Here is a 407,001-nt window from a genome sequence, read left to right on the forward strand (position 1 = left end):
TGTAGAAGTCCGTGTCCAGGAGGCTGCGGACGATCGGGTCGAGCTTCCAGGTCCGATCGTACACCCTCTTGGCAATATCGATATTCATGAAAAGTGCCCCAAAGCCACCATAGCCGGCGAAAGAGCGGACCATGCGTGGATTGAAGGGCAAGATCAAGTAGCGCTGGGAGCGCGGACTTCTCAACGACATGCAGGCACATCGCGACATCCGCTCTTCTTACGCAAGCTGGTCGTGGCCAAGAGTGGACTGCCGGAGCGAACTGGAAGTCCGCGCTCCGAAGAGGCCCTGCGGCTTTGCTGCGCTTGACGCCCACAGACACCGCCTTCCATAAGTCCTACAAAACAGGGCGCCGAAACGATATCGGCGCGCGGCTTTTCGGGCATGGAGACGGGAATGGTGGGCGACGTCGCGGAATCGACCTCGGTGGCGGGGGCAGGCTTGCCCAAGATCGCCTGGGGCAAGGGCCTCGTGCTTACCGATGTCGACGGCAAGCAATATCTCGACGGTTCGGGCGGACCCGCCGTCTATTGCCTCGGCCACGGCAATGAGGAGGTCAACCAGGCGATCAAGGACCAGCTCGATCGCATCGCCCATGGTTATCGCTACAATTTCACCTCCGATCCGCTGGAGGAGTTGACCGAGCGCGTCGGCCGGCTCTGCGGAGGCACGCTCCGGCATATGGTGTTCGTATCCGGCGGTTCGGAGGCGGTGGAATCGGCCCTGAAGCTGGCCCTGCAATACTTCGCGGCGCGGGGCGAAATGAGCCGGCGGCGCTTCATTTCGCGCGAGCGCTCCTGGCACGGCAACACGCTGGGGGCGCTGGCGCTCTCGGGCTTCCGCGAACGCCGCCTTTCCTTCGAGGGCGCGCTCGTCGACGTGCCGCGCCTCTCGCCCGCCAATGTCTACCGGCCGCCGGCCGGCGTGGTGCCGGCGGATGTTGGCGCGGCCTGCGCCCAGGAACTCGAAGACAAGATCCTGGAACTCGGTCCCGACAAGGTCGCGGCCTTCGTGTTCGAGCCGGTGGTGGGCGCTGCCGGCGGTGTGGTGCCAGCGCCGCCGGGCTATGCCAGGAAAGTGCGAGAGATCTGCGACCGCTATGGCGTGCTGATGATTGCCGACGAGGTGATGTGCGGCGCCGGGCGCTGCGGCACCTGGCGCGCGCTCGAACATGACGGTGTCCTCCCCGACATCATGACGGTGGCCAAGGGCCTGGGCGGGGGCTATCTGCCGCTTGGTGCGGCTGTATATTCCGACAGGGTCGCCGAACCGATCAACGCCGTCGACGGCGGCCCGCAGACCGGGCATACCTTCACCGGCCATACCGCCGCCTGCGCCGCCGGCGTCGCCGTGCAGCGCATCGTCGAGCGCGACGGGCTGGTGCAGCGCGTCGCCGTGAAGGGCGAGGAATTCAAGCGCACCCTGGCCGATGCCCTCCACGGCATTGCCCAGATCGGCGATATCAGGGGCCGCGGCTTCTTCACCGGCATCGAGATCGTTGCCGACCGCGACAGCAAGGAGCCCTTCCCGGCGGACAAGGCGCTGTTCCTCAAGATCCGCGCACGTGCGTTCGCCAACGGGCTGATCTGCTACCCTTCGGGCGGCAATGTCGACGGCATCAGGGGCGACACAGTGATCCTGGCGCCGCCCTACAACGCCACCGACAGCGAGTTGAGTGAAATTGCCGGGCGCTTCGCGATATCGCTGCGCCAGGCCCTCAAGGACATTGGAGCATAGAGGCTGTCATGGCGAACAAGGTCATCATTTCCTGCGCGATCACCGGCTCGATCCATACGCCATCGATGTCGCCGCATCTGCCGGTGACGCCGGAGGAAATCGCCGTCTCTGCCATCGAGGCGGCGCAAGCCGGAGCTGCGGTGCTGCATCTGCATGCGCGTGATCCAAAGACGGGCGCGCCGACGCCCGATGTGACCGTTTTCGAGCAATTCGTGCCGCGCATCCGCGAAGCTGTTGACGCCATCGTCAACATCACCACCGGCGGCTCGGCCCGCATGAGCATCGAGGAACGCCTGAAGGGGCCAGCGAGCCTTCAGCCCGAAATGTGCTCACTCAATCTCGGCACCATGAATTTCGGGCTTTATCCGATGCTGGACCGGCCGCGCGAGTGGAAGCACGATTGGGAAGTGCCCTTCCTGGAGGCGACGCGCGGCGGCATGTTCAAGAACACGCTGGCCGATATCGAGCACATTCTCACCACCATGGGCCCGCTCGGCACGCGGTTCGAGTGCGAATGCTACGATGTCGGCCACCTCTATACGCTCGCCCATTTCCTCGACCGCAAGCTGGTGAAGCCGCCGCTGTTCGTGCAGACCGTGCTTGGCATCCTCGGCGGCATCGGCGCCAATCCCGACAGTGTGGTCGACATGCGCCGCACGGCCGACAAGCTATTCGGCAATGATTACGAGTGGTCGATGCTAGCTGCCGGCCGCAACCAGATGGCGCTCGGCACCATGGCGGCGGTGATGGGCGGCCATGTCCGCGTCGGGCTCGAGGACAATCTGTGGATCGGCAAGGGTCAGCTCGCCAGCTCCAATGCCCAGCAGGTCACCAAGATCCGCACCATTCTCGAGGAACTGGGCCTGGCCATCGCTACACCAGACGAGGCCCGCGCCATCATCGGCATCCGGCCGCGCTGATGCGGATCCGTCCCGCCACGCCGGAGGACTGCGATGCCGTCGCGGCGATGGTGGGCGAGCTTGCGGCCTTGTTCGGGGTCAAGGTCGGCACGACGGGTGATATTCTGCGTGCCGAGGCTTTCGGGGCCATTCCCAGCATCGGTATTGTCGTTGCGGAGCCACCGGAGGGTGGCCTCGCCGGCTATCTCGTGCACCAGGACAGTTTTTCGACCTGGCGCGGCGCCAATGGTGTCTTCGTGGTCGACCTCTATGTCGCGCCGCTGCGGCGCAACGAGCATATCGGCATCCGCCTGCTGGCCGAGGCGGCCCGGTGCGGCCGCCAGCGTGGCGCGCGCTTCATGCGCCTCGACCTCGATGCCGGCAATGAGGCGGGGCTGCGTTTCTACCGGCGGCACGGCTTCCGCACGCTCGACCATGATCGCTTCCTGGTGCTGGACGAGTCGGGTTTCATCGATCTGATTGAGAAGTGTTGATTATGAGTGCCATCGAGATTTCCGATCTGCGTGACCAGCCCCATTTCCTCGACGTGGTCGCCGACCGAGTCTGGCGCGCCTGGTGGCAGGAACAAGGGGAGTCTCTCGAAACCGTGTCGAGCCTGTTTGCCGAGAATCTGACGGCTACGGGCACATTGCCGGCCTGCCTGGTGGCACATCGGGGCAATGATTTCGTCGGTACTGCGTCGCTGATCGCCAGCGATCTCGAGGAACGCCCGGCGCTCACGCCCTGGGTTGCCGCCGTGTGGATCGAGCCGGAATTCCGTCGCCACGGGCACGGTGCCGCCGTCGTGGCGGCGGTGGCGGAACTCGCCTTCCGCCGTGGGTTCAGCCAGGCCTATCTCTGCGCCGAGGTCGACAAGCGCAGCTTCTATGCCGGGCTGGGATGGCGCCTGATGGAAGAGAATATCGGCCCCTTTTCCCTCGATGTCTTCGAGAAGAGGGCACCCACACGCTGATTTAGGCATCAAACCAGGCTGTTATGCCATAATGCCGCCTGCAAATTCCGCCATCAGGCCGTAACAGCCTCCGGAGCAGGGCGTTTTCAGTGGAAATGCGATTTTGCTTTGGTTCTCCCATTTTGACGCGTGTTTTGCGCGTCTTGGTGATTCCACCAAAGCGCAAAACACTCTAGTTTCCCGGCATGTTTCGTTCGCTTTCCCGTTTCCTACTGCTGTGCAGCCTGCTCCTCACGCTTGTCGCCGCCCCCATGGCGGCGAGGGCGCAGGACGCCGAGGCACTGACCGGTTTCCAGACGGGGCTGGCCCTCGACAAGAAGTCGCTGGACGACATCGCCACCCAGCTCGCCACCATTACCGACAATGGCGATGAGGCGCAGAAATCCCTGCAGGATCTGCGCGAGACGGTCAGCAAGAGGCGCGCCGATCTTGCCGCCTTGCTGGGCACCATCGTTCCGGTCCGCGACAAGGCCAAGGCAGCGCTCGACGCCTTTCCGCCGCAGCCCAAACCGGTCGATCCGCCCGAGGCCAAGGTCACGACCGAGGCCCGCAAGGCGGCCTCCGATCTGCTCGCCAAGCTGAACGATGTCGCCGCCGAGACGCAAAAGCAGATCTCGCGTGCCGACCAGATCGTCAATACCATCACGGTCCGCCCCTTCAACAATGCGCTGGCCAAGGAGCAGAAGTCGCTTGATGGGGTGGAGGCGGCTCTGACCAGCCTCCCCACCGATCAGGAGAACGCGTCGAAGATCCTGGATGAGCTGCGCAGCACGGTGGATACGGCCATCATCAATCTGTCTGACGTGCAGACGAAGGTCACGCCCATGCGGGACCAGTCCGCGGACAGGCTCAAGAAACTGGGAGAGCCCGATCCGTCCGAAAGTGCCGATATCGCCGAGACGCGCGGTACACAAAAGGATCTGCAAAGCCTGCTTACTGGTGTGCTCAAAGTGGCGGGAGACCAGTCCACGCGAGCGGCGAACCTCTCCAATACGATCACGGAGCGGCAGCGAGAGCAACTCACCGGCCGTCTGCTAAAGAGCGGCAACAGCCCCTTCTCGGGCGAATTCTGGCTTCCCGTACTGGAAAACCTGCCCAGGGCCGGGGAGACCGCAGGGCGCGAGTTTTCGCGCCACAGCAACTATCTGGTGTCGAAGGTCAATTCCACCACCATCGCCATCTTCCTGCTGACCATCGCCATCGGCTATGCCGTCACGCAGTTCCTGCGCCTGCGCATCCAGCGCTGGCGTGCCCGCCTGCCGCGCAGCAAGCGAGCCTCGCGGCGCTATGTCGCCTCGCTCGATGCGGTGCTCGGCATCGTCCACATCATGCTCGGGGTGCCGGTCGGGATCTTCGTGGCGGTGCTGGCCTTCGATCTTTCAGGGCTGGTGCCGGAAGACGTGATCACCAATTACGGCTCGCGCCTGATTGCTGCCTCTTCTATCGGCTTTGGCCTATGGGCTCTGGCGCAGGCGGTCCTGGCCGAGGGCCATGCCGAACTGCGCCTGCTGCCCCTGAGCGACTGGGCCGTCCGCCGTATCGGGCGGCGCATGGGCTGGCTCGCGGTGGTGCTCGGCCTCTCCATCCTCCTGGACGGCCTTATCCGGTCTCTCCACGCCGATCCTTCCCTTAGCGTCGCCCGCGAAACGATTTCGGCTATCTTCTATCTCGCCATTATCGTCTCCCTGCTCATCCGCATCCGCAACGCTCCGCCGACGGTGGTGGACGGGCGTACGCTGGCGCCTGACGAAGACCTGACAGGGCTCGACATTCTCAGGCCGATCGGATGGCTCTCCGTGGTGGTGATGGCCGTGTGCCTTGCCATCGGCTACAGCACGCTCGCGGTCGCGGCGGCGGTCTTCCCGCTGCTGGTCCTGTGCGTGGTGGCAGCGAGCTACCTGCTCACCACTTTGGTCGATTCGGCCCTGACCGAGCGGCTGATCTCGGACGTCGACCGCCGCCGCGCGGTGGCGAGCACCATCGGCGTGACCTCCAAGCAGGTCACGTTTGGGGCGACCCTGCTGTCCGGTGTCCTGCGCTTTTTGATCATCTCCTTCGCCGTCGGTAGCCTCGGACTGCCCTTCGGCCTCTATTCGACCGACATGGCGCCGGCGATCCAGCGGGCCTATTTCGGCTTCAAGATCGGTGAGCTGACGATTTCACCCTCGTCGATCATCAGCGGCATCGTGCTGTTCATCATCATCTGGGCGGTGATGCGGCTGATCAAGGGCTGGCTCGGCAATACGCTGTTGCCGCGTACCTCCCTCGATTCGGGCGTGCAGAATTCGATCGCCACCATCATCGGCTATCTCGGCTTCATCCTCGCCATTTCAGCCGGTCTGTCCGAGGTCGGCGTGAGCTGGCAGAATATCGGCATCGTCGCCGGCGGTCTGTCGGTCGGTCTGGGTCTCGGCCTGCAGGGCATCGCCGGTAATTTCGTTTCCGGCCTGATCCTGCTGGCCGAACGCCCGATCCGGGTCGGCGACATCATCGCCGCCGCCGGTGAGGAAGGCTATGTCCGCCGCATCTCCGTGCGTTCGACCACGCTGGAGACCTATGACCGCGCCACGCTGATCATCCCCAACTCGACCCTGATCACCGGCTCGGTGAAGAACTGGGTCTATGGCAATACCTGGAGCCGGCTGCGCATCGCCCTGACCGTGCTTTATGACAGCGACATCGATGCGGTGAAGGCGGCCATGCTGGCAGCACCGGAGGACGATCCACGCATCCTGCCGACGCCGCGGCCCCAGGTCTACATGACCTCGATGGATGTAGGGCTCGAATTCGAACTCATCGTGATGGTTGCCAGCATGGAGACGCAGGTTGCGGTCAAGAGCGACCTGCTGGCCCGCATCTTCAAGAATTTCCGGGCCAAGGGCATCCGCCTGCATGGGCAGGGCGCTGCGGCGCCACCACAGAGGGTCATTCTGTTCGAACCCGAACTGCAGGCGGCGCTCACCACCAAGCTCAAGGGCGACAAGCCCGAGGCGGAGGCTCCTGTCGCAGAGCCCACCGCTGCCAAACCTTCAACCCCGCCGGCTCCGGCGGGATCCTGACCGTGGAGAACTCGATGTCGCGCATGAGGGTGGCTGCGGCCACTTTTCTTGTCTTGGGTGTTGCCTTGGGACTGGGCGGTTGCGCCCTCACGCAAAAGCCTGAAACCGTTTCCTATCAACGCCGCCCCGTATCCTTCAATCCGGCGCAAGCACGCGACTGGCTGACCCGATATCGCCAGAGCAAGGGTCTCACCGCTGTGGCGCTGGATTCGCGCCTGACGGCCTTCGCCCAGAGCCAGGCCAATGCCATGGCCTCGGCCAACCAGCTCTCCCATTCGATCGGCGGCAGCTTCTCCACCCGCGTCAAATCGGCCGGGCTGGACGATTCCAAGATCGGTGAGAACGTCTCCTACGGCACCTATACCGATCTCGACGCCATGAAGCAGTGGAAGAACTCGCCTGAGCATGACGAGAATCTATTGATGCCAGGTGCCACCCGCTTCGGTATCGCCATTGCCAGGGCTGGCGAGCGGGTCTATTGGGCCATGGCGGTTGCCGGCGACCCCTCAAGGCCCGAGGAGGCGCAGGCCTTCGGGGCCGGCCCAGTGGTGCGCGTGGTGCGCAGGCCCACGCGTGTGAGAAGCTCCGGGGGGCTCTTCGGCGGCCTGTTCGGGAGTTGAGTGCGGCATGAGCGGGCCTGACAAGCAGAACTACGACGATACCAGGCGCGACTTCCGCTGGGATCTGCCGGCGCGCTACAATATCGGCGTGGATGTCTGCGATGTCTGGGCCAAACGCGATCCCGACAAGCTGGCCATCCTGCGCCGGCTGCCCGGCGGCGGCAGCGAGCGCATCAGCTATGGTGCCTTGCGCGAGGCCTCCGACCGCTTCGCGTTGGCGTTGAAGCGTCTGGGTATCCGCGAAGGCGACCGCGTCGCGATCCTGCTGCCGCAATCGCCGGCGGTGGTGATCGCTCATCTCGCTGTGGCCAAGCTCGGTGCCATCTCCCTGCCACTTGCGGTGTTGTTCGGCCCGGATGCGCTGAGCTTCCGCCTGCGTGATTCCAGCGCCAAGGCAGTGCTGCTCGATGAGAATGGACTCGCCAAGCTGGGCGAGATCGAGGCCAGGCTGCCGGATCTGGAGACGGTAATCAGCGTTGACGGGGCCGGCGGCGGCGCGCTCGACTTCCACCGTCTGATCGCCGGGGCCAAGGGCGAGTTGACGCCGGTCGCCTCCAGTCCCGACGATCCGGCGATGATGATCTACACCTCCGGCACCACGGGCCAGCCGAAGGGTGCGCTGCATGGGCATCGCGTGGTATCAGGCCATATTCCGGGCTTGCGCTTCGCCCATCCCGGCCTCGGCCAGCCCGACGATGTGATGTGGACGCCGGCCGACTGGGCCTGGGCTGGCGGCCTGCTCAACGTGCTGCTGCCCAGTCTGGCTCTGGGCGTGCCGGTGGTGGCTGGCCTTCATGCCAAGTTCTCGGTGGACGAGGTGCTGGGACTGCTCTGGGACTTCAAGGTCCGCAATGCCTTCCTGCCGCCCACGGCCCTGCGCATGCTCCAGGCGGCGCATCAACCCGGCCAGGTCTATCGCACGCACCTGCGCTCGATCATGTCGGCCGGCGAGACGCTGGGGCCTGGCACCTTTGCCTGGGCCGAGGCGGCCTTCGGCTTTCCGGTCAACGAGCTCTATGGCCAGACCGAATGCAACCTCGTGCTCGGTTCCTGCCATGAGTTGGGCGTTAGCCGGCCTGGCGCCATCGGCAAGGCCGTGCCAGGCCATCGCGTGGCAGTGATCGATGAAGAGGGGCAGGAAAGCCCCACGGACGAGATCGGCGAGATCGCCATACGCGCGCCCGATCCGGTGATGTTCCTGGGCTATTGGGGCAATGCCACCGCCACCACGGCGAAATACCGCGATGGTTGGCTGATGACCGGCGACAAGGCGCGGCGCGACATTGACGGCTATGTGCACTTTGTCGGGCGCGGCGACGACATCATCACCTCGGCCGGCTATCGCATCGGCCCGGGTGAGATCGAGGACTGTCTGATGCGCCATGCCGCTGTCGCCATGGCGGCCGTGGTCGGCATGCCCGACAGCCTGCGCACCGAGATCGTCAAGGCCTTCGTGGTGCTCAAGCCAGGCTTCACGGCGTCCGAGGCCATGTCCGCCGATCTGCAGCTTTTCGTGCGCGAGCGCCTGTCCGCCCACGAATATCCGCGCGTGATCGCCTATGTCGATTCCGTGCCGCTGACCTCGTCGGGAAAGATCATCCGCCGGGCCTTGCGCGAACTCGACTGAGGGCGAGAAGCTCGATGTGCTTTGCCCTGTCGCTGCAATTGCATGCAATGCCATAGCGGTCATTGCGAGCACAGCGAAGCAGTCCAGGTTTGCCGCACAACGATGGCCGGATTGCCTCGCCTCGCTCGCAATGACGAAATTATTGAATTCATTCGCTCCTTTGCGAGGCTTGGTGAAGCCGCTCAGTCGACCTGGAACATGGCGTCGACTTCGACGGCAACGCCGAGCGGCAGTTGCGCCACGCCCACCGCGGAGCGGGTATGGCGGCCGGCTTCGCCGAAGACCTCGACCATCAGATCGGACGCGCCGTTGGCGACCTTGGGTTGCTCTGTGAAGCTCTCGGCCGAATTGACGAAGACGTTGAGGCGCAGCACGCGCTTGACCCTGTCGAGATCGCCGAGGGCGTTCTGGAGCTGGGCAACGATGTTGAGGCCGGCCATTCGCGCGGCCTGCCGGCCTTCCTCGGCGCTGAAATCGCCGCCGACGCGACCGATGAACTTGAATTCACCGTTCCAGGAGCAGACCTGGCCCGAGACGAAAGCGGTGCCATTGGCGATGACCACCGGCGTATAATTGGCGACCGGTGCGGCGGCGTTGGGCAGTTCAATATGCTTTGCTGCGAGCTGGCGGGCGATGGTTCCGGACATGAGAGCCTCCTTAAGGCCTTGAGATTTGGGCGCGGTGCTGCGATGGGCGAATGCCGTGGCCGGGCTCATGTCGCCGACAACACTTGCGCGAGCAGCGGACGGGAGATGTTGGCGCCCGTCATCACCAGTCCGACGCGCTGTCCTCCCATCCGCGCGCGCTCCTGCAGCAGCGCAGCGAGTGGCGTTGCGGCAGCGCCTTCGGCGAGATTATGCGTATCCTCGTGATAGGCCCGCATGGCCAGGCGGACCTCGTCGTCGCTCACCGTCACGATGCGATCGGCGCCGCGGCGGATGATCTCGAGAGCATCGGCCCTGGGAACGCGAACCGCTACGCCATCGGCGATGGTCTGCGCCGTCTGCGTGCTGACCACCTTGCCGGCCTCGAAGGAGAGGGCGTAGGCCGCGGCATGGCTGGAGACGACACCGACGATCCTGGTCTTCAGGCCGAAGAGGTCGCGCGTACGGATCAGGCCGCATATACCCGAACCAAGGCCGATCGGCACATAGACGGTGTCGACCTCCTGCACGGCCTCGAAGAATTCATAGGCCCAGGTGGCGACGCCGCGGACGAGATCGGGATGGAAGGGCTCGATCAGATGGAGCCTGCGTTCGCGGGCAAGACCCTGGGCGATCTCATAGGCGGCGCTGAAGTCGTGGCCGGCTTCGATCAGCTCGGCGCCGAGAGCCTTGATCGCGGCATTCTTCTCCGGATTGTTGTTCTCCGGCACCACGATCGTCACCTGGAGCCCGGCACGCCGGCCGGCAAAAGCCTGGCTCAGCCCGTGATTGCCGACGGTTGCAGTGATCACGCCTGATGGCACCGGGCCATGGCGTCCCGCCAGGAGCGCATGAGCCAGCACCAGGCCACCGCGCATCTTGAAGGCGCCGGTCGGCAGGTGGTTCTCGTGCTTGACCCATACTTGCGCGCCCGTGCGCTGGGCGAGCAGGGGCCATTCGATCTGCGGTGTCGGCTGCACCACCCGCCGCACGATGTCGCGTGCCTCGGCCAGTGCATTGAAGCCAAATCTATAGGCGTCGACATTCGGGCCGATCTCTACATTGGAGGTGATCATCATTTCCTCATTTGGTGACGAATACTGAAATTTTATCTATTCTTGAATGTCGAATATTAGGTATCGTTGCCTGGAAATCTCTTGTCGCCAAGTGCCGATTGCTCAACAATCTATTCTGAAATGGAATACGTGCATGATTCCCCGCCGCCTGCTGCCGTCGATAGCGCTGCTGACCTCCTTCGATGCGGTCGCCCGTACCGGCAGCGTCACCGCCGCTGCGCGAGAGCTGAACCTGACGCAGGGCGCGGTCAGCCGGCACGTCAAGGCGCTGGAGGAACAGCTCGGTGGGGACCTCTTCGTGCGAGAGCGGCTGACGATGCGCCTGACCCTGGCAGGCGACAGCTATGTGCGCGAAGTGCGCGATGCCCTGCGGCGGATCAGCATCGCCTCGCTGAACTTTCGGGCCAATCCCAATGGCGGCACGCTCAATCTGGCTGTGTTGCCCTTGTTCGCCATGCGCTGGCTCGCACCGCGCTTGCCGGCCTTCCGGCAGGCTCATCCCGAGATCATCCTCAACCTGGTCACTCGCCTCGACCAGTTCGATTTTCGCGCTGAACCGCTGGATGCGGCCATTCATTTCGGCAAGGCGCAGTGGCAGGGGGCCGAATGCGCCTTCTTGCGCAAGGAGGAGGTGATGCCGGTCTGCAGCCCCGATCTGCTGGCCCGGTTCGGCTTTTCCTCGGCGCAGGATCTGCGGGCAGCTCCGCTCCTCATCCTGGTCTCACGTCCCGACGCTTGGGAAAAATGGCTGAGCGCTGAGGGCGCGCCCGCCGAGGGCGTCCACGGCATGATGTTCGACCAGTTTGGCACCCTTGCCAGTGCTGCCACCGCCGGTCTCGGCATTGCCCTGCTGCCGACCTTCCTGATCGAGGAGGAATTGCGCCGCGGCGAGTTGGTGCCGGCCCTGGACCGGACAAGCCCCAGCGAGGACAGCTATTATCTGGTCTGGCCGCCGGAGAGGGGACTCCATCCGCCGCTCGCCCGGTTCAAGGCCTGGCTGATCGCCGAATGCGCCAGAACCTGAAGCCGGCAGCGGGTGAGGGTGCAACACTCGTATTCTGAAACGGAATGGATCCTTGAAAATCCATGACTAGGAATGGCTCCGGTCTTGAATAAAGATCGAACGTCTTGATGGTGTATTTCAACGAAAGTCAGCCCATTTTGAATTGAACTGACGCGTGGAGCCATCCGAACAAGTAAGACCTCAAATCTCGTTTTCGAACCGGGTGGAGTACCTGCATGGCCGATACGCATGGGCTATGGAAGACGACGGCTGCGCCCATCCGCCCGTTCCCTTCGCTGTCCAGCGCGGTGAAGGCGGAGGTCGCGATCATCGGCGGCGGCTATGGCGGCCTATCGGCTGCATTGCGATTGGCCGAGATCGGCGTGGATGTCGTCCTGATCGAGGCCGAACAGATCGGGTTCGGAGGAGCCGGGCGGAATTCGGGCCTGGTGAATGCGGGGCTATGGGTCATGCCAGACGAGATCGTCCGGCGTCTCGGTCCCAGTCACGGCGAGCGCCTGATCGACTGCCTGGGACAAGCTCCGGCCCGTGTCTTCGATCTGATCGCGCGACATGGCATCGCCTGCGAGGCCGAGCGCAACGGCACGCTGCATTGTGCCGTCGGAGCCGCCGGCCTGGCCGAGATCGAGGAGCGCGCACGGCAATGGGCTGTTCGCGGCATCACGATCAACCGCCTGGCAGCCCTGGAAACGGTAGCCCGCACAGGCAGTCCGTGCTTCGCCGGCGCGTTGGAAGACCGACGGGCCGGAACCATCCAGCCCCTGTCCTATGCGAGGGGGCTGGCCACCGCCGCCTCCCATGCCGGCGCCCGCATTTTCACCGCCAGTGCTGCGCGGCGGCTGGTGCGCCGCGACCGGGCCTGGTGTATCGCCACCGACCGGGGCTCGGTATCCGCATCATGGGTACTGGTGGCCGGCGAAAGCTACAGCATCGGCGCCTTGGCGCCGCAGCGCGAGGCTCAGCTCCGCCTGCCTTTCTTCAATGTCGCGACGGTGCCGCTGGGCTCGGAGCAGAGACGGACGATACTGCCCTCGCAACAGGCCCTGATCGATACGCGCAGGCTGATCTCCGCCATCCGGCTCGACCGGGCGGGACGGCTGATCATCGGCTCGGTCGGGGCGCTGAGGGGCCCAGGGGGCCCGATTCATCGGGCTTGGGCGAGGCGGATGCTGGCGAAAGTCTTCCCTCACATCGGGCCTCTCCAGCTGGAGACGGCCTGGCAGGGCGTCATCGGCATGACAGGGGACCATTTGCCCCGAATCGAATGGCTCGGCGAGAACATGCTGACGATCGGCGGCTATAATGGTCGTGGCATCGCACCCGGTACGGCCTTCGGCATGCTGGCGGCCGATTTCATTGCCGGCGCGGTCGGTGAAGCGGATCTGCCGCTCCCGATCGGCCAACCGGAAAGACGGCGGTTCAGGCGATGGCGGGAAGCCGGCCTCGAATTCGGGGCGGCGGCAGCACATCTGGCCGATCAACGGTTCTGATCGCCAAAACAAAACCGGCCGGGGAGGACCCCGGCCGGCGCAATCGGTACCAAACTCTTCAGGGATCAGCGGCGGTCGCCGAGCAGGCGCAGCAGCATGATGAAGAGGTTGATGAAGTCGAGATAGAGCGTCAGCGCGCCATGGACGGCGAGCTTCTCGCCCTCGTCACGGCTGAAGCTGTGCGCGTTGTCCACATAGAGCGACTTCAGCATCTGGGTGTCGTAGGCGGTCAGGCCGGCGAAGATGCCGACGCCGGCGACGCTTATGAGGAAAGTTCCCATAGTGGTCGGCCAGAACATGGTGACCAGGCTGGCGAGCAGCAGGCCGACCAGGCCCATCATCAGGAAGGCCCCAAGGGCCGTCAGGTTACGCTTGGTGGTGTAGCCGTAGAGGCTCAGGGCACCGAAGCTGGCAGCCGAGATGAAGAAGACGCGGGCGATCGAGCCATGTGTGTAGACCAGAAAGATGGAGGACAGCGACAGGCCCATCAGCGCGGAGAACACGTAGAATAGGATGCGCGTGGTCTGAACGGATCGACCTTCGGCACCCATATTCATCCAGAACACCATGCCCAACGGCGCCAGCATCACGACATACTGGAACGGGCTGTTGAACAGGAACATACCGAGCGGGCTTAACTCGACGATCTTGTTATCGGCGTTGACCACGATCCCCGAAGCCATGTAGGCGCCGAGCGCCACCAGGCCGGTGATCGCCACGCCGAGGGTCATGTGGTTGTAGACCGCGAGCATGAACGCGCGCAGGCCCTGATCGATCGCCGGTGCTCCGGCGCGGACGTCGGAGACGGTGCCGGCCGAGAAACGAGGATCATTGAAAGCCATGTGTCTCTCCAAAAGCGGCACTTGCCGCAGAAGCTACCATCTATGTAGTGCTTCCGATTGAAACAGTTAAGTGAATTGCTTGCAATGTTGCCGGCATGCAGCCCTGGGGCGATCGACCTTCGCTCCCTGAACTTCAGCTTCAACGCCTGCTTTTCCGAACACCTGCCGTTCCAGCCTAGAGGCTGCGCAGATGAGAGGCCGGTTTCTGACGCAGGATGCGCCAGGTGCCGGCCAGTCCGAACAGGATGGTCAGCGCCAGGGCCCCGAAAGCGGCGCCGAAGGCCGGTCCGGCCAGGAAGGTGAAGCTGAAGTTCATCAGATAGGTGACGATCAGCCAGGCGCAAGCCGTGCCGGCAACCACGCCGAACAGGGCGGTGGCGAGGCCCAGCAGGCCATATTCGAGAATGAAGGCGAACAGGATGCGCCCGCGCGTGGCGCCGAGCACCTTGAGGATGACGGCATCGTACAGCCGGCTGCTCTGCCCAGCGGCCAGAGCCCCGGCCAGCACCAGGATCGAGGCGACCAGGGCGATGGCGGCGGCGGCCCGGATCGCCATGGCGAGCTGGCCGGCGAGATCGGCGAAGCTCTGCAGCGCGTCCTTGATACGCACGGCCGTCACCATCGGGAAGGCATCGGCGACTTGCTTGAGCAGGCCGAGCTCGACGGCATCACCCGCCCCATGGGGGAAGGTCAGGGTGGCGATATCCGTCACCGGTGCGCCCTTGAAGGTGTTCGGCGAATAGACCAGCACGAAATTGATGCCGAAATTCTGCCATTCCAGCTTGCGCAGCGCCCCGACCTTGGCGGTGATGTTGCGGCCGAGCACATTGACGGTGATGGGATCCCCGACGCCGAGGCCGAGGCCGTGCGCGACCTCCTGCTCCAGGGAGACCAAGGGCGGACCGGTATAATCGGGACCCCACCATTGCCCCTCGACCACGCGTGAGCCTGGAGGCACCGCATCGGTGAAGGTGACGCCGCGATCGCCGCTCAGTACCCAGGCGATGTTCGGCGGCGGCTTGATCTTCTCCGCCGGCACGTCCTTCACGCTGACGATACGCCCGCGCAGCATGGGAACGCGCTCGCTGGTCGCCTGCGGAGCGGCCTGCTTGAGGAAGGCGTCGAAGCGGGGCGCATCGGTGCGGCGGATGTCGACGAAGAAGAAGCTCGGCGCCTTGTCTGGAATGGCGGCGGAGAGCTGGTGGCGGATATTGCCGTCGACCAGGGTCAGCGCCACCAGCAGGCACAGGCCCAGGCCGAGCGACAGCACCACGGAAGGCGTGGCTGCACCGGGGCGGTGGATGTTGGTGACAGCCAGGCGCAGCGGCGTGTTGTGCGGACGGGGCAGCCGGCGGGCCAAAGCCATCAGGAGGCTCGCCACCACGCGCAGCAGGATGAAGGCGCCGAGCGCGGAGCCGACATAGACCAGGGCGACCCTGCGGTCGGCAGCGAAGAATACGGCCAGGGCGATCAGGGCTGCGACGGCCAGCCCGGCCGGGATCAGCACAGTCGGCGCGGGCCAGCGCCGTGTCGGGGCGATGGCATCGCGGAACAGCGCTGATACGGAGATGTCCCTGGCCCGTCCCAGCGGCAGCAGCGAGAAGGCGAGGGCCGTGAGCAGGCCATAGAGGGCAGCGAGCGCCAGTCCCGCCGGGTTGAGCACCGGCGTGATCGGCAGTGGCAGATAGTCGGCAAAGCCATAGGCCAGGATGAAGGGCAGGGCGGCGCCGGCGGCAAGGCCAATGGCGATGCCGAGGGCGGCCAGGAGCAAGGTCTGGGTGAGGTAGATGCCGGTGACCAGATTGGCGCCGGCCCCCAGCGTCTTCAGCGTGGCGATGCTGTCGCGCTGGCGCTCGACGAAAGCCCGCACCGCGTTGGCGACGCCGACGCCGCCCACCAGCAGGGCCGTCAGCCCGACGAGGGTGATGAACATGGTAAAGCGCTCGATGCCGCGGCGGAGTTCCGGTGAGGCGTCGTCACGGGTTCTCACCTCCCATCCGGCCTGGGGAAAGGCCTCATTGGCCTTCTGCCTGATGGCATCCGGCGAGACATTCGGCGGCAGGACCAGGCGATAGCGCCAGCGGATCAGCGATCCCGGCTGGATCAGGCCGCTTTCACGCAGGGCGTCCAGGGTGATCATCAGCCGTGGCCCGAAGGAAATGCCGCCGGCGATCTTGTCTGGCTCGCCGATGAGGCGATCGGCCAGAGTGACGCTCAGATTGCCGACGGTGACGCCGGCGCCCGGCTGCAGGCCGAGCCGGGCGAACAAAGCGGCGTCCGCGGCTGCCTCGACCCGGCTGCCCTGGCCTCCGATGGTTGATGACAGCGCCTTGCCCTGGCCGAACTCGACCGCGCCGAGCAGGGGATAGGCCTGGTCGACCGCCTTGATCTCGACCAGGGCGGTTTGTCCGTCCGGCGTCCGCGCCATGGCCCGCGTACTCGCCGCGATCGAGAGGCGGCCCTGCTGACCGATGAAGGCGAGTTCCTCGGGACTGGCTTCGCGGCCCACCAGGGTGAACTCGATGTCTCCGCCATTGATCACCCGGCCCTGGCTGCGCAGCCCGTCCGACAGGGCGCTGGAGATGGCGTCGACCCCGGCAATCGCCATGACGCCGAGGGCGAGGCAGGCCAGAAAGATACCGAAACCGCGGATACCGGCGCGCAATTCGCGCAGGGCAAAGCGCAGGGGAAGGGGAAGCGAAGACAGGGACATCGGTGATGTTGAGCGGAAGGACAAGGCCGAATCAAGGCAAAGTGGGGGCGCGCTCCGTTTACCGCAAGCCGTGCGTACCGTGATATTGCGCGAGGTCGTGGCAGGCATGATATAGGCTTCATCATGACCATGACCGCGCCAGTCGCGCTGACGGAGCGCCAATGCACCCTGATCGCCAGGGCGCTGGCCGAGCCGCGCCGCTTTCAGATGCTCAAGGAAATCGCCGGGCAGGGCGGCTCGATGGCCTGCGCCTGCATGCTGCAGAAGCATGAGATCACGCCGGCGACCTTCTCCCATCACATGAAGGAACTCGAGAACGCCGGTCTCATCGAGATCGTGCGCGAGGGCAAATTCGCCACTCTCGTGCTCAAGCGCGAGATGCTGGATGCCTATTTGCGCGAGCTGGCCAGCCTTTAAGCCTGCGGACGCCTGCCCATCGATGACCGAAAGGGACCCGTGGCAATCGTCCAGCAGAATTTCCCATCCCCTCGATCTTGTTTCATTTCGATGATTATCTAAATATCGAAACATCGTCATTCGAACCAAGAGACATTCAATGAGCAGATTGGCAGGTAAGGTGGCCGTGGTGACCGGTGCCTCGAAGGGTATCGGCGCGGGTATCGCAAAGAGCCTGGCGGCCGAGGGCGCCGCCGTCGTGGTGAACTATGCCTCGAGCCGGGACGGAGCCGAGAAGGTCGTCGCCGAGATCACCGCCAAGGGCGGCAAGGCGATCGCCGTCAAGGGCGACGTCTCCAAGGCGGAGGAGGTGAAGAAGATCTTCGCGGAGGCCAGGCAGGCCTATGGCCAGCTCGACGTGCTGGTGAACAATGCCGGTGTCTACGCTTTTGCACCGCTTGAAGAGGTGACGGAAGCCGAGTTCCATCGCCAGTTCAACACCAATGTGCTTGGGCTGCTGCTCGCCAGCCAGGAGGCCGAGAAGCATTTCGGCCCCGAAGGCGGCAGCATCATCAATATCGGCTCGGTTGCGACCGACGTCAATTTCCCGGCCACGTCGGTCTACACCGCCACCAAGGGGGCGGTGACCTCGATCACGCGGGTGCTGGCCAAGGAACTCGGCCCCAAGAAGATCAGGGTGAATTCGATCAACCCCGGCATGGTGGAGACGGAGGGCGTGCATGCCGCCGGCTTCATCGGCGGCGATCTGGAGAACCAGACCGTGGCCCAGACGCCGCTGGGACGCATCGGCCAGCCCGGCGACATCGCGCCTGTCGCGGTCTTCCTGGCCTCGGGCGAATCCGGCTGGCTGACCGGTGAGGTGCTGGCCGTCTCGGGCGGTGTCCGATAAGCATCGAGACAGGGAAGGGCGGAACGCCAGCTAGAGTGTTCTGCCCTCGATGCATCCAATTCCGTGATCGGGACCGGTGCTCTAGGGGGCGGTTCGCAATGCCCGGCTGAATCCGGCCACCACCCTTTCGATCAAGTCGGCGTGGACAGCCTGTCGTGACCGGCCCCCGCCGTCCGAACAGATCGGATCCCCCACATTCTCCGCCTCGGCGATCTGCGCCGCGCCCGGCTTGCACAGTGCGAACATGCTGTAGTGGCTGGCATCCGCGATCGTCGCATAGGTCGAGACGGGGATGGCTTTTGCGACCCCTGCGGCCTGTGCCGTCGCCGGAATGCTTTCGGCCCGGCCGAGATTGACGAGCGCAACCGGGATGTCGATGCTCGAAAAGCTTGCGAAGTCGAAGACATCGATAGGGGCCGGGTCGATCGCCATGGCAAAGCGGATGCGCCTGTCCCGACCATTCCGGCCAGCCGGTTGCAGATCCAGGGCGTGAAGGTCGACGCCGCTTTGCCGGACCCAATCGCAGAGGGACGGATTCAGCCGATCGGTGTCGCAATAAGCAGCTAGGAGCTTGGGATCGATACGGGCGCCGGCCAGGGCCAGCGCCGTATTGCCGCCCATGGAGAGGCCGAGAACGCCGATGTCGCCGGCTTTCAAATGATCCTTGAAGAAAGGCTCCGCCTCCATCGCATCCAGGCTGTCGCTGATATCGGCGGGCCTGAGCCAGAGTTTCATCGTCTCCGCGGCGGATCTGTTCGCCCCGGTATTGCCGGGATGGGTGGGAGCCGCCACCACGAAGCCTTGCTCCGCCAAGGGGGCCGCAATCCAGCTCAGGGCTTGGGCATTGCCGGCCAGGCCGGCCCCATGGGAGAGCAGTATCAGCGGAAATTTCCCCGGCGCGATGGGGGCGTTGCGCCGTGCGGGCGTTCCCGTGAAGAACACGCCGTCACCGAGCACGACAGGCTCGCCGCCAGGCTGCGCAGGATACCATACCGTTACCTCGAGATCGGTGCCGCGCTCCCTGGAAGGAGCGGCAATCCGGCGGACGCCGGCACCGCCATCGGCGGCCGGCGCCTGCTGCGCCATCATCGTGGCGCAAAGGGCGACCGCCCAAACCATGATCCATGCCTTCATCGAAATTCTGGCCCCGTAGTCGCATGCCTGCAAATGCATCGAGATACTGGGTAGGGGCATGTTTCGCCGCAAAGCGCGACCTCGATCGCGTTCAGCTACGCCCGGAATGCGTTTCAGGAAACGCGGCCGGGCCAACTTACTGGCGGGATTGCCTTGGTCGATGCGGCGCAGGGGACCGCCTTCTGCAGCGATGCGGGGGTCTTGCGGCGTGCGCTGACCTCCGTCAGCGAGATCAAGAGCGCTTAGAGGATGAGACGTTTGAGAAAATGCGCGGCTATTGTCATATCCAGGCGCCGAGGTGCCCTCAATCCTCGCTGGTCAGCCGTCTCAGGCCGGCCTGGCTTTCGGCTATCGTCGGATCCTGGCTCAAGGCGGCCCTATAGTCGGCGATCGCCTCTTCGCGCCGGCCCAGGGCTTCGTAGATATGGGCGCGGGTGTCGAGAATGGCGGCGTCATTCGGTTCGGCCTTGAGAGCGGCATCGGCATCCGGCAGGCCTTCTTCGGCGCGCCCGAGCTTGAACAGGGACCAGGCCCTCAGATTCCGTACCGCGGCGTTGTCGCGCCCGCCCTTGATGGCGATATCGACATCGCGCAATGCGGCGACATAGTCGTCGCGCTGGGCGAGGATACTGGCACGCAGGAGAAGGGCATCCAAATTGCTTGGGTCAGCGGCGAGCGCCTGGTTGGCCCGATCCTGCAGATCGTCGAGGCGACGCGTTGTCAGCCCCTGGCGATCGGCACCGAATTGCCAGGCCAGCGAGGCTGTGTTGCCGAGCCCGAAGGTCAGAGACAGGAAAGCGAGGCTCGCCAGCGTAAAGGCAAGGCGACGAGGCTCCTGGAAGGGACCGATGCGCCGGGTGATGAGCATGGCCGCAGCCAGGCCGCCGAGAAAGCCGCCGAAATGGCCGGCATTGCTGATGCCGGGATTGAGCAGCCCATAGAGGAAATTGAGGGCCGCCCAGAAGGCGGCGTTGGTCATCAGGGCCCGGCCGAAGGCGTCGCCGCGTCGGGCGCCATAGAATAGGATGGCACCGAGCAGGCCGAACACGGCCCCGGAAGCACCGAGGGAAGAGGGTTCGCCCCACAGCACCGAGGCGGCTGCTCCGGCAATTCCACCGATGGCATAGATCACGAAGGCCTGCAGCCGCCCATAGCTCCGCTCCACCATCGGCATGACCTGCAGCAGCGAGAACAGGTTCAGCGCCAGATGGGGCAGGCTGGCATGCAGGTAGGGCGCGGTGAACAGTGTCCATAGTCGCCCCTGCATGAAGGGGACTTGGCCGCCGGTGCCGAGCGTGTAGAGGATCTCCTGGGATGGCTGCCAGAGTATCCGCCCCAGATTTTCGGGCGAGCCCGCGAACCAGGCCGTCGCCAGCACCGCAACGAGATAGAGCCCGCCGCAGATCGCGCCCAAGAGATAGGCCAGGGGCATCGGCCCGAACAGGGCCCGATGCCAGAGGGATTGCTGTCCGGAGCTCACGCCGCCGCTCGGCGCGAGCCCGACGACCCGGTCTCCTCGAAGAGTTCGGCGAGCTTGTCGGTCATGACGCCGCCGAGCTCCTCGGCGTCGACGATGGTAACGGCGCGCTTGTAGTAGCGCGTGACGTCATGGCCGATGCCGATGGCGATCAGCTCCACCGGCGAGCGGGTCTCGATATCCTCGATCACCCAGCGCAAATGGCGCTCCAGATAGTTGCCGGTGTTGACCGACAAGGTGGAATCGTCGACCGGGGCGCCGTCTGAGATCACCATCAGGATGCGCCGGCTTTCGAAGCGCCCGAGCAGGCGCTGATGGGCCCAGGCGAGCGCCTCACCGTCGATGTTCTCCTTGAGCAGGCCCTCGCGCATCATCAGGCCGAGATTCTTGCGGGCGCGGCGCCAGGGCGCATCGGCCGATTTGTAGACGATGTGCCGGAGATCGTTGAGACGGCCCGGGGAGGCCGGCTTGCCTGCTTGCAGCCAGCTCTCGCGGGACTGCCCGCCCTTCCAGGCCCTGGTGGTGAAGCCGAGAATCTCCACGCGCACGCCGCAGCGCTCCAGCGTGCGCGCGAGGATGTCGGCACAGGTCGCCGCCACCGTGATCGGGCGTCCGCGCATCGAGCCAGAATTGTCGATCAGCAGCGAGACCACCGTGTCGCGGAAATCGGTGTCGCGCTCGTGCATGAAGGAGAGGGCGGAGGTCGGATCGATGATGACGCGCGACAGTCGCGCCGGGTCGAGCATGCCTTCCTCGAGATCGAAATCCCAGGAGCGATTCTGCTGGGCCATCAGGCGGCGCTGCAGCCGGTTGGCCAGGCGTGCCACCACGCCCGACAGGCTGGAAAGCTGCTTGTCGAGATAGGCGCGCAGGCGATCGAGCTCCTCGGGGTCGCACAGATCGGGCGCCTCGACGATCTCGTCGAAACGGGTGGTGAAGGCGCGATAGTCGCTGGCCCGCCGCTCGTTGTCGCGATGCTCGGGCGGCCGCCAGGGCTGGGCAGCCTCTTCGGCGTCGCCGGTCTCGGTGTCGTCGGGCATGTCGGAGGAGGGCGACTCCGCATCCTGCGTCTCGCCGTCCTGGGAATCCTCGTCCTCGGTCTCGGTTTCCTCGAGCTTCATGGAGTCGGAATCGTCCTGGACCTCGCCCTGGTTCTCCTGGTTCTCGCCCTCCTGCTCGCTCTCGGCGTCATTGTCGCGATCGTCGGAGTCATCCGTGTCGGCCTGCGCCTCTTCGGACAGGCCCATATGGGTCAGGAGGTCGTTCATGGCGCGGGCGAAGGCGCGCTGGTTCTCGATCACGCTGTCGAGGCGCGCCAGATCCTTGCCGGCCTTTTCCTCGATGAGCGGGCGCCACAGATCCACCAGCTTGCGGGCCGGCTCCGGCGGAGCGAGGCCGGTCAGCTTCTCGCGCACCATCAAAGCGAGGGCATCCTCGACCGGAGCCTCCTCGCGGGCGCGGATGTCCTCATATTTGCCGCCGCGGAAATAGCGGTCCTCCAGCATGGCGGTGAGGTTGTTGGCCACGCCCGTCATGCGGCGCGAGCCGATCGCCTCGCAACGGGCCTGCTCGACCGCATCGAACACGCTGCGCGCCTGCTCGTTCTGGGGAGCATGCCGGCGATGGACGGCCGGATCGTGACAGGCGAGCCGCAGGGCCATCGCATCGGCCTGGCCGCGCACGATCGCCGCGACATGGGCGTCGAGCTTGCGCGGCGGCTCGGCAAGGCGCGCCTTGTCCGCCATCAGCATCGGCTTTTCCGAAGCGAAGGTCACTTCGAGATCCGGCTTGCGGGCGATGGCGCGCAGGGCCCCGGCCACCGAACGCTTGAAGGCGTCGTTGGGAACATCCTTGGGCTTTTCGCCGGGCTTGCGGTTTGTCGTCATGATCCCTGTCGATCCTGGGAGCGCGGGCGTCGGCGCTGTTGGTGTGCCGGTCTTCAGACCGGCATTTCTTGCCCGCGCCGCTGCAATGCCGGTCCAGCTCCATCACTTGATGGGGCTGGGCAGACCGGCACACCCGATGTTACGTCAGCGCGACGTTCACCGAGCTCTCGGCCAGCTCCGCGCCGAAAGCGCGCTGGTAGAACTCGGCTACGAGGCTGCGTTCGAGCTCGTCGCACTTGTTGAGGAAGGTGACCCGGAAGGCAAAGCCGATATCGTGGAAGATATTGGCGTTCTCGGCCCAGGTGAGCACCGTACGCGGCGACATCACGGTGGAGAGGTCTCCATTCATGAAGGCATTGCGGGTGAGATCGGCCACGCGCACCATCTTGTTGACGATGTCGCGGCCGTTCGGGCTCTTCTGGTAGTGCTTGGCCTTGGCCAGCACGATGTCGACTTCCTTGTCATGCGGCAGATAGTTCAGCGTGGTGACGATCGACCAGCGGTCCATCTGGCCCTGGTTGATCTGCTGGGTGCCGTGATAGAGACCGGACGTGTCGCCGAGGCCCACCGTATTGGTGGTGGCGAACAGGCGGAAGGCCGGATGAGGGCGAATCACGCGCTTCTGGTCGAGCAAAGTGAGCTTGCCGGAGATTTCCAGCACGCGCTGGATCACGAACATCACGTCGGGGCGGCCGGCATCATATTCGTCAAACACCAGGGCGATGTTGTTCTGCAGGGCCCAGGGCAACATGCCGTCGCGGAATTCGGTGACCTGCTTGCCGTCTTTGAGAACGATGGCGTCCTTGCCGACGAGGTCGATACGCGAGACGTGGCTGTCGAGGTTGATGCGAACGCAAGGCCAATTGAGCCGGGCGGCGACCTGCTCGATATGGGTCGACTTGCCGGTGCCGTGATAGCCCGTCACCATCACGCGGCGATTATGGGCAAAGCCCGCCAGAATCGCCAGGGTCGTCGGCTTGTCGAAAAGATAATCGGTATCGAGGTCCGGAACGTGGTCGGAGGACTGGGAATAGGCCGGTACTTCGAGATCCGTGTCGAAACCAAACAGCTTTTTGGCCGAAACCATGATGTCCGGCAGATTGGCCGGTGTCGTTGCGTCAGTCATTATGCCTTCCTTGGCTGGCGCCAGGACGGCGCAGCCGACAATCAGTTCCAGCGGGCCGGCGGTACTGGCCCCACCGAATTTCCCAGTCTCGCCAGGCGGGCATGGAAAATTCCGCGTCGTCTCCATAGCGTTTTGTGATTTGGTGGAATCACCAAGAATCGCAAAGACGCGTCGAACCAAAGAGCTAGAGCAAAAAGGCGTTTCCGTCTAAACGCGCTTTGCTCGAGGTCGGGCGGGGATCCCCGGGATTGGAACGCGCTCCAAACCTGGAAGTCTCGCCGGTGGTGCGGGCGCTCAGCAGAGCCCAGCGCTACGCAGCGTATTATAGGCCTGGATGATCCCGCGCAATTTATCTTCGCTGGATCGGTCCCCGCCATTGGCATCGGGATGGAGGCGTTTGACCAATGTTTTGTAGCGTGCCTTGATCTCGGGGCCGCTGGCCGTTTCCGGCAGATCGAGCGCTTCGAGGGCCTTGCGTTCCAGCAATTTCAGGCGTCGCCTTTCCGGTTCCGGCGCACTCTGCGTGCGTCCGAAGCCGTGCTCGCCCTCGAAGAAGCCGAAGCCGTCATGGATCTCCGGGCCAGGTTGCGGCCCTTCGCCGCGCTTCTTGGCCCAGGGATTGACGCCCATCGTCCAGGTCGGGCGATGGCCTGTGGCGGCATCGCGCTGATAGGCGCTCACCGAGTCGTCCGGCAGGCCTGCGAAATAATTGTAGGTCTTGTTGTATTCGCGAACGTGCCCCAGGCAGAAATGCCAGAACTGGCCTTCGCGGTTGCGCCCCTTGGGCGCGCGAAATTCACCGGCGTTTCGGCAGCCGGCATGTTCGCATAGCTGTACGCTCGCCGGCTGGACCTCTTCGGCCCTTGGGCGCACCCGGATGCGATCAAACAAGGGCGAGTCCAGATCCATAATGACACACTATGCGAGGGTGAACACAAATGGGCAAGCATGAGCTTGGACGCAAGAGCGTTTTGTAATTTGAGTGAAGCATGTCAAATCGCAAGGACGCTCCAGCCGATCCAAAGGACTGGCTTGGAACCAAACAGTGAGAGCAAACAAGCGTTCATACCTGAACGCGCTTTGCTCTGGGGTTAATTGAGGCGGAATGCCGCTGCAGATTTTGAAATATGGGGTCTGCTGACCCGAAAAAGAAAGAGGCCGCCGAATGGCGGCCCAAGTCTTAGGGAGGAAACGCCCAAGGAGGGCAGTGGGGGAGCGCAAACGCGCATCCACCACGTCCGTAAAGTGATCCTGATGCGTTCATTTCGCAAGTGCGAAATGAAAGAAATTTTGAAAACCGGCCCAAAACCGGGCCGGTGTTGTAAAAATGCGACGTTTGACGCGGTCGGTTGGCCTTTTTCAGCGGCTGGCGGAGGTTTGCAGCAGCTTCTGTGCTGCAACGCCGAAGGCGATCCCGAGCGTTGCCCATAGCACGGCATGGATGCCGAGCGAGGCAACGCGGAACTTCCATAGCACCGTGGCCGAGAAATCCGCCGGGATGTCGTTGACGGCCGGCAGAATCTGCATGGCGACCACCATCACCACCAGATAGGCGGCAGCCCCCACCAGGTTGGCGTTCCAGCGGCCGAGGCTGGCGGCGAGCCGGTTCGCCGTGCCCAGGGCGGCCGCCATCGTCACCAGGGAGAGCAGGATCATGCCGAAATAGAAGGCGGTCCGCAGGCCGATCGTGTCGGGATTGCCAACGGCCGGCGGGTTACTCGGATATTTGATCTCCGCCACCAGCTTGATTGCAGCGAAGCCGGCGATGGCGATCAGGCCTGCTGTCGCGCGCGGGCTGAGCGTGCCGATCCGTCCCTGCGCGAAGGCGAAGACCAAAGCGAAGATGCCGCCGAGGGCTGCGCCATAGACGACCATGCCGGTCATGAGGCCGTAGCTGGACTGCACCGGCCGGCTGACCGGGTCTTCCTCATGTTCATGTGCTGCGGCCGACTGGGAGGTTGCCGGCGTTGCGGATGGCGCCGGCGCGGCGGCGACCGCGTGGCTTTCCTCATAGGCGATAGCGGCATCGACCTGTGGTTCACCGAAGACCCAGGCGAAGCCAGACGCCAACAGTCCGGCCAGGATGCCTATCAGCATCCCCCGGATCAAAAGCGATCTAACCATGTCGTTTGCCTATGCGCCCTAGTGGCAGGGGAAGCCGAGCAGATGGCGAGCGTCGTGCACGAATTCGTGGATGTAGACGCCGGGAATCAGCGAGGTCGCGCCTTGCTCGGCGCCGACGAAATAAATGGCGAGTACGGCCAGGAGCACGGTAAAGAGCGCCCAGGGCAAGATCTCGCGGACCGGGATGGCGATCGGCTGCTGGGCGACGGGTGCCAGAGTTGCGGTGGTCATGAAAAGCTCCTTGGGATTACGCGTCCCGCTACGAGTCATGCTGCCTTGGAAGAGGTCTGACTTCCGGACAGCGCCCAAGCGCCGCCGTTCACAGTGGCGCGACCGTGCCGGATTCACACCGGCTTCCCACCCTTGGCAAAGCCCTTCCATAAGAGCCCAAGTCACGAACATGTCAATATTCCGGAAGCGACTTAGAGCATAAGTTGCGCGACTTTTTGGACGATACCATGCGTTGAAACAAAAACTTAGGGAGCATGATCCGATTGGTTCGGTCGAATCATGCACTCTAAGTCTTGGGAACTGCCGTCATGACACCACGCCTGATCCTGCTATGCCATGGGGCTACGCCTGCGGTGCGCGCAGCGGGTTTTCCCCTCGATGAGGCGCTCGATGCAAGAGGGCTGGCTGCGGCGCGGAAGCTGGAAGGGCATTTCGGCAGGCCGGCCCGCATCCTGAGCAGCCCGGCGCTCAGGGCTCGCCAGACCGCGCAGGCCCTCGGCCATGATCCTGAGGTCGATGAAGCCCTGCGCGAATGCGATCATGGCCGCTGGGCAGGGCTTGCCCTGGACGCGGTAGCGGCCGCCGAACCCGAGGCGCTCCGGGCATGGCTGACCGATCCGGATGCCTGCCCGCATGGCGGAGAGAGTGTTGCAACCCTGATTGCGCGGGTCGGCGCCTGGCTCGATGGCAGGCGGTTCGAGGGGTATACGCTCGCCGTTACCCACGCTTCGGTGTTGCGCGCCGCGGTCGTTCGCGCCCTCGGGGCCGAGGCTCGTTCCTTCTGGCGTATCGATGCCGCCCCGTTGGCGACAGCCGATCTCAGGCCATCCGGCCGGGGCTGGTCGCTGCGGTTGGGGGCATAGAGGCGTTGAGCAGGGCTCTCCAACGGAGTTCCTCTCTTTTTTCGTCATTGGCATGTCGCCGGGCCTTTTGTAGACACGCGTCTGACGGATTGGTCGTCCAAACAGGATTGATGTCATGCGCGTTGCAATGATCGGTACGGGTTATGTCGGCCTGGTGACGGGGGCCTGCCTCGCCGATTTCGGCCATGTCGTCACCTGCGTCGACAAGGATCCGGCCAAGATCGAGGGCCTGCTGGCCGGCCGCATGCCGATCTACGAGCCGGGCCTCGAGGATCTGGTGGCCCGCAATGTGCGTGAGAAGCGCCTGTCCTTCACCACCGAGCTTGCGCCCGCCGTCCGCGATGCCGCCGTGGTGTTCCTGGCCGTCGGCACACCCTCGCGCCGCGGCGACGGGCATGCGGATCTATCCTATGTCTATGGCGCGGTGCGGGAGATCGCGGCGGCGGTCGAAGGCTTCACCGTGGTGGTTACCAAGTCGACCGTACCGGTCGGCACCGGCGACGAAGTCGAGAGGCTGATACGCGAAGTCCGTCAGGATGCCGATGTCAGCGTGGTGTCGAACCCTGAATTCCTGCGCGAGGGCGCGGCGATCGAGGATTTCAAGCGTCCGGACCGCATCGTAGTCGGCACGGAGGAAGAGCGGGCCAAGGAGGCGATGGCCGAGGTCTATCGCCCGCTCCATCTCAACCAGGGGCCGTTGCTGTTCACGGATCGACGCACCTCCGAACTGATCAAATATGCCGCCAACGCCTTCCTGGCGACCAAGGTCACCTTCATCAACGAAATCGCCGATCTGTGCGAGAAGGCCGGCGCCAATGTGCAGGAAGTGGCGCGCGGCATCGGCCTCGACAACCGCATCGGCTCCAAATTCCTGCATGCGGGTCCGGGGTTCGGTGGCTCGTGCTTTCCCAAGGATACGCTGGCGCTGCTGCGCACCGGCCAGGAACATGGCGTGCCCTTGCGCATCGTCGAAGCGGTGGTCGGCGTCAACGATGCCCGCAAGGCGGCGATGGCACGCCGCGTCATCGCGGCCCTCGACGGCAACATCGCCGGCAAGACGGTGGCCCTGCTCGGCCTCGCCTTCAAGCCGAACACCGACGACATGCGCGACAGCCCCTCGGTCCCGATCGTGCTCGCCCTGCAGGACAAGGGCGCCCGGGTGCGCGCCTACGATCCCCAGGCGATGGAGGAGGCGCACAAGACCCTCAGCGATGTCGATTATCGCTCCAGCGCCTATGATTGCCTCGACGGGGCCGATGTTGCCGTGATCGTCACCGAATGGGACGAGTTTCGGGCGCTTGACCTCGAACGGGTCAAAAGCCTGCTCACGCGGCCGGTGATCGTCGACCTGCGCAACATCTACCGGCTCGACGACATGAAGCGGCACGGCTTTCGCTATGAGAGCATCGGGCGCGAGGGGACGACACCCTGACCTTTTTGCGGGCGAGCTTGGCTCAGGCCCGATGCTGCTCCCAGGACAGGGTCAAACCCCGCCCCTTTCGGGAAGGGATTGATGCGCTTGGCTTGTAAATGGCCGGAATGTGGGTCCGCCGGCGTCAAGTACTGGCGCGAGAAGCGGCGGGCCTGTTGCGGATTTGCATCAAGTCCCAACTCACGGTTGCAGGGCGCCGATCTTGATTGGATCAAAGCGGTAAGAATTATCATACTATAAGGCCCACACGGCGATTCTGCCCCGATTCCGGCCGGCCGAGCGCTGAACAGGATCTCCGAACCTGCCCTGATGGGTGCAGGCTGGGAAATCCTGCAGGATTTTCAGACGCCAGCTCCAGTGCCCGCGACAAGGCCATTAGCCATGCGGGCGGTTTGGCTGAGGTGCTTGCTTGCGAGGATGTTCATGTCGAGGTTGCGTCGCAAAATAGGTCGGCTGGCCGCCGGCGTACTGGCTTTGGCGGCCCTCGAGGGGGTGGGCACCGCGCTCGCCCAGCAAATGCCGGCCATGCCGGTGACGGTGGCCAATCCGGTCAGTCGCAAGATCACAGAATCGGTCGAGTTCACCGGTCGTTTCCAGGCCTGGCCGCAGGTGAACATCACCTCGCGTGTCACCGGCTATCTCGACAAGTCGAGCTTCGTGGAAGGGTCCCTCGTGAAGGAGGGCGACGTGTTGTTCTCGATCGATCCGCGCCCGTTCCAGGCCGCGGTCGACCAGGCGGCCGCCCAGGTGAAGATCACGCAGACCAGGATCGACCTGACCAAGGCCAATCTGGCGCGTGCCGAGGCGTTGAGGAAGACCGGCAACGTTACCGATGCCACCTACCAGGCCAACCTCCAGGCCTATCAGGAAGCGGCGGCCTCGATCGATTCGGCCAACGCGGCACTGGCAACGGCCAAGCTCGACCTCAACTATGCCACCATCGCCGCACCGATCTCGGGCAGGATCGCCCGTCAGCTGGTATCGCGCGGCAATCTGGTGGTAGCCAACTCGACCTCGCCCCTGGTGTCGATCGTCGCTGTCGACCCGATCTATTTCTACTTCGACTTCGACGAGGCGAGCTACCTTGCCTATCAGCGGGCCTCCAAGCACAAGATGGATGCTGGTGGCACCGAGCCCGCGCTGACGGCCGAGATCGGCCTGTCGGACGAGAAGACCTTCTCCCACAAGGGCACGCTCGACTATCTCGCACCGCAGGTCGACGCCCAGACCGGCACCGTCACGGCGCGTGCCAAGATCGCCAATGCCGACGGCTTCCTCACCTCCGGCCTGTTCGGGCGCGTTCGCATCACCATCGGCGAACCCTATGAGGCGTTGGTCGTGCCCGATGTGGCGGTGGGCCAGTCGGCACAAGGGCGCTATGTCATCGTGGTCGGCACCGACAAGATCGCCAATATCCGCCCGGTAGAACTGGGCCCGAAATTCGGCAGCTTCCGCGTGATCAAGTCGGGCCTCAAGCCCGAGGACCAGGTGCTGATCAATGGCCAGATGCGCGCCCGCCCGGGCGGCGAGGTCGTGCCGCAACCCACCAAGCTGGACGTGCCTGAGACGCTCGTTCCCGACCCGAACTGATCGGGAGCGCAGCTCATGAAATTCGGCCATTTCTTCGTCGACCGCCCGATCTTTGCCGCCGTCGTTTCGATCGTCACGGTGGTGATCGGGCTCGTCTCCTATGTCGGACTGCCGATCGCGCAGTTCCCGCAGATCGCCCCACCGACCGTGGTGATCAACGCCACCTATCCCGGCGCCAATGCCCAGACCATCGCCGAAACGGTGGCCGCCCCCCTGGAGCAGTCGATCAACGGCGTGGAGGGGATGATCTACCAGACATCCCAGGCCACCAACGACGGCTCGCTGCAGATCACAGTCACCTTCGCTACCGGCACCGATCTCGACATCGCCCAGGTGCAGGTGCAGAACCGTGTCTCTTCTGCCGAGCCGCGCCTCCCGGCCGAGGTGCGGGCGCTGGGCATTACGGTCAACAAGTCCTCCTCAGACTTCCTGCTGATCGTCACGCTCTATTCGCCGGATAATTCGCTCAGCGACTATGGCATCTCCGATTATGCCATCCTCAACGTCAACGACATCCTCGCCCGCGTCGACGGCGTCGGCTCGACCTTCGCCTTCGGCCTGCGCGAGCCCTCGCTGCGCGTCTGGCTCGATCCGAACCGGCTGGCCAGTTTCGACCTGACGGCCGGCGACGTCGTACAGGCCTTGCGCGAACAGAACGTGCAGGTCTCGGGCGGCACGCTCGGCGCCCAGCCTTCGCCCAACAACACCACCAGCGAGATCACGGTCACCACCCTGGGCCGCTTCCAGGACGCCGAGCAATTCCGGAACGTGATCATCAAATCGACGCCGGACGGCCGCCTGCTGAAGCTGAGGGATGTCGCCCGCGTCGAGGTTGGCGCCAAGCAATACAGTTCCAACCTCTATCTCGACGGCCAGTCCACAGTGGGCATCGCCGTGCTGCAGCGGCCCGGATCCAACGCGCTGGCCACCGCCGATCGCGTCAAGGCTAAGATGGACGATCTCGCCAAGGCGTTTCCGCCGGGACTGAAATATTCCATCGTCTACAACCCCACCGAATTCGTCTCGGCCTCCATCGAGGCCGTCTACGAGACTTTCTTTGAGGCGATCGTGCTGGTGGTGATCGTCGTCTTCGTCTTCCTGCAGTCCTGGCGGGCGGCGATCATCCCGATCATTGCCATTCCCGTCTCGATCATCGGCACCTTTGCGGTGATGGCGGGGCTCGGCTTCTCGCTCAACATGCTCACTCTGTTCGGGCTGATCCTGGCGGTGGGCATCGTGGTCGACGACGCCATCGTGGTGGTGGAGAATGTCGAGCGCAACATTCATGATGGCATGACGCCCAATCGGGCTGCCCATGTCACCATGGACGAGGTCGGCCGCGCCGTGATCGCCATCGCCCTGGTGCTGTGTGCGGTGTTCGTGCCCACGGCCTTCATTCCTGGCATCTCTGGTCTGTTCTATCAGCAGTTCGCGGTGACCATCGCGGCGGCTACGGTGATCTCGGCCTTCAACTCACTGACCCTGTCGCCTGCGCTCGCCGCCCTCCTGCTCAAGCCGCACGATGCCGATCACAAGAGCCGGTTCTTCCTGCTGCGCTGGCTGCGGGGAGCGGGCGATGCCTTCAACCGTGGCTTCGACAGGCTGTCGCGTGGCTATGGCGGCACGGTGGGCTTTGCCGCCCGCCATAAGCTGGTATTCCTTCTCATCTATGGCGGCCTGCTCTTTGCCACCTGGCACGTCTATACCCGGGTGCCGACCGGCTTCGTGCCGGACTCGGACCAGGGCTATGCCATCGTGGTGGTGCAATTGCCTGACGGCGCCTCGCTGGAGCGCACCGACGCGGTGGTGCGCAAGGCCCAGCAGATTGCGGCGGGCAGCCCGGGCGTCGCCCATGTCATCGGCGTGGCCGGCTTTTCGGGCGCGACCTTCACCGCCGCCTCCAATGCCGCCACCATCTTCGTGCCGTTCAAGCCGTTCGACGAACGCCTGAAGGAAGGCTTGTCGGCGCAGGCCATCGTGGGCGAATTGCAAAAGCGCGTCTTCGCCATCGAGGAGGGCTTCGTCTTCGTGATTCCGCCGCCCACCATCCAGGGCCTCGGCACCGGCGCCGGCTTCAAGATGCAGGTACAGGATCGCGGCGGCGTCGGGCCGGAAGCCTTGATGCAGGCCGCCAATGCCCTGATCGGCAAGGCCAATCAGACGCCGGGCCTCACGCAGGTCTACACCACGCTGTCCAACAACGGGCCGCAGCTCTTCGTCAATGTCGACCGCGTCAAGGCGCGCATGCTCAACGTGCCGATCGGCAACATCTTCGAGGCCATGCAGGTCTATGTCGGTTCGGCCTATGTCAACGACTTCACGCGGCTGGGCCGGGCCTTCCAGGTGAATGCCCAAGCCGAAGGGCGTGACCGCCTCAACAAGGAAGACCTCGCCCGCCTGAAGGTGCGTAGCACCACCGGCGCCCTGGTGCCGCTGGGTTCGCTGATCTCCTTCGAGGAACGCACCGGCCCTGATACGGTGATGCGCCACAATCTTTACCCGGCCATCTATATCAGCGGCTCGGGCATGCCCGGCGTATCCTCCACCAGGGCGCTCGACCTGATGGAAAAAGCAGCCGCCGAGGTACTACCGCCAGGGGTCGGCTATGAGTGGACCGAGATCGCCTTCCAGGAGCGCTCGGTGGGCAACACGATCTATTTCGTGTTCGGCATCGCCGTGCTGTTCGTCTTCCTGTTCCTGGCTGCCCAATATGAAAGCTGGTCGCTGCCGCTCGCCATCATCCTGATCGTGCCGCTTTCCATCCTGGCGGCGCTGCTCGGCGGCATGGCTCGCGGTTTGCCTCTGTTCGGCGGCTGGTGGTTCAAGGTGATGGACAACAACATCATGACGCAGATTTCCTTCGTCATGCTGATCGGCCTCGCCGCCAAGAACGCCATCCTGATCGTGGAGTTCGCGCGCCAGCGCGAAGACCATGGCGATACGCCCTGGCAGGCGGTGGTCGAGGCCTGCCGGCTGCGCCTGCGGCCGATCCTGATGACCTCCTTCGCCTTCATCCTCGGCGCCGTGCCGCTGATGATCGCCACCGGTCCGGGCTCGGAACTGCGCCAGGCCATCGGCACGGCGGTCGTCTTCGGCATGAGTGGAGTGACCTTCCTCGGCCTCTTCCTCACGCCGGTGTTCTACGTCACCATTCGCCTGATCGTGCGCATGCTCTTCCGCGAGAAGCCCAAGCCCTCGACAGTGATTCCGGCGACGATGAACGAGCCGGAAGGCAGTTGAGGCCTGCTCCGATCCAATGGCTCCGGCATTGACGGGCCGACATGTCGGCCCGTCGCGTGGCAGAACAAAGCTGTCAAATCGCTTTTGAGGTAATATGGTAGTAAGAGTTGGTCGATCGAAGGGGCTTTTCTCTCCGTTTGATTGACTCGCCACACGATGTTGCCCATTCTCAGCCTCGCAGTGCGGTTTCGCGGCATGACGCGGCTCGCCCTGACGATACTCAGATGTACGTGGGCCTCGGCAGCTTTGTCGGCCTGGGGCAGTTCATCCGGCCTGGGTCTCGATGACGGGAAGATTGGCGCCAGCGTCATCTTGACGTGTGGTTGCGTATGGCATTTTGCGCATGATCCCCGGCATCGAGACTTCGTAACGCTGCGCTTCGCGAGAGGCGCCGAGGTCGTGGTGAACTGGATGGATGACAAGCCCTTCATAGCCCTTCGCCTGGTCGGTATTCCCCATCTCACGGTGACGGGGGAGGGGGTGTTTCCCGCCAAGGGCTATGTGCTTGTCGCCATGCTGCTGCTGGCCAGCAACCTGCGCATGAGCCGCCAGGCTGTCGCCGCCCTGCTTTGGGACGATGCACCCGAGGAAAAGGCGCTTACCAACCTGCGTCAGCTTCTCGTCCGTATCCATCGGATGTGGCCCTATGCCGATCCGCTGGTGGAAACCAGCGGCCCCCATCTCGCGGCCGGGCCGGGCGCGGACCGTAGCGATCTTGCTGCGATCCTGCGGCTGTCGAAATCGGGTGTGCTGGCCGAGAAGATGCAGGCCGTCCTGCTCGCCAAGGGCGATTTTCTCGATAGCATCGATTCGGGCGGTCCCGAACTTTCGCAATGGTTCCGCAGCGAGCGTGAACGCTTCCGTCGCGTCGTGTTGGCTTTGGCCACCGAAGTCCTGGTAGAGATGACGCGCTATGGTCGCGCGCCCGATCGAGAAATCGACCTGATCGGCGAGGTGATGCTCGCGCTCGAGCCGGAGCGGGAGGAGAGCTATCGCGTCCTGATCGAAGCCTATGGCCGGAACGGCAATATTCCGGCCGTGAATCGGGTTCATGCCGCCTTGACCGACATGCTTCACCGCGAATTCGGGGCGGAGCCCCGGCCCCAGACCGTCGCCACTTTGCGTCGTATCCTCGCCAGTGCGCCGCAGCCGCGGGTGCAGGTGGTCGGTGAGGCGCGCAATGCGCCCGACGAGCGTCTGGTCTTGGCGAGCACGGCTGCACCTCGCCTCCCGGGCTTGCCGCGCGTGGCGCTGTTTCCGCCGCGCCCGATACCGGGCCGCATGCTGGATCCCCTGCATAGGGCCCTGATCGAGGACGTCGCCAACGATCTGTCGCGTCACCGTACCTTCGCCGTGTTGGCGCCGCACAGCAGCTTCCGTGTCGCGGACGCGGGCGATGCAGGGCGTTGGGCCGCCTTGCGCAGCGCCTATCTGATTACCGGCTTCATGGTGCCGGGCAGCGAGCGCATGGCGCTCCGGCTGACGCGCCAGCCGGACGAGGAGATCGTCTGGGCTGCCGAATATCTGGTTTCGCCCGAGCGGCTGGCGCTTTCCTTCCGGCTGATCACCCGGCAGATCGCCGCCACCCTTGCCAACGAGATCGAACGCGACCAGCTCGATCGCTCCCGCGCCGATCCCAAGCCGGCTGCCTATTGCCATTATCTCGAAGGCCAGGCCCGGCTGCACAGTTTCGATCTCGCCCGGCTGCGCCGCGCGCGTGCCGAGTTCAAGCTGGCGACCGAGGAGGACGGGGATTTCGCGCCCTCGCGTGCCCGCATCGCCCAGACCTTGCAGCTCGAATGGCTGATGCTGGGTGGGACAGATCCATCCCTGCTCAACCAGGCCCGCGCGGAAGCCAATCTGGCGATGACGATCGATCCCGGCCACGGCACCGGGCACTGGATGTCGGCCGTGGTGGCGCTCTACCAGCATGATTTCGACTATACCGCCGAGAAATTCATGGAGGCGGAGGCGCTCAATCCGCATTCAGCCGATCTCCTGGTTCATCATGCCGATGCGCTTTCCCACCTTGGCGAGCCGGAACTGGGTTGGGAACGCTTCCAGCGGTCCCTGGAGCTCAATCCTTTCCCGCCGGACTATTACTGGTGGTTCGGCGCAACCATCGCCATCCGCCGCCGCCGCTTCGAGGAGGCGATCGAGCTGTGCGCCCGGATGGAGAATGATGAATCGGCCATGCGGGTGCTGGCGATGTGCCATGGCTTCGTCGGTGACTCCGTGATGGCCCGCCACTATGGGCGGCGTGTCATGGATACTTATCCGGGCATGTCCGCCCTGGACCTCGCCAGGCTGGCGCCGGATCGCCGCCAGGAGGATATTGAGTTCTGCGCTCAGGGCCTGCGCCTCGCCGGGCTTTCCTGAGGAACGAACTGGCCGACGGCTTGGATTCAAGAAGAGATCAGCGGGGCTGACGCGCGCGCGAAGTTCCGGACCGTCACCTTCCTTAAATGTATTGTCATCGCATGAAGCTCGATATTTTCCTGTTTCGAGCTTTGTTCGATTATTTTATTTTTAGATGTGATTTGAGTTTGACTTTTGATTTTTGAGATTAGTCACATAATTGAGGAGATTCGTATGATGGAGGCAGTCCGTCGTCATTTTCCAAATGAACTTCCTGATCGAATGCGATGTGATATTTATGATGCCGTTTCTCTGTGACTCGGACGTGAAGTCTGACACGGAAATAAGTTGAGCTTGTTGACTTCGATGTGTTTGACGAACAAGTAGTATATACAACGCATATGTCGGGCATGGCCCGAAGGTTCTCATCCCGAGCCATGAGATCTGTGATGGGAACGGCGGGGATCTGGCAAGTGGTGGCGGCATGCACAGGATGCCGGGCCGGACTCCCGGGGCGAGGATAGTCGAATGGACTCTGAGGACGACATTGTTCTTCATCTGGTGGGCGTGCCGCATGTGGCCAAACCGATGGAGGGCGTGTTTCCGGGCAAGGGCTATGTTCTCATCGCCATATTGTTGCTCGGCGGCAGTCGGCGGATGAGCCGGCAGACGATTGCCGCGCTGCTGTGGGACGATGCACCCGAGGAAAAGGCCCTCACCAATCTCCGGCAATTGCTGGCCCGCATCAACAGGTTCTGGCCGCTGGACGAGCCGCTGATCGAAGTGGAAGGCTCCAATCTGATGGCCGGGCCTGGTGTCAGGTACTGCGACCTCGCCCAGATCATGGCACGCCGCAAATCTCAGGTCCTGGCCGAGCGCGTCGCCGTCGTCCGGCTGGTAAGGGGAGACCTGCTCGATACGCTCGATAGTGGCGGTCCCGACCTGTCGCAATGGTTCCGGAGCGAGCGCGAACGCTTTCGCCGCCAAGTCCTGGCACTGGCTGGCGACGTGCTCATGGAGATGACACAGTTCGCCCGCGCCAAGAAGAGCGACATCGACGAGATCGGTGAGCGCATGCTGGTGCTGGAGCCGGAGCGGGAGGAAAGTTTCCGCGCGCTGATGGAAGCCTATGGGCGGATCGGGGATGTCGAGGAGGCCAGCCGTGTCTTCGACGATCTGAAAAAGACGTTGCGCAAGGAACTGGGCACCGAACCCAGACCGGAAACGGTAGCCACGATGCGGCGTATCCTGGCAAACGCGCCTCGTCCCCGGCTGCAGGTCATTGCTGAACCCGAGGTGTTGGGGACGATCGGCCAGATCGCGCCCACGCCACCGGCGTTGCGCAATCTACTGGGCCTGCCGCGTGTTTCCCTGTTTCCGCCGCAGCCGCGGCCGGGCGAAGTCCTGCATCCCCTCTATCGCATGCTGATCGAGGACATCGCCAATGATCTGTCGCGTCACGCCACCTTTGCGGTGACCGCGCCTCACAGCAGTTTCGGTGTAGCCGATACCGGGGACCGTGAAAGGCTGGCCGCCCTGCGCTCGGGCTATCTCGTCACCGGCTTTCTGGTGCCCGGGAGCCAGAAGATGGCCCTGCGGCTGACCCGCAATCCCGGCGACGAGATCATCTGGGCGGCGGAATATCAGGTGGGACTGGAGCACTTGGTCGTCGCCTTCCGCATGATTTCGCATCGGATCGCGAAGACACTGGCGAGTGAAATCGAGCGGGACCAGCTGGATCGCCTGCGGGCGGATCCCAAGCCGCTTGCCTATCGGCACTATCTCGAAGGGCATCTCCTGTTCAAGAATTGCGACCTGCCGGGTCTGCGGCGCGCGCGAGTGGAGTTTCAGAAGGCGGCGGCCGCAGATATGGATTTCGCTGCCGCACGGGGCGCGGTCTCCAATGCGCTGCAGCTGGAGTGGCTGATGCTGGGAGCGAACGATCCTTCACTCTTGATGCAGGCCCGTCGCGAAGCCGAAGCGGCAATCAGCATCGATGCAGGCAACAGCGTCGGTCATTGGATGTCGGCGGTGATTGCGCTGCACCAGCGCGACTATGACAAGGCGGCGGAGCAATTCCTGGAGGCTGAAACACTCAATCCGAATTCGGCCGACCTGTTGGAATCGCATGGTGATACCCTGGCGCATCTGGGTGATCCGGATGCGGGCTGGCAGAGGTTTCAGCGCGCAATCGAGCTCAACCCGTTCCCGCCCGACCGCTATTGGTGGGGCGGAGCCACGATCGCTTATTTTCGCGAGGACTTCGATGGAGCGATCGACATGTGCGGCAAAATGGAGAACGATCAGTCCGTCTTGAGGATACTTGCAATATGTCATGGCAATCTCGGCAATAAGGAAATCGCCAGGAGCTATGGAGCGCGTTTGAAGGACATGTATCCTGGGATAGTCGCATCAGATGTTGTAAATCTTACACCAGACAAGAAAGGAAACATGAAAGATATCATTGTTCGTGGACTTAGAGTGGCTGGAATAACCTAGTTTGCAAGATGCTTCTTCTTAACTTTAGAATAAGATAAATTGAAAACTATAACCTTGTTCGAGAGGGGATGGCATGGCTGGAATAAAGAGAGATCGAGATCACATATATATTCTTGGCGATAGGGGCGTCGGAATCTTCCTTATCAAAATGAGTCCCATCCGTATCGTGAGGATTCCAGACAAGGAAGTCCGCCGTTACGGGAAGGAAAACAAGTGTGACGGCTATGCCGCCGTTGCCGCATTGTGCTGGCGGGTCGTAGCGGATCATCGAGCCGCCCATGGCGTCGGTACGAGCTTGGACCCCGAGAATATCGTCGGTATCGCTTCGCTCGCCGAGGCGGGCGCGAGTTTGACCAATCTGGAATTTGCATTCGGTACGAATATGTCGTCGACAGCAATCGAAGCCGTCAGGGGTAAAAACCTCACCTTGAAAATGGCCCTATGCTATCTCACGCAAAGGAATGGCCATAATCTTCAAGATGCCGTTCTGCTGGACGATAGAAATTCCGACGATTTTGTTTGCTGATCCTGCGGAATAACGTTTTTGGTTCGGCTCTGTGGAGATATGAGGCTTTAGCCATGTATAATCCTCGATATTTCCGGGAAGAGCGCCTGGAGGTGCTCCATGCCTTGATACGCGATCATCCGTTTGCGATGGTCGTCACCAATGAGCATGGGCGCCTGGCAGCCAATCATCTTCCCTTGTTCCTTGTGGCAGACAAGGGGCGCAAGGGGGTGTTGCGGGCCCATATCAATCGCAACAACAACATGGCCGTCGATCACGACCCCGCCTATGAAGCGCTAGCGGTCTTCCAGGGGCCGATGCACTACATCACGCCGAGCTGGTACACCGCCAAGGTGGAGGGCGGTAAGGCGGTGCCGACCTGGAATTATGTCACGGTGCATGTGCATGGCCGGCTAAGGACGACGGAAAATCCGAGATGGCTGCGCGAGCACGTCACCGCTTTGACCAATCTGGTCGAAACCAGGCGGCCGCAACCCTGGCAGGCCGAGAGTGCGCCGGCCTCCTTCATGAAGGGGCAAATCAAGGGTATTATCGGGCTGGAAATCGCCATTACCCGCATCGAAGGGAAATGGAAACTCAGCCAGAACCGACCGGAAGCCTATCGCAACAGCGTCATCGAGGGCCTGACGGCCGAGAGCGAGACGGTCATGGCGGAGCTGATGATGAAGGCAGTCGAATAGCCAGCACAACGATCGATGCCCACATCAACCATGAAGCCTGCGATGCATTCCCAGAGCCCTCCTCTTGCCCCCTTCGGCATTACGCGGGCGAGCGATCTTACCGATCTCGACATCATCGGCATTCCCGTCTGGTCCGCCACCAGGCCCAATGCCCGTTCCGTGGCCGTCAGCCAGGGCAAGGGATTGAGCCATGAACAGGCGCGCATCTCCGCCATCATGGAGGCGGTGGAGGGGGCCGTCGCCGAGCAGACCAAGCTCTTGATCGCCGAATTCGGCACACCGGAGGAGATGACGGCCCGAGGCCGGCGCCTGGTGCCACTGGAGGGCCTCGCACGCTTCCGCGCCGATGCCTATGATGAGGGGGTGCAGCGCGCCTGGGTGCGCGGTGTTGTCCATGGCAGCGGGGAGGTTGTCTTCGCGCCCTATGAACTCATCGGGCTCGACATGCGCGAGGAACTTCCCTGGGATCGCGATGCCTTCCATATCAGCTCGGTGGGACTTGCCGCCGGACCGGATTTCGCGTTTGCCGCCTTGGCCGCCCTGCTGGAATTGGTGGAGCATGATGCGACCACCTTGTCCGATGCTTTCGGCCATCTCGAAGGCACGTCACGCCAATTGCGCATGCACGCCGGCGTACACCCGGGGCTGGACGAGGCTGTCGACAGGGTGCGCGCCGCCGGGCTGGAGCCGCGCTTCTTCGACAAGTCCAACCGCATCGGCCTGCCGGTGGTCAGTGCCGTGATCACGCGGCCGGTGCTGGAGGAGGAAGGCGGTGGTGAGCGCTTTTCCGGCGGAGAGGCTTGCCGGCTCGATGCCGGGGCCGCCGCCTTGGCGGCATTGCTGGAGGCGGTGCAATCGCGGCTCACCAATATTGCCGGAGCCCGTGATGATCTGGAGCCGGATTTCTACGAAACGCGGGATGGTGCGCTGCCGCTGCCGGATCCTCGAGCGCCCTCCCTGGCCGAATTTGCCGCGCGCCATCGCCAGGCCCCCCTGTTAAAGGCAGAGGAACTGCCTCCTACCGCGCAGCTCGACATCGTCGCCGGCAAGCTCGGCACGGCCGGTCATGCGGAAATCTATCTTTTCGACCTCCCTGGCCCGGTCGAAGGCGTGCATGTCGTGCGTGCTTTGGTGCCTGGGTTGAAGACCTTCGTGGAAGACGGGGTGTCCGACATCAGCTTGGAAGACCTGATCGGAGCGGTTGCGTGATCGTAAGGGCGATGTGTCATGGCAGACGCAGTGATCCGGGCTGCAGAAGAAAATGGGTGTTTTTCGTAGAATGGTTCCCGAATTTGGCGGATACCATCAAAATCGTGGATTTCTACAGTTCATTGAAAAATTGGCAATATGTCTCCAGAAAACCTCGGGTGACAACTCCTCGGGTCATTGTAATATTAAAGTATTTATTTCATTATTTTGCAGATAATTTTTGTATATCTTGACAACTGATTTATATAACCATGTATAATTAAAGAATTATCTGAATTAGTTTATAGTTTACGTAAAGATTTTTATATTATTTCCTAAATTTGTACTTTTAAATCGCGATAGGCGCTGTGACGCCGGTGTGACTTGAGTCACCGATCTCCGGCCAATTCATTGACTTGAATAGATTTTGTAACACAGTGTCGCCACGGTTCACGAACTTGGCGGTGCTCGCGCGAGTTTCCCTCGATCGCGAGCCGGCGTTGTTCGGATCGATAGTGCCAGGCCTTGTTGGAATGCGGGCGCGGTTCTCGTCCGTCGACCATGCGAAGGGAACTGGGGATCGACGAATGGATGCTGAGCGGGACATGATCGTTCGTCTGGTTGGCGTGCCTCATATGGCCAAGCCGACCGAGGGGGTGTTTCCGGCCAAGGGCTACATTCTCATCACCATGCTGCTGCTTGCTGGCAGCGGCCGAATGAGCCGCCAGGCTGTGGCTGCCTTGCTCTGGGACGATGCGCCCGAAGAAAAGGCGCTGACCAATCTGCGGCAGCTATTGGTGCGCATTCACAGGTGCTGGCCCTATGATGAGCCCCTGATCGAGACCAGTGGTTCCCATCTGGTGGCGGGTCCCAGCGCGCAGGGCTCCGATCTGGCGAGCATCCTCACCTTGCAGAAATCCGCCGTGCTCGCCGAACGGGTGCGGGCTGTCCTGCTGGCAAGAGGGGACCTGCTCGATACCATCGACACCGGTGGTGGGGAACTGGCGCAATGGTTCCGCAGTGAGCGCGAGCGCTTTCGCCGCCTCGTGCTCAGCCTCGCGGCCGATGTCTTGTTCGAAATGACCCGTTTCGGCCGAGCCCCGGAACGCGAGATCGATGCCATCGGGGAGCGCATGCTGGCCCTGGAGCCCGAGCGTGAGGAAAGTTTCCGGGCGCTGATCGAGGCCTATGGACGAAACGGCAATTTCGACGCGGTGAACCGTACTTATGCGGCGCTCGTTTCTGTTTTGAAGGAGGAACTGGACAGCGAACCACGTGCCGAGACCGTGGCGGCGATGCGCCGTATTCTGGCGAACGCCCCGCGAGCGCGGCTGCAAGTGGTGTCGGACCGGTCCAGCGAGATACTCGGTGACGCAGGCCGGGAGATTTCGGCAACGCGCAGCTTGGTTGGTCTGCCGAGGGTTGCCTTGTTTCCTCCGAAGGCGTTGGCAGGAGATCAGCTCCATTATCTGCACCGTGCCCTTATCGAAGATGTGGCCAATGATCTGTCGCGTCATCGAACCTTCGCGGTGATTGCGCCCCATAGCAGTTTCGAGGTTGCGGATTCACCGGACGTAGAGCGGCTGGCAGCGCTGAGGAGCGGCTATCTCATTTCAGGCTTCATACTCCCGGATGGCGAGCATATGGCCTTGAGATTGACGCGGCAGCCCGGTGACGAGATCATCTGGGCAGCGGAATACCCGGTCGGTCTGGACAAGCTGCCTTCCACTTTCAGGCGCATTACGCGGCAAATCTCGTCCACGCTTGCCAGCGAGATCGAGCGAGATCAACTCGACCGGATGAGGGCCGACCCGAAGCCGAACGCCTATCGGCATTATCTGGAGGGCCAGACTCGCCTGAAGAATTGCGACCTGCCGAAGCTGCGCCGGGCCCGGTCGGAGTTCAAGCAAGCCATTGCCGAAGATCGCTCTTTTGCGCCGGCCCATGCCCGTATCGCTCAGACTCTGCAGCTCGAATGGCTGATGCTGGGAGGAAACGACCCCTATCTCCTGCATCAGGCTCGCCATGAGGCCGAAACGGCGCTCGCCATTGATGGTGGCATCGGCGAGGGCCATTGGATGGCGGCGGTCGTCGCCCTCTATCAGCGCGATTTCGACTTTGCGGCCGAGAAATTCCTGGTCGCGGAGGCGCTGAATCCGCATTCAGCAGATCTCCTGTCCCACCATGCCGACGCCTTGTCGCATCTCGGCTTTGCCGACACCGGATGGGAGCGGTTCCAGCGGGCGTTGGAGCTCAACCCGTTTCCACCGGACTACTACTGGTGGTTCGGCTGCACCATCGCGATCCGACGCAGGGACTTCGCCACAGGGATCGAACTTTGCAAGAACATGAGCAGCGAAGATGCCGTGTTGCGTGTTCTGGCGATGTGTCACGGCCTCATGGGCAATGTGGACGTGGCGCGCCAATATGGAAGAAAGCTGAGTGAAATGTATCCCGGCGCTACAGCGCTCGAGATGGCTCGTCTCGCGCCTGATCGGCGCAATGAAGATATCAATCTATGCGCTGAAGGATTAAGAATAGCTGGCTTGGATTGATTTTTGTATATCAAAAATCGTCTAAATTTTATTTCAAATATTAAGATATAAATGATTCCTTCGTTTATTGTATTTTCAACGGGTAGAGATTGTCGATTATTGCGAAATAAAATCCCATAAATTGAATCGCAGTCGAGAGTCTCTGTCTATTGGAAAGGAACAGGAGGGGATATGTCTACCGAGCGGATGTTTGTCATCGGAAATCGAGGCGCCGGTATTGTACTCATCAAGATGAGTCCGTTGCGCGTGGTCGAGATTACTCACGATGAGATTGTGAAATATAGCCAGGCTACGTCGAGCGACGGTTATGCGAAAGTCGTTGCGGCCCTGTGGCGGTTGATGGCGGACTGCCGTGCGCCGACCGGATCGGGAAGTGGGATCGATCCGAGCAGCGCGCAGGGTATCGAGGCTCTCGTGGCCGCCGGCGTGCGGCTGTCCGAAGTCGATTTTGCGTTCGGAACCGATATTTTCACGGATGCCAACGGCCAGTTGCATGCGGGAATCCAGAGCCAGGCAGGCATTCAAACCCAAGCCGGCGTTCAAACCCAGGCCGGAGTACAAACCCAAGCCGGAGTACAATCCCAAGCTGGCGTGCAGTCCCAGGCTGGTATCGCCAACCAGGCGGGAATTACCAACCAGGCCGGCATACAGCCCCATGCTGGCATACAGACGACCATTCAGTCGAATGCGGGCATCTATTCCCCGGTCGAGGCGGCGCTGCGGCAGTTGATCGGCTCGGACGGTGATGCGCTACAGAATGCAGTCTTGTCGGACGATGCCGGTCCGTAATGCCCGATCAACTGCACCATCCCCTCGAACGAGGGGAGTTGCTCCCAACGGATCCAGGGAAAACAGCTGATCGCGCTTCCCTGTTTCCCCTGTCCTTGCTGGCGCCCTTCCGAATAACACGCTGCGGTGACATCACCGGGCTGGATATCGTCGGCATTCCCGTCTGGTTTGCGACGCGGCCCAATTCCCGGGCCCTGTCGGTCAGCCAGGGCAAGGGCCTGACGCATGAGCAGGCACGGATCGGTGCCATCATGGAGTCGATCGAGGGGGCTGTTGCCGAGCAGACGCGGGAGCTGGTCTCCGAATTTGCAACGGCGATGGAGATGGTGTCACGTGGGCGCAACCTCGTCCCGCTCGAGAAATTGTCGCGCTGCAAATACGCCCTTTTCGATCCTGGGCGCCAACGCGCCTGGGTTCGAGGAATCCATCAGCGATCCGGGACCGACATCTATGCGCCCTATGAACTGATCGGGCTTGACACCCGGGTGGGATTTCCCTGGGACTACCGGGCTTTTACCGTAGCCTCCACCGGCCTTGCCGCGGGACGGACATTCGAGTTCGCCGCTACCCGAGCCCTGTTCGAAGCCATCGAAAGGGATGCCACACTATCGGTGGAACTCTTCGGCCTTTCCAGCGTCTTCGCACGGCAGTTGTTGTGGCAGCCCGGCGTGCATGCCGGGCTCGACGAGGCAATCGGCAAGGTGTCCGCGGCAGGCCTGGTTCCTCATTTCTATTGTGTCAGGGGCAAGGTGGACCTTCCCGTCGTCGGTGCCGTGATAAGCAGGCCTGTCCTGGACGAACAGGGAGCAGGGGAGCGGTTGTCGGGCGGTTATGCCTGCCGTCTTGACGCCGGGGAGGCCATGCTGGCGGCGCTGCTGGAGGCCGTGCAGTCGCGCCTGACCAACATAGCCGGCGCTCGCGATGACATGGACCCATCGCAGTATTGCGGCGGGAGCAGCATCGTGCCCTTACCAAGGGAAGAGGCAGTGACGCTGTCGTTCCTGGCCGGACGATATCCCGCTCGGAGCGACCTTTCCGATGCCGAGCGACTCAGCCTGACGCTGGAGGCAATGGCGCAGGCCGGGTGCGAGGATGTCTTTCTGTTCGACCTGCCCTCTCCCTCTCCCCTTGCCCATGTGGTGAGAATCCTGGCACCGGGATTGGGTGCCCATATGGAGGGGGACGTCGCATCCGTCGGCGTCAACGACATGATTCCCAGATGGGCGGAAACCGGCCTATCCTCAGGCGCCGCCAAAAAGGTCCGTCCATGACAACCATCCTCTTCACTGGCCCCAGTCTTCACGGCATCGATCCTGCTTTGCTCGCTGGTTTCACGGTGCGCCCGCCTGCGGGCTGCGGCGACGTGCTGGCGGCGGCGATGACGGGCGCCGATGCCATCGGCCTGGTCGATGGCGTGTTCGATCACGCGCCTTCGGTCTGGCACAAGGAGATCCTCTACGCCCTCAGCGAGGGCATCCCGGTCTATGGCGCCGCCTCGATGGGCGCGTTGCGGGGCGCCGAATGCGCTGCTTTCGGCATGATCGGCATCGGTCGTATCTTCGAGGATTATGCGAGCGGGCGACGGGTGGCGGATGCCGATGTCGGTGTGGCGCATGCGCCGGCCGAGTTCGGCTATGCGCCGCTCAGCATAGCCTTGGTTGATGTCGAGGCGACGCTGGAGGCCGCCGTCGAGGCTGGTGCGCTGCCAGCTGCGAGCTCCGAGGCATTGTTGGCCGCGGCACGGCGCATCCATTTCAAGGAACGCACGTGGCCGGATGTGGTAGCCCTGTCGGGGCTTCCCGATGCCGCCACAATGGAGGCGGTGCTGGAGCACCACGCCGTCAGCCAGAAACAGGCCGATGCCCTCGCTCTGCTTGCCCGCATGCGGGCCGATGCCGGTAAGCCGTTCGCCAAGCCGAATTTCACCCTGGCGCAATCGGGCTTCTTTGCCGTGCTGCGCCAGCGGGTGGAGGACAGGCTGGAGGAAGAGGCGGGCTGAGCACCCGGGAACATCCCCTCATCCGGCTGCCGCCACCTTCTCCCGCAAGGGGAGAAGGGAATTCATTCGGCTTGGCCCGATGCCCAGGAGATCGCTTTCACCGCTTCCACATATCCGATTTTAATCCCTTCTCCCCTCGCGGGAGAAGGTCCCGGCAGGGGGATGAGGGGTTTCAGCGCGTGCCTACGCGAGCTGCCCGTGGCAGTGCTTGTACTTCTTGCCCGAGCCGCAGGGGCAGGCCTCGTTGCGGCCGACTCGGCCCCAGGTCGAGGGATCGTCGGGGTTGCGGTCCTCCGGCGCCACGATGCGTTGCGCCGGGCTGTCCGCTACAGGGAAAGGCGAACTCAGCTGGGCCGGCGGGAAGCCGGAGCCGGCCATGGCGAACTCGTCCTCGCCGGTGAGCGGGTCGATATGCTGGCCGAACATCTGCGGCAGGGTCGGTTCTTCCGGCTGCTGCATCACCTGCAGGCGGAACATGGTGCGGGTAACGTCCTCGCGCCAGCGGTTCATCAGATCGGAGAAGAGCTGGTAGCCTTCCGACTTGTACTCGATCAGAGGGTCGCGCTGGGCCATCGCACGGAAGCCGATGACCTGGCGCAGATGGTCGAGCGTGACGATGTGGTCGCGCCACAGATTGTCGAGGGTCTGCAGGAGCACGGCCTTTTCGACTTGGCGCGTTACCTCGTCGCCGAAGCCGGCGGCCCGCTCGGCGGCGTGCTTGTCGGCCGCCTCGGTGATGCGATGGGTCAGCTCCTCGTCGGCGATGCCCTCTTCCTTGGCCCAGTCGGAGATCGGCAGGTCGAGGTTGAGCACATCGTTCACCGCCTTGTGCAGGCCTTCAGTATCCCACTGCTCGGGATAGGCGTTCTCGGGCACATGGGCCCGCACCAGCTCGTCGATGACGAGATGGCGGAAATCGGCGATGGTCTCGCCGACGGAGTCCTGCGCCATCAGCTCGCGACGATGCTCGAAGATCTCCTTGCGCTGATCGTTGAGCACGTTGTCGTATTTCAGGATGTTCTTGCGGATGTCGAAATTGCGCGCCTCGACCTTCTGCTGCGCCTTTTCGAGCGCGCGGTTGATCCAGGGATGCACGATCGCCTCGTCCTCCTTGAGGCCGAGCTTCTGCAGCATGCCGTCCATGCGCTCCGAACCGAAGATGCGCATCAAATCGTCCTGCAGCGACAGGAAGAAGCGCGAATGGCCGGGGTCGCCCTGGCGGCCGGAGCGGCCGCGCAACTGGTTGTCGATGCGACGGCTCTCATGGCGCTCGGTGCCGATGATGTAGAGGCCGCCGGCGGCGAGGGCCTTCTCCTTCAGCCGGGCGACCTGATCCTTGATCCGCACCTCCGCCGCTTCGCGTTCGGCTCCCTCGGCCAGGTCGGCGAGCTCGACCTTGATGCGCATGTCGGCATTGCCGCCGAGCTGGATGTCGGTGCCGCGGCCGGCCATGTTGGTGGCGATGGTGATGGCGCCGGGCACGCCGGCCTGGCTGACGATGAACGCTTCCTGCTCGTGGTAGCGGGCGTTCAGCACGGCGAAGACCTTCTCCTCGGCCGTGCCCTGGTCGCCATCATAGAGCGAGGCGAAGGCGTTCGGATCGGAGAAGTCGCGCTGCTTGTAGCCTTGGCCGACGAGATAGGCAGCCAGCGTCTCGGACTTTTCGATCGAGGTGGTACCGACCAGGAGGGGCTGGCCGCGCTGGCGGCACTCCTCGATCAGGCGCACGATCGCCTTGTATTTCTCGTCAACCGTCCGGTAGACCTCGTCATCGTCGTCGATGCGCTGCACCGGCCGGTTGGTCGGAATCTCGATCACTTCGAGATTGTAGATGTCCATGAACTCGTCCGCCTCGGTGGCGGCGGTGCCGGTCATGCCGGCGAGCTTGGCATAGAGGCGGAAATAGTTCTGGAAGGTGATCGAGGCCAGGGTCTGGTTCTCGGGCTGGATCTGCACCCGCTCCTTGGCTTCGAGCGCCTGGTGCAGGCCTTCCGAATAGCGCCGGCCCGGCATCATGCGGCCGGTGAATTCGTCGATGATCACCACTTCGTTGTTGCGGACGATATAGTCCTTGTCGCGGGTGAACAGCTTGTGGGCGCGCAGGGCCTGGTTGACGTGATGGACGATGGTGACGTTGGCCGCGTCATACAACGAACCCTCGCGCAGCATGCCGGAACCTGTCAGCATCTGCTCGACGCGTTCATTGCCCTTCTCGGTGAGGCTGACGGTGCGCTGCTTCTCGTCGAGCTCGTAGTCGTCCTTGTCGAGCTCGGGCATCAGCGCGTCGATGGTCTGGTAGAGCTCGGGGCGATCCTCCAGCGGGCCGGAGATGATCAGCGGCGTGCGGGCCTCGTCCACCAGGATGGAGTCGACTTCGTCGACGATGGCATAGGCATGGCCGCGCTGCACCATCTGCGCCATGTCGTATTTCATGTTGTCGCGCAGATAGTCGAAGCCGAACTCGTTGTTGGTGCCGTAGGTGATGTCGCAGGCATAGGCCGCGTGGCGTTCCTCGTCGGTGAGGCCGTGTACGATCACGCCGGTGGTCAGGCCCAGGAAATTATAGACCCGGCCCATCCATTCGGAGTCACGGCTGGCGAGATAGTCGTTGACGGTAACGACATGCACGCCCTTGCCCGCGAGGGCGTTGAGGTAGACCGGGGCGGTTGCCACCAGGGTCTTGCCTTCGCCCGTCTTCATTTCGGCGATGGCACCCTCATGCAGCACCATGCCGCCGATGAGCTGGGTGTCGAAATGTCGCTGGCCGAGCACGCGCTTGGCCGCCTCGCGCACGGTGGCGAAGGCGGGCACCAGGATGTCGTCGAGCGTCTTGCCGGCGGCGAGTTGAGCCTTGAATTCGTCGGTGCGGGCGCGCAGGGCTTCGTCGGACAGCGCAGCGACTTCCGGTTCGAGCGCCGCAATGGCGGCTACTTTCGGATTGTAGGCTTTCAGCCGACGGTCATTGGAGGAACCGAACAATTTCTTGGCGAGCGAGCCGAACATAGAGGGCCTTCAAATCTTCGCGCCTCGCGGCGGCATGATACCCGACCGAAGAGGGGGCTTCGGCCATTGTGTCAACCCCGGCCGCGAAAGCCGGGGAACGGAAGCCGGACACCGCCCGGGCGATGTTCGGTGTGAGGCAACCCGCCTCCATCAGCCGTGCGCGATGGCACCAGCATGACGGCATGCCCCCGATACGGCAACTTGGGGCAAACCGGTACAGCGGGAATCAGGCTGCCTTATGAATTCTGTGAACCGATGGTCCTAATGCCGAGCCGTGGTTCGAGAGCCCGTCAGCCGGACTCACTTAAGTATTGGGGTTTGGGGTGTCAATCGACCATAGGGTCTACGACACCCCTTGATACGGACATTCGGCTGAAAAATCCGTAATAATGCGGCAGGATGCCTCCGCGGGGAGGCATTCGTGACATACGAGGCTCCGCCGTCACAGTTTTGACGACAGCCCTTCCTAAAAGGCGAGCGAAGCGCTGGCCATTCGGCGACATTGACCTTGCTTTTCTCCTGTCCTATCAGCGCTGCGAAGGCGTTCGTCCCGGGATCAGGAGCAATGCGGGCCTGTTGCCGAAACAGCGTCCGTCCGGAGCCTGACGGTTTCCGGGTCAGCCCCCGCTCTCGAGGAACCTGCCCATGATGTCACTTCGCCGCGCGCGTCCAGCCGCGACCCTGCTCGCCAGCGTTGCCTTCCTGGCCTTCGCTGCCGCGCCTTCCTACGCTGAAGACGCGGCGAAGCCTGCCGCCGCCCCGGCTCCGGCAGCCCAACCCAATCCTGCGACTCCCGCGGTGCAGGCGACCCCGACCATCAGCGTGGACGGCCAGCCCATCACCCAGGACGACCTCAACGCCGTGGAGCAGGAGATCGGGCCGAGCCTGTCTCCCCAGCTCTCGCCGGCCAAGCGTCAGGACATCATCATCAATGCCGCCATCAATCTGCGCGTGGCCGCCAATGCGGCTGAACAGCAGAAGGTGCTTGATGAAGCCGAGGTGCAGAAGAAGCTTGCCTTCTACCGCCAGCGCATCCTGATCGACGCCCTGGTCGCCAAGGCCGTCAAGGAAGGCGTGACCGAGGACGCGATCAAGAAGGCCTATGACGAGCAGGTCAAACTGATCCCGGCCCAGGACGAAGTGCATGCCCGCCACATCCTGGTGGCAAACGAGGACGATGCCAAGAAGGTCGAGGCGCGGCTGAAGGCAGGCGAGGATTTTGCCAAGGTCGCCAAGGAAGTCTCCAAGGATCCGGGCTCGGCCGAGCAGGGTGGGGATCTCGGCTGGTTCACCAAGGACCGCATGGTCAAGGAATTCGCCGAGGCCGCCTTCGGCATGAAGCCTGGCGAGGTCTCCCAGCCTGTGAAGAGCCAGTTCGGCTATCACATCATCAAGCTCGAGGAGCGCCGCCCGCAGGCCCCGCCGGCTCTCGATCGCGTCAAGCAGCAGATCACTGACTATTTGACCCAGAAGACGCAGCAGGAAGTCTTCGCCAAGCTGCGCGCCGCCGCCAAGATCGTGCAGCCGCCTGCGGCACCGGCTGATCCCGCGGACGGGAGCATGCAGCTCCCCGGTGCGGACGACCCAGCGCAAGCTCCCGCTCCGGCCACGCCGGCCCCGGCTGCTCCGGCTCAGTAAGTCGGTCCTGCGGTACCGGACCGATAATGAAAAGGCGCCAGCTTTTGTCATGCCCGGGCTTGATCCGGGCATCCACCCTTCCGGCGTTTTCGCCTTGAGAGGATTGGATTGCCGGGTCAAGCCCGACAATGACAAAGGCTGAGCCAATCGCAGCATCAGCTCTATCGATGCCGATCTGACAACCGGCACACCTTCTTTCGAGGAACACCATGGCCAAGGCCGCGCCGCTGTCCCCGCTTGCTCCCGCTCGTTTTCCCGACCTTCCGCCGGTAGCGGGGGTCCGGATGGCCACGGCCGAAGCCGGTATCCGCTATAAGGGCCGCACCGACGTGCTGCTTGTCCTGATGGACGAGGGCACGCAGGCCGCCGGTGTGTTCACCCGCTCCAAATGCCCCTCGGCGCCGGTCGACTGGTGCCGCGCCGCGCTCGGGGATGGCAGCGCCCGGGCCCTGGTGGTCAATTCCGGCAATGCCAACGCCTTCACCGGCAAGAAGGGCGCCGAAGCGGTGGCGCTCACGGCAGAACTCGCCGCCGAGGCGGCTGGCTGCCGGCCGAGCGAAGTCTACCTCGCCTCCACCGGCGTGATCGGCGAACCGCTCGATGCCGGTAAGTTCAGGGGCGTGCTGGTCGAGACCGCCGACCGCGTCTCGCCCGGTGCCTTCGAGGATGCCGGCCGCGCCATCATGACCACCGACACCTTTCCCAAGGGGGCGACCGCCAGCGTCGATTTCGGCGACACCACGGTGACGATCAACGGCATCGCCAAGGGCGCCGGCATGATCGCGCCCGACATGGCAACCATGCTCTCCTTCGTCTTCACCGACGCGCCGATCGCCAGGAACGTGCTGCAGGGCCTTCTGTCCAAGGGCGTCGTCGACAGCTTCAACGCGGTCACCGTCGACAGCGACACCTCCACCTCCGACACGCTCCTGCTGTTCGCCACCGGCAAGGCCGGCGGCGCGCCCGTGACCGATGCCGCCGACCCGCGCCTGGCTGGTTTCGCCAAGGCGCTCGACGGCGTGCTGCTCGACTTGGCACAGCAGGTGGCGCGGGACGGCGAGGGCGCACGCAAATTCATCACCGTCGAAGTGCGCGGCGCCACCAGCAAGCAGGCGGCAAGGCGCATCGGAATGTCGATCGCCAATTCACCCCTGGTCAAGACGGCGGTAGCCGGTGAAGACGCCAATTGGGGCCGCGTGGTGATGGCGGTGGGCAAGGCGGGCGAGGAAGCCGATCGCGACCGGCTCGCCATCTGGTTCGGCGACATCCGCGTCGCCGCCGACGGCGAGCGCGACCCGTCCTATGACGAGGAAGCGGTCTCCGCCTATATGAAGGGGCAGGCGATCACCATCAGAGTCGATATCGGCCTCGGCGAGGCCAGTGACCGGGTCTATACCTGCGACCTTACCAAGGAATATGTCGCCATCAATGGCGATTACCGCTCGTGACCAATTCTCCCGTGCCCAATCCTCTCGTATCTCGGCGCCTTCTGCTCGTCGCCGCCTGCGCCCTCGTCGATGCCGACGGGCGCGTGCTGATCTCGCAGCGCCCCGAAGGCAAGGCCTTGGCGGGCCTGTGGGAGTTCCCGGGCGGCAAGCTCGAGCCCGGCGAGCGGCCCGAGGAAAGCCTCATCCGCGAGCTCCACGAGGAACTCGGCATCGAGGTGGAAGAGCCGTGCCTGGCTCCGCTCACCTTTGCCAGCCATAGCTATGAGGATTTCACCCTGCTGATGCCGCTGTGGATCTGCCGGCGCTGGAAGGGCACGCCGCATGGACGCGAGGGCCAGGCGGTGAAATGGGTGCTGGCGAGGAAGCTGCGCGACTATCCCATGCCGCCCGCCGACGAGCCGCTGATCCCGATGCTGATCGACATGATCCCGGCGAGGTAGGTTCGATCTCGCGAGGCCAAGATTCTCAGACGTCCTTTTCGCCGAATTCCTTCACGCCCAGGGCGTCGGCGAGGCGGGTCTTGGCTGAACCCGGCTTTAGCGGTTTTTGCTGGCCTGCATGGGGCGCCCAGCCGGAGATCCAGATGATCTCGAAGGTCGCGCGGATGCGCCCGTCCGAATCGGAGAAGCGCTCACCGTAGATCTCAGCCATGCGCAGCATGGTGGCGCGGCGGGTGAAGGCCTTGCGGCGCTGGGCCAGCATATTGGTCGCACCCATCGCCCTGAGATCGGCCATCAAGGCGAAGGCATTGTCGTAGCGCACGGTGAGTGTCTCGCTGTCGGTGACAGGAAGCGCGAAGCCCGCGCGCTGCAGGAGGCCGCCCATGTCGCGCACGTCGGCAAAGGGGGCGACGCGGGGCGAGATGCCTCCCTCGGTCTCCAGTTCGGCTTCCGAAAAGGCGGCCCTTAATTCGTTGAGCGTGGAGCCGCCGATGAGCGCGGCCAGCAGAAGCCCGTCCGGGCGGAGGGCGCGCCGGATCTGGCTCAGCATCCCCGGCAGATCGTTGACGAATTGCAGGGCGAGCGCCGACAGGGCGAGATCGATGCTTTCGGGCGGAAGGTGCAGCACCTCGTCTCCGATGGCGACCTCCTGCCAATTGGCGGCGAGCCGCGGACGCAGCGCCTGAGCCAGCGCGGGCGAATGCGGGCCGATCTCTGCCGCCTGTTCGAACGGCCTGAGCACTACGGCAAGGCGATCGGCCATATCGTCGGCGGCATGGCGCAGCAGGAAGTCGGCCGGGGCCGTCGCGGCGCGGCGTCGATGCAGGGCCAGCGCGTGGGGGTCGAACAGGAGAGGCGTGGTCATGCCCGCTATGTAGGACATTCGAGCTTGCTTTTCATCAGTCGCATGCGTCTATCCGAATAAGACGCCGTGGCGGGGACCGCGGACGCCCCGTCCGCTCCTCCCATTCCGCATGCGAGGCGTTTCCAAGAGCGGACGTCTCAGCCCCATGGCTTCATGGGGCTGAGACGTCCGCGGTCCCAGCCGTACTGTTTCTTCGGATGCCATGCCTATGCTTCTTGCCATCGACGATCCCACCGATTCCCGCATCGAGACCTATCGCGACATTCGCGAGCGCGACCTCAAGGGCCGGGGCGGGCGTTTCGTCATCGAAGGTGAAGTGGTGCTGCACACCGCGCTTACCCTGGGACGCTTTGCCATCGAATCCATCCTGATCGCGGAGAGTCGAGCCGAGCCGCTGGCCGGCCTTCTTGCGCAGGTGCCGGCGGGGATCCCCGTCTACATCGCCTCACGCGCTGTTCTCGACAGCATTGCGGGCTTTCCCATGCATCGCGGCATCCTGGCGATAGGATTGAGGGGCGAGGGGCTCGCGGTCGACACGCTGCTGTCTTCGGCGCCGGAGACGGCCCTGTTCGTCGGTCTTTCCGCCATCGCCAATCATGACAACATGGGCGGCATCTTCCGCAATGCCGCTGCTTTCGGTCTCGATGGCGTGTTGATCGACGGTGCCTCCTGCGACCCGCTCTATCGCAAGGCCATCCGGGTTTCGGCCGGTGCGGCGCTGCTCACGCCCTTCGCCCAGGCGGGTGATATCGGTGATCTCTGCAACGCCCTGCTGGCGGCTGGCTTCGAGGTGCTGGCCACCAGCCCCGCCGGCAGGGAGCGCCTCGCTGACATCGAGCCCGCCGGGCGGCAGGCCGTGCTGTTCGGCGCGGAAGGGCCGGGCCTGCCGGAACGTGTTCTCAGCCGGCTGCGAACCATCCGCATCGAGATGAGGGGTGGCTTCGACTCCCTCAATGTCGCCACCACCAGCGGCATCGTGCTGCATCACCTGGCGCGATGAGAGAACGCGTCGGTGAGGCAGGAAAGAGACGGAGGGGATATCCGTTCTTCGAAACGCGGCGCCTCATCTCGAGGCGGGTTCGAAAGCGATTGCATTTCGTATGCCTCTCCGATCCTATATTTGCCAAGCACGAGGTGGGCTGGCACAATCCCCTCGTCTCCTCGCCTGGCTCTCTGTACGGCGCGTTGTTGAAAGACTTGATTCCAGGAGCCGCCGTGACGTCCACTCCCTCCTCCGAGTTTCGTCACTCCCTCATTGCCCTGTCGATCTTGAACTTTTTCCTCGCCGATGCTCGCGATGGCTTGGGGCCCTTTCTCGACGGATTTCTCGCAACGCGCGGGTGGGAGCCATTCACGCTCGGTGTGATCGCGACGATCGGCGGCGTGTTGGGAATGATGACAACGCCTCTGTTCGGTGCGCTTGTCGATGCATCGGCCTACAAGCGTACATTGATCATCCTGCCCGTTATCCTCGTGACGATGATGGCTCTATGGACGCTGGCCACCCCCAATGGCTTTTCGGTCTTCGGGGGACAATCCGCGACGGCCGTCGTCGGCGCGATCATTGGCCCCGCGCTCATGGGCCTGACGCTTGGGCTTGTCGGGGAAGAACGATTTCCCCGTCAGGTGTCCCGAAACGAGTTCTGGAACCACACGGGGAACGTTGCCTCCCTGGCGGCGATTTATGCGGGAACGCTTCTGTTCGGCCTCCAAGGCGTCATCGGGCTCATGCTGTTTGCCGCTTTTGCCACGATTGCCGCGACCCTGGCCATCGATCCGAAGCTGATCGACCATCAGGTCGCGCGCGGGCTGGCGCATCACGAGGGATCGGAGGCACCTTCCGGATTTTCAGTGCTGGCCAGCAGCAAGGGCCTGATCTTGCTCAGCCTGGTGTTGATGATCTTTCATTTTGGGAACGCACCCATCAGCCGCCTGATTGCCCAGGCTTTCTCCATTCAACTCGGCACACCGTTCAGGACCACCGCCATCACGACGGGTGTTTCCCAACTATCGATGATCGGCATGGCGTTGATGGCACCCTGGCTGATTAGACGGTTCGGCTTGGCCACCGTATTCATCGTTGCCTTAGCAGCCTTGCCGATCCGCGGTGCGATTGCGGGAACTTTCCCATCCTTTGCTTTCGTCTTTCCCGTACAGTTTCTCGACGGCGTGGGGGCCGGCCTGATCGGTATTGCCACGCCCATCGCCGCAGAACGCATTCTCTCTGGTACCGGCCGCTTCAATGTCGGTCTTGCTGCCGTCATGACCGTGCAGGGCATCGGGGCTTCGCTTAGCAACGTCGTTGCCGGTTGGCTCACCGATTTGGGCGGCTATGGTTTAGCCTATTGGGTTCATGGCTGCGTGGCGTTGGTGGCGTTGGCGTTGTTTGTCTTGAGGCGCCATGACATTGCGCCGCGCTTGGCGGAATCCTAAACAAATCCAAGCATCCGCCGCGCTTTACCCGGACGCTGCGGACGGGCTGAGGGATATCGGCTCGAAAGCCAAGCCGATCGAGATCCGGTAGACGAAACCCGGATCGGGCAGAAACGGCATCGTCCGCCAATAGGCTCTGCGCGGGTCTGGCTATGTCTATGCCGCCACCTGGAGGATATCAGCCGGCACGTCGCACGCGGCGTACATGCCACGGTTGCCCTCTACCGCGCCGGCTGACCGTCAGGCTCGAGGCGCCGAAAAACACCTCCGTGATCCTGCTGCTCTAGGAAGGCCCGAACTAAACTCGGTGGAGAGCAGTCGGCAATATCCAAGTGCCAACTGGCTCTCAAACCGTGCCTTCGTCACTCCCTGACGAGATCGCCCAGCATATTGGCGGCCACGGTAAGCTTGGCCAGGGTCAGGCCACCAGCCGCGATTTCTTCCACCGATTTGCGGATGCGTGCAGCTTCCGGATGGGCCTCAAGCCAGGCCTGCGTGGCCGCCTGGCCGGACTGGCCGGTCGCCAGCATGTCGGCGACCAGGCGCCGCTCGGCCGCCGCGATCTGTTCGATCGCCCGGTCGATGGCCAGGCGCTCGAAATAATCGTTGGCGGGCACGGCGCGCGCGGCTGCGACGATGCGGTCGAGCTGGAAATTGGCCTCCGCCGCATAGAAGGTGGCCGCGGTTTCGCCGATGGCCCGGCCGGTGCGGCCCGCCACCAGGACGATGTCGGGCGCCGAGACCAGGGGATCGAGATTGGCCATCCGGCCGGCGAGGTCTTCGGGCACGCCGCCCTCGACCAATTCGCGGGCGCGCTTGACGCGGGCCGCCTGCATTGCTTCGGGCAGGGAGCTGTCGAGCCCGACGGCGATCTCGTAGACACCGGCGCCGAAACGAGCGATTACGGCTTCCAGCCCCGGCGTGAAATCGACGTTGCGCACGAACCACACCACGCGCGAGAGCAGGAGATCCTGCAGGAAGGCGTAGAGGCTGAGCTGGAGCTGCCCGTCGATGCGGTTATCCAGGGCATCGATGGCATCGTAGAGATAGCGCAGGCCATAGGATTCATCCACGGCGGCGAAGGCCATGGCGATGGCGGTGACGTCGGCATCGGTCTCGTCGCTCAGGCGCACCACGCTGGCGGGACCGCCGCGATTGATGATGCCATTGGCGAGATTGGTGGCGATGATCTCCCGCCGCAGCCGATGGTTTTCGACGGCGTCGGGGAACTTGTTCTGTATCTCGGGCGGGAAATAGACCGTCAGTTCGCGGGCGAGATAGGGGTCATCAGGCACGCTTGTGGCGAGCAGGTCATCATAGAGCGTCAGCTTGGCATAGGCGAGCAGCACGGCGAGCTCCGGCCGCGTCAGCGCCTGGCCGCGGCGGGTGCGTTCGGCGATGGCGACGTCGTCGGGCAGGAATTCCACCGCGCGGTCGAGCAGGCCGCGCTGTTCGAGCGACTGCATCAGGCGGGTGAGGAAGCCGGTCTCGGTCACGCCCTTGCGTTCGGAGAGCGAGAGCGTGAGCGTCTGCAGATAGTTGTTGCGCAGCACCAGCGTGCCGACCTCGTCGGTCATGGCAGCGAGCAGGATGTTGCGATCGGCCTCTGTCAGGCGCTGGTCGCGCTCGGGCCGGGCCAGGGCGATCTTGATGTTCACCTCGACGTCCGAGGTGTTCACGCCGGCGGAATTGTCGATCGCGTCGGTGTTGAGCTTGATGCCCTTCTGCGCCGCCTCGATGCGGCCGCGCTGGGTGGCGCCAAGATTGGCGCCCTCGCCGATCACCCGAGCCCTGATATCGGCGCCGGTGATGCGGATGGGATCGTTGGCGCGATCGCCGACCTGGTCGTCGGTCTCGCTGGCAGCGCGGATATAGGTGCCGATGCCGCCGAACCAGAGCAGGTCGGCGCGGGCCTTGAGGATCGCCGTCATCACCTCGGTGGGCGTCGCCTCGGCCTTGTCGAGATCCAGCAGAGCGCGCATTTCGGCGGAAAGCGGGATGGCCTTGAGCGAACGCGAGAACACGCCGCCGCCCTTGGAGATCAGCGACTTGTCGTAATCCTGCCAGCTCGAGCGCGGCAGGTTGAACATGCGAAGCCGCTCGGCATGGCTGGCGACCGGATCGGGCGAGGGATCGATGAAGATGTCGCGATGGTCGAAGGCGGCGACCACCTTGGTGGCTGGCGACAGCAGCATGCCGTTGCCGAAGACGTCGCCCGACATGTCGCCGACGCCGACGGCCGTGAAGGGCTCCACCTGGATATCGGTGCCGAGCTCGCGGAAATGCCGCTTCACGGCCTCCCAGGCGCCGCGGGCGGTAATGCCCATCTTCTTGTGGTCATAGCCCTGGCTGCCGCCCGAAGCGAAGGCGTCGCCCAGCCAATGGTGCTTCTCGAGGGAGATGGCGTTGGCCGTATCCGAGAAGGTGGCGGTGCCCTTGTCGGCCGCGACCACCAGATAGGGGTCGTCGCCGTCATGGCGCACGGTGTTGTCGGGCGGCACGATATTGTCGCCGTCCAGATTGTCGGTGAGTTCGAGCAGCGAGCGGATGAAGATGCGGTAGGCTTCCGTGCCCTCGGCCAGCCAGGCATCGCGATTGGCCGGCGGCGGCAGGCGCTTGGGCACGAAGCCGCCCTTGGCGCCGACAGGCACGATCACGGCATTCTTGACCTGCTGTGCCTTGACCAGCCCGAGGATCTCGGTGCGGAAATCCTGGGGGCGGTCCGACCAGCGCAGGCCGCCGCGCGCCACCTTGCCGAAGCGCAGATGGATGCCCTCCACCCGCGGCGAATAAACGAAGATCTCGTAAAGGGGCCTGGGAGCGGGCAGGCCCTCGACCTTGCGGCATTCGAACTTGAAGCTGATCACCGGCCGGGGCTGGCCGTCAGGGCCGACCTGCCAGAGATTGGTGCGCATGATCGCCTGCACCAGATTGGTGAAGCGACGCAGGATGCGATCCTCGTCGAGCGAGGAGACAGACTGCAGTTGCTCCTCGATTTCGCCGACGATCTCGGTTTCGTGTGCGGCGCGTTCGGCATCGGTGGCCGTCAGCCGCGGGTCGTGGCGAGCGCGGAACAGGGCGACGATGCTGGCGGTGATCCGCGGGTTCTTGCGCGCCGTTTCCCACATATAGTCCTGGCTGAAGGGCGCGCGGATCTGGCGCAGATAGCGCGACAGGGCCCGGATGGCCGAGATCTCGCGCCAGCCCAGCGATGTACGCAGGATCAGGGCGTTGTAGCCGTCGGATTCGGCGTAGTCGCCGACCACCGCCATGATCGAGGCCTCGAGGCGGTGCTGGAAGTCGATGCCGGGCGGGATCGGCTCGCCGTCATTGGTCTCCACCGTCATGTCGTGGAGCCAGACCGGAGCCGGGGCCGGCTTGGCTGATGGCGTGATCTCGTAGGTACGCTCGTCGACCACGCGCAGGCCGTGATTCTCGATCACTGGCACGCGATAGGACAGCGACATTGGCGCGCCCTGCGAGAAGACCTTGAGGCCGCAGCGCGTGGGCGTGTCGTCCTCCTCCAGGCGATAGACCAGGATCGCCACGGGACGGGCGGGCGTCAGTTTCTCGATCACGCCGATATCGGCGATCGCCTGGGCGGTGGAGAATGTCTCGGGATAGCCGCCGGTGAAGGCATTGGCATAGCGGTTGCCGAGCAAGCGGGCGCGCATGCCGTCGGTGGTGCCGGTCAGGGCCGCTTTGAGCTTGTCTCCCCAATTGGTAGCGATGGCATTGATACCGGCTTCCAGCGCCGAGCGTTCGATGAGGGGCGTGTCGCCCTCGTAGCGGCCGATGATGTAGTGCACGCGTGCCAACGGACCTTCAGGGAAGGCGGCATAGGACGCGGAAAGGCGGCCCTTATAGGCGTTGGCCAGATAATTGCCGATGCCGATGCGCACGTCGGTGTCGTATTTCTCGCGCGGAATGAAAACGAGGATGGAGACGAAGCGGTCGAATTTGTCGGCCCTCACCAGCGCGCGCAGGCGCGGGCGCTCATAGAGCAGCAGGATCTCCATGGCGAAATTGTAGAGCGTCTCGGAATCGACCTGAACGAGCTCGTCGCGCGGATATTCCTCGAGGATATGCAGGATTGCCTTGCCCGAGTGGCTTTGCGGGTCGAGCCCGGCGCGCTGCAGCACCTGGGCGACCTTGTGGCGGACATAGGGGATCTGGCGCACGGAGCGCGTATAGGCCGCCGAGGTGAACAGGCCGACGACACGCAATTCGCCCTCGACCCGTCCGTCCGGCGTGTAGAGCTTGACGCCGATATAGTCCATGCGCACGCGGCGGTGGACGCGGCTGTTCACATTCGCCTTGGTGACGATCAGGATCGTCGGCTCGCGCATGAATTCGCGGATTTCCGGCGTCATCACCACCAGTTCGGTGCCGCGGCGCAGGATCTTGACCTCGGGGTCCCTGAGGATGCCGAGGCCTTCGCCCTCGCTGACCTCGTCGGAAGCGTCGCTGTCGGTGGAGAAACGGTATTCGCGCAGGCCCAGGAAGGTGAAGTTGTCGGAGCAGATCCATTGCAGGAGCTGGTTTGCCTCGGCGATCTCGTCGACCGGCAGAGGCGGCGGGTTGGTGCGGAAGGATTCGATCGCCTGCTCCACCCGGTCACGCATGGCGCGCCAGTCTCTCACGCAGGCCCCGACGTCGTTGAACACCAGCGTCAGTCCGTCGATCAGGTTCTGCCGGTCGGCATCCGAATCGATGCGGGCGATATGGATGTGGATGAGACTCTCGCGCACGCCCTTGCTGCCCTCCGGCAGGGCGTCGCCGAAGAACTGCAGGAGCTTGCCCTGGGCATCGCGCTCCAGCGCGATGATGGGATGGGCAACCAATTGTGCCTCGATTCCGCGTTCCGAAAGCTCGGCCATGGTGGAATCGAACAAGAAGGGCATGTTGTCGTTGAGGATCTCGATGACCGAAATTTCGCGGCCGTCGGGCATGTCGGGATTGACGACGCGGATATCGGCTTGGCCGGGCGTGCGGCGCTGCACATGGTCCCAGGCCTGCTCGGCCAGAAAGGCGAGCGAGGCGGCGTCATGCGTGGCGAGATCCTCGAGGGTGGTTCGGCCGAAGAGCACCTCGGCGAAAGTGGGGGGTGTCTTGCCTGGCTGAAGGCTCCTTGCTGCCTTGTGGATCAGGGCCGCCCGGGCTTCATCATCGCGCCACGCCATCTCGTTCATCCCTTCTTGCTACGCCGCTTGCTTGCGGCGCTCTGTGGAATTTCCGAACCCGCCCGTCGACGGGCTCGGAAATTCCACATCAGCCGAACACCGTGCCGGCCTTCCCAGGACGAGAAATCCTCGTCCTGGGAAGGCCGGCTTTGCCCGGTCGATGCGGCCTTGGTGACCATAGCTGAAATTAAGGCCGCTCAAAGTCCAGGCACGACGGAAATTGCCAAATTGCGATGACAATATCGAGAAAGAGAACGGCGCATTGTTAATGAGGTTGCCTTAGGGGCAGATCGGGGCCACAGAGGCAGGCGCGGAGCCTCGATTTAGGTGTTTCCGCACCATCGCGATAACGGCCTCTTGCGAATTGACGGAATCGGTAGGAATCGCAGGACGCTCTAGCCGATCCATTGGATTGGCTTGGAAACAAGGAGCTGGAGCAAACGAGCGTTTCCGTCCAAACGCGCTTTACTCCGGGAAACAGGCAATGAGCGCAACAGGCACGGGTTCTTCGGTCGATCCCAAGGAGATCGAACGTTTCGAGGCGATGGCGGCCGATTGGTGGAATCCGCGCGGTACCATGCGGGCGCTGCACCGATTGAATCCGGTGCGCCTGCGCTATGTGCGGGATCAGATCGCCGGGCATTTCGGCCGTTCCGCCGTCGCCCTGGACGGTCTGAAGGGCCTCAAGCTCGCCGATATCGGCTGCGGTGCCGGCCTGCTCAGCGAGCCGCTGGCCAAGCTCGGGGGCGAGGTCGTCGGCGTCGACATGGCCGCGACCAATGTCGAGATGGCCAGGGTCCATGCCGCGCGATCGGGCCTCGCCATCGATTATCGCATCCTGGCGGCGGAGGATCTCGAAGCGGCCGGTGAGCGCTTCGACGTGGTATTGGCGATGGAGATCGTCGAGCATGTCACCGACCCCGCCGCCTTCCTGAAGACATGCGCAGGCCTGGTGAAACCCGGAGGCCTCCTCTTCATCGCCACTCTCAATCGCACCATGAAGGCCTATGCGCTGGCCATCGTCGCAGCGGAGAAGGTGCTGGGCTGGGTGCCGCGTGGCACGCATGACTGGAACAAGTTCGTCACGCCGGCGGAGATCGAGGACGCGGTGACGCCGGAAGGTCTGGCCGAACTCGACCGCTGCGGCGTGATCTACAATCCGCTGCTGGACGAATGGCGGCTCAGCCGCGACACCGACGTCAACTTCATGATGGTGTTTTCGCGAGCGGCGTGACGGGCCTCAGGGCAGGTTGTCCCTGAGATAGATGTCGATGCGGATGCGCTCCTGGCCTTGGTCGATGGGCTGGCCGTCGGTGAGGGCGCGCAGCACGCGCATGGCGCTGCGCGCTTCATGGCCGGGGTCCTGGTTGAGGATGGCGTCGAAAGTGCCGTCGATCAGGGCCTCGCGGCAATGGGTCGTCAGTTCATGGGCGATCACGCAGATGCGAGCGCCGGCATGGCGCTTGTTCAAGGCTGCGATCACCCCGCGATTGCCGCCGCCGAGGCTGTAGAGGCCGATGACGTCGGGATGGCGGTCGAGCAGGGCGCCGAGCACCTCCTCGACGATGGCGCCATTGTCGAGGCCTTCGATCACCGGCAGGGTGACGAGATCGGGATATTCGGTGCGCAGCACGCGCTCGAAGCCGAAATGGCGCTCGACATGGTCGCGCAGCAGCATCGAGCCGGCAAGCACGGCGATCCGTCCCGAGTGGCCGCGCAGGAAACGGCCCATCAGGGAGCCGGCGGTGCGCCCGGCTGCGCTGTTGTCGATGCCGACGAAGTGGGAGCGACGCGAGGCCGGCACGTCGGACACCAGCGTCACCACCGGAATGCCGCGCTCGGCCAGGCGGTCGATGGCCTGGCGCACCTGGGCGTTTTCGGTGGCCACCACGGCCACGCCAGAGGTATCGGCGCTGTCGAGCCCGTTGAGGATTTCGGCGAGCTTGCCATCGTCGAAGGGCGGGATCTCGATGATGCGGATGTTGATGCGATCGGCGGCGTTGAGTTCGGACAAGCGCGTGGCCTCGTTTGCCAGGTTGCGCATGAAGGTGTTTACGCCGACGGGAACGAGAAAGACGAAGCGATATTCCTGCTGCTTGGCCAGCATGGCCGCCGCCATGTCGCGGCGATAGTTCAGCCGGGCCATGGCTTGCTCGACCTTCTCGATCGTCGCCGGCCGTACGCCGCCGCGGCGATTGAGCACGCGGTCGATGGTGGCGAGGCTCACGCCTGCCGCACTTGCCAGATCGTGCACCGTTGCCCGCGCCATGGTTCTACCTGTCTCGATCTTTCGGGAACGTACCTCAGAAGAAATGGGGACGCAAACGGTTCAAGGCCGAGATCAATTTTGATATTTTTCTCAATATCCTTTATATTTCAATAGGATATGAAAGTAGCTCCAACACTCAACTGGGAATGGGAATTGCGTGTTGGAGCCTGATTTCCTGATGAGGGGCGCTCATCATCGCCCAGGTTCCGGGGCGTGATTGGCCACAAAAAGCCGGCATTGCTGCCGGCCTTTGGCGTCCGATCGTAGATCGTTCGTGCTTGCCAGTCTTATTGCATCAGGGGTGCAACTTTGGGCCAGACTTCCTGGACGCCGCGATAGATCATGTCGCCGGCGACGTAGAGGATGGCGATCAGGCCGATATAGGCGATCCAGCGATAACGATGGAGCAGGCGGGCGATCAGGCTGGCGGCAATGCCCATCAGCGCGATCGAGACGATCAGGCCGAAGATCAGCACCCACAGATGGTCGCGCGCCGCGCCGGCAACGGCCAGCACGTTGTCGAGCGACATCGAGACGTCGGCGATCACGATCTGCCATGCAGCCTGGGCGAAGCTCTTGCGTGGGGTGCCATTGGTCTCGCCATTGCCGTTCTCACCGTCGAGGGCATGCTGGGCGGCAGCCTCCTCGCTGTGGCTGGTGCGCAGTTCGCGCCACATTTTCCAGCACACCCACAGGAGCAGGATGCCGCCGGCGAGAAGCAGGCCGACGATGGCGAGAAGCTGGGTCGTGATGGCGGCAAAGAATACGCGCAGCACGGTGGCGGCGGCGATGCCGATCAGGATGGCGCGGGTGCGCTGTTCCTTGGGAAGGCCGGCGGCGGCTAGGCCGATGACGATTGCGTTGTCGCCGGCCAGGACCAGGTCGATCAGGATGACCTGGCCGAGGGCAACCATGGAGGAGACCGAAACGGCTTCCGACAGGATGGCAAAAATATCAGGCATGGAGGAGGGCTCTCTCGTTCCGGTGCGGGAGAGCGGTGCCGATTCGAGCCAGGAGGGAAGCCTGGGGCGCTAGGGGGACGCCGACGCGCCGGGACCGCTCTGTTTGCTCCAGTCCGACATCACAATTCCCAGAACTCAACGCATTGGGAACTGCCAGAGGGGCCCGGCCTGGTGCGGGTGGTGTACTGCAAGTCGAGATGAAAGAAAAGTAACGTTCCGGCATGGCTGCCGGAACGTGATTTCAATCCTCGGAAGCGGCGAGCTGGGTGAGGACCTTGCCGCGTCCGCGCCAGCGCATATAGGCGGGAACGACCAAAGCGAGGGCCGCGATGCCGAAGAGGATCACTGCCGGTGCCGAACTGAAGAAACCTTGATGGAGCTGGAGCGCCTTGCGAAGCTGTTCTTCGGCCAGCGGCCCGAGGATCAGCCCCACCACCACGGGCGCGATCGGATAGTCGTAGAGCCTGAGGCCGTAGCCCATCAGGCCGAAGGCGAGCAGCATGGCAAGCTGGGCCGGCGAGGGATTGGACGCCAGCGTGCCGAGCGTGGCGAACAGCAGGATGCCGGCATAGAGCCAGGGGCGCGGGATGGACAGCAGCTTCACCCACAGGCCGACCAGCGGCAGGTTCAGCGCCAGCAGCATGAAATTGGCGACCAGCAGGCTGGCGATCAGACCCCAGACCAGCTCCGGATTGGAAGTGAAGAGCTGGGCTCCCGGCTGCAGGCCGAATTGCTGGAAGCCGGCGAGCATGACGGCGGCGGTCGCCGAGGTCGGCAGGCCGAGCGTCAGCAACGGCACCAGCGTGCCCGCGGCCGAGGCGTTGTTGGCAGCCTCCGGTCCAGCGACACCCTCGATGGCGCCATGGCCGAACTCCTCGGGTTTTTCCGCCAGGCGCTTCTCGGCGGCATAGGAGAGGAAGGTGCCGATCTCCGCGCCGCCCGCCGGCATCGCTCCGATCGGAAAGCCGAACAAGGTGCCGCGCAGCCAGGGCTTCCAGGAACGCCGCCAGTCCTCTTTGCTCATCCAGAGCGAGCCTTTGATCGCCTCGACCGTGCCGGTGCTGAGCTGGTGGGTGGCCGCCACTGCCAGCGCCTCGCCGATGGCGAACAGGGCGACGGCGAGGATGGTGACCTCGACGCCGCCGCGCAGATCGGCAAGGCCCATGGTCAGGCGCCCGTTCTGGCCGCTGACGATATCCTTGCCGATCAGGCCGATGACGAGGCCGATGAACAGCGAGGTCAGGCCCCTGAGCGCCGAATTGCCGAACGCCGCCGACACCGTGACGAAAGCGAGCACCATCAGGGCGAATTTGTCGATGAACTTGAAGGCCAGGGCGAACTTGACCACCCAGGGCGCGATGAAGGCCAAGGCCAGCGTCGCCAGCAGGCCGGCGACGAAGGAGCCGATGGCAGCCGTCGCCAGAGCGGGGCCACCCCGCCCGGCCTTAGCCATCTTGTTGCCTTCGACGGCGGTGACCATCGAGGAACTCTCGCCCGGCGTGTTGAGCAGGATCGAGGTGGTCGAGCCGCCATACATGCCGCCATAGTAGATGCCGGCGAACATGATGAGCGCGCCGGTGCCCGAAGGGTCGAGCTGGAAGGTCACTGGCAGCAGCAGGGCGATAGTCAGCGCCGGGCCGATGCCGGGCAGCACGCCGATCAGCGTGCCCAGCGTGACGCCGATGAAGGCGCAGATGAGGTTGAACGGTTGCAGGGCGACCGCCAATCCGTCGACCAGATGACCGAATGTCTGCATCGAAGGGTCCTAGCCTGAAGTGTCGTGCGAGCCGGCGAGATCGCCGGGAACCGCAAAGCCACGTCGAAACAACAAGAATTCCGGAACAATGAGAGGTGGAGCTATGGCGCCTACGCGTTGAAGCGGGCTTTGCTCCGGGAGGCCGATCCTGGAATCAATTGCTCAGGAGCGCGGAGACGGCGTGTTCCAGCGGTCCCTGCGGCAGTGACAATTGCAGGAGCTGCGAGAAAGCCAGCCAGGTCAGGAAGGACAGCACCACGCCGACCAGGCAGGCCAGCCAGAGCGGCTTGCCGAAGCCGCGGGCGGCCAGCCCGAACAGCAGGCCGCTGGCCAGCGAGAAGCCGGCACTGACCGCGATCAGCAGGATCTGCGCCAGCAGGCCGGCAATCACCCAGGCGACCGCCGTGAAATCCTGGCTTTCCTCCGGCGCCGGCGTCTTGCCGCGCAGGGCCGATACCAGCGTGGCGACGGCGAGGACGAGCAATCCCGCCGCGACGGCGTAGGGGAAGGCAGCCGGCCCGAGCGGGTCGCTGGCGACCTTGGTGTTGAGCATGGCCGCGTCCGTGCCGATGACGACGGCTGATATCACCAGGCTGGCTGCGATCACCAGCCCGGCGACGGTGGAGCCGGGCGGACGCCCGCGCTCCGTCTTGCTCCCGGCGCTGCTCATTTGACCAGGCCGATGTCTTTGAGCACCGTGCCGGTGGCGGCGATGTCGCTCTTCAGCGCGGCGTCGAAGGCATCACCGGACAGATAGGTGTCGGTCCAGCCGCGGGTCTTGAGCGTGTCCTGCCAGGTCTTCGACTTCACCATCTTCTCGATATCGGCCGTGATGGTGGCCTTCTGCTCGGGCGTGATGCCGGGCGCGGCCGCGACCATGCGCCAATTCTCCAGGGCAACGTCGACGCCGGCTTCCTTGAAGGTGGGGGCATCGACGCCGTCGATGCGCTTGGTGCCGGAGACGGCGAGGAGGCGCAGCGCACCGCCCTTGATCTGGCTTTCGAACTCGCCATAGCCGGAAATGCCGGCCGTCACCTGCTCGCTGAGCACGGCCGCGACGGCTTCGCCGCCGCCGGCGAAGGCGACATAATTGATCTTGGAGGGATCGACGCCCACGGCCTTGGCGAACAGGCCCGCAGTGATGTGGTCGGTGCCGCCTGCCGAGCCGCCGGCCCAGGATACCGCGCCGGGATCCTTCTTCAGGGCCTCGACCAGGTCACCCAGTGTCTTGATCGGCGAGGAGGCCGGCACGACGATGGCTTCGCTCTCGCCGGTGAGGCGGGCGATCGGCGTGACGTCGGCGAGGCTGACGGCGGAATTGTTGGTCAGGATGGCGCCGACCATGACATAGCCGCCGACGATCAGTGCGGAGGGGCTGCCCTTGGACTGGTTGACGAACTGGGACAGGCCGATGGTGCCGCCGGCGCCGGCGACATTGTTGACCTGCACGTTGCGGGCGATCTTTTCGGTGCGCAGCGCTATCTGCATGGTGCGGGCGGTCTGGTCCCAGCCGCCGCCCGGCGCTGCCGGAGCCATGATCTCATATCCCGCCGTCTGGGCAAGAGCTGTGAGGCTGGAAAAAGCCAGGGCGCCCGCGGTGGCGCAGGCAAGCAAGAGTTTCTTCATCATTTCCTCCTTGAGCAAGCGCGTTCATGGCTGAACGCTTGTTTGCTCCAACGCTTTTTTCCGACGCGTCTTTGCGATTTGAAGCACGGCGGCAAATCGCAGAACGCTTTGGCGGGCCAGCCGCCTTGTCATGATCGTGTCGGTAGGAAAGGAGGAATGGATACATGCCCACGGGCCGCTCGATGAGCAGCCGTCCCCCCTGGTCCCACGTCTCGCTCCGGGCCTTGCAAGGTCCGGTTGCAGAGACGATAGCAACTATTCCTGTCAGCGACCTGTCAGCGCGAGCCGTCGGTGACGAGTTGGCGCCAGGTCGCCAGGAAACGGGCCTTGCGCTCCTGATCGAGCGCCACCAGCAGGGCCGGGCCGAGCGTGATCGGCTGCAGCACGCCGCGCGAGGCGGCGCTGATGCGTTCCGCCGTCCAGCCGCCCGGCGTGCCGGGCACGATCGAGCCGAGGGCGGCCTGGCCGGCCACCACCGCCTGGCCCCGGGGGGAGAGGACATAGTCGATGAAGGCACGCCCGAGATCGGGCTGGTTGGCCCAGCGCGGCACCAGCATCACCCGGGTGAGGATGAGGGCGTAATCGTCGGGAATGATGATGCCGATGCGCTTGTCGAAGCGCTGGCGTGCGTAGGCGTAGGAGCCCAGCACATTGTAGCCCAGCGCCAGGGAACCCGAGGCGATACCCTCGAGGATGGCCGGGCTGGAGCCGGAGAGCTTGACATCGGCCCGGCCGAGCGCGCGGGTCAGGCGCCAGAAATTCGAGGAGATCTGGGCATCCTGCGCCGCCAGCAGATGGCCGACCCCGCTCTGGCCGATGTCGTAGGTCGCGACCTTGCCGCGGAAGCGCTCTGTCTCTTTCTCCAGGAGTTCGGTGAGAGCCAGATGGGAGTGCGGGGCCTGGCCGTCGGGCACCTGGGTGCGGTTGTAGACGATGACGATTGGCTCGAAGGTGAAGCCGAAGATTTCGGAACGCCAACTGGCCCAGGCCGGTAGGGCCGGCAGCAAGGGCGAGGCATGGGCAAGGGCGTGGCCGTCATTGGCGAGCTTGACCTGCAAATCGGCCGCCGAGGAAACCAATAGATCGACATCGATATCCAGCCGGCTCTCCAGCGTGCGCTGATAGAGCGGCAGCGTGTCGGTCTCCTCATAGCGCACGCTGACGTCGGGGCGCAGTTCCTGGAAGTCGTGGATCAGCAATTCGAACTGCGGCGTGTCGGTGGTGCCGAGGATCGAGAGTGTTGGCCCGCCGGGCACCGGCGCCGGATAGAGCTTGGCCGCGGCCTGGGCCGTGTCGTTCCAGCCGCCGCCGATGGCGATGCCGAGGGCCAGAGCGAGCGCCGCCATGCCGCGTCTGAGGACGGCGCGCCCTCTCGCCTGTACCGGCACCAGCGGCAATTCGAGACGGACCTCCAGCCCGCCGCCGGGCCGGTCGTGCAATGACAGGCTGCCGCCATGGGCCTGCACCACGGTGCGGGCGATCGGCAGACCGAGCCCCGAGCCCACGGTGCCGGCACCGCTCTTCCCTCGCTGAAAGCGCTGGAGCACGATGTCCTTCTCGGTATCGGGAATGCCCGGGCCGTGGTCGCGGACCATGATGAGCAAGCGTTCGCCCGGCGCCGTATCAGCCACGATCTCCACCACGCTATCAGGGGCATAGAGCAGGGCATTGCCGGCGAGGTTGCGCAGCATTTCCTGCAAGGCGAGGCGGTCGCCCATGAGACGGGCGCCGGCCAGGGCGGGCGCGACGGTCACGGTGAGCCGCCTGGTCTCGTCCGGATCGAAGCGGCGTGCGACATCCTCGACGATGTCGGCGATGGGGATGAGGGCGGATTCGCGGCTCTCGAGCCGGTGGGTCAGCGTCGCCTCCATCAGGAGTTGGCTGACGAGCTCGCTGGCATGCACGGCGTTGCGATGGATCTTGGACACACGCTCGTGCAGGGCCTGGTAGTCGCTTTCGTCCAGCGCCACTTCGGCCTGGGCGCGCAGGGAGGCGAGGGGGGTGCGCACCTGATGGGCGGCGTCGGCGACCACGCCCGACAGCGCGTTCATCACGCTGGCGAGGCGGCGCATGAAATCGTTGAGGGCGGCGACGAGCTGGCTGACTTCTATCGGTACCGGCACGGTGAGAGGGGAAAGATCCTGCGGCGCGCGATCGCGCAGCGCCGCCTCCACCGTGGTGAGCGGGGCGAAGGCCCGCTGCACGCCGAACCAGACCAGGGCCAAGGCGAGCACGAGGATGCCGATCAGCGGCAGCACCGCCCGCGAGACGATTTCCGAGGCGAGAGCGGTACGTGCCCCGCGGGTTTCGGCGACCCGGATGGTCACCCAGCCGGCGGCGCTGCTAGCCGAGATCAGGCGGCCGATGCTGGCGACGCGCACGGGTTCGCCGTGATAGCGCGAATCGGCGAAGGCGGTTTCAGCCGAGCGCACGGCCGGCAATTCCTCGGCGAGATCGCCATAGCCGGTGACCAGGGCACCATCGGGAGCCTCGACCTGGTAATAGATGCGGTCGCCCCCCGAGCCGAGCATGGCGAGGGCCGCATAGGGCAGTTCGACGGTGACACGGCCTTCCTCGACCAGCACGGCGCCGGCGATGGTGAGCGCGGAGGCGGTGAGGAGGCGGTCATAGGCCTGGTCGGCGGCACGGCGGGCATAGGAATGGATGAAGACGATGAAGGCGAGCGCGGCGATGGCGAGCACCAGCAGGGCCGCGGCCAGCACGCGGCGGCGGATCGAGGCGGTTGCGCGCGCGGTGGTCGCCAGGGAGACGGGTGCGGATGCGACGGTCACGGGCGTGACGGGATCAGGGACCGTCATGCCGCCGCGCCATATAACCCGCGCCGCGCATCGTCACGATCTCGATGCCGGCACCCTGCAGCTTGCGGCGTAGCCGCGAGACCAGCAGTTCCAGGGCGTTGACCGTGACCTCGTCGTCCAGGCTGAACACCTGGTCCATCAGCCGTTCCTTCGGCGCCACCTGGCCGAGCTTGGCGACGAGAATTTCGAGCAGGCGGAATTCGCGTCGCCCGCAATCGATGGGCTTGCCCTGGATCGCGACCGTGCGCGCCGCGAGGTCGATCGTCAGGGCCTCGACCTCGATGGTGCTCGCGCGCATGCCGGCCGGCCGCCGCATCACCGCACGGAGCCTCGCCTCGAATTCGCGCAGATCGAAGGGTTTGACCAGATAGTCGTCGGCGCCGAGGTCGAGCAGGCTGATCTTGTCGTCGACCTCCGAGCGGGCGGTGACCACCAGCACCGGGGTGCCGTGGCCGGCCCGGCGCAGATCGGACAGGATGGCGAAGCCATCGCGGCCCGGCAGCATCACGTCGAGCACCACCGCGTCGAAGGTTTCCTCGCGCAGGCGCTCGGAGGCGAGCGTGCCGTCGCGCAGCCATTCCACGGCATGGCCGGAGCTGCGCAGCCTCGCCACCATGGCATCGCCCAGATCCTCGGCGTCCTCGACCAGCAGGATGCGCAATCGACCTCCCTTTTCGTTGGGGAGACTGTAGGGCCGAGCGGGCGCATAGGGAAGGCGGGATTGGGCGGCGGACCCAAGGAACGCCGGACCCACGATGATTGAGGCGCGACCTGCCTTCTCCACGCAGTGGGGAAGGTGGCCCGACGAAGTCGGGTCGGATGGGGTGTGGAGGGCAATGTGCCGAGCGGACGTGGATGGCAGGACGGTTGTGCCGTTGTTGGTTGGCAGAGCGCACTACCCGCACACCCCATCCGTCATTTCTTCGAAATGACACCTTCCCCACTGCGTGGAGAAGGCTTGCCGTGCTTGATTGGGAGCGGTCCGGTGCTGCGATCCGCGTCTAGTTTCGATCGTCCGGCAGCATGGGCAGAGGCAGGATGTCGATGCCATCCTCGAGCAGGCTGCGGACATCCTCGCCGGTCGCCTCGCCATGGATGGTGCGATGCTCGCTCTCGCCGTCATGCATCTTGCGCGCTTCGGCGGCGAACTTGTCGCCGACATAGTCGGATTTCGCCGTCAGCATGGCATGCAATTCGCGCACCTTGGCACGCAAAGCCTGTTCCTCCGGAGAGGTCAGAGCCACCGGCTGTGGCAAGGCCGGCAGGTTTTCGCGAATTTTGGTGTCGGGGTTCCCGCTTTCGCGGTCCTTGCGGGCCACCTGCGGTGCCATAATGGCCTTGCCGACCTTGGTGGAGGCGCAATGGGCACAGCTCAGCAGTCCGTGCTCGGCCTGGTCGTCATAGGCGGCACTGTCGCGAAACCAGCTTTCGAACTCGTGACCCTGGTCGCAGACGAGCGAAAAACGAATCACTCTGCAGCCCTCAGCGCCGGTTCCGTCTTCACCGTGAAGGAGCGCGCATTCTTGAGATTGGGGATCTTGCCGCGCGTCGCCGCCACGGCGTGCACGTCGATCTCGCCATAAACAAGCCCGAGCGTGTCGCCGGCATCGGCGACCACGCGTCCCCAGGGATCGATGATGACGGAATGGCCATAGGTGTCGCGGCCGTCGTCATGATGGCCGACCTGGGCGGCGGAGATCATCCAGGCGCCGTTTTCGATGGCGCGGGCGCGCTGCAGCACATGCCAATGGGCTTCGCCCGTCTGCTTGGTGAAGCAGGCCGGTGCGCTGATCACGTCGGCGCTGGCATCGCCATAGGCGCGGAAGAGCTGGGGAAAGCGTACGTCGTAGCAGATGCCCAGGCCCAGCCGCGCGAAGGGCAGGTCGACCGTAACCGCATGATCGCCGCCGACATAGGCATTGGATTCACGCCAGGATTCGCCGCCGGCAAGATCGACGTCGAACAGATGGATCTTGTCGTAGGAGGCGAGCACTTCGCCCTTGGGATCGATGACGAAGGCGCGGTTGGCAGCCTTGTCGCCGACACGCACGGCCATGGAGCCGATATGGAGATGCAGGCCGTTATCGCGCGCGATCGCACGAAAGGCGTCGAGCTCGGGATTGCTCTGCTCGTCGCCGATGGCGGCCATCATGGCCGCCCGGTCGCGGTTGACCACGGTGGTCATCTCGGGTGTCTGCAGATATTCGGCTCCGGCGGCCTTGGCCTCGCGGGCGGCGGCGGCGACGGTTGCGACATTGTCCGATGGCACCAAGCCCGAGCGCATCTGCAGAACGGCGGCTTTGAAACGCATGGATCCGTCTCCCCATAGTGTTTTGCGATTTGGCGGAATCACCAAGAATCGCAAAGATGCGTCGAAACAAAGAGTTAGAGCAAACAAGCGTTCAGTCGTGAACGCGCTTTGCTCTGGTGCTCTCAGGCGGCGATAAGTTTGTCGAGGCCACCGGCTGCTTCGAGATCATGAAGATCGTCGCTGCCGCCGACATGGGTCTCCCCGATGAAGATCTGGGGCACGGTACGGCGCCCATTGGCGCGCAGGCTCATGGCTTCCTGCAGTTCAGGCTTGCCGTCAACGTCGATCTCCTCGAAGGGAATGCCCCTGCGGGTGAGCAGGGCCTTGGCCGCCTTGCAATAGGGACACCAGGATTTCGAATACACGACGACGGGCGGCATTGCCTTCATTCCATCCACAAACAACCTCGCCCACAGATGGGAAGGCACGGAGCCAAAATCAATCGGCATTATAAGCAGTTGCGGCAGGCCGACAAGCAGGGGCGCGGCGGCCTGCATGGCTGTGTTCCTGCTTATTGCTTCTGGAACACCATCCAGGCCCGGTCGAAGGCGCGTATGCGCATGTCGTGCTCGCGCATGAGGATGTAGAGCGCGCCTGAGGGCAGCAGGCCGAGGGCATCGTCCCGGCCGATCTGCAGCAGCAGGCGCCAGCGATCCGCCGCGCGCAGCAGCCTGCGAGCCTCGGCGCTGGCAAAGGCTTCGCCCGTGCCGCAGAAAATACCGTGCGAGGCCAGTTGGGCTTGGGCCTGCATGCCGTTCTGCAGGGGGCGCGGCCAGCCGCCGAGCTGGTGATTGGCGCCCTCCCTGCTATCAGGCATGCCATAGCGGCCGAGCCAGATCTCGTAGCGGATCTCCTCGCTGTCCTCGTCCCAGAAAGTCGAAGCCTCCTCGCCATGTGGGAAGGCGTCGAAACCCTTGTCGCTCGGCGGGATGGCGGTGACGACCGGGCGCGCCGCCACGGCGGCCGGCTTGAAGCGGCCGCTCCATCGCTCCTGCGCCAGAGCCGCCAGGGCGGCGGGTTCGGCCTTGCGCTCCAGACGCTCGAGCGGTGTCTTGTCCCAGATCAGGCGCAGCCCGGCCGCGGCATGGGGGTCATAGGATTTCGGCTTCGCCCAATAGTCGCAGAACAGCAGCAGGCGACCATGATGTGGCAGTGCCGCGGGAAAACCAGGGGTCAGCGACAGGGAAGCCAGATCGAGCTGGGCGATGAAAGCCAGGGGAAAGGCCGATGTGACCGCCGCTGCAAGATCGCTCTGCTCGCGACTGGCCTCGCGGGCGTGCTCGGCCGTCAGCGACGAGCCCGGCCGCGTGGCCTCGCTGGCCAGACGATCGGCCTCGGTGAGATGGATCTGGGCACGTTCGACAGCATCGCCATAGGGCGGGCGTTCTGGCCAGGCCATACCGTCAGGCAGGTCGGGCAGACCGCCGATCTTGCTGGCGCCGAGCGGAATCCGGCTTTCGTCGCAAGGCGTGGTCTCCAGCACCAGCGCCGGCCGGGCCTGTTCTGCGAGCCGGGCGATACTCGCTGGAGCGAGGCCGGCTTCGAGCAGGGAACTCTGCAGGGTCTCGCGGCTGTCGGGCCAGGCGAGAGGGGGCGATTGCGGTATCGGATTCAAGACAGGTAGTCCCGTTCGGTTACTCGATCGGCGTCGCCACCCGGGCGAACACCAGCATGTCGACAGTGGCAGCGCCGGCCCGCAGCAAGGTGCGCGCCGCCGCCTCGCCCGTGGCGCCCGAGGTGAGCACATCGTCGATCAGCACGATGCGCTTGCCCTTTATCGCCGGCCGGGCGCCCGGCGAGACCGTAAAGGCACCCTGCACGTTGCGGGCCCGTTCCTTGCGGCTGAGGCCGACCTGATGGGCCGTGCGCCTGGAACGGCCGAGCAGCAGGGGCTCATAGGCCACGCTGCTGCGGGTGCTGATCTCGCGCGCCAGCAGGGCGGCCTGGTTGAAGCGCCGGCGCCACAGGCGCAGGCGATGCAGCGGTATCGGCACCAGCATGTCGGCGCCGGCGAGCACATCCTGCCCGGCCTGGACCATCAGCCGGCCCATGAAAGGCGCGATCTCGACGCGGTCGCCATATTTGAGCCGGTGCACCAGCTCGATGGCGGCGCCATCATAGCGGGCCGCGGCCCTGGCCCGGCCATAGGCGGGCGGGTCGGCGATCGCCTGAGCCGAAACCATGCCCTCGCCGTGATCATAGACGAAGGGAATGCCGAGTCTCTCGCAATAGGGACGTTCGATCAGGGACAATTGCTGCCAGCAGGCCACGCACAGATTGGCGTGGCTGGCGGTGGTCTCCCGGCAGCTCAGGCAGCGCGGCGGCAGGATGATGTCCGCCAGCCGGCCTCCCGCCCGCAGGAGCAGGCGCGACAGGGAAGAGGAGGCGGTGGCGGAAGCGGACATGCCGGCAAAGTGACAAAGATTGCCGAGCCTGTCATCAGGACATTACGGTTGAAGTCCAGCTGATATTATGGAAGTCGTGGCGGTATTATGAGAACGCCACGCAACCAGATTTGCCGAGCGGGCTCGACATCGCCATTATACCCGCCATATTTATGCCCCAGATCGGAATAGTTGCGTCAATGTCCGTCCCGCTCCGTAACGCTATTTCCCGCCTTGACCTGTTTGCCGGCGCCAGCCCGGAGGACATCGACGCGGTCGCAAATCTCGCCGTCGAACAGCGTTTTCGCGACGGCGAATCGATCTTCTCGCGGGGGGCGCCGGGCGAGGGCATGCTGATCGTGCTGCAGGGCACCATCCGGCTTTCCATCGTTTCGGTCGAGGGACGCGAGCTGATCCTGCGCGAAGCGGCTCCCGGCGACGTGATCGGCGAGATCGCGGTGCTGGACAGCGGCCGGCGCACGGCTGACGCCACCGCGGTCGGACCGGTGGTGGCAGGCTTCATTGCGCAGGCTTCTTTCGTGCGGCTGCTGGCCACGCGTCCGGCGCTGCAGATGCCGATTTTGCAGGTGCTGTGCGCCCGGCTGCGCGACACCACCGACCAGCTCGAATCGATCGCGCTCTATCCGCTCGAGGCCCGCCTGGCGCGCTTCCTGCTCTGGCATGTCAAGCGGTACGGGCGCACCCGCGCCGATGGTGCCCGCAGCGCACCTTTGACGATCTCGCAAAGTGCCATCGCCAGCTTCGTCGGCGCCAGCCGTCCCAAGGTCAACCGGCTGCTCGCAGCCTTCGAGGAGCGCGGTGCGATCGAGCGGCGCGGTGCCATCGTGCATTGCCACGTCGCCGCGCTCACCCAACTGGCTCAGGCCGAGACGGCGCCCGGGGAGGCGCATGGCGGCGCCGGCCTGGATGGTGCGCGTGGCTGATCCGGCCTTCAAGCCTGCGATTGCCACAGGCCTGGCGGCCTTCATCCTCGGCCTCTGCTTTCTTGTCTACAATCCCGGCGGGGCCGCCAACTCCCTGCGCGAAGAAGCCTTCGACTTCATCGAGAGCGTGATCCCGCCCAAGCGCCTGCCGGACGGCGTCGTGGTTGTTGACATCGACAGGCCCAGCCTCGCCGCCAAAGGAGCCTGGCCCTGGCGGCGAGGAGGGGGGCTGACGGATCTGGTCACCAAATTGCAGGACGCCCAAGCGCAGGTCATCGGCGTCGATATCCTGCTGGATGGCCCGGACCGGCGTTCGCCGGGGCCGATGCTGAGGGTCTACGCCAAATCGACCGGCCGGACGGAACTGGCGACGGTGGCCGACAGCCTGCCCGATGAGAACAAGCAGCTCGCCGAAGCGATCGCCCGTTCAGATGTCGTGCTTGGCCTGCTGCCTGACGAGGCCGGCAAGGATGCCCTGCCTTTTCCGCCTCCGATCATTCCGGCGCCGCAGCAGGACCTGTCGCAGAAGGCCGCCGGCGTCGTTGCGCCATCCACCGCGCTCGTGGATGGAGCCGTCGCGATCGGCGCCTTGTCCCTCGCGCCTGTGACCGGCACGAAAGTGCGCCATGTGCCGGTATTCGTGCGGGGTGGTAGCGAGATCTATGCGGGTTTTGCCATGGAGGTCTTCCGGAGCGCGCAGCACGCATCCGCTTTCCTGCTCGATCCCGACGGCACTTCCGCATCGGTGGGAGACACGCACATTCCGTTGCGTGAGGGGGCTGCCGTGCGGCTTCATCTCACCGCTCCCTCGAATTGGCGCGCGCGGACCGTTTCGGCTGCCGATGTGCTTGATGACAAGGTGCCGGCCCAACGCTTTGCCGGGCGCGTCGTGCTGATCGGTGCCAGCGCTCCGGAGGCGGGCGCACTTCTTCCCACTGCGGTGGGTCCCTTGACACCGACCGTGCAGGTCCAGGCCGAGGCGATCGAGGGCCTGCGGTCGGGCGATATCCCGCAGCGCATCCACAATCCGCGGCTGATCGAGCCGCTCGCCGCCTCCGCCATCGGCCTCGTGGCCCTGGCGGCTGCGTTGTGGCTCGGCCCCTTGGCCGCAAGCTCGGTGCTGGCGGTGCTGATGCTGGGCTGGATCGGCTTCAGTGCCGGCCTGTTTGCCAGCACGCGCCTGTTGATCGATCCGGCCGGCCCGCTGATCCCGGCGATCGCCGCCGCCAATTCGGCCCTGGTGGTGATGTTCGCCCATACCCGCAAGCTGCGCGGGGCGATCGAGCGCAAGTTCGGGCGCTACCTCTCGCCCGAGATCGTTCGCCGGCTTACCGCGGCCCCGGAAGAGTTGAAGATCGAGGGTGAACTGCGCGAGGTCACGGCCCTGTTTTCGGACATTGAAGGCTTCACCACCATGTCCGAGAACGCCGAGCCGCGTACGTTGGTGGGCGCCCTCGATGCCTATTTTGATGGGGTCTGTGCCATCGTCATCCGCCATGGCGGCATGGTCGACAAGATCGTCGGCGATGCCGTGCACGGGCTGTTCAACGCGCCGCTCAATGTGGAAGGGCATGCCAGGGCGGCGCTCGACTGCGCCATCGAGATCGGCCGCTTCACCACCGAATTCCGCCAGCGCGAGGATGCCAAGCGCCTCGGCTTCGGGCGCACCCGTATCGGGCTCGATACCGGGCCGGTGATCGTGGGCGATGTCGGTGGTCTCGGCCATCTCGATTACACCGCCCATGGCGATGCGGTGAACTCGGCGGCGCGGCTGGAAGCCCTCAACAAGCAGTTCGGCACCACGGTCTGCCTCGGCGCACGTGCGGCGGCGGCCATCGGCGAGCCGGAGCGGCTGCGGCCTCTCGGCAATGTCGTGCTACGCGGCCGCGCGGCGCAGACGGCGATCTTCAGCCCTTGGCCCGATGACGCGACATCCGAGCGACGTCAGGCCTATATGGCTGCCTATGACCGGATGGCCTCCGAACCGGCAGAGGCCAGAGGTTTGTTCCAGGCGCTTGCATCGACCTGGCCCGAGGATCCGGCGGTCGCCTATTGGGTCAGGACGCTCGCCTGAGATCGGGTGAATGCCGCCTCCGGTGCAGCGTCGCGCGGAGTAATAAAATACCCCTCAGGGCGTTTGCCGAGATGAGCGTCAGATACTTGCGGCATTATCGGCTTTTTGATCAGTTTGAATTAAAAAACAAAGTAAATGATATGTTTTAACTTTAGTTTATGTTTCATATTGCTCGCATATTATTTTTAATCTGTTTCAATTTATGTATAGGTAATTTAAATATTAAAACTTTATAGAGGCCCTCCATCTGTGTAAGTATATATCTATACATTGTAGAGATTAATTTTATATAGTCGTGACTTGAGCGTGAAATGTGAAGTAAAAACCTAAAAATACGACATTCGCCGTATAGAATGGAAAAGATTGTTGGGTTAGTTTTTGTCCGCGGGGACCAAAAATCCGCGCCTAAGCCGATTCGGCCTTACCGGGGGGTAAGATGTGCCGGGTCTGGTGAGGGGGCGGAGGCAGTATCCCCGCGGCGGGGTTCGTTATCTCAACTTGTTGGAATCACCGGCCGGCATCGACGTCCTGCGTCGCGGCCAGGCGGTATCAGCATGCCGTAGATCCCCGCCGATGTCTGAGTGGGTGGGGATTTCGAATGACGCGTCATCGTCGTGACCTGAGTTGCGTTGCCGAGCAGGGAAAGATCTTGCACGGGGCGTCGCCGAGATGGATATGGGCACTCAAGTCCAGCCTGCTAGGCGTCTCTCTGGCGGCCATCGGCGCGGCGACGCCCGCTCTCGCGGCTTGCTCCACCAGTGGTTCGACGCAGACCTGTACCGGAGACCTATCCGGGGGTGTGCAGGTGAATGCGGGCCCGACCACCCTCAACGTCAACACCTTGAGCGGGCCCGTGAACGGGCAGGTCCGCCTGCAGCAGAATGGCGGGGATGGCGGCAACGGCCATGACGGCGCGCTGTTCGTGCCGCCGGCATCGGGTGGCGGCGGCGGTTCGGGCGGCGGCAGTGCGCCGACCGTCACCGGCCAGAGTTTCAACCAGACCACGGGCGTCGCCGTCATCAATTACAGCGACGGTTCCATCATCACGCTGACGCCGAAGGCTGGATCGGGCAACGTCTATACGAAACAGACTCAGACACCCAAGAGCGGTGGCGGTTACGATACAACCTCCGTCGATATTCCCGCCGCCATCACCCCCAACGATGCCGATGGTTCCATCACCATCTCGCTCGGCACCAATGGCGATGCCGGCACGATGACCATCAAGCCGGGCGCCGGTGGCGGCAGCCTCACGGGCGGCGGTCTCAATCTCAACTATGCCGGCACGGGCCAGACGCTGACGACCTCGGGACAGCCTGGGGTGATCGCCATCAGCCGGGGCGGCGACGGTGGCGATGGCGGTGACTATTATCTCGGTGGCGGCGGCGCGCGCGGCGGCAGCGGTGGCGCCGGTGGCAGCGCCACCGTGACCAGCAAAGGCAATATCACCGTCACCAATGGCTATGGCGTGATGGCGCAGTCCATCGGTGGTAGCGGCGGCCATGGCGGCGGCTCCTATACGGTGGTCGGCAGCGGCGGCGAGGGCGGCAAGGGCGGCGCCGCGGGCGCGGCGAGCGTGACCGCGGGCGAAGGCACGATCACCACCTATGGCGATAATTCGGGCGGTCTGGGGGCTATCAGCCAGGGTGGCAGGGGCGGTGCGGGCGGCAGCGCCGGCGGCATCGTCGCCTCCAGCGGCGATGCATCGGGCGCGGGTCGCGGCGGCTCGGCCTCGGTCACGGCGCTGGAAGGCCTGACCATCGTCACCCACGGTGCCAATTCCCATGGCTTGCTCGCCCAATCCATCGGCGGCAGCGGCGGCAGCAGCGGCAGTGCCGGTGGTCTCGGCGCCATTGGTGGCCAGGGTGGCACGGGAGGCGACGCCGGCACCGTCGATGCGCGCAATTTCGGTGATGTCACCACCAGCGGCACCCACTCTTTCGGCATCCTCGCCCAATCGATCGGCGGCGGCGGCGGTTCGGGCTCCGGCGGCGGCGGCCTCGTCGTGCTCGGGGCTGACGGCGCAGCCGGCGGAGCCGGCGGCAATGTCACCGCGGTCAATGGCGGCAGCATCACCACCAAGGGCTTCAATTCCACCGGCATCTTCGCTCAGTCGATCGGCGGCGGCGGCGGTGACGGCGGTTCCTCCGGCGGTCTCGTGGCGATCGGCGGCAAGGGCTCGACCACCAGCAATGCCGGATCGGTCAACGTCACCAATGCGGCCGGCGGGTCGATCACGACCTACCAGTCCTTCTCGCAGGGCATTTTCGCGCAATCGGTCGGCGGTGGCGGCGGCAATGGCGGCTCCTCAGGCGGCCTCTTCACCGTGGGCGGCCAGGGTGGCTCGGGCGGCAATGGCGGTACCGTCACGGTCACCAGCGCCGGCCTCATCGAAACGGGCGTGAATGCCAAGAACAATTCGAGCCTTGTCACCGATTCGGCCGCCATTTTTGCCCAGTCCGTCGGTGGTGGCGGCGGCAATGGCGGCAATGCCCTGGCCGTCGGTACCGGCATCACGGTGGCTTTGGGTGGCAAGGGCGGTGTCGGCGGTACGGGCGCGAATGTCAGCGTCCTTCGTGACAATGCCGATCCCTCTCAGGCCAGCAGCGCCTCGATCATCACCTGGGGTGACCGCTCGGCCGGTATCTTTGCCCAGTCGGTGGGCGGCGGCGGCGGCAATGGCGGCTTCGGCATCAGCGCCAATGGCGGGCTGATCAGCGCCAGCGTCGCGTTGGGCGGCAGCGGCGGCGACGGCGGTGGCGCCGGCAATGTCCAGGTCGACACCAAGGGCAGCATCCAGACGCATGGCAGTGGCTCGACCGGCATCTTCGCCCAATCGGTGGGTGGCGGTGGCGGCAATGGCGGCCTGGCGGTGGCTGGTTCCGCAGGGCTCGTCCAGGCTTCGATCGCGCTCGGCGGCGGTGGCGGCAAGGGCGGCGATGCCGGCACGGTCAATGTCTCCAACCTCTCCGTGATTACGACGGCAGGCGACAATGCCAGTGGCATCCTGGCCCAGTCGGTGGGCGGTGGCGGCGGCAATGGCGGCGTGACGGTTGCGGCCGGCCTCGGCCTTGCCAGTGCCAATGTCGGTCTCGGCGGCAGCGGCGAGAAGGGCGGATCGGGCAAGAGCGTCACCGTCGACAGCAACGGTGACATCGCGACCGGCGGCAAGAACTCTTCCGCCATCCTGGCCCAGTCGATCGGCGGCGGTGGCGGCAATGGCGGCCTGGCCGTCGGCGCGGGGATCAGCGGGGTCGGTGCGTCGGTGAGCCTCGGCGGCAGCGGTGCGCAAGCGGGGCATGGCGATACCGTATCGGTGACCTCGACCGGCAACCTCCTGACCAAGGAGGACAATTCGGCGGCCATCCTGGCCCAGTCGGTGGGCGGCGGCGGCGGCAATGGCGGCTCCACGGTGGCTGGCCAGCTCTCGGTTGCCGGCAATGTCAATGTCGGCCTCGGCGGGACGGCAGGCGGTGGCGGCAATGGCGGCGCCGTAACGGTCAAGGCCTATAAGCCGGCGGGCGCGACGGGCAATACGGCCACGCTCGAGACCGACGGTGACAATTCGGCCGGCATCCTGGCGCAGTCGATCGGCGGCGGCGGTGGCAATGGCGGCTTTGCCGGCGCGCTCGCGCTTTCGGGCGGCGTTTCCGCCGGAATTTCCCTCGGCGGTGGCGGTGGCAGCGGCGGCAGCGGCGCTTCCGTCCTGGTCGACCAGAACCACAACATCCTGGCCAAGGGCGACAATTCGGCCGGCATCCTGGCGCAATCGATCGGCGGTGGCGGCGGTAATGGCGGCTTTGCGGCTACCTTGAGCGGCAGCGTTCCCCTGGTCGGCGTCTCCGGTTCGGCGGCGGTGTCGCTGGGCGGCAAGGGTGGCGCCGGCAACAATGCCGGCACGGTTTCCGTCACCAGCAATGGCGCGATCCAGACCGAGGGCGATCGTTCCGACGCCGTGCTGGCGCAGTCGATCGGCGGTGGTGGTGGCAATGGCGGTTTCGGGCTCTCCGGTTCCTTCAATGTCGGCGGCGTCGGGGCTGCCTCCGTTGCCATCGGCGGTAGCGGTGGCGCGGGTGCCGATGCCTCCCTCGTGACGGTAAAGAGCACCGGCCCGATCCTCACCAAGGGCGAGGCTTCCAACGGCCTCGTCGCCCAGTCGATCGGCGGCGGCGGCGGCAATGGTGGTTTCTCGGGTTCCGCCTCGCTGTCGACCAGCGTTTCCATCGGTGTTGCCGTGGGGGGCACCGGTGGCAATGGCGGCAATGGCGGCGGCGTCAGCCTGACCAACCAGGGCGCGGTCCAGGTTACCGGCACCAATGCCGCCGGTGTGCTTGCCCAGTCGATCGGCGGTGGCGGCGGCAATGGCGGCTCCAGCATCGCTGCGACCCTGGGCGGATCGGCCGGCCTGTCGGTCGCCGTCGGCCGCAGCGGGGGCAGCGGCGGCACCGCGTCCGCGGTCAACGTCACCAGCAATGGCGAGATCGTCAGCGGGGCCGGCACGGGCAGCGTTTCCGACGGCAGCTACAAGGCTACCACCGCCAATGGCGGCGGCATTCTGGCCCAGTCCATCGGCGGTGGCGGCGGCAATGGCGGCTTCAGCGGCTCGCTGGCTCTCGGTGGCGCCGGCGCCCTGTCCCTGTCGCTCGGCGGCAGCGGTGGCGATGGCGGTACGGCCGGCACGGTGAACGTCCAGAACGGCACGCAGCAGGCCAGCAACATCACCACGCTCGGCGATCTCTCGGCTGGCATCACAGCGCAGTCGATCGGCGGCGGCGGCGGCAATGGCGGCTTCGGCATCGGCGTGTCCGGTTCGGGCGTCGTTTCCCTCTCGGCCTCCGTCGGCGGCAAGGGCGGTTCCGGCAACACGGCCAGTGCGGTTACCGTCGGCAGCACGGGCGACATCGTCACCTTCGGCAATTTCTCTGCCGGTATCGCGGCCCAATCGATCGGTGGCGGTGGCGGCAATGGCGGCTTTGCGGTGTCCGGCAGCATCGCCCTCGCGCCCGAAGGCGGTGGCAGCGCGGCCGTGGCGGTCGGCGGTTCTGCCGGCAGCGGCGCGACGGCAGGCAATGTCGGCGTGACCAACAAGGGCATCGTGGCAACCTTCGGCACCTCGTCCACCGGCATCCTGGCGCAATCGCTGGGGGGCGGTGGCGGTAATGGCGGCTTTGCCGCCGCGGGCGCCATCACGGTGTCGCCCGAGGGCGGCGCGAGCATCGCGGTTGCGGTCGGCGGCGCCGGTGGCAATGGCGGCACGGCCGGCAAGGTCACGGTCTTGCAGACCGGCGCTGTCGCGACCGAAGGCGATCAGTCGACCGGTGTGCTGGCCCAATCGATCGGCGGCGGCGGCGGCAATGGCGGCTTTGCCGGCACGCTCTCGGCCAATATCGGCAATGGCGTCGCTTTGGGCGCCAGCGTCGGTGGTTCGGGGGGCGACGGCGCTAAGGCCGATGCGGTCGAAGTCACCGTCAACGGTGATGTCTCGACCGATGGCATCCTGTCCAGTGGCGTGGTCGGCCAGTCGATCGGTGGTAGCGGCGGCAATGGTGGCTTCTCGGTTGCCGGTTCGCTGCAGATCGGGCAGGGCGGCAGCCTGAATGCCAGTATCGGCGGCTTCGGCGGCGATGGCGGCAAGGCTGGCAGCGTCAATGTCAGCCATACCGGCAATATGCAGACCAAGGGTGACCTGTCGCTCGGCCTCCTGGCGCAATCGATCGGGGGCGGCGGCGGCAATGGTGGTTTTGCCGGCAGCCTCAGCGCGACCATCGGCGAGGGCGTTGCCCTGGGCGTTTCGGTGGGTGGTTTCGGCGGCGGCGGCGCCACGGCCGGCAACGCCAAGGCCAGCAATATCGGCAATATCGCAACGCTCGGGGCTGGCTCGACGGCCATCCTGGCCCAGTCGATCGGCGGCAATGGCGGCAATGGCGGTGCCAGCGTGGCGGGCGCCATCGGCGTCGGCCAACAGAATGTCAGCCTGGCGATTTCCGTCGGCGGCTTCGGTGGCGATGGCGCCAAGGCCGGGTCGGCCGAGGTTGACAGCACCGGTCTGATCTACACCAAGGGGGCTCTCGCCCATGGCCTTGCAGCCCAGTCGATCGGTGGCGGTGGCGGCAATGGCGGCTTTTCGGTCGCCGGCAACCTGAATGTCAGCACCGGCACGGGCGGCAGCGCGTCCGTCAGCGTCGGCGGCGGCGGCGGTTCGGGCAGCACCGGCGGCGACGTCACCATCAAGTCGAACATCGGCAAGGTCCTGCCGACCGACAACAGCGCCACCATCGAGACGGATGGAGATGGTTCCAATGCCATCTATGCCCAGTCGATCGGCGGCGGCGGCGGTTCGGGCGGCTTCTCCGGTGCGCTGTCGCTGACCTTCAGCCAGGGCGCGACTGCCGGCTTCGGCCTCTCCGTCGGCGGCTTCGGCGGCACCGGCAACCATGCCGGCACGGTCAATGTCACCAGCGTCGACAATATCCTGACCAAGGGTGACGGCTCCAACGGTGTCCTGGCGCAATCGATCGGCGGTGGTGGTGGCGATGGCGGCTTCAGTGGCGCGGCGACCATCACTGGCGGCGCTTCCGGCAGTACGCAAGCCGGCGTTTCCGCTTCGCTCGGCGGCTTTGGCGGCGCTGCCGGCAATGCCGGTGCCGTCAACATCGACTCCAAGGGCCTGATCACCACCCTCGGCGACCATGCCTATGGCGTGCTGGCCCAGTCGATCGGCGGTGGCGGCGGCAATGGCGGCATGAGCTTTGCCGGTGCGGTCGGCGTCAGCCAGAATGCCGTCGACGTTGCCCTGAGCGTGGGTGGTTTCGGGGGCGCGGCTGGCACGGGCGGCAATGTCAGCGTTACGCGCAACGGTATGATCACCACGGCGGGCGATTATTCGATCGGCCTGGCCGGCCAGTCGATCGGCGGCGGCGGCGGCAATGGCGGCATGTCGATCACCGGCGCCTTCGGCGGCACGAGCTCCAAGAATATCAGCGCCTCGCTGGGCGGCTTTGGTGGTGCCGGCACCGGTGCTGGCCTCGTCACCATCGGCAATGTCGGCGATATGGGCACTAAGGGCATCGGCTCGCAGGCGATTCTCGCCCAGTCGATCGGCGGCGGTGGCGGCAATGGCGGGCTTGCGGGCTCGGCCGTGTTCGGCGTCGGCGGCGAAAACACCAATCTGAACTTCGGGGCGGCCGTCGGCGGCAAGGGCGGCAGCGGCGGTACCGGCAGCGATGTCAAGGTCACCAGCAACGGCAATCTGCAGACGCAGGGCGATGCGGCGCAAGGCATCCTCGCCCAGTCGATCGGTGGCGGCGGCGGTAATGGCGGCTCGAGCCTCTCGGGGGTGCTCGGCGTCGGCGGCGCCAGCCAGGGCCGCACGATCAATGTCAGCTTCTCCGTGGGCGGCCTCGGCGGCGACGGCAATACCGCCGGCAATGTCGCCGTCGACCAATCCGGCTCGATCCAGACGGATGGCAATGGCTCACATGGCATCCAGGCCCAGTCGATCGGCGGCGGTGGCGGTAATGGCGGCCAGGCCAATTCTCTGGCCCTGCTCCTGACCAAGGCCTGCACCCTGCCGGTCGTCTGCACGGCGCCAGAGGAGACCAAGAACAACTTCTCCTTCCAGGCGACGGTGGGCGGCTTCGGCGGCACCGGCAACGATGCCGGCACGGTCACCGTCGGCAATGACGGCGTGATCGTCACCAAGGGCGATGCCTCCAGCGGTATCTTCGCCCAATCGATCGGCGGCGGCGGCGGCCAGGGCGGCAGCGCCATCATCGGCCTGCAGGACGTGGTGCCTAGTCCCTACAATTACGCCACGCTCGCGGCCATGCCCTTCGGTGCCGTCGGCATCGCCAAGAACTACGTGGTCGCCGTCGGCGGCTATGGCGGCTCGGCCGGCAATGGCAATACGGTCTCGATCGACAATCAGGGGCAGATCCTGACCCAGGGTATCTATTCCTGGGGCATCTTCGCCCAGTCGGTTGGTGGTGGTGGCGGCAACAGCGGCAATGCCGTCGCGGGCCTGACCGGCACGATCGGCCTCGGCGGCGGTGCGCTCGCCAATCTCCTCGGCGTCGACAGTGGCTCGGCCGGTGATGGCGGCATCGTCACGGTGACCAACGGCAAGTCGGGTGACGTCAGTGTCGGCGCCATCCAGGCCAACGGCATCATCTCCTCCGGCGCCATCTTCGCCCAGTCGATCGGCGGCGGCGGCGGCCAGGGCGGCGCGGGCTCCGGCCTGATCGATATCGGCGGCGATGGTGGGGCGGCCGGCAATGGCGGTGCCGTCACGGTCAACAATTACGCCTATCTCGGCACCAAGGGCCTGTTCTCCACTGGCATCACTGCCCAGTCGGTCGGTGGCGGCGGTGGCACGGGCGGTGGCGGCTCCCTCAGCGCTCTCGCCATCGGCGGTGCCGGCGGCGCTGCGGGCAATGGCGGCACGGTTGCGGTCGCCAATGCCGGCGAGATCTTCACGGAGGGCCGTGAGTCCAATGGCGTCACCGCCCAATCGGTTGGTGGCGGCGGTGGCACCGGTGGCGGCTTCCTCTATGACAAGCAGGGCATCGGCAGCCTCGTCGGCAGCGTCAATCTCGTGCAGGTCGGCGGCAGCGGTGGCGCCTCGGGCGATGGTGGCAGCGTCGGCATCGCCAATGCCGGCTTCGTGCAGACCAAGGGAGACTTCTCCAACGGCCTGTTCGCCCAGTCGGTCGGTGGCGGCGGCGGCATCGGCGGCGGCGGCCTCGGTGCGGTAGCGATCGGCGGCAAGTCAGGCGCCGGCGGCAAGGGCGGCGACGTGACCGTCAGCAATGCCGCGGGCGGCAAGCAGGTCAAGCTTTCCAATGACCCCAGTGTCAAGCCGATCACCGTCAGCATCATCACCACCGGTGACCAGTCCAATGCCATCATGGCCCAATCAGTCGGCGGTGGCGGCGGTTCGTCCGGCGAAACCTACGGCCTCGTCTCCTTCGAGCGCGGCGCGGCGGCCGGCAGCGATGGCGGCACGGTCAAGGTCACCAATGCCGGTTCGCTGCTGACCTTCGGCCAGAATTCCACGGCCATCTTCGCCCAGTCGGTCGGCGGTGGCGGCGGCTATGCTGCCGCGGCGACCGGCCTCGGCGCCTGGGGCGCGGATGCCGGCGGCGGCGGGAATGGTGGTGCCGTAACCGTCACCAACACGGCCGAACTGATCGCGACCAATGGCACCAATGCACACGGCATCTTCGCCCAGTCGATCGGCGGTGGCGGCGGCGTGGTCAATTCGCTGGGCGGCCTCACGGTGCCCAAGCCCTTCATCGATGCCTTGCCGGAAACCGCGCAGGGCGTGGTGACCAATCTGCTCGACGGCAAGAGCGTCGGCATCGGCTTTGCCGGCTCCGCTGGCGGCGACGGCAAGGCGGGCGATGTCACCATCAACGAGACCGGGGACATCACGACGGCAGGCTCCGGCTCCTTCGCCATCCTGGCCCAAAGTGCGGGCAAGACCAATGGCAACATCGCCATCACCGTCAATGCCGACAGCACCATCATCGGCGGCACCGGCATGGGCGCCGGCGTCGGCTTCCTCGACGGCGCGACCAACACGCTGAGCAATGCCGGCCTGATCGCCGACCTCGGCAAGACCGTCGGTCTCGCCCTCGACAAGGACAAGAAGCTGATCGGGACCGGCTGGATCGATGGCCTCGCCATCTATGGCACGGCCGGCAACGAGGCGGTGACCAACACCAACCTGGTCACCGGCTCCGTCAAGCTCGGCGCCGGCCTCAACAGCTTCGACAACAAGAACGGCGCCTGGTTCGTCACCGGCGACACCATCCAGCTCGGCGATACCGCGGCGCATCTGTTCAGCAATTCGGGCTTCATGGCCATCGGCGGCATCAACCGGGTCTTCACCACCAACGAGACCGGCTATTTCTCCCAAAAGGCCGACGGCACCTATATGCTGGACTTCGATCTCGACCGGAACGCCAATTGGAGCACGACGTCGTCGTCGGCGACAACGCTGGTGGCGGCCGTGCCGGATCTGAGCAATCCCGGCTTCACCGATCTGGTGAACGTCTCGGGTGCGGCCGATCTCGCCGGCAAGGTCTCGATCAACCTCCTCAATCCCGGCAAGGCGACGCCGGGCACCAGCGACCATGTCATCGTGCATACCGAAAAGGGTGTCAGCGACAACGGCATGACCATCGACGCCATCCCCACGGCGGTGGCGAAGTACAGCCTGATCTTCACCGATTATGATGCGATCCTGCGCACCAAGATCGACTTCTCGGCAGATGGCCTGACGAGGAACGGGCATTCCGTCGGCAATGCGATCAATGCGATCCAGACCGACCAGACCTCGCCCAAATTCGTGCCGCTGGCGGCTGCCATCTTCTTCCAGCCGGACCTGGCCTCCCTGCAGAAGACCTACGACTCCATCGACGGCGAAGGCACGGCCGGCGTGCAGCAGACGCTGTTCTCCGACAGTGGGGCCTTCATGCGCTCGGTGATGCAGCAGGCCGATTTCTGGCGCAACGCCAATGCGGTCGATCTTACCGGCAAGACCGTCGGCGGCTGCAGCGCCGATGTCGGTGGGAAGACCGAAAAGGGCGCTTCCTTCTGCGACACCCGCCTGTGGCGTGCCTGGGTCACCGGTTATGGCGGCAGTTCCTCCTTCGACGGCAACACCGTCGTTGGCTCGGGCAATCTGAAGACCCACAACCAGGGCCTCGCGGCGGGCATCGATTACCAGCTCGATCCCAACTATCTGATCGGCCTGTCGGTCGGCGGAGGCCATTCGAGCTTCGGGGTGGAGCAGCGCGCCACCACCGGCAAGGTGGATGCCGGCCATTTCGCGCTGTACGGGGCGGCCAAATACGGCAATTTCTACGCCAACGGCTTGCTCGGCTTCGATGTGATGCACGCCACCATCCAGCGCTACGCTATGATCCAGGGCACGGATGCCCCGGTCAATCCGGTGGCGGGCGCCTATGACGCGCTCGGTAACAGCTTCGATGGCCGCGCCATCAGCGGGCGTCTGGAGGGAGGCTACAAGGCCAATTTCTCCGGCGTGAACGTCACGCCGTTCGCGGCGCTGCAGTTCTCTTCCCTGCATCTGGACGGCTCGACCGAGCACGCCCAGGGCACCAATGGCGGGCTCGCCCTCAATTATGCCGGGCGGACCATCAACTCGTTCCCATCCTTCCTGGGCGCGCAGATCGATACCCGCTTCTATTTCGGCGAGACGACCTATCTCGAACCCTTCCTGCGCGCCTCATGGGTGCATGAGTTCGCGAACCGGCGTTCGGTCGAGGCTGGCTTCACCGCAGCGCCCGGCTATAATTTCGTGGTCTACGGCGCTTCGGCGCCGCGGGATTCAGCCCTGGTGGAAGCGGGCGTGAACCTGGTCTCGGCCTCGGGCCTGTCGGTTTACGGCAAGTTCAGCGGCAATTTCTCCAAATCCTCGCACGATCTTACCGGGTCGGGCGGGCTTCGCTACAGCTGGTAAGATCGAAGGACGGATAGGCGACGATGCATCGTGTGGTTGAAATGACGGTGGCTGCGGGGCTGGCCTGCCTCTTGGCGGGCAGCGCACAGGCGCAGGCCAAGAAGCCTGCCGCCCCCGAGGCGCCCAAGGCGGCAGCTGCGGCGCCTTCCGCGGCACCGGCTCCCGCGGCACCCGGCTGGGTGACGCGCTGCACCGCGGACGCTCGGCAGGGGCCACTCGACTGCGTGGTCGAGGAGAATGCGGTGATGAACAATACCGGCCAACTCGTGGTCGGCTTCTCGGTACGCGTTCCCAGCGACACCCGCGCTCCCGTGGTGCTGGTGCGCCTGCCGCTCGGGCTTTATCTGCCAGCCGGCCTCAAGCTGCAGGTCGATGACGGCCAGCCGGTGGGCTATCCCCTGCAGACCTGCGACGGCGCGGGCTGCTATGTTGGCACGCCGCTCGATGCCGGGCTGCTGGCCCGGATGAAGACGGGCAAGCAGCTCAAGACGACCTTCCAGAACCTGCAGCGCAACGATGTCAGCGTGCAGTTGCCGCTTACGGGCTTTGCCGAGAGCTACGCCAAGATCCAGTGATATCGAGGCTCGACGATGCCGATGCATCCGAGACTTGAACACCCCGCGATTTCCGGCACCGGATCAAGGATCCGGCGAAAACCGCGGGACGGATCCATGAGGCATTTTCAATGCTTCCTGGTACGTCGGCTCAGCCCCACGGGCCTTTCGGATTCTCCGGGCCTTTCGGGCTTTGCGGGCCGCGAGGGCCGAGGTCGTCGAGATTGACGCCCTCGACGAAACCGCCCTGACGGGGCGGTTGTCGTCCCGCGCCCATGCGCCGGGCCTGTTCTTCCAGCGCGGCGATGCGGTTCTGGGTGTCGGGATGGGTCGAGAACAGATTGTCCATCGGCCGTCCCGACAGCGGATTGATGATGAACATGTGCGCCGTGGCGGGATGGGCCTCGGCCTGCTCGTTGGGAATGGCATGGGCGGCATTCTGGATGCGCGCCAGGCCCGAGGCGAGTGCCAGCGGGTTGCCGCTGATCTCGGCGCCCAGGCGGTCGGCCTCATATTCGCGTGAGCGCGAGATCGCCATCTGCACCACCATGGCAGCCAGCGGCGCCAGCACGGCGAGCAGGATGCTGCCGATTGGGCCGAGCGAATTGCGCTCGCGATTGCCGGAAAAGAACATGCCGAAATTGGCCACCATCGAAATGGCGCCGGCCAGCGTGGCCGTAACGGTCATCAGCAGCGTGTCGCGATGCTTGATATGGGCAAGCTCATGGGCGATCACGCCCGCGACCTCGTCGCGCGACAGCGACTGCAGCAGGCCGGTATTGATGGCAACGGCTGCATTGGCGGGATCGCGCCCGGTGGCGAAGGCATTGGGCTGCGGATCGTCGATCAGATAGAGCTTGGGCATCGGCAGGCCGGCATTGCGGGCAAGCCCGGCCGTGAGCTTGTAGAGCCCCGGCTCGCTGGCGGGACTGACCTCGCGGGCTCCATACATCGACAGCACCATGTCGCCCGAGCGCCAATAGGCGAACAGGTTGGTGCCCACGGCCACCAGAAGGGCGATCATCATGCCGCCCTTGCCGCCCAGCATGAGCCCGATCACCATGAACAGGGCCGTCATGCCGGCGAGGAGCAGGGCGGTGCGCGCGTAATGCATCGGAAGGAACCCGTTCGTCATGGCCTGAAAATCGGGTCTGCGATGGTCCATGCGCAAGAGGGTTGCGCATGAAAATTTCGTCACGTGGAAGCTGTAATGTCAGTCAGCGATAGGTTTGACTGGCGAGGACGTCGTTACGAGGACGCCAAAGCGGCCCGGCAATCGATATATTCGGCGCAATGCTGGACGGCTTCACTCCGTTCGCAAGGCGCCAATATTACATCGCCGCTTCCTGGTCGTCGGCATATCCATCGCCGCCGCTGCCGAGCACCACCACGCGGGAGCCGACGGGGGTGTTGTTGTAGAGGTGGATGATGTCCTGGTTGAGCAGGCGGATGCAGCCCGACGACATCGACTTGCCGATCGAGGAGGGGTCGATGGTGCCGTGCAGGCGGTAGAGCGTGTCGCGATCGCCCTGGAACAGATACAAAGCCCGTGCGCCCAAGGGATTTCCCGGTCCGCCAGGCATACCGCCAGCCCATTTGGCCGCTTCGCTGTCGCGCTTCACCATGTCGGAGGGCGGCGTCCAGCGCGGCCATACCGCCTTGCGCTTGATCGTCGCGCGGCCGTTCCAGGCGAAGCCCTCGCGGCCGACGCCCACGCCATAGCGCGTAGCGTTGCCGCCTTCATGCACGTGGTAGAGATAGTGATTGGCCGGGTCGACGACCACGGTACCCGGCGCCTCGCCGGTCGGGTCCGAGACTTCCCGGCGCAGGAAGGCTGAATCGATCCGCCGCAGATCGATCGCCGGGACCGGATTGCCGTTGTCCTCGAAGCCCGCATAGATTTCGCCATAGTCATAATCGCTGCCGCCCCAGCCATCGAAGATCGAGTCGGCTGACAGGCGCTTCGAAGAGGCGCAGCCGGCGAGAAGGAGCGGTGCGCCGAGCATGAACAGGCGGCGGGACAATTGGGGCATCACGGACCTTCCAAACCGGGAATCAGAATGAGCATGCGAATCGCGCGCCTACTACAAGCTGATCATCGTTAATTCTTCATTATTCGGCACAGTAAGGCTGGCGCAAATCATGCTCCAGCGGTCATTTCCCAACGTCACCCCTGGTAATGCGCAAGAGTTGGCGATATCGAAGCAAGTCTCAGGCGTGCTTTGCAACCAGGCATGGCAAGTGCATGAAGGTGCGCAGCCGCCCGGTTGCCGGCGGCTGAAATGCAGCCCTCATTCTCGCCCTGAGCCCCCGAGCAAAGCCTACGGCGTTGTGAAGGCCCGCAAGCGGCCGACCTTCAGACATCTTGCGCTTTCAAGAGAAAGCCCGGCAGTCCCTCCCGGTTTCGAGAAGAGATTGCCGGGCCTCGTTCGGTGTCGTCCTTTCCCAATTGAACAGCGCCGCCGCGGGGGGCGCGAAGGGGCGGAGACAGGCTTCAGAGCCGCGAGGTCAGATCCAGGGGCGCGACGCCGCCGTCTTCTGCTCGAAGGTGGCGATCGAGGGGGTCTTCTCCATGGTCTCGCCGATGTCGTCGAGGCCCTTGAGCAGCTTGTTCTTGCGGGCCGGGTCGATGTCGAACTTGACGCTGCCGCCATCCGGGCCGTGGATTTCCTGGGCTTCGAGATCCACCGTCAGCGTGGCATTGGCGCCGCGCCGGGCATCGTCGAACAATTTTTCGAGATCGGACTCGGAGACGACGATCGGCAGGATGCCGTTATTGAAGCAGTTGTTGTAGAAAATGTCGGCGAAGGAGGTGGAGATCACACAGCGTATGCCGAAATCGAGCAGCGCCCAGGGGGCATGCTCACGCGAGGAACCACAGCCGAAATTGTCGCCGGCGACTAGGATCTTGGCCTGGCGATAGGCGGGCTTGTTCAACACGAAATCCGGATTTTCGCTGCCGTCATCGTTGAAGCGCATCTCGGAAAACAGTCCCGCGCCGAGGCCCGTGCGCTTGATGGTCTTGAGATATTGCTTGGGGATGATCATGTCCGTGTCTACGTTCATGATTTCCAGCGGCGCAGCGACGCCCGTGAGCGTGACGAACTTGTCCATTGTGTTCAAACCGTGTGAGATAAGGCCCTGTTGCCCGGTCTTTTATGGCTAGACGGCGCAAGTGACAAGCAAATTGGGTGACAGTGAATTGGACCGGAAGGAACCATGTCTGGCTTGTTGACGCTGAGCGAGGCGGCGCGACGCGCGACGGTGAAGGCTTTGGCGCCCGCCGAGCCGATCGTCTACGTCACTGCGCCGGATCCGCGCGAGGCCGCGCGCAACGCTTTGCCGACCCTCGGCGCCGGCGTCCTTCTCGCGGTTCTCAGCCTGCCGATCGCCTGGGCCTGCCTCGTGGCCGTCTGGCAGGCTGTCCACAGTGGCGGCTCGCTGATCCTGCCGGCCCTGTTCAGCCTCCTCGCCGTGCCGGCCTTCCTGTTCGGGCTTTACCTCACCTGCGCGCCCTGGGCCGCCTACCGGCGCGCCAAGGATCGGGTGGTGCTGATCACGGATCGGCGCCTGGTGCTGATCTCCATCCGCAGCGGCATCGAGGAAGTCCTTTCCGGCAGAGCCATTCTGGGCGTCGAGCGCAAGAGCATCGAACGTGGCTTCGGCACGCTGGAAATCCGCCATGAGGCGAAGGGCGACGAGGCCGAAACGACCTTGACCGGGCTCGACAATGTCATGGCGGCGGAACTCGCCATCCGGCGGCTTTCGCTTGATCATTCCGTCACCATCATCTCCCCCGTGCACTGAACGGCCAGAAACTGTCGCCTGCAGAACAGGGAATGTCCGGTTTCAGTCTTTGAGACATTTTCGTCCAGCTAGCATCACTCTGTCCAACTCAGGAGTGGCACGATGAGGGCGGAAGTAGCGGCCGAGACGAGGCGGTCCCGTTCGGGACGGCGCGGGGTGCGCAGCGGGCCGGCGGCACCCGCCTATATCACGCGCCGGATTCCGCCCTATGAGATCCTGTCGGAGGAAGCCCTCGTCCGTATCGAGGAGCACGCCGACCGCATCCTCGAGGAGATCGGCTTCGAGATCCGCGGCGACCAGGAAGCCGTCGACCTCTTCCGCCTGGCCGGTGCCGACACCGATGGCTGGCGCATCCGCCCGCCGCGCGGCCTGATCCGTTCGATCATCCAGGCGAGCTGCCCGGCGAGTTTCGTCCAGCACGCCCGCAATCCCGAGCGTTCGGTGGTGATCGGTGGGCCCAATACGGTGTTCTCGCCGGCCTATGGCTCGCCCTTCGTTTCCGATGCCGATCGCGGCCGGCGCTACGGCACGCTGGAGGATTTTGGCAATTTCGTGCGGCTGGCCTATCTGACGCCCTGGCTGCACCATTCCGGCGGCACGGTGTGCGAGCCGGTCGACGTGCCCGTCAACAAGCGGCATTTCGACATGGTGCTGGCGCATATGACCCTGTCGGACAAGGCGTTCATGGGGTCGGTGACCACGGCGCCGCGAGCCGCCGATTCCATCGAGATGTGCCGGGTGCTGTTCGGGGCCGAGTTCGTCGACGCCAATTGCGTCATCCTCGGCAACGTCAACACCAATTCACCTTTGGTGCTGGACGGCGAGGCATCCCGCGTCATCCGCACCTATGCCAGGGCCAATCAGGCGGCCGTGTGCGTGCCCTTCATCCTCGGGGGAGCCATGGGGCCGGTGACCACGGCGGGGGCGCTGGCGCAGTGCTTTGCCGAGGCCATGATGTGCGTGGCGCTCACCCAGCTCGAACGGCCGGGAGCGCCGGCCATCCTCGGCAATTTCCTGTCCTCGATGTCGCTGAAATCCGGCGCTCCCACTTTCGGCACCCCGGAGCCGGCGCTCGGCTATCTCGGCATCGGCGCGCTGGCGCGCCGGCTCGGCGTGCCACTGCGCTGCGGCGGCAATCTGTGCGCCTCCAAGATCCCCGACGCCCAGGCCGCTTATGAGAGCGCCAATTCGATGTGGCCGGCCTTTCTGGCCGGTGCCCATTTCATCCTGCATGCGGCCGGCTGGGCCGAAGGCGCCCTGGCGATGTCCTATGAGAAATTCGTGATCGACGCGGACCAACTCGGTGCCTTCCACACTTTTGCGCAAGGCATGCCGGTCGACGACAACGCCTTCGCCCTCGACGGCTTTCACGAGGTCGGGCCGGGCAAGCATTTCCTCGGCAGCGCCCATACCATGCGCAACTATGAAACCGCCTTCTACGACTTCCCGCTCTCGGACAACAATTCCTTCGAGCAATGGAGCGAGGAGGGGAGCCAAGACATCGTCCAGCGTGCCAACCGCAAATGGAAGGCGATGCTGGAAACCTATGAGCCGCCACCGCTCGATGCGGGCAAGCGCGAGGCTCTGGAGGCCTTCGTGGCCGAGCGCAAGGCCGCCATGCCCGATGCCTGGTATTGACGCAGGCTCCGCCGTCTGCTGGGGCCTGCCACCAAAGCGCCGCATTGCATAAAGCGGCTCTTCGGGTTAAAGGCCCTTGTCCAATTCTGGGGATGAAAATGGCCGAAGCACATCACGACACGATGACCTCGCACGACTTTTCCGATCACAAGAACACCTATGAGGGGTTCCTGCGTTTTTCCGCGATCGGAATGGCCTGGACTCTGGGCATCGTGGTTGCGCTGGCCATCGGTGGCACCAGCGGACGCTGGGGCATCTGCTCGATCATCGCGATCTTGTCGACCATCGCCACCGTGTTCGGCATGGCGGTGAAGAGCTGGAGCTGGAAGCCTGGCGCCCTTGTGCTGATCCTGGGACTCCTCATTCTGCTGCTTCTCTCCCACTGAGGTGGCTGCTGCCGAAGGGCGGGGACGTCCCGACCTTCGGTGCCGGCATTGCGATATCGGGATGCCCCTCCCGCCTTGCCTCTCGATGAATGACCGTGGTCCGCAAGGTGCGGGCCTTCTGGCTTGCCTGCAGCCAGGTACGAGCCGGGGCGCGAGCCCGGCACTTTCCGTGTAAGAGGCACTATAGGGGCTATGCCTTCGCCATCGGCGGCCATTACGCTGGCAAGACCGATATGGCCTTCCCGATCCATCCCGCTGTCCTAAGCAGTCCATGGCGTCTCGTCCGCATTGATCATCCGGCTCGCAATGAGGCGGAATCCGGCCTAACAATAAAACGGCAATGGTAATGCTCGGGAGGAACATGCGATGCGGCAGTGGCGGCACTATTGGTGTCCCGGCACCGGCTCCCTCGTCGTCGACGTTGCCTTTGCCTGGGCGGGAATCACGCCCGAGCGCATCCTGATCGATACCGACAAGGGCGAGCAGCAGGCGCCCGACTTCCTCGCCGTCAATCCCGCTGCGCAGGTCCCCGTGGTGATCCTGCCCAGCGGCACCGTGCTGACGGAGACGGCGGCGATCCTGCTCACCATCGATGAGGCTTCCGCCGGGGCCGGTCTGCTGCCGGCCGCCGGCAGTACGGCGCGAGCCGTTTCGCTGCGCTGGCTGATGTTCCTGGCGACCAATGCCTATCCGGCCGCCTTGCGAACCTATTACGCCGATCGCTTCACCGCCGATGCCAGCGAGGCGGCGCGGGCGGCGGTCGCCGAAGCGGCCAGGCAGGATTCCGACCGCATCTTCACCCTGCTTGCCAATGAGATCGCCGGGCCCTTCCTGCTGGGTGACGATGTCACCATCGTCGATGTCTATGCCGCCATGATCGCCGGCTGGCACGAGCAGGCGCGCGCCTTGCCGGCTTTCCGGGCGCTGTACAAGGCCCTGATGGTCCATCCGGTGATAGGGCCAGCCTGGCGGCAGCACGAAGGACGGCCGGATTGATCCGTGTTCGGTTCTTCAAAGGGCTTTGACGCGGGGAAGGCAGGCGCTACATCTTGGTGCGGGCAGGCTTGAAAATCTCATCCGCAACTGTCAGCCTCACCGATAACAATCAACGGCGTTTTGCGATTTGACGGAATCGTCGAGAATCGCAGAGACGCTTTAGCCAGTCCGTTGGATTGGCTGGAAACAAGAAGTTAGAGCAAACAAGCGTTCAGCCGTGAACGCGCTGCTCGGGGAGACGAGATTCTCATGACGAACCTGACCTTGCTGGGCGATATCGGCGGCACCAACAGCCGGTTTGCCCTCGTCGTTCAGGGCCGCACCGATTATCGCAGCGAGCGGCATTACGAGAACAAGCAATTTCCCACCTTCCGGGATGCGATCGAAGCCTACATCGCCGATGTCGGCGAGCGGCCCAATGCCGGGGTCGTCGCCATTGCCGGGCCGGTGGCAGGCGAGATGGTCGGGCCGACCAACCGGCAGAGCTGGCTGTTCAATCCGCCGACCCTGGCGGCGGAACTGCGCTTTGCGCGTCTCGACGTGATCAATGACTTCGAGGCCGTCGCCCATGCCTTGCCGCATTTGGCGCAGGCCGACACCACGGTGATCGGCAATGTCACCACCAGCGCGGCCGGCGGCAATATGGCGGTGCTCGGGCCCGGTACCGGGTTGGGCGTCGGTGCCCTGGTGCGTGGTGGCTCGCGCTGGATCGCGGTGCCTTCCGAGGGTGGGCATGCCGAGATCGGCGCGCCGGCTGGGGACTGGGGCAAGGCGCATGAGCTCATCCGCAGCAGGATCGGCCGCGTCTCGGGCGAGCATGTGCTGTCGGGGCCGGGACTGCAGCGCATCGACGCCGCGCTCGCGGCCCTTGCAGGCCATCCCGCCGAGCGCAGTGCCGCCGAGATCGGCACGGCGGCGGTGGCGGCCAGCGATCCGGTGGCGGTGGAGGCCACGCATCTGTTCTTCGACTATCTCGCCCGCTTTTCCGGCGACGTCGGCCTGATGTTCGCGGCCAAGGGCGGCGTCTTCCTCTATGGCGGCGTGGTGCAGAAGCTCTCGCCGCTGATGGATGAGGACGCCTTCCGCGCTGCCTTCGAGGCCAAGAGCCCGCTGGAGAAGTTCCTGCGCGAGATCCCGATCCGGCTGATCACCCATCCAACGCCGGGCTTGATCGGCTGCGCGGCAGTGGCGGCGCATTGGTAGGGATGGCAAAGTGGGGGCGCGACAAGCCGTCTCCCGCGAGGGGAGAAGAAGATCCTTGTGAGATGGCTGATCAGATCGTGGTCGTGCCAGCCTTGTCGGGACCGGGGCTCCTCAGCACCCGCAGCAGGATGAACACCGCCATGGCGGCGTGAATGCCGGCATTGTGGAGGTAGAGGCCGGGATCGCCGAGCCATTGCATGATATAATAGGCGGTGATCGGACCGAGCACGGCGCCGATGCAATAGAGGAACAGCAGGGCAGCGGCGACGCCGACGGCATTGTCGCGGCCGGTGATGTCGTTGGTATAGGCCGAGCTCGCATAATATTGCGTCGAGATGATGCCGCCCAGCACGAAGCCGGTGATCACGAAGGGCCAGCCGACCAGGAGCTTGCCGGACCAGTAGATGCCGATCTCGACCAGAGCTGTGACGAGGGTGAGGCCGATCAGCACCTTGCGCCGGTCGAAGGCGTCGGAGAGCCGGCCGACCGGAAATTGGAAGGCGGCCGAGCCCAAGGTGATGGCCGAGATCAGCGTGCCGGTCTGTACGCCGTCCATGCCGAGCTTGGTGGCGTAGACAGGCGTCAGCGACCAGAACGGGCCGTTGGCAAAGCCGATCAGCGTGGCGCAGACGAAGCCGACCGGCGTGGTGCGCAGCAGCCAGAGGAGACGCATGCCGGGACGACGGCCGTCCCTGGGTGGCGGGCCGTCCTCGATCAGCAGCAAGGGCGCCAGGCAGACGATCACCACCGCCGCAGCGATACCGAAAATGGTGAAGGCGGCCGGATCGCCCAGCCGCATGAACTGGTTGCCGATGGCCCAGCCGCCATATTGGGTGATCGAGTAGAGGCCGAGCAGGCGCCCGCGGATGCGGTTCTCCGCCCTGCCCTGCAGATAGCTTTCCACGATGGCGTAGATGCCGGCCAGGAAGAAGCCGCGCAGGAAGCCGATGATCACCCAGGCGTGCGGCTCGACCAGGGTGCCGGCGACCAGGATCATCGCCGCGCCGCAGATCGAGGACAGGCCGAAGGCCTTGATATGGCCGAAGCGCTGGACGAGGCGCGGGGTCAGGAAGGCGCCGGCGAGCATGCCGCCGAAATAGGCCGAGCCCATCAGGCTGATGGCCAGCGCCGGAAAATGCTCGAGCTCGGCGCGCACCGGCAAAAGCGTGGTGAGAACGCCATTGCCGGCCAGCACGCCGGCGACGGCGACCAGCAGGGCGGCGATGGAAGCGTAGGAGGAACGCAAGGCAGCGAACTCGTGGCAGGAGAGCGGGTGGAAGGGGGTGTGGAGAAGGCAGCTCAGACGGCCGGCGCCGTGCTTTCCTGAAGGAAGGGCGGTCGCGAAAAACGTCGGATCAGCCAGGAACGGAACAAAGCGATCTCCGGGCGGTCGAGGTCGTCGGGGTGGATGGAGAGGTAATAGCCATAGCCATCATCGACATGGATGTCGTAGGGGCGTACCAGGCGGCCGGCCCGGATCTCGTCCTCGAACAGCACGGGATCGACCAGCGCCAGGCCTTCGCCCGATAGCGCATATTGCACCGCGAGCTGGGCGGTATCGAAGACGAGGCCGCGATCAAGCGATCCCGGTGCGACATGGGCGGCCCTGGCGAAATTCTGCCACAGGAAGGCTGGAGGACGGCTGTCGAGCTTGACGTGGAGGAGATCGTTGGCGGCCAGGAAGCCGGCGATGTCGGTGCTATCGGCTCGCGCGGCGACGTCGGGATGGCACAGGATGGTCAGCTTCACCATCCAGAGGAGGTCGAGTACCTGCGGCGCTACCCGCGGCGGCGTGTAGATCACGGCGACGTCGGCCTCCCGCTCGGCATTGCCAGGCACGGGGCGGGAATCGATGTCGAGCCGGAGATCCGGGAATTCGGCCCGGAAATGGCGCAGGATCGGCACGGCGAGGCGCTGGGCGAAGGTCGTCGGCAGCAGCACCCTGAGAGAGCGCTGCGGCTCGCCCCGCTCGCGCATGATCTCCTCCAGCGTGGTGTCGATGCGCTCGAAGGCCTTTTCGACGACAGGCAGGAGGCGCTTGCCGGCCTCGGTCAGGGCCGGCTGCGACGGCTTGCGATCGAACAGGGGCACGCCGAGGAAATCTTCCAGGCCGATGACATGGCGGCTGACGGCGCTTTGGGAGACCAGCAGGCTTTGGGCTGCGCCGGTGAAACTCCCCTGCCGCCCCACCGCCTCGAAGGCCCGCAAAGCGTTCAGCGGCAGCCAGCGCCTGTCCATGATGTCGAACCCCGTTGATCGCGGCGATCGGGAGAAAATCGCATCCTCTTACATCATCCGGTTTGGCCAAACTCAATGTTCCCTGCGCGACCTGGACGAGGGGCATGATGACGCATGGAGGTTAGGGGCGCCAAAGGAAGGGGGCAGTCTGTCGGTCTCGACGTTTCGGCTCGCGAGCGATGCCGGCGGGAGGGCTCCGAGCCACTTATACCAACCTTCATGAATCGTGACCGGTGCGTGTGGATAGAACGCTGTCATTCCCGGCGCCGCCGAAGGAGGCGGGAAGGGAATCCAGGGCCGGGGTCTACGCTCGCTAGCCCCTGGATCCCCTTCCCCTCGCTGCGCTCGGCCGGGGATGATGGGTCATGTATTCTGCGGATTGGTATTAGGGAGAAGGCTAGTCGCGACATCTGAGCACAGGGCTCTCGCTCGCGTCGGGCCGGGGACGATGGTATAGCCAGTCCATCAGCTCCGTTTTGCTGCCTCGCGTACCCCTTCATGCCTCCCCTTTCTCCCCCCGATTCACGCCCTTTGACCGGCATCGCGCTGGCCTCGGTCGGCTATTGCCTGTTCGCCATCCAGGATGCCGCCGTCAAATGGCTGGTGGCGAGCTATGAGGTGCCGCAGATCCTGTTCCTGCGCTCGGTCGTCATCCTGGTCGTGGGCATGGCGATCGCCTGGCGCCAGGGCCAGCCGCCGATCTGGCAGAGCCGCAACAAATGGGCGCTGACCTCGCGCGGCCTGCTTTTGCTGGTGGCCTGGCTCAGCTTCTACAACGCTTCGCGCTATCTGGGCCTCGCCGATCTCACCACCATGTATTTCGGCGCGCCGGTGATGGCGGTGGTGCTCTCCATCCTGATCCTGAAGGAGAAGGTCAGCGTCGCGCGCTGGCTTGCCGTGCTTGCCGGCTTCCTCGGCGTGATCGTGGCGGCCGATCCCTCGGGCCGGCCCGACTTCCTGCCGGCGGCGATGGTGCTGTTCGCCGCCTTCTGCTGGGCCTGGGGCACCGTGCTGATCCGCCTGATCAACCGCTCCGAAAGCACCGCCAACCAGATGATCGCCACATCCGGCCTGTTCGTGCTGGTGTGCGGGGCGGCGCTGCCCTTCATCTGGAAGACGCCGGATGCCATGGGGTGGGGCTTGATGCTCGGCCTCGGCCTGGTGTCGGGCGTCGCCCAGTACCTGCTCTATGAGGGCTATCGCTACGCTCCGGCCTCGGCCCTGGCGCCGGTGGAATATACCGGTCTGGTCTGGGCCTTCATCTATGGCTACCTCCTGTGGCAGGATGTTCCCAAGCCCCACGTCTTCGCGGGTGCTGCCCTGATCGTCGTCGCCAGCCTCGGCCTGGTCTGGTGGGAGGCACGGGCGGCGCGGCTGCGGACGGCCTGAGCGGAGCCTGCCATGGCCAATATCTGCCCCCATTGCGGGGAAGCGCCCTGCCTGTCCGTCCTGCGCAAGCTGACGCTGGGGCCGACGGGCTCGGCGCGCTGCCTTGCCTGCGACTGCAAGGTCGGTGTCGCCTTCGGCCCCGCCGTAGTCTCGATGGCGGCGATCTGGCTCCTGTTGCTCGCGCTGGCGTTCCTCATCCTGCTCCGGCTGGCCCTGGCGAGCATTGATCCTGATGCCGCGCCGATTGGCGCCATGCTGGCCGTGGCAGGCCTTCTGGCCATCGCCCTGGCGGTGCATTGGTTCGGCGTGCCCCTGCGTATCGACGAACTCTCCGATGTGCAGACGGTGGCGGAGGGGCGGGCACGCGTGGCGGCGCGAGCCGGGGCCCGCTGAGGGCCTTATTCAAAGACCTTGCCGGCATCCTCGGCCGAAATACCGTCCTTGAGGCGGACCATCTGCTGATAGGCCGCCATGACCAGCAAGCTGAGCATCAACAGGAACAGGTCGTAGGCAAGCCAGATCGCGATTGCCACGGTGGTGCTGCTGGAGAGGCCCAGCGTGGCGCCAAGAGGGGGCGCGATTATCCGCATGATCATGAAGGCGATGACCAGCCCCAGAAGCAGCAACATGATGATGGCGGCGATCCGCCAGCGCTGCCCTGCGGTAAGGGAGAAACTGCGACGGATGGCTTTGAACGGGCCGCCGCGTTCCAGCACGGCCGCCGGCAGCGTGGCGAAGAGCAGGGCGGAGACGGTGATCAGAAGGACCAAGGTCGCGAGGCTGAGGCCGAGCAGGAGGATACGGCTGGCGAAATAGCGCGACAGGCTCTCCATGAGGGTGACCCAACCATAAAGGATGAAGCCGAGCGCGGCGAAACACAGGACGACGGCAAGCAGAACCGGCACGAAGCGCCGCAGCAGGGAACCCCAGGCGCTGCTGGTCCTTGTGGTGCGCCCCTCATCCATCACCAGCACCATGCCCATGCTGGCAAACAGGAACAGAGCACCGGCTGCAACCGGCAGGCCGTAGGCACCGGCCGGATGGATGGCGAGAACATAGTAAGAGGGCGCATTGGGAGACACAGACGCCGCCAGGAAGAATTCTCGCAGGAACAAGCCGATCGACACGCCCACAGTCTGTAGAACATTGAGCAATATCAGCCAGATGAAACGTTGCCGGAACAGGACCCAAGCTCGGGCGTAGACAGCCCCGATTGCAATATGCTCGGTCATTCCAACCCTTTTTCTGCTTCCGTTTCCGATTCTCTCCCACGGGACCGGAATCGAAACAAGGCACGCCGAGGCGGCATGGAATGAACTCATCGCTTTTTCTTCGCCGCTGCACCGTGCCTCCACGCCATCGCGAGCGCGTCCTGCAATTCCGCTTCGCTCGCGGCTGAGAGGGTGAGCGTGGTCCAGCCCTGCCGGCCCCAGGCATTGGTAACAGGGCGGAAAACATCAGGGGCAAGCAGGCATTTGAATTCCTGCTCTTCCGGCGTGAAGCGCAGATTGGCGCTCAGGCCGTCGGGGGCGAGGGTGGCGTAGATGCGCACGGCCTTGAAGGCGGTGCGCTCGAAATGCGGCGCCTCGCTGGTGCCCGCGAGCGACAGGGCGATCCGCCTGAAATCACCGGCATCGGCCATGATGCGTTTTCCCCGCTATTTCGAAGGCGAGCTTACCTCTTCGCAACCGTGAGTGACATCGTCTTGCCAAGGCCCGTGGCTCTGGCTAGGCAAAGGGGATGAAGACCATGCTCCGTCTCGTCCTCACTTTCCTGTTCGTCGCCGCGACGGTTCCGGCGCTTGCCGCCACGCTGCCGGCCAAGCGCCATCTCGCCTGGGTCGGTACCGGCGTGCAGAGCGAGCGCGGCGCGCCGCCGAGCCGCTGGCGCATCCATCTCGTCTTCGACATCAACGGCAACGCCCGCATCGACTATCCCAGCCTGCATTGCGGCGGGGTACTGATCCGGCGCAGCCAGCACGGCGCCATCGTGCGTTACCGCGAGCATATCCGCTACGGCCGCGGCACCTGCGTCGACGGCGGCATGGTGACGGCCTGGCGGCGAGGCAACCGGCTGTTCTGGCGCTGGAGCGGGGTGAACACCCGCTTTCCCGGTATCAGGGCGCGCGCCACGCTCGTGCTGTCGCGGCATCGGGGACGATAGGAGCGAAAACCTCAGCCGATCCGCGTCTTCGCCAGCATCTTCTCGTCCAGTGCGTAGCCCATGCCGGGCGTTTCGCTCAGCGTGATCATGCCCTCGCCGTCGACCGCCAGGGGCTCGGTCATCATGAAGTCGCGGCGCGGCAGGCTCCATTCCGGCGGGTCGTAGGGAAATTCGATGAAGGGCGCGTCGGCGAGGCCCGCGGTCAGGTGGCAGTTGGCGGCGACGCCCATGCCATTGGTCCAGGTATGCGGCGTGAAGGTGAGATTGTTCTCCTGCGCCATCGCAGCGACGCGGCGCAGGCCGGTGATGCCCCCGACCAAGGCGGCGTCGGGCTGCAGCACGTCCAGGCAGCCATCGCGGATGAGGTCGCGAAACTCGTAGAGCTCGCGCGTCATCTCGCCGCCGGCGATGCGGATGTCGACCATTTCGCGCAGGCGCCGCATGCCTTCCCGGTCGGAGCGGTGCAGTGGCTCCTCCATCCAGTAGACGCCGAGCCGTTCGAGTTCGCGGGCGACAGGGATCGCCTCCTTGAGCGTCCACGGCGCATAGGCGTCCCAGGACATGCGCCAGCCCTGGTTGCAGTCGACCATCAGGTCGAGCCGGTTGCCGATACGGGCCCGCACCGCCTCCAACGCCTTGATGTCGGCCCGCCAGTCGCCGCGATGGAAGCGGATCTTCAGTGCCTTGAAGCCCTGGCCGAGATAGGCCTCGGCCGCGTCGGCGAGTTCCTCGGGCTTGCGCAGCGTGCCCGAGGAGGCATAGGCGGCCACCTTGTTCGAAAGGCCGCCGAGCAGCTTCCACACCGGCTGGCCGGTGATCTTGCCGGCGAGGTCCCACAATGCCAGGTCCAGCGGCCAGCAACGGCCGTAATGGAACTGGATGTTGGAGAGGATGCGGTAATGGCGTTCGATCGCCATCGGATCTTGGCCGATGAAGAAGCGCTCATGGCCCTCGAAGCCGGTCATGGTGTCGCCGGAGCCATAGCCGGTGAGGCCCTCATCGGTGGTCACCCGCACGATGGTAGCGTCGAAGGCGGTGCGCGGCTTCGAATCCCAGCTCGCATGGAAGGGCGGGTCGAGGGGCAGGCGGTGATGGGTAATCTCGATGCTGGTGATTTTCATGGGATGACCGCGCTCCAAATCAGTACGCTGTCCACACTGTCTTGAAATCCATGTACTTCTCGATGGCGTGGGGGGAGCGGTCGCGGCCGAAGCCCGATTGCCGGAAGCCGCCGAAAGGCGTGGCGAGCGAAGAGCGGTCGAAGCAGTTCACCCACACCGTGCCGGCGCGAATGCCCGAGGTGAAGCGGTGCGCGGCGTTCATATTGCCGGTCCACACCGCGGCAGCGAGGCCGTAGATGGAATCATTGGCCATGCGCAGCGCTTCGCTCTCGTCGGTGAAGGTGCTGACGACCACGACCGGGCCGAAGATTTCTTCGCGAGCCACGCGGTGCTGCGGCTCGACACCGTCGAGGATGGTGGCCTCGACATAGTAGCCGCCGCTCCCTGCCATCGCCTGGCTGCCGCCATGGGCCACCGTCGCGCCTTCGCGTGTGCCGATGTCGATATAGCTGAGCACGCGCTCCATATGGCCCTTTTCGACCAGGGCGCCCATCTGGGCTGTTGGATCGAGCGGATGGCCGAGTGGGATCTGGCTCTTGGCGACCTCACCGATCTTCCGGACCAGTTCGTCCTTGATCGAGGCATGGGCGATCACGCGCGAGCCGGCGTGGCAAGTCTCGCCCTGATTATAGAAGATGCCCCAGGCGATGCCGGAAGCGGCGGCGTCGAGATCGGCGTCACCAAGCACGACATGCGGGCTCTTGCCGCCGCATTCCAGCGCCACGCGCTTCATGTTGCTCTCGCCGGCATAGCGCAGCATCAGCTTGCCCACTTCGGTAGAGCCGGTGAAGGAGATCATGTCGACGTCAGGATGCAGTGCCAGGGGCTTGCCGGCTTTCTCGCCGAAACCGGGCACAACGTTGAGCACGCCGTCCGGCAGGCCGGCCTGTCGGGCGAGTTCGCCCAGACGCAGCGCCGAGAGTGGCGACTGCTCCGCCGGCTTCAGCACCACGCAGTTGCCGGCGACCAAGGCAGGGCCGATCTTCCAGGCGGTGATGATCAGCGGGTAGTTCCAGGGCACGATGGCGCCGATCACCCCGAGCGGTTCGCGCCTGACAATGGCGAGATCGTTGGGTCCGGTTGGCGCAACCTCGTCGAAGCTCTTGTCGGCGAACTCGGCGTAATACTGGATGCAGTCGGCGCAGAAGGGCACGTCGACGGCGAGCGAGTTGCCAATGACCTTGCCGACGTCGAGGGTTTCAAGCAAAGCCAGATGCTCGAGATCGGCCCGGATCAGCTCGGCGAAGCGTAGCAGGATGCGTTTCTTCTCGGCTGGCGGCTTCAGGCGCCAGCGCCCATCCTCGAAGGCGGCGCGGGCTGATGTCACGGCCGCCTCGATGTCCTCTGCGCCGCAATCGGCGACCTCGGCAATCGTCCGGCCGTCGATGGGTGAGGTCTTCGTGAATGTCTTGCCGGAAAGAGCGGGAACGTAGCGGCCGCCGATGAAGGCGCGGCCTTCCGGCTTGAGGGCTGCGGCCTTGGCTTCCCAGTCGGAGCGGGTGAGGGGGGTGGTGAGCATGGGGGCCTTCCTGGGACCGCCGGCTTTAAGCCGGCTTTTGAAAACGAAGGGCGTGTCGATAGGAAGAGCGGACGGGACGTCCGCCTCTTGGAGGCACTGCGCTCCTAGGCCTGCGTCAGCACGCGTTCGGCGAAGCGGATCAGGTCGGCCTCCTCGATCGTGCGACGGTTGGACGTGCGCATCGCGGCATTTTCGGGCCGGGCCATCTGCTCGGCGAGGCGCGTCGAGGTGATGCCGGCGAATTCGTCGGCAAGCGAGACCTTGATACCGATGGCGCGCACCAGCTTCTCGAAGGCGGCGGGCAAGGCGGCTGATGATGCGAGCCCCATCGCCCGCGCGGCGGCGGCGAAGCGCCCGTCATCGCCTTCGATGTTCCAATCGAGCGTGGCGATCATGCCGAGCGCCACCGAGCGGCCATGCTGGACCGGGCGGAGCGAGCCCAGCGCATGGCCGATATTATGGGCGACGGCGGTGCCGCAATTGTCGATGGCGATGCCCCCCAGCGCCGCGGCGCGCTGCAGCCCCTCGCGGGCGGCGAGGTCGCTGCCCTTGCCGACGGCATCGGGCAGGTTGGCGACGGCGAGGCGGATGGCCTCATGTGCATAGACGTTGTTGGCCGGCGTGGCGTTGCCGTTGGTGGTGGCCTCCAGCGCGTGGACGAGGGCGTCGATGCCGGTCCAGGCCGTCAGCACAGGCGGCAAAGAGAGCGTGGTTTCCGGATCGAGGATCACCTCGTCGGGCTTGAGCTCCTCGCCCCAGAGCCAGACCTTGGCCTTGTCCGAGCGGGTGAGGATGGCGGTGCGGGTGCATTCGGAGCCCGTGCCGGAGGTAGTGGGGATGACCAATGAGACCAGGCGCTTGCGTGGAAAGGGGCGCTTGCACAATTCGTAGTCCTGCGCGGAGCGTCGGGCCGTGGCGGCCGTGGTCGCGACGGCGGCTACCACCTTGCCGAGGTCGAGAGCGGAGCCTCCGCCGAGCGAGATCACAGCCTTGGCCTTGGTGCGCCGTGCCTGGGCGGCTGCGGCATCGGCCGAGGCAATGGTGGGATCGCCACCGAATTCGGTGAAGACGGAGACGCCGAGCCCGGCCTTGCGCAGCGACGCCTCGACATCGTCGATCAGGCCGGTCGCCTTCAGGCCGGGATCGGCGACCAGCAGCACCTGCGCCCCCTTGCCGAGCCTGGCGGATGCAAGCTCACCGGCGAGTTCCCGGGCCCCCGGCCCTCCGGTGATGCGTGGCAGATGGGAAAGCTGGTAGCGGGACATGGGGAACTCTGTTTCGGTGTGCCGGTCTTCAGACCGGCATGGGAGGCCGGAAGATGCCGGTCCCGCTCCATCGATTTCGATGGAGCTGAGCAGACCGGCACACCAACTCTATCTCCGCTCCCTGCGCGCCGTGTGCGCCTTTATTCGATGGCCCGATCCAAAAAAACGATAGCGCCGTTTCGCCGTGGCGGCAGGTCCAGGTGCGCGCTAGGCTCTCTTCGAATTCGTGAATCGAAGAGTGCTGTCATCCCCGGCGAGGCCGCAGGCCTCGGGAAGGGGATCCAGGAGCCCAAAATGCCTCGTGGCCCCTGGATCCCCTTCCACTCGCCCATAAAGGGCTCGGCCGGGGATGACAGGCCCGTGCTCTTCGGACAGGGGAATGGCACGCCATGGAAACTCCGATGGAACTTTCGCTCGAAACCTCGGAGCGGCCGCGCCGCCGTGGCCGCGAGGAGCGCCAGCGTGCCGGTGGTGCGGCCCCGGCTCGCAAGCCCCAGCCCCGGCGCCCGTTTCCGGCGGTGAAGGCCGTCTCGGACGACCAGCTCGAGGCCATCCATCTCGCCGCGCTGCAGATCCTGGAAGAGATCGGCCTCGACGTGCTGCATGCCGAGGCCAAGGCCATTCTCAAGGCCGAAGGCGCCGAGGTTGATCCGGGTTCCGACAGGGTGCGCTTTCCCCGCGGTCTGGTGGAGGCCAAGATTGGCCTCGCACCTGAAAGCTTCACGCTGCATGCGCGCAATCCGGCCCGCAACGTTGTGCTCGGCGGCGATCATCTCGCCTTCTGCTCGGTGGCGAGCGCCCCCAATGTGGCCGACCGCGAGGGCGGCCGCCGGCCTGGCAATCGCAAGGACTACCAGAACCTCATCCGGCTTGGGCAAACGCTCGACACCATCCATCTGTGGGGCGGCTATCCGGTCGAGCCGGCCGACATCCATGCCTCCGTGCGCCATCTCGATGCGCTCTCGGACATGCTGACCCTGTCGGACAAGCCGATCCACGCTTATTCGCTGGGCCGCGAGCGCAATCTCGACGCCATCGAGATGGCGCGCATCGCCCGCGGCATCGACCAGGAGACGCTGGAGCGCGAACCCTCGCTCTTCACCATCATCAACTCCTCCTCGCCGTTGCGCCTGGATACGCCAATGATGGAGGGCGTGATCCAGATGGCGCGCCGCAACCAGGTTACTGTGCTGACGCCCTTCACCCTGGCGGGCGCCATGGCGCCGGTGACGATCGCCGGCGCCGTGGCCCAGCAGAATGCCGAGGCGCTGGCCGGGCTGGTGCTGGCCCAGTCGGTGCGGCCGGGCTCGCCCTTCGCCTATGGCGGCTTCACTTCCAATGTTGACATGAAGACCGGCGCGCCCGCCTTCGGTACGCCCGAGCAGATGAAGGCGGCGCTGGTGGGCGGCCAGCTCGCCCGCCGCTACGGCCTGCCCTACCGTTCCTCTAACACCTGCGCGGCCAACACCATTGACGTACAGGCCGCCTATGAAAGCGTGTTCTCGCTGTGGGGCGCGGTGATGGGCGGGGTCAACCTGCTGATGCATGGCGCCGGCTGGATGGAAGGTGGCCTGCATGCGAGCTTCGAGAAGATGGTTGTTGATGCCGACCTTCTCGACATGATCACGCATTTCCTGATGCCCTTCCAGGTCGATGACGACGAACTGGCGCTGGAGGCGATCCGCGAGGTCGGGCCCGGCGGCCATTTCTTCGGCTGCGCCCACACCCAGGCACGCTATCGCAATGCCTTCTTCGCTCCGATGATCTCCGACTGGCGCAATTACGAGACCTGGCAGGAGGCGGGATCGCCCACCGGCTATGACCGCGCCAACCGGATCTACAAGGAACGCCTCGCTGCCTATGAGGAACCGCCGATGGATCCGACCATCCGCGAGGAACTCGCGGCCTTCGTGGCGAAGCGCAAGGAAGAGGGCGGCGCGCCCACGGATTTTTGAAACGTTACTCCCCTCTCCCGAGTCGGTATCGGCCATTCCACTTGGAATGGCCTGGGGGCTGGGGGTGAGGGGATAGGCGTTGGTCCCAACCCTCACCCCTGGCCCCTTTCCCAACCTGGGAGATGGGAATCCCACACCAAGGAACTCCCCCATGAAATCCCACACCCGTGTCCTCGTCATCGGCGGTGGCGTCGTCGGTTGCTCGGTGCTCTACCATCTCGCCAAGGCCGGCTGGACGGACATCACCTTGATCGAGCGCGCGGAGCTGACGGCGGGTTCGACCTGGCACGCCGCGGGGGGCTTCCACACGCTTAACGGCGATCCCAATGTCGCCAAGCTGCAGCAATATACCGTGGAGCTCTACCGGGAGATCGAGGAACTGTCCGGCCAGTCCTGCGGCCTGCATCTCACCGGTGGCGTCATGCTGGCCGGCACCAAGGAACGCATGGACTGGCTGAAGATGGCCCATGCCAAGGGCCGGTATCTGGGCATGCACACCGAGATCATCTCGGCCGCCGAAGCCAAGAAGCTGATGCCGCTGATCGACGAAAAGCAGTTCGCCGGTGCGATGTACGATCCACTGGAGGGCCATCTCGACCCCTACGGCACCACCCACGCCTATGCGAAATCGGCGAAGATCCTCGGCGCCGAGATCGTGCTGCGCAACCGCGTCGTCGACATGGCCCAGCGCGAGGACGGCAGCTGGGACGTCGTCACCGAGCAGGGTAATATCCACGCCGAGCATGTGGTGAACTGCGGCGGGCTGTGGGCGCGCGAATGCGGCCGCATGGTCGGCCTCGAGCTGCCCGTGCTCGCCATGGAGCATATGTACTTCCTCACCGAGGACATGCCAGAGGTCGCCGAGATCAACGCCTCCACCGGCAAGGAGGTGATCACCGCGCTCGATTTCGAGGGCGAGATCTATATGCGCCAGGAGCGCGGCGGCATGCTGCTCGGCACCTATGAGCAGGCTTGCGTGCCCTGGTCGGAGAAGACCACGCCCTGGGATTTCGGCCAGAACCTGCTCGAACCCGATCTCGACCGCATCGCCCCGTCGCTGGAAGTCGGCTTCCGTCACTTCCCGGCCTTCGAGAATGCCGGCATCCGCCGCGTCATCAACGGACCCTTCACCTTCGCGCCGGATGGCAACCCGCTGGTCGGCCCGATCAGGGGCCTGCGCAATTACTGGGTGGCCTGCGGCGTCATGGCCGGCTTCTCCCAGGGTGGCGGCGTCGGCCTCGCCTTGTCCAACTGGATGGTGCATGGCGATCCCGGCTTCGACGTCTGGGGCATGGATGTCGCCCGCTATGGCGACTGGACCACGCTCTCCCACACCAACGCCAAGGTGCGCGAGAACTACGCCCGCCGCTTCCGGATACGCTTCCCCAACGAGGAACTGCTGGCGGCTCGTCCCTTTCGCACCACGCCTGTCTATGACCGGTTGGAGAGCCACAACGCCGTGTTCGGCGACATGAACGGCCTGGAACACGCGCTCTGGTTCGCGCCCTCCAAGGAAGAGGCCAAGGACGATTTCTCCTTCCGCCGCGCCAATGACTTCCCGCATGTCGCCGCCGAGAGTGCCGCGGTGCGCGAGGGCGTCGGCCTGCTCGAGATCTCGAACTTCGCCAAATACGAGATCTCAGGCAAGGGGGCGGAAGCCTGGCTCGATACCATCCTGCCCAACCGCCTGCCGGCGAGGGGGCGCATGGTGCTCACGCCCATGCTGAACGAAAACGGCATGCTGATCGGCGATTTCACGTTGGCTCGCGAGGCCGACGACCGCTTCATGATCTTCGGCTCGGGGCTTGCCGAGCAATATCACATGCGCTGGTTCCAGGCCCGCCTGCCCGAGGCCGGCGTCAATTTGCGCGCCCATGGCCTCGACCTCGTCGGCTTGCAGATCGCCGGCCCGAAGTCGCGCGAACTCCTCGCCCGCCTCGTTGACGCCGATCTCTCGAAGGAGGCCTTCCCGTTCATGGCGGTCGGCCGCTTCAATGTCGGCATCCTGCCCGCCCTGATCGGGCGCGTCACCTATACGGGCGATCTCGGCTATGAAATCTGGGTCAAGCCCGAGCACCAGCGCGCGCTGTTCGATCTGCTGATGAAGGAAGGCGCCGGTCTTGGCATCAGGCTGTTCGGCGGGCGCGCCCTCAACTCGCTGCGCCTGGAAAAGAGCTTCGGCTCCTGGTCGCGCGAATACCGGCCTGTATATACGCCCTGGGAGGCTGGGCTCGAGCGCTTCGTCTCGACCCAGAAGAACGATTATATCGGACGCGATGCATTGCTGCGCGCCCGCGATGAAGGCCCCAGGCGCCGCCTCGCCACCTTCGTGGTCGACGCCCTTGATGCCGACGTCATCGGCGACGAGCCGATCTGGCTCGATGGCAAGGTGGTGGGCTGGGTCACCTCGGGCGGCTATGCCCATCACGCCAAGGCCTCGGTGGCGCTCGGCTATGTCGAGGCGGCGGCCTTCGACGCCTCGGCGCCCTATGAGATCGAGATCATCGGTGACCGCCGCCCGGCCAGGGTGGCGCCCGAGCCGCTGTTCGATCCCAAGGGGCTGAGGATGCGGGGGTAGGCAAATCTGGTGCGCGGACATCTCAGCGACATGCATTCATGTTGCTGAGATGTCCGCGCTCCAATCACTGCCGCGAATAAAGCCCCGTGAAGCGCACGTTCTCGCCGCCGCAGGCATCGTTGTCGATCACCGCGATATAGGGCCCGAGCTGGACCATGCGGGCCGCGCAACGCTTGGGGCCCGCATTGGCCTCCTCATAGCCCATCTGCTGGCCGCCATAATAGCCGAAGGCGAAGTCCTGCTCGTTGGCGTCGCCCTCGACCTCGAATTCGCCTGTGTTGACATAGGAACCGGCATCGTAGGTGGCGTTGCCGCGCACGAACATGCGGCCGTTGCCGGTCGTCTTGATGGTGATGACCGAGCGCCCGTCATAGGTGCTCCAGCGGCCGTCCCAGCGCGGCTGGACCTGGACCCGCGAGAGGGATGACAAGGGCAGCCAGCTCGCAATGTCCGTGCCCTTGCGGTCGACATAGTTGGCGCAGGCGAAATCGCCCTCGATCTCGTTCACCACCACCTTGTCGCCCTCGACCAGGAAGGAACGCTGCCGGCAGGCCGGCGAGAGGGACGGGCAGCTTTCACGCTGGCTGGTTGGTCCCTTGATGAAGAAGGTGCGTCCGCTCTCGGCAACCTCGTAGAGGCCGATGGCGGAAAGGTCGTTCTGGAAGTTGAAGCCGCGGCAGACGCCGTTGGCGGCGAAGGCGGAACCGGTGGCGGCGGCGAGCAGCACTACGGCGGCCAGACTGGAACGGAACATGTCTCTTTCTCTGATCATTGCCTGAAATAAAGGCCGGTGAAGGTGACGTTCAACCCGCCGCAGGCATTGTTGTCGACCACCGCGATATAGGGGCCGAGCTGGGCCATGCGCACGGTGCAGGTGCCGTCGCCGCTGCGGGCATCTTCGATGCGCCCTTGTTTTTCGCCGTCATAGGCGAAGGTGAGCGTCGACTCCCGCGCCTCGCCGAAGACGTTGAATTCGCCGGTATTGACGCTCTGGCCGTTGTTATAGGAGGCCGAGCCGTTCACCGAGATGTCACCGCCCTTGATTTCCTTGATATCGAGGATGGCGTTGCCTTCGGCGTTGCGCCAATTGCCTTTCCAATCGGGCTGGACATTGCTCTTGCGCAGGGCCGAGAGGGGCAGCCACAGCGCCACGTCCGAACCCTTACGGTTGAGATAGCTCGCGCAGGCAAAGCCGCCGGAAGTGCGGTTCACCACCACGCGGTCGCCGGTGATCAGGAAGCTGCGGGCTTGGCATTCGGCCGAGGTCGAGGGGCAATCCTCGCCGTCCGAAGAGGCGCTCTTGACGAAATAGGTCCGGCCCGGCGCGGTGACTTCGTAGAGATCGACGCCGAGCGGATCGTCCTCGATATTGAAGCCGCGGCAGATGCCGGCGTCTCGGGCAAGGGCGGGCGAGGCGGCAAGTAAAACGCAAAGCAATGCAAAGGACAGTGAGCGGCGAATCATCGTGCAACCCTGAAGGAACATCGTCCTTGGAGCCGATTTTCGCGGTTTCGTCTATGCCTTCGGAAACAGGCGTTCCCAGCCCCGATAAGACCAGATAAGCAGTACGATGCCCGCAGTCGACATCGTCCAGTAGTCCACCGGCGCCACCCAGAACCAGTGGATGTGCCAGGGCACGAATTCGGGGCTGAAGCGGGCGAGGCCAAAGGCGGGGTTCAGGACGAACCACAGGAAGTCCTCGCTCAGCCAGAAGATCATGATGCAGGCGATCACGCGCGCTTCCAGCCGCCAGGACCAGGCCCAGGCGAACACCAGAGGAAAATGGAAGAAGATCGCCATGAACGGGAACACCCAGGCGTGATAGCCGGTCATGGGCCGGCCGCCCCAGAAGATGTCGAGCAGCCAGTGATGCTCGATGCGCCAGGTCGGCAGGCTGGTAGCCCAACCATGACCGCCTTCGATCTGGATCTCGACATTGGCGAAGAAGAAGGCGAGCACGAGCACCAGGACGACGAGCGCCAGCGGTTGGGCGAGGCCGCCGCGCCGCGCTACGGCCGGGGCGTGCGGAAGGTCGAGGCCGGTCACGCCAGAGCCTCCAGCACGATGCGCATGGCGTCCCGCCCGGCCTCGGGGCGGCCGAGGGTGCCGGCCTGGCGGCGCATGGTTTCCAGGCGCCCCGGCTCGGCCTTCAGCAGGGCGACATGGTACTCGAGTCCGATCTCGTCGATGGCCTTCATGGCCGCGCCGTTCTCCATGAGATAATCGGCGTTGCGCTCCTCCTGCCCTGGGATGGGGGAACTGAGCAGCATCGGCACGCCCATCGCCAGGCATTCGGAGGTGGACAGGCCCCCGGGCTTGGTGATGACGAGATCCGCCGCCGCCATCAGGCGTGGCACCTCATTGGTGAAGCCGAGCGGAAAGAGCCGGCCGGGCTGGCTCGCGGCCAGGGCCTCGAGTTCCTCCAGCGTCTTCTTGTTCTTGCCGGCCAGCACCACGAGCTGGAGCTCGGGATCGGCGGCGATGAGGCGCTTGGCCACCGGCCCGACGCCGAGGCCGGCACCGCCGCCCATCAACAGATAGGTGCGCTTGGCGGGATCGAGCCCGAAGGCGGCGGCACAGGCGGCGCGGTCATGATTCTGCGCGAAGGCCGGCATGATCGGAATGCCGGTAACGTGGATATGGTCTGCCTCGATGCCATGGGCACGCAGCCGGAACGCGACCTCCTCATTGCCGGCGAAGAAGCCGGACATGCGCGGGATCACCCACATGCGGTGGAGGTCGAAATCGGTGATCTGCACGAAGACCGGCACGTCGAGCCGCCCCTTGCCGATCTCGCGCATCAGGAGTTCGGCCGGCAGGAAATGGGTGCAGACGATGGCGTCGGGCGCGAAATCGTCGATGGCGCTGCGCAGCGGCCGGGTCGAGAGGCGTTCCACCGCCCGCCGCAATTTCTGGGAGACCGCGTCGGGCTGGGCTTCCGAACTCGCCTGGTAGAGCATGCCCCACAGGGCCGGATGCTTGGTGACGAGCTTGATGTAATAATCGGTGTAGATCTTGCGGAAGGTCGACGGCACATAGTCCATCACGTCCAGATGCATCGCCTTGGCATCGGGCGCCAGCAAGAGCGTGGCTTCCTTCAGCGCTTCGGCTGCCCGCATATGGCCGGCTCCAGCGGAGACGCTGAGGAAGAGGATGCGGCGTGCGCCGGAGCAAAGCGCGTTCATGACCGAAGACCCTATTATTCTAGCTCATCACTTCAACGCGTCTTTGCGATTCTTGCCGATTACGTCAAATCGTAAAACGCTTTGGCCGAGGCGGTCGGTTCCCTTCGCAATGCTGCGACTTGGGGAGGGAGAGGCCGATTTGTCAACCGGCCGGGAAGCCTTACAGTCCGCCCTGCCAAGCTTTGATGCCGGCGATCGGGTAGACCAGCATGAGGACGTTGAGGGTGAGATTGTCGCGGATGGCATAGAGCGCGAGCAGCTCGAAGAAGATGGCGAGCGCCACCGTCACCCAGACGGGCAGGCGCGAGGCGATGAGGAAGCCCACCAGCATGAACAGGATGTCGCTCACCGAGTTCAGGATGCTGTCGCCCTCATAGCCCAGCGCGATGGTGCCCTCGCGATAGCGGTTGATGATCAGCGGGCTGTTTTCGAGGATCTCCCAGCCCGCCTCGACCACCAGAGCCAAGAGGGCCCGAAAGCCCAGCGGGCGACCCCGCGCCACCAGCCAGAACAGGCCAAAGAACAGGAAGCCGTGGATGACGTGCGAGAGCGTGTACCAGTCGGCGATGTGCTGGGAATTGTCGGCGGTGTTGGGATCGCCGACCCAGAGCTTCACCGTGCCGCAGGTGCAGATCGGATTGCGGCCCATGGCGAAGAGAATCAGCGCCGCGAGGGCGATCAGGCCCGCGCCGGCCAGCCAGTAGCGCAGCGCCGAGGTAGAATTGGCGCTTCCTGCGACCGTTTCGGAGGAGGGATTCATGGCGCGGCCGGTTCCTTTATGACCGGGCGTGTGTCCCACCATTGACCGACTTTGGCAAGGTGGCGCCGGCGCGCGCAACGGGCATCGCCATGCATTGAGGCGCCGTGGCATTGAAGGTTTGCGCCAGGCTCGGCCGAGCCGAATAGGCCCTTGGCAGGTGTCTTCCTTCCCGCCTTCGAAGCCGTCCCAGGAGCAAGCCAGTGTTAAGGGCGAACGCAGGCGCTCCGCCTGCTTTCGAGTGATCGTTCACTGCTTGTTGAGCAGGCGCTCCAGGTAATCCGTCTCCGCCTTGGGGCGGTTGGGATCGGCGAGGCGGCGGCGCAGTTCGTTCAGCACTTCGCCGGCGCGCCTCGAGGGGGAGGCTTCGGTCGATCCGTCCGCACCGGGGTCGGGGCCGTTGAGTTGCCGGCCGAGAGGATCGCGACCACCACGGTTGTTGCCCTGCTGCGGGCCCTTGCCGTTCTTGCGGGCCTGCGCCATCTGCTCGGCGAGCCCCTTTGCCGCCTTGCGCATGGCTTCGATCGCCCGCCCCTGCGAATTGACGGCGTTTTCACCATCCTGCTCGCCGAGCTGGTTTTCGGCATCGCGCATGGCCTGCCCGGCCTCACCCAGGGAGCCGGGTGTCTCCGCGCCGCTCTCGCGCAGATTCTTCTGCATCTTCTCCAATTGCTGGCGCAGCGCCTGCTGGCGCTCCTTCAGCTGGTCGAGGGAGGGGGAAGCCTCGCCCTGGCCGCCTTGATCCGGGTTGCCCTGCTGCCCTTGCCCGTTTTGGCCTTGCTGCCCCTGGCCAGACGGCCCCTGACCCTGTCCGCCCTGACCCTGTCCGCCTTGGCCTTGATCACCCGTGCCTTGATCGCTCTGACCTTGGCCCTCCTGGCCCTGTCCGTTTTGCCCTTGTCCGTCCTGTCCCTGGCCCTCCTGTCCCTGACCGAAGGGCTGGTTCTGGCGATAGGTCTGGTCGCGCAGGCGCTGCTGGCGCAGGATCATCTTGCCCATGTCGTTGAGCGATTGCTGCATCTGCTGCATCGAGGGATCGCCCTGGCCGACGCTGTCCTCGGGATTGGCCAGGTTGTTGAGGATGTCGTCGAGCTGCGAGAGCAGCTTCTGCGCATCGTCCTTCTTGCCGTTCTTGGCCGAATTCTCGAGCTGGTCGAGCAGCTTGTTCAATTCCTCCGGGGTGATGTTGCGCGCGGGCTTGTCGCCGGGCTTCTGATTGTGCTTGAGGGCCTGCTGCTGGCGCTTGGCATAGTCCTGCAGGAAATCGTTGAGGGCCTGTCGCAATTCCTGGGTGAGCTTTTCGATCTCCTCTGGCGAGGCACCGCGTTCCAGCGCTTCCTTCAGCTTTTCGCGCGCGGCCTTGAGTTGGCGTTCGGCGAGCGTGCCGTCGCCCTCCTCGATGGCGAGCGCGATCTGCCAGAGATAGTCGGCGGCGTCGCGATAGGCGTCATCGGAATTGGCGCGGTCGAGCCGGTCGCGCACGGTCCGCAGGCCGAGATAGAGGCCGGCGTCCTTGGTGAAGTCCTCCGGCGCGATCATCAGCGCTTCCAGCGCGTATTTGATCTCGCGGGCCTGGTTGGCATCGACGGCCAGGTTGAGGCGCTGCTCCACCAGGGCGCGGGCGAGCGGATTTTGGAACTCGCGCTGGGGCAGGGTGACGTCCTGCGGCTCGCTGCGACCTTCATTGCCGGCATCGTCACGCACCACCAGCGTCATCTTGACGGTCGCGCCAGCCAGCGGATCGGCCGAAAGATTGCGCGTCGCCGTCACCGTGCCGGAGCGGGCATGGCCTGCCGGCGCGGAGAGGGCGATCTTCGGCGGCTGATAGAGCGGATGGCCATCCGTCAACAGCGTGCCTTGGCTTTCGACGGCGGTGGCGCCGTAGTCATCGTCGATCTTGTAGCTGAAGATCATGCCGCCCTTGCCGTCGGGCTTCACCGGCCCCTCGAAGGCGATGGTGGGCGGCCTGTCGGGGATGACGGTGAAGACAAAGCGCGTCAGGCTGCCGTCGCCATGCCTGATATCGACGCCGGTATCGGCCATCAGCTTGAGGCGTTTTTCGACGACGGCCGCTTCCTGATCCGTCGCCGCCGAAGAGGGGACGTCCTCGGTGCCGGCCTGTGCCGCGATCTCGGTGCCCGAGATTGTCGCGCCTTTGTCGCCGGCAAGGCGCACGACCAGGACGGAGCCCTGCGGCACCGGGATCGGCGCGCCCTGATTGGCCTGCGAGAGGACCTGGGGCGCGCGGCGCGTATAGGGCGGCGGCGTCACCCAGGCGTCCATGCGCATGCCAGGCTGTTCGCCGTTTTCGCCTGAGAACAGCGCGGCGATGTCGTGTCTGGGGGAGGCAAGAGCGTCGAGGAGGCGCGGCAGGCGTTCGGCCCCGGCATAGAAGAAGCCGACGAACAGGGCCAGGATGGCACCGACGCGCAGGCCATAGCGATCGAGCTGCGGCAGGCCCGGCGAGGGAAGGCCGAGGCGCACGCGGCGGCTCGCCTCCAAGGCGAGGCGCAGATGCCGGCGCCATAGCGCTTCGGCGAGCGGGTCCCCGCCTCCTTGCACCATCCTGTCCTGACGGGTGGTGGCCGGCCGATGCGGCAGGCCGATAGCCTGGTCGATGCGCTGCAGCGCCGCATCCCGATTGGGAAGCCGCAAGCGGGTGAGCGGCCAGAGCGAGGCGAGGAGACCGGCAAGGAAGACCAGGAAGAGGAGAAGTCGCGGCAGGCCCGCCAGCACGGCGAACAGATCGAACCAGCTCAGCGCCACGAACAGGCCGGCGATGCCCAGCGGCACGGCCAGGCGCGGCCAGGTTCGTTCCCAGAATAGGGCAAGCCTTGCACGCAGCACGAGCGTATCGAAGGCACGCGCGTCGCGGGCCGCTTCCTCGCTCATGCCTGCCTTGGGATCAGCCATGCCATCATCCAAATATCTCGATCGGCGGCAGGATAAACAGCCCAGCCGGGTGATTCCAGTACCCGCCCATCATAAGCCTGTGCGTGGCGAATCCATGTCCAAATGCGTGTTTGGCACCAAAGCCTGTTCAGTCGGGCACAGGGTGTTGCAATACGCGTCGCGAATCGGCGGACTTTGCGGCACCGGATAGGGGTGATAGGCAGGCAATTCCTCCCGTGAGCTGAGCAGGATCGACAAGCCCGTGAACCACGACAATGCCCGCCCCGACCGGCTCTATGAGGATCCGGATATCGCCAGCTTCTATGACGTCGAGAACGAGTGGAGCGCCGATCGCGCATGCTGCGCGTCTCTGGCGGCGGCCTGCGCTTCGGTGCTCGATCTCGGCTGCGGCACGGGCGATCTTGCGGCGGAAGTGGCGCTTCAGCCTGAGTGCACCGTATTTGGCGTCGATCCCGCCACTGCCATGCTCGATATTGCCCGCCGCCGCCCGGGGGGCGATAGGGTGACTTGGGTGCAGGGCGACGGCCGGACCGTGCGTCTCGGCCGCCGCTTCGACCTCATCGTGATGACCGGCCATGCCTTCCAGGTCTTCCTCACGCCGGAGGATCGTATCGCCGCCCTGCGCACGATCGCGGCACATCTGGAGCCCGAGGGGCGCTTCATCTTCGATAGCCGCAACCCGGCCGTGGCCGAATGGCGCGAATGGACGCCGGAGCAGTCGAGCCGGCGGATCGAGCATCCACGTTTCGGGCCAGTGGAGGCCTGGAACGACGTCGCGCATGACCCCGCCACCGATATCGTGACCTACGGCACCCACTATCGCATCCTTGCTGAGGGGCGGATGCTGTCGTCCCATTCGCGTATTGCCTTTGCCTCGCGTTCCGAGCTGGAACAGGCGCTGGACGAAGCGGGCCTGGAGGTGGAGGCCTGGTATGGTGACTGGGAGCGCCGGCCCTGTACGCCGACGTCGCCGGACTTCATTCCCTTGGGGCGGCTGCGCAGGAGTTCGTGACGCCGATGACCGCCAAAATCCTCATGATCCAGGGCACGGGCTCGGATGTCGGCAAGTCGCTGCTGGTGGCGGGGCTCTGCCGCCATTTCGCCGACCAAGGCCTGAGGGTCCGTCCCTTCAAGCCGCAGAACATGTCGAACAACGCCGCCGTCACCGAGGATGGCGGCGAGATTGGCCGGGCGCAGGCGCTCCAGGCCCGGGCGGCGCGGGTCGCGCTCAGCGTGCACATGAACCCGGTGCTGCTGAAGCCGCAATCGGAGATCGGCGCCCAGATCATCGTGCAGGGCCGCATGCGCGGCTCGGCTCGCGCGCGTGACTACCAGGCGCTCAAGCCCGCGCTGATGGCTGATGTGCTCGACAGCTTCGAGCGTCTGAGGGCCGAAGCCGATCTCGTGCTCGTCGAGGGAGCGGGTTCGGCCTCGGAGGTCAACCTGCGCGCCGGCGACATCGCCAATATGGGCTTTGCCCGCGCGGTGAACGCGCCCGTGCTGCTGGCCGGCGACATCGACCGCGGCGGTGTGATCGCGCAGATCCTCGGCACCCAGGCGGCTATCGATCCGGAGGATGCCGCCCTGATCCGGGGCTTCATCGTCAACAAGATGCGCGGCGATGCCAGCCTGTTCGCCGACGGCATGGCCTTCATCGCTGAGCGCTCGGGCTGGCCGGCCCTCGGCCTGGTGCCGCATTTTCCGCAGGCCGCTCGCTTGCCGGCCGAGGATGCGCTGGCGCTCGGCTCCTACGGTTCCCGTCGTGCCGGTGCCAAGCTGACCATTGCGGTGCCGATGATGCCGCGCATCTCCAATTTCGACGATCTCGATCCGCTAGCCCAGGAGGCGGAGGTCGATCTCGTCATGGTGAAGCCCGGCCAGCCCCTGCCGGTGGCCGATCTCGTCATCCTGCCCGGTTCGAAGGCGACCATCGCCGACCTCGCCTTCCTGCGCGGTGAGGGCTGGGACATCGACATATCCGCCCATGTCCGGCGCGGCGGCCATGTCCTCGGCCTGTGCGGCGGCTACCAGATGCTCGGCAGGCGCATTGCCGATCCCGACGGCATCGAGGGGCCGCCGGGCGAGGTCGACGGCCTCGGTCTCCTCGACGCCGTCACGCGCCTCGGCGGCGACAAGCGTCTGGTGGCGGTAAGCGGGAAGAGCTGCGCGGACGATGCACCCTTCTCGGGCTATGAGATGCATGTCGGTGTCACCGAGGGGCCGGCGCTCGCTCGCCCGCTGCTGCGTTTCGACGACGGCAGCGCCGATGGGGCTGCCTCGGCGGATGGCCGTATCGCCGGCTGCTATGTGCATGGCCTGTTCGCCGACGACCGCCAGCGCGCCGCCTGGCTCACCCGCCTCGGCGGGCAGGGCAGTACGCTGGCCTATGAAGCCGTGGTGGAAGAGACGCTGGACGCCTTCGCCGCCCATCTCGCCGGCCATCTCGACATGGCGGCGATCGCGCGGATTGCCGGGCTGTAGGGCGGAGGCGCCAAATCGCTCATCGCGGGTGCACGTGCGCCGGCAAGCCCTCACGCCAACCCCTCCCTCCACCCGGGAGAGGGGATGCGCTCACTGATACTGCTTGTAGATCAGGTAGAAGGTCAGCAGGCCGATCACGGCCGACAGGATCACGCAGGCCATGTGGTAGAGATCGAGGGCGCGGCGTATATCGGTCGCGCCGGCATCGGCCCGGCCATTGCCCATATAGGCGTCTTCCACCAGGGTCTCGCCATAGATGCGCGGGCCGGCGAGGCGCAGGTCGAGTGCGCCGGCCATGGCCGCCTCGGGCCAGCCGGCATTGGGCGAGCGATGCTTGCCGGCGTCGCGCCGCACGGCGGCGATGGCGGCCCGCCCCCGGCGATGGCTGATGAAGGCGGCCGCGCTGATGATCAGGGCGGTCAGGCGGGCGGGGATGAGGTTCAGCCAGTCGTCGAGCCGCGCGGCGGCCCAGCCGAAGGCCTGGTAGCGCGGGGTACGGTGGCCAATCATCGAATCGGCCGTGTTGATGATCTTGTAGACGGCGATGCCGGGCAGGCCGAACAGGGCATACCAGAACACCGGCGCCACCACGCCGTCGGAGAAATTCTCGGCCAGGCTCTCGATCGCGGCACGGCACACGCCCGGCTCGTCCAGGGTCTCGGGATTGCGCCCGACGATCATCGAGACCGCCTTGCGTCCGCCGGCCAGGCCACCGACCTCCAGCCCGTGCGCGACATCCTCGACATGGTCGCCCAGGCTTTTGGAGGCGATCAGCGAGGAGGCGATCAGGCCGAGCGGAATGAAGCCGTAGGTGACGGAAAGGCAGAGCCGCTCCACGATGTAGCCGCCGAGCCCGGCGATCAGCACCAGGATGCCGGTGGCGACGATGCCGGCGCCCCGGCGGGTGGAAGGGGCGTCCTCCGCGAAGTTCAGCCGCCGGTCGAGCCAGCCGATGAGGGCGCCCATCCAGGTGACAGGGTGGCCGATCCGCGCATAAAGCCAGCGCGGATAGCCGAAGACCATTTCGAAAGCCCAGGCGATCGCCAGACTGAGAATTCTAGAGAAAACATCCATCGATACGGCAAAACCAAACTTGATCGATTCCGACCCCGCTCCGAACGAGCATGCGTGGCAAGGCCGCTTGACAGGAGGGAGGCGCGAACACTAAATGGCGACGCTTCCGGGCAGCCGGGGCTGTAGCTCAGTTGGGAGAGCGCTGCAATCGCACTGCAGAGGTCGTGAGTTCGAATCTCATCAGCTCCACCATCCCGCTTCGCGCTCCATGCGTGGCAGGGAAACCTTAAATACCCGGTAAAGTCTTCGCCTTTTGTGCACCTGCAATCGCATTCCGGCAGGCGATCTGACTCACATTAAGTTTACTTAATGGCATAGGTCGAGCGGCGTCACCGTTCCCGCCCGCGCCATCGTCCCGCCGCGTTCAGGCTGGCCGGGTGCGATTTCGGCTCATTGTGCGTAGGCATAGGCCCCGTTGCAGGCTTCGACACCGGCAACATTGTTGACTTCGTGCCGGGTCGCTCCATTCACGCAGCTTTGATAGTCGTTCGATGCGTTCGGGTACTCCGGGGTGCTTCGCACGCCGATGGTGGGCAGATCCCGCGCCGGCTTCGGCAGCCTGGCTTCAGTGGCGTAATTACCGGGAATTCTCGGTACGTTTCCGGTGAAGGGTTTGACGGTCTCGATCGAAGCCGGACCGTAGGTGCAGGCCGCTGCCAGATTGGCGAGGAGGGCGACGGATAGGAGGGCGCGCATGTTCATTCGATCCACCGGCGCCCAGTGTATTTTCGCCACAACGCGGATTGCCCTGAGGTGCCGGAGCAATCAAAGCAGACCTGGCGGCAGACAAGTGTTCCCCGGCGAACAGGGTATCGTTCGCAAGTATCATTGTCCGCAGGGACGACACCCACCCAGGCGATCGTCTTCGCTCGATCCGTTTTCCTTATGCGGCGTTTATGAAACGCGGGCGGAATATTATGCTCTCTTGATTTGAAGGCCAGCTTTGGAAGACCGTATAATGCGCTGCTGGGCAGGGCTTTGAACCGATCGAGGATGAGAATGAGAGCGTCGGTTGCCGAACTCGGTGAGGCGCTGGCTTCCAATCGCTCCGGCAGCGGCATCGGCGATCTTCCGCTTCACCTGATTTCATCGGAGCAGATGGCGGAGGAGGTCCAGGATGCGGCGCTTGCCGCCATGGACGACAATGTCGTGGGCTATTTTGCAACGGCGACGATCCCGGCCACCCGGCGCGTCCTGCAATGCGACGGTCCGGTGTTCGGACCGCTGCTCGGTGCGAGCATGCTGCCCAGTCACACCCTCTTGCGCCTGCCGCCGGGCGTCCTGGGTGCCGAATGGAGCCTCGGCCTGCTGATGGGGGATTCCTATCCCGATCCGCACCGTCCGGTGACATCGGCGCAGATCGAGGAGGCCATCATCGGCTGCGTGCCGATGATCACGATCCTCGGCCGACGGGTGAAGGGCGCGGTGCCGCTCAATTCCTGGACGGCGACGGCCGATTTTGGCCTGCATGTCGCGACCTTCAGGGGCACGCCCGTCTACGACCGGCACCTGGCCGATCTCAAGGGAATGGAGGTCGTCGCCAGCATGAACGGCGCCGTGGTTGGCCGCAGCCATGGCGAAGGGGTGATGGCCGATGTCAGGGCAGCCATCGCGGATCTTTCGCTCTATCTGGCGCGTCGCAGCCGGCAGGTGCCGCCGGGCAACCTCATCGCCATCGGCGGGGGACCGCTGATCCTGCAGGCGGTGGCCGGCCAGGCCTTTACTGCCGATTTCGGAGAACTCGGCACGGTCGAGGTGGTGTTTGCCTGAGATCTAGCCACTCAAATCTCGCGGAGATGCCCCCTGCCGCTCGAGTTCGTCGATGAGCAGGCGGGCATGCATCGACAGGCCGGCGAGGGATTTGGCGCAGACCACCAGGTGCCGGTCGGCCCAGCCGTCGCTGAGGCGCAGCGTGGCAAGGTGCGGGCTGCCATAGCGCTCGACGGCGGCGAGCGGCAGTACGCCGACGCCGATGCCGGCCTCGACCAGGCGAGCGACGGCATCGAAGCTGCGCAGCCTGACGCGGTAGGCGATGCGCCGTCCCAGGCGGCCGGCCTGGCGGGCGAGATGGTCGGTGAGGGCGCCCCCGGCGAGGCCGACGAAAGGCTCGCCGATCAGTTCGGCAAAGCCGATCTCCGGCCGGGCCGCGAGAGCGCTGGCGCTGGCCGTTACGGCCACCAGGCGATCAACGCCGAGGGCGCGCGTTTCCAGTTCGGCCAGATCGGCGGTAGCAGCGATCACGCCGAATTCGGCCGTGCCGGCGCTGACAGCCTCGACGATCTCGGCGCTGGTTCTTTCCTCCAGATCGATATCGACGCCGGGATGGCTGGCCAGGAAGACGCGCAGTGCCGCCGGCACCAGCTCGACCAGCCCGGCGGTGTTCGACAACATGCGGATCTCGCCCTTGAGGCCGGAGGAAAAGGACAGCAGCTCGCCGCGCATCTGCTCGACCTGGGCGGTGATGGTGCGGGCGTGATGCAGGAGCGCCCGCCCGGCGGCGGTCGGCTCGACGCCGCGGCGGCTTCGGGTGAGGAGGGCGGTGCCGAGCGCGGCCTCCATGCCGCTCACCCGGGCGCTGGCGGAGGCAAGTGCCATATGCATGCGCTCGGCTCCGCCGGAAATGCTGCCAGCCCGTACCGCTGCCTCGAACAGGCGCAAATCCGTGAGATCGAAACGCATGATCCTTTCCTTCGTTTTATCCGAAGGAAGGGATCGGATCTTCCCGATTGTCAAGCAGACGGCCGAATGTCAGGAAGCCTGCATGTCCGATTTTCTCCTGCTTGCTGGTGCCGGGCTGCTTGCTGGCGCGATGAACGCCATGGCGGGCGGCGGTTCCTTCGTGACGCTGCCGGCCCTGATCGCTGCGGGCGTGCCTTCGGTTGCGGCGAATGCTTCGAGTACGGTGGCGCTCTATCCCGGCGGCGCGGCCAGCGCTTATGTCTATCGCAGCGGCTTTGACCCGATCTGCGGCGCGCCGGCTGGATGGATGCTCGCGGTTACGCTGGCCGGCGGCTTGGCAGGCGCGCTGCTGCTCTTGTGGACGCCGACCTCGATGTTCGACCAGCTGCTTCCCTGGCTCTTGCTGGTCGCCACCCTCATGCTGGCGGCCGGGCCTCGGCTCGGCGCTGTGTTGCGGGCGCGGCTGACGGCGGGACCTGCCGTGGTGCTGGCGATCCAGGTCCTGCTCGGCCTTTATGGCGGCTATTTCGGCGGCGCCGTCGGGCTGATGATGATCGCGGCCTGGAGCCTGCTCGATGGAGCCGACTTCAAGGCGCTGAACCCAGCGCGCACGCTGATGGTCACCGCCGCCAATAGCGCCGCCGTCCTCTGCTTCGCGCTCGCCGGGGCGGTGGAATGGACGCAGACGCTGATGGTGGGAGGCGGGGCGCTCGCGGGCGGCTATCTCGGTGCCCAGGCGGGCCGCCGTCTGCCATCCGCCGCCGTGCGCCTCGCTACGTTGGTGATCGCGATCGGCATGACCGTAGCCTTCTTCGTCAGGGCCTATGCGTGAAAATGAATTTGGAAACGATCGTTCTCTTTTAGGTCCATCTTCAGCTTTTCCTTTCCAGTCTCGTCTTCTTTTTCTATGGTCCGACCAATGGCGCGGCAGAAACTTTCCGCCGCCTTCAGTCTTCGGAACCGACCTTCATGACATCCAAGCCGGCGAGCAGTTCCATCCTGGCCTTTCTCGTCGCAGGCGCCTATTTCATGGAGATGCTGGACGGCACGGTGGTGGTCAGCGCCCTGCCACAGATGGCCGAATCCTTCGGCGTGCAGCCGATCGACCTCAATATCGGCATCTCTGCCTATCTGCTCACTCTGGCCGTGCTGATCCCGGCGAGCGGCTGGGTCGCCGATAGATATGGCCCGCGTGCCGTGTTCGGCTGGGCCATCGTAATCTTCACCGTGGCCTCGATCCTGTGCGGCCTCAGTTCCAGCCTGCCGGTCTTCACGGCGGCGCGGATCCTGCAGGGCGTCGGCGGCGCCCTGATGGTGCCGGTGGGGCGGCTGATCGTGCTGCGCAATACCGCCAAGCAGGACCTGATGCGGGCGATCGCCACCATCACCTGGCCCGGCCTGGCGGCGCCCGTGCTCGGCCCGCCCATCGGCGGCTTCCTCGCCACCTATGCGACCTGGCACTGGATCTTCTTCCTCAACGTGCCGCTCGGCATCATCGGCTTCATCCTCACCATGAAGCTGATCCCCGCCGGCAAGCCGGATGGCGCCAAGCCGTTCGACTGGACCGGCTTCGTCTTGATCGGCGTTGCCTGCTTCGGCCTGATGTACGGCCTCGACCTGATCTCGCGACAGGACAGCTCGATGTCCCTGGCGGCGATCTGGCTGGCGGCGAGCGCCGTGGTCACGACAGTCGCCGTTCTCCATGCAAGGCGGGCTGAGCATCCCCTGGTCGATCCCTGGGCCCTGCGCATCCGCAGCTTCTCCATCACTATCTTGGGCGGCTCTGTGTTCCGCGTTGCCATCGGCGCGGTGCCCTTCCTGGCGCCCCTGATGTTCCAGCTCGCCTTCGGGCTCGATGCCTACCAGGCCGGCCTGCTGGTGCTGTGGGTGTTTGCCGGCAATATCGTGATGAAGCCCTTCACCACGCCGGTGCTGCGGCGCTTCAGCTTCCGCCAGGTGCTGCTCGGCAACGGCCTCGCCAACGCCGTGCTGATCTCTTCCTATGCGCTGCTGACACCGGCGACGCCCTTCCCGCTGATCTGCGCCTTGCTGTTCGCCAGTGGCCTGACGCGGTCGATGCAGTTCACCGCCCTCAATACCATCGCCTTCGCCGACGTGCCGGAAGCGCGCATGAGCGGGGCGAACACCCTCTTCAACGTCGCCCAACAGATGTCGATGGGCCTGGGCGTCGGCGTGGCTGCCGCAGCACTGCGCCTTGCCGAGCTGTGGTTCCCGGGCACGAACGGCTCGCTGCCGCTGATCGATTTCCAGATCGCCTTCGCGGTGATCGGATTGATCGCCTTCATCGCCATCCTCGACATGATCGGCCTCGATGCCAAGGCCGGCAACGAGCTCAGGGTTCGGCGAGCAGGCGCGAAATAGCATCCCGATACCAGCAACGCCCGGGCGCGACGTTCATCGATTGACAGACCCGCTCTCTTTGGAAAGAGTCAAAGAAAGCAAAGCGTTTTGCGACGTGCCGCAATCGGCAGGCATTGCAAGGACGCACCGATCGGGGGAATGCCATGTGCCATCTGTTCGCCTCCCAGCCGCCGGAGACCTATGAGACGCATACGCGTTCGGTGCGTATCGGCGGGCACGCGACCTCGATTCGCCTCGAAGCCGTCTATTGGGACATTCTGGAGGAGCTTGCGGTCGACCAGGGCATGTCGCTCGGCCGTTTCGTCACCCGCCTGCATGACGAAGTGCTGGACCTTCACGGCGACGTCCGCAACTTTACCTCGCTCCTGCGCTGCTGCTGCCTGAAATATGTCGCCGAGCTGCGACCGGCCGCTTCGCGCCGGCCTGCCGCCTTCGATCTCGTCGCCGCGGAGTAGGGCCGGCAGCCGTTGCTCTCGGTTCTGCCAGGGCTCCGCGCTGCTTTGGCTGAAGACAACCTATTTTCCGAATTCTCGACGTGTAATGCAATATTACTACCCGGTGTCTGAAGCCGGCACCTAACCTCCTGTCCATAGTCGCAAACCAAACAGGCGGTCATGATGGGTGGGACGCAAGGAGGGATGGGCAAGGCGCTTGCCGTCATGGCGGGAGCCTGGCTGCTCGGCATCTCCACCGCCCAGGCGGACGACGATCTCGTCGCCGCCCAGAAGCAGTTCGTCACCAGCTGCGGCACCTGTCATGTCGTCGATCCCAAGGCGGGTCCACGCCAGGGGCCGAACCTGGCCGAGATCGTCGGCCGCAAGGCGGGAACCTATCCGGGTTACAAATATTCGGCGGCCCTCGCCAATGCCGGCTTCGCCTGGGATGGCGACAGCCTCGACAAGTGGATCACCAATGCCCAGGCCTTTAAGCCGGGCACCACCATGCCCTATCGCCAGGCCGATCCCGCCAAGCGGGCGCGGATCATTGCCTATCTCAAGTCACTCAGCGTTCAAAAGTAGAGGCCAGTTCCCATGGGCATGATTCACAGCATGATCCGCGTTCTCGACGAGGAGCGTTCGGTCGATTTCTATCGCAAGGCCTTTGAGCTCGATGTCGCCGGCCGCTTCGCCTTCGAGAGCTTCACCCTGATCTATCTGAGCGACGAGACCGGCTTCGAGCTGGAACTGACGGTCAACAAGGGTCGTACCGAGCCCTATCAGCTCGGGGACGGCTATGGCCACCTGGCGATCTCCGTGCCGGACCTTGCTGCGACGCATGCGAAGCTCTCGGCCCTCGGCCTCGCACCCGGCGATTTGAAGACCCTGTCCTTCCCGGATGGCTCGGGAGCCGCTCGCTTCTTCTTCATCCAGGATCCGGACGGCTACAAGATCGAGGTGCTGCAGCGGGGCGGGCGCTACAAATAGCCCAACGGCCGCCTGTAGGCGGCCGCTCGGCGTCACAAGAACGGCAGACCGGGGCGCCGATGGCAGCCCCGGCGCAACATGCAGGGAGGACAACATGAAGAAAGCCAGGCAGGCGGGTGAACTGTCCCGTCGCGGTTTTATCGTCTCGGCTGCGACCGGCGTTGCGCTGGTGGTCTCCGGCGGCGCGCTCTATTGCCCGCGGGAGGCCTGGGCGCTGGACGCCACCACGCTGAAGCCGGAGACGCTGGAAACGCTGATCCGGATGTCGCGCGACATCTATCCCCACGACCGGCTGCCCGATCGCTATTACGCCATTGCCGTCAAGGACTTCGATGCCAAGGCGGGCAAGGATGCGGCCAGCAAGGCGCTGTTCGAAGATGGCGTGACCACGCTGGACGGGCTGGCCGCCGCAGCAGGGGGCAAGCGCTACGCCGATCTCGGCTGGGAAGAGGAGAGGCTTGCGATCCTTCGAAAGGTCGAGGCATCGCCCTTCTTCGGTGCCGTGCGCTCAGGCCTCGTGGTCGGCCTCTACAACCAGAAGGAGGTCTGGCCGCTCTTCGGCTATGAGGGCTCCTCCGCCGACAAGGGCGGCTACATCAACCGTGGCTTCTCCGACATCGAGTGGCTCTGACCCGGCCTGCAGAAACCGGATTCCCTCGATCATTCTGACCGGCCGGGTCTTCCTGCCGGCGGCACCCATTCCCGAGCAAAGCGCGTTTCAGCGAGAACGCATTTTTACTCTCATTCTTTGGTTCGACGCGTCCTTGCCGCCTGAGACGAGCCCGTCTTTGCGCAGGATGCTTTGGAGGAGACGGAACCATGGCAGCTCCTTTTGATCTGAACGACGATTCCGTCGTGGTGATCGTCGGCTCCGGCGCCGGCGGCGGCACGCTGGGCACCGAACTGGCCCTCAAGGGCGTGAAGGTCGTGATCCTGGAAGCAGGCGGCCGCTACGAGATCGAAGACTTCGTCAACGACGAGTGGGAGAGCTTCGGCCAACTCGCCTGGAAGGACATGCGCACCACTTCCGGAAGCTGGCGCGTGCACAAGGACTTCCCCAATTTGCCGGCCTGGATCGTCAAGGCGGTCGGCGGATCGAGCGTGCACTGGGCTGGCGCCTCGCTGCGCCTCCAGGAACACGAGTTCAAGATCCGTTCCACCTATGGCAGCCTGCCGGGCGCCAATCTTCTGGATTGGCCGATCACCCTCGCCGAACTCGAGCCCTATTATGCCAAGGCCGAGGACAAGATGGGGGTGACACGCACCAACAACATTCCCGGCCTGCCCGGCAACAACAACTACAAGGTGCTGGAAGCCGGCGCCAAGAAGCTCGGCTACAAGGAAGTGCATACCGGGCGCATGGCGATCAACAGCCAGCCGCGCGACGGGCGCGGCTCCTGCCAGCAGATCGGCTTCTGTTTCCAGGGCTGCAAATCGGGCGCGAAATGGTCGACCCTCTATGCCGAGATCCCGAAGGGAGAGGAGACCGGCAATCTCGAGGTTCGGCCGAACAGCCAGGCCGTCAAGATCGAGCATGATGCGAAGGGCAAGGTCACCGGCGTGGTCTATCTCGACAAGGACGGCAAGACGCAGCGCCAGAAGGCGCGCGTCGTCGCGGTTGCCGGCAATTCCATCGAGAGCCCGCGTCTGCTGCTCAACTCGGCCTCGAACCTGTTCCCGGACGGCTTGGCCAACAGCTCCGGCCAGGTCGGCCGCAACTACATGCGCCATACCACCGGCTCGGTCTACGGCGTTTTCGAAAAGCCGGTGCACATGTATCGCGGCACTACCATGGCCGGCATCGTGCGGGACGAGGCGCGCCACGACCCCAAGCGCGGCTTCGCCGGCGGCTATGAGCTGGAGACGCTGTCGCTCGGCCTGCCCTTCATGGCAGCCTTCCTCGATCCCGGCGCCTGGGGGCGATCCTTCACCTCCGCCCTCGACAGTTACGATCACATGGCCGGCATGTGGATCGTCGGCGAGGACATGCCGAGCGAGGCCAACCGCATCACCCTGCATGCAAGCGCCAAGGACAAGGCGGGCATGCCGGTCGCCAATGTGCATTTCGACGACCACGAGAACGACACCGCCATGCGCAACCATGCCTATCGGCAGGGGCGGGCGATCTATGAGGCTGTTGGCGCCGTCAGGACCTTCCCGACGCCGCCCTATCCCTCCACCCACAATCTCGGCACCAACCGCATGAGTGCCAAGGCATCCGATGGCGTGGTCAACAAGCACGGCCAGACGCACGACATCAAGAATCTGTTCGTCTCGGATGGCAGCCAGTTCACCAGCGGAGGCGCGGAGAATCCCACATTGACCATCGTGGCGCTCGCCATCCGGCAGGCCGACTTCATCGCTTCCAGCCTGAAGAAGGGGGAGCTGTAGGGACGAGGCGCGGGAGGCGCCGAGTGAGCCTCCCGCACCGTAAAATCCTGCTCAATCCGCGACCAGATGGCTCTTGCAGACGGCGCTGGGTGGGGCTTCCCAGGGGCCGCGCGGATTCATCTGGGCGGTGTAGCCCTGATAATCGCTGATGGTGCGGACGCAGTCGGCATAGGCAAGTTCGCCCCTGCAGCGTTTCATCGCCGGGGAATGGTCCGCCAGCCCCTTGGCGCGGCAGATCGAGGTGTACCCCTCGTCGACAAGCCGCCGGCTCTGGGCTTGCTGGCAACCGGTCTTGTCCTGGGCGCTGGCGCATCTGGCGGCGGCGTCCTGACGGACCTGCCGCTTGTCGATGCCGCTTCCCGATGCGCAGGCTGCCAGGGCGATGCCGCTGCCTACAACGAAGAGGAGGGCGATAGGGAAGGGCAGCTTGCGTCGGAGGGACTGACTTTCATGATTGACGCGCATTCTCGGCCATCTTTTCGTTGTTGTCGGAGGCTTCAGCCCAAACCATGGCACGGGGCGGCAATAGCGTCGATGTCAGCCCGCCCTGCTCAGCTTGCTGTCCCCATCGGATTGGGCAGGTAACCGACGAAGCCGGCGATCTTCCAGCTTCCGTCGACCCGGTTGCACAGATAGAGGGTCTGCCAACTGATGGCATCGATGCTGCCGTCGGCCTTGGCGATGGTGCCGTCGAATTTCTTGTGTGCCACCGCCCGCTCGCCGTTGATGTCGATCTCTTGCAGCGAAGTGATGCGATAGAGCGCCTCGCGGCGCGGTTCGGCATAGGCGGTGGCCGCCGAGAGCCTGGCCTGGCTCAGCCAGCGGTCGCGGTAATCATCGAGGCGCGGAAAGATCATGCGCCATTCGTCCGGATTGGCGGATTTAAGGCCGCTCAGGCCGAAGAAGCTTTCGGCGAGGAAATCGCCCTCCACCGCCGGCCAGTCCGCCTTGAGATAGGCCTCGATGTCGCGGCGGACCAGCATCTCCCACAGGGCGTGGCGTTCGGGATCGTCGGGGAAGGGATTGGTGTCGAAGGGCATGCAAGGTCCTGAAAGGAAAACGGTTTGAATAGCTGGCGCGACACTGACACCCCCTTCGCCCCGTTTACGGGGAGAGGGCAGGGGTGAGGGGCTGTGCAGTATGTGCGGACTTATCGCTGCCCCTCACCTTACTTCTCCCCGCAAGAAGCGGGGCGAGGGGGCGCGAGCGTCGAGTCTCTTCATTGACCACCCCGTCTCGCACGACCCTCAGCGAGACCACAGGCACGAAATCCCTGGCCTCCCGCCTTACAGCCGCGCACCGCTCTGCGGATCGAAGACGTGGACATTCGCACGGTCGACATTGAGGTGGAGCGTCTCGCCCGGCTGGGGCGACAGGCGCTCGCGGAACACGGCGCGCATCGCGATGCCGTCGATGGTACCGAACAGATGGGTCTCCGCCCCGGTGGGCTCGACCACGCCGACCACGAAGGGAAAGCCGTTCTGTTCATTGCCGAGCAGGAAATGCTCAGGGCGGATACCGATCTCGACGGCCTGGCCGGAGGTAGCGGTGCTGTCGCCCATCGGCAGCGAGAGGCCGTTCTGCGTTCGCAAACGGGGTATGCCGTCGCCCTTCTCGACCGTGCCGGGAATGAAGCCCATCGAGGGCGAGCCGAGGAAGCTCGCCACGAAGCGGTTGGCCGGCCGGTCGTAGAGTTCGAGCGGCGTGCCGACCTGCTCGATATGACCGGCATTCATCACCACGATGCGGTCGGCCATGGTCATAGCCTCGATCTGGTCATGCGTGACATAGACGATGGTGGTCTTCAGGTCCTGGTGCAGCGCCTTGATCTCGGTGCGCATCTGCACGCGCAGCTTGGCGTCGAGATTGGAGAGCGGCTCGTCGAACAGGAACAACTCGGGCTGGCGCACGATGGTGCGGCCCATGGCAACGCGCTGGCGCTGGCCGCCGGAGAGCTGGCGGGGATAGCGGTCGAGATAGTCGTGGAGATTGAGCACGCCGGCGGCCTTCTTGACGCGCGGCTCGATCGATTGGGCGCTCTCGCCGCGCATGCGCGGGCCAAAGCCGATATTGGCGCGCGTCGTCATGTGCGGAAACAGAGCGTAGCTCTGGAACACCATGGAGATGTTGCGCTGCTGCGGCGACAGCTTGTTGGCAAGCTTCGAGCCGATCCACAATTCGCCGTCCGAAATCTCGTCGAGACCGGCGATCATGCGCAGCAGCGTGGACTTGCCGCAGCCGGAGGGGCCGACCAGCACCACGAATTCGCCGTCGCGGACATCGAGGTCGATGCCCTTGAGGATCACGGCCGAGCCATATCGCTTTTGCAGCGCCTTGACCTGCAGGCCCGCCATGTCACGACCTCCTCTCGATGATGTCGCGCACGAAGCGCAGATTGCCGGCGGTCAGGCCGCCATCGACCGGCAGGACCGCCCCCGTCACGCCGGCGGCGAGCGGGGAGGCCAGGAAGACGGCGGCATTGGCGACGTCCTCGGGGCGCACCATCCGCCCGAGAGGGTAATGGGAGACGACATCTTCGAGGATCGTCGGATCCTTGGCAAGGCGATGGTCCCAGGCCGGCGTGCGCACCGAGCCGGGGCAGACCACATTGGCGCGGATGCCGTTCCGGCCGGCTTCCACCGCGATCGACTTGGCATAGGCGATCAGCCCGGCCTTGGCGGCCGAATAGGCCGGGTTGCCGTAATGGCCGAGCCCGTTGACCGAGGCGACGAAGACGACCGAGCCGCCGCCGCGCGCCACCATCGCTTCCATCACGGGCCGGGTGACATGGAAAGCGCCGGTGAGGTTGATGGCCAACTCACTGTCCCAGACCGCGTCGTCGACGTCATCCAGCGTCTCGGCGCGGGTGAAACCGGCATTGTTGACCAGGATGTCGGGCGTGTTGCCCTGTGCCACCAATCCGGTGATCGCATCGGTGCAGGCCTTGGCGTCGGTGAGGTCGAAAACGAGTCGGTGCTGCAGAGGCAGGCTTTCCAGGAGGGACGCATCCCGGTCTGCGCCGGAGACCATGGCGCCGGCGTGGCGGAAGGCTTCGATCATCGCCCGCCCTATGCCCCCGCCGGCGCCGGTGACCAGGACATGGCGCCCCGAGAGGCCGAAGGGATCGGGGTGGCTGGCAGGATCGGACATCGGAAGACTCGTGAGAACGGATGGTTCTTTGCGAACGAAAACGGGCGCCATCTATGCATGCCGATGGCGCGAAGGCAAAGCCGCATGCCGCCTCCCGCCAGTGAAGATTGGGGGTAATGCGATAGGGCTGACAATTCCACGTCGGCTGTGTGCCGATTGGTCAAATCTGCTTGCGCGGTTTTCGATTACGGGGAACATTAGCGCCCTCTTGCGGCGAGGCGCGCGGGGGCGCGGCAACGACCGCAGCAATGACAAGGACGGGGACGTTTCATGACAATGATCGGACGGATGGCGATGCTGCTCGCAGGCGCCAGTCTCCTGGCCTGCGCCGCCACGGCACAGGCGGGCACGGTGCGCGTGACCATCGCCGAATATTCGAAGGCGACCGGCCCCTATTTCAAGGAAGCCGCGGAGGCGTTCCAGAAAGCCAATCCCGACACCAAGGTCGAGATCGAAGTGGTGCCGTGGGACAATCTTCAGCAGAAGCTGACCACCGACATTTCGGCCGGCACCAATGCCGATCTTTCGATCATCGGCACGCGCTGGCTGCTCGATTATGTCTCGCAGGGTGTGGTCGCTCCGCTCGACAGCTACATCACGCCCGAGTTCAAGGGCAGCTTCATCCCGACCTTCCTGTCGCCTTCGGTGATGGACGGCAAGACCTACGGTCTGCCGATCGCGGCTTCCGCCCGCGGCATGTATTACAACAAGGACGTCTTCGCCAAAGCCGGCGTGACCGAGTTCCCCAAGACCTGGACCGATTTCCAGGCCGCCGCCGCCAAGATCAAGGCGTCTTCGCCTGACGTGGCTCCCTTCGGCCTGCAGGGCAAGGAAATCGAGACGGACGTCTATTTCTACTACGGGCTGTGGGCCAATGGCGGGACGATCGTCAAGGACGGCAAGTCCGGCCTCGACAGCCAGGCGGCTATTGATGCCGCCAAGCTCTATAAGGGCTTCATCGACGGCGGCCTCACCGAGCCGGGTGTGACCTCCTATGCCCGTGAGGACGTGCAGAACCTGTTCAAGCAGGGTAAGGTCGCCACTGTGATCACCGCGCCCTTCCTCTCCGGCCAGATCAAGAAGGAAGCGCCCAACTTGAAATATGGCGTGGCGCCGATCCCGGTCGGGCCTGAAGGCAAGCCCTTTACCTATGGCGTGACCGATTCGATCGTGCTGTTCGAGAACTCCAAGGTGAAGGACGAGGCCTTCAAATTCCTCGCCTTCCTGTTCTCCACCGAGCAGCGCACCGCCTTCGACAAGAACGAAGGCTTCCTGCCGGTGAACGCCAAGGAAGCCCAGGATCCCCATTTCGCCGACGATCCGGACCTGAAGGTGTTCGCCTCCCTCCTGCCCAACGCCATCTTCGCGCCGGTGATCCCAGGCTGGGAGGACATTGCCCAGACGACCTCCAACGCGATCCAGACCATCTATCTGGGCAAGGGCGAGATCGAGCCGACGCTCAAGGAAGCTGCCGCCAAGGTCAACGGCATCCTCGCCAAGAAGTAACAGGATGACGGGTGGAGGCGGCAGCGAATGATCGCTGCTCCATGGGTAAGCGATACGCTGCCCCTCACCCTTACCCTCTCCCGGTATGAACGGGGCGAGGGGGAATTTAGCGTCGCGCCCTGTCCAGCAAACGTGGCGTTTTATACAAAAGCGCAACGCCCGGCGCCCCTCTCCCTGTTCTTACGGGTATCGTCCACTCCAAAAGGAGTGGACTGGGGTAAGGGTGTGGGGCAGCACAGTTCGTGCTGTAAAAGACCAATCAGCCATTCCCTTCGCGCCGAGGAGACACACACTGCATGGGGCGTGCGACACCCTATCTTCTGATCCTGCCGAGCTTCCTGATGGCGGCCTTCATCATCTTCTGGCCGCTCTACCAGATCGGCCAGATTTCGCTGCATGACGTCAACCGTTTCGGCATGCTCAGGGAGTTTTCGGGCCTCGCCAATTTCCAGGCCCTGTTCGCCGATCCCGATTTTCTCGCGGCGCTGTGGCGCACGCTGGTCTGGACTGTGGGCGTGGTGGCCGGCACGCTGATCGTCTCTGTGCCGATCGCCCTCATCCTCAACGACGATTTCTACGGGCGGAGCCTGGCCCGCGTCATCATCATGCTGCCCTGGGCAGTGTCGCTCGCCATGACGGCGGTGGTCTGGCGCTGGGCGCTCAACGGCGAGAGCGGCATGCTCAATTCCGGGCTGCGGGGCCTGGGGCTGATCAACAGCAATATCGAATGGCTGGCGGACGCCTCCACCGCCTTCCCGATGCAGATCCTGATCGGCATCCTGGTCTCGATTCCCTTCACGGTGACGATCTTCCTCGGCGGCCTCTCCTCGGTGCCCGACGATCTCTACGATGCCGGCGCGGTGGAGGGCGCGAGCCGCTGGCAGCAATTCACCCACATCACGCTGCCCCTGCTGAAGCCCTTCATCAACATCGCCTTGGTGATGAACACCATCAACGTGTTCAATTCCTTCCCGATCATCTGGGTGACCACGCAGGGCGGCCCGGCCAATTCCACCGACATCCTGGTGACCTATCTCTATAAGCTCGCCTTCCGCCTGGGTAAGTTCGGCGAGGCGGCAGCGGTGTCGATCATCATGTTCGGCCTGCTGCTCGTCTTCGCCATCATCTATGTGCGGCTGGCCATGCGCGAGGAGGAACAGGCATGAGCAAGCTCAAACGCTCCATCCTCTACTGGGTCTTGCTGGCGCCCTTGGTCGTCCTCACGCTCTTTCCCTTCGCCGTGATGCTGGTGACTGCGCTCAAGCCGACGGAGGAGATGTTGTCCTCCTCCTGGTGGCCGAGCCGGCCGGTCTGGAGCAATTTCATCACCATGTATACCGAGACCGCCTTCGGGCCGGCGCTCGTCAATTCGCTGATCGTGTCGCTGGTCACCACCGTGCTGACGGTGCTCGTCGCCATTCCCGCCGCCTATGCGCTCAGCCGCTACCGCTTCGCCGCGCGCGGGGCCTTCCGGCAGTTCCTGCTGATCTCGCAGATGCTGTCACCTATCGTGCTGGTCTTCGGCCTGTTCCGTCTCCTGGTGGAACTCGGCAACCGCCTCGGTTTTCAGCTGATCGACAGCCTGAGCGGCGTGACCTTCATCTACATTGCCTTCAACCTCGCCTTCGCGGTGTGGATGCTGCAGAGCTATTTCTCCACCATCCCCAAGGATCTGGAGGAGGCGGCCTGGATCGAGGGCGCCGGTCCCTTCGCCACGCTGGTCAAGGTATTCCTGCCGCTGGCGCTGCCGGCGATGGCGGTGACGGCGATCTTCACCTTCATCAATGCCTGGAACGAATATGTCATCGCCCTCACCATGCTGCGCAAGCAGGAGGCCTATACACTGCCCTTGCAGGTGGTGAACCTGGTGGCCGGGCGCTACACGGTGGAATGGAACTATGTGATGGCGGCCGCCCTGGCGGCGACCATCCCGATCGCGATCCTGTTCACCTGGCTGCAGCGCTATCTGATGCGCGGCCTGGCGCTAGGTGCGGTGAAGTAAGACAGCGATCCGCGTGTGTTGCTGCCTCGTAGCGGTGGGGCGAGATGATAAGAGTGACAAATGAGCGCGACGCTTGCGCCTCCTCTCCCCGTATTTACGGGGAGAGGATAGAGGTGAGGGGCGGCTCAGCGTTTGTTTTGGCAGACATCCATGCTGCCCCTCACCCTTACCCTCTCCCCGCGGGTGGGGCGAGGGGGCGGCAAGTGCCGTGTCTTTGATCGCTCTGAAGGAATTCCCATGACCAAGCAGCATTTCGGCACCTCCCATGTCCCCCTGTCCCCGGCCGTTCGGGCGGGTGACAGCATTCACATTTCCGGCCAGGTGCCGACCCTGCCGGACGGTTCGGTGGTGCCGGGTGGCATCGAGGCGCAGACCCGCCAGGTGATGGAGAATCTCGGCAAGGCTCTGGCCCTGGCCGGGGCCGGGCTGGAGGACGTGGTTAAGACCACCGTGATCCTGGCCGATGCCCGCGATTTCGGTGCTTTCAACAAGGTCTATGGCAGCTATTTCCCCGCCAACCCGCCGGCACGCACCACGCTGGAAGCCCGGTTGATGATCGACATCAAGATCGAGATCGAGGCGATCGCCTACAAGCCGCTGTGAAAGGCCAGGGGTGAGGGAGTGTCTCTCGACTCACCCCAAAATCCCGCTTCTCGGACTGGACAAGACTGGCTCTTTGTCTTATCGCTTAAGTGAACAAACAGGGAACACGTCCATGAAGCTCGGTTATGTCGTCCATTATGTCCGTGACGTCGTCGAGACCTCGGCCTTCTACAAGCAGGCCTTCGGGCTGGAGACACGCTTCATCGCCGAGGGGCAGTTCGCCGAACTCGTCACCGGCGAGACCTCGCTGTGCTTTGCCGATGAACGCTTCGTCACCGACATGACCGGCCCCTTCCAGCCCAACCGGCCGGATGCGCCGCCGGCGGGCATCGAGATCGCGCTGGTGGTCGACGATGTCGAACTCGCCTGCAAGAAGGCCCTGTTCGCAGGAGCGCAGGCGGTATCGCCGCCGGCGCAGAAGCCCTGGGGCCAGATCGTCGCCTATGTGCGCGACAACAATGGTTGCCTGGTCGAGATTTGCACCAAGGTGGCGGTCTGAGCCGGTGCCGCGGTTCAGCCGTTGACGATGATGACCGTCATGATCACCGCGGCCACGCTGATGCAGAACACCACGCCGAGCACGAGTTGCACCAGGGCGTTGGCCGACACATAGGTGCCGGCGACGCCGCCCAGCACGCGGATGGCCGTCTGCTTGCCCTCGCCGACGGCGGCTATCGGATGCCCGCAGGATGGGCAGGCGAGCGCCTGTTCCGAGACGCGCTGGGTACAGGCAGGGCAGGGAATCAATGCCATGGTGTCGCCTTTCGCTTGATCGTGATGGTTGCTTGGTCGCCGGGACGCAAGCGCCCGTTATTCGGGTGGCTTGCCGATCTCGAACTCGACCCGGCGGTTGCGCTGGCGGCCCTCGGCATCGTCGGCGCCGCCGGCCTTTTGGTTGGGCGCGATGGGGCGAGTCTCGCCATAGCCCTTGATGGCCAGGCGCGCGGGACCGATCTTGCCGCGGGCGAGATAGGCTTTGACCGAGGCGGCCCGGCGTTCGGACAAAGCGAGATTGTAGTCGTCCTCGCCCTTGGCGTCGGTATGGCCACCGATCTCTACAGGCGCCTTGGGGAAGGCCTTGAGCACCTCGATGAGCCGTGCCAGCACGGGCTTGGCATCGGCGCGGATGTCGGTCTTGTCGAAGTCGAACAGCACGTCGCCGGGCAGGCTGATCAGGATCTTGCCCTCGCTCTCGCGGGCACCGAACTGCTCGAGCAACGCCTGCGTGCGGCTGCGCAGCTTGGCCGGCACCTCCCTGAGGCGCAGGCTGGTCGCCCTGCCGGCCGGGCCGAGCCGGCTTGCCGGAGCCTGCGGCGCGAAGCGCGTGGGTGGCAAGGCATAGGGGTGCCAGCGGCTCGCGCCGATATCGCTGGGGCGAAACGCGGTCGGCTGCCCGCCGATCGGCTCGCGGCGATGCTCGATAATGAGGGCCGAGGCCGGCAGCGCCGGAAGAGCCAGGCCCAGTAGCGCCGCGGCGGCGCCGAGGCGCCTCATTGCGCCTTGACCGGGATCTTGAGCGTCAGGCCGGGGGCGTTGAGGTCATCGCCCGCATTGCCGTCGTTGAAGACCAGCCGGACCTCGCCGGCATCGGCCGGAATGCGGCCGGGAAACACCAGTTCGCCATCCATACTCTGGCCGTTCTGGATCATCAGATAGGGATTGTCCTCGGGCTGACGCAGGCTGAGCTTCTGGTCGTTGCCGATGTCGAGGAAGGCGTTGACGTCGTTGAGATTGACGCGATTGGTCTGCCGGCTGTCGAAGGAGGCGACGAGGCTGACCACCGTGGCGTCATCGCCCAGCGTGATCTTCTTGACGATCACCGTGACGCCGGCCGGAACGCTGGTCTGCACGCTGCCCTGATGCACCACCCGGACTGCCTCCTCGGCCACCGATGGGGCAGCCATCGCCAACGCCAAACCGGCGGCCGCGACCACGCGCGCTAAAAATGGCTTCATTCCAAATTTTTCCGACACCGCAAGTCTCCCCAGTACCCCAATGAAATCCAAAAGATCGCTGCAAGCTTATGGATTTCAGAGCGAAACTATCACCGGGCCTGTCGGCAGTTCAACTGTGGGATCATCTACAGCTATAGGCTGTGGACAGAAGGGTTGAGGCTGCGACCGGGCCAGGGCATTACGACAGCCTGGATGCGTCATTGCGAGACCGGGCAGCTATACCTGTGGGAACAGGCAGGAGACGTCGGCGGCGCGAGCTGGTCAGCCGCCGCTTTGCCTATTGCCACCACGCATAAAGAGCAAACAGCCTTCCCGCCGTGCGGAGAAGGCCGTTTGCGCCCCGTTCGGTGGGCCTTAATGCCGGAAGTGGCGCGTGCCGGTGAACACCATGGCAAGGCCGGCCGCGTCGGCGGCGGCGATCACCTCGGCGTCGCGCTGCGAGCCGCCCGGCTGGATCACGGCCGTGGCACCGGCCGCCACCGCGGCCTCCAGGCCGTCCGCGAAGGGGAAGAAGGCGTCCGACGCCACCACCGAGCCCTTGGTCAGGGTTTCCGGCAGGCCTGCCAGCTTGGCGGCGTCGACTGCCTTGGCGGCGGCGATGCGGGCCGAATCGACGCGGCTCATCTGGCCGGCGCCGATGCCGACGCTGGCGCCGTCCTTCACATAGACGATGGCGTTGGACTTCACATGCTTGGCGATGCGGAAGGCGAAGGTAAGGTCGGCCATTTCCTCGGGCGTGGGTGCGCGCTTGGTCACCACCTTCAGGGTCATGTCGTCGACCACGGCATTGTCGCGCGACTGCACGAGCAGGCCGCCCGCCAGCGTCTTGGCGGTAAGGCCCTCCGCGCGCGGATCGGGCAGGGCACCGGTGACGAGCAGGCGCAGGTTCCGCTTGGCCGAAATGATGGCGATGGCGTCCTCGCTGGCGTCGGGGGCGACAATCACTTCGGTGAAGATCTCGACGATCTTGCGGGCCGTGTCGGCATCGAGCGTGCGGTTCACCGCGATGATGCCGCCGAAGGCCGAGACGGGGTCGCAGGCAAAGGCCTTCTCATAGGCTTCGAGCAGCGTCGGCGCCTCGGCGACACCGCAGGGATTGGCGTGCTTGACGATCACCACCGCCGCCGATTTGGTCGGGTCGAACTCGGCCACGCATTCGAAGGCGGCGTCGGTGTCGTTGAGGTTGTTGTAGGACAACGCCTTGCCCTGGAGCTGGCGGGCGGTGGCAACGCCCGGGCGCTTTTCGGGGGTGAGGTAGAAGGCCGCGCTCTGATGCGGGTTCTCGCCATAGCGCAATGCCTCGGCCAGCGTGCCGCCGAAGGCGCGGAAGGTGGGGGTGTCCTCCTCCAGGGTGGCCGCAAACCAGTTGGAGATGGCGGCGTCATAGGCGCCGGTGCGGGCATAGGCCTTGGCGGCCATGCGGCGGCGGAAGGTAAGGCTGGTCGCCCCTTCGTTCTCGGCAAGCTCGGCCAGCACGTCGTCGTAGTCGGCGACGTCGACGATGACGGTGACGTCGTCATGGTTCTTGGCGGCGGCGCGGATCATGGCGGGACCGCCGATGTCGATGTTCTCGATCAGGTCCTCGAAGCTGCCGCCGCGGGCCAGCGTCGCCTCGAAAGGGTAGAGATTGACGACGAGGAGGTCGATCGGGCCGATGCCGTGCGCGGCCATGGCGGCGCGGTGCTCCTGGTTGCCGCGGATGGCGAGCAGGCCGCCATGCACCTTGGGATGCAGCGTCTTGACGCGGCCGTCCATCATCTCGGGAAAGCCGGTGAGGTCGGAGACGTCCTTGACGGCGAGGCCGGCCTCCTCCAGCGCCTTGCGCGTGCCCCCGGTCGAGACCAGCTCGACGCCATGGGCGGCGAGGCCTTTGGCGAAGTCGATCAGGCCTGATTTGTCCGAAACGGACAGCAAAGCGCGGGCGATGGGGGCGGCAGCGGTCAAGATTGAAATCTCCGAGGCAGGGTTTGGCCGCTTGATAGCGCAAGATGAGGGGAAGGGGGAGATTTTTGGAGCGCGGACTTCCAGTCCGATCTTGGAAACGCTGTGCAGGCAGGAAGGAAAGAAAGGAAGAGCGGACGAGACGTCCGCGCACCCGGGACACCCCGCATTTACACGCTGCGCCAATAGGGATATCGTATATCCGTAATTATCGGCGCGTACTGCCGCTGCGGAATGAACGCATGATCCTGAAAAGCCAAGTCGAATGGGCGCTGCATTGCTGTGCGATCCTCGCCGGCCTGCCGGCGGGGCGCTACCTCTCGACCAAGGCGCTGGCCGAGTTCCACGGCGTGCCGAAGGAATATCTCTCCAAGGCCCTGCAGCATTTGTCGCAGGCCGGGCTGGTCGATACCACGCTCGGTCCCTCCGGCGGCTACCGGCTGGCGCGGCCCCCGGCCGAGCTGACCTTCCTCGAGATCGTCGAGGCGGTTGAAGGGCCGGCGCGCACCTTCGTGTGCAGCAATATCCGCGCCAACAATCCCTGTCGCCCCAAGGGCTATTGCGAGAGCGGGCCCTGCGCCGTGGCGCGCATCATGTGGGAGGCGGACGAGGCCTGGCGCGAGAAGCTGCGCAGCGTCAGGCTGTCCGATCTGGTCGGCATCCTGTCGCAGGAGATTCCCGAGCAGCTGTGGAAGGATAGCTTCGATTGGGTGCTGTCGCGGGCTGGATGAGGCCCACCGCCGGCGCGAAGGCCAGGCCATCCGCGCCATAGGTCCGGTAGAGCCGGTCGAGCACTTCGTTTCGCGCCGGGGTGCGGCGCGCCGGACTGGCCACGCAGAACTGCAGCTCGGCCTCGATCGCCAGCGCATCGATCGTCTTGAGCGCCACGATCGGCGCGGGATCCCTGAGGATCTCGTCGCAGGCCCGCAGCACGGCCCTGAGCGTCTCGATGCTGTCGTGCGGGTTGTGGCTGGCCGCGATCCGTACGCTCTGGCTGATCCAGTGGGTCTCGTCGGGGCGGCTGAGATTGGTCAGGCTGAGCTTGGCCAGCAGGCTGTTGGGCAGCACCACGAGGTTATGGGCGCCGGTGACCAGGTTGGTGGCGCGCCAATTGGTCTCGACCACCCGCCCCTCGGTGCCGTCGCTCAGCACGATCCAGTCGCCGATGGCATAGGAGCGCCCCAAGGTCAGCGCGATGCCGGAGAAGACGTCGCCGAGCGTGTTCTGCAAAGCGAGGCCGAGAATGACGGCGACCACGCCGGAGGTCGCCACCAGCGTGCCGACCGGCGCGCCGAACACGAAGCTCAGGATCGAGAGGGCGACGCCGAGATAGGCGAGGGCCACGAACAGGTCCTGCAGGAGATGGGCCTCGCGGGGCCGGCGGTCGATGGCGATATAGATGTGCATCACGCCGATGACGGCCCAGGCCAGATGCGTCCACCACAGCACCCGCGCCGATTTGGCGACGAAGGCGGCAAGGCCGGTGGTTTCGTTGGCGCCGAGCTGATGCGGCCAGATGCCGTTGAACGCGACGAGGGCCGTCATCGCCGCGAAGAACAGGATCTGCACGATCAGGCGCGCCCGCGGGCGCCGGCGCCCCTGCAGATGCCAGACGATGATGCCGGCAAGTCCGAGCAGGTCGATCAGCACGAGGGGCAGGAAGGCGGGATCATCGACCATGGCTGGGGGCTCGGTGGGGGGGAAATGCGGGTATCTCGGCCGTGTCGAGAACGGCTCGAAAAGCCCTCGACCAGGACAGGTAAAGCGCGGGGATCCCCCCGGTTTCGGGGAGGTCGCGGCACAGTTTGTGCGCGCCGGGCCGGCAAAGCCGACTCGGGTGGGGGAGAGTGGCGTAATCTCACCATTTTCCGGCCTATTGGTGCCACTCTCCCCCTTCCGTCATTTCTGCGAAATGACACCTTCCCCGAAGTCGGGGAAGGATTTCCGCCGCCATGGATCGGCAATGCGGAGATGCGTGCATCGGCCACTGCGTGGAGAGGGCTTTTCGCGCTGCGCCAAGCCCAGCCGCAACGCCTTATTTCTGCAGCGGGAAGGTCAGCTCCTTCTGGGCGGTGTCGACCACGAACACCGCCAGCAGCTTGGCGGGCCGGGTCTTGCTGGCATTGGCGCTGACGCCGTGGCGGTCGCCCGGCATTTCGGAGAAGTTCTGGCCGGCGCGGTAGACCTTCACCGGCCCGTCATTGACCTGGCTCTTGATCGCCCCTTCCAGCACGGTGGCGTAGATGAAGGCGGAGGCGGGATGGGTGTGACCCTCGGAAAAGCCGCCGGGGCCGTATTCGACCAGCACGCCCTTCAGGCTCTTGCCGGGCACATTGGGCAGCTCATGCTCATAGACGAGCGAGACCTTGGCGGCCTTGCCGTCGGCGGCAGCCGGGGCGGTGAGCAAGGCGGAGATCGCGAAAGCGGCGAGAAGCGGGCGGATCATGGCTGGGGTTCCTGGTTGGGGGGATGATCTGGCGCAGGAAGCCTTCTCCACATAGTGGGGAAGGTGGCCCGACGAAGTCGGGTCGGATGGGGTGTGGCGGGCAGTGCGATGTCTTCTCGGAAGCTCGCGCAACCGTCGCGCCATCTGGTCAAGCGCTGCGTGTTGCCCGCCACACCCCATCCGTCAGTGCTTCGCACCGACACCTTCCCCACTGCGTGGAGAAGGCTACCTGCGTTCTTCGCGGCGAGGTGCCGCTGCTCACTTCCTCGGATTCTTGGCGAACCACTCCTCGAAGCCGATGCGGCCGAGGCGGGGATTGTCGTCGCTGACCAGCGAACCGTCCTCGAGGCGGGCGCCGAAATAGCGGGCCTCGCGGTCCGCCACCACCGTGCGGGGATCGCCGCTGGCCTTGAGATAGCGGGCGACGAGGTCGCTGAGGCGCGAGCGCTCCGGGCCGGCGATCTCCACCGTGCCGTTCACCGGCGCGGCCAGCGCCACCTCGGCCATGGCGTCGGCGACGTCGTCGGAGGCGATCGGCTGCACGAAGGCGGGCGAGAGATGCACCTTGCCCTCGATCGTGCCGGACTGGGCGATGCCGGCCAGGAACTCCATGAACTGGGTGGAGTGCACGATGGTGAAGGGGATGCCGGCGGCCTTGATCAGCTTTTCCTGGGCGAGCTTGGCGCGGAAATAGCCGCTGTCCTGCAGCCGCTCGGTGCCGACGACCGAGAGGGCGATGTGGTGCCCGACGCCGGCCGCCTTTTCCGCCGCCATCAGGTTGCGGCCGGAGGTCTCGAAGAACGCCAGCACGGCCTTGTCCTCGAAGGAGGGCGAGTTGGCGAGGTCGATCACCACCTGCGCGCCGGCCAGCGCCTCGGCGAGGCCCTCGCCGGTGATGGTGTTGACGCCGGTATTGGGCGAGGCGGCGATCACCTCATGGCCCTTGGCTTGGAGCCGCGCCACTGTCTTGGTGCCGATCAGCCCGGTGCCGCCGATGATGACGATTTTCATGGGATGTCTCCTTTGGGGGTGTTGTCCCTGGGACCGCGGACGAGGACGTCCGCGCTCCCAGGGCAAAGCGCTCAGTAGTCCCAGAACACCGGCACCCAGCGGAAGGCTTCGCCGTCCACGGCGACATGGCCGACCGAGGGGAAGGGCAGGTGGGTGGCGACCAGGAACGAGTTGGTCTCAGCCAATTCCCGCAGCAGCCGGACGCGCACGCGGGCTGCCTCCTCCGGATCGTGCTCGAAGCCGTTGAACCAGTCGGGATGCTCGAAGCCAACCGCGAACATGGCATCGCCCGCGAACATCAGCCGGTCGCCGCCGGAGGCGAGGCGGACCACGCTGTGCCCCGGCGTGTGGCCGCCGGTGCGGGAGACGACCACGCCGGGCGCCACCTCGTGCTCCTCCTCGAACAGCCGCAGCTGGCTGGCATATTCCTTGGCGAAGCGTGTGGCGGTCGCCCGCAGCGCGTCCGGGAAGCCCTCCGGCATGGCGACATGGGAGAAATCAGGTGCTTCCCAGAACTTGGCCTCGGCTTCAGCCACATGGATCTTGAGGTCCGGCCGCAGCCGCTCCTTCACGCCATCGACCAGCAGGCCGCCGACATGGTCCATATGCATATGGGTGAGCACCACGTCGGTCACGGCGCCGAGATCGATGCCGGCCGCCTCCAGCCGCTTGATCAGCTGGCCGGCCCGCGGCAGGTTGAGGTCGGGGTCGAGCCCCAGCCCGGCGTCGATGAGGATGGTCTGCGCGCCGCTGCGCACCACCACCACGTTCAGCGCCCAGTCGAAGGCGTCCTGCGGCAGGAACATGTCGTCGAGCCAGGCCGCGCGCTGGGACGGGTCGGCATTGTGGCCCAGCATCTGGGTCGGCAGCGGCAGCACGCCGTCGCTGACGATCAGCACGTCGATCTCGCCGATCTGCACGGCATAGCGCGAGGGTACGAGGTCGTCGGGTTTGGCCCTGGCGGGTGTCAAGGTGTCGTTCAGGCTCATGCTGGCCTCCTATTGAGTGTGGCATTGGTGCCGATGGATGTTTTCTGGAGCGCGGACTTCCAGTCCGCATTTTCCTTTCGCGTGAGCGCAACGCTTCCAAGAGCGGGCATCGCGACATGCAGGCATGTCGCTGAGAAGTCCGCGCTCCGTCCTCAGCTCAGCCCGGCCTTGTCGAGCCCGTAGAGCTTGTCGGCCGAGCCCGGCACCGCCTTGAAGGCGATGGAGGCGCGGTTCCAGGTGTTGATGATGGCGATCGCGAAGGTGAGGTCGGAAACCTCCTTCTCCGAAAGCTGGCCGCGCACGCGCTCATAGAGTTCGTCGGGAATGCCGCCCTCCGGCAGCTTCGTCACCGCCTCGGTCCAGGCGAGGGCGGCGCGCTCGCGCGGCACGAACAGGTTGGATTCGCGCCAGATCGCAACGTGGTAGAGCCTCAGCTCGCTCTCGCCGTGGATCTTGGCTTCCTTCACATGCATGTCGAGGCAGAAGGCGCAGCCATTGAGCTGGGAGGCGCGGATGTTGACGAGATCGCGGATCTTCTCCTCGATCACGCTGCCCTTCAGGACCATGCTGAGATCCGAGAGCTTCTTGAAGAGTTCCGGGGATTGCTGGGCGTAGTTCAGGCGCTGGCTCATGTCCGTTTCCCTTATTAAGGATATCTAATATCCTTATGGATATAAAATATCCGTAATGGCTGGACAGTAAAGCCTTACCAGCCTAAGTTCCCGGCATAAGGCCTATGCGCAAAAGTATGGGGGCAGGGGAATGGACATCGTTGGCGCCTTGCGGACCTTCCTGCGCGTCGCGCAGACGGGCTCCTTCACCGCGGCGGCTGCCGATCTCGATCTCACCCAGCCGGCGGTGTCGCGCCAGGTCTCGGCGTTGGAGGCGCGGCTCGGGGTGCGCCTGCTCCACCGCACCACGGTGGCCCTGGCGCTGACGGCCGAGGGCGAGCGGCTGATCCCGATGGCCCTGCGCGTGATCGAGGCGGTGGAGGCGCTGGGCGAGAGCGCCGGCACCGGCGAGGCTGTCGTCGCCGGCAAGGTGCGGCTCTCCCTGCCTGCCCCGCTCGGCCTTGCCCTCGCCGAGCGCCTGCCGGAACTGCTCGTCCGCCATCCCGGCCTCACCGTCGATCTTCTCTTGCGCGAAGCGCCCTCCGATCTCATCGGCGAGGGCATCGATCTCGAAGTGCGCCTCGGCGCCGTCGAGGATTCCAGCCTGACCGGCCGGCGCATCGGCTGGACCACGGCCTTCCTGGTGGCCGCGCCCTGCTATCTCTCAAGGCGGCCCGCCCCGGTGCGGCCGGAGGAGGTGCCTCGCCATGACTGCATCTGCTACGCCCGCGCCGGCGACGGGCGCCTGTGGTCCTTCTCCGACGGCGCCGACGAGACGCGCCTTCGCATCGCCCCGCGGCTGACGGCCGACAGCGCCGTCGCCATCCACCGCGCCACTCTGGCCGGCGGGGGCCTTGCCATCCTCTCCCACATCCTCGCCGGCCCCGACATCGCGGCGGGCCGCCTCATTAGCCTGATGCCGGACTTCCCGCCGGCCCGGCTGCCGATCACGCTGGTCTACCCCTCACGGCGGAATTTGCCGCAACGGGTGAAGGCGGTGATGGAGTTCGTGGTGGAGGTGGTGAGAGGGGATGTGATGATGGGGTGAGAGGAAGGATGACTGTGACCTAAGGCGGATGCCCACTTCAGGCTGGCGGCTCGCAAGGAGATGCGACCGCCGGAGGTAAGATGATCGGAAAGGGATATGCCGCATGGTAGGCTTATGAAACTAATGGAATGGCTCATGTGATGCTGATATTAGTTTCATTAATGCTGCTGTACATCTTGGGGGGAATTTTGCCACATCTGGATATAAAGATCCTTCAGTGCCTTGAGACGGTTACACAAGCACTCCAGATTAATAAAACAATGAGTGCGACCAAACTCAAGCGTACCTATGCCTTCGATTCGGATATCTTTGATGCTGCGGTCACTCATGGATCTGAAAAGAAGGTATTAAAGCGAGGGGATCGGAATATCTTTACCTTCGTTACTCCATATGTGATCCCCGAAGAGGCCTATTACGCGTCGATTGAAGAAGCATTCCGCGAAATCTGGGAGGCTGACGGTTATGAAAAGTCTCAGTTTTATCTCGAAAATACGGCTCGTCGTGATTCCAAGATCGCCGGACCTTGGACGCGTCCAGATTTTACCATGGTCTCCTACAAGAAGTTTCCTTGGACTATCGGCTCAGAATTTGACGTTGTGACTTTCGAAGTGAAGAGAGCTGATACCAGCAATGTGTTGGCGGTATTTGAGGCAATGTCGCATCGAAGCGCTGCAACCCGGTCGTATGTAGTGTTTCCGCTAGATGAGGTTACCTGGACGGCAAAGGATCCGGCTCAGGCGATCCGCGTGAAAGACGAATGCATACGTCATGGGATTGGATTAATCTTCGTGGGTCAAGGAAGCGCCAAGGCCGCCGCGGTACATGCTATCCCGGCAAGACGTTTCGATATAGATCATCGCAAGAGCAGCGACTTTCTGGCAGCGGTGCTGACTGAAGCCGGCAAGAACCGTATAGCGGAGTGGAAGTAGCTTGCGGTGAGTCGATAACGCCGTGGCCATCCACCGCACCACTTTGTCCGGTGGAGGCCTCGCCATCCTCTCCCACATCCTCGCCGGCATCGCGGCCGGCCGCCTCATTAGCTTGATGTGTCGGACTTCCCGTCGGCAAGGCTGCCGATCACGCTTGGTCTACCCCTCGCGATGAAATTTGCCGCAACGGGTGAAGGCGGTGATGGAAGCGGAAAGAGGGGATGGGGTGAGGGGAAAGCCCAGATATCTCGCTGTTCTCAGATCTTCTGCGTATTAAACCCTGGTTGAAATGCCGATGCGTATCAAGCGGGCTCGTCATGGCGGTGCACCCTCCCTAAGGAAATTCTGCTTTCAGAAACCGTGAAACTGCGCTCGTCGCGTGAATATATACACAGCGGATACGAGCATATCCGCGTTTGCGTCCATCAGCATCGCCAACGTGAGTGTACAGCGTCCAGTCAATTATTCTCCAGTGATCGAGATTTTGCCAGTGCATCCGCACGCTCATTGTGAGGATCGCCGTCGTGTCCTTTCACCCAAACAATGCTGATCTTCCGACCTGCAACGAGCTCTTGGTATTGACGCCACATTTCGCCGTTTGATTTCGCCAAATTTTCTCCCTTGGCTATCTGCACCACATACTGACTATCAGTTCGAATGCGAATTGGTTTTCCAAGGGGGGCCGCCTTCAACGCTTCTATTACGGCACGCAGCTCCATTTGATTGTTCGTAACATCAGTAGCCGAACCTGAACCTTCTTCTTTCGTGTCGTGGATGACAAAGGCCCATCCGCCTTTCCCCTTGTCCCTTGATGGCCGCCGCCCCCCTGCGATCGATCCATCGGTTGAGATCGTGACAATGTTTTTGGACGCGATGAAGCGTGCCCCGCCTTCTAACCTAAAGGGCACATCTGAAAGGTCTTTGGGCTTGATGTCGGAAAGTAAACACACCCCTCCCGTCCGTCTTCTACCTTTCATGTCCAAGGTTCGAGCAACAGCGGCAAACCAACTTCGAAAGCTACTAAGCTCGTCGTCAATTCGGAGGTCCAAGTCATCGATAGTTGCCGGAGCATTCCCATACGCGAATGCATTGCCCCATCCACGCAATATGCGGTCAATTCCTACAAGCGTTTGAGCATATCTCTGTGTATTGTCGGCATGAGGATTACGCTTAATATCTAAAATATTACGTTTTCCGTATTTTATGCGATCTTTAACTGCCTTTATTAGATTTTCGCGCGCGCCCTTTGCCGGCTGCAGCATTCCTGTTCGGATGTCATATCCCAGAAAAACAAACCCATCGATCACGGCGCCCGCTTCCGCTTTGTCTCTCCGTGAGCTTGAAAAAGGATCATGGCAATTCAGCCCAAGCTTTGAAAGGTGCATCCTTGCGCTTTGAAATGCCTTCTTCACACGCCACCCATCTTTCGACAGCAATACAAAATCGTCTATAAAGCGGACGCAAATGATCCCATCTTTGTTAAACTGTACGTCAAAATCGTGTAGGAGGATGTTTCCAAAAAGCGGCGAGAGAGGTGACCCTTGAGCAACACCTTGCTCGTCGGTAGGAAAAATTTTGCGATCTTCACCAAGCGCTTTTTCGTTGGCTAAAACTACGTTTGTCGCTCCATAGAGTAGTTTGATGAAATTCTCGTCCTCAACTTCTTCCGCAATCTTTTCTATGACGTATTTTCTGGGAATTCCGTCGAAAAAACCAGAAATGTCTGATCGAACAAACGAGGTGTAACCTGCCTCAATCGCGTCTGTGATCAGTTTTAATCCGTGAGGAACTCCGCGTTCTGGAACGCCGCCTACACTGGTCGGCATAGTTATCACAGACTTAACAAAAGGAACCTGCGATTGCAGAGTATCAAGTATGGCTCGCTCAACGACACGATTGTGTATTGACGCCATTACTATTCCACGTTTGCTGTTTCCGCTCTTCTTTTCTTTTGCGACACCAATCTGCGGCTCAAAATCAAATACGCCATCTTTTAAGCGGCGTTGGATTTTTTTAATATTTCTATCCGCTTGGCGATCGAATTGCTCGGTAGCCCATCGAGTCTCTTCTTGCGCGGAAGCATACCCATTTTCGCGGATTTGCCGCCATGCTTGGGTAAGGCTAAATTGCTTTCTGGTGTGCTCGAATAGCTTTCCCACTATTTCTCTCTTGGTGAGCGACGTCGGTTGCCTCGCCCCACCTCTGTAGCTACCTGTTGCTCACCGAGACCGTGTTCCGCGTGATCGCTCACACTTCCCACAGCACCCCGCGAACAGGTTGCACGTCTTACGACGCCTCCCTGTCCGACGCTAAGCAGAGGTCCGGCACCAGTAACTGGCCCAGCCATGCGAAGCTTTAGTTTGAACGCCGCACCCCAAACTCGGTTTGCGGTTAGTCGCCAGTCCAAACTGGCATGTTTTTGCATGCGGCAGTCTTCATTTGCTCTTCTCCAAAGTTAGCTTAGCTTTTTGGAGCGAAAAGCAAGCGTTTTTCTTGCGCACGCGCCAGGCGAAGCCGAAAATAAAACCTTATGGCCATCCGACACTTGAAACCGACTTCAATTTCAAGGGCTATGACCGGAACAGAGGTAAGGCTCGCCTGTTGCTCACCGAGACCGTGTTCCGCGTGATCGCTCACACTTCCCACAGCACCCCGCGAACAGGTTGCACGTCTTACGACGCCTCCCTGTCCGACGCTAAGCAGAGGTCCGGCACCAGTAACTGGCCCAGCCATGCGAAGCATAAAGCCCGAACCAAGTAGCAGATTCGATCTATGAACACAACGGGAACGCAGGGGGTAGCGTGCCAACTACACGCCGTCGCCAAAGCGTGATACGCCGGAGTATTAAGATATGTGGGCGCCTAGGCGCAAAACGCGCCTATCGCCCGAATAGATCGATGATGTTTTGCACGGGTGTCCGCGCGCGTATTTCACTAAGCGCGCTGATGAGCAGTACAGTTAAATGCACTGTCATTGTAATGGAGCTTCGCAAAAGTTGGGCCTACGCCCTTCGATTTTTAGGGTTTCTGTCCGAAGTGTTCGGTCACCAGGTCGACACCATCCCAGAAAGACGCTACGCGATCCGATGTTCGGTAGAAGTTCTCGGGATTAAACTGACATCTCTGGGCTGCGGCTGAAACCTCTGGGTCACCCTTAAACTTGCTGAGAAACATCTGAAGTTTTAGCCCCCGCTCTTCGATGGCGGCTGACACAGCGCTAACCGCGTGCTCGATGAGCAATGCGAGGTCATCACCTGCCTCGGCCAGATATCCCGAACGGCTATTGGAATAGGTGAATGATTGACTTCCGTCGACGGACTTAAGGATCGTCCGCTCTTCGTGCCAGCGCAGCCCGTACTTGCCTTCCGGTATGCCGTAGTGCGCAACGACGGTATTTCGCAAATCAGCAATGGCCAAATGCTTTGCTTTCAATTCTGCGGAAAAGGCTTTTCTTACATCCACGCCCCGCCGGCCGTCCTGATCAGAAATAGTAGCACGGGCATAAAGGATGACAGCGTGAGACATAAGCGCTGCGCCAAATCTGGACCTATCGCTCGCGTTGTTATGGATCTGGTGGAGCGTTTTGATCGCGCTCCTCGCCTCCAGCAGATCGGCACGAAGTGAGAACGCAGAGTGAAAGCGGTCAATGGCGTCAGCAAAGCCCTTAAGCCGCTTGATACCTCGAATTTCGGCCGCCAATTGTGTCAGATCATACGCCCACCTCGACATGTCGTTCCTCTGGCCCCCCTCGACATGTCGTTCCTCTGGAAATACGGTGACAGTGCATTTTACTGGCTATGCCAAATCCAGCTGAAAAATAGAAGCGCTGTCGCTGTAGTTCTCAACTTCAGGTCTGTCCAATCGCTTTAGAACTCCGCCGGCGAAAGGTTGGCGAAATCGTAGCGGCCAGGCAAGGGTGACAACGCCCCGGTGGTCTGGCTCAACGGCAGTTCGCGCGGATAGACTACACCTTCGCCCCCGTTGGCTGGGTCGGTGGCGGCGGCAGCAGCTTGCCGCGTGCCAGGAGATAGAGGCTGCCCACCGCCAGCAAGCCGATCACGATATTGGCGATGGCGAACAGGAAGGGCGCGAGCAGTTGCGCCGGCGGGCTGCCGCCTTCCGCGGCCAGGCGGATCACGGCAGTCGGCAGGGCGGCGACGCCGAAGCTGAAGCCCCAATAGCCGGGCGAGAAGGGCTGGGCCATGATCCAGGGCAGCAGGCGCAGCAGGATCAGGCCCTGCAGGATGGCATAGCCGATCAGCGCCATGGCGAAGACATCGCCATGCCCGCCGCTGACATTGAGATAGGCCACCGCGCCCACCGCCGGCGGCGCGAGCTGGATGCCGAGCGTGGGGCGCAGCCTTTCCGGCAGGGCCGGCCCGTGCAGCAGGCGGTTGATCAACACCGATTCCAGTGCCAGCCAGGAGAACACGCCGCCGCCGAAGGCCAGCTGGCCCCATTCCGGCCAGCCGAGGGCCGACAGCGTCGAGGCCGATACGAAGCTGGCGGCGACGGTCGGCAGATAGAGCACGGCCGTCGCCGTGCCGATGTCCCGCTCACCGCGCCACAGGCCACCCGAACGGTAGACGGCGAAGGCGATGGCGCCGAGGGCGCCGATGAGCGCCAGCACGAGGCCGCCCGTGCGGGAATAGGGCAGCAAGGCCTGGGCGGTCAGCATCGTCGTCACCGGCGCGAGGCCGATGAAGCAGCACTGGATCGCATCGGCGAATTCGGCGCGCGCATCGCCCGGCGCAAACAGCCATTTGCCGGCGAACAGCACGATCAGCAGCGCCCAGACCAGGGCGCCGATGGCGAGGATCGCCTCGGATATGCCGGCCGGCAGGAGCCAGAGGCGCTCAGCCCCGCGCCAGAGCAGCCCGAGCGCCAGCAGGCCGAGCGGAATGCCGAAGAAGGCGGCGGGCGGGAAGCGAAAACCGGAAGGCGTCATGGCCTGTATCCACGAGGTATTGTGCAATGATGGCGCCGGGCCTGATCGTCCCGTCGCGTCCCTTTCAGGTCCTAAAGCGTTTTGCGACTTGGTGGAATCACCGAGAATCGCAAAGACGCGTCGGAACAAGGAGTTAGAGCAAATGGGCGTTCACGCTTGAACGCACTTTGCTCTAGGAGAACCCGGCAGGCTGGAGACGCCTGGCGCTTCCCGATCCAGGATAGGCGCAAGATCCGGCGTGTTCAAAGCCGGGTTGGCGATTTCCACTTTCACAAAAGCGCCGGTTCATTTCTGGACCGGCGTGCAGTCCATGACCTTCGTGCCATTCACGGAATTCGTGACCTTCAGGCGCTGCTTCCCGCTCGTTTCGTCTTTTTCAAGATGATATTGCAGCGTGACGGGCGCCTCGCTTTTGCCACCGACCTTCCGGGCCGGGAAGAACTTCTCATAGGCTTTGCCGTCCTTCCTGAGCTTGGCGACATTATCCAGCGAGACCAGCGCCAGGTAGTTCTCGAGATCCGAGGCGACGACGAGCTTGTCGCCCTTGTCGCCATAGAGCGCGACCAATTGCTGGGTGACCTTCATCGCGGGAAGATGGGTGCAGGAGAAGGTCATGTAGTCCTCCGGCCGGTCCTGGGCCATTGCCGGCCCGGCCGCCAGCACCGCCAGCGTGATGGGTAGGAGGCGCCTCATTCCCGTCACACCGGATCGGCCGGCAGGAAGGCCCAGCTCATCGTGTGCTCGCCCTCCGGCAGGGTCATCACGATCTGCACGCTGCGGCGCGGCCCCTCGGGGTTGGCGAGATGGGCGGTCTCGGCCAGCGTGAACGGCACGTCGGCCAGGAACAGCCATTCCTTGCCGCTCGGCAGGGTGATGACGATCTGGGTGTCGCCATTGGCGGGCCGGGCGGCGACGGCGGGGTGGAGGTGGAAGCGCAGCAGCACCGGCTCCTTGCCCTTCCAGGGCTCGGCCTTGTGGTCGAGGAAGCTGTCGCGGCCCTCCAGCGCGCCGGTGATCTGGCTCAGCGTCAGCTCGCGCTGGTGGATCAGGCCGAAGTCGTGGCGGTAGCCGTCATGGGAGGCGGTGATGGTGCTGGCCGCCGGCGAGTTCTCGCGCTGCACCGGCACATGCTTGGGGCCGGAGAGGATGGCCCGGCCGCCCAGGCTCGGCGCGGTCGCGCCGGGCTTCCGCGTGCCGCCGGCGAAATGGCTGGAGGAGGCGTCGGCCACGATGGCGGTGGAATGGGCGCCGGTGGAACGGGCGAGGTGGCGCCAATTCTCGCGGCCCGGCGCGGGCGCGCCGCAATTGACCACGATGCGGAAATTGTCGGCCGAGAACTCGAAGGCGAGCGTGCCGGCATGGGCTTCCTGCGAGACGTTCACCGGCGGCGGCTTGCCGGTGTCGACCAGCAGCACGGCGCCATTGGCCTCCAGGCGCTGATAGCCGCCATGGGGGGCGTTCTGCACCGGCTTGCCGCGGGCATCATCATAGGCGAGCAGCGTGGCGATCAAATGGCTCTGGGTGTAGCCCATGCCGTTGAAGGCGGCGAAGGCGCCGTCGGCATGGCGGAAGAAGCGCAGCATCGGCATCATGCGGTCGATGGCGCCGATCAGTTCGGGCGGGGCCACGGCATTGCGGGCGGCGAAGGATTGGCGCAGCGGCAGGAGATCGAGCAGGAGCTCGATATTGGCCTGCGGGTTGCGGGAGATATGGATACCGTCGGCCAGGATCTGGCGGTTGAGTTCAGCCGTGAGCCAGCGCTGGGCGGGGCGGCGCAGGCCCGCCTTGTTGGAGAGGCAGAGGCTCACCTGCATCACCGCGATGGCGCAGAGCAGGCGCGGCATGCCGTCGGTGGTGGAGCGGCCGGCATGCAGGAGATAGCTGGTCTGCCAGGCGACCGAGCGCAGGAAGGCGCGGTAGAAGCCGCGATCGGCGCCGTCGAGCACCATGGGCGCCATCGAGACCCAGGCGAGCAGGCGCCGCGCGGTCAGCAGTGGGTCGAGCGCCTCGGGCTGGAAGCGCAGGTTCGAGCGCACGAAATCGCCGACGAGGCGGCGCGCCACCTGCTTGCCGGCGCTGCCGTCAGCGGCCCGCAGGTGCCTCAGCCAGGTGAAGCCGAGCAGGGTCTCGCGCCAGGCCGGCGAGGGCGGGGCGATGGCGAAGGGGGAGACCTCGTTGAGCACGATCGTCTTGGCGACGAAGGTGAAGCGGCCATCCACCAGCTCGGCGGCGCGGGTGGGGTCGGCGGCCCTCAAATCCTGCGGGGCCAGCACCAGCTTTTCGGGATCGCCGCGGCCGAAGCGCCAGCGCATGAAGGGCAGGAGGTAAAGGCGCGTCAGCACGGCGCGGCCGGATTGGCCGGCAGCAGTGAGGGAGAGACGGAGCTTGGGGCCCAGAGTGCCTCGGCTCATTCCTGACGCGGACCTCCAGAGAAGGGAACGAAGGGACGGGCGCCCGGAGCGGGCATGCCGACGTCGGCGATAGGCTCCTTGTGGCCATTGCGTGAGCTTCGCGCAAGCCTCGGGCCGGTGTTTTCAGCGACATGGCCCCAGTTTTAAACGGGGGGAATATCTTGGAGCTTCCCCGGAAGGGCGCGGGCGCCTTCTCCACGAAGTGGGGAAGGTGGCGTTTCGAAGAAATGCCGGATGGGGTGTGGAGGGCAGTGCGCAATGCAAGAGAGGATGGCACGACGGTCGTGCAAGTTTCCGAGAGGGCGCGCATTGCTCGCCACACCCCACCCGACCCGACTTCGTCGGGCCAGCGCACACAAACTGTGTTCGCGACCTCCCCACTTCGTGGAGAGGGCTTTCGTGCCTTATTCGGTGCCCGTTCCGCTACCCCTTCCGCCGCATGCGCGCGGCGAAGAAGCCGTCCATGCCGGCCATCACCGGATCGGGATCGGGCAGGAGGCTCGGCAGCGTGCGCAGGAAGCCCTCAGGCGTGATGGCGCCTTCGATGCCGCCGATGTCATCCGGCCGCACCGGCTCCAGGGTGAAATCCTGGTTGCCCTCCAGGAAGCGGGCGATCTGCTCTTCGCCCTCCTCCCGCTCCAGCGAGCAGGTGCAGTAGACGAGGAGCCCGCCGGGCTTCACCAGGCCGGCCATGCGGCCGAGCATGCGGCGCTGCAGATCGGCCACCGCGCCGATGTCGCGGGCGGATTTGCTCCAGGCGACGTCGGGATGGCGGCGGATGGTGCCGGTGGCGCTGCAGGGGGCGTCGAGGATGACGGCGTCGAAGGGCTCGGCTTTCCAAGCCTGCAAGTCAATGGCCAGGATGTCGGCCGTCACCACATCGGCCTTGAGATCGAGGCGCTTGAGGTTTTCGGTGAGGCGCTGCAGCCGGGCCGCCGAGCGGTCGACCGCGGTGACCCTGGCGCCGGCGGCGGCGACCTGGGCGGTCTTGCCGCCGGGGGCGGCGCAGAGATCGGCGACCCGGAGCCCCGCGACATCGCCGAGCAGGCGAGCGGGCAGGGCGGCGGCGGCATCCTGCACCCACCATTGCCCGGCCTCGAAGCCCTCCAGTGCCCGGACGGGGCCGTTATGGGCCGTGCGTACCGAGCCGGTGGGCAGCACCCGGCCACCGAGCCTGTCGGCCCAGCCGGCGGCGTCCGCCTTCACGGAGAGGTCGAGCGAGGGCTCGACGCGCTGGGCCGCCGCGATGGCCGCGGCGGTCGCCTCGCCATACTGGGCCGACCAGCGCTTGTAGAGCCAGGAGGGGGTATCCGCCTCGGGCGGGAGGGCGGCGAGCAGCTCTTCCTTGCCGGCCGAGATCTTGCGCAGCACGGCATTGGCGAGGCCGGAAAAGGCCTGGGCGCGATCGTCCCCGCGGGCGAGGCGCACGGCGAGGTCGACGGCGGCACGGTCGGGCACGTCGAGGAAGAGGATCTGGGCGGCCGCCGTGATCAGGATGGCTTCCAGCGGGCCGGATTTGCGCGGCATGCCCTTGGCGAGCAGGTCGCTGAGGATGGTGCCGATGGTGCCATAGCGCCGCATCGAGACGCCGGCGATCATGCGGGCGAGCCCCAGATCACGCGCGTCCAGCGAGGCATCGTCGAAGGCATCTTCCAGGGCAAGGTCCTGGCCGAGGACGCCTTCCACGGCCTTCATCGCGAGGGCGCGGGCGGCAAGGCCGGGAACGCCGGGCCCGGAGGAGGGGCGGCGGGCGGGAAAGGGAGGCTTGTTCAAGGGGCTATCAATCCGATTTGCCGCCTCAATAGAGGATTTGGCCGCAAGGCGGAACCCCTGTCAGGCTATGGCCGGCCGCGCGCCTTGCCTCATCCTGCAATCCGTATCATCAAAAGCAGCGGCATGCCGGGCGGGCGAGGAGGAGCTTTTGCGCAACATTGATTTCACCTCCTGGCAGAACCTGCTGGCAACGGTGATCGGCCTCGCGCTCTTCACGCTGATCGGCGTCGGCATTCGCCTGCTGGCGATGGTCACCATCCAGCAGCGGCGCGAACGCCTGAACCGGCAGATCAACGAGCGGGTCCGCACCTTGATCGCGGCCTATCGCACGCTCGGCGGCTCCTTTACCGGCGACCTTACCGTCGATCCGATGCATCTGCGCGACCTGCGCCGGCCCTCTGCTCCGCCCGAGGGAGCGGCGGACGTGCTCGACCTCAGCGCCGACAAGGTCGCGCGCTCCGACAGGGCCCGCCGCATCCGCGACGCGGTCGAGGCGGCCTTGTCGGACATCGTCCTGCTCGGCACCGAGGAGCATGTGCGCCTCGCCAGCCGCGCGGCGCGCGAACTGGTCGCCGGCCATCCCGTCCACACCCAGGAACTGGTGATGTCCCTGCGCGCCTTCATCCGCGAGGCCCTCGACCTCGCCCCGATCCCCGCCGATATCGAGCTGCCGGCGCAGGGGCCTGCACGCCCCTCCGCCTCGGGCGGCGGCGGCAAGGGGGAGCGCGGCAAGGAGGAGGGCCGCCAAGGTGGGAGCGGTGGCGGCGGCATGGGAGGCGGAATGGGAGGAGGAATGGGCCTGGGGCTGGGATCCCTCGGGCACGAGGACGACCCGTCTTCGGGCCATGGCACCTGAAGACGCGCCGAAACGAGGCGTGAGGGCAAAACGGGCTCTTCGCCAAAACGCGCTTTGCCCTGAGGCCGAAAAGGCGTTATCGCCTCACCATGCCCATCGAGATCTTCGTCGACGCCGATGCCTGCCCCGTCAAGGACGAGGTATTCCGCGTGTCCATCAGGCACGGGCTCAAGACCCATGTCGTCGCCAACAGCTTCATGCGCGTGCCGCGCGATCCCCTCATCGAATTCGTGCTGGTGCAGGCCGGCCCTGACGCTGCGGATGACTGGATTGCGGCGCGCGCGACGCCGCAGGCCGTGGTCATCACCAACGACATCCCGCTCGCCAGCCGCTGCATCGCGGTCGGTGCCCAGGTGATAGGCGCCACCGGCAAGCCCTTCACCGAAGCCTCCATCGGCATGGCGCTCGCCACCCGGAACCTGATGGAGCACCTGCGCTCCACCGGCGAGATGACCGGCGGCCCGAGGCCCTTTGCCGCCAAGGACCGCTCGGCCTTCCTGCAGGCCCTGGACACGGCGATCATGCGGCTGAAGCGGGCGGGCGGGTAACGGCTCCGTCCGGTGGGGAGAAGGGCTCCCGCATTCCCTGCGCCACCCTGTCGCTTGGCGCTTCGGCGGCGTGCGCCTATCTAGAGTGGGGCAGCCAGGAGATTTTCATGTCCGAGCATGACGACGAGGCGAACCGGCTTTCGGCCAGAGCGAGGCGTTATGCCCGGGTCGGCGTCAATGTCGGCGGCGTGGCGGCCCGCATGGCCGGGTCGCGGTTGATGGGCGGCGGGGCTTCCTCGAGCTCCAATGCCGCAGCGCTGGCCAAGGCGCTCGGCGGGCTGAAGGGGCCGCTGATGAAGGTCGGCCAGTTGCTCTCCACCATTCCCGATGCGCTGCCGCCTGATTATGCCGCCGAACTCTCCAAGCTGCAGAGCCAGGCACCGCCCATGGGCTGGGCCTTCGTCAAGCGGCGCATGATGGCCGAGCTCGGGCCGGACTGGGCCGGACGCTTCGCCAGCTTCGAGCACGAACCGGCGGCGGCCGCCTCGCTCGGCCAGGTCCATCGCGCCACCGCCAAGGACGGCACCGCGCTGGCCTGCAAGCTGCAATATGCCGACATGCAGTCGGCCGTGGAGGCCGATCTTTCCCAGTTGCAGGTGCTGTTCGCCCTGCACCGGCGCTTCGATCCGGCCATCGACACGCGCGAAATCTACCAGGAGATCGGCGAGCGGGTGCGCGAGGAGCTCGACTATCGCCGCGAGGCCAAGCATACCGCGCTCTACCGCAACGCCTTCGCCTCGCTCGGCATCAGCGACGTGCGGGCGCCGCGGGTATGGCCCGAGCTTTCCACCGGCCGGCTGCTCACCATGGACTGGCTCACGGGCGAGCGTATCCTTGCCTTCAAGGAGGAGGATCTTGCCGTGCGCAACCGGCTGGCGGCGGCGATGTTCGCGGCCTGGTGGCAGCCCTATGCCCATATCGGCATCATCCACGGCGACCCGCATCTGGGCAATTACACTGTGTTCAGCGAGGGGGGCGAGCCTGCGGGCATCAACCTGCTCGATTATGGCTGCATCCGCATCTTCCCGCCGGCCTTCGTGGGCGGTGTGGTCGAACTCTATCGCGGCCTCCTGCACGGCGAGGCCGAGCGCGTGGTGCATGCCTATGAGAGCTGGGGCTTCAAAAAACTGAGCAAGGACCTGATCGAGACGCTGAACCTGTGGGCCCGTTTCATCTTCGGCCCGCTGCTCGACGATCGGGTGCGCACCATCGCCGATGGCGTAGCCCCGTCCGAATATGGCCGAAGGGAAGCCTATGCCGTGCATCAGGCACTCAAGCAGAAAGGCCCGGTGACGGTGCCGCGCGAATTCGTGTTCATGGATCGCGCCGCGATCGGGCTCGGCGGCGTGTTCCTGCATTTGCGCGCGGAACTGAACTTCCACCGCCTGTTCGAGGCGGCGATCGAGGACTTTTCGATCGAGACCGTGGCAGCCCGGCAACAGGCCGCGCTCGCCGAGGTTGGTTTGTAAAGCCGAAACCGGCTCCAGGTGTCACCGAGCGTGAAGCCTGCCACTCCCGAGTTGTCTCGCCCAATCGATCCTCAGGATCGATTGGGCTCGCAATGACGGGAGGTTAGTCAGGTCTCAGGAGCCTCCATTGACGCTCCTGCCCCCTTATTCAGGAAGCTGGGGCTTCGCTCCGGTGATGCAGCGGATGCCGCATGGCGGCGTGATGCACCCGGCGCGTCGTCATCGGGGCAGTGGGCGCTTCCACGCCGGGCGCCGCCTCCACCGCTGGATTGACGCCCTGTCCGGCATTGGCGTTCCACAAAGGCATGGCCGCCGGCGCGACAGGTGTCTTGGCTTCGTCATAACCGAAGCCGCGCTGGATCGAATAGAAGTCGGTGATGCCATCGGCCTGGGCGCAGGACGCTGCCGCTGCCAGTCCACATGCGGCCAAGACGGAAGTGATCAAAATTCTCATCGTGTTTACCCTTTGGAATATTGCGGTGCTCTCGTGGCATCGCGATGTCAGAAGTAGAGAATAGCTTTGCCATAAGTAAGGCATCAACATAGTGTTCGCGAAGTTTTGAAATTTGTTTCTGCAGTGTTGCTGAGATATTTATCAATGATTGTTTGGGTTTTTGGTTGCAACTTTTCATTGAAGATCGAAAACTATTTATGGTTGTGCGATGACGGGGGATTCAACGTATTGGCGATGGCCATGTCTGTGGGGGGAAGTCGACCGATCGGGCAGGCGGTTGCCATCCCCGGCCCATCCGCCTATGAGAGGCTTCCCACCCTCGATGCTCCGATTCCGCCATGACCCCGACGCAACCGGCTGCCAGCCTTGCCGATCTCCGCCAAGAAATCGATCGCATCGACGCCGCCATGCATGGGCTTCTGATGGAGCGTGGGGAGATCATTGACCAGCTCATCGCCATCAAGCGCTCCCAGGCCTCGGGCTCCGCTTTCCGGCCGGGACGCGAAGCCTCGATGATGCGCGAGATCGTCGGGCGCCATCACGGCATCCTGCCGGTCGACATCGTCGAATCGATCTGGCGGGTGATCATCGCCACCTTCACCCATGTGCAGGCGCCCTATACGGTGCATGGCGACATCTCGCTCGGCAATGCGGCGATGCGCGACGTCGCCCGCTTCCATTTCGGTTTCGTCGTGCCCTACGAGACGCATGACGATGCCGGCGACGTCATTCACGCTCTGAGCCATTCGCGCGGTGATCTCGGCCTGGTGCCGGTAGCGGCGCCTGGTGCCTGGTGGCGTGCCCTTGAAGGGGAGACAGCGCCCAAAATCATCGCCAGGCTCCCCTTCGTCGAGCGGGCCGATCATCCGGCCGCGTTACCGACCTATGTGCTGTCCAAGCCGATCGACGAGCCGCCTTCGACCAGCGATATCAGGCTGGTCTCAGCCGTGCTGCCGGCTGCCCTGCCCAAGCTGCCGCAGGGGTGGAGCGTTCCAGCTCATGCCGGTGCGGCGCTGCTCGTCGCCCTGCATCCTGGCCAGACCGTCGTCGCGCTCGCCGAAGCCCTGCCGATGGGCACCAGTTTCGAGCCGGTCGGCTCTCACGCGCCGGCTTTCGTCCTGCCTCTCAAGTAATCTTGGAATCCCCAAACATGAACGGTCCCGTTCCCCGCAAGGGCATCCTCGACATCGATGCCTATGTGCCCGGCAAGTCCGCTGCGCCTGCTGGCGTCAGGCTCTGGAAATTGTCGTCCAACGAGACGCCGCTCGGTCCGAGCGCCCAGGCCAAGGCAGCCTATGCCGCCGCGAGCGAGAAGCTCGAACTCTATCCCGACGGCGCTTCCTCCGCTCTGCGGGCCGCGATTGCCGGACGCTACGGCCTCGACCCTGCCCGCCTGATCTGCGGCGCCGGCTCGGACGAACTTCTCTCGCTGCTGGCCTATACCTATCTCGGCCCGGGCGACGAGGCCGTCTATAGCGAGCATGGCTTCCTCGTCTACAAGATCGCGACCCTTGCGGCTGGCGCCACGCCGGTGGTAGCGCCCGAGAAGAACTACACGGCCGATGTCGATGCCCTGCTCGCGCGGGTGACCGCGAAGACGAAGATCGTCTTCCTCGCCAATCCCAACAATCCCACCGGTACCTATCTGCCCTTCGACGAGGTCAAGCGCCTGCATGCCGGCCTGCGTTCCGACATCCTCCTGGTGCTCGATGCCGCCTATGCCGAATATGTGCGGGCGAACGATTATGAGTCCGGCCTCGAGCTGGTGGCGACCAGCGCCAATGTGGTGATGGCCCGCACCTTCTCGAAGATCTACGGCCTCGCCAATCTGCGCCTGGGCTGGATGGTAGGCCCGCTCGCGGTGATCGATGCGGTCAACCGCATCCGTGGTCCCTTCAACGTCTCCGGCCCAGCCATGGCGGCTGGCATCGCCGCCATCGAAGACCAAGCCCATGTCACAGCCGCCATTGCCCATAACGACGAGTGGCTGGCCTGGCTGACCAGCGAGCTCACCGGCCTCGGCCTGGGCGTGACGCCCTCGGTCGGCAATTTCCTGCTGGTGCATTTCCCGAAGGAAGCCGGCAAGAGTGCCAGGGACGCCGACGCCTTCCTGACCGAACGCGGCCTGATCCTGCGGCGCGTCGACGCCTATGGCCTGCCCGACGCCCTGCGCCTGACCATCGGCCCGGAGGAAGCCAATCGGCTGGTGGTCGAAACGCTGCGGGCGTTTCTGGGCCAGTAAAGCGGATTCCTCTTCACCCCAACCCCTTTTCCGAGCTGGGAAAGGGGAGCCAGTCTGGAGCCTTCATGTCCGATCTTTCCACCTTCCCGATCACCAAGCGCTGGCCCGCCCAGCATCCCGATCGCATCCAGCTCTATTCGCTGCCCACGCCCAATGGTGTGAAGGTATCGATCATGCTGGAGGAGACCGGGCTCGCCTATGAGCCGCATCTCATCGACATCGGCAAGAACGAGACCTGGGGTCCCGAATTCCTCTCGCTCAATCCCAATGGCAAGATCCCGGCTATCATCGATCTCGATGGCCCGGGCGGTAAGCCACTCGGCCTGTTCGAATCCGGCGCCATCCTGCTCTATCTCGCCGAGAAGACCGGCAAGTTCCTGCCGGCTGATGCCGCTGCCCGCTACGAGACCATCCAATGGGTGTTCTTCCAGATGGCGGCAATCGGACCGATGTTCGGCCAGGTCGGCTTTTTCCACAAATTCGCCGGCCGGGAGATCGAGGACAAGCGTCCGCTCGAACGCTACCGAGCCGAATCCAAGCGCCTGCTTGGCGTGCTCGAAACACGCCTGGAGAGCCGCGACTGGCTGATGGGTGCCGACTATACCATCGCCGACATCGCCACGCTTGGCTGGGTGCGCAACCTCGTCGGCTTCTACGGCGCCGGCGAACTGGTTGATTATGCCCGCCTGGAGCGCGTGCCGGCCTGGCTCGAGCGCGGCCTCGCCCGCCCGGCGGTACAGCGCGGGCTGGAGATCCCGAAACGGGACTGACGCTCCCGGGACAACCGGCCTCCTGCCGTCTCTTCAACCTTTATTGATACAGAAAAAAGCGACGCGGCTAAAGACAGCCGCGTCGCTTTTCATTCGAGACGTTAAGGTTCGGGGGAAGGCAAATCCTCCGCGCTCTTGCGGAGGATTTGCCTTCCCCCGTCTCATCGTGCACAGAAGGCGAAAATTCCAGGGTTCCCATGTCTGACGCTCCCTTTCTCTTTGACCGGCTCTGCGTGATCGGGATCGGCCTGATCGGCTCCTCCATCCTGCGAGCGGCACGCAGCTATAGGCTTGCCCGGACGCTGGTGGCGGCGGACCTTTCGCCGAATGTAGTTGGTCGCGTTGAAGAGCTCGGCATCGCCGATGTCGCCACCACGGATTTCGGCGCCGCCGTGGTGGACGCGGACTGTGTCATCCTCTGCGTGCCCTCGGGCGCTTTCGGCGTGGTGACGGAGATCATCGCTCCGCATCTCAAGCCCGACGCCATCATCTCGGATACCGGCTCGGTCAAGGGCGCCGTGGTGGCGCAGATGTCGCCCTTCCTGCCCGCGGGTGTGCATTTCATCCCGGCCCATCCGGTGGCCGGCACCGAGCATTCAGGTCCCGATGCCGGCTTTGCCGAACTGTTCGAGAATCGCTGGTGCATCTTCACGCCGGCCGAGAACATCGACGCCGAGGCCCTGGCGCGCTATCGCGCGTTCTGGGAAAGACTCGGTTCCAAGGTGGAATGCATGACGCCGGAGCATCACGACCTCGTGCTCGCCGTCACCAGCCATGTCCCGCATCTCATCGCCTACAACATTGTCGGCACCGCGGACGATCTGGAGGCGGTGACGCAGTCGGAGGTGATCAAGTTCTCAGCCGGCGGCTTCCGCGACTTCACGCGTATCGCCGCCTCCGATCCCACCATGTGGCGCGACGTCTTCCTCAACAACAAGAAGGCCGTGCTGGAAGTGCTCGGCCGCTTCTCGGAGGACCTGGCCTATCTGCAGCGGGCGATCCGCTGGGGGGAAGGCGACAAGTTGTTCGACCTGTTCACCCGCACCCGCGCCGTGCGCCGCTCGATCATCGACCAGGGCCAGGAGACGGCCGCTCCCGATTTCGGTCGTCCGCATGGCAAGCAATGAAGCCTGTCGCCAATGAGGCCTGTCGCACGGCCGCCATCAGCCTCGTCAACGCCGCCAAATCCTGTCGTTTGCAGGCTAGCGGCTGGCCCGGTTGCGACCTTAATTAACAGGTGACTTCTCTCCAAGGCGGAACGGAAAGACCATGACCGAAACGGTTATTACTTCGGAAAAGCAAAAGGTCGTGCTGGGCTTCGACAAGCGCTTCGTCATGATCGGCGAACGCATCAATCCGACGGGCCGTAAGCTGCTCGCCGCCGAGATGGCGGCCGGCGACTATTCGCGTGTCGTCTCCGACGCGATCGCCCAGGTCGAGGCCGGCGCCCAGATGCTGGACGTCAATGCCGGCATCCCGCTTGCCGACGAGCCGAAGATCCTGGCCGAATGCATCAAGCTGGTGCAGGACACCGTGCCGGTGCCGCTCTCGATCGACTCGTCCATCGTCGAGGCGCTGGAAGCCGGTCTTTCCGTTTACAAGGGCAAGCCGCTGGTTAATTCCGTCACCGGCGAGGAAGAGCGCCTGGAGCGCGTGCTGCCGCTGGTGAAGAAATACAATGCCGCCGTCGTTGCTATCTCGAATGACGAGACCGGCATCTCCGAAGATCCCGATGTGCGCTATGAGGTTGCCAAGAAGATCGTCGAGCGCGCCGCCGATTACGGCATCCCGCGCGAGGACATCGTGGTCGATCCCTTGGTGATGCCGGTGGGCGCCATCAACGATGCCGGCCGCAAGCTGATGCATCTCTTGCGCCGCCTGCAGACAGAACTGAAGGTCAACACCACCTGCGGCGCCTCCAATTTCTCCTTTGGCCTGCCGAACCGCCGCGGCCTCAACGCCTCCTTCCTGCCGATGATGATCGGCGCCGGCATGACCTCGGCGATCATGAATCCGCTGCATCTTGAAGACATCCAGGCCATTCTCGGCGCCGACGTCGTGATGGGCCATGATCCTAACTGCATGAGCTGGATCAAGAAGTTCCGCGAGCCGCAGCCGGAAGCCGCCGAAGGCGCCGGCCGCCGCGAACGACGTCGCGCGCGCGGCTGACGATCTCACCCTCCCTCCTTGTGGGGAGGGGCCGCGATAGGGGCGGATGAGGGGTGGACGTACCTATCGGTTTGTTGCCAAGAAACGAAGAGCCAGATTAGAAGGTCGCGAAGCTCCCCTCATCCGACCTCGCTTCGCTCGGCCACCTTCTCTCGCAAGGGGAGAAGGAGGATCGGCCGTTGCGGCAGACATTCAAGGCCCCGCCGATGACCAATCCGCTCGTCTTCTTCGCACCCTCCGGCAAGCGCGGCCGTTTTCCCGAAGGTACCTCCGTCCTCGAAGCGGCTCGCAAGCTTGGCGTCGACCTCGATTCGGTCTGCGGCGGGCGCGGCATTTGCGGGCGCTGCCAGATCGAGGTCGGTGACGGCAAATTCCCCAAGCTCGGCATCGTTTCGGCACCCGAGCACGTCACCGAATGGAACGCGGTGGAGGAGCGCTACGTTTCCAAGCGTGGGCCGCTCGCCGAGGGCCGGCGCCTCGGCTGCCAGACCAAACTATGCAGCGACGTCGTCATCGACGTACCGCCCGACAGCCAGGTGCATCGCCAGGTCGTGCGCAAGAGTGCGGCGATCCGCGACATCGCCATCGAGCCGGTCGTGGCGCTGCACTATGTCGAGGTACGCGAGCCCGACATGCACGAGCCTTCCAGTGATTTCCGCCGCCTGCAGGAGGCTCTGGAGCAGCAATGGGGACTCAAGGACGTCACGGCGCCGCTGGAATCGCTGCGTCTGCTGCAATGGTCCCTGCGCCAGGGGCAGTGGTCGGTGACGGTGGCTGTCAGGCACAAGCGGGAGATCGTCGGCATCTGGCCCGGCCTGCATGAGCAGGGGGTGGGGCTGGCCGTCGATATCGGCTCCACCACCATCGCGGCGCATCTATGCGATCTCGCCAGCGGCGAGGTGCTCTCTTCTTCCGGCATCATGAACCCGCAGATTCGCTTCGGCGAAGACGTGATGAGCCGCGTCTCCTATGTGATGATGAACCCGGGCGGCGATGTCGAGCTGACCACGGCGGTGCGCGAGGCGATCGCCGAGCTCGCCGTGTCGGTCACCAAGGAGGTCGGCCTCAACTCCAACGACATTCTGGAGATGACGGTGGTCGCCAATCCGATCATGCACCATCTCTTCCTCGGACTCGACCCGACCGAGCTCGGCGGTGCACCCTTTGCGCTCACCATCGATGGCGCCTACCAGACGCGGGCGGCTCATCTCAACCTGCCGCTCTCCAGCGGCGCCTATGTCTATGTGCTGCCCTGCATCGCCGGCCATGTCGGGGCTGACACCGCCGGCGTCGTGCTTTCGGAAGGGCCCTATCTCAGGCCGGAAGTGTCGCTGGTGGTCGATGTCGGCACCAATGCGGAGATCGTGCTGGGCAATCGCGAGCGCCTGCTCGCCTGCTCCTCGCCCACGGGCCCGGCCTTCGAGGGCGGCCAGATCTCCTCGGGCCAGCGTGCTGCGCCCGGCGCCATCGAGCGCGTGCGCATCGATCCCGCCACGCTGGAACCGCGCTACAAGGTGATCGGCTCGGATCTGTGGTCGGACGAGCCGGGCTTCGACAAGGCGGTGGTGCGTACCGGCGTCACCGGCATTTGCGGTTCAGGCGTCATCGAGGCGATCGCCGAGATGCTGCTCGCGGGCCTGATCACACCCGATGGCGTCGTTGACGGTACCATGGCGGCCCGTTCGCCGCGTGTCGAGGAAGATGGGCGCACCTTCAAATATCTTGTCCGCGAGGGTGAGCCGCGCATCGCCATCACCCAGAACGACGTGCGTGCCATTCAGCTGGGCAAGGCGGCGCTCTATGCCGGCGTGCGCCTGCTTATGGACCGCTACGGCGTCACCGCCGTCGACCGCATCACCCTGGCCGGTGCCTTTGGCAGCCATATCGACGTCAAGCACGCCATGATCCTCGGCCTGGTGCCCGATTGCGAACTCGACAAGGTCGGGTCTGCCGGCAATGCCGCCGGCACCGGCGCCCGCATCGCTTTGCTCAATGCCTCGGCCCGCACGGAGATCGAGGATGTGGTGCGCCGTATCGAGAAGGTGGAGACCGCGATCGAGCCTTCCTTCCAGGCCCATTTCGTCGGCGCCATGGCGATCCCGCACAAATCCGACCCGTTCCCCTATCTGGAGGCGGCGCTCGGCGTCACCTTCAAGCGTGGCAGCGGCGATGGCGAGGGGGGCGGGGGCCGTGAGCGTCGGCGCCGAAGGGGCTGATGGCAGTGACATGCCTCATGTCGTGATATCAGCCCCTCTCTTGGAAACATCAGGCCTTCCGCGATAGGAAGGGGTGATGTCAGCACTCCAAGGATTGCCCATGCCCGCTTCCTTCACCGGCTTCGGCGAGAAGGCATTGCCCTTCTTCAAGGCGCTCGAATTCCATATGAACCGCGACTGGTTCCAGGAGAATCGGGGCCTGTATGATAGCGACGTGCTGGCGCCCTTTTCGGCCCTGATCGAAGCCGTCAACGCGGCCTGCATCGCCAAGGGCCTGCCGATGCGCGGCACGCCGAGGAGCGCACTCTTCCGCATCCATCGCGACGTACGCTTCGCCAAGGACAAGCGCCCCTACAAGACCCACGCCGGCGCGGTGATGACGCGTTCAGGCGCCAAGAACGACCCTGGCCTCACTTATTTTCACGTCTCGCCCGAAGGCTGCTTTGCCGCCGTCGGTTTCTATGATCTCGAGCCGAAGCAACTCGCCGCCTTTCGCCAGGCGATCGTCGGCGCCCCCGGACGTTTCCGTGCCATGAATGCCAAGCTTGGCGCTGCGGGCCTCGCCTTCGATCCGCAATGGAGCCTGAAGCGCCCGCCGCGTGAAGCCACCGGCATCGAGGATGCCGATCTCATCGCCGCCCTGAAGCTGAAATCGATCGTGGTGAAGCGGCCCCTGCCGGACACGTTGATTCGCAGCCCCAAGCTCGTCGATGCCTGCACCGGCCTCATCGAAGATGCCTTGCCGCTGCTCGACTTCGGCTGGGCAGCCCTGGCGGTGCTGGAGCCGGAACGCGGTTGAATGACACGGAAAGGGCTTGACCTTTGCGCCGCAAACGGGTTTTCGTGGCGCCAAGGCTGTCCCGGTAGCTCAGCAGGATAGAGCAACGGTTTCCTAAACCGTAGGTCAGGGGTTCGAATCCCTTCCGGGACGCCAGCGAGGTATTTGAAATTGCTGGATTATCCGTATAAATCCTATGCGCACGAAGCGCGAATGTCGCATAGAGCAACGGTTCAATCAGTCACAAAAGACGGCACAGTCGATTTACGGGCTGTTCTAGATTGGGGCAAAAAAAGCCGCCCCAAGCCCGAAGGCCAGGGGCGGGCTTTGTGATGTGGAATAGGTCAGCGCGGGCCATTTGCCATCGGCCGGTTGAGCCTGTTCTGATCCTCGAGCGAGCGGGTTAGAACTTCTACCTTTGTGCCTACCGCGTTCACGTCCTTCCGAAGCTCCTTGAGCTGATCGGAGAAGCTGTCAACGATACGGTCAACCCTGGAGTTCGTGGCCACGATATCCGCCTCCTGCTTTCCAAGGCGGAACTGAACGGCTTCGATCGGGGCAATCTTCGCCTCTAGCGCGGAGAAACGGGTGTCGATCAGAACGCGCCGCTCCGCCATTTTCTTCTCAAGATTTTCCTGCCAGATCTTCACCCGATCCTGATTGTTCTGCAGCGTGTTGTAGTTGCTGACCATGGCGACGGCGACACCAACCACGGCAATGAGGCTGCCGATATCGACCTGTGGTTTGAACCGGGAAGGTGTGTGCATTGGCTTCTCCTCCATCGGTCACTTCCAACACCCTGCGGCCTTGCCGCGTTCGTAATGTGCGCCGAGTCGGCGCTCTCCTTCGATCGAGGTGGCGGCGACGCCGATCAGGCTATCGCGGATCACGCCGCATGGTTTTGTCACCGGGACCGGTGAGGCACACCCGGTTAGCCCGGTCCCAGCTACCGCCAGCAGAGCGGCACTGATCAAAGCGCTGGTAGTAATCCGTCTCTGCCTAGTCGGCGTTCTGGTTCGCGGCATCGTTCGCCCTTTCGATTTTCTGCCGTTCGGTTTCCGCTGCGACGTTTTCGCGGTGCTTGACGAAGCCCACGGCAGCCATCAGCACGAGCGCGATACCGACGATGGCAGCCCAGGCGCGCACGGGGACGAGGGCAAGCAGCGAGCTCATGCTGCCGCCTCCCGGTGCTTCATCTGCTGGTAGGCCACGACGGCCAGGCCGACGATAGCGGCGAGGCTTCCCCCGACCACCAGAACGGTAAAGACCGTGTCGACAAAACCGCCATTGCCGGTGAGCGGGGATAGCGAATCCTTGGCCGCACCGATCCCAGCGCCGGCCGTGCCGATCGTGGCCGTGATCGTGCCTTTGCCGGCGGGCGTGGCCGACACCTTCGTATCTTTCGCATTGGCCGTCTCCTGGCCGCCTGCCGGCGCTGGCGCAACGGTGCTGACGCCGCCCGCCATCTTGACCGCCGTCAGCCGCACATGGGCGACACGAGCGCTCCAGCCCTTGCCGAAGGTCGACCATGTCTTGAGGCTGCGCAGGAAGGCCAGACGGGCATCCTGCAGCTTGCCGAGCAGCCCGGCCGCATCGCGCCGGCGGATCGCATCGAGCGTCTTCGCCCCCATAATACCGTCAGCCTCGACACCCAGCACGCGCTGCAGCGTCTTCACGGCCTGGGCGGGGCCTGAGTTCACGGCGTAGTCGAACAGCGCATAGTCAAGACCCGCTGGCAGATCCTGGTAGCGGATTGGCTGGGCATATTGCTTGTCGAGGATCTGCGCGGCTTCAGCCAGGGTGAGGCGCTTCACCTCGTCTGGCATCGCCTTGCGGTCGAGCCGGCGCGAGGCACCGAGGGTGGCAGCGGTGATGCCGTATTTCGTGGCGCCGCCCGGGTCACGCGGATGGTTCACATAGCCGATTTCCGGCGTCGTCGCGATAGCACTAGTGCTAACGACCGGCCGGGCGGAGGGGTGAAGATGCGCCCGCCAGTCGATTTCCACCTCGCTGCTCTCCAGCAGGAAGCACCATCGGCGCAGCGTATGCGGCGACAAATGCAGCGAGCCGGCGTAGTCGCCGATGCTCATGCCGCTCCAGTTCATCGCCTCCACATGCATCGCCCAGAACGCTTGAAGCGCCCTGTTGCGGGTGTCCGTGCTGACGGCGTAGTGCCGCCGGACGCCGTTCTTCCGGCGCTTCTCGCGCTCAGCCAATCTCTTCTCACGGCCCAATTGTGCCTGATATTCCGCATGTTTACGAGCAGCGTCGGTGCCGAGAAGGTACTCGAGCCAGCGGTCGAACGTGCCCTTCGTCAGGCGATGCTTGCGGCAATATTCGGTCCGCGTCACGCCGCTACGGCGCCAGGCGTCGATGTGAACGAGCCACCAGGATTGGCGCACCTTGTTCTCAAAATGTCTCAAATTCATCGCAGATCCTCCTTGATACGAAGGAACCCGACCTGTTGCGATATTGCACGAGGGAAAGAGCGTGCAAGCGGGGCACGCTTACGATTGAAGCGAGTTGGACAGAGGCGAGGAAGTTATCGTCTCGCTTGTCGTATCGAGTTGCGACGGCCCTGAAATGTTTGAGTTTGTTGAAGAAGCGTTCGACGGCGTTGCGCTGGCGATAGAGCCATGAACTGAAGGCGAAGGTTTTGACCCTGTTGGGCATGGCGCGGATGTTGGCCCATGCGCCGCGCCCGGCCATCTCCTCACGCCAGGCATCGCTGTCATAAGCCCTATCTGCGAGTAGCGTGTTTCCCGGTTCGACCGTATCCAGCATGTCGGCGGCCGAACGCCCGTCATGGGCTTGGCCTTCGGTCAACTTCACACGGATCGGGCGACCTTCAGCGTCGACGAGGGCGTGGATCTTGGTGGTCAGGCCGCCGCGCGAGCGACCCATGCAACGGGATCTTTCGTCTTTTTTGGCCGTTGGCGGCATGCTGGTGAACGCGGATCGACGACGCATCGATCATTTGGATATCGCCGTCGTAAGCCACTGACACGGCTTGCAGAATGCGAGCCCAGTGGCCGGCCTTGCGCCACCGGTTGAAGCGATTGACGCAGGTCGTATGGGGCCCATAACGAGAAGGGATGTCGGCCCAGGGCGCTCCGGTGCGCAGGCGCCAGAAGATGCCGTTCAGAACGCGGCGATCGTCCACACGCGCAACCCCGCGCACCTTCGTCGGCAGAAGCGGCTCGATCACCGACCACTCGAAATCCGTCAAGTCAAAGCGCGCCATCTCAGCCTCCAAGGTGGAGATCAATGAATCAGAACGCTGCTTCCTTGGGAATCCCGTTTATGGGAACTGTGCCGTTGCCGGCAATATGGACATCGTGTCGATGTTGGTCGTTCGAGAGCGGCGATGATGGCTTCCCGGATTGCCGGAAGGGTGGGTTGGGGTGGCGGGCCTTGGATTCTTTTTTTCCCGCTTCGCCTGCTTGAGGCGCCGGGATTGAAGGAAGGCATAGGCGATCATGGACATGAGCGCGTGGCGGTGCAGCCCCGTCCATGATCGTCCCTCGAAGTGATCGAACCCGAGTTCCTCTTTCAGCTGCTGATGCGCCTGCTCGCAGATCCAGCGCGCCTTGATGGCGCCGGCCAGACGCTTGAGCGAGGTGTCGGCGGGCAGGTTCGGGAGGTAGTATTTACGCTCTCCATTCGAGCGATGTTCGCCGATCAGCCAGGCCTCTTCTCCCGGCAGATGCTGCTGTCCCATGTCGCCGATCCTCTGGGGCGGCCCGTCTGCCACCTTGATCCGCACCGCGGCGAAGCGAGCCTTCAGCGGCCCCTTGGTACCACGCCGCCAGCTCAGCGTGCGCCAGGGCACCATCGCCAGCGTCTTCTCCGCCGATACCGACTTTGCATCGGGAACATGGTTCTTGCGCGGGCGGCCGCGCCCAGCGACCGGAAAGATGAGGGCCACGTCAACCGGATACACCTTCTGGCGTGCCCCAACGCCGACCGCCCAGGTGAGGCCACGCGCGCTCAAGGCTTGTCGGAATGGCGCCGAGAGGCCATAACCGGCATCGGCCAGCACGCAGCCGAAGCGCAGACCGGCAGTGCGGGCCCGATCGATCTCGGCGAGCGCGATCTCGGGCTTCGTCCGATAGCCTCGAAGGTCCTCTGGCACGCGGGCTCGGGCCAGTCGCGCAGGATCGCTCGTCCAACTCTCGGGCAGGAACAGTCGCAACCCCACCATGATCGGAACTTCGCCGGAAGCCAGCGTCAGCGATACCAGTGTCTGGCAGTTGGCGTTCTTGCCCAAGGCCGAGGCGTATTGCGGCGCGACGCCGACCGAGCGCTCGCCCTTCTTCGGCAGCGCCGTGTCGTCGATGATCAGCCAGGCCTCGGCACCACCGACCAACCTGTCGGCCTTAGTGAGCAAGGCCTTCTCGAGCGGCGCGGCGTCCCAAACACCACTGGCGATAAAGTGATGAAGCTGGTCATAGCCGACACCGCCGTCGCGGGCCGCCATCGGCTGGATGCTCTTGCGATCGCCAGCGCCGATCAACCCTGCCACATAGGCCGGGCACATCCGCGCTCGTACCTTGTGCCGCAGAGCATCGAGAAAGGGCGCAAGCCAGCCCTCAAGATCCGACTTCCAGTTCTCGTCCATGGCCGGCCCTCCACAAAGCCGACCACCTATGAATCACGCAAACCACTCCGCGGGAATCCCAAAAATGCGCCTCGCCTAAAAATCTGCCAAAGTAGTGCTAGTCCCAGCATGCCATGGGTTGGTGGGCGGACGAACAGTTCGGGTTTTTCGGCGCTGATGTGTTTGAGTGCCTCGATCGGTGTCCTGAAGTGTAGCGCCCTGAGTCGCTTGGCGTAGTTATAGGCGAGCAGCCAATCGCGGACGTGGCGTCTCAGGTCCTGGATCGAAGCGTAATGGAAGGTCCGGACTGTAGCGTCTTTGATGGTTAGCACCATTCGCTCGGCCTGCCCGTTGGTCCAGGGGTGATATGGCTTTGTGAGCCTGTGCTCGACGTTGTTCTCACCGCAGACCCTTCCAAAGACATGGGCAACGAAGCCGCCCGCGGTCCGCCTGACATGCTGGATGAACTGGACCCCATTGTCGGTGAGCACCGTATGGATCTTATAGGGAACGGCCCTGAGCAAGGGCGGCAGGAAGCCGGCTGCGACCAGCTTGGTCGCCTTCCGGTAGATCCGGGCGAAGACCAATTTGGAGGTGCGGTCCACGGCCACGAACAGATGGGCTTTGCCGCCTTCGTAGCGCAGTTCTGCGATGTCGATATGGAAATAGCTGATTTCATAGGCTTTGAACCGCTTGGGCTTCTCGCGATCCGCCGTGACGCTGAAGGCAGCGGTGTAGCGACGAGCGTGTCAGATGCGGAGTGACGTCCTTCAGCGCGACGAAGACATCGTCCAGAGGCAAACGAGCCTGCACGCGCAAAGCAACGATCGCAGCCTCCTCGATTGTCGACAGGACGGAACTGCGACGCTCCTTGGGGCCCATTGGTTCATCCTCGACCGTATTGCGCAACCGCCACTTCCTTACGGTTTTCTCGTTGAGCCCGTAGCGCCTCGCCAGTTCTGCGGACGAAGCTTGCGATCGCTGTAACTCTGCTCCAACGGCGTACGTGGTCTTGGCGCTCCCGTATAAAACCTGCCCCATCACGCATCCCTCTCCGACGATGACAAACATACGCCATCACACTCCGGGACTAAACACCTAGGAGCAACGGAGGTTAGGTCGCCCCCACGGTCGGGCCTCCTCCATCTCATCAATTTGACGCCAACCCTGACCAGACCAGCTGACCGCTTGTGCAGAAGAAGAGCGGGACCAACGAGGTGTCCGCACGGATGCAGCCTGAGCACGGAGCAGCAGTCTCTGGCGACCTTTTGCTTCTTTCTCTTCAAGCCGTTCTAGAACGGCCAACGGCAGGGGAACAGCGTTAGCTAGGAAAGATTTTCTTGGACGAACTAGGTGGCTTTCCTATTACCTTACGAGCAAACGAAATTACTTTGTCCCGAATGTCTGGAATCATATCGATGGGTCCGCAAGGGTAATGCCATTTCAACCATTCAATGAACTTGCGCCATGGTGACCCCGGGACTGAGCGAGCATCGGCTCCCCAGCACCGTTTGACCAGACGGGCGCGCTTTCGTCGGCTACCACACGTATATTGGATTGTGCGATTGTCGGCGATTAGGAGCCCTTCTTGCTCAGCAAGCCGAAATGTCTGGCTCTTTGGCCAATCCTCGGGGAACCATTGTCCCCCAAAACGGTCGGCAATGACGGGCCTAAGACCCTTGGCAACGATCTGTTTCGTCATGCCATTTGGGCCAGCTTCAAAACTGCTGCCGTCCAATTGCGTCACCTGCGGTCCGGTATCGAGCGAATTGAAGATTTCCGTTCTCACCATAAATGCATTGGACCGGATCCCCACATTGGGAAACGGCGTGTCATGGTTGAGGCATTCGTATCCGCCACTGGCTCCAACGATCCCGCAATCGGGAATACCATCAAATGCCGCGAGATAGCGAGATAACCAGTTCGGCGCGAGAATTCGGCTCCATGAAGTCAAAGGGAGAATAAACTCAGTCGTGCAAGTGGCCGCAGCCTGACAGATCGCAGCCGTTGGTGGAACATCGTCAGGGAAGTATATAATTTTGATATAAAAATTCGGCAATTCAGCCAGGTTGTCTGTATAAGGAATTGGCTCGCTCGGATCATATCCTTTTGCGGCAATTACTAAATCATAAGTGGATCCGGCTGGATTATCTTTCAAGCTTCTAAAGAAGGCGCATAAATACCTCGGGTCGTTAATTTTTCGCCACAGAAATATTACAGTGATACGCGTCATCGATCTCTGATGTTTCGGGACATTCTGTTATCGTATACCACAGGTATGCCTGTGGTTCCATACCTACCATAGGATGAAGTGGGCTCCGCTTGTGTTCAAACAGGCGGCACGCTAGCGTCAAATAGTGGCATCAGGGAGAAGTTTATGCGCGCGACTAAGGCAGCAAACAGCCGGGAAAGCATCATTCAAGCCGTCGAAGAGGCCGGCTCCTCCGATGCCACTTTCTTCGGCTACCCCCCGCGCGAGAATGGTCTCTACCTTCAACAGGATCCCGAGGAGTTTGGGTCGTTTGTCCACTATATGGCAACGAAGGCCAAGCCAGCCGAATACAGTTTAGACATTGGCATAGCGTCGGGGGGGCAAACTAAATTTCTACGCGATTATTATTCAATGGATAAAACTATCGTCGTTGACGTCGGCACTCATCCCGTGTTTCCGCACTGGTCGCGCATCAAGAAAGATCTGAATAGCGATCTAATCGAAGAGATCATTTCCGATTCTCACGCGCCGGAAGTTCGACAACGCTTGTTGAAGTACGAAGATAAGATTGATTTCGCCTTCGTTGACGGCGACCACACCTATCATGGCTTGCGTAAAGACATCTTCCTCACCAAGGAGCTGTTGAAGGTCGGCGGGTATATGGTCTTGCACGACACGTTGGGAGTGTGGGACTGCAAGCGTGTCTTCGACGACCTGATCCAAGCCAAAGACTTCATCTTGGTTCGCAACTTCGCAATTCGATTTGGTATCTCGATCTGGCAGCTACAGCGGAAAAAGAGGATCCCAACGGCTTTCAATCGTTCGACGGGGCGCGGGAAGCTTTGAAGAGGTAAGGGTGCCGATGACGTGTCCGGATGGTTGCTTTCCACGAATCTGCTTGGATGCCGCCACCCCACACGGTAGTGAGCGATTAGATTTCGGGAAGCAGGAGAGCGCGTGGCCGAGGTTACGATTGGCGTTCCGGTTTACAATGGTCAGGAACAGCTTGAGGAATGTCTGGACTGCCTAGTTCGGCAGACGTTCTCGGATATCGAGATCCTGCTTTTTGATAACGCCTCGACGGACGACACGCAGGCGATTGCCGAACGATTCGCCGCACAAGACGGCCGTATCAGATACACTCGCAGACCTGAGAATGTCGGCGCCGTAAAGAACTTCATCACCCCGCTTGAGCAAGCAAAGACGCCATATTTTATGTGGCGGGCGCATGACGATGTTTCGTCGCTCGACTATGTTGAGAAGCTTGTGGGGGCATTGAAGCGAACGCCAACGGCAGCGCTGGCGACAGGAACAATCCAGTTCGAGCGTCCTAATGGCCGACCGACCAGGGACTATGTTCCGTCAATTCCAACCGGGTATAGGCTTTCAAACGTCCTGAGACTGATGTTTGGCTCTCATGCAGGCTGGTATTACGGCATCTGGAAAACCGAAACCTTGAGGCCCCTAATCGGTAAGGTGTGGACACAATTTCCCTATGCATGGGCCTCGGATCACCTAACCCTTTATCCTCTCCTACTTGACCAACAGGTCACAGCAGCGCCGGATACTAAATTTATCCAGCGGGTAACGCCGAAGGCATATGGCCCTCGAACAGGTCAGCGGCAACCTATTGCTGAGCTTCTGGAGTTGCGACGCGTCTTCCTGAAATCCTGTGACGATATGCTTGATGAATGTCAATTCGATCTCTTAATGAAATTGACGATCAAAGCGGCCAACCGCTTCTATGTTGGCAAGAGGGTCTACCCGATGAGGAAGATCATTAAGCGCGCGCTATTCCGCTACTGATCTCGTTGGCGTCTCGCGGGCACGCCCACCACGGTAATTCTTGCTGGCACGTCTTTGGTCACCACAGCACCTGCACCAATCATTGCGTCATTGCCGATTTTGATGCGGGGCAGAACTATAGCGCCAGCTCCGACGAAAACGCCATCGCCGACCTCGATCTGACCGCATAGTGTCGCCCCTGGCCCAATGTGGACTCCATCGCCGATGATGCAATCGTGGTCGACGCTGGCCCGGGTGTTGATGATCGAGCACGCACCCACTCGAACACATGTCGCCACTGCTGCCCCAAGAAGCACCTGTGCTCCCTGTGCGAGAACGGCATCTGTTGCAATCATGGCCATTGGGTGGACCAGCGAGACATGGCTGAGCCCTAGGGCGTCAAGACCCTTTGCAATGGCAAGACGGTCCCGACCGTACCCACCACCGATGGCCAGAGCATAGTAAGGCGTCGCCAAACCATTGGCGCGCCGATGCAGCCATGATTTGAGACCCTCGAGCCCGGGAAGAATTTCGACGCCGTCGAATGGCGATTTGATATCGCGATTGTCCACAACCGCGACTACCGAATAGCCTACTCTGGACAAAAGCTCACGGAGAACACGAGAGTGCCCAGTAGCGCCCCACAATACAACTTCATTCATCAGATCAGTGTGTTCTCTTTTCCACAAAGCACAGTATCAGACAGAAATCCTTTTTGCCAGTTGGAAGAACCAACTTAACGTCAGGGACGCTTGGGTTGCGATTATGAATAATAGGAGAACCGCTCAGAAAATCCACTGTCTTATCCCAAGCGATCTGGATCAATGGGCCGGTCCAAACGGTGGCGATTTGTCGGATCGTGTTGACCTCGGTATGCCACCGGCTGAGAATTGAGACATATGGCGTCGACCGAGCCGGGCGCCATTTGTGTTGGACGAATGGCATCACAGTTTTCCTCTCGTGTCGATCCAGCCGTTTGTTTGGATTGCAATGACGCCGGCCGTGCCTGACGAACGAACGCAGACGTTCACCTGTGAAGAGGTACTCGTCCAAACATCGACCTCCGCAGAGCCGCTGCTCCATGCCCCTCCGTTATAGGCTGAGGCGATATTGGGCATCGGCGCAACTCCCGTTGAAGCAGACCCAAGATCTGTCGGTGTCTGACTCGGGATATCGGGCGATAAGATCGCCATAGAGACGGAGTTCCCTGTTGACGCGAGGGTGAATCCAAGTAGTCGTGCCTTAACTTGGATGCCAGATGGAACTGACAGGGTCAGCAGTGAAACGTCAGATGCTGAATTGCTGTTCCGATCAAGAATAGGCACTGACCAGATGAATTCATCACCCCGTTGGATGAAGGAAGTGATCTGAGACGACGCATTGGTACGAATGGAGCCGAGCCGCCGCCTCGCCGTGTATCCCGCTGGCACTGTCGGTGTCGTGGCACTGAGCGACAAAAGCGCGTCGATCGAGCCGTCGCTGTCTTTTCGGATTAAATGTACGTGGTACCAGGCGTTCGCGGCGACTGATCCGGTATCAAGGCCACCATTGCCGCTGCCAGTTGTCCATCCCCCGAGCCCCTTCGTAATGGCGGAGCCGAGCACTATGTTATAGCCGGTACCACCATATTCATTGGCGCAACCACCAATTGTGATACCAACAGTTGTGGGGGATGCTTGTGAGAGCGTCAGTCCGTAGATGGTGCCCTGAGGCCATGTTGAGTTGACAGAAGTCCAGACCGGCACGCCGCCAGCCACAGTCAGCACTTGTCCAGTCGAGCCGACCGCGAGTTTGCCGAGAGTATTCGTCGCGCTGGCAGGATGTCACCGGCCGCGTAAGTGCTGATGTTCGTGCCGCCATTGGCGATGGCAAGTGTGCCGGCGATGTGGGTGGTAAGGCCGATCTTGCCCCAGGATGGCGCAGCGCCGATACCGCCGGAAATGAGAGCGTTGCCGGTTGTTACACCCGCCAGTTTCGAAAGACTGGCGGGTCCGGAGGCGTAGAGTAGGTCACCTGTCGTATAGGAGGTCTGGCCGGTCCCGCCCTGGGATGTTGCAGCCGATCCGGAGAGACTGGAAAATGCGAGCGGACTGCCGTTGATACGATAATTCAGCCCCGAAACGAGATCGACCCCCCCAGCATCGATCTTGCCGGCCAGGACGCCTGCGGTATTGCGGAACCAGACGGTGTTGTAGTCGATGACAAGATCGTTGACGTTTGGTGCTCCGGCCAGTCTCAACTGACCGCCGGTCGCGCCTACATTCTCCAGTGTAGCAATAGCCCAGACATTGGCCCGGCCCGTGCTCCAGGCATATTGCGTGCTGCTGTTGAGGGCCGTTGACGGGTTGTTGACCTCAACTTTGCTCCCGCCGGCCACATTCACAGTGAACGAGAGGTTATCGCCGCTTCGCACCCATTGTGCGCCACCGCTCTTGACCAGTCTCCCGGAAGCTCCATCAAAGATGACAGCTTCGCCATCATTGGCACCAGCCGGGCCCCCCACGGCTCCGATGTTCGACCGGGCCGCTGTTGCATTGGCAACGTCCGAGAGATTGTTCGCTCTCAACATGTCACCGCCGCCAGAGATGGTGGCCCAATCTGGCGTCCCAGAAGGGCCGCCAGTGCGGAAGAACTGCCCTGCTGTACCGGCCGGCAGGCGTGCGAGGGATGTACCATTGAAATACAGGATGTCGCCCTGCGCCCAAGCGTTGCCAGTGATTTCAGCCAGGCGTGCGCTATAGGCCTGGACGTCGGTGCCCGGCACCAGACCAAGGATCGAACGGGCGGCGCTGGCATTGGCAGCCGTGACCAGCGAAGAGCCGATAGTAGTTGCACCGATCGCCGTAAGCGCCGTCGAAGTATTGGCGGCCTGAAAGACGGAGATGCCAGTTGCGCCGCCGCCAGGGCTCGATCGCGCAACGGCTGCGTTGGTCAGATCCGAAAGGTTGCTGGCTCGTGTCAGCTTGGCATCGAGCGCAGCTTGCTGTGCCGTCGAAACGGGTTTGTTCGTGTCAGAGGTGTTGTCGGCATTACCAAGGCCCACATAGCCTTTCGCCAGTACGATCGTGCCGGTATCGGCGTTGACGGAGGTCACGGCGTTGACCTCGGCGCCCCGCTGGATTCCGTCGAGCTTCACCTTGTCTGCCGCAGACATCAGGCCGGCTGCCGTCTGGGTTGCCAGAGTCCCTAACGCGGTAATCTGTTCCTTCAGGCGCTGACCCCACATGGTGACACGGTCGAGCGCCTGGTTGATCGTATTGGCCGGCAAAGGGCCGCCATCTTGCAGATCGACGGATTGGGTGAGTGGCAGGTCCCGGTAGATGATCAGCGTGGTGCTGGTTGCGGGCGCGGCCGTCATGGTCACACTGCCACCTGCGGGAGAACCGGCACCGGTGATCGCATAGTCCGTGCCGAGCGTCTTGGTGGTGGTCGTTCCGTCTGTCGCCTGGATCTGTACCACGAGATCGGTGTTGGCCGTGAAGGAGGGCGGGAAGGCGAAAATGGTCGTGCTGCCATCGCCCGCATAGGAACGGCGATTGTCATAGCTTGAAATGGTCATGGGAGCTCCGGCAAACAAAACCCCGCCTTTGAGGCGGGGGCTTTGGGGGCAGGGGTGGAGTTGGGGAGCGAAAAGAGAGGGCGCGGAACGAGAATATTCTTGGAAGTGAACCGAAATCGGCGGTGCGAGTCTCGGCGCGGAGACCCGCCGGTACGTATGGAACCTGGGCAGACCGAAAGCGTGATCAGGCGAAGTTCCCTGGGAGCTGGGACACGCATGACCGGGATGCCATCACCGCATGCAAAATCATGAAACCTGGCTTTCCGATCTTCCCGATCGACGGCATCCGATCTACCGAAACGAAAAGGCCGTCTACATTCCCGCCTCGTCTGGGTTCTTCACCGGCGCGGTCAAGCCATTTTTCCCAGTCGTCCGAGTCCGCCAAACAGGCTGCCGGCTGCATTGAAATAGCCGCCGGTCTGGGCATTCCGGCCGGCGATGTTGGCGAGCCTGGCCTGGTAGTTCAGATTGTTGGCTTGGTTCCTGGCGTTCCATCGGATGGCGGCGATGTCGAGCGCGCCTTCGCTGGCGGTCGAGCCGATGACGTCGGAGGGTGAGCCGTCGAGATTGACGCCGGAACCGCCGGTGAGCGCGGTCTGCGTGCCGATGGTGCTGTCGACCTGGTCCTGCTTGCGGCTGGCCTGGTATTCGCCGGTCATCGTCTCGATCTGGGCCTGGCGGCGATAGGCCTCGGCCTGGGCGTCGGACTGGGCCTTGGCGGCGTTGCCCTGCTGGATGGCGCCGATGGCCGACAGGCCGGTGCCAGCGATCGAGGCGGCCGTACCGAGGCCGATGCCGGATATGGCGGAGCCGGCGGCCGAGGCGGCGGAAGCCAGGCCGGCTCCAATGGCTGCGAAAAGCGGTGGGCACATGGTCAGGGCTCCGGATCGGTGTTGAGGCTGATGGAACGGATTGTCGCCGGCAGCGGGCCGTCGGCGACCAGCACGAGTTCGCCCTCGTCACCCCAGCTCGTTTGCGGGCGAGCGTCGTAGAAGCCGGTAGCGAGTGGGGCAGCGGCGCCGAGATCATCGCTAGTGTGACGCAGGGTGATCTCCTCGGCTGTGGTTTCGTCCCGGCCGACGCGCAGCGAACCGGTTGCGAGGAAATCGATCTTGGCGAAGACGATCTTTTTGCGCCGCCCCAGGCCCGAACCATCGCCGGCCGAAGCGGGTGAGGGCATCAGGCGGGCACGCGAGATATAAGGCAGGCCGACGGTGATCGTTTTCGCGGGCTGCCCCGAGGCGAGCGAGACGGTGCCGCCGCTGACGATCTGGTCGGCCTCGCGCGCCCCGTCCGCCAGGATGGCGACACGCTGACCCTCGAGATGGCCGAGGCCTGTGACGCCGGTGGCGGACGCGCCGTCATATTGCAAGGCGCAGTCGAGATACCAGGCCTTGTCGGGCGCCGCGGTCGCCGCTTCGAAGGGCGCCGCCATGCGCTCGACATAACGTTTGCCCACGCCGCCGATCATGCGCCGGACGATCAGCCAGACTTCATTTCTGCCCTGGCCCGGCATGGTGGCGCAACTCTCGACGAAGCCGTCGCCGCCCATGACATGGCGATGCATGCCCGCCATGGACTGGTCCTTTTCATAGGTCAGTCCGATCAACTCGCCCTTGCCGTTGGGCAGCCACACCACGCTGTCGGGCTCCTGGGCATAGCCGACTTCCACGACGCCGGAGGCAAACAAGTGATCCGAAAGCACCGAGATATCCGGTGTCGCATAGCCCGCGCCGCTGTCACCCTGGACAAATTCGCGGAGCGCCTTGCCGAAGCTGGAAACGAAGACCGTCGAGTTACCGACCTTGGTTGGCTTGATCGCCTGTGAGGCATGGGTCGAAGCCAGGGACTGCCGGAAGTTGTTGGCTGAGAAGGGCAGGTTGGGGCTGTCGCGACCCATGGTGCGGGCGGCGCCGGCGGTGCCGATCAAGAGGTCCGCGCCCTCGGCAATCCATTGGATTTCGTTGACGTCGGTGAGGGTGAAGGAAATTGCGTCGTCATCCTTCACCGGTACGGAGACGGAGAAGTCGAGGAAAGAGCCATAACCACCGGTCTTGGTTGCCCAAATGGCGGACGGCTGCGCATTGGTGCGAGCATAGACCTTACGCTGTTCAAAGGTGGCAATGTGAGCTGGCCAACCCGGCACCGCGCCCCAGGCCCCAAGGCGCCATTGCTGGGTGCCGGTCGCCATTTGCAATGGTGCATCATAGAGTGTTGCTTGCACAGCAGTCGATGAAATGATCGATGTGATGATGAAAGACCGGTAGACCGAGCCTGATCCGAGCAGCGCGACAACACGACCAACATCGTCGGCGGAAAACCCGGCATCGTTGTTGATACCAGTGGTTGACGAGGCGGTGATGGTGATCGGTGCCGCGATCGACGGGCCTTCCAGCATCGCCAGTTCAGCGAGCACGATGTAGCTGCCGCCGTTGTTCGAACTGACATTGAGGCGATATCGGGTATAGGCTGTGAGGTTGGTGAAACGGTAAAAGCGAACCTCCGCACCTGACCAGTTGCTTTGCGCAAACTGGCTATCCAAAACAGACCATGTCGCACCGTCGTTAGACCCTTCGAAGGTCCAGGATTTCGGGGCTCGCGAGGCGAGAGTTTCAGAGCTGCCTCCAGCACCGAAGCCCGTGCCGGCGGTCAATGCATAGCCACTGATCACCTTGGCCGATGGGAAGGCGTATCCGATATATTCATTGCTCGCGGTGCTGGTCCCCCAATAGCTCGTATTGTTGCGGTCGAAGGCCTGCCAGGCCCGCATGCTCACGCTGCCATCTGCATAGTCGTTCGAATAGATGACCTGCCCACTTGGCGTTGTATATCCGGTCATGATCGGGGTAGCATTGCCAGTGGCAGATGGGGTCAGTGTGGTGTTTGTATCGTTGACCGGCAAGTAAGGGCCATACCGAAAATCAACCGCCCCGATACTCCAGTTGGTGTCAGATTTCCGCTTCACCCGCCGTGGCTGATAGCCCTTGTGCGTGATGTCGAGCACATCATTTGTCTGGTCGAAATCGAGCTGGAACAGGTCCGCATCGGCGTAAGGATGGGGCACCTCCACTGTGCCGACACGCCCGCCCAGCGTGTAGACCCGGAACACGCCAGCGTTGAACACCAGCATATAGGCCTGGCTCGCCGAGAAGATGAAGGGAATGAAGCGGGCGGGGCGGGAGGAATCCTTCACCTCCTGCACGAATTGCGTGCCGGGGCGGCGGGTGAGGCCGCCCTGGCGCATCACCATGAAATTCTGGCATTCCTTCAGCCCGGTCTTGAAATGCTCGAGATCGGCGCGGCTGTGCAGCTTGGGGGAAAGCTCGCCGCGCGAGAAGACCGGCTTGAGTTCATAAGCGCCCATCAGGAACGAGCCTCGATCCAGAAATCGTCTTCGATGTCATCCGGCGTGCCTTCCAGGGCATCGATCGCCTGCGCCTCGGAAAGGCCGCTTGCGTCTTCTGGCCGAGAGACTCGGCATAGGAGGCCTTGCCGGTGATGAAATGCGCCGCCTTCTGCGCCAGGGCCATGGCAAGCACGTCGGTGAATTGCTGGTCGAACTGGCCGGTATTCTCGACGTGCCTGACATAGCGGACGGGGCGCGGGGCCGGTTCGTCGGTGAGGATCTGGCTGCCCTCGACCTTGTGCGGAATGCTCCTGGCGTTCTCGGTGCCATCGACCGTCAGCGCCATCACCCGCAGGCAATCCACGGGCAGGTCGTAGGCAAAAGTCCAGCCGAAAGCGGGCGGTGTGGCCGATGCCGGCAGCAGGGTGCGAGCCATGGCGAAATTCCAGGGGTGGCGGCGCATCAGGCTCCAGGCCATCGGCCAGAAATTGCGCCGAAACCAGCGCGCCACGGCCGAATTGTCGTCGATGGAGGCCAGCGGCGCCTCGTCGAGATAATCCAGAGCCAGGTTGCAGATCTCGGTGATGTCGAGATTGACGGACATGAGGGCCTCCGGGCCGCGAAGATGGGTCTCGTCGGAGCGGCGCGTCGGCGAAGCGTCGCGCGCCGCCCCGGTTTCTCACCTGAAGGCGTTGGCCTGCTTGTATTCGGCGAGCCGACGGTTCACGATCTCGATCGGCGTCGCCTCGTCGATCGCGCTGCCGGCATCGTCGACGAGTTTGGCCTTGATCGCCTCGGCGCGAATGGCGGCGTCGACCGCCTCGGCCTCGTTCCTGGCCTCGCGCTCATTGGCCTTGTCCGGGATGAGCTCGAGATGCTCGTCCTCTTCGCGCACCTTACCGACGAGCTCGACTTCCTCATCCGCCTCGACGATGCGGCCGTCGACATAGGCCTTGGCCTTGACGAGATAGCGCGCCATTTCAGAAGCCCCCCACATTCAGGCCGGAGGGGTAGTTGACGATCGCCTCGCGGTCGGCGACGAGGCCCGCCGTCACCGTGCCGGCGGCGAAGGTGCCAGCCACGGTGTACTGCACGCCGAGATAGCGCTGGCGCTGGGCATCGAGCGAAAGGGCCGGCACCTGCACGCGCAGCCATTCCGAACCGGCGGTGAGGCTGGCGGCCGGGATGGCCGGCGTCTGCACGATGACGTTGGAGGATGACAGATCCGCACTGGCCGAGGTGACATAGGCGAACTGCACGGAGGTGCCGCCGGTGAGCGCGGTGTTGACGCGGATCACCAGTTCCAGGCTGTCGCCGGGGCCGGGATCGCGGGCCTGGGTGAGATCGATGGTATTGGTCGAGACGGCGCTGGCGGTGATCGCCTGCTTGTCCGACAGCAGAAGTTGCTGGTCCAGGATCATGGACATGGCTCCGATGATGGGAAGGAAAGGGAAAGACGCGTGAAGCGCGGCAATCCCTCCCCGGTTTCGGGGAGGGGGGCCTGAAGGGCCGGGTGGGGGAGCGTGGCGCCACTCTCCCCCTTCCGTCGCTGCCGCGCAGCGATGGAAGGAACATCTTCGTTTGCGAAGATGTTCCGGACTTCCCCGCAGCCGGGGAAGGATTAAGCGCCTCATTCTGGAAAGTCAGCGGATCTCAGACCACGCGGGCCTCGGTGTTGAGGAGCTGGTCGGTCAGCCGCACCGGGATGCCGCGGAAGCTGAGGAAGGGCTGGCCCTGAGCGTCCGTCACCGTCTGGAAGGCGAGGGTCGACTTTTCCATGGCCTGGATGTCGCCCCAGGTCTTCACCGCCCGGTTCACGTAGAAGGCGGGCCTGCCCATCTTGAGCGAGGGGATCTTGTTGATCGCCCTGACCATCAGCCGGTAGAGGTTGGGCGGCGTCGCCGACTGCAGGCCGCCGGCCGCGGTGGTGGTGTCGATATTGGCGATGCGCACGGCATAGCGCCAGTCGCGCACGGTCAGCCCGCACTTCCACTGATACTTAGTCTGGTAGGCCTGATAGCGCCCGCCATTGGGGTCCAGGATCGGCGCCGAGGTGGTGACGTCCTGGTGGGTGAGCCCGGCCGTGGTGCCCTTGGGATAGATGCCGTGCAGGGTGTTCGGCCCCCACACCACCAGCCAGATCGAGGTGTTGGAGGCGCCGGTGCTGCCGGCATCGATGACGTTGACGCCATTACCGGCGGTGAGGCTGGAATAGCGCGGCGACAGGCCGGTGATGCGATCGGGGTTGACGCCCACCGATTCATAGAACAGCGCCTGGGCGAATTGCTGGTTCATCGCTTCGATGAAGGCGGTGTCCTCGGTCAGGCGGAAGGCGGCGGTGTTGCCGTTGAGATCGGCGAGGTCCTTGTCGATCACCGAATAGGTTTCCAGCATGCCGCAGACATCGGTGATCTGGGCCGTGGTGCTCTTGGCCGGCGGCACGCCGTAATTGAGGCGCCGCCAGGTCGCCTGCGGCAGGCCGGTGCGGATCGTGGTCTTGTGGCCGGTGGGCAGATTGCCCTCGATCCAGGGAATGTCCTGCAGCGGTTCGTTGAGCTGGGACAGGAGCTCGGCCACCACGGCGGGCTTGCCGTTGGGGTCGAGCCGCTTGGTGACATCAACCAGCGTGGGATAGGAATTGCCGATCACGGCCATGGTTTGCTTCCTTTGAGAAAAGGTCTCACCGCCGGAACGGATCGACCGGATAGAGGGTCTCGGCTGCCGAGCGCGATTGGGCCGCCATACCGCCGGTTGCGAACTGGTCTTCCGCGTAGAGCGCCTTGCCGGCCCTCGCCATGGCCTGGGCCAGGGCGGGGGAAAGCACGTAGCCATCGGGGGAGATCAGGCCGCTCGACTTCAATTCGCCCATCAGCGCCTCGCCGCCGTTCTGGCGGATGAAGCGGTCGGCGAACTCGACGTTCTGACGGAAGGCCTCGGTGTTCGTGTCGCCCCAGGCCCTGACCAGCGCCGATTGCGCGGCCTCGCCCCGCTGCACGATGGCCTGCACATAGGCCGACTGCTGTCCGGCCTGGTGCTGTACGAAGCGATCGTGGAGGGATTGGGCCTGCCTCGGCGTGAGGCCGGCCTCATGTGCCCAGCCCCGATAGGCGCTGGCGCTCTGGCCGTCATAGGCGAAGCCTTCGGGCAGGCCCTGGGGCAGGCGGAATTCATAGCCTTCGGCCGTCTCGGGCCGGCCGAGCCTGGCATAGAAGGCCTGCCAGTCCTCGAGCTTTGCGTCGGCTGCCGGCGGTGTGAGGGCCTTGGCCTTGAACTCGTTGTACTCGGCCTGGATGCGGTCGGCGTGGCGCGCCGACTCCACCAGCGGATCAAGCGCCTTGTAGCCTTTGCTTTCGACCCATTGCCGGCTTTCCGCATTCTGCAGGCCCGCAAGGAAGTCCGTCGCGCCGCCGGCCGGCGACCCGTCATTGGCCGGAGGAACGGTGGCGTCTGCCGGGGTTCCCGCCATGGCGGCCCTAGGGTTTGCCTCGTCAGTCATCAGATGATGCCTTGGTTGGAACTGGCGATGGCCTCGGTGCGCGCGGCTTGCACCAGCGCGGCCTTCTCCTCGTCAGTCAGGTTGAGAAAACGAAAAAGCCGCCCGAAGGCGGCTCGCTTGCCATCCGAAAACGCGCGGTCGTCGGGGGGGATGCCTTCCCCGTTCACCTGGTAGAAACCGGTGTAGTCGGCGAGGTCGGCGAGGACGATCTGCACGTCCTCGCTCCGGGGATCGAAGACGTTGTGATAGGAGAGGGCGAGCTTGAGCGTGGCCTCGTCGCCACGGGCGCGCCGGAACAGCCTGGCGAGCGCCAGCCAGTTGATCGCAAGGGCGATGCGCGCAGGGCCGCCGGAGGGATTGGGCATGCTGGGTTTCCGATGTGGGCAACAAAAAATCCCCCGCCGGAGGCGGGGGGAATGTTCAAGGATGAGGAATGGGGGGCTTACAGCTGCGCCCCCCGGAACCATTGCATGCGCCGGAAGCGGAATGGGTCTCGCGACAGGCTCGCATGTCGCCGTGATCGGCGTGCCGGGAGGGGGGCCGTCAGCCTCCGGCGGGGCCGCGGGTCAGTCGGTCACAGTGTTGCGGTATTGGGCGCGTCGGCTTCGGCGCAGCGGGATGTCGCGTGGTGTGGCGCTCTGCCGTTGTGCGGAGACAAGCGAGACACCAATTTTTGTCATGCCCGGCAATGACAAAGGCAGCCGCGAAGGCGTGCGCAGGGCACAAAAAAAGCGCCCGAACCTTTCGGTCAGGCGCTTTTTCTCAGGGTCTTAATTTGCCATATCGGCTGGGCGGCGTCAACCCCATAGTCGGCAAAGAATATTCAATCCGCAGCGCAGATCGCCGAGGTCGACGTGCTGGTCCTGCAGGATGCAGGTCTTGAGAGCCCTGAGATAGCGTTTGCCGTCGGGGGCGTCGTTGAGAGCGGTGAACATGTCCTCGTAGCGCCGGCGCGCCTTGGCGATCGCTTCGGCATCGCCAGCCTCCTCGCCGTGGCTGCCACTACCCAGCATCAGCATGTCGAGCGAGCGTGGGTTGGGTGAGGCAAAGCCCATGACCTTGGCGTAGCGGATGACGGCGACGCCGAAGCGGCAGCCCGCCTCATATTGCCGGGCATTGATTTCCTGCTGCAGGCTGAGGCGCCCGAACACAGAGCCGGCGAGCTGGCTGCGCGCGTCCCCGGGCCGGACGCCCATGCGAATACGGTTCCTTGTGGCCGTGGCGGTGATTTCGGCGACGCTCTCGCGCTGGAGCCGGCCCGAAGGTTCGCGTTGGCGGATCTTCAAGAAAGGAGAGGGGCGCATTTCGGGCGACCTCCTGGCTAGGGGAGAAAGGAAAAGGGTGCAGATAGCGGTGCAAGCCAGGCGCTCTGGAGTGGAATTACCGAGCCGGCTTATGATTGGGCGGGGCACTTTGAACCCGTTTCCAGTTTTTAGTGTTCGAGCTGACCGGCACACATCTCGGCGGGCGAACCGATGGGAGAGAAGTCGAGGAAGCGCCAGCTATCGAGAGGCAGCGCCGTCTCCGGCCGCAGGGCGTAGCTTTCCCAGCGCTTGTCGAAGCCGTGTTCGCGCCGGATATCGTTGAGATGCTGCAGCGTGGCCCGGCGAAGCGCTTGCGCCTGGCGATCCTGCTCGCCCGTTTCCTCGCTTTCGTCGCCTTCGACCTGGTTTGGGAATGGGCCGAGCTGGGCCAGGAGAGCTGTTACGGCGCGATGGCTGCGGCCGAGGGCCCGGGCGATCTGGCGCAGATTGGCACCCTTGGCGCGCAGGGCGCGCGCGGTTTCGAGCTGGTCCGCCGCACGATAGTGCCGGGGCTTGCTGTTCGGCATCGCCATGTCGGTCTCCGATGAAAGGGGCTGCGAGGAAAAGGGGCTGAAAAGGGGAGCGCTCATCGCAGCCAGGCGGTGACGAGGCTGACGATTGCTGCGAGGAAGGCGCCGGAGAGGGCACACAAAGCGAGGCCGAGGAGGCGGGTGCCGCCGTCGTGGCTGGGGCCGGGCAATCCGTCCCCTGCGACGTCGTGGCGGGCGAAGCCCGGGTCGTCCGGCTGCTGCATGAGGCTGCCTCCTTCTTCCTGTCGTCAGGCCGTCGGGCGGCGCGGCGCGCGCAAAATGCTTGCCCGGTTTGTTTTTCCGCACGGCCTGGCGGGAGACATCGGCTCCCGATGCGAAGGGCTCGGGGGCGATTGGTCCGGGAGGGAATGTGCAATGGCTATAACCCTAATGTACCCATTATGGGTTCATTAAGCAAGAGGCATGTTCCCAAAAATAATTCTAGCCAAGGTTTGGTTTCTAAGGCATTGTACCCGTATGGGGAACAATCTCAAAACCTTGCGCAACGCCAAGGGCCTGTCGCAGCAAGCGCTGGCCCAGGCAATGGGTACAACCAGGTCCCAGCTCGTGAAGCTGGAGCGGGGCGAGCGGCGCCTGTCGGACATATGGATCGTGCGGGCCGCCGCGGCGCTGAAGGTCGATCCCGGCGACCTGATGTCGAACCGCCTGCATCTCGCCTCCTTCGATCCCGACGAGCACCAGCCCGACGGCTTCTTCGAACCGGAGGCGCCCGAAGCACTGGACCCCGATGCGCCGCCGCGCATTCCCAGCAATGGCATCGTCGAGGTGGACGCCCGCGCCGGCATGGGCGGAGGCGGGCAGGTGGCGCATGCCTATTACCGCGACGGCGACAAGTTCGAGACGCGCGATGCCGTCAAGCCCGATGCCTGGGTGTTCCCGCCCTGGTTCCTACGCGGCATCGGTGCCAAGCCCGGGGAACTTCTGATCATCGAGGCCAAGGGCGATTCCATGCGCCCAACCATCGCGCCGGGAACGCCGCTGATCATCGATACCCGCCATCGCATTCCCTCGCCCGATGGAATCTATGCCATCCGCGATCGCTGGGGCGACATCCAGGCCAAGCGTATCGAAACTTCCAAGATCCTCGGCGACAACGCCATTCGGGTGATCAGCGACAATGGCGGCCACGTCCAGATCGCCCGCAGCGAGGACGAGCTGCAGATCGTCGGCAAGGTCGTCGCCGGCTGGCATTTTTTCTGATTTGGTCCCATTATGGGTTGACAAAATGTACCCATATTGGGAACATTTCTCCCATGCACTGCGGGTCTTGCCCGTGATGGGAGCTGTCAGCCATGTCCGACTATACCCTGGCCTTCGAGGAGCTTCATCTCGTCCGGATCGGCGGCCTGCTGGCCGGACCTCTCGATGGCGCCGCTCACATCGGCTTCGGCCTTTCCCGCACCGCGATGCGTTTCGACAGCCTGAAGCTCAATGTCTGGAACCGCCAGGAGCGCAAGGCCTCTTTCGTCACACTGAGAGAGGACGATCCCTGGTTTGACGAAATCTGCAACGCCCTCATCGTCGATGCCGTTTATGGCGCATTGATCGCCGAGGCCGTGGAAGGGTACTGGCGGCAAAAGCCCAGCGCCTATGATCGCGCCCGTGATCGCCGGGAGGCGGCGTGATGCGCGCCTTCCCCTTGATCCATCCCCTCCCGTTCAGGCGCCCACCGCGTCGAGCCTGGCCTTGAGGTCGGCAACCTGCTCTTCCAGCATGCGCACGCGCTCTTCGAGTTCGGTCAGGGCCGAAGAGGATGGCGCGGCGGCGCGAGGGGCTGGGCTGGCGATCATGGAGACCTCGACATCGCCCGAAAGCAGATGGGCGAAGCGGTCCTCGCGCTGGCCGGGCGCACGACCGATCTCCTTGACCAGAGGCGGGCGGGCGCTGGCGAGCAGATCGAGCTCCTGTTTGAGGTCGTCGACCGAGCCGAAGCTCGCCATGCGGTCGGTTCGGCTCTGCAACTCGTTCAGGGTCTGCGGCCCGCGCAGCAGCATCACCGCCAGCAGGGCCGATTGCTGCTTGGTCAGGTTGAAGCGCTGGCCGGCGAGATGTTCATAGCGCTCCACGCGTGAGCCGAAGGCGCGGCGCACCAGTCCCTGCTGTTCCAGCGTTGCGAGCGTGTGGCCGATCTCCCCCGCCTCCAGGGCCATGACCGGCTCGCGCGACGTCTTCTGGTTGGCCGCGGCCTGCAGCGCGTTCAGCGTCAGCGGATAGGCATCCGGCGTCAGCAACTGCTTTTCGATCAGGCAGCCGAAGATGCGGGCTGCCATGGCGTTGAGAAAGGGCGGTTCCTGGGACATGCAAAAAGCAGCCTGTTTGCGCGAAGGTGTTCAGCTTCGAGTGCTACCCGCTTGCCGGCCATAACTCAACTGGGCGGCAACCATTCCTGCCCTCGCGGCTTGCAGGGGAAAGCGCTCTGATCCATACCGGATGTGTGAAATGGCTGCCTCTGCGACGGGTGCAAGGCCGGCAGGGGAGGGCGGCATGAACGGCAAGACGGCACTCATCACGGGCATGACGGGCCAGGACGGCTATTACCTCGCCAGGCTGCTGCTGACGAAGGGTTATCAGGTGCACGGCATCAAGAGGCCGTCCTCCTCCTTCAACACAGCGCGGCTCGACGCGATCTACCAGGACCCGCATGTCGAGGGGCGCCGCCTGCATATCCATTATGCCGACATGCAGGATGGGCAGAGCCTCATCCGTGTCGTCGATGCCGTTGAGCCTGACGAGATCTACAATCTGGCGGCGCAGAGCCATGTGCGTGTCAGCTTCGACATGCCCGAATATACCGCCGACATCGATGCCGTCGGGGCGCTGCGCCTGCTGCAGGCCATCCGCACCCTCAAGCTGGAAAAGCATTGCCGCTTCTACCAGGCTTCCACTTCCGAACTCTATGGCGGCCAGAGCGACCAGCCGCAGGACGAAAGCTCGCCGTTCAATCCGCGCAGCCCCTATGCCATCGCCAAGCTCTATGCCCATTGGACCACGGTGAACCACCGCGAGGCCTATGGCATGCACGCCTCGAATGGCATCCTGTTCAACCATGAAAGCCCGCAGCGCGGCGAGACTTTCGTCAGTCGCAAGATCACCCGGGCGGTGGCGGCGATCGAGGCAGGCCGGCAGGACAGGCTCTATCTCGGCAATCTCGAAGCCCGCCGCGACTGGGGCCATGCCCGCGATTATGTGGAAGGCATGTGGCGCATGCTGCAGCAGGATCAGCCCGATGATTATGTGCTGGCGACGGGCTGCGCCCATTCGGTGCGCGCTTTCGTCGAACTGGCCTTTGCCCATGTCGGCCGTTCGCTCGATTGGGTCGGCGAGGGGGCGCAGACGAGGGGGCTCGACCGGGCCAGCGGGCGTGAACTCGTCGCCATCGATCCGCGCTATTTCCGGCCCACCGAGGTCGATTGCCTCATCGGCAATGCAGCCAAGGCACAGAGCATACTTGGGTGGCAACATTATACCACTTTCGAGGCGCTGGTGGCGGAGATGATGGCTGCCGATCTCGAAGATGTGCGCGGCAACAATGTGGCGGGATGAAGGCGGAGATCGAGAAGGCTAGGGCCGCGCAGGTTTGAGCCTGTCCTCCTGGGTAAGATACCAGGCATAGGTTTCGGCGATACCTTCCTCGAGCCCGATGCGTGGGCGCCAGCCCAATGCGGCAATTCGCGAAGAGTCCATCAGCTTGCACGGCGTGCCGTCTGGCTTGCTGCGGTCATGCGTGGTGGCGCCGGTATAGCCGACGACGCGCTTTACCGTTTCCAAAAGCTCCAAGATGGTGATGTCCCATCCGGTCCCGATATTGATCGGCTTTTCGTCGGAATAGTTCGTGGCGAGGTGCACCAAAGCGTCGGCGCAGTCGTCGACATGCAGGAATTCGCGCCGAGGGGTGCCACTGCCCCAGATCTCGATGGAGGGCGCCTCGCGCAGTCTGGCCTCGTGCACCCGCCGGATGAAGGCGGCGAGGACATGGCTCGACGCCAGGTCGAAATTGTCGTGCGGGCCATAGAGATTGCAGGGCATGGCGACGATGAAGTCGCAGCCATGCTGGCGCCGATAGGCCTGGACCAGCTTGAGGCCGGCGATCTTGGCGATCGCATACCATTCATTGGTCGGTTCGAGCGGGCCCGACAGCAACTGGTCCTCGCCAATCGGCTGGGCAGCCTCCCGCGGGTAGATGCAACTCGAGCCGAGCAGGACGAGCTTGGCCACGCCGGCCCGCGCGGCCGCATGCACGACATTGGTCTCGATGGCGAGATTGTCATAGAGGAAATCGGCCGGAAGGCTGGCATTGGCAAGGATGCCGCCGACCTTGGCGGCAGCGAGGAAGATTACCTCAGGGCGCATCCGCTCGATCCAGGCCTCGGTCTCGGCCTGACGCCGGAGGTCGAGTTCGTCCTTGCCCGCCGTCAGCAGGGTGCAGCCCTCGCCCTGCAGCCGCCGCATCAACGCGGCCCCGACCATGCCGCGATGGCCGGCGACCCAGACCCGTTTGCCGTGCAGCGACATCATGGGGATTTCACCTCGGTTCGGTTCCCGCTACCCCTCTATAGCAGGCCCGCCAAAACAAAAACCCGGCACATGGCCGGGTTCTCGTCGAATTCTGGTCGATTGGATCAAAACTTGTAGCTGACGCCGAGCGTTGCCGTGGTCTGGTTCCAGCCAGCCTTGACCCTGCCGTTGGGCGTGTCGTAGCCCTTTTTCTGGAAGTCGGAGTAACGCACCTCGGCGCGGCCGATCCAGTTCTGCGTGAAGGCATATTCGGCGCCCAGACCCACGGTCCAGCCGATATGGGTGTTGTCGTCGCTCGACGCACCGTTCACTCCCCGGTCCGACAGCTTGCCATTGGCGAAGGCAAGGCCACCGGTGGCATAGACCAGCAGATTATCGAAGGCGTAGCCCGCGCGCAGGCGCAGCGAACCCTGCCACTCGCTCTTCATCTGCAGGCGCCCGGTAACGCCTCCGCCCGAATAGCTGTAACGATGGTTGCCCTTGAGATTGGCGTAGTCGATGTCGGCTTCGCCGCCTATCACGAACTGGTCGATCTGGTAGTTGTAGCCTGCATGCGCGCCGCCGACGAAGCCGTTCATGTTGAACTTGTCAGCAGCTTGGGGAATTGGCCCGTTCTCGGAGAACAGACGGCTCTGGTTGTCGTCCTCGCGGCCCCAGCCATAACCGGCGTGAACACCGATATAAGGGCCGGACCAATTATAGGGGGTGTAGACGGGAGCCACGGGCTCGACGGCCTGGGGCGCGAGATCGGCAGCGCTGGCTGCACCCGCAAACAGGGCCACGGCCATTACGGTCGGTACGAAAACTGCCTTAAACATCAACGCCCCTCGCTCTTAACCCGGCCCCGCGACTCTATTCGGCACCGAAACATTCCTATATGCGAAGCTATGGGAGAACCGCGATTCCAAGTCAAAGGAATTGCCCGGCATTACGGTCGCCAGCCATATTTTCGCCATGGGATGTGGCAGATCGGTAACAGTATTTGAGTACCGATACCGAATCATACCTCTCATGCACTGGAAAAAGCCCTGGCCAGTCATAGAAATATGGGCACGGAATGCGTTTCCGCGACAGTTCCCCGGAGGAAGCGGTGGGCCGTCGTCGCCGCTGCCCTCTCCTCGATTGACAGCTCCCGATCTTCTACCTACACGTGAATCCATCGGTTTCCAAAATGGCATACCGCCTGCTGCAAGAAACGACGAGGTTTAAGATGGCCGCCACTGCCACCGCTATGAAGCTCAATGCCACGAACTCGGCTCCGACGGCCTCCGTCAAGAAGGCTGGCGTCCTCGCCGCCCGTGCGCCCTACGAGGCTCCCAAGGTGCTGTCGATGTCCGTCAAGGAAATGTCGACCGACAATGCCTTGTCGATGATGGGCAATACCTGATCGTATCAAGGTTTCGCAGGAGCGGTGTGACCCACCCGTCTCTACTGCATTGTCTATTAGGAGCCTCCGGCGACACGGTCTGTCGTATCGGAGGCTTTGTTTTGTCCAAAGCAATCGGCTTATCAAGATGCATAGCGCGATCACCACATCCGCGGCGATGATCGTGAAGAACGAAGCGCGATTTCTGCCGGGCTGCCTGGAAACGCTGGCTGAAAAGGTCGACGAGATCGTCATCGTCGATACCGGCTCAACCGACGGCACGATCGAGATCGCCGAAAGCGCCGGTGTGCGGCTGTTGCACCAGGCCTGGCGAGGGGACTTCGCCGGTCCGCGCAATTTCGGCCTCGATCAGGTCCGCACCGACTGGGTGCTCTATATCGATGCCGATGAGCGCCTGGGCCTGCCGCGGGGCGGCCGCCTCGCTGACTATATCGATCCCGAGGCCGTCGCCGGCTTCGTGCGCTTCCAGCCCAAGACCAATTTCACCCGCTATCGCGAATGGCGCTTGTTCCGGGCCGATCCGCGCATCCGCTTTGCCGGCATGATTCATGAGACCATGGTACCCGCCATCAAGGCGGTGAGCCGGCAGGAAGGGTGGCCGGTGGTGCAGACGGATGTCGAGATCGATCATCTGGGCTATGACGGCGACATCTCCCACAAGCATCCGCGCAATCTGGCTTTGCTGGAGCAGGCCTTGCCGCTTGATCCCGACCGGCTGTTCTATTGGCATCATCTGGCGGAGACCTATGCCGGGCTCGGCCGGCTGGAAGAGGCTGAGAATGCCGCCTGGCAAGGCCTCGCGCGGGCCGAAGGGCAGGATGACGACAATCGCAGCGCCACCGCGAGCCTGCTCTATCAATTCCTGGCGCGGACCGAACTGCAGCACGGACGCGATCCGCTTGACCTGATTGCATCCGCGCTGGCGCGCCAACCGGACGACTATGCCCTGCATTTTCTCAAGGGCCGCGCACTCCTGGCGGCCGGTCGGGCCGAGCAGGCGCTTGAGGTCGCTCATTTCCTGCGCGATATCGACCCGGACAGGTTGCCCGATGGCTGGCTCGCCTTCGACCGTGCGCTGTTTACCGACAAGGCCTGTGAGTTGGCGGCGCTCGCCTGCCTTGATCTGCAGCGGCATTCCGAAGCCGGCAAATATTTTGCGGATGCATCGCGCCTTGCTCCCGAGGTGCTGGCCTATCGCGTCAAGGCCGCAGCCTTTGGCGGCGGCTCGCCAGTGAATGTGTGAGAGCCTTCGGATGGAACCGAGCCGCAATCTCGTATTGGTGCATAGCGAAGGCTGGCAGAGCGTGGCTGATTTCGAAGCCATCAAGGGCTTCGTTGAGGAAATGGCGCCCGATATCGAGGTGTTCATCGCTTCCAACGACGCCCCTTCCTCCTATACGCGCAAGAAAGCGGCGTCGCGTCCTGCCCTGATCTTTTCGCCGATTCGACTGCAGCGCTTCAAGCCGGATCGCGGCAGGATTTATCAGGGCCAGCCGATGTCGAAACTGGTCGAAGTGCAGCGGCTGGCTGCGGCCGGCGTGCCGGTGCCGCCCTTCGAGGAGATCGGCCCCGATACGGTGCTCTCGCCCGAGATTTACGGTCCCTTGGCGGTGGTCAAGCCGTCCTACCCCTTCGCCTCCTGGGGCCAGGGCGTCGAGCTCCAGCACAGCGATAAAATTCGCTACAGGCAGCCTGGAGACTATCCCTCTGGCCATCCTGGCCGCCAGGGGCCGATGATCGCGCAGAAATTCGTCGATTGCGGCCATGCCATGACCTGCCGTGTGCTGACTCTGTTCGGCGAGACCATCTTTACCTTCGGGCGCGAATCCACCAGACCGTTGGCGCTCGATCTTACCAAAGAGACCTATGAGGTTGCCGACTTCATGCCGGCGCCGCCCGATGTTTTCGTTTATGCCACCCATGAGCCCGACATCCTGGCCCTGGCTGCCGAGGCCTACCGGGCCATGCCGGAAGTGGCTCTGCAGGCCTGCGACATCCTGCGGGCGCAGACGGGCGAACTCTATATCATCGAGGTCAATCCGGGCGGTGGCACCTGGATGTTTTCCAGCAAGCTGGCGGACCGCTATCGCGAGCGCCTTGGTGTTGAGAGTCTCACCGCCGAATTCGATGCCTTCCGCACCTGTGCCCGCCTGCTGGTGGAGCGCACGCGGGCCGAGGCGGAGTAGGCGGAGGAATTCTTCGAGGGGTATTTGCCCCGTCTACGCTTCCTTCTCGCCGAGTGTGGGACGCACGCGCAGCCAGTGCAGCAGGAGAGCCACGCCGAGGAAGGCGGTTCCGCCGAGATCGGCCAAGGCGTCGGCGGCAAGCAGCAGAGCACCGCCAATGGTGGCCAAGATGCGTTCGAGTGCCTTGGCATGGCGCAGGGCATAGCCTGTCGCGCCTATGGCGAGGCCGACGAGGGCGAGGCAGGAGGTCGCGGTGGTCAGCAGCACCTGCAGCCATTCGCCGAGATCGGAAGGCCAGCCGCCGCTGGGGGTAAGCATGAGCAGGCGCAGGCCGTCCGGCGTCAGGCAGAACATGAAGGGCACCAGGAAGGCAGGCAGCGTGTATTTCCAAGCCTGGATCATGGTGCGGAAGGGCGTTCCGCCGGTGATCGCGGCGGCGGCAAAGGGCGCCAGCGCCGTAGGCGGCGAGACGTCCGCCAGCACCGCGTAATAGAACAGGAACATGTGGGCGGCCGGTTCCGGGACACCGACGCCGGTCAGTGCCGGCACCAGCATCACCGCTGCGATGATGTAGCTCGCCGTAACCGGCACGGCGGTGCCGAGGATCCACATGGCGATGGCCGCAAGGATGATCACCACCACCCGCTCGCCGCCACCGAGCGTGACGATGATCGAGGAGATGGTGAGGCCCAGACCCGTGAGGTTGACCACGGAGACGATGATGCCGGCACAGGCGCAGATCGAGGCGATGCCGAGCACCGAGCGCGAACCGTCGATCAAGGCCTCGATCATCCGCGTCGAGGCCGGGGTCGGTGTGCGCCCGGCGCGCAGGGCCAGCCAGGCTTCCAGCGCGGAGGCGAGCACCGCTGCAGCCATGCCCCAGAACACGCAGACCGAGATGCGCCCGTCGAAGAGATTGACCAAGCCGATCTGCGCCGACAGGCCGGATTTGCCGAAGCCATAGGCGGCGAGGACGGCGACCGCACCGATTGCGAAGGCGCGCGGCGTCACCAGGCGGGAATGCGCGCGGATCATTGACAGGCCGAAGGCGATGGCGATCGACCAGAACACCGCCAGGAAGGAGGTGAAGCCGAGAATGAGAAAGACGGCGATCGCACCCAGGGAGAGGAAGTGATAGCCCTCCCTGCGGGTCAATTGCCACAACGAGGCGTCGGATGTCTTCACCGGCGTGACCTTGAGGCGACGGGCATCCGCCTCCGTCATCAGCCAGCAGGAGAGGTAATAGAGCAGGGTCGGAATGGTGGCGTAGATCAGGATGTCGAGATAATCGACATTGAGATATTCGGCGATGATGAAGGCGGCCGCCCCCAGCGTGGGCGGCGACAGGGTGGCGCCGATTCCGGCTGCCGAGAGCATGCCGCCGGCGACGTTGGGCGTATAGCCCGAGCGGCGCAGCATCGGCCAGGCAAGGGAGGCGATGGTCACGGTGGTGGCGACACCCGAGCCCGAGACGGTGCCGAGCAGGAAGCCCGAGGTCACCACGGCGCGGCCGGGCGCTGAGGGCGATGGCTTCTTGCCGAACAGGGCGAAGGCCCAATCGATGAAGAACTTGCCGGCGCCGCCACGCTCCAGCACCGCGCCATAGATGGTGAACAGGATGATGAAGGTGGCGGCGACGTCGAGCGGCGTCGAGAACAAGCCTTCCAGCGTCAAGGCGTTCTGGCCGATGATGCGCTGCAGGGAGAAGCCGCGATGGTCGAAGGGCTCGGGTATCGATGGCCCGAAATAGCAATAGATCAGGAAGATGATGGCGATCGCCGGCAGGATCCAGCCGACGGTGCGGCGGGTTGCCTCCAGTACCAGGAGGATCAGCGCGCCGCCGAGCACCAGTTCTTCCGGCGTCGGGCGCGTGGGCCGGGCCTTGTAGTCCTCGATGGTCAGGCACAGCACCAGCGCCGTGCCGACGCAGAGAGCGACCAGGATCCAGTCGAGCACGCGGGTGGTGATCAGGAGCCGGCTGCGCGTTGCCAGCGGCATCAGGGCAAAGGTGAGACCCACGACAACGAGCTGCAGCGCTGCCGGCAGGCTGCGGGCGAAGATGCCGCTCTGTAGCGCCAAAGCGATGCAGGCGAGGGCGCCGAGAAGCCCGGCCAGCCATTCCTCGATCGAGGTGGCCCGCGGCGCGCGGTCGCGCACCAAAGGGAAGAGGGCGAAGACCAGCGCCAGCACGATGGCCAGGAAGCTGACCCGGTAGATCGTAGTGTTGACGGCGAACTGCGTCCAATAGAGCACATAGGCAGAAAGGCCGAAGAGCGAAAGGCCGGTCACCCGCCCGAGCCAGCCGGACAGATGCGCCGCCGGGCCGCCCTCATTGTCGGAAGCGAGCCTCTCGAATTCCTCTTCGGTCAGCTCGACCCTGGTTTCGGTTTCACGCATGCTGGTTGCTTTGTGATGGGGCGCAATGCCGGTGAACCCCGCTCCTCGATGGAAGATAGAGGGTGATTAAAGGCTCCAATCTTTGTCATGCCCGAGCTTGACCCGGGCATCCAGCTCTTCCGCCGGCCTCACGTTGAAAGAAAGGCTGGATTGCCGGGTCAAGCCCAGCAATGACAAAGGTCGCGTCTGCTGCTTCAAAGCCAACCCCTCACTTCAAGACGCCCTTGGCCTTGTAATAAGCTTCCGCCGCCGGATGAAAGGGTACCGCCGTCTTGGTCGCTGCCGTGGCAAGGGAGAGCTTGCGCGCTTCCGGGTGGACTTTGTGCACGTCGTCGAGATTGTTGAAGATGCCGTCCAGCATGGTGGTGATCAGGCTGTCCTCGGCCTTGGCCGAGACGATCAGGACATTGGCGATGCCGAGGCCCGGCACGTCGCCGCTCAGGCCGGCATAGGCGTCCTTCTTGAGTAGGAAGGGCCGATAGAGGCCTGGATATTTCTTCTCCACCGCAGCGAGTTCGGCATCGGCAGGGATGAAGCTGATCGGCGGCTGGCCGGTGGTGGCAAGGTCGCGCACCGCCGAGGTCGGCACGCCCCCGATCCAGAAGAAAGCGGAGACCTTGCCATCCTTGAGTGCGCCGACCGATTCGGCGACGCCGAGATTGTCGCGCGTCACGTCCGTCTTGGGATCGAGCCCGGCGGCGAGGAGGACGCGGTCGGCGATCGATTCAGTAGAGGAGCCTGCCGAGCCGATGGAGACGCGCTTGCCCTTGAGATCGGCGATGCTGGTGATGCCGGCATCCTTGCCGGCCACCACGTGTAGAAAGGAATCATAGAGCACGGCGAGCACGCGTATGTCCTGCTTGCCGTCCTGCTCATAGGCGCCGAGGCCCTCGACTGCGTCATAGGTGGAATCGAGGGTGGAAAAGCCGAGTTCCGCCTCGCCAGCATGCAGCAGCTTGGCATTGTCGACCGAACCGCCGGTGACCTGCGCGGTCGCCTGCAGGTTCGGGACCTTCTCCGACAGGATCTTGGCCAGGCCCCCGCCATAGGGATAGAACACGCCGCCGGTGCCGCCGGTGGCGATTACCATGCGAATGCGCTTTTGCGCCATTGCAGGCCCCGCGATGGTGGCGAAGGCAAGTCCGGCGCCGGCGGAAAGCAGGTGACGACGGTTGAGGAGCATGGCGGACATGTGGATCTCCCTGGATGATGTTCGTTATGGTTGCATCAGATCATAGGGAGCAATCGTCGATCCGCAAGCATGCCGAGACGCCTTGCCGAAACGCTACGGCAATCGGGAGACTTTTCATGAGGGCGAGAGTAGAGTTCCAGCCGGAGCTTCCTCACGAAGGCCGGCCGCCCTCCTGGGCAATCGACTCGTGGTTGCGCAGCACCAGTTGGCCGAGTTCGTGCTTGGCCGAGAAGCGAGCGAGATTGACTTGGCGCGTGGCGAGCTTGGCTGCGGCGGAGACACTGTCCTCCCGGGCCGAGATGCGCACGGCCCCGCTCAGGGGACCGGAGAACGGTACGCCGGCCGCGAACAGGCGCAAATACCAGTCCCAGTCCCAATAATAGGGCAATTTCTCGTCGAAGGGGCCGAGATTCTGGTGCAGGCTGCGCGGATAGATCACGCCGGAAACCAGCAGGCGGTTGTCGCGACGGATCGCCTGGCTGTCGGCATGGGCGTCGAAGGTGAGTTCGCTGCCGGCATCGGTACGATCGCCCTCGGTGACGATGCAGCCGGATGCATAGAGGAGGCCTCGGTTATCGGCCTTGGCGAGCATGCGCTCGAGGTGGTCCGGCTCGGCCCACCAGTCGCCATCGTCCAGGAAGGCGATGCGCCGGCCGCGCGCCGCTGCGACGCCGAGATTGCGGGCCGGAACCCGGCCGCTGCCACCGGTGAGCAGGGCCTGGAAGCGATCGAGGCCGAGTTCCTCGGCCAGCCGCGCGCCACTGCCGTCGCCGTCATCCACCACGACGAGCTCGAAATCCCGGAAGGATTGAGTCTGCGCCGAAGCCAGCGCCCGTCGCAGAAGGTCGGGGCGGTCCTTGGTGGGAACGATGATGCTGAGTTCGGGCTGGGACATGTCGAATATGGCGCGGGTCGCTACTGAAGGTTGAAAACCCTTCTCCGTTTCGCGGAGAAGGGTTGTTCCCTCCTTGGAGAGCACGATCCGATCAAACTGATCGGATCGTGCTCTCCAAGTTTTTGTTTCAACGCATGATCTTGGCCGAAAAGTCGTGCAACTTTTCTGGATTATGCTCTAGCGGCTGGGCTTGCCCTTGATCAGATGCGGCAGCATGCCCCTGCGCTTGGCCTCGTAGTAATAGCCGCTGGAATAGAGCCGCACAGCCCTGTCTTGGCTGCCGCCGGAGACACGCCAGGCATTGGCAAGATAGGCGGCGCCATAGGTGAGGTTGGTGTCGGCGTCGAACAACCCGGTGGGGCCACCCTGATAGCCCATGCCGCGGGCGGTATCGAGCCGCATCTGCATCAGGCCGAGATAGGGGCCGTTACGTGCGCCGGGATTGAAGCCGCTTTCACGCTTGACCACGCGGCGCAACAGGCTTTCCGGCACGTTGTAGCGGGCGGCATGCTTGGTGATGAGGGAATCGACATTGCCGAGGGGCTTGAGATTCAAAGGCTCGGCAGCAGTCTTCTGTATGGCTGCCGGTGCCGCCGCGGGGATGCTGGCGGTCTGGATCTCCGCCTCGTGTGCGGCGGGCGCTGCCTGGCCTGTATCGGCGATGTCGCGCGGGCGGGAGGGCGGCAGAGGGATGACGGCGAGCGTGGTTTCGCCGGCCTTCATCGTCTCGGGAGCCTTGGCAACGGAGATAGCCGCAGCGCCGGAACGCTTGGCGCGCTTTTCGAGCTTGGCCTTGGCCTTGAGGACCGGGCCGGGCGCTTCAACCGCCACGGCCTGCGAGGGGGCCTGGTGTGCCTGCGTCTGCGCCTGTGCCAGACCGGGGAGGGTGAGGAAACCGGCTGTCACACAGCCGGCCAGCGCGAATTTAAGGTTTCTCAAGCGTCTCGTCTCCGCCATCCTCAAGGGCTCGTCCCTCCGTCGTCGACATCGAATTTCACGCCCTGCGCCAGCGGCAGGGTCCGGCCGTAATTGATGGCGCTGGTCTGGCGCCTCATATAGGCCTTCCAGGCGTCCGAGCCACTCTCGCGCCCGCCGCCGGTTTCCTTCTCGCCGCCGAAAGCGCCGCCGATCTCGGCACCCGAGGGGCCCATATTGACATTGGCGATGCCGCAATCAGAACCCTGGGCGGAGACGAAGCGCTCGACCTCGCGCATGTCGGTGGCGAAGATCGAGGAGGACAGGCCCTGCGGCACGCCGTTCTGCAGTGCCAGGGCGTCGTCGAACGCCGAGTACTTCAGCACATAGAGAATCGGGGCGAAGGTTTCGTTAACGACGGGGCCTACCTGCTCCGGCATCTCGACCAGGGCCGGACGGGCGTAATAGGCCTCCTGCGGGCCGGCTTCCGCGACGCGGGCGCCGCCATGCACGGTGCCGCCGGCCTTGCGGGCCTCGTCGAGCGACTTCTGCATGCCGTCGAAGGCGGCCTTGTCGATCAGCGGGCCGACCAGCGATTCGGTGGTGAGGGGATTGCCGACGCTGATGCCGGCGTAGACCTTCTTCAATTTGCCGATGAGGGCGTCATAGACGCTGTCATGCACGATCAGGCGGCGCAGCGAGGTACAGCGCTGGCCGGCGGTGCCCATGGCGGCGAAGGCAATGGCGCGCAAGGCCAGATCGAGATCGGCCGAGGGCGTGACGATGGAGGCATTGTTGCCGCCGAGTTCGAGGATCGAGCGGCCGAAGCGGCGGGCGACGCGCTCGCCGACGATGCGGCCCATCGCGGTGGAGCCGGTGGCCGAGACGACGGGGACGCGCGGATCGTCGACCAACACCTCGCCGACCTCGCGGGCACCGAGGATGAGGGTGAGCAGGCCGTCCGGCACGCCGCCGAAGCGCTTGGCGGCACGGTTGAAGATGGCTTCGACGGCGAGCGCCGTGAGCGGGGTCTTCTCGGAGGGCTTCCACACCACGCTGTCGCCGCAGACGAAGGCCAGTGCCGCGTTCCAGCTCCACACCGCGACCGGGAAGTTGAAGGCGGAGATCACGCCGACCACGCCGGCCGGGTGCCACTGCTCCATCATGCGATGGTCGCCGCGTTCGGTGGCGATGGTGAGGCCGTAGAGCTGGCGCGACAGGCCGGTAGCGAAGTCGCAGATGTCGATCATCTCCTGTACTTCGCCCAGGCCCTCGGAGGCGATCTTGCCGACTTCCAGTGAGACCAAGCGCCCCAACTCGGTCTTGGCGGCGCGCAGCTCCTCACCGAGCAAACGAACCAGTTCGCCGCGCTGCGGACCGGGAACCTTGCGCCAGGCTTCGAAAGCGGCCTGCGCCTTGCCGATGGCGGCCTTGGCTTCAGCCGGACTGTCTTCCTGAACGGCGCCGATGGTCTCGCCGGTAAGGGGGGTGCGAACGGTGCGGGAGCCGCCGGTGAAGCGGTTGGCCGGAACCCCGAGAGCCTCGAGAAGCTGGCGGGTTTCGGCGGCAGGACTGGTCATGATGACTCGCTCAATTCAACGCGATATGGCGACGCTCATACCTTTTTTGGCCGTCGTGGGGAACCCCTTGCACGTCGAGCGGATTCTCAGCTGCTCTCCACGGCGGCATAGACCCTGGAAAAGTCCAGTTTTTCGAGGTCGTTCTCGTGCTGGAGAAATTGCAGATAACCGGCGTCCCAGATGCCGAGACCGAGGGGCATGCAGGAATCGATGGTGAGCAGATGACGCCAGCTACGCGCCGGCGCTAGATCGAGCTTGGCGCGTTCCCGGGCGTTGTAGAGCCACTTCGGATTGACCTCCCGCACCACATAGGCGTCCTCGCGCGGGTCCGAGCCGATGCCGGCGGCGTGGCCGAACAGCTTGCCGAGGATGGGGCTCGCCGTTTTCGGCTCGAGCGACCACATGAAATCCTCGTTGTAGGTGTCGTGCTCGTCCTCGCTCATGTTGCGGGTCACTGTTGAAAAATCCTGCGTGGCCCAGCGCGGGAAGTCGGGGACGGCCACAAATTCGAGGCGGCGCGGCTCGACATCGGCCAACATGTCGTTGGCGAAGGCAATCTCGGTGGGCAGCGCGGCCGGATGCAGGGGCTCCGTGCCGGTGTGAAGCAGGATGCGGTGTTCGACATTGGTCGCCGGTTCGTCGAGGCCGATGAAGACATACAGCATGCCGGTCCGTGGCAATGCGCTGGCGGCGGCGGGGAGCTCGGCGAGGGCTATCTGGAGCGCGAACTCCATGGCCTCGCCCTTGGCCGTGCGTGGCCAGGCCAAGGAGGCCGGCAGGCCCGGCAAGCCGCCAATCCGGCTCTGGCCGGCGTCTCCGGGCCCCGTGCCCAGCAGGATCGCAATGGCGGGCAGCTCATGGGGCAGGATGCGTTCGGCATGGGCGCCGAGGCCAACATTCTCGAGCAATTGGCGGGGAGAGGGGACGGGATCGGGCATGGGAGCTCGCGGGGATCAAGACGGTTGGGGATTCTCATACCGTCTGAGGCTGTCGCGAGAAACTTCCACGTGTCCCCCTCTCCCCGGTGGGGAGAGGGGCTGGGGGTGAGGGAGGAAGCTGATGAATGCTTGCCAGTTTCCCTCACCCTGACTCCTCTCCCGACTCGAGAGAGGGGGTGCGCGCAATAATGTGAGGCTTTTCGCTTGCGTAATCGCCCATGCCCCGTTCTCGTCTCGTCGCTGCCGAATTTCATCCGTGGGTATCATCCTGGCCACCGAGCAACGCCGCTTTGCCCGTCATTTACGGGTCAACCGCACCAAGCCGGAAGATCGACTCTGGCAAGCGCTGCGCGGGCGAAAGCTCGAAGGGCTGAAGTTTCGACGACAGGTACCCCTGCTGGATTACACGGTCGATTTTCTCTGTATCGAACGACATCTGGTAGTCGAGCTTGATGGCGTCCATCACGATGATCAGCGCGATTATGACGCCAAGCGCGCGGCTGCCATCGAAGCCATGGGATTTATCGTCCTGCGCTTCCCCAATGAGCAGGTGATGGGGGAACTCGACCCGGTTTTGCGCGAGACCGCAGCGGCTGCGGGGAAGCTTGATTGATAGGCGTCGAGAACCTCTCGCCCAATGGGGAGAGGGAAACTTCTGTTTCTGAGGCGACTTCCCTCACCCCCGACCCCTCTCCCCACTGGGGAGAGGGGAGATCGTCTCGAGCCCGTCGAGGAAGGCCCTGATCCTGTCGCGATCTTCCGGCGTCGGGTTGTAGACCAGCATGCTCAGATCGGGCCGGCCGTCGACGGTAAAGGCCGAATATTCCAGCGTGATCGGGCCGAGCACGGGGTGGCGCAGGCGCTTGACGCCGTCGCCATGGGCGCGGACGTCGTTGTCGCGCCACATCGCCTCGAATTCGGGGCTGAGCCGGCAGAGTTCTTCGATGAGGGGCTCCACTTCCGCCGCCGCACCGGCGCGCGCCGTGTCGGCTCGGAAGGTCGCAACCACGAAGCGAGCCACGCTCTCCCAGTCATATTGCGCGGCGCGCACGTGCGGATCGAGGAACATGAAGCGCAGGACATTGCGCTGATGGGGCGGCAGCGCGCCGTAGTCGGTCAGGATCGCGGCGGCGGCCCGGTTCCAGGCCACGATGTCCCAGGTCGCCGTCTTGACCAGGGCCAGGCTCGGCTCCAACGCGTCGAGTACGCGCTGCAGCCGTGGCGTGACGTCCTCGCCCTTGCGGTAGCGCACTTCGGGTGGGCGGCCGAGGCCGAGCAGGAAGAGGTGCTCGCGCTCGACTTCGGTCAGCAGGAGGGCGCGGGCGATACGGTCGAGCACGTCGGCCGAGGGCGCCCCGCCGCGCCCTTGTTCGAGCCAGGTGTACCAGGTCGGGCTGATATTGGCCCGCTGGGCGACCTCCTCCCGGCGCAGGCCAGGCGTGCGCCGGCGCGCCGGGCCAAAGCCGAAGGCGGCTGGGTCGAGCTTGGCGCGGCGATCTCTCAGATAGCTGCCGAGTCTGATTTCCTGCGTGAGCTGCCCACTCATCCTGTTAGTCATTATAATACGATAAAATCACTACTTTACCAGGATAGCGCAGGCGCCGATGCTTGTCTTCTACCCAGATAGGAGACTTGCTCATGCGCGTATTCGTGACCGGCGCAACCGGATTCGTCGGCTCGGCCGTGGTGAAGGAATTGATCGGGGCAGGCCATCAGGTGCTCGGCCTGGCCCGTTCGGAAGACAAGGCCGCTGGCCTGGCCGGGGTGGGCGCCGAAGCCCATCGGGGCTCGCTAGAAGACTTCGACAGCCTCAGGGCCGGCGCTAACAACTCGGATGGCGTCATCCACCTCGCCTTCAACCATGATTTCTCGACCTTCGCCGCCAATTGCGAGGATGATCGCCGCGTGATCGCGGCGCTCGGCTCCGCACTTGCCGGCTCTGACAGGCCCCTGATCGTGACCTCGGGCACCGCCATGGCTAGTACCGTGCCTGGCGAGTTGGCCCGGGAGGACGGCGCCGTAGTCAGTTCGAAAGTAATCCCGCGCGCCGCCTCGGAGGAGGCCGCTGCGGCCGTGGCCGCGGAGGGCGGGAACGTCTCGGTCGTGCGCCTTCCCCAGGTCCACGATACCGTCAGGCAGGGCCTCGTCACTTATGCAATCGCAGTGGCCCGCGAAAAGGGCGTGTCGGCCTATATTGGGGAGGGTCGGAACCGCTGGTCGGCGGCCCATATCCTCGATGTCGCCCGCCTCTACCGCCTCGTGCTGGAGAAGGCCGAGCCCGGTGCGAAATACCATGCGGTGGCGGAGGAAGGTGTGACGCAGCGGGAAATCGCGGAGGTGATCGGCCGGGGCCTGAAGGTGCCGGCGAGGTCGATTCCCCTCAGCGAGGCCGGAGCCCATTTTGGCTGGCTCGGCCTGTTTGCCGGGCACGACATGCCGGCTTCCAGTGAGCAGACCCGCAGGACGCTGGGATGGCAGCCCGCCAGCCCCGGCCTGATCGCCGATCTCGAGGCGATGGATTACGCGGTGTGAGAGGCAATTCCCCTCTCCCAAGTTGGGAGAGGGGGCTCAGGCGAAATTCATCGGGTCGATGTCGATGTCCACGGCCAGTTGTCCGCTCACCTTCGGTCCGGCAGCGAGCCAGGCGCGGATATAGTCCTGTAGGGCGAAGTCGCGCGGGGCCTGCAGGATCAGGCGCATGCGGTGGCGGCCGCGGATCACCGCGATCGGCGCCTCGGCCGGGCCGAGCACGCGCAGGGCGGCATCGAAGGGCGCCGATTTGACGAGCTGGCGGGCAAAACCCTCCGCCTTGCCGCGATCCTCGTCGGAAATGGTGAGCGCGGCCATGCGGCCATAGGGTGGCAAGCCGGCCTTGGCGCGCACTGCGATCTCGCGCGCATAGAAGCTCTCCTTGTCGCCTGAGACCAGCGCCTGCATCACTGGATGGCTGGGGTCGTAGCTCTGCAGCAAAGCGCGCCCCGGGCGCTCGCCGCGCCCGGCCCGGCCGGTGACCTGGCCGAGGAGCTGGAAGGTGCGCTCTGCCGCGCGCGGATCGCCGGTGCCAAGGCCGAGATCGGCATCAACAACGCCGACCAGCGTCAGAAAAGGAAAATTGTGCCCCTTGGCGACGAGCTGCGTGCCGATCACGAGATTGGCCTCGCCCTTGGCCACGCTGTCGAGTTCCTGGCGCAGGCGCTCGGCGCTGCCATGGATGTCGGAGGACAGGATCACCGTGTGAGCCTCGGGGAAGAGACCCGAGACCTCCTCGGCGATGCGCTCCACGCCCGGCCCGCACGGGGTGAGCGTGTCCTCGCCCTCACAGCTCGGGCACTGGCGCGGCACGGGCGCGGTGTGGCCGCAATGGTGGCAGACCAGGCTCTTGCGGAAACGGTGCTCCACCAGCCAGGCCGTGCAGTTCGGGCATTGGAAGCGATGCCCGCATTTGCGACAGAGGGTGAGCGGGGCATAGCCGCGCCGGTTGAGGAAGAGCAGGGCCTGCTCCCCTGCCGCCAGGGTTTCCTTCACGGCCGAGACCAGGCGGGGCGCGATGAATTTGCCGCGCTCGGGGCCGCCCTCGCGCATGTCGACCGTGGCGATCGCGGGCAGCGCCCGCCCGCCATAACGCTGGGGCAAAGTGATATGGCCGTAGCGGCCGCGATCGGCATTCACCCTCGATTCGATCGAGGGGGTGGCCGAGGCCAGCACCACCGGCGCGTCGATCAGCCGGGCCCGCACCACGGCCATGTCGCGGGCATTGTAGCGCGGCCCGTCCTCCTGCTTGTAGGCGCTGTCATGCTCCTCGTCGACGATGATGACTCTCAGATCGACGAAGGGAAGGAACAGGGCCGAGCGGGCGCCGGCCACCGCCGCGACCTCGCCCTTGGCGATGCCGTGCCAGAGCTTGGCCCGCTTGTTGGCCGATACGCCTGAATGCCATTCGGCCGGGCGCACGCCGAAGCGCTCGGCGAAGCGGTCGAGGAACTGGTTGGTCAGCGCGATCTCGGGCAGCATGATCAGCGCCTGGCCGCCCTGCTTGACGGCTTCGGCCACCGCCTCGAAATAGACCTCGGTCTTGCCCGAACCGGTGACGCCTTCCAGCAGCATCGCCGAGAAGCGCCGCGCTGCCACGGCCTGGCAGAGGCTGGCGGCGGCCAGCGCCTGCGCTTCGTTCAGGCTGGCGCTGCCATAGGCCAGATCCGGGGTGCCGGCCACCGGCTCGGGCGGCAGAGCCAGAGGCTCGACGGCACCGGCATCGACCAGGCCGTCGACCACGCTCGGCGATACGCCGGTCGCCTCGATCAGCGCGCGCTTTTCATGCACGAAACCATCGGACAGGTGGTCGAGCACGCGCCGGCGCGCCGCCGTGAGGCGCTCGGGCTCGTGCTTGCCCAGGCGATAACCGAGCCTCTGCTTTTCAGGCGGCAATTCGGGGGCGCGCAGCGCCATGCGCATGATCATGCCGCGTGGCGTCAGCGTCCAGTTCGCCACCCATTCGATGAAGCGGCGCATTTCGGCGCCGAGCGGAGGTATGTCGAGGCGTTCCTCGACATATTTCAGCCGGTTGGAGGAGGCAGGCAGCACGCCGTCGCCGTCCCAGACCACGCCGACCACCTCGCGCGGCCCGAGTGTGACGCGCACGATATCGCCCGGCATCAGCGTGTTGCCGAAGGGCACGCGGTAGCTGTAGGTGCGCTCCAGCGCCACCGGCAGCAGCACCTCGACGACTTCGCCCGGGTTAGCCATGAGCACGCCTGCGGTGCCATGGCGATGCGCCCGCTGTCATTGGTTCGGCCTCGATCATACCCTGACAGGTCGAGGAGGGGGGTGAGTCTGTCAAGGACCTGCCCTTCAGAACATGCCGACGCTCGCAGGGTGACGTAGCGGCATGAAAAGCTTGGCTGGCCTGATCTCTCATCGCTATGGTTCGTTTGAGGGCGGGGAGGCTAATCGAGAAGCAAGAGGTGCCGCTTATGGGGATCGATGCGGCTGCAAGGAAACCCGTGGGAGTGCGGAAATGGCTCAGATCGACAAGGATGAGGCTCCAGGCTGGCATGCCATCGATGCAGCTTGTGAGCGTCTCTATCCCGGGCAGAAGGAAGTCCATGTCGCCGCGGTGCCGCCGCCAGGCTTGGGGGGCTCCAGCGTCCTCAACGGTGTTTCTGTCTACCAGGGCGCCGGCGACACGCCGCATTGGCACTATGTCACCTATGGCTTGACCGAACTGTTCGGCAAGGAATCCAGCGATCCGGACGAGAGTGGTTTTGGTTTCGAACTCACCTTTCGTCTTAAGCGCGGTGAGGAGACGGAACCACCGAAATGGCCGTTCGAGATGTTGCAGGGGCTGGGACGCTATGTCTTCAACACCGGCAATGTGTTCGAACCGGGACATTACCGCCAGCGCCTCGCCCCGATCGTGCAGGAAATCGAGACGCAGATTTTCAGCCTGATCTTCATTGCCGATCCTGACTTGCCCGATCTCGACACCCCAAACGGCAAGGCGCGTTTCGTCCAGGCCGTCGGCATCACCAGCGACGAGATGGATGCCGTCTGGAATATTGGCGTCGACATGATCGAATCCCTGCTGGCCCGCCGCTCAACCAAACGAGTGACGGATATTGCCAGGACCAGTATCCTCGCCGATCCCGTTGTGCTGGGCGCTGTCGAGGATCGAGCCCGGCAGGACGGTTCACCCACCGAAGTCATCTATGGCGATCGTGTCGAGGCCGAAAGGGACGGTTCGACCACCACGCTGATCTTCAGCGCCACCACGATGCGTTCCCTGCTGGCGGTGCTGCCCTATCGCTGGCCGTTCGGTCGGGAGCTGTCGCTCTATCATCCAGAGTGTGTCGTGGTCTGGGGAAAAGGCGATGCGAATGCCGTCCGCAACCACGGTATCCATACGCATGTCACCCTCGACGATCGAGGCTACCGCGAACTTTTGGCGACCCTGCGCCCCGTCGCCGGCAACTACGCAGTGCCATCCCTTCCCGGGCTCAGCCTTCAGGTCGAGGCGACGGAAATTCGGAATGCGGAGGGCAAAGTCGTCTACCGCATCGGCGCAGCAGGCTGAAGGGTTGGCGAGGCTGCCTACGATCCCAGGCAGCCTTCGCTCGCCATGCTTTTCTTGTAGCGCTTTTCTTGCACCTTCCCCCTTGCTCGTCTAATCAGCCGGCATTCCAATCAAAGGTGACAGGTCATGGCGACGCAAAAGCTCCTCCTTCTTCCTGGCGACGGCATCGGTGTCGAGGTGATGGCGGAGGTCAAACACCTGATCGCCTTCCTCAACAAGACCGGTCTCGCCTCCTTCGAGACGGAAGAGGATCTGGTCGGCGGCGCTGCCTATGACGCCCATGGCAAGGCGATCTCCGAGGACGCCATGAAGCTCGCCGATCAGGCCGATGCGGTTATGTTCGGCGCGGTCGGCGGCCCGAAATGGGCCGATGTTCCCTATGAGGCGCGCCCGGAAGCCGGCCTGCTGCGCCTGCGCAAGGATCTCGGCCTCTTCGCCAATCTGCGGCCCGCCGTGTGCTATCCGGCGCTGGCCGAGGCCTCCTCGCTCAAGCGCGAGCTGGTCGAGGGCCTCGACATCATGATCGTGCGCGAGCTTACCGGCGGCGTCTATTTCGGCGAGCCCAAGGAGATCGTCACGCTGGAGAACGGCGAAAAGCGCGCCGTCGACACCCAGGTCTACACCACCCATGAAATCGAGCGCATCGCCCGCGTCGCCTTCGACCTCGCCAAGGTACGCGGCAACAAGGTGCATTCGTCTGAAAAGCACAATGTCATGAAGTCGGGCGTGTTGTGGAAGCAGGTCGTCACCGAGGTCCATAAGGCCGAATATGCCGACGTGAAGCTCGAGCACATCCTAGCCGACAATTGCGGCATGCAGCTGGTGCGCACGCCCAAGCAGTTCGACGTGATCGTCTGTGACAACCTGTTCGGTGACATGCTCTCCGACGTCGCGGCCATGCTGACCGGCTCGCTCGGCATGCTGCCCTCGGCCGCGCTCGGCGCCGAGGATGCCAAGACCGGCAAGCGCAAGGCGATGTATGAGCCGGTGCACGGCTCAGCGCCCGACATCGCCGGCAAGGGCCTGGCCAATCCGATCGCCACGCTTGCCTCCTTCGGCATGGCGCTGCGCTATTCCTTCGGGCTGAGCGAAGCGGCCGATCGCCTCGACGCCGCCATCTCGGCGGTGCTGAGCGAGGGCCTGCGCACCAAGGACATCGCCAGTGCCGGCCAAAACGCCGTCTCCACCAGCGAGATGGGCGCGGCCGTGATCAAGGCGATGGGGTAAGGCCGCCTGGGCGAAAAATAGCTGTCCCATCTGTGCCAGCGGACGTCTCATCCGTCTCGATCAAGTCAACGAGGCGCGGTAATCCCTCTCCGGTTTCGGGGAGGGTGGCCCGGCGGGCCGGGTGGGGGCGGATGGCTCAGCCTTAGGTCTGTTAGCCCGCTGGCGCCACGCTCCCCCTTCCGCTGCTTCGCGGCACCTTCCCCGAAACCGGGGAAGGATATCCGCGCCCTATTATGAAAAGGCTTGCGAGTTCGTCGGTCGCCGCCACAGGCCTTCGCGTTCGAGATCGTCCATCGTGCGCGAAATGCCCTCGCGCAGGATGGCCGCCATGTCGTCGATCTGGGTGCGCGTGATGGTGAGCGGCGGAGACATCACGCACATATTGACGATCGGCCGCACCAGCAGGCCGAGCTCCTGGCAGTGGCCGTCGATGCGCTTGCCGATGGTCTCGTCGAGCTCGCCGGCAGGCCCAGCGACGCATTCGATACAGGCCATCATGCCGACGCCGCGCACCTCGCCGACCAAGGGCAGGTCCATGAGGCTCCTGAGCCGGGCCTGGAAATAGGGCGCGACCTCGCGCACATGGTCGAGGACGCCGCCTTCCAGGATATCGAGATTCTTCAGGGCGACAGCGCAGCCGATGGGATGGCTGGTGTTGGTCAGGCCATGGGCGAACATCGCCTCGGGATGGTTGGAGCGCCGGAGGTCCTCGAGCAACCGGTCCGAGATCACCACGCCACCCAGCGGGAAATAGCCCGAGGTGACGCCCTTGGCGAAAGTGATCATGTCGGGATCGAGCTCGAACACCTCTCGTGAAGCAAAGACATGCCCGAGGCGGCCGAAAGCCGTCACTACCTCGTCGCAGATGTAGAGGATGTCGTTGGCCCGGCAGATCTCGCGGATGCGTGGGAGATAGCCCTCCGGTGGCACGATAACGCCGCCCGAGGCCTGGATCGGCTCGGCGACGAAGGCCCCGATCCGCTCGGCCCCGATCCGGGCGACGGTGTCGCGGAACTCGTCGACCAGGACATCGGCGAATTCGGCCACCGTCTTGCCGTCGGGGCGGCGGAACGGGTTCGGCGCCGAGAGCTTGACGACGAGGTCGCCGGCGCTGTCCATCCAGTCATTGTCGCGCGGGCGGGCATTGAGCGAGGCGGAAAGATAGGTCGAGCCGTGATAGGCGCTGCCGCGGCTGAGGATGAGCTTCTTGTCCGGGCGCCCGCGCACGTTGTTGTAGAACTGCATGAAGCGCAGCGCCGTCTCCACGGCCGAGGACCCGCCGGTGGTGAAGAAGACATGGTTGAGATCGCCGGGTGCGTGGGCGGCGATCCGCTCGGCCAACGCCACAGAGGGCGAACTCGTGGTGTACCAGGGTGAACTGTAGGACAGCGCCATCGCCTGTTCGTGCATGACGTCGGCGAGTTCGCGCCGGCGATGGCCGATATTGGTGCACCACATGCCGGCGGGCCCATCGATCAGGCGCTTGCCGGCGGCATCGGTGATGTAGATGCCGTCGCCCTCGCCGATCAGCGGGCGAGCCTCGTCGCCCACGGTTTCAGCTACGGGCCAGGGCTGGATGAGATGGCGCCTGGCGCGCTCGGTCAGGTCCTCCTCCGCTGCCGCCATCGCCACTGCCGTCGAGCCAATCGTCGCCATCGTCGTCACCTCGTCTTCACCAGCCGGGACATGTCCTTTGGTCGTGCTGGGGAGGGACGGAAATTCCCTCGTCGGCACCATCAAAACGCAGGTCCGTCAGCACTCCCGTCACGGATATCCGATCAGATAATTGCTATACGTTCGTTCGGTTATAATCATTATACTGAACGAACGTATAGCAAAAAATTGCATTGACAATCCCACCATTCTCGCCAAGCATGCTCGAAAGACGCCGGCTGGGATCGCGCGGCGAGGCTTGAGTAAATTTGCGATTTTCATGAATCGCAATTTCTCTCTAACTATTTGTTTTGACGCATTTTTTAATCGAAAAGCCGATCAGCTTTTCTGTAAAATGCTATAGGGTGGTCGCACCAGGATGAGCACTTCCACGAGCACGGGCCGTACACGGATCAACCGGGCCGAACGCCGGAGCGAATTGATCGACGCGACGATCGAGTGCCTGGCCCGCTACGGCTATGAAGGCACTACGATCGGCGTCGTCGCCGAGGCGGTCGGCATGTCCCGCGGGATCGTGAACTTTCACTTCGAGACCAAGGAACAATTGCTGCTGGAGACGCTGCGTTTCCTGTCCGACGAATATCGCGATCATTGGCGCGCCGCCCTTGCCCAGGCCGGGCCGTCGACCGCTGAACGACTCTGGGCGATGGTCCTGGCCGATTTCGACCGCAGGATCTGCACGCCGCGCAAGCTGGCGGCCTGGTGCGCCTTTCGCGGCGAGGCGAAGGCCCGTCCGACCTATCGCAGCATGTGCAACGAGACCGACTTGGAGAATCTCGGTGTCGTTGCCGATCTCTGTGCCGAACTCGTGCCGCCGGGCATCGATGCGCACAAGCTGGCGCGGGCAATCGTGTGCATGCTCGAAGGCCTGTGGCTGCATCTGATGATCGCACCCAAGAACCTGTCGCGGGAGGAGGCGCGCGAGGTCGCGGCATCGCATCTTGCCATCGTACTGCCTGACCATTTCACGTCATCGGGACCTATCCCGGCCGTGCGTTCATCCCTGGGCCGACCTATGCCGGAAGCCCAGCCGTCCTGAGCGAGCAAGAAGGAGGAAGCGCCACCGCGAGCACGGATGCGAAGACGCTTTCGGGCGGGCCTGCTCGTAGCGCGACAACCGCGATGCAATTTTTTACCCGGACAGCCGGGGCGGATGCGCCGAAGAGCGCTGGTTCCCGCTTGTCCGGATCCTGAGTGACGCCGAGCGGGCCTTTCTCGGTGCGAGCAGCCGCGCTTTTCTGACAGAAGCGAGGCGCCGCGGGATCGCCCAGGCCCCACCACCGCAAGAGCGGCCTTTCGTGCAGGGTCGCAATCCCCATCCGTCGGCGTCTGGCGTCGGCGGCAATGATGACGCACGTCCAGAGGAGATACCCATGCCGTCTCGCCCGACACCGATTTGGAGATCACATTCTCGTCGAAGCCGCTTTCGACCGTCCCAGTTGCTGGCTCTGGCCGGTGCGGCCATGGCCGCTTTCCTGGTCGCGGGGGTCGCGTCGGCGGACGAGAAGGTGGTCAACGTCTATAGCTGGGCCGATTATATCGACCCCTCTACCCTGGAAGGCTTCACCAAGGAGACCGGCATTAAGGTCGTCTATGACACCATGGATTCCAACGAGGTGCTGGAGACCAAGCTCTATGCCGGCCATTCGGGCTATGACGTCGTCGACCCTACCGGCCCCAATCTGAAGAGGGAGATTGCCGCCGGCGTGTTCCAGCCGCTGGACAAGGCCAGGATCCCCAATCTCAAGCATGGCTGGGACAAGGTGTTCCAGCGCCTGGCCTTCTACGATCCCGGCAACCAATACGCCGTGAACTACATGTGGGGTACCACCGGCATCGGCTACAATGTCGACATGGCCAGGAAGCGCCTGGGCGAGGCGCCGATCGACAGCTGGAGTATCGTGTTCAAGCCGGAAAACCTAGCCAAATTCGCCGATTGCGGCGTCAGCATTCTCGATACCCCGGACGAACTGATCCCGCCCGCCCTGAAATATCTCGGGCTCGATCCCGATTCCAAGAACCCGAAGGATATCGCCAAGGCGGGGGAACTGCTCAAGGCGATCAGGCCTCATGTGCGTACCTTCAACTCCTCGGGCTATCTGAGCGCACTCTCCTCCGGCGATCTTTGCCTGGTGGTCGGCTGGGCCGGAGACGTCATTCAGGCGCGCAACCGAGCCATCGAGGCCCATGCCAAGTCTCCCGATAGCCCTCTGGTCGATATCCGTTATGTCGTCCCGAAGGAAGGCGCCCTGATCTGGGTCGACGGCTGGGCCATCCCCAAGGATGCCCAGCATGTCGAGGAAGCCCACGCCTTCATCGACTATATGATGCGCCCGGAGGTCGCTGCCAGGAACACGGAGTTCATCTCCTACGCCACCGGCAACCTCGCTGCACAGAAGTTCATCAAGCCCGAGATCCTGAAGGATCCCGCCATCTTCCCGGATGAGGCCACCATGGCGCGTCTGTTTACCACCACGGCGCCGGACGCCAAGATTCAGAAGCTGTGGACGCGGACCTGGACCAACATCAAGACCAACGAGTAGGGGCGGCGAAAGTTCGCCGCGCCTCCTGTCTCCTCTCGATGCAGGCCTATTTCGCCTGGCCGGCCGAGACGTCCATGATCAGCCGCGCCAGCAGATAGAGGCGCGGCACCACCGAATCGAGTTCGACATATTCGGCATCGTTGGAATGGGCGCCGAAACCGCGCAGGCCCAGGCCCTCGATCACCGGTCCCTTGGCCTTAAGCGCCGCGAAGGCGGCGTCCGTGCCGCCACCGGAAGCCTTGTCGATCACTGTCAGTTTCTGGCCGATCTCGCCATAGATGGCGCCGGCCTGCGCCGCCAGGGCGCGGCTGGCATCGGTGGGCTGCAGGGGCGGGCGGCGGCGCTCGAACACGGCCTCGATCTTGGCATCAGGCAGGAGTTTCTTGGTGATGCGCTCCTTCACCGTCTTCTCGATGCGGTCGAAATCGGCCATGCGCAGCATGCGCACATCGGCCTGGGCGGTCGCCTCGGCCGGGATGACGTTGCGATTGGTGCCGGCCTTGGCCACCGTCCAGTTCAGCTTGAGGCCGAGCTTGGCATCGGAGAGATCGCGCATCTGCAGGATCTGGTGCGCCAGCTCGTAGAGTGCGTTGATCCCGCGCTCGGGCGCGGCACCTGCATGGGAAGCCTTACCCTCCACCTTGAGGGCGACTGCGCCGATGCCGGCGGTGGCGAGGGTGACCTTGTCCGTGCCGGTGCCTCCGCCTTCCAGGGAGAACACGGCATCCTGCTCGGCGCCGATCTCGGTGAGAAGTGTGCGCGAGGCGGGCGAGGAGATTTCCTCGTCGCCGTTGATCATCACCGTCAGCGTGCCGTAGTCCTTGAAATCGAGCGCCTTCAGCAGTGCCACGGTGGTGAGGGCGAGGGCGACGCCATGCTTGTCGTCGGCGATGCCGAGGCCATAGGCCTTGTCGCCGTCGATGCGGAAGGGCTGCTGGGCCAGCATGCCCTTCAGATAGACCGTATCCATATGGGCGATCAGGGCGATCTTCTTGGTACCGGTGCCGGTGAAGCGGGCAAGTACGATCTTGCCGAGCTTCTCGGGCGTATCCTGCATGCGGTAGACCTCTTTCGGCTCGATCTGCTGGACCTCGCCGCCCAGAGCCTTGAGGCGATCCGCGATCAGGGTCGCGATCTCAGCCAGGCCATCGGGGTCCTTGCTGCCCGATTCGATCGAGACCAGTGCCTTCATGGTATCGATCAAGGACTGGCGCTGCGCTTTGGCCTGTTTGAGCACGGCCTCCTGTGGGGCGGCCGAGGCGGGGAGGGTCTCGGCGGTGATGGCCAGGGCCGGCAGCGCGGCCATGACGACGGCAAGGGCAGCGGCGCGAGATCGCGAGCAACGAAGCATCTGGTTCCTCTCGGACTGCGATCACCCTCCAATGACCTGGGCGGATGATGCATAAATGCCGCGCATTATCAAAATAGTATGCGGGATGACGGTAAATAGCCTGTGCCAACGGTTCTGCCCGCTGTCCGACCTTTATTCCCGCTGCTTCTCGCCTTACATTGGTGTTGCCGTCACGCGACTTGCATCGGCATGCGATACGGGGCGCGAGATGATCATACCGCTTTACGATGACAACCCGCACCGGCGCATCACCCGAGCCTATGTGAATTGGGGCCTGATCGCCACCAACGTGCTGGTGTTCGTGTTCTTTCAGTCCGGCTATGTGCCCGGCACCTTCGTGGCGGATACGGCCGGCTTTACCTATTCCTACGGCATGATTCCGGTGGTGCTGTTCCAGAAGATGCAACTCCCGCCCGAATATATAAGGGTGCCGGAATGGCTGACGCCGATCACCTCGTCCTTCGTGCACGGCTCATGGATGCATCTGACCGGTAACATGCTGTTCCTGTGGGTGTTCGGTGACAATGTCGAGGACGATCTCGGGCGCTGGCGCTATTTGTTCTTCTATCTCGCCTGCGGCGTGCTGGCCTCCTTCGCCTACGCCCTCACCGCGCAGGACTCCACCAGCCCGCTGATCGGAGCCTCCGGGGCGATATCGGGGGTGGTGGCCGCCTATGTGCTGCTCCATCCCAAGGTGAAGATTTGGGTGCTCCTGTTCTTCCGCATTCCGCTGAAACTGCCGGCCTATTGGGCGATCGGGGCTTGGATCCTCTACCAGGCCTATTTCGCCCTCTATGCCTATTTCATTACCTCGACCGACGATGTCGCTTGGTTCGCCCATCTTGGTGGGTTGGTCGCCGGCGCCATTCTGGTGCTGCCGCTCAAGCGCGCGGACGCGCCCTTGTTCGATAACGCGCCGCCCCAGGCGCAGAACGACTGGCGCGACACGTTTGATTGAGAGGTCCGCAAGACGAGCCTGCAAATGCGCCTGGAATGATCAAGCTTGGGGGCAGGCTTGAACGGGCGCGGTTCGACGACTTTCCTGCATCCCTCCGCCGCTTTGCTCTAACTCCTTGTTTCGACGCATCTTTGCGATTGGAAGTGATTCATTCAGGTCGCTGAACGCTTCATGTCGAGGAGCAGTCTTGCGGCCACCGCCGCTCCATCGCGGCGAATCGTGGCTGAGAAGGCGGTGGCCCTGGCGCTGGTTTCCGGCGCCAGTGCAATAGCGAGCGCGGCCGAGAGCGAGTCGAGGCTCGGGGCCGGGCCGTCATGGGCCGCACCGATGCCGAGCGCCGCCACCCGTCCGGCCCAGAACGGCTGGTCCACCACCTGTGGCACGATCACCTGCGGCACGCCCGCCCGCGCCGCCGCCGTGGTGGTGCCGGCACCACCATGATGCACCACCGCCGCGACCTTGGGGAACAGGGCCTGCTGGTTGACGTCGCCGACCAGGAAGCAATCGTCATCTGCCTCCGCCAGAGCGAGTTCGGCCCAGCCGCGAGCAAGCAGGACGCGGCGGCCCTGGGCGCGGATCGCCGCGATCGCCACGGGGCCGGCCGCCTGGGCCGTCGGCATCGACATGCTGCCAAAGCCTGCATAGACCGGCGGGGGACCGGCAGCCAGGAAGGCCTCGAGATCGGCCGGGAGCGGGCGCTCGTCCGGCAGTATCCAGGCGCCGGTCTGTACCACCGTGCTTGCGGCCGGCGGCCACGGGCTCAGGATCGGGTCCGAAGCCAGCCAGGGGCTATCGGTAAAGATGTGGTCGCGCACATTGGTGAGCGTCGGCAGGCCGATCCGGGTACGTAGGCCATTCACGGCACCACCGAACAGGGCGTTCATGACGCCGATATTGTGGTCCCACAAGGCCCGGTTGTCGGTGACCCCCGGCGGGTGGGGGTGGCCGGGATACGCATAGGGCGGATGATGCGGGGAGGGGATGAAGAGCGGGCAATAGCTGACATGGACATAGGCAAGGCCCCGTTCTTCGGCCACCGCCTGTGCCGCGGCGGTGGAGGGAAACAGGCCGCAGCCTACAACGGCATCGCAGCCCTCGGCCGCCGCGGCCATCACCCGATATTGCCCCTCCAGGACCTCTGCCGCCACCCGGGGCAGGTCGACCGGTCCCTCGCGCACTTCGGCCAGCCAGGGCCGCAATGCCCGGAAGGCCGGCACCAGCCTTACACCGGCGCGAGCCAGGACTGCCTCGAACTCCTCATCCGGCGGCACGCAGGCCAGCACCTCGACGCCGAGATCGCCGAGCCGCGCCCCCAGCGCCGCCACCGGTTCGACATCGCCGCGCGATCCAAAGCTCGTCAACAATACACGCATCCGGCACCCTTTCCCTTGATTGCGGTCGAGGGTTGGGTTGATAGCGCCGGAACGGGGGCTTGCCGCAAGGCCCTTGTGCGCTACATATAAGAAACGGAGGAAGGCAGACTGCCTCCTCCGGATCTCCATGCGATATCGCGGCGCCCCAGGGCGCCGTTTTGTTTAGGCGCCGGGCTGTGCGGCCGCCGGTGCAACGGGTTTGGTCTTGGCGGCAGGAGGCTTTGAGGCCTTGACCTTGGCGGGGCTGGCTGGAGCCGGCGCAGCGGTGGCAGCAGGCGTGGCCGCCGGCGGGTTTTCCGCATAGGTCTTCAAGAGCTTGGAACCATAGAAATTTTCCAGCGCCTTGCGGCTCGACTGCACAACCAGCACGCCTTCGATCAGGCCCGGATCCTGGTTGGCGGCTACGATGGCGCCGACCACGCCATTGACCTGTCCTTGATTGCCGACCGTGAACGGGGCCGTCTTGGCGGGCCCGCCTGCCAGATCCGTGACCGTCAGTGTACCCTTGACGTAATTGGCATCGCCGACCAGCAGGGACAGAGCCGGATTCTTCAAATGATAATCGGTCAGGGTGATCGACAGATGCTTGGCCGCGCCGGTCTGAGGCAGGCGCCGCGTGTCCTGGCGCACGGCATCGGTCAGCCGTGGGGCAAAGCTTGCCGGCACTGGATTGCGCGCAGAGGCAATGGTCGTCACCGTCACGTCCTTGACATAGGCCTCGCCGGGCTTGGGAAACATGCCGGCGGTTGAGCAACTGGCGAGACTGGCTGTGACAAAAAGAGCGCCCGCGACTTTCAAACCTGTATCAAACATTGGGAACGTGCTTTCCTTGGGAGCGTGGCTGGAGATCGTCTTCTTGTTCGTGCTCCATGCCTTTGCCGCCAAAGTCGCGGTGAAGAGACACCGCGCCAGTCATTGCGTAGGTTAGGGAGTAGCGAGCAAACCTGAGTCCGAAAACAGCGATCGACTATGCTTTGTGCAAGCCGTGTTTTGCAGGATGTTTGCTTATCAACAGCTTGTTGTTGTTTTCAATTAGGTATGAGGAATGCGAGAGGCAGGTTGTTCGACAATAAAAACAGAAAATGGTAAGGTATTACTTCATTGGGTGGAAACCGATCGGGTTGGGTGGGATATCCGTGTTCAACTTGTCTCGCCTATCGCGGTCGGTGATGCGACCCACTCGCCGCCGAGAAAGCCCGTGACTGGCGCTCGCCCGGTCGCTTCACACAAATGTCGCGTTGACACAAAAAGCCGCGCCCTTTAGCTGACTTGCGTCATCAAGTTCAGCGGCGGCGGTCTTGCCGCGACGTGACGTGTCGGTTCGCCGACAGCGCGGGAGGGGCAAGGCCATTATGCGGTCGTTTCATATCGCTCATCGTTCCGGTTCCCCGTCTGGAGAAGCTCCATGAAAGTGCTCGTGCCCGTGAAGCGGGTCGTCGATTACAATGTGAAGATCCGCGTCAAGGCCGATGGCACGGGTGTCGATCTCAACAATGTCAAGATGTCGATGAACCCCTTCGACGAGATCGGCGTCGAGGAAGCGCTGCGTCTGAAGGAAGCCGGCAAGGCGACCGAGGTCGTGGTTGTTTCGATCGGTCCGGCCCAGGCGGCCGAGACGCTGCGCTCGGGTCTTGCCATGGGCGCCGACCGCGGCATCCTGGTCAAGACCGACGCCACCGTCGAACCACTCGCCGTGGCCAAGCTGCTCAAGGCGGTGATCGGCAATGAGGCACCGGGCCTGGTCATCCTCGGCAAGCAGGCGATCGACGACGACATGAACGCCACCGGCCAGATGCTCGCGGCGCTGCTGGGCTGGCCGCAGGGCACCTTCGCCTCCAAACTCTATGTCGGCAGCGACAAGGTCGACGTCACGCGCGAGGTCGATGGCGGCATGCAGACCGTCACGCTCAACCTGCCGGCGATCATCACCACGGATCTGCGCCTCAACGAGCCGCGCTATGCTTCGCTGCCCAACATCATGAAGGCGAAGAAGAAGCCGATCGACGAGACCAGCCCCGAAGCGCTCGGCGTCGACATCGCGCCGCGCTTGACCGTGGTGAAGACGGTGGAGCCGCCGGCACGCCAGGCCGGCAAGAAGGTCGCCTCGGTGGCCGAGCTGGTCGACAAGCTCAAGAACGAAGCCGGCGTCATCTGAGCCGAGAAGGATTGATATTATGACCACTCTTCTCATCGCAGAAATCGACGCCACTGGCCTCAAGGACGTTACCAACCGCGCCCTCACCGCGGCCATCGAGCTCGGCGGCCCGGTGCATGTGCTGGTGGCTGGCGCCAACGCCCAGGCTGCCGCCGAGGCTGCTGCCAAGCTCGCCGGGGTCGAAAAGGTCCTGGTGGCCGATGCGGCCTATGAGCATCGCCTGGCCGAGCCGACGGCCGCCCTGATCGTCAGTCTGGCCGGCGGCTATGACGCCATCGTCGCGCCCTCGACTGCGGCCTGGAAGAACGTGCTGCCGCGCGTTGCCGCTTTGCTCGACGTCATGCAGATCTCCGACATCGTCAAGGTCGTCTCGCCCGATACCTTCGAGCGGCCGATCTATGCCGGCAACGCCATCCAGACCGTGACCTCGGCCGACGCCAAGAAGGTGATCACCGTGCGCACCGCCTCCTTCGCCGCGACGGGCGAGGGCGGTTCGGCGGCGGTGGAGCCGGCGGCGGCCGCAGCCGATCCCGGCCTCTCGACCTTCAAGGGCGAGGAACTGGCCAAATCCGACCGTCCGGAACTGGCCTCGGCCAAGATCATCATCTCGGGCGGCCGGGCCATGGCCAACCGCGAGAACTTCGCCACCTATATCGAGCCGGTGGCCGACAAGCTCGGCGCCGCCATGGGTGCCTCGCGCGCCGCGGTCGATGCGGGTTATGCCCCCAACGACTGGCAGGTCGGCCAGACCGGCAAGGTGGTCGCTCCCGACCTCTACATCGCCGTCGGCATCTCCGGCGCCATCCAGCATCTGGCCGGCATGAAGGACTCCAAGGTCATCGTCGCCATCAACAAGGATGAAGAGGCCCCGATCTTCCAGGTTGCCGATTATGGCCTGGTGGCGGATCTCTACACGGCCCTGCCGGAACTCAAGGACGAACTCGCCAAGCTCGGCAAGTAAGGAGAGCGGGCGGCATTCGCCCGTCCTCATCGGATGATTTCGATGTGCCGGTCCTCGCGGGCCGGCACATTATCTTTGGAAGACCAGCCAGGCCCACGCGCTGTTCGATTGCAGCGCCCGCAGTGGGGTTGAAAGGTTTTCCTCCGTTGTTCCCTTCGCCCTTGCGTTCCCTGCCGGCCCATGGCGAATTGCGCTTCCTGTGCCGTCCTGGGAAGTCTGTCTGGTGTCGAAGTTCCTGATTGTCATCGCCGCCCTGGCCGCGGCGCTCTATCTGGCGGCCTTTGCCGCTTTGGCCTTTGCCCAGCGCTCCTTCGTCTTTCAGCCGAGCGGCGAGGTACTCGCGCCCGCCATCGCCGGTGCCGAAGTCGTCAAGCTGCGCACCGAAGACGGCGAGACGTTGATCGCCTGGCATGTCGCGCCCGCGCCGGGTAAGCCCCTCCTGCTCTATTTCCACGGCAATGGCGGCAATCTCACCTTGCAGACTGAGCTGCTGCAGGCGCTGACCGCCGGCGGCAACGGTTTGATGGCGGTGGAATATCGTGGCTATCCCGGTTCCACCGGTTCGCCCTCCGAGCAGGGGCTGCTGCTCGACGCCGAGGCTTCCTATGCCAAGGTGCTCGCCCTCGGCATCGCGCCCGAGCGCATCGTGGTGGTCGGCCAATCCCTGGGCTCGGGCGTGGCGGTCGCCCTGGCGGCCCGCCACAAGGTGGGGGCAATGGTGCTCGATTCACCCTTCACCTCGGCTCTCGCCGTGGCCTCCCGCCTCTATGGCATGTTCCCGGTGCGCTGGGTGATGCTGGATCCCTTTCCCTCCGACCAGCGTATCGGCCAGGTGAAGGTGCCGCTGCTCGTCGTCCACGGCACTGCCGACGGCGTCATTCCTTTCGAGTTCGGCAAGGCTCTCTATGAACTCGCCAACCAGCCCAAGACCTTCGTGCCCGTGGAAGGGGCCGGCCATCTCAGCCTCGGCTATGTCCTGCCCGAGGTGCGGGCATGGATCGGCGGCGTGATGGCGCGCTGATCGATTTCCTCACACAGAACTGGCGAGCCGCCCATCGCGCACTGGGCAGCAATAGGATCGGGTAGTGTTGTGAAATATCAACAAGACTCGAAGATGACGCGCTAGCCTCGATTCAACGAGGGGTGGCCAAGCTGCCGGACAGGGGGAGACCATGGAACTGCGTCATCTGCGCTATTTCCTAGCTGTCGCTGAAGAGCTCAATTTCAGGGCAGCCGCCGCTCGGCTCGGCGTTTCCCAACCGCCTCTCAGTACGCAGATTCAAGACCTGGAATACGAACTCAAAACCCAGCTCTTCCTGCGAAACAAGCGGCGTGTCGAATTGACCGCCGCAGGCCTAGCCTTTCGCAATTATGCGACCGCGATCATCGCGCAGGTGGATGAGGCCGCCGAACAGACCCTCGCCATTGGCCGGGGGCAGATCGGAACCCTCGACCTCGCCACCACCGGATCGGTGCTGATGGGGCCGCTGGCCGGATTGATCGCCAGGTTTGGCCTGCAAGTGCCGGAGGTCCAGGTGCGCATTCGCGAGATGCCGCCGCTCGAGCAGGAGGCTGCCCTTCACACCCGCAAGATCGACATCAGCTTCTTGCGCGGACCGGTCGGCGACCCCGATCTGGTCACCGAACTGGCATGGAAGGAAAAAGTCGGCGTGGCCTTACCGCAATCGCATCCGCTGGCGGGCAATAGCCGGATCGAGCTGTCCGAACTGAGAAACGAGCAGTTCGTTTTTCTGAGGATGAAGAATTCGCGGTTTGCCCGCTATCTCAAGGAATGCTGCATCGAGGCGGGATTTGACCCCAATATTACCCAGCAGGTCGTCGAATCCTATTCGCTGCTCAGCCTGGTTGCTGCGGGCCTGGGTGTTGCGCTCGTGCCGGAGGCGGCGAAGGAAATGCTGCGGCCCGGTGTCGTCTACCGGGCCTTGGTGGAGCCGGCGCCGGTTGCCGATGTCATCATGCTGTATCGACCGGATCGCAGCGCTGTCGTGACCCGATTCCTGAGTGAAACGCGCGAATATTTTCAAAGCTCGCCCTAGGCGCAGCGGGGATGCCTTGGCGTAATCTCTCGGCGGCGGTGCTGTGGCATCCGATTCCATGATGCGGAATCGCGCCTTCTGACCTGGAGATTTTATGCTCTAAGCATTGCTGCATACGGCACCATTGAGATCGGGAGTGTGGCGGACGTTTGGGAGAACGTGCCGTCACCGGACCCTTCCCGGGAACCGACAGCTCCTTCGGCAAAATCAGAAACAACAACGGTGCCGACCGTGGAGGAAATATATGCTCAGATTCTTCAGATCCCTGTTCGGGCAGGTGGTCATAGCGCTTGTGTTGGGAATAGTGGTCGGCATCCTCTGGCCTGGCTTTGCCAGCCAGTTGAAGCCGCTTGGCGATGCCTTCATCAAGCTGATCAAGATGGTGATTGCGCCCCTGGTTTTCGGCGTCGTCGTCCATGGTGTCGTCGGGGCGGGGGATCTGAAAAAGGTTGGCCGGGTCGGCGTCAAGGCCATCGTCTATTTCGAGGTGGTGACGACGATCGCCCTGTGCCTGGGCTTGCTGATGGCCCATTTCTTCCAGCCGGGCGTTGGCATGAACATCGATCCCAAGGCACTCGATGGCGGCGCGCTCGCCAATTACACCGATCATGTGCGCGAAGTCACCGGCGGGGTCGACTTTCTGCTGCGCGTCATCCCGACGACTGTCACGGACGCTTTCGCCAAGGGTGACATTCTCCAGGTCCTGCTGATTGCCATCCTGTTCGGCGCCGGGCTGTCCCTGCTCGGCGAACGTGGCCGGCCCGTGGTCGACTTCATCCACATCGCCACCGACGTTCTCTTCAAGATCATCGGCTTCATCGTCCGGCTTGCTCCGCTCGGCGTGTTCGGCGCCATCGCCTTCACGGTCGGCAAATACGGGGTCGGTTCCCTGCAGCAACTGGGCTATCTCGTCCTCCTGTTCTATGTCAGCGTGATCTTCTTCGTGCTGGCGGTGCTTGGCACCATCATGCGGCTTGCCGGCTTCAGCCTGTTCAAGTTCCTGGTCTATCTGCGCGAAGAACTGACGATCGTCCTGGGCACCGCCTCATCCGACGCTGTGCTTCCGCAGGTCATGCGCAAGCTCGAGAAGATGGGGATCAAGGATTCCACTGTCGGCCTGGTCATCCCGACCGGCTATTCCTTCAATCTCGATGCCTTTTCCATCTATCTCACGCTGGCCGCGGTATTCATTGCGCAGGCTACCAACACGCCGCTTTCGGAAACCGATCTTCTGGTCGTGCTGGGCGTCGCACTGCTGACCTCGAAAGGGGCGCATGGCGTGCCGGGATCGGCCATCGTCGTTCTTGCCGCCACCCTGTCCGCACTGCCCGTCATTCCGGTGATCGGCCTGGTCCTGGTGTTGTCGGTCGACTGGTTCATGGGAATGGCGCGGGCGCTCGGCAATCTCATTGGAAACTGCGTCGCCACCGTCGTCATCGCCGTCTGGGAAGGTGATATCGACAGGGCTCAGGCCAACCGCGTCTTGAACGGCGAGCGCTCCGATCCCTACGAAAAAGCGGCGCAGGAGGCCGCCCGGCCCAGCAAAGAGGCTTCATCGACCCGCTAGAACGTTCTTCGTTCCAGCGGGTTCGCAAAGGCGCGCCGAAAACAAGGCGTTGGAAGAAGCGGCACTTCGCTGAACGCACTTTGCCTCAACGCTTCTCGAGCCTCCCTCTGCGTCCAGCAAAGGGGGGCTTTTTCTTGGGGACATTGCGTGGCTGATAGGGATGATCCGGTCCGTACGACGGCTGCGCGGCGGGTCGATTGTCCTGCCAATAAATATCTTAGGAATATCACCCGATCCAAATGATATATTGGACGTATAAGAGGAACAGCAACATAACCGGGAGGCATCCACAAAACAACGGGAGGGAGAACCGGTGTCTGCTTTGGAAGCAATCGAGCACCATCTTGGCCATGTCGCTGGAGAAACGCCGGGGCTGCCTTTCGGTTATTCTCCGGAATTTCGTGAAGATCGCGACATTCCTGTCGCTCATGGTTGCGTCCAGGCCGTGTTGCGGGCCCTGTCGATTCTCCGATGCATTGCTCAGGACCAGCGCGGCATGACGCTTGCGGAAGTCGTTCGCGGCACCAGCCTGGCTCCATCGACGGCGCATCGCCTGCTCACCACGCTTCAGAGCGAGGGCTTCGTGCAATTCGAGGCTGCGGCCTTGCGCTGGTTCGTCGGCCCCAGCGCCCATCTGGTCGGTATCGCCTGCCACCCGCAGAGGCGGCGGGTGTTTTCGTAAAAGGCTGAGCGTCGCCCCTCCCTTACGACTGGCATGTCAGCTCTCCTCCGCGCACCGTCCATCGGCCCGGTCGATATCGATGGAGGTTTTCGGCAGAGATCCGGCCGGGCGTGTCTTCAGCACTGGCTTGTTCCGCCTAACAGCATCCTGACCGTGCCGTCTGCGAGGGCGCACAGCAAGCAGATTGACCAGCTTGCTGCTGCGATCTGTACCTGGGTTTGCAAATCGCCGACCGGGCGCCGAGCGCCTGGACGATGCTATCCTTGTCGACCCGCATGCTGTTTACATCGAACACCTGCATCGCCGCGCCGGGCGGGCCGATCTCGAAAGTGAGGCGCGCATCGGGGTCCAGGGGGAGATGCCGATCGACCTGCCGAAGGATGCTCCGGAACTTCTCGACGGCCAGAAACTCGTGAGTGCCGGCAGGAGCGAGATCTTCGACCTGCAGGATCGTCTCGCGCCAGGAATCGGGGCTGCACCGCAATCCAAGGTGACGAAGGAGCCGCCTTGACCTCGGTCACATGGTAGCCGGGCCATACCATCCTCTCGCCATAGTGCAGCACCCGTGCCTTGCCGGCATGCGGTTCGAGGGCGGCAGGCACATGTCCCAGTGAGGCATCGCCGCCAATTCGATCGTCAGGGGGCTAGCGGTCGCGTTCATGTTGTTGTATTGAATATTTCAATGACTCTTGAGATATTGAGATAAAGATGGATGAAAAGCAAGCCCTCGATGCCTTTGCGGCCCTTTCGCAGGAAACCAGGCTTCGAATCGTCCGGCTGCTGGTGACGGCTGGACCGGACGGCATGGCGGCCGGGGTGATCGGCGAGGCTATGGATGGGGCTTCCTCCTCGCGCATGTCGTTCCACCTCAGTCACCTCGAACAGGCCGGCTTGGTCGAATCGCGCCGGGAAGGGCGCTCGATCCTCTACAGCGCCGCCTATCCCGCCCTCGCCGGCCTGATCGAATTCCTGATGCGCGATTGCTGCCAGGGGCATCCGGAAGTCTGTAATCCCGCCGTCGCTGCGCTTTCCGCCTGCTGCGCCCCTCGAAAGGAAACCACCCATGCCTGATCCGCATGCGCCTTCGCCGGCGCGCAGCGCGTTTTCGCTTGCCGAGATCGGTCAATCCAAGGGGGCAACCTCGCCCCGCAACAGCGCGGCGTGAACGCCGACATGGATATCGTCATCTATCACAACCCCGATTGCGGCACCTCGCGCAATACGTTGGCGCTGATCCGGCAGGGGGGTATCGAGCCCCATGTCATCGAATATCTGAAGACGCCGCCCTCGCGCACTTTGCTGGCCCAGCTCGTCGCGCGCATGGGCATTGGCGTCCGGGACCTCGTCCGGCAAAAGGGCACGCCCTATGCCGAGCTCGGATTGGAGGCTCCGGATCTGACGGACGCCCAACTCCTGGATGCGATGATGGCGCATCCGCTGCTGATCAACCGCCCCATCGTCGTCAGCCCGTTGGGCGTGAAGCTCTGCCGCCCTTCCGATGTCGTGCTCGATCTGCTTCCGCCAGCAGCCATGCCGTCAAGCATGCAAAAGGAAGACGGAGCGCCCTTCCTGAAGGACGTACAGATCGATCCGAGCGATCCGGTTCTCATCGCTGCCCTGCGGGCGGAAGACCTCCCCGTCGACGATCTTGCCGAGACGGATCGCATTTTCTTTGCTTACCGAACGCTCGACGGTCAACTCGTCGGATTTGGCGGCTATGAGCTTCTGGGCGCCGATGCGCTGGTCCGATCCGTGGTGGTCTCGCCGGAGTTGAGAAGAGCCCGGATCGGCCGCAACATCGTGCCCTTGCTGTTGTTCCGAGCCCATGAGGCCGGCGCAAAGCGTGCCTGGCTTTTGACGACGTCCGCGTCCGATTTCTTCTCGCGCCTCGGCTTCAAGCCGGTGGAGCGGGCCGAAGCACCCACCGCCGTCCTGGCGACGCGCCAGGCCTCATCCCTCTGCCCGGCCAGCGCCATCCTGATGCGCCGCGAGATCAGCTTCTGATATGTCCATATTCGAACGTTATCTGACGCTTTGGGTGGCCCTTTGCATCCTCGCCGGCATCGCGCTCGGCCATACGATGCCGGCAGCCTTCCAGGCGATCGGCGCTGCCGAAATCGCCAAGGTCAATCTGCCGGTCGCCGTGCTGATCTGGCTGATGGTCATCCCGATGCTGCTGAAGATCGACTTTGCCGCCTTGCGCGAAGTCGGCCGGCATTGGCGCGGCATCGGGGTGACCCTCTTCATCAACTGGGCCATCAAGCCCTTCTCCATGGCGCTGCTCGGCTGGCTGTTCGTCGGCTGGCTGTTCCGGTCCTCTCTGCCTGCCACGCAGATCGACAGCTATATCGCCGGGTTGATCATCCTCGCCGCCGCGCCTTGCACCGCCATGGTGTTCGTCTGGTCGAACCTTACCAGAGGCGAGCCGCATTTCACCTTGAGCCAGGTTGCGCTCAACGATGCGATCATGGTTATCGCCTTCGCGCCGATCGTCGGCCTGCTGCTGGGGCTCTCGGCAATCACGGTGCCGTGGGGCACGCTCGTCCTGTCGGTCGGGCTCTACATCGTCATTCCCGTGCTCGTGGCGCAGGGGCTGCGTCGTCGTCTGCTGGCTGCCGGCGGCCAGGCGGCCCTGGACCATCTGCTCGCCCGCCTCGGCCCCGTCTCCCTGCTGGCACTGCTGGCGACCCTGGTGCTGCTCTTCGGTTTCCAGGGCGAGCAGATCATCGCGCAGCCTCTGGTGATCGCGCTCCTTGCCGTGCCGATCCTCATCCAGGTCTATTTCAATGCGGGGCTTGCCTATCTGCTCAACCGCGTTGCCGGCGAACGGCATTGCGTCGCCGGCCCCTCGGCCCTGATCGGGGCATCCAACTTCTTCGAGCTTGCCGTCGCCGCCGCGATCAGCCTGTTCGGCTTCCACTCGGGAGCAGCCCTGGCCACCGTGGTCGGCGTGCTGATCGAAGTGCCGGTGATGCTGTCCGTCGTCTGGATCGTGAACCGGTCCAAGGATTGGTATGAGCGCGGTTCTGCCGTAGCTGCCGCCGAAGGACGCCGCTGATGATCGAGGATCTCCCGAATATCACGCCCGATTGCCTGCGGATCCCTTCGCTCGATCGCCTGCGGCCGAAGGCCTCGACACACCCGCCGCGCATATTGCTGCTCTATGGTTCGCTGCGGGAACGTTCCTACAGCAAGCTGCTGACCCTGGAAGCGGAACGGCTTCTCAAGCATTTTGGGGCGGAAACCCGCATCTTCGATCCTCTCGACCTGCCGCTTCCCGATGCCGCACCGGCAGACCATCCCAAGGTACGCGAATTGCGGGAGCTCTCGGAGTGGTCGGAGGGGCAGGTCTGGTGCAGCCCCGAGCGTCATGGCGCCATGACCGGCATCATGAAGGCACAGATCGACTGGATCCCGCTGGCGATCGGGGCGGTGCGGCCGACCCAGGGCAAGACGCTGGCGCTGATGCAGGTCTCTGGCGGCTCGCAATCCTTCAATGCCCTCAACCAGATGCGCGTGCTCGGCCGCTGGATGCGGATGATCACCATTCCCAACCAGTCCTCGGTGGCCAGGGCCTATGAAGAGTTCACGCCCGGCGGGCGGATGAAAGCCTCATCCTATTACGAGCGTGTCGTCGACGTGATGGAGGAACTGGTCAAGTTCACCCTGCTGACGCGTGATGCCTCGGACTATCTCACAGACCGCTACAGCGAGCGGAGGGAAGAGCACGAAGCTCTCGAGGCCCGTCTGAAGCTGGCGCAAGTGCGATGACCGGAACCCCACGCCGGCCGCTTCCTCCGAAGCTACCGGCTTCATGTCGTGGCGAGCGCTACGACGACGGAAAGCCGTGCCGCCGCGCTGACCAGGTGACCAGCAGGCAGGGAATGAGAAGCGCGAGCAGGGCCGGAGGGAAGCTGCCGGCGCCGGCCTGGTCGAGCAACAGGCCGCCGAGCAATCCTCCGCCTGCAATCGCCAGGTTCCAGGCGGTGACGAGCATCGACTGGGCGATGTCGGTGGCGTCACCGGCTGCGTGGGCGAGTGCTGTCTGGAACAAGGTCGCCGCCCCGCCGAACGCCAGGCCCCAGATGGCGACGGCGGCGTAGACGAAGGGGGCGGAAGCCGGCCACAGCCCCAGCATTGCCGCAGCCAGGACAAAGAGAGCGCTGGAGAGCAGAGCCAAGGCCCTCGGCTTGCGATCGATGAAGGCACCGACGATCCAGATTCCGACAAGCGAGAACAGGCCGAAGGTGAGCAGGATAATGTCGACCTGGTCCGCCAGGGCTGCCAGGCGGAGGAAGGGGGCGATATAGGTGTAGAGGAGATTGTGGGCGAGCACGAAGGCCAGCGTGACGAACAGGATCGGTCGCACGCCCGCCATGGCCAGCACCGCAGCGAGGGAGGACCGCCTTGCCCCGTCCTGTCCCGGGAAGTCGGGCAGCTTCATCGAAATCCAGACGATCAACAGGGCCGCGATGGCGCTGAGCACACCGAAGCAAGTGCCCCAACCGATGGCCTTGCCGAGGAAGGTGGCGGCGGGAACCCCGATCGACAGTGCCACAGGCGTGCCGATCATGGCGATGGCGATCGCCTTTCCCTTCTGGTGGTCGGGCACCAGGCGTGCGGCATAGCCGGCAAGCAGCGCCCAAAGCAGGCCCGCCGAGGTGCCTGCCAGGAATCGGGCTACCATGGTCAGTCCGTAGAAAGGCGAGATCGCCGTGACGCTGTTGGCGAGGGCGAAACCGGCGATGGCGAACAGCAGCAAGGGACGGCGGCGCAGGCGCTGCGTCGCGCTCGTCAGCGGTATGGCGGCCAGCAACGATCCGAGCGCGTAGATCGTGACCATCTGGCCGGCATAGGATTGTGAAACAGAGAGGCTGCCCGCGATCTCGGGCAGAAGCCCCGCCGGCAGGGCTTCCGTCAGGATGGTGATGAAACCGGCGAGGGCCAGGGCGATCAAGGCCGGTAGCGGGAGACTGCCCCCGCCGGCCAGTGCCCGATCGGGTACGGGCCTGCCCGATGTCGAATGCGTCATGGCGATCAGGCGGCCGTGCGCTTCGGCAAGACAAGGTCGCCGACGGTGTAGGTGTGAAACTCGCTGCTGGAGACCTCGTCGAGCTTACGGAACTTTGCCACGAAGACGGGGTCGGAGAAGAACTCCTCGACATTGCCGGCGCCCTGGATCGCCTCGATGTTGACGACCGTCAGTCCGTCGGCGCTTTTGGCCAGGGTGCTCCACAGGAAGCCTTCCTTGCGTTCGGCCACATAATGCACCACGTCCTGGATGACCGCGAAGGCCTCCTCCTGCTTGCCGGGACTGGCGTGAATGACGTTGACGATGAAGGTCGTCGGCGTGGGGGAGCCCGTGAAGGCGGCGGGTGATTTGATATCCATGATGGTCTCCGATGAGGTGCGGCAAGCCGGCCGCAGCGACATCTGGATATCGGTGGCGAAATAGCGGATAAACGAGCCGGTATTCACATCAAATCGGAAAATTATTCCGCAATCGTCAGATCATGGATAAGCTCGGCACCCTCGGTATCTTCATCCAGGTCGCGGAGGCCGGCAGTTTCGTGGCAGCGGGACAGCGCCTGGGTCTGTCGGGCTCGGCTATCGGCAAGGCTATCGCGCGGCTCGAGGAAGAGATGGGCGTGCGCCTGTTTCACCGTTCGACCCGCAGCATGGCCTTGACCGAAGAGGGCAGCTTCTTTCTCGACACCTGCCGGCGCATCCAGTCCGATTTCGAGGCGGCGCAGGCGCAATTGTCCCGAGCGCAGGCAACGCCGCGTGGGCAGTTGCGCGTAAGCCTGCCACTCGCCGGCATGCTCTTGATGCCGACGATCGCCGCCTTCATGGCTGAATATCCCGAGATCAATCTCGACCTCGACTTCACCGACCGGCTGGTCGACGTCATCGAGGAAGGCTTCGATGCGGTGATCCGGACGGGTGAGGTCAGGGATACCCGCCTGATGAGCCGCAAGCTCGGAACCTTCAAGCACCGGATCGTCGCTGCGCCCGCCTATCTCGCTGCCCATGGCGTGCCGACAGCGCCGGAAGACCTGCTCGGCCACCGTTGCCTTCATCATCGCTACGCCAATTCGGGCAGGTTCGAACCCTGGCCACTGGTGCGGGACGGGCGAGAATTCAAGCTCGACCTGCCCCAGACCACGGTGGCGAGCACGCTGGAGCCCCTGATCTACCTGGCCGAGCGCGCCTTCGGCATCACCTGCCTGCCGCCCTTCGCCGTCGCATCGGAACTGGCGCAAGGCAGCCTGGTGTCGCTGCTGGAAGAGCATCTGGCCGAGGCCGGCACCTTCCGCGTGCTGTGGCCGACCAATCGCTATCTCTCCCCGAAAGTGCGGGTTTTCGTCGACTATATGGCCGCGAACCTGTTTGCGGCCTGATCAACGGAGCGGAAAGGCGCGCTTTCAGTCATTGCGAGCGCAGCGAAGCGATCCAAGGCCGCAGGCGACGCACCCTGCCAAGACCGGATTGCTTCGTCGTTCCCCAATCGGATCCGGGATTCCACTTGGCGTTTATTCGACTTTGCCTCGCCAGTTGCGCACGATGTCACCGAGCACTGAAAGCTGTTTTGCCAAATCGGGCCTGATTTCGGAGAGTTGCTTGGTGTAGTCGGCCATGGCGCTATCGAAGCCCTCGGGGTTCTGTCTGCGCAGATTGGCCAGGCGGTTGAGCGTGGATGCCACCGTCAGCTGAACGTCGTCCTGGAATTCACCACTCTTGGCATAGGCGGTACCGAGGGCCGCCAGGGTGATCGGATAGGGCACCACGGTCTTGCGGCTCTTGGTGTTCGGCAGGTTCTCCTCGAGGGCAGGCTGATAGTTGTCGGCGCAGGCGACGACGGTGTAGAGGCGGGTTTGGGAACCGAGCCGGATGTCGAAGTTTCCCTGTTCGGATGTGCGGGCAACGTCCAGGCGCTTGGCGTCCGCACTCGCTTCCTTTTGGCAGGAGCCGTCCGGCACGACCTGGACCCCGGCGGCCCAGGCTCGCACTTCGGCTCGCAGCGGCTGTGTGGTGTCCTGGTCGACGACGCGTCCCCGATGAGGGAGCTGATTTTCGTCGCTCGTGGCGGATGAGACTATCGCCAGTGACGCCACTATCGGAAAAATCGCCAAGAAAGGCAGATGCCGATAAACCATATGATCCCTCCCACCATCCAGATCGTCCAGCCTAGTCCATCAACGTACGCAGTCCGCAGAACTTGGGCGTCTGCCGGTGTCACCTGCACCCTTTGGTCGGTCAGTGTATTTGCCCCGCAGTCGACGATGATCGCCTGCGGACGAACCAGGCCCTGGATTTGATAGCCGGGAGCAGGTCCGCCGGCGTTGACCTTCAGGCTGGCGGCCCGATCCCAGCCGGTAACGTCATAGGTGCGGCAGGCCACGTTGGGCGGCACGGAGATGAAAGCCTGCACGATGCTGTTGGAGCCGAAGATCTCCAGGTGATTGCCGACGGCGGAGGGGCTCTCGATGATGCGCACCGACGTCCGGGCGATCACGGCGTGGGCTAGAAAATAACTCGCTGTGCTGGCCAAGATCATGAGAAGGCCTGCGGCGACGACAAAGAAGGCAGTATTTGGAGCAGGGCTGGCTGCTCCAGCTGGTCTTGCCCATCGATAAAGCAGTTGCAGGACCGCTATGATCAGGCAGGCATCGATGAAGGCAACCAGGATAAGCCGCCATTCCAAACCGAGGTTGGAAAGCTGCATTGCGCTTTCAACGATTCCCGCCCCCAGGGTTGCCGGAAGCCCCCAAAAGGATTTCAAGAGTTTGGCGATGCTCATGAACGCCCGGCAGCCTGGCTGGTGAGGGGAGGTCGCATCTCAACGCCCTGGGCCCTTGAGCCCAAGGCGTCGGAGCCACTTCGAGATCCTGCGAATACTCTTCCTGCCGTGACGCGCGCGTGTATTGCCCCCGAGTCAGTCTGCGCTTTCGGGAATGCGGGCGATGACCTTGATCTCGAAGTCGAAACCCGCCAGCCAGTTCACGCCGATTGCCGTCCAGTTCGGGTAGGGCGGCCGGTCGAAGATCTGGTTCTTGACCGCCATGATGGTTTCGAACTGGTTTTCGGGATCGGTGTGGAAGGTGGTCACGTCGACGATGTCGTCGAAACCGCAGCCCGCCACCTTCAGCGTTGCCTGCAGATTGTCGAAGGCCAATTGCACCTGGCGCTTGAAGTCGGGCTCCGGCGTACCGTCTGCACGGCTGCCGACCTGGCCCGAAACGAACAGAAGGTCGCCCGATCGGATCGCCGCCGAATAGCCATGCGCCTCGTAGAGCGCATGCCGATCCGCGGGGAAAACTGCCTCACGCTGTGCCATTTTTCAGTCCTCTTCTTTTCATGATCCGCTGACAACCGCAGGGGCTTCACATGGCCCTGTCGCATTTGATATACGTTCCGTATTTGGATCTATGGACATACGTGCTGTATGTCAATCCAAATACGTCGCGTATATGAAGGGGACTGAGATGGTTGCCGGAAGCCGGGCCGAGACGATGGAGAAGAATCGCGCCAAGTTGATTACGGCCGCGCGCAGGGCTTTCGCGAAAACCGGCTATGCCGCGGCCTCGATGGATGAACTGACGGCCGAGGTCGGACTGACGCGTGGGGCGCTCTACCACAATTTCGGCGACAAGCGTGGGCTTCTGGCGGCCGTGGTCAATCAGATCGACGCCGAGATGGCAGAGCGCGCGCATGAGGCCGCTGCCCTTGCCCAGGACGAATGGGAAGGCCTTCTGATCGAGGGCGTGGCCTATATCGAGATGGCGCTCGATTCCGAGGTACAGCGCATCGTTCTGCGCGACGGGCCGGCTGTCCTCGGCGATCCCTCGCAATGGCCCAGCCAGAACAATTGCCTGCAGGCGACCAAACGAACCGTCGAGCGCCTCATCGGGCAGGGGATCATGAAGCCGGTGGATGCCGAGGCAGCGGCCCGGCTCTTGAGCGCGTCCGCGCTCAATGCGGCCTTGTGGATCGCGGCGAGCGAGGAGCCCGAGAAGGTCTTGCCGAAGGCCGTGGAGACTTTCCGCGCCCTGGCGACGGGCTTGCGCCGTCCCTAGAACTATTCCCCGCTCATCCTGGAATATCGCCGGATTTGTTACTCCCACCTCCTTGATCGCCAATGGCAGGGTCGCGCTCACCGGTCGAGGGCAAGGATCGGTCGAATGGGAGGCTTGCGACGACGAATCCGGTCTGAGGTGGCGGCAGGGGGAGACTGACCAGTTCGCTCTTCATTCGCCATGCCCGGTTTGCGCTTGGCGAATATTCTGATAGCATCTTGCAACCAGAATATTTTTGCAACCGCATGTCGGATTTTCAGTTGTTCGTGCGTCCTTGAGGTATCGCCGCGGTGGCCTGGAGCAGGCCTTGTTCAGATTTGAATGCTCGTTTGCTCCGGCACCTCGTTTCACCACGTCTTTGCGTTTCCTGCCGCCGTGCGGCAGAGCGCGAGACGCGATGGCCCGCGGCACAGGAACGGGTGGACCATGATGGACAAGAATTCCTATCGTTGGGTGATCGTCGCCGCGGGCGGCTTGCTTGGATGCGTTGCGATCGGCGCGATGTTTTCGCTGCCGGTTTTCCTCAAACCCATGTCGGCGGAGACGGGCTGGTCGGTGACCGGCATTTCCACTGCCATGACCTTCGGCTTCCTGGCGATGGCGCTGGCCAGCATGGTCTGGGGCGGCCTGTCCGACCGCTTTGGCCCGCGTCCGGTGGTGCTGGCCGGTTCGATCGGCCTCGTTGCCAGCCTGGCGCTGGCCAGCCAGGCCGGATCGCTGATCGAATTCCAGCTCGTCTTCGGCGTACTGGTAGGGGCGGCGACTGCTGCGATGTTCGCGCCGATGATGGCCTGCGTTACCGGCTGGTTCGACACGCAGCGCAGCCTCGCCGTGTCGCTGGTCTCGGCCGGCATGGGCATGGCGCCGATGACGATGGCGCCGCTCGCCGCATGGCTGGTAACGAAGTATGACTGGCGCACCTCGATGCTGATTCTTGCCGGCATTGCCGCCGCCACCATGATTCCTGCCTCCCTGTTCCTACGGCGGCCGCCTGCGCTCATCGAAGGCAATGAGGCGGCACTGGCCGACGAGCCGCAATCGGATATGACTGTGCGCCAGGCAGTGCGCTCGCCGCAGTTCATCGTGCTGATGCTGGCCAATTTCTTCTGCTGCGCCACGCATTCCGGGCCGATCTTCCACACGGTGAGCTATGCGGTGACCTGCGGCATCCCGATGATCGCCGCCGTCACCATCTACAGTGTCGAGGGCCTGGCAGGCATGTTCGGGCGCATCGGCTTCGGCTTGATGGGCGATCGTTTCGGCGCCCAGCGCATGCTGGTGATCGGACTGTTCGCCCAGGCGTTCGGCGTGCTGTTCTATGCCTTTGCCAACCAGCTTGGCCAGTTCTACGCCGTGGCCATGGTGGTAGGCTTCATCTATGCCGGTGTGATGCCGCTCTATGCCGTGATCGTGCGCGAGAACTTCCCGCTCAAGATGATGGGCACCATCATCGGCGGCACGGCGATGGCCGGCAGCCTGGGCATGTCACTCGGCCCGCTGCTGGGCGGTATGATCTACGACCACTTCAATACCTATATGTGGCTCTATGTCGGCTCCTGGGGCATGGGCATCGCGGCCACGCTGATCGCCCTGACCTTCCGGCCTTTCTCCAAGACAAGGGAGCAATTGGCTCCTGCCGGGTGAGGGATCTTCGATACCGCGCCGGCGTCAGGGGACCCTGCGGCTCCCTGAGCACGCCGGCGCCCGCAAGCTACTTGGCTGCCATCATAGGGGGCGTGGCGGAATTTCATCCATTGAGGAAGTCCTTGATCCAAGGGGTAACAACGTTACGAATCCGATTGACGAGAAAAAGCAAAACCGGAGGTCATCTCCATGCCGTTACTCACGAAGTGGAAGACACCCCTTCTCGTGACGGCAGTCTCGACCGCCTTCCTGGCCTCGTGGGTCGTCCTCTCGCCCTATAGATCCGCCTGCACCACTGAGGTCGTGGAGGCGGAACAGGCCATGCATGCTTCGGATCGGGAGTTGAGAGCCGTCAGCGCGAATGACAAAGGGGCTATCTGCCAAGTCTACCGGCGGCGTGTCGAGATGCTGAAAACAGCGGCTCCCGTGATGCGGCGGTGTGGGACGGCTCAGCTGAATCCCGATGCCGACTGGTCGGCACGGGTGACCGAACTCGGCTTCTATCAGGGGCTCGTCGCGCAGCAATGCGGCTGAGCCCGCCCGGTTTGCGCGATCAACGCCGCGGCCCTTGCTAGCCCCTCTGCAAGGCGAGATGGACGCCCATCCCGACCAGGATCGCCCCGCCCACGCGGCGCATCAGCCGCTGCACGCCGGAGGAGCGCTTGAGCCGGCCGATGATCACTGCGGCCAGCATGACGACGACGATATCGACGAGCCCGAACAGGACATTGGCGACCGTGCCCAGGATGGCAAATTGCAGCCAGAGCGGGAAAGATGCGGCGCCGTCGACGAATTGCGGCAGGAAGGCCAGGAAAAACAGCGCGGTCTTCGGGTTGAGCACCTCGACGGTGATGCTCTGCGCGAAGGCCTGGCGGGCCGAGCGAGTGCCGCCGATCGTCCCGGCATCCGCGCTTTGCCGCGCCCGGAACAAGGTGATGCCGAGCCAGATCAGATAGAGGGCGCCGGCGAGCTTGACGCCGGCATAGACGATGGGCACCGCATGGAACAGCACCGATAGGCCGGCGGCTGCTGCGGCGACATGGGCATAGGCACCCAGATGCAGGCCGAGCGCTGCCATCAGCCCGGCCTGCCGCCCACCCGCCATGGTCCTGGCCGCCGCATAGAGCATGGAGGGACCCGGCAGCACGGAAAACAAGGCCGTCGTGACGATGAAGGCGAGCAACACGTCAAAGGAGGGCATATCGGGGTCTTCCATCGGCTGCGGGATCTGGCGGCGACCATAGCACCCGATATCGGCCCTGTCGTCAGCGCCCCAGCTGGGCCTCGATCGCGGCTTTGTCGATTACAGACCATACCGAGACGATCTTTTCGGCCTTGAAGGCGTAGAATACGTTTTCCGTGAACGCGACCTTGCGTCCATCGAGCTTCAGGCCGAGGAACCCCGGCTTCGGCGTGCAGTCGAAGGCGAGCCGGGCCGCCACAAGGGGTGGTTCGCAGACCAGGAACTCGATGTGGAAGGCGAGGTCGGGAATGTCCTCGAAATCCTTGACGAGCATGCCGCGATAGCCTGACAGCCCCAGCCGCCGGCCATTGTGCACGGCCTCCTCATCGACATGGCGTCCGAGCTCGCTCCAGTCCTGCCGGTTGAGGCAAGCGATATATGCGCGATAGAGGTCGGCGAGAGTTGTAGATTCCATCGTGCTTGCTCGCGCATGGCGCCGGGGTGTCACGCCGGCAGCGTGAGGACGAGCGGCCCGGTGCGGGTCGCCACCACCGTATGTTCATATTGCACGGTTGGGGCGCGGGGGTCGCTGAACAGTGTCCAGGCATCCTCGCCATCCGCCGCCCATTCCGCGCCCAAAGAGAGGAACGGCTCCACCGTGAACACCAGGCCTTCCTGCATCTTCCGGCGCTCGGAGCGGTCGGGCCAGGTTGCGAGTTCCTTGGGTTCCTCATGCAGGGACCGGCCGACGCCGTGGCTGGCAAGATTGCGCACCAGCGTATAGCGGTTCTTGCGGGCGAATTCGCCGATGGCATTGCCGATATTGGCGAGCGGCAGGCCGGCGCCCACCTGGCGGATACCCGTCCACATCGCCCGCTTGCCGTCCCTGAGGAGACGCTGGGCCGCCTTGGAAACGGGCTCCACCGCAAAGGACGCGCCGGTATCGGCGAAGAAGCCGTCCTTCTCGGCGGAGACATCGATATTGACGAGATCGCCCGGCTCGATCCGGCGCTGGCCGGGTATGCCGTGGGCGATCTCCTCGTTCACGCTGATGCAGGTCGCGCCGGGAAAGCCGTAGCAGAGCTCGGGTGCGGAGCGGGCGCCTTCCTGCTCGAGGAGCCTGCGGCCGATCACGTCGAGCTCCGCCGTGGTCATGCCCGGTTCGAGTGCCGCTCCCATCGCCGCCAGCGTATTGGCGACGATGCGGCCGATCTCCTTCAGCTTGAGCAATTCGTCTTCGTTCGAAATCGTCATGATATGCCGTGCGTTCTCAAAGAATTTGAACAAGAGGAAGTGCGGTGGACCGGCGTCCCCGCTTCCCTCCGCCGGAAAGCGAGGGCAGGCAGAGGGCCGTTAGCCTTCCCTATTTCGCCGCTCGCTCCGCGCGCATCGCCGTCCCGAGACTTCTCAGCCGTAAATATTGCACGCAAGGCCTCGGCTGCAAGGGGCGAGGCCTTCATCAATCGGGCGGCGGCGCCATCTCCGCAAAGAGCCAGTCGCGAAAGGCCTTCACCTTGTGCTGGCGGATGGCGTCGGGGGGATAGACGACATAGAAACTGGAGAGGGATCTGAGGGCGTGTGTGAACGGGCGTACCAGGCGTCCGGCGGCGAGATCGGCGGCGACCAGCATGGTTCGGCCGAGCACCACGCCTTCGCCCTGCGCGGCAGACTCGACGGCAAAGGAATAGGAATCGAAGGTGAGGCCGCCATGCGGGTCCACGCCCTCAATCCCGGCGCTGGAAAGCCAGCTTGCCCAATCGATCGGAAAACCGTCATGGATCAGCGTGTGGTGCCTGAGGTCCTCCGGGCGGCGTAGCGGATGCTTCCCCTCCAGCAGTCTCGGGCTGCAGACGGGAAAGACTTCCTCGTCGGTGAGGAATTCCGAAGTGAGCCCCGGATAGGTGCCGCTGCCATAGCGGACGGCAATGTCGATGCCGTCGCCCAGGAAATTGGTGAGCCTGCCGGTGGTCGAAACCCGCACGTCGATATCGCCGTTTGCGCAGTGAAAACGATAGAGGCGCGGCACCAGCCATCGCCCCGCAAAGCCGTCGGAGGTGCTGACGTTCAGGGTCGAGCTCGACTGGTGGGCCGTCGCCGCAGCGGTGGCCATCCCCAATTGGTCGAGCATGTCGCGAATCGCCCGTGCATAGGGTTCACCGACAGCGGTCAGGCGCACCGAACGGCTCGTGCGCTCGAACAGGAGGACGCCGAGCCGGTCCTCGAGATGCTTGATCGCCCGGCTGACGGCTCCATGGGTGACATTGAGCTCTTCCGCCGCCCTGGAGAAACTCAGATGCCGGGCTGCGGCCTCGAAACTCGGCAGGGCATGGAGGGGTGGAAGTTTGCGGGGCATGGCATGTGTGAGTTTTGATCACAGATATATGCCAAGTTTTGGTTTGTGTGTCGATAGTATACTGCTCAAAATGGCTGTGATTTGTGATGAATCCTCACGAGGACAACATGGCCACGATCCATCCCTTTCTCTGGTTCAACCTGAACGCTCGAGAGGCCCGGGACTTCTATCTGTCGGTCTTCAAGAATGCCAAGGCGCTTAGGGACACCGAGTTCACCGACTGGGTCGCCGGCACGAACAAGACGGTTCCGCACGCCACCTTCGATTTCGAACTCGAAGGGCTGCACCTGACGGCCCTGAATGCCGGGCGGATGCCTGCCTTCAATGAAAGGCTCTCGCTCTATATCCAGACCTCCGACCAAGCCGAGACCGACTATTACTACAGGGCGCTCACGGCTGATGGCGGCTCCGAGAAGCCCTGCGGCTGGCTGACGGACAAATATGGCGTCTACTGGCAGGTTATTCCCGAGGTCACGCTGCGGCTGATGGCCGATCCCGACCGCGAGAAGGCGGATCGGGTCAGGCAAGCCTTATACAAGATGACCAAGATCGTCGTCGCCGATCTCGAAGCGGCCTATGCCGGCCGGGCTTAACTCATTCCCATGACCGTAGAGAACCGGAGGTTTCCCATGGCAGCGCTCACGGGCCAGAAGATCATCGTCGTCGGCGGCAGTTCCGGCATCGGCCTCGGCGTCGCGAAGGCGTCCCTCGAGAGCGGTGCGGAGGTGTTGATCGTCGGCCGCTCGCCCGGCAGGCTGCAGGCCGCGGAGCGAAGCCTCGATGCAGGCCGGCGCGTGCGAAGCTTTGCCGCTGACATGACAGACGAAGCCGGTCTTGCCCGGCTCTTCCAGGAGGCCGGCGCTTTCGATCACCTGGTGTCGACGGCCGGAACGCCGCCACCGGGCGATCCCATCGGGCGCACCGACATGGAGACGGTGCGGTGTTTCGTCGACAACAAGCTGATCGGCGCCGTCATGCTGGCCAAGCACGCCGTGGCCACCCTGAGGCGGGGCGGTTCCATGACCTTCACCTCCGGAATCAACAAGGACCGGCCGCCGGTTCCCGGCGGCGCGGTCGTTTCGGCGATCGCCGGCTCCTTCGGCTTTTTCGCCCGCGCCCTGGCGCTGGAACTGGCGCCGACACGCGTGAATATCGTCTCGCCCGGCTGGGTGGATACGCCGATGTGGGACGAGATCGTCGGGGAGGCCAAATCGGACTTCTTCGCCGGCATGGCCGGCCGCCTGCCGGTGGGCAGGATCGCGAAGCCCGCTGATATTGCCCCCGCTTATCTCTATTTGATGGAGAGCGCCTTCACGACGGGCGAGACCATCCATATTGATGGCGGGCAGGGCCTGATCTAGACAAAATCACGGTTCCATCGAGCTGCCTTTTTCCCGGCCCCTCGTTTTGTGGTATTCTACCGGCAGTTCGGGCCGCATGGGGAGGCGCTCCTGCTCGCAAGGTGCCAACACCCGAATGCGACCATTTCGACCGACAGGCGTGCATGAAAGCTGCGACTGCGGTCTTCCCACGCGCCGATTGCCTCGATAAGATCGGGCAAATGGCAGGGAACTTGAAATGACGGTGGATATCAGGACGGTTGGGATTGTGGGCGCCGGGCAAATGGGCAGCGGCATCGCGCATGTCGCCGCTCTGGCCGGGTTGAACGTGGTGCTCAACGACGTATCGGAAGATCGGGTCAACAATGGCCTGGCCACCGTCAATGGCAATCTCAAGCGTCAGGTTTCCAAGGGTTTCATCACGCAGGCCCAGAACGACGAGGCACTTTCCCGCATCAAGGCCGAACCCAATGTGGAGGGCCTCGGCGTCTGCGATCTGGTGATCGAAGCAGCCACCGAGAACGAGGCGGTCAAGGTCAAGATCTATGGCGGCGTCTGCCCGCATCTGAAGCCGGAAGCGATCCTCGCCACCAACACGTCGTCGATTTCGATCACGCGGCTGGCGGCGGCCACCGACCGGCCGGAGCGCTTTATCGGCATTCATTTCATGAATCCGGTGCCGGTGATGCAACTGGTCGAGATCATCCGCGGCATCGCCACGGATGACGGCACGTTCGAATCCGCCAAGGCCTTCATCACCAAGCTCGATCGCCAGGTGGCGGTGGCCGAGGACTTCCCGGCCTTCATCGTCAACCGCATCCTGCTGCCGATGATCAACGAGGCGATCTACACGCTCTATGAGGGCGTCGGCACGGTCGAATCCATCGACATGGCGATGCGGCTCGGTGCCAATCATCCGATGGGCCCGCTGCAGCTTGCCGATTTCATCGGCCTCGACACCTGCCTGTCGATCATGCAGGTCCTGCATGAGGGGCTGGCCGATTCCAAATACCGGCCTTGCCCGTTGCTGGTGAAATATGTCGAAGCCGGCTGGCTTGGCCGCAAGGTCAAGCGCGGCTTCTACGATTATCGTGGCGAAAAGCCGGTCGCCACCCGCTGACTGCACGCCCGCATTTCCCAATTCAAAAGAAGGCTGCCTTCTCTCCCAAGGGAGGAAGCAGCCTTTTTTGTCATGGCCAAGGGAATCGGCCAGGGGAATATCGCGGGGAGGAGGCCTTCGATCGGCATATCTTCTTGTTAACTCGATCAGGCTATGAAGACGCTCTGCCCTTTTGAGGCCAAAACTTCGGACTATGGTCGGAGCGCATAGTGCTGATGTGGTTAATCGGACACGCCGTCCGACAATCGTGCGGCAAGACTGTGGCGGCCATACCGCGCGGCCCGGCCGCGTGATAGAGGGCTGCCTATGATCCCTTTTTGTGCCGGACCTTACGTTTCGGCAACCAGCGTGGAAGTTCCTGCTATGAAGCAGCCTACCCCCCTTGTTCTGGCCGCCGTTTCCGTTTTGGCCCTGGTTCTGGCCTCGCCAGTACTGGCACAGGACGCCACCCCGCCCACGGCCGACATTCCGGTTACCGCGCCGGCGGCACCTGCTGCTCCCGAAGCTCCAGTTGTTACTCCCGAGGCACCCCAGCCCGCCAGCCCCGCTCCGGCTCCGGCCGCGCACGCTGCTCCCGAACCGGCAGCTCCCGCACCGGCGACGGCTGCGGCCCCCGATGCTGCCGCTCCCGCGGCTCCGACGGCCCCTGCTGCGGCCGACGCCGCACCCGCGGTGCCCGCCGCCACGCCCGCCAAGCCCAAGGTCGCCAAGAAGCCGGTCCCGGCCGGGCCTTCCTACGCCGCCTCGACTCCGATCAAGATTCCGGCCACGCCCTGGTCCTCGATGCCGACCTTCGATGCCGGCTCGCTTGACCGTCTCAACGGCCTGTCGCAATATTATGCTCAGATTGCCCGCAATGGCGGCTTCCCGGCCGCCCCCCCCGTCGGTCTCTCCGCCGGCGCAACGGGCAGTGCCGTGCAGGCGCTGCGCCAGCGCCTGGTGATGGAGAAGGATCTGCCGGAAACCGAGCGCGACAACCCCAAATGGGACGCTGGGCTCACCGCCGCCGTCAACCGCTTCCAGCAGCGCTACGGCCTGCAGGCCACCGGCAAGATCGACGAGCGCACCCGGGCCCAGATGGCGGTTCCCGTGCAGCACCGCCTGGTCCAGATCGGCCACAACATGGAACGCGTCGGCGCGCGCTTCATCGATTTCAACCGCCGCTATGTGGTGGTGAACATCCCGAGCGCCCAGGTCGAGGCCATCGAGAATGGCGAGGTGGCGCGCCGCTACATCGCCGTGGTCGGCCGCCCGCAGAACCCCTCGCCCGAGGTCGACGCCACCATCAGCGCCATCAATTTCAACCCGACCTGGACCGTGCCGCAATCCATCATCAAGAAGGAAATCGGCCCGCATATGGTGCGCGATCCTTCCTATCTCGCGCGCCAGAGGATGTCGGTGAGCGATGGCTCAGGCCGCACCGTCGATCCCAAGTCCATCGATTGGTCGAGCGGCAAGGCCGCCAACTACACTGTCCGGCAGGCCTATGGTGCCGGCAATTCGCTCGGCCAGCTGCGCATCCAGATGCCGAATTCGGATTCGGTCTATATGCATGACACGCCCTCCAAGCGCCTGTTCGGCTCGGTCGATCGCTTCTTCTCGCATGGCTGCGTGCGCGTGCAGGGCGTGAACGATCTCGCCGCCTGGCTGCTCGGCTCGGGCTGGGACGCCAAGCGCGTCGGCCAGGAAATCGCCACCGGAGCCCGCAAGGACCAGGCCATTCCGGACCGCGTACCGGTGCATTGGGTCTACATGACCGCCTATGTCACGCCTGACGGTACCGCCCATTTCCGCCCGGACATCTATAATCTCGACTTCGGCTCGGCCTCGCGCATCGCCGATGCCCAGGTGGTCAATCCTTACTGATCGGCCAGGTCACCGGATCAATGAAAAGACGCGACCCGCCTTCTCCTGCAGTGGAGGAGGCGGGTCGCGTCTTTTCCAGACCGTCTTACTTCTTGTCATCCACCGCGGCGCTTTCCGCGTCCATCTCGGAGCGGTCGAGTAGGGCGATCATCGCCTTGCGGGCGCCGTCGGCATCGCTGGCGAGAATAGGTTCGGCCACCGCCCGGTGCATCGGCACCGTATAGGGCAGCAGCACGTTGCCGGCGCGCGAGACCTTGAAGGACACCGCGAGCGAGGCCTCGATTGCCGGCTGGAAGGCGGCCAGCAGCATGTTGTTGGTGGCCTGCATGATGGCGCGGTGGAAGGCGAGGTCCGCGTCGATCGAAAGCTGGATGTCGGTAGCGTTGGCCATCGCCTCGAAGCTTTGGGCGATGGCGACCCGCTGCTCCGGCGAGGCACGCAAAGCGGCGAGGGCCGCCGCCTCCGGCTCGATCATGCGGCGCAGCTCGAACAGGTCCTTGACGAAGCTCTTGGTGGCGCCGCCTGAGGTCTGCCAGACCAGCACGTCGACATCGAGCCGGTTCCAATTGGCGTGGGGCTGCACGATGGTGCCACGGCGCGGGGTGGAGGAGAGCAGGCCCTTGCCGGCCAGGAGCTTGATGGCCTCGCGCAGCGAGGCGCGGGAGACGTCGAGTTCGCGCGAGAGGTCGGCCTCCGTCGGCAGCGCCATGCCAACCGCCCATTCTCCGGCAACGATGCGCTGGCCGATCAGCGCGGCCGCCTGGCTGTGGCGGGTTTGTGTTGCACCGGAGCGAGAGCGGCTTGCGCTGCGTGCCATCGACGACCCCTTGTTTTGTTCGAAACAGACTTTGACCGATTTGTCGGTATCATTATCCGCCGAAGCCCGACGTTTCATGTTCCCCGATCTATTTGTTGCATTCCTCCTACCATACAGCCAAGCCCTAAGATTGCTCCGCTGAGCTTAGCCACAAGATAGAGTCGCAAAGATTAGAAAGACTGTGATCACGATTACCGGGCGTAAACAGTCCGTGGCGCGGTGAGGTGACGTTGTGTCCGGTGTAGTGACGCCTATATGCTCGCCGCGCTTGTTTGATATTATTGCCGAAGGAGTCGACCGTGCCCCGTTTCATTCCGGCCATTGCCGTTCTTGCCGCCCTGCTGGCTTCGCCTGCGCGGGCCGACGACACCATGGCCTCCCTCGATGCGGGCGGGCTGGTGCTCACCAAGACCGACAAGATCGCTCTGGTCTCGGAAGATCTCTACCTCTCGATCAAGGCGGTGAAGATCTCCTATCGCTTCCGCAATCTCACCAATGCCGACTACGAAGCCCTGGTGGCCTTTCCGATGCCGGACATTTCCGGGCAAGGACCGGCCGGCATCACCGACATTCCAGATCCCAGCAGCGACAATTTCCTGAAATTCACCACCAAGGTCGACGGCAAGGCGGTCGACTCCCAGGTGGAGCAGCGCGTCTTCCTGCTGGGATCGGAGGGCAAACCCGAGGTCGAAGTCACCGACAGGCTGAAGGCACTCAAGCTTCCGCTGCTGCCGACCGTGGAAGCGACCGAGAAGGCCATCAACGCCCTCAGCGAAGCCGACCGCAAGGCGCTCGTCGATGCCGGTATCGTCTATCAGGACAGCTACAATGACGACAAGGGCGAACGTCAGGTCTATTATCCGTCCTGGACTCTGCGCTCGAAATTCTGGCGCAAGCAGGTGTTCCCGGCCGGCAAGGACGTGATCGTCCAGCAGGACTACGTGCCCAGCCATGGCGGCGTGTCGTCCCTGGTATTCGGCTCGCCCGATCTCGATGCCGAGCAGCGAAAGTCCTACCAGAAGGATTTCTGCACCGATGCGGCTTTCACCAAGGCGGCGGCAGCGCTGCGCAAGCGCGCCTTGGCCGACGAGGGCAAGACCTTCGCCAGCTATGAGCAATATCTGGCCTATGTCATCACCTCGGGCGGCAACTGGGCCGGCCCGATCGGCGATTTTCGCTTGGTGGTCGACAAGGGCGATCCCAAGACGCTGGTGTCCTTCTGCGGCGAAGGCGTGAAGAAGATCGGCCCGACCACGTTCGAGATGGTGGTGAAGAATTACGTGCCCAAGACCGACATCAAGGTGCTGCTCCTGGTGAGCGAAGAGCACAAATGAGGTGATATCGCCAAGCGAGGCGCCGGCTACGATCACCTTACCAAGCTTGACCCTTTCCTCTCTATATGCGGGGAGAGGGTAAAGACAGGGTGTCGCAACCATCGGACCGGGCTCGGGCAGGCCGTTTCAGGTGGTCGTGGCGTAGTTGTAGGCGATTTGCTTGATTTCGGTGAAATCGTCGATAGCGCCGACTCCACCCAGCCGTCCAAGGCCGCTGGCCTTGAAGCCACCTTCCTCGAATTCGACGACATGATTGGCCCAGTTGTTGATCGATACGAGCCCGGCATCGAGCTTGCGCGAAACACGGAACAACCTGTCCGCATTGCTGCTCCAGACGCAGGCGCTCAGGCCGAATTCGGTGTCGTTGGCAAGCTCGATGGCCTCTTCTTCGCTATCGAAAAGCTGGAGCGTCTGCACTGGCCCGAATACTTCCATCTGCACGATCTCGAGCCTGGAATTGGGAACCTCGAGAAGGCAGGGGCGATAGAACGCGCCCTTGGCGAGCGGCCCATCGGCGACGGGGCCGCCTCTCAGGATGACCTTTGCGCCCGCGGCGATCGCCTCCTTGACGATCCTGTCAACGCGTGAAACCGAGGCCTTGTCGATCAACGGGCCCATGTCGCTCGAGGCGCTGGCGGCGGGGCCCAGCCTTACCGCCTCGAGGCTGCGGGCCAGCTTGTCGCGTAGCTGGTCGGCAATGTTGCGCTGGACCAGAATCCGGCTGCCGGTCATGCAGAACTGTCCGGCGAACACCGTCGACGACTTGGTGAGGATGGGCAGGAGCCTGTCGAGATCGACATCGTCGAAGATGAGGTGCGGCGTCTTGCCCCCAAGCTCCAGATTGATCCGCTTCAAGCTCGCCGAAGCCGTCTGGGCGATGGCTCGGCCCGTATGGGTGCTCCCGGTATAGCTGATGGCGCGGACCTTGGCGGATTCCACCAGAAGCTTCGCGCCCGCCGCTCCCGACTCGATGAAGATATTGACGCTGCCTTGGGGAAGGTCCGGTATCGACGCCAGGATGTCAGCCATGAGGGCGGCGGTCTGTGCCGCCTTGTGGGGCATCTTCACGACCGCTGTGCACCCGGCCGCCAAAGCTGGCCCCAGGGCGCGGATGGCGAGATAGGCGGGTGAATTCCACGGGATGATCAGCCCTGCCACGCCGATCGGCTGACGCAGGCTGACGACGCTTCTGCCCGGGCTCGGGTCCAGCGCCCTGCCGAAGCTCTGGGTCGCCAGGCCGGCCACGAAGCGCAGGGCCCGCACGATCAGTTCCGCCTCGAATGTTGCCTCGGCCCTGACCTTGCCGTTTTCCAGGCAGAGGGTGTCGATCACCTCGTCGAGCCGCGCGGCATAGGCATCGGCCAAGTGAGACAAGGCCGCGGCGCGCCGGTTGGGATCGCCTGTCCAGGTCTGGTCGCCAAGTGCTTTTTCCGCAGCCCGGATGGCCGCCTCCGCCTCCTCCAGCCCACCGTCCAGATAGGTGCCGATGACATCGCCCGTTGCCGGGTCGATGCTCTCGGCCTCCGAGCCAGTCGCAACCCACTCGCCGTCAATCCAATGTCGCGCCGGGGTGCGGAAATGTCCGTTCATAATGATTGCTCCAAATGAGGTTCAATATATTTCGAGTGGAAGTGCGGGCGTCGGCGTATCGCCGCACGCCCCGACGAGGGCGCCGCGTCACGATGCCTTTTCGGGGGGCCCGAACTTTGGAAACAGCAGGCGCGCCGAGCCATGCAGGACGGCCTCCCGTTCGGACGGCCCCAGCAGCGGCGAACCAGAGACGCCGGCAAGGCACAGTTCGGCTGCGGCCATGCCCGCCCATGGGAGGTCGGAACCGAACAGCAGTTGCGTAGGCTCCACCAGGGCAAGCAAGGCCGCGAGGGGTTCGGGTGCCGCCGTGAAGGCCGTTTCGTAATAGAAATGGCTGAGATAATGCCGAACCGGATGGGCAAGCTCGATACGGGAATTGCGCTGCCCGATGTCGAGGCGGGAGGAGAGGAAGGGTATCGCCCCGCCGCCATGGGCCAGGATGATGGGAATACCGGGATATCGGTCGAGCGTGCCGCTGTAGATGAGATGCATGACGGCCCGGGTCGTGTTCACCGCAAATTCGAGAATCCAGGGCTGATAGGACAGGGGCGCGTCATAGTCCGGCTTGGTCGGGTGGATGAAGAGCGGAAGCCGCCGGCGTGAAAGTTCGGCAAGGAGCGGCTCGAAGTGCCGGTCGCCTAGATAGAGGTCATCGTAATTGGTCAGGATCGCTACGCCGTCGAGACGGAGTTCGTCGATGGCATAGCGAAGCTCGGCAAGGGCATCGCCGATGGCTGGCAGCGGCAGTACCGCCAGGCCCCGCACGCGCCCGTTCATTTCGGCGACGAGCGAGGCGAGATATTCGTTGGACTGCCGGATGTGTTCTCGCCGGAAGCCTTCATCCCCTATTGCAACGCCGGGCCCGGCAAAGGAGAGCATGCTTGCGGCAATGGCGTGCTCGTCCATTTGCGCCAGCATTATTTCGGGCGTCCACCGCAGGGCCGGGTCGGCGAGCGATTGTCCGCCGAGCTGGGCAACGCCAATCCGCGCCAGATTGGCAAGATACCATTCCGGCAGCGGATGCCGGTGGATGTCGATTATCCGCATCCCCCCGTCGACGGGCAATGGTGCCTGGCTCAAAATCCGGGAGCTCGCCATATCGGATGATCCACTCATGTTGCAAAGCAAGGCCGGGAACCGACCGGGTCTTCAGGCTCGCTCAGCGTGCGCCGCTGAGCTGCCGAAGCAGGTCGGACGACTGCGAAACCCAGCCGAACCGGGTCGCGATCACCGTCTGGGACGCAGCATGAAATTCTTCGCCGAGGGCTTCACCCATGCAATCGGCCAGCAATACGGAGGTATAATCCCTGAAACTTGCATCCCGGAGCGTGGATTCCACGCAGACGCTCGTGGTCGTTCCTGTAAGGAAGAGCGTGTCGACGCCGAGCGCTCTCAATTGTTCGTCGAGGTCAGTGGCATAGAATCCGCTGAAACGGTTCTTGTAGACAATGAGGTCGGTAGGCTCGGGCTTCAATTCGTCCACGACCTTGGTATTCCAGGTGTTGCGGATGTGAATCCTTCCCTTCGATCCGTCCGGGGCAATGATCTCCTTGCCGATATTGAGATCCTTGTTCAGCAGCCAGTTCCTGCTGCGCGGGCCGCCGGCATCGGACAGGTCGGGTAGAAAACCATGGACGAGATAGACGACATGCATTCCGGCGCGCCTGGCTCCGGCCAGCAGCCTTGCGATGGGGGGAATGGTGTCGCGTGCCAAGCCGATGTCATGGCCGGCCAGATCGAACATGCCGCCCTTGCTGCAGAAGTCATTCTGCATGTCGACGACGATGACGGCGCTTTTCGTCGGGTCGAAGGAAATCGGCGCCGGTGTTGCGTCGAGATGAACCGTGGAACCGGTAGCGGACATTTGCAGGGTACCTTTTGATGTTTGCCCGCCGCGAGGCGGGTTATCCTGCGGGATATCTAGCTACGGCCCGCGGGAGCGCGGAAGGTCGGCCGGTCGAACACGGTGTTCGCGCAGATAAGACAGTGGTCTGGCTATGCTGCGCACGGGAGAGGGCGTTCCCACGCCTGCCTGTTCGTCCGCTGCATCGTGTTTGCGCTTGTCGAACGGCGATTGCCGCATTAGGCCGTGTTATCAGGCATGGTGGCGTTGCCACCGCGCCTCCCGCCACGCTTCAGCTCCGTCCCGCCATGCCCGAACTCAGTTCCTTCCGTCGCATCGTCGTCAAGATCGGTTCCTCCCTGCTGGTCGACCAGGCCAAGGGGAAGTTGCGCCGCGAATGGCTGGCGTCCCTGGTGGCCGATCTCGCCCGCCACACTGAGCGCGGTGCTCAGGTGATCGTGGTGTCCTCGGGCGCCATCGCGCTGGGGCGCACGCTGCTGCAACTGCCGAAAGGGCCGCTCGCGCTGGAATCGAGCCAGGCAGCGGCAGCGGTCGGCCAGGTCGGCCTGGCGCAGGCCTGGGCCGAGACCCTGGGGGCGCAAGGCCTGACAGCAGCCCAGATCCTGGTCACGCTCGGCGATACCGAGGAGCGCAAGCGCTATCTCAACGCTCGCCGCACCATCGACAAGCTCCTGGAGATGCATTGCGTGCCTGTGGTGAACGAGAACGACACCGTCGCCACCACCGAGATCCGCTATGGAGACAATGACAGGCTGGCCGCCCGGGTGGCCACCATGGCGGGGGCAGACTGCCTGGTGCTGCTCTCCGACATCGATGGCCTCTATACCGCGCCGCCACATCTGGACCCCGCCGCCACCCTGATCCCGGTGGTGCAGCGCATCACTGCTGCGATCGAGGGCGTGGCTGGGGATGCCGGCTCCGAGCTCTCGCGCGGGGGCATGCGCACCAAGGTGGAAGCGGCCAAGATCGCCGTGGGCGGCGGCACCACCATGGTGATCGCTTCGGGCAAGGTTGATTCGCCCCTGCTGCGCATCGAGGAAGGCGGGCCCTGCACCTGGTTCCTGACACCCTCCAATCCCGTTACCGCTCGCAAGAAATGGATCGCCGGCCATCTCGAACCGCGCGGCACGCTGCATGTGGATGCCGGCGCCGCCAAGGCGCTGCGGGGCGGCGCAAGCCTGCTGCCGGCCGGGGTGAAGCGGGTGGAAGGCACCTTCTCGCAGGGCGATGCCGTGATCATTCGCGATCCCTCCGGCGCCGAAGTCGGCCGCGGCCTGGTGGCCTACGATATCGGCGAAGCCGCCCAGATCGCCGGCAAGAAGAGCCGCAGCATCGAGGACATCCTCGGCTGGGCCGGCCCGAGCGAGATGATCCATCGCGACGACATGGCGCTGTTCAGCCGCTTTGAGGACCTCAGCACCGTGACGGTGGAGTAGGGCGGTGATCTCGCACACCTTCCTCGGCGTCCGTGATTTCGACACGGCCTTCCGCTTCTACGAGGCGGTGCTCGGGGAACTCGGACTGGTGCTGCGCTTTCGCGAGGACGAACCTCCCAATCAACGCTCCAATCAACGCTCTTGGGCAGGCTGGATCAGGCCGGGCGCCTCGCGCCCGATCTTCCTGATCGGGCGGCCCTTCGATGGGCAGGCGCCGGCGCCTGGTAACGGTCCGATGATCGCGCTGCTGGCTCCCGATCGGCCGGCGGTTGAGCGGGCCTGGCAAGCAGCCCTTAACCATGGCGGCACGAGCGAGGGTGCACCCGGGCTGCGGCCCGAGTATCATGTCCATTATTACGGTGCCTATTTCCGCGATCTCGACGGCAACAAGCTCTGCGTATGCTGCCACGACGCCGTTGTGGAAGAATAGGCCTCTCACCTCGTTCAAGGACAGTTCATGCTCCGTCTCTGCACGCTTTTCGCCCCCCTGGCCATGCTGGGCGCCTGTTCCACGACGCCGCCAAAGGTGGAGACGGTCACGCGCGGGCTGGAGCGGCCTCTCGTGGCCTGCCGCACCCAGCAGCATGTCGGCACGCTGCATGCCTCCGGGGAGAAGTTCCAGCGCGAGTTCGACAACCACATGGCCGATGGCCGTTGCCGCCGCTTCACGGCTGGGCAGAAGGTGCGCGACCGCACCAAGACCAGCTTCGTCGACCCGGGCAACGGCGTGCGCTACTATATCTACCAGGGCGGCTGAGGCTGCCGTCTGCGCCATCAGGCAAAACAATGGGCGGCCCCGCAGACCAGGTCGTGAGCCTTTATGAAGCCCATGCCGGCGCCTGGGACGAATTGCGGCGCCGCAATTTTCCCGAAATCGCCTGGCTCGATCGCTTTCTGGCGCTTCTGCCTGCCGAGAGAGCTTCGGTCCTCGATATCGGCTGTGGAGCCGGTGAACCGATCGCCCGCCATTGTATCGAACGGGGGCATCGGGTCACCGGCCTGGATGCCGCTCCGTCCCTGGTCGAACTCTGCAAGGCGCGCTTCCCGGCCCATGATTGGCTGGTTGGGGACATGCGAACATTGGCGCTCGGGCGGACTTTCGACGGCATCATCGCCTGGAACAGCTTTTTCCATCTGCCTCCGGAAGACCAGCGGGGCATGTTCCCGATCTTCCGCCGCCATGCGAATCCGAAGGCGGCGCTGATCTTCACCAGCGGCACCGGGCATGGCGAGGCAATCGGTGCCTTCCAGGGCGCGCCGCTCTATCACGGCAGCCTGGACCCGGGAGACTATCGCGGGCTGCTGGAGACCAATGGCTTTGATATCGTCTCACATATGGTGGAGGATCCCGATTGCGGCGGGTCGACAATCTGGTTCGCCCGGCTCGCCTGAACCGGTATTTAGCTTTTGAAGCCATATTCCCGGATGGCCGCCGCTGCTTTGATACGGGGCGAGAAGCGTGAGCAACATCGACACCTCCCAGGACGATCTGGCGCTGGGTCGGACGATCCGTTCGCGGTCCGGCATCGGCAGCGTGGCGGAGGTCGTGCAGCATGCCTCTCTCTTATGCCGCAGGCTCGCCTCCGACGGTCCCGGTCTGGTGCTGGTCGAGAGCGGCCGCAAGATCATCCGCAGCGGTGATGTGGAGCTGACGGCATCCGTCGGCCAGGTGGTGCTCGTGCCGGATGGCTGCGACTTCGACGTGATCAACGAGCCGGCCGCCGATGGCCCCTATCGCGCCCTTGCCCTGAATTTCGCTCCCGGTCTCGCTCGTGAATTCCAGGCCGGCGGCGCACCGCCCCTCCGCAGGATTGAGGTTCTCACTGATTCGCCGGCCGCGTTCCGGCTGGCCTGTGACGTAGCCATCCGGGCCATCGCGGATCGGGATGCCTTGCCTGAGCCGGTGGCTGCTGCCCGTGTCCGCGAGATACTGCTCTGGCTCGACGGCTTCGGCTATCGCTTCGAGCAGCCTGGCGGCGACGATCTCGTGGTGCGTCTGCGCCGGATGCTGGTGGCCGAGCCTGCCCGTTCATGGCGCGCGGCCCCTGTCGCCGCTTCGATCGGCATGAGCGAGCCGAGCCTGCGCCGCCATCTCGCGGAACGAGGCACCAGCTTCACCGACCTGCTCATCGATGTCCGCATGACGGCGGCGCTCTATCTGCTGCAGTCGACAGACCAGCCGGTCACGCAGATTGCCCTCGATGTCGGCTATGAGTCGGCGTCGCGCTTTTCCGTGCGGTTTCGCAATCGCTTTGGTTTTGCGCCCAGTGAGATCAGGGGGCATCATCGCGACTTTGAGCGAAACAGCACGAAATTTGAGCTGGACGGCGCTGCCGCGATCATAGCGGGATGACAGGATGGCTTCCCTGAACGAAGGAAGCTTGATCATGAAACACATCCTGGCCGGCGCCTTGGCGCTGGGACTGGCCGCGACCCAGCCGGCCTCAGCTTTTGAACTGACCAGCACCGACATTGGCGAGGGCGCTACCCTCACCAAGGCACAGGTGTCCAATGTCTTTGGCTGTTCGGGCGGAAACGTCTCGCCCGCCTTGAGCTGGAAGGATCCGCCTGAAGGCACCAAGAGCTATGCGGTGACGCTCTACGATCCCGACGCGCCGACGGGGTCGGGCTGGTGGCACTGGATCGTGTTCGACATCCCGGCCTCGGCGACATCCCTGCAGTCTGGCGCTGGGGATGGCAAGTCGCTGCCGTCGGGCGCCGTGCAGGGGCGCAATGATGCGGGCATGCCCGCCTTCATGGGGGCCTGCCCGCCGCCGGGCCCGGCACATCGTTATGTCCTGACGATCACCGCGCTGAAAGTGGCCAAGCTCGATCTGCCCGCCACTGCCAGTGGCGCCATGATCGGCTTCATGGTCCACGCCAATGCCCTGGCCTCGGCCACGCTCACGGCGACCTATGGGCAGTAGAGGGAGCGAGGCGCGGCCCTCTTATCCCTTGTTGGCTACCGCCACGCCGAGCGCTGCGATGGCGAGGCCGGCGATCTGGAGGGGCGTGAGCGCCTCTGAGAACATGCCCCAGGCCATCAAGGCGGAGACGCCGGGCACGAGGTAGAGCAGGGCCGCGACCTGGGCGACTGCGCCGCGCTTGATCAGTAGCATCAGGAGCAGGATGGCGCCGATCGACATGCCGAAGACGGACCAGATCAGGCCCGTCCAGGCGGCGGCGGAGGTCCAGTCGAAATGACCGCTCTCGGTCAGCAGGCCACCGATGACGATCGGCACCATGGCGCCGGCATATTGCACGGCGGTGTTGGTGGCGAGATCGGCCCCGCGCCCGCGGCGTTTCTGCCAGATGGTACCGAGCGTGATCGCCACCATGCCGAGGGTGCAGACGGCGAGCGGCAGGAGCGGAATGCCGCCGTCGCCACCAGCCCCGAGCTTGGGAACCAGGGTCAGTCCCGCGCCGACAGCACCGATGACGATGCCGAGCGCGCGCCTGCCCGAGACTTCTTCCCCAAGCAAGGGCTTGGACAGCAGGCCGGTGAGCAGCGGCTGCAGGCCGGCGATGAGGGCCGATATGCCCGAGGGCAAGCCGTGCGACACCGACCAGAACACGCCGCCGAGATAGAGGCCATGGATCAGGAAACCAGCGACGAGGGCATCCAGCCAGGCCCGGCCGCTCTGGGGCCAGGAGGCACCGCTCCACAACGCATAGAGGCCGAGCAGCAAGCCCGCCGCCACGAAGCGCAGACCGAGAAAGGTCAGGGGCTCGGCGTGTGGCGCTACCAGTCGTGCCGTGACGAAGCCTGTCGACCATAGGGGTACGAACAGGGCCGCCAGCACGGAGGAGGGCAAAGCGGGGCGGTGAGCGGCGGAATCGGCGCTGGACATGATCGCTCTCGAAAAAACAAAAGCCGCCGCCCGGTTGCCCGAACGGCGGCTTTCAAACCTCAGACCTTCAGGCCGCCTTCTTCTTGGCCCGGAGCAGCTTGCGGTTGATTAGCACCTCGGCGATCTGGATCGCGTTGAGCGCGGCACCCTTGCGCAGATTGTCGGAGACCACCCACATGTCCAGGCCGTTCTCCACCGTGATGTCCTCGCGGATGCGCGAGATATAGGTGGCATCCTCGCCGGAAGCCTCGTAGGGCGTGATGTATCCGCCAGGCTCTCGCTTGTCGATCACCAGGCAGCCCGGCGCCGAACGCAGGATGTCGCGGGCTTCGTCGGCCGTCACCGGCTTCTCGAACTCGATGTTCACGGCTTCCGAATGGGAGATGAACACTGGCACGCGCACGCAGGTCGCGGTCAGCTTGATCTTGGGGTCGAGGATCTTCTTGGTCTCGGCCACCATCTTCCACTCTTCCTTCGTGTACCCGTCCTCCATGAAGACATCGATATGCGGGATCACGTTGAAGGCGATGCGCTTGGGGAACTTCTTGGTTTCGATCGCACCGTTGACATAAATAGCCTTGGTCTGGGCGAAGAGCTCGTCGAGACCCTCCTTGCCCGCGCCGGAGACCGACTGGTAGGTGGCGACGACGACGCGCTTGATACCGAAGCGATCATGCAGGGGCTTCAGCGCCACCACGAGCTGGGCGGTGGAGCAGTTGGGATTGGCGATGATGTTCTTCTTGGTAAAGCCGACGATGGCGTCGGCATTCACTTCCGGAACGATCAGCGGCACGTCGGCGTCGTAGCGCCAGGCTGAGGAGTTGTCGATGACGACGCAGCCCTGCGCGCCGATCTTCGGCGACCATTCCTTGGAGACGTCGCCGCCGGCCGACATCAGGGCGATGTCGGTATCGGAGAAGTCATAGGTCGCAAGGTCCCGCGTTTTCAGCGTTTTGTCGCCATACGAAACTTCCGTGCCCAGGCTGCGGCGCGAAGCCAGTGCAACCACCTCATCGGCGGGGAATGCCCGCTCGGCCAGAATGTTCAGCATTTCGCGGCCCACATTGCCTGTGGCGCCCACGACGGCGACCTTGTAACCCACTGTCTTAAGTCCTTCTCCGTGAATTGTCGGATGTACAACCGATCCCATATGGGGACGGCGCGCTGGAATATCATTGTGCGCCGCCGCATGCAATTGAACGTTTAATGTTCCGGCTTGGTCGTTCGCAGCAAGATTGCGCCAAACACGGCCGAGAGGATCGAGCCCAGCAGCACGCCGATCTTGGTTTCGTCGAGCAGGGTGGGCGCATTGGCGTAGGCGAGGCCACCGATGAACAGGCTCATGGTGAAACCGATGCCGCAGAGCAGTGCCACGCCATAGAGATGGCGCCAATTGGCGTTGGCCGGCAGTTCGGCCCAGTTCATCCGGATGGCGAAGGCTGCGAAGAGGAAGACGCCGATCTGCTTGCCGACGAACAGACCGAGCGTGACACCGAGGGTGACCGGATCGGCGAGACTGCCGAGTGACAGGCCGCCGAGGGCGACACCGGCATTGGCGAAGCCGAAGATCGGTACGATCAGATAGGTCACCCAGGGGTGCAATCCGTGCTCGAGTTTGTGCAGCGGGGTGTGGTCGTGTTCATGCCCGCCCTTGCGGCGCAGGGGAATGGTGAAGGCCAGGGCCACGCCGGCCAAGGTGGCGTGCACGCCCGACAGATAGGTCAACACCCACAACACGGCGCCGAGCGCAAGATAGGCGGGCAGGAAGGTGACGCCGCGCCGGTTCATGATGGCAAGCACGACCAAGATTGCGAATGCGCCGTTGAGCATCCAGATGTTGAGCGAGGCGGTATAGAACACCGCGATGATCACCACCGCGCCGAGGTCGTCGATGATGGCCAGCGCGGTCAGGAAGATCTTCAGCGAGGCCGGCACGCGCGGGCCGAGCAAAGCGAGCACGCCGAGGGCGAAGGCAATGTCGGTGGCCGAGGGGATGGCCCAGCCCTGCAGCGTGCCTTCGGCCCGCCAGTTGACCGCCACGAAGATCAGGGCCGGCACCATCATGCCGCCGATCGCCGCGATGCCCGGCAGGGCCCGTCGCGGCCAGCTCGATAATTGGCCGTCCAGCACTTCGCGTTTGATCTCCAGCCCGACCAGCAGGAAGAACAGCGCCATCAGTCCGTCATTGATCCAGTGCAGCAGGCTGAGGCCGCCGACATAGCGATGGAGCGTGTGGAAATAGGCTTCGCCCAGCGGTGAATTGGCCACGATCAAGGCAAGCGCCGCCACCGCCATCAGGATGATGCCGCCGGCCGCCTCGGTGGCGAGGAAGCTCCTGAGAAAGGATGGGCGGCGGGTCTGAGGCATGAATCAGGGTCCTTACAGTTCGGGAAACCCGTCTCAGGCTGCGCATTTCCCAGGAATCGTCGGAGTATCCTGAAAGGGTAGAAAAAACCCGCCGCAATTGACAGCGTTTTCGGGAGGGTTCGGTGTGACGGTCTTCAGACCGGCATTTGCAAATCGTATATCCCGCACAGGGCGTCCATTGGTGCGCGCGATGCCGGTCCAAAGACCGGCCCACTGCATTTCTATGCCCTATTCGGCGAAGAATGCCTGCGATCCTTAGGGAACAGCACCCCCGCCGCGTCATTTTTGCAACAAAATCCAGCCATTTTGGCAGGGCCCAATTCCTGCAACGTGAAATTGCAGCCGTGACTGTCTTCATCGATGTTTCGGCCTTGAAATGGGAATGCTTTGAAATGGACCTCACCAGACGTGCCACCCTGCAACTGGCCGGAACGGCCTGTGCGAGCCTGGCGAGCGGATGGGGCAGCGCCCTGGCGGCGACGGATGCCTTTGGCCCGGAGACGGTGATCGCCAAGGCGAGGGAGTTGGCGGGCAAGCCCTATGTCGGCCCGGGCGAAGCCCTGCCGGAGAGCTTGAAGGGGCTGAGCTATGACGATTTCCGCCGCATCAATTTTCGCACCGACCGCACCCTGCTGCGGGATGGTGGCTCGAATTTTGGCCTGCAGCTGTTCCATCGCGGCAGCATCTTCAAGCATCAGGCCCGCGTGAATCTGGTGGCCAATGGCGTGATCACGCCCTTGTTCTATTCGCCCGATCTGTTCGATTTCGGCGACAGGGGGCCACCCCAGGGGCTGCCGACCTCGCTGGGCTTTGCGGGCATCCGCCTGCTTTATCCGCTCAATCACAGCGGCAAGATGGATGAACTCGCCGCCTTCCTGGGCGCCAGCTATTTCCGCTTCCTCGGCAAGGGCCAGCATTACGGTCTGTCTGCACGCGGTCTTTCGCTGGGTTCGGGCGGACCGGGGGAAGAATTTCCCGATTTCGTCGAATTCTGGGTCGAGACTCCGGCAGCGGGGCAGGGCAGCATCGCCGTGCATGCCCTGCTGGACGGCCCCTCCGTCACCGGCGCCTATCGCTTCACCTTCGAACCGGGTACCGGCGACGACGTTGCGGTGCAGGCCACGCTCTTCGCACGCAAGGACCTCAAGGAGATGGGCCTGGCGCCGCTGACCTCAATGTTCCTTTATGGCGAGAATACCCTGAATCGCCCGCGGGATTTCCGCCCCGAAGTGCATGATTCCGATGGCCTGGCCATCCAGTCCGAGGGCGGGGAATGGTTGTGGCGCCCGCTGCGCAATCCCACGCGCAATTCCGTCGCCAATTTCTTTTCCAAGGACATCAAGGGCTTCGGCCTGATCCAGCGTGACCGCGCCTTCGGCAACTATCAGGATCTCGAGGCCCTCTACGACAAGCGCCCCGGCTATTGGGTCGAGATGAAGAACCGGCTCGGGCAGGGGCGCGTGGTGCTGGTGGAACTGCATTCGAACGCCGAGACCGACGACAATGTCGTGGCTTCCTGGGTGCCTGATATCCAGCCCAAGGCCGGCAGCGAGACGCAGATTTCCTATGTTATCCATGCCGTCTCGAGCCCGCTGCACCAGGGCGGCCAGGTCTACGCCACGTTCGAGACCCACAATGCCGCCGCCACCACGGTCGGCAAGCCCAACGTCACCCGCTTCCTGATCGATTTCGTCGGCGACCGGCTTGGAGATGTCGCCCTCGACGTCAGCAAGGTCGAACTGGTGATCTGGGGCTCCAGCGGCACGGTGTCGAACCCGGTGGTGGTGGCCAATCCCGCCATCAACGGCGTACGCGCCAGCTTCGATGCCGAGCCGCCGCCCGGCGAAGATATCGACCTGCGCGCCTTCCTGCGTCTGGGCTCGGAGACGCTGACGGAAACCTGGACCTACCGGCTCGATTCGGCGCAGCCTGTGTGATGGAGTGGAGCGCGGACGCGCTGCGCGGGTGAAGAAGAGGCGGACAAGATGTCCGCGCTCCGAGGGGCACCAAATTTACGCCGTATAAACCATCCCCGTAACTTCCGGCTCCGTTGGGGGAAGGGGAGGCTCATGTCCCGGGTGCGCGGACGTCTCATCCGCCTCTTGGAAACGCTGCACATGGTAGGAAAACGGCACAAAAAGACCGCCGCCCAACCGCGAATAGGCGCTGCCTTGCCATAAACCGGCCCTTAACCCACCTTGCCTAGCGTGAGCCTGGGCTAGTGGTGTTGCGTTCCCGTCAGATTTCCGTGAGGACATCTCGATCCGATCCGGATTGCCGCACCTTGCAACTTTGAGGTTACGGCAATGCGGACCATGCGACGCGGCTTTGCACAAAGCTACGCTCTTCCCGACGAACTGAAGAGCATGCTGACGCGCAGGCTGAACGAACTGCTCGGCATGGCGCTGATCGGCCTGTCGGGTCTGGCCGCGATCGCGCTGGCGACCTGGTCGGTGCAGGATGCCAGCTACAACCATGTCGGCGGCGCCCTGCCGATCCGCAACTGGCTCGGCTTTTCCGGTGCCGTCACCGCCGATTTCCTCACCCAGATGTTCGGCATTGCCTCGATCGCGCTACTGGCACCGATCGCCTTCCTTGGCTGGCGCCTGCTGGCGCACAAGGCCTTCGATTCCCAGCGCATGCGTCTGATCTGTCTGGTGGGGGGCGTTCTTTTGGCGGCCGGCTTTTTTTCGGGCCTGCCGGTCACCTCGCGCTGGCCGTTGCCCACGGGCCTGGGTGGCGCCGTCGGCGACTGGGTGTTCTATCTGTTCACGCCGCTGTTCTTCGCTGGCAAGTCGGTGATCGGCCAGGCCGTGCTGACGCTGGCGCTCGGCTTGGGGGCCTTCTTCACCCTGGCCATCGCCGCCGGCTTCTTCTTCCAATATCGCGAAGAAGAGCGTCCGGCGCCGGAAATGCCGATGCGCATCCGCGGCCAGCCGCGCCGCATGAGCGAGGAGGAGGACGAGGACGACGAGCGTTCCGCCGTGCTCGGCGCCCTGATGCATTGGGGCCTGATGGCCAAGAGCGCGCTCTTCCGCAAGCGCGTCAAGGTCACGCCCAGCCGGATCGACCGCCAGCGTCTGGATCGCAATGGTCGCGAGCCGCCGATGTACCGCCCCGGCGGCATCTCCGACCTTTTCGCGCGTGTGAAGGCCGCGGCCCATCTGATCGCCCGTCCCGTCTCCGCGCAGGCCGAACCCGAGCCCGCGCGCCGCGAGCCGGCCTTTATGCCTCGCACTGCCCCGCGCGCCGATGCCAGGCGCCCGCATGAGGCTGTTTCGCTTGATGGCGAGGAATTGCCCGAGGCGATCGATCAATATTCCGGCAACCAGCCGAACTATCGGCCCTATGACGACGACGACGATCTGCCGCCGTTGCAGCCGCAGCGCCGGCCCCTGATCAGCGCCGAGGAAGCCGCGCGCCGGATCGAGCCCGCGATCACCACGACGCGGGTAGCGCAGCCGAGCGCGGCGGTGAAGCCGGGCAAGCGCCTGATGCGCGAGAGCGAGCCCGACTTTCCTTTCGAGCATCGCTACGAACTGCCGCCGCTATCCCTGCTGAGCGAGCCGCGCAAGCAGAGCGGCGTCGGCGTCTCCCAGGAAGCGTTGGAGCAGAATGCCCGCCTGCTCGAGGGCGTGCTGGAGGATTTCGGCGTACGCGGCGAAATCATCAATGTGCGCCCCGGGCCGGTGGTGACGCTCTATGAGCTCGAGCCCGCCGCCGGCATCAAGGCTGCGCGCGTGATCGGCCTCGCCGACGACATTGCCCGCTCGATGTCGGCGCTGTCGGCCCGCGTCGCCGTGGTGCCTGGCCGCAACGTCATCGGCATCGAGCTGCCCAATTCAAAGCGCGAAATGGTGTATTTCCGTGAGCTTCTGGCCTCGGAAGACTTCGAGAGGTCGAAGTTCAAGCTGGCGCTGGCGCTGGGCAAGACCATCGGCGGCGAGCCGGTGATGGCTCAGCTCGAGAAGATGCCCCATCTGCTGGTGGCCGGCACCACCGGCTCGGGCAAGTCGGTCGCCATCAACACCATGATCCTGTCGCTGCTCTACCGGCTGAAGCCGGAGGAGTGCCGCATGATCATGGTTGATCCCAAGATGCTCGAACTCTCCATCTATGACGGCATCCCCCATCTGCTGGCGCCCGTCGTCACCGACATGAAGAAGGTGGTGCTCGCGCTCAAATGGGCAGTGCGCGAGATGGAAGAGCGCTACAAGAAGATGGCCAAGCTCGGCGTGCGCAACATCGACGGCTATAATCAGCGTGCCGCCGAGGCCAAGGCCAAGGGCGAGACGGTGCTGCGCACGGTGCAGACCGGCTTCGACAAGGAGACGGGCCAGGCCCTTTACGAACAGGAGGAGATGGACCTCTCGCCGGTGCCCTATATCGTCATCATCGTCGACGAAATGGCCGACCTGATGATCCAGGAGGGCAAGAACGTCGAAGGGTCGATCCAGCGTTTGGCCCAGATGGCGCGCGCCGCCGGCATCCATCTGATCATGGCGACGCAGCGCCCGTCGGTCGACGTCATCACCGGCACGATCAAGGCCAACTTCCCCACCCGCATCTCCTTCCAGCTCGCCAGCAAGATCGACAGCCGCACCATCATAAGCGAGCAGGGCGCCGAGCAGCTCCTCGGCCAGGGAGACATGCTGCACATGGCCGGCGGCGGCCGTATCTCGCGCGTGCACGGCCCCTTCGTCTCCGACGAGGAGGTGGAGAAGGTAGTCACCCATCTCAAGGCCCAGGGCCGGCCTGACTATCTCGACTCCGTCACCGCCGACGAGGACGATTCAGGCGACGACGATGCCGCCGACGGTGCCGTGTTCGACAAGACCGCGATGGGTGCCGAAGAGGGCGGCGATCTCTACGACCAGGCGCTCAAGGTGGTGATGCGCGACAAGAAGTGCTCGACCTCCTACATCCAGCGCCGCCTGCAGATCGGCTACAACCGCGCCGCCTCGCTGGTGGAACGCATGGAGAAGGAAGGCATCGTCGGCCCGGCCAACCACGCCGGCAAGCGCGAGATCCTGGTCTACAGCCGTGACGTGCGGAACGGCGAGGAGGAAGCCGGGGAGGAAGAGGAATAGGAAGCCGGTGCACGGGTATCACGGCGACCGGATTGCATGTGGCGAAGCCCGTTCCTCCGATCCGCAACGCAGCGATTCCAGGAACGGGCACGATGCCCGTACACCGGGAGGGATGGCGCGACCAGCCTTATTCGTTTCGGCTGACAGGCCTGAAATCGCAAGCCCCCCAGAGGAGGCTAGCCACCAGATCGAACGGCGCCCTGTATCCCGGGGAACCTGCGCATGGCGCAATCGCCAAATCCTGCTTGACCTAAGTCGATTGGCCTGCTGCCGTCGCGATATGACATTCGACGGCGGGAGGCGCGGCGGTTGGGCATTCTTTCTCGGATTTTCGGGCGCGGCGCGGCAAAACCCGCCATGGAGGTTGAGGCGGAGGCGGATGACGAACCTTGGCTCGTCAATGCCTATGCCACTTTGCGCGAATTGCCGCCGCTCGACTTTCCGCATCAGCTGATCAACCGGCGCGACCTGTCCGATCCCGAGATGGCCGGCCATCTCGAAGGTTTTGCCGGCTATGTCCTCGGCCGCGGCGACGGCAGGATGACGGCGCTACGCTATCACCTGTGGCGCCATATCCAGCGTGTGCGCAACCAGGCGAGCTTCACCGTTGCCGATGACGACTTGCCGGCGATGGGGAACTGGGCGCGTCGGGCCAATGCCGTGCTGTTCCTGCCCGACGGCTCGGTGTGTACACCCGAAATGGATGTTCTGATGGCGGCCGATGGCGACGCCGATGTAAATGCTGCCTTGCCCTATCCACCCGATGCGTTGGAGCGTCGGGCACGCACGCTTGCGGCACTGGATGGCTTTACCCCCAAGCCCCCCGGCGGCATGCCGCCCGCTCTCGGCGTTGGGGAATATGCGCAGCGGCCGGCGAGCGAGGTTCTGGAACGCGCCCTTGCCTTGGTCTGCGTGGCGATACAGGGCGAGTCGGTCGGCGCCGGCCAGGGGAGCTTGCTGGCCCAGTTGCGTGAGCGCAATCCCGCCGGCATCGCGGCACTGACCCCAAAGGAAACGGCCTTCATCAAGGCTGCCGAGCCCGACCGTGAGGCGGCCATGGCCATGAGCTGGCGCTACGAGGCCCTCAACGTGCTGGCCTGGGCCCTGTCGCTCGAGGGCGCGGAACTTGGCCCGGCCGACCGGCCGGCTGATGCCGCTGCCCTGTCGCAAACGATGCTGGAGGCGGCGCATGACGATGCCCTACCTGGACGTGCCAGCCTGCGGCCGGCCGAAGCGATACTCGAGGCACTCGATCTGACTTGGCGCCAGCACTGGATCGTCAGGCAGGCCCAGCAGAGCGGCACCGCCGTGGCGGGCCTCAACGCCGACATCGTGATGGAACGCCATTTCGCCCTCAATTGGCTGACCGGCTTTCATAATCCGCCCGGTACGGCCTGGGACGATACGGATACGCCCACCTGAGGGGAAGGGATGCCCGGGCACCCGGAAAACGCCGTCACCCCGTCCTGTCGATGTCGCGCCGCAGCACGATCGCGGTGGTGAGGTCGTCGACCTCCTCGAGCAAGGCGACGCTGTCGCGGATGGTGTTGAGGCGGCCGATCGAGGGGGCCTCGACCTCGACGACGAGGTCGAGCTGGCCGCCGATCGAGGAGACGCGCCTGACCTCCGGATAGGCGGCGAGCTGGTCGAGCACGCGGGGGGCGGGGGTTCGCACCAGGTTGATCATCAGGAAGGCGCCGACCGTGCCCTCGTCGAGCGAGCCGACATCGGCGCGGTAGCCGCGGATGATGCCGGCCTTTTCCAGCATCAGCACGCGCTCGCTGGTGGCGCTGCGTGACAGCCCGATGCGGCCCGCCAGGGTTTTCAGCGGAATCTTGGCATCGCGCGTCAGGATGCTGAGAATGGCGCGGTCTTTGTCGTCGAGATCCTTCATCGCGGCCTTTCATAGCCGCCGACGGTTTGCCGGTCAAAGCCGGCAAACGTCCGGTCGAACCGGCCGATAAACGGATGCCTCGCCGGGCGGTCCGGGTGAAGCTTGGCGCCATCGTAGCCTCGCCGAAAAGCTGTTTCCATGACCGATCTCACTCATCCCGCGCCGTCCCTGTCTCCAGCCGAGGCGCAAGCGATCGCGCGGGACATTTTTGGCGTCGAGGGAGACATCAGCCCTCTCGCCAGCGAGCGCGACCAGAATTTCCGCATCGTCGTGCCGGGCGAGCCGGGCTTCGTGCTCAAGATCGTCAATGCGAGCGAGCCGCAGGAGCAGAGCGACTTCCAGACCGCCCTGCTCGAGCATCTCGCCGAGCATGCGCCGGGTCTCTCCGTGCCTCGGCTCAAGCGCACGCGTGACGGAAAAGCCCTCGCCGAAATTGAGGCTGAAGGTGGTCCGTTCCGGGCGCGCATGGTGCATTGGCAGCTCGGCGAGCCGCTTGCCAAGGCGGAGCGTACGCTCGAGACCCTCGCCGATCTCGGCCGCGTGCTCGGTGAGCTCGACCGCGCCATGCAGGGCTTCATCCATCCTGGCGCGCTCCGGACCTTCGAGTGGGACATCCGTACGGCGGGCCAGTCGCGCCAGCGCCTCGATTTCGTCACCGATCCTGAAAAGCGGGCCCTGCTGACCCGCTTCCTCGACCGTTTCGACGCGAAGGTGGCGCCGAGCCTGCCGGCCCTGCGCGCCGCCGTCATCCACAACGACGCCAATGACTGGAACGTGCTTGTCGATGCAGATGGCTCGGGCCGCGTCGCCGGGTTGATCGATTTCGGTGATGCCCTGCATTCCCTGCTGATCGCGGAAGTCGCCGTCGCCTGCGCCTATTCGATCCTCGATCTTCCCGATCCGATCGGGGCCGCCGCCGCCATCGTCGCCGGCTTCCACGGCGCCTATCCGTTGCAGGAGCAGGAGATCGACGTCCTCTTCGACCTGATCGCCATGCGCCTCGCCACCAGTGTGACGATGTCGGCCCAGCGTCACGACAAGGTCGCGGACAATCCCTATCTCACCGTCAGCGAAGCCCCGGCCTGGGCGCTGCTGCAGCGGCTCGATGCCATCAACCCGGTCTTCGCGACCGCGATCCTGCGCCAGGCCTGCGGCTTTGATGCCGTGCCGGGCTCCAGGGCCGCGATCGGCTGGATCCGCGCCGAGGCCAAGCGCTTCCGCTCCGTCCTGTCGCAGCATCCGGCCCGGATGCGTAAGGGGCTGGTGCCTTATGGCGACCCGGCCAATCCCATGACCGTGGCCTCGGCGGCCGAAGAGCCGGGGAAGGCGACAGCCTGGTGGGATGCACATTGCCAGAGCGAGGGCATCGATCTCGGCATCGGTCCCTGGGGCGAAGAACGCACCGTCTACACCAGCCCGATGTTCGAATCCCGCCTGATAGCGGGCACGCGGCGCACGCGCCATCTCGGCCTCGATCTCTTCCTGCCTGCCGCCACCAAGCTGTTCACGCCCCTCGCCGCGACGGTGAAGGAAGTCGTGATCGAGACCGAGGCGCTCGGCTATGGCTGTCTGATCAAGCTCGAACATCGGCCGGAGGGCTGCCCGCCCTTCGTCAGCCTCTGGGGTCATCTGGCCCATGAGGCGGTCGGGCGCCTCGAGCCGGGCGACCGCCTGGAAGCCGGCGACCTCGTCGGTGAAATGGGTGCACCGAGCGAGAATGGCGGCTGGGCGCCGCATCTGCACCTGCAGCTTTCAACCGCGACCGGTCTCACGGCCACCGAGATCCTCGGCGTCGGCGAAGCGCCCTATCTGCCTGTATGGGCCGAGCTTTTCCCCGATCCGGCCGATTTCGCCGGCGTACCGCCCGAGACCTTCCACCAGAGCGGCCGCAGCCGCGAGGCGATCGTGGCCGAGCGCAAGCGCGGGCTGCTGCCCAACCTCTCGATCTCTTATCAGGAGCCGATCAAGTTCGTGCGCGGCGAGGGCGTTTGGCTGATCGACGATCGCGGCCGAGCCTATCTCGACTGCTTCAACAATGTCTGCCATCTCGGCCACGCCCATCCCGAGGTGGTGGAGGCTCTGGCGCGGCAGGCTGGAATCCTCAACACCAATACGCGCTATCTGCACGACAACATCGTTGCTTATGCCGAAAGGCTCACCGCCACCTTGCCCGGCGACCTGACGGTGGCGAGCTTTGCCTGCACCGGCAGCGAGGCCAACAGCCTGATGCTGCGCATGGCCCGCACCCATACCGGCCGGGACGAGGCGATCGTGCTGGACTGGGCCTATCATGGGACCACCCAGGCCCTGATCGACCTCAGCCCCTACAAGTACAAGCGCAAGGGCGGCGAGGGCCGCAAGGCGCATGTCTTCGAGGCGGCCATCCCCGACAGCTATCGTGCCCCGGCGGACTGGCCGGTGGAGGAGATCGCCAGCCGCTATGCGCAGAGCGTGGCCGAGCAGATCGATGAGATGAAGCGGCAGGGCAAGGCGCCCGGCCTGTTCATGGCCGAGTCCATCCCCAGCGTCGCCGGCCAGGTCTTCCTGCCGGAGGGCTATCTGAAGCAGGTCTACGCCATGGTGCGGGCGGCCGGAGGCCTGTGCGTCGCCGACGAGGTGCAGGTCGGCTTCGGGCGCGTCGGCAGCCATTGGTGGGCCTTCGAGCTGCAGGACGTGGTGCCCGACATCGTCACCATGGGTAAGCCGATCGGCAACGGCCACCCAATGGCCGCTGTGGTGACGACCAAGGACGTCGCCGCCTCCTTCAACAACGGCATGGAATATTTCAACACCTTCGGCGGCAATCCGGTTTCCTGTGCTGTCGGTCTTGCCGTGCTCGACGTGATCGAGCGTGAGGATCTGCGCGCCAATGCGCTCGGGATGGGCGACTATCTCCTGGCCCGTTTCCGCAAACTGCAGGAGCGGTACGAGATCATCGGCGACGTGCGCGGGCAGGGGCTCTTCCTCGGCATCGAGCTGGTCACCGACCGCAAAACCAAGGAGCCGGCGACCGAATTCGCACGGGCTGTCAACAACGGCGCGCGCCGGCGCGGCGTGCTGATGGGCACCGAGGGGCCGCATGACAACGTCCTCAAGCTGCGCCCGCCAATGATCTTCGCCAAGGCCGATGCCGATCTGCTCATGGAGGTCCTGGAAGAGACCTTCGAGGAGGTAGCGGCGCGGAGATAGGGGAGAAGGCTTTTGTCAACCGCTATCCGACACCAAGACGACCCGGATGCCTCGAATGTATTCGGGAAAAACCAGAGAGAGGATACCTGCCATGAAGACCAAGACGCTCGCGACACTGCTCGCCGGCGCGGCTATGATCGCCGTCACCGCCACGGCCCAGGCCGATCCCGTGAAGGTCGGTATCGCTGCCGAACCCTACCCGCCGATCGCCTATAAGAATGCCTCGGGCGAGTGGGAAGGCTTTGCGCTCGACTATGCCAAGGCGGTGTGCAAGACCGCGAAGCTCGACTGCCAGATCACGCCCATGGCCTGGGACGGCATGATGCCGGCTCTGCAGGCCGGCAAGATCGATGTGATCTGGGGCTCGATGTCGATCACCCCGGAGCGTCAGAAGCAGATCGCCTTCACCCTTCCGATCTACAACACACCATCCGTGTTCATCGGCAACAAGGCCGACAAGTTCGACTTCGGCTCCGGCGGCCTCGCCGGCAAGAGCATCGGCGCGCAGGTGAGCACCATCCATGCCGCCTATATCGAGAAAGCCCATCCGGAGGCGACCCTGAAGGTCTACAGCCAGCAGGATACCGCCAATTCGGACCTGGCGGCCGGGCGCATCGACCTGATCATCGGCGATGCCGTGGGCATGCAGGGCTTCCTCACAAGCTCTGACGGTGCCTGCTGCGAGGTCAAGGATTTCCCCAAGGATCCGAGCTTCGATACCGGCATCGGCGGCGGCATGCGCAAGGACGACACCAAGCTGAAGGCGGCCTTCGACGACGCCATCCGCGCCATCTACAAGAATGGCGAATTCGAACCGATGGCCAAGAAATATTTCAAGTTCGAGGTTGGCACGCCGCCGAAGTGAAATAGAGACACCATTATTCCCGGATACGCGGGTGTCACGGCATGCATGGTGCTGCGATGTCCGCGCATCCGGGAATCTTCCTTCCTCTCATCCCTCGGCGGCAGTGCGCGCCGCCTTGAAGATGGCGGCCTGCTGTCGCAGGCAGGGTGAGCCGGGCGTGTGGCGCGAGGGCAGCATCCAGGAGCCGCCGACGGCGACGATGTTGCGCACCGCGCCATAGGCCGGCAGCAGGGTTGTATCGATGCCGCCGGTGGTGACGAAGCCGGCGCCCTCGAAGATGTTGGCGTAGTCAGCCAGCACGGCAGGGCCGTTGGAGGCCTCCGAGGGATAATATTTCATCAGCGTATAGCCATATTCGTAGGCCTGCATCGTCTCCGAGGCCGTCTGTACGCCGGGGATATGCGGGAGGCCACTGCCCGCCACCAGCGCTTGCAGAGCGGGCGTGAGGCCGGGGCTGACCGTGAAATCCGCGCCGGCGTCGAGGGCGAGGCGCACATGGCTCGCCAGCAGCATGGTGCCGGCACCGAACAGGCAATGGGGATGGCGTGCCTTGGCCGCCTTGAGCGCTGCCGGGGCCTCAGGCGTCCGGAAAAGGATCTCGATCACTGGCGCACCCGCCGCCACCAGGCCATCGATGTCGGCGAGGCCCTCGTCCGGATCCTTGATCGCCATCACCGGCAGGATCGGGGTTTCGGCGAGGCAGGCCCGCAATTCGGCAATGGTCGTCATCTTTCCTCCAGACCTGTTTTTTTTAAACTCGACAGCATCGCCTCCACCTCGGCCCGGTCGGGCGTGCCCAGCCGCCCGCCGAAGCTCCGGCATTTCAGGGCGGCGGCGACATTGGCGAAGGCGATGGCGCGTGGGATGTCGGTGCCCTCGGCGATAGCGAGCGTGAAGGCGCCGTGGAAGACGTCGCCAGCCGCCAGCGTGTCAACCGCATCAACCGCAGGTGGGCGCAACCGCTCGATCCGGTCACTTTCGCGATCGAGCCAGAAGCAGCCCTCCGGGCCGGCGGTGACGGCGAGGAATCCGCCAAAACGTCCGGCCAGCGCGCGCAGGGCCTGACTGGGGCTCGAAGCACCACTTAGCGCCAGCGCTGCCGGTTCGGAGAAGACGACATGGCTCGCCAGCGCAGCAAGTTCCACCGTCACGACGGCTGGGCCGGTATCGGCATCGAGCACGGCGGGGCGGCCTGCGGCGCGTGCGGCCTTCAGCACGGCGGCCGCGCCTTCGGGCCATCGTATGTCGACGAGGGCGGCATCTGCGCGGGCGACCAGTTCGAGCGGTAGCCAGGACGGATCCTGGCCGAGCGCTGGATCATAATAGGGCACCACCAGCCTCTCACCATGACGGTCGACCAGTACGGTCGAGATCGGCGAGCGTGCGCCTTGCGCCCGACGGATGAAGCGGCAGTCGATGCCCGCTGCGCTGAGATCGGCGACGATGCGCTCGCCGATGGCATCATCGCCGACACGCGAGAACAGCGCGCTGTGGCCACCGAGCCTGGCGATCGCGGCGGCGGCGCTGGCGGCCATGCCGTGGGCCACCTCGGTCACCCGGCTGGGCAGGACCTTGCCAGGACCGGTCGGCAGCGTGTCGAGCTGGAAGATCGAATCGAAGGAGGAGGCGCCGCAGCACACCACATGCACGACCTTGCCGGCTGAATCGGGCACCCTTGTCTCCCTGCGCGATGAAGCTGTGTCATCGGACGAAGGGGGCCGCGGCGCGGTGTTCGAGCTGATGATCGCATTTGTCATAGCATTGCACCGGCCCGGGACGAAAGGCCACGCACGTAATCGGGCACAGTCAGGCCCGCGACTTTTTCGACCGTGCCCCAGATCGGTCTCGACGTGGGCTAAACGAGGGCATAGAACCGCCAGATGGCCAAGTTCTTCTATATTCTCGTGCCCTTCGCCATCCTGGCGGTTGCCATCGTGCTCGGCCTCGGCCTGCACAACATGCTCAAGGGCGGCGATGGCTGGCGTTCCCAGCGCCTGATGCAACTGCGCGTGCTGCTGCAGGCCGTGGCGATCGTCATCATCATGGCGGCGATCTATTTTGCTCACAAATAAGTGACGGAAATTTTCCTCAGGCCTGTGATGTCCTGAATATAGGCTTCATCTTACATTCAGATTTCGTAACGTAACCTCGGCTCGCGTATTAACCGAGGAACGATTCATGAAGAATTTTTTGAAGATTGCGTTAGCTTCATTGGTAATTGCTGCTCCATTGGCAAGCGCCCAGGCGCAAAATTTCTTTCCACGCGAACAACAGCAGCGTGACTGGAGAGATCATCGTTCCGGCACATGGGGTGGACAACACAGGGGGCCTGACCGTTATCCCAGGGGCTGGGGACCAAATCGCAGGCCTGATGGCGCCGGCTATTACCGCGGATATCGCGGCTATCGTGACTACCGGCCCGGTTATCGTCGCAACCGCGACGGCTTGTGGTACCCGGCGGCAGCGTTCGCCCTTGGCGCCATTCTTGGCGGTGCTCTGAGCCAATGATCATATCTGGGATACCCGGCGGCCTGAGACTTCGTCGCGTCACCCGCATTGGCCAATGGAATCGCCCCATCAGAGCGCGATATTTCGTCACTCTAATCGATATATAGCGTCGGGAGCTTGGTTTCCCGCCGGGCAGAGGAAGTGGGGCCGAGATTTCGCGCGGCAATGGATCCCATCCATTGCGCGGTCGGCGCCGTAAATCTTCCTGCGTTTACGTTTGAGTTACTTCCGCCCCCTACGGTCCGCCCGGCTGGCGCCTGTTGGGGATAACGTGGCGCTGGCAAAAGGCCCGGCCGGATGCTCTCCTGGCCGGGCCACTAACCGGACGGCAGGCGAGTGGGCGACGATTTTAGCCCCTGCGTTTCCCGGTCCCTGGATTGCTTCCTCGCGCTCGCAATGACAATGATCCCTGAAATCGAAACAGTGTCAGGCAAGCGCAATGGTTCGTCTCAACAAGATCTACACCCGTACCGGCGATGACGGCTCCACCGGTCTCGGTACCGGCGAACGCCGGTCCAAGGCCGATCTGAGGGTCGAGGCCTACGGCACGGTTGACGAGGCCAATGCCGTGGTCGGCCTTGCCCGCCAGTATTCCGGCCGCGAGGATGTCGATGTCGATGCCATGCTCGCCCGCATCCAGAACGATCTGTTCGATCTTGGCGCAGATCTGTGCACGCCCGAGGGCGGCGAGAAGGAGATCACCTGGGCGCCGCTGCGCATCGTGCAGGCCCAGGTCGACCGGCTGGAGCAGGAGATCGACGCCATGAATGCCGATCTTGCGCCGCTGAAAAGCTTCGTGCTGCCGGGCGGTACGCCTTGCGCCAGTTATCTGCACATGGCCCGCACCGTCAGCCGCAGGGCCGAGCGCGTGATGGTGGCGCTGTCGCAATCTGTGGGCGAGTTGGTTTCCGCCGAGGCGCTCGCTTATGTCAACCGCCTCTCCGACCATCTGTTCGTAGCCAGCCGCTACCTCAACCACAAGGCAAGCGGCGACGTGCTCTGGGTACCCGGCGCAAACGGGTGAGCTCCCTTTTACCGCAAGGGGAGAAGGTATTTGCGCCCGCCTCCGTCATGTCCGCGCAATCATTGCGCGTAATTAATCCGGCCCCACCCCATTTCGGCCGGTTTGGCCATCTTTCATTTACCTTGATGAATCATGATCGAGGCCATGAAAAAGTCAGTCCTGCCCGCCCTTGCGCTGCTCGCCCTCTCGGCTCTGCCGGCGTCATCAGCTTCCTTCCAACAGTGCTTTTCAGCCATCGGCGCGCGCGCTGGTGCGGCGGGGGTATCGTCGTCCGTGATCAACCGGCAGTTCAGCGGCCTGCAGCCGGACATGACCGTGATCGATGCGATGAACAAGCAGCCCGAGTTCAAGACACCGATCTGGGACTACATGGCCTCGCTGGTCGATACGCAACGCGTGGCCGACGGCAAGCAGATGCTGGCCAAATATGGTTCGGTGCTTTCGGGCGTGCAGCGGCGCTATGGCGTCGACCCGGCCGTGGTGGTCGCGGTTTGGGGCGTCGAGTCCAACTACGGCGAGAGCAAGGGCACGCGCCCGCTGGTGCAGTCACTGGCCACGCTTTCCTGCTATGCCGGCCGCCGCCAGGCCTATTTCCAGGGTGAGCTCATCGCCACGCTGAAGATCATCCAGCGCGGCGACGTCAATCCCGATCATCTGGTTGGCTCCTGGGCCGGTGCCTTCGGCAATACCCAGTTCATGCCCTCGACCTTCCTGCGCCTCGCCGTGGACGGAGACGGCGACGGACGGCGCGATGTGGTCGATTCCGTGCCCGATGCACTCGCCTCCACCGCCAACTATCTGGCCCGGTCTGGCTGGGCTTCCGGCACGCGCTGGGGCTATGAGGTGCGCCTGCCGCCTGGCTTCAAGGCGGGGCTGGCCGGACGCACCAAGAAGCGCCCGCTCGGCTCCTGGGCCGCGATGGGCGTGACCCGTATCGATGGCGCTCCGCTGCAGGGCGGCAATGCCCGGGCTGCGATCCTGCTGCCGGCCGGACCGGAAGGGCCGGCTTTCGTGGTGTTCCGCAATTTCGATGCGATCTATTCCTACAACGCCGCCGAGTCCTACGCGCTGGCGATCGCCCATTTGTCCGACCGTATCCGGGGTGGAAGCCCCTTCGCAACGCCATGGCCAACCGATGATCCCGGCCTGTCGCGGGCGCAACGCAAGGAACTTCAGGCCCTGCTGGCACGCAAGGGCTACGATGTGGGTACGCCCGACGGCTCGATCGGCAACAAGACCATCCAGGCGATACGCGATGTGCAGCGCCGGCTCGGCCTGCCGGTCACCGGCCACCCTGGGCTGAAGGTCCTGACGGCCCTGAAACGGGGTTGATCGCCAAAAAGGGCTATTTTTCCAGGGCATAGTTGCCATCAGCCATTATGATGATTGCGCCTGCGGCATCACTTGCCCTAGAATGTCGCCGAGAAAAGTTGTAGAAACGCATCATGTCAGCGACCACAGTCATTCACTTCGATCGTTCCGCCAAGGCGGCCACGCCGGATGCAGCGCCTTCGCGCGAGCTTCCCTCTCGCGACCACCAGCGCACGGGCTGCCCGTTCCACGACGTGCGTTCGATGCTGCGTGACGTCGGTCTGAGGCCCACCCGCCAGCGCCTGGCGCTGGGCTGGTTGCTGTTCCAGAAGGGCGATCGGCACATCACGGCCGAAATATTGCATGACGAGGCCTCCAAGGCCCGCGTGCCGGTTTCGCTGGCCACCGTCTACAACACACTGCACCAGTTCACGGAAGTCGGTCTGCTGCGCGAATTCGCCGTGGATGGTTCGAAGACCTATTTCGACACCAATGTGCATGAGCACCATCATTACTATGTCGAAGGCGACAATGAGGTGCTCGACATTCCCGGCGAGGTCAACATGGCCGAGATGCCGAAGGTGCCTGATGGTTATGAGGTCGCCCGCGTCGACGTGATCGTGCGCCTGCGCCGCAAGGACTGAGGCATTATCCCTTGATTTTGATGAAAACGGCGCGGCTTGGCCGCGCCGTTTTCGTTTGCGCATGTTTTGGTCATCGCACATCTTCGTTCTGAACGGTGCATTCGGCAAATTGACGGTGTCGCTGCGCTGCAATCAAGCTCGACTGTCGTCTACAAGTGAGCGATCGAACGGAGGGGTGCCGGCGGTGGGTGCATGAATCGCTATCCGATGTTCAATCCGCAACTCCTGAACAGCTTCGTGGCGGTGTGCGACACGGTGAGCTTCACCCGCGCGGCCGAGATCGTGTCGCTGTCGCAGTCCACGGTCAGCCAGCAGATCCGCCGGCTGGAGGAGATGCTGGGCAGGCCCCTGTTCGAGCGCTCCTCGCATCAGGTGCAACTCACCGAAGAGGGCATCAAGATGCTGGGCTATGCCCGGCGCATCATTGCCTTGAACGAGGAGGCGCATGACGCCCTGACGGGCCTGTGGCGCGATGGCGTGCTGCGACTGGGCATGCCCGAGGACTATACGGTGCCCACTGCCGAATTGCTGGCAGCCTTCAGCCGCGAGCACCCGCATTTGCGGCTGGATGTCACCAGCGGGCTGAGTGCGGATCTGCATGGCGCCTATGGGCGAGAGGAGTTCGATCTCATCCTGGTCAAGCAGCGTCGCAGCCAGCCGCCGCGCGCCGCGAGGCCCGAACCCCTGCTGTGGCTGGATAGCCTGGCCCACCCGGCCATCGAGCAGGCCCCGGTGCCGCTGGCGGTCTTCCCACCCAACGGGCTCTATCGCGAGGAATTATGCCAGGCACTCGACGCTCTCGGCCGGCGCTGGCGGGTCGGCTACAGCAGCGCCAGCCTGGCCGCGCTCACCGCCGCATCCGCCGCCGGCCTCGGCGTCACCCTGTTGCCCGCCGGCTGCCGGCTGCCGAGTCACCGCATATTGGGCGAGGCCGAAGGACTGCAGCCGGTGACCGATTTCGAGCTGGCGCTCTATTTCCGTGACGGCGCTGCCGATGCTGTCATGACCCTGGCGGAGCGGCTGGTCACCTTCTGCGGGTTGGAGGCATAAAGCGCGGAAATCTCCGCCGCCCTCTTGGCATGAAAGGCCTGGCCATTCATTCATGCTCTGCATTCAGGTCCCATCATTGCCGAATCGAATGATCAGCATTGGCAAATGTCGCTGCCAACCGCAGCCGCCCTTTCGTAAATTGGCAGCATAAGCAACCAATCGAGGGCAGGAAACACCGTGGAAAACCAGCAGCAGCCGAGCCGCAGAGCCTTTCTCAGCCAGACCGGAAAACTCACCACGGCCTGGGCGGTCGTCGGCATGGCAGGCGGCAGCGCCATGGCCGCGACAGCCGGCACCAGCCGTCCGGCCGGTGAAGCAGGCGCCAGCACGCTGAGCGATCGCCATTATTATCTCAGCGACGTGCGCCTCGAAGAAGGCTTCGAATATGAGGGCGAGACGGTGATCGGCACCCGCACGGCGCTCTATACGCTGGAGATCAAGGACGGCAAGATCGCTGCCCTGCATGCGGCCGGCGCCAAGCTGGACGACGGCCTGCCGCGTTACCAGGCGCATGGCCAACTCCTGCTGCCGGCGATGCGCGACATGCACATCCACCTCGACAAGACCTTCTATGGCGGTCCCTGGCAGGCCCCGCGCCCGCGCCAAGGCAAGACCATCATGGACATGATCGCGCGGGAGCAGAAATTGCTGCCCAAGCTACTGCCGACCTCGCAGCAGCGCGCCGAAGGGCTGATTGCCTTGTTGCAGTCCAAGGGCAGCACGGTGGCGCGCAGCCATTGCAACATCGATCCGGTCAGCGGGCTCAAGAGCCTGGAACATCTGCAGCGCGCGCTGGAGAACCATCGAAGCGACTTCAGCTGCGAGATCGTCGCCTTCCCCCAGCACGGCCTCCTGCATTCCAAGGTTGACGGCCTGATGCGCGAAGCCATGGGCATGGGCGTGCAATATGTCGGCGGGCTCGACCCGACCAATGTCGACGGCGCCATGGAAAAATCGCTCGACGCCATGTTCCAGATCGCGCTCGATAGCGGCAAGGGCGTGGACATCCATCTGCATGAGACCAGCCCGGCCGGCGTGGCCGCGATCAACTACATGGTCGATACGGTGGAGAAGAACCCGGCGCTCAAGGGCAAGGTCACCATCAGCCATGCCTTCGCCCTCACCACGCTCTCGCCGGAGGCGTTGTCCGAGATTGCCACGCGCTTTGCCGCCCAGGGCATCACCATTGCCTCGACGGTGCCGATCGGCAGCCTGGTGATGCCGCTGCCGCAGCTCAGCGAGAAGGGCGTCTTCGTGATGACCGGCACCGACAGCGTGATCGATCATTGGTCACCTTTCGGCAGCGGCGACATGCTCGAAAAGGCCAATCTCTACGCGCAGCTCTACCATGGCTCGGACGAGTTCCATCTCTCTCGCTCCCTGTCGATCGCCACCGGTGGCGTGCTGCCACTGGATGACAGCGGCAAGCGCGCCTGGCCGAAGGCCGGCGACGACGCGGCCTTCACACTTGTTCCCGCCAGTTGCTCGGCCGAAGCGGTAGCCCGCATGCCGGCGCGCACGGCCACCTTCCACCAGGGCCGCATGGTCTATGGCAGCGTGGGGCAGGCCTGAGCCTCTGCGCGAAAAGCGGCCTTGGCGCCGCGAGGGACTCCGGTTTTGTCATGCCCGGGCTTGTCCCGGGCATCTATTTGCCAGCATCGCAGTTGTTGCGTTTCCCTGAATCGCCGGGTCAAGCCCGGCGATGACAAGGGGCGGCGCTTCAGCTGCCTTTCAGGCTCGCAGGCGCCTTACTTCCCGGCGGGATATACCTTCTTGCCGCCGACCCAGGTTTCCGCGACCTTGGTCTTCCAGATCAACTGGGGATCGACGGCGAAGATGTCCTGGTCGACCAGGATGAAATCGGCCCATTTACCCGGTTCCAGGCTGCCGAGGCTCTTCTCCTGGTGTCCGGCATAGGCGGCGTCCAGGGTGAAGGCGCGGAAGGCCTCCACCCGCGTCATCGCCTGCTCGGCATGCCAGCCGGCGACGGGCTTGCCCTGATGGTCGGTGCGGTTGACGGCCGCGTGCAGGCCGAAGAACGGATTGGCCGATTCCACCGGAAAGTCCGAACCGCCTGCAATCACCGTGCCCTGGTTGAGCACGGTACGCCAGGCATAGGCGCCGCGGATACGCTCGTGACCGACCCTGTCCTCAGCCATGTTCATGTCGGAGGTGGCGTGGGTGGGCTGCATCGAGGCGACGAGCCCGAGGCTCTTGAGGCGCGGCAGGTCGGTGAGCGCCAGCACCTGGGCATGCTCGATGCGGTTGCGCAAATCGCGTCCGCCCACCTTGGCGAAGGCGCCCTCGAAGGCATCGAGCACTTCGCGGTTACCGGCGTCGCCGATGGCATGGACATTGGTCTGGAAGCCGGCCTTCAGCGCCGTCTCGATATCGGCCTGCATCTCCTCGGGCTTGCGGAAGAGCAGGCCACGATTGCCGGGATCGTCGCTATAGGGCTCGATCAGCGCGGCACCGCGGCTGCCCAGCGCGCCATCGGCGTAGAGCTTGACGCTGCGCACGGTCAGCCGGTCCTGCCCATAGCCGAGCAGCGGTCCGCCAGCCGAGACGGTCTTGAAATCCTCACCGACGCCGCCGACCATGGCATAGATGCGGGCGGTGAGGCGGCCCTCGTCGGCGAAGCGCTTGTACACCGCAATGTCGGCAGCCTCGACGCCTGCGTCATGCGCACCAGTCAGGCCGAGCTTGGCCATGTGGGCGAGGGCGGCGGTGAGATTGGCGGCACGATCAGCTTCGGTCTTAGCCGGCAGCACCTTGACGACGAGGTCCATGGCCTTGTCGACCAGTACCCCGGTGGGATTGCCCTGGGCGTCGCGCTCAATGCGCCCGCCATCGGGATCCTTGGTATCCTTGGTCACGCCGGCGAGGGCGAGCGCCTTGCCGTTGGCCCAGCCGGCATGGCCGTCGACCCGTTCGAGCCAGACCGGCCGATCCCTGACCACGGCGTCGAGCTCGGCGGCGTTGGGGAAGCGACCGAGCTTCCAGACCACCTGGTTCCAGCCTCCGCCGCGGATCCAGGCTGCCTTGGGATTGGCGCTCGCATAGGCGCTCACCAGCTTGAGGCCGGCCTTGAGGCTGACAGTCGAGGACAGGTCGATCGTCGTCAGCGTTTCGCCGAGGCCGCCGACATGGCCATGGGCGTCGATCAGGCCCGGCAGCAGCACCTTGCCGCGACCGTCGCGCCTGGCCGCATCGGCATGGGCCTTGGCGAGTTCCTTGCTCGCGCCGGTGGCGATGACCTTGCCGTCCTCACCGAAGACGAGCGCGTCGAAACGGACGAGTTCGCCGTCCCGGATGGTATAACCCCTGATATTTTCAATCAGGACCGACGCAGCCAGCGTCGGCGTGGCCGCCATGGCGGCAGCCGCGACGAGGGTCGCGAAACCGACCTTCCTCATGCCAAATTTCCCCCAGTGTGATTCCCCTCGCAGGGATCATGTTCCATGCGGCGGCAGAGAGGTAAAGGTACCGTCGGGGAAGAACCCGGCCTGCATCGTCTCGCGGTGAGCCCGAGCGGCCCGCCTCCGCGAGTGAACGGCTAGTTTGTTCCCTCCGCCCTTATCGGCGAGGACCACTTCTGTTTGCGATAAGGTCGATCGCCAGGGCCAGAATCATCGCGGCCGAACCGATCACAAAGAGCAGGCGGTAATTGCCGCTGCTCTGCGCGAAGAGGAAGGACAAGGCATAGGCAGCACCGGCCTGGAACAGAGCGAACCACACTGTCGCCAGGCTCCAGGCGCGTTTTTGCTGGGCGGGATGGTGCGGCAGGAGTTCATGGATGCGGCCGATGACCAGCGGCACCGTGCCGGTGACGAAGGCGCCGACCACGAGGCTGGAGGCGATCAGCCATGGCTGGCCCATGACGCCGGCGGGCAGGGCTACCGCGACGGCTTCGAGCAGGAAGGCGGTGCGCAAGGCAGCGCCGAAGCCGATGCGATCGGCGAGGTGACCGGCCAGGAGAGGGCCGATGGTGGCGCCGATGCCGAAGACGACCCAATAAAGCGCGCCGACCTCGACGCCTTCACCCAATCCCCGCGCGACGAAATCGACCAGGAAGATCATGTGGGGCACCCAGCCGGCGGCATTGAGGGCATATTCGGCATAGAGGGCGCGCAGGCTTGCCGTCCTGGGGGCATGGCTGGATTGGGCGGGCTGGCCAACGGCATTCTCGCCTCGCGGCCAGCCGGTCCAGGCGGCCGCCGTCAGCAATAGCGAGAGCGCGCCGAGACCGAACCAGGCCTGCCGCAGCCCCTGTTGCAGCAACAGCGGCGCCAGCGTGCCGGAGGCGGCGATGCCCGCGCCGATCCCCATGAAGATGGCGCCGCCGGCAAGCCCCCGCCTTGCCGGTGCGACATGGGCGAGTACGGCCGGGGCCGCCAGGACCATGAGCGTGCCGCCCGCCAGGCCGGCGGCGAAGCGCCACGCGAAGAACCAGGCAAAGCCGAGCGGATAGGCGCAGGCGAAGAAGGTAAAAGTAGCCAGGGCCATCATGATCCTGAGAATGGCAATGGTCGAGAAACGCGCGGCCAGCGGAGGGCCGATAAGGGCACCGGCAAGATAGCCTGCCAGGTTGGCAGCGCTGAGATAGGCGGCCGTCGAGGCTTCGAACCAGCGGGCATCGACGATCGCCGGCAGCAGCGGCGTATAGGCGAAGCGGGCAAGGCCAATGCCGATCAGGCTGGCGCAGAAGGCGGACAGGATCGCGCGCCACATGTTCGGGCTGCGCTCGCTGGAATTCCCGTCACGGTCCAAGATGATGGTACCGGCCATTCGTCGACTCTCGATTGTCGTTCTTGACGAACTTAAGAGACCGTATCAATCTATAAAAACGAATATAAAGAATACGAGATATCTCTATTTGAGATATCTATGTTTGCAGTGGATGCGACCGGCATGGATATATCCGATCTGAGGGTGTTCGAAGCTGTATCCCGGCTCGGCAGCATGAACCGGGCCGCCCAGGAGCTGAACACTGTCCAATCCAATGTGACGACCCGTATCCGTACCCTCGAGCAGGACCTTGGCGTCAGTCTGTTCCAGCGCCATGCGCGCGGTGTGTCGATCACGCCCGCGGGGCAGCGTGTGCTGCCTTTTGTCGGCCGTATCGCCAGGCTGCTGGCGGATGCCCGAACGGCCGCGCAGGACGAGGGCGCGCCGAGCGGCGCTCTGTCCCTCGGCAGTCTGGAGACGACGGCGGCCCTGCGGCTGTCCGGCCTGCTCAGCCGATTTGCCATGGCTTATCCCGCCGTCCGGCTCGTCCTCACCACCGGCACTACGCGCAAGCTCCTGGACGAAGTGATCGCCTGCCGCCTCGAAGGCGCCTTTGTTGCCGGCCCCGTCAGCCATCCCGAATTGCACCAGCAGGTCGTCTTCCGGGAGGAACTCGTCCTCGTCACCGCCCGCAACCTTCGGAGCCCCGACGAGTTGGCCTCGGTCCCGGAGTTGAAGACGATCGTTTTCCAGGTCGGCTGCTCCTATCGCCAGCGGCTCGAAACCTTGCTGGCCGAGAGGGGGATCGTAACCGCAAGGCCGCTGGAATTCGGCTCGCTGGAGGCAATCATCAGCTGCGTGTCGGCCGGCGTCGGCGTCACCTTGCTGCCGGGAAGCGTGGTCGCCGGCGCCTGGCAGGAGGGCAGGATTGCCATCCACAAACTCCCGCCCGAGCGGGCGGAGGTCGACACGCTGTTCGTGCGCCGGGCCGACGGTTATGTCTCAAGCGCGCTCTCGGCCTTTCTCGACATGGCACATGCGAGTTTCAGCGTGAGCGGCACCTAAGCGCGCCGCTCCGATGGGCAGCCGCTCAATCGGCGATCTCGACCACGAGCTCGATTTCGACCGGCAACCCTAGGGGCAGGCTGGCGACGCCGAGCACGACCCGGCCCGACAGCATGTCCGCGCCGAAGACCTTGAGAAGGAGCTCGGAGGCGCCATCCGCCACCTCCGGGTGGTCCCGGAAATCACCGTGCGTGGCGATGTAGACGCCGAGCTTGGCGACGCCGGTCACCTTGTCGAGCGACCCGAGTTCCTCCCTGATCGCGGCAAGGGCGCTGCGGGCGGCGAGTTCAGCCGCCCTGTAGCCTTCCTCGACCGTCAGTTCGCCGCCGAGGCGTCCGAGGAATTGCGGCTTGCGATCGATCACCGGCAGCATGCCGCTGAGAAACATGAGCCTCCCGATTCTGACTGCCTCGACATAGGCGCCGAACGGGGTCGGTGGTGGCGGAAGGGTGATGCCGAACTCCCGAAGTCGCTGCTCCGCACCGGCGCCTTTTCCAATGGGGACGTTGCTGAAGTTTACCATTTGCCCAGATGTGCGCCGCCATCGACGTGCAGCACCTCCCCGGTTACGCGCGGAGCCTCGGTCAGGAAGAGAACCGCCTGGACGATTTCCCCGACACCGGAAATGCCGGGCATGGGTGACAAGGCATTGATGAAATCCCTTGGGCTGTCCTTGTGGAGCGGCGTGTCGACCACACCGGGCGCGACCGTGTTCACGCGGACGCCCTCATGCGAATATTCCATGGCGATGTTCTTGGAGAGGGCCTCGATGCCGCCCTTGGTGGCCATAGCGACGGAGGCGTTGACACCGGCGATCGGGTGGCCGGCCAGGGGCGTCGTGATGCTGACGATGCTGCCGCCGCTCTTCTGGATAAGCATCTGCCGTACCACCGCCTGGGTGAGATGCAGGAAGCCTTCCACATTGGTGGCGGCGAGCCTGCGGTAATCCTCCAGCGTGTAGTCGACGAACGGCTTGGTGAAGAAGATGCCGGCATTATTGACCAGAGCATCGATTCGCCCGAAGCGGGCCAGCGCGGTTTCCACCACACGCTGCGCGGTGGCGGGATCGGCGATGTCGCCGTCGACACGGGCCAGCCGATCGGAGGCCCGGATCTCGTTCGTCTGCGAAACCCGCCGCGAGGTTGCGACCACGTCGTAGCCGCGTTCGAGGAAGGCGTCGGCGAGGCCTGCACCGATGCCCTGCGAGGCGCCGGTGACGATGACGACCTTGTTTGTCATTTGCGTTCTCCACGAGTTGGTTTGTTCTCGTGGCAGGAATGTGCGTCGCTGCCAGTTCTTTGATTAGATGGAAATATCTGGAATCAATTTTCCACTCATGCAAAAATAACGACATGGCGGATCTCAACGACATCGCCGTTTTCGTGAAGGTTGCGCAGTTCGGCAGCTTCAGCCGGGCCGCCCATGCGCTCGGCATGCCAGTCTCCACCGTCAGCCGCAAGGTGAGCGCCCTCGAGGAGCAATTGGGCGTGACGCTGCTGCAGCGCACGACGCGCAAATTGACCCTCACGGCCCAGGGGCGCGCCTATTACCAGCAATGCAGCGAGCCGCTCGGCCAGCTCCAGGATGCCGAGCGGGTCCTCGTCCAGGCACAAAGAAGGCCGGAGGGCCTGCTCCGGGTCTCGGTGCCGGTGATCATGGGGCAGGAGCCCTTCTACGACTTCATCTCGTCCTTCCTGACGGCCTATCCGCACATCCAGGTCGACCTCGTCGTCACCAATGTCTTTCTCGACCTGATCGCCGAGAATGTCGATGTCGCCATCCGTTTCGGGGAACTGCCGGATTCCAGCATCATCGCTCAGCGCATCGGCAAGAGCGTGCGCTATGTCGTGGCGACGCCGGCTTATCTGAGGGATCGAGAGGTGCCGGACAGGCCGGAGGATCTCGCGCGCCATCGCTGCGTCCTGATGAACGGGCGCAACAACGAAGCCGAATGGCATCTGGTCAGCGGCCGCAAGGCGGTGAAGGTCCAGGTCTCCGGGCCGATCGCCAGCCGCGACTTCCAGGCCGTGAGCGCCTTCACCTATAAGGGCCATGGCATCGGTCTCCTGCCCTCGACCTATTGCGACGAGCGCATCGAGAGCGGCGACCTCGTACGCCTCCTGCCGGCTTGGTCTTCGCCGGAGATCTTCGTGCACGCCGTCTACCAGACTAGGCGCTTCCTTCCTGCCAAGCTGCAGGTCTTCCTCGACGCCCTGAAGGCCTGGAAGAGCCCGCTTTGGATCATGCTGCGGTGACGCTGGTTACCGCAGCATGATCGTCATCGTCATCGGCCTCACAGCTTCAGCCAGTCGAGCGTGCCCAGGGAGACCAGGGTCGCAACCAGGATGGTTCCGGCATAGATCAGGCTGTGGCGCCAGCTCTGCAGTGGCGAGCGCCGGCGCAGCATGGCGGGGCGGGCGAGGATGAAGGTGGCGATCAGGAGCGCGACCACCAGGCCGCTGTGCTGGATGCCCGTGGCGAGGTCATGCAGGATCACCATGCTGCAGATCAGCAAGGTGGGGAACCAGGCGTGCCGGAATTCGGTGCGAAGCTTGGCAAGCAAGGGAGCAAATGGCTGCATGATATCCTCGGGATCGAAAATCCGACCGCGGTCTGAAAATTGAAGTTGGCGGAGTAGATGCCGATTGCGGCGCGAGCGTGCCGTGCCGATGGTCACACGGCGGAAATCGCGAGGAATCGTGGTGTCAGGCCTGGGAATCCCGGATCAGCCTTAACAAAGCGTAAAAAATTGAACCGATTTGTCTGTTGCTGCCACACCCCGTCGGCTAGAGCAAAGGGCGTTCAGGCGTGAACGCTCACTTGCTCTAATTCTTTGTTTCGACGCGTCTTTGCGATTCTTGACGATTTCGTCCAATCTCAAAACGCTTTAGGCGGCAAACCCCGCATTCCTGGCATGGCAGACGTCGTCAAATAGGCAGTAGCGGCCTGACTGGAATCCTTCTATAAACGCACCATACCGCGCCGCACAAACCGCCTCGTGAGCGCGAATTCCGCTGACGTATCATAGGCTTGGGGGCGTTCCCCGGCCTTTTTCAGGGAACCTGCCATGGCCTCTCTCGATAGCTTCAAAGCCCGCAAGACACTTCAGGTGGGCTCGAAGACCTATACCTATTATTCCTTGAAAGCAGCGGAAGCGAACGGTCTTCCCGGCATTTCCGCCCTGCCGGTCTCCATGAAGGTCCTGCTCGAGAACCTCCTGCGTTTCGAGGATGGCCGCAGCGTTTCCAAGGGTGATATCGAAGCCATCGCCGCCTTCCTCACCAATCGCGGCAAAGCCGAGCGCGAAATCGCCTTCCGCCCCGCCCGCGTGCTGATGCAGGACTTCACCGGCGTGCCGGCCGTAGTCGATCTCGCCGCCATGCGCGACGCCATGAAGGCCCTGGGTGGCGATCCCACCCTGATCAACCCGCTGGTGCCGGTCGATCTGGTCATCGACCACTCCGTCGTTGTCGACTATTTCGGCAACAACGACGCCTTCAAGAACAACGTTGCCCGCGAATATGAGCAGAACCAGGAGCGCTACCGCTTCCTGAAGTGGGGCCAGTCGGCCTTCGACAATTTCCGCGTGGTGCCGCCGGGCACCGGCATCTGCCACCAGGTCAATCTCGAATATCTGGCCCAGACGGTCTGGACCAAGGAAGAAGACGGCGTCACCGTCGCCTATCCCGACACGCTGGTGGGCACCGACAGCCACACCACCATGGTCAACGGCCTGGGCGTGCTCGGCTGGGGCGTCGGTGGCATCGAGGCGGAAGCTTCCATGCTCGGCCAGCCCAATTCGATGCTGATCCCCGAAGTGATCGGCTTCCGTCTCAACGGCAAGCTGCCGGCAGGCGTCACCGCCACCGACCTCGTGCTCACCGTCACCCAGATGCTGCGCAAGAAGGGCGTCGTCGGCAAGTTCGTGGAGTTCTTCGGCCAGGGCCTCGACGCCATGACGCTGGAGGACAAGGCCACCATCGCCAACATGGCGCCGGAATATGGCGCGACCTGCGGCTTCTTCCCAGTCGATGCCGAGACGCTGCGCTATCTCGACAAGTCGGGCCGCGATGCCGATCGCATCGCTTTGGTCGAAGCCTACTCCAAGGAACAGGGTATGTTCCGGACCTCGGCGAGCTTCGATCCGGTGTTCACCGACATTCTCGAGCTCGATCTCGCCACTGTGCTGCCCTCGCTCGCCGGCCCCAAGCGCCCGCAGGATCGCGTGCTGCTCTCCGACGCCAAGACCGGCTTCCTCGCCGCACTGGAAGGTGAGTTCAAGAAGCCGGGCGAAGCCGGCAAGGCGCAGGCCGTCGCTGGCACCGACTATGCCATCGGCCATGGCGCCGTGACGATCGCCGCCATCACCTCCTGCACCAACACCTCCAATCCCTCCGTGCTGGTCGCGGCCGGCCTGCTCGCCCGCAAGGCGGCGGCCAAGGGCCTGAAGTCCAAGCCCTGGGTCAAGACCTCGCTCGCACCGGGATCGCAGGTGGTGGAAGCCTATCTCAGCCAGTCCGGCCTGCAGAAGGATCTCGACGCCCTCGGCTTCAACCTGGTCGGCTTTGGCTGCACCACTTGCATCGGCAACTCAGGCCCGCTGCCCGAGCCGATCTCGGAGGCCGTCAACAAGGGTGATATCGTCGCCGCGGCCGTGCTCTCGGGCAACCGCAACTTCGAGGGACGCGTCAATCCCGACGTCAAGGCCAACTACCTGGCCTCGCCGCCGCTGGTCGTCGCCTATGCGCTGGCCGGCTCCCTCCAGGTCGACGTGACGCTGGAGCCGCTCGGCACTGGCAGCGACGGCAAGCCCGTCTTTCTCTCCGACATCTGGCCCGATGGCGCCGAGATCCAGGCGGTGATCGACGAATACGTCACCCAGGCGATGTTCAAGTCTAAATATGCCGACGTCTTCAAGGGCGACGAGAACTGGCAGAAGATCTCGGCACCAGCAGGGCAGACCTATGCCTGGGACGAGCGTTCGACCTATGTGCAGAACCCGCCTTATTTCGAAGGCATGACCAAGACGCCTGTGCCGCCGACGGATGTGCACAAGGCCCGTGTCCTCGGCCTCTTCCTTGACTCGATCACCACCGACCACATCTCCCCGGCCGGTTCGATCAAGGCGGCGAGCCCAGCGGGCGAATATCTGCGCGACCACCAGGTTCGCCCGGTGGACTTCAACCAGTACGGCACGCGCCGCGGCAACCACCAGGTGATGATGCGTGGCACCTTTGCCAATATCCGCATCAAGAACCAGATGCTGCCGGGTATCGAAGGGGGCCTGTCCATCCATTATCCCGATGGCGTGGAAGCCCCGATCTACGACGTCGCCATGCGCTACAAGGCCGAGGGCGTGCCCTTGGTGGTGTTCGCCGGCAAGGAGTATGGCACCGGCTCATCGCGTGACTGGGCGGCCAAGGGCACCAAGTTGCTCGGCGTGCGCGCCGTGATCGCCCAAAGCTTCGAGCGCATCCATCGCTCCAACCTGGTCGGCATGGGCGTGGTGCCCTTCACCTTCGCCGAAGGCACCTCCTGGCAGACGCTCGGCCTGAAGGGCGACGAGATGGTGACGATCGAAGGGATCGAGACGATCAAGCCGCGCGCCACCATCGAGGCCGAGATCAGCTTCGCCGACGGCAAGGTCGTCAAGGTGCCGCTGCTCTGCCGCATCGATACGCTGGACGAGCTCGACTACTTCAAGAACGGCGGCATCCTGCAGTTCGTGCTGCGCAATTTGGCGGCGTAACCCTGGGAGTGCGGGCTCTGCCCGCTCTTCCGATATTGAGGGCATGGCGGCATCTCGTAGAGAGGGCCGTCTCGCCTCTCTTTCGGTCCTCGTCTCTTGCCGCATTCGTCAACGCCCAAGAGCGGACATCGCGACATGCGAACATGTCGCTGAGATGTCCGCGTTCCGAGGAGATTCCATGTTCCCCGACAGTCTCATAGCCGGCTACAAGTCCTTCCTCGGCGACCGCTTTTCCCGGGAACGCCAACGCTATGAGACCCTGGCGGCCACAGGGCAGAGCCCGGAAGTCCTGGTGATCGGCTGCTGCGACTCGCGTGTCTCGCCGGAGGTGATCTTCGATGCGGGGCCGGGCGAACTCTTCGTGGTGCGCAACGTCGCCAATATCGTGCCGCCTTATGAGGCGGGCGGCCAGTTCCATGGCACCAGCGCCGCGCTGGAATTTGCGGTCGAGGCGCTCAAGGTCAAGCACATCGTCATCATGGGCCACGCCAGTTGCGGCGGCATCCGTTCCTTTGCCGAAAAGCGCGCGCCGCTTTCTTCGGGGGATTTCATCGGCAAATGGATGTCGATCATCGCCCCGGCGGTGGATACGCTGGAGGACCCTGGCGAGACGCCGTCCGAGGATTATATCACTCGGCTTGGCCTTGCCGCAGTGGAGCAGAGCCTTGCCAATCTGACGACCTTCGGCAGCGTGCGCCGGCGCGTGGATGCCGGGGAATTACAGCTCCACGGTGCTTATTTCGGCATCGCTTCCGGCCATCTCCTGGTACGCGACCCAAAAACCCGCCGCTTCGAGCCGGTGGTTTCCGAGATCGGCACGCCGCCGTCCTTGCTTCGCTGCGATTGAGCCTTTGGGACTGCGGGCGTCACGCCCATAGGTGTAACTTAAGGCGAGAGGTGCAACACCACCCGCCTCCTCGCTCCACCGTTGAGTTGGTGCCTATGGGCGAGACGCCTGTGGCCCCAGGAATTGCGCCGCCCGCGTGAAGCAAGGTCTGCATCCTTATACCTTGTTTACGTGTCGCACTCAAAACAATACACAATATTTATTTGTGAAGTATACTCTATATTTCGTAAAATGCCTTGGATGTCAGCCTCGTCGGACAATCGTCGCGGGGCAAGATGACACCGTTTCTTCCTTCGCGCGGCCGAATGCTTTGCGTGCCGGCGCGAGAACAAGGTATTTTCAGAACTGCTCCTATCATGTCGAATTCAGTCTCGAGAAAACTGGACCTCGTATCCAGAGTAACCATTCACGTCTTTGCCGCCGAAGTCCTGTTCGCGGCTTTGCTGGCGGCTTCCGGCTCGAAGGCCTTTGCGCCGACCTTTGCCGTTCTGCTCACCTTCCTCGCGCTGTTGCAGGTGATGGCGGCTCTTGGCGCGCGCCGCCGAGCGCCATCCTCCTCGCTGACGGAATGGGACGGCGTCGCCTGGCTGCTGCTGGTGGCGACCGGCACGCTGCTGTTCTTGCGGTGATTTCGCCGCGATGAGGCGTCCTTCACAGCGGCGGCAGGCGCCGCTTCACCGGTTGCGCCTTGACGATGGCGGTGTTGGTCTCGGCCTTGTCGATCAGGCGGTCGAGGATCTCGTCGAGCTGCTCGATCGAGCGCAGATGCAGCCGAGCGACGAAGCAGTCGTCGCCGGTGACCTTGTCGCATTCGGAGAATTCCGGGATCTCCTCGATCAGGCCCTGCACCCGCTGCAACTGGCCGGGCAGGGGGCGGATGCGCACGATCGCCTGTAGTGTATAGCCGAGGGCGTGCGGATCGACGTCCACGGTAAAGGCCCGGATTACGCCGCGCTCCTCCAGGCGCTTGAGACGCTCGGAGGTGCTGGGAGAGGACAGGTTCACCCGGCCCGCCAATTCCTTCAGCGAGATACGGGCATTCTCGACCAGGATGTCGACGATGCGTTTGTCCACTTCATCAAGCATGATGTCGATCCGTTATTTTTCCTTCGTAATTTAGGAGGATGCCATATTCAACCTTATCCGTTCCATATAAATTCGCAAAGAGCCCGAATAGAATTGAGCCTCCATTGAGAGGTAGATGCCATGGACAAGCTCCGCGGAACGGCCGAAATGACGGCGGCCATGATCATATCGGGGACGATCGGTTGGTTCGTCATCCTGTCGGGCCAGCCCGTCATCGACGTAGTGTTCTGGCGCTGCCTGTTCGGGGCAGGAACGCTCGCCTTGATCTGCCTGGGGCTTGGCCTCTACAGGCGCGATGTCATCACAGTGCGGCAGATCGGGCTCGCCGTGATCGGCGGCGTCGCCATCGTGGCGAATTGGCTGATGCTGTTCGCCGCCTATCCGCGCGCCTCGATCTCGATTGCCACCGCCGTCTACAACACCCAGCCTTTCATGCTGGTGGGGTTCGGCGTGCTGTTCTTCTCGGAGAAGCTGACGGCGTCCAAGCTGTTCTGGCTCGGCCTCGCCTTTGCCGGCATGCTCGGCATCGTGCAGGCCAAAAGCGGGGCCGCCGGGACCGGTTACCTGGTCGGCATCGGCCTGGCGCTCGGCGCCGCCTTCTTCTATGCGATCGCGGCCCTGGTCGCCAAGAAACTCAAGGGGGTGCCGCCGCATCTGATAGCCCTCATCCAGGTGATCGTCGGCACCCTGATGCTGGCTCCGCTCGCCAGCCTGGCCCATCCGCCCACGGGGGAGCAGACCTGGGCGATTTTGGGCACGCTCGGCGTCGTCCATACCGGGCTGATGTATATCCTGCTCTATGGTGCCATCCAGAAATTACCGACCAGCCTCACCGGCGCGCTCTCCTTCATCTATCCCGTGGTGGCGATCCTGGTCGACTTCGTCGCCTTCGGCCATCGCCTGGACTGGCTGCAAATGGTTGGTGCCGGCGCCATCCTGGTCGCGGCCGCGGGCATGACGCTCGGCTGGTCGCCCCTGCGCCGGAATGAGACGGCGGTACCGGGGACGCCGGCTAGCCCTCGATCCTGAGCAGGACGACGCCGAAGAGGGCGGCAGCGATGCCGAACCATTGCAGCGGCGACAGCCTTTCGCCGCGCAGCACCTCACCGGTCGCCAGCGACAGCAAGGTGGTGATCGCGCCATAGGTGGTGGCGCCGACGCCATCTGGCCGCGGATGGTGGGCAGGAACAAAACCAGCGGCGACAGGCCGGCAAAGCCGATAGCCTGGCTGAAGAATAGGGATCGGCGCACCCCGAGCGTGCGTGCAGCCGCGCCGCCGAGAAAATCTGTGCCACCCCAACATAGGGCAGCCGCCAGACCGAGAAGAATTGCCATGCGCGCGTCCGCCGTTCGGCCATGGGAGGAACGGTACTTCCGCCCAGATTCCACGCCTCTTATCTTCGTCCCCTGCCTCCTCGGAACGCACAGCCGCGCCAAAGCGCGTCAATATCCAGCCAAAACGCGAAAGGGGAGCCGTCAGGTCCCTGAACGCAGTCGCCGATGCGCCTCTGCGTGCAAGCTGTCGAGCCCTGCGGTGATGCGATGGCTGATCGCATCGATTTCCTCAGCATCAGCATCGCCGGGTACGGCGAGGGCTTCCGACCACAGCACGCAGCCGCGCCCGAAAGGCAGCACCACGCTGGCCTTATCCCAATTGTCGAGGTCGATCCGCGCACTGGTCACCGCCGCGAAGAGGAAGATCGGCCGCCCGGTCGCCCGGGCCAGTTGCACCGCGCCCTTGCCGGCCACCCGCGCGACCTTGGGCACGTCGGCCGTCATCAGTACGTTGGTGCCTGTCTCCAGCGCCTGGCGCATCGCCAGGAAGGCCGGGATGCCACATTTGCCCCGAATCTTGGCGCGGGTCTGGGTGCCGGAGCCGCGAATGGTGCCATAGCCGGCGCGCGCCAGCGCCGTGGCGATCACCGTACCGTCGAAATGCAGCGAGACCAGCACGCTGGTGCGCGGCGCACCTCGCAGGGCCGCGATGCTCAGCATCTGCTGGCCATGCCAGGTCAGGGCGATGAAGGAACCATCGGTCCGCTCCCAGGGCCGCTGCTCGCTAGGCAGAGGGGCGAAGCGCGTGGTGCGCATCACGCCGCTGATATAGGCATGCAGCCCGTAACCGGCTGCCCTTGCGGTCCATTGTTTCCTGCGGATCATCGAACGGCTCCCGAATGCGGGCGCAACCTAGGGGGGGCGGATTGCGCGGGCATTGCGGGCAGGCGGACGTTGCCCAGGAGCGTCGGAGATCGGACCTAGGCCGGCGGAAGCGGGATCTCGGGCCAATTCTCGGTGGCCAGAGGCTGGATCGCTCGTTCCAGATAGGTGGAGAGCACCACATAGCTCTTGGTCCCCCTGACGCCAGGCAGGACATAAAGCTGGGAGAGGAAATGCTCCATCGCCCGGGCGTTTCGGGTGCGCACCTTCATGATCACGCCGGTATCGCCCGCCACCGAATGCATTTCCTCCACCTCGGGAAAGCGGCGCAGCGTCATCATGCGCTCGCTCTTGCCCCAGCCTTCTGTGTCGACATGCACGAAGGCGAGGAAGGGCTTGCCGATGGCCTGGGCGTCGAGCACGGCCGTCGAGCCCTTGAGCACGCCGGCTTCGCGCAAGCGCTTGACGCGTTCGTGCACGGCCGGTGCGGAAAGCCCGGCGCTCTGGCCGATCTCGGCATAGGTCTGGCGCGCGTCGACGCTCAAGGCGCCTAAGATCTTTCGGTCGAAATCATCGAGGGAACGGTCCGCCCGTTCATTCGGCTGAAGATCCTTCGTTTTTGATTTCATTCGGCAAAAAGCTCTTTTCCTCGAAGATCGTTCTGTTCAACATACGCTCGCCGAGGGAGAAAAACCATGCAAATGATCGTACGAAACCCCAATAACGGCATCTATGGGGCAACGCCTGACTATGTTCACGCCATGGAAGTGATGGGAATGCAGCGTCTGCTTTTCTTCAGCGGAACCATGGGCCTCGATCCAGATGGCCGGGTGCCCGGCAGCCTGGAGGAACAGCTCGAATGGCTGTGGTCCAACATCCGGTGCATCCTCGCCGAAGCCGGCATGACGGTCGACAATCTCGTGCGCGTCACCAGCTATCTCACCGACACAGCCTTTGCCGAGGCCAATCAGGCGGCGCGGCTCAAAGCCCTGGGCGCCCGCAGCATCCCCACCATGGCGATCGTGGTCGGCACGTTGGAGCCGGGCTGGCTGGTGGAACTGGAGGCTATTGCTGCCGGCTGAGGCATGCCAATGGCATGCCTCAGCCGAAAACCTCATTCCATCCCTTCAAGCTCCACGATCATGCTCTCGATCAGATTGAGCCCGATCTGCCAGAAAGCGGGATCGCGGGCATCGAGGCCGAAGGGGGCAAGCAGTTCGGAATGGTGCTTGGTGCCGCCGGCCGCCAGCATGGCGAGATAGCGTTCGGCAAAGCCCTCATGGGCCTTCTCGTAGACGGCGTAGAGCGAGTTCACCAGGCAATCGCCGAAGGCGTAGGCGTAGACGTAGAAGGGTGAATGAATGAAGTGGGGGATGTAGGTCCAGAAGGTCTCGTAGCCCGGCCCGATCTTGATGGCGGATCCGAGGCTTTCCTCTTGAACCGACAGCCAGATCTCGCCGAGGCGGTCGGCGGTCAACTCGCCCTGGCGGCGCTCGACATGCACCTTGCGCTCGAAGGAATAGAAGGCGATCTGGCGCACCACCGTGTTGATCATGTCCTCCACCTTGGCGGCGAGCATGGCCTTCTTCTGCGCGGGCGTGGCGGCCTGGGCCAGCAAGGCGCGGAAGGTCAGCATCTCGCCGAACACCGAGGCTGTTTCGGCCAGAGTCAGCGGCGTCGGCGCCATCAGCGCGCCGTTATGGCCCGCCAGCACCTGATGGACGCCATGGCCCAATTCATGGGCGAGCGTCATCACGTCGCGCGTCTTGCCCTGATAGTTGAGCAGTACATAGGGATGGGCGGAGGGCACGGTCGGGTGGGCGAAGGCGCCGGGTGCCTTGCCGGGGCGGACGGGTGCGTCGATCCAGTATTCGTCGAAGAAGCGCTGGGCGATGCCGGCCATACGCGGCGAGAAACCGGCATAGGCCTCGAGCACGGTGCCGCGCGCGTCCTCCCACTTGATCGGGGTGCTCTCGACCTTGGGCAGCGGCGCGTTGCGGTCCCAGTGGTTGAGCTGGTCGAGCCCGAACCATTTGGCCTTGAGGCGGTAATAGCGATGCGACAGGCGCGGATAGGCTTCCTGCACCGCCGAGACCAGGGCATCGACCACTTCGCGCTCGACCCGGTTCGACAGATGGCGCGAATCGGCGACATCCTCGAAGCCACGCCAGCGGTCCGAGATCTCCTTGTCCTTGGCCAGGGTGTTGGTGATCAGGGTGAACAGCCTGAGATTGTCCTTGAAGGTGCGGGCTAGGGCGTGAGCCGCCTTCTCGCGCTTGGCGGGGGAGGGGTCCTGGAGCAGGTTCAGGGTCGGCTCCAGCGTCAGCTCTTGGCTGTCCTCAACCCTGAAGCGCAAGCCCGAGATCGTTTCGTCGAACAGGCGGTTCCAGGCCCCGCGACCGGTCACCGACTTGTCGTGGAACAATTGCTCGACGCGATCCTCGAGCTGATAGGGCTTCTCGATACGGATATCGTCCAGCCAGGGCTTCCAATGGGCGAGCGCCTCGTCCTTGACCGCCTCGGCCAAGGCACCGTCGTCGATGCGGTTGAGCTCCAGCGTGAAGAACAGCAGGTGGGAGGAGGCCGTGGTCAGCTTGTCCTGCACGTCGCCATAGAATTTGGCGCGGGCGGGGTCTGTGGTGTCGCCGGCGTAGACGAGGCCGGCGAAGGAGGCGATGCGTCCGAGCCTGTCCTCGATGCCCTCATAGGTCTTGATGATGGCGGAGAGGTTGATGGCGCCGTCCTTGCCGGCCAGGATCTCGGCGAGCCTGCCCTTGTTGCCCTCTTCGAAGGCCAGGCAGTCGGCAAGGCCCTTGTCGAGATCGGCGGTGATTTCCGGCGAATCGATGCCCGGATAGAGATCGGCGAGATTCCATTCCGGCAACCGGCCGAGCTCGCTGCCCTTCCGGTCGGCCTTGGTCTCCTGCGAATCGGCCCTGGCGGTCTCCGACGAGGCGGAACCGGAGGATGCGGAAAAAGATTTGCCGGCCATGAAAACTCCTTGAGACCGCAAGATATCAAATATTTGCAGTGTTTCCCGACGAGGTCCATCCATGGGCCTCGTCGGGAAACACTGCCTGGGGCAAGGCGCGTTCAGGCCTGAACGCTTGCGTGCCCCGGCTCTTTGGTTCGACGCGTCCTTGCGATTCCTGTCGTTGCCGCCAAGTCGCCAAACGCCATTGCCGGGCCGGCGACGCGGCCCCGTGATGGTCCCACATATCGCCGTTCGCGGCCGCGGTTTCAACCGTCTCAGTGGAATGTAACTTTCATCCAACGTCGTTAAGCAGTCCTTCACGCTTCTGCTCCTAGATGATCCGAAACGGCACACAGGGCGCTTCGCCCGGGTGAAATTGCGAGGCCTGGCCACAGGGTACCTTGCGCTGACGCGGTGGTGCCGGGGCTTCGGCAGGGATCGGCATCCGATCGCTGCACCGAATGAAATGGGACGGGGGATTGATGGGCTCGACTGTTCTGATCGCCGACGATGATCCGGTGCAATGCCGGCTTCTGGAGGCCATGGTGAGGCGTTTTGGCTATCACGCCCGCCTTGTCGACAGCGGCGAAGCGGCGTTGCGCGAACTCGAAGGCGGCAAGATCGATCTCCTCGTGCTGGATCTGGTGATGCCCGATCTCGACGGCATGGGTGTGCTCGGACGCATGCGCGCCCGCGGCCTGCAGGTTCCAGTGATCGTGCAGACGGCCCACGGCTCCATCGATGCCGTGATCTCGGCGATGAAGGCGGGTGCGGCCGATTTCGTGGTCAAGCCTGTCGGCGCCGAGCGCCTGCAGGCCTCGATCCGCAATGCCCTCAAGCATCGTGCCTTGGAACGCGAAGTGCGCGTGCTCGCCAAGCGCGCCATGGGCCAGCTCGGCCTGAAGGATCTGGTCGCGCGCGGCCCGGAGATGGAGCGGGTGGTGCGCCTTGCCGAAAAGGCCGCCGGCTCGACCATTCCCGTGCTTATCGAGGGCGAGGCCGGCACCGGCAAGCAGATGGTGGCCCAAGCGATCCATGGCGGCGGCGAGCGCCGCGGCCGGCCCTTCGTGGCCGTCAATTGCGGTACCCTGCCGGAGGAGGAGGCCGAGCGCATCCTGTTCGGCCAGGACAAGAACGCAGCCGGCGCTGTCGACAAGCAGGCCGGCAAGCTGGCGGAGGCCCATGGCGGCACACTCTTCCTCGACAATGTCGGCGAATTGTCGCTCGCTTTGCAGGTCAAGCTGCTCGACGCGCTGCGCAGCGGCGAGATCGAGCCGCTTGGGGCCCGGCGGGCGGTGCGCACGGATTTCCGGCTGATCTCCTCGACCAGCCGCAACCTGATCGACCTGGTCAAGGCGGGGCTGTTCCGCGAAGATCTCTATTACCGCCTCCATGTCTTCCCGATCATGCTGCCGGCGCTGCGGGTAAGGCGCGAGGACGTTGCCGATCTCGCCTGGCATTTTCTCGCCCGCTTCGGGGCCGAGGAGGGCAGGGCCGTACGCAGCATCAGCGCCGAGGCCGTGGCGCTGCTCACCGCCTATGACTGGCCCGGCAATGTGCGCCAGCTCGAAAACGCGATGTATCGCGCCGTGATCCTCGCCGAGGGCGACGAGATCGGCGTGCCCGATCTGCCTCAGATCGCCGCCCGCGTGGATGGCTTCGATGTGCGCATCCCCTCTGCACCGCTGCTGCCGCCCAAGCCGGTTCATATCGGCCCGGCCATGATCACCGGGTCGCCGTTGCGCGAGATCATCACGGTGCGCGAACCCCACACCATGACCATGCTCGATGCACGGGGAGATGTTCGCACGCTGGAATCGCTGGAAACGGACATGCTGAAATTCGCCATCCGCCATCATCGCGGACAGATGACCGAGGTCGCGCGCAAGCTCGGCATCGGGCGATCCACGCTTTATCGCAAGCTCAAGGAACTAGGGCTTGACGAAGCCACGATCGGCGTGAGAGCCGGTGAATTGAACGAGTCCCACCAGGCCGCGTGATTGTTCGCACACCAGAATTTGTCTTGAATCTGGCATGGTACTCGGCACTATCCACATTATTGCAGGCGGCGTTCGGATAATTCGCGCCGGGATTGAGGAATCTTATGAGTTACCGCGCTAATTTGTTGAGTTCGGTTGCTCTGGCTTTGAGCTTGAGCGCCCTTTTGCTCCCGGCCTATGCCCAAGACAGCCATACGCCTAATAGCCCTGTGTCCGCCGCCGAAACGCCCGTGGTTCCCGGCCTGAGCGCCGGTGAAAAGCAGAGCGCCTTCGCACCGGCGACGCCGCAGACCGCGCCTGCCGCCGCTTCGCCGCAAGAGCGGATGAGCGTGCAGCATGTCAAGCCGGAGAGTGCGCCGGCCTCCACTGCGACCCTTGCACCCGCGCCGGTCGGCCCGGTGCCAGTGCCGGCCCCTGTCGAAATGGCACCCAAACCGGCCGAGACGGCAGTGGCTCCCGATACGCCGTCCTCGATCTCGGCAACACCTTCCAAGGAAGAGGCGGCCCCGGCCGCGCCGGGGGACTCCCAGTCCGTGGCCACAGCCTCACCGGCCGGACAGCCTGCGCCCGCAACTGCTCCGACGCCGGAAATCCCGGCTGCCGTGCCGGCCGAGACACAGGCCAAGCCCAAGGTCGAACCGAAGGCCGAGCCCGTGCCGCCGGCGGAGGCCAGTGCGCCCGCCCCCGCGCCATCTGCCGCACCTGCCGCGATTACCCTCAACCTTTCCGCCAGGCTGGCCGATTACGCCGCCAAGCGCGGCGCCGATGCGCAGGCCATCAGCGATTTCTATGCTCTGCGCGGCGCTGTGCCGCTCTGGATCGACAATGGAGTGCTCACCCCCACCGCCAAGGCGCTGGTCGATCGCATGAACCGCGCCAGCGAGGACGGTCTCGACGCCGCGGCCTTCCGGGTTTCCGGGCTCGACAGCCTGAGCGGCGCGAGCGCCGATGCCCAGGCCGATGCTGAGATCGCGCTGAGCGCGGCCATCCTCACTTATGTCCGCCAGGCCTCCTCGGGCCGGGTCGACACCAGGCAGATCAGCCGCGACATCGCCAAGGCCCCCAACATGCCCGACCCGGTTGCGGCGCTCGCATCGGTGGCGATCGCCTCTGATCCGGTTACAGTGCTCGAAGGGTACAACCCGGTCTCGCCGCAATATCTGGCGCTGAAGCAGAAGCTGGCCGATGTCAGGGCCGCCAGTGCCGCTGCTGCCGAAGCCGTCCTGCCGATGGTGCCCGCCGGTCCTACGCTCAAGGTGGGCATGACCGACACGCGCGTGGCGGTGCTGCGTACGCGCCTTGGCCTGACGGCCAGCGATGCCGACAGCGACGTCTATGACGACGCGCTGCAGGCGGCGGTGCGCGAGTTCCAGGCTGCCCGCAATCTCAAGGCCAGCGGTACGCTGGGGCCGGCCACTGTGGTCGCCCTCAACGCGGCGCTGCGCCAGCCGCGCACCAATGCGGAAAGCGAGATCATCGCCAATATGGAGCGCTGGCGCTGGCTTCCTCACGACATGGGCCTGACCAACGTCTTCGTGAACGTTCCCGAATACAAGGTGTGGTTCACCAAGGACGGCGTGCTGAGCTACGAGGCGCGGGTGGTGGTTGGCAAGGCCAATACACCGACGCCGGTCTTCTCGGACACGATGAGCTTCGTGGTGGTCAATCCGTCCTGGAACGTGCCGCAGTCGATCATCAAGAAGGAATATATGCCCAAGCTCGCCCAGGACCCCGGCTATCTCGAGCGCCGTGGCTATGAGGTGAGCTATGTCGGCGGTCAGATGCAGGTGCGCCAGCCGCCGGGCGAGCGCAACGCGCTCGGCTTCATCAAGTTCATGTTCCCGAACAATTTCTCGGTCTATCTGCACGACACGCCGCAGCGCACCCTGTTCTCGCGCGACGAACGGGCCTTCAGCCATGGCTGCGTGCGTGTGGATAACCCCTATAAATTTGCCGAGCTGGTAATGGGCAATGGTTGGACCGAGGACCGCGTCCGCGGTCTGCAGGGCGGAGACGAACAGCGCATTGATTTGGAGAGGAAAATTCCGGTCCACATCGCTTATTTCACCGCTTATGTGGACGGTGATGGTGAATTGCAGCGCCTCAATGACATCTACGGATATGACCGGAAGGTGATTTCGGCGCTTGGCCTTCCCGGCTGAAATCTGTTATGCAACGATTTACCATGTTTGGTAAGGGTTGGCTTAGGCCAGCCCGCGTTCGTCTTTTTGCCACGTTTCCCAAGCAAAAGGCCACTCCCAAGGCCGGTTTCAACGGCTAGATATTAGGGGTCGAACGGTGCATCAACGGTGCTTTAACCAATCTCGGCAAGACTCCGGCAATCCGGACCTGGCGCTGAGCGTCCCATTTGTGGAAATACGCTCCGTGCTGGTTCCCTCGCCTGTTTGCCGAGAGTGTTAATCGTGCAGAATCCAATCAGCCTTTTGCCCCGGATCAAAGTTTCGCGTACCGGTCGCATTCTGGCCATTACCCTCGCATCCACCGTGATGGCGACGGTTCTGGTCGGGCCGACGCAGGACGCGATTGCCAATGGCGATACCCGCTCGCTCTATATGCGCCATGTGCATACGGGCGAGACCATCAACATCACCTTCAAGCGCAACGGCTCCTATGATTCCGCTGCGCTGAAGCAGCTCGACTGGTTCTTTCGCGACTGGCGCCTGAACCAGCCTACGCGCATGGATCCTCGAACGATGGACACGCTCTGGCTGGTCTATCGCCAGGTCGGTGCCAGCCAGCCCATCAACGTCATCGGCGGCTACCGATCGCCCGGCACCAACAACATGCTGCGCCGGCGTTCGCGCGGCGTTGCCAAGTTCAGCCAGCATACGCTCGGCAAGGCCGTCGACTATTTCATCCCCGGCGTGTCCCTGTCCAAGCTGCGTGTGGCCGGTCTGCGCCTGCAGCGCGGCGGCGTGGGTTTCTATCCGTCTTCCGGTTCGCCCTTCGTCCATATGGATTCGGGCGGCGTGCGCATGTGGCCGCGCATGTCGCGCAGCGAACTCGCTTCCGTCTTCCCCGATGGCAAGACGGTGCTGGTGCCTTCCGATGGCCGACCGATGGCCGGCTATCAGCTGGCAATGAACGAAATTCGCCGCAATGGCGGTACCGCCGGTGGCAGCGTCGGCGAGGATGATGCCGGCGGATCTAGCAGCGGCGGCGGTTTCTTCGCGGCCCTGTTCGGTTCTCGCAGCAACAGTGCGCCACCGCCGACCCAGATGGCGCAAGCCTATGCGCCGACCACGCGTGCCAGCGCCCGTATACCGGCCGTGCCACCTCAGCCCGCTCCGGCAGCGCAACTGCCGGCAATGCAGCAGATGGCGATGGCTGATGAACTGGCGATTTCGCCGCGCCGCATGGCGCCCGTGCCGCTGCCCGAACGCCGTCCCAGCGACATCAATGCCGCTCAGGGGGCAGATGCCGCGGCAGCGCAGCTTGCCTCGGCCGATACCGGTCCGCGCATGATGTGGCAGACCGGGCCGAATGGGGCGGGTGGCGAAATGGCTGCCAATGTACCACTGCCGCCTCTGCGTCCGGGCACAGCGGCCGAGGAGAGCCAGGCGGCCCCCGTGCAGCTCGCATCCCTGGATACCCCGCCACCGGTGCCGGTGACGCGGCCGGTGCTCGACCCCAAGCCGCCGATCTTCGCCGACCTTTCGCAGGGCAGCGAAGGCTTTATGAAGCGTAGCGCCAACCGCCAGTCGCAGCGCGCACTCGGCTTTGCCGATCCGGCGCCCGTGACCAACACAGCCCGCCCGCCGCGGCCGGCCCTGATCGCGACGCGCTTCGAGAAGCAGAACTTCGCTTCGCTGTCGGCGCCGGTCTCCGCCGCCCGCAACAAGCAGCAGGCGACATTGGTCAAGCCTGACCTCCGTGCCACGGCTTCGCTGATTGCGGCGCCGTCCAAGACGGTGGTGGTGCGCTTCGGTGTGGCGGCCTATCAGGATCTGCGGGCCGACAAGTTTACCGGCGCCGCGGTGAAGCCGCTACGCGTCGCTAGCTTCACGCCGATGCCGGATATCTTCACCGGCTCGATCGCCTCCAACTGACGATCGACGACAGGTCTTACCAGCGCACCGGTTCGCCCGGTGCGCTGGCTTCGATTGCCAGGGCATGAACGCCTCGCGCAAAGGCCGGCTTGAGGGCCTCGTTGACCAGGCGGTGGCGATCGACACGGCTGCGCCCGCTGAAATGCGGCGAGACAATCCGCACCCGGAAATGACTTTCGCCACCCTCACGATGACCGGCATGGCCGGCATGAGCGGCCGATTCGTCGAGCACGATAAGACGCTCTGGCACCAGCGCTGTCTTCAGGCTGGTTTCGATCAGTTCTTGAATGGATGAAGACACGTCGTCGGTCCTTATGCTGCCCTGACTTCGGCCCAATTCTCCGCGATAGAGGAGAGGCTGGCTCGAATCACACTATTCCTGCTCTAAAATCGCGCCGTTTCAAGAGGCCGATGAGTTGACCCGCAACACGGCCAATCCTAGAGCAAAACGCGTTCACGACTGAACGCTTATTTTCTCTAACTCCTTGTTTCAGCGCGTCTTTGCGGTTCTTGGTGACACCGTCAAATCACAAAACGCTATAGCGAGACCCTTTCGTGCCGACTGACCTGATCAATCCTGCGCCGCGCCGTTCCTCCCGCCGCATCTTCCTGCCGACCTTCCTGTTCGCTTTGGTCGCGATCGCCTGGTCGGGCTTCTGGTGGTATGCATCCACCAGGCTCGAAGCCGAGTGGGGCCGCTTCCTGACCAAGCAGGCAGAACTCGGCCGCCAGATCAAATGCGGCGAGCAGACGATCGGTGGCTATCCCTTCCGCCTGGAAATGCATTGCGGCCAGGCGACGGTCGAGAGCGTCCGGGCTGGGCGCCCCTTCAGCGCCGCGCTTACCGAGGTGAATGCGGTAGCCCAGGTCTATCAGCCCAACAAGGTGCTGCTCGAAGCCAAGGGGCCGGTGGTGCTGGTCGACAAGAACGATGCCGGCGCGACCCTCACCGCAGACTGGAAGAGCGCAGAGGCCAGCATGGCGATCTGGACCTCCGGGCCGCAGAATGCCGCGGTGGTGATCAAGGGCCTCAGCGGCAACGTCAAGCGTGGCGATCAGGCCGTCAATCTCGTCGAGGAGGGCAATGTCGAGGTCCATATCCGCCTGGCGGAGGGCACCAATGCCGCGCCGGGCGCTTATGATCTCGCCGCCGATGTCGACGCCAAGGCGATTGCTCCGCTCGACGACTTCCTCGGCGCTCCCTCCCCGATGAAAGGGACTTTCCGTGGTGTGATCACCAAGATCGACCTCAGGCCGATGCCGATGCCGGAGCGCCTGCGGGACTGGGCCGCCGCCGGTGGCACGCTGACCATCACCCAGGCCCAGGTCGAACGTGGCCCCAGCGTCGTCAGGGCGACCGGCACGGTTGGCCTGGAAACCAGCGGCTTTGCCTCCGGAGACGTGACTGTGGCCCTCGCCGGCGTGCCGGAACTCGCCCAGACGCTCAAGCAATCGGGCCGGGTGCCTGATATGGTGGCGACGACCCTCACCGTCGGCCTGCCCGTGCTGGGCAAGCCCACCAATATCGATGGCAAGGCAGCGGTCGAAGTGCCCCTGACCATCGCCGACGGCAAGGTCCGCGCCGGTGCCTTCCTGCCTGGCCTCAAGCTGCCACGCCTGTTCCTGCCGGAATAGCGGCGCTGCCCCTGCGGCGGAGGAGGGGCGCGGATCATCCTGATGGGTTGAATGCCTGCCTCGCGGCTTTATGCTGCGTGCAACAATCCGCTTTGGGGGAATCACATGCTCCGTCCGCTTCTCGTCTGTCTCGGCCTGCTTTGCCTGGCGCCCGCCGCTATCGCACGGGAGGCACCATCGGCCCTGGGGCTCGATGCCGTGCTGGCTTCCGGTGTGCTCCGGGTGGGGTCCACCGGTGACTACCGTCCCTTCAGCTACAAGGACCCCGCCAGCGGCGAGTTCTCCGGCTTCGATATCGATCAGGCCAGGAGCCTTGCCGAGACACTCGGGGTGAAGCTTGAGATCGTGCCGACGACCTGGTCCAACCTTTCGGCGGATTTCGAGGCCGGCAAGTTCGACGTCGCCATGGGCGGCGTCTCGGTGACTTTCGATCGCCAGAAGAAGGGCTTGTTCTCCAGTCCCTATATGCGCGAGGGCAAGACGCCGATCGCCCGCTGCGCCGACAAGGGCAAGTTCGAGACGCTTCAGGGTATCGACAAGCCCGAGGTGACGGTCGTCGCCAATCCCGGTGGCACCAACGAGAAATTCGCCCGTGCCAGCCTGAAACAGGCGAAGATCGTGATCTTTCCCGACAACACCAAGATCTTCGACGAGGTGGCGGCGGGCCGGGCCGATCTGATGATGACCGATGCTTCCGAGACCCTCTATCAGGAAAAGCTGCATCCGGGCGTATTGTGCGCCGTGCATCCGGACAAGCCGTTCAACTTCGCCGAGAAGGCCTATTGGGTACAGCGCGACATCGGCCTCAAGGGCTTCGTCGATCAGTGGCTGCACCAGTCGATCGAGACGGGGGCCTACCAGAAGATCTACGACAAGTGGTTCAAGTGAGCCGATAAGCCGGAAAGCGCTTACCGCGCCAGGATCGGCGCCAGAGCATCGAGCAGCGGGTCAGGCGAAAAGGCTTCCCCTCCCGGCTCCCAGGCATATTGGAACTCGGCGATCTCGATGCCGACGAAAGCCTGTTCCGCGATCACCTCGCAGCAGGCCTGGAGTTCGGCGAGCGACAGCCCGTCTTCGCAGGCATAGTCGGTGGGAACGACGCCCGGATTCAACACGTCGCAATCCAGATGTACATAGACCGGACGGCCGGCGAGTGCCTTGCGCAGTTCGCCTGCCACGTCGCCGCGCGCTTTGACATGCGGGATGGCGTGCCTGTCGATCAAGTCCTGCTCGAAGGGATCGAGATCGCGCTGGCCGACGAGGACGAGCCGATCGAGGTTCAGGCCGGACCCGAGGCCTGAATCCCACAATCCTGCAGGACCGGAAATGGCAAGGCCGCCGAGATAGCCCGAAGCCGAGGCCTCCGGCGTGTTGAGATCGCCATGGGCGTCGAACCAGACGATACAGGCATCGGGATGATACCTGGCGACCGCCGGCAGCGTCGCCAGCGAGACCGCGCAGCGGCTGGTGGCGGCGATGGAGACGGCTCCGCTTGCCAGCACGTCGTCGAAGCGGGCCTGCAATTGTCTGAGCGCCGGCAGGGCCGCATCCAATTCTTCGCGCCAGCCCTTGTTCAGCGCAGGTTCCAGCCTGCCGACCACGAAGGGCGCAATCCCCGTCCGGCGCGCCAGCGCCTCGCCGATCGCCTGGGCTCCGGGCATGGCCAGATCGTTGTGATCGCCGGCCCGCCCCTGAAACACCGTATAGGCGAACGGCCCGGTCACGGGCTGCCGCCTTGGCCGTTGGCGTCCTGGCTGTCCGGCTTCACTTCGTATTTCATCAGGATCGGCACCTGGGTGGCCGCGAAGATCAGGGTGATCGGCATGGTGCCGAAGACCTTGAAATTGGTCCAGAAATTATCCGAGAAGTTGCGCCAGACGATCTCGTTGAGCACCGCCAGGAACAGGAAGAACAGGCCCCAGTTCAAGGTCAGCTTGCGCCAGCCTTCGGGCTTGAGGTCGAAAGCGGTGTCGAGGACGATGCGGATCAAGGGCTTGCCGAAGGCGAGGCCCCCCAGCAGGATCAGGCCGAACAGCGTGTTGACGATGGTCGGCTTGAGTTTGATGAAGGTCTTGTCCTGCAGCCAAAGCGTCAACACGCCGAAGACCAGCACGAAGATGCCCGAGACCAGCGGCATCACAGGGATGTGCCGGGTAAGGACGAAGCCGGCGACGAGCGCGATCAGCGTTGCCGGGATAAAGACAGCGGTGGCGGTGAAGATGTTGCCGCTCGGGCCCTCGAACAGGGCCGGTCCCATGAAGTGCTCGACCAGCGGATTGAACAGTTCCGGCCTGACATTGGCCAGGAAGAACAGGCCGAGCGGCCCCATTTCCAGCACGAGCTTGAGCAGAGGGTTGACCTTCTGGCGCGGCTTGGCAGTGGCTTCGATGGTCATGGCTCACTCCATCCCGGCAATGGCGCGGGAGAAGTCCCGGGCAGAGAAGGGTTCGAGATCGTCGATGCCTTCGCCGACGCCGATATAATGCACCGGCAGGCCGAATTTGGCTGATAGCGCCACCAGGATGCCACCGCGTGCCGTACCGTCGAGCTTGGTCATCACGAGGCCGGTGACGCCGGCGGTCTTGCCGAAGATTTCGGTCTGCGAGATGGCGTTCTGGCCCACGGTGGCATCGAGTACCAGCAGCACGGCATGGGGGGCGCTCTCGTCGATCTTCTTGATCACGCGCACCACCTTGGCGAGCTCATCCATCAGCAGCGCCTTGTTCTGCAGGCGCCCGGCGGTATCGATCAGCAGTACGTCCGAGCCGTTTTCCTGGGCTGCTTTGAGGGCATCGAAGGCCAGGCCGGCGGAATCGGCACCCTGCGCGCGGGCCACGATGGGCGAGTGGGTGCGCTCGGCCCAGACCTTGAGCTGCTCGATGGCGGCGGCGCGGAAGGTGTCACCGGCGGCCAGCGTCACCTTGAGGCCGTCGGCGCTGAACTTGGCGGCGAGCTTGCCGATGGTGGTTGTCTTGCCCGAGCCGTTGACGCCGACCATCAAGAGCACGAAAGGCTTGCGGGAGCGGTCGATTTCCAAGGGCTTGGCCACCGGCGTGAGGATGGCCTCGACCTCGCTGGCCAGCACCTGGTGAACCTCCTCCGGCGAGATCTGGCGGTCGAAGCGTCCCTTGCCGATCGCGGCGGCGATGCGGGTGGAGACGTCGACGCCGAGATCGGCCTGGATCAGCACATCCTCCAGTTCCTCGATCGTGGTGGCATCGAGCTTGCGCTTGAGCACGATGTCGGTGATGCCGCGCGAGATGGCGCTGGACGAGCGCGACAGGCCGTCGCGCAGGCGGCGCCACCAGGATTTTTTCTCGACGGGAACAGGAGCTGGAACGGGAGCAGACTCCGGTTCGCTCGCGGGAGCCGGCTCCGGTGCTGGAGGAGGAGGCGAGACGGAAGGCTCGGGTTCAGAGGGGACGACCAGCTCGGCCGCAGCCAGCGGAACAGGCTCGGTCAGCGCTTCGAGCAACGGTTCCGACGCGGGTTCCGCAGGGCGTGGCTCTTCGACGGGCGCCGGGAGCACCTGCTCGGATGTCTGCTCGGGCCTGGTTTCGGTCTCGGGCGCCGCAGCGCCTCGCCCGAACAGCCGTGAAAAGAAGCCGGGCTTTTGCTTGTCGCTCTCAGTCATCGAAACGGTCTGGATCCTTTGATGGCGAACCTGCCACCGAAAAATGGTCTCATGTTGAAGGAACCTCTAGCCGACAATGCCCGATCACGATAGCGCTAAGCGATGATATCGCTCGATTTGACCACGCGGCTTGTTCACCGCGACGCCCTGATCCTGATCCTCGACAAGCCTGCCGGCCTGCCCGTGCACGCCGGCCCGAAAGGCGGGCCCAACCTCACCGCCATGCTCGAGCAGTTGCGCTTCGGCCTGCCCCGCAATCCGGAACTCGCGCACCGGCTCGACAAGGATACGTCCGGCTGCCTGGTGCTCGGGCGGCATGCCCGGCCTCTGCGCACCCTCAACGAGCTCTTCGCCAAGGGCGGCATCGAGAAGACCTATTGGGCCGTGGTCGAGGGCGGCCCCGCCGAAGAAAGTGGCCTGATCGACATGCCGATCGCCCGGCGTTCGCCCGAACGCGGCTGGTGGATGAAGCCGGCCGAGGATGGACTGCCGGCCCAGACCGATTTTCGCGTGCTAGGCCGGGCCGAGGGGCTTACCTGGCTGGAACTCAAGCCGCGCACCGGGCGCACCCATCAACTGCGCCTGCATTGCGCCGCCTCCGGCTTTCCGATCGTCGGCGATCCGATCTATGGCAGCGCGCCGCGCGAGGGCGGCCCGGTGCTGCATCTGCATGCCCGTGGCGTGAGTGTGCCGATCCTGCCCAAGAAACCCGCCGTCAGCGCCGAGGCGGCGCCACCCGACCATATGGGTGAGCACCTTGCGACCCTCGGCTATCAGGGGCCTGTAAGCCCGACGCCGCCCGAACTGGTGCAGCCGGCGGCCGAGCCGGTGCGCCGCCGCGGGCTCAGGCCGAAATAGGTTGCCCACCCGCCAGCTCCGCCAGGATCCAGTCCCGGAAGGCGCGGATCTTGGGTTGGTTGCGGCGGGCTTCGGGATAGACCAGGTAGAAAGAGCGTTCGCTCTCCAGCACCAGCTCGAAAGGCTGGATCAGGCGCCCTTCGGCGAGATCGTCGTCATAGAGGGCGGTGGACAGGATGGCGACCCCCTGTCCCGCCTTGGCCGCCGCGTTGATCACCGCCTGGCTGCTGAGATTGTAGACGAGCTTGGGCATCTCATAGCTGACGCCGGCCGCTTCGAACCATTCGCGCCACCAGTGATCGCCGGGATCGAGAAGGGGCAGGCGCAGAAGATCGGCCGGCGTGTAATGCGGGCCAAGACGAGCGACGAGGCCGCGGCTGAGCATGGGCGTGTAGTCACCGGCAAGCAGGCGGTGTGCCTGCAGTCCGGGCCAGTCCCCGGCGCCGAAAAAGATGGCGAGGTCGGTTTCCTCGCGGGTGAAATCGATGGCTCGGTCGGTCGCCTCGATACGAACCGCCAAGGCGGGATGGGCGAGCTGGAAGGCGCCGATATGGCGGGCAAGCCAACTGGTGGCAAAACTCACCTTGGCGCAGACGGTCAGTACGCCCTCGATGCCGCCGCGCGCCGCCGCATAGGCCTCGCCGATCAGGGCGAAGGCGTCCGTGATCGCCGGGGCCAGGCGCTGGCCGGCCACGCTGAGCTCGATCTGGCGTGGCTTGCGCAGAAAGAGCGGGCCGCCGAAGCGCTCCTCCAGGAGCTTGATCTGATAGGAAACGGCAGCCTGGGTCATGCCGAGCTCGCCCGCCGCGCGGGTGAAGCTCAAATGCCGCGCCACGGCCTCGAAGACCCGGATGGCGGTCAGCGGCGGCAAAGCGGTGTTCACGATGCATCAGCTCTCTTTATGGGCCTTGCTTGAGCTTCAATTCGTCATCGCTGCGATTCCATGGAAGAACCATGGGTGAAACGGCGAAATCAAGGCCGGATTGGAGATTTAGCCATGACAATGGCGCAGGTTGTACGCATAGGGCAAGCTTATTTCGAGACTGGCGATCGGGAGCAGGCCGCATCACGGCCGGGGCAGCGATCATGGCTGCGGAGGCGCGGTTTGATTGGCCTCTCCTGCCATTTGCTGCGCGATATCGGGGCCGTCGACATCCGCGAAAAGGCCAGGCCCTGCGAGCCTGCCGCGAGTGCCCGCGATCTGATCGATCGTTACAGGTAAGAGGCAGGCGGACTGGCTGACCGGCCACGATTGTCGCCGGCTGAGCGGGTACCGTGGACCACCGATCGCGCTAGGAGGCGATCGCCTCCTCGGTCTGGCCGGCGACATGGGTGGTCCTGCCGACCTCGTCCAGGATCCAGTCGCGGAAGACGCGGATCTTCGGCAGGTTGCGGCGCGCTTCGGGATAGACCAGATAGAAGGATTGTTCGCCGGCCGTTTCGTCGAAGGGCTGGATCAGCCGCCCTTCAGCAAGGTCCTTCGCCCATAGTGCGCGCGAGAGGATGGCGACACCCTGGCCGTCCAGCGCCGCGGTTCCGACGAAGGCCTGCGAACCGATGCAGGGGATTTCCACCGGGCCGCGATGGTTGCTGCCGAAGCGGTCCTGCCCGCGTGTGATCGCCGGTGCCGTTTGCGCCTGGCCGTGCGTCGAGTTCGTGGGCCGGCGGGCAACCCTGACCCTGTCGAACCAGTCGTCCCACCACGTGTCGCCAGGATCGAGCAAGGGCAGGCGCAGGAGGTCGGCCGGCTGCTTCACGCCGCCGATAGTGGCGGCGAGCTTTGGGCTGAGCATGGGGGAATATTCGCCTGGAAGCAGGCGGTGGCTGCACAGGCCCGGCCAGTCGCCGTCGCCGTGGCGGATCGCGAGATCGATATCGTTGCGCGCGAAGTCGACCGGCTGATTATTGGCGTCGATCCGCACTGCAAGCGCCGGATGGCGGATCTGGAAGGCGCCGACATGGCGGGCCAGCCAGGTCGTGGCGAAGGTGACCGAGGCCGTGACCGTGAGCACACCCTCGGCATCGCCGCGCGCCGAGGCATAGGCCTGGGCGAGCAGGGAAAAGGCCTCGCTCACGGCCGGCGCCAGGCGTTGCCCGGCCTCGGTCAGTTCGACCTGGCGCGGACGGCGCAGGAAAAGCGGGCTGCCGAAGCGCTCCTCGAGCAGCTTGATCTGATAGGAGACAGCGGCCTGGGTCATGGCGAGTTCGCTTGCCGCGCGCGTGAAACTCTGGTGCCGGGCCACGGCCTCGAACACCCGGATGGCGGTGAGGGGAGGGAGCGGAAGCGTCATTTGCTATAAGCCTATTTTATGGCTCCAAATCGAGCTTCAATTAGCCACATCTCGCGGGAAATGGGAATATCCCTGTCAGATATTGTTAATTGTCGCTCAGGAGATTTGGCCATGACGGCCGTTCAGTTCCACCACATAGATCTATCTTATTGCAACGCGCGGGAAGACAGGCAGGGCGCCAGGCTTCCTCGGACATCCGTCCGGCGCCGCCTCGTCGGCCTGTTCGGCTTTTCGGATCACCTGCTGCGCGACATCGGCGTGCTCGATGGCCAGCCAGTGAGGGGCAGGCCGACCGAGGCCGCCGCCAGCGCCTACGACCTGATGGACCGCTATCGCTAAGCCTGGGAGCGCGGACGTCCCGCCCGCTTTTCTTTTCCTGCAGTCGTGACGTTTCCAAGGGGGCGGGGGAGGACATCCGCGTTCCCAGGGATTATTCCGCTGCGGGCCTAACCCCGTAGCGGTTCTCGATATAGTCGATCACCAGCTGCTTGAATTCGTCGGCGATGCCGGGGCCGCGCAGAGTCGCGGCCTTCTGGCCGTCGATGAATACCGGCGCCGTCGGTGTCTCGCCGGTGCCGGGCAGGGAGATGCCGATATCGGCATGCTTGCTCTCACCGGGGCCGTTGACGATGCAGCCCATCACCGCGACCTTCAGCGTCTCGACGCCGGGATAGCGCGTCTTCCAGTCGGGCATGGAATCGACGATGAAGCCCTGGATGCTTTGGGCGAGCTCCTGGAACACCGTCGAGGTGGTGCGACCGCAGCCGGGGCAGGCGGCGACCAGCGGCACGAAGGTGCGGATGCCCATCACTTGCAGGATCTCCTGGGAGACCTTGACCTCCTGGGTGCGGTCGCCGCCGGGCTCCGGCGTGAGCGAGACGCGGATGGTGTCGCCGATGCCGGCCTGCAGCAGCGGCGAGAGGGCGGCGGCCGAGGCGACGATGCCTTTCGAACCCATGCCGGCCTCGGTGAGGCCGAGATGCAGGGCATAGTCGGAACGGCTTGCCATCTCGTTGTAGACGGCGATGAGATCCTGCACCGCCGAGACCTTGGCCGAGATGATGATGCGGGACTTGGGCAGGCCCATTTCCACCGCGCGATCGGCCGAGAGCAGGGCTGACTGCACCAGTGCCTCCCAGGTTACGGTGCGGGCATCGACGGGCGCCTCGCTCCTGGCGTTCTCGTCCATCAGATGAGTGAGCAGTTCCTGGTCGAGCGAGCCCCAGTTCGCGCCAATGCGCACCGGCTTGTCATGGCGCATCGCCGTCTCGATGATGGCACCGAACTGGCGGTCGCGCTTGTCCTTGAAGCCGACATTGCCGGGGTTGATGCGGTATTTGTCGAGTGCCTCGGCACAAGCGGGATGGTCGGCCAGCAGCTTGTGGCCGATATAGTGGAAATCTCCGATGATCGGCGTGGTCACGCCGATGCGCATCAGCCTCTCCTTGATGCGCGGTACAGCCGCGGCGGCCTCGTCGCGATCCACCGTGATGCGTACCAGTTCAGATCCGGCGCGAGCCAGGGCGGCGACCTGCCGCACGGTGCCATCGATATCGGCCGTGTCGGTATTGGTCATCGACTGCACGACGATAGGTGCGCCGCCACCGACCGTGACGCCGCCGACATCGACGGGAACGGTAAGGCGACGGGACATCAGGCCAAAGCGCGCATAGGACGGGATCATCGGGCACCGCTGGTTTCGTTTGGGGATGACATGGACCTCACCGGCAGGCGCGTCAAGGTTCGGCACACCGTGGTTTGGAAAACGCAGAGGTTGCGCTCCGCCCGAACCTTTCTACCATCGCATCTTGCAAATGATGTGATGGGTTGATGATGATCGGCGCTGGTGCCACGGCACGCCTGTTCAAATGGTTCGCGGCCAAGCGTATGGAACTGGCCCTGGCCGTGCGCGTCACGGTGGCGGCGGGCCTGACTTTCGTGGCGGTCAAGCTGGTCGATCTTTCCCAGTCGAGCTGGGCGGTGATCACCTCCATCATCGTCATGCAAGCCAGCCTGGGCGGCTCGGTCAAGGCGGCGATGGACCGGATGGCCGGCACGCTGCTCGGGGCTCTATGGGGCGCGGCGGTGTCGGTGGTGATGCCGCATCATGAGGGCAATGTCGCACTCGGCCTGGCGGTGCTGATGGCCGTGGCGCCGATGGCGGTGGCCTCCGCCCTCAGGCCGAGCTTCCGGGTGGCGCCCATCACGGCGCTGATCGTGCTGATTCCGGCGGGCGGTACGCTGCTGCCGCCCTATGCCTATGCGGCCGAGCGCGTCGCGGAGATCGCGCTCGGCATTATCGTCGGTGTCGGCGTCGCCCTCTTCGTGCTGCCCGCTCGGGCGCAGGGGGCGCTCGCCGCCGCGGCCGCGCGCGTCGCCGATCTCAATGCCGAACTTCTGCTCGCTCTGACGGGCAGCCTCATCGACGGCAAGGGCCGGCCCGAGCTCGCCGGCATCAACAAGCGCATCCGCGCCGGCCTGCGCCAGATCGATGCGGCAGTGGAGGAGACGGTGCGCGAGCGCAGCGCCCATCTCAGCGCCGCCATCGATCCCGAACCCATGGCGCGCACGCTCTACCGCGTCCGGCATGATCTCGTCATCATCGCCCGGGTCTGCGTGCGCGCTCTGCCGGAACGGGTAGCGCCGACCCTGACCGAGCCCCTGGAGGCGATGAGGGACGCGACCGTCGGCCTGCTGCGCGGAATCGCCGAAGCCCTGCGGCGCGGCTATCTCGGGCCGGATGCCGTGGGCTTCGACACCAGCCTTACCGCCTATGTCGCCGCCATGGACAAGTTGCGGGCGGCCGGCGTGCTGCGGGAGCTCCAGAGCGAGGAGGTCGGCCGCCTCTACGCCCTGCGCTTCGGTTTCGAGCAACTCGGCCAGGACATCAAGGACCTGGTCGAGCGCAGCAGCGATCTGGCTCGGGAATAGAACGCAGGGCCTGATTCAGCAAACAGGCCCGATGTTCTGGGGTCAGCTCTGTTGCTCGACCGCCGATCGGGCGAGAGCGGCGTCCTGTTCGGGGCTGCCACCCGACACTCCCAGCCCGCCGATCAAGGCCCCCTCAGAGTCGAACAGGGGTATCCCACCGCCCATGAGGAGCAGGCCGCCATGGTGGATGTGGTCGAAATGCGGGACTGGCTGGCCGATCTGCAGCGGCGCATTCAGGGCTTCGGTGGGCGCCTGAAACATGACCGAGGTGCGGGCCTTGGCAATGGCGAGTTCGTTCGATGCCAGCCAGGCGCCATCCATGCGGGAGAACGCCACCAGGTTCGCGCCCCTGTCGAGCACTGCGAAGACCGCCTTCATGCCGGCCTTCTCTGCGGCCGCGCGACCTTGAGACACAACAGACTGCGCGTGGTTGAGCGTGATCTCAGGCATTCTGACTCCACTCGGTTTCCTGCCACTGCTTGGCCGCCTTGATCGTGTCGAGCGGGCGCATGGTGCGATAGAGATGATCCTCGGCCGGAATGATATCGACCATCGCGTCGATCATCTCCTGGGGATCGTTCTGGTCTGCGAGGGCGCCGGCAAAGTCGGGCATGGGCACGACCGCGCTATCGGCGCGATACCACTGGGTGTGGCTCTCTGCGCCGGTGTCGTTGAAACCGGTGCCGAACACGCCTGGGTTCACGGTCGCGACCTTGACGCCGTAGGGCGCCAGCTCGGCCCTCATCGAGCCGGCGATGGCCTCGATGGCGTGCTTGGTTGCGCAGTAGACGCCGACGAAGGGAATGACGAGGATGCCGCCCATCGAGGAGGTCCACACCACCTTGCCGGATTTGCGCGCCACCATCTTCGGGACGATGCCCTGAGCCAGCTTGAGATGGCCGAAAACGTTGATCTCGAACGATTCTCGCACGCGTTCCATCGGGATGTCGACGACGGAGCCGCTTTCCATCACGCCGGCATTGAGGACGAGGATGTCGGGGTCGTAGCTGGCTGCATGCGCGATATCGATGTCGTCGAGAAGGTTGAGCTTGATGACTTCGAGCTTGACGCCGGCGGCCTCGGCGTCGGCGCGCAAGCCGCGTACTTGGGGCCAGGTTTCGGCGGTCGCGACGACTTGGTACCCCTGGCGGGCGAGCTCGATCGCAGCGCCGCGACCGAAACCGGAACTGGCGCCGGTGATCAGGATTTTCTTTGACATGGTCTTTCCTCCGTTCTCGATGACCGAGATCGGGGCCTACCCTATGGAAGCTTGACTGCTGCAACAATCTCGCCAATTCTTGATGTAGAGATGAGAAATATTCATCAATTGAAGAGCGGCGATCTCCTCGCGCTCACCGTGTTCCTCTCGGTTGCTGCCCATCGCAGCTTCCGGGCGGCAGCGATCGAACTCGATGTGACCCCCTCGGCCGTCAGCCATTCCATCAAGAGCCTGGAACAGCGCCTCGACGTCCGCCTGTTCAACCGTACGACCCGCAGTGTCTCCCTTACCGATGCGGGCGTGCGGCTGGCCGCCACGCTCAGGCCGGCGGTATCCTCGATCGCCGAGGCGCTGCAGGTGGTCGACGATTATCGCGAGCTCCCCAGCGGGACGGTGCGGATCAATTCCAGCGAGGGTGCGATCCGCCTCGTGCTGCTGCCGGTGCTGGCGCGCTTCGCCAGGGACTATCCGCAGGTCCATCTCGATATCGTCAGCGACGGCCGGTTGAGCGACGTCGTCGCCGATGGCTTCGATGCCGGTATCAGGCTGGCCGAGGCGGTGCCGCAGGACATGATCGCGGTTCGCCTCACCGAGACCGCACGCTTCGCCGCGGTGGCGTCGCCGGACTATTTCGCGGCCCACGGCCGCCCGGCCGTGCCGCAGGATTTGCATCGCCACGCCTGCATCCGCTTCCGGTTTGAAAGCGGTGCGATCTATCGCTGGGAATTCGAGCGTCACGGCATGACGGAGACGATCAACGTCACCGGTCCCCTCACGTTGACCGACCAGCCCTTGATGGTCGAGGCGGCGATCCAGGGCATCGGCATCGCCTTCGTGCCCGATCATCTGGTAATGGGCGCCCTGGCGGATGGGCGTCTCGAACGTGTTCTCGACGAATGGTGCCCGGCCTTTCCGGGCCTCTGCCTCTATTATCCTGGGCACCGCCACGTCTCGTCCGGGTTGCGCGCGCTGATCGCGGCCATCCGCGCGGGATGACGGCGCATTCGGTTCACAGCCGGCTCGACAGGGCCTCGACGATCCAGCCCCATTCGCTGGCCGCCAATTGGCTGGGAGGATCGCCGCGCAGGATCGCCATCAGTTCCAGATAGCGCCGCGAACGGGCATGGTGCTTGCGATATTGTTCGAGCTGCCAGTCGAGAAAAGCTTGGTCCGGCTCTTTCTTCATCGCTCGGGCCGAGTTCTGCAGCCATGTCTCGGCAATGGCCCGGCCGGTGTCCGAATTCGGCGCGACTCCCTTGGCCATGGCCTCGCGCACCTCGGCGAAAGTCTGGTCCGAGACCTGGCGATAGGCGGCAGGGTCGAAGCCGTCATTCCACAATTGCCGCATGCTGGCCTGCATCTCGCTGATATAGGCCTTGTCGCTGAGGATGCCGGTAAGTTCCGTCCAGGCGTCGATCTGTTCGGGGCTGGGATCGTCGGGCAGGTCCGGGGTGGAGGCCTCGATCATCCTGGCACGCCAGGCCGGGTCCATCCTGGCGCCGGCGCCGACCTCATCGTAGAAATTCTCGATTGTGGTGCGGAACTGGTTCTGGGAAAGGGCGGTCACGGTCCACAGTCTCCTCAAATCTTGCGGGGTGGGATCGGCGAGTTTCAGCGTGGCGCGCAAGGCGGCAGCGATGCGGCGCTTGGCCGACAGCTCGGCCTCGATGGCTTCCAGGCGCAGGGCCAGGACGTCGGTGAGGCCGAGGCGGCGGGCGAGCAGGCGCGCGATGTCGCCGAGCTTCACGCCGGCATCGCGCAGAGCGAGGATGAGATCGAGCCGGGCCCGGTCCGCCTCCGAATAGACGCGGTAGCCGCTTTCAGCCCGTGCCGTGGGCGGCAGGAGGCCCTTGTCGGAATAGAAGCGGATGCGCCTGACGGCGATGCCGCTCAGCTTGGAAAGTTCGCCGATGGTGTAGGTTCTGTCGCTCATGGCGCGGTTCTACGGGCTCCACCAAGTGGAGAGTCAAGCGGCCCGTTTCCGGAAACTTTCCGGGTGCGCGGACGTCCCGTCCGCTCTTCCTCTGCCTAGAGCCCAGTGCTCCCAAGAGCGGGCCGGACGTTCGCGGTCCCAAAGAGGGCTAACCCTGTGCCTTCGCTCGGCAGTGGCGACAGATGCCGGCGAGTTCGATGACCTGGCCGCGCGGCTGAAAGCCGATGGCGCCGGCGGCTGCGGTGAGCGCCTTGCCGACGGCTTCCGACTCGGCCTCGCCAACTGTGCCGCAGCTCTCGCAGATCAGGAACATCACCACGCTGCCGTCCTTGTGGTCATGGGCGCAGGCGATGAAGGCGTTGCGGCTTTCGATGCGATGGGCAAAGCCCTGTTCGAGCAGAAAGTCGAGCGCGCGGTAGACCGTGATCGGGGCAGGGCGCTTGCCCTCGGCATCCTCCAGCTTCTCGATCAGCTCATAGGCCCCGATCGGCTGGTGGGTGGCGGCGAGCGCCTCCAGCACCTGGCGGCGGATCTGGGTCAGCCGGACGCCGCGCTCGGCCGAGAGGCTTTCCGCGCGAGCGAGCACGGTCGAGCTGCAGTGGCTGTGATCATGGCCAGGCTCGGCGAAGACGGGCGTAGAGCCGTCATGGTCATGGCCATCATGGCTATGTCCGCGATGGTCGCGATCGTGGGAGTGGCTGTGTGCCATGGAAACCTCTCCCGCCCTATGTAGCAATGGCGGGGCGCCAATGCCAGTTCTCAAGGGAAAGGGCGCTTTCCCGGGAATGGGGCATTCGCGGGAATGCAGGCATACCGGGATCCCGGGCTAAGGCCTCACAGTGCCATGGCCGCGCACACGGTATTTGAACGAGCAGAGCTGCTCGGCGCCGACAGGGCCGCGGGCATGCATGCGGCCGGTGGCGATACCGATCTCGCCGCCGAAACCGAATTCGCCGCCATCGGCGAACTGGGTTGAGGCGTTGTGCAGCACGATGGCCGAATCGACCTCGGTGAGGAAGCGCTGGGCGGCGGCCTCGTCGTCGGTGACGATGGCATCGGTGTGGTGCGAGCCGTAGCGCTCGATATGGGCGAGCGCCGCATCGAGGCCCGAAACCACCTTCACCGAGATGATGGCGTCGAGATATTCGGTGGCCCAGTCGGTGTCGTCGGCCGGCTTCACATGGGGATCGACCGAGAGGGTGCGCGAATCGCCGCGGACCTCGCAGCCGGCCTCCAGCAGGGCCTTGACCAGTGGCTTGAGGAAGATGGGGGCTACAGCCTGGTCGACCAGCAGCGTCTCGGTGGCACCGCACACGCCGGTGCGGCGCATCTTGGCGTTGAGCACGACCTGGATGGCCATGTCGAGCGAAGCGCCGGCATGAACATAGGTGTGGTTGACGCCTTCCAGGTGGGCGAACACCGGCACGCGGGCTTCCGCCTGCACGCGCGAAACCAGGCTCTTGCCGCCGCGCGGCACCAGCACGTCGAGATTGCCGTCAAGCCCGGCCAGCATGGCGCCGACGGCGGAGCGGTCGGCCGTGGGGACCATCTGGATGGCGGCTTCGGGCAATCCGGCAGCCAGCAGGCCGGCTCTCAATGCCTTGGCAATCTCGGCGCAGGTGCGGAAGCTTTCCGAGCCGCCGCGCAGGATCGAGGCATTGCCTGCCTTCAGGCAGAGTGCTCCGGCATCGGCCAGCACATTGGGACGGCTCTCGAAGATCACGCCGACGACGCCGAGTGGCGTCGAGACACGCTCAAATTCCAGACCGTTCGGCCGCGTCCAACTCGCCAGGACATGGCCGACGGGATCGGGCTGGGCAGCGACTTCACGGATGGCCGCGGCAATGCCGGCGATGCGCTTCTCGTCGAGGGTGAGGCGATCGACATAGGAAGCGATCTGGCCGCGCGCGAGCGCATCGGCGACATCCAACGCATTGGCGGCCAGGATGGCGGCCTCATTGGCGAGGATCGCCCTGGCCATCGCCTCGAGCGCGGCATTCTTGGCTGGGGCCGGGGCGAGCGCCAGGATCCGCGCGGCCGATCGAGCCGCCTGTCCCACTTTGCGCATGACGGCAATGACGTTGCCGTCGTCCATTCCCCGGTTTTCGTCGGGCATGGTTCACCCTGTCAGTTTGGAAAGATCAGGTTGACGTGGTTAGGCCGGATCGGGGTTCGTTGCAAGGCTGTTGGGGGGCCTGTCTTCGGACCAGCCTCCCAATTCCTCAATGCCCGCCGCCACCGCCGCCGCCCGCCATCTGCGGCTTCTTCAGCATGAAGACGGAGAGGCTGAGCAGGCCGAACAGCAGCGTCAGCAGCAGGAACACATCCGAAAACGCCATCACCAACGCCTCGCGCCGCATCAGGCTGACCAGCCTGGCGACAGTCATCTGGTCGGCGGCCGCGCCGAAGGCGGCAAAGCCCGCCTTCATGTTGTCATAGGCCTGCAGGACGTTGTCGCGACTCCAGTTCACCGCCTCGCCCAGGCGCGACAGATGCAGGTCCTGGCGCTTGTTGAGCGAGGTGTTGATGATGGCAAGCCCCACCGCGCCGCCGAGATTGCGCATCAGGTTGAACAGGCCGGAGGCGTTCTTGATGCGGGCGGGGGGCAGGGTGCCTAAGGCGATGTTGGAGATCGGCACCATGCAGATCATCAAGGAGACGCCGCGCAGGACCTGCGGCAGCAGGATCTCGTAGAAATCCCAGTCATGCGTGATGCCGGTCATGATCCAGGTGCCGGCGGCAAAGCCGATAAAGCCGCCAGCGATCATCAGGCGCGGATCGACGAAGCGGGTGAGGTTGCCCGCGATCGGCGCGGTGAAGAACATGCACAGGCCGGTGACGAACATGGTCTCGCCGATCATGCGCGAATCATAGCCGCGCACGGCGGAAAGATAGACGGGGAAGAGATAGGTAAGGCCGTAGAGGCCCACGCCCAGCACGAAGGAAAGCAGCGAACCGGTGGCGAAGTTCCCGTCCTTGAAGGCGTAGAGGTCGACGATGGGTTGCCTTGCCAGCAGCACGCGGGCGAAGAACACCAGGGCGCCGATGGCTGCGAGCACCGACATCACCAGGACGGGCGTCTCGGCGAACCAGTCATGTCCCGGCCCTTCTTCCAGCGCATATTCGAGGCCGCCGAGGAACACCGCCATCGAGATCAGGCCCGTCCAGTCGAAATTGCTGAGCAGCGACAGGTCCGGCTCGTCGAAATCGACCATGGAGAAGGTCATCAGCGTGACGATCACCCCCGGCACCACATTGATGAAGAACAGCCAGTGCCAGGAGATCGCATCGGTGAGGATGCCGCCGACCGTCGGGCCGATGGTGGGGGCGAGGGTTGCCACCAGGCCGATCATCGGCGAGACGATGGCCTGCTTGGAGCGCGGGAAGATGGTGAAGGCGGCCGCGAACACGGTGGGGATCATGCCGCCGCCGATGAAGCCCTGCAGCGCGCGGTAGATGATCATCTCGTTGATGTTGGTCGCGGTACCGCACATGAAGCTCATGACGGTGAAGCCTGCGCAGGACACCGCGAAGGTCCAGCGCGTCGAGAAGGCGCGGGAGAGGAAGCCCGAGAGCGGGATCATCACCACTTCGGCGACCAGGTAGGCCGTCTGCACCCAGGGGATCTCGTCGCCGGAAGCGCCGAGGCCGGCCTGGATCTGGGGCAGGGAGGCGGAGACGACCTGGATGTCAAGGATCGCCATGAACATGCCGAACACCATCGCCAGGAAGGCGATCAGCTTGCGCTTGTCGATCTTGTCGTCGGCGGGTGCCGGAATGGCAGTGGCGGTTGCGGTGGCCATGGCGGCCTCCTGGTCCTTTTCGCCGCATCCTTGCCGGACGAAGCGCGCGAAAGCCTTCTCCACACAATGGGGAAGGTGGCATTTCGAAGAAATGCCGGATGGGGTGCGGGTCGTTCGTTGATCTTATCCGGATAGGGCGTGCGAGCGGACCACACCCCATCCGACCCGGCCTCGCCGGGCCACCTTCCCCACTGCGTGGAGAAGGCTTTCTCGTGGCACTACCCCTTCGGGCCGGTGCGGCTGTCGACCGTCACCACCACCGACAGCCCGGGGCGCAGCTTGCCGCTGAGGGCGAGGTCGGCGGGCACCTCGATGCGAACAGGCACGCGCTGCGTGATCTTGGTGAAGTTGCCGGTGGCGTTCTCGGGCGGCAGCAGGCTGAAGATCGAGCCGGAGGCCGGCGAGAACTTGCCGACGACGCCTTCGAAGGTATTGCCGTCCATCGAGTCGACCGAGACTTCCACCTTCTGGCCTGATACCAGCGGGCCGAGCTGCGTTTCCTTGAAGTTGGCCGCGATGTAGATGCTCTTGAGTGGCACCAGCGCGATCAGGCGCGAGCCGGGGGAGACATATTGGCCCGGCTGGGCGGCGCGGTTGCCGACCACGCCGTCGGTGGGGGCGCGAACCACGGTGGCGTCGAGATCGTTCTGCGCCTTGACGATGGCGACGTCGAGCTCCTTGGCACCCTGCTCGGCCTCGGCCTTCTGAGCCTGCGTCACGGCGAGATTGGCCTTGGCCGCGATCACGTTGGCCTGGGCGCTGTTGAGGCTCGCCTGCGCATTGGTGAGCGTGGCATTGGCACTGGCAAGACCGGCATTAGCCTTGTCACGGTCGGCAGTGGCCTGGTCGAGTGTGGCCTTGGAGCCGAAATTCTGGGCGGCCAGCGTGTCGGCCCGTTCGAAGGCGGCATTGGCGCGCACGATCTCGGCCTTGGCCGAGTCGATGCCGGCCTGCGCCGATTCGATGCCGGCCTTGGCCGAAGCGACCCCGGCATTGGCGGTTTCGATCGCCGCCTGCTGGGCCACGACCTGCTGGTCGATGCGGGCGATGGTCGCGTTCTGGGTGACGCGCTTGGCCTTGGCGGATTCGAGCGCGGTGCGATAGTCGGTGTCGTCGAGCTTGACGATGACGTCGCCGGCCTTGACGCTGTCGCCGTTCTGCACCGGCACGCTGTCGACATAGCCCGAGACCTTGACGCCCAGGGTCGAGACGTCGGCCTGCACATAGGCGTCGTCGGTCTCGACCATGAAGCGGCCATTGGTCCACCAGTCATAGCCGTACCAGCCGCCCGCCGCGAGGGCGACGACCAGCAGGATCGGCAGGACGGTGCGGGCCTTGGATTTCTTCTTGCCGGCAGCGGCGGCAGGCTTGGTCTGCGCCGGAGCCGCAGGAGCCTCGGTCTTCTGGGGCTCGGTCTTCTTGGTCTCGGGCGCTTCCGGCGCGTCGGTGCGCTGGCGCTCCAGGGTCACGACGTTGTCGGTAACATCGGCAGAGCCGGTGGCTCCCTGGCCACCCGGCACGGCATTGTGGTCGCGAGCTGCGTCCATCATAATCTCCCAACCGGAAGGTGAGGCGCCCCTGGACAACTCGGATAAGTTGTCTGCAAAACCAGACCGTGTTGATCTTGCCCCGGAGCATTCTACGATTTGGGTGGTTATGCCAAGGATCGCAAATATGCATTAAAACAAAGGCTTAGAGTAAAATTCGCTTCCAGGGAAACGCGTTTCGCTCCGGTCGACAAGATCAATACCGTCTGGCTGGGACTGTTAGGATCGAACCGAACGGTTCAGTCAGTTTTCGTTGACTATCATGTTGCGCTGCGATACGCAATAAAAATCGAACCGAACGGTTCAGTCATTTTTTGGGGACTTCCAGCCATGCTCGCCGAAAGCCCGGTGCCCGCGAAAGAGCCGGCTACCGACCCACCGGCCGCCGACAACGCCAAATGCCGCCAGATCGTCGATGGCGCCCGTCGCGTCTTTCTGGCCCATGGTTTCGAAGGCGCCAGCATGAACGACATCGCCAAGGAGGCTGGCGTCTCCAAGGGCACTCTCTACGTCTATTTCGAGAACAAGGAGCGCCTGTTCGCGGCGATCGTCGACGAGGAGCGTTCCTCCCATGTCGAGCGCATCTTCGAGTTCGATTACAACTCCCCCGACGTCGAAGGCACGCTGCTGGAGCTTTCCGCCGCGATCACCGCCTTCATCTGCCAGCCGCGCATCATCTCGGCGATGCGCGCCGTGATGGGCATCACCGAACGCATGCCCGATATCGGAGCCCATTTCTACAATGCGGGGCCTGGCCACTCGCGCAAGCAATTGGCTAAATATCTCGATCTGCGCGTGGCCGCTGGCCAACTCGCCATCGAGGATACCGAGCTTGCCGCCGCCCAGTTCCTGGAAATGTCGCACGGCCCCTTGCTGAAGCCGATGTTTTTCATGGCCAACAACACGCCGCCGACCAAGGATCGCATCCGTGAGGTGGCACAGTCAGCCGTGAGGGTGTTCATGGCCGCCTATGGCGTAAGGAAGTAGAGGGCTTCGCCCTTACATCTCGGGGACGCCGAAGAGGGCGAAAACCTGTCCTGTCGGCACTCACCCTCCGGCGATGCGCACCCGCAGGAAATCACCCTTGATGGCGATGGCCGGCTTTACGCCCGGTCTGTTCGGCAGGGTGCTGTCGACCAGCGAGCTATGGCCGCTTACCGCATAATTCACCGCCGCCGCGCCGGCAAAGCGCAGCTCCGCATCGATGGCGTTGCCGCCGAGGGTTATGCTTTCGTCCTGGTCGACGCGGGCATAGGAGAGGCGGGCTCGGATGGCATTGCCCTCGATCGAAACAGTGCGCGCATGGCCGTCCAGCGCGATGTCGCCGGCCCTGCTGTCGACGTCGAGCGAGGCGAAGTTGCCCGACAGCCGGCTGGAGGTGGCATTCTGCTCGATGGAGACGGCGACACCCTCGGGCAGGGTGGCGTCAAGGTCGAGACGGCAATCGGAGGCGCCGAACCAGGCGCGATTGCCGGTGTCGACCCGCAGCTCGGTGCCAACCAGGCGGATCGAGCCGGCGTTCTCGCAGCCACCCGCACTCCAACTCGATCGCCAGAAGGCGAACCAGCCATCCGGTCGGCTGCGCAACTCGGCCCGATAGGGGCCGTCGCGGCTGGCGGTCAGCTGGATCAGGCCCGCCGGGCCGGTGACGACCACCGACCTCACCGAGCCGGCATCCACTTCACCGAGGCTGGTGCGTGTCCGGTCCGGGGCCATCCAGCCGGCAGTAATGAACAGGGCGGCGGCGATCAATAGTGCTCTCATGGCTGTCTCCCGTGTGGCGCGAGGGAGGACGGAGCCGGAAATCGCCTCATCCGGCGACCTCGATTGCGATCGGGGACGAATCCGAACGTGATCGAGGACAGAAATGGTGTAGATTCGTCCCGTTCCGGAAGCACCTCATGATCTTCGTGCCCCTGCCTTTCGTCAGCGCGCTGCTCTTTGCCATCCTGCTGGTGCAGATGGCGCGGCAGGGCGATCGTCCCTGGCGCGACAATGCCTTCTTCCTGCTCCTGCTCGGCTTCACCGTGCTCTCCGTGCTGCTCGGCCTGCGCTGGGGCTATGGGATCAGGATCTTCATCCCGCTGCAGGCCATGCTGGCCGCGCTGACGCCTGCCTTGGCCTGGCTTGCCTTCCGCGGTCTCACCGGCGAAGGTCCGATACTGCGCTGGGCCAAGGTCTGGCCCCATCTCATGCCCGCTGGCCTGGTCGGACTGCTCTTTACGATCTCATCGATGTCGATCGACCTCGTGGTAATCCTGGCCTTTCTCGGCTATGGCCTCGCCTTGTCCCGGCTGGCGCTGGCCGGCCCCGACGTGCTGATAGCGCCCCGGCTGGACGGCGTGCTGCGGTCCTATCGCGCGCTGCAGATCACCGCCGTGGCCTGCCTTCTCTCCGGGCTGATGGATATCGTCATCAGCCTCGACATGCGTTGGATGGGAGGCGCCATTTCCGAGGCCATGGTGTCCGGCGGCAATGTCGTGGTGCTGCTTGTGCTCGGAGTGGCCGCCGCCTCGGCGGGATCGGCGGCGCCGGCCGAAGAGGCCGAGCCGCAGGTGATTGAGCCGCTTGTCCGTCCGGGCAGCGACGAGGACAAGGCGGTGGCCCAGGCGCTCGACGCGCTGATGGCGGAACGTCAGCTCTACAAGGATGTCGATCTCAATCTCGGGCGGCTTGCCCGGCGCCTGAACCTGCCGGCACGCAGGGTCTCCTCGGCCGTCAACCGCATTCACGGTATGAGCGTGTCGCATTACGTCAACAAATACCGGATCGAGGAGGCCTGCCGCCTGCTCGCTTCGACCGATACCTCCATCATCCAGGTGATGATGGAGGCCGGCTTTCTCAGCAAGTCCAATTTCAACCGCGAATTCCTGCGCCTTACCGGCGTAAGCCCCGTCGCCTGGCGGCGAGGGCAGCGTGCCGCGCCGGCCGGGAATGCCGAGGCGAACAAGCAAAAGGCCCCGCTGTGGCGGGGCCCCAAAACTCAACTCAACATGACGCAACGCGACTTGACGCAACTCGAACGCAACGCAACTCAGTAGCAGACCCTCACGCGAGCCCAGTGGCCGCCATAGTAGTCCTCGACCCAGCGCTTCTGGATGGTGCAGCGGCGATACTGGCGATAGTAGACGGGGCGATATTCGTCGTAATAGCCGCCGCCATAATAGCTGTTGTTGTAGGCGGAGCCGGCGAGCAGGCCGCCCAGCAGGCCGATGCCAGCGCCGGCGGCGAAGGCGCCACCACGGCCATAACGGGCTTCGGCAGAACCGGTGGTGGCAATGGCAGTACCGGCCAGCGTGGCGGCAACCAGGGTTCCGGTCAGGATCTTCTTCAACATCGTCTCGTTCCCATCTCTCTTCTTGCGCGGGCTGCGCTTGCTCTGATGGGATGACAATGCCACTGCCACATCGCCGTTTCCGTGCGATTCGACACCGAGAAAACACAGCTTGGAGATACGGCTTGCTGCCCCCTGAACCAGGGTCACGCTCCTGTTTCCTTTCGCCGCCAGGATGACGTAACGTCTTGCAGTTGCGGAGGGGTGGCATGCGGTCCGGGTGGCGGGTTGGCGTCTGGTTGGTTCTGGGCTTGACCTTCGTGGCGTCGCCGGCCGTCGCTGCACCCTGTCCAGGGGGCCTGGCCGCCTGTGCGGCGACGAGCAAGACCGCGCTGGGCCTGCCCTATCAGACGGCGCTCACCATCCTCCAGGACATGGACGAAAAGGATCGGCAGGCTCGAATCGAGCGCCTGGGCAAGGTTCTCGAGGCCAATCCCGCGGATGACCTTGCCAGGCTCGAACTGATCGTGCTGGGCGGCGATGACCGCAAGCAGGCGGCCATCGCCGCCTCCCTGGCCGATCTCCTCGCCAAGGCCGGGAAGGCGGGCGATCCGATGGTCGCGGCCCTGGCACGCCTGCTCAGCATTCCCACCATCGATGCCGAGGGGGAGGAGGCCGACGCCAGGATCACGGCACTCGTCGAGGCGGCGCTCGCCGACATCCATAGCCTGCGCAGCGGTGGCACGCGTGGTGGACAGGCCGGACTGACGGTGGATGACGCCGACCTGCTGGCAGGCCTGATCGCCCGCCGGGCGGTCTTCGATCTCGACGAGGCGATCGAGGACTACGATCGTGATGTCGGCAAGGCCCAGGCCGCCATGTTGCGGGCGGCGATTGAAGCCTTTTCCGCCCGACTCGAGCGGGCTCCGCGTGATCCGGCTCGCTTCCCGCTCCTGGTCGAGGCACTGCGCGACAATTACTATGACAAGGGCCGGTATGACCGCCTCGTCGAGATCTGCCGCCGCTGGACCATCGTCGCGCCCGCCGATCCGAAGGCGCGCAGGTCCCTGGTGAGCGCCTTGACGACCCGGGCCGACGAACGCAACCTCACCGACAAGACAGCCTTGGCCCTCGCCGACGCTGGGGCTCTCGCCGCCCTGGCCGAGCCGGCGCCGGGTTCGCCGCGCCCCGATGCCATTCAGGTCCAGGCTCTCGTCGCCAGCTACCGGGTCAGGGCGACGGCGCAGGGCAAGACCGAGCCGGTCCGCGCCGCCGTCACTCTCGTCGAGGGACTGGCGCGGCTGCGTTCGAGGACGCAGGGCGAACCGGCCCTGGGCAGTGGCGACGAACTCATCCTGGCTGGCGTGACGCTGGCGGGCGAGCGCATCGACAAACAGGAGGTGGCCGCGGCCGAAGCCATCGAGACGAAGCTGCTCGCCGTTCTTGCCGAGCCCGAGCGCCGGGCACAGTTGCGCGACATGATCGCCGCCCGCTACCAGGCGAAGGGGGAGATCGAGGCAGCGATGCGGCGCTATCGTCAATCCCTGGCCGAACTGGCGGACGCGCCGTTCGATGGGGAGCGGAGTTGGCGCTTTTTCGCGACGGCGCGAAACCTGTTCGACCTCGGCCGGCGGGATGCCCGCAGCTTCGATGTCGACGCCCATGCGCGCCTGTTGATCGGCTATGCCGACGAGGCTCGCTTGCGGGCGCTCGACGGGCTGGATGAGAAGGAGAGGGCACGCCTGCGCCTGCAGATCGCCGATGCACTGCATGCAACGGCCAAGCGTCTGGAGGAGGCTGGCATCGAGGCGCCGCGCATCGGTCTGTTGGAGCGCGAGGTCACCCTGCGCGAGCCGTTGGTGCGCGATCCCGCCGAGCGGGCCGGCCGGCTGGACGATCTCGCACGAGCCCATCGCGACCTTTCCGACGCCTTCGATACGGCCAACCGGGAAAAGGAAGCACTCGACCAGGCCCGCAAGCGCGTGGAGATCCGGCGCGAGTTGAAGGACAAGAAACCGTCGGGCTTCGATGAACTCGACGACTATGTCTGGGCTCTGCGCGACCTCGGCGACGAGCAGCGCCATGTCGGTGACGACAAGGGCGCGCAGGCCAGCTACCAGGAAGGGGCTGAGGTTGGAGCGACGCTGCTCGAACGCTTCCCCGATAAGGGCGGCTCCTATGAGGCGATGTCGGCGATCCAGGTGGCGATGGGCCATGCGGCGCGCTCCACCATGATGAAGCTGATCCATTACAAGCGAGCGGAGGCGACCAATCTCGCCCATCTCGACAAGCTCGGCGAAAAGAGGTTCGACCAGGATTTCCTGGCAGTATCGAGCATCAATATCGGCGACACCTATCTGGAGGCCGGCAAATACCAGGCGGCGCTGACCCATCTTGGCAAGGCGCTCGAAGCGAGCGACAGGAGCCTCGCCGACGACCCTGAGAACAACAGCCTCCTGAGCCGGCGTGCCCGCATCTTCGACAAGGTCGCCAGGGCCGAACAGGGCTTGGGCCGTACCGAACCTGCCATTGCCACGCGCCGCCGCCAGATCGAGCTTTTGGAGAAGCTGGCACACCTGCGCGGGGCCACGGTCGAACACCAGGCCGACGCCTATGAAGCGCTGATCGGCCTTCTCTCCGAGAGCGGCGATCATGCCGACGAGATCACCGAGATCCGGCGCAAGGTGGCTGCTCTGTGAGGAAGGCGCAGGCTTGATCGCGACGAAGCAATCCACAGGGCCTCAGAACGGCAAGGCTAACCATTGATGGCTTCGATCTTGCCGAGGAGCTCGGCCACCAGCGCGTTGTCGAGACCCTCATCCGTCTGCCAGACGACCTCGCAACGCTGGCCGATCAGGAAGGTCTGAGGGATCGAACGCAAGGACAGCATGGTGATGAGCTCGCGCTTGTTGTCGATGCCGACGAGGCCGTAGGGATTTCCTGCCTTCTCCAGATAGTGCAGCACCGCCTCGTTTCGATCCTGGACGGCGACGCCGGCAATGCGGATGCCCTTGCGGTGGAGGTCGACGAGATAGCGGTGCTCCTCCCGACAGGCCTCGCACCAGGAGGCCCAGAAATTCAGGACGGTGACCTGGTCCTGCAGAGCTTCGAGCGTAGGGGCGGGGATATCGGCCAGGCCGGACAGGGGCTCTACGTGGAAGGAGCCGAGCACGGTGCCGCTCGAATCTGGCGCAGCCGCTTCCTGGGCACGGGCGGATGTCACCAGGCTGGCGGCGATACTCGCCAGGAATGCCCTGCGGCCAATCATGACGATTCTCCCATGCGGTGCTTTGCTCAGGCTCTTTGTTTCCCGGCGTTCCTGCGCTTCACGGTGACGTCGTCAAATCGCAAGAGGCTTGGGCCACCATAGGTTGGGCAGTGACTTTGGCAACTGACCGGAGGCGATTGCGAACAGGCTTGGACTATCCGCAGGGCAACAAGTTCCGACACAGCAATTCTTAATGAGAGTGTTGAGGAACAGCCGAAGCGCGTCTTGCGGTGTGCCGGTCTTCAGACCGGCATGGAATCACTGCGTTGGGAGGATGGAAATGCCGGCCTGAGACCGGAAGATCAGTCCATTCTGCTTCATTTTGAATTGCATTTCGGCGAGCGGGATAGCTATGCCCGCGCCCTATGATATAATGACTGTGACGTCCCCAGAACCGCTGCGGTGCTTCTTGTCGGATGCCGGTGAAGCCAGAACGACCTTGAAGTCCCCCGAAGCCGGGGACCAGATGGCTTTCACCGTGCTGCGGGCACGGCTCGAGGCTTATGCGCTCGACAAGCCCGACGATGCCATCCCCTTCACGACAAGGCTGGCGGCCGAGTGCGGCTGGAGCCATGACAAGGCCCGCCGCGTCGCTTTCGAATATAAGCGCTTCGTTGCCATCGCCCTTTCCAACGGACAGGGCGCCTGTCCCTCGCGGGCGGTGGATGAAGCCTGGCACCTGCATCTGATCGATACCAGGCGCTATTGGGGGGAGTTCTGCCGCGACGTGCTGCAGCGCGATTTCCATCACGAGCCGGGCCGCGGCGGTATCGCGGAGGATCTGCACTTCGACCGTCTCTACCGGCAGACGCTCGCCGATTACCGCCGTTTCTTCGGCGAGGAGCCGCCGGCCGAGATCTGGCCGGAACCGGATGCGGCGGGTCCCATGGATTCGGCACGGTCGGGCCGGCAGGCCTTGCTGCCGCGACTGCGAGGGCTCCTGAAGCGCGCCGTCAAGCCCCTGGCTTTCCTGGCCCTTCTTCTGGCGGTGCCGGGCTGTGCCGCCATCTACAACTCTTCGAGCCACGGTGCCCTGCAGGGGCCGGGCTTCCTGACGCTTTATGTCGTGCTCCTGGCAGGTGCCATCCTGCTCAGCCGCGCCCTGCAGGACGCATTGAAAGGCTCTTCTCCTCCGGCAACCTCCAGCAGGGTACTCGAACTCTATCACCTCGCCTTTCTTGCCGGCGGTACCAGACGGGTCTTCGAAACTGCGATGACCCGCCTCTATGTCGACGGCACCGTCGCTATTCAGTCGGGAGATGCCGTATTGTTGCGCCCGGTTTCGCCGCAAGCGCCGGCGTTGGAGCGGCTGATCGGCGAGCGGTTGGCCGACGGCCCATGGCGTGTCGAGTCCGTTGCCATCGAGCGCGAGGCCGAACCGATCCGGCGGGATCTGATCGCTGCCGGCTTCGTCCCCGGCCAGGCGGAATTGGCTAGGGCGAGGCAGCTTCCTTATCTGGTGATTGGGCCGCTGTTTCTGCTCGGCCTGACCCGACTTTGGCACGGTATAGCCGTCGGGCGTCCCATCGGCTTCCTCTTGTGTTGCCTCGTCGTGACGGCGATGCTGGCCGTCAACACGGCAAAGCGCAAGCCGATGAGGACTTGGGCCGGCCGGCGTGCGCTGAAGGAGGCCGAACGAGCCCACCGGACACGCGGCAAACCGGCAGCCGACAGCCCTGCCTTAACAGATTGGGTTGCCCTTCATGGCGATGCCGGCTTGGCAGGCCTCGGCTTGACGTCGTTTTCCCTCTATCTTGCCAGCCCTTCCACCATAGCTTTCGAGGTCAGCGCGGATACCGGCGGCAGCAGTGACGGCGGCTCCTGCGGTGGTGGTTGCGGTGGTGGAGGCTGCGGCGGGTAGGAGGCGAAGTCGGATCGGTGATCTCTCATCCCTCTCCCGGCCGGGAGAGGGATGAGAGAGGCACCCTCAGTAATTCGCGTCGGGAACGGCAGCCTTCTTGCGCTCGATGAAGTCGCGCAGGGCCTCGTCGATGCCGGGGTCGATGGCGGGAGCCTCGTAGTCGGCCAGCGTCTTCTTCCAGATCTTGTTGGCGCGCTGGGCAGCATCCTGCTTGCCCTCCGCTTCCCACTGTTCCACCGAATTGTTGTCGGAGATGGTGGAGCGGTAGAAGGCGGTCTCGAAATTGGCCTGGGTGTGGGCGCAGCCGAGGAAGTGGCCACCCGGCTCGACCTGGTGGAAGGCATCCATGGCCTGGCCGTTCTCGGACATGTCGACGCCCTTGGCCAGCACGTGCATGGCGCCGAGCTGGTCGAAATCCATCACGAACTTCTCATAGGAGGCCGAGAGCCCGCCTTCCAGCCATCCGGCCGAATGCAGCATGAAGTTCACGCCGCCGAACATGGCCGGCAGCAGCGTATTGGCGCTTTCATAGGCGGCCTGGGCGTCCGGGACCTTGGAGGCGCAGAGCGAGCCGCCGGAGCGGAAGGGCAGCTTCATGCGGCGGGCGAGCTGGCCGGCACCATAAATGGCGAGGGCGGCTTCCGGCGTGCCGAAGGTCGGCGCGCCCGACTGCATCGAGAGCGTGGAGACGAAGGTGCCGAAGATGGCCGGCGCGCCGGGGCGTACCAATTGCAGGAAGGAGACGCCGGCCAGGACCTCGGCCAGCACCTGGGTGAGGGTGCCAGCCACCGTCACCGGGCTCATGGCTCCGGAGAGGATGAAGGGCGTGATGATGCAGGCCTGGTTGTTCTGGGCGTAGACGTCGGCCGCGCCGAGCATGGTGTTGTCCCATACCATCGGCGAATTGGCGTTGATCAGGCTGGTGCACACCGTGTTCTGCTGGATGAAATCCTCACCGAACAGGATCTTGGCCATGTCGACCGTGTCCTGGGCACGCTCGGGTGCGGTGACCGAGCCCATGAACGGCTTGTCGCTGAGGCGCATATGCGCATAGATCATCTCGAGATGGCGCTTGTTCACTGGCAGGTCGACCGGCTCGCACACCGTGCCGCCCGAATGGTGCACATAGGGATTGGCATAGGCCAGCTTCACGAAATTGCGGAAGTCCTCGATGGTGCCGTAGCGCCGGCCCTTGTCGAGGTCATGCACGAAGGGGGAGCCGTAATTGGGTGCGAACACCGTGTTGTTGCCGCCGATGACGACATTGCGTTCCGAATTGCGCGCATGCTGGGTGTATTGCGAGGGCGCCGTCTGGATCAGCTTGCGGGCAAGGCCGCGCGGAAAGCGCACCCGCTCACCCTTGATGTCGCAGCCGGCTGCCTTGAGCAGTTCGAGCGCGCGCGGATATTCGCGGAACTCGATGCCGACTTCCTCCAGCAGCGTCTCGGCATTGTGCTCGATGATCTGCATCGCCTCTTCGGAGAGCACCTCCGTGAGGGGGATATTGCGGGTGATATAGGGCACCGAGACGCCGCCGCGCTGCACGCGGGCGGCCCGGCGGGCGTCGCGCCCGCGGCGCGAGGCGGACGGAGCTTCGGTATGCGTGGCGTTGTCGGCTGCGTCCGTCATGGTGTTCTCCCGAGAATTCTGGACCTGAGACTTGAATAGGGGAATGCGTCGCCCGCCTGCGGCTCAAGCACGCCGCCGAATTGCCGGAAAGCGACGTGTGCGGCGGAGGCAGGATATTGGAGGCGGTTGCTGGTGAACCGGCAAAGGCTCGAGGCGGGGTGAAGGGCCGCTGAAACCATATTGTCGTCGAAAGCTCGAATCCTGCGGCGGCAATGCTATGTTGTCCATTGTTCTTCAACGGCAAAGGGGGAGACGACGATGGAAGTTCTGCAGCGGTCCTGGCCCTGGTTCGTCATTCTCGGCCTGATCGCGGTGATCGGCGGTATCCTGGCACTGATCCATCCAGGCTTCGCCTCGCTGGTGGTGGTGGTGTGGGCAGCGTGGGCCTTCATCGTGCTGGGCGTCGGGCAATTGGTGCATGCCACCGTGATCCGGGCCTGGGGTGGCTTCCTGATGACGGCGCTCATGGGTATTCTCGCACTGCTGCTCGGGGCTTCCCTGTTGCTCAATCCCCTGGCCGGCGTGGTCTCCCTCACGGCCCTGCTGGGGGCGATGTTCCTGATCTACGGGCTTGCCAAAGTGATCATCGCCTTCAACATCCGCTCCTCCGCCAATTGGACCTGGCTTTTGCTGTCTGGCCTGATTTCGATTCTGCTGGCGGTTCTGATCTTCTCGGACTTCCAGCAGTCGGCCTCCTCGCTGCTCGGCATTCTTCTCGGCGTCGAACTTCTGTTCTACGGCTTCGCCTCGGTGATGACGGGCATGGCGCTGCGGAGCAGGGTGGGCGGAAGCCGCTGAGATTGCCGGGTGGAATGCTGCAATGGAGGCGACGCCGGACAGTCTGGTCATCCTTCTGCATGGCGTCGCCGCCTTCGGCTACGATCTCGACCCGCTGGCGGCCGTGCTGCGGCGCTCGTTGCCCAAGACGGCGGTGATCGCCCCGGACGCGCCTTTTGCCTATGAGCAGGGACCGGGCCGGCAATGGTACAGCCTGGAGGGCGTCACGCCGGAAAACCGGCTGGCGCGCATCATGGCAGCGCGGGCGGCCTTCGATGAACTGATCGACGCCCTCGTTGTCGCCCATGGCCTGGGGAACCGGCTGGAGTGCGTCGCCCTGGTCGGCTTCTCGCAGGGCGCAACCCTGGCTTTCGACGCCCTGGCCCGCGGCCGCTGGCCCGTGGGGGCCATGGTGCTGCTCTCCGGCCGCTTCGTGGCTCCCGAGCCGTTCACGCCAGCCCGGGTCACGCCGGTGCTGCTGGTGCATGGCAGCGCCGACGGCGCTGTGCCATCCGAGGAAACCCGGCGGGCGCGGTCCATGCTGCAAGAGGCCGGCATGACGGTGGAAAGCCATATATTGCGGGGCGTCGGCCACACCATCTCGCCGACGGGCGTGAAACTCACCCGCCGCTTCCTGCGGGAAAGGTTAGGCGAGGCCACTGTGTGAAGGCTGCCGGAACCGGCGTCGGTGACAGAAAAGCCCACCGGAATGTCACAAAGTCGAATCCCAGATCGTCATGACCTCGGTACCAACAAGGAGACCGACCATGACCGCCAAGCTGAACCCCCTTGCCGCTGCCCCCACCCTGATGAAGGAGTGGCAGCGCGTTTCGTTCGTCATCGCCGCCAATATCGATCCGGGTCTGTGCGAGCTCGTGGAGATCCGTGCCTCCCAGATCAATGGCTGCGCCAACTGCCTCAACATGCACACGGTGTTCGCCCGCGAAAACGGCGAAACCGAGCAGCGCATCTATTTGCTGCCGGCCTGGCGCGAGGCGCCCTGCTACACCGATCGCGAGCGGGCCGCGCTCGGCTGGACCGAGGCCTTGACGCGGCTTTCCGAGGGGCATGCGCATGAAGTGGCCTATGAGGCCCTGAAGGCGCATTTCAGCGAGGAGGAGCGGGTCAAACTCACCCTCCTGATCAACGTCATCAATGGCTGGAACCGAATCGCCGTCGGTTTCGGCGGCTGGGTCGATCCGGCGGTGGTGAAATCCGCCAAGGCGGCCGCCGCCTAGATGCGCAGGCAAACAGACGGACGTGGCGAGAGTTTCGGCTCGCTGCGTCCGAAACCAGGATCGACATCCGCAGCATTTTTGCCGAAAACTGGCGCCCACTTTTCGGTACGGTGCTCAAGGACTGGCGATGCAGGCGGCGAATCCCACGGTGAAAGCGTCTATCCGGCTAGGTGCCTTCCTGCATTCGGCAAAGCTGCAATATCCCAGCCTGAGCCGCCGGCGACTGCTCTTGTCGATAACCGCCCCGTTGGCGATCGTCGGAGCATGCTGGGCTCAATCCGTCTGCGCCGATCAACCGCCCCAGAGAACCATGATCTGCCGCGAGGGCGACAATGCCATGGAGCTCGTGCTTGATGGCAAAGGCGGCGCAAAACTGAAAGGAACCACAGGCACCACCCTTCTGCTGTTTCCGGATCTGCGCGAGGAGGATTGGACGGTCAAGGTCGTGCAGGAGCACCGTGGATACGGGTTGCGAGTCGCCAATTCTCGCGGTGCGCTGCTTTCGATTCCCTTCATCGCAGCGAAGACGATCGGGCAGATGACGTGGAACCATCCCGAAAATTCGAAGGTGGATCTGCTCTGCGATATCAACGTCATACGGTGATCGGCTTGTTACCGGCGAGGCCGGAAGGGCGCGCCTGGTTTGGCTAGGTTTCGTCCGCGGGATCTTGCCCCCAACCCGCTGTCTTTCTACAAGGAGGCCTCCTTTTTTCGGTTCCCGGTATGCCAGATCTTTCTTTTTCGCGCGCAGGCGCCTTCCGTCACGGCGGTTTTGCGCGGTATTGGCTGGCGCGTTTCCTCGGTAGTTTCTCCGCCCAGATCATGAGCGTTTCGGTCGGCTGGCAGGTTTACGACCTCACGCGCGATCCCTTTGATCTTGGCATTGTCGGGTTGGTGCAGTTCCTGCCGGCCTTCCTCCTGGTGCTGGTCACGGGTGCGGTGGCGGATCGTTTCAACCGCGTGCGCATCATGACGATCTGCCTCGCCGGCGAAGCGCTCTGCGCCCTTGCGCTGATGCTGTTCGGGCTATGGGGCAGCCAGACGGCGCTGCCGATCTTCGTCACGCTGGTGGTATTCGGCACGCTCAGGGCCTTTTTCGGCCCGGCGCAGCAGTCGCTGATGCCCAATCTGGTGCCGGAGGAGGACCTCGCCAGCGCTATCGCCTGGAGCACCTCGTCCTGGCAGATCGCCACGGTGATCGGTCCGGTTGCCGGCGGCCTGCTCTACGGCGTCTCGGCCAATGCCGCCTATGGCACGGCCCTGGTGCTGCTCGGCTTCGCCGCCTTGCTGACTTTCACCATCGCGCCGCCGCCGCAAGTGAAGGCGGCCAAGGAAAAGCCGAGTTTCGAGACGCTGGTCGCCGGCTTTCGCTATATCTGGGGCGAGAAGATCGTGCTCGGCGCCATCTCTCTCGATCTCTTCGCCATGCTCCTCGGCGGCGCCACGGCGCTGCTGCCGGTCTATGCCCGCGACATCCTCGATGTCGGTCCCTGGGGGCTCGGCATGCTCAGGGCAGCGCCCGGCGTCGGCGCCATCGTGGTGGCGGCGATCCTGTTGCGCCACCCGATCAGGGATCATGCCGGCGTGATCATGTTCGTTTGTGTGGCGCTGGTCGGTGCCTCCATTGCTCTATTCGGCGCCTCGACGGCAGTCTGGCTTTCCATCCTGGCGTTCGCGCTTTTCGGTGGGCTCGACATGGTCAGCGTCTATGTGCGCGAGACCCTGATCCAGCTTTGGACACCCGATGCGGTGCGCGGCCGGGTGAACGCGGTCAACCAGGTCTTCGTCGGTGCCTCCAACGAACTTGGCGAGTTCCGTGCCGGCATCTCGGCGGGGCTGATCGGTGCCGTGCCCGCCGTGATCTTCGGGGGTGTCGCCACGATCGCAGTAGCCGGCCTGTGGTGGTACTGGTTCCCCGAACTGCGCAAGGTAAGGCACCTGAGCGGGCGGGTGTAGCGGGTAAGACCGTGTGCCGATCTTCTCAGCTCCATCAAGTCATGGAGCGAGATCGGCATCTTCTTGCCGGAGCGCGTTGTTTCCAAGAATGCCGATCTGGAGATCGGCACACCAAATTCCGCGTTCAGCTCCGCAAGACGAACGTCTGCCGGGCTTCTTCGCTGCTCTTTCTTTCGATGAGAACCGCTCAGAGCACCGCCTCGATGAGCCTCGGCCCGCGCTGTCCCATCGCGGCCTTGAAGGCGTCGGCGAGGGCGGCATGGCTCTCCGCCCGCACCGCCTCCACGCCCATGCCCTCGGCGAGCTTCACCCAATCGAGATCGGGATTGCCGATATCGAACATGGATTGCCCCCTGGGGCCGATGCTGCCGAGGCCCACGCCCGCGACCTCGTCCATCAGCACCTTGTAGGCCCGGTTGGCATAGATGACCGTGGTGACGTCGAGCCGCTCACGCGCCTGCGTCCATAGCGATTGCAGCGTGTACATGGCGCTGCCGTCCGCCTGCAGCGACACCACCTTGCGGCCGGGGCAGGCGATAGCGGCGCCGGTGGCGACAGGCAGGCCGTCGCCGATCGCCCCGCCCGAGAGCTGGAGGCTGTCATGCGGCGCCGCCGTTTCGTTGAGCGGGTAGAAGGGAAAGCCCGAAGAGATCGTCTCGTCGGAAATGATGGCGTTCTCGGGCAGGAAATGCCCGGCGATGCGCATGATGCCCTCCGCGGTGATGCGGCCATCCGCAGGCAGGGCAGGCGGGGCGTGCGCGGAGGCTTTGCCGGGCGCAGTCGCGCCGATCGCCTCGGCTAGGGCTTCGAGGGCGCCGGTGCCGTCCTCATGCGGAAAGGCGAGCACGAGAGGCCGGCAGCCGGACGGCGTCAGCTCGCTCGGCTGTCCCGGATAGGCGAAGAAGGCGATCGGTGCCTGTGAGCCGACCAGGATGAGGGTCTGCGTGCCCTTGAGGAAATCGAGGGCGGGACCGGGGCGGTAGGGCAGCCTTTCCACCTTGATGCGCCCCGCGCCGCGTTCGACCCGCGGCACGAAGGTGTCGCAGATCAGCCGGGCCCCGGTCTTGGCCGCGATGCGGCCCGCTGCCGCCAGCCCGCGGCCGCGCAGGGCCTCGCCGCGTAAGAGGAAGGCAACCGGACCGCCCGCGTCGAGCGCCGCCACCGATTGCGCCACGGCGGTGTCCGAAACGGGTGCGGGGCCGAGGACAGGGAGCGGCGCGGCCGGCCTGTCGGCAACGAGCCAGGCGGTATCGGCCGGCAGGATCAGGCTGGCGATCTGGCCGGGCGCGGTGCGGGCCGCCTGCACGGCGCGGGCGGCATCGGCGGCGACGCTGCGGGCGTTGGGGGAGGAATGCACCCAATGCGAGACCGGGCGGGCGAAGGCGGCGACATCGGAGGTCAGCGGCGCATCGAAACGCTGATGCGCGGAGGCATGGTCGCCGATGATGTTGACCATCGGCACCGGCACCTTGCGGGCATTGTGGAGATTGGCGAGGCCATTGGCCAGGCCCGGGCCGAGATGCAGCAGCGTCGCCGCCGGCTTGCAGGTCATGCGGGCATAGCCATCCGCCGCGCCGGTGACCACGCCCTCGAACAGGCCGAGCACCGGCCGCATGCCCTCGATGCGGTCGAGCGCGCCGACGAAATGCATTTCCGAAGTGCCGGGATTGGCAAAGCAGACCTCGACGCCGCTATCGACCAGCGTGCGCACCAGGCTTTCGGCGCCGTTCATGGTATCGGAGACGGGGAGGGGCTCATGCATGGTGGGCGTCCGTAGGCTGAAAGAAGGCTGGAACGTTCACCCTTAGGCGCAAACGCCCCGTCATCTCAAGCATAACGGCACGGCGCCGCGCTTGGGGCTCACCCGCAATCCTTGGCGATCAGCGGCGAGAAGGCCCAGCCATGGATGCCCTTGCTGAAGCCATCCTCCTCAAGGCGCGAATCGCCGCGCCACCAGGTGACCTCGACCCATTTGCCTGTGCGCCCCTGGCCATATTGCACTTCGTCCTCGGGCTTCATACGGGCGATCAGGCGGTGCTGCGGGCCGGGACCGGCGCGCAGGGCGACAAAACCATCCGGTGTCTTGCGCAGATGGCATAGCTCCATGGCGGAGCCTGCGGCGGGCCAGAGACAAGCGAAGCAGACGGCGAGCAAGGGAGGACGAAGGGAGCGGTTCATGGCAGGGCCCGGTGCGTGGATGCCCGACCAAGCCACAGGCAACGGGATACCGCCGTGACAGTGCGCACAGGGCGTTCTCTCCTTCTCCCCCCTGTGGTAGAAGGTGGCGCGAAGCGCCGGATGAGGGGGCTCGCGACCTGACTTTTCTGATGCTCACTCGCAAGCACGACCTGAACAAGTTGCGAGACCCCTCATCCGCCTGCCGGCGCCTTCTCCCGCAGGGGGAGAAGGGAATAGTTCAGCTGGCGATCAACCTCGGCGACAGGATTCTCGTCGGCGTCGTTTTCTGGCCATGTCCCGGCCCATATGCGACATCGTTCCAGCGCGTCTTCTATAGAGCTAATCGGCAACGGGATGGCATCGGCGCTGCATCCTGCGGTTGTGGTCGCGTGGCCTTGGGAGAAGGTCGCACTGAGGCAGCAACCGCGGCGGCTGAGGCGCTAGGGTTTCCCGCAACGCATCCGGAGTCGCAGGCAAATGGCAGTGTTTCCAAAAAAGGCGAAGGTCGTCATCGTCGGATTGGGCGGGATCGTCGGCGCATCGATCGCCCATCATTTGATCGAGCGGGGCTGGGACGACATCGTCGGCATCGACAAGTCGGGCATCCCGACCGATATCGGCTCCACCGCCCATGCCTCCGATTTCTGCTATGCCACCAGCCACGATTTCCTGTCCTGCTGGACCACGCTCTATTCCATCGATTTCTACGAGAAGATGGGTCACTACGCCCGCGTCGGCGGCATCGAGGTGGCCCGCGTGGGCGACGATGCCCGCATGGACGAGATCAAGCGCAAGGTTGCCTCCGGCAAAGCCTTCGGCACCCGTGCCCGCCTGATCGAGCCGGCCGAGATCAAGGAGAAGTTCCCGCTGATCGAGGAGCATCTTGTGCAGGGCGGCCTGTGGGATCCCGATGCCGGCCTTGTCATCCCACGCTCGCAGACGGTGGCGGGCAAGCTCGTCGACCAGGGCGAGGCCGCCGGCAAGCTCCAGGTCTTCGCCAACACGGCGGCTCAGTCGCTCATCATCGAGAACGGCCGCATCAAGGGCGTGGTCACCAGCCGCGGCACTATCGAGGCCGATCATGTCGTTGTTTGTGCCGGCCTGTGGGGCCGCCTGATCGCCGAGATGGCCGGCGAGGACCTGCCGGTGATGCCGGTCGATCATCCGCTTACCTTCTTCGGGCCCTATAACGAGTTCGCCGGCACCGGCAAGGAGATCGGCTGGCCGCTGATGCGCGACCAGGGCAACTCCGCCTATATGCGCGACACCGGCGATCCGACGACCGCCGAAGGCGGCCAGATCGAGTGGGGCTATTACGAGGAGACCAATCCGCGCCTGTGCCATCCGCGTGACCTTCTCGAAAAGCACGAGGCGCGCCTGTCGCCCTCGCAGCGCGACCTCGACATGGAGCAGATCATCGGCCCACTCGAACGCGCCATGGAGCTGACGCCGATTCTCGGCGAGCTGGGTTACAATGAGGGCCATTCCTTCAATGGCCTTCTGCAGGTCACCACCGATGGCGGCCCCTCCATGGGCGAAAGCCAGAAGGTGCGGGGCCTGTGGTATGCGGTCGCTATCTGGGTCAAGGATGGCCCCGGCATGGGCAAGCTCATCGCCGACTGGATGACCGACGGGCGTACGCCGATCGACCACAACAAGATCGACTATGCTCGCTTCTCCCCGCACATGCTGGAGGAAGGCTTCATCGAGGGGCGTTGCGGCGAGGCGGCCCGCAAGATCTATAACCCTGCCGTGCATCCGCGCGAGCCCTATGACACCGGCCGCAATATCAGGCGCTCGCCCTTCTATGAGCGCGAGAAGGAGCTCGGCGGCTACTTCATGGAGCTCGGCGGCTGGGAACGCGCCCATGGCTACGCCGCCAACGAGCATTTGCTCGAGAAATACGGAAACCGCGTGCCGGTGCGCGCGAACGAATGGGACAACCGCCATTTCTGGCGCGTCTCCAATGCCGAACAGCTCGCCATGAGCGAGGATTGCGGCATCATCAACCTCTCGCATTTCGCCATGATCGATGTCGAGGGGCCTGACCATGTCGCGCTGATGGAATGGGTCTGCGCCGCCAAGATCGGCGGCGAAGCGAATATCGGCAAGGGCATCTACACCCATTTCCTCGACGAAAACGGCATGGTGCGCGCCGACCTCACCGTGTTCCGCATGGCGGACCGCTGCCGCGTGGTCGACGGCGCCGATGCCGGCCCGCGCGATCTCAACTATCTGCGCCGCGTTGCCCAGGACAAGGGCTTCGACGTGACCGTCACCGATACTTCGGAGAAATACGTCACCATCGGCATCTGGGGCCCGAATGCCCGCGTCAATCTGAAGAAGGTAGTGGAAGACCCGACCGGGCTCGATCCGGAGAACTTCGCCTTTGCCGCCATCAAGCAGATCCACATCGGGGGCAAGGACGTCTCCGCCTTCCGCATCTCCTATGTCGGCGAGCAGGGCTGGGAACTGCACATGCGCTACGAGGACGGCCTTGCCGTCTGGGACGCGTTGCGCACCACCGGGGTGATGGCGGTCGGCGTGGAGACCTATGCCAATTCCCGCCGCATGGAAAAGAGCCTGCGCTTGCAGAATGCCGAGCTCAACACCGAGTACAACCTGATCGAAACCGATCTCCAGCGCCCCAAGGTCAAGGAGGCCGATTTCTGCGGCAAGGCCAGGCATTTGGAGCACCGCGCCCGCGCCCACCAGCCGGCCATGCTGTGTACGCTGGTGATCACGGACAATGTCGATGCCAAGGGCGTCGCTCGCTACCCCGTCGGCATCCTGCCGGTGATGGACCCTGAGACCGGCGAGACGCTGGTCGACGAACTCGGTCGCCGGTCCTACACCTATTCGATCGCCTATGGCCCGACCATCGGCAAGAACATCGCGCTCGCCTATCTGCCGCATGCCTATGCGCAGGAGGGTCGCAAGTTCCAGGTCGAGTATTTCGGCGAGACCTATCCGGTCGAGGTGGCCGGCGTCGGCTATAAGCCGCTCTACGACCCCGCAAACGCCAAGCCGCGAAGCTGAGGGGAAACCTGACCCTCCTCATCCTGGGAAGGTCATCTCCACTCCGAGTTCTCCACGTCACAATTGCCCCTTCTTGTTGACGTTTGGGGCCGGCACGCGGAAGTAAGGGATCTCAATCCCCAGCCCTCTCCCGGTGTGGGAGAGGGAGCCCGCCATGCCCAAGAAACCAATAGCCAAACCGATAGCCAAGAAGAAGATCGAGCGCTTTCCCGAACCGCCCAGCATGCCGCCTGAGACCTCCGTCATCGCCATCGGCGATATCCACGGGCGGCTCGATTTGCTGGAACCCCTGCTCACGCGCATCGAAAGGCGGGCGTCGCTGCTGCCGGGCCTCAAGCATGTCGTGGTCAGCGTCGGCGATCTCATCGACCGCGGCCCCGATTCCGCCGGCGTGATCGAGCGGCTGATGAACGGCGTGCGAGGCTGTGAGCTGGTGGTGCTCCTGGGCAACCACGAGGACGCGCTGCTCGGCTTTCTCGACGACAAGCCGATCGGCGATGCCTGGCGCAGCTTCTTCGGCGCCGACGCCTTCCTGCAGAGCTATGGCATTGCCAGCCGGCAGAATTACAAGGTGGAGAAGACGCCGGACCGCCTGCGCCAGGACATGCTTTCAGCCATACCGCAGGCGCATCTCGATTTCCTGCGTGGCCTGCCCACCTCCTACAGTATCGGCGACTATTTCTTCGTCCATGCCGGCGTGCGTCCCGGCGTGCCGCTGGCCGAGCAGGACGATCGCGACCTCGTCTGGATTCGCGAGGAGTTCCTGCATTCCACGCAACGCTTCGAGAAGAAGATCGTCCACGGCCACACACCGGTGCGCAAGCCGGACTTCAACCGCAACCGCATCAATCTGGACACCAAGGCCTATGCCTCGGGCATCCTGACGGCTGTACGGTTCGAGGGCATCGAGGCCGTGGTATTCTGAGCCCCTGAGGCCCGCGCTCCCGGGGCATTGCCGCCCCTTGCCGCGCGGCCCGCACGCCCCTTATGGTGTCGCATGGAGGGAGCGCATCATGGGGTCATTCCATCTGCCCGCTATCCCCGACGATGTCAGCGTCATCGCCTTCGGCGACGTGCACGGCTGCTACGACAAGCTGGAGATCCTGCTCGAACAGATCGAGGCGCGCCTGGCGTCTTTGCCGGAGCGACGGCACATCGTCGTCTCTGTCGGCGATCTCGTCGATCGCGGCCCGGATTCGGCCCGTGTGGTCGATCGCCTCGCGGCTGGACTGCCGGGCTGCGAGCTCGTGGTGCTCAAGGGCAATCACGAAGCCATGATGCTCGACTTCATCCGTGGCGGCGAGGATGCCGAGGCCTGGCTGCACAATGGCGGCCTGCGCACGCTGGCGAGCTACGGCGTCGATCTGGAGCGGGCCCTGGCCGCAGGCCCGACGCTTCACGACCTGCGCCGCGCCTTTCTCGACGCGATACCGGAGCATCACCTCGCCTTTCTGGCGAAAATGCCGCTCAGCTATGCCTGCGGTGATTATTTCTTCGTTCATGCCGGCGTCCGCCCCGGCCGCCCGCCCGCCCGGCAGGACGAGGAGGACCTGCTCTGGATCCGCAACGAGTTCCTCGACTGGGATGGCGATTTCGGCAAGCGCATCGTGCATGGCCACACGCCGGTCGATATCGCGACCTTCAGGCCCAACCGCATCAATCTCGACACCGGCGCCTGTTTCGGCGGCCCTCTGACCGCCGTGCTGCTGGAAGGGACGGAGGCGGTGATTTTTTGAGGGCGCTCCGTCGCTTCACCTGTTGAAACCTTTGGTCAAAAGCTGCCGATTGCTTGCCCCGGCCGGGTGCAACTGCGAGTCTCCGCACCAGATATCGGCTTTGTCACCAGGAGAAATCGATCGTGCCGCCAGAGACCGGCAACCTCGTCACCGCCGACCTGATCGCCGTTCTCGTGGCGGTGACCGCAGGGCGGCCGCGGGTGATGACGGTGCGCGAGGGCAGGGGCCTGCCCTCCGGTCCCTTCGAGGCCGGCCACCGGTCGCTGCAGACCGGGCTGCGTGCCTGGGTGGAACGCCAGACCGGCCATCCCCTCGGCTATGTCGAGCAGCTCTATACCTTCGCCGACAACGATCGCGGGGCGCAGGACATGCAGCGGGCGATCTCGATCTCCTATCTAGGCCTGACGCGGGAAAATGCCGGTGGAGGCGAGGAAACCGGTTGGCGCGACTGGTATGAGTATTTCCCCTGGGAGGACCATCGCGCCGGTCTGCCGGCCTTCTTCCAGACGGGAATCGTCGCGCCCCTGCGTGCCTGGGCCGGGGCGGTCGACAGTGCGGCCATGCGGGAGATCAGGTCCCAGCGGGTCGATATCACCTTCGGGCTTGAGGGTTTTGCCTGGAACGAGGAGCTCGTGCTGCAGCGCTACGAGCTGCTCTACGAGGCCGGGCTGGTACCGGAAGCTGCCACGAACGGCGTTGTGGGCGCGCAAGCGGTGCCGGCCTCGCAAGCGGTGCCGGGCAGGCCGATGCATGCCGACCATCGCCGCATCCTCGCCACCGGCATTGCCCGTCTGAGAGCCAAGATCAAATACCGCCCAGTGGTGTTCGAATTGCTGCCCGCCACCTTCACCTTGCTGCAGCTCCAGCGCAGCGTCGAGGCCCTGGCTGGGCGCCTGGTGCACAAGCAGAATTTCCGCCGCCTGATCGAGCAGCAGGAACTGGTGGAGGAGACCGGCGAGATCGCCGCCGAGACCATCGGCCGCCCGGCCAAGCTGTTCCGCTTCCGCCAGGCCGTGCTGGCCGAGCGCGTAGCCGCCGGCACCAAGCTGCCGCTGGCGCGGGGGTAGGAGTGTCCCCTCACTGAGTCTAGCGCGGTCCCCTTCTCCCCTTGCGGGAGAAGGTGGCATTGCGAAGCAATGACGGATGAGGGGTCTTGCGACCTTGCCAGCCTTGGTGCTCGCTCAAAGGTGTAATCTCTGGATGGGGGCTAGACCCCTCATCCGCCGCTTCGGGGCTCCCAGTCCACTCCAAGTGGAGTGGACGATCCCCACCAGGGGAGAAGGGGAGTCGCGGTTCGCTCTCTCGGTTTTGCTCCAATCTCTTATGCTCCAAGTGAACATAATTCGCTTGACATTGCTTATACTCCCATTGAGCATATGCCCAACATATGCTCAATGGGAGTATAAATATGAGCCCCGATGCTGCCGTTCTCACCCGCACCGCGCCGCTCTATGAGCGGGTCAAGCGCGTCATTCCCGCCATGGAATGGCCTGTCTTCGCCGATGACGTCGACGCCATCCTGGCGCTCAAGCGCGAGCGCAACGCCGTCATCTTGGCGCACAACTACCAGACGCCGGAAATCTTCCACTGCGTCGCCGACGTGGTCGGCGACAGCCTGGCCCTGGCCCGCAGGGCTGTCGATACCGATGCCGATGTCATCGTGCTGGCGGGCGTGCATTTCATGGCCGAGACCGCCAAGCTGCTCAATCCGGACAAGACGGTGCTGATCCCCGATCTTCGCGCCGGCTGCTCGCTGGCCGATTCGATCCAGCCGGAGGATGTGCGCCTGATGCGCCAGACCTATCCCGGCGTGCCCATCGTCACCTATGTCAACACCTCGGCGGCGGTGAAGGCGGAGTCCGATGTCTGCTGCACCTCGGGCAATGCCAAGAGGATCGTCGAAAAGCTCGGCGTGCCCCGGGTGATCATGCTTCCCGACGAATATCTCGCCCGCAACATCGCGGCCGAGACCGATGTCGAGATCATCGCCTGGAAGGGCCATTGCGAGGTGCATGAGCGCTTCTCGCCGGCCGAGGTGCGCCAGCTCAGGGAAGACCATCCCGGCGTGATCGTCCTCGCACATCCCGAATGCCCGCCGGAGGTGGTGGCGGAAGCCGATTTCTCCGGCTCGACCGCGCTGATGTCCGACTATGTCGCCGAGCACAAGCCTGCCCGCGTGGTGCTGCTGACCGAATGCTCGATGAGCGACAATGTGGCCGTGCAGCACCCCACCGTCGATTTCGTGCGCCCCTGCAATCTCTGTCCGCATATGAAGCGCATTACGCTCGCCAATATCCGCCAGGCGCTGGAGACCAACCGGCACGAAGTCACCATCGATCCTGCCATTGCGGTTGCCGCGCGCCGGGCCGTCGAGAGGATGCTCGAGCTATGAGCGATCATCCCCAACTCTATCGCGACCGCCCGGTGGTGGTCGGGGCCGGCCTCGCCGGGCTGATGACGGCGCTCTCACTCGCCCCCGAACCGGCGGTGCTGCTCTCCCGCGCGTCGCTCGGCGCGGAAACCTCGACCGGCTGGGCGCAGGGCGGGCTCGCCGCAAGCCTGGCTGATGATGATACACCTGCACTTCACCTTGAGGATACGCTGGCGGCCGGCGGTGGCCTGGTGGCGGCGGTGGCGGCTCGCTCCATCCTCGACGCTGCTCCGGATGCGGTGCGTCGGCTCGCCGCTCTCGGTGTCGATTTCGACAGGAACGGCGAGGACTTCCAACTCGGCCTCGAAGCCGCCCATGGCCGCCGCCGCATCGTACATGCCGATGGCGACGCCACGGGACGAGAGATCGTGCGCGCCTTGGTCGCCGCAGTGCGTAAGACGCCCTCGATCACCGTGCTGGAGGGCGTCGAGGCACGGCGCCTCATCGTCGAGGACGGCACCATCGCCGGCGTCGTCTGCGTCGGCCCGAACAGCGAGGCGATGACCATTCCCACCGCACGCGTGGTGCTGGCCACCGGCGGCATCGGCGGCCTCTTCAGCGATAGCACCAATCCTCGCACCAGCCAGGGGCAGGGGCTCGCCCTGGCGGCTCGCGCCGGGGCGCTGCTCTCCAATCTCGAATTCGTGCAGTTCCATCCAACCGCGCTCGATACCGCGGCGCGGCCGATGGGACTGGTCAGCGAAGCCGTGCGGGGTGAGGGCGCCGTGCTGATCGACGAGACCGGCGAGCGCTTTCTCCGCCATCTGCCAGGCGCCGAACTGGCCCCGCGCGACGAAGTCGCCCGCGGCATCTGGCAGCATCTGTCGGGCGGGCACCAAGTCTACCTCGATGCCCGCCAACGGCCCGGCGCGGGGTTCGCACGCCGCTTCCCGGGTATCGACCGGCTCTGCCGGGACGCAGGCTTCAATCCCGCCTTGCAGCCTCTGCCGGTGCGTCCGGCCCAGCACTATCACATGGGCGGCATTGCGGTGGATGGACAGGGCCGAAGCTCCCTGCCGGGTCTATGGGCTTGTGGCGAAGTGGCCTGCACCGGTCTGCACGGCGCCAATCGCCTCGCCAGCAATTCCCTGGCCGAGGCTGCGGTCTGCGCCGCCTGGGTCGCCGACAGCGTGAGGAGCGCACCGGCCGCCAGCCGCCGATTCGCGGGAACTTCCATTGCCGCGAATGCTGCTGACCTTCGCGCCGGGGATGCCGAGTCAACGCGTCCGATTCTATCGCGTGCGCTCGGCGTGGTGAGGGACCGGGCCGGGCTAGAGGCGGCGATCGCCGAACTCCTACCGCTGGCCACCAGCACACGCCCTGGCTCGGGGCCCGCCTTGGTCAGCCTGATGCTGGCCGTCTCCGCGCTATGCCGGCAGGAAAGCCGGGGCGCGCATTGCCGCACGGATTTCCCCAGCAGCCTGCCGGAGGCGACACCGTCTCTCCTCTCGCTCGACCAGGCCCTCTCAACAGCCCGTGAGGTCGCCCTCTCCCTTCCTTTCGCAGAAAGCGCCTGACATGTCCCTTTCTCCCCTGTCCCACCTGCTGTTCGAGCCTGTCGTCCGCGCGGCCCTGGTCGAGGATCTCGGCCGTGCCGGCGACCTCACCACCGATGCCATCGTGCCTGTCGGTCTCAAGGCGACCACCGTGCTGGCCGCACGCCAGGACGGCGTGGTCGCCGGCCTCGACATTGCCGCCGCCGCCTTCCGCCTGCTCGATCCTTCTGCTGCGATCGCGGTGGAACGCGGCGACGGCGCCAGCGTATCGCCTGGCTCGATCATCGCCACCGTCACCGGTTCGGCCCGGGCCTTGCTGACGGGCGAGCGCACGGCGCTCAACATCCTCTGCCGTCTCAGCGGCATCGCCAGCGCCACCGCCTCGGTGGTGGAGGCGATCAGGGGGCACAAGGCCACCATCGTCTGCACCCGCAAGACCACGCCCGGCCTGCGCGCTTTGGAGAAATATGCGGTGAGGGCCGGCGGCGGCGGCAATCACCGCTTCGGGCTCGACGATGCCATCCTGATCAAGGACAACCATGTCGCCATCGCCGGCGGCATCCGCCCGGCGCTCGAGCGGGCCAAGGCCGCGGCGGGCCACATGGTCAAGATCGAGCTGGAGGTCGATACGCTGGCCCAGCTCGAGGAGGCGCTGGCCGTTGGCGTCGATGCCGTGTTGCTCGACAATATGGGACCGGATGAATTACGCGAGGCGGTGGCCATGGTCGGCGGACGGGCGCTCACCGAGGCCTCAGGCCGGGTTACGGCGGCGACGGCGCCGGCAATCGCGGCCTCGGGCGTCGACCTCATCTCCATCGGCTGGCTCACCCATAGCGCGCCGATCCTCGACATTGGCCTGGATTATCGGGCCTGAGCGGCCGAATGCTGTTCACTTAAAGAGGTAACACCCCGTTTTGTCATAGCTGGGCTTGACCCGGCTATCCGGAATAAGCGCGAAGGGGCTGGATTGCCGGGTCAAGCCCGGCAATGACAAAGGTCGAGCAAACCCGAAGACGCTGAGGTGAACTGCAGTGGAGGCTGAGCGGCATTGCCGCATCCCCTTGCTGCGGCAAGCGTGGCTGATATGCTGGCTTCATGCAGAATCGTGTCGTACCCTTTCCCATCCCGCCGCGTGTGCCGGCGGGGACAACCATCATTGCCTTCGGCGACGTCCACGGCCATCTCGCGCTGATGGAGGAGATCCTGGCCAGGGCGCAAGCTCGGGCCCAGGCCAAGCCGGACCGGCGCCACATCGTCATCAGCCTCGGCGATCTCGTCGATCGCGGCCCCGATTCCCGCGGTGTCGTGGCCCGGCTGATGGGCAACCTGCCAGGTTGCGAGCTCCATGTGCTCAGGGGCAATCACGAAACCTTGCTGATGTCCTTCCTCGCCGGCGACCCGGATGCCGACGTCTGGCTCAAATGGGGCGGCATGGCCACCGTCGGCAGCTATGGCGTCGACATCAAGGGAGCCGACCCGCATTCGAAGCGGGATGTCGAGCGTCTCAGGGCGGAGTTCCGCGCCAGGATGCTGCCCGACCATCTCGACTTCATGCGCACGCGGCCGCTGAGCCTCACCTTCGGCGATTATTTCTTCGTACATGCCGGCGTGCGGCCGGATGTGCCGCTGGCCAAGCAGAAGGAATATGACCTGATCTGGATCCGCGACGAGTTCCTGCCCTCGGGCCAGCTCTTCGAGAAGAAGATCGTGCATGGCCACACCTCGGTGGAGGAGCCGGATTTCCGCACCAACCGCATCAATCTCGACACCGGCGCCTGCTATGGCGGCAAGCTGACGGCGGCGATCTTCGAGGATGACGTGGCCGAGGTGTTCGCCTCCATCCCGGCGCCGCCTGGCACGCATTTTCCCTGAGAATGATACGAAGAGGTTGATCGGGCAGGAACATGCCTTCCGTATGTTTAAGCCGGTCCTGTGCCGCCCCTCACCTCAATCCCAGTCCACTCCACTTGGAGTGGACTGGGATTGAGGTGAGGGGCGGCGCGGCATTGGCAGGATTGCGGTGGCGACTGAACACCCTTTCTGCGCTCAATGCGTGACCAGCCACTCCATCGGATGGTCTTCGCCGCGAGGGGCGTAGAGCGGCGGCACGGGGTTGGGAATCTCCGTAAAGCGCGGCTTGACGCCGAGCAGCGGGCCGATGCGCTCCAGGATCTTGCCGGTGGTAACCCCGGCATTCCAGGCGGCGGAACTGTAGCCATAGGTCTCGGGCAGGCCCTTGGGCTCGTCATAGAGCACGAGCACCAGATATTTCGGCTTGTCGAAGGGAAATACCGCCATGAAGGTGGTGAAGTTGAGCTTCTTCGAATAGCGCCCGTTGATGACCTTTTCGGCCGTGCCGGTCTTGGCGCCGATGCCGAGCCCGGGCACATTGGCCTTCTTGCCGGAGCCGTCGGTGGCGTTGAGGCGCATGATGTAGCGCATCACGTCGGAGGTGTGCTTCTTCAGGACCAGCTTGGAGCCCGCCAGGGCGTCGCCTTCGTTGCGCGCCAGGAACGTCGGCTTCATCAAATGGCCGCCATTCATCATCGCCCCCACCGCCATCATCGCCTGCAGCGGCGCCACGGCCATGCCATGACCGAAGGCGATGGTGATGGTGTTGATCTCGCTCCAGCGCCTGGGCAGGATCGGCATGGCGTTCTCGGGCAGTTCGGTGACCAGTCGCGTGGTCTGGCCCATCATCCTCAGAAAGGCCTTGTGGGCGTCGACGCCGAGGGCGAGGGCCATTTTGGCCGAGCCGATATTGGAGGAGAAGGTGAAGACCTCCGGCAGGCTCAGCATGCGCCGACGGGCGTGGTCGTCATGAATGGTGAAGCGGCCATATTTGAGCGTGGTGCGGGCATCGAGCATGGAAGCGGTGGTGAATCTGCCCGATTCGATCGCCATGGCGGTGGTCAGGGCCTTGAAGGTCGAGCCCATCTCGAACACGCCGACATTGATGCGGTTGATCCGGTTGGGATCCAATGCCTCGGCCGGGTTGTTGGGATCGAAATCGGGCAAGGACACCAGCGAGATCATTTCGCCGGTATTGACGTCCATGATGGCGCCGGCCGCCGCCTTGGCCTGGTAGTGCTCCATCCCCGCGACGAGTTCGTCGCGCATCACCGCCTGGGCTCGCAGATCGATCGAAAGGCGCACAGGCTTGAGATCGTGCGGGTCGGAGGCGTAGCCGAGTGCCTGCAGCTCGGAGAGGCCGCGCTTGCGGTCGATATATCGCTCGATGCCGGCAATGCCCTGGTTGTCGATGTTCACGGCCCCGAGCACATGGCTCACCGTCGGCCCGTTGGGATAGATGCGCTTGGCCTCGTTGAGAAAGCCGATGCCCGGCAGGCCGAGTGCATAGATGCGATTGCGCTGCTCGGGCGTGATCTCGCGCTTGAGCCAGATAAAGCCCTTGCCCGAGGCAAGCTTGGCCCTTAGATCGCGTGCATCAAATTCGGGCATCTGGGCGGTGAGCAACTCGGTCGCCTCGTCGACATCGATGATCTTCCTCGGTTCGGCGTAGAGCGAAGGCACCTGCACGTCGGTGGCCAGGATCCGGCCATTGCGGTCAAGGATATCCGGGCGTGCCGCAGCCAACTGGTCGGCTGCCGAGCGGCGCGCGTCATATTGCTCGTCCGGCGCGGTGCCGAACTGCACCAACCGCGCCAGAATCGCCATATAGATGCAGACGAAGCCCACCACGATCAGCATGATGCGGCCGGCGCTTTTCTGCAGTTTGGTGGGCACTAGGGGACGCCGCCTGCGTCTTTCGGCCGGCCTAGCAGGGTGGTTCTCCGTCGGAGCTTCGAAAGGCGGCTGGCCCGTGAGGACCTCCTGGCCTTGGTCTGCCTCGTCGACGGAAGAGGTCTGCATCGTCGCTTTTCCCAATGCGTATGCAGATTCCTCCTGATCGAGCCAAGGGATCGATCAGGAGGAATCCGCAGGATCTCAAACCCTGCTCGGAGCAAAGCGCGTCCATGGCCGAACGCCTGTTTGCTCTGGCTCCTTGTTTCCAAGCCAACCTGATGGATTGGCTAGAGCGTTCTTGCCTCCAATCGCAAAACGCTTTGGCAGGCAGCCGCCATCTGCCGGGCTCGCGCCCGGCGGTTCCTGCCGCATCTTGATTTGACGTTGATGATACGGGGCGCGTGGAGGTCGCCCGCTATCCAAAAGGGCGTTGGTGTCTAAAAATGGTTCATTCTATTCATGGAATAGCAATAAAGCCGCAGGAAATTCAGGTAAAGGGTATCAACTCATTAACAATTCGTACGGTTATCGAGGTCTTAACGGGGAGGTAACCGCTGAGGGTAGCCTGTGTTTAGCGGGGGTAAGCATAGATATTTGCCGCAACGAGTGTCGTTCTGTCGTGCCCGGACTTGACCCGGGGATCCGGAGTCCCGGCATAGTCAGGCCGCCTGACCGGGCTGGCTTTCCTCGGGCTGCAGCAGGTCGCGGATCATGCCGCGGGCGATTTCCTCTTCGCCCATCAGGATCGCATCGGCCCCGAGCCCGCGGAGATAGTCCACCGCCTCCTCGCTATGCGCCCGGGCGAGAATGCGGATGGACGGGTTGAGCGTGCGGGCCTGCTCCACCAGATGGCCGGCTTCGAAGGCGTCGGGGATGGCGACGACCAGCCATTTCGCGCCGGCCAGATTCTGCAGCTCCAGCGTCTCGTAGTCGCCGGCCGGTCCGGAATAGACCTCGATGCCTTCGGCTTTCAGCTTCTCGACCTCGCTCTGCGATTCCTCGATCACCACCAGCGGCACGCCGGCCTGGTGCAGGGCCTTGGCCACCCGGCTGCCGACGCGGCCATGGCCGACCAAAATGGCGTGCTGGCTGAGTTTGGTCGGCTGGACCACTTCGATGTCATCATCCTTGGGCAGGGGCGCCGGAGCGGGCGCGGCTTCCGCGACGGACGCACCCGGCGAGGCCTCCGGCTGAGGCTGTGCCTCGGGCTCGGCCTCAGGTTTGACTTCCGGCTTGACTGGGGCGGTTGGCTGGCGTTCGGGACGCAGCACGAAGCGGTCCAGCGCCATGAACAGGATCGGGTTGATCACGATTGAGATGAGGGCGCCCGCCACCACCAGATCGCGCGCCGTGCCGGGGATGATCTGCAGCTTGACACCGAGCACCGCCAGAATGAACGAGAATTCGCCGATCTGGGCGAGACTCGCCGAAATGGTGAGCGCGACGCCCTTGGAATAACCGAAGCCGCGCACGATCAGGAAGGCGGCAATCGACTTGCCGATCACGATAATCACGAAGGTCGCGAGCACGCCGAGGGGATGCTGGATCAGGATCGCCGGGTTGAACAGCATGCCCACCGAGACGAAGAACAGCACGGCGAAGGCGTCGCGCAGCGGCAGCGTCTCATTGGCGGCCTGCTTGCTGAGCGGGGATTCGGCCAGCACCATGCCGGCGAAAAAGGCGCCCAGCGCGAAGGAGACGCCGAAGAGCACGGCCGCGCCATAGGCGACCCCGAGCGAAATCGCCAGCACGGCCAGGCGGAAGAGCTCGCGCGAACCGGTATGGGCGACGAAATGCAGGACCCAGGGGATGACCTTGCGCCCGACCACCAGCATCAGCGCCACGAAGGCGGCGACCTTGATGGCGGTGACCAGGAGGGTCGCGGCGATCGAATTGAGGCCGAGATTGGCGGCGAGGCCTGAAGGTGCGACCTCGCCCGGCGCATGGCCGCCGAGAAGTCCGGCCAGCGGAGGGATCAGCACCAGGGTGATCACCATCACCAGGTCTTCGACGATCAGCCAGCCGACGGCGATACGGCCACGCTCGGTCTCGATCAGCTTGCGCTCTTGCATGGCGCGCAGCAGCACCACGGTACTGGCGACCGAGAGGGCGAGGCCGAAGACGATGCCCGTGCCGAGGCCCCAGCCCATGACCCAGGAAAAACCCATGCCGAGCAGGGTCGCCACCGCGATCTGGCCCAGCGCGCCGGGAACGGCGATGGCGCGGACGGAGAGCAGGTCCTTCAGCGAAAAATGCAGGCCGACACCGAACATCAGCAGGATCACGCCGAGCTCGGCGAGCTCATTGGCGAGATTCTGGTCCGCCACGAAACCGGGCGTGAAGGGGCCGATCACCACGCCGCCAAGCAGATAGGCGACGATCGGAGACAGTCGTAACCGCTGTGCGACAAGCGCAAAGATGAATGCCAGTCCCAGGCCCGCCACGATCGTTGCAATCAACGGTGTCTCGTGCGGCATGGAACCTCCCTTCGCGGTCGTAACGAGCGTTCGAGTGCTTACAGCACCGGAAGCGCTTTCCAGAAAAGTTGGTCGACTTTTCGATTAGGAAAACGCGCTGAAACAAAGAATTAGAGAAAAGGGCGATTTAAGGAAATCGCACTTTGCCCCGCATTTATATGGTGATTGCCTTGCGGCCGCTTCACCATAGGAGAGTTCCATAGTGAGCGCTCGTTAACAATCGGAAAGGTCGCGATCAATTCACGCCAAAAGCGCGGAACGAAGCAGTCACGACGCGCAAAGCATGCCCCGGCGAATGAAGCCGATCAAGGCTCCAGTTCGGTATCCCAATAGAGGTAATCGAGCCAGCTCTCATGCAGATAGTTCGGCGGGAAATGCCGGCCGTTCTGGTGCAAGTCGCTGAGGGAGGGGGCGTAGGGCTTCTGGTTGGGATGCATGCCAGCCTCGGCGGGCATGGCGCCGCCCTTTTTCAGATTGCAGGGCGAGCAGGCGGCGACGACGTTTTCCCAGGTGGTCTGTCCGCCCCGGGAGCGGGGGATGACGTGGTCGAAGGTCAGGTCCGACCGTGTGCCGCAATATTGACAGGTGAAGCAGTCGCGCAGGAAGACGTTGAAGCGGGTGAAGGCGGGGTTTCGACTGGGTTTGACGTAGGTCTTGAGACACACCACCGAAGGTAATCGGAACTCGAAGGTGGGACTTCGCACCACCTTGTCATATTCGGAGATGATGTTGACCCTGTCGAGGAAGACCGCTTTCACCGTATCCTGCCAGGACCAGAGCGAGAGCGGATAATAGGACAGCGGCCGGTAATCGGCGTTCAGCACGAGCGCGGGACACGCCTCGGGCGAGACCGACGTATGAAACACAGCAGGCGAAACATGCGCTGTCACGAAGCGCTCCCGTCACCATCAGTCCAGCCGAAAAGGCCGATTCGGCTGTTCGTCCAACACAATGTAGGATTAACGTGTCGGTCTTGTGAAGGGGGTATAGCCACCGGCCGCCCCCTTGCCCTTACTCTTTTCCAGGCTGTTAGGGGCAAAAGGTGAAGGAAAACGACCTTCCCCGGATGCGACGGCCTCACCCCCGCAATTGGTGCGAGAGCCAGGCCAAGGTGCGGTCGGGAATGCCGAGTTCGTCGAGATGGTCGTGGGTGGCCAGCACATAATCGGGATTGGCGCCCGAAAGCCCGACGCCGCCGCGCACCACCTCCAGGAGCTGGCGGTCCGGCAGCTTGCCGCAATATTGATGGTGCGCCCGGTCGGCCCGGTAGGCGAGGGCGCGGACATGACGCCCGTCCTCGAGCCGGGCCTCGTGCAGGATCTCGATATAGACGCTGGTAGCCTGCTCGCGCCGGCGCAGATAGTCCACCGTCGCATCCCAGTTCTCGGAAGCGACGCGGAAGGCGACCCCCCGGCAGGAGCCGCCTCGATCGAGGCCGAGCACCAGGCCGGGCTTTTCGGGTGTGCCGCGATGGACATGCGACCAGATGCACAGGGCCCGGTGCAGGCCGCGAATCAGCGCATTCTGACGCTCTTCAAAGGCAAAGCCGGGATTCCACATCAGGGAACCATAGCCGAAGACCCAATTGGCTTCGGGGGCAGGCGAAACGGGTTGGTTCACTCGGCGGCCAGGTGGAATGCATCGAGATAGTGGAAGGGCAGGCCAGCGAGCGTATCGCGCAGCACGGTGAGATCCTGCTTCAGGCGGTCGAAGGCCGGAGCCAAGGAAAAATCCTGCTCGTTCATGTAGATCGAACGGTTGATCTCGATCTGGATGACGTGGAAGCCGGCGCCGGGATTGCCGTAATGCTCGGTGATGTAGCCGCCGGCATAGGGCTTGTTGCGTGCCACCGAATAACCGAGGTTGCGCAGGGCCTCGTCGGCGCAATCCATGATCAGATGCGAGCAACTCGTGCCGTAGCGATCGCCCAGCACGATGTCGGCGCGGGGCCTGTCCTCGCGTGCCAGGCCGCAGGACGGCATGGAATGGCAGTCGACCAGCAGCGCCACGCCGAATTCGCGGTGGATCTGGCCGAGCAGGCGGCGTAGCGTGCGGTGATAGGGCTTGTAGAGCTCCTCGATCCGGCGCAGTGCCTCGTCCACCGGCAGGCGGCGGGCGTAGATCTCCTGGTTCTCGCTGACCACGCGCGCCAGTGTGCCCAAGCCGCCGGCCACGCGCAGGGAGCGGGTATTGGCATAGTTCGGCAGCCTGCCGTCGAACATGCGCGGGTCGAGTTCGTAGGGTTCGCGGTTGACGTCCAGAAAGGCGCGGGGAAAGCGCGCGCTCATCACCGCCGAGCCGCTGGCAGCGACATCGGCGAGCAGGAGGTCGACGAAAGCATCCTCGGAGCGGCGCAGGGACAGCGGATCGAGGCGGGATGCCTCCAGGAAGGCGCGCGGATAGACCCGTCCCGAATGGGGCGAGTTGAACAGCAAAGGCGCCGCATAGGCCGCAGGCTCGACCACGTCGAAAGGAGGGCTGAGCTCGATGTCCATGCCGTGCACATACTCCAGCGGCGGGTTGCGGCCTCGTCGGCCGCGGCACCTCGAGGGTGCGGCCGGTTCGAACGATGCCGACATCATTCGACAAAATCACGGGCGGGCAAGCATCACAAGCCCCGCCGCATGATTTTTACTTCACCCGTCCCGCACAACAGCCACTGGCGGCATCACGAATTCGGGATTAACTCTATTGCGATGTAAACGGGGCGTTTACCCTGACGACGGTTTATAGAGTTCGAACATGCTCCGGCCCTGCCGGGGATTCGGGACGCCATCATGAACAAGATTCTCCTTGCCGAAGACGACAATGATATGCGCCGCTTCCTGGTGCGCGCCCTGCAGAATGCCGGACATGAGGTGATGTCCTACGATAACGGCCTGTCCGCCTATCATCGGCTGCGGGAAGAACCGTTCGAATTGCTGCTCACCGACATCGTCATGCCGGAAATGGATGGCATCGAGCTGGCCCGCCGGGCCACCGAACTCGATCCCGACATCAAGGTGATGTTCATCACCGGTTTCGCGGCCGTGGCGCTCAACCCCGATTCGCAGGCACCTCGCGACGCCAAGGTGTTGTCCAAGCCCTTCCATCTCAAGGATCTGGTCAACGAAGTCGACAAGCTCCTGAAGGCCGCCTGAACTTCTTTTCAAAATAGCGGGACGAATGGCTTGCATGGCCTGATTCAACCTGCTATCAGGCCGGCCTCCGCAAGCGATGGGCGCGTAGCTCAGCGGGAGAGCACTACGTTGACATCGTAGGGGTCACAGGTTCAATCCCTGTCGCGCCCACCATCGCTTACCAGAAAGAACTGAAGACCCAAGGCATCGCAAACGCGGTGCCTTTTGTTTTTGCCAGGACTCCCGCCGGTGCAGCGTTCCCCGACTCTGTCGAAAGGCCGGGAGCCTTATGTCGGCCTGCGCCTCCGCTCTTCGCTGCAGCATCTGACGGTCTTCGATGAAACTCCCTTCACGACGGCAGGCGGGAGGTGGCGCCGTTATAGGAGTATCCGACGGCCGCAGCCTTTCCAAGGCAAGACCCCGCATGCGTTCAAATACCAGATGTTCGACACTGCCAAGGCAGGAGTCGTGGCTATTTGAGGCAGCAGCGGCCAGGGCGAGTGGGTGGTTTCCCGACCTTGAGGAGTCGAAAAATATACGGGACGAATAAATTTCACGGTTATTTGAAAATTTTATACGATATGAATGATGTTTGTTGTAAATTTAGTACATGAATTTTCTTATATTGAATTATCAAAATATATTAAAACTGTTGCTTTAAAATCACATACTTGCAGCCGTGGTCATGATAGGAAAAATTATCGTCCTATTAGATCTGGGTTTGTAGAAATGAAGTTTCGGATTTCGGCAATAGCCTTTCTTCTTGCCACGGCCGGTGCTTCGGCTGCTGACCTGGCGCCCGCCGCAGTAGAGCCGGTGGCTCCTGCAGCCGCTTATAACTGGACAGGCTTCTATGCCGGTATCAATGGCGGCTATGCCTTCGGATCCAGCCACGATGTGACGATGTCGGAACTCTTTCCGGAATCCGACCCCTATACGGACAAGTATGGCAGCCTTTCACCCAAGGGTGGCTTCGGCGGCGTACAGGCCGGCTATAATTGGCAGACGGGCAATTTCGTCCTTGGCCTGGAAGGCGATATCCAGGGGGCCGGTATCAGCGACAAGACTAGCCGCATCGGCGCCACCACGGATTATTTCCTGAGCACCAAGAGCCAGGTCAACTGGTTCGGCACGGTTCGTCCGCGAATCGGCTACGCCTTTGACAACATTTTGATTTATGCGACCGGCGGTTTGGCAGTGGGTGGTGTCAAATACACCCAGAACTACGTCGACGGCGATTACCTCGCGCACGCTCGTACCAACAAGACCAGAGTTGGCTTCGCGGTCGGTGGCGGCGTGGAATACGCCTTCAACGAACACTGGACCGCCAAGCTCGAATACCAATATATCGACCTTGGTCGATCGAAAATCAGTGCGACCGAGATCAATGATGGTGAGCCGACGCAGTACACCATCCACACCAAGCTGCGCACGGATTTCCATACGGTGCGCCTAGGCGTGAACTACAAGTTCTGATCAGGCAATCCCAGGAGACGAACAGCCCGGCACGCGCCGGGCTTTTTACTTGTGTGCAAACGCGCCGAGCGGGATCGGAATAGCGGCCGCGTGATCGTCGGGATTCCGATTTCACTAGGCGTCTCATCATCGACGGCGGCTGGAACTGGACGTATGTCTGTTCGGGGCGGGCGGAGGGGCCTGGATCCGGAGATCGGGGTCACGATAAAATCACACCCGATGATCAATTCTATTCTCGTAGCCGGTCACTACCCCAGGAGAGACCAGCTTCCAGAGATCCCCGAGCATCATGACCCCGCCGACGAGGCGGGGTTTTCCTTGTCGATCGCGCGCGGGGCCGACAGCGCAATTGGCCCGACGCATTCTGCGATTTCATGGAATCACGTCGAATCGCAAAATGTTTTGACGCGTTTTCCCAATCGAAAAGACGGTCAACCTTTCTTGGAAACGCTCTCGCGCAGTTTTACCAGAGTCCATAGCGCCTGGTTCAGCGGCGCTTCGAGGCCGCGCGTGGCGGCCCGGCGCAGGATGGCACCGTTCAGATCGTCGATTTCCGTGCGCCGGCCCCTGGCGAGATCCTGGGCGGTGGAGGAATATTGCTCGGCCATGCTGGTGCCGAGGCCGAACACGGTGTCCTCCAGCGTCGGGGCCAGGGTGATGCCATGGGCGCCGGCCACGGTACGGCACTCGGCCAGGATCCCCTTCAGCAGCACATCCACGCCTTCGCGCCCGATCAGCCCGCCATAGGGCAGGGCGGCGAGCGCCGAGATGGCATTGAGTGCGCAATTGACCGCGAGCTTGGTCCACAGCGTGCTGGCGACATCCGGCGCAACACGGGCCGCAATGCCGGCGGCGGCGAACAGGGCTGCGAACTCCTCGCTGCGCGGGGAGGGGCCGATCACCATCTTGCCACCGCCCTTGTGGCGGACATAGCCGGCGCCCGGCGCCTCGAGCGCAGCATAGACGGCAACGGGCACGGCCGGCCTGTCGAGGATACGGGCGAGCCTGTCGGCATTGTCGATGCCGTTCTGCAGGCTCCAGACCGAGCAATCGGCACCGATATGAGGAGCGATGGCGACCGCCGCCGCTTCGGTGTCGAAGGATTTCACGCAGAACAATACGAGTTCCGCTCCTGCGACCGCCTCGGGCCTGGTATCGGCAAGAACGGGCACGTGCCGGCGCTCGCCGCCACTTTCGAGCAGCAGCCCGCCATCCCTGACGGCCTCGACCAGGGCCGGGCGTCCGATCAGGGTGACGTTATGGCCGGCCTGGGCCAGCACGGCACCGAAGAAGCAGCCGACGGCGCCGGCCCCCATCACTGCAATCTTCATGATTCGAAGTCCTCGGAAGCGGCGGGCGAATGCGTTGGGGTGTTCGCCTCGTCAAAGCAAATCTCAAGAAAAAAAGTTGACACAGGTGAAAAACTGGTGAGCATGGAAGAAGCTTTGCATTCGTGCACAGCATTGCGAGCAAGCCCGCTCAGCCTTTTCGATGACGATCCGGAGTTCGCACCTCCCGGGACAGGGCTCATAGCGCGAAGGTGGCGAAAGCGCCTTCGGATATGCATGGGAACTGACGGGGAGGAGCTGCATGCTTGCGGATCTACTGGTGCGTGACGCCTATATCTATGTCGATCGAAGCTGGGAGATTGCCAGCGGCTGGATCGCGATCAAGGATAGACGGGTTCAGGCCATCGGCAAGAGTGGTGAGGAGCCGGCCGCGACGAAAGTGGTGTCGGCGCGCGGACGTCTGGTGACGCCCGGCCTCATCAACGCTCACCACCACATGTATCAGAACCTCACCCGCTCCTACGCGCCGGTGACCAACGGCACCCTGTTCGAGTGGCTGACCGGCCTCTATCCGCTTTGGGCCGATCTCGACGCGGAATCGGTCTATCTGTCGACCTATATCGCCATGGCCGAACTGCTGATGGGCGGTTGCACCACCTCGATGGATCATATGTATGTCCATCCCAAGCCCTTCCTGATCGACGCGCAATTGATGGCCAGCCGGGACATCGGCTTCCGCTTTTATGCGACGCGCGGCTCGATGACCCGCTCGGTCGAGCAGGGCGGCCTGCCGCCGGCCTCGGTGGTGCAGGGCGAGGAGGCCATTCTCGAAGACAGCGTGAGGCTGGTGGAAGCCTATCACGATGCCTCGGCCGGCGCGATGAACCGGGTGGCGCTGGCGCCGTGCTCCCTGTTCTCGGTGACTGAACGGATCATGGTGGAATCGGCCCGGCTCGCCGAAAAATATGATCTTCGCCTGCATACGCATCTGGCCGAGGACCCACAGGAGGACATGTACTGCCAGGAAGTCTATGGCTGCACGCCCACGGAATATTTCGAGCGCGTCGGCTGGGCCAGCAAGCGTTCCTGGGTCGCCCACTACATCTACCCCTCGCAGGACGAGATCGGGCGACTGGCGAAAGCTGGGGTGTGCGCCTGCCAATGCCCCTGCTCCAACATGCTGATCGGCGGCGGGGCTGCCGATGCCATGGGGCTGCGGGCGCGCGGCATGCGCGTCGGCCTGGGCTGCGATGGTTCGGCCTCGACCGATCATGCTTCCCTTTGGCTGGAGGTCCGCACCGCCCTGCTGCTTGGCCGTTTCCGCAACGGACCCCATTCGATGTCGGCCCGCGATGCCCTCGACATGGCCACGCGCGGCGGTGCGGCGTGCCTGGGCTGGGATGATGAGATCGGTCATCTGAGGCCGGGGGCCTGCGCCGATCTGGTGGTGTGGGAGATGTCGGACGTCGCACTTGCCGGAGCCCACACCGATCCGGTCGAGGCCTGGCTGCGCTGCGGCCCCGCCATCGCCGGCACCACCATCGTCAATGGCGAGATCCTGGTCGAGGCCGGCAAGCCGGTGCTCACCGGTCTGGAGGACGTCCTGCGTGAGCATGCAAAGCATGCCCGCCGGATCCAGCGACTGGCTGCCTAAAACAACAATACAGCCTCGTCGCTCCGTGCACTTCTTGGGAGGAGCAACTACAATGACAGGTCTGATCAAAGATCGGCTTGGCGAACACGCGGACCCGGCTGCCGATGACTGCGCCATCGGCGATGTCGAGGCAGTGATGCCGGCCCGGCGCGGGGTGGCGCTGGGCCTGCAGCAGGCCCTGGTTTCCAATGCCTGGCTCGACCCGATTTTCGTCGCTTCCGTCGGCGGTTTTTCCGCGAGTCTGGCCACCAATCTGGTCACCGCGACCTTCCTGGCTGCCGGGATCGTGACGGTGGTGCAGAGCACCAAGCTGGTGCGCCTGCCCATCGTGCAGGGGCCGTCATCGGCCTTTTCGCCGCTCGCCATCGGTTACTACAAAGCCGGGACCATCGCCTCGGCCAGCCTCGGCTTGCTGATCGGTGCTGGCCTGGTCTTTCTCGCAGCCGCCGGGGGCCAACTCGCTAGGCTGCGCCGCCTGCTATCGCCGGCGGTATCCGGTACCATCATCATGCTGGTCGGCATCGCCCTGGCGGGGTTCACTTTCCAGGAGTTCTTCGGCGGACCGGGCATGCCGACTTTCGGCACGCTGCCGAGCCTGGTGTTGGGCTGCCTGACCACGGCTGCCGTCCTGGTCTGTTCCGCGCTCGGTGGCCGGTTGCGCATGTTCGGCTTTCTGATCGCGCTGGTGCTGGGCGATTGCGCCGCCCTGGCTCTCGGCTTGCTGGATTTTTCAGCGGTCGCGACGGCACCCTGGCTCGCCTTGCCGCAATTCCTCCCCTATGGCCCGCTCCATTTCGACCTCGGCATCACCCTGACCATGAGCATCGTCTTCCTGGTCGCGGTGGTCGAGGCGATGGGCATGTATGAAGCAACGGCGCGGCTGACCCGCACGCCGCTGGATGACCGGCGCGTCAATATGGGCATTGCCGGCGAGGCGGGAGGTTCCATGCTGGCCGCCTTGATCGGCGGCTTCGGCACCACGGCCTATGCCCAGAACCTGGGCGTGGTGAAGATCACCGGTGTGGCGAGCCGGCATGTGGTGCGTATCGCCGGCATCATCTTCATCGTGCTGGCTTTCCTGCCGAAGGTGGCTGCCGTGCTGGTGGCGACGCCGGCTGCCGTCATCGGAGGCCTGTTCCTGCCGGCGGCGGGTACGGTGATCATGACGGGCATCCAGCTTGCAAGCCAGGAAAGGGGCAGCGCCATCAAGAATCTGGTGGCACCGCTCGGCCTGATGGCCGGTCTTGGCATTCCCGCGCTATCGAGTTCGTTCAAGGGGCTGCCGCCGCTCCTCGCCGAGATGACCTCACATTCCATTGTGGTCGGGGCCGTGGTGGTGATGGCTGCCGAAATCGTGCTGGTGCGGCTGCCTGCGCTGCTGGGGGCGGCAGACTGAGCGTCAAGGCGTGATGCGCCCCGAGGTCGATGCTTTCGCCAGAACCAAAGCCTCCTGGGCGAGCGTATCGACATCGGTGCTCGCGTAAGCCTGGTTCGCCAGAAGGGCCGGCAGGTCGAACCAGCGCGCTTCCAGGGCATCGTCGGCGGCGACGGCCTCACCGGCCTGCCAGTGGCAGAGCACGCCGACCAGCACATAGTGGTGGCCACCTTCATGGGCCGGACGAGGATCGATGGAATCGAGGGCTGCGAAGGCCTTTACGGCGCGGGCCTTGACGCCGGTTTCCTCCCCGAGTTCGCGCAGGGCCGCCTGCAGCACGCCTTCGCCGGGTTCGATCTTGCCGCCCGGAAAGCCCCACAGGCCCTGGTCGGGCGGATTGGCGCGGCGAACCAGCAGGAATTCCTCGCCGCGCAGCACCACGGCGAGCACGGCGGCGACCGGGCGGGCCGGATTGTCGCTTGTGGCCGGATCCGATGCCATCTCTGATTTCCCTGGAACCGTCTGCGTATCGAAGGGCCAGCTATAGGCGCCTTCCGCTTCGGGCGACACCCCCAGGGCAACGCTCCCGGGTTTTCATTCCTGGTCGGAAGCGGGGTGGGAGCACAGATAGGCAATGACGTCGGCGCGGGTGGCGGCATCGTTGATCGAGATGGTCATGCGTGCCCCCGGCAGGAAGCGTGCGGGCCCGGCGAGCCAGTGGTCGAGCGTGGCTGCAGACCAGGTCAGGGGTTGTCTTTGCAAGGCCTGGCTGTAGCGAAAGCCAGGGATGCTGCCGGCCCGCCGGCCGTAGACGTCGCCGAGGCGGGGACCGAAGCGATTTTCTCCCAGGGCATGGCAGCCGCTGCAATGCTGCTCGAACACGGTTTGCCCACGGGCGGGATTGCCGGTGACGCTCGACCCGGCTTGCCCTGCCGGAGAGGCGACGGGGAGCAGGGAGGCCAGCAAGGCAAGCCATCCAAGCCATGGCGGAGCCTGGCCTGGAAAGAGAGACCGCAGCCGTTTGGCGCCGGCGGTCGATATGGAGCGCGGCTGGTTTTGCGGAAAATCGAAAGGGGTTGCCATGTGGTGCTCGTAACATGAGGATTTATCGCTTTTATAATGTGATAAATCCTCATGTTTTTGATGTCAAGCGGGACACCTTGTCTGTCGAGGGCTTGTCTCGGCAGGAGTTCGCATGTTCGAGGCGGAGCATGGCAAGAACTGCAGCCTTGCGTGTCCGCCGCGTCCCATGGGCTTGTCGGCTGCCGTTACCCCTGCGAAAAAGCCTGCCTTTATCCGGCGCCGTCCTGGCCGGGGATCAAGAAGCACTGGAAACATCATGAAGCTTGGTATCGAAGGAAAATCCGCCATCGTCTGCGCCTCCAGTCGAGGCCTTGGCAAGGCCTGCGCGCTGGCCCTGGCGCGGGAGGGCGTGAATGTGGTGATCAATGGCGTCACGCCTGCCACGCTTGAAAGGACCGCGACCGAGATCCGCGCCGCGACGGGCGCGACGGTCACGCCTGTGATTGCCGATGTCGCCAGCGTGGAGGGACGAAGCAAGCTGCTGGAAGCCTGTCCGCAGCCCGACATCCTGATCAACAATGCCGGCGGCCCGCCGCCGGGAGATTTCCGCCAGTTCGGCCGCGAGCAATGGCTGGCGGCGCTCGATGCCAACATGCTGGCACCGATCGAGCTGATCAAGGCGACGCTGGATGGCATGATCGCGCGCCGCTTCGGGCGCATCGTCAACATCACCTCGGTGACGGTGAAGGCTCCCATCTCCTATCTCGGCCTGTCGAACGGTGCCCGCAGTGGGCTGACCGGTTTCGTCGCCGGTCTCGCACGTGACGTCGCCCGCCATAATGTGACGATCAACAACATCCTGCCGGGCTCTTTCGGCACCGATCGGCTGCGGGACAACGCCGCGGCCTCGGCCAGGCCTGGGCAGATGGCGGAGGAAGTGCTCGCCGAATGGCAGGACGGTGAGGTTTCCGGGCGGTTCGGTGATCCGGACGAACTGGGCGCGGTCTGCGCCTTTCTGGCTGGAACGCAGGCCGGCTATGTCACCCGCCAGAATATTCTGATGGATGGCGGTAATTTTGCCGGATCGTTCTGAGGGGCTGTCGGAACGGCAGGGCGATCGATTGATGCATCACTTTCCCCGGTTCCCCATGCCCCTCAAAAGGAGGGGCCGGCCCTGAAGGCCAGCCCCTCGTCGTGCGCTCAATTCGGTTCGATCTCTTGGATGGGCTCAGAGCTTGGCCAGCATCTGGCACAGCTTGATGAGCTGAGCGTCATATTCGTCGGTGGCGCCGAGAACCATCTTGCAGCGCTTCTTGAGGGCGATGCGCTGGGCGCTGCTCATCGAAGCGAACTGATTGGAGACATTGCCGATATTCACACCTGTGCCGGGGACGCCCGGGGTACCAGGATTTCCCGGAGTGCCCGGCGTTCCGGGCGTGCCAGGTGTCCCCGGGATGCCGGGATTCGTGCCGGGCACGTTCACGCCGACGCCGACATTGACACCCGTTGCGTTGTTGAGCGAGGCATTGACATTGGCATCAGCGACCGAGGAGTTGACGCCGACATTGGCGTTGACGCCATTATTGGGCGTTGCCGATGCACTGACATTAGCCGTCGCGGCATTGCCGACACTGGCCGTCGTGTTGGAATTCAAGCCGTTGCTGTTGAGGCTGGTGTTGCTGTTGGCATTGACCGGACCCACCTTGGCGCTGACGCCGACATTGACACCGCCGACGGCACCACCGACCGCACCCACGGCGCCGCCAACAGCGTTGCCGAGGCCGCCGACTGCATTGCCGAGACCTCCGCCGTTATTGCCGAAACCACCGCTCAGGGCTGTCTGCGGAGCGACAAGAAACAAAGTAGTCGCTAGTCCAGCAAACATTGCAACCTTGCGGCATTCCTTCCGAAATTGTTTGGGCATGTCGACCTCCACCTGAGAAAACTCAAACATTCAGCTGAGAACTCCGGGGAAAGGAGCCTTGGGTGCTTTCTCGATCGGCCGGAAGCTGACTGTTGCTAACAAAATATGCTAAAAAATAGTAAATCGCAACGTAAATTCATAAATAATAAATCGATTTATCTCGATAAAGTGCGTCGTTTCATTTTTTGTACATAGAGTATTTCAAAATATACTTGTAATTTCCCGTGAGTTAGCCACTTGATGAAGGTAGTTTAAGCATAATTATGCTTCCTGTCTCCGGCTATTTCTGCGCGATGTGGCCGAATGTCGTCATGGACAAATTGCGTCTAGAATGTGACACTTCTGGGGCGAAATTGGGCGCCTGGACTCTACCTCTCCAATGATACTTAAGTATTAGATTGTAGCATTGAGGTATGACTGCAATCCCTAATAGGTATTGCTTAATTTGGTATTATTGTACCTTAATCATCGCAATAAAAAAGCCGCCCTGCATCAGGAGGGCGGCATTCGCGTTTGTCATTCTCGCTCAGAACGGCGAGTCAGGGTAGTAGAAATCCTTGGCGTTGTCCTTGGTCACCAGCGTGGCATCGAGAATATAGGAGCCGCGTACGGGCAGCTTGTCGTAGAGACCGGCTGCGGTGAGATCCATCGCGACAGCGACCATGGCAGGCGGATACAACACGTCCGCCGGGATGGTGGCGTCGCCATCCATGACTTTCTTGATCATATCCTTCATGCCGGCACCGCCGAGCACGAATTTGATGTCGCTGCGACCGGCCTGCTTGATCGCCTCCAGCACGCCCACAGCCATGTCGTCGTCCTGACACCACACCGCATCGATCTTGGGGTGCTTGGTCAGGAAGTCCTGCATGACCTTGAAGGCATCGTCGCGGCTCCAATTGCCGAACTGGCTGTCGATCACCTTGACCTCGGAGCCCTTCAGGCCCTCGTTGAAGGCATTGACGCGTTGCTCGTCGATGACGATGGGCAGGCCGCGGATCACCACGACGTCGCCCTTGCCACCGAGCTTTTCCTTGACGTAGGCGGCCGAGACGGTGCCCAGGCCCGGATTGTTGCCGGCGACGTAGAGATCCTGGATCGGATCGCGCAGGGCGCGGTCCACCACGGTGATGAACACGCCCTTGCCCTTGACCTGGCGAATCGGGTCGGTCAGCTCGTCGGAATTATGCGGCAGCACGACGAGGGCGTTGATGCCCTGCGTGGTCAAGTCCTCGAGGGCGTTGGCCTGCGCCGCGCCGTCGGGAGAGGTCTTTACGATGACCTTGAGGCCTGGATAGCGCGCTTCCAGCGCCTTGGCCTCCTGCTGGGCGTGATAGACCACGCCGCCCGTCCAGCCATGATCGGCGGCTGGGATCGAGACGGCGATGGTCTTGCTGTCGGCGGCTTTGACATCCGTCGTCTGGACCGCTGTGCCGGCAAGTGCGAAGAGACCGGCCGTCATCAGGCCAGTCAGCAATTTGCGCATGATATCCTCCCTAGCGCTTTTCGTTCCCCTAGAGCAAAGCGCGTTTTAGCGGAAACGCTTCTTTGCTCTAATTCTTTGTTTCCAAGCCAATCCGAAGGATTGGCCAGAGCGTCTTTGCGATTCGAAGTGAGTCCGTCTAATCGCAAAACGCATTTGGGCGCGGGTTTGTGCCGCCCACTCCATGTGGGTGGGGTGGCTCAACTCCTCCGGGCGAGCGAGCGCTGCACCAGCATGGCGATGATGATGATGGCGCCTTGCACGGCGCCGACCAGATATTCCGACACGAAATTCGACAGCACCATGATGTTGGAAATCACTTCCAGGATCAGCGCGCCGCAGATGGTGCCCCAAATGCGCCCGACACCGCCGCGCAGCGCCGTGCCGCCGACCACGACCGCCGTGATGGCCTGCAATTCCCAGCCAAGGCCGGTGGTGGAGGTGGTCGAGCCGAGCCTGGGCACATAGACCAGCACGGCGATGGCGACGCACAGGCCCTGGATGATGTAGGTGAGCATGCGCACGCGCCCGACCGAGATGCCGGAATAGCGGGCGACATCCTCGTTGGATCCAACGGCCATGACGTGCCGCCCGAAAGTGGTGCGGTAGAGCAGGAAGGCACCGATAACCGCCACCGCGATGATCACCCAGACCGGGAAGGGCAGGCCGAGAATGGTGCCGAAATAGACTGGGCGGTAATCGGCCCGCAGTTCCATCGACTTCATGGCGATCGAGCCGCCATCGGCCAGCCAGATCAGCAGCGAACGGAAGATCGCCATGGTGCCGAGCGTGACGATGAAGGGTTCGAGCCTCCCGGCGGTGACGCCCAGGCCGTTGGCGGCGCCGCACAGGGCGCCGAGCAGCAAGGCCAGGATCATGCCGATGGCGAGCAGGGCATAGCCGTCGCCGATATAGGCCTTGTTGAGGAAGAGGATCATCACGCCCGAGACCAGGGCCGCCATCGAGCCGACCGAGAGGTCGAGGCCGCCGGCGGTGATCACGAAGGTGGCGCCGACCGCGATGGTGGCGATGAAGGCGCTGCGGGCCAGGACATTGGTGAGGTTGTCGAGGTCGATGAAGCGGGCATTGACGAAATAGCCGAGCACCATCAGCACGGCGAGTGCCGCGAAGGGCGCGATGGCGCGCAGGTCGAAATCCTGGAAGCGGCTTGCAGCCTTGGTGGGGGCGAGCTCTCCGCTCATATCTGTGCTCTCGCTTCTTCTCTGGAAACGCCGGTGGCATGCACCACGATTTCGGCCTCGGTCATGGTTTCACCCTTGACCTCGCCGGCAATATGCCCGCCGCGCATCACCAGGATGCGATGGCACACGCCGATCAGTTCCTGCATCTCGGAGGAGATCACGATCACACCCTTGCCCCTGGCGGCGAGGGCGGCGATGAAACGGTAGATCTGTTCCTTGGTGCCGATGTCGATGCCACGAGTGGGTTCGTCGATGATGACGATCCTCGGCTCCAGCAGCATCATCTTGGCGAGCAGCAATTTCTGCTGGTTGCCGCCAGAAAGCTGGCCGGCGAGCAGGGTCTTGGAGCGGGCCCGGATATCAAAATCCTGGAAGGCCTGGTTGAGCGCGCTCCATTCGCGCGCCTTGTCGATGAAGGCGCCCGAGGTGAAGCGATCGAGCGCGGCCAAGGTGAGGTTGGTGCGCAGATCCTGCGCCAGCAACAGGCCCTTGCCCTTGCGATCCTCCGAGAGGTAGACGATGCCGGCCTCCATGGCCTGGCGGGGCTCGCCGAAGTGCACAGGTCGACCCTCGAGCCTGAGGGTGCCCGTAGCGGAACGCAGACCCAGCAACCCTTCGAACAGCTCGGTGCGTCCAGCGCCGACCAAGCCGGCAAAACCGAGGATCTCGCCGGCCTGCAGGCTGAAGCTGGCTTCGGCAACAAAGCCCGGCACGCTGAAATGCTCGACCGCGAGCAGGGGCTCCTTCGAGACCGTCAAGTCCGCATCCGCGATATCCTTGGGCGGATAGAGATTGGCCATGTCGCGCCCCACCATCAACTGCGCCATGTCGATGGGCTGGAGCTCGGTCGTGGGCCTGGTGGCGATCCATTTGCCGTCGCGGAGCACGGTGACGCGGTCGGCGATGGCCTTCACCTCGTTGAGGCGGTGCGAGATGTAGAGAACCGCCGCACCCCTGGCACGGATGGCGGTGATCACCTTCAAGAGGGCCTGCGTCTCCACTGCGGTGAGGGAGGCCGTGGGCTCATCGAAGATCACCACGCGGTGCGGCACCGCCAGGGCGCGGGCGATCTGGACCAATTGGCGCTGGGCGATGGAGAGGCGTTCGACCAGCCTGGTCGGCGCGATCTCAGCCCCGAGCTCGCGAACTGCCCGCGCGGCTTCCTGGTTCATGGCCCGGTCGTCGACCATGAGGCCGCGGCGGACCTCGCGACCGAGGAAGATGTTCTGGGCCACGGTGAGGTGGGGCGCGAGCAGGATCTCCTGATGCACCAGCACGATGCCGCGATGCTCGGCATCGACCGGGCCGGAAAAATGCACCGGCTCGCCATCGATGGCGAGCGTGCCCCGGCTCGGCTGCAGATGGCCGGCGAGGATCTTCATAAGGGTAGACTTGCCGGCACCGTTTTCGCCGATGATGGCGTGAACCTCGCCTGCCTTGAGGTCGAGCGCGATGTTGCTCAGCACCTCGATGGCGCCAAAGCTCTTGGACAGGCCACTGGCAGCCAGCACCGGGACGGTCTGGTTCTGCGCGGCAGCCTTGCTCGCTTCCGCCTGAGACAAATCCGGTTCCTGGTTTTCGTTTCCCGCCAACGTCCCCTTCGCCATCTGCACGGGCGAATGAGTTACGTACCTCGCAATTGTCAGATTAACTGGACGGCGGGTTCTGTCAATCGGGCATTGCGGGAGCGCGGACATCTTGTCCGCTTTTGGAAACACCGATCTAGGAAGAAAGCAAAGGCGGACGCCGCGACATGCTAGCATGTCACTGAGATGTCCGCGCTCCAAGCGCATGCCCGCCAGAAAATCGCTCGCGATAGGATTGCGGCGTGGTGGCCAGGTGCCGGGCGAAACCGCGCCGCATGGTCTCCTCGCAGCCGAAGCCGCAGCGGGCGGCGATCTGCTTGAGAGGCAAGGCGGTGTCGGCGAGCAGCGTGCGTGCCTGTTCGACCCGCAGCCTTTCGACGGCGCGGGCCGGCGGCACGCCGGTGGCCTCCCGGTAGCGACGCTGGAAGCTGCGTTCGCTCATGCCGGCCTGCGCGGCGAGGGTGGGGACGGACAGGTCGGCGTCGAGGTTCTCCCGCATCCAGCCATGCAGGGCTTCGAAACGGGAGGTGCCATGCTGGAGCGCCAGGGCGGCGCTGTATTGCGACTGCCCGCCCGGCCGCTTGAGGAAGACCACGAGTTCGCGCGCCACCGCCAGCGCCATGGCGCGCCCAAGATCGCGTTCGACCAGGGCCAGAGTGAGATCGATGCCGGCGGTGACGCCAGCTGAGGTCCACAGATTGCCGTCCTCGATGAAGATCGGATCGCTTTCCACCTGTGTTGCCGGAAAACGCTCGGCGAGCAGGGCGCAGGAATCCCAATGGGTCACGGCGCGCTTGCCATCGAGCAGGCCGGCGGCGCCGGCCAGGAACGCCCCGGTGCAAACAGCCGCGACCCGTCTGGCGGTTGTGGCCTTGGCCACCACCCAGGCGACGAGTTCGGCGTCTTCGACGGCCTGATGTACGGCGCGCCCACCGGCGATCACCAGCGTGTCGCAGGCTTCGCTGACCTCCGGCAGGGGCTCGGCCTTCAGCGTCAGCCCGGCCCAGGCAGGGACCTGGCCCTGCTTGGCGACGATACGCAGGCGATAGGCCGGAAGCCGTCCGTCATCCTCCAGCAGGCGGTTGGCCGAGGCGAACACCTGCATGGGGCCGGCGATATCGAGGAGCTGAAATCCCGGGAAGGCGAGCAGATCCACCGCGCGCGGCGCCCGGCCATGCGGCGACCCATCGATCGAATTTGGCGTAAAATGTGGTTTAAGCGACATTTGCGCCAAAATCTGCCGCTCTACAATGGCTCTGTCAATATCAAGATTTGGAACGGAGTACCGCCATGATGCTGCAGATCGGCTTTCTCGTCTTTCCCAAGGTCCAGCTGCTTGACCTAGCCGGGCCTTTCGACGCCTTCGCCGCGATGCCGGGCGTTGTCCAGCATCTGATCTGGAAGGATCTCGATCCGGTGACGGCGACCTGCGGCTGGCCCGTCCAGCCCACGACGACGCTGCAGGATTGTCCGATCCTCGACGTGCTGTGCGTGCCGGGCGGGGCCGGCATCAATGCCTTGATGGAAGATGAAATGATCCTCGATTTTCTGCGCCGCCAGGCCTGGAGCGCCCGCTTCATTACCTCTGTGTGCACTGGCGCGCTCGTCCTGGGAACCGCGGGGCTTTTGGAGGGAAAGCGGGCGACGACGCATTGGGGTTCGCATCATCTGCTAGAGCCACTCGGCGCCGTACCGGTGGCCGAGCGTATCGTCGTCGATGGCCGGCTGATCACCGGTGGTGGCGTCACGGCGGGTATCGACTTCGCACTCGATATCATCGCCCGGCTGCGAGGCCGAGAGGAGGCCGAGGCCGTGCAGCTCAAGCTCGAATATGCGCCGGCGCCACCCTTCGATGCGGGATCCCCCGCGACGGCGCCGGCAGGCGCGATCGAGGCGGCGCGCGCCTCCGCCTCCAGCTATGTTGAAGAGCGGGAGCGCATCGTCGCCAGATTGCTTGCCGCCAAGGCCGCGTGAGCGCGGCCATCCGGTTGGACGGAACGGCTCAGCTAGCCGGGCCGGCGAACAAGATCAGGTTACCGTCCGGATCCTGGACGATGAGGGTCCTGGCTCCCCAGGGCTCTTTTCTGAGCGGCTGATGGAAGGCCACGCCCGCAGCCTGGAAAGTCAGGAAGAGCTGCTTGATCTCGGCTGTGCTGTCGACCGTGATGGCGGCGGCGAGCAGATGCTCGCGCTGCCTGACATCGCCGACATAGACCGGTTCGCACACCAGCCTCAGGGCGAGCCGCGCTCTGTCGCGTATGACCTGCGCGTAGAAAGGCGGATCGCCATAGGCAAAATCCAGGTCGAAACCGAGCTTGCCGATAAAGAACGCGCATGAGGCGGTGACGTCGGCGACGAAGAGTTGCGCCGCAATCGAACTCAAAAAGGCTTGCGGCGCGGTCTTTTCCGGAAGGTTCGTCATGGTAGGGGCTCCTGTCTTGAGCGCCTCCCATCCCTCGAATCCCAATTGGCGAGCGACGAGTTCCAGAGCGTCGGCGAGCTGGAAATTCGCCTCCAATATCTGGTGGTCGTCGAGGTGACGGAACCGCGGCAAGGCGGCCCTGATCTCGGCGGCGACCGGATGATAATGCTCGCGATGCCAACGCAGATATTGCTTGGCCTGCTTCTTGAGATTTTCGAGGTTCGGCATAGGCGCAATCGTGGTTTCGATTGTAGGCGGGCATTGCCCTTCCGACGGTGCACCGGTGCGCCCTACGCAGCGCCTTGAGACTGCCGCAGCAAGTTTGGGCTGTCAATCATCCCGCCATCGTCGTCAGGAGAACCCAAGGGGGATGGGATGGGGACAGGTGGCGCGATCATGCTTGCGTGCGGTAGCCAAGATTTTCGAAGGCTCAAAATTTTCAAAAGGCTCTTGCGTAATCTATCTTTCGATATATCTTAAGATTCATCTTAAAGATAGAACGAAAGGTATATCGAATGTTTGGACGACATCATGAAGGCCGCGGTCGCGGCGAGTTCTCGGGCCGCGGCGGATTTCGCGGCTGGGGCCGCGAGGAACAGCGGGAGTGTGCCCCGGGTCGTGGGGGGCGTTGGGGACGCGGCGGTTTCGAGGGCGATGGCCCGGGCGATTTCTTCGGTCGGGGCTTCGGCGGGCGTAGCCGCGTCTTCGGCCATGGCGATCTGCGCCTGGTCATCCTGGCGCTGATCGCCGAGAAGCCGCGCCATGGCTATGAGCTGATCCGCGCCATCGAGGAGAAGTTCGGCGGCGCCTATGCACCGAGCCCCGGCGCGGTCTATCCGACGCTGACGCTCCTGGAGGAGCAGGACCACATCCGTGGCGAAGTCACGGAGGGCACCAAGAAGCTCTACACCATCACCCCGGAGGGTGAGGCCTTCCTCGCCGAAAACCGCGACGCGGTCGATGGCGTGATGGCGCGAATGGATCTTGCCGCCAGCGCCTTCTCCGCCCGCTCCACGCCGGAGATGGTGCGTGAAGCTCTGCATACGTTCCGGCACGCCCTGCAGATGCATCGTGGTCCCTGGACGCAGGCCGAGGCCGAGCGGATCCGCGCCATCATCGAAAAGGCCGCCCGCGACATCGTCGGCGGACAGGATTGACGGGCAAGCCTGCCGAGGCCGTCCACCCAAGGCTGCGGCTTTGCGGGATCGCAAAGCCTGTTGCTTATAATACTAGGATAAAGCTGGCACTTCCCCGGCAATCCAGAAAGCGTAGAAGCAGGGTGCCGTTGCGGCGCCCTGTTTGCCGTTTCGGGTGATTTTTCCAATTCATTGTCTCGAAGATGCCGATACTATCGGCACTTGTCGCTGTGAGTATTTGATGAATGCCGCCACCATGGATGGCCTGCCCATTCCCCAACGCTTTCTGGCTTTTCTGACCATCGCCATGGCGCTCACCATGGCGGTGCTCGACAGTGCCATCGTCAATGTCGCCCTGCCTTCGATCGCGGGCGAACTCGCGGTCTCCCCGGCAGAATCGATCTGGGTGGTCACCGCCTACCAACTCGCGGTCACCATCGCGCTGCTGCCCCTGTCCTCGCTCGGCGACATCATCGGCTATAAGCGGGTCTATTGGGCGGGGCTGGCTGTGTTCACCGCGGCTTCCTTCGCCTGTGCCCAGGCTTCCTCGCTGCCGGTGCTGGCGCTGGCGCGTGCCGTGCAGGGGCTCGGGGGCGCCGGCATCATGAGCGTCAATATCGCCCTGGTGCGCTATATCTTCCCCAAGGCCTCCCTTGGCTCGGGGGTCGGCTACACGGCTCTGGTGGTGGCGGTGTCCTCGGCCGCCGGGCCCAGCGTCGCCTCGGCCATCCTGACCGTGGCGAACTGGCAGTGGCTGTTCCTGGTCAATGTGCCCATCGGCCTCATCGCCCTCTTCGTCGCGGCGGGGGCTCTGCCGCAGACACCGGCTTCCGGCCATCGCTTCGATTGGGTCAGCGCCATCCTCAACGCTTTCGCCTTCGGCCTTCTGATCGCCGGCCTCGATGGTCTCGGCGATACCGGAACGATGCCGGTGGCGCTGGCGATGATCGCCGGGGCGGCGGTGGCGGCCCTCGTCTTGGTGCGGCGCTCGCTGAAACTGCCGGTGCCGCTGCTGCCGGTCGACCTCTTGCGGCGACCGATATTCTCGCTGTCGATGGCGACCTCGATCTGCTCCTTCGCTTCACAGAGCATGGCCTATGTGGCACTGCCCTTTTTCTTGCAGCGCTCGCTCGGCCATTCGGAGGCCGCGACGGGATTCCTGATGACGCCCTGGCCATTGATGACGGCGTTGATTGCCCCCATCTCGGGCCGGCTTTCCGACAGGATCTCGCCCGAGAAACTCGGCATTGCCGGGCTTTGCCTGCTGGCCGCAGGGCTGGCGGCGGTCGCCAGCATGGGCGAGCGGCCCGACAGCTTCGACATCGTCTGGCGGCTTGCCTTGTGCGGTTTCGGCTTCGGCCTGTTCCAGTCGCCCAACAACCGCATCATCATCACCAGCGCGCCGCGCGAGCGCAGCGGCGGAGCCAGCGGCCTGCAATCGACCGGGCGGCTGCTCGGCCAGTCGATGGGGGCGGCGGTCGCCGCCGTCATCTTCAGCCAGGTTGCGCAGGGGCAGACGGAACTGATCGCCTGGATTGGCGCCGGCCTCGCATTGATCGGGGCGGTGTCGAGCGGGCTGCGCAAGCCGGACTGAGGAGGGCGGGTTACGGCACCGGACCCGACTTCGGCATCGGGTCTAGTGCTGGTATGCTATTGTTGTTGCACCGTTTTTTCTGAAAATCGGCATCCACTTTTCGGTGTGATGCTTAGCTCTCCTCGGCACCGCCCTGCGAAGGCCGTACCACCACCCGCACGCCCACGGGGGTGTTGTGATAGAGGGCCATGATGTCCTGGTTGAGCAGGCGGATGCAGCCCGAAGACATCGACTTGCCGATCGAGGTGGGATCGTTGGTGCCGTGCAGGCGATAGAGCGTATCGCGGTCGCCCTGATAGAGATACATGGCGCGGGCACCGAGCGGGTTTTCGACGCCGCCGGGCATGCCGCCCGCGAATTTGGCGGCCAGCGGATCGCGCTTGACCATTCTCGGTGGCGGCGTCCAGCGCGGCCATTCCGCCTTGCGCTTGATGGTGGCCTTGCCGTTCCAGCCAAAACCTTCGCGGCCGACACCAACGCCATAGCGAGTGGCGGTGCCGTCGTCATGGACATGGTAGAGAAAACGGTTGTCGGGATCGACGACGATGCTGCCGGGTGTCTCGCCGTCGGGGGCTGCCACGACGCGCCGCAGATATTTGGGATCGATCGCGTTCAGATTGATGGGCGGATAGGCATGGCCGTTCTCCATCCCGCCGGCATAGATCTCGCGATAGTTGAAGCCGCTGTCATTCGATCTGTTGAACAGGGAGCCGACGGTGGCACGTGAGGAGGCGCAGCCGGCAAGCAGCAATGGAGCACCGAGAACGAAAACGCGACGAGATAAATCGGGCATCACAACCTTTTCCAAACAGCCATCAGTATCGAAATCGCGCCAAAGGCCGGCGCCACGACATTCCGTTACGTAGGCCTACTATTTCATGCAACGTTCGCGCAAGCCAATACCGCCTGTCAAACTCGAACGTTTTGCCGACGGGTTTTGCGAATAGCCGGACTCGGCGGGAATCGCAAAGGCGCAGGGATGGCAAGAGGTAGGGCAAAACGGCGCTCTTGTCGAAGCGCGCCGTGCCGCAGCCGGGCGACGGGCATCCAGGGGCCGACAACCTGCCCGCGTGCAAGAACATGGTTGGACATTTGAGCGGATACAGGCCGTCGCTCTTTTGGGCTGTTGTCGCAGTTTGAATATACGATGTCCCCAGTGCGACAGCGCAAGGCGCCCCTGTCAGGCTACCTCGCATTAAGAAGCGTTCTATAGTAATCCGTGCTTCACCCAGTGCAGGAACAGCAAGTCATGTCCGACGGCGATCTCGATCTCAACACGCTCCCCGATGACGAGCTCGTCGAGCAGATGCACGACGACCTTTATGACGGCCTGGCCGACGAGATCGTCGAGGGCGTCAATGTCCTGCTCAAGCGCGGCTGGACGCCCTATGACGTGCTGACCAAGGCGCTGGTGGAAGGCATGCGTATCGTCGGCGTCGACTTCCGCGACGGTATCCTGTTCGTGCCGGAAGTGCTGATGTCCGCCAATTCGATGAAGGCCGGCATGCATCTGCTGCGCCCGTTGTTGGCCGAGACCGGCGCTCCCAAGGTCGGTAAGATGGTGATCGGCACCGTCAAGGGCGACATTCACGACATCGGCAAGAACCTCGTCACCATGATGATGGAAGGCGCCGGCTTCGAGGTGATCGACCTCGGCATCAACAACCCGGTCGAGAACTATCTCGAGGCGCTCGAGAAGCACCAGCCCGAAATTCTCGGCATGTCGGCTTTGCTCACCACCACGATGCCCTATATGAAGGTGGTGATCGACACGATGAAGGAGAAGGGCATCCGCTCCGACTACATCGTGCTGGTCGGCGGCGCACCTTTGAACGAGGCCTTCTCGGAAGCCGTGGGCGCCGATGCTTATTGCCGCGATGCTGCCATCGCGGTGGAAATGGCCAAGTCCCTGATCGGCAAGCGTCAGGGCATGGCGGGCTGAGCCCGACAGCGGATCTGCGCAGGGCGGCATGACGCCGTTCTGCCTGATGGGCGAGGCCCGATCTCGGGGAGTGGGCGATGACCAGTCCTTCGAAAAAACCAGATGAACCCCGCTCGACGCTGGTGATCGCCTGCGGGGCGCTGGCGCGCGAATTCCTGGCGGTGAAAGCCGCCAATGGCTGGGACCATATGGAGGTCACCTGCCTGCCGGCGATCTGGCACAATTATCCGCAGAAGATCCCCGACGGCATCCGGCGCAAGATTCGCGACAATCGCGCCAAATATGACGAGATCCTGGTGCTCTACGGCGATTGCGGCACCGGAGGCCTGCTCGACGACGTCCTGCGCGAAGAGGGCGTCGAGCGCATCGACGGGCCGCACTGCTATTCCTTCTTTGCCGGGGGCGACATATTCGATCGCATGCAGGAGGAGGAGATCGGCACCTTCTATCTCACCGATTTCCTGGTTCGGCACTTCGACCGCTTCGTGATCAAGGGGTTGAAGCTCGATCGCTATCCGCAATTGCTGCCGATGTATTTCGGCCATTACAAGCGGGTGATGTTCCTGGTGCAATTCCCCGATCCGGTGCTTGAGCGCAAGGCGGAGCAGGCGGCTGCTCGCCTCGGCCTGCCCCTCCAGATGCACTACACCGGATTGGCAGGCGTGGAGCGTTTCCTGGAAACGGGCAAGGCCGGGGCGTAGTCCGCGCCGCGACCAAGCAGCGGCCGGGCGCCGCCGGGGGCGAAATTCTGCTCCGCCTGCGGAATGGCTACGGCGTAAGCGCGGAAAAAGGCGGTCATGCCGGCCCGGGGAAGCGGAATTGCGATTGAGAGGCTACACCGACGGCCGTTTTTGCTGTAAGGCAGCGCCCCAGAAATCTTCTCTTTCCCGTAGGTATGTCGTGACCGCCAACCCTGTGTTCAACTATTTCGCCGATTTGCGCTGGCGCTATGTGCTGGCTCACGCCGTGATTGTCGCTTCCGCCAACTGGGGCGTGCAATATGTCGTGCCCGGATCCTCGGATTTCCTGACCTGGGGCGCCTTCATCTTCCCGGTCGCCTTCTTCATCACGGATTTGTGCAATCGCCGCCACGGCGTGGAGATGACGCGCAAGGTGGTGATCGCCTCCTTCGTCATCGCGGTGATCGTCTCCTTCGTGGCCGCGGATCCGCGCATCGCCATCGCCAGTGGCATCGCCTTCATTTCCGGCCAGATGGTGGATGCTCAGGTCTTCAACCGCTTCCGCCAGCATGCCTGGTGGGTGCCACCCTCCATCTCCAACATCCTCGCCTCGACGGTCGACAGCGTGCTGTTCTGGGTGATCGCCTTCGTCGGCACGGACGTGCCCTGGGTCAGCCTCGGCATTGCCGACTATGCCATCAAGATCGCCATGGTTTTCGTGGTGATGCCGGTTTACGGCTATCTCGTCTTCCGCGACAGGCTCTCTGCCAAGACGGTGTAACCGGGAACAGCGATATCTGTTTCCGGGAACAGGCACACTGTTCCCGGGAGCGCGGACAACTGTCCGCTCTTGGAAACACAGAGCTTACAAAAAGGGCGCGGCCAAGTCAGGCGGCGCCCTTTTGCGTGCGATCGTTCCAAGGAGCAGACACCGCGACATGCAAGCATGTCGCTGAGATGTCTGCGCTCAGAGTCCTTATGGGCAGCCCTTGGTGATGGCGTCGAGGGCCTGCGGCAGCCCGTCGAGGGAATAGCGGTCGGTGGTCCTGTTGCCGCGCTTGGAAGCGCCGGTGAAGACCGCGTCGCGGCTCTTGCGCAAGGTGTTGACCACGGTGCCTTCCTCGGCGGCGTTCTTCACCCAGGCATTGCTGCCCTTGGTGTAGAGCGTGAAGGAGGAGCGTCCGACTTTCAGCGTGGCGTCGCCGCCATCCTTCATGGTGAAACCGGTGATCATGCTCAGCTCGTTCTTCACGCCTTCGCCGGGGCGGCGGGTGATGAAGAGCGTGGCCGGATCGCGCTTCAGCCGTGCGGGCTTGCGGTCCTTCGGACTGGTGATGGCAAAGCAGGACTTACCCTTGGCCGTGCCGTTCTGGAAGGCTTGCCAATCGCCGAACTGGCCGAGCGGTGTCGGCTGCGCGCCTCCGGCGGCTGCCGGAGCCGGTGCTTCGGCCTTGGGTTTGCGAGGTGCTGCCAGAGCCGAACCGGTGAATGCGACGACGGCGGTGGCGATGAGCGCGATGCGAAGGGTTGAGGACATCATGCTGGCTCGATCGATCCCGAAGTAAGAGGGCAGAAAGCGGTGGCGCCGATCATCGTGAATCGGAGCGCCTCGCGCAACTGCGACGAAAGACAGGGATTCCGGCGAAAGTTCGACCGGAACGCGTCGAAGCCTACGCTGGCGCGGTATGCAAATGGTTAAATAGTCCCGAAATTACCATGGCGTGCAAACTTGGCTCCGCTCAACCCGCCGCGCTCCGTCCGGCTACCAGCCAGTAGACCGTGCCGGCGACGATGCCGATGGCGGTCAGGCCGAGCAAAGCGCGGTAGAGCAGCATGATCGCGAGGATGTTCAGGCTCATCACCATCGGCGCCACCGCGAAGGCGAGCGCCATGCCGATGGCGTAGAACATCCAGCTTGCTTTGCCCATGGTCTCGCCGATCACCGCGACCAGGGCGATCGGTGCCAGCCAGATGGCCAGGGCGGCGGTTGCTGCTTGCTGGATCATGGCCCCGATGTCTTCCACGGGAGTTCCATCGATCAGCGTCGCCAGAGCCTTCAGGCCGAACAGCTCTGCCGTGCCGGCGAGTTCCTGCCCGAAATCGTGATTGGCGAGGCCCATCACGCCGACCACCAGCGCTGCAATCGCGGCCAGGACGGCAGCGAAGGCCACCAGCACCAGGCGGTCGACGAAGCTGATGACGCCACGGGGGCGAGGAGGCTGAGAGGGGGTAACCATCACAGGACGCAAACCTATTATTCAATAGGGTGGCGACGACGCGTGTTCGAATGAATCGCGCTCAGTGCCACCCAACCAAGGTGGAAGCCATGCTTATCATTGCTTGAGTGAGCGCACTATCAAGCCGGCTTGCCGGCCGGTGATGAGCCAATAGACCAGCCCGGCAATCGCTCCTGTGCAGGCCACACCGACAAAAAGCAGCACAACGTCCCCAGGGGTCGGAGGAATGAAACCGACAAGGCCGGGAACGCTGCACAAAGCCGCCGCAGTGCCGATACTGTAGAAAGCCCAACGTTGCAGTCCGAAGAGTTCACCAATGATGGCAATGCCTGCAATGGGCACGACCCATATTGCAGCAGGCATCAACCACACCTGCCATATGGCACCCTGCAATCGGTCAAAATTGAGAAACGGATGTTCGAGAACTGCAAAAGCCTCTCGATTCAATGTTGTGCTGTAACGGAATACGGCCGAGGCGAGATTGGTGTTCACCAGTCCGCTGCTGCCGACAATCATTGCGGAAAGGGCTGCCACTCCTGTCGAGGCGACAATTTCGAGGATCCGTCCGATGACTAGAAGGAAAAAACCCAGCCATCGCACGACCATTGTCGTTAGTCCCCGTCCGTCCCATGGGCGTAGAAGGCCTCGACTGCCAGCTTCTTCATGGCATCGGCCTCGATAGCGAGGCGATCGCGCGCCCGCATCTTCTGGCTTTCGCTCTTGAGCTGGCCGCAGGCGGCGAGGATGTCGCGTCCGCGCGGCGTGCGGATGGGCGAGGCGTAGCCGGCATTGAAGACGATGTCGGAGAAGGCCTCGATCGTCTCCCAGTCCGAACATTCATAGAAGGTGCCGGGCCAGGGATTGAAGGGGATCAGGTTGATCTTGGCCGGGATGCCCTTGAGCAGCTTCACCAAGGCGCGCGCCTCGGCCGGGCTGTCATTGACGCCCTTGAGCATGACATATTCGAAGGTGATGCGGCGGGCGTTGGAGAGGCCGGCATAGTTGCGGCAGGCATCCAGGAGCTCGGCGATCGGATATTTCTTGTTCAGCGGCACCAGCTCGTTGCGCAGATTGTCGTTGGTGGCATGCAGCGAGATGGCGAGCGCCGGATTGATGTCCTCGCCGAGCGGGCCGAGCATCGGCACCACGCCGGAGGTCGATAGGGTGATGCGGCGGCGCGACAGGCACAGGCCGTCCTGGTCCGACATCACCTTCAGGGCGATGGCGACATTGTCGTAATTATAGAGCGGCTCGCCCATGCCCATCATCACGACATTGGAGACGAAGCGCCCGCCGTCACGCGGCACGATCGCTCCTTCCGGCGCTTCCTGGCCCGGCCAGTCGCCGAGGCGGTCGCGTGCGACCAGGAGTTGCGCCACGATCTCGGCCGCAGTGAGGTTGCGCACCAGCTTCTGCGTGCCGGTGTGGCAGAAGGAACAGTTGAGCGTGCAGCCGACCTGGGAGGAGACGCACAGCGTGCCGCGCTTCTCGTCGGGGATGTAGACGGTCTCGATCTCGGCGCCCTTGTCGGCGGGGCCGGTGGAGGGCATGCGCATCAGCCATTTGCGCGTGCCATCGGCCGAGATCTGCTCGGCGATGATCTCCGGGCGGTCGAGCGTATAGGACTGCTCCAGAAGGGCGCGCAGATGCTTGGACACGTTGGTCATGGCATCGAAACGGCTGGCGCCGCGCACATAGAGCCAGTGCGAAAGCTGGTTGACGCGCATCTTCACTTCGCCGGCGGGCACGCCCACGGCGGTGAGAGCTACATTCAAGGCCGTGCGGTCCATCCCGGCGAGGGAAGGCTTGGCGGACTGAGCTTGTGGAGCGGCAACGGTATCGGCCATTCCCATGGGAATGGCCTGAGGGCTCGCTGCCTGTTCGAGCGAAAGGGCCGACATGCAAAATTCCTGATGTTGGTCGGCGCTATAGCACAGCCCGGCCGAAAGGGCGACCGGCAAAGATGCATGGTGGCCGCGCGCTCCGGCACTCTCAGACAGCAAATACAAAACGGCGCGGATCTTGCGACCCGCGCCGTTTTGTCGAGAAGCGCTCGGGCTCAGGCGGCGGCCTTCACCGCGGTCGAAACGGAGGCGATGGTCTTGAGCACCTGGGAGGCGATCTCATAGGGATCGGCCTGGGAGTTGGGACGGCGGTCCTCCAGATAGCCCTTGTAGTCGTTGCGCACAAAGGAGTGCGGCACGCGGATCGAGGCACCGCGATCGGCCACGCCCCAGGAGAAGGTGTCGATCGAGGCAGTCTCGTGCTTGCCGGTGAGGCGCAGATGGTTGTCCGGGCCGTAGACGGCGATGTGCGCGTCCTTGTTGGCCGCGAACGCCGCCATCAGGGCTTCGAAATAGGCCTTGCCACCCACTTCGCGCAGGTGGGTGGTCGAGAAGTTGCAATGCATGCCCGAGCCGTTCCAGTCGGTGTCGCCGAGCGGCTTGCAGTGCCATTCGATGTCGATCGAATAGGTCTCGGTCAGGCGGAGCAGGAAATAGCGGGCGATCCACATCTCGTCGGCAGCGGCGCGGGAGCCCTTGCCGAAGATCTGGAATTCCCACTGGCCCTTGGCGACCTCGGCATTGATGCCTTCATGGTTGATGCCGGCGGCCAGGCAGATGTCGAGATGCTTCTCGACGATCTCGCGGGCGATGTTGCCGACATTCTTGTAGCCGACGCCGGTGTAGTAAGGCCCCTGCGGGGCGGGGAAGCCGTGCTCTGGGAAGCCGAGCGGCCGGCCGTCCTTGTAGAAGAAATATTCCTGCTCGAAGCCGAACCAGGCGCCGTCATCATCGAGAATGGTGGCACGGCTGTTGGAGGCGTGCGGGGTGACGCCATCGGGCATCATCACTTCGCAGAGCACGACGGCGCCGTTCAGGCGCTCCGGATCGGGGACGATGCGGACCGGCTTGAGTACACAATCCGAATTCGATCCCTCGGCCTGCTTGGTCGAGGAACCGTCGAAGCCCCAAAGCGGCAGTTGCTCGAGCGTGGGGAAGGCATCGAAGTCGCGGACCATGGTCTTGCCGCGCAGGTTCGCGGTCGGCCGGTAGCCGTCGAGCCAGATATACTCGAGCTTGTACTTCGTCATTCTCAGGATACTCGCTGGTTGGAAGGCGGATGGCGGCAGCCGGTTCGCACCGGGTTGCCGCCGGTTGCGGTGCAATAAGCAGGAAGCGTGCCAGGGGGCAGGGTGCGGTGTTTTTGTCGCAGATATTTTGGAAACGAGGGTGCGAGCCTGCAAAAGAAACGGTGTCCTTTTGTCGGCTGAAAGAGAAAAAGGGGTGTTTTCAAGTCATGCCGGGCCCAGATGCCGTTGTCGCGGCCTGCTGTCTTGCTGCGCATTGCCGTAATGCGGGCTTTGGTTGCACATAGTTTAGGCAAATGCTGCCTGCAAAGCAGGCAAATGATAGGAAGGCGCCCGAGGCTGTGCTAAGACTGGATCCTGGTTTGGCAGCGTCCTTGGCGCGCCAGACAAGGGAGACGAGCATGACTGCGAGTACCCGGCAAGAAACTGCCAAGATCTACCTTTTCCCCACGCGTCCGCGCATGGGGTGCAGCCTCGGACGTGACGAGACGCGGCTTTCCTCGCGCGATACGCAGCCCTCGCCGCCCATCGATGTCGACGGTGCCTGGTATCATCAGGCCGCCATCCGCGATATGGCCGATCCACGCAAGCGCTGACGGAGCGGGAAGACGGAAGAAGCCCTGAGCTTCGGGCGCTGAGGCCATATACGCGCCTATGGCTCGAAGGGCGTTTGGCCACCATTTCCCACGTCTTTTTCCCACGTCTTTGCGAGAGCTTTTCGCAGTTCTGCCCCTTGCCTCACCCCCTTTGCATGCCGATACTCGCGCCGACTCGACGCGAGAGCGTTTTGTAATTTGGCGGCATCGCCAGGAATCGCAAAGGCGCTCCAGCCGATCCATCGGATTGGCTTGGAAACAATGAGCTAGAGCCAATGAGCGTTTTCGTCTAAACGCGCTTGTTCTAGGCAACCGTGGAGGCTGGGCGCGGGGCGCACCGGCTCGCAACAGGGAGACCGATATGGCAGACGCCAAGATGATGTCACAGATGACCGGCAAGGATGGCTTCATCGCCGCCCTCGATCAGAGCGGTGGTTCCACCCCCGGCGCGCTGCGTCTCTATGGCATCGCCGAATCCAGCTATAGCGGCGACGAGGCGATGTTCCGCCTGATGCACGAAATGCGCGTGCGCATCATGACGGCGCCCGCCTTCTCCGGCGACAAGGTGATCGGCGCCATCCTGTTCGAGAAGACCATGGATGGCGAGGCCAAGGGCAAGCCGGTGCCGACCTATCTGTGGGAAGACCGCAGCGTGGTGCCCTTCCTCAAGGTCGACAAGGGCCTGGCGACGGAAGAGAACGGTGCCCAGGTGATGAAACCGATGCCCGAACTCGACGCCCTGCTCGCGCGCGCGGCGAAGAAGGGCATCTTCGGCACCAAGATGCGCTCGGTGATCGCCAATGCCGACAAGACCGGCGTCGCTGCTGTGGTCAAGCAGCAGTTCGAGGTCGGCCGGCAGATTCTCGGCCACGGCCTCATCCCGATCATCGAGCCGGAAGTCTCGATCAAGAGCCCGACCAAGCAGGAAGCCGAGGCTATTCTGCGCGATGAGATCGCTGCGGCACTCGACGCGCTGCCGGCGGGCGAGCAGGTGATGCTCAAGCTCACCATCCCCACCGTCGCCGATTTCTACAAGCCGCTGGTCGACCATAAGGCCGTTGCCCGTGTCGTTGCCCTGTCGGGCGGCTACACCCGCGCCGATGCCTGCGAGAAGCTCAGCCACAATCACGGCATGATCGCCTCCTTCTCGCGCGCCCTCACGGAAGATCTGCGCGTGTCCATGAGCGATGCGGAGTTCGATGCAGCGCTCGCCAAGACCATCGGCGAGATCTACACGGCGAGCGTGGTCAAGGCCTGATCCTTCGGGCGGTTCGAGATCACCGGCCGCGAGCGGGGCAAGATGCCCGGTTCGCGGCCGGATTCGTTTGGGCAACGTGGTTTTCGTAGCAATCAAGGAGTTCGAGACGTGACGATCGGCATTGCCGCCTTTGGAACTGGCGCGGGCAGGGCAGTGTGGGCCGGCTGGGCCGAGGCGGAGAAGCTCGGCAAGGGCGACCTGCATGGTTTTGCGGTGTTTTATGCCCTGGCGCCGAATGGCGAGGCGACGGCGCTGGAGTGCCAGCGCGGCGGGCTCGAGACCATTCGCGCCACATGGACCGCCCGGCCGGATCTTGCCTGGATGATGGCTTCGCCGCTGGCGGCGGTGATCACCAGCGGGCCTGATCGTCCCGAGCCTCTTACCCAGTTTCTCCTGGCCGGCCGGAAAGGTTTCGTCACCGGCCACAGGCTGCCGAATACCGTCGGTACATCCGGCCTTGCCGTCAATGCGGAGGCCTTGGCGCTGCTCGAGGCGGGTGTCGATCCCGCCGTGGCCGTGCGGCGGGTGATGGAGGCCAATCCACGCGTCGATGCCGGCCTGATCGCGGTGACCGGCGATGCCATCGGGCTCGCCGACAGCGAGCGGGTGCGCGAGCGGGATGATCGCGGCGAGGCCCTGATCCTCGCACCGGACAAGCGCTATGGCCTTGCCTTGCTGCACAATTCCATCGAGCCCGTGAAGGGGCTTGCCGAAGGCGCCGCGCGACCGGCCGTCGCAGTGCTGGCCGGGCACGAATCATAAGGTCGGGCTTATACCAAAGAAGAGGCCGGCATACCGGTCCGGAACGACCCAAGGATCATGCGATGACTTTCCCCTGCGACCTGATCTTCCGGCAGGCGACGATCTTCGACGGCACTGGCGCCAAGCCGCGCCAGGCCGATGTCGCCGTCACCGGCGAACGCATCGTCGCCCTCGGCGAGCGCTTGCCTCACAAGGCCGGGACCGAGATCGATGCCGCCGGGCTCGCCCTCGCGCCGGGCTTCATCGACGTGCACACCCATGACGACCGCGCCGTGATCGCCACCGACATGGCGGCCAAGCTCAGCCAGGGCGTGACGACGGTGGTGGTTGGCAATTGCGGCATCAGCCTGGCACCGCTGCGGGCCAAGGGAGAGGTGGTGCCGCCGCTCGACCTGATCGCCAAGAGCGAGCACGAATTGTTCGAGCGTTTCGCCGATTATTTCGAGGCGGTGGAGACGGCGGGAACCACGGTGAACGTCACCTGCCTCGTCGGCCACACGACGCTCCGTCTCGCCACCATGGACCGGCTCGACCGCCCGGCCACCCGGGCTGAATGCGTCCGCATGCGCGACCTGCTCGACCAGGCGCTGGCGGATGGGGCGATCGGCCTGTCCACCGGGCTCTACTACCAGCCGGCCAATGCTGCCTCGACGGCGGAGGTGATCGCCGTCGCCGAGCCGCTGGCCAAATATTCCGCCATTTACACCACCCATCTACGCGACGAAGCCGATCACCTGCTGGAGGCGATGGAAGAGGCCTTCACCATCGGGCGCGAGGCCGATGCGCCGGTGGTGCTGTCGCATCACAAGGCCACCGACCCGCAGAACCATGGCCGCACCCGCGTGTCGCTGCCGATCATCGAGAAGCGGGCGCGCGAGCAGCCCGTCACGCTCGACGTCTATCCCTACGCCGCTTCCTCCACCGTGCTGGAGGCCAAGCGCGCGACCCAGGTCGAGCGCATCCTGATCACCTGGTCGAAGGCGCGGCCCGACCTCGCCGGCAAGACGCTCGACGTTATTGCCCGCGAGCTCGGCGTCTCCAGGGAGGAGGCGGTGGCGAAGCTGCAACCGGCCGGCGCCGTCTATTTCACCATGGATGAGGAAGATGTGCGGCGCGTGCTGCAATTCCCGCTCACCATGGTGGGTTCGGACGGGCTGCCGCACGATGTGCGCCCGCATCCCCGGCTCTGGGGTACCTTTCCGCGCGTGCTCGGCCATTACGCCCGCGATATCGGCTTGTTCGGTATGGAGGAGGCGGTGCGCCGGATGACAGCGCTGCCTGCTGCGCGCTTCGGCCTCGCCCAGCGTGGCGTGATCAGGGAAGGGGCCTTCGCCGACCTCGTGCTGTTCAATTCCGAAACCATCCTCGACAAGGCGACCTTCGACGATCCCACCCAGCTCTCGGCCGGCATCCGCTCGGTCTATGTCAATGGGAGCCTGGCCTGGAGCGAGGGCAGGGCCACCGGCCCCCGCGCCGGCAAGGTGCTGCGCAACCGCGATCTGGTGGCGAAGAATTTTACCGCCGCGTTTGCGTGAGGCCGGCGCAATTGCCTTCTCCCCTTGCGGGAGAAGGTGCCGTAGCGTGGTCCCTTAAGAACCACGCGTTCAAGTAAAGAACGTGGGGGCGGATGAGGGGGATACGCAACCATTCTAGGCTTGGGCTGACACTCCTCATCCCCCTGCCGGGACCTTCTCCCGCAAGGGGAGAAGGCGATGTTTCTCACTTGGGCGGCATGCCGATATCGTATTTGAAGTACTTCCCGGCGATCTGCTTGAACTCGCCGCTGGCATAGACCGCCTTGATGCCGGCATCGAGCTTGGTCTTCAGCTCGGTGTCCTCCTTGCGGAGGCCGCCGCCGATACCGCCTTCGAACAGGGGATCCTTGGGGAAGCCCTTGGAATCGCAGCAGGCGCCGTCCTTGCCTTCCAGGAACGGGCCAACGGAATCGGCATCGCCCAGTACCAGCTCGATGCGCCCGGCCGCCAAATCCGCCATGGCGGCATCGAGCGTGGCGTAGTTGCGAATCTCGGCGTCCGGATAGGCCTTCTGCACATATTGGGCGTGGATGGTGCTGGTCTGCACGCCGACCGCCTTGCCCTTGAGGCCACCAGGCACAAATTCGAACTTGTCGTCCTTGTTGCCGATGAACTCCACCGGCGTGTTGTAGATCGGGATGGTGAAGGCGATCTGCTTCTGCCGCTCGGGCGTGATCGACATGCCGGCCCAGATCACGTCGATCTTCTTGGCGAGGAGCGCCGGCATGATGCCGTCCCAGGCGGTGGCCACCACCACGCAATCGAGCTTGGCTTGCTTGCACACAGCCTTGGCATAGTCGGGCAGAAAGCCCTGCCAGTTGCCCTGGCCGTCCAGCGAGAAGAAGGGCGGGATCGGCTCGGCCGAGACGCTGATCTTGACGGGGGCGGCCTGCGCTGTCGCCAGACCCGCCAGAATGGCGGCGCCCGCCAGCAAGCTCAAATTGACAATTTTCATGGACCCAATGTCCTCCCTCGGTTCCCGCTCTGTCGGCGTTTGTTACGGTTTGGCCGAGAGATCAGGCCCCGGCACGCGGGCAACAGAGCTTATTCGTCCGACCAGGTCAATCGGCGGGAGGACGGTGCAACCCGGCAGTTTGCCGGCGGTCGAGCGCTTCGTGCGTTATGAAGGTGGACGTTTGGCCCAGTGCCTCATCCCTTCCCCTCCGGCTTGCGCCACACCCGTTCGAAGGGCAGGCGCCAGGCGTTGGGGGCGATGAGCTGATGGATGGATTTCGGGCCCCAGCTCCCCTGGTCGTAGAGACGCACGGGCGGCGGGTTCTCCAGCAAAGGCTGGGAGACTTCCCAGAGGCGCTCGATGCCCTCGGCCGTGGTGAACAGCGTGTGGTCGCCGCGCATGGCGTCGAGGATCAGGCGCTCATAGGCCTCCAGCACGTCGCCGATCAGGCCTGTTTCGCTGAGGGCGAATTGCAGGGAGAGCTTGTCGAGCCGAAAGCCCGGGCCGGGGCGCTTGCCGTAGAAGGAGAGCGAAACCTTGGAGGCGTCGGCGAGGTCGAAGGTGAGGTGGTCAGGGCCTTGCGCGCCTACGCCCGAGCCCGCCGGGAACATGCTCTTGGGCGGTTCGCGGAAGGCGATCGAGATGATGCGCTGGCCCTCGGCCAGGCGCTTGCCGGTGCGTAAGTAGAAGGGCACGCCGGCCCAGCGCCAATTGTCGATGGCGCATTTGAGGGCGATGAAGGTCTCGGTGTCGCTTTCGGGGTCGACGCCCGGTTCCTCGCGATAGCCGAGATATTGCCCGCGCACCACGTCACGCGGGTCGATCGGCACCATGGAGCGGAACACCTTGTTCTTCTCTTCCGAAATCGGCTGCGGCTCCAGAGCGGTCGGCGGCTCCATCGCCATGAAGGCGAGGATCTGGAACAGATGCGTCACCACCATGTCGCGATAGGCGCCGGTGGATTCGTAGAAGGCGGCGCGGGTTGAAAGTCCCAATGTCTCGGGCACGTCGATCTGGACGTGGTCGATGAAATTGCGGTTCCAGATCGGCTCGAACAGGCCGTTGGCGAAGCGGAAGGCCAGGATGTTCTGGGCCGGCTCCTTGCCGAGGAAGTGGTCGATGCGGAAGATCTGGCTCTCGTGGAAGACCTCGTGCAGACGGGCGTTGAGGGCGACGGCGCTGGCGAGATCGGTGCCGAACGGCTTTTCCATGATGATGCGGCAGCGATCGACCAGACCGGCCTCCGAGAGCATCTGCACGGCCGAGAGCGCGGCGTTGGGCGGCACGGAAAGATAATGCACGCGCCGGGCCTCGGGGCCGAGTTCCGCCTCGGCCCGTGCCACCGCTTCCTTCACCGGCCCCGCGCCGGCGCTGATCGGCACATAATCGAGACTGGCGGCGAAGGCTTCCCAATCAGCTTGGCTGACCTTGCGGGTGGAGAATTTGTCTAGGGAGTCGCGCGCGATGGCGCGAAAGCCGTCGGCATCGATCTCGTCGAGCGAGACGCCGATGATGCGGCAGCCGGGAATGAAGCCGGCGCTGGCGAGATGGAACAGGCCCGGCAGCAGCTTGCGGCGAGAGAGGTCGCCCGTGGCGCCCACCAGCACCACCACCTGCGGCTTTCCCGGGCCGACACGCGAGGAATTCTTGATCAAGGTTCTCGTTCCCATTGATTTTGCACTGCGCCGGCGCGCTACGCCGCGGGCCGCTCCAGGCCCGTCCTTGCCTGAAGCCGCCATCGCCGTGCCCCATACCGGTTCGAGACGGGAATAGGGGCATAGACCGATGGGATGATCAAGGGCCGACAGAAAAACTGCGCGACGCAAAATTAATCGGCGGAAACCACCAGCGCCATATCGCCGCCGCAGTCTTGTACAGATTAGAATTTATCTAATCTGGAGCCCAGCCATGCCTTCTTCATCATATCGTCCCATCCAGAAGGCCCTGCATTGGGCGATCTTTCTACTGGTGCTGGCCTGCTATGGCCTTACCTATAACGGCTTGTTCTTCGCGAAGGGCGATCCGGGCCGGGCCCTGGCCTGGTGGAGCCACATTTCGCTGGGCCTCCTGCTCACCGCTCTGATTGCCGCCAGGCTCGTCGCCCGCCTGGCGCTCGGCACTCCCCCGCTGCCTTCGACGATGTCCGGTGCCGAGATGGCAATGGCCAAGGGTGCCCATCTCCTTCTTTATCTCCTGATGGTCGGTATCGTCGGCCTCGGCATCACTCTCACCTGGTTGCGTGGAGATGCTCTTACTTTTTTTGGCCTGTTCACCGTACCCGCGCCCGTGGTCCCCGATCGCGGTCTGGCACTTCTGGTCAAGGACGCGCATGAGCTATGCGCCGATGCGATCCTGGTCTTGGCCGGCCTCCACGCCGTTGCAGCGCTCTGGCATCATTATGTCCGGCGTGACGATGTCCTGACGCGCATGCTTCCCGGTCGTTCGGCGCGGTAGTGCGAGCGGGTGAGACGCCCCGCTTGGCTTCTTTCTTGATCTGGCTCAGACTCTTGTTTCCATACCCCTTGTAGCTTCGACCCGGCTCCCCACATCATTCTCAGCGAATGCTTTCGGGGTTCGCAAATCTGTATGGCGCCTGGACGATGCTACGGGTCTTCGGGCGTGCTGGAAGGGATAGAGAATGAATTTTGAACGCTATACCGAACGTGCCAGAGGCTTCGTTCAGTCGGCGCAATCGTTGGCGCTGCGCGAGGGGCATCAGCAATTTGCTCCCGAACATCTCCTGAAAGTCCTGCTCGATGATCCCGAGGGACTGGCGGCGGGCCTGATCGACCGCTCAGGCGGCAATTCGCGCCAGGCACTGAACGCCGTCGAGGCTGCCTTGAAGAAGCTGCCCAAGGTGCAGGGGACCGGCGCTGGCCAGGTCTATCTGACGCCGGGGCTTGCCCGCGTGTTCGAGGCTGCTGAGAAGGCGGCCGACAAGGCCTCCGACAGCTTCGTCACGGTCGAGCGGCTGTTGCTGGCGCTCGCCGTCGAAAAGGATACAGAGGCCGGCAAGGCACTGGCGGCTGCCGGCGCGACGCCGCAGAACCTCAACAAGGCGATCGAGGCCCTGCGCAAGGGCCGCACCGCCGATAGCGCCACGGCCGAGAACGCCTATGACGCCCTGAAGAAATATGCCCGCGACCTCACCATCGATGCCCGCGAGGGCAAGCTCGATCCGGTGATCGGCCGCGACGAGGAGATCCGCCGCACCATCCAGGTGCTGTCGCGGCGCACCAAGAACAACCCGGTGCTGATCGGCGAGCCCGGCGTCGGCAAGACGGCGATCGTCGAGGGCCTGGCGCTGCGCATCGTCAATGGCGACGTGCCCGAAAGCCTGAAGGACAAGGCTCTCCTGGCGCTCGACATGGGTGCGCTGATCGCCGGCGCCAAATATCGCGGTGAGTTCGAGGAGCGCTTGAAGGCTGTCCTGAACGAGGTGACCTCCGCCGATGGCGAGATCATCCTGTTCATCGACGAGATGCATACGCTGGTCGGTGCAGGCAAGGGCGAGGGGGCGATGGACGCCTCCAACCTGCTCAAGCCCGCTCTGGCGCGCGGTGAGCTGCACTGCGTCGGCGCCACCACGCTCGACGAATATCGCAAGCATGTCGAGAAGGACCCGGCCTTGGCGCGGCGTTTCCAGCCCGTCTTCGTCGAGGAGCCCACGGTGGAGGACACCATCTCCATCCTGCGCGGCCTGAAGGAGAAGTATGAGCAGCACCACAAGGTGCGCATCACCGACAGCGCCATCGTGGCGGCGGCAACGCTCTCCAACCGCTACATCACCGACCGCTTCCTGCCCGACAAGGCCATCGACCTTGTCGACGAGGCCGGCTCGCGGCTGCGCATGCAGGTGGATTCCAAGCCCGAGGAGCTCGACGAGCTCGACCGGCGCATCGTCCAGCTCAAGATCGAGCAGGAAGCCCTCAAGCGGGAGAACGACGACGCCTCCAAGGACCGTCTCACCAAGCTCGAAAAGGAGCTGGCCGATCTGGAAGAGCGTTCGTCCGAGCTCACCCAGCGCTGGAAGTCCGAGAAGGACAAGCTCGGCCTTGCCGCCGATCTCAAGGGCCAGCTCGACAAGGCCAAGAACGAACTGGCCGAGGCCCAGCGCCGCGGCGAGTACCAGCGCGCGGGCGAATTGACCTATGGCATCATCCCCAAGCTCGAAAAGGAGCTGACGGAGGTCGAGGCGTCCGAAGGCAAGGTCAGCATGGTCGAGGAGGCCGTGACGGCGGATCATGTCGCGCAGGTGGTCTCGCGCTGGACGGGCGTGCCTGTCGACCGGATGCTGGAGGGCGAGAAGGACAAGCTCCTGCGCATGGAGGACGTGCTGGGAGCCAGGGTGATCGGCCAGGGCGAAGCCGTGCAGGCGGTCGCGACCGCGGTCCGGCGCGCCCGCGCCGGCCTGCAGGATCCTAACCGACCGATCGGTTCCTTCATCTTCCTGGGCCCGACGGGCGTCGGCAAGACCGAACTGACCAAGGCTTTGGCAAGCTTCCTGTTTGATGACGATACGGCGATGATCCGCCTCGACATGTCCGAATATATGGAGAAGCACTCGGTGAGCAGGCTCATCGGCGCGCCTCCGGGCTATGTCGGCTATGACGAGGGCGGCGCCCTCACCGAAGCCGTGCGGCGCCGGCCCTATCAGGTCGTGCTGTTCGACGAGATAGAGAAGGCCCATCCCGATGTCTTCAATGTCCTCCTGCAGGTGCTTGATGACGGGCGCCTGACGGACGGGCAGGGTCGTACGGTCGACTTCCGCAACACCTTGATCATCATGACCTCCAATCTCGGCGCCGAATATCTGGTCAGCCAGAAGGAGGGCGAGGATTCGGACAAGGTGCGCGAGGAGGTGATGAGCGTGGTGCGCAGCCACTTCCGGCCGGAGTTCCTCAACCGTGTCGACGAGATCATTCTGTTCCACCGCCTGAAGAAGGCGCAGATGGGCGCGATCGTCGATATCCAGATGGCCCGGCTGCAGAAGCTGCTCGACGAACGCAAGATCACGCTGCATCTCGACGATGCCGCCAGGACCTATCTTGCCGACAAGGGCTACGACCCGGCCTATGGTGCCCGTCCGCTCAAGCGCACGATCCAGCGCCTGGTGCAGGATCCGCTGGCCGAGATGATCCTCTCCGGCAAGGTGAAGGACGGCGTGACCATCGAGATCGGCGCTACAGGCTCGGGCCTGGTCATCGGCGGTCAGGCGGTAAATGCCAGGGCGGCGTAAGGAATTACAGCAAGCCGAAACGAAAAAGCGGGCCTTCGGGCCCGCTTTTGCATTGGGGCCGCACGCTGGAACGGAACTGCAGCAACTCGGCCCTCGATCGCCAATGGCACCACGGCCGTAGCCGCACGACTGGAATAACCCACCAGGCCCTCCAATGCGTGGCTGGCTTTAAAAATGGAACCGGGTTGTCGGGTCTGCGCGTTGAGAAACGTCCTTGGAGCGTAGCGTCATCGACGGCAATCGAGGAGGATCGCATGACTGCGGATGTTGGCAGACTGAAGCCCGCCGCCGAACTGGCCGCTCTCAACCAGGCCCGGATCCCGAATGAAAGCGAGGCGTATCGCCGTGCCCGAACTGCTCTGCTTGCAGAGGAAATCGAACTTCGCCGCCACATTGAACGCGTGGCCGAGATGCGCCGTGCATTGCCACCGGGCGCTCCCGTCGAAAAAAACTATGTGTTCGAAGGAGAGAATGGCCCCGTCCGCTTCGCCGATCTGTTCGGCAAGCATGAAAGCTTGATCGTCTACAACTACATGTTCGGTCCCGAGCGCAAACGCCCATGCCCGATGTGCACGGCGCTTCTCGGCGCGCTGGCGGGCAATGCGCAGGATATCCAGCAGCGGGCTGCGCTCGCGGTCGTCGCCCGCGCCCCGATCGAACGGTTGCTCGATTTCAAGCGTGAGCGCGGCTGGCGGCATTTGCCGTTCTACAGCGACACAACGGCCGAGTTCGGTCGCGATTTTGGGACCTGGCGCTCGGATGGCGACTATCCGGGCTACAATGTCTTTACCCGGCGAGACGGCTCCATTCGCCATTTCTGGGGCGGCGAGATGGGCGGCGTGACGGCCGATCCGGGCCAGGACCCGCGTGGCGCGCCCGACCTGACGCCGCTTTGGAATGTGTTGGACACCACGCCGGAGGGACGAGATGCCCATTGGTATCCGAAGGTGGATTATGATTGACCGATAGAGATCACGCTGCACGGCATTTGGGCGGGGAGAACCCCGCCTACAGAGCCAATCTTGTCTTTGACATGCCTTTGAGAAGGCCGGGCTGGTCGATTCGAACCGAACTAGGCACGGCCATCTCAGCTAGGCCGGGATCAGAACTCAATCCTTCGGATCCTGCGTGCCCTGGCGGATGCTTTCGAGGTTGATCCATAGTGCCATCAGCGTGCAGACCGCACCCGAGAGCAGGTAGACGCCGGCGGAGGCGAGGCCGAACCATGTCGCCAGCGCCAGTGCGACGAAGGGTGCGAAGCCGGCGCCGAACAACCAGGCGAGATCCGAGGTCAGGGCCGCACCGGTGTAGCGATACTGGATCGGGAAATTCATGTTCACCGCGCCCGAGACCTGGCCGAAGGTGAGGCCGAGCAGGATGAAGCCGCCGATCATGTAGATGAGCTCGCCCGTCTGGCCGCCGTTCAGCAATTGCGGCGCATAGCCCGAATAGATGGCGATCGCCATGGCGCAGACGGCGATGAGGTTGCGCCGGCCGAAGCGGTCGGCGATCGGGCCGGAGGCGACGATGGCGGCGAGGCCGAACAGGGCGCTGAAAATCTCGATCACCAGGAACTGGACCGGGCTTTCGTTGGTTTCCAGCACCACCCAGGCGAGCGGGAACACCGTCACCATGTGGAACACGGCAAAACTCGCCAGTGGCGCGAAGGAGCCGATGATGATGGTGCGCCCCTGCGCGCCCACCGTCTCCAGGATCGGCTTGGGCTGTAGTTCCTGGCTCTGGAACATCTCGCCGTATTCGGGTGTGGCGACGATGCGCAGCCGCGAGAACAACGCCACCACATTGATGGCGAAGGCCACAAAGAAGGGATAGCGCCAGCCCCAGTCGATGAAATCCGCCGCATCGAGCGTGGTGTAGAAAAAGGCGAACAGGCCGCTGGCGACGATCAGGCCGAGCGGGGCGCCGAGCTGCGGGATCATGGCCCACCAGCCACGCTGGCCTTCGGGGGCGTTCAAACTGAGCAAGGCGGGCAGGCCGTCCCAGCTGCCGCCGAGCGCGATGCCCTGGCCGATGCGCAGCAGCGCCAGCAGCACGCCGGCCCAGGCGCCGACAGTGCCGTGATTGGGCAGGAAGGCGATCGCCGCGGTGGAGCCGCCCAGCAGGAAGAGCGCGATGGTCAGCTTGACCTCGCGGCCATAATGCCGGTCGAACAGGGTGAACAGCGCCGACCCGAAGGGGCGCGCGATGAAGGCGAGAGCGAAGATCGCGAAGGAATAGAGCATGCCCGTCAGCGCATCGTGATGCGGGAAGGCAAGCTTGGGGAACACCAGCACGGAGGCGATGGCATAGACGAAGAAGTCGAAATATTCCGACGTCCGACCGATGATTACGCCGATGGCGATCTCGCTCGGCGTGATGGTGTGGCGCCTGGCGCCGTGCTGGTCCGCTGCCCCGGCCGGATGCATGGAAGTCGTGGTGCTCATCGTCCCTCGGCTTTCTCCAAAGACCCCTGGGGTCCTTGGACAGATATGGTTTGGAGCAGGATGAGGTCAAAAGAACCATAGGGGAGGAGCAGCGCGGCGCCAAGACATCTGTCTCCAAGACATCTGCCTTTGGCGCATGTTGCGACACTGCAGATGGTCCTTGTTCACCTCACCGCCTCCGGGGCACTTTTGACCGACGAGGGGCGCGCGCATCGCAGCAAGCCACCGAGCTTGCGTCTCCGCGCTCCCACGCACTTGCTAGGCAAGTGCGGACATCATCTGCCAGGATCGCTCGCACCCTGTCCGAACCCATACCTGTCCAAAGACCCTAGCCCGCTCGACGGAAGCCGTGCAGTATGGGGGTCCCTTGCGTACCTATTGCCGTCTTCACGATGATATTGTCATTGGACAAAATGTCCAATGGGCAGCCTGGAACCGGAGGCGTATCGGCACGACATGCGAATGCTATCCCGAATGCCGTTCCTTAGCTCCGTCCGCTTGCGCAAGCTTGCGCGCCTCGCCCTGGCCGTGCCTCTTATGGGCCTGCTCGCGGGCTGCAATGCCGTGGTGCTCAGCCCGTCAGGCGACATCGCCGCCCAGCAACGCGATCTGCTGGTGTTCTCTACCGTGCTGATGCTGGTGATCATCATACCGGTGATGGCGCTGACGGTGCTGTTCGCCTGGCGCTATCGCCAGTCCAACAAGGCGGCGCGCTATGAGCCCGATTGGGACCATTCCACCCAGCTTGAGCTGGTGATCTGGGCGGCGCCGCTGCTGATCGTCATCATTCTGGGGGCGATCACCTGGACCGGAACGCATCTGCTCGACCCTTACAGGCCGCTCGAACGCGTGGCCGCGGGCAGGCCGGTGACCAAGGAGGTCAAGCCTCTGGAGGTCCAGGTCGTCGCGCTCGACTGGAAATGGCTGTTCATCTACCCCGAATATGGCGTGGCCAGCGTCAACGAGATGGCGGCGCCGGTCGACCGGCCGATCAATTTCAAGATCACCGCCTCGGCCGTGATGAACTCCTTCTATGTGCCGGCCCTGGCAGGCATGATCTATGCCATGCCGGGCATGGAGACCAAGCTGCACGCGGTGATCAACGCACCCGGAGAATATGAAGGCATCTCGTCCAATTACAGCGGCGCGGGCTTCTCGGGCATGCGCTTCCGCTTCCATGGGCTCGACCAGGCCGGCTTCGACCAGTGGGTCGCCAAGGTCCGTGCCGGCGATGCCGGCGCCCTCGACCGCCCGGCCTATCTCGCTCTGGAGAAGCCGAGCCAGAACGTGCCCGTGCGCCATTACAGTTCCGTCGCCGATGACCTCTATCACGCCATCCTGAACATGTGCGTCGACGCCAACAAGATGTGCATGGACAAGATGATGTCGGTCGATGCTCAGGGGGGCCTCGGCAAGGAAGGCATCAACAATGTCCGCCCGCTGCTCTACGACAAATATGCCCGCCGTGGCGCGGTGTTCGGCCCCGAACCCTATTTCGTTTCCTCCTATTGCGAGGTGCCGCGGTCCGGTGCGCTCGATACTTGGAAGCGCGGCGTTCCGGCGTTGAGTCCCAAGCCCGCCGGCCTCACCGGCGCCAGCCTTTCCATCCCGTCTGCCTCCAGCCAGCCGTCGCAGCTCTCCGCTGCCCAGCCCGGTTAAGTGCAACCTCATTCAAGAGCGGATACCCATGTCTTCTGAAACGGTTGCAGTCAGCCCGATCTTCGGTCGGTTTACACTGGAAGCCATCCCCTATCACGAGCCGATACTGGTCGTAACCTTCATTGGTGTCGCCATCGGCGGCCTCGGCCTTCTCGGGGTCCTGACCTATTTCCGCGCCTGGGGCTATCTATGGCGCGAATGGTTCACCAGCGTCGATCACAAGCGCATCGGCGTTATGTATATCGTGCTGGCGCTGGTCATGCTGCTGCGCGGTTTTTCCGACGCGATCATGATGCGCCTGCAGCAGGCGATCGCCTTCGGCGGATCCCAGGGCTATCTGCCGCCGCATCACTACGACCAGGTCTTCACGGCGCATGGCGTCATCATGATCTTCTTCGTGGCGATGCCCTTCGTCACCGGCTTCATGAACTTCGTGGTGCCGCTGCAGATCGGCGCGCGCGACGTCTCCTTCCCCTTCCTCAACAATTTCTCGTTCTGGATGACCGCGGCGGGCGCAGCCATCATCATGATGTCGCTGTTCGTCGGTGAATTCGCCAAGACGGGCTGGCTCGCCTATCCGCCGCTGTCGGGTATCGCCTATAGTCCGGATGTCGGGGTCGACTATTACATCTGGGGCCTGCAGGTGGCGGGCGTGGGGACGCTGTTATCGGGCGTCAACCTGATCGCCACCATCGTCAAGCTGCGTGCGCCCGGCATGACGATGATGCGCATGCCCGTCTTCACCTGGACCGCGCTGTGCACCAACGTCCTCATCGTCGCCGCCTTCCCGGTGCTGACGGCCGTGCTCGCCTTGTTGTCGCTCGACCGCTATGTCGGCACCAACTTCTTCACCAATGACCTCGGCGGCAATCCGATGATGTATGTGAACCTCATCTGGATCTGGGGTCATCCGGAGGTCTATATCCTTATCCTGCCGGCCTTCGGCATCTTCTCGGAAGTGACGGCGGCCTTCTGCGGCAAGCGTCTGTTCGGTTACACCTCGATGGTCTACGCCACGGTGGTGATCACCATCCTGTCCTATCTGGTCTGGCTGCATCACTTCTTCACCATGGGCTCGGGCGCCAGCGTGAACTCCTTCTTCGGCATCACCACCATGGTGATCTCGATCCCGACCGGCGCGAAGATCTTCAACTGGCTGTTCACCATGTATCGCGGCCGCATCCGCTTCGAGTTGCCGATGATGTGGACGCTGGCCTTCATGCTCACCTTCGTGATCGGCGGCATGACGGGCGTGCTGCTGGCGGTGCCGCCGGCCGACTTCGTACTGCACAATTCGCTGTTCCTGATCGCGCATTTCCACAATGTGATCATCGGCGGCGTGCTGTTCGGCATGTTCGCCGGCATCAACTACTGGTTCCCCAAGGTCTTCGGCTTCCGGCTCGATCCGTTCTGGGGCAAGGTCTCGTTCTGGTGCTGGGTCGTCGGCTTCTGGGTCGCCTTCATGCCGCTCTACATCCTCGGCCTGATGGGTGTGACCCGGCGCGTCAGTCATTTCGAGGATCCGTCCCTGCAGATCTGGTTCGTGATCGCCGCTTGCGGCGCCGGCCTGATCGCCATCGGCATCGCCGCTTCGCTGATGCAGTTCTATGTCAGCTTCAAGAAGCGGGAGTCTCTCAAGGATACGACCGGCGACCCCTGGAACGCGCGCACGCTGGAATGGTCGACCTCTTCGCCGCCGCCGGCCTACAATTTCGCCTTCACGCCGGTGGTGCATGATCTCGATGCCTGGGAGGACATGAAGCGCCGCGGCTACAAGCGGCCACTGGAAGGCTACAAGCCCATCCACATGCCCAAGAACACCGGCGCGGGCATCGTCCTGGCCGGGTTGAGCGCGGTCTGCGCCGTCGCCATGATCTGGTATGTCTGGTGGCTCGCGATCGCCAGCTTCGTTGCCCTGCTGGCTGCGGTCATCATTCACACCTTCAACTACAACCGCGACTTCCACATTCCCGCCGAGGAGGTGGCCACCGCCGAGAATGCCCGCACAAATCTGCTGGCGGCAGGAGAACGCTGATGTCGCAGACCATCCTGATGCCGCAGACAGGGGCCGAGGAAAGCCGAGCGCCGGTCTTCCATCTGCCGGAAGAACCGCATCATCCGGAAGGGTCGAGCACCATGCTCGGCTTCTGGATCTATCTGATGAGCGACTGCCTGATCTTTGCGATCCTGTTCGCCACCTATGGCGTGCTCGGCGGCAATTACGCTGCCGGTCCCTCGCCCAAAGACCTGTTCGACCTGCAACTGGTGGCGTTGAACACTACAATGCTGCTGCTCTCCTCCATCACCTATGGCTTTGCCATGATCTCGATGCAGGAAAGCAAGGCCGGCTCGACCCAGGCCTGGCTCTTGGTTACGGCTTTGTTCGGCATGGCCTTCGTCGGCATCGAGCTCTACGAATTCTCGCATATGATCCATGAGGGGGCGACGCCACAGCGCAGTGGCTTCCTGTCCGCCTTCTACACGCTGGTCTCTACGCACGGCCTGCACGTTTCGACCGGCATTCTCTGGCTGTTCACTTTGATGGTGCAGGTCGCCCGCTACGGCCTGACCACGGCGAACCGCCGCCGCCTCATGTGCCTGAGCCTGTTCTGGCACTTCCTGGACGTCATCTGGATCGGCGTCTTCACCTATGTCTATCTGATGGGGATGCTGCGATGAGCGCCCACACCCACCAAGACTCGCACCAAGACGCCCATCATGACGAGCATGGCTCCTCGCATGGCTCGCGCAAGAGCTATCTGATCGGCTTCGGCCTCTCGGTAGTGCTGACCTTCATCCCGTTCTGGCTGGTGATGACGGGCGCGCTCGAATCGAAGGTCGCGACCTCGCTGATCGTGATCTCCCTGGCGGTGATCCAGATCGTCGTGCACATGATCTATTTCCTGCACATGGATGCCAAGTCCGAGGGCGGCTGGAACCTGATGGCTCTGATCTTCACCATCGTGCTGGTGGTGATCACGCTGACGGGCTCGCTGTGGGTCATGTATCACCTCGTCAACAACATGATGCCGATCTCGGCGCATGACATGCGCAACATGCCGTGAGCCTGATGCGATGACCGCTGAGCGTTTTCCAGAAAAGTTGGCAGACTTTTCGATTAAGAAAACGCGTCAAAGCGAAGAGTCGGAGAGAAAGTGCGATTCAGAGAAATCGCACTTTGCTCCAGAGGGTGGCCGGCCGGCTCGGCCCCCACGTTCGCGACGTGGTTTCACCGTCATGGTGGCGGCGCTCGTCGTCGCCTTTGCGGGCTTTTGCGCGCTGGGCGTCTGGCAGGTCCAGCGCCTGGGCTGGAAGCAGGGCCTGATCGCCCGCATCGATGCCCGTATCCATGCCGAGCCTGCGCCGCCGCCCGGACCCGAAGCGTGGCCCGCCATCGCGGCGGACAAGGATGCCTATCGCCGTATCCGCCTCGTGGGCGAATTTCTGGACCGTCCACCCGTCTTCGTGCAGGCCACCACCGCGCGGGGAGGCGGCTTCTGGACGTTGTCGCCCCTGAAGACCGAGCAGGGCTTCCTGGTGCTCGTCAATCGCGGCTTCGTGCTGCCGGAGGAGCGCGCCAAGGCCGGCAATGCTGCTGGGCCGGCCGAGGTAACCGGGCTGCTGCGGCTCAGCGAGCCCAAGGGCGCCTTCCTGCGCAGCAACGATCCGGGCGCCGATCGCTGGTATTCGCGCGACGTGGCTGAAATCGCCGTCGCCCGTGGGCTCGGCACGGTGGCGCCCTATTTCATCGACGCCGAGCGGCGGCAGGCCGGCGAAATTCCGACCGGCGGCATGACGGTGGTCGACCTGCCCAACAACCATCTGGTCTACGCATTGACCTGGTTCGCCCTTGCCCTCATGGCACTCGGCGGGCTGGCCTATACCGTGCGTGAGAGGAGAGCAGGATAATCCCTCACTTCAGCCGCCGTTTCTCCAGCTTGCGCGCCAGGGTGCGTCGATGCATGCCGAGGCGGCGCGCGGTTTCGGAAATGTTGAACTCCGTCTCCACCAGCGTCTCATGGATGCGTTCCCATTCAAGATTCTTGATGGAGGTCGGGGTCTGTGTCATCGGCACGCTGGCGTCGCCGTCGCTGCGCTGGAAGGCTGCTTCGATATCGTCGGTGTTGGAGGGCTTGGCCAGATAGTGGCAGGCTCCGAGCTTGATTGCCTCGACGGCGGTGGCGATGGAGGCAAACCCCGTCAGCACCACGATCTTCATGGCGGGGTCATGACCATGCAGCGCCTTCACGCATTCCAGGCCCGAGCCGCCGGCCAGCTTGAGGTCGACCACGGCAAAATCCGGCGCGTGGTGTTGGAGCAAGGCTTGCATCGGCTCGAGGCCGGCGGCGACTTCGACGACATAGTCTCGCCGCTCGAAGGATTTGCGCAAGGTTCGGGCGAAGGTCGCATCGTCCTCGACGATGATGAGGCGGCGTTCAGCCGGGGAGGATGCCATCGGTTACTCCTTCGGGCGACAGTGTCGCCATCGGCAGGGTCAGCTCGACCAGTGCGCCGCCATTCAGCAGATTCTTGGCCGTGAGGGTGCCGCCGAGTTTGCGGGCGACGTTGACGACCAGGAACAGGCCGAGCCCGCCGCCCGGCCAATTCTTGCTGGAATTATAGGGTTTGCCGAGTTGATCCAGTATGTCCTTGCCGAAACCCGGCCCTGCGTCGGTGACAGAGAGCGTGAGCCGGTCGCCGCGCCGCTCCAGGGCGATGCCCACCCAATTGGGCGAGGCTTCGAGCGCATTGTCGAAGATGTTGAACACCACCTGCTTGAGGGCGTCGTCCGAGACGATGGAGACATCGGTGCCGAAGGTGTTGTTGTAGTCAAGGCGGGCAGGGGAACGGCTGGTGCGCCATTCCTCCACGAGTTCGTCGAAGAAGCTGAGCACGCTGGTGCGCCGCGTGCCTTCGCCGCGCACTTCGCCCGATGACATCAGGATACCGGTGACGATCGTCTTGCAGCGGTCGAGCTGGCCGCGCATTTCGGCAAGCTCGGCCGCGACCTCCTCGTCCTGCCTGAACATCTCCATGCGCTGCCAGTCGCTCAGGATCACCGAGAGGGTTGCCAGTGGTGTGCCGAGTTCATGGGCGGCGCCCGAGGCGAGCAGGCCCATGCGGACGATATGATCCTCCTCGGCCGATTGCTGACGCAGGCTCGCCAGATGGGCGTCGCGGGCGCGCAGGTTGCGGTTGATGCGGGTGACGAAGAATACCAGCAGGACTGCCGCCAGCACGAAGCAGATGAAGGTGCCCTGGACATGCAGGTCGGCCAGATCGGTGCCCTTCGGCGCCGCCGGCATTGGCAAAGGTCGGTTGAAGGTCGCCAAGCCGACGAAACAGGCGCTGGTGGCCGCGAGCAGCGTCCAGGTCGACCAGGCTTCCAGCAGGACACCGCCGATGATGACCTGCAGGAGATAGAGATAGATGAAGGGGTTGGAGGCGCCGCCGCTGAGATAGAGCTGCACGGTGAGTGCGGCGACATCGAGCATCAGCTCGAGGAAGAGCTCGGTATTGCCCACCAGGCCCTGGCTGCGCAGCCTGAGGACACCAACGACGTTGAGCGCCACCAGAAAACCGATCACGACCGCCATCTCGAATAGCGGCAGGGGAATGTTGAGCACGAGATCGACGAACAGGATGGTGATCACCTGCCCGATAACGGCCAGCCAGCGAAGCTGGATCAGCAAGGCGAGGTTTTTCTGGTCGGTGGTGTCGCGGATGGCGGTCATGATGCCTTACTATAGCGTCTCGCCGTCCTGTGGCAGCTCTGTCGGCGAAAATGCCGCAAGACAGGGATCCGCCGGCGCCAGATGCCGGCGGCGGGGCCCAGTTCCCATAACGATGGCGGGGGCCGGGCCTCAGCTCTTGTTGATGCCGGTCGCGATCTCGGCGACGGGCGCCTTGCTCATCAGGGCGTTGATGCGGTCGCGCTCCGCCCTGAAGGTGGCGAGCAGGTCGCCATTGAGCTCACGTCCCTGCGGTAGCTTGATGCGCATCGGGTCGACGAAGCTGCCGTTGATCTTCACTTCGTAGTGGATGTGCGGGCCGGTCGCCAGGCCCGACTGGCCGAGATAGCCGATGACTTGGCCCATCTTGACCTTGGCTCCGACTCCTGTGCCTGAGGCGAAGCTGTTCATGTGCGAATAGGTCGAGAGATAGCCGTTGGCGTGCTGGATCTCGATGTGCCGGCCGTAGCCATTGGTCCAGCCGGATTTGACGATGGTGCCGTTGCCGGTGGCCAGGATCGGCGTGCCGACGCGGTCGGCCCAGTCGACACCGGTATGCATCTTGTAATAGCCGAGGATCGGGTGGCGCCGCATGCCGAAGGTGGAACGCATCTCGCCGCCATTGATCGGCTTGCGCGTCAGGAACTTGCGCGCCGACTTGCCGTCCTCGTCGTAATAGTCGACCTGGCCATCGTCGGGACTGGCAAAATGATAGTAGCGCTTGAGCTCGCCATTGACGGTCAGCGCCGTATAGAGGATGTCGCCGACTGGGTTGCCGGCCTCGTCCTGCTCGTAGAACAGCTCGAAATTGTCGCCCGGTCGGGTATGGCGGGTGAGATCGACGTCATAGGCATAGACGCGCAGCAGCCTTTCGATCATCTCCTTGGGCACCTGCTGCTTCAGGGCCGTCTCGTAGATGGAGTAATAGAGGCGGATACCCGTGCCGCTGTCGCCTTCATCCTCGTCGCCGCCACCCTGATTGTCCTGGGCGTTGGCGGCGATGTCGGTCGAACTCGGATCCTGCACTGAGACATAGCCGCCGGTATCGGCGAGCACCACGGTGCCAAGATGCTTGTCGGCGTTATAGACCGACAGGCGTACGGGCCGGGAGTGGGCGTCCTCATCCCCGCCTGGCGCCACCAGAACCCGCAGGCGCAGCCCGCCATGCAGCTTGCCGGCATCGCCGAGCGCCTTGGCGATTTCCTGGACCTCCTGCGGCGTTGCACCCAGGCGCCCCAGAATGGCGGCGAGCGTGTCCTTATCTTCAACCGTGATGGTCTGTTCGCGGGAGGAGACCTCGGGCGTCGTCTTGGCGATATTGGTGAAGTTCTCGGGCACGATGGTGATCTTGAGCGCCGAGTCGGGGTCGGTCTGCACGTCGGTCTCGCGCAGTGCCGTGAGGTCCGCGCTTTCGGCGCGGTCGTCGTCGGCGGCGAGTGCTACGAATTGTGGCGGGATGATCGCGGCCGAGGGATCGCTGCCCTGGGTCTTTGCCCGCACCAGAGCGAGCACCTGCTCGTCCGGCAGCAGGGGACCGGAGGTCGGTTGGAAGTTCACGCCGACCAGGTCGCGGCTGGCCACGGTGACCTCGCCGTCATCGGGCGCTTGCTCGACATGGGGCGCGGCGGGCGCCAGGGCTGCGTCCGGATCGGCGGACAGAGCCTGGGGATTATAAGGCGGCACCTGGGAAGAGAACGGCCCGGAGGCAATCTGCAGGCTCGAGAGTACGCGCGCGAAGGGCTTGACCTTGATGACGTCCTTGTCACCCACTTTCGTGGTGGTGGAGACGCGAATGACCTGATGGGCTTCCATCGTATCGGTCTGGATCAGGATGCGATCGGTCTTTTGGGTGGAGGTTTGGGCCTCGCTGTCGCGCACGACGCTGGGGGCGATCTGCGGTGCATGGCCCACGCTGTATTCGCCGTCCAGAGCGGCATAGACCGCCCCACCCATCAAGCCGGCGCCGCACAGGCCGGTGAGGACCGTACCCGTCAGCCAGCGGATCGAGACCTTGCGCCGGTCGGGCGCGCGCCCGCCATCCGCCGAAAGCGGCGCCTGCGTTCCGGGATCCACGATCCCGTACCGATCCTGCCGCCTGTCTCTATACGTCGTCCGTGGTGACAAATTCGATAGTTCCGCCAGAAATACGCTGAACCCAAAACGCCAAAGCGTGAGGCGGCGCGCATGGTTGGTAGGAAGTTTGCCCCCTTCCTTGGGGGCGGACCGTGCCCTAGCCGGGCGCGCCGGTCAATTCCAGATCCATCTTAACCCCTGATCAATTGGGCCGATTTGGGGCGGTGTATGACAATTCCACGAATCCAGGGGCAGAATTCCTGATCGGGCTGCGTCTGGAGGGGAGGGCTGGGGACGGGTTCATGGGCCAGATTTTATGGGCTGAATATAGATCGCGCGCGGGGGGCGATACCTCTGCTGAAAGCAGGGCAGAGGTGGCTGCGTTAGGGAGGTAAGCAGCCTCCGATCAGGGCGCGCGGCGGCGGGGTTGAAATGGCCATCCCGAATACCCATGTTTGGGCAATGGGTTAGTTGAAGACGCCGAGAATTCCTCCACAGGCTTTCAAAAAAAGCGTCACGCAACCGTCAAAAAAATGAAATCGGCTGTTGACGGGCGGAAAGAGCCCCTCTATACAGCACCCATCGACGGACGGCGCTGCCGCGAATGAGCGGCGGGGCTGATTTGTTGCCTCTTCTGCTTAAGATCGCAAGGTTCTGAACCTGGTGAAAACTGGGGCGGCGAGGCGTCTGGAAGATTGAACGGGTTCATCTCGTTCCT

The 407,001-nt window shown here is 64.1% G+C and carries 355 protein-coding genes, 3 tRNA genes, 4 pseudogenes and 1 riboswitch (1 of these 363 running past the window's edge); of the genes and pseudogenes, 184 read left to right on the forward strand and 178 right to left on the reverse strand.

Translation table 11 applies throughout. From position 1 onward, the window contains the following. Positions 1-88, reverse strand: partial view of a nicotinate phosphoribosyltransferase gene (locus ACN6KF_RS23880; protein ID WP_434959243.1) — the 5' end (the start) only. 1,214 nt of this gene lie to the left of the window's left edge; 88 of the gene's 1,302 nt are visible here — the first part of the coding sequence; the start codon lies at positions 86-88; its stop codon lies off the left edge, out of view. 306 nt (positions 89-394) lie between these two features. On the opposite strand from ACN6KF_RS23880, the gene ACN6KF_RS23885 reads away from it, so the two are divergent. The 7 genes from ACN6KF_RS23885 (at position 395) to ACN6KF_RS23915 (ending at position 8,913) form a co-directional block, all read left to right on the forward strand. After that, the gene (locus tag ACN6KF_RS23885; protein ID WP_434959244.1) at positions 395-1,735 is read left to right on the forward strand and encodes an aspartate aminotransferase family protein; all 1,341 of its coding nucleotides are present in this window, start codon (positions 395-397) and stop codon (positions 1,733-1,735) included. An 8-nt stretch (positions 1,736-1,743) separates the two neighbouring features. Further along, positions 1,744-2,655: a 3,5-dioxohexanoate:acetyl-CoA acetone transferase gene (gene kce, locus ACN6KF_RS23890; protein WP_434959245.1), complete on the forward strand. Its 912-nt coding sequence runs from the start codon at positions 1,744-1,746 to the stop codon at positions 2,653-2,655. Next, positions 2,655-3,128 (forward strand): GNAT family N-acetyltransferase, encoded by a 474-nt coding sequence (locus ACN6KF_RS23895; RefSeq protein ID WP_434959246.1) that lies wholly within the window; start codon positions 2,655-2,657, stop codon positions 3,126-3,128. The genes kce and ACN6KF_RS23895 overlap by 1 nt, the downstream gene beginning before the upstream one ends. Before the next feature lie 2 nt (positions 3,129-3,130). Next, on the forward strand, positions 3,131-3,607 hold the full coding sequence (locus ACN6KF_RS23900; RefSeq protein WP_434959247.1) for a GNAT family N-acetyltransferase: 477 nt from the start codon (positions 3,131-3,133) through the stop codon (positions 3,605-3,607). 185 nt (positions 3,608-3,792) lie between these two features. Next, positions 3,793-6,666: a DUF3772 domain-containing protein gene (locus tag ACN6KF_RS23905; protein WP_434959248.1), complete on the forward strand. Its 2,874-nt coding sequence runs from the start codon at positions 3,793-3,795 to the stop codon at positions 6,664-6,666. A 14-nt stretch (positions 6,667-6,680) separates the two neighbouring features. Continuing rightward, positions 6,681-7,286, forward strand: a complete 606-nt coding sequence (locus ACN6KF_RS23910; RefSeq protein WP_434959249.1) for a CAP domain-containing protein — start codon at positions 6,681-6,683, stop codon at positions 7,284-7,286. Between the two features lie 7 nt (positions 7,287-7,293). Next, a complete protein-coding gene (locus ACN6KF_RS23915; protein ID WP_434959250.1) occupies positions 7,294-8,913 on the forward strand; it encodes an AMP-binding protein in 1,620 nt (539 codons plus the stop codon). A gap of 182 nt (positions 8,914-9,095) precedes the next feature. Here ACN6KF_RS23915 and ACN6KF_RS23920 read toward each other — a convergent pair whose 3' ends face one another. Then, the gene (locus ACN6KF_RS23920; protein ID WP_434959251.1) at positions 9,096-9,560 is read right to left on the reverse strand and encodes a RidA family protein; all 465 of its coding nucleotides are present in this window, start codon (positions 9,558-9,560) and stop codon (positions 9,096-9,098) included. A gap of 65 nt (positions 9,561-9,625) precedes the next feature. Next, entirely contained in the window at positions 9,626-10,636 is a 1,011-nt protein-coding gene (locus ACN6KF_RS23925; protein WP_434959252.1) for a threonine dehydratase, read from the reverse strand. 130 nt (positions 10,637-10,766) lie between these two features. On the opposite strand from ACN6KF_RS23925, the gene ACN6KF_RS23930 reads away from it, so the two are divergent. Together ACN6KF_RS23930 and ACN6KF_RS23935 are read left to right on the forward strand one after the other, a co-directional pair. Further along, positions 10,767-11,657 (forward strand): LysR family transcriptional regulator, encoded by an 891-nt coding sequence (locus ACN6KF_RS23930; RefSeq protein ID WP_434959253.1) that lies wholly within the window; start codon positions 10,767-10,769, stop codon positions 11,655-11,657. 215 nt (positions 11,658-11,872) lie between these two features. Next, positions 11,873-13,147 (forward strand): NAD(P)/FAD-dependent oxidoreductase, encoded by a 1,275-nt coding sequence (locus tag ACN6KF_RS23935; RefSeq protein ID WP_434959254.1) that lies wholly within the window; start codon positions 11,873-11,875, stop codon positions 13,145-13,147. A 65-nt stretch (positions 13,148-13,212) separates the two neighbouring features. Here ACN6KF_RS23935 and ACN6KF_RS23940 read toward each other — a convergent pair whose 3' ends face one another. Continuing rightward, the gene (locus tag ACN6KF_RS23940) at positions 13,213-13,989 is read right to left on the reverse strand and encodes a Bax inhibitor-1/YccA family protein (protein ID WP_434959255.1); all 777 of its coding nucleotides are present in this window, start codon (positions 13,987-13,989) and stop codon (positions 13,213-13,215) included. Between the two features lie 175 nt (positions 13,990-14,164). Next, a complete protein-coding gene (locus ACN6KF_RS23945; protein WP_434959256.1) occupies positions 14,165-16,702 on the reverse strand; it encodes an ABC transporter permease in 2,538 nt (845 codons plus the stop codon). A 123-nt stretch (positions 16,703-16,825) separates the two neighbouring features. On the opposite strand from ACN6KF_RS23945, the gene ACN6KF_RS23950 reads away from it, so the two are divergent. Together ACN6KF_RS23950 and ACN6KF_RS23955 are read left to right on the forward strand one after the other, a co-directional pair. Beyond that, on the forward strand, positions 16,826-17,119 hold the full coding sequence (locus ACN6KF_RS23950) for an ArsR/SmtB family transcription factor (protein ID WP_434959257.1): 294 nt from the start codon (positions 16,826-16,828) through the stop codon (positions 17,117-17,119). Between the two features lie 139 nt (positions 17,120-17,258). Next, positions 17,259-18,008: an SDR family NAD(P)-dependent oxidoreductase gene (locus ACN6KF_RS23955; RefSeq protein ID WP_434959258.1), complete on the forward strand. Its 750-nt coding sequence runs from the start codon at positions 17,259-17,261 to the stop codon at positions 18,006-18,008. A gap of 81 nt (positions 18,009-18,089) precedes the next feature. Here ACN6KF_RS23955 and ACN6KF_RS23960 read toward each other — a convergent pair whose 3' ends face one another. The 7 genes from ACN6KF_RS23960 to ACN6KF_RS23990 all read right to left on the reverse strand — a co-directional run bounded on the left by ACN6KF_RS23960 (position 18,090) and on the right by ACN6KF_RS23990 (position 25,986). Next, positions 18,090-19,142 carry an alpha/beta hydrolase family protein gene (locus tag ACN6KF_RS23960; protein ID WP_434959259.1) on the reverse strand — a complete coding sequence of 351 codons (1,053 nt, stop codon included), beginning with the start codon at positions 19,140-19,142 and terminating at the stop codon, positions 18,090-18,092. A 304-nt stretch (positions 19,143-19,446) separates the two neighbouring features. After that, positions 19,447-20,622 carry a rhomboid family intramembrane serine protease gene (locus ACN6KF_RS23965; protein WP_434959260.1) on the reverse strand — a complete coding sequence of 392 codons (1,176 nt, stop codon included), beginning with the start codon at positions 20,620-20,622 and terminating at the stop codon, positions 19,447-19,449. Beyond that, positions 20,619-22,508, reverse strand: a complete 1,890-nt coding sequence (gene cobT, locus ACN6KF_RS23970; protein ID WP_434959754.1) for a cobaltochelatase subunit CobT — start codon at positions 22,506-22,508, stop codon at positions 20,619-20,621. Before cobT ends, ACN6KF_RS23965 begins: the two co-directional genes overlap by 4 nt. A 136-nt stretch (positions 22,509-22,644) precedes the next feature. Beyond that, positions 22,645-23,631, reverse strand: a complete 987-nt coding sequence (gene cobS, locus ACN6KF_RS23975; protein WP_149252575.1) for a cobaltochelatase subunit CobS — start codon at positions 23,629-23,631, stop codon at positions 22,645-22,647. Positions 23,632-23,925: 294 nt separating this feature from the next. Beyond that, a complete protein-coding gene (locus ACN6KF_RS23980) occupies positions 23,926-24,522 on the reverse strand; it encodes a J domain-containing protein (RefSeq protein ID WP_434959261.1) in 597 nt (198 codons plus the stop codon). Positions 24,523-24,990: 468 nt separating this feature from the next. After that, a complete protein-coding gene (locus tag ACN6KF_RS23985; protein WP_434959262.1) occupies positions 24,991-25,755 on the reverse strand; it encodes a CbtA family protein in 765 nt (254 codons plus the stop codon). A gap of 18 nt (positions 25,756-25,773) precedes the next feature. Further along, a complete protein-coding gene (locus ACN6KF_RS23990) occupies positions 25,774-25,986 on the reverse strand; it encodes a CbtB domain-containing protein (RefSeq protein ID WP_068284091.1) in 213 nt (70 codons plus the stop codon). A 30-nt stretch (positions 25,987-26,016) separates the two neighbouring features. After that, positions 26,017-26,162, reverse strand: a riboswitch (cobalamin riboswitch). Positions 26,163-26,294: 132 nt separating this feature from the next. On the opposite strand from ACN6KF_RS23990, the gene ACN6KF_RS23995 reads away from it, so the two are divergent. From ACN6KF_RS23995 to ACN6KF_RS24055, 13 genes are all read left to right on the forward strand, one after another. Beyond that, entirely contained in the window at positions 26,295-26,849 is a 555-nt protein-coding gene (locus ACN6KF_RS23995) for a histidine phosphatase family protein (RefSeq protein WP_434959263.1), read from the forward strand. Positions 26,850-26,964: 115 nt separating this feature from the next. After that, positions 26,965-28,281 (forward strand): UDP-glucose dehydrogenase family protein, encoded by a 1,317-nt coding sequence (locus ACN6KF_RS24000; protein ID WP_434959264.1) that lies wholly within the window; start codon positions 26,965-26,967, stop codon positions 28,279-28,281. Between the two features lie 423 nt (positions 28,282-28,704). Continuing rightward, complete coding sequence (locus ACN6KF_RS24005) at positions 28,705-29,871, forward strand: efflux RND transporter periplasmic adaptor subunit (protein WP_434959265.1); 1,167 nt, start codon at positions 28,705-28,707, stop codon at positions 29,869-29,871. Positions 29,872-29,886: 15 nt separating this feature from the next. Beyond that, on the forward strand, positions 29,887-33,111 hold the full coding sequence (locus tag ACN6KF_RS24010) for an efflux RND transporter permease subunit (RefSeq protein WP_434959266.1): 3,225 nt from the start codon (positions 29,887-29,889) through the stop codon (positions 33,109-33,111). 411 nt (positions 33,112-33,522) lie between these two features. Beyond that, positions 33,523-35,490, forward strand: a complete 1,968-nt coding sequence (locus ACN6KF_RS24015; protein ID WP_434959267.1) for a BTAD domain-containing putative transcriptional regulator — start codon at positions 33,523-33,525, stop codon at positions 35,488-35,490. A gap of 711 nt (positions 35,491-36,201) precedes the next feature. After that, entirely contained in the window at positions 36,202-37,968 is a 1,767-nt protein-coding gene (locus ACN6KF_RS24020; protein ID WP_434959268.1) for a BTAD domain-containing putative transcriptional regulator, read from the forward strand. A gap of 73 nt (positions 37,969-38,041) precedes the next feature. After that, on the forward strand, positions 38,042-38,494 hold the full coding sequence (locus tag ACN6KF_RS24025; RefSeq protein WP_434959269.1) for a hypothetical protein: 453 nt from the start codon (positions 38,042-38,044) through the stop codon (positions 38,492-38,494). A gap of 53 nt (positions 38,495-38,547) precedes the next feature. Further along, a complete protein-coding gene (locus ACN6KF_RS24030; protein WP_434959270.1) occupies positions 38,548-39,174 on the forward strand; it encodes an FMN-binding negative transcriptional regulator in 627 nt (208 codons plus the stop codon). Between the two features lie 42 nt (positions 39,175-39,216). Continuing rightward, positions 39,217-40,383: a YcaO-like family protein gene (locus ACN6KF_RS24035; protein ID WP_434959271.1), complete on the forward strand. Its 1,167-nt coding sequence runs from the start codon at positions 39,217-39,219 to the stop codon at positions 40,381-40,383. Positions 40,384-40,967: 584 nt separating this feature from the next. Next, positions 40,968-42,917, forward strand: a complete 1,950-nt coding sequence (locus ACN6KF_RS24040) for a BTAD domain-containing putative transcriptional regulator (protein ID WP_434959272.1) — start codon at positions 40,968-40,970, stop codon at positions 42,915-42,917. 171 nt (positions 42,918-43,088) lie between these two features. Next, positions 43,089-43,706 carry a hypothetical protein gene (locus tag ACN6KF_RS24045; RefSeq protein WP_434959273.1) on the forward strand — a complete coding sequence of 206 codons (618 nt, stop codon included), beginning with the start codon at positions 43,089-43,091 and terminating at the stop codon, positions 43,704-43,706. Continuing rightward, positions 43,706-44,977: a YcaO-like family protein gene (locus tag ACN6KF_RS24050; RefSeq protein WP_434959274.1), complete on the forward strand. Its 1,272-nt coding sequence runs from the start codon at positions 43,706-43,708 to the stop codon at positions 44,975-44,977. Before ACN6KF_RS24045 ends, ACN6KF_RS24050 begins: the two co-directional genes overlap by 1 nt. After that, on the forward strand, positions 44,974-45,705 hold the full coding sequence (locus ACN6KF_RS24055) for a TfuA-like protein (RefSeq protein ID WP_434959275.1): 732 nt from the start codon (positions 44,974-44,976) through the stop codon (positions 45,703-45,705). Before ACN6KF_RS24050 ends, ACN6KF_RS24055 begins: the two co-directional genes overlap by 4 nt. A gap of 183 nt (positions 45,706-45,888) precedes the next feature. Here the strand turns inward: ACN6KF_RS24055 and secA are convergent, their stop codons facing one another. Continuing rightward, positions 45,889-48,708 (reverse strand): preprotein translocase subunit SecA, encoded by a 2,820-nt coding sequence (gene secA, locus ACN6KF_RS24060; RefSeq protein WP_434959276.1) that lies wholly within the window; start codon positions 48,706-48,708, stop codon positions 45,889-45,891. 645 nt (positions 48,709-49,353) lie between these two features. On the opposite strand from secA, the gene ACN6KF_RS24065 reads away from it, so the two are divergent. The 3 genes from ACN6KF_RS24065 (at position 49,354) to mutT (ending at position 52,234) form a co-directional block, all read left to right on the forward strand. Continuing rightward, positions 49,354-50,346 (forward strand): peptidylprolyl isomerase, encoded by a 993-nt coding sequence (locus ACN6KF_RS24065; protein ID WP_434959277.1) that lies wholly within the window; start codon positions 49,354-49,356, stop codon positions 50,344-50,346. 209 nt (positions 50,347-50,555) lie between these two features. Next, a complete protein-coding gene (argJ, locus tag ACN6KF_RS24070; RefSeq protein WP_434959278.1) occupies positions 50,556-51,794 on the forward strand; it encodes a bifunctional glutamate N-acetyltransferase/amino-acid acetyltransferase ArgJ in 1,239 nt (412 codons plus the stop codon). Further along, positions 51,791-52,234, forward strand: coding sequence for an 8-oxo-dGTP diphosphatase MutT (gene mutT, locus ACN6KF_RS24075; protein ID WP_434959279.1), 444 nt, complete (start codon positions 51,791-51,793; stop codon positions 52,232-52,234). The genes argJ and mutT overlap by 4 nt, the downstream gene beginning before the upstream one ends. Positions 52,235-52,259: 25 nt before the next feature. Here mutT and ACN6KF_RS24080 read toward each other — a convergent pair whose 3' ends face one another. Beyond that, positions 52,260-53,117, reverse strand: coding sequence for a methyltransferase domain-containing protein (locus ACN6KF_RS24080; protein WP_434959280.1), 858 nt, complete (start codon positions 53,115-53,117; stop codon positions 52,260-52,262). A gap of 184 nt (positions 53,118-53,301) precedes the next feature. On the opposite strand from ACN6KF_RS24080, the gene ACN6KF_RS24085 reads away from it, so the two are divergent. Both ACN6KF_RS24085 and ACN6KF_RS24090 read left to right on the forward strand, forming a co-directional pair. Then, on the forward strand, positions 53,302-54,099 hold the full coding sequence (locus tag ACN6KF_RS24085; protein ID WP_434959281.1) for a TrmH family RNA methyltransferase: 798 nt from the start codon (positions 53,302-53,304) through the stop codon (positions 54,097-54,099). A gap of 215 nt (positions 54,100-54,314) precedes the next feature. Then, positions 54,315-55,532: an MFS transporter gene (locus ACN6KF_RS24090; protein ID WP_434959282.1), complete on the forward strand. Its 1,218-nt coding sequence runs from the start codon at positions 54,315-54,317 to the stop codon at positions 55,530-55,532. A 362-nt stretch (positions 55,533-55,894) separates the two neighbouring features. On the opposite strand, the gene ACN6KF_RS24095 is transcribed toward ACN6KF_RS24090, so the two are convergent. After that, the gene (locus ACN6KF_RS24095; protein ID WP_434959283.1) at positions 55,895-60,715 is read right to left on the reverse strand and encodes an NAD-glutamate dehydrogenase; all 4,821 of its coding nucleotides are present in this window, start codon (positions 60,713-60,715) and stop codon (positions 55,895-55,897) included. 484 nt (positions 60,716-61,199) lie between these two features. On the opposite strand from ACN6KF_RS24095, the gene ubiG reads away from it, so the two are divergent. Beyond that, positions 61,200-61,949 (forward strand): bifunctional 2-polyprenyl-6-hydroxyphenol methylase/3-demethylubiquinol 3-O-methyltransferase UbiG, encoded by a 750-nt coding sequence (ubiG, locus tag ACN6KF_RS24100; protein ID WP_434959284.1) that lies wholly within the window; start codon positions 61,200-61,202, stop codon positions 61,947-61,949. 6 nt (positions 61,950-61,955) lie between these two features. On the opposite strand, the gene ACN6KF_RS24105 is transcribed toward ubiG, so the two are convergent. The 12 genes from ACN6KF_RS24105 to ACN6KF_RS24160 form a co-directional block, all read right to left on the reverse strand. Further along, positions 61,956-62,984, reverse strand: a complete 1,029-nt coding sequence (locus ACN6KF_RS24105; protein WP_434959285.1) for a LacI family DNA-binding transcriptional regulator — start codon at positions 62,982-62,984, stop codon at positions 61,956-61,958. Positions 62,985-63,271: 287 nt separating this feature from the next. Beyond that, entirely contained in the window at positions 63,272-63,946 is a 675-nt protein-coding gene (locus ACN6KF_RS24110) for a TerC family protein (protein ID WP_434959286.1), read from the reverse strand. 241 nt (positions 63,947-64,187) lie between these two features. Next, complete coding sequence (locus ACN6KF_RS24115) at positions 64,188-65,702, reverse strand: tripartite tricarboxylate transporter permease (RefSeq protein ID WP_434959287.1); 1,515 nt, start codon at positions 65,700-65,702, stop codon at positions 64,188-64,190. A gap of 154 nt (positions 65,703-65,856) precedes the next feature. Then, positions 65,857-66,372 carry a tripartite tricarboxylate transporter TctB family protein gene (locus ACN6KF_RS24120; RefSeq protein ID WP_434959288.1) on the reverse strand — a complete coding sequence of 172 codons (516 nt, stop codon included), beginning with the start codon at positions 66,370-66,372 and terminating at the stop codon, positions 65,857-65,859. Further along, a complete protein-coding gene (locus tag ACN6KF_RS24125; protein WP_434959755.1) occupies positions 66,369-67,328 on the reverse strand; it encodes a Bug family tripartite tricarboxylate transporter substrate binding protein in 960 nt (319 codons plus the stop codon). Before ACN6KF_RS24125 ends, ACN6KF_RS24120 begins: the two co-directional genes overlap by 4 nt. 275 nt (positions 67,329-67,603) lie before the next feature. Further along, entirely contained in the window at positions 67,604-70,147 is a 2,544-nt protein-coding gene (locus tag ACN6KF_RS24130) for a sensor histidine kinase (protein ID WP_434959289.1), read from the reverse strand. Next, a complete protein-coding gene (locus tag ACN6KF_RS24135; protein WP_434959290.1) occupies positions 70,134-70,808 on the reverse strand; it encodes a response regulator transcription factor in 675 nt (224 codons plus the stop codon). The genes ACN6KF_RS24130 and ACN6KF_RS24135 overlap by 14 nt, the downstream gene beginning before the upstream one ends. 340 nt (positions 70,809-71,148) lie before the next feature. Beyond that, positions 71,149-71,619 carry a DUF1178 family protein gene (locus ACN6KF_RS24140; protein ID WP_434959291.1) on the reverse strand — a complete coding sequence of 157 codons (471 nt, stop codon included), beginning with the start codon at positions 71,617-71,619 and terminating at the stop codon, positions 71,149-71,151. After that, positions 71,616-72,458, reverse strand: coding sequence for a carbon-nitrogen hydrolase family protein (locus ACN6KF_RS24145; protein WP_322433494.1), 843 nt, complete (start codon positions 72,456-72,458; stop codon positions 71,616-71,618). The genes ACN6KF_RS24140 and ACN6KF_RS24145 overlap by 4 nt, the downstream gene beginning before the upstream one ends. Before the next feature lie 122 nt (positions 72,459-72,580). After that, on the reverse strand, positions 72,581-72,838 hold the full coding sequence (grxC, locus tag ACN6KF_RS24150; RefSeq protein WP_434959292.1) for a glutaredoxin 3: 258 nt from the start codon (positions 72,836-72,838) through the stop codon (positions 72,581-72,583). Between the two features lie 131 nt (positions 72,839-72,969). Beyond that, complete coding sequence (locus ACN6KF_RS24155; protein WP_434959293.1) at positions 72,970-74,073, reverse strand: DUF1963 domain-containing protein; 1,104 nt, start codon at positions 74,071-74,073, stop codon at positions 72,970-72,972. A gap of 19 nt (positions 74,074-74,092) precedes the next feature. Then, positions 74,093-74,863, reverse strand: a complete 771-nt coding sequence (locus tag ACN6KF_RS24160) for a ComF family protein (protein ID WP_434959294.1) — start codon at positions 74,861-74,863, stop codon at positions 74,093-74,095. A gap of 179 nt (positions 74,864-75,042) precedes the next feature. Between ACN6KF_RS24160 and ACN6KF_RS24165 the strand changes: the two genes are divergently transcribed. From ACN6KF_RS24165 to ACN6KF_RS24180, 4 genes are all read left to right on the forward strand, one after another. Next, positions 75,043-75,786 carry a Crp/Fnr family transcriptional regulator gene (locus tag ACN6KF_RS24165; protein WP_434959295.1) on the forward strand — a complete coding sequence of 248 codons (744 nt, stop codon included), beginning with the start codon at positions 75,043-75,045 and terminating at the stop codon, positions 75,784-75,786. Beyond that, on the forward strand, positions 75,752-77,860 hold the full coding sequence (locus tag ACN6KF_RS24170) for a CHASE2 domain-containing protein (RefSeq protein WP_434959296.1): 2,109 nt from the start codon (positions 75,752-75,754) through the stop codon (positions 77,858-77,860). The genes ACN6KF_RS24165 and ACN6KF_RS24170 overlap by 35 nt, the downstream gene beginning before the upstream one ends. Before the next feature lie 805 nt (positions 77,861-78,665). Next, positions 78,666-89,348 carry a hypothetical protein gene (locus ACN6KF_RS24175; RefSeq protein WP_434959297.1) on the forward strand — a complete coding sequence of 3,561 codons (10,683 nt, stop codon included), beginning with the start codon at positions 78,666-78,668 and terminating at the stop codon, positions 89,346-89,348. Between the two features lie 23 nt (positions 89,349-89,371). Continuing rightward, the gene (locus ACN6KF_RS24180) at positions 89,372-89,923 is read left to right on the forward strand and encodes an invasion associated locus B family protein (protein WP_434959298.1); all 552 of its coding nucleotides are present in this window, start codon (positions 89,372-89,374) and stop codon (positions 89,921-89,923) included. Between the two features lie 130 nt (positions 89,924-90,053). Here the strand turns inward: ACN6KF_RS24180 and htpX are convergent, their stop codons facing one another. The 3 genes from htpX to leuD all read right to left on the reverse strand — a co-directional run bounded on the left by htpX (position 90,054) and on the right by leuD (position 93,016). Beyond that, positions 90,054-91,016 carry a zinc metalloprotease HtpX gene (htpX, locus tag ACN6KF_RS24185; protein WP_434959756.1) on the reverse strand — a complete coding sequence of 321 codons (963 nt, stop codon included), beginning with the start codon at positions 91,014-91,016 and terminating at the stop codon, positions 90,054-90,056. Between the two features lie 217 nt (positions 91,017-91,233). Continuing rightward, complete coding sequence (locus tag ACN6KF_RS24190) at positions 91,234-91,935, reverse strand: L,D-transpeptidase (RefSeq protein WP_434959299.1); 702 nt, start codon at positions 91,933-91,935, stop codon at positions 91,234-91,236. Positions 91,936-92,410: 475 nt separating this feature from the next. Beyond that, positions 92,411-93,016 (reverse strand): 3-isopropylmalate dehydratase small subunit, encoded by a 606-nt coding sequence (gene leuD, locus ACN6KF_RS24195; protein ID WP_434959300.1) that lies wholly within the window; start codon positions 93,014-93,016, stop codon positions 92,411-92,413. Between the two features lie 105 nt (positions 93,017-93,121). On the opposite strand from leuD, the gene ACN6KF_RS24200 reads away from it, so the two are divergent. From ACN6KF_RS24200 to ACN6KF_RS24220, 5 genes are all read left to right on the forward strand, one after another. Next, complete coding sequence (locus ACN6KF_RS24200; RefSeq protein WP_434959301.1) at positions 93,122-93,709, forward strand: hypothetical protein; 588 nt, start codon at positions 93,122-93,124, stop codon at positions 93,707-93,709. A gap of 102 nt (positions 93,710-93,811) precedes the next feature. Then, positions 93,812-95,347 (forward strand): trimethylamine methyltransferase family protein, encoded by a 1,536-nt coding sequence (locus tag ACN6KF_RS24205; RefSeq protein WP_434959302.1) that lies wholly within the window; start codon positions 93,812-93,814, stop codon positions 95,345-95,347. 98 nt (positions 95,348-95,445) lie between these two features. Then, the gene (locus tag ACN6KF_RS24210; protein WP_434959303.1) at positions 95,446-95,733 is read left to right on the forward strand and encodes an aa3-type cytochrome c oxidase subunit IV; all 288 of its coding nucleotides are present in this window, start codon (positions 95,446-95,448) and stop codon (positions 95,731-95,733) included. A gap of 366 nt (positions 95,734-96,099) precedes the next feature. After that, positions 96,100-96,729 (forward strand): glutathione S-transferase family protein, encoded by a 630-nt coding sequence (locus ACN6KF_RS24215; protein WP_434959304.1) that lies wholly within the window; start codon positions 96,100-96,102, stop codon positions 96,727-96,729. Positions 96,730-96,978: 249 nt separating this feature from the next. Then, positions 96,979-97,932: a glucokinase gene (locus ACN6KF_RS24220; protein ID WP_434959305.1), complete on the forward strand. Its 954-nt coding sequence runs from the start codon at positions 96,979-96,981 to the stop codon at positions 97,930-97,932. A gap of 70 nt (positions 97,933-98,002) precedes the next feature. Here the strand turns inward: ACN6KF_RS24220 and ACN6KF_RS24225 are convergent, their stop codons facing one another. The 3 genes and pseudogenes from ACN6KF_RS24225 to ACN6KF_RS24235 all read right to left on the reverse strand — a co-directional run bounded on the left by ACN6KF_RS24225 (position 98,003) and on the right by ACN6KF_RS24235 (position 100,170). Beyond that, positions 98,003-98,605: an MFS transporter gene (locus ACN6KF_RS24225; protein WP_434959757.1), complete on the reverse strand. Its 603-nt coding sequence runs from the start codon at positions 98,603-98,605 to the stop codon at positions 98,003-98,005. 15 nt (positions 98,606-98,620) lie between these two features. After that, positions 98,621-99,301, reverse strand: a pseudogene (locus ACN6KF_RS24230) (MFS transporter); the annotation flags it as partial. Further along, entirely contained in the window at positions 99,232-100,170 is a 939-nt protein-coding gene (locus ACN6KF_RS24235) for a LysR substrate-binding domain-containing protein (RefSeq protein ID WP_434959306.1), read from the reverse strand. The pseudogene ACN6KF_RS24230 and the gene ACN6KF_RS24235, both read right to left, overlap by 70 nt. A gap of 498 nt (positions 100,171-100,668) precedes the next feature. Here ACN6KF_RS24235 and ACN6KF_RS24240 point away from each other — a divergent pair, with 498 nt between their 5' ends. Together ACN6KF_RS24240 and ACN6KF_RS24245 are read left to right on the forward strand one after the other, a co-directional pair. Further along, complete coding sequence (locus ACN6KF_RS24240) at positions 100,669-101,559, forward strand: DMT family transporter (RefSeq protein WP_434959307.1); 891 nt, start codon at positions 100,669-100,671, stop codon at positions 101,557-101,559. A gap of 12 nt (positions 101,560-101,571) precedes the next feature. Continuing rightward, entirely contained in the window at positions 101,572-101,952 is a 381-nt protein-coding gene (locus tag ACN6KF_RS24245) for a hypothetical protein (RefSeq protein ID WP_434959308.1), read from the forward strand. Positions 101,953-101,957: 5 nt separating this feature from the next. Here ACN6KF_RS24245 and ACN6KF_RS24250 read toward each other — a convergent pair whose 3' ends face one another. Both ACN6KF_RS24250 and ACN6KF_RS24255 read right to left on the reverse strand, forming a co-directional pair. Next, entirely contained in the window at positions 101,958-102,791 is an 834-nt protein-coding gene (locus ACN6KF_RS24250) for a hypothetical protein (RefSeq protein ID WP_434959309.1), read from the reverse strand. 86 nt (positions 102,792-102,877) lie between these two features. After that, a complete protein-coding gene (locus ACN6KF_RS24255) occupies positions 102,878-103,201 on the reverse strand; it encodes an MmcQ/YjbR family DNA-binding protein (protein WP_434959310.1) in 324 nt (107 codons plus the stop codon). A 107-nt stretch (positions 103,202-103,308) separates the two neighbouring features. On the opposite strand from ACN6KF_RS24255, the gene ACN6KF_RS24260 reads away from it, so the two are divergent. After that, positions 103,309-103,722: a hypothetical protein gene (locus tag ACN6KF_RS24260; protein WP_434959311.1), complete on the forward strand. Its 414-nt coding sequence runs from the start codon at positions 103,309-103,311 to the stop codon at positions 103,720-103,722. An 11-nt stretch (positions 103,723-103,733) separates the two neighbouring features. Here the strand turns inward: ACN6KF_RS24260 and ACN6KF_RS24265 are convergent, their stop codons facing one another. From ACN6KF_RS24265 to ACN6KF_RS24275, 3 genes are all read right to left on the reverse strand, one after another. Then, positions 103,734-104,843 (reverse strand): mandelate racemase/muconate lactonizing enzyme family protein, encoded by a 1,110-nt coding sequence (locus tag ACN6KF_RS24265; RefSeq protein WP_434959312.1) that lies wholly within the window; start codon positions 104,841-104,843, stop codon positions 103,734-103,736. 19 nt (positions 104,844-104,862) lie between these two features. Beyond that, positions 104,863-106,362, reverse strand: a complete 1,500-nt coding sequence (locus ACN6KF_RS24270) for an aldehyde dehydrogenase (RefSeq protein WP_434959313.1) — start codon at positions 106,360-106,362, stop codon at positions 104,863-104,865. Positions 106,363-106,466: 104 nt separating this feature from the next. Further along, on the reverse strand, positions 106,467-107,627 hold the full coding sequence (locus ACN6KF_RS24275; protein ID WP_434959314.1) for an iron-containing alcohol dehydrogenase: 1,161 nt from the start codon (positions 107,625-107,627) through the stop codon (positions 106,467-106,469). Between the two features lie 401 nt (positions 107,628-108,028). On the opposite strand from ACN6KF_RS24275, the gene ACN6KF_RS24280 reads away from it, so the two are divergent. Both ACN6KF_RS24280 and ACN6KF_RS24285 read left to right on the forward strand, forming a co-directional pair. Then, positions 108,029-109,582, forward strand: coding sequence for a trimethylamine methyltransferase family protein (locus ACN6KF_RS24280; protein ID WP_434959315.1), 1,554 nt, complete (start codon positions 108,029-108,031; stop codon positions 109,580-109,582). Between the two features lie 151 nt (positions 109,583-109,733). Then, entirely contained in the window at positions 109,734-112,160 is a 2,427-nt protein-coding gene (locus ACN6KF_RS24285) for a GcvT family protein (RefSeq protein WP_434959316.1), read from the forward strand. Between the two features lie 64 nt (positions 112,161-112,224). Here ACN6KF_RS24285 and ACN6KF_RS24290 read toward each other — a convergent pair whose 3' ends face one another. The 6 genes from ACN6KF_RS24290 to ACN6KF_RS24315 form a co-directional block, all read right to left on the reverse strand. Then, complete coding sequence (locus ACN6KF_RS24290; RefSeq protein WP_434959317.1) at positions 112,225-112,914, reverse strand: hypothetical protein; 690 nt, start codon at positions 112,912-112,914, stop codon at positions 112,225-112,227. Between the two features lie 14 nt (positions 112,915-112,928). Continuing rightward, positions 112,929-113,624, reverse strand: a complete 696-nt coding sequence (locus ACN6KF_RS24295; protein WP_434959318.1) for a hypothetical protein — start codon at positions 113,622-113,624, stop codon at positions 112,929-112,931. A 51-nt stretch (positions 113,625-113,675) separates the two neighbouring features. Further along, a complete protein-coding gene (locus ACN6KF_RS24300) occupies positions 113,676-114,206 on the reverse strand; it encodes a hypothetical protein (RefSeq protein ID WP_434959319.1) in 531 nt (176 codons plus the stop codon). After that, on the reverse strand, positions 114,203-115,345 hold the full coding sequence (locus ACN6KF_RS24305) for an MGDG synthase family glycosyltransferase (RefSeq protein WP_434959320.1): 1,143 nt from the start codon (positions 115,343-115,345) through the stop codon (positions 114,203-114,205). The genes ACN6KF_RS24300 and ACN6KF_RS24305 overlap by 4 nt, the downstream gene beginning before the upstream one ends. A gap of 160 nt (positions 115,346-115,505) precedes the next feature. Beyond that, on the reverse strand, positions 115,506-116,105 hold the full coding sequence (locus tag ACN6KF_RS24310; RefSeq protein WP_434959321.1) for a DUF2585 domain-containing protein: 600 nt from the start codon (positions 116,103-116,105) through the stop codon (positions 115,506-115,508). A 246-nt stretch (positions 116,106-116,351) separates the two neighbouring features. Further along, a complete protein-coding gene (locus ACN6KF_RS24315; protein WP_434959322.1) occupies positions 116,352-119,015 on the reverse strand; it encodes a TIGR02302 family protein in 2,664 nt (887 codons plus the stop codon). A gap of 241 nt (positions 119,016-119,256) precedes the next feature. Here ACN6KF_RS24315 and ACN6KF_RS24320 point away from each other — a divergent pair, with 241 nt between their 5' ends. Beyond that, on the forward strand, positions 119,257-120,027 hold the full coding sequence (locus ACN6KF_RS24320) for a class I SAM-dependent methyltransferase (RefSeq protein ID WP_434959323.1): 771 nt from the start codon (positions 119,257-119,259) through the stop codon (positions 120,025-120,027). A gap of 5 nt (positions 120,028-120,032) precedes the next feature. Beyond that, positions 120,033-121,496 carry a cobyric acid synthase gene (locus ACN6KF_RS24325; protein WP_434959324.1) on the forward strand — a complete coding sequence of 488 codons (1,464 nt, stop codon included), beginning with the start codon at positions 120,033-120,035 and terminating at the stop codon, positions 121,494-121,496. 90 nt (positions 121,497-121,586) lie between these two features. Here ACN6KF_RS24325 and cbiB read toward each other — a convergent pair whose 3' ends face one another. Continuing rightward, entirely contained in the window at positions 121,587-122,570 is a 984-nt protein-coding gene (cbiB, locus tag ACN6KF_RS24330; RefSeq protein WP_434959325.1) for an adenosylcobinamide-phosphate synthase CbiB, read from the reverse strand. A 116-nt stretch (positions 122,571-122,686) separates the two neighbouring features. Between cbiB and ACN6KF_RS24335 the strand changes: the two genes are divergently transcribed. Next, positions 122,687-122,762 (forward strand) — tRNA-Ala (locus ACN6KF_RS24335). Positions 122,763-122,960: 198 nt separating this feature from the next. On the opposite strand, the gene ACN6KF_RS24340 is transcribed toward ACN6KF_RS24335, so the two are convergent. Further along, the gene (locus tag ACN6KF_RS24340; protein ID WP_434959326.1) at positions 122,961-123,272 is read right to left on the reverse strand and encodes a hypothetical protein; all 312 of its coding nucleotides are present in this window, start codon (positions 123,270-123,272) and stop codon (positions 122,961-122,963) included. 297 nt (positions 123,273-123,569) lie between these two features. Between ACN6KF_RS24340 and ACN6KF_RS24345 the strand changes: the two genes are divergently transcribed. Further along, positions 123,570-124,340 (forward strand): hypothetical protein, encoded by a 771-nt coding sequence (locus ACN6KF_RS24345; protein WP_434959327.1) that lies wholly within the window; start codon positions 123,570-123,572, stop codon positions 124,338-124,340. A gap of 3 nt (positions 124,341-124,343) precedes the next feature. Here the strand turns inward: ACN6KF_RS24345 and ACN6KF_RS24350 are convergent, their stop codons facing one another. Continuing rightward, positions 124,344-125,249 (reverse strand): LysR family transcriptional regulator, encoded by a 906-nt coding sequence (locus ACN6KF_RS24350; RefSeq protein ID WP_434959328.1) that lies wholly within the window; start codon positions 125,247-125,249, stop codon positions 124,344-124,346. Between the two features lie 82 nt (positions 125,250-125,331). On the opposite strand from ACN6KF_RS24350, the gene ACN6KF_RS24355 reads away from it, so the two are divergent. The 7 genes from ACN6KF_RS24355 (at position 125,332) to ACN6KF_RS24385 (ending at position 131,446) form a co-directional block, all read left to right on the forward strand. Beyond that, complete coding sequence (locus ACN6KF_RS24355) at positions 125,332-126,081, forward strand: sulfite exporter TauE/SafE family protein (protein ID WP_434959329.1); 750 nt, start codon at positions 125,332-125,334, stop codon at positions 126,079-126,081. A 137-nt stretch (positions 126,082-126,218) separates the two neighbouring features. After that, positions 126,219-127,631, forward strand: coding sequence for an MFS transporter (locus ACN6KF_RS24360; RefSeq protein ID WP_434959330.1), 1,413 nt, complete (start codon positions 126,219-126,221; stop codon positions 127,629-127,631). 143 nt (positions 127,632-127,774) lie between these two features. Beyond that, entirely contained in the window at positions 127,775-128,086 is a 312-nt protein-coding gene (locus ACN6KF_RS24365) for a ribbon-helix-helix domain-containing protein (protein WP_068289590.1), read from the forward strand. Positions 128,087-128,269: 183 nt separating this feature from the next. Further along, complete coding sequence (locus ACN6KF_RS24370) at positions 128,270-128,650, forward strand: c-type cytochrome (RefSeq protein WP_434959331.1); 381 nt, start codon at positions 128,270-128,272, stop codon at positions 128,648-128,650. Positions 128,651-128,680: 30 nt separating this feature from the next. Continuing rightward, entirely contained in the window at positions 128,681-129,055 is a 375-nt protein-coding gene (locus tag ACN6KF_RS24375; protein WP_434959332.1) for a VOC family protein, read from the forward strand. A 94-nt stretch (positions 129,056-129,149) separates the two neighbouring features. Continuing rightward, entirely contained in the window at positions 129,150-129,686 is a 537-nt protein-coding gene (locus ACN6KF_RS24380; RefSeq protein WP_434959333.1) for a twin-arginine translocation signal domain-containing protein, read from the forward strand. A gap of 188 nt (positions 129,687-129,874) precedes the next feature. Then, positions 129,875-131,446, forward strand: a complete 1,572-nt coding sequence (locus ACN6KF_RS24385; RefSeq protein ID WP_434959334.1) for a GMC family oxidoreductase — start codon at positions 129,875-129,877, stop codon at positions 131,444-131,446. 51 nt (positions 131,447-131,497) lie between these two features. Here the strand turns inward: ACN6KF_RS24385 and ACN6KF_RS24390 are convergent, their stop codons facing one another. The 4 genes from ACN6KF_RS24390 to ACN6KF_RS24405 all read right to left on the reverse strand — a co-directional run bounded on the left by ACN6KF_RS24390 (position 131,498) and on the right by ACN6KF_RS24405 (position 134,596). Then, positions 131,498-131,911: a hypothetical protein gene (locus tag ACN6KF_RS24390; RefSeq protein ID WP_322433933.1), complete on the reverse strand. Its 414-nt coding sequence runs from the start codon at positions 131,909-131,911 to the stop codon at positions 131,498-131,500. An 86-nt stretch (positions 131,912-131,997) separates the two neighbouring features. After that, on the reverse strand, positions 131,998-132,486 hold the full coding sequence (locus ACN6KF_RS24395; RefSeq protein WP_434959335.1) for a hypothetical protein: 489 nt from the start codon (positions 132,484-132,486) through the stop codon (positions 131,998-132,000). 246 nt (positions 132,487-132,732) lie between these two features. Next, positions 132,733-133,800, reverse strand: coding sequence for an ABC transporter ATP-binding protein (locus ACN6KF_RS24400; RefSeq protein WP_434959336.1), 1,068 nt, complete (start codon positions 133,798-133,800; stop codon positions 132,733-132,735). 1 nt (position 133,801) lies between these two features. Continuing rightward, positions 133,802-134,596 carry an SDR family oxidoreductase gene (locus ACN6KF_RS24405; RefSeq protein WP_434959337.1) on the reverse strand — a complete coding sequence of 265 codons (795 nt, stop codon included), beginning with the start codon at positions 134,594-134,596 and terminating at the stop codon, positions 133,802-133,804. Between the two features lie 270 nt (positions 134,597-134,866). Here ACN6KF_RS24405 and ACN6KF_RS24410 point away from each other — a divergent pair, with 270 nt between their 5' ends. The 5 genes from ACN6KF_RS24410 (at position 134,867) to ACN6KF_RS24430 (ending at position 139,206) form a co-directional block, all read left to right on the forward strand. After that, a complete protein-coding gene (locus tag ACN6KF_RS24410; RefSeq protein ID WP_434959338.1) occupies positions 134,867-136,102 on the forward strand; it encodes an ABC transporter substrate-binding protein in 1,236 nt (411 codons plus the stop codon). 296 nt (positions 136,103-136,398) lie between these two features. After that, complete coding sequence (locus ACN6KF_RS24415; protein ID WP_434959339.1) at positions 136,399-137,268, forward strand: carbohydrate ABC transporter permease; 870 nt, start codon at positions 136,399-136,401, stop codon at positions 137,266-137,268. Beyond that, a complete protein-coding gene (locus ACN6KF_RS24420) occupies positions 137,265-138,104 on the forward strand; it encodes a carbohydrate ABC transporter permease (RefSeq protein ID WP_434959340.1) in 840 nt (279 codons plus the stop codon). The genes ACN6KF_RS24415 and ACN6KF_RS24420 overlap by 4 nt, the downstream gene beginning before the upstream one ends. 237 nt (positions 138,105-138,341) lie before the next feature. Continuing rightward, complete coding sequence (locus ACN6KF_RS24425; protein WP_434959341.1) at positions 138,342-138,707, forward strand: RidA family protein; 366 nt, start codon at positions 138,342-138,344, stop codon at positions 138,705-138,707. 112 nt (positions 138,708-138,819) lie between these two features. Then, on the forward strand, positions 138,820-139,206 hold the full coding sequence (locus ACN6KF_RS24430; protein WP_434959342.1) for a VOC family protein: 387 nt from the start codon (positions 138,820-138,822) through the stop codon (positions 139,204-139,206). Positions 139,207-139,220: 14 nt separating this feature from the next. Here the strand turns inward: ACN6KF_RS24430 and ACN6KF_RS24435 are convergent, their stop codons facing one another. The 4 genes from ACN6KF_RS24435 to purH form a co-directional block, all read right to left on the reverse strand. Next, positions 139,221-139,460 carry a hypothetical protein gene (locus tag ACN6KF_RS24435; RefSeq protein WP_434959343.1) on the reverse strand — a complete coding sequence of 80 codons (240 nt, stop codon included), beginning with the start codon at positions 139,458-139,460 and terminating at the stop codon, positions 139,221-139,223. Positions 139,461-139,517: 57 nt separating this feature from the next. Beyond that, positions 139,518-140,201: an OmpA family protein gene (locus tag ACN6KF_RS24440; protein WP_434959344.1), complete on the reverse strand. Its 684-nt coding sequence runs from the start codon at positions 140,199-140,201 to the stop codon at positions 139,518-139,520. After that, positions 140,198-140,662: a hypothetical protein gene (locus ACN6KF_RS24445; RefSeq protein ID WP_434959345.1), complete on the reverse strand. Its 465-nt coding sequence runs from the start codon at positions 140,660-140,662 to the stop codon at positions 140,198-140,200. The genes ACN6KF_RS24440 and ACN6KF_RS24445 overlap by 4 nt, the downstream gene beginning before the upstream one ends. 354 nt (positions 140,663-141,016) lie before the next feature. Beyond that, positions 141,017-142,609 carry a bifunctional phosphoribosylaminoimidazolecarboxamide formyltransferase/IMP cyclohydrolase gene (purH, locus tag ACN6KF_RS24450; protein ID WP_434959758.1) on the reverse strand — a complete coding sequence of 531 codons (1,593 nt, stop codon included), beginning with the start codon at positions 142,607-142,609 and terminating at the stop codon, positions 141,017-141,019. A 236-nt stretch (positions 142,610-142,845) separates the two neighbouring features. Between purH and ACN6KF_RS24455 the strand changes: the two genes are divergently transcribed. Then, the gene (locus ACN6KF_RS24455; protein WP_434959346.1) at positions 142,846-143,334 is read left to right on the forward strand and encodes an RrF2 family transcriptional regulator; all 489 of its coding nucleotides are present in this window, start codon (positions 142,846-142,848) and stop codon (positions 143,332-143,334) included. Here ACN6KF_RS24455 and ACN6KF_RS24460 read toward each other — a convergent pair. From ACN6KF_RS24460 to ACN6KF_RS24480, 5 genes are all read right to left on the reverse strand, one after another. Then, positions 143,240-144,283, reverse strand: a complete 1,044-nt coding sequence (locus ACN6KF_RS24460; RefSeq protein ID WP_434959347.1) for a mechanosensitive ion channel family protein — start codon at positions 144,281-144,283, stop codon at positions 143,240-143,242. The two genes, ACN6KF_RS24455 and ACN6KF_RS24460, sit on opposite strands and share 95 nt — an antisense overlap. 355 nt (positions 144,284-144,638) lie before the next feature. Next, on the reverse strand, positions 144,639-145,049 hold the full coding sequence (locus ACN6KF_RS24465) for a cupin domain-containing protein (protein ID WP_434959348.1): 411 nt from the start codon (positions 145,047-145,049) through the stop codon (positions 144,639-144,641). Positions 145,050-145,307: 258 nt separating this feature from the next. Continuing rightward, positions 145,308-146,060 (reverse strand): SDR family oxidoreductase, encoded by a 753-nt coding sequence (locus ACN6KF_RS24470; RefSeq protein ID WP_434959349.1) that lies wholly within the window; start codon positions 146,058-146,060, stop codon positions 145,308-145,310. 71 nt (positions 146,061-146,131) lie between these two features. Beyond that, positions 146,132-147,049 carry an MBL fold metallo-hydrolase gene (locus ACN6KF_RS24475; RefSeq protein WP_434959350.1) on the reverse strand — a complete coding sequence of 306 codons (918 nt, stop codon included), beginning with the start codon at positions 147,047-147,049 and terminating at the stop codon, positions 146,132-146,134. A gap of 152 nt (positions 147,050-147,201) precedes the next feature. Then, the gene (locus tag ACN6KF_RS24480) at positions 147,202-147,681 is read right to left on the reverse strand and encodes a carboxymuconolactone decarboxylase family protein (protein WP_434959351.1); all 480 of its coding nucleotides are present in this window, start codon (positions 147,679-147,681) and stop codon (positions 147,202-147,204) included. 130 nt (positions 147,682-147,811) lie between these two features. Between ACN6KF_RS24480 and ACN6KF_RS24485 the strand changes: the two genes are divergently transcribed. After that, positions 147,812-148,708 (forward strand): LysR family transcriptional regulator, encoded by an 897-nt coding sequence (locus ACN6KF_RS24485; protein ID WP_434959352.1) that lies wholly within the window; start codon positions 147,812-147,814, stop codon positions 148,706-148,708. Between the two features lie 128 nt (positions 148,709-148,836). Beyond that, positions 148,837-149,637: a hypothetical protein gene (locus ACN6KF_RS24490; RefSeq protein WP_434959353.1), complete on the forward strand. Its 801-nt coding sequence runs from the start codon at positions 148,837-148,839 to the stop codon at positions 149,635-149,637. Between the two features lie 458 nt (positions 149,638-150,095). On the opposite strand, the gene ACN6KF_RS24495 is transcribed toward ACN6KF_RS24490, so the two are convergent. The 6 genes from ACN6KF_RS24495 to ACN6KF_RS24520 all read right to left on the reverse strand — a co-directional run bounded on the left by ACN6KF_RS24495 (position 150,096) and on the right by ACN6KF_RS24520 (position 158,768). Then, complete coding sequence (locus ACN6KF_RS24495) at positions 150,096-151,796, reverse strand: RNase H family protein (RefSeq protein WP_434959354.1); 1,701 nt, start codon at positions 151,794-151,796, stop codon at positions 150,096-150,098. An 858-nt stretch (positions 151,797-152,654) separates the two neighbouring features. After that, complete coding sequence (locus ACN6KF_RS24500) at positions 152,655-153,365, reverse strand: hypothetical protein (RefSeq protein WP_434959355.1); 711 nt, start codon at positions 153,363-153,365, stop codon at positions 152,655-152,657. 235 nt (positions 153,366-153,600) lie between these two features. After that, a complete protein-coding gene (tehA, locus tag ACN6KF_RS24505; protein WP_434959356.1) occupies positions 153,601-154,584 on the reverse strand; it encodes a dicarboxylate transporter/tellurite-resistance protein TehA in 984 nt (327 codons plus the stop codon). A 285-nt stretch (positions 154,585-154,869) separates the two neighbouring features. Continuing rightward, positions 154,870-155,277, reverse strand: coding sequence for a hypothetical protein (locus tag ACN6KF_RS24510; protein WP_434959357.1), 408 nt, complete (start codon positions 155,275-155,277; stop codon positions 154,870-154,872). Positions 155,278-155,282: 5 nt separating this feature from the next. After that, on the reverse strand, positions 155,283-156,995 hold the full coding sequence (locus ACN6KF_RS24515) for a heparinase II/III family protein (protein ID WP_434959358.1): 1,713 nt from the start codon (positions 156,993-156,995) through the stop codon (positions 155,283-155,285). Positions 156,996-157,418: 423 nt separating this feature from the next. After that, positions 157,419-158,768, reverse strand: a complete 1,350-nt coding sequence (locus ACN6KF_RS24520) for an RsmB/NOP family class I SAM-dependent RNA methyltransferase (RefSeq protein ID WP_434959359.1) — start codon at positions 158,766-158,768, stop codon at positions 157,419-157,421. 148 nt (positions 158,769-158,916) lie between these two features. Between ACN6KF_RS24520 and ACN6KF_RS24525 the strand changes: the two genes are divergently transcribed. The 3 genes from ACN6KF_RS24525 to ACN6KF_RS24535 all read left to right on the forward strand — a co-directional run bounded on the left by ACN6KF_RS24525 (position 158,917) and on the right by ACN6KF_RS24535 (position 161,641). Beyond that, a complete protein-coding gene (locus tag ACN6KF_RS24525; protein ID WP_434959360.1) occupies positions 158,917-159,624 on the forward strand; it encodes a hypothetical protein in 708 nt (235 codons plus the stop codon). A gap of 89 nt (positions 159,625-159,713) precedes the next feature. Further along, entirely contained in the window at positions 159,714-160,172 is a 459-nt protein-coding gene (locus ACN6KF_RS24530; RefSeq protein WP_434959361.1) for a YaiI/YqxD family protein, read from the forward strand. A gap of 107 nt (positions 160,173-160,279) precedes the next feature. After that, positions 160,280-161,641, forward strand: coding sequence for an ABC1 kinase family protein (locus ACN6KF_RS24535; protein ID WP_434959362.1), 1,362 nt, complete (start codon positions 160,280-160,282; stop codon positions 161,639-161,641). Between the two features lie 148 nt (positions 161,642-161,789). Here ACN6KF_RS24535 and ACN6KF_RS24540 read toward each other — a convergent pair whose 3' ends face one another. Next, the gene (locus tag ACN6KF_RS24540) at positions 161,790-162,095 is read right to left on the reverse strand and encodes a hypothetical protein (protein ID WP_434959363.1); all 306 of its coding nucleotides are present in this window, start codon (positions 162,093-162,095) and stop codon (positions 161,790-161,792) included. Between the two features lie 338 nt (positions 162,096-162,433). Between ACN6KF_RS24540 and ACN6KF_RS24545 the strand changes: the two genes are divergently transcribed. The 8 genes from ACN6KF_RS24545 (at position 162,434) to ACN6KF_RS24580 (ending at position 170,426) form a co-directional block, all read left to right on the forward strand. After that, a complete protein-coding gene (locus ACN6KF_RS24545) occupies positions 162,434-163,228 on the forward strand; it encodes a chorismate mutase (protein WP_434959364.1) in 795 nt (264 codons plus the stop codon). A 17-nt stretch (positions 163,229-163,245) separates the two neighbouring features. After that, complete coding sequence (locus ACN6KF_RS24550) at positions 163,246-164,337, forward strand: pyridoxal phosphate-dependent aminotransferase (protein WP_434959365.1); 1,092 nt, start codon at positions 163,246-163,248, stop codon at positions 164,335-164,337. Positions 164,338-164,402: 65 nt separating this feature from the next. Further along, positions 164,403-165,107 (forward strand): glutathione S-transferase N-terminal domain-containing protein, encoded by a 705-nt coding sequence (locus ACN6KF_RS24555; RefSeq protein WP_434959366.1) that lies wholly within the window; start codon positions 164,403-164,405, stop codon positions 165,105-165,107. Positions 165,108-165,304: 197 nt separating this feature from the next. Next, positions 165,305-166,234 carry a prephenate/arogenate dehydrogenase family protein gene (locus tag ACN6KF_RS24560; RefSeq protein WP_434959367.1) on the forward strand — a complete coding sequence of 310 codons (930 nt, stop codon included), beginning with the start codon at positions 165,305-165,307 and terminating at the stop codon, positions 166,232-166,234. A 142-nt stretch (positions 166,235-166,376) separates the two neighbouring features. Continuing rightward, a complete protein-coding gene (locus tag ACN6KF_RS24565; protein WP_434959368.1) occupies positions 166,377-167,276 on the forward strand; it encodes a methyltetrahydrofolate cobalamin methyltransferase in 900 nt (299 codons plus the stop codon). A 206-nt stretch (positions 167,277-167,482) separates the two neighbouring features. Next, positions 167,483-169,492 carry an ASKHA domain-containing protein gene (locus tag ACN6KF_RS24570; protein WP_434959759.1) on the forward strand — a complete coding sequence of 670 codons (2,010 nt, stop codon included), beginning with the start codon at positions 167,483-167,485 and terminating at the stop codon, positions 169,490-169,492. Between the two features lie 76 nt (positions 169,493-169,568). Beyond that, on the forward strand, positions 169,569-170,291 hold the full coding sequence (locus ACN6KF_RS24575; protein ID WP_434959369.1) for a DUF2461 domain-containing protein: 723 nt from the start codon (positions 169,569-169,571) through the stop codon (positions 170,289-170,291). Positions 170,292-170,349: 58 nt separating this feature from the next. Beyond that, positions 170,350-170,426: transfer RNA gene (locus ACN6KF_RS24580), tRNA-Arg, on the forward strand. Between the two features lie 188 nt (positions 170,427-170,614). Here the strand turns inward: ACN6KF_RS24580 and ACN6KF_RS24585 are convergent. The 7 genes and pseudogenes from ACN6KF_RS24585 to ACN6KF_RS24615 form a co-directional block, all read right to left on the reverse strand. Beyond that, entirely contained in the window at positions 170,615-171,037 is a 423-nt protein-coding gene (locus tag ACN6KF_RS24585; RefSeq protein WP_434959370.1) for a hypothetical protein, read from the reverse strand. 232 nt (positions 171,038-171,269) lie between these two features. Continuing rightward, positions 171,270-171,443, reverse strand: coding sequence for a hypothetical protein (locus ACN6KF_RS24590; protein ID WP_434959371.1), 174 nt, complete (start codon positions 171,441-171,443; stop codon positions 171,270-171,272). Further along, positions 171,440-172,699, reverse strand: a complete 1,260-nt coding sequence (gene tnpA / locus ACN6KF_RS24595; protein ID WP_434959372.1) for an IS66 family insertion sequence element accessory protein TnpA — start codon at positions 172,697-172,699, stop codon at positions 171,440-171,442. Before tnpA ends, ACN6KF_RS24590 begins: the two co-directional genes overlap by 4 nt. A gap of 82 nt (positions 172,700-172,781) precedes the next feature. After that, positions 172,782-173,514 (reverse strand): annotated as a pseudogene (locus tag ACN6KF_RS24600) (IS5 family transposase); the annotation flags it as partial. 57 nt (positions 173,515-173,571) lie between these two features. Continuing rightward, positions 173,572-174,928: pseudogene (locus tag ACN6KF_RS24605) on the reverse strand (IS701 family transposase). Next, positions 174,918-175,911, reverse strand: a pseudogene (locus ACN6KF_RS24610) (IS481 family transposase). The pseudogenes ACN6KF_RS24605 and ACN6KF_RS24610 overlap by 11 nt, the downstream one beginning before the upstream one ends. A gap of 280 nt (positions 175,912-176,191) precedes the next feature. Next, the gene (locus ACN6KF_RS24615) at positions 176,192-177,103 is read right to left on the reverse strand and encodes a hypothetical protein (protein ID WP_434959373.1); all 912 of its coding nucleotides are present in this window, start codon (positions 177,101-177,103) and stop codon (positions 176,192-176,194) included. A gap of 144 nt (positions 177,104-177,247) precedes the next feature. Here ACN6KF_RS24615 and ACN6KF_RS24620 point away from each other — a divergent pair, with 144 nt between their 5' ends. Together ACN6KF_RS24620 and ACN6KF_RS24625 are read left to right on the forward strand one after the other, a co-directional pair. Further along, positions 177,248-177,928: a class I SAM-dependent methyltransferase gene (locus ACN6KF_RS24620; RefSeq protein ID WP_434959374.1), complete on the forward strand. Its 681-nt coding sequence runs from the start codon at positions 177,248-177,250 to the stop codon at positions 177,926-177,928. Positions 177,929-178,039: 111 nt separating this feature from the next. Continuing rightward, a complete protein-coding gene (locus ACN6KF_RS24625) occupies positions 178,040-178,888 on the forward strand; it encodes a glycosyltransferase family 2 protein (protein ID WP_434959375.1) in 849 nt (282 codons plus the stop codon). On the opposite strand, the gene ACN6KF_RS24630 is transcribed toward ACN6KF_RS24625, so the two are convergent. The 14 genes from ACN6KF_RS24630 to ACN6KF_RS24695 all read right to left on the reverse strand — a co-directional run bounded on the left by ACN6KF_RS24630 (position 178,882) and on the right by ACN6KF_RS24695 (position 191,326). Beyond that, on the reverse strand, positions 178,882-179,529 hold the full coding sequence (locus tag ACN6KF_RS24630) for an acetyltransferase (RefSeq protein WP_434959376.1): 648 nt from the start codon (positions 179,527-179,529) through the stop codon (positions 178,882-178,884). The genes ACN6KF_RS24625 and ACN6KF_RS24630 overlap by 7 nt on opposite strands. Positions 179,530-179,811: 282 nt before the next feature. Next, entirely contained in the window at positions 179,812-180,633 is an 822-nt protein-coding gene (locus tag ACN6KF_RS24635; RefSeq protein ID WP_434959377.1) for a hypothetical protein, read from the reverse strand. Next, complete coding sequence (locus ACN6KF_RS24640) at positions 180,627-182,426, reverse strand: hypothetical protein (protein WP_434959378.1); 1,800 nt, start codon at positions 182,424-182,426, stop codon at positions 180,627-180,629. Before ACN6KF_RS24640 ends, ACN6KF_RS24635 begins: the two co-directional genes overlap by 7 nt. A gap of 350 nt (positions 182,427-182,776) precedes the next feature. Then, a complete protein-coding gene (locus ACN6KF_RS24645; protein ID WP_434959379.1) occupies positions 182,777-183,298 on the reverse strand; it encodes a hypothetical protein in 522 nt (173 codons plus the stop codon). A gap of 2 nt (positions 183,299-183,300) precedes the next feature. Then, the gene (locus tag ACN6KF_RS24650; RefSeq protein WP_434959380.1) at positions 183,301-185,790 is read right to left on the reverse strand and encodes a phage tail protein; all 2,490 of its coding nucleotides are present in this window, start codon (positions 185,788-185,790) and stop codon (positions 183,301-183,303) included. Continuing rightward, complete coding sequence (locus tag ACN6KF_RS24655; protein WP_434959381.1) at positions 185,777-186,376, reverse strand: phage connector family protein; 600 nt, start codon at positions 186,374-186,376, stop codon at positions 185,777-185,779. The genes ACN6KF_RS24650 and ACN6KF_RS24655 overlap by 14 nt, the downstream gene beginning before the upstream one ends. Before the next feature lie 75 nt (positions 186,377-186,451). Continuing rightward, positions 186,452-186,751, reverse strand: coding sequence for a hypothetical protein (locus ACN6KF_RS24660; protein WP_434959382.1), 300 nt, complete (start codon positions 186,749-186,751; stop codon positions 186,452-186,454). A 1-nt stretch (position 186,752) separates the two neighbouring features. Further along, positions 186,753-187,193, reverse strand: a complete 441-nt coding sequence (locus tag ACN6KF_RS24665; RefSeq protein WP_434959383.1) for a Bbp16 family capsid cement protein — start codon at positions 187,191-187,193, stop codon at positions 186,753-186,755. Between the two features lie 232 nt (positions 187,194-187,425). Next, positions 187,426-188,427, reverse strand: a complete 1,002-nt coding sequence (locus ACN6KF_RS24670; RefSeq protein WP_434959384.1) for a major capsid protein — start codon at positions 188,425-188,427, stop codon at positions 187,426-187,428. Between the two features lie 25 nt (positions 188,428-188,452). Continuing rightward, a complete protein-coding gene (locus ACN6KF_RS24675; RefSeq protein ID WP_434959385.1) occupies positions 188,453-189,268 on the reverse strand; it encodes a hypothetical protein in 816 nt (271 codons plus the stop codon). Next, positions 189,268-189,633, reverse strand: a complete 366-nt coding sequence (locus tag ACN6KF_RS24680) for a Bbp19 family protein (protein ID WP_434959386.1) — start codon at positions 189,631-189,633, stop codon at positions 189,268-189,270. The genes ACN6KF_RS24675 and ACN6KF_RS24680 overlap by 1 nt, the downstream gene beginning before the upstream one ends. 432 nt (positions 189,634-190,065) lie before the next feature. Then, the gene (locus tag ACN6KF_RS24685; RefSeq protein WP_434959387.1) at positions 190,066-190,572 is read right to left on the reverse strand and encodes a hypothetical protein; all 507 of its coding nucleotides are present in this window, start codon (positions 190,570-190,572) and stop codon (positions 190,066-190,068) included. Between the two features lie 128 nt (positions 190,573-190,700). Further along, a complete protein-coding gene (locus ACN6KF_RS24690; protein ID WP_434959388.1) occupies positions 190,701-191,105 on the reverse strand; it encodes a hypothetical protein in 405 nt (134 codons plus the stop codon). Positions 191,106-191,158: 53 nt separating this feature from the next. Beyond that, positions 191,159-191,326, reverse strand: coding sequence for a hypothetical protein (locus ACN6KF_RS24695; protein ID WP_434959389.1), 168 nt, complete (start codon positions 191,324-191,326; stop codon positions 191,159-191,161). A 253-nt stretch (positions 191,327-191,579) separates the two neighbouring features. Here ACN6KF_RS24695 and ACN6KF_RS24700 point away from each other — a divergent pair, with 253 nt between their 5' ends. Both ACN6KF_RS24700 and ACN6KF_RS24705 read left to right on the forward strand, forming a co-directional pair. Continuing rightward, positions 191,580-192,323, forward strand: coding sequence for an XRE family transcriptional regulator (locus ACN6KF_RS24700; RefSeq protein ID WP_434959390.1), 744 nt, complete (start codon positions 191,580-191,582; stop codon positions 192,321-192,323). A gap of 92 nt (positions 192,324-192,415) precedes the next feature. Next, on the forward strand, positions 192,416-192,748 hold the full coding sequence (locus tag ACN6KF_RS24705) for a hypothetical protein (RefSeq protein ID WP_434959391.1): 333 nt from the start codon (positions 192,416-192,418) through the stop codon (positions 192,746-192,748). A gap of 33 nt (positions 192,749-192,781) precedes the next feature. On the opposite strand, the gene ACN6KF_RS24710 is transcribed toward ACN6KF_RS24705, so the two are convergent. Further along, positions 192,782-193,423: a YceH family protein gene (locus tag ACN6KF_RS24710; RefSeq protein WP_434959392.1), complete on the reverse strand. Its 642-nt coding sequence runs from the start codon at positions 193,421-193,423 to the stop codon at positions 192,782-192,784. A 184-nt stretch (positions 193,424-193,607) separates the two neighbouring features. Between ACN6KF_RS24710 and gmd the strand changes: the two genes are divergently transcribed. Beyond that, on the forward strand, positions 193,608-194,666 hold the full coding sequence (gmd, locus tag ACN6KF_RS24715; RefSeq protein ID WP_434959760.1) for a GDP-mannose 4,6-dehydratase: 1,059 nt from the start codon (positions 193,608-193,610) through the stop codon (positions 194,664-194,666). A gap of 18 nt (positions 194,667-194,684) precedes the next feature. Here the strand turns inward: gmd and ACN6KF_RS24720 are convergent, their stop codons facing one another. Then, the gene (locus ACN6KF_RS24720; protein ID WP_434959393.1) at positions 194,685-195,638 is read right to left on the reverse strand and encodes a GDP-L-fucose synthase family protein; all 954 of its coding nucleotides are present in this window, start codon (positions 195,636-195,638) and stop codon (positions 194,685-194,687) included. 104 nt (positions 195,639-195,742) lie between these two features. Then, entirely contained in the window at positions 195,743-196,456 is a 714-nt protein-coding gene (locus ACN6KF_RS24725; RefSeq protein WP_434959394.1) for an outer membrane protein, read from the reverse strand. Positions 196,457-196,848: 392 nt separating this feature from the next. On the opposite strand from ACN6KF_RS24725, the gene ACN6KF_RS24730 reads away from it, so the two are divergent. The 3 genes from ACN6KF_RS24730 to ACN6KF_RS24740 all read left to right on the forward strand — a co-directional run bounded on the left by ACN6KF_RS24730 (position 196,849) and on the right by ACN6KF_RS24740 (position 199,211). Continuing rightward, on the forward strand, positions 196,849-197,025 hold the full coding sequence (locus ACN6KF_RS24730) for a hypothetical protein (protein ID WP_434959395.1): 177 nt from the start codon (positions 196,849-196,851) through the stop codon (positions 197,023-197,025). Positions 197,026-197,152: 127 nt separating this feature from the next. Continuing rightward, complete coding sequence (locus tag ACN6KF_RS24735; protein WP_434959396.1) at positions 197,153-198,268, forward strand: glycosyltransferase; 1,116 nt, start codon at positions 197,153-197,155, stop codon at positions 198,266-198,268. A 10-nt stretch (positions 198,269-198,278) separates the two neighbouring features. Continuing rightward, on the forward strand, positions 198,279-199,211 hold the full coding sequence (locus ACN6KF_RS24740) for an ATP-grasp domain-containing protein (protein ID WP_434959397.1): 933 nt from the start codon (positions 198,279-198,281) through the stop codon (positions 199,209-199,211). A gap of 33 nt (positions 199,212-199,244) precedes the next feature. Here the strand turns inward: ACN6KF_RS24740 and ACN6KF_RS24745 are convergent, their stop codons facing one another. The 6 genes from ACN6KF_RS24745 to ACN6KF_RS24770 form a co-directional block, all read right to left on the reverse strand. Next, positions 199,245-201,608, reverse strand: a complete 2,364-nt coding sequence (locus ACN6KF_RS24745; protein WP_434959398.1) for a TRAP transporter permease — start codon at positions 201,606-201,608, stop codon at positions 199,245-199,247. A gap of 208 nt (positions 201,609-201,816) precedes the next feature. Beyond that, complete coding sequence (locus tag ACN6KF_RS24750) at positions 201,817-202,800, reverse strand: TAXI family TRAP transporter solute-binding subunit (RefSeq protein ID WP_434959399.1); 984 nt, start codon at positions 202,798-202,800, stop codon at positions 201,817-201,819. A 151-nt stretch (positions 202,801-202,951) separates the two neighbouring features. Beyond that, positions 202,952-203,695 (reverse strand): glycosyltransferase family 2 protein, encoded by a 744-nt coding sequence (locus ACN6KF_RS24755; RefSeq protein ID WP_434959400.1) that lies wholly within the window; start codon positions 203,693-203,695, stop codon positions 202,952-202,954. A gap of 177 nt (positions 203,696-203,872) precedes the next feature. Further along, positions 203,873-204,634, reverse strand: coding sequence for a transglycosylase SLT domain-containing protein (locus ACN6KF_RS24760; protein ID WP_434959401.1), 762 nt, complete (start codon positions 204,632-204,634; stop codon positions 203,873-203,875). Positions 204,635-204,654: 20 nt separating this feature from the next. Continuing rightward, complete coding sequence (amaB, locus tag ACN6KF_RS24765) at positions 204,655-206,190, reverse strand: L-piperidine-6-carboxylate dehydrogenase (RefSeq protein WP_434959402.1); 1,536 nt, start codon at positions 206,188-206,190, stop codon at positions 204,655-204,657. 86 nt (positions 206,191-206,276) lie between these two features. Then, positions 206,277-207,128 carry a DUF1963 domain-containing protein gene (locus ACN6KF_RS24770; protein WP_434959403.1) on the reverse strand — a complete coding sequence of 284 codons (852 nt, stop codon included), beginning with the start codon at positions 207,126-207,128 and terminating at the stop codon, positions 206,277-206,279. Positions 207,129-207,384: 256 nt separating this feature from the next. On the opposite strand from ACN6KF_RS24770, the gene ACN6KF_RS24775 reads away from it, so the two are divergent. Continuing rightward, positions 207,385-207,741, forward strand: coding sequence for an endonuclease domain-containing protein (locus ACN6KF_RS24775; protein WP_434959404.1), 357 nt, complete (start codon positions 207,385-207,387; stop codon positions 207,739-207,741). Positions 207,742-207,804: 63 nt separating this feature from the next. On the opposite strand, the gene ACN6KF_RS24780 is transcribed toward ACN6KF_RS24775, so the two are convergent. Continuing rightward, positions 207,805-208,674: a helix-turn-helix transcriptional regulator gene (locus ACN6KF_RS24780; protein ID WP_434959405.1), complete on the reverse strand. Its 870-nt coding sequence runs from the start codon at positions 208,672-208,674 to the stop codon at positions 207,805-207,807. 92 nt (positions 208,675-208,766) lie between these two features. Between ACN6KF_RS24780 and ACN6KF_RS24785 the strand changes: the two genes are divergently transcribed. Next, on the forward strand, positions 208,767-209,660 hold the full coding sequence (locus ACN6KF_RS24785) for an SDR family oxidoreductase (protein WP_434959406.1): 894 nt from the start codon (positions 208,767-208,769) through the stop codon (positions 209,658-209,660). A gap of 36 nt (positions 209,661-209,696) precedes the next feature. On the opposite strand, the gene ACN6KF_RS24790 is transcribed toward ACN6KF_RS24785, so the two are convergent. Then, positions 209,697-211,871 (reverse strand): primosomal protein N', encoded by a 2,175-nt coding sequence (locus ACN6KF_RS24790; RefSeq protein WP_434959407.1) that lies wholly within the window; start codon positions 211,869-211,871, stop codon positions 209,697-209,699. A 271-nt stretch (positions 211,872-212,142) separates the two neighbouring features. Here ACN6KF_RS24790 and ACN6KF_RS24795 point away from each other — a divergent pair, with 271 nt between their 5' ends. Together ACN6KF_RS24795 and leuB are read left to right on the forward strand one after the other, a co-directional pair. Then, positions 212,143-213,198, forward strand: a complete 1,056-nt coding sequence (locus ACN6KF_RS24795) for a suppressor of fused domain protein (protein ID WP_434959408.1) — start codon at positions 212,143-212,145, stop codon at positions 213,196-213,198. Positions 213,199-213,324: 126 nt separating this feature from the next. Continuing rightward, positions 213,325-214,425, forward strand: coding sequence for a 3-isopropylmalate dehydrogenase (leuB, locus tag ACN6KF_RS24800; RefSeq protein WP_434959409.1), 1,101 nt, complete (start codon positions 213,325-213,327; stop codon positions 214,423-214,425). Between the two features lie 231 nt (positions 214,426-214,656). On the opposite strand, the gene ACN6KF_RS24805 is transcribed toward leuB, so the two are convergent. Next, on the reverse strand, positions 214,657-216,081 hold the full coding sequence (locus ACN6KF_RS24805) for an aminotransferase (protein WP_434959410.1): 1,425 nt from the start codon (positions 216,079-216,081) through the stop codon (positions 214,657-214,659). A 376-nt stretch (positions 216,082-216,457) separates the two neighbouring features. Here ACN6KF_RS24805 and ACN6KF_RS24810 point away from each other — a divergent pair, with 376 nt between their 5' ends. Then, positions 216,458-217,138: a TetR family transcriptional regulator C-terminal domain-containing protein gene (locus ACN6KF_RS24810; RefSeq protein WP_434959411.1), complete on the forward strand. Its 681-nt coding sequence runs from the start codon at positions 216,458-216,460 to the stop codon at positions 217,136-217,138. 424 nt (positions 217,139-217,562) lie between these two features. Beyond that, positions 217,563-218,642, forward strand: a complete 1,080-nt coding sequence (locus ACN6KF_RS24815; RefSeq protein ID WP_434959412.1) for a polyamine ABC transporter substrate-binding protein — start codon at positions 217,563-217,565, stop codon at positions 218,640-218,642. Positions 218,643-218,688: 46 nt separating this feature from the next. Here the strand turns inward: ACN6KF_RS24815 and ACN6KF_RS24820 are convergent, their stop codons facing one another. After that, entirely contained in the window at positions 218,689-219,993 is a 1,305-nt protein-coding gene (locus ACN6KF_RS24820; RefSeq protein ID WP_434959413.1) for a M20/M25/M40 family metallo-hydrolase, read from the reverse strand. Positions 219,994-220,201: 208 nt separating this feature from the next. Between ACN6KF_RS24820 and ACN6KF_RS24825 the strand changes: the two genes are divergently transcribed. Continuing rightward, positions 220,202-220,951: a rhomboid family intramembrane serine protease gene (locus ACN6KF_RS24825; protein WP_434959414.1), complete on the forward strand. Its 750-nt coding sequence runs from the start codon at positions 220,202-220,204 to the stop codon at positions 220,949-220,951. 152 nt (positions 220,952-221,103) lie between these two features. Here the strand turns inward: ACN6KF_RS24825 and ACN6KF_RS24830 are convergent, their stop codons facing one another. Beyond that, entirely contained in the window at positions 221,104-222,324 is a 1,221-nt protein-coding gene (locus ACN6KF_RS24830; RefSeq protein ID WP_434959415.1) for a nucleotide disphospho-sugar-binding domain-containing protein, read from the reverse strand. Between the two features lie 162 nt (positions 222,325-222,486). After that, a complete protein-coding gene (locus ACN6KF_RS24835) occupies positions 222,487-223,137 on the reverse strand; it encodes a hypothetical protein (RefSeq protein WP_434959416.1) in 651 nt (216 codons plus the stop codon). Between the two features lie 592 nt (positions 223,138-223,729). Between ACN6KF_RS24835 and ACN6KF_RS24840 the strand changes: the two genes are divergently transcribed. From ACN6KF_RS24840 to arsH, 11 genes are all read left to right on the forward strand, one after another. Then, entirely contained in the window at positions 223,730-224,479 is a 750-nt protein-coding gene (locus tag ACN6KF_RS24840) for an electron transfer flavoprotein subunit beta/FixA family protein (RefSeq protein ID WP_434959417.1), read from the forward strand. Between the two features lie 19 nt (positions 224,480-224,498). Beyond that, positions 224,499-225,440, forward strand: a complete 942-nt coding sequence (locus ACN6KF_RS24845; RefSeq protein WP_434959418.1) for an electron transfer flavoprotein subunit alpha/FixB family protein — start codon at positions 224,499-224,501, stop codon at positions 225,438-225,440. Between the two features lie 223 nt (positions 225,441-225,663). Then, the gene (locus tag ACN6KF_RS24850; protein WP_434959419.1) at positions 225,664-226,461 is read left to right on the forward strand and encodes an alpha/beta hydrolase; all 798 of its coding nucleotides are present in this window, start codon (positions 225,664-225,666) and stop codon (positions 226,459-226,461) included. A 151-nt stretch (positions 226,462-226,612) separates the two neighbouring features. Continuing rightward, positions 226,613-227,497: a LysR family transcriptional regulator gene (locus ACN6KF_RS24855; protein WP_434959420.1), complete on the forward strand. Its 885-nt coding sequence runs from the start codon at positions 226,613-226,615 to the stop codon at positions 227,495-227,497. A gap of 244 nt (positions 227,498-227,741) precedes the next feature. Beyond that, positions 227,742-229,064 (forward strand): C4-dicarboxylate transporter DctA, encoded by a 1,323-nt coding sequence (locus ACN6KF_RS24860; RefSeq protein WP_434959421.1) that lies wholly within the window; start codon positions 227,742-227,744, stop codon positions 229,062-229,064. 313 nt (positions 229,065-229,377) lie between these two features. After that, on the forward strand, positions 229,378-229,746 hold the full coding sequence (locus tag ACN6KF_RS24865; protein ID WP_434959422.1) for a helix-turn-helix domain-containing protein: 369 nt from the start codon (positions 229,378-229,380) through the stop codon (positions 229,744-229,746). Between the two features lie 193 nt (positions 229,747-229,939). Next, on the forward strand, positions 229,940-230,257 hold the full coding sequence (locus tag ACN6KF_RS34190; protein WP_475422026.1) for a hypothetical protein: 318 nt from the start codon (positions 229,940-229,942) through the stop codon (positions 230,255-230,257). A gap of 197 nt (positions 230,258-230,454) precedes the next feature. Beyond that, a complete protein-coding gene (locus ACN6KF_RS24875) occupies positions 230,455-230,817 on the forward strand; it encodes an ArsR/SmtB family transcription factor (RefSeq protein ID WP_434959424.1) in 363 nt (120 codons plus the stop codon). Positions 230,818-230,919: 102 nt separating this feature from the next. After that, positions 230,920-231,750, forward strand: coding sequence for an arsenic resistance N-acetyltransferase ArsN2 (arsN2, locus tag ACN6KF_RS34195; protein WP_475422027.1), 831 nt, complete (start codon positions 230,920-230,922; stop codon positions 231,748-231,750). 1 nt (position 231,751) lies between these two features. Then, positions 231,752-232,804 carry an ACR3 family arsenite efflux transporter gene (gene arsB / locus ACN6KF_RS24890; RefSeq protein ID WP_434959425.1) on the forward strand — a complete coding sequence of 351 codons (1,053 nt, stop codon included), beginning with the start codon at positions 231,752-231,754 and terminating at the stop codon, positions 232,802-232,804. After that, positions 232,804-233,517 (forward strand): arsenical resistance protein ArsH, encoded by a 714-nt coding sequence (gene arsH, locus ACN6KF_RS24895; RefSeq protein WP_434959426.1) that lies wholly within the window; start codon positions 232,804-232,806, stop codon positions 233,515-233,517. Before arsB ends, arsH begins: the two co-directional genes overlap by 1 nt. 58 nt (positions 233,518-233,575) lie before the next feature. Here the strand turns inward: arsH and ACN6KF_RS24900 are convergent, their stop codons facing one another. Continuing rightward, on the reverse strand, positions 233,576-234,778 hold the full coding sequence (locus tag ACN6KF_RS24900) for an MFS transporter (protein WP_434959427.1): 1,203 nt from the start codon (positions 234,776-234,778) through the stop codon (positions 233,576-233,578). Between the two features lie 5 nt (positions 234,779-234,783). Continuing rightward, entirely contained in the window at positions 234,784-235,137 is a 354-nt protein-coding gene (locus ACN6KF_RS24905) for an antibiotic biosynthesis monooxygenase (protein WP_434959428.1), read from the reverse strand. A gap of 122 nt (positions 235,138-235,259) precedes the next feature. Between ACN6KF_RS24905 and ACN6KF_RS24910 the strand changes: the two genes are divergently transcribed. Continuing rightward, complete coding sequence (locus ACN6KF_RS24910; protein ID WP_434959429.1) at positions 235,260-236,147, forward strand: LysR family transcriptional regulator; 888 nt, start codon at positions 235,260-235,262, stop codon at positions 236,145-236,147. A gap of 132 nt (positions 236,148-236,279) precedes the next feature. Here the strand turns inward: ACN6KF_RS24910 and ACN6KF_RS24915 are convergent, their stop codons facing one another. From ACN6KF_RS24915 to ACN6KF_RS24925, 3 genes are all read right to left on the reverse strand, one after another. Continuing rightward, positions 236,280-236,756, reverse strand: a complete 477-nt coding sequence (locus ACN6KF_RS24915; RefSeq protein ID WP_434959430.1) for a hypothetical protein — start codon at positions 236,754-236,756, stop codon at positions 236,280-236,282. A 104-nt stretch (positions 236,757-236,860) separates the two neighbouring features. Then, positions 236,861-237,547 (reverse strand): hypothetical protein, encoded by a 687-nt coding sequence (locus ACN6KF_RS24920; protein ID WP_434959431.1) that lies wholly within the window; start codon positions 237,545-237,547, stop codon positions 236,861-236,863. Positions 237,548-237,682: 135 nt separating this feature from the next. After that, positions 237,683-238,084, reverse strand: a complete 402-nt coding sequence (locus ACN6KF_RS24925) for a RidA family protein (protein WP_434959432.1) — start codon at positions 238,082-238,084, stop codon at positions 237,683-237,685. A gap of 148 nt (positions 238,085-238,232) precedes the next feature. Here ACN6KF_RS24925 and ACN6KF_RS24930 point away from each other — a divergent pair, with 148 nt between their 5' ends. The 3 genes from ACN6KF_RS24930 to ACN6KF_RS24940 all read left to right on the forward strand — a co-directional run bounded on the left by ACN6KF_RS24930 (position 238,233) and on the right by ACN6KF_RS24940 (position 241,001). Next, positions 238,233-238,823, forward strand: coding sequence for a TetR/AcrR family transcriptional regulator (locus ACN6KF_RS24930; protein ID WP_434959433.1), 591 nt, complete (start codon positions 238,233-238,235; stop codon positions 238,821-238,823). A gap of 426 nt (positions 238,824-239,249) precedes the next feature. Further along, complete coding sequence (locus ACN6KF_RS24935; RefSeq protein ID WP_434959434.1) at positions 239,250-240,467, forward strand: MFS transporter; 1,218 nt, start codon at positions 239,250-239,252, stop codon at positions 240,465-240,467. 189 nt (positions 240,468-240,656) lie between these two features. Further along, positions 240,657-241,001, forward strand: a complete 345-nt coding sequence (locus tag ACN6KF_RS24940; protein ID WP_434959435.1) for a hypothetical protein — start codon at positions 240,657-240,659, stop codon at positions 240,999-241,001. A gap of 37 nt (positions 241,002-241,038) precedes the next feature. Here ACN6KF_RS24940 and ACN6KF_RS24945 read toward each other — a convergent pair whose 3' ends face one another. From ACN6KF_RS24945 to ACN6KF_RS24960, 4 genes are all read right to left on the reverse strand, one after another. Then, positions 241,039-241,668, reverse strand: coding sequence for a LysE family translocator (locus ACN6KF_RS24945; protein WP_434959436.1), 630 nt, complete (start codon positions 241,666-241,668; stop codon positions 241,039-241,041). A gap of 64 nt (positions 241,669-241,732) precedes the next feature. Beyond that, positions 241,733-242,125, reverse strand: a complete 393-nt coding sequence (locus ACN6KF_RS24950) for an ester cyclase (RefSeq protein WP_434959437.1) — start codon at positions 242,123-242,125, stop codon at positions 241,733-241,735. Positions 242,126-242,154: 29 nt separating this feature from the next. Beyond that, positions 242,155-242,904, reverse strand: a complete 750-nt coding sequence (gene map / locus ACN6KF_RS24955; RefSeq protein ID WP_434959438.1) for a type I methionyl aminopeptidase — start codon at positions 242,902-242,904, stop codon at positions 242,155-242,157. A 205-nt stretch (positions 242,905-243,109) separates the two neighbouring features. Next, the gene (locus tag ACN6KF_RS24960; RefSeq protein WP_434959439.1) at positions 243,110-244,003 is read right to left on the reverse strand and encodes a transcriptional regulator GcvA; all 894 of its coding nucleotides are present in this window, start codon (positions 244,001-244,003) and stop codon (positions 243,110-243,112) included. Between the two features lie 107 nt (positions 244,004-244,110). On the opposite strand from ACN6KF_RS24960, the gene ACN6KF_RS24965 reads away from it, so the two are divergent. From ACN6KF_RS24965 to ACN6KF_RS24980, 4 genes are all read left to right on the forward strand, one after another. Then, entirely contained in the window at positions 244,111-244,596 is a 486-nt protein-coding gene (locus tag ACN6KF_RS24965; RefSeq protein WP_434959440.1) for a VOC family protein, read from the forward strand. Positions 244,597-244,632: 36 nt separating this feature from the next. Further along, on the forward strand, positions 244,633-245,364 hold the full coding sequence (locus tag ACN6KF_RS24970) for an SDR family oxidoreductase (RefSeq protein WP_434959441.1): 732 nt from the start codon (positions 244,633-244,635) through the stop codon (positions 245,362-245,364). A gap of 217 nt (positions 245,365-245,581) precedes the next feature. Next, positions 245,582-246,463, forward strand: a complete 882-nt coding sequence (locus ACN6KF_RS24975; protein ID WP_149252375.1) for a 3-hydroxybutyryl-CoA dehydrogenase — start codon at positions 245,582-245,584, stop codon at positions 246,461-246,463. A gap of 363 nt (positions 246,464-246,826) precedes the next feature. After that, positions 246,827-248,329, forward strand: coding sequence for a L,D-transpeptidase family protein (locus tag ACN6KF_RS24980; protein ID WP_434959442.1), 1,503 nt, complete (start codon positions 246,827-246,829; stop codon positions 248,327-248,329). A gap of 85 nt (positions 248,330-248,414) precedes the next feature. On the opposite strand, the gene ACN6KF_RS24985 is transcribed toward ACN6KF_RS24980, so the two are convergent. Continuing rightward, entirely contained in the window at positions 248,415-249,146 is a 732-nt protein-coding gene (locus tag ACN6KF_RS24985; RefSeq protein WP_434959443.1) for a FadR/GntR family transcriptional regulator, read from the reverse strand. 299 nt (positions 249,147-249,445) lie between these two features. On the opposite strand from ACN6KF_RS24985, the gene ACN6KF_RS24990 reads away from it, so the two are divergent. Continuing rightward, positions 249,446-250,480, forward strand: coding sequence for a DUF4424 family protein (locus ACN6KF_RS24990; RefSeq protein WP_434959444.1), 1,035 nt, complete (start codon positions 249,446-249,448; stop codon positions 250,478-250,480). 126 nt (positions 250,481-250,606) lie between these two features. On the opposite strand, the gene ACN6KF_RS24995 is transcribed toward ACN6KF_RS24990, so the two are convergent. From ACN6KF_RS24995 to ACN6KF_RS25005, 3 genes are all read right to left on the reverse strand, one after another. Then, the gene (locus ACN6KF_RS24995) at positions 250,607-252,070 is read right to left on the reverse strand and encodes an aldehyde dehydrogenase family protein (protein ID WP_434959445.1); all 1,464 of its coding nucleotides are present in this window, start codon (positions 252,068-252,070) and stop codon (positions 250,607-250,609) included. Between the two features lie 87 nt (positions 252,071-252,157). Next, positions 252,158-253,117, reverse strand: a complete 960-nt coding sequence (locus ACN6KF_RS25000) for an amidohydrolase family protein (RefSeq protein ID WP_434959446.1) — start codon at positions 253,115-253,117, stop codon at positions 252,158-252,160. Between the two features lie 112 nt (positions 253,118-253,229). Further along, complete coding sequence (locus tag ACN6KF_RS25005; protein WP_434959447.1) at positions 253,230-253,934, reverse strand: cysteine hydrolase family protein; 705 nt, start codon at positions 253,932-253,934, stop codon at positions 253,230-253,232. Positions 253,935-254,221: 287 nt separating this feature from the next. Here ACN6KF_RS25005 and proB point away from each other — a divergent pair, with 287 nt between their 5' ends. From proB to ACN6KF_RS25035, 6 genes are all read left to right on the forward strand, one after another. Beyond that, a complete protein-coding gene (gene proB, locus ACN6KF_RS25010) occupies positions 254,222-255,370 on the forward strand; it encodes a glutamate 5-kinase (protein ID WP_434959448.1) in 1,149 nt (382 codons plus the stop codon). Between the two features lie 4 nt (positions 255,371-255,374). Next, positions 255,375-255,800, forward strand: a complete 426-nt coding sequence (locus tag ACN6KF_RS25015; RefSeq protein WP_434959449.1) for a VOC family protein — start codon at positions 255,375-255,377, stop codon at positions 255,798-255,800. Between the two features lie 27 nt (positions 255,801-255,827). Further along, positions 255,828-256,127, forward strand: a complete 300-nt coding sequence (locus ACN6KF_RS25020) for a hypothetical protein (RefSeq protein WP_434959450.1) — start codon at positions 255,828-255,830, stop codon at positions 256,125-256,127. Between the two features lie 29 nt (positions 256,128-256,156). Continuing rightward, the gene (locus ACN6KF_RS25025) at positions 256,157-256,762 is read left to right on the forward strand and encodes a class I SAM-dependent DNA methyltransferase (protein ID WP_434959451.1); all 606 of its coding nucleotides are present in this window, start codon (positions 256,157-256,159) and stop codon (positions 256,760-256,762) included. Positions 256,763-256,829: 67 nt separating this feature from the next. Next, complete coding sequence (locus ACN6KF_RS25030; protein WP_434959452.1) at positions 256,830-257,723, forward strand: helix-turn-helix transcriptional regulator; 894 nt, start codon at positions 256,830-256,832, stop codon at positions 257,721-257,723. Between the two features lie 34 nt (positions 257,724-257,757). Continuing rightward, positions 257,758-258,297, forward strand: coding sequence for a YbhB/YbcL family Raf kinase inhibitor-like protein (locus tag ACN6KF_RS25035; protein WP_434959453.1), 540 nt, complete (start codon positions 257,758-257,760; stop codon positions 258,295-258,297). A 21-nt stretch (positions 258,298-258,318) separates the two neighbouring features. Here the strand turns inward: ACN6KF_RS25035 and ACN6KF_RS25040 are convergent, their stop codons facing one another. The 3 genes from ACN6KF_RS25040 to nhaA all read right to left on the reverse strand — a co-directional run bounded on the left by ACN6KF_RS25040 (position 258,319) and on the right by nhaA (position 261,588). Next, positions 258,319-259,221, reverse strand: coding sequence for a DMT family transporter (locus ACN6KF_RS25040; protein ID WP_434959454.1), 903 nt, complete (start codon positions 259,219-259,221; stop codon positions 258,319-258,321). 67 nt (positions 259,222-259,288) lie between these two features. Further along, positions 259,289-260,323 carry an aspartate-semialdehyde dehydrogenase gene (locus ACN6KF_RS25045; RefSeq protein WP_434959455.1) on the reverse strand — a complete coding sequence of 345 codons (1,035 nt, stop codon included), beginning with the start codon at positions 260,321-260,323 and terminating at the stop codon, positions 259,289-259,291. A gap of 101 nt (positions 260,324-260,424) precedes the next feature. Next, positions 260,425-261,588, reverse strand: coding sequence for a Na+/H+ antiporter NhaA (gene nhaA / locus ACN6KF_RS25050; RefSeq protein ID WP_434959456.1), 1,164 nt, complete (start codon positions 261,586-261,588; stop codon positions 260,425-260,427). 392 nt (positions 261,589-261,980) lie between these two features. Between nhaA and ACN6KF_RS25055 the strand changes: the two genes are divergently transcribed. The 3 genes from ACN6KF_RS25055 (at position 261,981) to ACN6KF_RS25065 (ending at position 268,100) form a co-directional block, all read left to right on the forward strand. Continuing rightward, complete coding sequence (locus tag ACN6KF_RS25055) at positions 261,981-263,525, forward strand: OpgD/OpgG family glucan biosynthesis protein (protein WP_434959457.1); 1,545 nt, start codon at positions 261,981-261,983, stop codon at positions 263,523-263,525. Between the two features lie 369 nt (positions 263,526-263,894). After that, the gene (locus tag ACN6KF_RS25060; RefSeq protein WP_434959458.1) at positions 263,895-266,678 is read left to right on the forward strand and encodes a DNA translocase FtsK; all 2,784 of its coding nucleotides are present in this window, start codon (positions 263,895-263,897) and stop codon (positions 266,676-266,678) included. 309 nt (positions 266,679-266,987) lie between these two features. Continuing rightward, positions 266,988-268,100, forward strand: coding sequence for a DUF4272 domain-containing protein (locus ACN6KF_RS25065; RefSeq protein ID WP_434959459.1), 1,113 nt, complete (start codon positions 266,988-266,990; stop codon positions 268,098-268,100). Positions 268,101-268,134: 34 nt separating this feature from the next. Here ACN6KF_RS25065 and ACN6KF_RS25070 read toward each other — a convergent pair whose 3' ends face one another. Then, on the reverse strand, positions 268,135-268,572 hold the full coding sequence (locus ACN6KF_RS25070) for an Lrp/AsnC family transcriptional regulator (RefSeq protein ID WP_434959460.1): 438 nt from the start codon (positions 268,570-268,572) through the stop codon (positions 268,135-268,137). Between the two features lie 138 nt (positions 268,573-268,710). On the opposite strand from ACN6KF_RS25070, the gene ACN6KF_RS25075 reads away from it, so the two are divergent. After that, positions 268,711-271,761, forward strand: coding sequence for an aminotransferase class III-fold pyridoxal phosphate-dependent enzyme (locus ACN6KF_RS25075; RefSeq protein WP_434959461.1), 3,051 nt, complete (start codon positions 268,711-268,713; stop codon positions 271,759-271,761). 91 nt (positions 271,762-271,852) lie between these two features. Next, positions 271,853-272,626, forward strand: a complete 774-nt coding sequence (locus tag ACN6KF_RS25080; protein WP_434959462.1) for a transporter substrate-binding domain-containing protein — start codon at positions 271,853-271,855, stop codon at positions 272,624-272,626. Between the two features lie 87 nt (positions 272,627-272,713). Here the strand turns inward: ACN6KF_RS25080 and eda are convergent, their stop codons facing one another. Beyond that, complete coding sequence (gene eda, locus ACN6KF_RS25085; protein WP_434959463.1) at positions 272,714-273,355, reverse strand: bifunctional 4-hydroxy-2-oxoglutarate aldolase/2-dehydro-3-deoxy-phosphogluconate aldolase; 642 nt, start codon at positions 273,353-273,355, stop codon at positions 272,714-272,716. Further along, positions 273,352-274,299, reverse strand: a complete 948-nt coding sequence (locus ACN6KF_RS25090) for a PfkB family carbohydrate kinase (protein ID WP_434959464.1) — start codon at positions 274,297-274,299, stop codon at positions 273,352-273,354. Before ACN6KF_RS25090 ends, eda begins: the two co-directional genes overlap by 4 nt. Before the next feature lie 207 nt (positions 274,300-274,506). On the opposite strand from ACN6KF_RS25090, the gene ACN6KF_RS25095 reads away from it, so the two are divergent. The 7 genes from ACN6KF_RS25095 (at position 274,507) to ACN6KF_RS25125 (ending at position 280,735) form a co-directional block, all read left to right on the forward strand. After that, complete coding sequence (locus ACN6KF_RS25095; protein ID WP_434959465.1) at positions 274,507-274,698, forward strand: twin transmembrane helix small protein; 192 nt, start codon at positions 274,507-274,509, stop codon at positions 274,696-274,698. A 106-nt stretch (positions 274,699-274,804) separates the two neighbouring features. Continuing rightward, entirely contained in the window at positions 274,805-275,134 is a 330-nt protein-coding gene (locus ACN6KF_RS25100) for a hypothetical protein (RefSeq protein ID WP_434959466.1), read from the forward strand. A gap of 439 nt (positions 275,135-275,573) precedes the next feature. Beyond that, positions 275,574-276,158, forward strand: a complete 585-nt coding sequence (locus ACN6KF_RS25105; protein WP_434959467.1) for a cob(I)yrinic acid a,c-diamide adenosyltransferase — start codon at positions 275,574-275,576, stop codon at positions 276,156-276,158. A gap of 144 nt (positions 276,159-276,302) precedes the next feature. Further along, positions 276,303-277,490, forward strand: coding sequence for a lytic murein transglycosylase (locus ACN6KF_RS25110; RefSeq protein ID WP_434959468.1), 1,188 nt, complete (start codon positions 276,303-276,305; stop codon positions 277,488-277,490). 113 nt (positions 277,491-277,603) lie between these two features. After that, positions 277,604-278,113 (forward strand): iron response transcriptional regulator IrrA, encoded by a 510-nt coding sequence (gene irrA, locus ACN6KF_RS25115; protein WP_434959469.1) that lies wholly within the window; start codon positions 277,604-277,606, stop codon positions 278,111-278,113. A gap of 192 nt (positions 278,114-278,305) precedes the next feature. Beyond that, a complete protein-coding gene (locus tag ACN6KF_RS25120) occupies positions 278,306-279,163 on the forward strand; it encodes a LysR family transcriptional regulator (protein ID WP_434959470.1) in 858 nt (285 codons plus the stop codon). A 177-nt stretch (positions 279,164-279,340) separates the two neighbouring features. Then, a complete protein-coding gene (locus tag ACN6KF_RS25125; RefSeq protein WP_434959471.1) occupies positions 279,341-280,735 on the forward strand; it encodes an amidohydrolase family protein in 1,395 nt (464 codons plus the stop codon). A gap of 176 nt (positions 280,736-280,911) precedes the next feature. Here ACN6KF_RS25125 and ACN6KF_RS25130 read toward each other — a convergent pair whose 3' ends face one another. Both ACN6KF_RS25130 and ACN6KF_RS25135 read right to left on the reverse strand, forming a co-directional pair. After that, positions 280,912-282,579 carry an amidohydrolase gene (locus tag ACN6KF_RS25130; RefSeq protein ID WP_434959472.1) on the reverse strand — a complete coding sequence of 556 codons (1,668 nt, stop codon included), beginning with the start codon at positions 282,577-282,579 and terminating at the stop codon, positions 280,912-280,914. 160 nt (positions 282,580-282,739) lie between these two features. After that, positions 282,740-283,951 carry a YbfB/YjiJ family MFS transporter gene (locus ACN6KF_RS25135; protein ID WP_434959473.1) on the reverse strand — a complete coding sequence of 404 codons (1,212 nt, stop codon included), beginning with the start codon at positions 283,949-283,951 and terminating at the stop codon, positions 282,740-282,742. Positions 283,952-284,074: 123 nt separating this feature from the next. Between ACN6KF_RS25135 and ACN6KF_RS25140 the strand changes: the two genes are divergently transcribed. Further along, positions 284,075-284,956 (forward strand): LysR family transcriptional regulator, encoded by an 882-nt coding sequence (locus tag ACN6KF_RS25140; RefSeq protein ID WP_434959474.1) that lies wholly within the window; start codon positions 284,075-284,077, stop codon positions 284,954-284,956. A 25-nt stretch (positions 284,957-284,981) separates the two neighbouring features. Here ACN6KF_RS25140 and ACN6KF_RS25145 read toward each other — a convergent pair whose 3' ends face one another. Both ACN6KF_RS25145 and ACN6KF_RS25150 read right to left on the reverse strand, forming a co-directional pair. Further along, a complete protein-coding gene (locus tag ACN6KF_RS25145; protein WP_434959475.1) occupies positions 284,982-285,479 on the reverse strand; it encodes a RidA family protein in 498 nt (165 codons plus the stop codon). After that, a complete protein-coding gene (locus ACN6KF_RS25150; protein WP_434959476.1) occupies positions 285,473-286,195 on the reverse strand; it encodes an SDR family NAD(P)-dependent oxidoreductase in 723 nt (240 codons plus the stop codon). The genes ACN6KF_RS25145 and ACN6KF_RS25150 overlap by 7 nt, the downstream gene beginning before the upstream one ends. Before the next feature lie 113 nt (positions 286,196-286,308). Here ACN6KF_RS25150 and ACN6KF_RS25155 point away from each other — a divergent pair, with 113 nt between their 5' ends. Further along, entirely contained in the window at positions 286,309-287,211 is a 903-nt protein-coding gene (locus tag ACN6KF_RS25155; RefSeq protein WP_434959477.1) for a LysR family transcriptional regulator, read from the forward strand. Between the two features lie 38 nt (positions 287,212-287,249). On the opposite strand, the gene ACN6KF_RS25160 is transcribed toward ACN6KF_RS25155, so the two are convergent. After that, positions 287,250-287,537, reverse strand: coding sequence for a hypothetical protein (locus tag ACN6KF_RS25160; RefSeq protein WP_434959478.1), 288 nt, complete (start codon positions 287,535-287,537; stop codon positions 287,250-287,252). A 486-nt stretch (positions 287,538-288,023) separates the two neighbouring features. Between ACN6KF_RS25160 and acnA the strand changes: the two genes are divergently transcribed. From acnA to ACN6KF_RS25175, 3 genes are all read left to right on the forward strand, one after another. Continuing rightward, complete coding sequence (gene acnA, locus ACN6KF_RS25165) at positions 288,024-290,705, forward strand: aconitate hydratase AcnA (protein WP_434959479.1); 2,682 nt, start codon at positions 288,024-288,026, stop codon at positions 290,703-290,705. A gap of 178 nt (positions 290,706-290,883) precedes the next feature. Continuing rightward, positions 290,884-291,552 (forward strand): carbonic anhydrase, encoded by a 669-nt coding sequence (locus ACN6KF_RS25170; RefSeq protein WP_434959480.1) that lies wholly within the window; start codon positions 290,884-290,886, stop codon positions 291,550-291,552. A 356-nt stretch (positions 291,553-291,908) separates the two neighbouring features. Beyond that, positions 291,909-292,181: a hypothetical protein gene (locus ACN6KF_RS25175; protein ID WP_434959481.1), complete on the forward strand. Its 273-nt coding sequence runs from the start codon at positions 291,909-291,911 to the stop codon at positions 292,179-292,181. Between the two features lie 22 nt (positions 292,182-292,203). On the opposite strand, the gene ACN6KF_RS25180 is transcribed toward ACN6KF_RS25175, so the two are convergent. Continuing rightward, the gene (locus ACN6KF_RS25180; RefSeq protein ID WP_434959482.1) at positions 292,204-292,638 is read right to left on the reverse strand and encodes an Lrp/AsnC family transcriptional regulator; all 435 of its coding nucleotides are present in this window, start codon (positions 292,636-292,638) and stop codon (positions 292,204-292,206) included. Between the two features lie 120 nt (positions 292,639-292,758). On the opposite strand from ACN6KF_RS25180, the gene ACN6KF_RS25185 reads away from it, so the two are divergent. Beyond that, on the forward strand, positions 292,759-293,667 hold the full coding sequence (locus ACN6KF_RS25185; RefSeq protein ID WP_434959483.1) for a DMT family transporter: 909 nt from the start codon (positions 292,759-292,761) through the stop codon (positions 293,665-293,667). On the opposite strand, the gene ACN6KF_RS25190 is transcribed toward ACN6KF_RS25185, so the two are convergent. The 3 genes from ACN6KF_RS25190 to ACN6KF_RS25200 form a co-directional block, all read right to left on the reverse strand. After that, positions 293,651-293,941 carry a hypothetical protein gene (locus ACN6KF_RS25190; RefSeq protein ID WP_434959484.1) on the reverse strand — a complete coding sequence of 97 codons (291 nt, stop codon included), beginning with the start codon at positions 293,939-293,941 and terminating at the stop codon, positions 293,651-293,653. The two genes, ACN6KF_RS25185 and ACN6KF_RS25190, sit on opposite strands and share 17 nt — an antisense overlap. A 173-nt stretch (positions 293,942-294,114) precedes the next feature. Then, positions 294,115-294,798 (reverse strand): lysophospholipid acyltransferase family protein, encoded by a 684-nt coding sequence (locus tag ACN6KF_RS25195; RefSeq protein WP_434959485.1) that lies wholly within the window; start codon positions 294,796-294,798, stop codon positions 294,115-294,117. Positions 294,799-294,893: 95 nt separating this feature from the next. Continuing rightward, positions 294,894-295,424, reverse strand: coding sequence for an Lrp/AsnC family transcriptional regulator (locus ACN6KF_RS25200; RefSeq protein WP_434959486.1), 531 nt, complete (start codon positions 295,422-295,424; stop codon positions 294,894-294,896). Between the two features lie 66 nt (positions 295,425-295,490). On the opposite strand from ACN6KF_RS25200, the gene ACN6KF_RS25205 reads away from it, so the two are divergent. Then, on the forward strand, positions 295,491-295,877 hold the full coding sequence (locus ACN6KF_RS25205; RefSeq protein WP_434959487.1) for a RidA family protein: 387 nt from the start codon (positions 295,491-295,493) through the stop codon (positions 295,875-295,877). 32 nt (positions 295,878-295,909) lie between these two features. Here the strand turns inward: ACN6KF_RS25205 and ACN6KF_RS25210 are convergent, their stop codons facing one another. Beyond that, positions 295,910-297,787: a M3 family oligoendopeptidase gene (locus ACN6KF_RS25210; protein WP_434959488.1), complete on the reverse strand. Its 1,878-nt coding sequence runs from the start codon at positions 297,785-297,787 to the stop codon at positions 295,910-295,912. Between the two features lie 464 nt (positions 297,788-298,251). Between ACN6KF_RS25210 and ACN6KF_RS25215 the strand changes: the two genes are divergently transcribed. The 3 genes from ACN6KF_RS25215 (at position 298,252) to ACN6KF_RS25225 (ending at position 303,839) form a co-directional block, all read left to right on the forward strand. Next, positions 298,252-299,769, forward strand: a complete 1,518-nt coding sequence (locus ACN6KF_RS25215; protein ID WP_434959489.1) for a sigma-54-dependent transcriptional regulator — start codon at positions 298,252-298,254, stop codon at positions 299,767-299,769. A 152-nt stretch (positions 299,770-299,921) separates the two neighbouring features. Continuing rightward, on the forward strand, positions 299,922-301,931 hold the full coding sequence (locus tag ACN6KF_RS25220) for a L,D-transpeptidase family protein (RefSeq protein ID WP_434959490.1): 2,010 nt from the start codon (positions 299,922-299,924) through the stop codon (positions 301,929-301,931). A gap of 261 nt (positions 301,932-302,192) precedes the next feature. Continuing rightward, positions 302,193-303,839 (forward strand): peptidoglycan L,D-endopeptidase MepK, encoded by a 1,647-nt coding sequence (locus ACN6KF_RS25225; protein WP_434959491.1) that lies wholly within the window; start codon positions 302,193-302,195, stop codon positions 303,837-303,839. 16 nt (positions 303,840-303,855) lie between these two features. Here the strand turns inward: ACN6KF_RS25225 and ACN6KF_RS25230 are convergent, their stop codons facing one another. Continuing rightward, complete coding sequence (locus ACN6KF_RS25230) at positions 303,856-304,140, reverse strand: BolA family protein (protein ID WP_434959492.1); 285 nt, start codon at positions 304,138-304,140, stop codon at positions 303,856-303,858. 254 nt (positions 304,141-304,394) lie between these two features. Here ACN6KF_RS25230 and ACN6KF_RS25235 point away from each other — a divergent pair, with 254 nt between their 5' ends. Both ACN6KF_RS25235 and ACN6KF_RS25240 read left to right on the forward strand, forming a co-directional pair. Further along, positions 304,395-305,474 (forward strand): DUF2125 domain-containing protein, encoded by a 1,080-nt coding sequence (locus ACN6KF_RS25235; RefSeq protein ID WP_434959493.1) that lies wholly within the window; start codon positions 304,395-304,397, stop codon positions 305,472-305,474. Between the two features lie 105 nt (positions 305,475-305,579). Further along, on the forward strand, positions 305,580-306,362 hold the full coding sequence (locus ACN6KF_RS25240; protein WP_434959494.1) for a transporter substrate-binding domain-containing protein: 783 nt from the start codon (positions 305,580-305,582) through the stop codon (positions 306,360-306,362). Between the two features lie 20 nt (positions 306,363-306,382). Here ACN6KF_RS25240 and ACN6KF_RS25245 read toward each other — a convergent pair whose 3' ends face one another. The 3 genes from ACN6KF_RS25245 to ftsY are packed head-to-tail and all read right to left on the reverse strand — an operon-like array spanning position 306,383 to position 309,108. Continuing rightward, entirely contained in the window at positions 306,383-307,198 is an 816-nt protein-coding gene (locus ACN6KF_RS25245) for an arginase family protein (RefSeq protein WP_434959495.1), read from the reverse strand. Next, entirely contained in the window at positions 307,195-307,869 is a 675-nt protein-coding gene (locus ACN6KF_RS25250) for a septation protein A (RefSeq protein ID WP_434959496.1), read from the reverse strand. The genes ACN6KF_RS25245 and ACN6KF_RS25250 overlap by 4 nt, the downstream gene beginning before the upstream one ends. A gap of 3 nt (positions 307,870-307,872) precedes the next feature. Continuing rightward, complete coding sequence (ftsY, locus tag ACN6KF_RS25255) at positions 307,873-309,108, reverse strand: signal recognition particle-docking protein FtsY (RefSeq protein ID WP_434959497.1); 1,236 nt, start codon at positions 309,106-309,108, stop codon at positions 307,873-307,875. Between the two features lie 102 nt (positions 309,109-309,210). On the opposite strand from ftsY, the gene ACN6KF_RS25260 reads away from it, so the two are divergent. Beyond that, positions 309,211-309,966: an RluA family pseudouridine synthase gene (locus ACN6KF_RS25260; protein WP_434959498.1), complete on the forward strand. Its 756-nt coding sequence runs from the start codon at positions 309,211-309,213 to the stop codon at positions 309,964-309,966. On the opposite strand, the gene ACN6KF_RS25265 is transcribed toward ACN6KF_RS25260, so the two are convergent. Continuing rightward, positions 309,953-310,849: a LysR substrate-binding domain-containing protein gene (locus tag ACN6KF_RS25265; RefSeq protein WP_434959499.1), complete on the reverse strand. Its 897-nt coding sequence runs from the start codon at positions 310,847-310,849 to the stop codon at positions 309,953-309,955. The two genes, ACN6KF_RS25260 and ACN6KF_RS25265, sit on opposite strands and share 14 nt — an antisense overlap. Positions 310,850-311,258: 409 nt before the next feature. Next, positions 311,259-312,257, reverse strand: a complete 999-nt coding sequence (locus tag ACN6KF_RS25270) for a LysR substrate-binding domain-containing protein (protein ID WP_434959500.1) — start codon at positions 312,255-312,257, stop codon at positions 311,259-311,261. Between the two features lie 111 nt (positions 312,258-312,368). Here ACN6KF_RS25270 and ACN6KF_RS25275 point away from each other — a divergent pair, with 111 nt between their 5' ends. Next, complete coding sequence (locus ACN6KF_RS25275; protein ID WP_434959501.1) at positions 312,369-312,596, forward strand: hypothetical protein; 228 nt, start codon at positions 312,369-312,371, stop codon at positions 312,594-312,596. Positions 312,597-312,687: 91 nt separating this feature from the next. Here ACN6KF_RS25275 and ispG read toward each other — a convergent pair whose 3' ends face one another. Continuing rightward, positions 312,688-313,941 (reverse strand): flavodoxin-dependent (E)-4-hydroxy-3-methylbut-2-enyl-diphosphate synthase, encoded by a 1,254-nt coding sequence (gene ispG / locus ACN6KF_RS25280; RefSeq protein ID WP_434959502.1) that lies wholly within the window; start codon positions 313,939-313,941, stop codon positions 312,688-312,690. 146 nt (positions 313,942-314,087) lie between these two features. Here ispG and ACN6KF_RS25285 point away from each other — a divergent pair, with 146 nt between their 5' ends. Next, positions 314,088-315,188, forward strand: a complete 1,101-nt coding sequence (locus tag ACN6KF_RS25285; RefSeq protein WP_434959503.1) for an FUSC family protein — start codon at positions 314,088-314,090, stop codon at positions 315,186-315,188. Between the two features lie 42 nt (positions 315,189-315,230). Here ACN6KF_RS25285 and ACN6KF_RS25290 read toward each other — a convergent pair whose 3' ends face one another. Continuing rightward, positions 315,231-315,638, reverse strand: coding sequence for a GlcG/HbpS family heme-binding protein (locus ACN6KF_RS25290; protein WP_434959504.1), 408 nt, complete (start codon positions 315,636-315,638; stop codon positions 315,231-315,233). After that, on the reverse strand, positions 315,631-316,407 hold the full coding sequence (locus ACN6KF_RS25295) for an SDR family oxidoreductase (protein ID WP_434959505.1): 777 nt from the start codon (positions 316,405-316,407) through the stop codon (positions 315,631-315,633). Before ACN6KF_RS25295 ends, ACN6KF_RS25290 begins: the two co-directional genes overlap by 8 nt. A gap of 90 nt (positions 316,408-316,497) precedes the next feature. On the opposite strand from ACN6KF_RS25295, the gene ACN6KF_RS25300 reads away from it, so the two are divergent. After that, on the forward strand, positions 316,498-317,403 hold the full coding sequence (locus ACN6KF_RS25300) for a LysR family transcriptional regulator (RefSeq protein ID WP_434959506.1): 906 nt from the start codon (positions 316,498-316,500) through the stop codon (positions 317,401-317,403). A 13-nt stretch (positions 317,404-317,416) separates the two neighbouring features. Here the strand turns inward: ACN6KF_RS25300 and ACN6KF_RS25305 are convergent, their stop codons facing one another. From ACN6KF_RS25305 to ACN6KF_RS25325, 5 genes are all read right to left on the reverse strand, one after another. Further along, complete coding sequence (locus ACN6KF_RS25305; protein ID WP_434959507.1) at positions 317,417-318,340, reverse strand: MerR family transcriptional regulator; 924 nt, start codon at positions 318,338-318,340, stop codon at positions 317,417-317,419. A 148-nt stretch (positions 318,341-318,488) separates the two neighbouring features. Next, positions 318,489-319,049 carry a transcriptional repressor gene (locus ACN6KF_RS25310; protein WP_434959508.1) on the reverse strand — a complete coding sequence of 187 codons (561 nt, stop codon included), beginning with the start codon at positions 319,047-319,049 and terminating at the stop codon, positions 318,489-318,491. Between the two features lie 117 nt (positions 319,050-319,166). Continuing rightward, positions 319,167-320,456 carry a glutamate-5-semialdehyde dehydrogenase gene (locus ACN6KF_RS25315; protein WP_434959509.1) on the reverse strand — a complete coding sequence of 430 codons (1,290 nt, stop codon included), beginning with the start codon at positions 320,454-320,456 and terminating at the stop codon, positions 319,167-319,169. Positions 320,457-320,562: 106 nt separating this feature from the next. Beyond that, the gene (locus tag ACN6KF_RS25320) at positions 320,563-322,143 is read right to left on the reverse strand and encodes a DHA2 family efflux MFS transporter permease subunit (protein WP_434959510.1); all 1,581 of its coding nucleotides are present in this window, start codon (positions 322,141-322,143) and stop codon (positions 320,563-320,565) included. A gap of 218 nt (positions 322,144-322,361) precedes the next feature. Then, entirely contained in the window at positions 322,362-323,693 is a 1,332-nt protein-coding gene (locus ACN6KF_RS25325) for an HlyD family secretion protein (protein WP_434959511.1), read from the reverse strand. Positions 323,694-324,020: 327 nt separating this feature from the next. On the opposite strand from ACN6KF_RS25325, the gene ACN6KF_RS25330 reads away from it, so the two are divergent. Further along, positions 324,021-324,677 (forward strand): TetR/AcrR family transcriptional regulator, encoded by a 657-nt coding sequence (locus ACN6KF_RS25330; RefSeq protein ID WP_434959512.1) that lies wholly within the window; start codon positions 324,021-324,023, stop codon positions 324,675-324,677. Positions 324,678-324,737: 60 nt separating this feature from the next. Here the strand turns inward: ACN6KF_RS25330 and ACN6KF_RS25335 are convergent, their stop codons facing one another. Beyond that, positions 324,738-325,454 carry a hypothetical protein gene (locus tag ACN6KF_RS25335; protein WP_434959513.1) on the reverse strand — a complete coding sequence of 239 codons (717 nt, stop codon included), beginning with the start codon at positions 325,452-325,454 and terminating at the stop codon, positions 324,738-324,740. Positions 325,455-325,591: 137 nt separating this feature from the next. On the opposite strand from ACN6KF_RS25335, the gene ACN6KF_RS25340 reads away from it, so the two are divergent. Next, complete coding sequence (locus ACN6KF_RS25340) at positions 325,592-326,731, forward strand: helix-turn-helix domain-containing protein (RefSeq protein WP_434959514.1); 1,140 nt, start codon at positions 325,592-325,594, stop codon at positions 326,729-326,731. On the opposite strand, the gene ACN6KF_RS25345 is transcribed toward ACN6KF_RS25340, so the two are convergent. Next, a complete protein-coding gene (locus ACN6KF_RS25345; protein ID WP_434959515.1) occupies positions 326,725-327,027 on the reverse strand; it encodes a hypothetical protein in 303 nt (100 codons plus the stop codon). The two genes, ACN6KF_RS25340 and ACN6KF_RS25345, sit on opposite strands and share 7 nt — an antisense overlap. A 206-nt stretch (positions 327,028-327,233) precedes the next feature. Between ACN6KF_RS25345 and ACN6KF_RS25350 the strand changes: the two genes are divergently transcribed. Continuing rightward, positions 327,234-329,663 (forward strand): hypothetical protein, encoded by a 2,430-nt coding sequence (locus tag ACN6KF_RS25350; protein WP_434959516.1) that lies wholly within the window; start codon positions 327,234-327,236, stop codon positions 329,661-329,663. 56 nt (positions 329,664-329,719) lie between these two features. On the opposite strand, the gene ACN6KF_RS25355 is transcribed toward ACN6KF_RS25350, so the two are convergent. After that, positions 329,720-330,232 (reverse strand): redoxin domain-containing protein, encoded by a 513-nt coding sequence (locus ACN6KF_RS25355; protein ID WP_434959517.1) that lies wholly within the window; start codon positions 330,230-330,232, stop codon positions 329,720-329,722. Between the two features lie 439 nt (positions 330,233-330,671). Between ACN6KF_RS25355 and ACN6KF_RS25360 the strand changes: the two genes are divergently transcribed. Next, positions 330,672-332,093: a TIGR04222 domain-containing membrane protein gene (locus ACN6KF_RS25360; protein WP_434959518.1), complete on the forward strand. Its 1,422-nt coding sequence runs from the start codon at positions 330,672-330,674 to the stop codon at positions 332,091-332,093. A 66-nt stretch (positions 332,094-332,159) separates the two neighbouring features. Here ACN6KF_RS25360 and ACN6KF_RS25365 read toward each other — a convergent pair whose 3' ends face one another. Further along, on the reverse strand, positions 332,160-333,722 hold the full coding sequence (locus ACN6KF_RS25365) for a trimethylamine methyltransferase family protein (protein WP_434959519.1): 1,563 nt from the start codon (positions 333,720-333,722) through the stop codon (positions 332,160-332,162). Positions 333,723-333,980: 258 nt separating this feature from the next. Here ACN6KF_RS25365 and ACN6KF_RS25370 point away from each other — a divergent pair, with 258 nt between their 5' ends. The 5 genes from ACN6KF_RS25370 to ACN6KF_RS25390 all read left to right on the forward strand — a co-directional run bounded on the left by ACN6KF_RS25370 (position 333,981) and on the right by ACN6KF_RS25390 (position 337,693). Further along, the gene (locus tag ACN6KF_RS25370; protein WP_434959520.1) at positions 333,981-334,520 is read left to right on the forward strand and encodes an HdeD family acid-resistance protein; all 540 of its coding nucleotides are present in this window, start codon (positions 333,981-333,983) and stop codon (positions 334,518-334,520) included. Between the two features lie 22 nt (positions 334,521-334,542). Beyond that, the gene (locus ACN6KF_RS25375; protein WP_434959521.1) at positions 334,543-335,166 is read left to right on the forward strand and encodes an alpha/beta hydrolase; all 624 of its coding nucleotides are present in this window, start codon (positions 334,543-334,545) and stop codon (positions 335,164-335,166) included. A gap of 100 nt (positions 335,167-335,266) precedes the next feature. Continuing rightward, positions 335,267-335,737, forward strand: a complete 471-nt coding sequence (locus ACN6KF_RS25380; protein WP_434959522.1) for a carboxymuconolactone decarboxylase family protein — start codon at positions 335,267-335,269, stop codon at positions 335,735-335,737. Between the two features lie 127 nt (positions 335,738-335,864). Continuing rightward, positions 335,865-336,341 (forward strand): hypothetical protein, encoded by a 477-nt coding sequence (locus tag ACN6KF_RS25385; RefSeq protein ID WP_434959523.1) that lies wholly within the window; start codon positions 335,865-335,867, stop codon positions 336,339-336,341. A 119-nt stretch (positions 336,342-336,460) separates the two neighbouring features. Beyond that, positions 336,461-337,693 (forward strand): MFS transporter, encoded by a 1,233-nt coding sequence (locus ACN6KF_RS25390; protein WP_434959524.1) that lies wholly within the window; start codon positions 336,461-336,463, stop codon positions 337,691-337,693. 187 nt (positions 337,694-337,880) lie between these two features. On the opposite strand, the gene ACN6KF_RS25395 is transcribed toward ACN6KF_RS25390, so the two are convergent. Together ACN6KF_RS25395 and ACN6KF_RS25400 are read right to left on the reverse strand one after the other, a co-directional pair. After that, positions 337,881-339,455 carry an acetolactate synthase large subunit gene (locus ACN6KF_RS25395; protein WP_434959525.1) on the reverse strand — a complete coding sequence of 525 codons (1,575 nt, stop codon included), beginning with the start codon at positions 339,453-339,455 and terminating at the stop codon, positions 337,881-337,883. 98 nt (positions 339,456-339,553) lie between these two features. Next, positions 339,554-339,871: an SH3 domain-containing protein gene (locus ACN6KF_RS25400; RefSeq protein WP_434959526.1), complete on the reverse strand. Its 318-nt coding sequence runs from the start codon at positions 339,869-339,871 to the stop codon at positions 339,554-339,556. 477 nt (positions 339,872-340,348) lie between these two features. Here ACN6KF_RS25400 and ACN6KF_RS25405 point away from each other — a divergent pair, with 477 nt between their 5' ends. The 8 genes from ACN6KF_RS25405 (at position 340,349) to ACN6KF_RS25440 (ending at position 350,445) form a co-directional block, all read left to right on the forward strand. Next, positions 340,349-342,910 carry a GcvT family protein gene (locus ACN6KF_RS25405; RefSeq protein ID WP_434959527.1) on the forward strand — a complete coding sequence of 854 codons (2,562 nt, stop codon included), beginning with the start codon at positions 340,349-340,351 and terminating at the stop codon, positions 342,908-342,910. Positions 342,911-343,064: 154 nt separating this feature from the next. Beyond that, entirely contained in the window at positions 343,065-343,835 is a 771-nt protein-coding gene (locus ACN6KF_RS25410; RefSeq protein ID WP_434959528.1) for a metallophosphoesterase family protein, read from the forward strand. 88 nt (positions 343,836-343,923) lie between these two features. Continuing rightward, positions 343,924-344,646: a metallophosphoesterase family protein gene (locus tag ACN6KF_RS25415; protein ID WP_434959529.1), complete on the forward strand. Its 723-nt coding sequence runs from the start codon at positions 343,924-343,926 to the stop codon at positions 344,644-344,646. Positions 344,647-344,768: 122 nt separating this feature from the next. Next, positions 344,769-345,713 carry an NUDIX hydrolase gene (locus tag ACN6KF_RS25420; protein ID WP_434959530.1) on the forward strand — a complete coding sequence of 315 codons (945 nt, stop codon included), beginning with the start codon at positions 344,769-344,771 and terminating at the stop codon, positions 345,711-345,713. Positions 345,714-346,054: 341 nt separating this feature from the next. Beyond that, positions 346,055-347,038, forward strand: coding sequence for a quinolinate synthase NadA (nadA, locus tag ACN6KF_RS25425; RefSeq protein ID WP_434959531.1), 984 nt, complete (start codon positions 346,055-346,057; stop codon positions 347,036-347,038). After that, a complete protein-coding gene (locus ACN6KF_RS25430) occupies positions 347,035-348,594 on the forward strand; it encodes an L-aspartate oxidase (protein ID WP_434959532.1) in 1,560 nt (519 codons plus the stop codon). Before nadA ends, ACN6KF_RS25430 begins: the two co-directional genes overlap by 4 nt. A gap of 1 nt (position 348,595) precedes the next feature. Next, the gene (gene nadC / locus ACN6KF_RS25435; protein WP_434959533.1) at positions 348,596-349,447 is read left to right on the forward strand and encodes a carboxylating nicotinate-nucleotide diphosphorylase; all 852 of its coding nucleotides are present in this window, start codon (positions 348,596-348,598) and stop codon (positions 349,445-349,447) included. Between the two features lie 221 nt (positions 349,448-349,668). Then, complete coding sequence (locus ACN6KF_RS25440; RefSeq protein ID WP_434959534.1) at positions 349,669-350,445, forward strand: metallophosphoesterase family protein; 777 nt, start codon at positions 349,669-349,671, stop codon at positions 350,443-350,445. 174 nt (positions 350,446-350,619) lie between these two features. Here ACN6KF_RS25440 and ACN6KF_RS25445 read toward each other — a convergent pair whose 3' ends face one another. From ACN6KF_RS25445 to ACN6KF_RS25465, 5 genes are all read right to left on the reverse strand, one after another. Then, on the reverse strand, positions 350,620-352,446 hold the full coding sequence (locus ACN6KF_RS25445) for a peptidoglycan D,D-transpeptidase FtsI family protein (protein ID WP_434959535.1): 1,827 nt from the start codon (positions 352,444-352,446) through the stop codon (positions 350,620-350,622). Positions 352,447-352,979: 533 nt separating this feature from the next. After that, positions 352,980-354,797 carry a cation:proton antiporter domain-containing protein gene (locus ACN6KF_RS25450; RefSeq protein WP_434959536.1) on the reverse strand — a complete coding sequence of 606 codons (1,818 nt, stop codon included), beginning with the start codon at positions 354,795-354,797 and terminating at the stop codon, positions 352,980-352,982. Between the two features lie 305 nt (positions 354,798-355,102). Next, positions 355,103-355,663 carry an HNH endonuclease gene (locus ACN6KF_RS25455; protein WP_149255366.1) on the reverse strand — a complete coding sequence of 187 codons (561 nt, stop codon included), beginning with the start codon at positions 355,661-355,663 and terminating at the stop codon, positions 355,103-355,105. A 211-nt stretch (positions 355,664-355,874) separates the two neighbouring features. After that, positions 355,875-356,417, reverse strand: coding sequence for a gamma-glutamylcyclotransferase (locus tag ACN6KF_RS25460; RefSeq protein WP_434959537.1), 543 nt, complete (start codon positions 356,415-356,417; stop codon positions 355,875-355,877). Next, positions 356,414-357,292, reverse strand: a complete 879-nt coding sequence (locus ACN6KF_RS25465) for an N-formylglutamate amidohydrolase (RefSeq protein ID WP_434959538.1) — start codon at positions 357,290-357,292, stop codon at positions 356,414-356,416. Before ACN6KF_RS25465 ends, ACN6KF_RS25460 begins: the two co-directional genes overlap by 4 nt. 279 nt (positions 357,293-357,571) lie before the next feature. Between ACN6KF_RS25465 and cpdR the strand changes: the two genes are divergently transcribed. The 3 genes from cpdR to ACN6KF_RS25480 all read left to right on the forward strand — a co-directional run bounded on the left by cpdR (position 357,572) and on the right by ACN6KF_RS25480 (position 359,392). Then, positions 357,572-357,937: a cell cycle two-component system response regulator CpdR gene (cpdR, locus tag ACN6KF_RS25470; protein ID WP_105864233.1), complete on the forward strand. Its 366-nt coding sequence runs from the start codon at positions 357,572-357,574 to the stop codon at positions 357,935-357,937. A 78-nt stretch (positions 357,938-358,015) separates the two neighbouring features. Beyond that, positions 358,016-358,090 (forward strand) — tRNA-Val (locus ACN6KF_RS25475). 555 nt (positions 358,091-358,645) lie between these two features. Further along, complete coding sequence (locus ACN6KF_RS25480) at positions 358,646-359,392, forward strand: outer membrane protein (RefSeq protein WP_434959539.1); 747 nt, start codon at positions 358,646-358,648, stop codon at positions 359,390-359,392. A 431-nt stretch (positions 359,393-359,823) separates the two neighbouring features. Here the strand turns inward: ACN6KF_RS25480 and ACN6KF_RS25485 are convergent, their stop codons facing one another. After that, on the reverse strand, positions 359,824-360,723 hold the full coding sequence (locus ACN6KF_RS25485; RefSeq protein WP_434959540.1) for a ketopantoate reductase family protein: 900 nt from the start codon (positions 360,721-360,723) through the stop codon (positions 359,824-359,826). Between the two features lie 259 nt (positions 360,724-360,982). Between ACN6KF_RS25485 and ACN6KF_RS25490 the strand changes: the two genes are divergently transcribed. Further along, on the forward strand, positions 360,983-362,335 hold the full coding sequence (locus ACN6KF_RS25490; RefSeq protein WP_434959541.1) for an 8-oxoguanine deaminase: 1,353 nt from the start codon (positions 360,983-360,985) through the stop codon (positions 362,333-362,335). A gap of 52 nt (positions 362,336-362,387) precedes the next feature. Further along, positions 362,388-363,731 carry a uracil-xanthine permease family protein gene (locus tag ACN6KF_RS25495; RefSeq protein WP_434959542.1) on the forward strand — a complete coding sequence of 448 codons (1,344 nt, stop codon included), beginning with the start codon at positions 362,388-362,390 and terminating at the stop codon, positions 363,729-363,731. A 3-nt stretch (positions 363,732-363,734) separates the two neighbouring features. Here ACN6KF_RS25495 and ACN6KF_RS25500 read toward each other — a convergent pair whose 3' ends face one another. Both ACN6KF_RS25500 and ACN6KF_RS25505 read right to left on the reverse strand, forming a co-directional pair. Beyond that, positions 363,735-364,211: an NUDIX hydrolase gene (locus ACN6KF_RS25500; RefSeq protein ID WP_434959543.1), complete on the reverse strand. Its 477-nt coding sequence runs from the start codon at positions 364,209-364,211 to the stop codon at positions 363,735-363,737. Positions 364,212-364,304: 93 nt separating this feature from the next. Beyond that, positions 364,305-364,793 carry a c-type cytochrome gene (locus ACN6KF_RS25505; protein ID WP_434959544.1) on the reverse strand — a complete coding sequence of 163 codons (489 nt, stop codon included), beginning with the start codon at positions 364,791-364,793 and terminating at the stop codon, positions 364,305-364,307. Between the two features lie 256 nt (positions 364,794-365,049). Here ACN6KF_RS25505 and ACN6KF_RS25510 point away from each other — a divergent pair, with 256 nt between their 5' ends. Further along, the gene (locus ACN6KF_RS25510) at positions 365,050-365,826 is read left to right on the forward strand and encodes an SDR family oxidoreductase (RefSeq protein ID WP_434959545.1); all 777 of its coding nucleotides are present in this window, start codon (positions 365,050-365,052) and stop codon (positions 365,824-365,826) included. Between the two features lie 135 nt (positions 365,827-365,961). Here ACN6KF_RS25510 and ACN6KF_RS25515 read toward each other — a convergent pair whose 3' ends face one another. The 5 genes from ACN6KF_RS25515 to ACN6KF_RS25535 form a co-directional block, all read right to left on the reverse strand. Further along, positions 365,962-366,657, reverse strand: coding sequence for a hypothetical protein (locus tag ACN6KF_RS25515; RefSeq protein WP_434959546.1), 696 nt, complete (start codon positions 366,655-366,657; stop codon positions 365,962-365,964). Positions 366,658-367,183: 526 nt separating this feature from the next. Beyond that, on the reverse strand, positions 367,184-368,143 hold the full coding sequence (locus ACN6KF_RS25520) for an ABC transporter substrate-binding protein (RefSeq protein WP_434959547.1): 960 nt from the start codon (positions 368,141-368,143) through the stop codon (positions 367,184-367,186). Between the two features lie 197 nt (positions 368,144-368,340). After that, positions 368,341-369,342, reverse strand: coding sequence for an ABC transporter permease (locus ACN6KF_RS25525; protein ID WP_434959548.1), 1,002 nt, complete (start codon positions 369,340-369,342; stop codon positions 368,341-368,343). Beyond that, a complete protein-coding gene (locus ACN6KF_RS25530; protein WP_434959761.1) occupies positions 369,339-370,853 on the reverse strand; it encodes a sugar ABC transporter ATP-binding protein in 1,515 nt (504 codons plus the stop codon). The genes ACN6KF_RS25525 and ACN6KF_RS25530 overlap by 4 nt, the downstream gene beginning before the upstream one ends. 253 nt (positions 370,854-371,106) lie before the next feature. Further along, on the reverse strand, positions 371,107-372,153 hold the full coding sequence (locus tag ACN6KF_RS25535) for a GlxA family transcriptional regulator (protein WP_434959549.1): 1,047 nt from the start codon (positions 372,151-372,153) through the stop codon (positions 371,107-371,109). 65 nt (positions 372,154-372,218) lie between these two features. Here ACN6KF_RS25535 and ACN6KF_RS25540 point away from each other — a divergent pair, with 65 nt between their 5' ends. Continuing rightward, positions 372,219-372,902: a DJ-1/PfpI family protein gene (locus ACN6KF_RS25540; protein WP_434959550.1), complete on the forward strand. Its 684-nt coding sequence runs from the start codon at positions 372,219-372,221 to the stop codon at positions 372,900-372,902. A 28-nt stretch (positions 372,903-372,930) separates the two neighbouring features. Here the strand turns inward: ACN6KF_RS25540 and ACN6KF_RS25545 are convergent, their stop codons facing one another. Further along, positions 372,931-373,578: a VOC family protein gene (locus ACN6KF_RS25545; protein WP_434959551.1), complete on the reverse strand. Its 648-nt coding sequence runs from the start codon at positions 373,576-373,578 to the stop codon at positions 372,931-372,933. Positions 373,579-373,865: 287 nt separating this feature from the next. On the opposite strand from ACN6KF_RS25545, the gene ACN6KF_RS25550 reads away from it, so the two are divergent. Both ACN6KF_RS25550 and ACN6KF_RS25555 read left to right on the forward strand, forming a co-directional pair. Continuing rightward, complete coding sequence (locus ACN6KF_RS25550) at positions 373,866-374,507, forward strand: PadR family transcriptional regulator (protein WP_434959552.1); 642 nt, start codon at positions 373,866-373,868, stop codon at positions 374,505-374,507. Between the two features lie 220 nt (positions 374,508-374,727). Further along, on the forward strand, positions 374,728-376,080 hold the full coding sequence (locus tag ACN6KF_RS25555; RefSeq protein WP_434959553.1) for an MFS transporter: 1,353 nt from the start codon (positions 374,728-374,730) through the stop codon (positions 376,078-376,080). Positions 376,081-376,192: 112 nt separating this feature from the next. Here the strand turns inward: ACN6KF_RS25555 and ACN6KF_RS25560 are convergent, their stop codons facing one another. Then, positions 376,193-376,873, reverse strand: a complete 681-nt coding sequence (locus tag ACN6KF_RS25560; RefSeq protein ID WP_434959554.1) for a L,D-transpeptidase — start codon at positions 376,871-376,873, stop codon at positions 376,193-376,195. Positions 376,874-377,329: 456 nt separating this feature from the next. Between ACN6KF_RS25560 and ACN6KF_RS25565 the strand changes: the two genes are divergently transcribed. The 3 genes from ACN6KF_RS25565 (at position 377,330) to ACN6KF_RS25575 (ending at position 379,483) form a co-directional block, all read left to right on the forward strand. Next, the gene (locus ACN6KF_RS25565) at positions 377,330-378,022 is read left to right on the forward strand and encodes a corrinoid protein (RefSeq protein WP_434959555.1); all 693 of its coding nucleotides are present in this window, start codon (positions 377,330-377,332) and stop codon (positions 378,020-378,022) included. Positions 378,023-378,099: 77 nt separating this feature from the next. Then, positions 378,100-378,723 (forward strand): DUF1638 domain-containing protein, encoded by a 624-nt coding sequence (locus ACN6KF_RS25570; protein ID WP_434959556.1) that lies wholly within the window; start codon positions 378,100-378,102, stop codon positions 378,721-378,723. 199 nt (positions 378,724-378,922) lie between these two features. Continuing rightward, entirely contained in the window at positions 378,923-379,483 is a 561-nt protein-coding gene (locus ACN6KF_RS25575; RefSeq protein ID WP_434959557.1) for a queuosine precursor transporter, read from the forward strand. 195 nt (positions 379,484-379,678) lie between these two features. On the opposite strand, the gene ACN6KF_RS25580 is transcribed toward ACN6KF_RS25575, so the two are convergent. The 5 genes from ACN6KF_RS25580 to ACN6KF_RS25600 form a co-directional block, all read right to left on the reverse strand. Continuing rightward, positions 379,679-380,242, reverse strand: a complete 564-nt coding sequence (locus ACN6KF_RS25580; RefSeq protein WP_434959558.1) for an invasion associated locus B family protein — start codon at positions 380,240-380,242, stop codon at positions 379,679-379,681. Between the two features lie 199 nt (positions 380,243-380,441). After that, a complete protein-coding gene (locus tag ACN6KF_RS25585) occupies positions 380,442-380,939 on the reverse strand; it encodes a hypothetical protein (protein WP_434959559.1) in 498 nt (165 codons plus the stop codon). 96 nt (positions 380,940-381,035) lie between these two features. After that, positions 381,036-381,545, reverse strand: a complete 510-nt coding sequence (locus tag ACN6KF_RS25590; protein ID WP_434959560.1) for a hypothetical protein — start codon at positions 381,543-381,545, stop codon at positions 381,036-381,038. Between the two features lie 5 nt (positions 381,546-381,550). Next, the gene (gene rlmN, locus ACN6KF_RS25595) at positions 381,551-382,792 is read right to left on the reverse strand and encodes a dual-specificity RNA methyltransferase RlmN (RefSeq protein ID WP_434959762.1); all 1,242 of its coding nucleotides are present in this window, start codon (positions 382,790-382,792) and stop codon (positions 381,551-381,553) included. 206 nt (positions 382,793-382,998) lie between these two features. Further along, complete coding sequence (locus tag ACN6KF_RS25600) at positions 382,999-384,033, reverse strand: glutamine synthetase beta-grasp domain-containing protein (RefSeq protein WP_434959561.1); 1,035 nt, start codon at positions 384,031-384,033, stop codon at positions 382,999-383,001. A gap of 398 nt (positions 384,034-384,431) precedes the next feature. Between ACN6KF_RS25600 and ACN6KF_RS25605 the strand changes: the two genes are divergently transcribed. The 4 genes from ACN6KF_RS25605 to ACN6KF_RS25620 all read left to right on the forward strand — a co-directional run bounded on the left by ACN6KF_RS25605 (position 384,432) and on the right by ACN6KF_RS25620 (position 388,181). Then, positions 384,432-384,626 carry a DUF2735 domain-containing protein gene (locus ACN6KF_RS25605; RefSeq protein WP_434959562.1) on the forward strand — a complete coding sequence of 65 codons (195 nt, stop codon included), beginning with the start codon at positions 384,432-384,434 and terminating at the stop codon, positions 384,624-384,626. A gap of 361 nt (positions 384,627-384,987) precedes the next feature. Next, positions 384,988-385,884: a fructose bisphosphate aldolase gene (locus ACN6KF_RS25610; RefSeq protein WP_434959563.1), complete on the forward strand. Its 897-nt coding sequence runs from the start codon at positions 384,988-384,990 to the stop codon at positions 385,882-385,884. 108 nt (positions 385,885-385,992) lie between these two features. Beyond that, positions 385,993-386,646 carry a DUF6963 family protein gene (locus ACN6KF_RS25615; RefSeq protein ID WP_434959564.1) on the forward strand — a complete coding sequence of 218 codons (654 nt, stop codon included), beginning with the start codon at positions 385,993-385,995 and terminating at the stop codon, positions 386,644-386,646. A 62-nt stretch (positions 386,647-386,708) separates the two neighbouring features. After that, on the forward strand, positions 386,709-388,181 hold the full coding sequence (locus ACN6KF_RS25620) for an N-acyl-D-amino-acid deacylase family protein (protein WP_434959565.1): 1,473 nt from the start codon (positions 386,709-386,711) through the stop codon (positions 388,179-388,181). A 184-nt stretch (positions 388,182-388,365) separates the two neighbouring features. Here the strand turns inward: ACN6KF_RS25620 and ACN6KF_RS25625 are convergent, their stop codons facing one another. Together ACN6KF_RS25625 and zwf are read right to left on the reverse strand one after the other, a co-directional pair. Beyond that, positions 388,366-389,136, reverse strand: a complete 771-nt coding sequence (locus ACN6KF_RS25625; protein ID WP_434959566.1) for a transporter substrate-binding domain-containing protein — start codon at positions 389,134-389,136, stop codon at positions 388,366-388,368. Between the two features lie 194 nt (positions 389,137-389,330). Continuing rightward, entirely contained in the window at positions 389,331-390,791 is a 1,461-nt protein-coding gene (zwf, locus tag ACN6KF_RS25630) for a glucose-6-phosphate dehydrogenase (protein ID WP_434959567.1), read from the reverse strand. Between the two features lie 253 nt (positions 390,792-391,044). Here zwf and ACN6KF_RS25635 point away from each other — a divergent pair, with 253 nt between their 5' ends. The 3 genes from ACN6KF_RS25635 to ACN6KF_RS25645 all read left to right on the forward strand — a co-directional run bounded on the left by ACN6KF_RS25635 (position 391,045) and on the right by ACN6KF_RS25645 (position 395,337). Then, on the forward strand, positions 391,045-391,590 hold the full coding sequence (locus ACN6KF_RS25635; RefSeq protein WP_434959568.1) for a cytochrome b: 546 nt from the start codon (positions 391,045-391,047) through the stop codon (positions 391,588-391,590). A 184-nt stretch (positions 391,591-391,774) separates the two neighbouring features. Beyond that, a complete protein-coding gene (gene clpB / locus ACN6KF_RS25640) occupies positions 391,775-394,375 on the forward strand; it encodes an ATP-dependent chaperone ClpB (RefSeq protein WP_434959569.1) in 2,601 nt (866 codons plus the stop codon). 254 nt (positions 394,376-394,629) lie between these two features. After that, the gene (locus ACN6KF_RS25645; protein ID WP_434959763.1) at positions 394,630-395,337 is read left to right on the forward strand and encodes a DUF899 family protein; all 708 of its coding nucleotides are present in this window, start codon (positions 394,630-394,632) and stop codon (positions 395,335-395,337) included. Between the two features lie 147 nt (positions 395,338-395,484). Here ACN6KF_RS25645 and ACN6KF_RS25650 read toward each other — a convergent pair whose 3' ends face one another. Further along, positions 395,485-396,819 (reverse strand): MFS transporter, encoded by a 1,335-nt coding sequence (locus ACN6KF_RS25650; protein ID WP_434959570.1) that lies wholly within the window; start codon positions 396,817-396,819, stop codon positions 395,485-395,487. 474 nt (positions 396,820-397,293) lie between these two features. Here ACN6KF_RS25650 and cyoA point away from each other — a divergent pair, with 474 nt between their 5' ends. The 5 genes from cyoA (at position 397,294) to ACN6KF_RS25675 (ending at position 402,387) form a co-directional block, all read left to right on the forward strand. Then, positions 397,294-398,478, forward strand: coding sequence for a ubiquinol oxidase subunit II (cyoA, locus tag ACN6KF_RS25655; RefSeq protein ID WP_434959571.1), 1,185 nt, complete (start codon positions 397,294-397,296; stop codon positions 398,476-398,478). 28 nt (positions 398,479-398,506) lie between these two features. Further along, a complete protein-coding gene (gene cyoB, locus ACN6KF_RS25660) occupies positions 398,507-400,513 on the forward strand; it encodes a cytochrome o ubiquinol oxidase subunit I (RefSeq protein WP_434959572.1) in 2,007 nt (668 codons plus the stop codon). 17 nt (positions 400,514-400,530) lie between these two features. After that, on the forward strand, positions 400,531-401,157 hold the full coding sequence (gene cyoC, locus ACN6KF_RS25665; RefSeq protein ID WP_434959764.1) for a cytochrome o ubiquinol oxidase subunit III: 627 nt from the start codon (positions 400,531-400,533) through the stop codon (positions 401,155-401,157). After that, positions 401,154-401,543 (forward strand): cytochrome o ubiquinol oxidase subunit IV, encoded by a 390-nt coding sequence (gene cyoD / locus ACN6KF_RS25670; RefSeq protein WP_434959573.1) that lies wholly within the window; start codon positions 401,154-401,156, stop codon positions 401,541-401,543. The genes cyoC and cyoD overlap by 4 nt, the downstream gene beginning before the upstream one ends. 172 nt (positions 401,544-401,715) lie before the next feature. After that, positions 401,716-402,387 (forward strand): SURF1 family protein, encoded by a 672-nt coding sequence (locus ACN6KF_RS25675; RefSeq protein WP_434959574.1) that lies wholly within the window; start codon positions 401,716-401,718, stop codon positions 402,385-402,387. A 4-nt stretch (positions 402,388-402,391) separates the two neighbouring features. Here the strand turns inward: ACN6KF_RS25675 and ACN6KF_RS25680 are convergent, their stop codons facing one another. From ACN6KF_RS25680 to ACN6KF_RS25690, 3 genes are all read right to left on the reverse strand, one after another. Beyond that, entirely contained in the window at positions 402,392-402,934 is a 543-nt protein-coding gene (locus ACN6KF_RS25680; protein WP_434959575.1) for a response regulator transcription factor, read from the reverse strand. After that, a complete protein-coding gene (locus tag ACN6KF_RS25685) occupies positions 402,915-404,213 on the reverse strand; it encodes an ATP-binding protein (protein ID WP_434959576.1) in 1,299 nt (432 codons plus the stop codon). The genes ACN6KF_RS25680 and ACN6KF_RS25685 overlap by 20 nt, the downstream gene beginning before the upstream one ends. Before the next feature lie 129 nt (positions 404,214-404,342). Continuing rightward, a complete protein-coding gene (locus ACN6KF_RS25690) occupies positions 404,343-406,283 on the reverse strand; it encodes a M23 family metallopeptidase (protein WP_434959577.1) in 1,941 nt (646 codons plus the stop codon). Between the last annotated feature and the right edge of the window lie 718 nt (positions 406,284-407,001).

The sequence above is a fragment of the Labrys methylaminiphilus subsp. lupini genome (assembly GCF_051161885.1).
Taxonomy (GTDB): domain Bacteria; phylum Pseudomonadota; class Alphaproteobacteria; order Rhizobiales; family Labraceae; genus Labrys.

Excerpts from the sequence above, each read along its gene's own strand:
- ACN6KF_RS24120 (WP_434959288.1), bottom strand. The coding sequence starts at position 66,372 with ATGAGCAGCGCCGGGAGCAAGACGGAGCGCGGGCGTCCGCCCGGCTCC.
- ACN6KF_RS25005 (WP_434959447.1), bottom strand. The coding sequence starts at position 253,934 with ATGTCCGCTACCGGTTCCACGGTTCATCTCGACGCAACACCGGCGCCG.
- ACN6KF_RS25060 (WP_434959458.1), top strand. The coding sequence starts at position 263,895 with ATGCGGACCATGCGACGCGGCTTTGCACAAAGCTACGCTCTTCCCGAC.
- ACN6KF_RS24485 (WP_434959352.1), top strand. The coding sequence starts at position 147,812 with ATGGACATCGTTGGCGCCTTGCGGACCTTCCTGCGCGTCGCGCAGACG.
- irrA (WP_434959469.1), top strand. The coding sequence starts at position 277,604 with ATGTCAGCGACCACAGTCATTCACTTCGATCGTTCCGCCAAGGCGGCC.
- ACN6KF_RS24970 (WP_434959441.1), top strand. The coding sequence starts at position 244,633 with ATGGCAGCGCTCACGGGCCAGAAGATCATCGTCGTCGGCGGCAGTTCC.
- ACN6KF_RS24435 (WP_434959343.1), bottom strand. The coding sequence starts at position 139,460 with ATGGCATTGATTCCCTGCCCTGCCTGTACCCAGCGCGTCTCGGAACAG.
- ACN6KF_RS25215 (WP_434959489.1), top strand. The coding sequence starts at position 298,252 with ATGGGCTCGACTGTTCTGATCGCCGACGATGATCCGGTGCAATGCCGG.
- ACN6KF_RS24630 (WP_434959376.1), bottom strand. The coding sequence starts at position 179,529 with ATGAATGAAGTTGTATTGTGGGGCGCTACTGGGCACTCTCGTGTTCTC.
- ACN6KF_RS24685 (WP_434959387.1), bottom strand. The coding sequence starts at position 190,572 with ATGCGCCCCTCTCCTTTCTTGAAGATCCGCCAACGCGAACCTTCGGGC.
- ACN6KF_RS23930 (WP_434959253.1), top strand. The coding sequence starts at position 10,767 with ATGATTCCCCGCCGCCTGCTGCCGTCGATAGCGCTGCTGACCTCCTTC.
- ACN6KF_RS24860 (WP_434959421.1), top strand. The coding sequence starts at position 227,742 with ATGCTCAGATTCTTCAGATCCCTGTTCGGGCAGGTGGTCATAGCGCTT.
- ACN6KF_RS25625 (WP_434959566.1), bottom strand. The coding sequence starts at position 389,136 with ATGAAAATTGTCAATTTGAGCTTGCTGGCGGGCGCCGCCATTCTGGCG.
- ACN6KF_RS24555 (WP_434959366.1), top strand. The coding sequence starts at position 164,403 with ATGTCCGATCTTTCCACCTTCCCGATCACCAAGCGCTGGCCCGCCCAG.
- ACN6KF_RS25340 (WP_434959514.1), top strand. The coding sequence starts at position 325,592 with ATGATCTTCGTGCCCCTGCCTTTCGTCAGCGCGCTGCTCTTTGCCATC.
- ACN6KF_RS23995 (WP_434959263.1), top strand. The coding sequence starts at position 26,295 with ATGACACCACGCCTGATCCTGCTATGCCATGGGGCTACGCCTGCGGTG.
- ACN6KF_RS24815 (WP_434959412.1), top strand. The coding sequence starts at position 217,563 with ATGGCCGCTTTCCTGGTCGCGGGGGTCGCGTCGGCGGACGAGAAGGTG.
- ACN6KF_RS25650 (WP_434959570.1), bottom strand. The coding sequence starts at position 396,819 with ATGAGCACCACGACTTCCATGCATCCGGCCGGGGCAGCGGACCAGCAC.
- ACN6KF_RS25290 (WP_434959504.1), bottom strand. The coding sequence starts at position 315,638 with ATGCCTGAGATCACGCTCAACCACGCGCAGTCTGTTGTGTCTCAAGGT.
- ACN6KF_RS25390 (WP_434959524.1), top strand. The coding sequence starts at position 336,461 with ATGCCAGATCTTTCTTTTTCGCGCGCAGGCGCCTTCCGTCACGGCGGT.
- ACN6KF_RS25440 (WP_434959534.1), top strand. The coding sequence starts at position 349,669 with ATGCAGAATCGTGTCGTACCCTTTCCCATCCCGCCGCGTGTGCCGGCG.
- cyoC (WP_434959764.1), top strand. The coding sequence starts at position 400,531 with ATGCCGCAGACAGGGGCCGAGGAAAGCCGAGCGCCGGTCTTCCATCTG.
- ACN6KF_RS24730 (WP_434959395.1), top strand. The coding sequence starts at position 196,849 with ATGGCCGCCACTGCCACCGCTATGAAGCTCAATGCCACGAACTCGGCT.
- ACN6KF_RS25590 (WP_434959560.1), bottom strand. The coding sequence starts at position 381,545 with ATGGTCGTGCGATGGCTGGGTTTTTTCCTTCTAGTCATCGGACGGATC.
- ACN6KF_RS23920 (WP_434959251.1), bottom strand. The coding sequence starts at position 9,560 with ATGTCCGGAACCATCGCCCGCCAGCTCGCAGCAAAGCATATTGAACTG.
- ACN6KF_RS24960 (WP_434959439.1), bottom strand. The coding sequence starts at position 244,003 with ATGCCCCGCAAACTTCCACCCCTCCATGCCCTGCCGAGTTTCGAGGCC.
- ACN6KF_RS25075 (WP_434959461.1), top strand. The coding sequence starts at position 268,711 with ATGACCGATCTCACTCATCCCGCGCCGTCCCTGTCTCCAGCCGAGGCG.
- amaB (WP_434959402.1), bottom strand. The coding sequence starts at position 206,190 with ATGACCAGTCCTGCCGCCGAAACCCGCCAGCTTCTCGAGGCTCTCGGG.
- ACN6KF_RS24570 (WP_434959759.1), top strand. The coding sequence starts at position 167,483 with ATGACCAATCCGCTCGTCTTCTTCGCACCCTCCGGCAAGCGCGGCCGT.
- ACN6KF_RS25285 (WP_434959503.1), top strand. The coding sequence starts at position 314,088 with ATGATGATCGGCGCTGGTGCCACGGCACGCCTGTTCAAATGGTTCGCG.
- ACN6KF_RS24400 (WP_434959336.1), bottom strand. The coding sequence starts at position 133,800 with ATGGCGGGCCTGCAGGTCAAGGCGCTGCAAAAGCGATATGGCTCGGCC.
- cobS (WP_149252575.1), bottom strand. The coding sequence starts at position 23,631 with ATGACTGACGCAACGACACCGGCCAATCTGCCGGACATCATGGTTTCG.
- ACN6KF_RS25405 (WP_434959527.1), top strand. The coding sequence starts at position 340,349 with ATGGCAGTGTTTCCAAAAAAGGCGAAGGTCGTCATCGTCGGATTGGGC.
- cyoB (WP_434959572.1), top strand. The coding sequence starts at position 398,507 with ATGTCTTCTGAAACGGTTGCAGTCAGCCCGATCTTCGGTCGGTTTACA.
- ACN6KF_RS25035 (WP_434959453.1), top strand. The coding sequence starts at position 257,758 with ATGAAACACATCCTGGCCGGCGCCTTGGCGCTGGGACTGGCCGCGACC.
- ACN6KF_RS24305 (WP_434959320.1), bottom strand. The coding sequence starts at position 115,345 with ATGAACGCGCTTTGCTCCGGCGCACGCCGCATCCTCTTCCTCAGCGTC.
- ACN6KF_RS25490 (WP_434959541.1), top strand. The coding sequence starts at position 360,983 with ATGCTTGCGGATCTACTGGTGCGTGACGCCTATATCTATGTCGATCGA.
- ACN6KF_RS25305 (WP_434959507.1), bottom strand. The coding sequence starts at position 318,340 with ATGAGCGACAGAACCTACACCATCGGCGAACTTTCCAAGCTGAGCGGC.
- ACN6KF_RS23985 (WP_434959262.1), bottom strand. The coding sequence starts at position 25,755 with ATGGTTAGATCGCTTTTGATCCGGGGGATGCTGATAGGCATCCTGGCC.
- ACN6KF_RS24275 (WP_434959314.1), bottom strand. The coding sequence starts at position 107,627 with ATGTCCCGCTACCAGCTTTCCCATCTGCCACGCATCACCGGAGGGCCG.
- ACN6KF_RS24000 (WP_434959264.1), top strand. The coding sequence starts at position 26,965 with ATGCGCGTTGCAATGATCGGTACGGGTTATGTCGGCCTGGTGACGGGG.
- ACN6KF_RS24050 (WP_434959274.1), top strand. The coding sequence starts at position 43,706 with ATGCCCGATCAACTGCACCATCCCCTCGAACGAGGGGAGTTGCTCCCA.
- secA (WP_434959276.1), bottom strand. The coding sequence starts at position 48,708 with ATGTTCGGCTCGCTCGCCAAGAAATTGTTCGGTTCCTCCAATGACCGT.
- ACN6KF_RS24510 (WP_434959357.1), bottom strand. The coding sequence starts at position 155,277 with ATGAGGCGCCTCCTACCCATCACGCTGGCGGTGCTGGCGGCCGGGCCG.
- ACN6KF_RS24500 (WP_434959355.1), bottom strand. The coding sequence starts at position 153,365 with ATGTCGAGGTGGGCGTATGATCTGACACAATTGGCGGCCGAAATTCGA.
- ACN6KF_RS25145 (WP_434959475.1), bottom strand. The coding sequence starts at position 285,479 with ATGGTAAACTTCAGCAACGTCCCCATTGGAAAAGGCGCCGGTGCGGAG.
- ACN6KF_RS24260 (WP_434959311.1), top strand. The coding sequence starts at position 103,309 with ATGCTCCGTCTCGTCCTCACTTTCCTGTTCGTCGCCGCGACGGTTCCG.
- ACN6KF_RS25375 (WP_434959521.1), top strand. The coding sequence starts at position 334,543 with ATGGAGGCGACGCCGGACAGTCTGGTCATCCTTCTGCATGGCGTCGCC.
- ACN6KF_RS25385 (WP_434959523.1), top strand. The coding sequence starts at position 335,865 with ATGCAGGCGGCGAATCCCACGGTGAAAGCGTCTATCCGGCTAGGTGCC.
- ACN6KF_RS24340 (WP_434959326.1), bottom strand. The coding sequence starts at position 123,272 with ATGAACATGCGCGCCCTCCTATCCGTCGCCCTCCTCGCCAATCTGGCA.
- ACN6KF_RS24315 (WP_434959322.1), bottom strand. The coding sequence starts at position 119,015 with ATGGCTGATCCCAAGGCAGGCATGAGCGAGGAAGCGGCCCGCGACGCG.
- ACN6KF_RS24585 (WP_434959370.1), bottom strand. The coding sequence starts at position 171,037 with ATGCACACACCTTCCCGGTTCAAACCACAGGTCGATATCGGCAGCCTC.
- ACN6KF_RS25275 (WP_434959501.1), top strand. The coding sequence starts at position 312,369 with ATGACGGCCGTTCAGTTCCACCACATAGATCTATCTTATTGCAACGCG.
- ACN6KF_RS25190 (WP_434959484.1), bottom strand. The coding sequence starts at position 293,941 with ATGTTGGGGTGGCACAGATTTTCTCGGCGGCGCGGCTGCACGCACGCT.
- ACN6KF_RS24680 (WP_434959386.1), bottom strand. The coding sequence starts at position 189,633 with ATGCCCAATCCCTCCGGCGGCCCTGCGCGCATCGCCCTTGCGATCAAC.
- ACN6KF_RS25540 (WP_434959550.1), top strand. The coding sequence starts at position 372,219 with ATGATGCTGCAGATCGGCTTTCTCGTCTTTCCCAAGGTCCAGCTGCTT.
- ACN6KF_RS25570 (WP_434959556.1), top strand. The coding sequence starts at position 378,100 with ATGACCAGTCCTTCGAAAAAACCAGATGAACCCCGCTCGACGCTGGTG.
- ACN6KF_RS25400 (WP_434959526.1), bottom strand. The coding sequence starts at position 339,871 with ATGAACCGCTCCCTTCGTCCTCCCTTGCTCGCCGTCTGCTTCGCTTGT.
- ACN6KF_RS24475 (WP_434959350.1), bottom strand. The coding sequence starts at position 147,049 with ATGAGCCTGAACGACACCTTGACACCCGCCAGGGCCAAACCCGACGAC.
- ACN6KF_RS24690 (WP_434959388.1), bottom strand. The coding sequence starts at position 191,105 with ATGGCGATGCCGAACAGCAAGCCCCGGCACTATCGTGCGGCGGACCAG.
- ACN6KF_RS23895 (WP_434959246.1), top strand. The coding sequence starts at position 2,655 with ATGCGGATCCGTCCCGCCACGCCGGAGGACTGCGATGCCGTCGCGGCG.
- ACN6KF_RS24145 (WP_322433494.1), bottom strand. The coding sequence starts at position 72,458 with ATGCGTTTCAAAGCCGCCGTTCTGCAGATGCGCTCGGGCTTGGTGCCA.
- ACN6KF_RS25410 (WP_434959528.1), top strand. The coding sequence starts at position 343,065 with ATGCCCAAGAAACCAATAGCCAAACCGATAGCCAAGAAGAAGATCGAG.
- cbiB (WP_434959325.1), bottom strand. The coding sequence starts at position 122,570 with ATGGATGTTTTCTCTAGAATTCTCAGTCTGGCGATCGCCTGGGCTTTC.
- ACN6KF_RS24930 (WP_434959433.1), top strand. The coding sequence starts at position 238,233 with ATGGTTGCCGGAAGCCGGGCCGAGACGATGGAGAAGAATCGCGCCAAG.
- ACN6KF_RS24285 (WP_434959316.1), top strand. The coding sequence starts at position 109,734 with ATGAAATCCCACACCCGTGTCCTCGTCATCGGCGGTGGCGTCGTCGGT.
- ACN6KF_RS24565 (WP_434959368.1), top strand. The coding sequence starts at position 166,377 with ATGACCGAAACGGTTATTACTTCGGAAAAGCAAAAGGTCGTGCTGGGC.
- ACN6KF_RS25270 (WP_434959500.1), bottom strand. The coding sequence starts at position 312,257 with ATGACGCTTCCGCTCCCTCCCCTCACCGCCATCCGGGTGTTCGAGGCC.
- ACN6KF_RS24035 (WP_434959271.1), top strand. The coding sequence starts at position 39,217 with ATGCATTCCCAGAGCCCTCCTCTTGCCCCCTTCGGCATTACGCGGGCG.
- ACN6KF_RS24665 (WP_434959383.1), bottom strand. The coding sequence starts at position 187,193 with ATGATCCTGGACCAGCAACTTCTGCTGTCGGACAAGCAGGCGATCACC.
- ACN6KF_RS25365 (WP_434959519.1), bottom strand. The coding sequence starts at position 333,722 with ATGACGGACGCAGCCGACAACGCCACGCATACCGAAGCTCCGTCCGCC.
- ftsY (WP_434959497.1), bottom strand. The coding sequence starts at position 309,108 with ATGACTGAGAGCGACAAGCAAAAGCCCGGCTTCTTTTCACGGCTGTTC.
- ACN6KF_RS24370 (WP_434959331.1), top strand. The coding sequence starts at position 128,270 with ATGGGCAAGGCGCTTGCCGTCATGGCGGGAGCCTGGCTGCTCGGCATC.
- ACN6KF_RS24415 (WP_434959339.1), top strand. The coding sequence starts at position 136,399 with ATGGGGCGTGCGACACCCTATCTTCTGATCCTGCCGAGCTTCCTGATG.
- ACN6KF_RS24465 (WP_434959348.1), bottom strand. The coding sequence starts at position 145,049 with ATGATCCGCCCGCTTCTCGCCGCTTTCGCGATCTCCGCCTTGCTCACC.
- ACN6KF_RS25315 (WP_434959509.1), bottom strand. The coding sequence starts at position 320,456 with ATGCCCGACGAAAACCGGGGAATGGACGACGGCAACGTCATTGCCGTC.
- ACN6KF_RS24380 (WP_434959333.1), top strand. The coding sequence starts at position 129,150 with ATGAAGAAAGCCAGGCAGGCGGGTGAACTGTCCCGTCGCGGTTTTATC.
- ACN6KF_RS24720 (WP_434959393.1), bottom strand. The coding sequence starts at position 195,638 with ATGATGTCGCTGCACGGCAAACGGGTCTGGGTCGCCGGCCATCGCGGC.
- ACN6KF_RS25560 (WP_434959554.1), bottom strand. The coding sequence starts at position 376,873 with ATGCCCGATTTATCTCGTCGCGTTTTCGTTCTCGGTGCTCCATTGCTG.
- ACN6KF_RS25535 (WP_434959549.1), bottom strand. The coding sequence starts at position 372,153 with ATGTCGCTTAAACCACATTTTACGCCAAATTCGATCGATGGGTCGCCG.
- ACN6KF_RS25110 (WP_434959468.1), top strand. The coding sequence starts at position 276,303 with ATGAAAAAGTCAGTCCTGCCCGCCCTTGCGCTGCTCGCCCTCTCGGCT.
- ACN6KF_RS24780 (WP_434959405.1), bottom strand. The coding sequence starts at position 208,674 with ATGAGTGGGCAGCTCACGCAGGAAATCAGACTCGGCAGCTATCTGAGA.
- cyoD (WP_434959573.1), top strand. The coding sequence starts at position 401,154 with ATGAGCGCCCACACCCACCAAGACTCGCACCAAGACGCCCATCATGAC.
- ACN6KF_RS24355 (WP_434959329.1), top strand. The coding sequence starts at position 125,332 with ATGTCCGATTTTCTCCTGCTTGCTGGTGCCGGGCTGCTTGCTGGCGCG.
- ACN6KF_RS25645 (WP_434959763.1), top strand. The coding sequence starts at position 394,630 with ATGACTGCGGATGTTGGCAGACTGAAGCCCGCCGCCGAACTGGCCGCT.
- ACN6KF_RS24660 (WP_434959382.1), bottom strand. The coding sequence starts at position 186,751 with ATGGCGCGCTATCTCGTCAAGGCCAAGGCCTATGTCGACGGCCGCATC.
- ACN6KF_RS24010 (WP_434959266.1), top strand. The coding sequence starts at position 29,887 with ATGAAATTCGGCCATTTCTTCGTCGACCGCCCGATCTTTGCCGCCGTC.
- ACN6KF_RS25585 (WP_434959559.1), bottom strand. The coding sequence starts at position 380,939 with ATGGTTACCCCCTCTCAGCCTCCTCGCCCCCGTGGCGTCATCAGCTTC.
- ACN6KF_RS25240 (WP_434959494.1), top strand. The coding sequence starts at position 305,580 with ATGCTCCGTCCGCTTCTCGTCTGTCTCGGCCTGCTTTGCCTGGCGCCC.
- ACN6KF_RS24130 (WP_434959289.1), bottom strand. The coding sequence starts at position 70,147 with ATGACGGTCCCTGATCCCGTCACGCCCGTGACCGTCGCATCCGCACCC.
- ACN6KF_RS24900 (WP_434959427.1), bottom strand. The coding sequence starts at position 234,778 with ATGACGCATTCGACATCGGGCAGGCCCGTACCCGATCGGGCACTGGCC.
- ACN6KF_RS24750 (WP_434959399.1), bottom strand. The coding sequence starts at position 202,800 with ATGTCCGCCATGCTCCTCAACCGTCGTCACCTGCTTTCCGCCGGCGCC.
- ACN6KF_RS23885 (WP_434959244.1), top strand. The coding sequence starts at position 395 with ATGGTGGGCGACGTCGCGGAATCGACCTCGGTGGCGGGGGCAGGCTTG.
- arsH (WP_434959426.1), top strand. The coding sequence starts at position 232,804 with ATGATCGAGGATCTCCCGAATATCACGCCCGATTGCCTGCGGATCCCT.
- ACN6KF_RS24655 (WP_434959381.1), bottom strand. The coding sequence starts at position 186,376 with ATGTCCGTCAATCTCGACATCACCGAGATCTGCAACCTGGCTCTGGAT.
- ACN6KF_RS24160 (WP_434959294.1), bottom strand. The coding sequence starts at position 74,863 with ATGTCCGCTTCCGCCACCGCCTCCTCTTCCCTGTCGCGCCTGCTCCTG.
- ACN6KF_RS24115 (WP_434959287.1), bottom strand. The coding sequence starts at position 65,702 with ATGCAGACATTCGGTCATCTGGTCGACGGATTGGCGGTCGCCCTGCAA.
- ACN6KF_RS24460 (WP_434959347.1), bottom strand. The coding sequence starts at position 144,283 with ATGGTCGATGATCCCGCCTTCCTGCCCCTCGTGCTGATCGACCTGCTC.
- ACN6KF_RS24375 (WP_434959332.1), top strand. The coding sequence starts at position 128,681 with ATGATCCGCGTTCTCGACGAGGAGCGTTCGGTCGATTTCTATCGCAAG.
- ACN6KF_RS25195 (WP_434959485.1), bottom strand. The coding sequence starts at position 294,798 with ATGATCCGCAGGAAACAATGGACCGCAAGGGCAGCCGGTTACGGGCTG.
- ACN6KF_RS24640 (WP_434959378.1), bottom strand. The coding sequence starts at position 182,426 with ATGACCATTTCAAGCTATGACAATCGCCGTTCCTATGCGGGCGATGGC.
- gmd (WP_434959760.1), top strand. The coding sequence starts at position 193,608 with ATGAACGGCAAGACGGCACTCATCACGGGCATGACGGGCCAGGACGGC.
- nadC (WP_434959533.1), top strand. The coding sequence starts at position 348,596 with ATGTCCCTTTCTCCCCTGTCCCACCTGCTGTTCGAGCCTGTCGTCCGC.
- ACN6KF_RS24810 (WP_434959411.1), top strand. The coding sequence starts at position 216,458 with ATGAGCACTTCCACGAGCACGGGCCGTACACGGATCAACCGGGCCGAA.
- ACN6KF_RS24105 (WP_434959285.1), bottom strand. The coding sequence starts at position 62,984 with ATGGCGCGGGCAACGGTGCACGATCTGGCAAGTGCGGCAGGCGTGAGC.
- ACN6KF_RS24165 (WP_434959295.1), top strand. The coding sequence starts at position 75,043 with ATGTCCGTCCCGCTCCGTAACGCTATTTCCCGCCTTGACCTGTTTGCC.
- grxC (WP_434959292.1), bottom strand. The coding sequence starts at position 72,838 with ATGCCGCCCGTCGTCGTGTATTCGAAATCCTGGTGTCCCTATTGCAAG.
- ACN6KF_RS24840 (WP_434959417.1), top strand. The coding sequence starts at position 223,730 with ATGAAAGTGCTCGTGCCCGTGAAGCGGGTCGTCGATTACAATGTGAAG.
- ACN6KF_RS24935 (WP_434959434.1), top strand. The coding sequence starts at position 239,250 with ATGATGGACAAGAATTCCTATCGTTGGGTGATCGTCGCCGCGGGCGGC.
- ACN6KF_RS25130 (WP_434959472.1), bottom strand. The coding sequence starts at position 282,579 with ATGAGGAAGGTCGGTTTCGCGACCCTCGTCGCGGCTGCCGCCATGGCG.
- ACN6KF_RS24265 (WP_434959312.1), bottom strand. The coding sequence starts at position 104,843 with ATGAAAATCACCAGCATCGAGATTACCCATCACCGCCTGCCCCTCGAC.
- ACN6KF_RS25200 (WP_434959486.1), bottom strand. The coding sequence starts at position 295,424 with ATGAAATCAAAAACGAAGGATCTTCAGCCGAATGAACGGGCGGACCGT.
- ACN6KF_RS24395 (WP_434959335.1), bottom strand. The coding sequence starts at position 132,486 with ATGCCCTTCGACACCAATCCCTTCCCCGACGATCCCGAACGCCACGCC.
- ACN6KF_RS24705 (WP_434959391.1), top strand. The coding sequence starts at position 192,416 with ATGTCCGACTATACCCTGGCCTTCGAGGAGCTTCATCTCGTCCGGATC.
- ACN6KF_RS24995 (WP_434959445.1), bottom strand. The coding sequence starts at position 252,070 with ATGAACGGACATTTCCGCACCCCGGCGCGACATTGGATTGACGGCGAG.
- ACN6KF_RS24015 (WP_434959267.1), top strand. The coding sequence starts at position 33,523 with ATGGATGACAAGCCCTTCATAGCCCTTCGCCTGGTCGGTATTCCCCAT.
- ACN6KF_RS23950 (WP_434959257.1), top strand. The coding sequence starts at position 16,826 with ATGACCATGACCGCGCCAGTCGCGCTGACGGAGCGCCAATGCACCCTG.
- ACN6KF_RS25260 (WP_434959498.1), top strand. The coding sequence starts at position 309,211 with ATGATATCGCTCGATTTGACCACGCGGCTTGTTCACCGCGACGCCCTG.
- leuB (WP_434959409.1), top strand. The coding sequence starts at position 213,325 with ATGGCGACGCAAAAGCTCCTCCTTCTTCCTGGCGACGGCATCGGTGTC.
- ACN6KF_RS24210 (WP_434959303.1), top strand. The coding sequence starts at position 95,446 with ATGGCCGAAGCACATCACGACACGATGACCTCGCACGACTTTTCCGAT.
- ACN6KF_RS25370 (WP_434959520.1), top strand. The coding sequence starts at position 333,981 with ATGGAAGTTCTGCAGCGGTCCTGGCCCTGGTTCGTCATTCTCGGCCTG.
- ACN6KF_RS24470 (WP_434959349.1), bottom strand. The coding sequence starts at position 146,060 with ATGAAAATCGTCATCATCGGCGGCACCGGGCTGATCGGCACCAAGACA.
- ACN6KF_RS24350 (WP_434959328.1), bottom strand. The coding sequence starts at position 125,249 with ATGCGTTTCGATCTCACGGATTTGCGCCTGTTCGAGGCAGCGGTACGG.
- ACN6KF_RS24005 (WP_434959265.1), top strand. The coding sequence starts at position 28,705 with ATGTCGAGGTTGCGTCGCAAAATAGGTCGGCTGGCCGCCGGCGTACTG.
- ACN6KF_RS24225 (WP_434959757.1), bottom strand. The coding sequence starts at position 98,605 with ATGCGTCTCCTCTGGCTGCTGCGCACCACGCCGGTCGGCTTCGTCTGC.
- ACN6KF_RS25040 (WP_434959454.1), bottom strand. The coding sequence starts at position 259,221 with ATGTCCAGCGCCGATTCCGCCGCTCACCGCCCCGCTTTGCCCTCCTCC.
- ACN6KF_RS24385 (WP_434959334.1), top strand. The coding sequence starts at position 129,875 with ATGGCAGCTCCTTTTGATCTGAACGACGATTCCGTCGTGGTGATCGTC.
- nadA (WP_434959531.1), top strand. The coding sequence starts at position 346,055 with ATGAGCCCCGATGCTGCCGTTCTCACCCGCACCGCGCCGCTCTATGAG.
- ACN6KF_RS23915 (WP_434959250.1), top strand. The coding sequence starts at position 7,294 with ATGAGCGGGCCTGACAAGCAGAACTACGACGATACCAGGCGCGACTTC.
- ACN6KF_RS24855 (WP_434959420.1), top strand. The coding sequence starts at position 226,613 with ATGGAACTGCGTCATCTGCGCTATTTCCTAGCTGTCGCTGAAGAGCTC.
- ACN6KF_RS25545 (WP_434959551.1), bottom strand. The coding sequence starts at position 373,578 with ATGCCGAACCTCGAAAATCTCAAGAAGCAGGCCAAGCAATATCTGCGT.
- ACN6KF_RS25505 (WP_434959544.1), bottom strand. The coding sequence starts at position 364,793 with ATGGCAACCCCTTTCGATTTTCCGCAAAACCAGCCGCGCTCCATATCG.
- ACN6KF_RS24910 (WP_434959429.1), top strand. The coding sequence starts at position 235,260 with ATGGATAAGCTCGGCACCCTCGGTATCTTCATCCAGGTCGCGGAGGCC.
- ACN6KF_RS25105 (WP_434959467.1), top strand. The coding sequence starts at position 275,574 with ATGGTTCGTCTCAACAAGATCTACACCCGTACCGGCGATGACGGCTCC.
- leuD (WP_434959300.1), bottom strand. The coding sequence starts at position 93,016 with ATGGACAAGTTCGTCACGCTCACGGGCGTCGCTGCGCCGCTGGAAATC.
- ACN6KF_RS25415 (WP_434959529.1), top strand. The coding sequence starts at position 343,924 with ATGGGGTCATTCCATCTGCCCGCTATCCCCGACGATGTCAGCGTCATC.
- ACN6KF_RS25565 (WP_434959555.1), top strand. The coding sequence starts at position 377,330 with ATGTCCGACGGCGATCTCGATCTCAACACGCTCCCCGATGACGAGCTC.
- ACN6KF_RS24280 (WP_434959315.1), top strand. The coding sequence starts at position 108,029 with ATGGAACTTTCGCTCGAAACCTCGGAGCGGCCGCGCCGCCGTGGCCGC.
- ACN6KF_RS24825 (WP_434959414.1), top strand. The coding sequence starts at position 220,202 with ATGATCATACCGCTTTACGATGACAACCCGCACCGGCGCATCACCCGA.
- ACN6KF_RS24045 (WP_434959273.1), top strand. The coding sequence starts at position 43,089 with ATGTCTACCGAGCGGATGTTTGTCATCGGAAATCGAGGCGCCGGTATT.
- ACN6KF_RS24695 (WP_434959389.1), bottom strand. The coding sequence starts at position 191,326 with ATGCAGCAGCCGGACGACCCGGGCTTCGCCCGCCACGACGTCGCAGGG.
- ACN6KF_RS24190 (WP_434959299.1), bottom strand. The coding sequence starts at position 91,935 with ATGCCCCAATTGTCCCGCCGCCTGTTCATGCTCGGCGCACCGCTCCTT.
- ACN6KF_RS25025 (WP_434959451.1), top strand. The coding sequence starts at position 256,157 with ATGGGCGGCCCCGCAGACCAGGTCGTGAGCCTTTATGAAGCCCATGCC.
- ACN6KF_RS24205 (WP_434959302.1), top strand. The coding sequence starts at position 93,812 with ATGAGGGCGGAAGTAGCGGCCGAGACGAGGCGGTCCCGTTCGGGACGG.
- ACN6KF_RS24670 (WP_434959384.1), bottom strand. The coding sequence starts at position 188,427 with ATGGCCGTGATCGGCAATTCCTATCCCACGCTGGTTGATGTCACCAAG.
- ACN6KF_RS25335 (WP_434959513.1), bottom strand. The coding sequence starts at position 325,454 with ATGAGAGCACTATTGATCGCCGCCGCCCTGTTCATTACTGCCGGCTGG.
- ACN6KF_RS24025 (WP_434959269.1), top strand. The coding sequence starts at position 38,042 with ATGGCTGGAATAAAGAGAGATCGAGATCACATATATATTCTTGGCGAT.
- ACN6KF_RS23925 (WP_434959252.1), bottom strand. The coding sequence starts at position 10,636 with ATGATGATCACCTCCAATGTAGAGATCGGCCCGAATGTCGACGCCTAT.
- ACN6KF_RS25325 (WP_434959511.1), bottom strand. The coding sequence starts at position 323,693 with ATGATGGACGCAGCTCGCGACCACAATGCCGTGCCGGGTGGCCAGGGA.
- ACN6KF_RS24560 (WP_434959367.1), top strand. The coding sequence starts at position 165,305 with ATGTCTGACGCTCCCTTTCTCTTTGACCGGCTCTGCGTGATCGGGATC.
- ACN6KF_RS25555 (WP_434959553.1), top strand. The coding sequence starts at position 374,728 with ATGAATGCCGCCACCATGGATGGCCTGCCCATTCCCCAACGCTTTCTG.
- ACN6KF_RS24550 (WP_434959365.1), top strand. The coding sequence starts at position 163,246 with ATGAACGGTCCCGTTCCCCGCAAGGGCATCCTCGACATCGATGCCTAT.
- ACN6KF_RS25635 (WP_434959568.1), top strand. The coding sequence starts at position 391,045 with ATGCCTTCTTCATCATATCGTCCCATCCAGAAGGCCCTGCATTGGGCG.
- ACN6KF_RS25350 (WP_434959516.1), top strand. The coding sequence starts at position 327,234 with ATGCGGTCCGGGTGGCGGGTTGGCGTCTGGTTGGTTCTGGGCTTGACC.
- ACN6KF_RS24675 (WP_434959385.1), bottom strand. The coding sequence starts at position 189,268 with ATGACTGACGAGGCAAACCCTAGGGCCGCCATGGCGGGAACCCCGGCA.
- ACN6KF_RS24805 (WP_434959410.1), bottom strand. The coding sequence starts at position 216,081 with ATGGCGACGATTGGCTCGACGGCAGTGGCGATGGCGGCAGCGGAGGAG.
- ACN6KF_RS25525 (WP_434959548.1), bottom strand. The coding sequence starts at position 369,342 with ATGAGCGGAGAGCTCGCCCCCACCAAGGCTGCAAGCCGCTTCCAGGAT.
- clpB (WP_434959569.1), top strand. The coding sequence starts at position 391,775 with ATGAATTTTGAACGCTATACCGAACGTGCCAGAGGCTTCGTTCAGTCG.
- ACN6KF_RS23905 (WP_434959248.1), top strand. The coding sequence starts at position 3,793 with ATGTTTCGTTCGCTTTCCCGTTTCCTACTGCTGTGCAGCCTGCTCCTC.
- ACN6KF_RS25100 (WP_434959466.1), top strand. The coding sequence starts at position 274,805 with ATGAAGAATTTTTTGAAGATTGCGTTAGCTTCATTGGTAATTGCTGCT.
- ACN6KF_RS24535 (WP_434959362.1), top strand. The coding sequence starts at position 160,280 with ATGTCCGAGCATGACGACGAGGCGAACCGGCTTTCGGCCAGAGCGAGG.
- ACN6KF_RS24235 (WP_434959306.1), bottom strand. The coding sequence starts at position 100,170 with ATGGACAGGCGCTGGCTGCCGCTGAACGCTTTGCGGGCCTTCGAGGCG.
- ACN6KF_RS23955 (WP_434959258.1), top strand. The coding sequence starts at position 17,259 with ATGAGCAGATTGGCAGGTAAGGTGGCCGTGGTGACCGGTGCCTCGAAG.
- ACN6KF_RS23945 (WP_434959256.1), bottom strand. The coding sequence starts at position 16,702 with ATGTCCCTGTCTTCGCTTCCCCTTCCCCTGCGCTTTGCCCTGCGCGAA.
- tnpA (WP_434959372.1), bottom strand. The coding sequence starts at position 172,699 with ATGAATTTGAGACATTTTGAGAACAAGGTGCGCCAATCCTGGTGGCTC.
- ACN6KF_RS24290 (WP_434959317.1), bottom strand. The coding sequence starts at position 112,914 with ATGTTCCGTTCCAGTCTGGCCGCCGTAGTGCTGCTCGCCGCCGCCACC.
- ACN6KF_RS24270 (WP_434959313.1), bottom strand. The coding sequence starts at position 106,362 with ATGCTCACCACCCCCCTCACCCGCTCCGACTGGGAAGCCAAGGCCGCA.
- ACN6KF_RS24835 (WP_434959416.1), bottom strand. The coding sequence starts at position 223,137 with ATGTTTGATACAGGTTTGAAAGTCGCGGGCGCTCTTTTTGTCACAGCC.
- ACN6KF_RS24445 (WP_434959345.1), bottom strand. The coding sequence starts at position 140,662 with ATGAAGCCATTTTTAGCGCGCGTGGTCGCGGCCGCCGGTTTGGCGTTG.
- ACN6KF_RS24170 (WP_434959296.1), top strand. The coding sequence starts at position 75,752 with ATGGCGGCGCCGGCCTGGATGGTGCGCGTGGCTGATCCGGCCTTCAAG.
- ACN6KF_RS25480 (WP_434959539.1), top strand. The coding sequence starts at position 358,646 with ATGAAGTTTCGGATTTCGGCAATAGCCTTTCTTCTTGCCACGGCCGGT.
- ACN6KF_RS24735 (WP_434959396.1), top strand. The coding sequence starts at position 197,153 with ATGCATAGCGCGATCACCACATCCGCGGCGATGATCGTGAAGAACGAA.
- ACN6KF_RS24345 (WP_434959327.1), top strand. The coding sequence starts at position 123,570 with ATGAGAGCGTCGGTTGCCGAACTCGGTGAGGCGCTGGCTTCCAATCGC.
- ACN6KF_RS25160 (WP_434959478.1), bottom strand. The coding sequence starts at position 287,537 with ATGCAGCCATTTGCTCCCTTGCTTGCCAAGCTTCGCACCGAATTCCGG.
- ACN6KF_RS24985 (WP_434959443.1), bottom strand. The coding sequence starts at position 249,146 with ATGGCACGCAGCGCAAGCCGCTCTCGCTCCGGTGCAACACAAACCCGC.
- ACN6KF_RS25320 (WP_434959510.1), bottom strand. The coding sequence starts at position 322,143 with ATGGCCACCGCAACCGCCACTGCCATTCCGGCACCCGCCGACGACAAG.
- ACN6KF_RS24590 (WP_434959371.1), bottom strand. The coding sequence starts at position 171,443 with ATGAGCTCGCTGCTTGCCCTCGTCCCCGTGCGCGCCTGGGCTGCCATC.
- ACN6KF_RS24405 (WP_434959337.1), bottom strand. The coding sequence starts at position 134,596 with ATGTCCGATCCTGCCAGCCACCCCGATCCCTTCGGCCTCTCGGGGCGC.
- ACN6KF_RS24360 (WP_434959330.1), top strand. The coding sequence starts at position 126,219 with ATGACATCCAAGCCGGCGAGCAGTTCCATCCTGGCCTTTCTCGTCGCA.
- ACN6KF_RS24620 (WP_434959374.1), top strand. The coding sequence starts at position 177,248 with ATGCGCGCGACTAAGGCAGCAAACAGCCGGGAAAGCATCATTCAAGCC.
- ACN6KF_RS24845 (WP_434959418.1), top strand. The coding sequence starts at position 224,499 with ATGACCACTCTTCTCATCGCAGAAATCGACGCCACTGGCCTCAAGGAC.
- rlmN (WP_434959762.1), bottom strand. The coding sequence starts at position 382,792 with ATGGGAATGGCCGATACCGTTGCCGCTCCACAAGCTCAGTCCGCCAAG.
- ACN6KF_RS23900 (WP_434959247.1), top strand. The coding sequence starts at position 3,131 with ATGAGTGCCATCGAGATTTCCGATCTGCGTGACCAGCCCCATTTCCTC.
- ACN6KF_RS24430 (WP_434959342.1), top strand. The coding sequence starts at position 138,820 with ATGAAGCTCGGTTATGTCGTCCATTATGTCCGTGACGTCGTCGAGACC.
- ACN6KF_RS25515 (WP_434959546.1), bottom strand. The coding sequence starts at position 366,657 with ATGCCCAAACAATTTCGGAAGGAATGCCGCAAGGTTGCAATGTTTGCT.
- ACN6KF_RS25070 (WP_434959460.1), bottom strand. The coding sequence starts at position 268,572 with ATGAAGGATCTCGACGACAAAGACCGCGCCATTCTCAGCATCCTGACG.
- ACN6KF_RS23960 (WP_434959259.1), bottom strand. The coding sequence starts at position 19,142 with ATGAAGGCATGGATCATGGTTTGGGCGGTCGCCCTTTGCGCCACGATG.
- ACN6KF_RS25080 (WP_434959462.1), top strand. The coding sequence starts at position 271,853 with ATGAAGACCAAGACGCTCGCGACACTGCTCGCCGGCGCGGCTATGATC.
- ACN6KF_RS24055 (WP_434959275.1), top strand. The coding sequence starts at position 44,974 with ATGACAACCATCCTCTTCACTGGCCCCAGTCTTCACGGCATCGATCCT.
- ACN6KF_RS25210 (WP_434959488.1), bottom strand. The coding sequence starts at position 297,787 with ATGGCCGGCAAATCTTTTTCCGCATCCTCCGGTTCCGCCTCGTCGGAG.
- ACN6KF_RS24905 (WP_434959428.1), bottom strand. The coding sequence starts at position 235,137 with ATGGATATCAAATCACCCGCCGCCTTCACGGGCTCCCCCACGCCGACG.
- ACN6KF_RS24030 (WP_434959270.1), top strand. The coding sequence starts at position 38,548 with ATGTATAATCCTCGATATTTCCGGGAAGAGCGCCTGGAGGTGCTCCAT.
- ACN6KF_RS23935 (WP_434959254.1), top strand. The coding sequence starts at position 11,873 with ATGGCCGATACGCATGGGCTATGGAAGACGACGGCTGCGCCCATCCGC.
- ACN6KF_RS24080 (WP_434959280.1), bottom strand. The coding sequence starts at position 53,117 with ATGTCCTACATAGCGGGCATGACCACGCCTCTCCTGTTCGACCCCCAC.
- acnA (WP_434959479.1), top strand. The coding sequence starts at position 288,024 with ATGGCCTCTCTCGATAGCTTCAAAGCCCGCAAGACACTTCAGGTGGGC.
- arsB (WP_434959425.1), top strand. The coding sequence starts at position 231,752 with ATGTCCATATTCGAACGTTATCTGACGCTTTGGGTGGCCCTTTGCATC.
- ACN6KF_RS24490 (WP_434959353.1), top strand. The coding sequence starts at position 148,837 with ATGGCTCATGTGATGCTGATATTAGTTTCATTAATGCTGCTGTACATC.
- ACN6KF_RS24875 (WP_434959424.1), top strand. The coding sequence starts at position 230,455 with ATGGATGAAAAGCAAGCCCTCGATGCCTTTGCGGCCCTTTCGCAGGAA.
- ACN6KF_RS24220 (WP_434959305.1), top strand. The coding sequence starts at position 96,979 with ATGACGAACCTGACCTTGCTGGGCGATATCGGCGGCACCAACAGCCGG.
- ACN6KF_RS25395 (WP_434959525.1), bottom strand. The coding sequence starts at position 339,455 with ATGCATGAGCCCCTCCCCGTCTCCGATACCATGAACGGCGCCGAAAGC.
- ACN6KF_RS24795 (WP_434959408.1), top strand. The coding sequence starts at position 212,143 with ATGGCTCAGATCGACAAGGATGAGGCTCCAGGCTGGCATGCCATCGAT.
- ACN6KF_RS25250 (WP_434959496.1), bottom strand. The coding sequence starts at position 307,869 with ATGACCATCGAAGCCACTGCCAAGCCGCGCCAGAAGGTCAACCCTCTG.
- ACN6KF_RS24065 (WP_434959277.1), top strand. The coding sequence starts at position 49,354 with ATGATGTCACTTCGCCGCGCGCGTCCAGCCGCGACCCTGCTCGCCAGC.
- ACN6KF_RS24790 (WP_434959407.1), bottom strand. The coding sequence starts at position 211,871 with ATGGCTAACCCGGGCGAAGTCGTCGAGGTGCTGCTGCCGGTGGCGCTG.
- ACN6KF_RS24215 (WP_434959304.1), top strand. The coding sequence starts at position 96,100 with ATGCGGCAGTGGCGGCACTATTGGTGTCCCGGCACCGGCTCCCTCGTC.
- tehA (WP_434959356.1), bottom strand. The coding sequence starts at position 154,584 with ATGACGCCTTCCGGTTTTCGCTTCCCGCCCGCCGCCTTCTTCGGCATT.
- ACN6KF_RS25205 (WP_434959487.1), top strand. The coding sequence starts at position 295,491 with ATGCAAATGATCGTACGAAACCCCAATAACGGCATCTATGGGGCAACG.
- ACN6KF_RS24095 (WP_434959283.1), bottom strand. The coding sequence starts at position 60,715 with ATGGCGTGGCGCGATGATGAAGCCCGGGCGGCCCTGATCCACAAGGCA.
- kce (WP_434959245.1), top strand. The coding sequence starts at position 1,744 with ATGGCGAACAAGGTCATCATTTCCTGCGCGATCACCGGCTCGATCCAT.
- ispG (WP_434959502.1), bottom strand. The coding sequence starts at position 313,941 with ATGATCCCGTCCTATGCGCGCTTTGGCCTGATGTCCCGTCGCCTTACC.
- ACN6KF_RS24540 (WP_434959363.1), bottom strand. The coding sequence starts at position 162,095 with ATGAGAATTTTGATCACTTCCGTCTTGGCCGCATGTGGACTGGCAGCG.
- ACN6KF_RS24745 (WP_434959398.1), bottom strand. The coding sequence starts at position 201,608 with ATGCGTGAAACCGAAACCAGGGTCGAGCTGACCGAAGAGGAATTCGAG.
- argJ (WP_434959278.1), top strand. The coding sequence starts at position 50,556 with ATGGCCAAGGCCGCGCCGCTGTCCCCGCTTGCTCCCGCTCGTTTTCCC.
- nhaA (WP_434959456.1), bottom strand. The coding sequence starts at position 261,588 with ATGCCTCAGACCCGCCGCCCATCCTTTCTCAGGAGCTTCCTCGCCACC.
- ACN6KF_RS23990 (WP_068284091.1), bottom strand. The coding sequence starts at position 25,986 with ATGACCACCGCAACTCTGGCACCCGTCGCCCAGCAGCCGATCGCCATC.
- ACN6KF_RS24390 (WP_322433933.1), bottom strand. The coding sequence starts at position 131,911 with ATGCGCGTCAATCATGAAAGTCAGTCCCTCCGACGCAAGCTGCCCTTC.
- ACN6KF_RS24240 (WP_434959307.1), top strand. The coding sequence starts at position 100,669 with ATGCCTCCCCTTTCTCCCCCCGATTCACGCCCTTTGACCGGCATCGCG.
- ACN6KF_RS24245 (WP_434959308.1), top strand. The coding sequence starts at position 101,572 with ATGGCCAATATCTGCCCCCATTGCGGGGAAGCGCCCTGCCTGTCCGTC.
- ACN6KF_RS24480 (WP_434959351.1), bottom strand. The coding sequence starts at position 147,681 with ATGAGCCAGCGCCTGAACTACGCCCAGCAATCCCCGGAACTCTTCAAG.
- ACN6KF_RS25550 (WP_434959552.1), top strand. The coding sequence starts at position 373,866 with ATGTTTGGACGACATCATGAAGGCCGCGGTCGCGGCGAGTTCTCGGGC.
- ACN6KF_RS25500 (WP_434959543.1), bottom strand. The coding sequence starts at position 364,211 with ATGGCATCGGATCCGGCCACAAGCGACAATCCGGCCCGCCCGGTCGCC.
- ACN6KF_RS24820 (WP_434959413.1), bottom strand. The coding sequence starts at position 219,993 with ATGCTTCGTTGCTCGCGATCTCGCGCCGCTGCCCTTGCCGTCGTCATG.
- ACN6KF_RS24125 (WP_434959755.1), bottom strand. The coding sequence starts at position 67,328 with ATGAAGAAACTCTTGCTTGCCTGCGCCACCGCGGGCGCCCTGGCTTTT.
- ACN6KF_RS25000 (WP_434959446.1), bottom strand. The coding sequence starts at position 253,117 with ATGCGGATAATCGACATCCACCGGCATCCGCTGCCGGAATGGTATCTT.
- cyoA (WP_434959571.1), top strand. The coding sequence starts at position 397,294 with ATGCCGTTCCTTAGCTCCGTCCGCTTGCGCAAGCTTGCGCGCCTCGCC.
- ACN6KF_RS24975 (WP_149252375.1), top strand. The coding sequence starts at position 245,582 with ATGACGGTGGATATCAGGACGGTTGGGATTGTGGGCGCCGGGCAAATG.
- ACN6KF_RS24785 (WP_434959406.1), top strand. The coding sequence starts at position 208,767 with ATGCGCGTATTCGTGACCGGCGCAACCGGATTCGTCGGCTCGGCCGTG.
- ACN6KF_RS24410 (WP_434959338.1), top strand. The coding sequence starts at position 134,867 with ATGACAATGATCGGACGGATGGCGATGCTGCTCGCAGGCGCCAGTCTC.
- ACN6KF_RS24740 (WP_434959397.1), top strand. The coding sequence starts at position 198,279 with ATGGAACCGAGCCGCAATCTCGTATTGGTGCATAGCGAAGGCTGGCAG.
- ACN6KF_RS25055 (WP_434959457.1), top strand. The coding sequence starts at position 261,981 with ATGGACCTCACCAGACGTGCCACCCTGCAACTGGCCGGAACGGCCTGT.
- ACN6KF_RS25355 (WP_434959517.1), bottom strand. The coding sequence starts at position 330,232 with ATGATTGGCCGCAGGGCATTCCTGGCGAGTATCGCCGCCAGCCTGGTG.
- ACN6KF_RS24725 (WP_434959394.1), bottom strand. The coding sequence starts at position 196,456 with ATGTTTAAGGCAGTTTTCGTACCGACCGTAATGGCCGTGGCCCTGTTT.
- ACN6KF_RS24365 (WP_068289590.1), top strand. The coding sequence starts at position 127,775 with ATGTGCCATCTGTTCGCCTCCCAGCCGCCGGAGACCTATGAGACGCAT.
- ACN6KF_RS24755 (WP_434959400.1), bottom strand. The coding sequence starts at position 203,695 with ATGTCCCAGCCCGAACTCAGCATCATCGTTCCCACCAAGGACCGCCCC.
- ACN6KF_RS23910 (WP_434959249.1), top strand. The coding sequence starts at position 6,681 with ATGTCGCGCATGAGGGTGGCTGCGGCCACTTTTCTTGTCTTGGGTGTT.
- ACN6KF_RS24615 (WP_434959373.1), bottom strand. The coding sequence starts at position 177,103 with ATGACGCGTATCACTGTAATATTTCTGTGGCGAAAAATTAACGACCCG.
- ACN6KF_RS24545 (WP_434959364.1), top strand. The coding sequence starts at position 162,434 with ATGACCCCGACGCAACCGGCTGCCAGCCTTGCCGATCTCCGCCAAGAA.
- ACN6KF_RS24110 (WP_434959286.1), bottom strand. The coding sequence starts at position 63,946 with ATGCCTGATATTTTTGCCATCCTGTCGGAAGCCGTTTCGGTCTCCTCC.
- ACN6KF_RS24040 (WP_434959272.1), top strand. The coding sequence starts at position 40,968 with ATGATCGTTCGTCTGGTTGGCGTGCCTCATATGGCCAAGCCGACCGAG.
- htpX (WP_434959756.1), bottom strand. The coding sequence starts at position 91,016 with ATGCATTACGCGCGCACCGCCCTGCTCCTCGCCGGCATGACGGCCCTG.
- ACN6KF_RS25180 (WP_434959482.1), bottom strand. The coding sequence starts at position 292,638 with ATGCTTGATGAAGTGGACAAACGCATCGTCGACATCCTGGTCGAGAAT.
- ACN6KF_RS25610 (WP_434959563.1), top strand. The coding sequence starts at position 384,988 with ATGGCAGACGCCAAGATGATGTCACAGATGACCGGCAAGGATGGCTTC.
- ACN6KF_RS24180 (WP_434959298.1), top strand. The coding sequence starts at position 89,372 with ATGCATCGTGTGGTTGAAATGACGGTGGCTGCGGGGCTGGCCTGCCTC.
- ACN6KF_RS25445 (WP_434959535.1), bottom strand. The coding sequence starts at position 352,446 with ATGCAGACCTCTTCCGTCGACGAGGCAGACCAAGGCCAGGAGGTCCTC.
- ACN6KF_RS25345 (WP_434959515.1), bottom strand. The coding sequence starts at position 327,027 with ATGTTGAAGAAGATCCTGACCGGAACCCTGGTTGCCGCCACGCTGGCC.
- proB (WP_434959448.1), top strand. The coding sequence starts at position 254,222 with ATGCCCGAACTCAGTTCCTTCCGTCGCATCGTCGTCAAGATCGGTTCC.
- ACN6KF_RS24830 (WP_434959415.1), bottom strand. The coding sequence starts at position 222,324 with ATGCGTGTATTGTTGACGAGCTTTGGATCGCGCGGCGATGTCGAACCG.
- ACN6KF_RS24530 (WP_434959361.1), top strand. The coding sequence starts at position 159,714 with ATGCCCATCGAGATCTTCGTCGACGCCGATGCCTGCCCCGTCAAGGAC.
- ACN6KF_RS25510 (WP_434959545.1), top strand. The coding sequence starts at position 365,050 with ATGAAGCTTGGTATCGAAGGAAAATCCGCCATCGTCTGCGCCTCCAGT.
- ACN6KF_RS25605 (WP_434959562.1), top strand. The coding sequence starts at position 384,432 with ATGACTGCGAGTACCCGGCAAGAAACTGCCAAGATCTACCTTTTCCCC.
- ACN6KF_RS25170 (WP_434959480.1), top strand. The coding sequence starts at position 290,884 with ATGTTCCCCGACAGTCTCATAGCCGGCTACAAGTCCTTCCTCGGCGAC.
- ACN6KF_RS25465 (WP_434959538.1), bottom strand. The coding sequence starts at position 357,292 with ATGGACATCGAGCTCAGCCCTCCTTTCGACGTGGTCGAGCCTGCGGCC.
- ACN6KF_RS25580 (WP_434959558.1), bottom strand. The coding sequence starts at position 380,242 with ATGATGTCCTCAACCCTTCGCATCGCGCTCATCGCCACCGCCGTCGTC.
- ACN6KF_RS24325 (WP_434959324.1), top strand. The coding sequence starts at position 120,033 with ATGACCGCCAAAATCCTCATGATCCAGGGCACGGGCTCGGATGTCGGC.
- map (WP_434959438.1), bottom strand. The coding sequence starts at position 242,904 with ATGACGATTTCGAACGAAGACGAATTGCTCAAGCTGAAGGAGATCGGC.
- ACN6KF_RS24710 (WP_434959392.1), bottom strand. The coding sequence starts at position 193,423 with ATGTCCCAGGAACCGCCCTTTCTCAACGCCATGGCAGCCCGCATCTTC.
- ACN6KF_RS24440 (WP_434959344.1), bottom strand. The coding sequence starts at position 140,201 with ATGAGGCGCCTCGGCGCCGCCGCGGCGCTACTGGGCCTGGCTCTTCCG.
- ACN6KF_RS24200 (WP_434959301.1), top strand. The coding sequence starts at position 93,122 with ATGTCTGGCTTGTTGACGCTGAGCGAGGCGGCGCGACGCGCGACGGTG.
- ACN6KF_RS25685 (WP_434959576.1), bottom strand. The coding sequence starts at position 404,213 with ATGACCGCCATCCGCGACACCACCGACCAGAAAAACCTCGCCTTGCTG.
- ACN6KF_RS24650 (WP_434959380.1), bottom strand. The coding sequence starts at position 185,790 with ATGGGCGCTTATGAACTCAAGCCGGTCTTCTCGCGCGGCGAGCTTTCC.
- ACN6KF_RS24085 (WP_434959281.1), top strand. The coding sequence starts at position 53,302 with ATGCCTATGCTTCTTGCCATCGACGATCCCACCGATTCCCGCATCGAG.
- ACN6KF_RS24920 (WP_434959431.1), bottom strand. The coding sequence starts at position 237,547 with ATGAGCATCGCCAAACTCTTGAAATCCTTTTGGGGGCTTCCGGCAACC.
- ACN6KF_RS25020 (WP_434959450.1), top strand. The coding sequence starts at position 255,828 with ATGCTCCGTCTCTGCACGCTTTTCGCCCCCCTGGCCATGCTGGGCGCC.
- ACN6KF_RS25135 (WP_434959473.1), bottom strand. The coding sequence starts at position 283,951 with ATGGCCGGTACCATCATCTTGGACCGTGACGGGAATTCCAGCGAGCGC.
- ACN6KF_RS25300 (WP_434959506.1), top strand. The coding sequence starts at position 316,498 with ATGAGAAATATTCATCAATTGAAGAGCGGCGATCTCCTCGCGCTCACC.
- ACN6KF_RS25485 (WP_434959540.1), bottom strand. The coding sequence starts at position 360,723 with ATGAAGATTGCAGTGATGGGGGCCGGCGCCGTCGGCTGCTTCTTCGGT.
- ACN6KF_RS25140 (WP_434959474.1), top strand. The coding sequence starts at position 284,075 with ATGGATATATCCGATCTGAGGGTGTTCGAAGCTGTATCCCGGCTCGGC.
- ACN6KF_RS25680 (WP_434959575.1), bottom strand. The coding sequence starts at position 402,934 with ATGGCATCCTCCCCGGCTGAACGCCGCCTCATCATCGTCGAGGACGAT.
- ACN6KF_RS24310 (WP_434959321.1), bottom strand. The coding sequence starts at position 116,105 with ATGAATCCCTCCTCCGAAACGGTCGCAGGAAGCGCCAATTCTACCTCG.
- ACN6KF_RS25330 (WP_434959512.1), top strand. The coding sequence starts at position 324,021 with ATGCTCGCCGAAAGCCCGGTGCCCGCGAAAGAGCCGGCTACCGACCCA.
- ACN6KF_RS24295 (WP_434959318.1), bottom strand. The coding sequence starts at position 113,624 with ATGATTCGCCGCTCACTGTCCTTTGCATTGCTTTGCGTTTTACTTGCC.
- ACN6KF_RS25380 (WP_434959522.1), top strand. The coding sequence starts at position 335,267 with ATGACCGCCAAGCTGAACCCCCTTGCCGCTGCCCCCACCCTGATGAAG.
- ACN6KF_RS24645 (WP_434959379.1), bottom strand. The coding sequence starts at position 183,298 with ATGTGCCCACCGCTTTTCGCAGCCATTGGAGCCGGCCTGGCTTCCGCC.
- ACN6KF_RS25600 (WP_434959561.1), bottom strand. The coding sequence starts at position 384,033 with ATGACGAAGTACAAGCTCGAGTATATCTGGCTCGACGGCTACCGGCCG.
- ACN6KF_RS24455 (WP_434959346.1), top strand. The coding sequence starts at position 142,846 with ATGATCCTGAAAAGCCAAGTCGAATGGGCGCTGCATTGCTGTGCGATC.
- ACN6KF_RS25295 (WP_434959505.1), bottom strand. The coding sequence starts at position 316,407 with ATGTCAAAGAAAATCCTGATCACCGGCGCCAGTTCCGGTTTCGGTCGC.
- ACN6KF_RS24515 (WP_434959358.1), bottom strand. The coding sequence starts at position 156,995 with ATGAGCCGAGGCACTCTGGGCCCCAAGCTCCGTCTCTCCCTCACTGCT.
- ACN6KF_RS25520 (WP_434959547.1), bottom strand. The coding sequence starts at position 368,143 with ATGCGCAAATTGCTGACTGGCCTGATGACGGCCGGTCTCTTCGCACTT.
- ACN6KF_RS25095 (WP_434959465.1), top strand. The coding sequence starts at position 274,507 with ATGGCCAAGTTCTTCTATATTCTCGTGCCCTTCGCCATCCTGGCGGTT.
- ACN6KF_RS24425 (WP_434959341.1), top strand. The coding sequence starts at position 138,342 with ATGACCAAGCAGCATTTCGGCACCTCCCATGTCCCCCTGTCCCCGGCC.
- ACN6KF_RS25150 (WP_434959476.1), bottom strand. The coding sequence starts at position 286,195 with ATGACAAACAAGGTCGTCATCGTCACCGGCGCCTCGCAGGGCATCGGT.
- ACN6KF_RS24940 (WP_434959435.1), top strand. The coding sequence starts at position 240,657 with ATGCCGTTACTCACGAAGTGGAAGACACCCCTTCTCGTGACGGCAGTC.
- ACN6KF_RS24965 (WP_434959440.1), top strand. The coding sequence starts at position 244,111 with ATGGCCACGATCCATCCCTTTCTCTGGTTCAACCTGAACGCTCGAGAG.
- arsN2 (WP_475422027.1), top strand. The coding sequence starts at position 230,920 with ATGGATATCGTCATCTATCACAACCCCGATTGCGGCACCTCGCGCAAT.
- ACN6KF_RS24420 (WP_434959340.1), top strand. The coding sequence starts at position 137,265 with ATGAGCAAGCTCAAACGCTCCATCCTCTACTGGGTCTTGCTGGCGCCC.
- ACN6KF_RS25495 (WP_434959542.1), top strand. The coding sequence starts at position 362,388 with ATGACAGGTCTGATCAAAGATCGGCTTGGCGAACACGCGGACCCGGCT.
- ACN6KF_RS24945 (WP_434959436.1), bottom strand. The coding sequence starts at position 241,668 with ATGCCCTCCTTTGACGTGTTGCTCGCCTTCATCGTCACGACGGCCTTG.
- ACN6KF_RS25620 (WP_434959565.1), top strand. The coding sequence starts at position 386,709 with ATGACTTTCCCCTGCGACCTGATCTTCCGGCAGGCGACGATCTTCGAC.
- eda (WP_434959463.1), bottom strand. The coding sequence starts at position 273,355 with ATGACGACCATTGCCGAATTGCGGGCCTGCCTCGCCGAAACCCCGATC.
- ACN6KF_RS24980 (WP_434959442.1), top strand. The coding sequence starts at position 246,827 with ATGAAGCAGCCTACCCCCCTTGTTCTGGCCGCCGTTTCCGTTTTGGCC.
- ACN6KF_RS24925 (WP_434959432.1), bottom strand. The coding sequence starts at position 238,084 with ATGGCACAGCGTGAGGCAGTTTTCCCCGCGGATCGGCATGCGCTCTAC.
- ACN6KF_RS24255 (WP_434959310.1), bottom strand. The coding sequence starts at position 103,201 with ATGGCCGATGCCGGTGATTTCAGGCGGATCGCCCTGTCGCTCGCGGGC.
- ACN6KF_RS25675 (WP_434959574.1), top strand. The coding sequence starts at position 401,716 with ATGGTGGCGGCGCTCGTCGTCGCCTTTGCGGGCTTTTGCGCGCTGGGC.
- ACN6KF_RS25120 (WP_434959470.1), top strand. The coding sequence starts at position 278,306 with ATGAATCGCTATCCGATGTTCAATCCGCAACTCCTGAACAGCTTCGTG.
- ACN6KF_RS25430 (WP_434959532.1), top strand. The coding sequence starts at position 347,035 with ATGAGCGATCATCCCCAACTCTATCGCGACCGCCCGGTGGTGGTCGGG.
- ACN6KF_RS25175 (WP_434959481.1), top strand. The coding sequence starts at position 291,909 with ATGTCGAATTCAGTCTCGAGAAAACTGGACCTCGTATCCAGAGTAACC.
- ACN6KF_RS25310 (WP_434959508.1), bottom strand. The coding sequence starts at position 319,049 with ATGGCACACAGCCACTCCCACGATCGCGACCATCGCGGACATAGCCAT.
- ACN6KF_RS24575 (WP_434959369.1), top strand. The coding sequence starts at position 169,569 with ATGTCAGCACTCCAAGGATTGCCCATGCCCGCTTCCTTCACCGGCTTC.
- ACN6KF_RS24950 (WP_434959437.1), bottom strand. The coding sequence starts at position 242,125 with ATGGAATCTACAACTCTCGCCGACCTCTATCGCGCATATATCGCTTGC.
- ubiG (WP_434959284.1), top strand. The coding sequence starts at position 61,200 with ATGAGCGCAACAGGCACGGGTTCTTCGGTCGATCCCAAGGAGATCGAA.
- ACN6KF_RS24700 (WP_434959390.1), top strand. The coding sequence starts at position 191,580 with ATGGGGAACAATCTCAAAACCTTGCGCAACGCCAAGGGCCTGTCGCAG.
- ACN6KF_RS25155 (WP_434959477.1), top strand. The coding sequence starts at position 286,309 with ATGGCGGATCTCAACGACATCGCCGTTTTCGTGAAGGTTGCGCAGTTC.
- ACN6KF_RS25450 (WP_434959536.1), bottom strand. The coding sequence starts at position 354,797 with ATGCCGCACGAGACACCGTTGATTGCAACGATCGTGGCGGGCCTGGGA.
- ACN6KF_RS23940 (WP_434959255.1), bottom strand. The coding sequence starts at position 13,989 with ATGGCTTTCAATGATCCTCGTTTCTCGGCCGGCACCGTCTCCGACGTC.
- ACN6KF_RS25185 (WP_434959483.1), top strand. The coding sequence starts at position 292,759 with ATGGACAAGCTCCGCGGAACGGCCGAAATGACGGCGGCCATGATCATA.
- ACN6KF_RS24250 (WP_434959309.1), bottom strand. The coding sequence starts at position 102,791 with ATGACCGAGCATATTGCAATCGGGGCTGTCTACGCCCGAGCTTGGGTC.
- ACN6KF_RS24770 (WP_434959403.1), bottom strand. The coding sequence starts at position 207,128 with ATGCCCGATCCCGTCCCCTCTCCCCGCCAATTGCTCGAGAATGTTGGC.